The sequence below is a fragment of the Thioclava sp. ISO4 genome, assembly GCF_058105145.1.
The window spans coordinates 3,465,143-3,920,639 of the sequence record NZ_CM176571.1 but is presented as its reverse complement, the minus strand read 5'-3'; the positions used below and the strand labels follow the sequence as shown (position 1 = coordinate 3,920,639).

Annotated in this window: 403 protein-coding genes, 6 tRNA genes and 4 pseudogenes (2 of these 413 cut by a window edge); 254 read left to right on the top strand and 159 right to left on the bottom strand. The window is 64.7% G+C overall.

Going from position 1 to position 455,497, the window contains the following annotated elements; genetic code table 11:
- On the top strand, positions 1-253 hold the final stretch of the coding sequence (locus AC2TZ7_RS19060) for a lysine--tRNA ligase (RefSeq protein ID WP_489865387.1). 1,394 nt of this gene lie to the left of the window's left edge; only the last 253 of its 1,647 coding nucleotides appear in the window; the start codon falls outside the window, past its left edge; it ends in the stop codon at positions 251-253.
- Here the strand turns inward: AC2TZ7_RS19060 and AC2TZ7_RS19055 are convergent.
- Entirely contained in the window at positions 250-1,104 is an 855-nt protein-coding gene (locus AC2TZ7_RS19055; protein ID WP_489865386.1) for a CHAD domain-containing protein, read from the bottom strand. The two genes, AC2TZ7_RS19060 and AC2TZ7_RS19055, sit on opposite strands and share 4 nt — an antisense overlap.
- Positions 1,105-1,357: 253 nt before the next feature.
- Here AC2TZ7_RS19055 and AC2TZ7_RS19050 point away from each other — a divergent pair, with 253 nt between their 5' ends.
- On the top strand, positions 1,358-3,649 hold the full coding sequence (locus AC2TZ7_RS19050) for a glycosyl hydrolase family 28-related protein (RefSeq protein ID WP_489865385.1): 2,292 nt from the start codon (positions 1,358-1,360) through the stop codon (positions 3,647-3,649).
- An 84-nt stretch (positions 3,650-3,733) separates the two neighbouring features.
- Here the strand turns inward: AC2TZ7_RS19050 and AC2TZ7_RS19045 are convergent, their stop codons facing one another.
- Positions 3,734-4,231, bottom strand: a complete 498-nt coding sequence (locus tag AC2TZ7_RS19045) for a HugZ family pyridoxamine 5'-phosphate oxidase (RefSeq protein WP_489865384.1) — start codon at positions 4,229-4,231, stop codon at positions 3,734-3,736.
- Positions 4,232-4,654: 423 nt separating this feature from the next.
- Here AC2TZ7_RS19045 and acs point away from each other — a divergent pair, with 423 nt between their 5' ends.
- From acs to AC2TZ7_RS19005, 8 genes are all read left to right on the top strand, one after another.
- On the top strand, positions 4,655-6,622 hold the full coding sequence (gene acs / locus AC2TZ7_RS19040) for an acetate--CoA ligase (RefSeq protein WP_078569896.1): 1,968 nt from the start codon (positions 4,655-4,657) through the stop codon (positions 6,620-6,622).
- Entirely contained in the window at positions 6,622-7,314 is a 693-nt protein-coding gene (locus tag AC2TZ7_RS19035; RefSeq protein ID WP_371326891.1) for an adenylate kinase, read from the top strand. The genes acs and AC2TZ7_RS19035 overlap by 1 nt, the downstream gene beginning before the upstream one ends.
- Positions 7,315-7,377: 63 nt before the next feature.
- Entirely contained in the window at positions 7,378-7,635 is a 258-nt protein-coding gene (locus AC2TZ7_RS19030) for a DUF4212 domain-containing protein (protein ID WP_075774060.1), read from the top strand.
- A gap of 21 nt (positions 7,636-7,656) precedes the next feature.
- Positions 7,657-9,396 (top strand): sodium:solute symporter family protein, encoded by a 1,740-nt coding sequence (locus AC2TZ7_RS19025; protein ID WP_489865383.1) that lies wholly within the window; start codon positions 7,657-7,659, stop codon positions 9,394-9,396.
- Between the two features lie 93 nt (positions 9,397-9,489).
- Positions 9,490-11,319 (top strand): DUF294 nucleotidyltransferase-like domain-containing protein, encoded by a 1,830-nt coding sequence (locus AC2TZ7_RS19020; protein ID WP_489865382.1) that lies wholly within the window; start codon positions 9,490-9,492, stop codon positions 11,317-11,319.
- A 9-nt stretch (positions 11,320-11,328) separates the two neighbouring features.
- Positions 11,329-11,865 (top strand): hypothetical protein, encoded by a 537-nt coding sequence (locus AC2TZ7_RS19015; protein ID WP_078548720.1) that lies wholly within the window; start codon positions 11,329-11,331, stop codon positions 11,863-11,865.
- Between the two features lie 4 nt (positions 11,866-11,869).
- A complete protein-coding gene (locus AC2TZ7_RS19010; RefSeq protein ID WP_078548717.1) occupies positions 11,870-12,259 on the top strand; it encodes a response regulator transcription factor in 390 nt (129 codons plus the stop codon).
- Positions 12,259-14,355 carry a 3'-5' exonuclease gene (locus tag AC2TZ7_RS19005; protein WP_489865381.1) on the top strand — a complete coding sequence of 699 codons (2,097 nt, stop codon included), beginning with the start codon at positions 12,259-12,261 and terminating at the stop codon, positions 14,353-14,355. The genes AC2TZ7_RS19010 and AC2TZ7_RS19005 overlap by 1 nt, the downstream gene beginning before the upstream one ends.
- A gap of 136 nt (positions 14,356-14,491) precedes the next feature.
- Here AC2TZ7_RS19005 and arsC read toward each other — a convergent pair whose 3' ends face one another.
- From arsC to AC2TZ7_RS18990, 3 genes are read right to left on the bottom strand one after another with little or no spacing between them, the layout of a single operon-like run.
- The gene (gene arsC, locus AC2TZ7_RS19000; protein WP_489865380.1) at positions 14,492-14,821 is read right to left on the bottom strand and encodes an arsenate reductase (glutaredoxin); all 330 of its coding nucleotides are present in this window, start codon (positions 14,819-14,821) and stop codon (positions 14,492-14,494) included.
- Positions 14,812-15,864, bottom strand: a complete 1,053-nt coding sequence (locus tag AC2TZ7_RS18995) for a quinone-dependent dihydroorotate dehydrogenase (RefSeq protein WP_489866848.1) — start codon at positions 15,862-15,864, stop codon at positions 14,812-14,814. The genes arsC and AC2TZ7_RS18995 overlap by 10 nt, the downstream gene beginning before the upstream one ends.
- A 5-nt stretch (positions 15,865-15,869) precedes the next feature.
- Complete coding sequence (locus AC2TZ7_RS18990; protein ID WP_078600405.1) at positions 15,870-16,208, bottom strand: DUF952 domain-containing protein; 339 nt, start codon at positions 16,206-16,208, stop codon at positions 15,870-15,872.
- Positions 16,209-16,287: 79 nt separating this feature from the next.
- Between AC2TZ7_RS18990 and AC2TZ7_RS18985 the strand changes: the two genes are divergently transcribed.
- Together AC2TZ7_RS18985 and AC2TZ7_RS18980 are read left to right on the top strand one after the other, a co-directional pair.
- Positions 16,288-16,956 (top strand): SOS response-associated peptidase, encoded by a 669-nt coding sequence (locus AC2TZ7_RS18985; protein ID WP_489865379.1) that lies wholly within the window; start codon positions 16,288-16,290, stop codon positions 16,954-16,956.
- A 36-nt stretch (positions 16,957-16,992) separates the two neighbouring features.
- Positions 16,993-17,066: transfer RNA gene (locus AC2TZ7_RS18980), tRNA-Gly, on the top strand.
- Between the two features lie 107 nt (positions 17,067-17,173).
- On the opposite strand, the gene hemP is transcribed toward AC2TZ7_RS18980, so the two are convergent.
- From hemP to AC2TZ7_RS18965, 3 genes are all read right to left on the bottom strand, one after another.
- On the bottom strand, positions 17,174-17,323 hold the full coding sequence (hemP, locus tag AC2TZ7_RS18975; RefSeq protein ID WP_075774069.1) for a hemin uptake protein HemP: 150 nt from the start codon (positions 17,321-17,323) through the stop codon (positions 17,174-17,176).
- Positions 17,320-17,487, bottom strand: a complete 168-nt coding sequence (locus AC2TZ7_RS18970; protein WP_158522126.1) for a hypothetical protein — start codon at positions 17,485-17,487, stop codon at positions 17,320-17,322. Before AC2TZ7_RS18970 ends, hemP begins: the two co-directional genes overlap by 4 nt.
- A gap of 176 nt (positions 17,488-17,663) precedes the next feature.
- Positions 17,664-18,548, bottom strand: coding sequence for a glycosyltransferase family protein (locus AC2TZ7_RS18965; protein ID WP_489865378.1), 885 nt, complete (start codon positions 18,546-18,548; stop codon positions 17,664-17,666).
- 151 nt (positions 18,549-18,699) lie between these two features.
- Here AC2TZ7_RS18965 and miaB point away from each other — a divergent pair, with 151 nt between their 5' ends.
- Positions 18,700-20,022 (top strand): tRNA (N6-isopentenyl adenosine(37)-C2)-methylthiotransferase MiaB, encoded by a 1,323-nt coding sequence (gene miaB / locus AC2TZ7_RS18960; protein WP_078542122.1) that lies wholly within the window; start codon positions 18,700-18,702, stop codon positions 20,020-20,022.
- A gap of 76 nt (positions 20,023-20,098) precedes the next feature.
- On the opposite strand, the gene AC2TZ7_RS18955 is transcribed toward miaB, so the two are convergent.
- Positions 20,099-20,467: a hypothetical protein gene (locus tag AC2TZ7_RS18955; RefSeq protein WP_098411897.1), complete on the bottom strand. Its 369-nt coding sequence runs from the start codon at positions 20,465-20,467 to the stop codon at positions 20,099-20,101.
- Positions 20,468-20,977: 510 nt separating this feature from the next.
- On the opposite strand from AC2TZ7_RS18955, the gene AC2TZ7_RS18950 reads away from it, so the two are divergent.
- On the top strand, positions 20,978-21,988 hold the full coding sequence (locus tag AC2TZ7_RS18950) for a PhoH family protein (protein WP_152843656.1): 1,011 nt from the start codon (positions 20,978-20,980) through the stop codon (positions 21,986-21,988).
- Between the two features lie 305 nt (positions 21,989-22,293).
- Here the strand turns inward: AC2TZ7_RS18950 and AC2TZ7_RS18945 are convergent, their stop codons facing one another.
- A complete protein-coding gene (locus tag AC2TZ7_RS18945) occupies positions 22,294-22,542 on the bottom strand; it encodes an accessory factor UbiK family protein (protein WP_078520603.1) in 249 nt (82 codons plus the stop codon).
- 126 nt (positions 22,543-22,668) lie between these two features.
- Between AC2TZ7_RS18945 and lgt the strand changes: the two genes are divergently transcribed.
- The 5 genes from lgt (at position 22,669) to AC2TZ7_RS18920 (ending at position 26,879) form a co-directional block, all read left to right on the top strand.
- Positions 22,669-23,571 (top strand): prolipoprotein diacylglyceryl transferase, encoded by a 903-nt coding sequence (lgt, locus tag AC2TZ7_RS18940; RefSeq protein WP_489866847.1) that lies wholly within the window; start codon positions 22,669-22,671, stop codon positions 23,569-23,571.
- Positions 23,568-24,650 (top strand): class I SAM-dependent methyltransferase, encoded by a 1,083-nt coding sequence (locus AC2TZ7_RS18935; protein ID WP_489865377.1) that lies wholly within the window; start codon positions 23,568-23,570, stop codon positions 24,648-24,650. The genes lgt and AC2TZ7_RS18935 overlap by 4 nt, the downstream gene beginning before the upstream one ends.
- 25 nt (positions 24,651-24,675) lie before the next feature.
- Positions 24,676-25,428, top strand: coding sequence for a peptidoglycan editing factor PgeF (gene pgeF, locus AC2TZ7_RS18930; RefSeq protein ID WP_078520602.1), 753 nt, complete (start codon positions 24,676-24,678; stop codon positions 25,426-25,428).
- Between the two features lie 181 nt (positions 25,429-25,609).
- Complete coding sequence (locus AC2TZ7_RS18925) at positions 25,610-25,765, top strand: hypothetical protein (RefSeq protein ID WP_176536059.1); 156 nt, start codon at positions 25,610-25,612, stop codon at positions 25,763-25,765.
- 439 nt (positions 25,766-26,204) lie between these two features.
- The gene (locus AC2TZ7_RS18920) at positions 26,205-26,879 is read left to right on the top strand and encodes a Hint domain-containing protein (protein WP_489865376.1); all 675 of its coding nucleotides are present in this window, start codon (positions 26,205-26,207) and stop codon (positions 26,877-26,879) included.
- A 126-nt stretch (positions 26,880-27,005) separates the two neighbouring features.
- On the opposite strand, the gene AC2TZ7_RS18915 is transcribed toward AC2TZ7_RS18920, so the two are convergent.
- Complete coding sequence (locus AC2TZ7_RS18915; RefSeq protein WP_489865375.1) at positions 27,006-28,823, bottom strand: M3 family oligoendopeptidase; 1,818 nt, start codon at positions 28,821-28,823, stop codon at positions 27,006-27,008.
- 218 nt (positions 28,824-29,041) lie between these two features.
- Here AC2TZ7_RS18915 and AC2TZ7_RS18910 point away from each other — a divergent pair, with 218 nt between their 5' ends.
- The 4 genes from AC2TZ7_RS18910 to AC2TZ7_RS18895 are packed head-to-tail and all read left to right on the top strand — an operon-like array spanning position 29,042 to position 32,988.
- On the top strand, positions 29,042-30,454 hold the full coding sequence (locus AC2TZ7_RS18910) for a circularly permuted type 2 ATP-grasp protein (protein ID WP_098411892.1): 1,413 nt from the start codon (positions 29,042-29,044) through the stop codon (positions 30,452-30,454).
- Positions 30,455-30,458: 4 nt separating this feature from the next.
- A complete protein-coding gene (locus AC2TZ7_RS18905) occupies positions 30,459-31,421 on the top strand; it encodes an alpha-E domain-containing protein (protein WP_098411891.1) in 963 nt (320 codons plus the stop codon).
- The gene (locus AC2TZ7_RS18900) at positions 31,418-32,230 is read left to right on the top strand and encodes a transglutaminase family protein (RefSeq protein ID WP_098411890.1); all 813 of its coding nucleotides are present in this window, start codon (positions 31,418-31,420) and stop codon (positions 32,228-32,230) included. The genes AC2TZ7_RS18905 and AC2TZ7_RS18900 overlap by 4 nt, the downstream gene beginning before the upstream one ends.
- Positions 32,231-32,262: 32 nt before the next feature.
- Entirely contained in the window at positions 32,263-32,988 is a 726-nt protein-coding gene (locus AC2TZ7_RS18895; protein ID WP_098411889.1) for a proteasome-type protease, read from the top strand.
- Here AC2TZ7_RS18895 and AC2TZ7_RS18890 read toward each other — a convergent pair.
- Entirely contained in the window at positions 32,969-33,952 is a 984-nt protein-coding gene (locus AC2TZ7_RS18890; RefSeq protein WP_489865374.1) for an alpha/beta hydrolase, read from the bottom strand. The genes AC2TZ7_RS18895 and AC2TZ7_RS18890 overlap by 20 nt on opposite strands.
- Entirely contained in the window at positions 33,952-34,239 is a 288-nt protein-coding gene (locus tag AC2TZ7_RS18885) for an SCP2 sterol-binding domain-containing protein (RefSeq protein WP_098411887.1), read from the bottom strand. Before AC2TZ7_RS18885 ends, AC2TZ7_RS18890 begins: the two co-directional genes overlap by 1 nt.
- Before the next feature lie 134 nt (positions 34,240-34,373).
- Between AC2TZ7_RS18885 and AC2TZ7_RS18880 the strand changes: the two genes are divergently transcribed.
- From AC2TZ7_RS18880 to AC2TZ7_RS18860, 5 genes are all read left to right on the top strand, one after another.
- Positions 34,374-34,877, top strand: coding sequence for a tetratricopeptide repeat protein (locus tag AC2TZ7_RS18880; protein ID WP_246831868.1), 504 nt, complete (start codon positions 34,374-34,376; stop codon positions 34,875-34,877).
- 19 nt (positions 34,878-34,896) lie between these two features.
- Entirely contained in the window at positions 34,897-37,728 is a 2,832-nt protein-coding gene (locus AC2TZ7_RS18875; RefSeq protein ID WP_489865373.1) for a helicase-related protein, read from the top strand.
- Positions 37,729-37,736: 8 nt separating this feature from the next.
- Positions 37,737-38,027: an RNA-binding S4 domain-containing protein gene (locus AC2TZ7_RS18870; RefSeq protein ID WP_098411885.1), complete on the top strand. Its 291-nt coding sequence runs from the start codon at positions 37,737-37,739 to the stop codon at positions 38,025-38,027.
- Positions 38,028-38,128: 101 nt separating this feature from the next.
- Positions 38,129-38,467 carry a ferredoxin FdxA gene (gene fdxA / locus AC2TZ7_RS18865; protein WP_078520521.1) on the top strand — a complete coding sequence of 113 codons (339 nt, stop codon included), beginning with the start codon at positions 38,129-38,131 and terminating at the stop codon, positions 38,465-38,467.
- A gap of 320 nt (positions 38,468-38,787) precedes the next feature.
- Positions 38,788-39,297, top strand: coding sequence for a CarD family transcriptional regulator (locus AC2TZ7_RS18860; RefSeq protein WP_075774088.1), 510 nt, complete (start codon positions 38,788-38,790; stop codon positions 39,295-39,297).
- A gap of 78 nt (positions 39,298-39,375) precedes the next feature.
- Here AC2TZ7_RS18860 and AC2TZ7_RS18855 read toward each other — a convergent pair whose 3' ends face one another.
- The 4 genes from AC2TZ7_RS18855 to AC2TZ7_RS18840 all read right to left on the bottom strand — a co-directional run bounded on the left by AC2TZ7_RS18855 (position 39,376) and on the right by AC2TZ7_RS18840 (position 47,278).
- Entirely contained in the window at positions 39,376-41,268 is a 1,893-nt protein-coding gene (locus AC2TZ7_RS18855; RefSeq protein WP_098411884.1) for a monovalent cation:proton antiporter-2 (CPA2) family protein, read from the bottom strand.
- A gap of 121 nt (positions 41,269-41,389) precedes the next feature.
- Entirely contained in the window at positions 41,390-44,671 is a 3,282-nt protein-coding gene (locus AC2TZ7_RS18850; RefSeq protein ID WP_489865372.1) for a hypothetical protein, read from the bottom strand.
- A 220-nt stretch (positions 44,672-44,891) separates the two neighbouring features.
- Positions 44,892-46,175, bottom strand: coding sequence for an O-acetylhomoserine aminocarboxypropyltransferase/cysteine synthase family protein (locus AC2TZ7_RS18845; RefSeq protein ID WP_489865371.1), 1,284 nt, complete (start codon positions 46,173-46,175; stop codon positions 44,892-44,894).
- Between the two features lie 98 nt (positions 46,176-46,273).
- Positions 46,274-47,278, bottom strand: coding sequence for a hypothetical protein (locus tag AC2TZ7_RS18840; protein WP_489865370.1), 1,005 nt, complete (start codon positions 47,276-47,278; stop codon positions 46,274-46,276).
- 107 nt (positions 47,279-47,385) lie between these two features.
- Here AC2TZ7_RS18840 and AC2TZ7_RS18835 point away from each other — a divergent pair, with 107 nt between their 5' ends.
- Positions 47,386-47,754 (top strand): hypothetical protein, encoded by a 369-nt coding sequence (locus tag AC2TZ7_RS18835; RefSeq protein ID WP_489865369.1) that lies wholly within the window; start codon positions 47,386-47,388, stop codon positions 47,752-47,754.
- A 78-nt stretch (positions 47,755-47,832) separates the two neighbouring features.
- Here the strand turns inward: AC2TZ7_RS18835 and AC2TZ7_RS18830 are convergent.
- Positions 47,833-47,916: transfer RNA gene (locus AC2TZ7_RS18830), tRNA-Tyr, on the bottom strand.
- A 128-nt stretch (positions 47,917-48,044) separates the two neighbouring features.
- Here AC2TZ7_RS18830 and rlmB point away from each other — a divergent pair.
- From rlmB to AC2TZ7_RS18800, 6 genes are all read left to right on the top strand, one after another.
- The gene (rlmB, locus tag AC2TZ7_RS18825) at positions 48,045-48,818 is read left to right on the top strand and encodes a 23S rRNA (guanosine(2251)-2'-O)-methyltransferase RlmB (RefSeq protein WP_489865368.1); all 774 of its coding nucleotides are present in this window, start codon (positions 48,045-48,047) and stop codon (positions 48,816-48,818) included.
- 192 nt (positions 48,819-49,010) lie between these two features.
- Positions 49,011-49,430, top strand: a complete 420-nt coding sequence (locus AC2TZ7_RS18820; RefSeq protein WP_489865367.1) for a CoA-binding protein — start codon at positions 49,011-49,013, stop codon at positions 49,428-49,430.
- 226 nt (positions 49,431-49,656) lie between these two features.
- The gene (locus tag AC2TZ7_RS18815) at positions 49,657-50,355 is read left to right on the top strand and encodes a type 1 glutamine amidotransferase (RefSeq protein ID WP_489865366.1); all 699 of its coding nucleotides are present in this window, start codon (positions 49,657-49,659) and stop codon (positions 50,353-50,355) included.
- Positions 50,356-50,367: 12 nt separating this feature from the next.
- Positions 50,368-51,723 carry a glutamine synthetase family protein gene (locus AC2TZ7_RS18810; RefSeq protein ID WP_078520601.1) on the top strand — a complete coding sequence of 452 codons (1,356 nt, stop codon included), beginning with the start codon at positions 50,368-50,370 and terminating at the stop codon, positions 51,721-51,723.
- 4 nt (positions 51,724-51,727) lie between these two features.
- Positions 51,728-53,029, top strand: a complete 1,302-nt coding sequence (locus AC2TZ7_RS18805) for an NAD(P)/FAD-dependent oxidoreductase (RefSeq protein WP_489865365.1) — start codon at positions 51,728-51,730, stop codon at positions 53,027-53,029.
- Positions 53,030-53,120: 91 nt separating this feature from the next.
- Positions 53,121-54,305, top strand: a complete 1,185-nt coding sequence (locus AC2TZ7_RS18800) for a DegT/DnrJ/EryC1/StrS family aminotransferase (RefSeq protein WP_489865364.1) — start codon at positions 53,121-53,123, stop codon at positions 54,303-54,305.
- Between the two features lie 79 nt (positions 54,306-54,384).
- On the opposite strand, the gene purD is transcribed toward AC2TZ7_RS18800, so the two are convergent.
- Complete coding sequence (gene purD / locus AC2TZ7_RS18795; protein ID WP_489865363.1) at positions 54,385-55,650, bottom strand: phosphoribosylamine--glycine ligase; 1,266 nt, start codon at positions 55,648-55,650, stop codon at positions 54,385-54,387.
- 93 nt (positions 55,651-55,743) lie between these two features.
- Here purD and xseA point away from each other — a divergent pair, with 93 nt between their 5' ends.
- Positions 55,744-57,324, top strand: a complete 1,581-nt coding sequence (gene xseA, locus AC2TZ7_RS18790) for an exodeoxyribonuclease VII large subunit (RefSeq protein ID WP_489865362.1) — start codon at positions 55,744-55,746, stop codon at positions 57,322-57,324.
- A gap of 3 nt (positions 57,325-57,327) precedes the next feature.
- Here the strand turns inward: xseA and AC2TZ7_RS18785 are convergent, their stop codons facing one another.
- Entirely contained in the window at positions 57,328-57,750 is a 423-nt protein-coding gene (locus AC2TZ7_RS18785) for a hypothetical protein (RefSeq protein WP_489865361.1), read from the bottom strand.
- A gap of 54 nt (positions 57,751-57,804) precedes the next feature.
- A complete protein-coding gene (locus AC2TZ7_RS18780; RefSeq protein ID WP_489865360.1) occupies positions 57,805-58,998 on the bottom strand; it encodes an alkane 1-monooxygenase in 1,194 nt (397 codons plus the stop codon).
- A gap of 122 nt (positions 58,999-59,120) precedes the next feature.
- Between AC2TZ7_RS18780 and AC2TZ7_RS18775 the strand changes: the two genes are divergently transcribed.
- From AC2TZ7_RS18775 to AC2TZ7_RS18745, 7 genes are all read left to right on the top strand, one after another.
- Positions 59,121-59,759, top strand: a complete 639-nt coding sequence (locus AC2TZ7_RS18775) for a lysoplasmalogenase family protein (RefSeq protein WP_489865359.1) — start codon at positions 59,121-59,123, stop codon at positions 59,757-59,759.
- A 55-nt stretch (positions 59,760-59,814) separates the two neighbouring features.
- The gene (gene ftsY, locus AC2TZ7_RS18770; protein ID WP_489865358.1) at positions 59,815-61,089 is read left to right on the top strand and encodes a signal recognition particle-docking protein FtsY; all 1,275 of its coding nucleotides are present in this window, start codon (positions 59,815-59,817) and stop codon (positions 61,087-61,089) included.
- A gap of 184 nt (positions 61,090-61,273) precedes the next feature.
- Complete coding sequence (locus AC2TZ7_RS18765) at positions 61,274-62,176, top strand: EamA family transporter (protein WP_489865357.1); 903 nt, start codon at positions 61,274-61,276, stop codon at positions 62,174-62,176.
- Positions 62,177-62,182: 6 nt separating this feature from the next.
- The gene (locus AC2TZ7_RS18760) at positions 62,183-62,794 is read left to right on the top strand and encodes an inner membrane-spanning protein YciB (RefSeq protein ID WP_098410362.1); all 612 of its coding nucleotides are present in this window, start codon (positions 62,183-62,185) and stop codon (positions 62,792-62,794) included.
- Positions 62,795-62,860: 66 nt separating this feature from the next.
- Entirely contained in the window at positions 62,861-63,670 is an 810-nt protein-coding gene (xth, locus tag AC2TZ7_RS18755; protein ID WP_489865356.1) for an exodeoxyribonuclease III, read from the top strand.
- Positions 63,671-63,746: 76 nt separating this feature from the next.
- Positions 63,747-64,313 carry a peroxidase-related enzyme gene (locus AC2TZ7_RS18750; RefSeq protein WP_489865355.1) on the top strand — a complete coding sequence of 189 codons (567 nt, stop codon included), beginning with the start codon at positions 63,747-63,749 and terminating at the stop codon, positions 64,311-64,313.
- 66 nt (positions 64,314-64,379) lie between these two features.
- Positions 64,380-65,717: an 8-oxoguanine deaminase gene (locus tag AC2TZ7_RS18745; RefSeq protein ID WP_489865354.1), complete on the top strand. Its 1,338-nt coding sequence runs from the start codon at positions 64,380-64,382 to the stop codon at positions 65,715-65,717.
- Here the strand turns inward: AC2TZ7_RS18745 and AC2TZ7_RS18740 are convergent.
- Positions 65,707-66,438, bottom strand: coding sequence for a hypothetical protein (locus AC2TZ7_RS18740; protein ID WP_489865353.1), 732 nt, complete (start codon positions 66,436-66,438; stop codon positions 65,707-65,709). The two genes, AC2TZ7_RS18745 and AC2TZ7_RS18740, sit on opposite strands and share 11 nt — an antisense overlap.
- A complete protein-coding gene (gene guaD, locus AC2TZ7_RS18735) occupies positions 66,435-67,718 on the bottom strand; it encodes a guanine deaminase (protein WP_489865352.1) in 1,284 nt (427 codons plus the stop codon). Before guaD ends, AC2TZ7_RS18740 begins: the two co-directional genes overlap by 4 nt.
- A gap of 146 nt (positions 67,719-67,864) precedes the next feature.
- Between guaD and mgtE the strand changes: the two genes are divergently transcribed.
- Entirely contained in the window at positions 67,865-69,250 is a 1,386-nt protein-coding gene (mgtE, locus tag AC2TZ7_RS18730) for a magnesium transporter (RefSeq protein ID WP_134331868.1), read from the top strand.
- Positions 69,247-69,783: a 5-formyltetrahydrofolate cyclo-ligase gene (locus AC2TZ7_RS18725; protein WP_489865351.1), complete on the top strand. Its 537-nt coding sequence runs from the start codon at positions 69,247-69,249 to the stop codon at positions 69,781-69,783. The genes mgtE and AC2TZ7_RS18725 overlap by 4 nt, the downstream gene beginning before the upstream one ends.
- Here AC2TZ7_RS18725 and purU read toward each other — a convergent pair whose 3' ends face one another.
- The 4 genes from purU to AC2TZ7_RS18705 form a co-directional block, all read right to left on the bottom strand.
- Positions 69,784-70,680: a formyltetrahydrofolate deformylase gene (gene purU, locus AC2TZ7_RS18720; RefSeq protein WP_489865350.1), complete on the bottom strand. Its 897-nt coding sequence runs from the start codon at positions 70,678-70,680 to the stop codon at positions 69,784-69,786.
- 144 nt (positions 70,681-70,824) lie between these two features.
- A complete protein-coding gene (locus tag AC2TZ7_RS18715; protein ID WP_489865349.1) occupies positions 70,825-71,775 on the bottom strand; it encodes a cation diffusion facilitator family transporter in 951 nt (316 codons plus the stop codon).
- A gap of 115 nt (positions 71,776-71,890) precedes the next feature.
- Complete coding sequence (locus AC2TZ7_RS18710) at positions 71,891-72,652, bottom strand: FG-GAP repeat domain-containing protein (protein WP_489865348.1); 762 nt, start codon at positions 72,650-72,652, stop codon at positions 71,891-71,893.
- Positions 72,652-72,975 (bottom strand): 2Fe-2S iron-sulfur cluster-binding protein, encoded by a 324-nt coding sequence (locus tag AC2TZ7_RS18705; RefSeq protein WP_075776110.1) that lies wholly within the window; start codon positions 72,973-72,975, stop codon positions 72,652-72,654. Before AC2TZ7_RS18705 ends, AC2TZ7_RS18710 begins: the two co-directional genes overlap by 1 nt.
- Before the next feature lie 166 nt (positions 72,976-73,141).
- On the opposite strand from AC2TZ7_RS18705, the gene AC2TZ7_RS18700 reads away from it, so the two are divergent.
- Positions 73,142-73,705 carry a peptidoglycan-binding domain-containing protein gene (locus tag AC2TZ7_RS18700; protein WP_489865347.1) on the top strand — a complete coding sequence of 188 codons (564 nt, stop codon included), beginning with the start codon at positions 73,142-73,144 and terminating at the stop codon, positions 73,703-73,705.
- A 110-nt stretch (positions 73,706-73,815) separates the two neighbouring features.
- Positions 73,816-75,054, top strand: a complete 1,239-nt coding sequence (locus tag AC2TZ7_RS18695; protein WP_489865346.1) for an MFS transporter — start codon at positions 73,816-73,818, stop codon at positions 75,052-75,054.
- Between the two features lie 194 nt (positions 75,055-75,248).
- Here AC2TZ7_RS18695 and AC2TZ7_RS18690 read toward each other — a convergent pair whose 3' ends face one another.
- From AC2TZ7_RS18690 to AC2TZ7_RS18655, 8 genes are all read right to left on the bottom strand, one after another.
- On the bottom strand, positions 75,249-75,956 hold the full coding sequence (locus AC2TZ7_RS18690; protein ID WP_489865345.1) for a DNA helicase: 708 nt from the start codon (positions 75,954-75,956) through the stop codon (positions 75,249-75,251).
- A 293-nt stretch (positions 75,957-76,249) separates the two neighbouring features.
- Positions 76,250-77,722 carry a DegQ family serine endoprotease gene (locus AC2TZ7_RS18685; RefSeq protein ID WP_078539707.1) on the bottom strand — a complete coding sequence of 491 codons (1,473 nt, stop codon included), beginning with the start codon at positions 77,720-77,722 and terminating at the stop codon, positions 76,250-76,252.
- A 175-nt stretch (positions 77,723-77,897) separates the two neighbouring features.
- Entirely contained in the window at positions 77,898-78,089 is a 192-nt protein-coding gene (locus AC2TZ7_RS18680; protein ID WP_083079137.1) for a DUF2065 family protein, read from the bottom strand.
- A complete protein-coding gene (hflC, locus tag AC2TZ7_RS18675; RefSeq protein WP_166741438.1) occupies positions 78,089-79,024 on the bottom strand; it encodes a protease modulator HflC in 936 nt (311 codons plus the stop codon). The genes AC2TZ7_RS18680 and hflC overlap by 1 nt, the downstream gene beginning before the upstream one ends.
- Positions 79,021-80,202, bottom strand: coding sequence for an FtsH protease activity modulator HflK (gene hflK, locus AC2TZ7_RS18670; RefSeq protein WP_489865344.1), 1,182 nt, complete (start codon positions 80,200-80,202; stop codon positions 79,021-79,023). Before hflK ends, hflC begins: the two co-directional genes overlap by 4 nt.
- Before the next feature lie 55 nt (positions 80,203-80,257).
- On the bottom strand, positions 80,258-81,610 hold the full coding sequence (gene gor, locus AC2TZ7_RS18665) for a glutathione-disulfide reductase (RefSeq protein WP_489865343.1): 1,353 nt from the start codon (positions 81,608-81,610) through the stop codon (positions 80,258-80,260).
- 142 nt (positions 81,611-81,752) lie between these two features.
- Positions 81,753-82,538: a ribose-5-phosphate isomerase RpiA gene (gene rpiA / locus AC2TZ7_RS18660; protein WP_098410376.1), complete on the bottom strand. Its 786-nt coding sequence runs from the start codon at positions 82,536-82,538 to the stop codon at positions 81,753-81,755.
- Between the two features lie 85 nt (positions 82,539-82,623).
- Positions 82,624-83,640: a Hint domain-containing protein gene (locus AC2TZ7_RS18655; RefSeq protein WP_489865342.1), complete on the bottom strand. Its 1,017-nt coding sequence runs from the start codon at positions 83,638-83,640 to the stop codon at positions 82,624-82,626.
- Positions 83,641-83,793: 153 nt separating this feature from the next.
- On the opposite strand from AC2TZ7_RS18655, the gene AC2TZ7_RS18650 reads away from it, so the two are divergent.
- From AC2TZ7_RS18650 to AC2TZ7_RS18640, 3 genes are all read left to right on the top strand, one after another.
- The gene (locus tag AC2TZ7_RS18650; RefSeq protein WP_489865341.1) at positions 83,794-85,173 is read left to right on the top strand and encodes an L-serine ammonia-lyase; all 1,380 of its coding nucleotides are present in this window, start codon (positions 83,794-83,796) and stop codon (positions 85,171-85,173) included.
- Between the two features lie 509 nt (positions 85,174-85,682).
- The gene (locus tag AC2TZ7_RS18645) at positions 85,683-87,065 is read left to right on the top strand and encodes a DEAD/DEAH box helicase (RefSeq protein WP_098410379.1); all 1,383 of its coding nucleotides are present in this window, start codon (positions 85,683-85,685) and stop codon (positions 87,063-87,065) included.
- A gap of 269 nt (positions 87,066-87,334) precedes the next feature.
- Positions 87,335-87,904, top strand: coding sequence for a hypothetical protein (locus AC2TZ7_RS18640; RefSeq protein ID WP_489865340.1), 570 nt, complete (start codon positions 87,335-87,337; stop codon positions 87,902-87,904).
- 65 nt (positions 87,905-87,969) lie between these two features.
- Here the strand turns inward: AC2TZ7_RS18640 and AC2TZ7_RS18635 are convergent, their stop codons facing one another.
- Positions 87,970-88,467, bottom strand: a complete 498-nt coding sequence (locus AC2TZ7_RS18635) for a hypothetical protein (RefSeq protein ID WP_489865339.1) — start codon at positions 88,465-88,467, stop codon at positions 87,970-87,972.
- Between the two features lie 135 nt (positions 88,468-88,602).
- Positions 88,603-89,961 (bottom strand): aminotransferase, encoded by a 1,359-nt coding sequence (locus AC2TZ7_RS18630; RefSeq protein ID WP_489865338.1) that lies wholly within the window; start codon positions 89,959-89,961, stop codon positions 88,603-88,605.
- Positions 89,962-90,127: 166 nt separating this feature from the next.
- On the opposite strand from AC2TZ7_RS18630, the gene AC2TZ7_RS18625 reads away from it, so the two are divergent.
- The gene (locus AC2TZ7_RS18625; protein WP_489865337.1) at positions 90,128-91,078 is read left to right on the top strand and encodes a LysR family transcriptional regulator; all 951 of its coding nucleotides are present in this window, start codon (positions 90,128-90,130) and stop codon (positions 91,076-91,078) included.
- 4 nt (positions 91,079-91,082) lie between these two features.
- Here AC2TZ7_RS18625 and AC2TZ7_RS18620 read toward each other — a convergent pair whose 3' ends face one another.
- Positions 91,083-91,736 carry a thiamine diphosphokinase gene (locus AC2TZ7_RS18620; protein WP_489866846.1) on the bottom strand — a complete coding sequence of 218 codons (654 nt, stop codon included), beginning with the start codon at positions 91,734-91,736 and terminating at the stop codon, positions 91,083-91,085.
- Between the two features lie 141 nt (positions 91,737-91,877).
- On the opposite strand from AC2TZ7_RS18620, the gene AC2TZ7_RS18615 reads away from it, so the two are divergent.
- Positions 91,878-94,775 carry a hypothetical protein gene (locus AC2TZ7_RS18615; protein ID WP_489865336.1) on the top strand — a complete coding sequence of 966 codons (2,898 nt, stop codon included), beginning with the start codon at positions 91,878-91,880 and terminating at the stop codon, positions 94,773-94,775.
- A gap of 54 nt (positions 94,776-94,829) precedes the next feature.
- Here the strand turns inward: AC2TZ7_RS18615 and AC2TZ7_RS18610 are convergent, their stop codons facing one another.
- The 3 genes from AC2TZ7_RS18610 to AC2TZ7_RS18600 are packed head-to-tail and all read right to left on the bottom strand — an operon-like array spanning position 94,830 to position 97,590.
- Positions 94,830-96,008 carry an amidohydrolase gene (locus AC2TZ7_RS18610; RefSeq protein WP_489865335.1) on the bottom strand — a complete coding sequence of 393 codons (1,179 nt, stop codon included), beginning with the start codon at positions 96,006-96,008 and terminating at the stop codon, positions 94,830-94,832.
- Between the two features lie 42 nt (positions 96,009-96,050).
- A complete protein-coding gene (locus AC2TZ7_RS18605; RefSeq protein WP_489865334.1) occupies positions 96,051-96,290 on the bottom strand; it encodes a DUF2842 domain-containing protein in 240 nt (79 codons plus the stop codon).
- Positions 96,291-96,294: 4 nt separating this feature from the next.
- Positions 96,295-97,590: an adenylosuccinate synthase gene (locus AC2TZ7_RS18600; RefSeq protein ID WP_098410386.1), complete on the bottom strand. Its 1,296-nt coding sequence runs from the start codon at positions 97,588-97,590 to the stop codon at positions 96,295-96,297.
- Between the two features lie 291 nt (positions 97,591-97,881).
- Here AC2TZ7_RS18600 and secG point away from each other — a divergent pair, with 291 nt between their 5' ends.
- Both secG and pyrG read left to right on the top strand, forming a co-directional pair.
- Positions 97,882-98,334 (top strand): preprotein translocase subunit SecG, encoded by a 453-nt coding sequence (secG, locus tag AC2TZ7_RS18595; RefSeq protein ID WP_078569428.1) that lies wholly within the window; start codon positions 97,882-97,884, stop codon positions 98,332-98,334.
- A gap of 183 nt (positions 98,335-98,517) precedes the next feature.
- Positions 98,518-100,161 (top strand): CTP synthase, encoded by a 1,644-nt coding sequence (gene pyrG, locus AC2TZ7_RS18590; RefSeq protein ID WP_078519623.1) that lies wholly within the window; start codon positions 98,518-98,520, stop codon positions 100,159-100,161.
- A 34-nt stretch (positions 100,162-100,195) separates the two neighbouring features.
- Here the strand turns inward: pyrG and AC2TZ7_RS18585 are convergent, their stop codons facing one another.
- The 3 genes from AC2TZ7_RS18585 to AC2TZ7_RS18575 are packed head-to-tail and all read right to left on the bottom strand — an operon-like array spanning position 100,196 to position 102,515.
- A complete protein-coding gene (locus AC2TZ7_RS18585) occupies positions 100,196-100,726 on the bottom strand; it encodes a GbsR/MarR family transcriptional regulator (protein ID WP_489865333.1) in 531 nt (176 codons plus the stop codon).
- A 35-nt stretch (positions 100,727-100,761) separates the two neighbouring features.
- Positions 100,762-101,526: a 2-dehydro-3-deoxygalactonokinase gene (locus AC2TZ7_RS18580; RefSeq protein WP_489865332.1), complete on the bottom strand. Its 765-nt coding sequence runs from the start codon at positions 101,524-101,526 to the stop codon at positions 100,762-100,764.
- Between the two features lie 32 nt (positions 101,527-101,558).
- On the bottom strand, positions 101,559-102,515 hold the full coding sequence (locus AC2TZ7_RS18575) for a zinc ABC transporter substrate-binding protein (protein WP_489865331.1): 957 nt from the start codon (positions 102,513-102,515) through the stop codon (positions 101,559-101,561).
- Between the two features lie 91 nt (positions 102,516-102,606).
- Here AC2TZ7_RS18575 and AC2TZ7_RS18570 point away from each other — a divergent pair, with 91 nt between their 5' ends.
- The 5 genes from AC2TZ7_RS18570 to AC2TZ7_RS18550 all read left to right on the top strand — a co-directional run bounded on the left by AC2TZ7_RS18570 (position 102,607) and on the right by AC2TZ7_RS18550 (position 107,889).
- Positions 102,607-103,116, top strand: coding sequence for a Fur family transcriptional regulator (locus tag AC2TZ7_RS18570; RefSeq protein WP_078569424.1), 510 nt, complete (start codon positions 102,607-102,609; stop codon positions 103,114-103,116).
- The gene (locus tag AC2TZ7_RS18565) at positions 103,113-103,913 is read left to right on the top strand and encodes a metal ABC transporter ATP-binding protein (protein WP_489865330.1); all 801 of its coding nucleotides are present in this window, start codon (positions 103,113-103,115) and stop codon (positions 103,911-103,913) included. Before AC2TZ7_RS18570 ends, AC2TZ7_RS18565 begins: the two co-directional genes overlap by 4 nt.
- The gene (locus AC2TZ7_RS18560; protein ID WP_078519617.1) at positions 103,906-104,691 is read left to right on the top strand and encodes a metal ABC transporter permease; all 786 of its coding nucleotides are present in this window, start codon (positions 103,906-103,908) and stop codon (positions 104,689-104,691) included. The genes AC2TZ7_RS18565 and AC2TZ7_RS18560 overlap by 8 nt, the downstream gene beginning before the upstream one ends.
- A gap of 61 nt (positions 104,692-104,752) precedes the next feature.
- On the top strand, positions 104,753-106,168 hold the full coding sequence (locus AC2TZ7_RS18555) for an aldehyde dehydrogenase family protein (protein ID WP_489865329.1): 1,416 nt from the start codon (positions 104,753-104,755) through the stop codon (positions 106,166-106,168).
- 119 nt (positions 106,169-106,287) lie between these two features.
- Positions 106,288-107,889, top strand: coding sequence for an APC family permease (locus tag AC2TZ7_RS18550; RefSeq protein WP_489865328.1), 1,602 nt, complete (start codon positions 106,288-106,290; stop codon positions 107,887-107,889).
- Between the two features lie 49 nt (positions 107,890-107,938).
- Here the strand turns inward: AC2TZ7_RS18550 and AC2TZ7_RS18545 are convergent, their stop codons facing one another.
- From AC2TZ7_RS18545 to tkt, 3 genes are read right to left on the bottom strand one after another with little or no spacing between them, the layout of a single operon-like run.
- Positions 107,939-108,814 carry a lysophospholipid acyltransferase family protein gene (locus AC2TZ7_RS18545; protein WP_489865327.1) on the bottom strand — a complete coding sequence of 292 codons (876 nt, stop codon included), beginning with the start codon at positions 108,812-108,814 and terminating at the stop codon, positions 107,939-107,941.
- An 11-nt stretch (positions 108,815-108,825) separates the two neighbouring features.
- Complete coding sequence (locus tag AC2TZ7_RS18540) at positions 108,826-109,713, bottom strand: DMT family transporter (protein ID WP_489865326.1); 888 nt, start codon at positions 109,711-109,713, stop codon at positions 108,826-108,828.
- Positions 109,714-109,754: 41 nt separating this feature from the next.
- Entirely contained in the window at positions 109,755-111,773 is a 2,019-nt protein-coding gene (gene tkt, locus AC2TZ7_RS18535; RefSeq protein ID WP_489865325.1) for a transketolase, read from the bottom strand.
- A 200-nt stretch (positions 111,774-111,973) separates the two neighbouring features.
- Between tkt and AC2TZ7_RS18530 the strand changes: the two genes are divergently transcribed.
- The 3 genes from AC2TZ7_RS18530 to AC2TZ7_RS18520 are packed head-to-tail and all read left to right on the top strand — an operon-like array spanning position 111,974 to position 113,347.
- The gene (locus AC2TZ7_RS18530; RefSeq protein WP_098410398.1) at positions 111,974-112,558 is read left to right on the top strand and encodes a hypothetical protein; all 585 of its coding nucleotides are present in this window, start codon (positions 111,974-111,976) and stop codon (positions 112,556-112,558) included.
- Positions 112,551-112,928 (top strand): cell division protein ZapA, encoded by a 378-nt coding sequence (locus AC2TZ7_RS18525; RefSeq protein ID WP_078519610.1) that lies wholly within the window; start codon positions 112,551-112,553, stop codon positions 112,926-112,928. Before AC2TZ7_RS18530 ends, AC2TZ7_RS18525 begins: the two co-directional genes overlap by 8 nt.
- Positions 112,925-113,347, top strand: a complete 423-nt coding sequence (locus AC2TZ7_RS18520; RefSeq protein ID WP_489865324.1) for an MliC family protein — start codon at positions 112,925-112,927, stop codon at positions 113,345-113,347. Before AC2TZ7_RS18525 ends, AC2TZ7_RS18520 begins: the two co-directional genes overlap by 4 nt.
- A 68-nt stretch (positions 113,348-113,415) precedes the next feature.
- On the opposite strand, the gene purF is transcribed toward AC2TZ7_RS18520, so the two are convergent.
- The 5 genes from purF to AC2TZ7_RS18495 all read right to left on the bottom strand — a co-directional run bounded on the left by purF (position 113,416) and on the right by AC2TZ7_RS18495 (position 118,418).
- A complete protein-coding gene (purF, locus tag AC2TZ7_RS18515) occupies positions 113,416-114,894 on the bottom strand; it encodes an amidophosphoribosyltransferase (protein ID WP_489865323.1) in 1,479 nt (492 codons plus the stop codon).
- Between the two features lie 105 nt (positions 114,895-114,999).
- The gene (locus tag AC2TZ7_RS18510; protein ID WP_078519607.1) at positions 115,000-115,611 is read right to left on the bottom strand and encodes a CvpA family protein; all 612 of its coding nucleotides are present in this window, start codon (positions 115,609-115,611) and stop codon (positions 115,000-115,002) included.
- Between the two features lie 22 nt (positions 115,612-115,633).
- The gene (gene radA / locus AC2TZ7_RS18505; RefSeq protein WP_489865322.1) at positions 115,634-116,998 is read right to left on the bottom strand and encodes a DNA repair protein RadA; all 1,365 of its coding nucleotides are present in this window, start codon (positions 116,996-116,998) and stop codon (positions 115,634-115,636) included.
- 4 nt (positions 116,999-117,002) lie between these two features.
- Positions 117,003-117,818 (bottom strand): alpha/beta fold hydrolase, encoded by an 816-nt coding sequence (locus AC2TZ7_RS18500; RefSeq protein WP_489865321.1) that lies wholly within the window; start codon positions 117,816-117,818, stop codon positions 117,003-117,005.
- Positions 117,819-118,418, bottom strand: a complete 600-nt coding sequence (locus AC2TZ7_RS18495) for a 2-hydroxychromene-2-carboxylate isomerase (protein WP_078539676.1) — start codon at positions 118,416-118,418, stop codon at positions 117,819-117,821.
- Between the two features lie 111 nt (positions 118,419-118,529).
- Here AC2TZ7_RS18495 and AC2TZ7_RS18490 point away from each other — a divergent pair, with 111 nt between their 5' ends.
- The 5 genes from AC2TZ7_RS18490 (at position 118,530) to AC2TZ7_RS18470 (ending at position 122,289) form a co-directional block, all read left to right on the top strand.
- Entirely contained in the window at positions 118,530-119,549 is a 1,020-nt protein-coding gene (locus AC2TZ7_RS18490; RefSeq protein ID WP_078519603.1) for a ribose-phosphate pyrophosphokinase, read from the top strand.
- Positions 119,550-119,899: 350 nt separating this feature from the next.
- The gene (locus AC2TZ7_RS18485; RefSeq protein ID WP_489865320.1) at positions 119,900-120,745 is read left to right on the top strand and encodes a DMT family transporter; all 846 of its coding nucleotides are present in this window, start codon (positions 119,900-119,902) and stop codon (positions 120,743-120,745) included.
- 102 nt (positions 120,746-120,847) lie between these two features.
- Positions 120,848-121,447, top strand: coding sequence for a superoxide dismutase (locus tag AC2TZ7_RS18480; RefSeq protein WP_078539674.1), 600 nt, complete (start codon positions 120,848-120,850; stop codon positions 121,445-121,447).
- Positions 121,448-121,606: 159 nt separating this feature from the next.
- Positions 121,607-121,834 carry a hypothetical protein gene (locus AC2TZ7_RS18475; protein WP_098412449.1) on the top strand — a complete coding sequence of 76 codons (228 nt, stop codon included), beginning with the start codon at positions 121,607-121,609 and terminating at the stop codon, positions 121,832-121,834.
- Complete coding sequence (locus AC2TZ7_RS18470) at positions 121,834-122,289, top strand: baeRF12 domain-containing protein (protein WP_098410403.1); 456 nt, start codon at positions 121,834-121,836, stop codon at positions 122,287-122,289. The genes AC2TZ7_RS18475 and AC2TZ7_RS18470 overlap by 1 nt, the downstream gene beginning before the upstream one ends.
- Before the next feature lie 214 nt (positions 122,290-122,503).
- Here AC2TZ7_RS18470 and AC2TZ7_RS18465 read toward each other — a convergent pair whose 3' ends face one another.
- A complete protein-coding gene (locus AC2TZ7_RS18465; protein ID WP_489865319.1) occupies positions 122,504-123,349 on the bottom strand; it encodes a DUF1206 domain-containing protein in 846 nt (281 codons plus the stop codon).
- A 133-nt stretch (positions 123,350-123,482) separates the two neighbouring features.
- Here AC2TZ7_RS18465 and rarD point away from each other — a divergent pair, with 133 nt between their 5' ends.
- Complete coding sequence (gene rarD, locus AC2TZ7_RS18460) at positions 123,483-124,424, top strand: EamA family transporter RarD (protein WP_489865318.1); 942 nt, start codon at positions 123,483-123,485, stop codon at positions 124,422-124,424.
- Here the strand turns inward: rarD and AC2TZ7_RS18455 are convergent.
- Positions 124,410-124,964, bottom strand: a complete 555-nt coding sequence (locus AC2TZ7_RS18455) for an LOG family protein (RefSeq protein ID WP_489865317.1) — start codon at positions 124,962-124,964, stop codon at positions 124,410-124,412. The genes rarD and AC2TZ7_RS18455 overlap by 15 nt on opposite strands.
- Before the next feature lie 135 nt (positions 124,965-125,099).
- On the opposite strand from AC2TZ7_RS18455, the gene AC2TZ7_RS18450 reads away from it, so the two are divergent.
- Entirely contained in the window at positions 125,100-126,560 is a 1,461-nt protein-coding gene (locus AC2TZ7_RS18450) for a LysM peptidoglycan-binding domain-containing protein (RefSeq protein WP_489865316.1), read from the top strand.
- A gap of 138 nt (positions 126,561-126,698) precedes the next feature.
- Positions 126,699-128,546, top strand: coding sequence for an ABCB family ABC transporter ATP-binding protein/permease (locus AC2TZ7_RS18445; protein WP_489865315.1), 1,848 nt, complete (start codon positions 126,699-126,701; stop codon positions 128,544-128,546).
- 172 nt (positions 128,547-128,718) lie between these two features.
- On the opposite strand, the gene AC2TZ7_RS18440 is transcribed toward AC2TZ7_RS18445, so the two are convergent.
- Both AC2TZ7_RS18440 and AC2TZ7_RS18435 read right to left on the bottom strand, forming a co-directional pair.
- On the bottom strand, positions 128,719-132,273 hold the full coding sequence (locus AC2TZ7_RS18440; protein ID WP_489865314.1) for an efflux RND transporter permease subunit: 3,555 nt from the start codon (positions 132,271-132,273) through the stop codon (positions 128,719-128,721).
- Positions 132,270-133,439, bottom strand: coding sequence for an efflux RND transporter periplasmic adaptor subunit (locus AC2TZ7_RS18435; RefSeq protein ID WP_489865313.1), 1,170 nt, complete (start codon positions 133,437-133,439; stop codon positions 132,270-132,272). Before AC2TZ7_RS18435 ends, AC2TZ7_RS18440 begins: the two co-directional genes overlap by 4 nt.
- Positions 133,440-133,636: 197 nt before the next feature.
- Here AC2TZ7_RS18435 and AC2TZ7_RS18430 point away from each other — a divergent pair, with 197 nt between their 5' ends.
- The 3 genes from AC2TZ7_RS18430 to der all read left to right on the top strand — a co-directional run bounded on the left by AC2TZ7_RS18430 (position 133,637) and on the right by der (position 137,274).
- Positions 133,637-134,314, top strand: a complete 678-nt coding sequence (locus AC2TZ7_RS18430; RefSeq protein ID WP_489865312.1) for a hypothetical protein — start codon at positions 133,637-133,639, stop codon at positions 134,312-134,314.
- Between the two features lie 73 nt (positions 134,315-134,387).
- Positions 134,388-135,710, top strand: coding sequence for an outer membrane protein assembly factor BamB family protein (locus AC2TZ7_RS18425; RefSeq protein WP_489865311.1), 1,323 nt, complete (start codon positions 134,388-134,390; stop codon positions 135,708-135,710).
- A 49-nt stretch (positions 135,711-135,759) separates the two neighbouring features.
- Positions 135,760-137,274: a ribosome biogenesis GTPase Der gene (gene der, locus AC2TZ7_RS18420; protein WP_489865310.1), complete on the top strand. Its 1,515-nt coding sequence runs from the start codon at positions 135,760-135,762 to the stop codon at positions 137,272-137,274.
- An 84-nt stretch (positions 137,275-137,358) separates the two neighbouring features.
- Here der and AC2TZ7_RS18415 read toward each other — a convergent pair whose 3' ends face one another.
- The gene (locus AC2TZ7_RS18415; RefSeq protein WP_489865309.1) at positions 137,359-137,571 is read right to left on the bottom strand and encodes a hypothetical protein; all 213 of its coding nucleotides are present in this window, start codon (positions 137,569-137,571) and stop codon (positions 137,359-137,361) included.
- An 84-nt stretch (positions 137,572-137,655) separates the two neighbouring features.
- On the bottom strand, positions 137,656-138,945 hold the full coding sequence (gene serS, locus AC2TZ7_RS18410; protein WP_489865308.1) for a serine--tRNA ligase: 1,290 nt from the start codon (positions 138,943-138,945) through the stop codon (positions 137,656-137,658).
- A gap of 199 nt (positions 138,946-139,144) precedes the next feature.
- Here serS and AC2TZ7_RS18405 point away from each other — a divergent pair, with 199 nt between their 5' ends.
- From AC2TZ7_RS18405 to AC2TZ7_RS18390, 4 genes are all read left to right on the top strand, one after another.
- Positions 139,145-140,134, top strand: a complete 990-nt coding sequence (locus AC2TZ7_RS18405) for an efflux RND transporter periplasmic adaptor subunit (RefSeq protein ID WP_489865307.1) — start codon at positions 139,145-139,147, stop codon at positions 140,132-140,134.
- Positions 140,124-143,381 carry an efflux RND transporter permease subunit gene (locus AC2TZ7_RS18400; protein ID WP_489865306.1) on the top strand — a complete coding sequence of 1,086 codons (3,258 nt, stop codon included), beginning with the start codon at positions 140,124-140,126 and terminating at the stop codon, positions 143,379-143,381. Before AC2TZ7_RS18405 ends, AC2TZ7_RS18400 begins: the two co-directional genes overlap by 11 nt.
- 167 nt (positions 143,382-143,548) lie before the next feature.
- The gene (locus AC2TZ7_RS18395) at positions 143,549-144,373 is read left to right on the top strand and encodes a glycosyltransferase family 25 protein (protein WP_489865305.1); all 825 of its coding nucleotides are present in this window, start codon (positions 143,549-143,551) and stop codon (positions 144,371-144,373) included.
- Positions 144,340-145,440, top strand: a complete 1,101-nt coding sequence (locus AC2TZ7_RS18390; RefSeq protein ID WP_489865304.1) for a hypothetical protein — start codon at positions 144,340-144,342, stop codon at positions 145,438-145,440. Before AC2TZ7_RS18395 ends, AC2TZ7_RS18390 begins: the two co-directional genes overlap by 34 nt.
- A gap of 213 nt (positions 145,441-145,653) precedes the next feature.
- Here the strand turns inward: AC2TZ7_RS18390 and trpS are convergent, their stop codons facing one another.
- Positions 145,654-146,694: a tryptophan--tRNA ligase gene (trpS, locus tag AC2TZ7_RS18385; RefSeq protein WP_098411874.1), complete on the bottom strand. Its 1,041-nt coding sequence runs from the start codon at positions 146,692-146,694 to the stop codon at positions 145,654-145,656.
- Positions 146,695-146,824: 130 nt separating this feature from the next.
- Between trpS and AC2TZ7_RS18380 the strand changes: the two genes are divergently transcribed.
- Entirely contained in the window at positions 146,825-147,511 is a 687-nt protein-coding gene (locus AC2TZ7_RS18380; protein ID WP_489865303.1) for a rhomboid family intramembrane serine protease, read from the top strand.
- Between the two features lie 173 nt (positions 147,512-147,684).
- On the opposite strand, the gene murJ is transcribed toward AC2TZ7_RS18380, so the two are convergent.
- The 3 genes from murJ to AC2TZ7_RS18365 are packed head-to-tail and all read right to left on the bottom strand — an operon-like array spanning position 147,685 to position 153,236.
- Complete coding sequence (murJ, locus tag AC2TZ7_RS18375) at positions 147,685-149,238, bottom strand: murein biosynthesis integral membrane protein MurJ (RefSeq protein WP_489865302.1); 1,554 nt, start codon at positions 149,236-149,238, stop codon at positions 147,685-147,687.
- A 1-nt stretch (position 149,239) separates the two neighbouring features.
- A complete protein-coding gene (locus AC2TZ7_RS18370; protein WP_098412579.1) occupies positions 149,240-152,002 on the bottom strand; it encodes a [protein-PII] uridylyltransferase in 2,763 nt (920 codons plus the stop codon).
- A gap of 58 nt (positions 152,003-152,060) precedes the next feature.
- Entirely contained in the window at positions 152,061-153,236 is a 1,176-nt protein-coding gene (locus AC2TZ7_RS18365) for a penicillin-binding protein activator (protein WP_489865301.1), read from the bottom strand.
- 134 nt (positions 153,237-153,370) lie between these two features.
- Here AC2TZ7_RS18365 and rsmI point away from each other — a divergent pair, with 134 nt between their 5' ends.
- From rsmI to AC2TZ7_RS18345, 4 genes are all read left to right on the top strand, one after another.
- Positions 153,371-154,276 (top strand): 16S rRNA (cytidine(1402)-2'-O)-methyltransferase, encoded by a 906-nt coding sequence (rsmI, locus tag AC2TZ7_RS18360; RefSeq protein WP_489865300.1) that lies wholly within the window; start codon positions 153,371-153,373, stop codon positions 154,274-154,276.
- Positions 154,273-154,638 carry a YraN family protein gene (locus tag AC2TZ7_RS18355; protein ID WP_489865299.1) on the top strand — a complete coding sequence of 122 codons (366 nt, stop codon included), beginning with the start codon at positions 154,273-154,275 and terminating at the stop codon, positions 154,636-154,638. Before rsmI ends, AC2TZ7_RS18355 begins: the two co-directional genes overlap by 4 nt.
- Positions 154,639-154,711: 73 nt before the next feature.
- The gene (gshB, locus tag AC2TZ7_RS18350; RefSeq protein WP_078542069.1) at positions 154,712-155,653 is read left to right on the top strand and encodes a glutathione synthase; all 942 of its coding nucleotides are present in this window, start codon (positions 154,712-154,714) and stop codon (positions 155,651-155,653) included.
- A gap of 1 nt (position 155,654) precedes the next feature.
- Positions 155,655-156,563 carry an alpha/beta hydrolase gene (locus AC2TZ7_RS18345; RefSeq protein ID WP_489865298.1) on the top strand — a complete coding sequence of 303 codons (909 nt, stop codon included), beginning with the start codon at positions 155,655-155,657 and terminating at the stop codon, positions 156,561-156,563.
- On the opposite strand, the gene AC2TZ7_RS18340 is transcribed toward AC2TZ7_RS18345, so the two are convergent.
- Positions 156,544-158,055: a YifB family Mg chelatase-like AAA ATPase gene (locus tag AC2TZ7_RS18340; protein WP_489865297.1), complete on the bottom strand. Its 1,512-nt coding sequence runs from the start codon at positions 158,053-158,055 to the stop codon at positions 156,544-156,546. The two genes, AC2TZ7_RS18345 and AC2TZ7_RS18340, sit on opposite strands and share 20 nt — an antisense overlap.
- A 469-nt stretch (positions 158,056-158,524) precedes the next feature.
- Between AC2TZ7_RS18340 and AC2TZ7_RS18335 the strand changes: the two genes are divergently transcribed.
- The 6 genes from AC2TZ7_RS18335 to AC2TZ7_RS18310 all read left to right on the top strand — a co-directional run bounded on the left by AC2TZ7_RS18335 (position 158,525) and on the right by AC2TZ7_RS18310 (position 165,205).
- Positions 158,525-159,403, top strand: coding sequence for an RNA polymerase factor sigma-32 (locus tag AC2TZ7_RS18335; RefSeq protein ID WP_078520502.1), 879 nt, complete (start codon positions 158,525-158,527; stop codon positions 159,401-159,403).
- On the top strand, positions 159,400-160,212 hold the full coding sequence (locus AC2TZ7_RS18330) for a ChaN family lipoprotein (RefSeq protein ID WP_489865296.1): 813 nt from the start codon (positions 159,400-159,402) through the stop codon (positions 160,210-160,212). The genes AC2TZ7_RS18335 and AC2TZ7_RS18330 overlap by 4 nt, the downstream gene beginning before the upstream one ends.
- A gap of 59 nt (positions 160,213-160,271) precedes the next feature.
- Entirely contained in the window at positions 160,272-161,480 is a 1,209-nt protein-coding gene (coaBC, locus tag AC2TZ7_RS18325; protein WP_489865295.1) for a bifunctional phosphopantothenoylcysteine decarboxylase/phosphopantothenate--cysteine ligase CoaBC, read from the top strand.
- A 127-nt stretch (positions 161,481-161,607) separates the two neighbouring features.
- The gene (gene dut, locus AC2TZ7_RS18320) at positions 161,608-162,078 is read left to right on the top strand and encodes a dUTP diphosphatase (protein ID WP_489865294.1); all 471 of its coding nucleotides are present in this window, start codon (positions 161,608-161,610) and stop codon (positions 162,076-162,078) included.
- 3 nt (positions 162,079-162,081) lie between these two features.
- Positions 162,082-163,146: a HesA/MoeB/ThiF family protein gene (locus tag AC2TZ7_RS18315; protein WP_489865293.1), complete on the top strand. Its 1,065-nt coding sequence runs from the start codon at positions 162,082-162,084 to the stop codon at positions 163,144-163,146.
- Between the two features lie 37 nt (positions 163,147-163,183).
- Positions 163,184-165,205 (top strand): M3 family metallopeptidase, encoded by a 2,022-nt coding sequence (locus AC2TZ7_RS18310; RefSeq protein WP_489865292.1) that lies wholly within the window; start codon positions 163,184-163,186, stop codon positions 165,203-165,205.
- Between the two features lie 130 nt (positions 165,206-165,335).
- Here the strand turns inward: AC2TZ7_RS18310 and AC2TZ7_RS18305 are convergent, their stop codons facing one another.
- Positions 165,336-166,220 (bottom strand): cation diffusion facilitator family transporter, encoded by an 885-nt coding sequence (locus tag AC2TZ7_RS18305; protein WP_489865291.1) that lies wholly within the window; start codon positions 166,218-166,220, stop codon positions 165,336-165,338.
- 48 nt (positions 166,221-166,268) lie between these two features.
- Positions 166,269-166,910 carry an SH3 domain-containing protein gene (locus AC2TZ7_RS18300; protein ID WP_489865290.1) on the bottom strand — a complete coding sequence of 214 codons (642 nt, stop codon included), beginning with the start codon at positions 166,908-166,910 and terminating at the stop codon, positions 166,269-166,271.
- 184 nt (positions 166,911-167,094) lie between these two features.
- Between AC2TZ7_RS18300 and AC2TZ7_RS18295 the strand changes: the two genes are divergently transcribed.
- Positions 167,095-168,081 (top strand): 2-hydroxyacid dehydrogenase, encoded by a 987-nt coding sequence (locus tag AC2TZ7_RS18295; protein ID WP_489865289.1) that lies wholly within the window; start codon positions 167,095-167,097, stop codon positions 168,079-168,081.
- Between the two features lie 159 nt (positions 168,082-168,240).
- Here the strand turns inward: AC2TZ7_RS18295 and AC2TZ7_RS18290 are convergent, their stop codons facing one another.
- Positions 168,241-169,488 carry a PRC-barrel domain-containing protein gene (locus AC2TZ7_RS18290; RefSeq protein WP_489865288.1) on the bottom strand — a complete coding sequence of 416 codons (1,248 nt, stop codon included), beginning with the start codon at positions 169,486-169,488 and terminating at the stop codon, positions 168,241-168,243.
- A 369-nt stretch (positions 169,489-169,857) separates the two neighbouring features.
- Here AC2TZ7_RS18290 and AC2TZ7_RS18285 point away from each other — a divergent pair, with 369 nt between their 5' ends.
- From AC2TZ7_RS18285 to AC2TZ7_RS18270, 4 genes are all read left to right on the top strand, one after another.
- A complete protein-coding gene (locus AC2TZ7_RS18285) occupies positions 169,858-172,359 on the top strand; it encodes a GcvT family protein (RefSeq protein ID WP_489865287.1) in 2,502 nt (833 codons plus the stop codon).
- Between the two features lie 277 nt (positions 172,360-172,636).
- Positions 172,637-172,981, top strand: coding sequence for a carboxymuconolactone decarboxylase family protein (locus AC2TZ7_RS18280; protein ID WP_088722382.1), 345 nt, complete (start codon positions 172,637-172,639; stop codon positions 172,979-172,981).
- A gap of 94 nt (positions 172,982-173,075) precedes the next feature.
- Positions 173,076-173,591, top strand: coding sequence for an EF-hand domain-containing protein (locus tag AC2TZ7_RS18275; RefSeq protein WP_489865286.1), 516 nt, complete (start codon positions 173,076-173,078; stop codon positions 173,589-173,591).
- 109 nt (positions 173,592-173,700) lie between these two features.
- Complete coding sequence (locus AC2TZ7_RS18270) at positions 173,701-174,531, top strand: glycoside hydrolase family 25 protein (protein ID WP_489865285.1); 831 nt, start codon at positions 173,701-173,703, stop codon at positions 174,529-174,531.
- 80 nt (positions 174,532-174,611) lie between these two features.
- Here AC2TZ7_RS18270 and AC2TZ7_RS18265 read toward each other — a convergent pair whose 3' ends face one another.
- From AC2TZ7_RS18265 to AC2TZ7_RS18255, 3 genes are all read right to left on the bottom strand, one after another.
- Positions 174,612-175,340, bottom strand: a complete 729-nt coding sequence (locus tag AC2TZ7_RS18265) for a hypothetical protein (protein WP_489865284.1) — start codon at positions 175,338-175,340, stop codon at positions 174,612-174,614.
- Positions 175,341-175,483: 143 nt separating this feature from the next.
- Positions 175,484-178,813 carry a carbamoyl-phosphate synthase large subunit gene (gene carB, locus AC2TZ7_RS18260; RefSeq protein WP_098411856.1) on the bottom strand — a complete coding sequence of 1,110 codons (3,330 nt, stop codon included), beginning with the start codon at positions 178,811-178,813 and terminating at the stop codon, positions 175,484-175,486.
- A 182-nt stretch (positions 178,814-178,995) separates the two neighbouring features.
- On the bottom strand, positions 178,996-180,234 hold the full coding sequence (locus tag AC2TZ7_RS18255; RefSeq protein WP_489865283.1) for a class I SAM-dependent methyltransferase: 1,239 nt from the start codon (positions 180,232-180,234) through the stop codon (positions 178,996-178,998).
- 243 nt (positions 180,235-180,477) lie between these two features.
- Here AC2TZ7_RS18255 and aspS point away from each other — a divergent pair, with 243 nt between their 5' ends.
- A complete protein-coding gene (gene aspS, locus AC2TZ7_RS18250; RefSeq protein ID WP_489865282.1) occupies positions 180,478-182,256 on the top strand; it encodes an aspartate--tRNA ligase in 1,779 nt (592 codons plus the stop codon).
- Between the two features lie 125 nt (positions 182,257-182,381).
- Here aspS and AC2TZ7_RS18245 read toward each other — a convergent pair whose 3' ends face one another.
- Positions 182,382-182,858 carry a hemerythrin domain-containing protein gene (locus AC2TZ7_RS18245; protein ID WP_489865281.1) on the bottom strand — a complete coding sequence of 159 codons (477 nt, stop codon included), beginning with the start codon at positions 182,856-182,858 and terminating at the stop codon, positions 182,382-182,384.
- Positions 182,859-182,928: 70 nt separating this feature from the next.
- Positions 182,929-183,639: a response regulator gene (locus AC2TZ7_RS18240; protein ID WP_489865280.1), complete on the bottom strand. Its 711-nt coding sequence runs from the start codon at positions 183,637-183,639 to the stop codon at positions 182,929-182,931.
- A 169-nt stretch (positions 183,640-183,808) separates the two neighbouring features.
- Here AC2TZ7_RS18240 and mce point away from each other — a divergent pair, with 169 nt between their 5' ends.
- The 3 genes from mce to AC2TZ7_RS18225 are packed head-to-tail and all read left to right on the top strand — an operon-like array spanning position 183,809 to position 185,218.
- Complete coding sequence (gene mce / locus AC2TZ7_RS18235; RefSeq protein WP_078548426.1) at positions 183,809-184,213, top strand: methylmalonyl-CoA epimerase; 405 nt, start codon at positions 183,809-183,811, stop codon at positions 184,211-184,213.
- The gene (locus AC2TZ7_RS18230) at positions 184,213-184,482 is read left to right on the top strand and encodes a DUF1467 family protein (RefSeq protein WP_489865279.1); all 270 of its coding nucleotides are present in this window, start codon (positions 184,213-184,215) and stop codon (positions 184,480-184,482) included. Before mce ends, AC2TZ7_RS18230 begins: the two co-directional genes overlap by 1 nt.
- A gap of 58 nt (positions 184,483-184,540) precedes the next feature.
- On the top strand, positions 184,541-185,218 hold the full coding sequence (locus AC2TZ7_RS18225; protein ID WP_098411851.1) for a DUF4396 domain-containing protein: 678 nt from the start codon (positions 184,541-184,543) through the stop codon (positions 185,216-185,218).
- Between the two features lie 22 nt (positions 185,219-185,240).
- Here AC2TZ7_RS18225 and AC2TZ7_RS18220 read toward each other — a convergent pair whose 3' ends face one another.
- Together AC2TZ7_RS18220 and AC2TZ7_RS18215 are read right to left on the bottom strand one after the other, a co-directional pair.
- Positions 185,241-185,936: an EI24 domain-containing protein gene (locus AC2TZ7_RS18220; protein ID WP_489865278.1), complete on the bottom strand. Its 696-nt coding sequence runs from the start codon at positions 185,934-185,936 to the stop codon at positions 185,241-185,243.
- Complete coding sequence (locus AC2TZ7_RS18215; protein ID WP_489865277.1) at positions 185,933-186,535, bottom strand: nitroreductase family protein; 603 nt, start codon at positions 186,533-186,535, stop codon at positions 185,933-185,935. The genes AC2TZ7_RS18220 and AC2TZ7_RS18215 overlap by 4 nt, the downstream gene beginning before the upstream one ends.
- A gap of 108 nt (positions 186,536-186,643) precedes the next feature.
- On the opposite strand from AC2TZ7_RS18215, the gene AC2TZ7_RS18210 reads away from it, so the two are divergent.
- Positions 186,644-186,892: a DUF167 domain-containing protein gene (locus tag AC2TZ7_RS18210; RefSeq protein WP_489865276.1), complete on the top strand. Its 249-nt coding sequence runs from the start codon at positions 186,644-186,646 to the stop codon at positions 186,890-186,892.
- Positions 186,893-186,919: 27 nt separating this feature from the next.
- On the opposite strand, the gene AC2TZ7_RS18205 is transcribed toward AC2TZ7_RS18210, so the two are convergent.
- Complete coding sequence (locus AC2TZ7_RS18205; RefSeq protein ID WP_098411848.1) at positions 186,920-187,186, bottom strand: DUF8831 family protein; 267 nt, start codon at positions 187,184-187,186, stop codon at positions 186,920-186,922.
- Between the two features lie 142 nt (positions 187,187-187,328).
- Here AC2TZ7_RS18205 and AC2TZ7_RS18200 point away from each other — a divergent pair, with 142 nt between their 5' ends.
- From AC2TZ7_RS18200 to cysK, 5 genes are all read left to right on the top strand, one after another.
- Positions 187,329-188,066, top strand: a complete 738-nt coding sequence (locus tag AC2TZ7_RS18200) for a M48 family metallopeptidase (protein WP_489865275.1) — start codon at positions 187,329-187,331, stop codon at positions 188,064-188,066.
- A gap of 99 nt (positions 188,067-188,165) precedes the next feature.
- Entirely contained in the window at positions 188,166-189,494 is a 1,329-nt protein-coding gene (locus tag AC2TZ7_RS18195) for a DUF2254 domain-containing protein (protein ID WP_489865274.1), read from the top strand.
- Between the two features lie 77 nt (positions 189,495-189,571).
- Positions 189,572-189,865 (top strand): DUF6455 family protein, encoded by a 294-nt coding sequence (locus AC2TZ7_RS18190; RefSeq protein WP_489865273.1) that lies wholly within the window; start codon positions 189,572-189,574, stop codon positions 189,863-189,865.
- Positions 189,865-190,125, top strand: a complete 261-nt coding sequence (locus tag AC2TZ7_RS18185; RefSeq protein WP_098411844.1) for a DUF6455 family protein — start codon at positions 189,865-189,867, stop codon at positions 190,123-190,125. The genes AC2TZ7_RS18190 and AC2TZ7_RS18185 overlap by 1 nt, the downstream gene beginning before the upstream one ends.
- 94 nt (positions 190,126-190,219) lie before the next feature.
- Positions 190,220-191,185 carry a cysteine synthase A gene (gene cysK, locus AC2TZ7_RS18180; protein ID WP_489865272.1) on the top strand — a complete coding sequence of 322 codons (966 nt, stop codon included), beginning with the start codon at positions 190,220-190,222 and terminating at the stop codon, positions 191,183-191,185.
- Here cysK and AC2TZ7_RS18175 read toward each other — a convergent pair.
- A complete protein-coding gene (locus AC2TZ7_RS18175; protein WP_489865271.1) occupies positions 191,140-192,558 on the bottom strand; it encodes a serine hydrolase domain-containing protein in 1,419 nt (472 codons plus the stop codon). The genes cysK and AC2TZ7_RS18175 overlap by 46 nt on opposite strands.
- A gap of 257 nt (positions 192,559-192,815) precedes the next feature.
- On the opposite strand from AC2TZ7_RS18175, the gene AC2TZ7_RS18170 reads away from it, so the two are divergent.
- From AC2TZ7_RS18170 to hypE, 20 genes are all read left to right on the top strand, one after another.
- Positions 192,816-194,207 (top strand): sensor histidine kinase, encoded by a 1,392-nt coding sequence (locus AC2TZ7_RS18170; RefSeq protein ID WP_489865270.1) that lies wholly within the window; start codon positions 192,816-192,818, stop codon positions 194,205-194,207.
- A complete protein-coding gene (locus AC2TZ7_RS18165) occupies positions 194,204-195,202 on the top strand; it encodes an NADH-quinone oxidoreductase subunit B family protein (protein ID WP_078600169.1) in 999 nt (332 codons plus the stop codon). Before AC2TZ7_RS18170 ends, AC2TZ7_RS18165 begins: the two co-directional genes overlap by 4 nt.
- Positions 195,199-196,626: a nickel-dependent hydrogenase large subunit gene (locus AC2TZ7_RS18160; protein ID WP_489865269.1), complete on the top strand. Its 1,428-nt coding sequence runs from the start codon at positions 195,199-195,201 to the stop codon at positions 196,624-196,626. Before AC2TZ7_RS18165 ends, AC2TZ7_RS18160 begins: the two co-directional genes overlap by 4 nt.
- Positions 196,627-196,729: 103 nt before the next feature.
- The gene (hypF, locus tag AC2TZ7_RS18155; protein ID WP_489865268.1) at positions 196,730-198,994 is read left to right on the top strand and encodes a carbamoyltransferase HypF; all 2,265 of its coding nucleotides are present in this window, start codon (positions 196,730-196,732) and stop codon (positions 198,992-198,994) included.
- Positions 198,995-199,219: 225 nt separating this feature from the next.
- Positions 199,220-200,296, top strand: coding sequence for a hydrogenase small subunit (locus AC2TZ7_RS18150; RefSeq protein ID WP_078600163.1), 1,077 nt, complete (start codon positions 199,220-199,222; stop codon positions 200,294-200,296).
- Between the two features lie 3 nt (positions 200,297-200,299).
- Entirely contained in the window at positions 200,300-202,096 is a 1,797-nt protein-coding gene (locus tag AC2TZ7_RS18145; RefSeq protein ID WP_038145393.1) for a nickel-dependent hydrogenase large subunit, read from the top strand.
- A 14-nt stretch (positions 202,097-202,110) separates the two neighbouring features.
- Positions 202,111-202,296 (top strand): hypothetical protein, encoded by a 186-nt coding sequence (locus AC2TZ7_RS18140; protein WP_098411838.1) that lies wholly within the window; start codon positions 202,111-202,113, stop codon positions 202,294-202,296.
- A 5-nt stretch (positions 202,297-202,301) separates the two neighbouring features.
- Positions 202,302-203,078 (top strand): Ni/Fe-hydrogenase, b-type cytochrome subunit, encoded by a 777-nt coding sequence (gene cybH, locus AC2TZ7_RS18135; protein ID WP_078520441.1) that lies wholly within the window; start codon positions 202,302-202,304, stop codon positions 203,076-203,078.
- 320 nt (positions 203,079-203,398) lie between these two features.
- On the top strand, positions 203,399-204,031 hold the full coding sequence (locus AC2TZ7_RS18130) for a HyaD/HybD family hydrogenase maturation endopeptidase (protein WP_038145388.1): 633 nt from the start codon (positions 203,399-203,401) through the stop codon (positions 204,029-204,031).
- A complete protein-coding gene (locus AC2TZ7_RS18125) occupies positions 204,031-204,351 on the top strand; it encodes a HypC/HybG/HupF family hydrogenase formation chaperone (protein ID WP_489865267.1) in 321 nt (106 codons plus the stop codon). The genes AC2TZ7_RS18130 and AC2TZ7_RS18125 overlap by 1 nt, the downstream gene beginning before the upstream one ends.
- Positions 204,352-204,361: 10 nt before the next feature.
- Positions 204,362-204,778 (top strand): thioredoxin domain-containing protein, encoded by a 417-nt coding sequence (locus tag AC2TZ7_RS18120; RefSeq protein WP_489865266.1) that lies wholly within the window; start codon positions 204,362-204,364, stop codon positions 204,776-204,778.
- Between the two features lie 4 nt (positions 204,779-204,782).
- Entirely contained in the window at positions 204,783-205,613 is an 831-nt protein-coding gene (locus tag AC2TZ7_RS18115; RefSeq protein WP_489865265.1) for a hydrogenase expression/formation protein, read from the top strand.
- A 2-nt stretch (positions 205,614-205,615) separates the two neighbouring features.
- Complete coding sequence (locus AC2TZ7_RS18110) at positions 205,616-206,449, top strand: [NiFe]-hydrogenase assembly chaperone HybE (RefSeq protein WP_489866845.1); 834 nt, start codon at positions 205,616-205,618, stop codon at positions 206,447-206,449.
- Positions 206,446-207,330 (top strand): hydrogenase expression/formation protein HupK, encoded by an 885-nt coding sequence (locus AC2TZ7_RS18105; protein WP_489865264.1) that lies wholly within the window; start codon positions 206,446-206,448, stop codon positions 207,328-207,330. Before AC2TZ7_RS18110 ends, AC2TZ7_RS18105 begins: the two co-directional genes overlap by 4 nt.
- Positions 207,323-207,664 (top strand): hydrogenase maturation nickel metallochaperone HypA, encoded by a 342-nt coding sequence (gene hypA, locus AC2TZ7_RS18100; RefSeq protein WP_489865263.1) that lies wholly within the window; start codon positions 207,323-207,325, stop codon positions 207,662-207,664. The genes AC2TZ7_RS18105 and hypA overlap by 8 nt, the downstream gene beginning before the upstream one ends.
- Positions 207,664-208,572 (top strand): hydrogenase nickel incorporation protein HypB, encoded by a 909-nt coding sequence (gene hypB / locus AC2TZ7_RS18095; RefSeq protein ID WP_489865262.1) that lies wholly within the window; start codon positions 207,664-207,666, stop codon positions 208,570-208,572. The genes hypA and hypB overlap by 1 nt, the downstream gene beginning before the upstream one ends.
- Positions 208,569-210,044 carry a sigma-54-dependent transcriptional regulator gene (locus AC2TZ7_RS18090; RefSeq protein WP_489865261.1) on the top strand — a complete coding sequence of 492 codons (1,476 nt, stop codon included), beginning with the start codon at positions 208,569-208,571 and terminating at the stop codon, positions 210,042-210,044. The genes hypB and AC2TZ7_RS18090 overlap by 4 nt, the downstream gene beginning before the upstream one ends.
- Positions 210,044-210,331: a HypC/HybG/HupF family hydrogenase formation chaperone gene (gene hypC, locus AC2TZ7_RS18085; RefSeq protein ID WP_489865260.1), complete on the top strand. Its 288-nt coding sequence runs from the start codon at positions 210,044-210,046 to the stop codon at positions 210,329-210,331. Before AC2TZ7_RS18090 ends, hypC begins: the two co-directional genes overlap by 1 nt.
- A gap of 5 nt (positions 210,332-210,336) precedes the next feature.
- A complete protein-coding gene (gene hypD / locus AC2TZ7_RS18080; RefSeq protein ID WP_489865259.1) occupies positions 210,337-211,479 on the top strand; it encodes a hydrogenase formation protein HypD in 1,143 nt (380 codons plus the stop codon).
- A gap of 114 nt (positions 211,480-211,593) precedes the next feature.
- Complete coding sequence (gene hypE, locus AC2TZ7_RS18075; RefSeq protein WP_489865258.1) at positions 211,594-212,613, top strand: hydrogenase expression/formation protein HypE; 1,020 nt, start codon at positions 211,594-211,596, stop codon at positions 212,611-212,613.
- Here hypE and pdxR read toward each other — a convergent pair.
- Positions 212,610-214,046, bottom strand: a complete 1,437-nt coding sequence (pdxR, locus tag AC2TZ7_RS18070) for a MocR-like pyridoxine biosynthesis transcription factor PdxR (RefSeq protein WP_489865257.1) — start codon at positions 214,044-214,046, stop codon at positions 212,610-212,612. The genes hypE and pdxR overlap by 4 nt on opposite strands.
- 66 nt (positions 214,047-214,112) lie before the next feature.
- Between pdxR and AC2TZ7_RS18065 the strand changes: the two genes are divergently transcribed.
- Positions 214,113-214,769, top strand: coding sequence for a pyridoxamine 5'-phosphate oxidase family protein (locus AC2TZ7_RS18065; protein WP_489865256.1), 657 nt, complete (start codon positions 214,113-214,115; stop codon positions 214,767-214,769).
- Here the strand turns inward: AC2TZ7_RS18065 and AC2TZ7_RS18060 are convergent.
- Genes AC2TZ7_RS18060 through AC2TZ7_RS18050 form a run of 3 tightly spaced genes read right to left on the bottom strand, consistent with a single transcriptional unit; the run spans position 214,766 to position 217,517 of the window.
- Positions 214,766-216,427, bottom strand: a complete 1,662-nt coding sequence (locus AC2TZ7_RS18060; protein ID WP_489865255.1) for a hypothetical protein — start codon at positions 216,425-216,427, stop codon at positions 214,766-214,768. The genes AC2TZ7_RS18065 and AC2TZ7_RS18060 overlap by 4 nt on opposite strands.
- Complete coding sequence (locus AC2TZ7_RS18055; RefSeq protein WP_489865254.1) at positions 216,415-217,053, bottom strand: hypothetical protein; 639 nt, start codon at positions 217,051-217,053, stop codon at positions 216,415-216,417. Before AC2TZ7_RS18055 ends, AC2TZ7_RS18060 begins: the two co-directional genes overlap by 13 nt.
- Positions 217,050-217,517: a hypothetical protein gene (locus tag AC2TZ7_RS18050; RefSeq protein ID WP_489865253.1), complete on the bottom strand. Its 468-nt coding sequence runs from the start codon at positions 217,515-217,517 to the stop codon at positions 217,050-217,052. The genes AC2TZ7_RS18055 and AC2TZ7_RS18050 overlap by 4 nt, the downstream gene beginning before the upstream one ends.
- A 394-nt stretch (positions 217,518-217,911) precedes the next feature.
- Here AC2TZ7_RS18050 and ugpB point away from each other — a divergent pair, with 394 nt between their 5' ends.
- The 4 genes from ugpB (at position 217,912) to AC2TZ7_RS18030 (ending at position 222,106) form a co-directional block, all read left to right on the top strand.
- Positions 217,912-219,225, top strand: a complete 1,314-nt coding sequence (gene ugpB / locus AC2TZ7_RS18045) for a sn-glycerol-3-phosphate ABC transporter substrate-binding protein UgpB (RefSeq protein WP_489865252.1) — start codon at positions 217,912-217,914, stop codon at positions 219,223-219,225.
- 68 nt (positions 219,226-219,293) lie between these two features.
- Positions 219,294-220,175, top strand: coding sequence for a sn-glycerol-3-phosphate ABC transporter permease UgpA (gene ugpA / locus AC2TZ7_RS18040; RefSeq protein ID WP_078520423.1), 882 nt, complete (start codon positions 219,294-219,296; stop codon positions 220,173-220,175).
- 32 nt (positions 220,176-220,207) lie between these two features.
- On the top strand, positions 220,208-221,044 hold the full coding sequence (gene ugpE / locus AC2TZ7_RS18035) for a sn-glycerol-3-phosphate ABC transporter permease UgpE (RefSeq protein ID WP_078601076.1): 837 nt from the start codon (positions 220,208-220,210) through the stop codon (positions 221,042-221,044).
- 9 nt (positions 221,045-221,053) lie between these two features.
- Positions 221,054-222,106: an ABC transporter ATP-binding protein gene (locus tag AC2TZ7_RS18030; protein WP_489865251.1), complete on the top strand. Its 1,053-nt coding sequence runs from the start codon at positions 221,054-221,056 to the stop codon at positions 222,104-222,106.
- Here AC2TZ7_RS18030 and bhcR read toward each other — a convergent pair.
- Entirely contained in the window at positions 222,103-222,903 is an 801-nt protein-coding gene (bhcR, locus tag AC2TZ7_RS18025) for an HTH-type transcriptional regulator BhcR (RefSeq protein ID WP_489865250.1), read from the bottom strand. The two genes, AC2TZ7_RS18030 and bhcR, sit on opposite strands and share 4 nt — an antisense overlap.
- A gap of 196 nt (positions 222,904-223,099) precedes the next feature.
- Here bhcR and bhcA point away from each other — a divergent pair, with 196 nt between their 5' ends.
- Positions 223,100-224,293 (top strand): L-aspartate--glyoxylate aminotransferase BhcA, encoded by a 1,194-nt coding sequence (gene bhcA / locus AC2TZ7_RS18020; protein WP_489865249.1) that lies wholly within the window; start codon positions 223,100-223,102, stop codon positions 224,291-224,293.
- Between the two features lie 6 nt (positions 224,294-224,299).
- On the opposite strand, the gene argE is transcribed toward bhcA, so the two are convergent.
- From argE to cysD, 4 genes are all read right to left on the bottom strand, one after another.
- The gene (gene argE / locus AC2TZ7_RS18015) at positions 224,300-225,454 is read right to left on the bottom strand and encodes an acetylornithine deacetylase (protein ID WP_489865248.1); all 1,155 of its coding nucleotides are present in this window, start codon (positions 225,452-225,454) and stop codon (positions 224,300-224,302) included.
- A 4-nt stretch (positions 225,455-225,458) separates the two neighbouring features.
- Complete coding sequence (locus tag AC2TZ7_RS18010) at positions 225,459-226,643, bottom strand: M24 family metallopeptidase (RefSeq protein ID WP_078569995.1); 1,185 nt, start codon at positions 226,641-226,643, stop codon at positions 225,459-225,461.
- 134 nt (positions 226,644-226,777) lie between these two features.
- On the bottom strand, positions 226,778-228,685 hold the full coding sequence (gene cysN / locus AC2TZ7_RS18005; RefSeq protein WP_489865247.1) for a sulfate adenylyltransferase subunit CysN: 1,908 nt from the start codon (positions 228,683-228,685) through the stop codon (positions 226,778-226,780).
- A 58-nt stretch (positions 228,686-228,743) separates the two neighbouring features.
- A complete protein-coding gene (cysD, locus tag AC2TZ7_RS18000; protein WP_489866844.1) occupies positions 228,744-229,682 on the bottom strand; it encodes a sulfate adenylyltransferase subunit CysD in 939 nt (312 codons plus the stop codon).
- Between the two features lie 53 nt (positions 229,683-229,735).
- Between cysD and AC2TZ7_RS17995 the strand changes: the two genes are divergently transcribed.
- Positions 229,736-230,740, top strand: a complete 1,005-nt coding sequence (locus tag AC2TZ7_RS17995) for a helix-turn-helix transcriptional regulator (protein ID WP_489865246.1) — start codon at positions 229,736-229,738, stop codon at positions 230,738-230,740.
- Here AC2TZ7_RS17995 and AC2TZ7_RS17990 read toward each other — a convergent pair.
- The 4 genes from AC2TZ7_RS17990 to AC2TZ7_RS17975 all read right to left on the bottom strand — a co-directional run bounded on the left by AC2TZ7_RS17990 (position 230,737) and on the right by AC2TZ7_RS17975 (position 235,686).
- Complete coding sequence (locus AC2TZ7_RS17990) at positions 230,737-231,486, bottom strand: sulfite exporter TauE/SafE family protein (RefSeq protein WP_489865245.1); 750 nt, start codon at positions 231,484-231,486, stop codon at positions 230,737-230,739. The two genes, AC2TZ7_RS17995 and AC2TZ7_RS17990, sit on opposite strands and share 4 nt — an antisense overlap.
- 12 nt (positions 231,487-231,498) lie before the next feature.
- Positions 231,499-232,491 (bottom strand): acrylyl-CoA reductase (NADPH), encoded by a 993-nt coding sequence (gene acuI, locus AC2TZ7_RS17985; RefSeq protein WP_489865244.1) that lies wholly within the window; start codon positions 232,489-232,491, stop codon positions 231,499-231,501.
- A gap of 11 nt (positions 232,492-232,502) precedes the next feature.
- The gene (gene acuR, locus AC2TZ7_RS17980; protein ID WP_489865243.1) at positions 232,503-233,144 is read right to left on the bottom strand and encodes an acrylate utilization transcriptional regulator AcuR; all 642 of its coding nucleotides are present in this window, start codon (positions 233,142-233,144) and stop codon (positions 232,503-232,505) included.
- 175 nt (positions 233,145-233,319) lie between these two features.
- Positions 233,320-235,686 (bottom strand): Tex family protein, encoded by a 2,367-nt coding sequence (locus AC2TZ7_RS17975; RefSeq protein ID WP_489865242.1) that lies wholly within the window; start codon positions 235,684-235,686, stop codon positions 233,320-233,322.
- A gap of 256 nt (positions 235,687-235,942) precedes the next feature.
- Here AC2TZ7_RS17975 and AC2TZ7_RS17970 point away from each other — a divergent pair, with 256 nt between their 5' ends.
- Positions 235,943-236,242, top strand: coding sequence for a hypothetical protein (locus tag AC2TZ7_RS17970; protein ID WP_489865241.1), 300 nt, complete (start codon positions 235,943-235,945; stop codon positions 236,240-236,242).
- Between the two features lie 76 nt (positions 236,243-236,318).
- Here the strand turns inward: AC2TZ7_RS17970 and hemN are convergent, their stop codons facing one another.
- Positions 236,319-237,674 carry an oxygen-independent coproporphyrinogen III oxidase gene (hemN, locus tag AC2TZ7_RS17965; RefSeq protein ID WP_489865240.1) on the bottom strand — a complete coding sequence of 452 codons (1,356 nt, stop codon included), beginning with the start codon at positions 237,672-237,674 and terminating at the stop codon, positions 236,319-236,321.
- A gap of 60 nt (positions 237,675-237,734) precedes the next feature.
- Between hemN and fnrL the strand changes: the two genes are divergently transcribed.
- On the top strand, positions 237,735-238,481 hold the full coding sequence (gene fnrL, locus AC2TZ7_RS17960; RefSeq protein ID WP_098411803.1) for a transcriptional regulator FnrL: 747 nt from the start codon (positions 237,735-237,737) through the stop codon (positions 238,479-238,481).
- Positions 238,482-238,493: 12 nt separating this feature from the next.
- On the opposite strand, the gene AC2TZ7_RS17955 is transcribed toward fnrL, so the two are convergent.
- Positions 238,494-238,907, bottom strand: coding sequence for a hypothetical protein (locus tag AC2TZ7_RS17955; protein WP_489865239.1), 414 nt, complete (start codon positions 238,905-238,907; stop codon positions 238,494-238,496).
- Between the two features lie 224 nt (positions 238,908-239,131).
- Between AC2TZ7_RS17955 and AC2TZ7_RS17950 the strand changes: the two genes are divergently transcribed.
- Entirely contained in the window at positions 239,132-239,437 is a 306-nt protein-coding gene (locus AC2TZ7_RS17950) for a hypothetical protein (RefSeq protein WP_489865238.1), read from the top strand.
- A gap of 48 nt (positions 239,438-239,485) precedes the next feature.
- Here the strand turns inward: AC2TZ7_RS17950 and AC2TZ7_RS17945 are convergent, their stop codons facing one another.
- The gene (locus tag AC2TZ7_RS17945) at positions 239,486-240,325 is read right to left on the bottom strand and encodes a universal stress protein (protein ID WP_489865237.1); all 840 of its coding nucleotides are present in this window, start codon (positions 240,323-240,325) and stop codon (positions 239,486-239,488) included.
- Positions 240,326-240,588: 263 nt separating this feature from the next.
- Here AC2TZ7_RS17945 and ccoN point away from each other — a divergent pair, with 263 nt between their 5' ends.
- Genes ccoN through ccoP form a run of 4 tightly spaced genes read left to right on the top strand, consistent with a single transcriptional unit; the run spans position 240,589 to position 244,064 of the window.
- A complete protein-coding gene (gene ccoN, locus AC2TZ7_RS17940; RefSeq protein WP_078604652.1) occupies positions 240,589-242,193 on the top strand; it encodes a cytochrome-c oxidase, cbb3-type subunit I in 1,605 nt (534 codons plus the stop codon).
- Positions 242,194-242,205: 12 nt separating this feature from the next.
- Positions 242,206-242,934: a cytochrome-c oxidase, cbb3-type subunit II gene (gene ccoO, locus AC2TZ7_RS17935; RefSeq protein ID WP_078548271.1), complete on the top strand. Its 729-nt coding sequence runs from the start codon at positions 242,206-242,208 to the stop codon at positions 242,932-242,934.
- A 13-nt stretch (positions 242,935-242,947) separates the two neighbouring features.
- Complete coding sequence (locus AC2TZ7_RS17930; RefSeq protein WP_078520404.1) at positions 242,948-243,148, top strand: cbb3-type cytochrome oxidase subunit 3; 201 nt, start codon at positions 242,948-242,950, stop codon at positions 243,146-243,148.
- A 31-nt stretch (positions 243,149-243,179) separates the two neighbouring features.
- On the top strand, positions 243,180-244,064 hold the full coding sequence (ccoP, locus tag AC2TZ7_RS17925) for a cytochrome-c oxidase, cbb3-type subunit III (RefSeq protein ID WP_489865236.1): 885 nt from the start codon (positions 243,180-243,182) through the stop codon (positions 244,062-244,064).
- 295 nt (positions 244,065-244,359) lie between these two features.
- Here the strand turns inward: ccoP and AC2TZ7_RS17920 are convergent, their stop codons facing one another.
- Positions 244,360-244,524, bottom strand: coding sequence for a hypothetical protein (locus AC2TZ7_RS17920; RefSeq protein WP_176536051.1), 165 nt, complete (start codon positions 244,522-244,524; stop codon positions 244,360-244,362).
- Between the two features lie 100 nt (positions 244,525-244,624).
- Here AC2TZ7_RS17920 and AC2TZ7_RS17915 point away from each other — a divergent pair, with 100 nt between their 5' ends.
- From AC2TZ7_RS17915 to ccoS, 5 genes are all read left to right on the top strand, one after another.
- Positions 244,625-245,509, top strand: coding sequence for a LysR family transcriptional regulator (locus AC2TZ7_RS17915; RefSeq protein WP_489865235.1), 885 nt, complete (start codon positions 244,625-244,627; stop codon positions 245,507-245,509).
- Between the two features lie 124 nt (positions 245,510-245,633).
- Positions 245,634-247,082, top strand: a complete 1,449-nt coding sequence (gene ccoG, locus AC2TZ7_RS17910) for a cytochrome c oxidase accessory protein CcoG (RefSeq protein ID WP_078548267.1) — start codon at positions 245,634-245,636, stop codon at positions 247,080-247,082.
- A complete protein-coding gene (locus tag AC2TZ7_RS17905; RefSeq protein ID WP_348638848.1) occupies positions 247,079-247,543 on the top strand; it encodes a FixH family protein in 465 nt (154 codons plus the stop codon). The genes ccoG and AC2TZ7_RS17905 overlap by 4 nt, the downstream gene beginning before the upstream one ends.
- A gap of 4 nt (positions 247,544-247,547) precedes the next feature.
- Entirely contained in the window at positions 247,548-249,773 is a 2,226-nt protein-coding gene (locus AC2TZ7_RS17900; protein WP_489865234.1) for a cation-translocating P-type ATPase, read from the top strand.
- Between the two features lie 12 nt (positions 249,774-249,785).
- Positions 249,786-249,947 (top strand): cbb3-type cytochrome oxidase assembly protein CcoS, encoded by a 162-nt coding sequence (ccoS, locus tag AC2TZ7_RS17895; protein ID WP_078520399.1) that lies wholly within the window; start codon positions 249,786-249,788, stop codon positions 249,945-249,947.
- A 192-nt stretch (positions 249,948-250,139) separates the two neighbouring features.
- Here the strand turns inward: ccoS and AC2TZ7_RS17890 are convergent, their stop codons facing one another.
- Entirely contained in the window at positions 250,140-251,957 is a 1,818-nt protein-coding gene (locus tag AC2TZ7_RS17890) for a D-alanyl-D-alanine carboxypeptidase family protein (protein WP_489865233.1), read from the bottom strand.
- Positions 251,958-252,213: 256 nt separating this feature from the next.
- Positions 252,214-252,912, bottom strand: coding sequence for an HAD family hydrolase (locus tag AC2TZ7_RS17885; protein WP_098412574.1), 699 nt, complete (start codon positions 252,910-252,912; stop codon positions 252,214-252,216).
- 120 nt (positions 252,913-253,032) lie between these two features.
- Here AC2TZ7_RS17885 and clpS point away from each other — a divergent pair, with 120 nt between their 5' ends.
- From clpS to AC2TZ7_RS17870, 3 genes are all read left to right on the top strand, one after another.
- Positions 253,033-253,359 carry an ATP-dependent Clp protease adapter ClpS gene (clpS, locus tag AC2TZ7_RS17880; protein WP_088722630.1) on the top strand — a complete coding sequence of 109 codons (327 nt, stop codon included), beginning with the start codon at positions 253,033-253,035 and terminating at the stop codon, positions 253,357-253,359.
- A gap of 79 nt (positions 253,360-253,438) precedes the next feature.
- Positions 253,439-254,518 carry a class I SAM-dependent methyltransferase gene (locus tag AC2TZ7_RS17875; RefSeq protein ID WP_489865232.1) on the top strand — a complete coding sequence of 360 codons (1,080 nt, stop codon included), beginning with the start codon at positions 253,439-253,441 and terminating at the stop codon, positions 254,516-254,518.
- Positions 254,519-254,558: 40 nt separating this feature from the next.
- Entirely contained in the window at positions 254,559-255,368 is an 810-nt protein-coding gene (locus AC2TZ7_RS17870) for an SDR family NAD(P)-dependent oxidoreductase (protein ID WP_098411794.1), read from the top strand.
- A gap of 3 nt (positions 255,369-255,371) precedes the next feature.
- Here the strand turns inward: AC2TZ7_RS17870 and AC2TZ7_RS17865 are convergent, their stop codons facing one another.
- Positions 255,372-256,631, bottom strand: coding sequence for an MFS transporter (locus tag AC2TZ7_RS17865; protein ID WP_489865231.1), 1,260 nt, complete (start codon positions 256,629-256,631; stop codon positions 255,372-255,374).
- Between the two features lie 126 nt (positions 256,632-256,757).
- Here AC2TZ7_RS17865 and AC2TZ7_RS17860 point away from each other — a divergent pair, with 126 nt between their 5' ends.
- Positions 256,758-257,318, top strand: coding sequence for a hypothetical protein (locus tag AC2TZ7_RS17860; RefSeq protein WP_489865230.1), 561 nt, complete (start codon positions 256,758-256,760; stop codon positions 257,316-257,318).
- Between the two features lies 1 nt (position 257,319).
- On the opposite strand, the gene hemC is transcribed toward AC2TZ7_RS17860, so the two are convergent.
- On the bottom strand, positions 257,320-258,273 hold the full coding sequence (gene hemC, locus AC2TZ7_RS17855; RefSeq protein WP_489865229.1) for a hydroxymethylbilane synthase: 954 nt from the start codon (positions 258,271-258,273) through the stop codon (positions 257,320-257,322).
- A gap of 99 nt (positions 258,274-258,372) precedes the next feature.
- Here hemC and hemE point away from each other — a divergent pair, with 99 nt between their 5' ends.
- The gene (hemE, locus tag AC2TZ7_RS17850; RefSeq protein WP_083076026.1) at positions 258,373-259,404 is read left to right on the top strand and encodes a uroporphyrinogen decarboxylase; all 1,032 of its coding nucleotides are present in this window, start codon (positions 258,373-258,375) and stop codon (positions 259,402-259,404) included.
- Positions 259,405-259,519: 115 nt separating this feature from the next.
- On the opposite strand, the gene hemF is transcribed toward hemE, so the two are convergent.
- Positions 259,520-260,419 carry an oxygen-dependent coproporphyrinogen oxidase gene (gene hemF, locus AC2TZ7_RS17845; protein ID WP_489865228.1) on the bottom strand — a complete coding sequence of 300 codons (900 nt, stop codon included), beginning with the start codon at positions 260,417-260,419 and terminating at the stop codon, positions 259,520-259,522.
- 117 nt (positions 260,420-260,536) lie between these two features.
- Between hemF and AC2TZ7_RS17840 the strand changes: the two genes are divergently transcribed.
- Entirely contained in the window at positions 260,537-260,944 is a 408-nt protein-coding gene (locus AC2TZ7_RS17840; protein WP_489865227.1) for a hypothetical protein, read from the top strand.
- 4 nt (positions 260,945-260,948) lie between these two features.
- On the opposite strand, the gene AC2TZ7_RS17835 is transcribed toward AC2TZ7_RS17840, so the two are convergent.
- A complete protein-coding gene (locus AC2TZ7_RS17835; protein WP_489865226.1) occupies positions 260,949-261,611 on the bottom strand; it encodes an arylesterase in 663 nt (220 codons plus the stop codon).
- 40 nt (positions 261,612-261,651) lie between these two features.
- On the opposite strand from AC2TZ7_RS17835, the gene AC2TZ7_RS17830 reads away from it, so the two are divergent.
- Both AC2TZ7_RS17830 and AC2TZ7_RS17825 read left to right on the top strand, forming a co-directional pair.
- Positions 261,652-262,350 (top strand): ABC transporter ATP-binding protein, encoded by a 699-nt coding sequence (locus AC2TZ7_RS17830; RefSeq protein WP_347432036.1) that lies wholly within the window; start codon positions 261,652-261,654, stop codon positions 262,348-262,350.
- A complete protein-coding gene (locus AC2TZ7_RS17825) occupies positions 262,347-264,854 on the top strand; it encodes an ABC transporter permease (protein ID WP_489865225.1) in 2,508 nt (835 codons plus the stop codon). Before AC2TZ7_RS17830 ends, AC2TZ7_RS17825 begins: the two co-directional genes overlap by 4 nt.
- 136 nt (positions 264,855-264,990) lie before the next feature.
- On the opposite strand, the gene AC2TZ7_RS17820 is transcribed toward AC2TZ7_RS17825, so the two are convergent.
- Both AC2TZ7_RS17820 and AC2TZ7_RS17815 read right to left on the bottom strand, forming a co-directional pair.
- Positions 264,991-265,452 carry a lytic transglycosylase domain-containing protein gene (locus tag AC2TZ7_RS17820; protein ID WP_083076042.1) on the bottom strand — a complete coding sequence of 154 codons (462 nt, stop codon included), beginning with the start codon at positions 265,450-265,452 and terminating at the stop codon, positions 264,991-264,993.
- Positions 265,453-265,556: 104 nt separating this feature from the next.
- A complete protein-coding gene (locus AC2TZ7_RS17815; protein WP_489865224.1) occupies positions 265,557-267,785 on the bottom strand; it encodes a heavy metal translocating P-type ATPase in 2,229 nt (742 codons plus the stop codon).
- Between the two features lie 126 nt (positions 267,786-267,911).
- Between AC2TZ7_RS17815 and AC2TZ7_RS17810 the strand changes: the two genes are divergently transcribed.
- From AC2TZ7_RS17810 to mnmH, 3 genes are all read left to right on the top strand, one after another.
- Complete coding sequence (locus AC2TZ7_RS17810) at positions 267,912-268,118, top strand: YgaP family membrane protein (RefSeq protein WP_078520385.1); 207 nt, start codon at positions 267,912-267,914, stop codon at positions 268,116-268,118.
- Positions 268,119-268,263: 145 nt separating this feature from the next.
- Positions 268,264-268,848, top strand: a complete 585-nt coding sequence (locus AC2TZ7_RS17805; RefSeq protein WP_489865223.1) for a L,D-transpeptidase — start codon at positions 268,264-268,266, stop codon at positions 268,846-268,848.
- Positions 268,848-269,897 carry a tRNA 2-selenouridine(34) synthase MnmH gene (mnmH, locus tag AC2TZ7_RS17800; RefSeq protein WP_489865222.1) on the top strand — a complete coding sequence of 350 codons (1,050 nt, stop codon included), beginning with the start codon at positions 268,848-268,850 and terminating at the stop codon, positions 269,895-269,897. Before AC2TZ7_RS17805 ends, mnmH begins: the two co-directional genes overlap by 1 nt.
- A 173-nt stretch (positions 269,898-270,070) precedes the next feature.
- On the opposite strand, the gene selD is transcribed toward mnmH, so the two are convergent.
- Positions 270,071-272,236: a selenide, water dikinase SelD gene (gene selD, locus AC2TZ7_RS17795; protein ID WP_489865221.1), complete on the bottom strand. Its 2,166-nt coding sequence runs from the start codon at positions 272,234-272,236 to the stop codon at positions 270,071-270,073.
- Between the two features lie 137 nt (positions 272,237-272,373).
- Here selD and AC2TZ7_RS17790 point away from each other — a divergent pair.
- A tRNA-Met gene (locus AC2TZ7_RS17790) sits at positions 272,374-272,450 on the top strand.
- A gap of 76 nt (positions 272,451-272,526) precedes the next feature.
- Here AC2TZ7_RS17790 and AC2TZ7_RS17785 read toward each other — a convergent pair.
- From AC2TZ7_RS17785 to xdhA, 10 genes are all read right to left on the bottom strand, one after another.
- Positions 272,527-274,698: an OmpA family protein gene (locus AC2TZ7_RS17785; protein WP_489865220.1), complete on the bottom strand. Its 2,172-nt coding sequence runs from the start codon at positions 274,696-274,698 to the stop codon at positions 272,527-272,529.
- Positions 274,699-274,859: 161 nt separating this feature from the next.
- Entirely contained in the window at positions 274,860-276,146 is a 1,287-nt protein-coding gene (locus AC2TZ7_RS17780) for an NAD(P)/FAD-dependent oxidoreductase (protein ID WP_083076059.1), read from the bottom strand.
- A gap of 217 nt (positions 276,147-276,363) precedes the next feature.
- The gene (locus AC2TZ7_RS17775; RefSeq protein WP_489865219.1) at positions 276,364-277,449 is read right to left on the bottom strand and encodes a BMP family ABC transporter substrate-binding protein; all 1,086 of its coding nucleotides are present in this window, start codon (positions 277,447-277,449) and stop codon (positions 276,364-276,366) included.
- A gap of 55 nt (positions 277,450-277,504) precedes the next feature.
- On the bottom strand, positions 277,505-278,437 hold the full coding sequence (locus tag AC2TZ7_RS17770; protein WP_489865218.1) for an ABC transporter permease: 933 nt from the start codon (positions 278,435-278,437) through the stop codon (positions 277,505-277,507).
- Positions 278,434-278,769 (bottom strand): hypothetical protein, encoded by a 336-nt coding sequence (locus tag AC2TZ7_RS17765; RefSeq protein ID WP_078604629.1) that lies wholly within the window; start codon positions 278,767-278,769, stop codon positions 278,434-278,436. The genes AC2TZ7_RS17770 and AC2TZ7_RS17765 overlap by 4 nt, the downstream gene beginning before the upstream one ends.
- A complete protein-coding gene (locus AC2TZ7_RS17760) occupies positions 278,766-279,845 on the bottom strand; it encodes an ABC transporter permease (protein ID WP_489865217.1) in 1,080 nt (359 codons plus the stop codon). Before AC2TZ7_RS17760 ends, AC2TZ7_RS17765 begins: the two co-directional genes overlap by 4 nt.
- Positions 279,842-281,356 (bottom strand): ABC transporter ATP-binding protein, encoded by a 1,515-nt coding sequence (locus AC2TZ7_RS17755; protein ID WP_078541953.1) that lies wholly within the window; start codon positions 281,354-281,356, stop codon positions 279,842-279,844. The genes AC2TZ7_RS17760 and AC2TZ7_RS17755 overlap by 4 nt, the downstream gene beginning before the upstream one ends.
- Complete coding sequence (xdhC, locus tag AC2TZ7_RS17750) at positions 281,353-282,288, bottom strand: xanthine dehydrogenase accessory protein XdhC (RefSeq protein WP_489865216.1); 936 nt, start codon at positions 282,286-282,288, stop codon at positions 281,353-281,355. The genes AC2TZ7_RS17755 and xdhC overlap by 4 nt, the downstream gene beginning before the upstream one ends.
- Complete coding sequence (gene xdhB, locus AC2TZ7_RS17745; RefSeq protein WP_489865215.1) at positions 282,285-284,564, bottom strand: xanthine dehydrogenase molybdopterin binding subunit; 2,280 nt, start codon at positions 284,562-284,564, stop codon at positions 282,285-282,287. Before xdhB ends, xdhC begins: the two co-directional genes overlap by 4 nt.
- The gene (gene xdhA, locus AC2TZ7_RS17740; protein WP_489865214.1) at positions 284,561-285,931 is read right to left on the bottom strand and encodes a xanthine dehydrogenase small subunit; all 1,371 of its coding nucleotides are present in this window, start codon (positions 285,929-285,931) and stop codon (positions 284,561-284,563) included. Before xdhA ends, xdhB begins: the two co-directional genes overlap by 4 nt.
- Before the next feature lie 245 nt (positions 285,932-286,176).
- Between xdhA and dnaE the strand changes: the two genes are divergently transcribed.
- Complete coding sequence (dnaE, locus tag AC2TZ7_RS17735; RefSeq protein ID WP_489865213.1) at positions 286,177-289,677, top strand: DNA polymerase III subunit alpha; 3,501 nt, start codon at positions 286,177-286,179, stop codon at positions 289,675-289,677.
- 3 nt (positions 289,678-289,680) lie between these two features.
- Here dnaE and AC2TZ7_RS17730 read toward each other — a convergent pair whose 3' ends face one another.
- Entirely contained in the window at positions 289,681-290,070 is a 390-nt protein-coding gene (locus AC2TZ7_RS17730) for a hypothetical protein (RefSeq protein WP_489865212.1), read from the bottom strand.
- A 35-nt stretch (positions 290,071-290,105) separates the two neighbouring features.
- On the bottom strand, positions 290,106-290,312 hold the full coding sequence (locus AC2TZ7_RS17725) for a SlyX family protein (RefSeq protein ID WP_098411772.1): 207 nt from the start codon (positions 290,310-290,312) through the stop codon (positions 290,106-290,108).
- A 75-nt stretch (positions 290,313-290,387) separates the two neighbouring features.
- Here AC2TZ7_RS17725 and hisS point away from each other — a divergent pair, with 75 nt between their 5' ends.
- The 3 genes from hisS to hisG are packed head-to-tail and all read left to right on the top strand — an operon-like array spanning position 290,388 to position 293,670.
- The gene (gene hisS / locus AC2TZ7_RS17720) at positions 290,388-291,890 is read left to right on the top strand and encodes a histidine--tRNA ligase (RefSeq protein ID WP_489865211.1); all 1,503 of its coding nucleotides are present in this window, start codon (positions 290,388-290,390) and stop codon (positions 291,888-291,890) included.
- Positions 291,890-292,960, top strand: coding sequence for an ATP phosphoribosyltransferase regulatory subunit (locus tag AC2TZ7_RS17715; RefSeq protein WP_489865210.1), 1,071 nt, complete (start codon positions 291,890-291,892; stop codon positions 292,958-292,960). The genes hisS and AC2TZ7_RS17715 overlap by 1 nt, the downstream gene beginning before the upstream one ends.
- The gene (hisG, locus tag AC2TZ7_RS17710) at positions 292,957-293,670 is read left to right on the top strand and encodes an ATP phosphoribosyltransferase (protein WP_489865209.1); all 714 of its coding nucleotides are present in this window, start codon (positions 292,957-292,959) and stop codon (positions 293,668-293,670) included. Before AC2TZ7_RS17715 ends, hisG begins: the two co-directional genes overlap by 4 nt.
- Before the next feature lie 63 nt (positions 293,671-293,733).
- Here the strand turns inward: hisG and AC2TZ7_RS17705 are convergent, their stop codons facing one another.
- The 7 genes from AC2TZ7_RS17705 to AC2TZ7_RS17675 form a co-directional block, all read right to left on the bottom strand.
- Complete coding sequence (locus tag AC2TZ7_RS17705) at positions 293,734-294,675, bottom strand: 2-hydroxyacid dehydrogenase (RefSeq protein WP_489865208.1); 942 nt, start codon at positions 294,673-294,675, stop codon at positions 293,734-293,736.
- Positions 294,672-295,817, bottom strand: a complete 1,146-nt coding sequence (gene rodA, locus AC2TZ7_RS17700; protein ID WP_098411769.1) for a rod shape-determining protein RodA — start codon at positions 295,815-295,817, stop codon at positions 294,672-294,674. Before rodA ends, AC2TZ7_RS17705 begins: the two co-directional genes overlap by 4 nt.
- Positions 295,814-297,763, bottom strand: coding sequence for a penicillin-binding protein 2 (gene mrdA / locus AC2TZ7_RS17695; RefSeq protein WP_489865207.1), 1,950 nt, complete (start codon positions 297,761-297,763; stop codon positions 295,814-295,816). Before mrdA ends, rodA begins: the two co-directional genes overlap by 4 nt.
- Positions 297,764-297,774: 11 nt before the next feature.
- Entirely contained in the window at positions 297,775-298,314 is a 540-nt protein-coding gene (locus AC2TZ7_RS17690; RefSeq protein WP_489865206.1) for a rod shape-determining protein MreD, read from the bottom strand.
- Positions 298,311-299,273, bottom strand: a complete 963-nt coding sequence (gene mreC / locus AC2TZ7_RS17685) for a rod shape-determining protein MreC (protein WP_078520363.1) — start codon at positions 299,271-299,273, stop codon at positions 298,311-298,313. The genes AC2TZ7_RS17690 and mreC overlap by 4 nt, the downstream gene beginning before the upstream one ends.
- A gap of 52 nt (positions 299,274-299,325) precedes the next feature.
- Positions 299,326-300,357, bottom strand: coding sequence for a rod shape-determining protein (locus AC2TZ7_RS17680; RefSeq protein ID WP_038064670.1), 1,032 nt, complete (start codon positions 300,355-300,357; stop codon positions 299,326-299,328).
- Between the two features lie 325 nt (positions 300,358-300,682).
- Positions 300,683-302,242, bottom strand: coding sequence for a 2-isopropylmalate synthase (locus AC2TZ7_RS17675; RefSeq protein WP_489866843.1), 1,560 nt, complete (start codon positions 302,240-302,242; stop codon positions 300,683-300,685).
- 325 nt (positions 302,243-302,567) lie between these two features.
- On the opposite strand from AC2TZ7_RS17675, the gene AC2TZ7_RS17670 reads away from it, so the two are divergent.
- Genes AC2TZ7_RS17670 through AC2TZ7_RS17660 form a run of 3 tightly spaced genes read left to right on the top strand, consistent with a single transcriptional unit; the run spans position 302,568 to position 305,429 of the window.
- Positions 302,568-303,218: an SDR family NAD(P)-dependent oxidoreductase gene (locus tag AC2TZ7_RS17670; RefSeq protein ID WP_489865205.1), complete on the top strand. Its 651-nt coding sequence runs from the start codon at positions 302,568-302,570 to the stop codon at positions 303,216-303,218.
- Entirely contained in the window at positions 303,212-303,910 is a 699-nt protein-coding gene (locus AC2TZ7_RS17665) for an SDR family oxidoreductase (protein WP_489865204.1), read from the top strand. Before AC2TZ7_RS17670 ends, AC2TZ7_RS17665 begins: the two co-directional genes overlap by 7 nt.
- On the top strand, positions 303,903-305,429 hold the full coding sequence (locus AC2TZ7_RS17660; RefSeq protein ID WP_489865203.1) for a cryptochrome/photolyase family protein: 1,527 nt from the start codon (positions 303,903-303,905) through the stop codon (positions 305,427-305,429). The genes AC2TZ7_RS17665 and AC2TZ7_RS17660 overlap by 8 nt, the downstream gene beginning before the upstream one ends.
- 19 nt (positions 305,430-305,448) lie before the next feature.
- On the opposite strand, the gene AC2TZ7_RS17655 is transcribed toward AC2TZ7_RS17660, so the two are convergent.
- Entirely contained in the window at positions 305,449-306,936 is a 1,488-nt protein-coding gene (locus tag AC2TZ7_RS17655) for an MORN repeat-containing protein (protein ID WP_098411762.1), read from the bottom strand.
- A gap of 251 nt (positions 306,937-307,187) precedes the next feature.
- Between AC2TZ7_RS17655 and AC2TZ7_RS17650 the strand changes: the two genes are divergently transcribed.
- Entirely contained in the window at positions 307,188-308,846 is a 1,659-nt protein-coding gene (locus AC2TZ7_RS17650; protein ID WP_489865202.1) for an NAD+ synthase, read from the top strand.
- Positions 308,847-308,867: 21 nt separating this feature from the next.
- On the opposite strand, the gene AC2TZ7_RS17645 is transcribed toward AC2TZ7_RS17650, so the two are convergent.
- The 3 genes from AC2TZ7_RS17645 to AC2TZ7_RS17635 all read right to left on the bottom strand — a co-directional run bounded on the left by AC2TZ7_RS17645 (position 308,868) and on the right by AC2TZ7_RS17635 (position 311,964).
- Positions 308,868-309,539: a TadE/TadG family type IV pilus assembly protein gene (locus tag AC2TZ7_RS17645; RefSeq protein WP_098411760.1), complete on the bottom strand. Its 672-nt coding sequence runs from the start codon at positions 309,537-309,539 to the stop codon at positions 308,868-308,870.
- Positions 309,540-309,542: 3 nt separating this feature from the next.
- On the bottom strand, positions 309,543-310,073 hold the full coding sequence (locus AC2TZ7_RS17640; RefSeq protein WP_489865201.1) for a hypothetical protein: 531 nt from the start codon (positions 310,071-310,073) through the stop codon (positions 309,543-309,545).
- A 70-nt stretch (positions 310,074-310,143) separates the two neighbouring features.
- Positions 310,144-311,964 carry a TadE/TadG family type IV pilus assembly protein gene (locus AC2TZ7_RS17635; protein WP_489865200.1) on the bottom strand — a complete coding sequence of 607 codons (1,821 nt, stop codon included), beginning with the start codon at positions 311,962-311,964 and terminating at the stop codon, positions 310,144-310,146.
- A gap of 375 nt (positions 311,965-312,339) precedes the next feature.
- On the opposite strand from AC2TZ7_RS17635, the gene dnaG reads away from it, so the two are divergent.
- From dnaG to ribD, 8 genes are all read left to right on the top strand, one after another.
- Complete coding sequence (gene dnaG / locus AC2TZ7_RS17630; RefSeq protein WP_489865199.1) at positions 312,340-314,319, top strand: DNA primase; 1,980 nt, start codon at positions 312,340-312,342, stop codon at positions 314,317-314,319.
- Positions 314,320-314,501: 182 nt separating this feature from the next.
- Positions 314,502-316,517 (top strand): RNA polymerase sigma factor RpoD, encoded by a 2,016-nt coding sequence (gene rpoD / locus AC2TZ7_RS17625; protein ID WP_489865198.1) that lies wholly within the window; start codon positions 314,502-314,504, stop codon positions 316,515-316,517.
- Positions 316,518-316,567: 50 nt separating this feature from the next.
- Positions 316,568-316,891: a hypothetical protein gene (locus AC2TZ7_RS17620; RefSeq protein ID WP_489865197.1), complete on the top strand. Its 324-nt coding sequence runs from the start codon at positions 316,568-316,570 to the stop codon at positions 316,889-316,891.
- A gap of 26 nt (positions 316,892-316,917) precedes the next feature.
- Entirely contained in the window at positions 316,918-317,286 is a 369-nt protein-coding gene (locus AC2TZ7_RS17615; RefSeq protein WP_489865196.1) for a hypothetical protein, read from the top strand.
- A 79-nt stretch (positions 317,287-317,365) separates the two neighbouring features.
- Positions 317,366-317,683 (top strand): hypothetical protein, encoded by a 318-nt coding sequence (locus tag AC2TZ7_RS17610; protein ID WP_098411754.1) that lies wholly within the window; start codon positions 317,366-317,368, stop codon positions 317,681-317,683.
- Positions 317,683-318,099 (top strand): secondary thiamine-phosphate synthase enzyme YjbQ, encoded by a 417-nt coding sequence (locus AC2TZ7_RS17605; protein WP_489865195.1) that lies wholly within the window; start codon positions 317,683-317,685, stop codon positions 318,097-318,099. Before AC2TZ7_RS17610 ends, AC2TZ7_RS17605 begins: the two co-directional genes overlap by 1 nt.
- 142 nt (positions 318,100-318,241) lie before the next feature.
- Positions 318,242-318,712, top strand: coding sequence for a transcriptional regulator NrdR (gene nrdR, locus AC2TZ7_RS17600; RefSeq protein ID WP_075774214.1), 471 nt, complete (start codon positions 318,242-318,244; stop codon positions 318,710-318,712).
- The gene (gene ribD / locus AC2TZ7_RS17595; RefSeq protein ID WP_489865194.1) at positions 318,709-319,812 is read left to right on the top strand and encodes a bifunctional diaminohydroxyphosphoribosylaminopyrimidine deaminase/5-amino-6-(5-phosphoribosylamino)uracil reductase RibD; all 1,104 of its coding nucleotides are present in this window, start codon (positions 318,709-318,711) and stop codon (positions 319,810-319,812) included. Before nrdR ends, ribD begins: the two co-directional genes overlap by 4 nt.
- On the opposite strand, the gene AC2TZ7_RS17590 is transcribed toward ribD, so the two are convergent.
- The 3 genes from AC2TZ7_RS17590 to AC2TZ7_RS17580 form a co-directional block, all read right to left on the bottom strand.
- On the bottom strand, positions 319,782-321,797 hold the full coding sequence (locus AC2TZ7_RS17590) for a capsule polysaccharide biogenesis protein (protein WP_489865193.1): 2,016 nt from the start codon (positions 321,795-321,797) through the stop codon (positions 319,782-319,784). The two genes, ribD and AC2TZ7_RS17590, sit on opposite strands and share 31 nt — an antisense overlap.
- On the bottom strand, positions 321,797-322,927 hold the full coding sequence (locus AC2TZ7_RS17585) for a polysaccharide biosynthesis/export family protein (RefSeq protein WP_489865192.1): 1,131 nt from the start codon (positions 322,925-322,927) through the stop codon (positions 321,797-321,799). The genes AC2TZ7_RS17590 and AC2TZ7_RS17585 overlap by 1 nt, the downstream gene beginning before the upstream one ends.
- 79 nt (positions 322,928-323,006) lie before the next feature.
- Entirely contained in the window at positions 323,007-324,293 is a 1,287-nt protein-coding gene (locus AC2TZ7_RS17580; protein ID WP_489865191.1) for a capsule polysaccharide biogenesis protein, read from the bottom strand.
- Positions 324,294-324,501: 208 nt separating this feature from the next.
- On the opposite strand from AC2TZ7_RS17580, the gene AC2TZ7_RS17575 reads away from it, so the two are divergent.
- The 7 genes from AC2TZ7_RS17575 (at position 324,502) to AC2TZ7_RS17545 (ending at position 329,097) form a co-directional block, all read left to right on the top strand.
- Positions 324,502-325,125, top strand: a complete 624-nt coding sequence (locus AC2TZ7_RS17575) for a riboflavin synthase (RefSeq protein WP_489865190.1) — start codon at positions 324,502-324,504, stop codon at positions 325,123-325,125.
- The gene (gene ribB / locus AC2TZ7_RS17570) at positions 325,122-326,279 is read left to right on the top strand and encodes a 3,4-dihydroxy-2-butanone-4-phosphate synthase (protein ID WP_098411747.1); all 1,158 of its coding nucleotides are present in this window, start codon (positions 325,122-325,124) and stop codon (positions 326,277-326,279) included. Before AC2TZ7_RS17575 ends, ribB begins: the two co-directional genes overlap by 4 nt.
- Positions 326,280-326,282: 3 nt before the next feature.
- Positions 326,283-326,828, top strand: coding sequence for a 6,7-dimethyl-8-ribityllumazine synthase (locus AC2TZ7_RS17565; RefSeq protein ID WP_489865189.1), 546 nt, complete (start codon positions 326,283-326,285; stop codon positions 326,826-326,828).
- Positions 326,825-327,343 (top strand): transcription antitermination factor NusB, encoded by a 519-nt coding sequence (gene nusB / locus AC2TZ7_RS17560; protein WP_098411745.1) that lies wholly within the window; start codon positions 326,825-326,827, stop codon positions 327,341-327,343. Before AC2TZ7_RS17565 ends, nusB begins: the two co-directional genes overlap by 4 nt.
- Positions 327,344-327,465: 122 nt before the next feature.
- A complete protein-coding gene (locus AC2TZ7_RS17555) occupies positions 327,466-327,810 on the top strand; it encodes a hypothetical protein (protein WP_078541924.1) in 345 nt (114 codons plus the stop codon).
- Between the two features lie 389 nt (positions 327,811-328,199).
- Positions 328,200-328,556: a hypothetical protein gene (locus AC2TZ7_RS17550; RefSeq protein ID WP_489865188.1), complete on the top strand. Its 357-nt coding sequence runs from the start codon at positions 328,200-328,202 to the stop codon at positions 328,554-328,556.
- 82 nt (positions 328,557-328,638) lie between these two features.
- Positions 328,639-329,097, top strand: a complete 459-nt coding sequence (locus AC2TZ7_RS17545; RefSeq protein WP_489865187.1) for an MmcB family DNA repair protein — start codon at positions 328,639-328,641, stop codon at positions 329,095-329,097.
- A gap of 3 nt (positions 329,098-329,100) precedes the next feature.
- On the opposite strand, the gene AC2TZ7_RS17540 is transcribed toward AC2TZ7_RS17545, so the two are convergent.
- The gene (locus AC2TZ7_RS17540; protein WP_489865186.1) at positions 329,101-329,310 is read right to left on the bottom strand and encodes a DUF6324 family protein; all 210 of its coding nucleotides are present in this window, start codon (positions 329,308-329,310) and stop codon (positions 329,101-329,103) included.
- A 130-nt stretch (positions 329,311-329,440) separates the two neighbouring features.
- Between AC2TZ7_RS17540 and AC2TZ7_RS17535 the strand changes: the two genes are divergently transcribed.
- From AC2TZ7_RS17535 to AC2TZ7_RS17520, 4 genes are all read left to right on the top strand, one after another.
- Positions 329,441-329,517: transfer RNA gene (locus AC2TZ7_RS17535), tRNA-His, on the top strand.
- Positions 329,518-329,618: 101 nt separating this feature from the next.
- On the top strand, positions 329,619-330,182 hold the full coding sequence (locus tag AC2TZ7_RS17530) for a PAS domain-containing protein (protein WP_489865185.1): 564 nt from the start codon (positions 329,619-329,621) through the stop codon (positions 330,180-330,182).
- Between the two features lie 166 nt (positions 330,183-330,348).
- Positions 330,349-333,762 carry a CheR family methyltransferase gene (locus AC2TZ7_RS17525; RefSeq protein WP_489865184.1) on the top strand — a complete coding sequence of 1,138 codons (3,414 nt, stop codon included), beginning with the start codon at positions 330,349-330,351 and terminating at the stop codon, positions 333,760-333,762.
- Positions 333,737-334,126 (top strand): response regulator, encoded by a 390-nt coding sequence (locus tag AC2TZ7_RS17520; RefSeq protein WP_489865183.1) that lies wholly within the window; start codon positions 333,737-333,739, stop codon positions 334,124-334,126. Before AC2TZ7_RS17525 ends, AC2TZ7_RS17520 begins: the two co-directional genes overlap by 26 nt.
- On the opposite strand, the gene AC2TZ7_RS17515 is transcribed toward AC2TZ7_RS17520, so the two are convergent.
- Complete coding sequence (locus AC2TZ7_RS17515) at positions 334,110-335,006, bottom strand: LysR substrate-binding domain-containing protein (protein WP_489865182.1); 897 nt, start codon at positions 335,004-335,006, stop codon at positions 334,110-334,112. The two genes, AC2TZ7_RS17520 and AC2TZ7_RS17515, sit on opposite strands and share 17 nt — an antisense overlap.
- A 116-nt stretch (positions 335,007-335,122) precedes the next feature.
- On the opposite strand from AC2TZ7_RS17515, the gene AC2TZ7_RS17510 reads away from it, so the two are divergent.
- The 4 genes from AC2TZ7_RS17510 (at position 335,123) to AC2TZ7_RS17495 (ending at position 339,649) form a co-directional block, all read left to right on the top strand.
- Entirely contained in the window at positions 335,123-336,187 is a 1,065-nt protein-coding gene (locus AC2TZ7_RS17510; protein ID WP_489865181.1) for a YeiH family protein, read from the top strand.
- 150 nt (positions 336,188-336,337) lie between these two features.
- Entirely contained in the window at positions 336,338-336,817 is a 480-nt protein-coding gene (locus tag AC2TZ7_RS17505) for a MarR family winged helix-turn-helix transcriptional regulator (RefSeq protein WP_489865180.1), read from the top strand.
- The gene (locus AC2TZ7_RS17500; protein ID WP_489865179.1) at positions 336,814-338,604 is read left to right on the top strand and encodes an efflux MFS transporter permease; all 1,791 of its coding nucleotides are present in this window, start codon (positions 336,814-336,816) and stop codon (positions 338,602-338,604) included. The genes AC2TZ7_RS17505 and AC2TZ7_RS17500 overlap by 4 nt, the downstream gene beginning before the upstream one ends.
- Before the next feature lie 4 nt (positions 338,605-338,608).
- Positions 338,609-339,649, top strand: coding sequence for an HlyD family secretion protein (locus tag AC2TZ7_RS17495; protein ID WP_489865178.1), 1,041 nt, complete (start codon positions 338,609-338,611; stop codon positions 339,647-339,649).
- On the opposite strand, the gene AC2TZ7_RS17490 is transcribed toward AC2TZ7_RS17495, so the two are convergent.
- Positions 339,624-339,959 (bottom strand): hypothetical protein, encoded by a 336-nt coding sequence (locus AC2TZ7_RS17490; RefSeq protein WP_489865177.1) that lies wholly within the window; start codon positions 339,957-339,959, stop codon positions 339,624-339,626. The two genes, AC2TZ7_RS17495 and AC2TZ7_RS17490, sit on opposite strands and share 26 nt — an antisense overlap.
- 273 nt (positions 339,960-340,232) lie before the next feature.
- On the opposite strand from AC2TZ7_RS17490, the gene AC2TZ7_RS17485 reads away from it, so the two are divergent.
- A complete protein-coding gene (locus AC2TZ7_RS17485; RefSeq protein ID WP_489865176.1) occupies positions 340,233-341,033 on the top strand; it encodes a glutathione S-transferase family protein in 801 nt (266 codons plus the stop codon).
- A gap of 79 nt (positions 341,034-341,112) precedes the next feature.
- On the opposite strand, the gene AC2TZ7_RS17480 is transcribed toward AC2TZ7_RS17485, so the two are convergent.
- The 3 genes from AC2TZ7_RS17480 to otnK are packed head-to-tail and all read right to left on the bottom strand — an operon-like array spanning position 341,113 to position 343,954.
- On the bottom strand, positions 341,113-342,006 hold the full coding sequence (locus tag AC2TZ7_RS17480) for an NAD(P)-dependent oxidoreductase (RefSeq protein WP_098411734.1): 894 nt from the start codon (positions 342,004-342,006) through the stop codon (positions 341,113-341,115).
- 39 nt (positions 342,007-342,045) lie between these two features.
- On the bottom strand, positions 342,046-342,684 hold the full coding sequence (otnC, locus tag AC2TZ7_RS17475) for a 3-oxo-tetronate 4-phosphate decarboxylase (protein ID WP_489865175.1): 639 nt from the start codon (positions 342,682-342,684) through the stop codon (positions 342,046-342,048).
- Positions 342,677-343,954 carry a 3-oxo-tetronate kinase gene (gene otnK / locus AC2TZ7_RS17470; protein WP_489865174.1) on the bottom strand — a complete coding sequence of 426 codons (1,278 nt, stop codon included), beginning with the start codon at positions 343,952-343,954 and terminating at the stop codon, positions 342,677-342,679. Before otnK ends, otnC begins: the two co-directional genes overlap by 8 nt.
- 198 nt (positions 343,955-344,152) lie before the next feature.
- Between otnK and ltnD the strand changes: the two genes are divergently transcribed.
- Both ltnD and otnI read left to right on the top strand, forming a co-directional pair.
- Complete coding sequence (gene ltnD, locus AC2TZ7_RS17465; RefSeq protein WP_489865173.1) at positions 344,153-345,079, top strand: L-threonate dehydrogenase; 927 nt, start codon at positions 344,153-344,155, stop codon at positions 345,077-345,079.
- Between the two features lie 3 nt (positions 345,080-345,082).
- Positions 345,083-345,853, top strand: a complete 771-nt coding sequence (gene otnI / locus AC2TZ7_RS17460) for a 2-oxo-tetronate isomerase (protein ID WP_489865172.1) — start codon at positions 345,083-345,085, stop codon at positions 345,851-345,853.
- A gap of 19 nt (positions 345,854-345,872) precedes the next feature.
- Here otnI and AC2TZ7_RS17455 read toward each other — a convergent pair whose 3' ends face one another.
- Positions 345,873-346,928, bottom strand: a complete 1,056-nt coding sequence (locus tag AC2TZ7_RS17455; protein ID WP_489865171.1) for an aldo/keto reductase — start codon at positions 346,926-346,928, stop codon at positions 345,873-345,875.
- Between the two features lie 40 nt (positions 346,929-346,968).
- Positions 346,969-347,652 carry an aspartate/glutamate racemase family protein gene (locus AC2TZ7_RS17450; protein WP_489865170.1) on the bottom strand — a complete coding sequence of 228 codons (684 nt, stop codon included), beginning with the start codon at positions 347,650-347,652 and terminating at the stop codon, positions 346,969-346,971.
- A gap of 466 nt (positions 347,653-348,118) precedes the next feature.
- Between AC2TZ7_RS17450 and AC2TZ7_RS17445 the strand changes: the two genes are divergently transcribed.
- The 15 genes and pseudogenes from AC2TZ7_RS17445 (at position 348,119) to AC2TZ7_RS17375 (ending at position 380,784) form a co-directional block, all read left to right on the top strand.
- The gene (locus tag AC2TZ7_RS17445) at positions 348,119-349,045 is read left to right on the top strand and encodes an ABC transporter permease (protein WP_208607944.1); all 927 of its coding nucleotides are present in this window, start codon (positions 348,119-348,121) and stop codon (positions 349,043-349,045) included.
- A 167-nt stretch (positions 349,046-349,212) separates the two neighbouring features.
- On the top strand, positions 349,213-350,145 hold the full coding sequence (locus AC2TZ7_RS17440) for a sugar-binding protein (RefSeq protein ID WP_489865169.1): 933 nt from the start codon (positions 349,213-349,215) through the stop codon (positions 350,143-350,145).
- A 65-nt stretch (positions 350,146-350,210) separates the two neighbouring features.
- The gene (locus AC2TZ7_RS17435) at positions 350,211-351,713 is read left to right on the top strand and encodes a sugar ABC transporter ATP-binding protein (protein ID WP_489865168.1); all 1,503 of its coding nucleotides are present in this window, start codon (positions 350,211-350,213) and stop codon (positions 351,711-351,713) included.
- 46 nt (positions 351,714-351,759) lie between these two features.
- Positions 351,760-352,653 carry an NAD-dependent epimerase/dehydratase family protein gene (locus AC2TZ7_RS17430; protein ID WP_098411727.1) on the top strand — a complete coding sequence of 298 codons (894 nt, stop codon included), beginning with the start codon at positions 351,760-351,762 and terminating at the stop codon, positions 352,651-352,653.
- Between the two features lie 121 nt (positions 352,654-352,774).
- Entirely contained in the window at positions 352,775-353,800 is a 1,026-nt protein-coding gene (locus AC2TZ7_RS17425) for a LacI family DNA-binding transcriptional regulator (protein ID WP_489865167.1), read from the top strand.
- A gap of 43 nt (positions 353,801-353,843) precedes the next feature.
- Positions 353,844-354,686: an SDR family NAD(P)-dependent oxidoreductase gene (locus AC2TZ7_RS17420; RefSeq protein ID WP_489865166.1), complete on the top strand. Its 843-nt coding sequence runs from the start codon at positions 353,844-353,846 to the stop codon at positions 354,684-354,686.
- Between the two features lie 7 nt (positions 354,687-354,693).
- Positions 354,694-355,779, top strand: a complete 1,086-nt coding sequence (locus AC2TZ7_RS17415) for a tartrate dehydrogenase (RefSeq protein WP_489865165.1) — start codon at positions 354,694-354,696, stop codon at positions 355,777-355,779.
- A 117-nt stretch (positions 355,780-355,896) separates the two neighbouring features.
- Positions 355,897-356,456: pseudogene (locus tag AC2TZ7_RS17410) on the top strand (transposase family protein).
- Between the two features lie 157 nt (positions 356,457-356,613).
- Entirely contained in the window at positions 356,614-356,919 is a 306-nt protein-coding gene (locus AC2TZ7_RS17405) for a hypothetical protein (protein ID WP_489865164.1), read from the top strand.
- Positions 356,920-357,133: 214 nt separating this feature from the next.
- Positions 357,134-357,517, top strand: a complete 384-nt coding sequence (locus AC2TZ7_RS17400) for a helix-turn-helix domain-containing protein (RefSeq protein ID WP_489865163.1) — start codon at positions 357,134-357,136, stop codon at positions 357,515-357,517.
- A gap of 450 nt (positions 357,518-357,967) precedes the next feature.
- Positions 357,968-359,764, top strand: a complete 1,797-nt coding sequence (locus AC2TZ7_RS17395) for a bifunctional helix-turn-helix transcriptional regulator/alpha/beta hydrolase (protein WP_489865162.1) — start codon at positions 357,968-357,970, stop codon at positions 359,762-359,764.
- Positions 359,765-359,981: 217 nt separating this feature from the next.
- Positions 359,982-360,563, top strand: a complete 582-nt coding sequence (locus AC2TZ7_RS17390; protein ID WP_489865161.1) for an invasion associated locus B family protein — start codon at positions 359,982-359,984, stop codon at positions 360,561-360,563.
- On the top strand, positions 360,560-362,125 hold the full coding sequence (locus tag AC2TZ7_RS17385) for a ShlB/FhaC/HecB family hemolysin secretion/activation protein (RefSeq protein ID WP_489865160.1): 1,566 nt from the start codon (positions 360,560-360,562) through the stop codon (positions 362,123-362,125). Before AC2TZ7_RS17390 ends, AC2TZ7_RS17385 begins: the two co-directional genes overlap by 4 nt.
- Positions 362,126-362,139: 14 nt before the next feature.
- Entirely contained in the window at positions 362,140-362,778 is a 639-nt protein-coding gene (locus AC2TZ7_RS17380) for an invasion associated locus B family protein (protein WP_489865159.1), read from the top strand.
- Between the two features lie 102 nt (positions 362,779-362,880).
- Positions 362,881-380,784 (top strand): leukotoxin LktA family filamentous adhesin, encoded by a 17,904-nt coding sequence (locus AC2TZ7_RS17375; RefSeq protein ID WP_489865158.1) that lies wholly within the window; start codon positions 362,881-362,883, stop codon positions 380,782-380,784.
- Between the two features lie 278 nt (positions 380,785-381,062).
- On the opposite strand, the gene AC2TZ7_RS17370 is transcribed toward AC2TZ7_RS17375, so the two are convergent.
- The gene (locus tag AC2TZ7_RS17370; RefSeq protein ID WP_489865157.1) at positions 381,063-383,531 is read right to left on the bottom strand and encodes a hypothetical protein; all 2,469 of its coding nucleotides are present in this window, start codon (positions 383,529-383,531) and stop codon (positions 381,063-381,065) included.
- 1,709 nt (positions 383,532-385,240) lie between these two features.
- On the opposite strand from AC2TZ7_RS17370, the gene AC2TZ7_RS17365 reads away from it, so the two are divergent.
- Positions 385,241-386,659 carry a hypothetical protein gene (locus AC2TZ7_RS17365; protein WP_489865156.1) on the top strand — a complete coding sequence of 473 codons (1,419 nt, stop codon included), beginning with the start codon at positions 385,241-385,243 and terminating at the stop codon, positions 386,657-386,659.
- 104 nt (positions 386,660-386,763) lie between these two features.
- Positions 386,764-387,423: a hypothetical protein gene (locus AC2TZ7_RS17360; RefSeq protein ID WP_489865155.1), complete on the top strand. Its 660-nt coding sequence runs from the start codon at positions 386,764-386,766 to the stop codon at positions 387,421-387,423.
- Between the two features lie 346 nt (positions 387,424-387,769).
- On the opposite strand, the gene AC2TZ7_RS17355 is transcribed toward AC2TZ7_RS17360, so the two are convergent.
- Complete coding sequence (locus tag AC2TZ7_RS17355; protein ID WP_489865154.1) at positions 387,770-388,018, bottom strand: hypothetical protein; 249 nt, start codon at positions 388,016-388,018, stop codon at positions 387,770-387,772.
- 231 nt (positions 388,019-388,249) lie between these two features.
- On the opposite strand from AC2TZ7_RS17355, the pseudogene AC2TZ7_RS17350 reads away from it, so the two are divergent.
- The 3 genes and pseudogenes from AC2TZ7_RS17350 to AC2TZ7_RS17340 all read left to right on the top strand — a co-directional run.
- A pseudogene (locus tag AC2TZ7_RS17350) lies at positions 388,250-388,830 on the top strand (transposase); the annotation flags it as partial.
- A gap of 73 nt (positions 388,831-388,903) precedes the next feature.
- The gene (locus AC2TZ7_RS17345; protein ID WP_007195955.1) at positions 388,904-389,197 is read left to right on the top strand and encodes an IS3 family transposase; all 294 of its coding nucleotides are present in this window, start codon (positions 388,904-388,906) and stop codon (positions 389,195-389,197) included.
- Positions 389,198-389,205: 8 nt separating this feature from the next.
- A pseudogene (locus AC2TZ7_RS17340) lies at positions 389,206-389,718 on the top strand (IS3 family transposase); the annotation flags it as partial.
- Positions 389,719-389,771: 53 nt separating this feature from the next.
- Here AC2TZ7_RS17340 and AC2TZ7_RS17335 read toward each other — a convergent pair.
- Genes AC2TZ7_RS17335 through tnpA form a run of 4 tightly spaced genes read right to left on the bottom strand, consistent with a single transcriptional unit; the run spans position 389,772 to position 392,829 of the window.
- Positions 389,772-390,374: a plasmid pRiA4b ORF-3 family protein gene (locus tag AC2TZ7_RS17335; protein ID WP_489865153.1), complete on the bottom strand. Its 603-nt coding sequence runs from the start codon at positions 390,372-390,374 to the stop codon at positions 389,772-389,774.
- On the bottom strand, positions 390,371-391,996 hold the full coding sequence (gene tnpC / locus AC2TZ7_RS17330; protein WP_489864353.1) for an IS66 family transposase: 1,626 nt from the start codon (positions 391,994-391,996) through the stop codon (positions 390,371-390,373). The genes AC2TZ7_RS17335 and tnpC overlap by 4 nt, the downstream gene beginning before the upstream one ends.
- A 60-nt stretch (positions 391,997-392,056) precedes the next feature.
- Entirely contained in the window at positions 392,057-392,407 is a 351-nt protein-coding gene (tnpB, locus tag AC2TZ7_RS17325) for an IS66 family insertion sequence element accessory protein TnpB (protein ID WP_009803441.1), read from the bottom strand.
- The gene (gene tnpA, locus AC2TZ7_RS17320; RefSeq protein ID WP_489864689.1) at positions 392,404-392,829 is read right to left on the bottom strand and encodes an IS66-like element accessory protein TnpA; all 426 of its coding nucleotides are present in this window, start codon (positions 392,827-392,829) and stop codon (positions 392,404-392,406) included. Before tnpA ends, tnpB begins: the two co-directional genes overlap by 4 nt.
- Positions 392,830-392,889: 60 nt before the next feature.
- Here tnpA and AC2TZ7_RS17315 point away from each other — a divergent pair.
- From AC2TZ7_RS17315 to AC2TZ7_RS17295, 5 genes and pseudogenes are all read left to right on the top strand, one after another.
- Positions 392,890-393,219, top strand: a pseudogene (locus AC2TZ7_RS17315) (transposase); the annotation flags it as partial.
- A gap of 10 nt (positions 393,220-393,229) precedes the next feature.
- Complete coding sequence (locus AC2TZ7_RS17310) at positions 393,230-393,595, top strand: phage major capsid protein (RefSeq protein WP_489866842.1); 366 nt, start codon at positions 393,230-393,232, stop codon at positions 393,593-393,595.
- A gap of 13 nt (positions 393,596-393,608) precedes the next feature.
- Positions 393,609-394,223 carry a hypothetical protein gene (locus AC2TZ7_RS17305; protein ID WP_489865152.1) on the top strand — a complete coding sequence of 205 codons (615 nt, stop codon included), beginning with the start codon at positions 393,609-393,611 and terminating at the stop codon, positions 394,221-394,223.
- Complete coding sequence (locus AC2TZ7_RS17300) at positions 394,220-394,558, top strand: HNH endonuclease (protein ID WP_489865151.1); 339 nt, start codon at positions 394,220-394,222, stop codon at positions 394,556-394,558. Before AC2TZ7_RS17305 ends, AC2TZ7_RS17300 begins: the two co-directional genes overlap by 4 nt.
- Positions 394,555-395,199: a hypothetical protein gene (locus tag AC2TZ7_RS17295; protein WP_489865150.1), complete on the top strand. Its 645-nt coding sequence runs from the start codon at positions 394,555-394,557 to the stop codon at positions 395,197-395,199. Before AC2TZ7_RS17300 ends, AC2TZ7_RS17295 begins: the two co-directional genes overlap by 4 nt.
- A gap of 1 nt (position 395,200) precedes the next feature.
- Here AC2TZ7_RS17295 and AC2TZ7_RS17290 read toward each other — a convergent pair whose 3' ends face one another.
- Both AC2TZ7_RS17290 and AC2TZ7_RS17285 read right to left on the bottom strand, forming a co-directional pair.
- Complete coding sequence (locus tag AC2TZ7_RS17290; protein ID WP_489865149.1) at positions 395,201-396,490, bottom strand: hypothetical protein; 1,290 nt, start codon at positions 396,488-396,490, stop codon at positions 395,201-395,203.
- A 184-nt stretch (positions 396,491-396,674) separates the two neighbouring features.
- Positions 396,675-397,193: a hypothetical protein gene (locus AC2TZ7_RS17285; protein ID WP_489865148.1), complete on the bottom strand. Its 519-nt coding sequence runs from the start codon at positions 397,191-397,193 to the stop codon at positions 396,675-396,677.
- 168 nt (positions 397,194-397,361) lie between these two features.
- Here AC2TZ7_RS17285 and AC2TZ7_RS17280 point away from each other — a divergent pair, with 168 nt between their 5' ends.
- The 10 genes from AC2TZ7_RS17280 (at position 397,362) to AC2TZ7_RS17235 (ending at position 405,243) form a co-directional block, all read left to right on the top strand.
- Entirely contained in the window at positions 397,362-397,646 is a 285-nt protein-coding gene (locus AC2TZ7_RS17280) for a head-tail connector protein (RefSeq protein ID WP_489865147.1), read from the top strand.
- Between the two features lies 1 nt (position 397,647).
- Entirely contained in the window at positions 397,648-398,130 is a 483-nt protein-coding gene (locus tag AC2TZ7_RS17275; protein WP_489865146.1) for an HK97 gp10 family phage protein, read from the top strand.
- A complete protein-coding gene (locus AC2TZ7_RS17270; RefSeq protein WP_489865145.1) occupies positions 398,123-398,545 on the top strand; it encodes a DUF3168 domain-containing protein in 423 nt (140 codons plus the stop codon). The genes AC2TZ7_RS17275 and AC2TZ7_RS17270 overlap by 8 nt, the downstream gene beginning before the upstream one ends.
- A 3-nt stretch (positions 398,546-398,548) precedes the next feature.
- A complete protein-coding gene (locus AC2TZ7_RS17265) occupies positions 398,549-398,860 on the top strand; it encodes a phage head closure protein (RefSeq protein ID WP_489865144.1) in 312 nt (103 codons plus the stop codon).
- On the top strand, positions 398,857-399,243 hold the full coding sequence (locus tag AC2TZ7_RS17260; RefSeq protein WP_489865143.1) for a phage terminase small subunit P27 family: 387 nt from the start codon (positions 398,857-398,859) through the stop codon (positions 399,241-399,243). The genes AC2TZ7_RS17265 and AC2TZ7_RS17260 overlap by 4 nt, the downstream gene beginning before the upstream one ends.
- Before the next feature lie 2 nt (positions 399,244-399,245).
- Positions 399,246-400,853 carry a terminase large subunit gene (locus AC2TZ7_RS17255; protein ID WP_489865142.1) on the top strand — a complete coding sequence of 536 codons (1,608 nt, stop codon included), beginning with the start codon at positions 399,246-399,248 and terminating at the stop codon, positions 400,851-400,853.
- A gap of 16 nt (positions 400,854-400,869) precedes the next feature.
- Complete coding sequence (locus AC2TZ7_RS17250; protein ID WP_489865141.1) at positions 400,870-403,227, top strand: phage tail tape measure protein; 2,358 nt, start codon at positions 400,870-400,872, stop codon at positions 403,225-403,227.
- A 452-nt stretch (positions 403,228-403,679) separates the two neighbouring features.
- A complete protein-coding gene (locus AC2TZ7_RS17245; RefSeq protein ID WP_489865140.1) occupies positions 403,680-404,117 on the top strand; it encodes a hypothetical protein in 438 nt (145 codons plus the stop codon).
- A 63-nt stretch (positions 404,118-404,180) separates the two neighbouring features.
- Entirely contained in the window at positions 404,181-404,921 is a 741-nt protein-coding gene (locus tag AC2TZ7_RS17240) for a hypothetical protein (RefSeq protein ID WP_489865139.1), read from the top strand.
- A 142-nt stretch (positions 404,922-405,063) separates the two neighbouring features.
- On the top strand, positions 405,064-405,243 hold the full coding sequence (locus AC2TZ7_RS17235) for a hypothetical protein (protein ID WP_489865138.1): 180 nt from the start codon (positions 405,064-405,066) through the stop codon (positions 405,241-405,243).
- 159 nt (positions 405,244-405,402) lie between these two features.
- Here AC2TZ7_RS17235 and AC2TZ7_RS17230 read toward each other — a convergent pair.
- Positions 405,403-405,477: transfer RNA gene (locus AC2TZ7_RS17230), tRNA-Gln, on the bottom strand.
- A 98-nt stretch (positions 405,478-405,575) separates the two neighbouring features.
- Between AC2TZ7_RS17230 and AC2TZ7_RS17225 the strand changes: the two genes are divergently transcribed.
- Complete coding sequence (locus AC2TZ7_RS17225; RefSeq protein ID WP_489865137.1) at positions 405,576-406,766, top strand: BaiN/RdsA family NAD(P)/FAD-dependent oxidoreductase; 1,191 nt, start codon at positions 405,576-405,578, stop codon at positions 406,764-406,766.
- A 184-nt stretch (positions 406,767-406,950) separates the two neighbouring features.
- Here the strand turns inward: AC2TZ7_RS17225 and AC2TZ7_RS17220 are convergent, their stop codons facing one another.
- On the bottom strand, positions 406,951-408,255 hold the full coding sequence (locus AC2TZ7_RS17220; RefSeq protein WP_489865136.1) for a UDP-glucose dehydrogenase family protein: 1,305 nt from the start codon (positions 408,253-408,255) through the stop codon (positions 406,951-406,953).
- Between the two features lie 312 nt (positions 408,256-408,567).
- Here AC2TZ7_RS17220 and AC2TZ7_RS17215 point away from each other — a divergent pair, with 312 nt between their 5' ends.
- The 4 genes from AC2TZ7_RS17215 to AC2TZ7_RS17200 all read left to right on the top strand — a co-directional run bounded on the left by AC2TZ7_RS17215 (position 408,568) and on the right by AC2TZ7_RS17200 (position 410,928).
- Positions 408,568-408,756, top strand: a complete 189-nt coding sequence (locus tag AC2TZ7_RS17215; RefSeq protein ID WP_172976163.1) for a hypothetical protein — start codon at positions 408,568-408,570, stop codon at positions 408,754-408,756.
- Between the two features lie 273 nt (positions 408,757-409,029).
- On the top strand, positions 409,030-410,073 hold the full coding sequence (locus AC2TZ7_RS17210; RefSeq protein ID WP_489865135.1) for a TRAP transporter substrate-binding protein: 1,044 nt from the start codon (positions 409,030-409,032) through the stop codon (positions 410,071-410,073).
- 162 nt (positions 410,074-410,235) lie between these two features.
- Positions 410,236-410,553: an antibiotic biosynthesis monooxygenase family protein gene (locus AC2TZ7_RS17205; protein WP_489865134.1), complete on the top strand. Its 318-nt coding sequence runs from the start codon at positions 410,236-410,238 to the stop codon at positions 410,551-410,553.
- A 102-nt stretch (positions 410,554-410,655) separates the two neighbouring features.
- Positions 410,656-410,928 (top strand): hypothetical protein, encoded by a 273-nt coding sequence (locus AC2TZ7_RS17200; protein WP_083078986.1) that lies wholly within the window; start codon positions 410,656-410,658, stop codon positions 410,926-410,928.
- Positions 410,929-410,945: 17 nt separating this feature from the next.
- Here the strand turns inward: AC2TZ7_RS17200 and AC2TZ7_RS17195 are convergent, their stop codons facing one another.
- The gene (locus AC2TZ7_RS17195) at positions 410,946-411,410 is read right to left on the bottom strand and encodes a YdcF family protein (protein WP_489865133.1); all 465 of its coding nucleotides are present in this window, start codon (positions 411,408-411,410) and stop codon (positions 410,946-410,948) included.
- Positions 411,411-411,486: 76 nt separating this feature from the next.
- Here AC2TZ7_RS17195 and AC2TZ7_RS17190 point away from each other — a divergent pair, with 76 nt between their 5' ends.
- Together AC2TZ7_RS17190 and AC2TZ7_RS17185 are read left to right on the top strand one after the other, a co-directional pair.
- Complete coding sequence (locus AC2TZ7_RS17190) at positions 411,487-412,083, top strand: rhodanese-like domain-containing protein (protein ID WP_489865132.1); 597 nt, start codon at positions 411,487-411,489, stop codon at positions 412,081-412,083.
- A 76-nt stretch (positions 412,084-412,159) separates the two neighbouring features.
- Positions 412,160-412,711, top strand: a complete 552-nt coding sequence (locus AC2TZ7_RS17185; protein WP_489865131.1) for an NYN domain-containing protein — start codon at positions 412,160-412,162, stop codon at positions 412,709-412,711.
- Here the strand turns inward: AC2TZ7_RS17185 and uvrB are convergent.
- Positions 412,708-414,891 carry an excinuclease ABC subunit UvrB gene (gene uvrB, locus AC2TZ7_RS17180; protein WP_489865130.1) on the bottom strand — a complete coding sequence of 728 codons (2,184 nt, stop codon included), beginning with the start codon at positions 414,889-414,891 and terminating at the stop codon, positions 412,708-412,710. The genes AC2TZ7_RS17185 and uvrB overlap by 4 nt on opposite strands.
- A gap of 410 nt (positions 414,892-415,301) precedes the next feature.
- Here uvrB and AC2TZ7_RS17175 point away from each other — a divergent pair, with 410 nt between their 5' ends.
- The 4 genes from AC2TZ7_RS17175 to AC2TZ7_RS17160 all read left to right on the top strand — a co-directional run bounded on the left by AC2TZ7_RS17175 (position 415,302) and on the right by AC2TZ7_RS17160 (position 417,279).
- The gene (locus AC2TZ7_RS17175; RefSeq protein WP_078520323.1) at positions 415,302-415,613 is read left to right on the top strand and encodes an ETC complex I subunit; all 312 of its coding nucleotides are present in this window, start codon (positions 415,302-415,304) and stop codon (positions 415,611-415,613) included.
- Between the two features lie 214 nt (positions 415,614-415,827).
- Entirely contained in the window at positions 415,828-416,625 is a 798-nt protein-coding gene (locus tag AC2TZ7_RS17170; RefSeq protein ID WP_489865129.1) for a lytic transglycosylase domain-containing protein, read from the top strand.
- A gap of 68 nt (positions 416,626-416,693) precedes the next feature.
- Positions 416,694-417,161 carry a GNAT family N-acetyltransferase gene (locus AC2TZ7_RS17165; RefSeq protein ID WP_489865128.1) on the top strand — a complete coding sequence of 156 codons (468 nt, stop codon included), beginning with the start codon at positions 416,694-416,696 and terminating at the stop codon, positions 417,159-417,161.
- A 41-nt stretch (positions 417,162-417,202) separates the two neighbouring features.
- Positions 417,203-417,279: transfer RNA gene (locus tag AC2TZ7_RS17160), tRNA-Arg, on the top strand.
- A 207-nt stretch (positions 417,280-417,486) separates the two neighbouring features.
- On the opposite strand, the gene AC2TZ7_RS17155 is transcribed toward AC2TZ7_RS17160, so the two are convergent.
- The 4 genes from AC2TZ7_RS17155 to AC2TZ7_RS17140 all read right to left on the bottom strand — a co-directional run bounded on the left by AC2TZ7_RS17155 (position 417,487) and on the right by AC2TZ7_RS17140 (position 421,085).
- Entirely contained in the window at positions 417,487-419,346 is a 1,860-nt protein-coding gene (locus AC2TZ7_RS17155; RefSeq protein WP_489865127.1) for a TniQ family protein, read from the bottom strand.
- 266 nt (positions 419,347-419,612) lie between these two features.
- A complete protein-coding gene (locus AC2TZ7_RS17150; RefSeq protein ID WP_489865126.1) occupies positions 419,613-419,933 on the bottom strand; it encodes a hypothetical protein in 321 nt (106 codons plus the stop codon).
- 70 nt (positions 419,934-420,003) lie between these two features.
- Positions 420,004-420,354: a hypothetical protein gene (locus tag AC2TZ7_RS17145; RefSeq protein ID WP_489865125.1), complete on the bottom strand. Its 351-nt coding sequence runs from the start codon at positions 420,352-420,354 to the stop codon at positions 420,004-420,006.
- Positions 420,355-420,671: 317 nt separating this feature from the next.
- Entirely contained in the window at positions 420,672-421,085 is a 414-nt protein-coding gene (locus tag AC2TZ7_RS17140) for a hypothetical protein (RefSeq protein WP_489865124.1), read from the bottom strand.
- A 555-nt stretch (positions 421,086-421,640) separates the two neighbouring features.
- Between AC2TZ7_RS17140 and AC2TZ7_RS17135 the strand changes: the two genes are divergently transcribed.
- A complete protein-coding gene (locus AC2TZ7_RS17135) occupies positions 421,641-424,325 on the top strand; it encodes a UvrD-helicase domain-containing protein (RefSeq protein WP_489866841.1) in 2,685 nt (894 codons plus the stop codon).
- 519 nt (positions 424,326-424,844) lie between these two features.
- On the opposite strand, the gene AC2TZ7_RS17130 is transcribed toward AC2TZ7_RS17135, so the two are convergent.
- A protein-coding gene (locus tag AC2TZ7_RS17130; protein ID WP_134330913.1) for an IS5 family transposase occupies positions 424,845-425,602 on the bottom strand; the annotation gives its coding sequence in 2 pieces (ribosomal slippage) (positions 424,845-425,281 and positions 425,281-425,602; 759 coding nt in all).
- Between AC2TZ7_RS17130 and AC2TZ7_RS17125 the strand changes: the two genes are divergently transcribed.
- The gene (locus AC2TZ7_RS17125) at positions 425,601-427,793 is read left to right on the top strand and encodes a TnsB C-terminal domain-containing protein (protein WP_489865123.1); all 2,193 of its coding nucleotides are present in this window, start codon (positions 425,601-425,603) and stop codon (positions 427,791-427,793) included. The genes AC2TZ7_RS17130 and AC2TZ7_RS17125 overlap by 2 nt on opposite strands.
- On the top strand, positions 427,790-428,137 hold the full coding sequence (locus AC2TZ7_RS17120) for a hypothetical protein (protein ID WP_489865122.1): 348 nt from the start codon (positions 427,790-427,792) through the stop codon (positions 428,135-428,137). The genes AC2TZ7_RS17125 and AC2TZ7_RS17120 overlap by 4 nt, the downstream gene beginning before the upstream one ends.
- Before the next feature lies 1 nt (position 428,138).
- On the opposite strand, the gene AC2TZ7_RS17115 is transcribed toward AC2TZ7_RS17120, so the two are convergent.
- A protein-coding gene (locus AC2TZ7_RS17115) for an IS3 family transposase (protein ID WP_489864349.1) occupies positions 428,139-429,292 on the bottom strand; the annotation gives its coding sequence in 2 pieces (ribosomal slippage) (positions 428,139-429,040 and positions 429,040-429,292; 1,155 coding nt in all).
- A 110-nt stretch (positions 429,293-429,402) separates the two neighbouring features.
- Here AC2TZ7_RS17115 and AC2TZ7_RS17110 point away from each other — a divergent pair.
- Both AC2TZ7_RS17110 and AC2TZ7_RS17105 read left to right on the top strand, forming a co-directional pair.
- Entirely contained in the window at positions 429,403-429,711 is a 309-nt protein-coding gene (locus tag AC2TZ7_RS17110; RefSeq protein ID WP_489865121.1) for a hypothetical protein, read from the top strand.
- 357 nt (positions 429,712-430,068) lie between these two features.
- Positions 430,069-430,542, top strand: coding sequence for an outer membrane lipoprotein (locus AC2TZ7_RS17105; RefSeq protein WP_489865120.1), 474 nt, complete (start codon positions 430,069-430,071; stop codon positions 430,540-430,542).
- A 48-nt stretch (positions 430,543-430,590) separates the two neighbouring features.
- Here AC2TZ7_RS17105 and AC2TZ7_RS17100 read toward each other — a convergent pair whose 3' ends face one another.
- From AC2TZ7_RS17100 to AC2TZ7_RS17080, 5 genes are all read right to left on the bottom strand, one after another.
- Positions 430,591-432,429, bottom strand: coding sequence for a heavy metal translocating P-type ATPase (locus tag AC2TZ7_RS17100; RefSeq protein WP_489865119.1), 1,839 nt, complete (start codon positions 432,427-432,429; stop codon positions 430,591-430,593).
- A 134-nt stretch (positions 432,430-432,563) separates the two neighbouring features.
- Complete coding sequence (locus AC2TZ7_RS17095) at positions 432,564-433,859, bottom strand: MFS transporter (RefSeq protein ID WP_489865118.1); 1,296 nt, start codon at positions 433,857-433,859, stop codon at positions 432,564-432,566.
- Between the two features lie 118 nt (positions 433,860-433,977).
- Positions 433,978-434,967 (bottom strand): PAS domain S-box protein, encoded by a 990-nt coding sequence (locus tag AC2TZ7_RS17090; RefSeq protein ID WP_489865117.1) that lies wholly within the window; start codon positions 434,965-434,967, stop codon positions 433,978-433,980.
- Positions 434,968-435,110: 143 nt separating this feature from the next.
- Positions 435,111-436,010 (bottom strand): HAD-IIA family hydrolase, encoded by a 900-nt coding sequence (locus AC2TZ7_RS17085; protein ID WP_489865116.1) that lies wholly within the window; start codon positions 436,008-436,010, stop codon positions 435,111-435,113.
- Between the two features lie 121 nt (positions 436,011-436,131).
- Complete coding sequence (locus AC2TZ7_RS17080) at positions 436,132-436,914, bottom strand: DeoR/GlpR family DNA-binding transcription regulator (RefSeq protein ID WP_489865115.1); 783 nt, start codon at positions 436,912-436,914, stop codon at positions 436,132-436,134.
- Positions 436,915-437,096: 182 nt separating this feature from the next.
- Between AC2TZ7_RS17080 and AC2TZ7_RS17075 the strand changes: the two genes are divergently transcribed.
- A complete protein-coding gene (locus AC2TZ7_RS17075; protein WP_489865114.1) occupies positions 437,097-438,734 on the top strand; it encodes a Na/Pi cotransporter family protein in 1,638 nt (545 codons plus the stop codon).
- Positions 438,735-438,776: 42 nt separating this feature from the next.
- Here AC2TZ7_RS17075 and AC2TZ7_RS17070 read toward each other — a convergent pair whose 3' ends face one another.
- Positions 438,777-439,691, bottom strand: a complete 915-nt coding sequence (locus AC2TZ7_RS17070) for a LysR family transcriptional regulator (RefSeq protein ID WP_489866840.1) — start codon at positions 439,689-439,691, stop codon at positions 438,777-438,779.
- A gap of 152 nt (positions 439,692-439,843) precedes the next feature.
- Here AC2TZ7_RS17070 and chvE point away from each other — a divergent pair, with 152 nt between their 5' ends.
- The 14 genes from chvE to AC2TZ7_RS17000 all read left to right on the top strand — a co-directional run.
- Complete coding sequence (gene chvE, locus AC2TZ7_RS17065; RefSeq protein ID WP_489865113.1) at positions 439,844-440,899, top strand: multiple monosaccharide ABC transporter substrate-binding protein; 1,056 nt, start codon at positions 439,844-439,846, stop codon at positions 440,897-440,899.
- An 83-nt stretch (positions 440,900-440,982) separates the two neighbouring features.
- Entirely contained in the window at positions 440,983-442,503 is a 1,521-nt protein-coding gene (mmsA, locus tag AC2TZ7_RS17060; protein ID WP_098411675.1) for a multiple monosaccharide ABC transporter ATP-binding protein, read from the top strand.
- Positions 442,504-442,511: 8 nt separating this feature from the next.
- Entirely contained in the window at positions 442,512-443,714 is a 1,203-nt protein-coding gene (mmsB, locus tag AC2TZ7_RS17055; RefSeq protein ID WP_489865112.1) for a multiple monosaccharide ABC transporter permease, read from the top strand.
- Between the two features lies 1 nt (position 443,715).
- The gene (araD1, locus tag AC2TZ7_RS17050) at positions 443,716-444,702 is read left to right on the top strand and encodes an AraD1 family protein (protein WP_489865111.1); all 987 of its coding nucleotides are present in this window, start codon (positions 443,716-443,718) and stop codon (positions 444,700-444,702) included.
- An 8-nt stretch (positions 444,703-444,710) separates the two neighbouring features.
- A complete protein-coding gene (gene araD, locus AC2TZ7_RS17045) occupies positions 444,711-446,453 on the top strand; it encodes an L-arabinonate dehydratase (protein WP_489865110.1) in 1,743 nt (580 codons plus the stop codon).
- Positions 446,453-447,364 carry a Gfo/Idh/MocA family protein gene (locus AC2TZ7_RS17040; RefSeq protein ID WP_489865109.1) on the top strand — a complete coding sequence of 304 codons (912 nt, stop codon included), beginning with the start codon at positions 446,453-446,455 and terminating at the stop codon, positions 447,362-447,364. The genes araD and AC2TZ7_RS17040 overlap by 1 nt, the downstream gene beginning before the upstream one ends.
- Before the next feature lie 10 nt (positions 447,365-447,374).
- Positions 447,375-448,892: an aldehyde dehydrogenase (NADP(+)) gene (locus AC2TZ7_RS17035; protein ID WP_489865108.1), complete on the top strand. Its 1,518-nt coding sequence runs from the start codon at positions 447,375-447,377 to the stop codon at positions 448,890-448,892.
- A 24-nt stretch (positions 448,893-448,916) separates the two neighbouring features.
- Positions 448,917-449,765, top strand: a complete 849-nt coding sequence (locus tag AC2TZ7_RS17030) for an SMP-30/gluconolactonase/LRE family protein (protein ID WP_489866839.1) — start codon at positions 448,917-448,919, stop codon at positions 449,763-449,765.
- A 449-nt stretch (positions 449,766-450,214) separates the two neighbouring features.
- Positions 450,215-451,267, top strand: a complete 1,053-nt coding sequence (gene pstS / locus AC2TZ7_RS17025) for a phosphate ABC transporter substrate-binding protein PstS (protein WP_098411668.1) — start codon at positions 450,215-450,217, stop codon at positions 451,265-451,267.
- Positions 451,268-451,345: 78 nt separating this feature from the next.
- The gene (gene pstC / locus AC2TZ7_RS17020; RefSeq protein ID WP_078570087.1) at positions 451,346-452,314 is read left to right on the top strand and encodes a phosphate ABC transporter permease subunit PstC; all 969 of its coding nucleotides are present in this window, start codon (positions 451,346-451,348) and stop codon (positions 452,312-452,314) included.
- 3 nt (positions 452,315-452,317) lie between these two features.
- Positions 452,318-453,157 (top strand): phosphate ABC transporter permease PstA, encoded by an 840-nt coding sequence (gene pstA / locus AC2TZ7_RS17015; RefSeq protein WP_098411667.1) that lies wholly within the window; start codon positions 452,318-452,320, stop codon positions 453,155-453,157.
- Positions 453,158-453,186: 29 nt separating this feature from the next.
- Complete coding sequence (gene pstB, locus AC2TZ7_RS17010) at positions 453,187-453,966, top strand: phosphate ABC transporter ATP-binding protein PstB (protein WP_489866838.1); 780 nt, start codon at positions 453,187-453,189, stop codon at positions 453,964-453,966.
- Positions 453,967-454,035: 69 nt separating this feature from the next.
- The gene (locus tag AC2TZ7_RS17005; RefSeq protein ID WP_489865107.1) at positions 454,036-455,133 is read left to right on the top strand and encodes a transglutaminase-like domain-containing protein; all 1,098 of its coding nucleotides are present in this window, start codon (positions 454,036-454,038) and stop codon (positions 455,131-455,133) included.
- An 84-nt stretch (positions 455,134-455,217) separates the two neighbouring features.
- Positions 455,218-455,497 carry the start of a type I glyceraldehyde-3-phosphate dehydrogenase gene (locus tag AC2TZ7_RS17000; RefSeq protein ID WP_489865106.1) on the top strand. Its footprint extends 695 nt past the window's final position, so only the first 280 of its 975 coding nucleotides appear in the window; it begins with the start codon at positions 455,218-455,220; the stop codon falls past the right edge of the window.

Here is a 455,497-nt window from a genome sequence, read left to right as displayed (position 1 = left end):
GAACGCGGCGGCAGGCAACGAAGAGCCGCTGCCGGAGGCCGATTTCCATAGCGACGAGTTCCTGCAATCGGTCGTTTTCGCGGTCGGCAAAAACCACGAATTCGCCAACCTGCGCGACTGGTTCAAGGCGCTTTACGAGGTGCTTCTGGGCCAGAGCCAAGGACCGCGTTTCGGTGGGTTCATCGCGCTTTACGGTGTCGATGAAACGGTCGCGCTGATCGAGCGGGCGCTGGCAGGCGAACTGGTCGACTAAGCTTTCCAGAGATCGAACCAAGCCCCCCAGCGGTCGCAGAGCGGCTCGGGGGGCTCGGCGAATATCCTGGCGCCGAGGGTGAAGGCTTCGGCCTCCAGTCGGGCGGATTCCGTGCGGATCAGCGCGAGCAGCGCCTCGGCCTTTTCGGGGTCGAGATGCTCTGGCACTTTCGTTTCGAGCACATGCAGGTCGTGATGGTCGCCGATCAATTCTCCCAAAGTGTCGAGTGCGTCTTCGCGCGGGTGCAGCATCTCGGGCCAGATCGGGGCGAGCAGGCGGGTGTGATACCAATGCTGCTTAACCCGCGTCCGCCAATGGTGCAGGTCTAAGCCAGCCCTTGATTTCTGCGCGGTTTTCAGACGCTTGCGGCAATCTTTCAGCGTCGCGTGCAATCCGGCCTCATAGGCGGGCCAGCCCTTTTCGGTGACGTCCCAATCCTTCGCGCGTTTGCGGATTTCCGTGACGCGTTTCGCGAATGTCGAGATGTCTTCCTTCCTCGGCGGCGGCGTCGCGGGCAGCGCGTCGAGCATCGCACGGGCGGCCGCCGCACCGTCGAGATCGGGCCCTTCGCGCCCGAGCCGGATAAGCGAGGCGCGCATCACCTCGTCGTCGCGCAGGCCGGAAATGCCCCGGGCCGCTTCGGCCAAAGCATCGTTCTCTTTGTGAAAATCGGAGAAATGCGGCGCGAAGAGACGGATCAGGCCGCGGGTCTTCTTGATCGCTTTGCGCAGGGCGTGAACCGAAGGGTCGGATTTTCCGGCCAGTTTGACGGCCGTTCCAAGCTCGCTGCGCGCAATGCGGCGCAGGGCTTTCGTCGGGGTCTTGTCGTCGGGGGATATGGCGTAAACCATCTGCGGCTCCTCTTGGCTGCACACCCGATGTGGCGCGAGGATATGTCAGGCGCATGACGCTGTCACCTGCGAAGCGGGAGGGGCACCGGTAGCGCAGGCCGTGACCGGAGGCTGCGCACGGCCCTCTCAGGTCTTCTTTAACCTTTCCTTCTAGCTCTGTTCGGGCCGAAACGCGGGCGCTTTCGGTCGGTCCCGGCGCGCTATTGGCACTGCAAGGGGCGCGCGGGTGGGAACATGGACAAGAGGATTGCAGATGAACGTCGCGATTACCGAAGGGCTGGTGCTGACCCCGCCCGCATTCGCCGAAGGGCTGGATCAATGGTCGAGCGAGGATGGCACGCCGGGCTCCACGACCTATGAGAGCACGGGCAATGCCGTGCTGGTTCCGGCGGATGCGGATTTCGGCGGTTGTCTGGAGATGCTCAAGACGCAGACAGTGCAGAAACTGCGCTACATGGGCGACACGCCGATCCTGCCGGGCACCTATCTGCGCATTCGGGCGCGGGTGAAGGCGGTCAGCGGCAACCTGCCGGAGGTGCGCGTCGCGGGCTATGCGGTGACGGGGTCGGGTGCCCATGTTGGCGGCGTGGTCGAAGTCGGCCCGACGGTCGCGCTGCAAAGCTATGGCGCGGTGGTCGAAGTGTCGGCGATCGTCGGAACCGGCTCGCGCGAAGGTGTCGATATGCCGTGGGGGCTGGATGCGGTTTACGGGCATTTCGGGCTGGACCTGACCGGCGCGAATGGCGGCGTGGTGCGCATCGACGATATCGAGATCGAGGATGTGACCGAGGCCTTCCTGCGCGACCTGATGGGCTGGGTCGATGTGCGCGATTACGGCGCGGTGGGCGACGGGACGACCGACAATGTCGCGGCGTTCAACGCGGCCGATCAGGCGGCGAACGGGCGCAAAGTTTTCGTCTCGGAGGGGGTGTATTACTTGGGCAGCACGATCTCGATCTCGTCGCCGCTCGAGTTCGTGGGCACGCTGGTGATGCCGGCCGCGGCGAAGCTGGCGCTGATGTGGTCCTTCGACTTTCCGACCTATGCGGCGGCTTTCGGCGATGAGCTGGCGGGCTTCAAGAAGGCGCTGCAGGCGCTGTTCGGCTATACCGATCACAACGTGCTCGACCTGAAAGGGCGCCGCGTCGAGGTGGCCGAACCAATCCGCATCGAGGAGATCGCGCCGGACCTTACGAGCTTTTCCAACCGCCGGGTTCTGCAGAACGGCCAGATCAACGTGATCGCGGGCTCTGCCTGGGACGATGAGGTGGTGACGTCGCAGGCGACCTATTCGGTGAGCCAGTCGATGCAGCTGACCTCGGTCGCCAATATCGCGAACATCCCGGTGGGCGCGCGGATCACCGGCACCGGGGTTGGGCGCGAGGTCTATGTGAAGTCGAAGAATGTCGGGGCGCAGACGCTTTACCTGTCGCAGCCGCTTTACGGCGGGTCGGGCACGCGGACCTACACGTTCACGCGCCATCAATATGTGCTGGATTTTTCCGGGATGGAGAAGCTCGACCGGTTCAACATCGCCAATGTGGAATTCCTCTGCAACGGCGCGGCGAGCTGCATCATGCTGGCGCCCGACGGGCAGATGTTCCAGATCCGCGATAGCTATGTGGTGCGGCCCAAGGATCGGGTGATCACCTCGATCGGGCGCGGCTGTCAGGATCTGCTGATCGACGGCTGTCAGTTCCTGTCGGACGAGATGCTGGTGCCCGCGCAGGACCGCAAGTCGATGGTCCTGAACGTCAATGCCAATGACAGCAAGATTCGCGACTCGCGCTTCGTGCGCTTCGGGACGAGTTTCGTGCTGAATGGCTCGGGGCACCTGATCGTCGGCAATCACTGGTTTCAGGGCGACGAGGAAAGCAATGGCGTGCGCGTGGCCGGGCTGGTCTTCACCCAGACCAATGTGCAGTCGGCGGTGACCGGCAATTACATCGACAACTCGGTGATCGAGTGGACCAACGAGCATGACGCCGAGCCGAATTTCGCGAGTGAATACAGCTTTGGCGGGCTGACGGTGACGGGCAATACCTGCGTGTGTATCAATGTCGCGCCGTGGTTTACGTGGCTGTCGATCAAGCCCTATGGGCCGGGCCATTTCATCCAAGGGCTGAGCGTGACGAATAACGTGTTCAAGTCGCTCAACGGCAGTGTCGACCGGATCGAGAAGATCGATACGAGTTTCGCCGATATCGACCGCTCGCGGGTGCGCAACGTGGTCTTCGAGGCGAATATGTTCAATGCGATCAACGACATCTCGCAGAATCCGGTGATGGTCGAGGTGAACCAGTCAACGGCGCAATCGGTCTGGACGGTGGATGCGAGCGAGTATCTGCCCTTCGGAGGCTGGGCGCGCAACGTGCAGAGCCTTATCGCCGAGGGGATGGTTCGCGATGGCTCGGGGGTGCGGATCGAGGCGATGCCCTATGTCGCGGTGGAACAGGGCGCGGCCAAGAACCAGATCACGGTGAACTGGCCGGAGGCGGCGAAGGGCCGGCTGCAGGTCACGCTGCGGATGGATAACCCGATCTGACGGGATGCAAGGGCGGGGCCGATCCGGGCCGGGGCGGGCGGATCGGCAAGGCGGCGCGTGGGGCAAAAGTCCCGCGCGCTGTTTTTATGTCAGGTCTGCGGGCGTCAGTCGAAAGGCGCGGCCGAAGCCGCCATTGAGAGCCGCCGAGGTCGCGCGGAGATCGAAGAAGAAGAAATCGGGTAGGTCGATATAGAGCTTCGATTTCGGATGATCCGAGAGCCAGCGCTCGCGCATCGCCGGGAAGGCGGGGGCGTCGCGGTGGATGGCATGCGCTTCGACCTGCAGCGAGAGGCGGGGATGGGTAAGCGGGTCCCCTTTTGCGCCGGGCTCGCCCAGCAGCAACCCGGCCCGGCGGTCCCGGAGCAGGGCCGTCGTATGCGCCGCGAGGCTGGAAACGAAGGTTAACAGCTCTCCCTGGGAGCCGGGGCCGAGGGCGACGCGGGTTACGACCGGCGCGCCTGTATCCGGGTCGAGCGTGCCAAGCGCGCCGAACCGGGCTTCACGGATCAGGCTTTGCGCCAAGGCGCGGGCCTCGGCATCCGTGGGGCGGATCGGGTTGGTGGTTGGCGTCTGCTGCGGCATGGGTGGCTCCTTCAAGGCGGCGCGATGGTAGGGCGCGGGCCTGCGGGCGACAATCGTCGAAGTTATCCACAGGATGCCGTCACGGCAGGCCGCGCACCGAATCATTTTGAGCCTCCGATTCGTCTCGTCGCAGCTGCGGCATGATTTTAACCGTGCGGTCGATTTTCAAATTCAGTTGGGTCCGAGCGGAAACGCTACAGGCAAGCACTTGAATTGGCTCGCCTATTTTCTGCCTCATTTCCGTGCATTTACAGCGTTAGCGCAATCGGTGTCAAAAAATTTACAGAAATATGTAGCGTATAAAGGGGGTTACATGAATCTTAACCTTTGAGTTACAGTGGCGCGGGGTAGAGGGCCTGCACTATCACGCGGGCGACATGCGGACACGCCGTGCCGCAATGCGAAATTGCTGGGAGGAAGCTCATGACTGCGCAAGACAAGGTGACTCAGGTTCCAGAGGTCAAAGAGGTCCCGCCGGGCTTCGAGAACGCCCATGCCGACGCCGCGAAATATCGCGAGATGTATCAGGAATCGATCACCGATCCGGAGAAGTTCTGGGGCCGCGAGGGCAAGCGCCTCGACTGGATCACGCCGTATACCAAGGTGAAGAACACCGATTTCACCTTCGGCCATGTCGATATCAAATGGTTCGAGGACGGCGTGCTGAACGCCAGCGTCAACTGTATCGACCGTCACCTCGCCACGCGCGGCGACCAGACCGCGATCATCTTCGAGCCCGACGATCCGGAAACCCCGGCGCAGCACATCACCTATAAGGAGCTGTCCGAGAAGGTGAACCGCTTCGCCAACGTGCTTTCGAGCCAGGGCGTGATGCGCGGCGACCGCGTCGTGATCTATCTGCCGATGATCCCGGAAGCGGCTTACGCGATGCTCGCCTGTGCGCGCATCGGCGCGATCCACTCGATCGTCTTCGCGGGCTTCTCGCCCGACGCGCTGGCCAACCGGGTCAACGACTCGGGCGCCAAGGTCGTCATCACCGCCGACACCGCCCCGCGCGGTGGCCGCCGCACGCCGCTCAAGGCGAATGCCGACGCGGCGCTGCTGCACTGCTCGGACAAGGTGCGCTGCCTCGTCGTGAAACATACCGGCGACCAGACCTCGTGGATCGACGGTCGCGATGTCGACGTGAAGGCGATGATGGAGAACGTCTCGCCCGAATGTCCGCCGCGTCCGATGAATGCGGAAGATCCGCTGTTCATCCTTTACACCTCGGGTTCGACCGGCAAGCCGAAGGGCGTGGTGCATACCACCGGCGGTTATCTCGTCTACGCCGCGATGACGATGCAATACACGTTCGACTACCATGACGGCGACGTGTTCTGGTGCACCGCCGATGTGGGCTGGGTCACCGGCCACAGCTACATCGTCTACGGGCCGCTCGCGAATGGCGCGACCACGATCATGTTCGAAGGCGTGCCGACCTATCCGGATGCGGGCCGGTTCTGGGCCGTGTGCGAAAAGCACAAGGTCAACCAGTTCTACACCGCGCCCACCGCGATCCGCTCGCTGATGGGCCAAGGGCCGGAATGGGTCGAGAAATACGACCTGTCCGATCTCAAGGTGCTGGGCTCGGTCGGTGAGCCGATCAACCCCGAAGCCTGGGCCTGGTACGACAAATACGTCGGAAAGGGCAAATGCCCGATCGTCGACACGTTCTGGCAGACCGAGACCGGCGGCCACATGCTGACCCCGCTTCCGGGCGCCACGCCCACGAAGCCCGGCTCGGCGACCCGTCCGTTCTTCGGTGTGAAGCCGGTCGTGCTCGACCCGCAGACCGCGGTGAAGCAGGACGAGACCGAGACCGAAGGCGTGCTCTGCATCTCGGACAGCTGGCCGGGCCAGATGCGCACCATCTGGGGCGACCACGAGCGTTTCCAGGAGACCTATTTCAGCCAGTACAAGGGCTATTACTTCACCGGTGACGGCTGCCGCCGCGACAGCGACGGCTACTACTGGATCACCGGCCGCGTCGATGACGTGATCAACGTCTCGGGTCACCGCATGGGTACGGCGGAAGTCGAATCCGCGCTGGTCGCGCATCAGGCCGTGGCCGAGGCCGCCGTTGTGGGCTACCCGCACGAGCTGAAGGGTCAGGGTATCTACGCCTATGTCACGCTGATGAACGATGTCGAACCCTCCGACGAGCTGCGCAAGGAGCTCGAGAAGTGGGTCCGCACCGAGATCGGTCCGATCGCCAAGCCCGATATCATCCAATGGGCGCCGGGCCTGCCGAAGACCCGTTCGGGCAAGATCATGCGCCGCATTCTGCGCAAGATCGCCGAGAACGATTTCGGCAGCCTTGGGGACACCTCGACGCTGGCCGATCCGTCGGTCGTCGATGATCTGATCGAAAATCGCGGGAACAAATGATGTCGGACAGCACGACCATGACGCAGACCAAGCCTGCCGTTCTTATCCTTCTCGGCCCTCCGGGTGCGGGCAAGGGCACGCAGGCGCGGATGCTCGAAGAGACCTTCGGCCTCGTGCAGCTCTCGACGGGCGATCTTCTGCGGGCCGCGGTGTCTCAGGGCACCGAGGCCGGTCTCGCCGCGAAAGCGGTGATGGAGGAGGGCGGTCTCGTCTCGGACGAGATCGTTCTGGCGATCTTGCAAGATCGCATGGCTGAACCGGATGTTGCGAAAGGGGTGATCCTCGACGGGTTCCCGCGCACCGCCGGTCAGGCTGCGGCGCTCGACGGTCTTCTGGAGGAGAATGGCCAGTCTGTGACCGCAGCGATCAGCCTGGAGGTCGATGACGAGGCGATGATCGCCCGCGTCGCCGGCCGATACACCTGCGCCAAATGCGGCGAAGGTTATCACGACGAGTTCAAACAGCCCGAAGTTGCGGGTGTTTGCGACAAATGCGGCGGCACGGAATTCAAACGCCGGGCCGACGACAATGCCGAGACGGCGCGCGCGAGGCTGGAGGCCTACCACGCGCAAACGGCACCGCTGATCGCCCATTACAAGGCGCTCGGTGTTCTCGAGGAGATCGACGCGATGGGCTCCATCGACGAGATCGCCTCGGGCCTTGGGTCGATCGTAAAGCGCGTCTCGGCCTGAATTTTGGGGAGGGGCGGGCCCATGAGGGGCCCGTCTGGAGAGAAACTAAAGGGAGTTAGTCTCATGGCGGACAAATCCTCGTCCAACGCCTATTGGAAGGCGAATATCCGGACCATCCAGATTTCTCTGGTGATCTGGTTCATCGTGTCCTTCGGCTTCGGCATCCTGCTGCGCCCGATGCTGGCAGGCATCAAAATTGGTGGCACTGATCTTGGCTTCTGGTTCGCCCAGCAAGGTTCGATCCTCGTGTTCCTGGTGCTCATCTTCACCTATGCGTGGCGGATGAACAAACTGGACCGCGAGCACGGCGTCGAAGAATAATCTCAGGGAGGAGAGAGGGACATGGATCAGTTTACCCTCAACCTGCTGGTGGTCGGCGCGACTTTCGTGCTCTACATCGGCATCGCGATCTGGGCCCGCGCGGGTTCCACGTCGGAATTCTACGCCGCGGGTCGCGGCGTTCACCCGGTCGTCAACGGTATGGCTACGGGCGCTGACTGGATGTCGGCCGCGTCGTTCATCTCGATGGCTGGCCTCATCGCCTTCGGCGGCTACGACACCTCGGTCTACCTGATGGGCTGGACCGGTGGCTACGTGCTTCTGGCCATGCTGCTTGCGCCCTATCTGCGCAAGTTCGGCAAGTTCACCGTGCCGGAATTCATCGGCGACCGTTTCTATTCGCAAACCGCGCGCACCGTGGCCGTTATCTGCCTCATCGTTGCGTCGATCACCTACGTTATCGGTCAGATGACCGGTGTGGGCGTTGCGTTCTCGCGCTTCCTCGAAGTGGACAACACCACCGGCCTGTTCATCGGCGCGGCGATCGTGTTCCTCTACGCGGTTCTGGGCGGCATGAAGGGCATCACCTACACGCAGGTGGCTCAGTACGTCGTGCTGATCATCGCCTACACCATCCCGGCGATCTTCATCTCGCTGCAGCTGACCGGCAACCCGATCCCGGGTCTCGGCCTGTTCTCGAACGACGTCAACACCGGCGCGCCGATCCTGTCGACGCTGAACGACACCGTCGAGGCACTGGGCTTCAAGTCCTACACGGGTCAGCATGACACCACGCTGAACATGTTCCTGTTCACCATGACGCTGATGATCGGTACCGCCGGTCTGCCCCACGTCATCGTGCGCTTCTTCACCGTTCCGAAGGTCGCCGACGCGCGTTCCTCGGCGGGCTGGGCGCTGGTGTTCATCGCGCTTCTCTACCTGACCGCTCCGGCTGTGGGTGCAATGGCGCGTCTGAACCTCGTTTCGACCTTCTACCCGAATGGCGTGACCGAGCCGGCCGTGGAAATGACTGCGATCGAGAACGACCAGAACCTCGCTTGGGTGCGTAACTGGGCCCAGACCGGTCTTCTGTCCTTCGACGACAAGAACGGCGACGGCCGCATCGAGTACAATGCGAGCGACGCGAACGAACTGACCGTGAACCGCGACATCATCACGCTCGCCAACCCCGAGATCGCCAACCTGCCGGGTTGGGTGATCGCGCTGGTGGCGGCCGGTGGTCTGGCTGCGGCTCTGTCGACGGCGGCTGGTCTTCTGATGGCGATCTCGTCGGCGGTCTCGCACGACCTGATCAAGTCGCAGATCAACCCGGGCATCTCGGAAAAAGGCGAGCTTCTGGCCGCCCGTATCTCGATGGCCGTGGCGATCGTTGTGGCGACCTATCTGGGTCTGAACCCGCCCGGCTTCGCGGCACAGACGGTGGCTCTGGCCTTCGGTCTGGCAGCGTCGTCGATCTTCCCGGCACTGATGATGGGCATCTTCACGAAGCGCATCAACAACACCGGGGCTGTTGCAGGTATGCTCACGGGTCTCGCGACCACGCTGATCTACATCTTCCTGCACAAGGGCTGGTTCTTCATCCCGGGCACCAACACCTTCACGGATGCCCAGCCGATGATCCTCTCGATCAAGTCGACCTCCTTCGGGGTTATCGGCGCGGTCCTGAACTTCATCGTGGCCTACTTCGTGTCGAACGCGACCAAGGAGACCCCGGAAGATATCCAGGAGCTCGTCGAGTCGATCCGCGTGCCGAAAGGCGCCGGTGCGGCGACCGACCACTGAAACAGCGGCGCGGGACGGGGGTAACCTCGTCCCGACCTCTGAATCTTCGGCAGGCGCCCCTCGGGGCGCCGCCACCACCCAAAGGACAAGATCATGGCCGCCGATCTGACCCCGATCCTCGCATTTCTCGAAGGCGTCCACCCTTACGACAATCTGTCGCGCAACGAGCTGGAGCATGTCGCCAGTTCCTTCCGCCGCAGAGAATTGCCCGCGAATGAGACCGTCTATTCCTATCGCGAGCCGCTCAAGGGCATCTACCTGATCAAGCGCGGAGCGGTCGAAGTGACCGATCAGAACGGGGCGCTGGTCTCGATCCTCGGCGCGCGCAACACCTTTGGCGAGCGCGGGCTGATGCGCGACGGTCTGGCCGCGACCACCGCGCGTACGACCGCCGAGACCGTGCTGCTGGAACTGCCTGTCGAAGAGTTCCGCGAGCTGTCGCAAAACGCCCCCGCCTTCGCGCGCTTCTTCAACCGGGTGCGCGGCGGCGAGACCCGCACCAATTCCATCGCGACGATGAAGATCGCCGATCTTCTGGCGCAGGAGCCGATGGGCTGCGCGCCCGAGACCACCGTCACCGAGGCTGCGCGGCAGATGCGCGATGCGCATATTTCCTCGCTTGGCGTGACCGATGGCGAGGGTGGACTGTTGGGCATCGTCACGGTGCGCGATCTTTCGAACAAGGTTCTGGCCGAAGGCCGCGCGCCCGATACGCCCGTGGGCGAGGTGATGACCCCCGATCCGGTGACGCTGACCCCCGAAGGGCTGGGCACCGACCTTCTGCATGTCATGCTGGAAAAGCGCGTCGGTCACCTGCCGATCACCGATCGCGGGCGCTTCGTGGGCATGATCACCCAGACCGATCTGACGCGGTTTCAGGCGGTCAGCTCGGCCGTGCTGATCCGCGATGTGGCGGGCGCCGAGACCGTGCCGGAAATGGCTGCCGTCACCGCGCGCATCCCGCAGCTTCTGGTGCAGCTCGTGGGCGGGCATCACGCGCATGAGGTCATCACCCGGCTGATCACCGATATCGCCGATGCGGTCACGCGCCGCCTGCTGAAGATGGCCGAGGAGGCGCTGGGGCCGCCGCCGGTGCCCTATCTGTGGCTGGCCTGCGGCTCGCAGGGGCGCCAGGAGCAGACTGGGGTGTCCGATCAGGACAACTGTCTGATCCTCGATGACGCCGTGACCGAGGCGGATATGGAGTATTTCCGCCAGCTCGCGAAGATCGTCTCGGACGGGCTGGATGCTTGCGGCTACGTCTATTGCCCGGGCGACATGATGGCGACGAACCCGCGCTGGTGTCAGCCGGTCCGCGTCTGGCGGGACTATTTCGAGGGCTGGATCGCCAAACCCAACCCGGAGGCGCAGATGCTCGCCTCGGTGATGTTCGATCTGCGCGCGATCGGCGGCAACGGGGCGGGGCTGTTCCAGCAGCTGCAGGAAGAGACCTTGGCGAAGGCGTCGAAGAACTCGATCTTCGTCGCCCATATGATCGCCAACAGCCTCAAGCATCATCCGCCGCTGGGCCTGATCCGGGGCTTCGCCACGATCCGCTCGGGCGAGCATCGCAACCATATCGACATGAAGCATAACGGCGTGGTCCCGGTGACCGATCTGGCCCGCATCTATGCGCTTCAGGGCCGCCTGCCCGAAGTGAATACCCGCGCCCGTCTGATCGAGGCCGAACATGCCGGCGTGCTGAGCCATTCCGGCGCGCGCGATCTGGTCGAGGCCTATGACCTGATCGCGTCGATGCGGCTGGAGAACCAGGCGCATCTGGCCCGCTCGGGGCGCAAACCTGACAATTATCTCGCACCGTCGGACCTGTCCGATTTCGAACGCTCCCATTTGCGGGATGCGTTCGTCGTGGTGCGGACCATGCAATCGGCCGCCGGACATGGCAAAGGCGCGATGAGCTGAGGAGAGCTTATGACGAACGATTACATCTCGACCCTTGCTGCCGGCGCGCTTGCCGCTCTCGTGGTCTTCCTGCTCTCTCATCTGAGCAAGAAGTTCCGCGGCGAGAAGCTGCCGAAATGGGTGATGCCCGCAGCGGTCGGGGCGGCGCTGATCGGCTACACGGTCTGGAGCGAGTATTCGTGGTATCCCAAGATGCGCGCGGACATGCCCGACACGGTCGTCGTCTTGCAGAAGATTGATGAGAGCGTCGGCTGGCGGCCCTGGACCTATCTTGTGCCGATGGTCACCCGCTTCATGGCGGTCGATGCGGGCAAGGTGGAGCATCCGGTGGCGGGCAAGCCGGAGCTGGCCGAGACCGATCTGCTGCTGATCGGGCGCTGGCAGAATTTGCAGACGGTGCCGACGGTCTATGACTGCAAGACCGACAGCCGCGCCGATCTGGTGAACGGGGCCACGCTGACGAAAGACGGAGAGCTGTCGGGCGGCGGCTGGCTGAAACTCACGCCCGACGACCCGGGGCTGAAAGCGGTATGCGCAGGAGGATGAGACCATGCCGGGGGGGAGGAAACATCGCGTCCTGATCGTGGAGGATGAGGACAATATCGCCATCGCGCTCGACTATCTGATGAGCCGCGAGGGGTTCGACCATGACCGGATCGATACCGGACGCGGCGCGCTGGAGAAAATCCGCGAGACCCGCCCCGATCTGGTGCTGCTAGACGTGATGCTGCCCGAGGTCTCGGGCTACGAGATCTGCGAAGGCGTGCGCGCCGACAAGGGGCTCGGCGATGTGAAGATCCTGATGATGACCGCGCGCGGCTCGGCGATGGAGCGCCGCAAGGGCCTCGCGCTCGGCGCTGACGGTTTCATCGCCAAACCCTTCGAGCTGCGCGAATTGCGCGAGGAGGTTCACCGCATCCTCGACGGGGAGACGGCCTGATGGATCTCACCCGGCTTTCCCTGCGCACCCGGGTGTTTCTGTTCTTCGCCGCCTTGGCGCTCGGCAATCTGGTGGCGCTGGTGGCGGGGCTGTGGTTCGGCTTCACCCGGCTCGGCGACCCTGAGCTTCTGAATGCGATGGTGATCGGCGGCGCGGTTGCGGGCTTCGTGATCCTCGGGCTGATCGCGTGGATCTGGTTTCTGTTCGACGAGAACGTGGCCAAGCCGATCGAGCGGCTCTCGGGGATGCTGCGCGCCCGCACCACGGCCGAGATCGAGGGCGATATGGACGCCGATATCGCGCGTTATCTGGGCGATCTGGCGCCTGCTGCGGCCTCGGTCACGCGTCACCTGTCGGAGACCCGCAACGCCCTGACTGAAGCCGTGCAGCGCGAGACGACGCGGCTCGCGCAGGAAAAGGAGCGGCTCGAGGCGCTCTTGTCGGATGTGCCGGTGGGCGTGCTGCTCTGCACCGCCGATCATCAGCTGGCCTTCTATAACGGGCAGGCGGTGGAGCTTCTGGGCTCTGCCCATGCGCCGGGGCTGGATCGGCGCGTCTTCGACTATCTCAACCAGCCGCCCATCGCCCATGCCTATGACCGGCTTCTCGCCACTGAAGACCCGGATGCGGCCTCGGACCTGCTCTGTTCGACCAAGGCCGAGGGCCGGGTGCTCGCCGCCCGGATGCGGCTTTTGTCGGAGGGCGAGGATCACCACCTGAGCGCGCGCCCGGGCTATGTGCTGACGCTGCGCGATGTCTCGGGCGACATGGCCTCTCATGCGCAGCGCGAGCAGTTGATGGATGAGCTGTTCGACCGCATCCGCCGCCCTGCCGCAGCCCTGCAATCGCTGATCGGGGTGCTGACCGCCGATGACGGCCCCGCGCCGGGCCCCGAGCGCGACCGGGTGCGCGAGGCGGCAAATTCCGAGGCGCATCACCTTTCCGCCGCGATCCATGAATTCTTCGAGCGCCACGAGGCCAACCGCGCCGATTGGTGGCCGCTCGCGATGATCCGCGCCTCCGATCTGGGGCAGGCGGTGGCCGCGCGGGTGGCCGCCGAGGGCGGGGCGATCCTGCCGGTGACCGCAGGGCTGATGCTACGCTGCGAGGGCTTCGAAATGGTGGCTCTGTTGGCGGGCTTGGTGCGCAAGCTGACGGGGCGCCGCGACTTCCGGCTGGAGATCACCGAGGACGGCCCCGGCGCGCTGATCGCGCTGGAATGGGAAGGCGCGCCGGTGCCTATCGCGGAGCTGGAGGGTTGGCTCGAGCAGCCGCTCGATGTCGGGCTGGAGGACGTCACCGGGCATCGCGTGTTGACCACCCATGCCGCCGAAATCTGGCCCGAGAAGCTGGGCGACACGCGTGCGCGGCTCTGCATCCCGCTGCGCGAGGCGCGCCATGTCACCAAGCGCCCGAAGCCGGTGCCGCGCGCGGTGGTCTATGATTTCGACCTGCTCTCGCGCGAGCGCGTGGCCGAAATCGCCGCCACGCCGCTGACCGATCTGACCTATGTCGTCTTCGACACCGAAACGACGGGCCTGCTGCCCACCGAGGGCGACGAGATCGTGCAGATCGCCGCCGTGCGCATCGTCAACGGTCGGCGGATCGATACCGAGGTCTTCGACACGCTCGTCGATCCCAAGCGCCCGATCCCGCCCGGCTCGACCGAGGTGCACGGCATCTCGAACGCGATGGTCGAAGGCGCGCCCGACATCGCGCAGGTGGGGCGCGATTTCCACCGCTTCGCCGAGGGCGCGGTGCTGATCGCGCATAACGCGCCTTTCGACATGGAATTCCTGCATCGCAAGGAGGTGGCGATCGGCGCGCGGTTCGATCACCCGATCCTCGACACGGTGCTGCTGTCGGCGGTGGTGTTCGGGCAGTCGGAGAGCCACACGCTCGACGCGCTGACCCACCGCCTCGGCATCACCATCCCCGAGGAAGCGCGCCACACCGCGATCGGCGACACGGTCGCGACGGCGGATGCCTTCCTGAAGATGCTGCCTGCGCTTCAGGCGCGGGGGTTGCGGACTTTCGGCGAATTGGTGGCCGAACTGCGCAAACACGGGCGGCTGATCAAGGATCTGAACGGGTAGGGGGCGCTGCCCCCATCTCCTCCGGAGATTCCCCCGGGATATTTGGGCCAAGGCGAAGCGGCTGTTTTGCTTCTCCTTGATTGAAATATCCCGGGGTGAATTCGGCGGAGCCGAAGAGGGGCAGCGCCCCTCAACCTTAAAGGATTTCGAGAACCGTCTCGGGTGGGCGACCGATGCGGGCCGCCGTGTCCGTCAGCACGAGCGGGCGTTCGATCAGCTTCGGATTGGCGCTCAGCGCCGCGAGGATTTCATTCTCATCGGCGTCTTTCGGCAGATCCGTATCCTTCCAGCGGATCATCGCGGCGGCGGGCTGTCCGAGTTTCATCAGCGCGTCCTGCAGCTCGGCCATGGTTGGCGGCGCTTTCTGGTAGTCGCGCACTTCGGGCGTGATCCCGCGGGTTTCGAGCAGCTTCAGCGTCTCGCGCGACTTCGAGCAGCGCGGATTGTGCCAGATCGTTACAGCCATTTGTCCCTCCCGGTGCCGATTGCCTCGGAAACGCTGGCGAAGCCGTCGCGTTCCAGAAGCCGATCGAGGCCGCGCGCGATATCTGCCGCGAGCGAGAGGCCCGCGAAGACCATTGCGGTATAGAGCTGCACCGCCGAGGCGCCTGCGCGGATTTTCTCGTAGGCCTGCTCGGCAGAGCCCACGCCGCCCACGCCGATCAGCGGCAGCGCGCCCGCGGTATGCTGCGAGAGCTGCGCCAGAACGCGGGTCGATTTCTCGAACAGGGGCGCGCCGGAGAGGCCGCCCTGATCGGAGGGGTTGGGCGAGGTCAGCCCCTCGCGCGAAAGCGTCGTATTGGTCGCGATGATCCCGTCGATCCCGCTTTCCAGCGCGACCTCGGCGATCTCGGCCAGTTCCTCGGCGCTCAGATCGGGGGCGATTTTCAGGAAGACCGGAATGCGCCGCGCAAGGGTGTCGCGGGTCTCGATCACGCCTGCCAGCAGCGCCGACAGCGCGGCTTTGCCCTGCAGATCGCGCAGCTTCTCGGTGTTGGGCGAGGAGACGTTGACCGTCGCGAAATCGAGATGCGGTCCGGCATGGGCCAGCACGGTCGCGAAATCTTTCGCGCGGTCGGCGGCATCCTTATTGGCCCCGAGGTTGAGGCCCACCGGAATACCTTGCGGGCGCTGTGCCAGCCGCTCGGTGATCGGTCCCATGCCCTGATTGTTGAAGCCGAAGCGATTGATCGCGGCGCGGTCGGCGGGCAGACGCCAGAGGCGCGGCGGCAGGTTGCCTTCCTGCGGGCGCGGGGTGGCAGCGCCCACTTCAATGAAGCCGAAGCCCGCGCGCATCAGCTGCGGTACGGCCTCTGCGTTCTTGTCGAAGCCCGCCGCAAGGCCCACCGGATTGAGAAGCGACATCCCCGCCAGATCGGTCTTCAGCCGCGGCGAGGTGATCGGGCCGGGCAGCGGCGCGAGCCCCATCCGCAGCGCGCGCAGCGAGAGCCCATGCGCCTTTTCCGGGTCGATCTTGTGAAAAACCGCGAGGCCCGCGCGCTCGATCAGGGTGGTCACGACATTTCCTTCGGGAAGATATGGCCCGCAGCGCCGAGGGGCAGGGCGTGGTCCCAGACGACTTCGCTGAGATGCAGCGGGCGGTAGAGATGCGGGAAGAGCTGATCGCGGCGCGAGGGCTCCCATTTCAGATCTGCACCCATCGCGGTGGAGTCGAAGGCGACCAGCACCAGATCGGATTCGCCCGCGAAATGTTTCGCAGCCGTTTCGACGACCTGATCGGCGGTGGAGAAATGGATATAGCCGTCCGCGAGGTCGACCGGCGCGCCGAGCGTGTGCCCGGCTTCGCGAAATGCATCCCATTCGGGGCGGCGGAGGATTTTGTAAATCAACATGGCTTTCCCTTGCCCGAAAACGCGCCGTTCGGTCAAGCGTGGGGCTTGCGCAGGACGCGTGGCGGCATAGCTTTGTGCCATGTGCGGACGTATGGCGAACACTCTTCCCGTCGATGCGATGGCGCGTCTGTTCAAGGCGGTGCCCGGGAATGACGTGCCGGGTGGCGAGCGGTTCAACATCTGCCCGACCCAGAGCCTGCCGGTCTGTGTCTCCGGCGAGGGGCAGCGGCAGTTGCGGGCGATGCGCTGGGGTTTCATCCCGCATTGGTACAAGACGCCGACGGACGGGCCTTTGCTGATCAATGCGCGGTCCGAGACCGTGGCGGAAAAGCCTGCCTTCCGCGCGGCGATCCGGTCGCGGCGCTGCCTGATCCCGGCGGACGGGTTTTATGAATGGCATCGAGAGGGTGAGGCGAAGCTGCCTTTCTACGTCTCACGCAAGGACGGCGCGCCGATGGTGTTTGGCGGGCTCTGGCAGGATTGGGAGAAGGGCGGCGAGTTGCTGACCACCTGCGCCATCGTGACCTTGCCGGCGGGGCCAACGCTCGCTCCGATTCATCACCGCGAGCCGTTGGTCCTTGAGGAGGCGGATTGGGCGAAATGGCTGGGCGAGGAAGGCCATGGCGCGGCGACCCTGATGCAGCCGAGGCCCGAGGGCATATTGCAGGCGTGGCGTGTGGGCCAAGAGGTCAATTCTAACCGCGCCTCGGGGCCGGGTTTGCGCGAACCGCTTGCCGATCCCGCTTGAATGGTGCGGCGTGGACCGCTAAGGAGAGGCCAGAGCGCGGGTGTAGCTCAATGGTAGAGCCGCAGCCTTCCAAGCTGAAGACGTGGGTTCGATTCCCATCACCCGCTCCATTTCCCCAAAATCACAGCGATACGCATCTACGAGACGAAAAAAACCGCCCGAGGGACGATCGGGCGGCTTCAGACGTTCGGGATCTGTGGGTGGCGCAGGACTGCGCTCATTTGGTCAGGATCAGCTTGCCCGCCTTCGTGATGCGCAGCGTATAGACCTGACCGTCCAGCACGATATGGGCGAGGTTGCCCTTGCCGGTCAGCACCTCTGCGTCATGGACAGGCAGGGCGTTGGCAAAGCTCTCATTGATGCTCATCTGCGGCCTCCCTCGATCCGGTCGAGCGTCGCTTCGAGCGCGCTCTGGCCCGGGGGGAAGCCGCTGCACAGCGCCTCGACGATGTCGCGCAGGCTCAGCGGCGGATCGATATCAACATGCGTGTCGGCCCGGTATCGGGGGCCGGGGGAAGAGGGGCGTTTCATCTCCGGTCTCCATCTCGCGAAAACGGCTCGTCGGGGATCGACTGGCTGATGAAAATAACCTGAGTGAAATGATCGGGAATGTAAAGGTGATTCTTTTACTAAGGAATTGCACAGATGGCCCTGCATCTGTGCAGACATAGTTCGGGAACCGAAGGGGGATCGGTTGGCGGGGCGGATCAGAACCACTGGCCGGGTTCGATCAGACCCAGATCCATGAGCTGCTGGCTCGACCAGTTGAAGCGTTCGGAATTGACCCAGGTGAAGCTGTGCACATCGTAGGTCGATCCGGGATTGAACTTCAGCGCTTTCGCGACCCGGAACGAGGCGGTGGCACAGGTCAGGTTATGGTGCCACGGGCAGGAATAGGTGTTGTATTCCTCGTCGTTGAACGTGTGATCGGGGCGCAGTTTCAGGCCGGACTTGGCGCGGAACAGCGCGATCCGGTCGATCTTGCGGCGCTGGGCGGGGACATGCTCCTCGAAGCGCCAGCGCAGCCCGCCGAAGAAATCCAGCTGCCGCTCTTTCGGGTGGTCGTGGTTCTCGGGATCGAGCCGGGCCAGCGCGTAATAGCCAGCCTTGTCGAACATCGAGTTCTCGGTATCGACGCCGTTCGGATGCGCCTCGAGATCGCCGGTATAGAGGTCGATCACATAGCTCAGCATCGCCGCGCGGCGTTCTTCGGTATGAAAGCTCAGAACCTCGCCGATCGAGCGGCTCTCGCAGAAGGGGAAGAACAGGTATTCCGCGTTGAAGCAGTAATAGAGCCACGTTCCCGCGGGTACTGCGGCGATGATCGGGTTGATCGCGAGGGGGGCGGCGTCGCGGCGGTTCAGCTCGAAATCGATGCGGTAGATTTTCGTCGGGCTGTCGGCGGCCAGATCGTCCGGCAGGTCCATCGCGGCATGGCCCAGAACCAGCAGCACCGGAAACCCGAGGTTGATATGGTGGCGGATCGTGCTCTCCAGCTCGACCCCGTCCTCCGCGAGGATCACGCCGACCGGGCCTTTGGACAGCGCCGCACTCTGGCGGGTGAGAAAATCGATCAGCGAGGAATATTTCATGCCCGATGCAGCCCTTTCGCGGGGTCTTCGGCCGCAGGATCGGGGAAGGCCCGCATGAAATCAAGCCTTTACGGCCCGCGCCATGCGCGACCTTGCGGGAAAGGGTGATTTGGCTGTATCAGGCCCGCTGGAAAGACGCGCGAGGATTGGCATGAGCGACGCTCCGAAAAAGCTGCATATCAAAACCTATGGCTGTCAGATGAACGTCTATGACAGCGAGCGCATGGCCGAGGCCATGGGCGCCAAGGGCTATGAGCTGACCGACGATGTGGGTGCGGCCGATATGGTGCTGCTCAACACCTGCCATATCCGCGAGAAAGCGGCCGAGAAGGTCTATTCCGATCTGGGCCGTCTGCGTCCGTTCAAGGAGGCCAAGCCCGACCTGAAGATCGGTGTCGCGGGCTGTGTCGCGCAGGCCGAGGGCGACGAGATCCTGCGCCGCTCGGATCTGGTGGATCTGGTCGTCGGCTCGCAAAGCTATCACAAGCTGCCCGAACTGGTCGCGCGGACCGATAATGGCGCGCGCCCCGTCGAGACCGAGTTCCCGCTGGAAGACAAGTTCGACCATCTGCCCGCGCGGCCCGTGCAGGCGCGCCCGACGGCGTTCCTGACGGTGCAGGAAGGCTGCGACAAGTTCTGTGCCTTCTGCGTGGTGCCGTATACGCGCGGGGCCGAGATCTCGCGCCCGGCCGACAAGATCCTGCGCGAGGCGCAGGCGCTGGTGGAGAAAGGCGTGCGCGAGATCACGCTGCTGGGTCAGAACGTCAACGCCTATCACGGGGAAGGTGAGGGCGGTGACTGGTCGCTCGCGCGGCTGGCCCGGTCGCTCGCCAAGATCGATGGGCTGGAGCGCATCCGCTACACCACCTCGCACCCGAACGACATGGAAGACGATCTGATCGCGGCCCATGGCGACGAGCCGAAGCTGATGCCCTATCTGCATCTGCCGGTGCAATCGGGCTCGGACAAGATCCTCAAGGCAATGAACCGCAAGCATACGGCGGAGAGCTATATCCGCCTGATCGAGCGCATCCGCGCCGCGCGCCCCGACATCGTGATCTCGGGCGATTTCATCGTGGGTTTCCCCGGCGAGACCGATCAGGATTTCGAGGACACGATGGCGCTGATCCGCGAGGTCAATTACGGCATGGCCTATTCGTTCAAATACTCGCCGCGCCCGGGCACGCCCGCCGCGGGCGCGAAGGGCGCGGTGCCGGCCGAGGTCGCCGATGCGCGGCTGCAGGAGCTTCAGGCGCTTCTGACTTCGCAACAGCGGGCCTGTCAGGAGAGCATGATCGGGCGCGAAGTGAACGTGCTTTTTGAGAAGCCCGGGCGGCTGGACGGCCAGTGGGTCGGTAAGTCCGATTACCTGCAGGCGGTCCATGTCTCGGGCGAAGGGCTTGGCCCCGGCGTTCTGGCGAAGGTGCGGATTACCGGCACGGCGCCGAATTCGCTGGCGGGCGAGTTGATCTGAGCTCTCGCCGCGTCGACGTCTCAAATGAAAAGGGCCGCGTGATCCGCGGCCCTTCTTGATTGGGAAAGCTGGCCGATCAGTTCGGGCCGGGCGGGTCGTTCGCGATCGCTTTCAGAAGTTCTTTACGCAGGCCTTCCGGGTTGCCCACGAGGCTCTCGTTCTTGCAGATCTGAGTCGCGAGGCCGTTCGCATCGCCGTAATCGTAGCCGAAGGCGACCAGATCATCGACGAAGCTGCCCTGCGGGTGATCCCAGATCGTCTCGCGCCACGGGCCGCGGAAGCAGTCGATATGAATCTGTTGCTTGCGGGTCGGCCCGCAGACGGTCTTGTTGTTGACGTGATCACGCCCGACCGGGCCGGTGTAGCAGCTCGTACCGGCCTGGGCGGCGCCAGCGAATGCCATACCGGTGAGCAGCGCGGCGGCGGTGATTGCAATGGTCTTCATCTCTCGAGACTCTCCTGATCGGGCAGCGGAATTACATACGGCGCTCAGAATCGCTCCGATCCCGGCTCCGTCTGTGCGCAGTTTGCCCTGAACGAACCCAAATTGGCGAGACTTTGTCGATATTTGCCGGGTTTGTGGGAACAATAGCCAAAAAAGTCGGCGGGTGTTCCGCTTGCTGCGACAGTTCTCGCGCTAGGGTTGTGGGGCGTTTGGCTTTTGCCGCGCGATTCTGCGCCACGGAGGCCCTTTTTCGCAGCCAGCGATTCGGCGGTCATGATGCGGCGCGGCGAAGAGGTGGCGTTTCGATCAGTGTATCGGCGCGCATCCCCTTGCGAAACCGGAATTGCCTAATAAATAGGCAATGCGGCCAAGCGGAACCGCGCCTGCGTTTTTTGGTTTCAGTTTGATGAAATTCGCCGCCGCGCCTAGGAGGGCGGGAAACCAGTGCTTGCGTGAATCCCCCGAGGCAGGCACCATATCTTTACCAAACCAGCTAAGGAGACTCTGTATTTGGGCTTCAGCGCGATCACACCCCCGCCTCGCTCTCAGGATGCTCACGAGACGCTTCTTGAGTTCCCCAACAACCGGCTGCTGATCGATCTTTGCGGTGAATTCGACCGCAATCTGGCCCAGATAGAGCACAAGCTTCAGGTTCACATCCTGCGGCGCGGCAACCAACTGGCCGTGGTGGGCGAGCCCGAAGCGCAATCGCAAGCCGCCGCCGTGCTGCATCAGCTGTATCAACGCCTTGAACAGAACAAGCCGATCGACGCCGAAGAGGTGGATGCGGCGCTGCGCATGGCCGATCTGGGTGGCACCGGGACCACGGTCGATGAACAGCTTGAAATGTTCGAGGCGGGTAAGTTCGAGATCCGCACCCGCAAGAAGCAGGTCGAGCCGCGCACCGAGGCGCAGAAGGCCTATGTGAAGCATCTCTTCGAGCACGAGCTGGCCTTCGGGATCGGGCCTGCGGGCACCGGCAAAACCTATCTCGCGGTGGCTGTGGGTGTGACCATGCTGATCGGTGGTCATGTCGACAAGATCATCCTGTCGCGTCCGGCCGTCGAGGCGGGCGAGCGTCTTGGCTTCCTGCCCGGCGACATGAAGGACAAGGTCGATCCCTATATGCAGCCGCTCTATGACGCGCTGAACGATTTCCTGCCGGCCAAACAGCTCGCAAAACTGCTGGAGGAGAAGCGGATCGAGATCGCGCCGCTCGCCTTCATGCGCGGTCGCACGCTGTCGAATGCCTTCGTGGTGCTCGATGAGGCTCAGAACGCTTCGACCATGCAGATGAAGATGTTCCTGACCCGTCTGGGGCAGGGCTCGCGGATGGTCATCACCGGCGACCGCTCTCAGGTGGACCTGCCGCGCGGGATGCCCTCGGGCCTTCAGGATGCAGAGCGCATCCTCGGCCATGTCGAGGGGATCAGCTTCAACTACTTCACCGCGAAAGACGTCGTGCGTCACCCGATGGTCGCGAAGATCATCGACGCCTACGATCAGGCGGAAGGCGAGTAAGGCCGCGAGGCTTTCGACGGAGTTTCAATCTGCCCGCGCCTCGGCGCGGGCATTTTGGTTTGTCGGGAGGATTGCGGAAGGGACGCGTCCGAGCCTCGGGTGGGCGCTTTGTAGCGTGGGTGGCTTGGCGCTTTATCCTCGCAAGCCCGAACGACATTCGAGCCCGCGCTGACATCGCCAATGCGCCCTCCCGGGGGGAGGGTCGGGCGCGGCCCGGGGCTTGTCGCCCCGTGCTAAGAGGGCGGCTTTAACGAAAAACGCCCGGCCATGACGACCGGGCGTTTTCAAATTCCATCGCGAAGAGTTCAGCTCTCGGACTTGCCTTCGAGCGCCTCGATGCGGGCCTTCAGCGCTTCGTTTTCCTCGCGCGCTTTCTGTGCCATCGCACGGACCGCGTCGAACTCCTCGCGGGTCACGAGGTCGCGGTCGGCCAGCCAGCGGTCCATCCAGCTTTTCATCGCCGTCTCGGCCTCGTCCTTCGCGCCTTGGGCCACGCCCATCGCGTTGGTCATCAGCTTGGACATTTCGTCGAACATCTTGTTGGGCGGCTGCATCGGCATCCCCTTGCGGTCAATTTTTGCTTCCCTGTCTATATGGGCCCCGGCGGCCTCGCTGGCAAGGTTGACTTCCCGGCCCGCGCAGGGCTTTCTCGCGGCGATTTCTGACAGGAGACCGCCTTGCTGCCTCTCGCCATTCCCTTCCCCGATTTCGATCCGGTCGCCATCACGATCCCCGGTCTCGGCCTGCCGATCCGTTGGTATGCGCTGGCCTATATCGCGGGGCTGATCGCGGGCTGGCAGATCATCGTGGCGCTTATGAAGCGCGATACGCTCTGGCCGGACAACCGCTCGCCGATGGAGCACGGCAAGGTCGAGGACCTGCTGACGGCGGTGATCATCGGCGTGGTGCTGGGCGGGCGGCTTGGCTTCATCCTGTTCTATGAACCGGCGTGGTATCTGGCCCATCCGCTCGATATCGTGAAGGTCTGGCAGGGCGGCATGTCCTTCCACGGGGGCTTTCTGGGCACGCTGCTCGCGGGGTGGTGGTTCGCGCGACGGCATGACGTGCCCAAGCTGCAACTGGCCGATGCGATGGCGCTGGTCGCGCCGATCGGGCTGTTCCTCGGGCGGATCGCGAATTTCATCAAGCCCGAGCTTTGGGGGCGGCCCACGGACGTGCCGTGGGGCGTGATCTTCCCCGGTGAACTGGCGCAGACATGCCTCGGGATCGCGGGACAGGTGGATGGCACCTGCGCGCGCCATCCCTCGCAGCTCTATGAGGCGGGGCTGGAAGGGCTGCTGCTGGGCCTGATCCTGTGGAGCATGGTGTGGTTCGGTCGCTCGCTGAAGCGCCCGGGGCTGAGCCTCGGTGTGTTCCTCATGGGCTACGGCGCCGCGCGCGCCTTTGTCGAGCTGTTCCGGCAGGGCGATCCGCAATTCGTGACCCTCGGCAATCCCTATGGCCACGTGATCCGCTTCACCGATGGCTGGGGCCTGACGATGGGGCAGGTGCTGTCGCTGCCGATGATCGCGGTGGGGCTGTATTTCGTGATCCGCGCGCTTCGGGCGCCGAGAGCCTCGTGACCCCGCTGGGCGACATCCTTGCCGCGCAGATCGCGGCGGAGGGGCCGATGCGGCTCGACCGTTATATGAGCGCCTGCCTGCTGCATCCCGAGCACGGCTATTACGCCACCCGCGATCCGTTCGGGCGCGCCGGCGATTTCATCACCGCGCCGGAGATTTCCCAGATGTTCGGCGAGATGCTGGGGCTGTGTCTGGCGCAGGCCTGGCTGGATCAGGGCCGGCCCGCCCCCTTCGTGCTGGCCGAGGCCGGGCCGGGGCGTGGCACGCTGATGGCCGATATGCTGCGCGCGATGAAGGCGGTGCCGGGGATGGTGGAGGCCGCACAGGTCCATCTGATCGAAGCCTCGCCCACCTTGCGCGAAATCCAGCGCGAGACGCTGGCGCCGCATCAGATCACGTGGCACGAGACGATCGACGGCCTGCCCGAGAGGCCGATTTTCCTCGTCGCGAACGAGTTTCTCGACGCGCTGCCGATCCGGCAGTTCCAGCGGGACGGCGACGGCTGGGCCGAGCGGCAGGTGGGGCTGTCCGACGACGGCACGCTGACGCCCGGCCTCGCGCCGCCGTCGCGTCTCGAGGCGCTGGAGGCGCGCATGGCCGACACCGTGCCGGGCGACGTGGTCGAGGCCTGTGCGGCTGCGGTGAATTTCACCGAGACGCTGGCCGCGCGGATCGCGCGTCAAGGCGGCGCGGCGCTGCTGATCGACTATGGCAACTGGCATTCCAAGGGCGACACGTTTCAGGCGCTCAAGGGCCATGAGCCCGTCGATCCCTTTGCGGAGCCCGGCGAGGCGGACCTGACCGCCCATGTCGATTTCGAGCCTCTGTCGCAGGCCGCGCAAGACGCGGGGGCCGCCGTCTCGGGCATGACCGCGCAGGGCGTTCTGTTGGAGCGGCTCGGCATTACGGCACGGGCGCAGCGCCTCGCGGAAGCGTTATCGGGGGCCGCGCGCGAGACCCATATCGCCGCGCATCGCCGCTTGACCCATCCCGAGGAAATGGGTCACCTGTTCCAAGCTCTGGCGATTGTCGCACCCGCTGCGCCGCTGCCGCCGGGGTTCGATCCGAAGACCATCTGAGCTATTGAGGAACGCGATGTCGACGATGCTCGAAATTCTGACCTCACCCGCCTTGGGAACCGTGAAGCACGGGTTCTTCACACGCAAAGGCGGCGCGTCCTCGGGTATTTTTGCGGGGCTCAACTGCGGTCCCGGCTCGTCGGATCAAAGCGAGGCGGTGCGCACCAATCGCGCCCGCGCGGCCGATGCGATGGGCGTGGAGCTGAACGCGCTGCAAGGCGTCAATCAGGTGCATTCGCCCGATGTCGCGGTGATCGAGGAGATCACCGATCCGCCGCCGCGCGCCGATGCGGCCGTGACCAAGGTGCCGGGCATCGCGATTTCGATCCTGACCGCCGATTGCCAGCCGGTGCTGTTCTCCGACCCGAAAGCGGGCGTGATCGGCGCGGCCCATGCGGGCTGGCGCGGCGCGATGGAGGGTGTGCTGGAGAACACGCTCGACGCGATGGAGCGCTTGGGCGCGCATCGCGAGAACATCACGGCGGTGATCGGGCCGTGCATCTCGGTCCATTCCTACGAGGTCGGCGAAGACTTCATGGAGCAGTTCCTGATGGAGGACATGGACTACAGCCGGTTCTTCTCGCCCGGCCCCTCGGGCAAGCCGCATTTCGACCTGCCGAGCTTCTCGCTGCACCGGCTGCGCGAGGCGGGCGTCGGCGAGGCGGAATGGATGCGCCGCTGTACCTATCAGGAGCCCGAGCGCTTCTATTCCTACCGCCGCACGACCCATGCGGGCGAGGCCGATTACGGGCGTCTGCTCTCGGCGATCCGGCTCTGATCCGGGCGCGCGGGCGGCGCGCTTTGCGATATTGGCGGGGCGGCTGAGACAATCCGCCTTGCCGCATTCCTTCGTTTCCTTGCGCGAAAAAATCCAACTCCCGCCCCATGCTGGCCCCATTACGCGGGCAGAACAGTCCCGAACCGGATCGAAAACGATCTCGAGACGAGGGGACAAAGACATGAACAAGACTCAACCGACCCGCCGCTGGATGAAAGCCGCCGTGGCTTCCGCACGCGACTGCGACACGCGGATGCCCTGGGCCCGCAAGGCGCGCCCTTCGCAGGCCAGCCGCGCTGTGGCGTCTGCCTCGCGCCGGGTCAGCGCCGCACAGTGAGCTCCCTTCTCGCGCGGCGATCGTAATTGGTCATGCTGATCGCCGCGCGAGACCTGGCCGGGCGCTGCCACGCCCGGCCATTTTCATCACCCGTCTCCAGTGTCTCTGGGGGCGGGTGATTCGCTTTGAATGTGGTGAGACTGTGGCGGTTTGTGCGCGGTGGAGAAACGTGCCGTTAGGGCAGGGGCTGACTGCTTGGCGATCACGCGACAATCGCTTCAATAATTTGACGCCTGTGCAGGTTTTAGCCATGTTGTGAGCGTCTCTCTGCAACCGGTGGGGGCCGATGCAGCCGTGAGAAGACCGAAAGGCCTATCGCATGAATCTACCCCACCGGACGGCAGCTGCCGCGCTACGTCCCACCGAAACCGAACCGCCTCTGCCGCGCCCTTTGCGTGCGAGTCCGAACGCGCCGAAACGCGCCCTGCGCGCCTCGGCGATGACCCGCCGCTATGCCGCGTGGTGGCTGGAGGCGAACGGCTTCATCGAAGAAACCTCCCGCGTCGCCCCGGCGATCCCGCTGTTCGAAGAGGCGTTCTCCGCCTTGGCGCGCGGTGCCGTGATCGCGACCGAGGAGGGCCCGGTCTCGGTTGAGGATCTGGTGCCCGGGATGCGGGTTCTGACCGCCGACGAGCGTGTCGAGACCGTCACCTGGAAAGGCTCGATGACGATGTTCCCGGCGGCGAAGGATGTGGCCGCGCGGATGATCCGCGTGACCGCCGAAGCCTTCGGACATGGCCGCCCGTCGCAGGATCTGGTGTTGGGCCCGCATGCGCGGATTTGCCTGCGCGATGCCCGGCTGCGCGGGCGTCTGGGCATCGAGGCGGCCTATGCGCCGATCGCGGCCTTCGTCGATGGGGTGAGCGTCATCGAGGTTACGCCGATCTCGCCGGTCTCGGCCTATCATCTGGTGCTGGAGCAGCACGGCTCGCTCAAGGTCGGCGGCATGGAGGTCGAGAGCTTCCACCCCGGCGAAGGGTTCGAGCGGACGATCGACCCGCGGATGGCCGAGCTGTTCCTCGCGCTGTTTCCGCAGATGGACAAGCTGCGCGAATTCGGTCCGATCGCCGCGCCGCGGCTGACCCGTTTCGAGGTCGAAGAAATGCTGATCTGACCGGGGCCTGTAAGGGGTAAAGGTTCCGGTTGGCGATGACTGTGCTTGTGGGGAGACAGTCACGGAAACGCCGCGCGTTGAGAACCTCGCGCGGCGTTTTTTCGTCTTCAGACAGGCGAGGGAGGATTACTCCTCCATCGCCTCCAGCTCGTCGATGAAGCCTTCGATCATCGACAGGCCCTTGTCCCAGAAGGCCGGGTCGGATGCGTCGAGGCCGAAGGGCGCGAGCAGTTCCTTGTGGTGCATCGAGCCGCCCGCTTCGAGCATCGCAAAATACTTGTCCTGGAAGCCCTCGGGCGCGGCCTCGTAGGCGGCGTAGAGCGCGTTCACCAGGCCGTCGCCGAAAGCGTAGGCATAGACGTAGAAGGGCGAGTGGACGAAGTGCGGGATGTAGGACCAGAAGGTCTCATAGCCCTCCATGAACTCGAATGCCGGGCCGAGGCTTTCGCCCTGCACCGACATCCACAGCGCGTTGATATCCTCGGGCGTCAGTTCCCCTTCGGCGCGGGCTGCATGCAGCTTGCACTCGAAATCGTAGAAGGCGATCTGGCGGACGACCGTGTTGATCATGTCCTCGACCTTGCCGGCCAGAAGCGTCTTGCGCTCTTCCTTGGTCTTCGCGGCAGCCAGCAGCTTGCGGAAGGTCAGCATCTCGCCGAACACCGAGGCCGTCTCGGCCAGCGTCAGCGGCGTGTTGGCCAGCATCTCGCCCTGTTTCGCCGCCAGCACCTGATGGACGCCGTGGCCCAGCTCATGCGCCAGCGTCATCACGTCGCGCGGTTTGCCGAGGTAGTTGAGCATCACATAGGGGTGGACGGTCGTCACGGTCGGATGCGCGAAGGCACCCGGCGCCTTGCCCGGTTTTACGCCCGCATCGATCCAGCCTTTGTCAAAGAAGGGCTGCGCGATATCGGCCATGCGCGGATCGAAGCCGGAATAGGCGTCGAGCACGGTGTCCTTCGCCTCGTCCCACATGATGTCGCGCGGGGCCTCGGTGGGCAGCGGCGCGTTGCGGTCCCAGACCTGCAGCTTGTCGAGGCCGAGCCATTTCGCCTTCAGCTTGTAGTAGCGATGCGACAGGCGCGGGTAGGCCGCGACCACGGCGTCGCGCAGCGCCTGCACCACTTCCGGCTCCACGTCGTTCGACAGGTGGCGACCGGTCTGCGGCGTCGGCATCTTGCGCCAGCGATCCTCGATTTCCTTTTCCTTCGCCAGCGTGTTGTGGATGCGCGAGAAGGTGCGGATGTTCTCGCCGAACACATTCGCCAGCTCTTTCGCCGCCGCTTCGCGCTTTTCGCGATTGTGGTCGGAGAGAAGGGTGGTGGTAGCCTCAAGGCTCAGCTTCTCGCCCTGCACCTCGAATTCCAGCGCGGCGGTGGTCTCGTCGAACAGACGGTTCCACGCGGCGGCGCCGACGACCGATTGATCGTGCAGGAATTTCTCCAGCTCGTCGGAGAGCTGATAGGGCTTCATCGCGCGCATCCGGTCAAACACCGGCTTGTAGCGGGCGACCTTCGAATCGGCGAAGACGGTCTCGTAGGTCTCATCCGGGATGCGGTTGAATTCGAGGCTGAAGAAGACGAGCGGCGTGGTGTAGGTGGTGATCTTGTCCTGCGCGTCGGACAGCAGCTTCACCCGCGCCGGGTCGGTCGTGTTCTGGTAATAGCGCAGGCCCGTATAGGACATCACGCGGCCCGCTTTCTCGTCGATCTCCTCGTAGCGCTTGATGCACTCTGCCATGCCCGCCGCATCGAGATCGGCCAGTTTGCCTTCATAATCGGCGGCGAACTCGGCGCAGGCTTTTTCCAGCCACGCCATGTCCTTGGTCAGTTCCGGCGCGTCGGGCGCGGGATAGAGATCGCTCAGATCCCATTCGGGCAGATCGCCGAACGCCCCTGCATTTGAATTCGCATCGAAAACGGGGCGGCGGGGTGTGAGCGTCATGGGGTTCCTCGTGTCTGATCGGTTGCTTTCCAGATAGGGTCAGGGGCGCCATCCTGACAAGGGCGCGGGGTCGCTCGGCGCTGCACAATTTTTCGGCAGATGCTATGAAATGAACTTTTCCCCGACGCGGCGCGTTGCATAACATCGGCCATCGCCTTTTACTCGGGGGGTACAGGGCCTAGACATAAATAAAAGACTAGGGGGACTTAACCGGCGCGATGACAGAGTATTTCAACGAGATGTTCGACGGCGGCCAAGTGCGTCAGCCCTATACCGGACTCGACGGCTGGATGCGCGAAATGCCGTCCGAGTTGCGCGCGATGAAGCAAGCCGAGGCCGAGGCGCTGTTTCGCAGGATCGGCATCACTTTTGCCGTCTATGGCGAGGGCGGGGACCCGGACCGTCTGATTCCCTTCGACATGTTTCCGCGCGTTTTCACCCAACCGGAATGGCGCAAACTGGAGCGCGGCATCAAGCAGCGCGCCCGGGCGCTGAATGCCTTTCTGCTCGACGTCTACGGGCGCGGCGAGATCGTGCGGGCGGGGCGAATCCCGGCGCGGCTGGTCTATCAGAACGACGCTTACGAACGCGCGGTTTCGGGCTTTATCCCACCGCGGGGCATCTATTCCCACATCGTCGGCGTCGATCTGGTGCGCACCGGGCCGGATCAGTTCTATGTCCTCGAAGATAACTGCCGTACCCCGTCGGGCGTCTCCTACATGCTGGAGAATCGCGAGATCATGATGCGGATGTTCCCGCAGCTGTTCCGCGAGAACCGGATTGAGCCGGTGGATGGCTATTCGGATGCGCTGCGCCGCACCTTGGCGTCGGTCGCGCCGACGAAATGCGAGGGCGAGCCGACGGTCGCGATCCTCACGCCGGGCCATTTCAACTCGGCCTATTACGAGCATTCTTTCCTCGCCGACCTGATGGGCGTCGAATTGGTGGAAGGCCCGGACCTGTTCTGCGAAGGCGGCTTCTGCTGGATGCGCACGACGGAAGGCCCGAAGAAGCTCGACGTGATCTATCGCCGGATCGACGACGCATTCCTCGACCCGCTCTGCTTCCGCCCGGATTCGATGCTGGGCATTCCGGGGCTGATGGATGTCTACCGCTCGGGCGGCGTTTCGATCTGCTCGGCGCCGGGGGCCGGCGTGGCGGACGACAAGGCGATCTACACCTTCGTGCCGGAAATGGTGCGCTTCTATCTGGGCGAAGAGCCGCTTTTGGAAAACGTGCCGACCTGGCAATGCGCCAAGAAGGACGACTGCAAATACGTTCTCGAAAACCTCTCCGAGCTGGTGGTGAAGGAAGTTCACGGCTCGGGCGGTTACGGGATGCTCGTCGGTCCGAAATCGACCAAGGAGCAGATCGAGAATTTCCGCCACAAGATCGAGGACAATCCCGAGAACTACATCGCCCAGCCGACGCTGGCGCTGTCGACCACGCCGACCTTCGTGGAAGAGGGCGTGGCGCCGCGTCACGTCGATCTGCGGCCCTATTGCCTTGTCGGTGAGAAGGTCGAGCTGGTCCCCGGCGGGCTGACCCGCGTCGCGCTGACCGAAGGGTCGCTCGTCGTGAACTCCTCGCAGGGCGGGGGCGTGAAAGACACCTGGGTTTTGGCGGAGTGATCGGATGCTGAGTAGAACCGCTGAAAACCTGTTCTGGGTCGCGCGCTACATGGAGCGCGCGGAGACGATGGCACGGCTTCTGGAGGTCGGCGCGCGGATCGCGCTGACGCCCTCGACCGGGCATGGCTACCGCTCGGAATGGGAGAGCCTGCTGCAAGCCTCGGGCACTGCCGACGGCTTCTCCGAGAAATACGGCGACCCGGTGCAGCGCAATATAGAGAGCTACCTGTTCTTCGACCGCGACAACCCGTCCTCGGTGATTTCCTGCATCGAACGGGCGCGGGAAAACGCCCGCATCGTGCGCACGGCGATCACCGGTCAGGTCTGGGACACGCTCAACACCGCGTTTCAGGAGATCCGCCAGATCGAGCGTCAGCCGCGCTCGGAATGGGAGATTACCGAGCTCTGCGAGTGGGTGACCCGGCAATCCGCGCTCCTGCGGGGCGCGATGGACGGCTCGATGCTGCGCAATGACGGGTTCTTCTTCATGAATCTCGGCTATGCGCTGGAGCGGGCCGACAACACCGCGCGCCTGATCGACGTGAAGTATTTCGTGCTGCTGCCTTCGGTGGAGATGGTGGGCTCTGGCCTCGACAATTATCAATGGCAGGTGCTGCTGCGCGCGCTGCAATCCTACCGCGCCTTCCACTGGGCCTATGGCGGCGAACTGACGGCGTCGAAGATCATGCACTTCCTGATCCTCAACCCGGCCAGCCCGCGCTCGCTGATGTCGGCGACGCGCAAGGCGATGCACCATCTCGACAATCTCGAAAGTTTCTATGAGGTCGCGCCGGGCACCGGCCTGCCGCAGATGCGCGCCAAGGCGCTGATGACCGAGCTGAACCAGACCAAGGTCGCCGAAATTGTCGACGAGGGGCTGCACGAGTTCCTCACCCGCTTCATCGGCGAGATCGGGCAGCTGACCGCGCTCGTTCAGCAAACCTACCTGTCGGGAGATGCGCGATGATCCTCACCGTCAACCATGTCACCACCTATGATTACGACGCGCCGATGGGCGCTGCGGTCCAATCTTTGCGCATGTTCCCCTCGCGCTTCGAGGGCCAGCGCGTGATCGAATGGGATGTCGCGGTCGAAGGCGGTCTCCGCGGTGGGTCGTTCCGCGACGGCGCGGGCGACCGCGTCGAAGGCTGGTCGATCCGTCCGCCGGTCGACGAGGTCGCGATCACCGTGAAAGGGCAGGTCGAGACCTTCGATACCTCGGGCGTGCTGCGCGGTCATCGCGAGCTGGTGCATCCGATGGCGTATTTGCGCGAGACCGTCGCGACCTGGATCGACGACAGTCTGGCGGCGCTGGCGGAAGAGGCCATTTCGGGGGCGACGGAAGATCTCAACCGGGCGCATCGCCTGAGCGCCGCGATCTCCGAGGCGATCGAGTACAAGCCGGGGGCCACCCATTCCCACACCACCGCCGCCGAGGCGCTGGCGCAGGGCGAGGGCGTCTGTCAGGACCATGCCCACGCGCTTGTCGCCGTGGCCCGCTCGGTCGATCTGCCCGCGCGCTATGTCTCGGGCTACCTGTTCGCCACCGATGACGGTACGCCGCACGAGGCCGCCCATGCCTGGGGCGAGATCTGGGTCGCGGGGATCGGCTGGATCGGCTTCGACCCGGCGAACAAATGCTGCCCCGACGAGCGTTACATCCGCCTCGGCTCCGGGTTGGATGCGCGCGAAGCCGCGCCGATCCGTGGCATCACCCAAGGCTCGGGTGAGGAGCGACTGCACGTCACAGTTGCCTTGGACCAAGTCCAGCAATAGATTGCGCGCTTGTCACGGATCAGGGAACGAACATGACCTATTGCGTAGGCCTCTTGCTGAACGAGGGGATGGTGCTGCTGTCGGACACGCGGACGAATGGCGGGCTCGACAACATCGCGACCTATCGCAAGATGTTCACCTTCGAGGAGCCCGGCGAACGGGTGATCGCGATCATGACCGCGGGCTCGCTCTCGGTCACGCAAACGACGCTTGCGCGACTTCGCGAAGCGGCCGATGCGAGCGACGCGACGGGCGACAGTTCGATCATGGAAGCGCCGACGATGCTGAAAGTGGCCGAGATCATCGGCAACACGATGGCCGGCGTGCGCAAGGACATCACGAGCCGGATGGATGCCGAGCGGGTCTCGACCTCGGCTTCGATGATCGTCGCGGGCCAGCGCGCGGGCGGCGAGATGCGGATGTTCCTGATCTACCCGGAAGGCAACTTCATCGAAGCGACCGAGGACACGCCCTTCCTGCAGATCGGCGAGCATAAATACGGCAAGCCGATCCTCGATCGCGTGGTGCGTCCCGACACCAACCTGATCGACGCTCAGAAGGCGGTGCTTCTGTCGATGGATTCGACGCTGCGCTCGAACCTCTCGGTGGGCATGCCGCTCGATCTCGCGGTGATCAAGAAGGACGACTGCCGGATTTCCAGCCAGCGCCGCATCGAGGCGGGCGACAGCGATTTCGCGGAAATGTCGGAAGCCTGGTCGAACGCGCTGCGCGACAGCTTCACGCAGATTCAGCTTTGACCGGCTCGCGGGCTTCCAGCCCGCCCGCCGCGTCGAACAGCGCGGCGCAGCCGTCGTAGAAGCGTTTCCGCGTCGCGGGGATTTCCATCATCAATTCGTGCTCGGCGTCCGGGATGACGTCCAGCGTGCCTTTCGGCCAGCGTCCCATCCGGTCATGGACCGCGGGCGTGTGCACGATCTTCTCCACCCCGCCCAAGCCGCAATAGCAGGGCAGGTCGGGGGAGGGCAGGGCGGCCAGCGCCTCGCATTCCAGCAGACTCTCGGCGACCCAGTGGATCGTCGGGCCGGCCAGCGTCAGTTCGGGATGTTTCGCGGCGTGGTCGACCAGCCAGGCCCACATTTCGGGATCGCGGGTCAGGCGGTTCGCCTCGAAACTGTCGCGATAAACGTAAGTGGTGCCGTTCATACCGGGCGGATAGCTGTTCGCGAGGAAGCCGTCGCCCAGAAGGTTCGCCAGCACGATCCGGAACGGGTGCAGCACCGGCGAGGTGGCGATCCCCCACATCGGCGCAGAGAAAGCGACCGCGTTGAAGCGGTGGTGTTCGTGCATCACCGCGCGCAGCGCGATCGCGCCGCCCATCGAGTGGCCCACGATGTAATAGGGTTGCGGCAGGCCCAGCTCGTCTGCGGCGGCGATCACCGCGTGCAGATCCCACTGGTAGTCCTGCAAGCCGCCGACATGGCCCTTTTCGGGCGCGTCGGGCAAAAGCCGGTCGGCCAGGCCTTGCCCGCGCCAGTCGATGGCGAGCATGGCATAGCCCCGGGCCGCGAATTCCGCGGCCGCAGGGCCGTATTTCTCGACATATTCGGTGCGCCCGCATCCCAGAAAGACCGTGCCGCGTGGTTGGGGCGGGGCAGGCCAATGTGCGAAGCGTATCCGCACACCGTCTTCCGCCGTCAGCCAGTAGGCCGCGCCCCCCTCGGGGCCGCGTGCGATCTCTTCGAAAAGCGGGGCGCGTTCCATCAGGCGAGCGCCGCGCCCAGCTGCATGGCGAGGCCCATCGAGCCGTCGACCGAAAGCTTGCCGGACATGAAGGCCGCAGTCGGGTTCACATCGCCGTTGAGCATGCCTTCGAAAGTCTCGCGGTCGGCGGTCAGGACCACCTCGGCGTCGTCGTCGCCTGCGCGCACGCCGTTCTCGTCGGCAATGATCGAGCCTTCATCCTCGATCACGAATTTTGCAGTCGAAGAAAACCCATCGGGCAGTTTCGCCCGCAGCGCCTCAACGGCCTTGTCGATAACCTCGCTCATCGCGTCCTCCAATTTTGATGGCCGGGCTCTCGCATTCTCCGGCAATTGCATTACAGTCATGATTTATGTGGCAGCGATTTGACAGATACAAATGTGTCGTCACGGCATTTTGCTTTTCGGCGATGCTGGGAACAATGGCGGCATTCCCCGCCAGCGCCGAAACTGCGGGGCTCGAGCCGTATTTCAAAGAGTTGGCCGATCCGAACGATCCGGGCTGGTCGCGGGCCGAGGCGGACATCCGCAGGGCGTGGTCGCGCTCGGGGTCTGCGGCGATGGATTTGCTGTTCAAGCGCGGCGAGGATGCACTGGACGCGGGCGACACCGAGGCCGCGATCGAGCATTTCACGGCGCTGACTGACCATGCTCCCGATTTTGCCGCTGGCTGGAACGGGCGGGCGACGGCCTATTTCATGGCTGGGCTGTACGGGCCTTCGGCGGCGGATATCGCGCGCACCCTGAAGCTGGAGCCGCGTCATTGGGGCGCGCTTGCCGGGCTGGGGGCGATCCTCGAAGAGATGGGCGACGACAAGCGTGCGCTTGAGGCCTATCAGAAGTCTTTTGCCTTGAATCCGCATCAACAGGATGTGAAAGACGCCATTGCGCGCCTCGATAAGGCGCATCAGGGCACGGCTCTTTAAGGGCTGGAACGGAGCTGCGATGCAAGGCGGGCGGATCACGGCCGTTCTGGGGCCGACCAATACTGGCAAAACCCATTACGCAATCGAGAGGATGCTGGCGCATCGGACCGGTGTCATCGGGCTGCCGCTGCGGCTGCTCGCACGCGAGGTCTATGACCGGATCGTGGCGCAGCGTGGGCCTTCGGTCGTGGCGCTTGTCACCGGCGAAGAGCGCATCGTGCCCGAGCGCACGCAGTATTGGGTCTGCACGGTCGAGGCGATGCCGACGGGGATCGGCGCGGACTTCCTTGCCATCGACGAGATCCAGCTGTGTGGCGATCCCGAGCGGGGGCATGTCTTCACCGATCGGCTGCTGCATGCGCGCGGGCTGCACGAGACGCTGTTCCTCGGCTCCGAGACGATGCGCGGGGCGATCGCGGCGCTGGTGCCGAAGGTGCAGTTCACGAAGCGCGAGCGGTTTTCCGAGCTGACCTATTCCGGCTCGAAGAAAATCTCCCGGATGAAGCCGCGCTCGGCCATCGTCGGGTTCTCGGTCGAGAATACCTATGCGATCGCGGAACTGATCCGCCGCCAGAAGGGCGGCTGCGCGGTGGTGATGGGGGCGCTGTCGCCTCGCACCCGCAACGCGCAGGTCGAGATGTATCAGAATGGCGACGTCGATTATCTGGTCGCCACCGATGCGATCGGGATGGGGCTCAACCTCGATATCGACCATGTCGCGTTTTCGGCCACCTCGAAATTCGACGGGCGGCGGATGCGTCCGCTTTTCCCGCATGAGCTGGCGCAGATCGCAGGCCGGGCAGGGCGCCACACCACCGACGGCACGTTCGGCGTGACGGGCGAGGCGCGACCGCTGCAGCCCGAGGTGATCGACGCGATCGAGAACCACCGCTTCGCGCCGCTGCAGCGTCTGCAATGGCGCAATGCGCGGCTGGAATTCGGCACCGTGGACCGGCTGATCCAGTCGCTCGATGCGCGGCCAGAGGGCGAATGGCTGACCAAGGGGCGCGAGGCCGACGATGCGCGCGCGCTCAAAGTGCTGGCTGACGATCCGGCGATCCGCGACCGCGTCACCAGCCCAAAGGATGTGCAACTCCTCTGGGATGTCTGCCGAATCCCCGATTTTCGTTCGATTTCCGAGGCCGAACATGCAACGCTTCTGGCGCGCATCTTCGAGTTCCTGCAATCGGGCAAGGGCGTGCCCTCGGACTGGCTTGCACGTCAGATCGAGCGTATCGACAGGACGGGCGGCGATATCGACACGCTCTCGCGTCGTCTCGCCTTCATCCGCACATGGACCTATGTTGCGCAACGCAAAGGGTGGGTCGATGATGAAAGCCATTGGCGCGAGGCGACCCGCGCTGTAGAAGACCGCCTGTCGGACGCGTTGCATGGCGCGCTGACGCAAAGATTTGTGGACCGGCGCACCTCTGTGTTGATGCGCCGGCTCAAGCAGAAGGAGACCCTCGTGGCCGAGGTGAACGACAAGGGCGAAGTGACGGTTGAAGGCGAATTCGCGGGCCGTTTGGAAGGATTCCGGTTCAAGCAGGACGAGACCGGCTCGCCCGACGAGGCGAAGATGCTTGCCCGCGCGGCCTACGAGGCGCTTGCGCCCGAGTTCAGCCTGCGCGCGGACCGCTTCTACAATGCCCCCGATACGGAGATGGATTTCACCGAGCAGGGCGGGCTGATGTGGGGCGAGGCCGCTGTCGGCAAGCTGGTGAAGGGGCCCGATCTGCTGAAGCCGACCGTGCAGGCATTCGTCGATGACGAGGCGGGCGCGGATGTGGCCGAGAAGGTCACGCGCCGTCTGCAGCATTTCATCGACCGCAAGGTCGCCGCTTTGTTCGAGCCGCTTCTGGCGATGAGCCGCGACGAAGAGCTGACGGGTCTCGCCCGCGGCTTCGCGTTCCGCATGGTGGAATCGCTGGGCATCATCCCGCGCGAGCAGGTCGCCGCCGAGGTGAAGGATCTCGATCAGGACGCGCGCGGTTCTCTCCGCAAGCACGGTGTGCGCTTCGGTCAGTACACGATCTTCATGCCCGCGCTTCTCAAGCCCGCGCCGACGCGTCTGCGGCTGGTGCTGGCCTCGCTGTGGTCGGGCGCGGATGAATTCCCCGAAAGCCCGCCTCCGGGTCTCGTGACGATTCCGAATATCGACGCGTTCGATGCCGAGACCTACCGTCTGTCGGGCTACCGTCCCTCGGGCGCGCGGGCGATCCGCATCGACATGCTCGAACGTCTCGCCGATCTGCTGCGCACGCAGGACAGCCGCGGCGGGTTCGAGGCCAATCCGGACATGCTCTCGATCACCGGCATGACGCTGGACCAGTTCGCCGATCTGATGGGCGGTCTGGGCTACAAGGCCGAGAAGGGCGAGCGCGCGAAGGTGAAAGCCGCCGATCTCGAGAAGGCCGAAGAGCAAGCCGGTGCCGAGGCGCTCAAGACCGAGCAGGCCGACGAGGCGAAAGCCGAGGCTGGCGGCGGCGAGCAGCCTGCCGAGACCCATCCCGAGGCGGAGGCGGCGGCCGAGGCCGGCGGTGACATGGTGGCGGCCGGTGATGTGGCCAGCGACGAGGTCGAGGTGTTCTACACCTTCACCTGGGCGCCGCGTCCGCGCGGCAACCGTCCGCCGCGCCGTGAACAGGGCCAGGGTGGCAAGCCCGGTGGCGAACGTGGCGAGCGCAAGGGCGGCGGCAAGCCGCATGGCAAGCGCGACGGTCACAAGGGCAAGAAGGGTGGCAAGCCGCAAGGCGCGCGCAACTTCGAGGCCCGTCCGCCGAAGAAGGACAAGCCGGTCGATCCGGACAACCCCTTCGCGGTTCTGGCTGCCCTCAAGGACAAGAAGTAACGACCCGCATGGCTGACGCGCCCGAGCGCATCCGCATCGACAAATGGCTCTGGCAGGCGCGGTTCTGTAAGACCCGCGGCCTCGCGCAGGAGCTGGTGCAGGGTGGCAAGGCGCGCGTCAACGGTCAGCGTATCGACAAGCCCGGCCGGGCGATCGGGCCGGGCGATGTGCTGACGCTCCGGCTTGGCAAAGGTCAGGACGCCCGGATCTGCGTTTTGCGGGTGCTGGACTGCGGCACGCGGCGCGGTCCGGCGGTCGAGGCGCAGGCGCTTTACGCATTGCTCGAACCGGACGGGTAGGCTGTGCGGAATGCCGCAGCGAAAAGCTCGGGCTCTCTCTTGAAAGAGGGGGCATCCCCCGCTAGGACGGGTCAGGAAGCTGTTCAATCGGGGTTTCACCAATGACCTACGTCGTCATCGATAACTGCATCAACTGCAAATATACCGACTGCGTCGAGGTCTGCCCGGTGGATTGCTTCTACGAGGGGGAGAACACGTTGGTGATCCATCCTGACGAATGCATCGACTGCGGCGTCTGCGAGCCGGAATGCCCCGCCGATGCGATCCGTCCGGATACCGAGCCGGGAATGGAATCCTGGGTCGAACTCAACCGGAAATATTCCGAACTCTGGCCGGTGATCACCCAGAAGAAAGACCCGATGCCGGACGCCGAGAAACATGACGGCGAGAGTGGCAAGCTGGAGAAGTATTTCTCCGAGGCCCCCGGCGAAGGCGACTGACGGGTCGGTGATTCTGACCAATTTGCCCGATTCTGAGCGAATTGGGGCAGTTTACGCTGCGACAATCTGTCAAAATGCGCCGCATAACCCACTGAAATCGTATGATATTACCCATGCGCGACAGTAACGCGCTTTGAAATGCGCGCGATTTTTGCTATATTACTGTTACAAAATGAGTTCGACCCCACCTTCTGCGGTGCCTGCTCGCCCGCAAAAGAGATCTCGTGACTGACTGACGAACGCGGAGCTATTCAGCTCCGTGGGCGTCCTATGCTCGCTGGATACCGGGGTTCGTGACCGGCTGCAAGGAAACGAACCGCATGACCAAGACCAAGAAGACCGAATTCCGCCCCAACGATTTCGTCGTCTACCCGGCGCATGGCGTGGGGAAAATCATGTCCATCGAAGAACAGGAAATCGCCGGGCTCAAGCTCGAGCTTTTCGTGATCTCCTTCGAGAAGGACAAGATGACCCTGCGTGTGCCGACGCATAAGGCGACCGAAGTCGGGATGCGCAGCCTCTCCTCGCCCGACATGGTGACCAAGGCGCTTGAGACCCTCAAGGGCAAGGCGAAGGTCAAGCGGGCGATGTGGTCGCGCCGCGCGCAGGAATACGAACAGAAGATCAACTCGGGCGACCTGCTCGCGATCGCTGAAGTGGTGCGCGACCTGCACCGCAGCGACGATCAGCGCGAGCAGTCCTACTCGGAGCGTCAGCTCTATGAAGCCGCGCTCGAGCGTCTGACCCGCGAAGTCGCCGCCGTTTCGGGCACCGACGAAGAGCGTGCCGCGAAAACCGTCGACGAGGTTCTGGTCGGCCGCGCCGCCTGATCCCGACAATAGCGGAACTTTTCCAACGCGAGGCTTGCGGGCCTCGCGTTTTTTCATGCGCGCAGGGCAGGGGGAGGGTCAGGCTTCGGGGCCGGTCTTCTCGTTGCCCGGCGTCTCGCGATCGCTCTCGTCGCGCTCGCCGCGGCGGCGGAACTGCTCCATCATCGCGGCTTCCAGCTCGGCGTTGAGCTCCTTCGTGCGCGCGATGTAATCGGGGTTCTGCTCAACCGGAACGCCCGGCTTCCAGACCTGCGCCAGATCGCGCACCGCGGCCCGGTCGAGCTTGAAGAACAGCTTCTCCAGCTCGGAGGCCTCGAAGGCCGAGAGCCCCGCATTCTCCAGCACGTAGCGCCCGGCGCGCAGCGAGCTGTCGAACATCTCGCGCACGATGTCATTCGCGCCCGCCCGATACAGGTCGAACACATGCGTCCGGTCGCGGGCGCGCGCGACGATATGCAGATCGGGCCGGATCCGGCGCGCATAGGCCACCAGCTTCGTCGTCTGCTCGCGCCCGTCCAGCGCGACCACCAGCACCCGCGCCTGATTGATCCCGGCAGCGGCGAGCAGGTCGGGCCGCGTCGGGTCCCCGAAATAGCCCTTGAAGCCGAAGGTCCGCATCAGCTGGATCGTCTTGAGATCGGAGTCGAGAACCGTCGTGCGCATCCCCGACATCGTCACCAGCCGGTTCACCACCTGCCCGAAACGGCCCACGCCTGCGATGATGATCGTCTGTTGCTCGTCGATCGCGTCCGGGTCCGGGCCGGGAGGCTTGCGCAGCCGCAACCCGATCTGCTCGTGCAGGATGAACAGCAAGGGCGTGATCAGCATCGACAGCGCGATCACCACCAGAAGCTTCTCGGCCAAGGCGTTGGGCAGGATGCGTTGCCCCACCGCGAAGGAGACCAGCACGAAGCCGAATTCTCCCGCCTGTGCGAGGCTCAGTGTGAATAGCGAGCGATCCGGCCCGCGGATCTTGAACAGCACCGACAGGCCGTAAAGCACCGCCGATTTCAGCGCGACCAGCAGGAAGACCAGCGCGAAGATATTGGCGGGCTGCGCGGTGATGACGTCGAAATTGATGCCCGCGCCCACGGTGATGAAGAACAGCCCCATCAGCAGCCCTTTGAAGGGCTCGATGTCGGATTCCATCTCGTGCTTGAACTCGCTATCGGCCAGCACGACCCCGGCGAGGAAGGTGCCGAGCGCGGGCGAGAGGCCCACGAGGTTCATCAGGCTCGCGATGCCGACCACGATCAGCAGCGCCATCGCCGTATTCACCTCGCGCAGCCGCGCCCCTTGCACGAAGCGGAACAACGGGCGCACGACGTAGTGGCCGATCAGCACGGTGAAGACGACGGCGGCCAGCGTGATCACCGTGACGCCCCAGGCGGGCAGCGAGTCGATCAGACGCGCCACGACATGATCGCCGTGCCCCGCCTTGGCCACCGCGCGCGCGCCGGGCAGCGCCAGAAGCGGCATCAGCGCCAGCATCGGGATCACCGCGATATCCTGCGTCAGCAGCACCGCAAACGAAGACCGCCCGCCCGCCGTCTGCATCAGCCGCTTCTCGTTGAGCGTCTGCAGCACGATTGCGGTCGAGGAGAGCGACAGCGTCATCCCGATCGCCAGCGAGACGCGGAAATCCTCGCCCATCGCCATGACGATCACGGTCACCAGCACCATGGTGACCAGCACCTGCAACCCGCCAAGGCCGATCAGCTTGTCGCGCATCGCCCAAAGCGCGCGCGGCTCCAGCTCCAGCCCGATCAGGAACAGCATCATCACCACGCCGAACTCCGCGAAATGCTGGAGGTCGGTCATTTCCGCGCCCGAGAGGCCCGTGGCGGGGCCGATCAGGATGCCCGCGATCAGGTAGCCCAGCACCGAGCCGAGGCCCGCACGGGTGGCCAGCGGCACCGCGATGACCATCGCGAGCAGGTAGAAGGTGGCTTGAAAGAGAAAGCTTTCCATTGGCGGCTTGCATCCTTGGGCGGGTGCGCGGGGAAGGCGCGCGACGCGGCTTCTTACCAGCGTAGTTCAGCGCGGGCCGTACGCAAGAGCGCAGGGGGAAGAATGGTTGCGCCGGGCGCGGTTAGCCGCCTTGCAGCAGCTTCAGCGTCAGGTTGCGCGACCCTTTCTTGTAGGTCAGCGCGTTGGAGCCGATCTGCGTCACGCGCCCGCCATCCAACCGGTCGCCCACCCCCACTTTCACGAAACGCCCATTCGACAGCCGCACCAGTGCGCGGCGGTTCGAGGACGAGCCATAAAGCCCGATCAGGTTGATCTTGCGCAGGTTGATCACGTTCTCTTCGGTGGCCTGCCGGGCGACAGAGGCCGAGGTCGGCAGGCGCGGCGGTGCGGCGGTGGGCTCGGGCTCGTCGAGATCGGCGGGCCTCGGGTCGGGCACCGGTGTCGCGACCGGGGCGCGCGCGGCGGCGGCGGCGGCCGACGGGGCGGGTTCGGCGGCAATCGCGGCGGCCAGCGCCTTCTCGACCGAGCGCGAGAAATTGCGCGGCTTCGTCGGAGGGGTGGCCGAGCGCGCCACGGCCAGAGCGGTCGCGCCCGCGAAGGGATCGGTGTTCTCGGCGACGGCGTCGTCTTGCGCCTGCACCGCTGCCGCGACCGCGTCCTGGATCGAGGTCGGGCGACGCTCGGGGCGGAGCGCGGTGAGGTCGGGGTTTGCGACCGCGGCGGATTCCGAAGCGGGGGCCTGCGTCGCGGCGAGCTTGGTCACGGCGTCGGGCCGGGCCGTCGGGCGGGTGGTCTGAAGTTCGGGATTGGGCTGCAGCGCCGGGTCGAGCGCGCCTTGATCGTTGGGATCGGCCTGCGCGGCGGGATCGGTCTGCTCCGGCGCGGGGGCCGCACCGGTGAGGTCCTCGGGGCGGCTGGCCGGACGGAAGCCCGAGAGCGACGGGATCGCGCCCAGCGTGCCTTCCGGCGTGACCGGTTGCGTCGCGGCATAGGCCTGCGCGACCGCTTCGGGGCGCGGGCCCGGCGTGACGTCGGGCTCGCCTGCGTAAAGCGTGAAGCCGCCCGGCATCTCGACCCCGTCCTCCGTCGGCGTGACGGGCGGGGTGTCCGGCGTCAGCGTTTCGGCGCTTGGCGGATCGAGTGGCGTCGCGGTGAAGGCCGGCAGGTCGGAGGGCTGCGGCTTGGTCGTCGCGGTTTGCGCCTCGGTCGCGGGGGGCTCGGTTGCGTCGCTCTGCGGGGCGTCGCTGGTCACCGTGTCTGCTTGGGTGTCAGGCGTGCTCTCCGTTGCCGCTGCCTGCGCATTCGGTGCGGTGTCAGCGGTCGTGTCTGCCGCGGCGTCGGGAGCGGTCGGCTGCGTATCTGCGGGCTGGTCTGCCATGGCCGTGTCGGCTGGCTGCGCATCGGTAGGCTGCTCAGTTGCCGACGTCTCGGTGCCGGTCTCGGCGGGAGTCGCCTCGTCCGCCGGGGCGGTGTCGTCCGTTGCGGCCGTGGAGCCTTCGTCGCTTTGCGCGGCTGGAGCGGGCTGCTCATCGGCAGGGGCGAGCGCCGCGACCTGATCGCTCTCGGCGGCAGGCTGTTCGGGCGCCGCGTCGGCTTGTGCCTGCGAGGCCGACTCCGCGGCTTCGGGCGCCGCACTCGTGTCGGGCGTGGCCGGTGCGAGTGCGGTCTGCTCGGGTGCGGCATCCGCATCCGGGGCGGGCGCTTCGGCGATGGCGTCCACCGGCGCATCGGCGGGTGTGGGATCGTCGAGCAGGGTCGTCCAGAGCGCGATGATCGCCAGAACCAGCACCAGCGCACCGGTGAGCATCAGCCCGAGATGGCGCGGCTTGCCGCCGGTCATGGGACGCTTGGTGCCGCCGAAAACGGTTTTGTCCTGCGCGCTCTCGACGATGGGGGCGGGGGTCGCGGTGGTCGGATCCGGCCCGTCCTTCGCCTCCTCGCGCAGCAGCGAGGTCGCGGATTTCGCGCCAAGCGCACCCGCGCCGCCGATGCCCTTGCGTGCCGCGGCACCCATGGCTTTCGCCCCTCTCGCTCCGGCTTTCGGAGCCGTCTTCGGCTCAAAACGCGGATCGGGCTCGTCGAAATCGAGGGTCGGCGCAGTGATCTTGGCGCTGCCCGCGGCGATCTCGCTGCGATCGGGCTGAGGGTGGAGCCGGGTGGCTCCGCCGAGGCGCGGGGACGTTTCGTTCACGCTCACGGTGGTCGTGTGATCCCGGCGCGAGGCGAAAGCGGCGGCGATCGCGCTGGCATCGGATTTCGGCAGATCGTCGTCGTCATCCTCGGCCGTATCGAGGCCTTCGTCCTCCATGCTGGAGCTCGCCTCCTCGGGCTTTGTGTCAGACTCCGTGGCGTCGGGCACGGCGGGCGTGGCGGCAAGGCCCGCTGCGGCCAGCGACGCGTCCGAGGGCTCAACGCCATCCTCGGCGTCATCAATGGCCGTATCGTTCGGCTCGGTCGCGGCGAATTCGACCGCCTCCGTCGCCTCGGTTTCCTCGGAGGCGACTTCGCCTGCCGCGACCGCTTCGGCAGCCTTGGCGGCGGGGCTTTCCGCGCCGGGCGTGTCGTCGCTCGGGGCCTCGGGCGCACCCTTATCTTGCGCGTCGGTTTCACCCTCAGAGGCCGCGAGCAGATCGGAGAATTCGCCCGGCTCTTCCGGCAGCGTGGCCTCGGGCTCCTCCGTCGAAGCTGGCTCCGACGGTTGGTCCAAGGCGCTCAATTCGGCCAGTTCGGTTTCCGAGACCGCGCTATCGTCGGCAAGCTCCGTGATGTCGCTTTGCGTGTCGGCGGGGTCCGCCTCAGCGGGGGAGGCCTCCGGCATCACGGCTTCCGCCGTCGCCTCGGTCGCGTCCTCGGACAGGTCGACGGCCACGATCAGCGCGGATTTGTCGGGCTCCACATGCGCGCCTTCGGGGATGTGCTGCGCGACCGAAGAGGTCAGGCCGAAATGCGGCTCGCCGGGGAAATCGCCGGGCTCGGGGGCGGCCACGAAGCTGACCGGGTTGAAGCCGTTCTCTTGCGCAAAGTTCTCGGCTTCCTTCAGCGTCTCGCGCGCGATCACGGCGACCTGCACGGTCTGGCCGGGGCCTGCGAAATCATAGATCAGCTCGCTGACCGGGTAGGGCGTCATGCCCTCCAGCGCCGTCTCAATCTGGGTCTTGCGCTGCGCGGGGCTGGGGCCGGGCGCATAGATCGCGGTGTAGAGGATCTGCGTATCCGGCAGCACGAGCTTCGAGGTGAAGCCGCGCGGCGCTTGCGCCCGTGCCTTGTCGCGCAGGGCTGTGACCTCGGCCATCGGGTCATCGCCTTCGAGCGCGGCCTCGCCCAGAAGCGTCCAGCCCTCTTTCGCGCGGTGCACCAGAGCGATGCCATCATGCGAGAGGATCAATGCAAAATCGGGTTTCATGGGTACTGCGCGCGCCTCGGGGCGGTCCGGTCCAAGTCTTCACATCTTCGTAAAGGAGATTCGATCTTCTGAAAAGCGCCGCGACGGATGCGAAGCGGGCAATTGCCGGTTTTCCACCGTTTTGACGGCGCAGCCGCAGGCAGCGCCGGAAGAAATGTTCGAAATGCAACGAGAGGTGGTTTGAATGGCGCGCCGGTATCGCGGCGCGCCATGTTTGTTATCAGCTGGTTGCGGCGCTCAGCGCCTGATCGAGATCGGCGATCAGATCGTCCACGTTCTCGATCCCGATCGACAGGCGCACCACGTTCGGCGCGGCCCCTGCGGCGATTTGCTGCGCCTCGGTCAGCTGGCGGTGCGTGGTCGAGGCCGAGTGGATGATCAGCGAGCGCGCATCGCCCAGGTTCGCGACATGGCTGAACAGCTTGAGATTGTTCACCAGCTTCACGCAGGCGTCGTAGCCGCCCTTCACCGCGACGGTGAACAGCCCGCCTGCACCTTTCGGCGAGATGGTCTTCATCCGCTCGTGCCAGGGCGAGCTTTCCAGCCCGGCATAGGTCACGTAGTCGATGCGCGGATCCTTCTCGAGCCATTCGGCCACGGCCTTTGCATTGCCGTTATGCTTGTCCATCCGCAGGCTCAGCGTCTCGATCCCCATCAGCGTGTAATGCGCGCCTTGCGGGTTCATCGTCATGCCGAGATCGCGCAGCCCCACCGCGATCGAGTGGAAGGTGAAGGCCATCGGCCCCAGCGCCTCGTGGAACTTCAGCCCGTGATAGGCGGGTTCGGGTTCGCTCAGCGAGGGGAACTTGCCGCTCGCCGACCAGTCGAACTTGCCGCTATCGACGACGCAGCCGCCGGTGACGGTGCCGTTGCCGGTCATGTATTTCGTCAGCGAGTGGACGACGAGCGTCGCGCCATGCTCGATCGGGCGGCACAGGTAAGGGGTGGCCAGCGTGTTGTCGACGATCAGCGGCAGGCCGACCTTGTCGGCCAGTTTCGCCACCGCCGGAAGGTCGGTGATGTAGCCGCCCGGATTCGAGATCGACTCGCAGAAGATCGCGCGGGTGTTCTCGTCGACCGCGGCTTCCAATGCGTCGAGATCGTCGAAATCGACGAAGGTGCAGGACCAGCCGAAGCGCTTGATCGTGTGGCTGAACTGGGTGATCGAGCCGCCATAGAGGCGCGTCGAGGCCACGATGTTCAGCCCCGGCCCCATCAGCGGGAAGAGCGCCATGATCTGCGCCGCATGACCCGAGGAACAGGCAACACCGCCCGCAGCACCTTCCAGCGCCGCGACGCGCTCGGCCAGTTTCATCACCGTCGGGTTGGTCAGGCGCGAATAGATGAAGCCCACTTCTTCGAGGTTGAACAGACGCGCCGCGTGGTCGGCGTCTTTGAAGGCGTAGGATGTGGTCTGGTAAATCGGCACCTGCACCGCGCCGGTCGCGGGATCGGGCTCGGCGGCGGCGTGAATTTGCAAGGTGTCGAAAGCGTAGTCGGACATGGTTTGGGGCTCCTCTTCTCTTGCCGAGACGTTAGCGGGACCGGGGGAGGCCGACAAACACATTCGTTTTGCGTGATGGGAAGGTGCAGCTCGCGCGCTCAGCGCATCCAGAGCTTCGCGCGCTTGATCCGGTTGCGCAGCGCCTTCTCGTGGCGCGGCATCCCTTCCTCGGCGATGATCGCGCGCAGTTTGCGGCCCTTGCCCTGATAGATCAGCTTCTTCGCAGGCTCGTAGGCCTTCAGCACCTTCTTGACCTTGTTCGGGGCCGTCAGCTCTTCGACCGTGTCGATCACGGTGTCGCTTTCGCGCGCATACATCAGTGGCAGGGCGCGGTAATGGCAGGTGATCTCGCCGTCGAGCCCATCGAGCTCCGGCCCCGGCCGACCGCCACCGAAGCTATGGATCACCAGCGGCAGCGCCACCTGATCTAGCCACGGGTCGAGCGATTGGCAGGCCAGTTCATCGGGGGCATCGTCGCGGATCTCGCTCGCATAGCGCAGGAAGCGCGCGCCGAATTCGACCGGGTCGGCGCCGAAGAACCAGCCCGCGTTGAAATACATGTAGCGCCGCCAATATTCGTCCGGCTGGCTCAGATCGAGCGTCTCGTCGAACCCGTCGAGCCCGAACTTGTCGTAGAGCGATTTCCAGATGCCCGCGTAGCCGGGACCGTAAAGTGGCGGCTCGGGCCATGTGCCGGTGCGGCGCATCGACGCCGAGGGGCGGTCGAAATCGAAGCCCACCTGCGACAGCGGTCCGGTGAAGACCGTATCGGTGTCAAAGAAGACGAAGGGCTCGCCTTCGGGCAGGGCGGCCAGCGCCTCGATCTTGTTGCCATAGGGATAGGTTTGGCCGAAAACCTTCGACTCGAAGGGCACGATCTCGGCGCCCGCATTTTCCAGCAGCGCCCTGACCGGACCCGAGATCCGCGTCTCGTCGGACCAGCGCGGCCCGGGCTGCGGTTCGGCTATCAGCAGACGCCCTTCGAAATCCGGATTGGCCGCGCGAAAGCTCAGCACGAAAAGAATTGCCTCGAATTCCAGCCGTCCCGCCTGTGCAACACAGAAGACGTTGAAGGGTTGTGAAGTCCGGGGGTTCGCCGCCATACTGCCGCCTGTCGGAGGGTTTGGTGCAGTATAGCGAGAAAGTTCAGGGGTAAAAGGTGATACGGATAAGCAAGTTAGCAGCAGCGCTGGCGCTGTGTGGCCTCGCGTTGAGCGGCCCGGCGAGCGCGCAGAATTTCACCACCGCCGCCGAAGTGCGCCCGATTCTCGGCATGACCCGCGATTCCTGGGTCGCGATCCGGGAATATGGCGGGAAGGATCTGGTCTATTTTACTCATCTTCTGGCGTGGCGCTGCGGGTTGAGCGAGATTCGCTATGGTTTCAACGGCGCGCCGCCGAGCAAGTCGTTCAAGATGGAGAAGTGCCACGAGGGCACGGCCCAGCCCAACGCGATCTCGGGCGATAATGTCTATGTCAGCCAGCCGCAGGGCTCGGTCTCCGAGGTGCGGGTGAAGCTGATCTACGACGACGGAAGTTCGGAAGAAGCGCGCTTCAAACGTAAAGCGGTGCTGCAGTAAACGGCGCAGCGAATGCGCGTTATTCGACGCAGCGGGCCCCGTGGGAGCCGCGTGTCACCAGTTCCTGAGAGGGGGAAGTGGTGGGTGACCCTGGAATCGAACCAGGCGTGGGTCGCCCCGGCGGAGTTACAGTCCGCTGCCGCACCTTGCAGCACGTCACCCGACGCTGGGCGGGAGATACAAAAGGGGGCGGGAGGCGTCAAGAGAGAGTTTGCCGAAAAATTGCCCTCCGGATCAGAGCTTGCCAAACGAGGCCATTCCGCGCAGGTAGGGGCCAAAGGAGACCCGCGATGAAAAAGCCAGCCTGGGTGATCGACAAGGAACGCGCCAAGCGCGCTGCGGCCGCCGAGACCGTGTGGCTCTTCGGCCTGCATGCGGTGCGCGATGCGCTGCAAAACCCGATGCGCGAGCGGTTGCGGCTGGTCTGCTCCAAGAACGCCGCCGACAAGCTGGCCGAGGCGATCGCGGCTTCGGGGCTCAAACCCGAGATCGTCGATGTGCGCAAGTTCGACAAATTCGTGCCGATCTCGACGGATTCCGTGCATCAGGGCGCGGCGCTCGAGGTGAAGCCGCTCGATTGGGGCGCGCTGAAGGATGTCTGCTACGATGCGCGCCGCGTGGTGCTGCTTGACCGGGTGACGGATCCCCATAACGTGGGCGCGATCCTGCGCTCGGCCGAGGTGTTCGGCGCGGCGGCCGTGATCGCGCCGCATCGCCATTCCGCGCCCGAGACCGGGGCGCTTGCGAAAACCGCCTCCGGCGCGCTGGAACGTCAGCCCTATCTGCGGGTGAAGAACCTCTCCGACGCGATGGAGGAGCTGCGCGGCATGGGCTTCCGGCTGATCGGGCTTGCGGGTGAAGCCACGATGTCGCTCGAAGACGGGCTGTCCGAGGCGGGAATGGAACCGGTGGCGCTGGTTCTGGGCGCCGAAGGACCGGGCCTGCGCGAGAAAACGCGCGAGACCTGCGACCGTCTGGTGCGAATCCCCTTCGCGGGCGAGTTCGGGTCGCTCAACGTCTCGAACGCCGCCGCAGTGTCTCTTTACGCATCCGCAAGCAGGTAGCGGTCACAAAATCGCGATCATGAGGGTATGGACCTTAAAACCGGGGGGATGCGTTCCTATCTCACTGTCAGAGGCGCAGCTTCGGAACCGCCGCGTCTCTAGTTCACTGTCCCTCGTTCCGCCACTGTTGCGCCCAGCCTTTAAGGCTCGGGCGCATTTTTCTTAGAGGGCTGCGAAAAGAAGAGGTTTCAGATGCAAGACGAGATTCGCGAAATCCTTGGCAATGCGAAAGTGATCGCCGTGGTGGGCATGTCGCACAAGCCGGAGCGCCCCTCTTACGACGTGGCGCGGTTTCTGCAGTCCAAGGGCTACCGTGTGATCCCGGTCAATCCCGGCCTTGCCGGGCAGGAGTTGCTGGGCGAGACGGTCTATGCCGATCTCGGCGCGATCCCCGACGAGATTTCCGTGGACATGGTCGACGTGTTCCGTCGCTCCGAGGCGGTGCCGGAGGTCGTGGACGAGGCCTTGGCGCATCTGCCGCATCTCAAGACGATCTGGATGCAGCTTGGCGTATCGAATGACGCCGCCGCCGAGAAAGCCCGCGGGCAGGGCGTGAAGGTCGTGATGAACCGCTGCCCGAAGATCGACTATCCGCGCGTGATGGCGGGCTGAGAACGGGCTCTGCCCGCCGCCGAAGGGCGACAATCAACGGAAAAAAGGGGGCTCTGCCCCCGCGCTATCGCGCCCCCCGGGATATTTCGACCAAGCCGAAACGCATCTTCCTCTTGGCAGAAGTATCCCGGGGGAGGCGCAGCATGCGCCTGGGGGCGGCGCCCCCTTGCCGCCGCCCACGGCCCGCACTACGCTTCGGCAACAAGAGCTTACGAGCGGACCTCCCATGCGTATCGGCATCCTCCAAACCGGCCAATCCCCCGACGTTCTGCGCGACAAGGCGGGCGACTATCCTGACATGTTCGAAGCCCTGCTCGCCGGGCGCGGCCTCGAATTCCAACGCTACGACGTCGAGCATATGCACTTTCCCGAAAGCGTGCATGACTGCGACGGCTGGCTGATCACCGGCTCGCGCCACGGCGCTTATGAAGATCATCCTTTCATCAAGCCGCTCGAGACGTTCATTCGCGACGCCCATGCCGAGGCTGTGCCGATGGTGGGCATCTGTTTTGGCCATCAGATCATCGCGCAGGCGCTTGGCGGCAAGGTCGAGAAATTCTCCGGCGGCTGGGCCGTGGGTCCGCAGGACTATGATTTCGGCGGCGAGGTGATCGCGCTCAACGCGTGGCATCAGGATCAGGTGACCGAGCTGCCGCTGGGCGCGACGCCGATCGCCGAAAATGATTTCTGCGCCTACCCCGCGCTCGCCTATGGCGACACGATCTTCACCGTCCAGCCTCATCCGGAATTTCCCGACGCATTCGTCGAAGGGCTGATGGACACACGCGGACGCGGCGTCGTGCCCGATGACCTTATGCAGGCCGCCCGCACGCGGCTGGGCCAGCCCAACGGCGCGTCCCGGATCGCCGAGCGCATCGCCGATTTCTTCCTCAAGACAAGGGTGCCCGCGCACCCGGAAAGCTGACCGATGAGCGACATGAAGGACTGGACCGACCGTATCCCGCAGGCCGCACGCGATTACATCGAGGGTCGGCGTCTCGACGAGGTGGAGTGCATTGTCGCCGATATCGCAGGGGTCGCGCGCGGCAAGGCGATGCCCGCGTCCAAGTTCAAGTTTCAGGATCGGTTCTTCCTGCCGAACTCGATCTTCCTGCAAACGATCACCGGCGAATGGACGGATAACCCCTCGGGCGCTTTCACCGAACCGGACATGATCCTGACGCCCGATTTCTCGACCGCGACGGCCGCGCCGTGGACGGCGGACTGGACCTTGCAGATCATCCATGACGTCGAGGATCAGCAGGGCAATCCGGTGCCGATCGCACCGCGCAACGTCCTCAAACGCGTGCTCGCGCTCTATGAGGCCGAAGGGTGGACGCCCGTCGTCGCCCCCGAGATGGAATTCTTCCTCGTCGCGCGCAACGTGGACCCGAACCAGCCGATCATCCCGCCGATGGGGCGCTCGGGCCGTCGGGCGGCGGCGAAACAGGCCTATTCGATGTCGGCGGTCGATGAATACGGCAAGGTCATCGACGATATCTACGATTTCGCCGAGCTTCAGGGCTTCGAGATCGACGGCATCTTGCAGGAGGGCGGTGCCGGTCAGATCGAGATCAACCTCGCCCATGGCGACCCGGTCGAACTGGCCGATCAGATTTTCTACTTCAAGCGGCTGATCCGCGAGGCCGCCCTGCGTCAGGATTGCTTCGCCACCTTCATGGCGAAACCGATCGAGGGCGAGCCGGGCTCGGCCATGCATATCCACCAATCGGTGATCGACACCAAGACCGGCCAGAACATCTTCTCCGACGAGAATGGCGGCGAGACGGAAGCCTTCCTGCATTGCATCGCGGGGCTTCAGACGCACCTGCCCGCGGTGATCGCGCTGCTGGCGCCCTACGTGAACAGCTATCGCCGCTACGTGCCGGATTTCGCCGCGCCCATAAATCTCGAATGGGGGCGCGACAACCGCACGACGGGCCTGCGGGTGCCGATCTCCGGCCCGGCGGCGCGACGGATCGAGAACCGTCTGGCGGGGATGGATTGCAACCCCTATCTCGGGCTCGCGGCCTCGCTTGCCTGCGCCTATCTGGGCCTCAAGGAAAAGCAGATGCCGAAGCCCGAATGCCTGGGCGACGCCTATATGTCGGCCGAGGACGTGCCGGTGAACCTGGGCGATGCGCTCGATCTGTTCTCGGAGAGCGCGCCGATCCGCGACGTGCTGGGACCGGAATTCTGCGCGGTCTACGAGGCGGTGAAGCGCAACGAATACAAAGAGTTCCTGCAGGTGATCTCGCCCTGGGAGCGCGAGCATCTGCTGATGAACGTGTGATGCGATGAACCTGCTCTTCGCCAATGACCGCAAGGGCGAGCACGCGCCGAGCTATTATGCAGCGACCGCGCTGACCGACCGGCGCTGGCCCGAATTGAAGGGCCGCCACCGGGCGGATGTCTGCGTGGTGGGCGGCGGCTTCACCGGTCTGTCGGCGGCGCTGCATCTGGCGGAGAAGGGCTATTCGGTGCGGCTGCTCGAGGCCCATCGCGTGGGCTTCGGCGCCTCTGGGCGCAATGGCGGGCAGGTCGGCTCGGGCCAGCGGCTGGAGCAGGACGATCTGGAGAAAGCCCACGGTCCCGAGATGGCGCGCAGGCTCTGGGACATCGGCGAGGACGCGAAAGCGCTGATCCGCGACCTGATCGCACGCCACGAGATGGACGTGACCTTCCATCCCGGCATCGCCCATGCCTGCCGGACGCAATCCGAGGTCGCGCATTCGCATCACATGGCGGAGAAGCTGGCCCGCGATTACGGCTACGATCAGGTGGAGCCGCTCTCGCGCGACGCGTTACACGCGATTCTGCCCTCGGAGGCCTATGTGGGTGGCGATATCGACCGGGGCGCGGGGCACCTGCATCCGCTGAATTTCGCCCAAGCCTTGGCGCTCGCCTGCGAGAAGGCGGGCGTGACGATCCACGAAGGCTCGCTCGTCCATCATATCCGCCCCGGCGAGCCGGTGCGCGTGCAGACCGAGCATGGCCATATCGATGCCGATCACCTGATTTTCGCGGCCAACGGCTATCTGGGAAACCTCGCCCCGCGCGTGGCCTCGCATGTGATGCCGATCAACAATTTCATCGTCGCGACAGAGCCGCTAGGCCCGCGCGTCGCCGAAGTGCTGCGCGAGAATATCGCCGTGGCGGACACGAAATTCGTGGTGAATTACTGGCGGCTCTCTGACGATAACCGCCTGCTGTTCGGTGGCGGCGAAAGCTATGGCTACAAGTTCCCCGACATCGTGCAGACCGTGCGCAAGCCGATGCTGGAGGTCTACCCTTCCCTTGCGGATGTGAAGATCGACTACGCTTGGGGCGGCACGCTCGCGATCACCCGCACCCGGATGCCCTATTTCGCGCGGCCTTTGAAAAACGCGCTCTCGGCCAGCGGGTTTTCCGGCCATGGCGTCGCGATGGGCACAATGGCGGGCAAGATCATGGCCGAGGCCGTCGCGGGCCAGGCCGAGCGCTTCGACTTGATGGCCAGCCTCGACGTGCCAGGCTTCCCGGGCGGCTCGCTCCTGCGCAGTCCGCTTCTGATCGCCGCGATGACGTGGTTCTCGATGCGCGACAAGCTGGGGATTTAAGCCGGTCTCGATTTCGTCATGAAAAGGTCACTGGAGAAGTGGCGCTCGACGGTGTAAGTTTTCCTAAATATCAGTTTCAGGATATCTTGCCATGCCGCGTGACGGACAGACCGCCCCGAATTGCTACGACGCCGAGGCCATCCCCGAGGCCGCCCGAGCCGAGATCGAACGTCTCCTGACCAGCGGGGACCTCTTCCGCTACACCTCCGCAGACGCGCCGGTCGCCAAGCTGGAAGCCGAATTCGCCGAATTCATGGGCGTGAAATACGCGGTCGCCGTGTCCTCCTGCTCGCAGGCGCTGTTCCTGTCGATGAAGGCACTCGACCTGCCGCGCGGGGCACGCGTGCTGGTCCCGGCCTTCACCTTCGCCGCCGTCCCCTCCGCCATCGTCCATGCCGATTGCGTGCCGGTGCTGGTCGAAGTCGGCTCCAATTTCCGCATCGACCTCGACGATTTCCGCGCGAAATTCGACGACAGCATCGACGCGGTGATGATCAGCCACATGCGCGGCCACACCTCCGATATGGACGCGATCATGGAACTGGCCGCCGAGAAGGATGTGCCGGTCATCGAAGACGCCGCGCATTCGCTCGGCACGCTCTGGAACGGCAAGAAGATCGGCACGATCGGCAAAATCGGCTGCCTCTCCTTCCAGTCCTACAAGCTGATCAACGCGGGCGAAGGCGGTATCCTGCTGACCGACGATCCGGAACTCGCCGCGCGTGCGGTGATCATGTCGGGCGCCTACGAGCATAACTGGAAGAAGCATCCGGGGCTGCAGAATTCCTTCGTGCAGTGGCAGAACAAGCTGCCGCTTTATAACTGCCGGATGCAGAACCTCTCCGCCGCCGTCATCCGCCCGCAGATCGCCGAGGTAGAGCGCCGCGTGAACGATGGTCGCGCGAACCACGACTATGTCGCCGAGCGGCTGAACAAGAGCGACTGGCTCGACGTGCCGCCGCCCCTCGGGCCCGAAACCCGCGCCCCGGATTCGCTGCAGTTCAACCTCGCGGGCGATTGGTCCGACGACGAGGCCCGAAAGCTGCAAGCGGAGGCGAAAGCCCGCGGCGTCAGCGTGCAGGTCTTCGGTCTCAGCCAAGACAACGCGCGCGCCTTCTGGAACTGGCAGTTCCTCGGCGACGTGCCGGAGCTGCCGAAAACCCGCGCCATGCTGATGCGCGCCTGCGATACCCGCCTGCCTGCACGGCTCAAGCAGCCCGATCTGGATTACATCGCCGATGCGATCTTAGAGGCGGTCGCGGCGGTGAAGGGCTGATCCGCCCTTCTCCTTGATCGAAATATCCCGGGGGTAAGGCCGTCAGGCCGAGGGGGCAGAGCCCCCTCTACCCCTCGGGTCAGCTCAGCGCCCGCCAGCCGATATCGCGGCGACAGAAGCCTTCGGGCCAGTCGATCGCGTCGATCATCGCATAGGCCCGGTCGCGCGCTTCCTGCAGGCTCTCGCCGCGGGCCGTGACGTTGAGAACGCGACCGCCGCTCGCAACGACATGTCCGTCTTTCTCGGAGGTGCCGGCGTGGAAGACCATGCGCGTGCCATCCTCGGGCAGCGCGTCGAGCCCGCCGATCGCCGAGCCTTTCTCATAGGCGCCGGGATAGCCCTGCGCGGCCATGACCACCGTCATCGCGTGATCGGGCGCCCATTGCGCCTGCACCTCGCCCAGACGCCCTTCCGCGCAGGCCAGCAGCAGGTCGAGTACCTGTGCGCCCAGCCGCAGCATCAGCACCTGACATTCGGGATCGCCGAAGCGCACGTTGTATTCCACGAGCCGCGGTTGGCCATCCTTGATCATCAGCCCGGCATAGAGCACGCCCTGAAACGGCGTGCCGCGCTTGGCCATCTCGGCCACGGTGGGGCGCACGATCTCGTCCATCGCCTTCGCCTCGATCTCGGGGCTCAGGATCGGGGCGGGGGAATAGGCCCCCATGCCGCCGGTATTCGGGCCGGTATCGCCTTCGCCGACGCGCTTGTGATCCTGCGCGCCGCCCACGGCCAGCACGTTCTCGCCATCGCACAGCACGAAGAGCGAGGCTTCTTCGCCCTCCATGAATTCCTCGATCACGACTTCCGCGCCCGCGCTTCCGAACGCGCCGCCGAAAATCTCGTCGATGCCGTTGAAGGCCTCATCGAGCGTCATCGCGACGATCACGCCTTTGCCCGCGGCCAGGCCGTCTGCCTTGACCACGATCGGGGCGCCCTGTTCGCGGACATAGCCCTTCGCGCCTTCCGCGCTGGTGAAGCGGGCATAGGCTGCAGTGGGCGCGTTGCAGGCGTCGCAAATCTCTTTCGTGAAGGCTTTCGAGGCTTCCAGCTTGGCCGCTTCCGCCGAGGGGCCGAAGGTCAAGATGTTCTGCGCGCGCAGCGCATCGGCCACGCCCGCAGCCAGCGGGGCTTCCGGCCCGATCACCACGAAATCGACCGCATTGGCCTCGCAGAGTTCCAGCACCGCCGCCGCATCGTTCGGATCGATCGCCGCGCAATCGGCGATCTGCGCGATCCCGGCATTGCCCGGGGCCACGATCAGCCGGTCGCATTTCGGATTTTGCTTGATCGCCCAAGCCAGCGCATGTTCGCGCCCGCCGCCGCCCAGAACCAGAATGTTCATCGCTCGCCCCCTTGGCCTTCGCTTTCCCGCCTTCTAAGCTGCGCGAAACCCTGAGGCAAGGCGCCCCGGACCAACGCTCAAGCAGGCAGGCATATGGACCTTCTCGACGACGAAAACGGCTCGAACGCGCATGATTACACGGTCTCCGAGATTTCGGGGGCGGTGAAGCGCGTGATAGAGGGGGAATTCGGTCGCGTCCGGGTGCGCGGCGAAGTGGGCCGTGTGTCGATGCCGCGCTCGGGCCATATGTATTTCGACCTCAAGGACGACCGCTCGGTGATCGCCGCCGTCAGCTGGAAGGGGCAGGTGGCAAAGATGCAGGTCCGCCCCGAGGAAGGGATGGAGGTCATCGCCACCGGCCGGATGACGACTTTCGCGGGCCAGTCGAAATACCAGCTGATCGTCGACAATGTCGAACCGGCGGGCGCGGGCGCGCTGATGGCGATGCTGGAGGCGCGGCGCAAGGCGCTGGCCGCCGAGGGGCTGTTCGACGCGGGCCGCAAGAAGCCCATTCCGTGGCTGCCGCAGGTGATCGGCGTGGTGACCTCGCCCTCGGGGGCGGTGATCCGCGACATCCTGCACAGGCTCGCCGATCGCTTCCCGCGCCATGTGTTGATCTGGCCGGTCGCGGTGCAGGGGCAGGCCTGCGCGCCGGAAGTGGCGCGCGCGGTGCGGGGCTTCAACGCGCTGGCGCCGGGCGGGGAGATCCCGCGCCCCGATCTGATCATCGTCGCGCGCGGCGGCGGCTCGATCGAAGACCTTTGGGGGTTCAACGAAGAGGCTGTGGTGCGCGCCGTGGCCGAAAGCGACATCCCGGTGATCTCGGCGGTGGGCCACGAGACCGATACGACGCTGGTGGATCACGCCGCTGACCGGCGCGCGCCCACGCCCACGGCGGCGGCGGAAATGGCGGTGCCGGTGCGCGCCGAACTGGCCGCGTGGCTGTCCGAGGCGCAGACGCGGATGATGCGGGCGGCGCGGGGGCGGCTCGATCAGCGCGGCCAACGGCTGCGCGATCTGGCGCGTGGGCTGGGTCGTCCCGAGGCGCTGACGCAACCGGCGCGGCAAAGCTTCGATCTCTGGGCCGAGCGGCTGGGCCCTGCACTGCGCACGCTGGTCCTGCGCAAGAATACCCGTTTCGCGCCGCTGGCTGCGCAAATCTCGCCGAACCTGCTGCGGCGCTTCATCCGGGATCGCTCGCGTGAGATCGACGGTTTGTCGGCGCGGCTCGTGCCTGCGCCTGCGGCGCGGATGCGGCGCGCGACCCAGGATCACGTGCAGCTTGCGCGGCGGCTGGACGCGGCGCGGGTGCGGATGATCGGCGATGCGCAGCGGCGCAACCGCGAGGGCGCCGAGCGGCTGGCGGGGCTGGAAGCCCGGCTCGAGCGCTCCTTGCCCGCGCGGCTCGAGGTGCAGCGCGAACGGCTCGAACGGCTCGATCGGATGCGCCAGACGCTGGGCTATACCGAGACGCTCAAGCGCGGCTATGCGGTAGTGCGCGGCCCCGACGGCGTGGTGACCTCGCAAGCGGTGGCAGAGAAGCAGCCCGGTCTCGAGATCGAGTTCGCCGATGGCAAGCTTGCGGTCATTCCGGGCGGGGGCGGCAGTGCGACCGCGCCGAAGCCGAAGAAGAAAAAGCCCGATCCTGGCCCGTCTCAGGGCAGTCTGTTCTGAGGCTTAGACGCCCACATCCGGGCCCTGACAGATCAGCGGGTCGTGGCTTTCCGACAGGCTCACCAGCGGCTCCTGCGAGGGATCGCCTTTGAACTGCGCGACCAGCCCCTGCGCCGTATCGTAGAAGGTCCAGCATTGCAGCGGCGCGTATTCGCCGTAATCGAAGCAGATATACTGCCCGTCCTGATACCAGTCGCCTTCCTTGCACTCGCTTTCGGTGAAGGCCCAGATCACCTTGTGGCCGGGCTTGTATTGCTCGGACCCGTAGGGTTGGCCGAAGACCGAATAGGTGATGGTGCGCCCGACGGTGCGCTGATCGAATTGCTCCGCATTGAGCGGTGGTCCCAGCGGGTCGGCAGCCGCCGCCAGCGTCGGTTTCAGGGCCAAGGCCGCGAGGGACAATGTCAGGATCGGGATCGGGCGCATGGGGGGGCTCCGGCAAGGTCTTTCACCCAACCTGCCAGATCGCGGCCCGCTTGCCTAGCGCGCGCTGGGCGCGCCGGCGTCGGCCGGCTTGTCGGGGCGCAGCGCCTTCACGCGCTTGTCCATGACCCGGCGCCAGAGCGGCGGGAACAGCGCCAGCGCCGCCATCGCGGGCAGGCTGCGCGGCAGAACAGGCCGCCGCGGCTCGGTCAGGTCGCCAAGTCGCAGCGCCGGGTATTCCCGCGCCGGATGCGCGTGGTGATCCGAATGGCGCGGCGCGTTGAGCATCCACAGCGAGGTGATCGGCGCGGGCGCATCCCAGCTGTGATGCGCATCGACCGGATCGAAACTGCCATCGCCACGGCGTTTGCGTGACAACCCGTAATGCTGAACGTAATCGGCGAGCAGGATCTGCACCTGCGCATAGGCGCAGAGCATCAGGTAAGCCACCACGCCCTCGGCCCCGAAGAGCATCCCGAACAGCACCGCGAACCACAGCCCGCCCAGCAGATAGGACGGGTAGGGGCCGAGCCGCGCGATCCTCGCCTTGATCCGCGCGCTCAGCGGCGCTTTCGGGTCGATCGCTGGCAGCCGGGCAAAGCGGTTGCGCTCCATCTCGTAGCCGCCGACGAAGCTACCGATCCAGGCCCGCGGCGCAAAGGACCAGAACCCCTCTCCAAGCTGCGCGGAATTCGGATCGTCCGGCGTCGCGACGAAGCGGTGATGGACGAGCCGATGCGCCGAGGTGTGATGCCCGAAGAGCAGCGAGATATAGACCCATTTCCCCAGCAGAAACAGCCGTTTGTCCGAGCGATGGATCATCTCATGCGCATTGGAATTCGACACCTGACCGAAGAACAGTCCGAAGGACAGCCAGACCGCGATCCAGCTTGGCCCCTCCAGCAGCGTATGCCCCGACATCGCCGCCACGCCGAGCACGAGCAGCACGAAATGCACCACCGCCAGCGTCGTCGACAGCGTATCCGCTGCCGGGAATTCCGAGCCTTCCGGCGCATCAGGAGAGGGATGCTTCAGCGCCTCATCCAAGATGAACATGCACAGCCCGATCCAGACCAGCGCCGCCCAGGCCGCGATCCCGCCGAAGACGCCCGCCACCAGCAGAAGCGGTACAGGCAGAAGCGTCACCACCGCGAAACTGTCGACCCCGGGGATCTCGCGCGACCGCCGCAGCAGATTTGCAATTGCTCCGCTCAGGCGGCGCTTGCGTGAAGGGTCTTTGCCTTGGGTCACGTGCTGCGGGTCCGCTTCGCTCACTCTCAATAGTGCAATGGTTTTGCGCTATTCTTTCGCCAATTTCGACCCTTTTATGACCCCGCTTGCGGCGGCCGGGCTTTTCTGCGCGAGATGTGGCCATGATGTCCGCAGCCCCGATCAGCCTCTTCATCGCCGCCGTCTTCGCGCTGATTTACCTCGTGCGCCATGCAGGCGCGGGCGAAAGCGGCGCGAAAACCCTTGTGAAGACCGCCTCCGTCGTGGCGCTGATTCCGATGGCGGCGGCCATGGGCGCGCCGCTTGCGATCCTCGCAGGTCTCGCGCTCGGGGCGGCGGGCGATTTCGCCCTGTCGCGTCCCGGTCAACGGGCCTTTCTGATCGGCATGGCGGCCTTCGCGGCGGGGCATCTGGCCTATCTTCTGGGGTTTCTCGACATCGGCGCGCGGCCCTCCGCATGGACCATCCCGCTTATCGCCCTGGGGCTCTCGGCGGAGTTCTGGCTGCTGCCGCGCACTGGCGGGCTGTGCTGGCCGGTGCGCAGCTATATCTGGATCATCGTGGCGATGGCGGCGGTAGCGATGGGCCTGCCTGCGGGCTATCTGATGGTGATCTTGGGCAGCCTCGCCTTCGTCCTCTCCGACCTGATCCTCGCGCTGGAGATGTTCGTGCTGCGCGACGCAGGCCGCAAACAGCTGGCGGCACGCGCGCTCTGGGTGCTCTACTGGGGCGGTCAGGCCTTGATCGGCTGGGGCGCGGGATCGGGTTTTGCCGGGGGATAAGCCTTCCATCCGGGTCTGCGATGAACTAGGTGGAGCGTAAGGAAAGGCCTGATCCATGTCGTTTTTCAAAAAGCTCAAATCGCGTCTGACGCGTTCCTCCTCCAAGCTCGAGCAGGGCCTCGAGGATATCGTCGCCGAGAATGCGGCCAGTGAAGACGAGGTCGCGGAGACGCCGGAGCCTTCTGCGCCCGCGACGCCCGCAGAGACCTCCCCCGAGGTGGCGCCGCAGACCCGCACTGAACCCGCCCCGGAACCGGAGCCTGAGGCAGAGCCTGAGCCGCAGCACAGCGAGACGATCAACCTTCCCGATCCGACCCCGCCCGCGCCCGGCTACGTGCCCGCGCCGGTGACCGAACCGGTCGAGGAGGAACACGCGCAGATCGCCAAGGCGCCGCTCGACGTCGAGCCCGCGCCCGAGCGTCCCAGCCCCGAGCCGAAGAAGCCCGGCCTTCTGGGCCGCATCTTCGGAGGTGGCGAGGCGAAACCCGCCGAGCCGCGCCGCGTCCTTGATGACGAGATGCTCGAAAGCCTTGAGGAATTGCTGATCGCCTCCGACATGGGCGTCGACACCGCGCTGCGCGTCTCGGCAAACCTCGCTGAGGGGCGGATGGGCCGCAAGCTCTCGGTCTCCGAGATCAAGGGGCTTCTGGCCCAAGAGGTCGCCCGGATCATGGAGCCGGTCGCGAAACCGCTGCCGCTCTATCCGAAGAAGCCGCAGGTCGTGCTGGTGGTGGGCGTCAACGGCTCGGGCAAGACCACGACGATCGGCAAGCTCGCCTCGCAATTCCGCGCAGCCGGCAAGCAGGTCGTGATCGCGGCGGGCGACACGTTCCGTGCAGCCGCGGTCGAACAGCTGCAGGTCTGGGGCGATCGCGCCGGCGTGCCGGTCCTGACCGCGCCCGAAGGCTCGGACCCGGCCTCGCTCGCCTATGACGCGATGAAGAAGGCCGAGGCCGAAGGCGCGGATCTGCTGATGATCGATACCGCAGGCCGCTTGCAGAACCGCGCCGACCTGATGGAGGAGCTGGCCAAGATCGTCCGCGTGATCCGCAAGGTCGACGAGAGCGCGCCGCATAACACGCTTCTCGTGCTCGATGCGACGACGGGGCAGAACGCGCTCCAGCAGGTCGATGTGTTCCGCAAGATCTCGAACGTGTCGGGGCTGGTGATGACAAAGCTCGACGGCACCGCGAAGGGTGGCGTTCTGGTGGCGCTGGCCGACAAGTTCGGCCTGCCGATCCACGCGATCGGGGTGGGCGAACAGCTCGACGATCTGGCACCCTTCGACCCGGAGGAATTCGCGCAGGCCCTCGTCGGTCTCGAAGATTGACACTGCGAAGGGGGGTGCCGCCCCCCCCCCCGCGCTTGCGCACTCCCCCGGGGTTATTTGTGCAAGAGCGAAGAGAGGGATGCGCCTTTCCTCTTCCCCTTGGTCGAAATATCCCGGGGGTGAATGGCCCTAAGGCCAGAGGGGGCAGCGCCCCCTAGCCCCCGAGATCATGAAGGACTTCCCCTTGAGCGACTGGATCATCTCCGTTTCGGGCACCGAGACCGGCAAGCACCTCGCGCTGGGCCTCGCGCTGCTCGCGGCCTTTCTTCATGCGCTGTTCGGGGCGCTGCAGAAGGGGCGTCACGATCCGTGGCTCAGCCGCGCCGCGATCGATGCGAGCTACGGGATCATCGCAGCCCCCTTCGCGCTCTTCGTCGTGCCGTGGCCCGAGCCCTTCATGTGGCCGGTCTTCGTGGGCGTCTTCTTCATCCATGTCGCCTACAAGCTGCTGCAGGCGGCCTGTTACCAGCGCGGGGCCTATACGGTGGTCTATCCGGTGGTGCGCGGCACCGGGCCGCTTTTCGCGGTCATCGGCGCGGGGTTCATCTTCGGCGAGCATTTCACGATCGGCCAATGGGCCGGGGTGGCGACGCTTCTGGCAGGCATCTACGGGCTTGCGATCTACAATCTGCGCCATGTGACGGTCGATCGCGAGACGATGGTGCCCGCCCTGATGCTGGCCGTGGCGACCGGCGCCTTCGTCGCGCTCTATACCACTTATGACGCCTATGGCATCCGCGCGACCGCCGATCCGTTCACCTTCCTTGTGTGGTTCTTCTTCATCGACGGCTGGTTCATGCCGATCTTCACCGCGCGGCGCTGGACGAAGCTGCCGAGTTCGGAAATGGTGCCGCTCGTCAAAAGGGGTGTTATCGGCGCGATTGTTGCTTATTTCTCCTTTGGCTCGATCATGTTGGCGACACGGCTCGACAAGGTGGGCGAGGCGGCGGTGCTGCGCGAGACCTCGACGGTCTTCGCAGCGCTCATCGGTTGGCTCGTGCTGGGCGAGAAAGTGGGGCCGCGGCGCACGGCTCTGATGGCGCTGATCGCGGCAGGGGCCGTGATCGTTGAGATAGCAGGCAGGTAAAGGCAGATGGCAGAGAAAAAGATTTCCCCCTGGGTGAAAGCGGCGCTCGACTGGGGGCCGCTCATCGTGTTCTTCGTCGCCTTCAACCGGCTCAAGGACGGCACCTACACGATCCTCGGCACCGATTACTCGGGCTTCGTCGTGGCCACTGCGCTGTTCATCCCGCTGATCGCGGCGACGACGCTGATTCTGTGGCTGCTGACCGGCAAGCTCTCGGCGATGCAGATCGCGACGCTCGTGCTGGTGGCGATCTTCGGCGGGCTGTCGGTCTGGCTGAACGATCCGACCTTCTTCAAGATGAAGCCCACGATCATCTACCTGCTGTTTGCGGGCATCCTCGGGGCCGGATTGCTGCGCGGCAAGGCGTGGCTGCAACTGGTGATGAACGAGGCGATGCCGATGGCGCATGAAGGCTGGATGATCCTGACCAAGCGCTTCGTCTGGCTGTTTCTGGGCCTTGCCGTGGCCAATGAGGTCGTCTGGCGCACGATGTCGGACGCGCATTGGGTCGATTTCAAGACCTTCGGTCTGCCGATCATCATGATCGCCTTCATCATGTCGCAGGCGAAGCTGTTCGAGCGTCACGGGATCGACACGGAGGAAAGCGAGGAGGGCTAACTCCGCCCTGTCCGCGCCCGCCGCGATCCGTTACACCTTTCGCGACTGCCAAACCCGGAGCCGCTCATGAAAATCGCCACCTTCAACATCAACGGCATCAAGGCGCGCCATCAGGCGCTGGTCGATTGGCTGAAGGAGGCCGAGCCCGACGTGGCTTTGCTGCAGGAGATCAAGTCGGTCGACGAGGGTTTTCCGCGCGAGATCTTCGAAGAGCTGGGCTATTCCGTCGAGACGCACGGCCAGAAAAGCTTCAACGGCGTCGCGATCCTCTCGAAGCTGCCTTTGGAGGATGTGACGCGCGGCCTGCCCGGGGACGAGGGCGACGAACAGGCGCGCTGGATCGAGGCCATCGTGGTCGGCGACAAGGGTGCGGTGCGGCTCTGTGGTCTCTACCTGCCCAATGGCAACCCGGTGGAGCTGGACGATGCAGGCCAACCCGTCGAAGGCGGAAAATACGCCTACAAGCTGTCATGGATGGAGCGGATGAAGGCGCGCGCGAAAGAGCTGCTGGCGCTGGAAGAGCCTTTCGTGATGGGGGGCGATTACAATATCATCCCGCAGGACGAAGATGCCGCGAAACCCGAGGCGTGGCGCGGTGATGCGCTGGCGCTGCCGCAAAGCCGCGAAGCCTTCCGCCGTATCCTCAATCTCGGCTTCACCGAGGCGTTCCGCGCCCGCGTGCATGGGCCGGGGCATTACTCCTTCTGGGACTATCAGGCGGGTGCCTGGCAGAAGAATAACGGCATCCGGATCGACCATCTGTTGCTGTCGCCGCAGGCGGCGGATCTGCTGCGCGATGTCGGCATCGACAAGGAAATCCGCGGCCGCGACAAGCCCTCGGATCACGTGCCGGTCTGGATCACGCTCGACCTCTGAGCGCGATTGCCGCAACGTCATTTCCTCGGCCCCTTCGCGACTGTGCATAGTGGCGGCGGAAGAGAGGAGACCCCACATGCAAGACAAGATCAGCCGGCATCCGGTGCCGAAACTCGCAGACATGCCCGAGGATATCCGCACGCGGATCGAGGCGGTGCAGGAGAAGGCCGGGTTTGTCCCGAACATCTTCCTCGCGCTGGCGCACCGGCCCGACGAGTGCCGCGCCTTCTTCGCCTATCATGACGCGCTGATGGAGAAGCCCGGCAACCTGACCATTGCCGAGCGCGAGATGATCGTGGTGGCGACCTCGGCGGCCAATGAGTGCCAGTATTGCGTGATCGCGCATGGGGCGATCCTGCGTATCCGCGCGAAGAACCCGCTGATCGCCGATCAGGTCGCAGTGAATTACCGCAAGTCCGAGATCACACCGCGCCAGCGTGCGATGCTCGATTTCGCGATGAAGGTGAGCCTGCGCGCGCAGGAGGTCGAGGAGGCCGATTACGAAGCGCTGCGCGCCCACGGGTTCACCGATGACGATATCTGGGACATCGGCGCGATCACCGCGTTTTTCGGCCTGTCGAACCGCTTGGTGAACATGGCTGCGATCCCGCCGAACCCTGAGTTCTACGCGATGGGGCGCTGAGCGCCTCTGGTCTTCGCCCATCCGCGCGGTCTAGGCTCTGGCGAAATCAGTCAGTAGGAGCGCGCGATGGGCGAGATCTTGATCCGGGGCGCCGAGGTGGTCGTCACGATGGACGGCACCCGGCGCGAGCTGAAGGGCGCGGATCTGCTGCTGCGCGACGGGCAGATTGCCGCCGTCGGGCCGGGGCTGGAAAGCCCGGGCGAGCTGGTCGAGGCTGCGGGCTGTGTCGTCACGCCGGGCCTCGTGAACACCCATCATCACCTCTACCAGACGCTGACCCGCGCGGTGCCGGGCGGACAGGATGCGCTGCTATTTGGCTGGCTGCAGACGCTCTACCCGATCTGGGCGAAGATGGGTCCCGAGGAAATCCGCGTCTCGGCGCAGGTGGGACTGGCGGAGCTGGCGCTGACCGGCTGCACCACCAGTTCCGATCATCTGTATATGTATCCGAATGGCGCGCGGCTGGAGGACACGATCCACGCCGCCGCCGAGCTGGGCCTGCGGTTTCATCCCACGCGCGGCGCGATGAGCATCGGCGAGAGCGATGGTGGCCTACCGCCCGATAGTCTGGTCGAGCGCGAGGACGCGATCCTGAACGACTGCATCCGGGTCGTCGACGCGTTCCACGATGCGGGCGAGGGCTCGATGTGCCGGGTGGGGATCGCGCCGTGCTCACCGTTTTCCGTCTCGCGCGAACTGATGCGCGACGCGGCGCTGCTGGCGCGCGACAAGGGCGTGATGCTGCACACCCATCTGGCCGAGAATGACGAGGATATTTCCTACAGCTTGGAGCAGTTCGGCTGCCGTCCGGGGCAATATGCCGAGGATCTCGGTTGGACCGGCGAGGATGTCTGGCACGCACATTGCGTGAAGCTCGACGCGGGCGAGATCGACCTGTTTGCGCGCACTACGACGGGGGTTGCGCATTGTCCGTGCTCGAACTGCCGTCTGGGCTCGGGCATCGCGCCGGTGCGCCAGATGCGCGATGCGGGGGTGAAGGTGGCTCTCGGCGTCGATGGCTCGGCGTCGAACGATGCAGGCTCCCTCATCGGCGAGGCGCGCATGGCGATGCTGCTGCAGCGGGTGCAAAACGGCGCCGACGCGATGGCTGCGCGCGAGGCGCTGGAGATCGCGACTTTGGGCGGGGCGCAGGTGCTGGGCCGCCCCGATTGCGGGGTACTCGCCCCCGGAAAACGCGCGGATGTGGCGATCTGGGATGTCTCGGGGCTGGAGGCGGCGGGCGCATGGGATCCGGTCGCGGCGCTGGTGCTGTGCGGGCCGCCCAAGGTGAAACATCTCTTCGTCGAGGGCCGTCAGGTGGTGCGCGACGGGCAGGTGGTAACGATCGACCTGCCGCGCGTGATCGAGACGCAAAACCGCCTCGCATCAGCACTTATGGGCTGAATTTCTCGCGCCGCACGGCCCCGGCGGCGCTGGCGATCCGCAGCAGGCGGCGACGGTCGCCTGCAAGGGCGGCCTCCATCAGCCCCGATAGCCCGCCGCGCGCCTTCAGATGCGGCCCGAGGTCGGAATGGCCGAGATCGGGGAAGACCAGGTGGTCGACGTTTTCTGCGCGCGGGAAGGGCATGGCCTGATCGAGATCGTCATGCGCGCCGTGGCACAGGATCGCCCAGCAGGGCGCGGGCGGAAGCGGCGTGGTCTCGCGGGCGAAATGGTCGATCCGAGAGGTCCATTCGCTCCAGCGCGTCTCGCCGGGCACGACGCCCGGTTTGACCGAGGCTTGCGGCGACAGCGCGAGCACTACGTCGACCGGGATCACCTCCGCCGCGACCAGCGCCGAGACCGCGCCCATCGAGAGGCCAATGGCAGCGATGCGGGTAACGGGGCGGCGGCGCGTCACCTCTGCCAAGGCGGCGCGCAGGGCAGGGGCAAAGCCCGGATCATTCGCCCAGCTGCGACTGTCATCACTGAAGAACAGCGCCCGGCGCGGGAAGCCGGGCGTGCCGCGCCCTGTGGCGGTGGCGACGAATTCCGGCGCGGGCGGGCGGCTTGGGTCATGGCCGATCGAGGCGAAGGAGATCACCAGATCACCGCCGCCGCCGTCTAGGAAATCGACCGTGAAGGGCGCGCGGGCGTAGATCCTCTCGAAGGCCGGATCGCTCAATGCAGCCGCTTGCCCGCGACCCAGGTGCCCGCAATCGCGCGGTCGTCGCCCATCATGATCGTCGGGAAAATCGCCTCCCAGATATCCTCCGCACGTGCCGCGCGTTGCGAAATGGCAGGCGTCGAGGCGAGGTCGACGGCGATGAAATCCGCCTCCATCCCCGGCGCGAGCGCACCGATCTTGTCGCCCATCCGCATCGACTGAGCCGAGCCCTGCGTGGCCAGCCACCAAAGCTGCGCGGGATGTAGCGGCTGATGCGTCAGCTGCCCGATCTCATAGGCCGCGGCCATGGTGCGCAGCATAGAAAAGCTCGACCCGCCGCCGGTATCGGTGGCCAGCCCGATGCGCTGCCCCTCGGCCAGACGCGTCGGCCAGTCGAACAGCCCCGAGCCGATGAAGGTGTTCGAGGTTGGGCAATGGATCAGCGCCGCGCCGACCTCCTTGATCCGGTCGGCCTCGCGCGGTTCCAGATGGATCGCGTGGCCGTAAAGCGCGTTCTCGCCCAGCAGGCCATAGGTCTCGTAAGTGTCGAGATAGTCGCGCGCGGTGGGATATAGCTCGCGCACCCAGGCGATCTCGTCCACCTGCTCGCTCAGATGGGTCTGCATCAGGCAATCGGGATGCTCCGCCCAGAGCGCGCCCAAGGCGCAAAGCTGATCCGCCGACGAGGTGGGCGAGAAGCGCGGCGTGATGACATAGCTCAGCCGGCCCATCCCGTGCCATTTCTGCAAGAGGATGCGGCTGTCGTCATAGGCCGATTGCGGGGTGTCGCGCAAAGCCTCGGGGGCGTGGCGATCCATGCAGGTCTTGCCCGCCGCAGCGCGCATCCCGCGGGCCTTGGCGGCGGTGAAGAACGCTTCGACGCTGGCGGGATGGATCGTGCAATAGCTGCACATCGATGTCGTGCCGTTCATCAGCGCCAGATCGAGATAGCGGGTCGCGATCTCTTCCGCATGGGCGGGATCGGCGAAGGAAATCTCCTCGGGGAAGGTGTAGGTGTTGAGCCAGTCGATCAGGCGCTTGCCCCAGCTCGCGATGATCGCGGTCTGCGGGTAATGCACATGCGCATCGACGAAACCGGGCGACAGGAGATGGTCGCCATGATCGATGATCTCGGCCTGCGGATGGGCCTCGCGCAGATCGTCGGCCTCGCCCACGGCGGCGATCATACCGCCGTCGATCAGCATACCGCCGCGGCGCCGGTGCGTGACCGCCTCCGGCCCTTCGACAAGTGCGTCGCCACGGTATTCCAGAACCTGCCCGAGATGCAGTTCAGCCATCATTCTCTCCTGTCAGAAGCACCATGCTAGGGCGGGGCGGCGCGAAGGTAAATCTCTGCCGTCGCGGCGCTTCTTTTTCGCCATCGCCCCCCTGTCCATCTGCGAGAAAACAGCTATGTTTCACGCGCGATCCGAACGGGGGCGACATGGCCGAAGCACTTGCCGAAGAGACAGAGCGCGAGGAAGAGGATTATCGGCTGAGCGGAGAGCTGGTCGAGGAAATTCTCGATGCCGTCGAGCAGGAAGATGCAGAGCGCCTGAGCGAGCTGCTCGAGCCCTTGCACGCCGCCGATATCGCCGACCTTATCGAACAGGTCTCCGGCCATGAGCGGCGCGAGATTCTGCGGCTCTGGGGCCGTCAGATCGACGGCGAGATCCTGACCGAGATCGACGAGGGTATCCGCGAGGAGGTTCTCGCGAGCCTGCCGCCGGAAGTTCTGGCCGACGCTGTCCGCGAGCTCGATTCCGATGACGTCGTCGACCTGATCGAAGACCTCGAGGAGCCGCAGCAGGAAGTGATCCTCGGCGCGCTCGACGAGACCGACCGGGCCGCGGTCGAGAAATCGCTGGGTTACCCCGAATATTCCGCCGGTCGTTTGATGCAGCGCGAGGTCGTGACCGCGCCCGAGCATTGGACGGTGGGCGAGACGATCGACTTCCTGCGCAAAGCCAAATGGCTACCCGACCAGTTCTATCACGTGACCCTCGTCGATCCGGGCCATCACCCGGTGGGCAACGTCACTCTGGGACGGATCCTGTCCGCCCCGCGCGCCTCGAAGCTGATCGAGATTTGCGAGGAAGAGTTCCGCAAGATCTCGGCCTATCAGGACGAGGGCGACGTGGCCTATGCGTTCAACCAGTATCACCTGATCTCGGCCCCGGTCGTGGATGAAGACGACCGCTTGGTCGGCGTCATCACCATCGACGACGCGATGTCGGTACTCGACGAGGAACACGAGGAAGATATCCTCCGCCTCGCCGGTGTTGGCGACGAATCCGCGATCTCGGATACCGTTCTGGAAACCGTGCGTCAGCGCCTGCCGTGGCTCTTCGTGAACCTGCTGACGGCGATCCTCGCCTCGGCGGTGATCTCGATCTTCGAAGGCACGATCCAGCAGCTTGTGGCGCTCGCCGTGCTGATGCCCATCGTGGCCTCGATGGGCGGCAATGCGGGCACCCAGACGCTGACGGTTGCGGTGCGTGCGCTCGCGACCCGCGACCTGACCGACAGCAACGTCTGGCGGGTCGTGCGACGCGAAACCATCGTGGGGCTGCTCAACGGTCTGGCCTTCGCGGTGGTGATGGGCGCGGTGGCCGCCTTCTGGTTCTCGGGCGCGCAGCTTGGCATCGTGATCGGGCTGGCGATGGTGATCAACCTCGTGGTGGCCGCCCTGTCGGGCATCCTGATCCCGCTCGCGCTGGAGAAACTCGGCGCGGACCCGGCGCTGGCCTCGGGTACATTCGTCACAACGATGACCGATGTGGTGGGCTTCTTCGCCTTCCTCGGCCTCGCCTCCGTCGTGCTGCTATGAGCAAGGATCTCGCGCGCAAGGACGCTTTCGCGGCGCGCAAGGCCGCCCATGCTGCCGATGACGGGTCGGCGACCCGTGCGCTGACCGCGGCGCTGGAGCCGTTCGCGGGCAAGGTGCTGGCGGGCTATTGGCCGATCCGCACCGAGCCCGATCCGCGCCCGGCGATGGTGGCCCATGGCGGGCCGCTCTGTCTGCCGGTGGTGGTCGCGGAGGCGCAGCCTCTGGTCTTTCACCGCTGGACGCCCGAGACCGAGATGATCTCGGGCGCTTTCGGGGCGCATATCCCGGCAGAGGGTGAGGAGATCATCCCCGAGGTGCTGATCGTGCCGCTACTGGCTTTCGACGCGCAGGGATATCGGCTGGGTTATGGCGGCGGCTTTTACGACCGCACGCTGGAGGGGCTGCGCGCACGCGGCCCCGTCACGGCGATCGGCTTCGCTTTTGCGGCGCAGGAAGTGCCGGAAGTGCCCACCGAGCCGACCGATCAGCCTCTCGACATGATCGTGACCGAGGCGGGCATCCTACATCTTTGATCAGCCCATCCGCTCGGAGGCGTAGGCGCCGGGCGAGGCCGGGAAGACGACCGTCTTGTTGTCGTTCAGGAAGACCCGGTGCTGCACATGGGCGTGGATCGCGCGCGACAGCACCTGCGCCTCGACATCGCGGCCCAGCGAGACGTAATCCGACGGGCTCTGCGCATGGGTGATGCGCACGGTGTCCTGCTCGATGATCGGGCCTTCGTCGAGATCGGCGGTCACGTAATGCGAGGTCGCCCCGATCAGCTTCACACCACGCTCATAGGCCTGCTTGTAGGGGTTCGCGCCCTTGAAGCTCGGCAGGAAGGAGTGGTGGATATTGATGATCCGGCCCGACATCTTCTGGCACAGCGCATCCGACAGGATCTGCATATAGCGCGCCAGCACGATCAGCTCCGCGCCGGACTCGTCGACGACGTCGAGCAGACGCTTCTCTGCCTCGGGTTTGTTCTCTTTCGTCACCTTGATGTGGTGGAAGGGCAGGTCATGGTTCACGACGACCTTCTGATAGGTCATGTGGTTCGACACGACGCCCACGATCTCGATCGGCAGCGCCCCGATGCGCCAGCGATAGAGAAGGTCGTTCAGGCAGTGGCCGAAATTCGACACCATCACCAGAACCTTCATCTTCTCGCGCGAGCTGCGCACCGCCCAGTCCATTTCGAAATCGGTGGCGACCGGCTCGAAGGCGGCGCGGATCGCCTCGGCATCCTTGCCCTTCTCGGAGACGAAGCTCACGCGCATGAAGAACTGGCCCGTCTTCGGGTCGTCATACTGATGCGAGTCGGTGATGTTGCAGCCCTGATCGGCCAACACGTTCGCGATCCCCGCGACGATCCCCCGCGTCGAGGGGCAGGCAACGGTGAGAACGTAAGCGTCGGCAGTCTGGGTCATGTCGCATCCCTTTTGATCTTTCGCCCGGTTTCCTAGCGCGCCGGGGGTGGGGACACAATCACCCCGAGTCCGGAGAGGGGCGCGGGAGAAAGCGACGGCGTTGCGGTGAAAAGCGGCATCGCGTCGGGGGCGCGGCGCGCGGCCTCAGGCCGCAGCGCCCTCGGGCTGCGTGCCGCGCAGAGACTCGATTTCGAGGAAGACGCTCGAAACCTCCGGGTGGGCTTCGTGGGTTTTCCTCTGCGCCGCCTCCACCGCGTGGAAGATCGCGTCGGGCGAGAGGCCGGGGCGCATCTTCAGCTCGATATTCACCAGCACCTGATCGGGCGCGAAATGCATCGTCAGAAGCCGTTTGACCTCTGCGACCTCGTCGAACCCGGTCGCGATCTCGCGGATCGACTCGCGCACGTCGCGGTCTGCGGCCTCGCCCATGATCAGCGCGCGGGTCTCGTAGACCAGAATGATCGCCACGACGATCAGGATGAGCCCGATGACGATGGAGGCCGCGCCGTCGAAGAACGGGTTCTCAAAGGTCACCGAAAGATAGACGCCAAGCGCGGCCGCGAGGATGCCCAGAAGCGCCGCGCTGTCCTCGGCGACGACGACGAAGATCGACGGATCCTTGGAGCGGCGGAAGGCCTTGAAATAGCCTTCGCCCGGTTTGCGCTGCTTCAGAAGCTGGCGGATCGCGATGACCCAGGAGGTGCCCTCGGCGAGGAAGGCCACGAGCAGCACGCCATAGTTCCAGATCGGTTTCTCGATCGGTTCTGGGTTCTGGATATGAACGATACCCTCATAGATCGAGAGCCCGCCGCCGATCGCAAACAGCAGCATCGCGACGACGAGCGACCAGAAATACAGCTCCTTGCCATAGCCGAACGGGTGCTTTTCGTCCGGCGCCTTGCGGCTGCGTTTGTGGCCCAGCAACAGCAGCCCCTCATTGCCGGTATCGACCACCGAGTGAAAGGCCTCCGCCAGCATGGATGAGCTGCCCGTGAAGGCCGCGGCCACGAATTTCGCGATGGCGATCAGAAGGTTCGCGGCGAGCGCCCCATAGACGGCAATCGGCTTTTCTTCGGAAGCTTGGGCTTCGGCCATGAAGGGGATCCTGCAGCTGGGCGCGCGACGGGGAGGAACGACCGCGCGCCGGTGTCGTGATGCAGGGGTAACAAGAGCGGGGGCAGGGCGGTTCCCGGGGCAGGTGCGGCAGGGATCAGCCGTTGCAGTTCAGCGCTGTAGCGAAGCCCGCTGGCGAGGTGTCGCGGCCAAGGCGTGTCCATGCCACGGTTTGCTTGGGCGTGACGGAGAGCGATAGCAACGCGGACCAGTCGAAACTGGCGACGATCATCTCGGGACCAGAGCCGCAATCGCGCACCCCGCCCAGGATCGTGTCAGAGCCGAGGTGGTGATTGGTGAAAGAGCCGCCCGCGAAAAGGGGCTGCAAAGCGCCGTCGCGATACTCGAAGAGGCGCAGCACGCCCAACCGATGCGGCGCGTCGATCAGCGCGATGTCGCGATGCCCGTTGCCATTGAAATCCGCGACGCCGATGGGCGCGAGCCAATGGTTCGGCTCTCCCACGAAATCGGTCGCGGCGAGGAATTCCGGTTTGCCCGATTTCACCGTGAGCACCAGAAGCCGCGAGCCGAACTTCAGATGCGATTGCACCACGACCACCTCGGCGATGCCGTCGCCGTCGAGGTCGCTCAGGCGCGGGGCGGTGTCCTCATAGACCATGTCAGGGTCGAGGCGCCGGTCATAGGTCAGGGTGCTGTGGCCCGAGAACAGCCCCTTGGGACTGCCCGCCTTGCGGGTCACGTCGATCTGGAGATTTGCGAATTCATGATCGGGGCCGAGCGCGCCGTGACCATAGCGGTCCGTCGGCTCGGTGAACTGCGCGGCGACCGACATCTCGGCCCGCGCGGGCAGGGCGGCAGCGGTGACCAGCGCGAAGGCGAGGGCCACCGCGCGGCGCATCAGATCTGCTTTTCGGGAAGGTTGACGATCAAACCGTCGAGCTCGTCCGTGACCTTGATCTGGCAGGTCAGGCGCGAAGTGACGGGATCGGGCTCGTAAGCGAAATCGAGCATGTCCTCTTCCATCGGATCGCGCGGAGGCAGTTTCTCGATCCAGTCCTTGTCGACATAGACATGGCAGGTCGAACAGGCGCAGGCGCCGCCGCAATCGGCGTCGATGCCGGGCACGCCATTGTCGCGCGCACCTTCCATCACGGTCATGCCGGGCTTCACGTCGATCTCGTGACGGGTGCCGTTGAATTCGACATAGGTGATTTTCGCCATAGCTCGGGGCCTCTTGTTCGTAATCAAAACGCGCTTGCCGGCGGGGCCGGTCGCAAGTGATCTAAGCTGCTTTCGGCGATTTGGCCAGAGGTGGGCTGTCACGGGCAAGGGATTGCCGCAGCGTAGATATCGGCTAGTGTGCCGGCCGAGGCAGGCGGAGACGAGAATGCGGCAGATCGCTGAAAACTTCGGCACGGCGCGGGCGGTGCTGGTGGCTCTGGGTGTGACGATGGGGCTGGCGGGCTGTCAGCCCGCAGCGCAGGGCTCGGAGGCCGCGCCGAAGGACCCGCCCGCCAAGACGCTCGCCCATGTGCTGCAAAGCCGCCCGCCCGCCGACGACGCGCAGGGATGTTTCACCCAGCTCAAAGGCCCGGCCAAGGTCGAGACCGTGACCGGGCAGGTGCAGGTGCTCCCCGAACAGCGCGACCCGAAGACCGGCCAGGTCACGCAGCCCGCGATCTATCGCGAATTGAGCGGCCAGAAGCTCGTCGACAGCGGCAAGCCGCGCTATTTCGAATCCGTCTGCTCGGAGGATCTGACGCCCGCTTTCGTTGCGATGACCCAGCGTGCGCTGGCGCTGCGCGGGCTTTATTCCGGCCCCGCCGACGGCAAGCTGGACCCGGCGACGGGCCGCGCGATCGCGGCCTATCAGGCGCCGCGCGGCCTCGACAGCCCGACGCTCTCAGTCCGCGCCGCGCAGGAACTGGGTCTCTATATCTGGTCGAACTGAGGCCGTCCGCGCCCGCCATCGCAGCGCCGCACACCCCTTTGCGCAGGCGGCGGGGTTGTGCCCACGGGGGGAACGGTCTCTAACCGGGGGCCAAGGGATCAGGGGGCATCATGCAAAAGCTTTTCGGCAGCAACCTTCGCTTCATGCGCGACAATGCCCGCTGGCTCGGCGCGGGGTTCCTGCTGACGCTGTTCTCCTCCTTCGGGCAGACCTTCTTCATCGGCCTGTCGGGCAATGACATCCGGGCAACTTTCGGCCTGTCGGGCGGCACCTTCGGGGCGCTCTACATGGTGGCGACGCTGGCCTCGGCCTCGACGCTGCCGTTTCTGGGGCGCACGCTCGACCTGATGCCCGGCTGGAAGGTCGTGCGCTTCACCATTCCGCTGCTCGCGCTGGCCTGTGTCGGGATCACGCTCGCGCCGAACCTGATCTTCCTGACGCTCGCGATCTACATGCTGCGGCTCTTCGGGCAGGGCATGATGACCGAGATCGCCTTCACCGAGATCGGCCGCTGGTTCGTCGCGAGCCGTGGCAAGGCGATGTCGCTGATCGTGCCGGGCCAGCCTTTCGGCTCTGCGGTGCTGCCGGTTCTGGTGGTGCTGATCGCGCAGATGAGCGGCAATTGGCATCTCGCGTGGTGGCTCTCGGCCGGGGTGCTGGTCTTGATCGCCTGGCCATTCCTGATGCGGCTGATGCAGGTCGAGCGGGTGCCCAACGCGACCGAGGTGCAATCGAGCGCCTCTGGCACCGCGCGCGACTGGACCCGCGCTGAGGTGATCCGCGATCCGGTCCTCTACATGCTGCTGGCGGGGCTGCTCGCGCCGCCCTTCATCGGCACGGTGATCTTCTTTCACCAAGGCTACCTGACCGAGCTGCGCGGCTACTCCCCGCTCGCCTTCGCAGCCGCCTTCCCGGTGATGTCCCTCGCAACGGTGGGCTTCGGCTTCGTCTGCGGCGGGTTGATCGACCGCTTCGGAGCGCTGCGCCTGCTGCCCTTCGTTCTGGCCCCGCTGACGCTTGCCTCGCTGACGGTCGCCTTGGTCACGCCGGTTTGGGGCGTCTATGCCTTCATGGCGCTGCTTGGCATGTCGAACGGGTTTTCCGGGACGCTGATGGGCGCGCTCTGGCCCGAGGTCTACGGGGTGAAGAACCTCGGCGGCATCCGCGCGATCATCGTGGCCTCGATGGTGCTCTCGACCGCAGTGGGGCCGGGGATCACGGGTGTGCTGATCGATATGGGCGTGGAGCTGCCGACCCAGATGCTGGGCATGGCGGTCTGGTGCGTGATCGCCGCCGGGAGCCTGACGATCGCCTCGCGCCGGGTGCGGGCGCGCGAAGCGATGCAATGAAACAGGCGCCCCGCGGGCCAGCCCTTTGCAGTAAATGGTGCAGCGTGGGGCCGAACGCCTTGTAGGCGCAGCGCATGTCGATCAGCGGCTCCCGACAAGATCTTCGGGAGCTGTCTGCGGCGGATGCCAGCTAAGCGGACGGAGCTGCCGGTCGCGGTTCGCCAGTGCTATGGCAAGCGCACTGGCGGATTTTGTCAGATCAAGCTTTGGAAATAAACCTTGCCCGCGTTCAAGAAGCAGGCTTTGGAGAAGGCGCCCGATGGAATTGGGTTCGGAAGGCGAAGGTCTGAAAGACCAGGCACCGAAGCTGCCTCTGGCTCATAGGAGCGGTCAATCTGAGAAATCGTAGCAAGAATGACGCCAGTGTCGCGAGCAAAGGCTTGCAACACTCCCACCTGCTCTGAAAGCGGGGGCGTGGTCCTCCGCTGGTCAAGAATCTGGAGGTAATCAATCACCGCTACCGTGCCCATCGGTGAGCCTGCCAGATGGTTGATGATGTAGTCGGCACAGATATCATCCGTGGCAATGATTTCCGGCGGGGGCTCCGGCAGCGGGGCCGCAAGAGCGCGAAAGCGCTCCATTGCCTCTCGTTCCGTATATTCAAGGGAAAACAATGTACTCTGCCGCCCTTCAAGTGCTGCATCAAGCAGAAGCCTCAGCCCTTGACGTGTCTTCCCATGTCCTGGCCGTGCTGCGATTAAGAGCATGTCCCCATTCGAGAGCTGGGGGAGCAATGCGCCGGCATCGGCATTTTTCGAGACATGTGCGGCTAGCAGGCTCCACGCCGTGAAGCCTTCATCCGCAGCGATACGGGCCTGCGCTTGATGAAGCGGAATATTCTGGTCTCGCGCCAACAGCTTGGCGCGGCGTTTCAATTGATAGATCGGTGCGGATAGCCGCATCACGGAACCTCCATTCCGAGCCGGAAACGCAACCCCTCCTTATGCGAACGCTCGAACAGATGGTTCGATGATCTTGATCACCCCGTATGTGAGATACTTCCCCAAGCGGAGGGAGGAGGCGCGGGTCAAGCCTGGCAACGAAGCTACTCCAGCTTCGAAAGTCGCACAAGACAACCGTCCGCAAAGGGCTCGAAGCGGCCATTGCGCTTCGAGCCTTCAACGTCCTCATGCGCACCATTTACTGAAAAAGGCGCCCCGCGGGGCGCCTTTTCTATCGTCGTGAGCGGTGCGGATCACTCCACGGGGAGGGCCACGAAACGCGGCTCGCCAGCGCGGCGGATCAACAGCAGGATCGACTTGCGCCCCGCATCCTTCGCCGCCTGCACGCGCTCTTCGAAATCATCGACCGCGGAGACCGGTTTCTGCCCGACCTCGGTGATCAGATCGCCCACGCGCAGACCTTTTTCATAGGCCGAGGAGGTCTCGTCGATCTGCTTGATGACAAGGCCGTTGGCCTCTTTCGTCAGCCCCATCTCGGTGCGCAGGTCATCCGTCAGCGGCGTCACGGTCAGGCCGAGCATGTCCTTCTCGACCTCCTGCGGGGCCTGCACGGCTTTCGGGGGCTGTTCGCCCTCGGCGGCTTCGCGACGGCCCAGCGTCACCAGCAGCGTCTTGGCCTCGCCATCGCGCATCACGGTCACGCGGACCTTCTCGCCGACCGGGGCATCGGCCACGCGACGCACCAGATCGCGGGTGCTCTTGACCTCGCCGCCATCGAAGGAGGTGATCACGTCGCCCGCCTCGATCCCGGCCTCTTTCGCGGGGCCATCGGGCACTTCGGAGACAAGCGCGCCTTCGGGGGCCTCGAGCCCCATCGCTTCGGCCATGTCGGCGGTGACGTCCTGGATTTTCACACCCAGCCAGCCGCGCCGCGTCTCGCCGTATTCCTTGAGCTGATCGACCACTTTCGCGACCACGTTCGACGCCATCGAGAAGCCGATCCCGATCGAGCCGCCGTTGGGCGACAGGATCGCGGTGTTCACGCCGACGACCTCGCCTTCCATGTCGAAGAGCGGACCGCCCGAGTTGCCGCGGTTGATCGCCGCGTCGGTCTGAAGGTAGTCGTCATAGCTGCCGGACAGCTCGCGGTTGCGCGCCGAGATGATCCCGGCCGAGGCGGAGAAGCCCTGACCCAGCGGGTTGCCCATCGCCATCACCCAGTCGCCCACGCGCACGGCGTCGCTGTCGCCGAAGGCGACGAAGGGCAGGGGGGAATCGCTCTCGACCTTCAGCAGCGCGATGTCGGTCTTCGGATCGGTGCCCACCAGTTTCGCGTCGAGACGCTTGCCCGAGAAGAACTCGATCTCGATCTCGTCTGCATCTTCGATGACGTGGTTATTGGTGACGATATAACCGTCTTCCGAGATCACGAAGCCGGAGCCGAGCGCGTTCGAGCGACGCGGCGCGCCCCGCCCGTTCGGGCCATTGGGGGCGTTCGGGTTCGGCAGGCCGAAGTCGCGGAACAGATCCTCGAAGGGCGAGCCGGGCGGGAAGTTCGGCATGTCGCCGGTCGGCGCGGCCACCGTGGTCGAGGTGGTGATGTTCACCACCGAATTGGAGACCTGATCGACGAGTTCGGCAAAGCTTTCCGGGGCGGCGCGGGCATAGGCGGGCCCGGCCAGAGGGGCGCAGGCGAGCGCCACGGCAAGCGTGGCGGCGCTCAATCCGGCGCGCAGCATGGATCCGGGTCCGGTGAGGATTGTCATATGGCTCTCCCTTGCTTCGCCGGTGCACGAGACCGGCGCGATGCTCTCTTTGATTTGAAATGTAGGAGCAGGGAGGGGCGAAGGGAAGTTATTCGCCAAAATTCACGACAGGAAATTGCGTCGCAGGGGGCAGACAATGGCGCTCTCTTGCGCTCAAGGCACGAGAGAAAGGCGGTTATCCGAACTGCCGCAGCGCCCAGAGGATCGCCACACCCGTCGCAAGAGCCGCGAGGCCAAGGGCGCGACGTTGGCCCGCCGACATGGCGCGCAGCATATCCAGCGCCTCCTCGATACGAGAAGGGGCCAGCGCAAGCGCCAGCCCCTCGATCACAAGGACCAGTCCCAGACCGGTCAAAAGCATCGCCATCACTGGCCGACCTGGCTCGCCGATGCACTGCCCCGGCCTGCACCGGTTTCGGGCCCCGGGTTCTCCCCGATCGAGCGCAGGAAGCGCCCGTAATCGAAGTAGAGGCTGTCGGGCTGCGTCACCAGCGACGAGGTCTGCGTCTTCATCGATTGCGCGTAGAATTGCAGCGCGCGCACGAAGGCGAAGAACTGGCGATCCTTGCCGTAAGCATCCGCATAGACCTTGTTGGCCTGCGCATCGGCTTCACCGCGCACGATCTCGGCCTGTTTCTTGGCCTCGGACGTGACCTCGACCGCAGTACGGTCGGCGGTTGCGCGGATGCGCTGTGCGGCCTCGGCGCCGCGGGCGCGCTCGTCGGCGGCCTCGCGTTCACGCTCTGCCCGCATCCGGCCATAGGTGGAGGCGAGGTTCTGCTCGGGCAGATCGGTGCGCGTCAGACGCACGTCGATCACGTCCACGCCCAGCGACAGCGCCTCGCGCCGTGCCAGATCACGGATGCGGTTCATCAGCGGCGTCCGGTCATCCGACAGCACAGCCGTCGAAGGGACCGAGCCCAGAACTTCGCGGATCGCGTTGTTCAGGATGCCGTCGATGCGGCTCTTTGCGGTCGTCTCACCGCCCGCGCCAACGGCTTCGCGGAATTTCACCGCGTCGACGATGCGCCAGCGGGCGAAGGCGTCGACCACGAGACGGCGGTCGTCCTCGGGCGTGACTTCGAGCGGCTGCGTGGTCAGGCTCAGGATGCGATCATCGTATTTCACGATGGTGTCCACGACCGGAATCTTGAACCCGAGACCGGGTTCGGTCTTCACCTGCTGCACCTCACCGAAGCGCAGCACGAGGGCCTTTTCACGCTCGTCCACCACGAAGACCGAATTCAGTCCGAGGAAGATGAGAACAACGAGAACGGCAATTGCGATAGGTCCGCGCATCAGTTGCTTCCTCCCGTGTTAGCGGTCGAGTTGGTTGTGCTGGACGACGAGCTGGAGTTCTTGCGCAGCTGATCCAGCGGCAGATAGGGCACGACCCCGCCAGCGCCGTCCTTGGTGTCCACGACGACCTTGTCGACGTCTTGCAGCAGCTTGCCCATGGTTTCGTAGAACATCCGGCGCTTGGTCACTTCGGGCGCTTTCTCGTATTCCGTGAGGATCGAGTTGAAGCGCGCGGCGTCACCTTCGGCGGCGTTCACGATTTGCGCGCGGTAGCCTTCGGCCTCTTCCTTGACCTGAGCGGCCTCACCGCGAGCGCCTGCCGTCACCTTGTTGGCATAGGCGTCGGCTTCCTTCTCGAGGCGGTCCCGCTCCTGCTGGGCGGCCTGCACTTCGCGGAAGCTGTCGATCACTTCGCGCGGCGGGTCGGCACGGTTGAAGTTCACACGGACGATGTTGATGCCCGCGTCATAGCTGTCGAGCGTCTTCTGCACCGCGGTGCGCAGATCGGCGGCGATCTCGCCGCGTGCGGTCGACAGGATCGGCGCGAGGTTCGAACGTGCGATGATGTCGCGCATCGCGGATTCCGACACCGCGCGGATCGTGTCCTGCGGATCGCCGAGGTTGAACAGGTATTTCGCCGGATCGCTGATGTTCCAGACCACCTGGAATTCGAGATCGACGATGTTCTGGTCACCCGTCAGCATCAGGCCGGTATCGTTCGTGCCTGCGCGGCCCGAGCCGATATCGACGGTCTGTTCGCGCGTCACCGGAACCTTGGAATAGGTGATGAAGGGCCACGGCGCGAGGTTCAGGCCGGGGCCTTTGGTCTCGTAATAGCGACCGAACATCAGTTCCACCGACCGCTCTTCCGGGTTCACCTTGTAGAGCGAGGAGCCGAGCCAGATCGCAACCACGGCCACAAGGCCGATGACGATGGCGGACTTGATCGGGAACGGGCTTTTGCCGCCTCCGCCGCCATTGGGACGGTTGGGACGATTGCCGCCCCCTTTGCCGCCCATCAGCACCTTGAGCTGCTCGGAGCCCTTGCGCATGAATTCCTCGATTTCCGGGATTTGCGCGCCCTCGCCGGGACGTCGCTGACCGGGACGCTTGTCTTCGCGGTCGTCGTCGCGGTCATCGCCGCCACCGCCTCCGCCGCCCCAGGGGCCTCCGTTGCTCATATGCTCCTCACCTTTCCGTTATCTTGTCGGACAGTTGGGTATCTTTTCCGTGATTTCAATAATGTCTTACAGGGTTCCGCATGGTCACGAGCTCTTCGCCCATGGTCGGGTGGACCGCGCAAGTCGCGTCGAACTGCTCCTTGGTTGCCCCCATTTTGACGGCGATACCGACCATTTGGATCAATTCGCCCGCTTCGGGGGCCACAATATGGCATCCCAGCACGCAGCGCGTCTCGCGGCAAACGATCAATTTCATCAGCACCCGCGCGTCGGAGCCCGCAAAGCCCGAGCGCATCGGCCGGAAGCTCGAGACGTAGACCTCGGCATTGCCGCGTTCCTCGGCCTCTTCCTCGGTGATGCCGACGGTGCCAAACTCGGGCTGGGTGAAGACGGCCGAGGCCACCAGCTCGTGATCCGAGGCGCGGGCATTGGCGCCGAAGACGGTATCGGCGAAGGCGTGGCCCTCGCGGATCGCGACCGGAGTCAGGTTGATGCGGTCGGTCACGTCGCCCACCGCAAAGATCGAGGGCACGTTGGTCTGCGACCATTCGTCGACCATGACCTCGCCGCGCTCGCCCAGCTCCACGCCCGCGGTCTCGAGGCCGAGCCCTTCGGTGTTCGGCGTGCGGCCCGTCGCGTAGAGTACCGCGTCGAACTCGTCTTCGCGCCCATCGCCGCAGGTGACTTTCAGGCAGTTCTCGGTCTTCTCGATCTCGGTGATTACGACATGGGTGTGAATGTCGATGCCGCTCGCCTGCATCTGATCCACGATCAGGTCGCGCGCCTCGCCATCGAATCCGCGCAGCAGGGGGGAGCGATTGTATTGCGTGACCTGCACGCCCAATCCGTTGAGGATGCAGGTGAATTCGCAGGCGATATAGCCGCCGCCGACGATCAGGATGCGTTTGGGCAGGGTGTCGAGCTTGAAGATGTCGTTCGAGGTCATCACCAGCTCGCAGCCCGGGAATTCGGGCACGAAGGGCCGCCCGCCCACCGCGACGAGGATATGTTTGGCCGAGATTTTCGTGCCATCGGCCAGCGTGACCTCATGCGGGCCCGACACGGTGGCGCGCTGGTCGAAGACTTTCACGCCCGCGTTTTCCTGCCCCTTGCGATAGATCGCCTCGAGCCGGTCAAGCTCCGCATCCAGCTTGCCACGGAAACCCGGCCAGTCGAACTGACCTGCATCCGCGCTCCAGCCATAGGCGCGCGCCTCTTCGATGGCCGCCGGCGCGGTGGAGGCGAAGACCATCAGTTTTTTCGGGACGCAGCCGCGGATCACGCAGGTGCCGCCCATCCGGTATTCCTCGGCCAGTGCGACGCGCGCGCCATGGCCCGAGGCAATCCGAGCCGCGCGCACCCCGCCCGAGCCACCGCCGATGACGAAAAGGTCGTAGTCGAAGCTCATGGGGGCGCCTTCCTTCCTGATATTCCTTGCGTCTTGGCTTAGCGGTCCATGCGCTCAGGAGCAAGGCGGGGACGGAAAGACGCGCGCAAGGCGGGGATGCGTCACAGCGTTGCATCCCCGAGGCGCGCGCCCTGCGCGAAGATCAGTCCATATCGCGGAAGATGTTCTCGTCCTCGGCGAACTCGATGGTCTCATTGGCCACCGTGCCCTCGTTGATGTCACGGATTTCGACCTTGCCGTCGGTGCCGCCGATGATGACCTTGTCGCAGATGTCGATGAACAGGCCATTTTCGACCACGCCGGGAATCTGGTTCAGCACCAGCGCCAGCTGACGCGGGTTGCCGATGCGGTTGAGATGCAGATCGACGATGTAATTGCCTTCATCGGTCACGAAGGGCTGCTGGCCGTTCAGGCGCAGCGAGGTCTGACGACCCATCACATCCATCGAGTCGAGCAGTTCCTCGATCAGCGCGCGGGTGACCTGCCAGCCGAAGGGCACGACCTCCACGGGCAGCGGGAAAGCGCCCAGATGGTTCACTTCCTTCGAGGCGTCGGTGATGACGATCATCTGATCGGACGCGGTGGCCACGATCTTTTCCTGCAGCAGCGCGCCGCCGCCACCCTTTACCAGGTTCAGGTCGGGGTCGAATTCGTCCGCCCCGTCGATCGTGATATCGAGCCATTTCGCTTCGTCGAGCGCCACGACCTTGATGCCGACCTGACGGGCGAGATCGGCGGTGCGCGTCGAGGTGGGCACCCCGATCAGTTGCAGCCCTTCGTCGCGGATACGCTCGCCAAGGCAGCGCACCATCCATGCGGCGGTCGAGCCGGTGCCGAGGCCCACACGCATCCCGTCTTCAATGAGGTCAACGGCACGGCGGGCGGCGGCGAATTTCGCCTTGTCGATCGGGGAGAGGTCGGCAGCCATTTGGCACTCCATTCATGGGCAGTCTGAGTTGCCGACGCTTATAGGCAATCAAGGGCGCTCAGGCGAGGGCTTTGTCAGTCTGTCTTCAGCGCAGGAGGAATTGTCGCATCCCGCCCACCTGTTTGGCGTGTCGCCGCGCCTGCCCCGGGGGCAGGATCGGGCGCGCGGGCTGGGTGAGGAGCGGATTCTCCGCCATCAGCGCGCGCAGCCGCGCGGCCTCTTGCGGGCCGACCCCGCGCAGCGCCATCGGGCCGGGCAGGAGGCTTTCGACCGCGGCCCCGTCCGCGAAGACGATCTCATGCGCCTCGAACAACATATGCAGCCATTCGATGCGCGGACGCGGCGCCCGCGCGATCCCCGGCAGATCGAGCAACCCCTTGGCCGGGATCAGAAGCTCCCGCCCGCCAAGGATGCCCGCGCGACTGCGGACCAACAACCGGTGCTGGGCCGAGACCTCTAAGGCGCGGTCATTGCCAAGCACGCCTTTCGCGACGCGGATCGGCGCGTTCTCGTCGCGCCCGGTCATCCGCCAGCGGCCCGTCCAGATCAATTCGCGATAGCCGTTATCGGCGGTCTGCACTTTCATGCCCGGGCGCAGGTCTTCGACTGCGACTGGGCCGAGTTTCGTCGCGATCCGGGTGCCGCGCGCGAAACAGACCGCAAGATCGGCATAGGGGATGACCGGATCGTTGCTGTCGATTGCGACGATGTCGTAGGTTTGCCCCGCGAAAAGGCGCTCGGACGAGGCGATGCCATGCACGTCGCCCTCGAATTCGAGCACAAAGATCGTGATATTGTCGGCCGGATCGGAGGAGCCCGCCGGACGGATGACATAGCTGTATTCGATCTCGACATCGCCGGCCGCACCTGCGCCCCAGGCGATCCCGTCGAATGTCATCGGGGCGGTGAGTTCCTGCGAGCCGTCGGCATCTTCGAGATTGGCGTCGTCATCGGTCAGATCGATCATCTGCACCGCAGCGTCAGCCTCGATCGTGAAGCTGGTCGCGCCCACCGCATCGGAATTCGCCGACGCGTTCGACCCGAACGGGTCCGGACCCGATACGATCAGGTCCGAAAATTGCCATGCACCGAAAATCGGCATCGCGCCCACCACAGCCTTTCGCCGCTCAGGCTGCGCGATAATCCTGAATATCGCGTCAACGATGTTGCTTTTGCGCATGCCGGGGTCGTTTTGGGGCTGTTGATCCGGGGGCGAACACGGCAGTCTGGGCCAAAATCAGGGCAGGGAGGTCGCATGTTTCTGAGCGTCTTCGATATCTTCAAGATCGGCGTCGGGCCGTCCTCGTCGCATACGATGGGGCCGATGGTGGCGGGCGCGCGGTTTCTCGACGCGCTCCGGGCCTCGCCTTTCACCGCGCATGGGGTGCGGGTGCGCCTGCACGGCTCGCTCGCCTTCACCGGCAAGGGCCATGCGACGGATCGGGCGGCGATCCTCGGGCTCGCAGGCGTGGTGCCCGAGAACTACGATAACGATCTGGCCGAGAAATTGCTGGCCGCGAATGCGCGCGACCACCTGTTGAAGCCTGACGGATTGCCGCCCTTGGTCTTCGACCCCGAGGCCGATCTGATCTTCGATTACGACACGTCGCTGCCCGGTCACGCGAACGGCATGGTGATCGAGGCGCGCGACGCGCAGGGCGACGTGTTGATGCACGAGGTCTATTACTCGATCGGCGGCGGCTTCGTGCGCACCGAGGCCGAACTGGCCGCCGTCGACGATGCCGCCCGCGACGCGCCGAGCCCGGTGCCGTTCCCCTTCAAGACCGCCGAGGAAATGCTGGCGATGGCCCATGCCTCGGGGCAGAGCATCGCGCAGATGAAGCGGCGCAACGAGGCGCGCTTCCGCGGCCCGAAGGAGATCGACGAAGGTCTCGAGAAAATCTGGATCACGATGCGCGATTGCATGGAACGCGGGTTGACCAGCGAGGGCGAGTTGCCCGGCGGGTTGCGCGTGAAGCGCCGCGCCAAGGCGATCCATGAGAGCCTGAAGGCGGATTGGGGCCAGAACCTCGCGCCGCCGCATCAGATCAATGACTGGATCTCGGCCTATGCGATGGCGGTGAATGAGGAAAACGCCGCCGGTGGCCAAGTTGTCACCGCGCCTACGAACGGGGCGGCGGGCGTGATGCCTTCGGTGATCCGTTACTGGCTCGATCATGTGCCCTCGGCCTCTTCCGCGAAGATCCCCGATTTTCTGCTGACGGCGGCGGCTGTCGGCGGGCTGATCAAGACCAACGCCTCGATCTCGGGTGCGGAATGCGGCTGTCAGGCCGAGGTCGGTTCGGCAGCGGCGATGGCGGCGGCGGGATTGGCCGCCGTGCTGGGCGGGAGCCCTGAGCAGATCGAGAACGCGGCCGAAATCGCACTGGAGCATCACCTCGGGATGACCTGTGATCCGGTGAAGGGGCTGGTGCAGGTGCCCTGTATCGAGCGCAACGGTCTGGGCGCGATCAAAGCGGTGTCGGCGGCCTCGCTGGCGCTGCGCGGGGACGGCACGCATTTCGTGCCGCTGGATGCCGCGATCGAGACGATGCGCCAGACGGGCCGCGACATGCACGAGCACTACAAGGAAACGAGCCTCGGCGGGCTGGCTGTGAACGTACCGAACTGCTGAGGGAAGATCTTCCGCCCGGGGCGACCAGCCCCGGGCAGCGCCCATTCGTCGGGCTTACGCCGCGCCACTGGCGCGACGGTCCCACTTCATTCCCCCCGGGAGGGCGCTTTTGCACCGTCATAGCGCGCACGGGTGTCGGTCGGATGTGGCTCGATAAAGCGCAAACCAATTATCGTGCACTTGCGCCCACCCGAGGTCGGGCGCTGCCCGGGCGGGGCATCACTCCAAGGGAAGTCCTCAAAACGCGCTCCCCCTTGACTTTTGCCCCAACCACGCGCATTTAGCCCACATCGCCGCGCTGCCGCGTGAGCAAGCCGCGCCCGAGAGAGGCGCATCGGCGATACCTCCCGAGTTCCCATTCACGCAGGGTTCTGACACGCAAGACCGGACCACGCGGGAAACGCCCGCCTGTCCCGAGGTCTGCGTCAACCTGCGCTCCGGACAATCCCGTCCGGGCTGATCGCCGTGCGCATCCCCGCGTTGGGAGCCTCGGCCATAAAGGATAGGCATTGTCCGATTTCTCTTCGCTGGGGCTCTCCCCGGCCATTCTCAAGTCGCTCGCACGCGCAAAATTCACCCAGCCGACCCCGATTCAGGAAAAGGCGATCCCGCTGGTTCTTGCGGGCCATGACGTGCTGGGCCTCGCCCAGACCGGCACCGGCAAAACGCTGGCCTTCGGTCTGCCGCTCATCGACAAGCTGATGGCGCAGCCGGGCAAACCTTCGCCCAAGACCTGCAAGGCACTGATCCTCGCGCCGACCCGCGAGCTGGTGAACCAGATCTCCGATAACCTCGCGGGGCTCGTTCAGGGCACCAAGATGAATGTCGCGACGGTCGTCGGTGGCCAGTCGATCAACCGCCAGATCACCCAGATGCATCGTGGCAACGACATTCTCGTCGCGACCCCGGGCCGTCTGATCGACCTGATGGATCGTGGCGCGGTCGACCTGCGCTACACCCGCCACCTCGTGCTCGACGAGGCCGACCAGATGCTCGATCTCGGCTTTATCCACGCGCTGCGCAAGATCGCCCCGCGTCTCGGTACCCCGCGCCAGACGCTGCTGTTCTCGGCCACGATGCCGAAGCAGATGGAGGAGATCTCGCAGGCCTATCTCACTGATCCCAAGCGCGTGCAGGTCTCGCCGCCCGGCAAGGCCGCCGACAAGATCACCCAATCGGTGCACTTCCTCGATAGCAAGGCCGAGAAGGCCCGCAAGCTGCGCGATATTCTCTCGGCCGATATGGGCGCGCTGACGCTCGTTTTCGCCCGCACCAAGCATGGCGCGGAAAAGCTGATGAAGAGCCTGCGCGCCGACGGCTACAACGCGGAATCGATCCACGGCAACAAGAGCCAAGGCCAGCGTGACCGCGCGATCAAGGGCTTCCGCGATGGCAAGGTCAACGTGCTGGTCGCGACCGATGTGGCCGCGCGCGGGATCGACATTCCGGGCGTGTCCTATGTCGTGAACTTCGATCTGCCGGACGTACCGGACGCCTATGTCCACCGCATCGGGCGCACCGCGCGTGCCGGTCGCGAGGGCGAGGCGATTGCGTTCTGCGCCCCCGATGAGGCGGATAACTTCCTGCAGATCGAAAAGCTGATGAAGATCGAGATCCCGACCGCGAGCGGCGAACGCCCGTCCGAGGCCGTGCGCCCGTCCGCCCGCGCAGCCCGTGGCCGCGGTCGCGGCGGTCCGCGCGGTGGCAACAAGGGGCGCGGCGGCAAGCCTCAGGGCAAACCGCAGGGGCAGGGCCAGCCGCAAGGTCAGGCTCGCGCCCAAGCTCAGTCCAAACCGCGCGGCGAGGCCAAGCCCAAGGTCGATGCCGGCGGCAACGCCACGCCGAAGCGGCGTCGCCCGCGCCGGCGCAATGCAGCCGCTGCGAGCGCGTAAATTTGGAAAGGCCGCGTCGAGGGACGCGGCCTTTTTCTTTGGCCTAACCTTCTTCGATGAAGGCGGCTGAGCGACGTATTCAGCGGATGAAATTACCCCGAGCCGGATGCTTGCTTCATAAGCCAAAGTTATTTGGAAAAACGCCTCCCTCGGCGCGCTTTTCATTGGTCCGTTTCGGCGCTCCGTCGTATCGATAAGCGGAACGGAGATTCCGTCACCTCAATGGAAGACGCACGACCATGTCAAACGCGCGGCATGTAACACACCGCTTGAGCATGATGCTCGGTGTTTTGGTCTTGGTCGGCCTATGCGCGAATGTAATCGGCTGGGCCACTGACAATCAGGCCCTTGTGCGTTGGGGTATGGACGGCGCAGCCATGATGCCCAGCACCGCAGCGAGCCTCGGTCTCCTGTTTATGGCAGCCCTGATCCTGCTCGGGCAGACCGCGAACCGCCGCCTTGCCCGGATTTGCGCCCTCTGCGCCGCGACGATTGCGAGCGGCAATCTCGCATTCGAATTAACGGGGCTGTCCGATCTCGATCATTTTCTGTCGAACCGCGCGCCCGGTGATCGGATGTCGATCAGCACAATCTTCGGCATCCTGCTTGGTGCCGTGATCATTCTTGCGCTCGCGCATCCCCAGCTTGGTCACAGCGAATTGCCGCTGACTTTGGCGATGTCGGGGCTGGTGAGCATCCTCGCGATCTTCGGCATCCACAATTTCCAACAGGGAACTCAGACAGGTACCGATTTTCTCGAGGCCATGTCGCTTTATACGGCAGTCTCTTTCGTGCTGCTCTTCGTGATTTTCCTCGTGATGGCATCGCGCTCGGAATAAGGCTGTCACCTCCCGGGCGTCGCCCCACCGCCGCAGCGCGTTCGTCGCGCGCGTACCCGCAGCCATCATCGGCACCGCTTCAGTGTCATATCCAGCGTGGCAGTGAAGCCTTTCGCGGAGAAGCCGAATACGCCCACTTTCGGAATTGAGACGCTGAAATTCGCTTTCCCGCCTGTGGCTTCAAGGCGTCTCAGGGCGTTGATCGCCAGCTTGTCATCGCGTCGGTCCAGCCAGGCATATTGTCCGGTCGAACGCAGGCGGAATGTGCTCTTTCCGATCGTGATGGTCATTCCGCCAGAGCGGGGCAGCCGTCGGTCGGCATAGACGGACAGTTCCGGTTGTCTCCCCGAATGCCTCGTCACCGCGACATAGAGAAGCGAGCCGTTCAGCAGAACCCGCCGATCGTTTGCCGTCGCCGTCCAGCAGGTCTTCATCGAGCCGCTTCTCTCTTCGAAGACGCTCCACGTCCCGACGTTGCCGATGCTATCGGCGGCATAGGCTGGCGCGAGCGCACCGAAGGCGACCAAGGCTGCGCAGGTCAGTGCTTTGAGAAGACGGTTCATGCGTGTTCCCCCGATCAACGCAATTTACCTCGTCCCTTCGGGGACAAGGTAAAAATAGCATATCTGTGGTCACTTGGGGTGAATTATGTGCCGAGGCTCCTAACGGGAGAACTGGCGATCTCGCGGCTTGGAGGCTCACCCGACCTCGGTGAACACTTTCTTCAGCGCCGTTTCCAGCTTCTCGAACATCTCGTCCATTTGCGGCTCGGTCAGAATGAACGGCGGACACAGCACCACCGATTGCCCCAAGGGACGGCAGATCAGCCCCTGATCGGTGCAGGCATTGGCGATGCGTTCCGAGACCGAGAGCGAGCCGTCGAAGGGCGTTTTGCTCTCGCGGTCCTTCACCGCTTCCAGCGCCCACATGTAGCCCACGCCGCGCAGTTCGCCGATATTGGGGTTCTGCGCGATCTGGGCGAGGCCCGCCTCGAGCCGCGGGCTCAGGCGGCGGACATTCTCGGCCAGCCCCTCGTTCATCACCACGTCGATGGCCTTCAGCGCAATCGCGCAGCCGACAGGATGCCCCGAGGCGGTGAAGCCGTGGGGGAATTCCTCGATTGCCTCGGAGGCCGCCTGCAGGCGGTTCGACAATTCCGGGCCGAGGATCACCGCGCCCATCGGGAAGAAGCCGGCGGTGAGGTTCTTCGACGAGATGATCGCGTCGGGCTGGAACTCGTAGGTCTCGCAGCCCCAGGTGTTGCCGGTGCGTCCGAAGCCGCAGATCACCTCGTCCGAGATCAGCGGGATGTCGTATTTGCGTAGGATCTTAGCGACCGCCTGGAAATAGCCCTTGGGCGGCGTGATCACCCCGCCTGCGCCCATCACAGGCTCGGCGAAGAAGCCCGCGATCGTCTCCGCGCCTTCCTTGATGATCGTCGCTTCCAGCTCGTTGGCGAGGCGCTGGGTGAACTGCTCTTCCGTCTCGCCGGGCTGCCCTTCGCGCCAGTAATGCGGACAGGTGAGATGCAGGAACCCCGGCAGCGGCAGGCCGAAGACCGAATTATAGGGTTTGCCGGTCATCGAAGCGGAAACGGCGGTGACCCCGTGATAGGCGTTCTTGCGGGTCAGGATCTTGCGTTTCTGCGGCTTGCCCTCCGCCCCATGCAGAAACCACAGCATCTTGACCATCGTGTCATTCGCCTCGGAGCCGGAGTTGGTGTAGAACACCTTGCCGTCATCGAAAGGCGAGACTTCGATCAGCTTCTCGGACAGCATCACCGTCTGATCCGACATCCGCCCGAAGAAGGCGTGATAGCCGGGGAAGCGCGCATATTGCGCCTGCGCGGCCTCGATCAGACCGGGATGATCGAACCCCGCCACCATGTTCCAGAGCCCCGAATTCGCGTCGAGATATTTCCGCCCCTCGGTGTCGAAGATGTACGGCCCCTCGCCATGGGTCACGACGACCGCGCCGCGATCGTGGATCGTGGGCAGATCGGTGAAACCGTAGAAGCTATGCGCATCGGCGCGGGCCTGCCAGCTCTGGTCTTTCATCTCGCGACTCCTCCGGGATGGGCAATGGATGAAAGCGAGGCTATCCGCGGCGCGGTCGGCGTCAATGGTCCGCGATGTCCCAGGATGCCGCATGGCTTGCGCGCCGGGGCGGGGCAGGGCAGTCTGCGCCACAACCCTTATCGCCTCCCCGATCACGGAGCCTCCCATGCCCGCCGCCCATCCCCGCATCAGCCTTTGGGCGGTCGAGGTCTTCGTGGCCACAGCGGAAGAAGGCGCGACCACCGCCGCCGCGCGCCGTCTGGGCGTCTCGGCCTCGGCGGTCAGCCAGCAGCTTGCGGGTCTGGAGGGCGCTTTGGGCGCGGAGCTTGTGGACCGCTCGGCGCGGCCTTTCGCTTTGACGGCAGCCGGGCGGGCCTTCCTGCCCCATGCCGAGGCGATGCTGGACGAATTGGCCCGCGGTCGCGCCGGGGTGGGCCAGGCCGATCCGGCGGGGCTCACGAGTTTCCGGCTGGGCATGATCGAGGATTTCGAGGCCGAGGTGACGCCGCTCCTGCTGGCAGGCATGGCCGACGAGCTCAGCACCTGCCGCTTCGAGCTGGAAACCGGGCCGAGCCACCGGCTGCTGTCGAAGCTCGAAGCGCGGGGTCTGGATGTCGCCGTCGCCGCCGAGCCGCAGGGCGCGGCGCTCGACGGGATCGAACTGCACCCGCTTCTGACCGAACCGTTCCTCGCCATTCATCCCGCCGATGCACCTGCGCAAAGCGGTGCGCCGCTGCCGCTGATCCATTATTCCCAGCGCACGCTCATGGGCCGCCAGATCGCCGCGCATCTGGCGCAAACGGGCAAGGCGCCGCCGCATCAACTGGAACTCGACAGCTATCCTGCGATCCTCGCGCTGGTCGCGGCGGGGCGGGGCTGGACGATCCTGACGCCCTCGGCGGTGCGCCATGCGCCGCGCGCGGGGCTGGCGCTCTCGCCGCTCGACGGGCCGCCTCTGACCCGGCGGATCGTGCTGGCGGCGCGCGACGGGATGATGGCGGATTGGCCCGCGAAAGTGGCCGCCCGGCTGCGGGCGCTGCTGCAAGAACGCGTGGTCGAACCGGCTCTGGCGGAAGCCCCTTGGCTAGAGCAGACGTTGCGGGTCGAAGCGGGCTAGCGCCTCAGCCGATCCCCAGACCTTCCAACGCGGCAGCCAATTCCTCGCGCGGCAACATCATCAGGGCTGGCCCCTCCAGCATGATCCGCACAGGCCCCGTCGCCCGGTTCGACGTGCCGACCCGTTCGGCGGGCGTGAAGCCGATGCCGTCCAGCGGCCATTGCAGCCCTTCCGAGCGTGCCTTTACCTCGCCGAATGGAAACAAAGAGACCCGCGTGCCTTCCGTGACATCCAGCGAGAGGGACGGCGGGCAGCGGAAGATCACCTCTTCCTCGGCCAGCATCACGACCCGGTGCGGCGTGCGGATCAGGTCGGTCATCGCGGCCAACGTGTGATCCAGCCGCATCCCGGAAAAGCCGAGCGCCAGGATGAACGGCGCCGTGATCCGTTGCAGGCATTTCGCGAAATCGGTGCTGTCCTGCTCGGCCACCGGATGCACGCGCGGGCCAAGTGTGGCGCGCGCCGCATCCGACAGGGAATCGAGATCGCCGATCACCGCTTCGGGCTCGAGACCCATCGACAAGGCCCGATCTCCACCGCCATCGGCGGCCACGAGACAGGGGGCGATTGTCAACGCTTCGTCAACATCCGCATGGTTAACTGCGCCGGCGCCGAGAAGCGAAACCCCGGTTGACGAATGGACAATACTGCTAATCATGGGCTGATTGATGACGATTGTGGCAAAGAAAGACAATCGAGACCGGTAAAAAACCTTTCAAATGCCTTCTTTCGTCCACGCGAAAGAACCAGTTGGACAGGAATGTCGACGCATTGAGGTCCAATAGAAAGCGAGTGGTCCATGGTTGGTGCGAGCAAGATCCTGACCGTATCCTACGGCACCTTTTCGTGCACCTTGGAAGGATTTGATGAGCCTTTCAACACGATGAAGGCGATTGCGGAGTACTTCCGCGATCTGGCTGCCGACGACCGGTATTTCGGTGCAGAGCCGCCCCAGCCCGATGCGGAGATGCTTCACCGTATCGCAGAGCGCGAAATTCAGCGCCGGGTCGAAGCGAAAATTCAGGAAAACGGCGTTGTTCTGCGCCAGCAAGACACCCTGCTGGGTGGCGAGGCTGCGGCGGATGAAGCGCCCGCACCCGCTCAGGAAGAGCCGCTGGTGACGTCGGAAGCGCCGCAAGAAACCGCGCCTGCCGCCGAAGCGCCCGCGCAGCCGGAGGTCGCCGAGACGCCCGAGCCGGCAGCCGCGCCCGAGCCGGTCGCAGAGCAGCCCGCGCCCGAGATTCAAACCCAGCCCGCCGAACCCGAAGCAGGCTTTGCGCAGCCGGAAACCGTCGCCGCCAAGCTGCAGCGCATCCGCGAAGCCGTGGCCCGTGCCCGCGAGGTTCAGGCCGACAGCTTCTCCGAGGAAGACGAACCGGTTTCCGCCCCCGAGGCGCTTCTGGGCCGCTTCGAGGCCGAACCGTCGAGCGAAGCGGAAGATTTCGGCTACGACCTCGACATTTCCGGCCCGCTGAGCGCCGAGGAAATCGAACCCGAAGCCTCCGAACCCACGCAGCCCGAGGCCGAAATGCCCGAGGCGGAGGTGGCAGAAGAAGGCTCGGCAGACGCTGCACTCGAACAGATTGCGGAAGAAAACGAAGAAGCGGCGGACGTTGCTCGCGAAGACGAAGACGTCGTCACCGAGGAAGAGCCCGTCGCCGAAGCGGATGAGGCTGAAGCCGAAGACATCGCAGCAGCCGAAACCGTTGCCTCGGAAGAGGAGGTTGCCGACCAATCCGAAGCCGAAGCCGAAGCCGAAGCCGAAGCCGAAGCCGAAGCCGAAGCCGAAGTCGCGTTTGGCCCGACCGACGATCACATGCAGCGCCGTCAGGCAAGCCGCCGCGCGCGCCGTTCGGCCAAGCGTGCCAAGCGCATCGCAGCGCTCAAGGCCGCAGCCGAAGAACTCGGTGCGACCGAAGAGGAAACGGTCGAGCAGGCCGAGGGCCAAACCGAGGAGACCTCGGCTGACACCACCGTTGAGGCCGACGCGCCCGCCGCACCGCGAATGCGCGCGCGCGTGATCAAGGTGCGCCGCCGCGAAACGATCGAAGCCACGGCTGCGGAGGTTGCAGCGGACGCTTCGGAAGAGCTTCCGGCGCAGACCGACGACGCGGCCACGGCAGACAGCGCAGAGGATCAGTCGATCCCGGCTGCTGAGCAGGTCGAGGAAGACGCCGCGCAACAGGCACCTGAAGTGGCTGCCGAAGCCGAGCAAGACGTCGAAGCCGAGGCCGAGCTGGAGGCGGAGGCTGAGGCCGAGGATGACGACCTCGCCGCGCGTCTGGCCGCCGAGTTGAACGGCTCGTCGCAGGAGGCAAGCCCCGCTGCGGTCGCGCCGCAAGCGCAGGACGAAGACGATCGCGACAGCCGGGGGCCGGGTCGCCTCTCGCCCGAGGCCGAAGCCGATCTCATGCGCGAACTCGCCGCGCTGCAGATGGAGAACCTCTTCACCGGCGCCGAGATCGAGACTGCTGACGAAACCCAGGAAGAGGCGGTCGCGCAGGAAGATGTTTACGAAGATCTGGCGCTGCCCGATATCGACCTGTCCGATCTGGAAGACGAGTCGGTCGACGCGCCGCTGGTTCTGACGCAAGACGAGGCCGCCGCGCCCGAAGCGGAAGAGCCTGAGGCAACCCCGGCAACCGCATCGCTCGACGCGCAAAACGTGCTGGTTCTGGGCAACGCGATCATCGCCGAAGAGACCGAAGCCGAAGCGTCGGAAGACGACACCGTGGCCGAAGCTGAGGCCGAGGTGGAGGATATCTCCGCCGACGTCTTCGCATCCGAGTTTGAAGCCGAGGTCGCAGAAGAGACCGAAGCCGAGGACGCGGAGGCAGAGGCCGACACCGTCGAGACCGCCGATGCGGAAGACACGGAAGAGGCGGAAGCCCCGACCGAGGTCGCCGCGCGCGAGGCCGCGTCGCTCTCCGAGGAAGGGACCGACCGCGAAGCCGAGGTGGATCGCCTTCTGGCCGAGGCCGACAAGCAGGCCGAAGTCGTCGAAACCCGCCGTCGCTTCTCTGCGATCGCGCATCTCAAGGCCGCCGTCGCCGCCACCGTCGCGGATCGTCTGGCCAAGGGCCAGGACACCGCGAAAGGGGGCGTCGAGGATGAGGACGGGTCCGAGCCTTACCGCGCCGATCTGACCCAGGCCGTGCGTCCGCGCCGTCCGGTCAGCTCGGGCGAGGCGGCATCGCGCCGTCCCGATCCGTTGCGCCCCGCGCCGCTGGTGCTGGTTTCCGAACAGCGCGTCGACGCAGAAGAAGCCTCGGATGTCGAGGAGGTCGAGCAGCCCGCCGCGCAGCCCGCCGCCGCGATCCGTCCGCGCCGTGTCTCGGCAGGTCAGTTCGCCGTTGCCCAAGGCGAGGAATCCGAAGCCACGCCGATGAACCCCGAGCAGGCGACCAGCTTCGCCGAATTCGCGGAAAGCCTCGGCACGCAGGGCCTCTCCGATCTGCTGGAAGCCGCCGCCGCCTATACTTCGGCCGTGGAAGGGCGCCCGCATTTCTCGCCGCCGCAGATCATGCGCAAGCTGTCCGTCATGGACGATGCGGCTGACGTGCCGCGCGAAGAGCGGATGCGCGTCTTCGGCCGCCTGCTGCGTCAGGGCAAGATCACCAAGGTGAAGCGTGGCCAATATGCGATCACCGAAGCCTCGCGCTACTGGGACGAGGCGAAGATGGCCTCGGGGCAGTAACCCCGGCGACAGATCAGAAGGGGCGGTCCTGCGGGGCCGCCCTTTTTCATTGGATCAATAAAGCCGTGCGCGCAGGCACTGGATCAGCACGCGCGCGCCGGGGGCGATCAGCGCGTCGGGGAAGTCGTAATCGGGATTGTGCAGGGCCGGACGGTCGCCCGCGCCCAGAAGCGCCATCGCGGCAGGGCCGTGATCGGCGAAACGCCCGAAATCCTCGGAGGCGCGCATCGGCAGATCGGTCTCGGTGGTCTCGATCCCCTCGGCCTGCAGCGCCGCGCGCAGCACCTCGGTCGCTTCGGGGGTGTTTTCGCAATGGCGAAAGACGTCGTGATAGCTGATCTCGCGCTCCAGACCGAGCGCGTCGGCGGCGTCATGCACCATCGCTTCGGCTTTCTCGACGAGCCCCGCCATCCCCGCATCGCGCTGGGTACGCAGGGTCGCCCACAGCTCCGCCGCGCCGGGCGCGACGCCGAAGGCGGGTTCGCCGAGCCGCGCGTGGGTGACCGTGACACGCGCGAAATCGGGATCGCTCTGGTGCAACTCGTTGCCGAGCGCCGTCAGATCGCTCAGCAGCCCCGCCAGAGCCGGAGCGGGGGAGAGGCCGCTTTCGGGCAGCGAGGCATGGGCGGTCCACCCGGTGAGCGTGATTTTCATGCCGCGCGAGGCGCAATTCATCACCCCGTCCTGCAGCGCCGCCGCCCCGAAGGGCACGCCGGGCATATTGTGCAGCGCAAAGGACAGATCGGGCGCGATCTCGGCAAAACGCGGATCGGCGATCACCGCCGCAGCCCCCGCGCCCGTCTCTTCGGCGGGTTGGAACAGCAAGATCGCGCGGCCGCGCGCAGGGCGATTGCGCGACAGCCAGCGCGCTACGCCTGCGAGAATCGCCATGTGACCGTCATGGCCGCATAAGTGCCCCTTGCCGGGAAAGTTCGACCGGTAGGGCGGCGTGCCGGTCTCGTGGATCGGCAGCGCGTCCAATTCGCAGCGCAAGAGAATCGTCGGGCCGGTCTCCGGCCCCTCGTAGATCGCGGCGACCCCGTGGCCACCAAGCTCGGTCAGCGTCCGGTCCGGCGCGGTTGGCAGCAGCATCGCGACGACCCGCGCGGCGGTGTCGCGTTCCTCGCCGGAAAGCTCGGGGTCCTGATGCAGACGGTGCCGCCACGCGGTCAATTCCGCGATGTCGGAATTGGTCAGACTGTCGGGCGGGAGGGAGGAGGGCGCGCTGGTCATCGGGCTAATTTGCCCGTTTTTCGGCGCGCCCGCCAGAGGGTGTCACGGCTGCGACGGATCGTCGGGATCGTCCTTGCCGACGCCTTTGAAGATCGGCTTGAGCGGCGCGATCCACAGCAGGCCAAGCACGACATAGACGCCGAACTCGGCCCAGATCGGCAGCCGCCCCCAGCGCGCGCCCGCCCAGTTCACCACCGTCACCGCGATGACGATATAGGCGGGCAGCCCAACGACGAGGGCCAGCAGCGAGAGGCGGCGACGGGCCTTGTAGCTCAGCGCCATCGGATCAATCCGCGAAGGGGTCGGTCACGAGGATCGTGTCGTCGCGCTCGGGCGAGGTCGAGAGCATCGCGACCGGGCAGTCGATCAGCTCCTCGATCCGGCGGACATATTTGATCGCCGCCGCCGGAAGATCGGCCCAGCTGCGCGCGCCTTCGGTCGATTCGGCCCAGCCCTCGATCTCTTCATAGACCGGGATGCAGCGCTTCTGCTCTTCCGCGGCGGTCGGCAGATAGTCGAGCGTCTCGCCGTCGAGCTCATAGCCGGTGCAGATCTTGATCGTCTCGAACCCGTCGAGCACGTCGAGCTTGGTCAGCGCGATGCCGTTCACGCCCGAGATCGCGCAGGTCTGGCGCACCAGCGCCGCATCGAACCAGCCGCAGCGGCGCTTGCGGCCGGTGACGGTGCCGAATTCGTGGCCGCGCGTGCCGAGACGGTTGCCGTCTTCGTCGTCCAGCTCGGTCGGGAAGGGGCCTTCGCCGACGCGGGTGGTGTAGGCTTTGACGATGCCGAGGACGAAATCGATCGCACCCGGCCCCATGCCGGTGCCGGCGGCAGCCTGACCCGCGACCACGTTCGACGAGGTCACGAAGGGGTAAGTGCCGAAATCGATATCCAGCAGCGAGCCCTGCGCGCCTTCGAAGAGGATGCGCTTGCCCTGCTTGCGCTTCTCGTTGAGCACTTTCCAGACGGGTGCTGCGTATTTCAGAATCTCGGGCGCGACGTCCTTGAGCTTGGCGATCAGCGCGTCGCGGTCGATTGCCTCGATGCCGAGCCCCTTGCGCAGCGGATCGTGGTGCTGCAGTGCGCGGTCGACGCGGGCTTCCAGCGTCGCATCGTCCGCGAGGTCTGCCACGCGGACCGAGCGGCGGCCCACCTTGTCTTCATAGGCCGGGCCGATGCCGCGACCGGTGGTGCCGATCTTGGTGCCTTTCGAGGCCGCTTCTTCGCGGGCGCGGTCGAGCTCGCCGTGAATCGGCAGGATCAGCGGGGTGTTTTCTGCGATCATCAGCGTCTCGGGGGTGATCTCCACGCCCTGATCGCGGATCTTCTCGATCTCTGCGAGAAGGTGGAACGGGTCGAGCACGACGCCATTGCCGATCACCGAGAGCTTGCCGCCCCGCACCACGCCCGAAGGCAGCGCGTTGAGCTTGTAGACCTTGCCGTCGATCACGAGCGTATGGCCCGCGTTATGACCGCCCTGAAACCGCGCGATCACATCCGCGCGCTCGCTGAGCCAGTCCACGATCTTGCCTTTCCCCTCGTCACCCCATTGGGCGCCGACGACGACGACATTGGCCATTGCTCTCTCCTTGGCAGGTGTAAAACCGCGCGAGGTATAGCGGCTGAGCGCGCGGTGCGAAAGCCCGCATTTGCGAGAGGTGCTTCGCTCTATTCACGCGTGACGCGCGCGCGAGGCGGCAGGCGCCTCCGGCGGGGATATTTGGGCCAAAACGAAGCGGAGGGCGCAGGCAGGCAGCGCGGCTGTGCCGATTTGACCCCGCGAAAGCCGAAAATCCACCTCTGCGGCCTTGCACCCTCAGTCTCATCCGCCTAGATAGGCGCGTCGCAAGAAAGAAGGCCCGACCCGTTCATGGAAAACGTCGTTCTCTCGATCCATCTGATCCTCGCACTGCTGCTGATTGGCGTGGTGCTGCTGCAACGCTCCGAAGGGGGTGGCCTCGGCATGGGGTCGTCCAACAGCTCCGGCGGCGGTGTCGGCGGGCTGATGACCGGTCGGCAGGCGGCCAATGCGCTGACTCGCGTGACCTGGGTTCTGGCCGCTGGCTTCTTCGCGACCTCGGTGACGCTGACGGTTCTGGCCGCGCAAAAAGCGGGCAGCAGCTCGGTGCTCGATAGCGCCGCGCCCGAGCAAAGCGCTCCGGCAGAGACCGCGCCGGCCAATGACACGACCGGCTCGACGCCGTCGCTCGATGTCGTGATGCCGCCGCCGGCAAGCGGGTCGGATTCCTCGACCGGCGGGAACGCGGGCGAGACCACGACGGATACGCAAAGCGGTCCGGTTACGCCGCCCGCCGCCAACTAAGCCGTCACTTCAGCCGACAATCGGTTCGCACCCACAAAAAGTTGCGGGTGCGTCCAATCCAAACTCAATAGCTTGCGGTCTGGTTGCGGGCAGGCCGCGAATCGTGTAAGCATTAAATCCCGTGATCCTGACCCTCTTTGGGGCAGGGAAACCATTCGAATTTCGCAGATCACGGGGGTCTTCATGGCACGTTATGTCTTCATTACCGGCGGCGTTGTCTCGTCGCTCGGCAAGGGTTTGGCATCCGCCGCCCTGGGGGCATTGCTGCAAGCACGCGGCTTTTCGGTTCGGCTGCGCAAGCTCGACCCGTATCTCAACGTCGATCCGGGCACGATGAGCCCGTTCGAGCATGGCGAGGTCTTCGTCACCGATGACGGGGCCGAGACCGATCTCGACCTTGGCCATTACGAACGCTTCACCGGGGTTTCGGCGCGCAAGACCGACTCGATCTCTTCGGGGCGGATCTACACCAACGTGCTCGAGAAGGAGCGTCGCGGCGAATATCTGGGCAAAACGATCCAGGTGATCCCGCACGTCACCAACGAGATCAAGGACTTCCTCGATGTCGGCGATGACGAGGTCGATTTCATGCTCTGCGAGATCGGCGGCACGGTCGGCGATATCGAGGGCCTGCCCTTCTTCGAAGCGATCCGCCAGTTCAGTCAGGACCGTCCGCGCGGCCAATGTATCTTCATGCACCTCACGCTGCTGCCCTATCTGGCGGCGTCGGGCGAGTTGAAGACCAAGCCGACGCAGCACTCGGTGAAGGAACTGCGCTCGATCGGCCTGCAGCCCGACGTGCTGGTCTGCCGCTCGGAACAACCGATTCCGGAGAAAGAGCGCGGCAAGATCGCGCTGTTCTGTAACGTGCGCCCCGAGGCGGTGATCCCGGCCTATGACCTGAAGTCGATCTACGAGGCGCCGCTGGCCTATCACCGCATGGGTCTCGATCAGGCCGTGCTGGACGCGTTCGGCATCTCGCCCGCGCCGAAGCCGGAACTGAGCCGCTGGGAAGACGTGATGGATCGTCTCGACCATGCCGAGGGCGAAGTGCGCGTGGCGATCGTGGGCAAATATGTCCAGCTGGAGGACGCCTACAAGTCGATCGCCGAGGCGCTGACCCATGGCGGCATGGCGAACCGGGTCCGCGTGAAGGCGGAATGGATCGACGCGGAGATTTTCGAGAACGAAGACCCCGCGCCCTATCTGGAAAACTACCACGCGATCCTCGTGCCCGGCGGCTTCGGCGAGCGCGGCACGGAAGGCAAGATCCGGGCAGCCCAATTCGCGCGCGAAAAGGGCGTGCCCTATCTGGGCATCTGTCTGGGTATGCAGATGGCCGTCATCGAGGCTGCGCGGAACCTCGCGGGCGTCAGCGATGCGGGCTCGGAAGAGTTCGACCACGAGGCGGGCAAGAAGCGCTTCACCCCGGTCGTCTATCACCTCAAGGAATGGGTGCAGGGCAACCACCGGGTCGAGCGCAAGGTGACCGACGACAAGGGCGGCACGATGCGTCTGGGCGCCTATTCGGCCGCGCTGAAAGAGGGCTCGAAGGTCGCCGAGGTCTACGGCTCGACCGATATCGAAGAGCGTCACCGCCACCGCTACGAAGTCGACATCAAGTATCGCGAGCCGCTGGAAAAATGCGGCATGACCTTCTCCGGCATGTCGCCCGATGGCCGCCTGCCCGAGATCGTCGAGCACAAGGACCATCCGTGGTTCATCGGCGTGCAGTTCCACCCCGAGCTGAAATCGAAGCCCTTCGCGCCGCACCCGCTGTTTGCGGGCTTCATCAAGGCCGCGCGGGATCAGAGCCGGTTGGTGTAAACCGGTCTCAAGCTCGAAATCGAAAAAGCCGCGCTCAGCTTTGCGCGGCTTTTTTCTTTTTCTTCTTCGAGGGTTTCGGCGCGGGTTTCTCGGCTTTGCCGCCGCCGCGCGCGGGGTCGATCTGGCGGGCAAGCTCGGCCGGATCGAGGCGGATCAGCGCCTGTATATAGCCCGAGGCCGCGTCGAGCAGCTCGCAAAGGGCCGCCGCACGCGGATCGGCGCTGCGGGCTTCCAGAGCGGACAGGTGATCGCGCGCGGGGCCGATGACGCGGCGTTCGCGCTCGGCCAGCATCAGGCGCGCCAACTCCCACGGCTCGGTCGGGGCGACGAAAAAATCCTTGCGCGATCCCGGCGAGCGGGCGGCCTGCACGAGACCCGCATCGCGCAATTCCTTCAAAGCGGTCGAGACATTGGAGCGCGACAGGCCAAGCTGCGTCACCAGATCGTCGGCCGAGGGCGCTTGCGCCGCGCGCCAGATCGCGCCGAGGCAGCGGCCCGCGGGGCGGGAAAATCCGAAACGGGGGGCGAGTTCGGCGAAGGCTTCGGGCAGTTCGGTTTCACTCATGCATCCATCCTCTGCCGCCTATTCTCGCCGCTCGGTTACGCGCCGGGTCGGCGCGCCGCGGACAGCCCCGCGATCAGCGCGGCCTCCCCGTCGCCCAAAGTGACCTGCGCGCCCTGCGCTTGCAAGCCGCGGGCGCAAATTTCCGACCAGCCGGGGGCGGAGGCGGAGGACAGCGCCAGCACGGTTTGCCCGAGCCACCACGGTTTCGCGGCTGCGAGTTCGGCCCCAAGCACGGCACCGGCGGCGCGCGGGGCGGGGCGTCCGAGGCTGAGCGGGGCCAATTCGCGGGCGAGGCGTTCGGGGCGCGATAGCGTATCGGCGAGGGCTGCGTCGAACCCGTCGCCTGCCTCCAGCGGTGCGCCAAGGGCGGCCAGCATCGCGGCGGAGCCTGCGCGCATCGCGCTGACCACTTCGCCCGCCGAGATATGCGCCCAGATCGCGCTTGCACCGCAGATCCAGATCACGCCGTCGAATTGCGGGAGGCCTGCGAGGATACCGGCGATCCGGGCCGCCTCGGGGGCGGTGATCTCGGTGCCATCGCTGTCTTGGATCAGGCCGGGCAGGGCGGGATAGCTTTGTCCGCCGATCTCGGTCAGCGGCAGCGCGCCCTCAGCGCGCGGCGTGCAGGGCAGGGCGCGCGGGGCGGGGCCTGCGGTGGAGGCCGCCACGATCGCAGCGGCCCCGTCCGGCAAGAGCGGGCGCGCGGCGGGCCCGGTTTTGCGGTCGCTCACCGCCCCGTCCGAGACACGTGCGGCGCGCCAGCGCCCGAATTCTTCCGTGAGTGCGATCCAATCAGCCATGGCGCATCAGATCGCACGGAGGTCTTGCGGGATCAACCCTGCGACAGGCAGGCGGTGATCGTGTCCGCCATTCCTTGCATCAGGTCCTGATAGAGACCGGGGCCATAGGTCAGCGCGGTGCCCGAAGGGTCGAGCGACTTGCCGAGCGTCACCGGCGTCCCATCGACGAGGATTTCGACCATTTTCGGGTCGTGGTTCGCTTCCGGGAAGGCGCAGACGGCATCCTTTGCCGAGGCCTCGTCGCGCAGGCTCACCAGATGCGCCGCGCCGGGGGTCGAGGCGTCGCTGGGCGAGAGCGCGCCCATGATGGTCAGCCCGTAATGATCGGCCAGATAACCATAGGCCGCGTGATAGACGAGGAAGGGTTTATCCGCGACCGGCGCGAATTCGGCCTTGAGCTTGGCGTCGAGCGTCTCGATCCGGGCCTGCGCGGCTTCGGCATTGGCCGCGTAGGTGTCGGCATGTTCGGGATCGGCCTTGGCGAGGTCTTCGGCGATCAGACCGAGCCAGAGTTTCGCATTGTCGGGGTCGAGCCACGCATGAGGATCGGTCATCTGATCGACCTCGCCGTGGTCGTCGTGCCCCGCCTCGGCGTGACCCTCGTCCTCGTCGAGATCGGCGCTGTGATCATGCGGGTCCTGCGCCGAGAAGCTGCGCAGCGTAGTTCCGGGCGCGTGAAGCAATTCGACCGATTGCCCCTTCACGCCGACGCCCTCGATGGCGCGTTCCAGCCACGGCGTCAGGCGCGGGCCGACCCAGAAGACGAGATCGGCATCCTGCAGATCGCGCGCTTGGCTGGGCTTCAGCTGATAGTGATGCGCGTCCGAATTCTGACCGAGCAGCACTTCGGGCTTGCCCAGATCGCCCATCACCTGCGCGACGAGCGACTGCACCGGCGGCACATCGGTGACGACGCTGGGCACCTCGGCTTGGGCGAGGGCGGGCAGTGCGGCAAGCGCGCTCACGAGAACGGGAAGGGTGGGGCGCATCGGATGTCTCCTGTCCAACTTGATCTGAGGAGCGGAACATGTATGTTATAAAATCACTCGTCAAGAAGAAATGTGATAAGGTAACGCTCTCGTGGGATCTTCGACCTCTTCCGCCAAGGCTTTCACGCCGCATGACCACAGCCGATGCGCCGGCACGACGCTGGCGCGCGCCGAGGCTGTCGCCGCCGAAAAGGGCGCGCGTCTGACCCCGGTGCGCAAGCGCGCGCTGGAAATTCTGCTGGAAGAACATCGGGCTATGGGCGCCTACGAGGTGCTCGACCGGCTCGCAGAGGATGGGTTCGGCAAGCAGCCGCCCGTCGCCTATCGCGCGCTGGAATTCCTTGTCGAGCACGGGCTGGCGCATCGCGTGCGTCGCCTGAATGCCTTCGCCGCCTGCATGAGCCCGGGCGAGGAACATGCGCCGGTCTTCCTGATCTGCCGCAACTGTGGCGAGGTCGCCGAGGCCGGCCCCGAAGAGGGGGCGGAAGAGGTGCGCCGCGCGCTGCAGGGCGCGGCCGAGCGGTTGAATTTCCATGTCGAGCGGGCGACCGTCGAGGCGCTGGGGCTCTGCCCGAACTGCGCTGCAGAGGAGGCGCAATGAGCGAGTTGATCACGGCGCAGGGCCTGAGCGTGCGTCATGGCGAGGTCGAGGTGCTTCACGGCGTCGACTTCACGATTTCCTCGGGCGAGATCGTCACCGTCGTCGGGCCCAACGGCTCGGGTAAATCGACGCTGATCCGTGCCCTGATCGGGCTGGAGCGCGCCGCGCGGGGCAAGGTGAACCGTCAAGCGGGCTTGCGGATCGGTTATGTCCCGCAAAAGCTGCATGTCGATGTGAGCCTGCCGCTGACCGTGCGCCGCTTCCTGTCGCTGCCCAAGCGCGTTTCGAACGCGCGCGCCGAGGCCGCCTTGGAACGCACTGGCGTCCCGCATCTGGGCGGGCGGCAGATTTCGCGGCTCTCGGGCGGGCAGTTCCAACGTGTGCTTCTGGCGCGCGCCTTGCTGTCGGAGCCGCAGATCCTGATCCTCGACGAGCCGACGCAGGGGCTCGACCAGCCCGGCACGGCAGGGTTCTACAAGCTGATCGAAGAAGTCCGTCAGGAAACCGGCTGCGCGGTGCTGATGGTCAGCCACGATCTGCACGTCGTGATGTCGGCCTCGGACCGGGTGATCTGCCTCAACGGCCATGTCTGCTGTCAGGGCACGCCGAAAGTCGTCTCGGAGGCGCCGGAATATCGCGCGCTGTTCGGGATGGGCACGCAAGGGGCCTTCGCGCTCTATCAGCACAGCCACGATCATGGCGAACATGCGGATCACGCGACCTGCAGCCACGATCACGATCACGCCCATGATGCGGCGCAGGACGGCACTCAGACCCACGGGCAGGCGCATGTTTGACGATTTTCTTTTCCGCGCGGCGCTGGCCGGGATCGGCCTGACCTTCGCGACCGGCCCGTTGGGCTCTTTCGTGGTGTGGCGGCGGATGGCCTATTTCGGCGATGCGACCGCCCATGCGGCGATCCTCGGCGTGGCGCTGAGCTTCGCCTTCGGCATCTCGGTCTATCTCGGCACGCTCGGCGTGGCGCTGGCGATGGCACTCACCGTCGCGCGGCTCTCGGGGCGCGGCCATGCGATGGACACGCTTCTGGGTGTGCTCGCCCACTCCGCGCTGGCTTTCGGCCTCGTCGCGGCGTCGCTGCAATCGGGGCTGCGGGTCGATCTGTCGGCCTGGCTGTTCGGCGATATCCTCGCGGTGTCGCGCAGCGATCTGGCCGTGGTCTGGGGCGGTTCGGCTGTAGTCGTGGCGTTGCTGGCATGGCGCTGGCAGGGGCTACTGACCGCGACGATCAATGACGAGCTGGCGATGTCCTCGGGGCTCGACCCGCGGCGCGAGCAGATGGCGCTGACCATCGCGCTGGCGCTGACCGTGGCCGTGGCGATCAAGATCGTCGGCGCGCTGCTGATCGCGGCGCTGCTCATCATCCCGGCGGCCACGGCGCGGCAATTCGCGCGCGGGCCCGAGGCGATGGCGGCGGGCGCGACCGGGGTGGGGATCGCCTCGGTGCTGCTGGGGCTTTGGGGTTCGTTGCAGTTCGACACCCCCGCCGGTCCGTCGATCGTGGCGGCCTCGACCGTGCTCTTCGTTCTGTCCTTGCCGCTGCGTCGCGCGCGCTAAGCCGCGCTGCCGCTTGCCATTTCCCCTCCCGCGCGGTGAGATGCGCGGCAAAGGAGTCCCGATGGATCACCGCAGTTTCAAGACCCCGGCGCAGGCGTTCATCGACCTTGCCGCAGGCAATCCGCAGCGCCGTATGGCATTCGATCCCGCGCAGCGGCGCGCGGCGCTGCAGGCGCTCTCGCGCGCGATCCACGATTGCGAGGCGGAAATCCTTGCGGCGCTGGCCGAGGATTTCGCCAAGCCCGAGGCCGAGATTCGTCTGACCGAAATCCTGCCCGTTCAGGCCGAGATTTCGCACGCGCTGCGCCACCTGAAGACGTGGACGAAAGTCCGGCGGGTCCGCCCGACCCGCGCCATGCTGGGCACCCGCGCGCGGATCGTGCCCGAGCCGAAGGGCACCGCGCTGATCATCGCGCCGTGGAATTACCCGCTGGCGCTGTCGCTCGGGCCGCTGGTCTCGGCCATCGCGGCCGGCTGTGCCGCGATCGTCAAACCGTCTGAGCTGGCCCCGGCCAGCGCCGCCGTGATCGCGCAGATCGTGGAGGAGGCGCTGCCCGCCGATCTGGTGCGCGTGGTGCAGGGCGGGGTCGAGGTCAGCCAGGAACTGCTCGACCAGCCTTTCGATCATATTTTCTTCACCGGCTCGCCGCGGGTGGGCAAGATCGTGATGGCGGCGGCGGCGAAGCATCTGACGTCGGTGACGCTGGAGCTGGGGGGCAAATCCCCGGTCATCGTCGGCCCCGGCGCGGACCTGAAAAAGACCGCGCGGATGATCGCCTGGGGCAAGTTCGCGAATGCCGGTCAGACCTGCATCGCCCCCGATCACGTCTATGTTGCCAAGCAGATCGAGGCCCCGTTCCTCGCCGAACTGAAAGCCGCGATCGCGCGGATGTATGGCAAGACGGAAGAGGCGCAGGCGGCCTCTCGTGACCTCGCACGGATCATCAACCCGGATCATTTCGCCCGCCTGATGGGCATGATCGAGAGCGCGCAATCCGCTGGCGCAAAGGCCCTGACCGGCGCCACCAGCGAGGCCGAGAGCCGCTATATCGCGCCCACCGTCCTGATGGGTACCGACCCGTCGATGCGCGTCGAGCAGGAGGAGATTTTCGGCCCCGTTCTGCCGGTCATCCCCTTCGACGACGCGGCGGATGTGGTGGCGCGGATAGAGGCCGGGCCGAAGCCGCTCGCCCTTTACATCTTCGAGCGCGACCGCGGGTTGATCGACCGGCTCCGCCGCGCGACCAGTTCGGGCGCGGTGGGCGTCAACGTCGCGCTGGTCCATTACCTGCACCAGAACCTGCCCTTCGGCGGGATCGGCAATTCGGGTGTCGGGGCGGCGCATGGGCATTGGGGCTTCGAGGCCTTTACCCATCTCAAGCCCGTGCTCGAGAACCGGTTCGCGCCGCTTTCGATGCTGATGCCGCCCTATCGCAGCGGACGCATGGCGAAGCTCGCCCAGAAATTCCTGCGCTAATTCCGACGGCAGATTTCACGCGTGATCGCGTTCCGCCACAAGCCTGTGTAATCGCTCCGATTGGCGAGATCGCGCCCTAGTTGAACCCTTGTGATTAATAAGAAACAGGGGATTAACCAATGGCATCAACAGAAACGATGGCCGGAGGAGGCAAACTGCGGCGCGACGCCGGGGTCATCGGGCTGCTCTTTGCGTCCACCACCTCCATGATCGGCTCGGGCTGGCTCTTCGGGGCCTATCACGCCTCGAAAATCGCAGGGCCGCTCTCGGTCTGGTCCTGGGTCATCGGGGCGGCGATCATCATGCTGATCGCGCTGTGCTTTGCCGAGCTCTCCACGATGTTCTCCAAATCCGGCGCGCTCGTCCATATGAGCCATGCGAGCCACGGCGCGACGCTGGGCCGGCTCTGGGGCTGGATGCTGTTTCTCAGCTATGCGCCGGTGCCTGCGGTCGAGGCCGAGGGGATCGTCACCTATGCCAATAACTACCTGCCCTATTTCCTGCGCGGAGACGGGTCGGGCACGCTGACGCTGGTGGGCTTCATCACGTCTGCGCTGCTCCTGAGCGTGTTGGCGCTGCTGAACCTGCTGGCGATCAAGGCGCTGTTGAAGGTGAACAACACCGTGACGTGGTGGAAGATCGCCGTGCCGCTGATCACCGTGGTCGGCCTGATCGCGGCCTCGTCCCATTGGGGCGTCTGGCATGCGGCACCGGGCACCTACAAGGCGCAGGGCATGTTCACGGCCATTCCGGCCGCGGGGATCGTGTTCTCCTTCCTTGGCTTCCGCACCGCGATCGACCTGGGCGGCGAGAGCGCCAATCCGGGCCGCAATATCCCGATGGCGGTGATCGGGTCGGTCATTCTTGCCGCGATCGTCTATGTTCTGCTGCAGGTGGCCTTCATCATGGCGCTCTCACAGGGCGATCTGGCGAATGGCTGGGCGTCGTTGAGCTTCAAAGGCTCCGCTGGTCCCTTCGCCGGTCTCGCGGCGACGCTGGGCATGGGATGGCTGGCGCTGCTCCTATACGTCGACGCTTATGTCTCTCCCGGCGGGACGGGGCTGATCTACGTCACCGGCGGCTCGCGCATCCTCTATGCGGTGGGCGACACCGAGAGCGGGCCGAGCGCGCTGACCCACACGACCCGCCACGGCGTGCCGTGGCTGGCGGTTGCGGTGATGTGGGCCGTGGGCGTGTTCTTCCTGCTGCCCTTCCCGGCATGGCAACTTCTGGTGGGCTATATCAGCTCGATCACGGTTCTGACCTACGGCCTTGGTCCGATCGTGCTGATGGTGCTGCGCCGCAGCCAACCCGATGCCGAGCGCGCCTTCCGTCTGAAAGGGGCGGAATTCCTTGCGCCGCTGGCCTTCATCGCGTCGAACCTCGTGATCTACTGGACGGGTTTCTACACCGACTCGATCCTGTTCGGGATGCTGCTCGGGGGCTTCGCGGTCTATGCGGTCGTCTTCCACGTCGTGCAGAAAAAATCCGCCTCCGAGTTCGGCTGGGGCCATATCGGCTGGCTGGCGCTGTGGTTCGGCGGGCTTTGGGTGATCACCGCACTCGGCACCTCGGATCACGCGCTCAATGTGCTGAACTTCTGGAACGGCATGGGCCTCGTCGCGGTGTGGTCGCTGGTGGTGATCTGGTTCGCGCTGCGCGCGGCGCTGCCCGCCGAGGAGACCGGCGCGCTGATGGAGCGTATCCAGCGCGGCAACTGAGCCGTTGCGAGATGACAAAAAGGCGCGCGGGGAAACTCGCGCGCCTTTCCTATACCCGCTTCACCTTCCAGCGGCGATGGATCCAGAGCCATTGCTCCATGTGCTTGAGGATCATCTCCTCCAGCCCGTCATTGAGCGTCTGCGTCATCGCCTCGGGGGTGCTGTGCGGGACGGGCTTGTCGGCATAGATCTTGAAGTTGAGCCCGTCCGGCTGGCGGATCGCGTAGATCGGCACCAGATCGGCTTTCATCTTCAGCGCCATTTCCGCCGCCGACAGCGGCGTGAAGGCGGGCAGGCCGAAGAAGCTCAGCTCCGCGCCTTTGTTGAAGTGCTGGTCGAAGCCGAAGGCCACCATCCCGCCGTCGCGCAGGAATTTCATCATGTCGCCCAAGCCCCGGCGCGAGCGCGAGAACAGCGGCTCGGCAATGGCGGAGATGGTCGAGACATATTGTTCGTTGAAGAGCGGGTTGTTCATCGGGCGGTAGATCGCGCCGACCCGGTAGCCGCGGCCGGCCAGCGCTGCGCGCCACGCGTCGTAATTGCCGAAATGGCCTGCCGCGAGGACGACGGGGCGACCCTCGCGATGGGCGGCTTCCAAGGTTTCGGCGCCGGGGCCTTCGATCGGCAGATCGCGCACGCGGGCCACGAACTCCTCGCCCGAATAGATCTCCGCCAGCATCCGGCCGAGATTGTCGGGCATCTCGCGCTGCAGCCGCTTGATCTCGTCCTCGGACAGGTCCGGGCAGGCGATACGGAGGTTCTCGCGGATCTTGCGGGTGAAGCCGAGGATCGGGGCGAGCCGCGCGACCATCCGCCCCGCCGCGGGGATGCGCCGCTCGTAGGGCAGGCGCTGGACCAGCCGCATCACCGCCACGAAGAGGGCGTTCGAGACACGGTCGGACAGGGTGGGTTCGCGGTTTTTCATCGTGTCGAGTGTCAGGCTCTGGCTTGGCGCGCGGCACGGCGCTCGCGGGACCAGACATAGAGGCCTGCCCCCACGATCACAAGCGCCCCGGCCATCGTGAACCCGTCGGGAAACTGCCCGAACATCAGCCATCCCCAGAAGGATGCGAACAGCAGGCCCGAATAGCCGAAGGGCGCGAGCGTCGAGGCTTCGGCCAGGGCGAAGGCGCGGATCAGCAGGAATTGCGAGAGGCTGCCAGCAAGCCCGAGACCGAGGAAGATCCAAAGGTCCGACAGCGCGATCGGCTGCCAGATGAAGGGCAGGGCGAGCGAGGAAAGCGCGAGCCCGGTAAAGGCCGACCACAGCTGCGAGGTGGCCGCGCTATCGCCGCGCAGGTAGCGCGTCAGCAGCACCGCGCCCGCGAAGCTGAAGGCGGCGAGCAGCGCCAGAAACGCCGCCGGATGCAGCCCGCCGAAACCCGGACGCAGGATGATCATCGCGCCCATGAAGGCCGCCAGAATGCCGAAGATGCGGTGCGGGCCCAGCCGCTCGCCCAGAAACAGCGCCGCGCCCAGCGTCACGATCACCGGGTTGAGGTCGCCAAGCGCGGTGGCGGTGGCAAGCGGCACATGTTTCAGCGCGTAGAAGAAGGACACGATCGCGCCCATCTGGAACAGCGCCCGGCCCAGCTGGAACTTCGGCTGTGCGCTGCGGATGCGGCGCGGCAGGCTGCCGCGATAGATGAAGGCCAGTACGGCGGCATTCACCGCGAAGCGCGCCCAGACGATGAGGAGCGGGTGATAGCCTTGCCCGAGAAGCTTCGCGAAAGCGTCCATCAGCGTCAGCATCGAGAACGCGCCAAGCATCAGCGCGATCCCCATCCCGGGACGATCGCCCTCGGGATGTGAAGAGGGGGCCACGCCGGGCCCCCTCGCAGTCGCTTTCAAGCCGGGCAGAGCCATCAGAGGAGGCTCTTGACCTTCTCGGCCACGGCCTCGGGGGTGATCCCGAACTTCTCGTAGAGCTCGCCTGCGGGGGCGGAGGCGCCGAAGCCCTCCATGCCCACGAAGCCGGCTTTCGCCTCGCGGCCACGCTCGCCCAGAAGCCAGCGGTCCCACGGCTGGCGCACGGCGGCCTCGACGGCCACGCGGATCGAGTTCGGCGGCAGCACGCGCTTGCGATAGGCCTCGTCCTGCTCGGCGAACAGCTCCATGCAGGGCATCGACACGACACGGGTGCCGATCGCTTCCTTCTGCAGCATCTCGCGGGCTTTCAGCGCGATTTCCACTTCCGAGCCGGTTGCCATCAGGATCACCTGACGCTTGCCGTCGGCCTCGGCCAGAACATAGGCGCCGCGCGCAGTGAGGTTCTGCGGCTTGTACTCGGTGCGCAGCGTCGGCAGACCCTGACGCGACAGAGCCAGAACCGAGGGCGTGCCCTCCTGATTCATCGCGATTTCCCATGCCTCGGCGGTCTCGATGACATCGGCGGGGCGGAAGGTCAGCGTGTTCGGCGTCGCGCGGCAGATCGCGAGATGCTCGACCGGCTGGTGGGTCGGGCCGTCTTCGCCCAGACCGATGGAGTCATGGGTCATGACATAGACGGTCGGCACTTTCATCAGCGCCGACAGACGCATCGCGCCGCGCGCGTAGTCGGTGAAGCAGAAGAACGTGCCGCCATAGGGGCGCACGCCGCCATGCAGCCACTGGCCGTTCATCGCCGCGGCCATGCCATGCTCGCGGATGCCGTAATGGATGTAGCGGCCCTTGCGGTTCTCCGGGTTGAAGACCGTCATGTCCTTCGACTTCGTGAGGTTCGAGCCGGTGAGGTCGGCCGAGCCGCCGATGGTCTCGGGGCAGGCGGCGTTGATCACGCCCAGCACCATCTCGGACGCCTTGCGGGTCGCGACTTTCGGTGCGGCTTCGGCCTGCTCTTTCTTGAACTTGCGGATCGCGCCGGTGAACTTCTTCGAGACGCCGCCTTCCATGATGCGGGTGAACTCGGCCTGCTTGGCTGCCGAGAGCTTGCCGAAGCGCTCTTCCCATTCGCCGCGCTCAGCCGCGCCGCGGGTGCCGATCGCTTCCCATTGCGACTTCACGTCGGCCGGGATTTCGAACGGACCGTGATCCCAGCCATAGATCGCCTTGGTGCGCGCGATTTCCTCGTCGCCCAGCGGCGAGCCGTGGGCCGAGTAGCTGTCGGCTTTGGTCGGTGCTCCGAAGCCGATGATGGTCTTGCAGTCGACCAGAACCGGGCCCTTGGCTTTCTTCGCCTTGGTCAGCGCCTCGTCGATGGAGGCCGGATCGTGGCCGTCACAGGCAAACACCGTCCAGCCCGACGCCTCGAAGCGCTTGCGCTGGTCGGTCTTGTCGGACATCGACACGCGGCCGTCGATGGTGATGTCGTTATTGTCCCACAGCACGATCAGGTTCGACAGTTCCTGCATCCCGGCAAGGCCGATGGCCTCCTGGGAGATGCCTTCCATCAGGCAGCCGTCGCCCGCGATGACCCAGGTGCGGTGATCGACGAGCTTCTTGCCCCATTGCGCGCGCAGCGCCTCTTCGGCGATGGCCATGCCGACCGAGGTCGCGACGCCCTGACCGAGCGGGCCGGTCGTGGTCTCCACCGCGTCGAGCAGGAAGTTCTCGGGGTGGCCTGCGGTCAGCGCGCCCGACTGGCGGAAGTTCTTGATCTGGTCGAGCGTGACCTGCTCGTCGCCGCAAAGATAGAGCAGCGAATAGATCAGCATCGAGCCGTGACCCGCCGACAGGATGAACCGGTCGCGGTCTGCCCATTTCGGGTTTTTCACGTCGAATTTCAGGTGGTTCTGGAACAGAACGGTCGCCACATCGGCCATGCCCATCGGCATGCCGGGGTGACCGGAATTGGCGGCCTGCACCGCATCCATCGCCAGTGCGCGGATCGCGGAGGCAAGTTTCCAATGCTCAGGATGGGCGGCGCGCAGCTCTTCGATTTCCATGAAACGTCCTTTCGCGGGGCAGCTGTTGGATGGGTCCGCGCCCCTGATAGCAGGGATCGGCCCAAGATCAAGCGCGGCCCACAAGTGCTTGAGGCAAAAGGGTGGGCTTGCCCTGTCGCAAAAGGTTAGACTTAACCAAACCCGCAGTCGGCCGCGATTCGGCCATGGCAAGCGAAAAACATGAGGACGAGGAGGCGCGTATGAGTGACATAGCCGAATACGAACGCCGCATCGCTTTCGCGCTCGAACGGATCGGGCGCGGGGTCGAAGCGCTCAAGCAGCGCGAGGCATTGCAGGCGCAAGGCGCGCAGGATGCCACGCACCAGCCCGAGCCGGAGACCGCACCGCCTGCCGAGGCAGAGCTGCCCCCCGTGCCGGAGGCGCCGCCCGAAGTTGTCGCCGATCCCGCCGAAGTGGCCGAGTTGAAAGCCGCGCTCGCCGCGGAGCAGGAAGCCAATGCGCAGCTTTCTGAGCGCGTCCGCGCGATCCGCGAGAAACAGGACACCACGCTTGGCGCGATGGAGCGCAAATACGGCGCGGCCGTGCGCGCGCAGGAAGCCGCTTTCAAAGAGGTCGCAGCCCTCAAGCAGGCCAACGCGGCGTTGGTCGCGGCCAATCGCAAGCTGATGGACGAGGGCGTGGCCTTCTCCGAGGAGGCGCTGATGGCCGAGCTGCAAAGCCTGCGCGCCGCGCGCGACGGCGAGAGCGCCGAGCTGGAGCAGATCATCGCGGGTCTCGACCCGATCATCGAAGCGGCGAACCGCGAGGAGGAGACCGATGCCTGAGGTGACGATTTCCATCGGCGGCCGCGATTTTCAGGTCGCCTGCCAAGAGGGTGAAGAACATTTCCTGCGCTCTGCCGCCGGGATGCTCGACAGCGAGGCGCAGGTGCTTCTGGGCCAGATCGGGCGGGTGCCCGAGAGCCGGATGCTGCTGATGTCCGGGCTGATGCTGGCCGACAAGGCCGCGGGCATCGAGGATCAGCTGCGCGACGCGATGAACCGTCTGGGCGAATTGCAGGCGAAGATCGACGAGCTGCAGTCGAACCCGGCGCATGTCGAAGTGCCGATCGTGCCGCCCGAAGTGACCGAAACGCTGGCCGAGATCGCCGCGCGCGCGGAGTCGCTTGCCGACCGGGTCGAGGACGACGCGTGAGACGGGCGCTGTTTGGCGCGGCGTTCGCATGCGTCGCGCTGGCGGGACCGGTCGCGGCGCAAGACGCGGTGCAGGGCACGGCCCCGGATGACGGATCGGTCGAGCGGTTGGAGCCGCTCAATCCGATCGTCGGCGACGGCCCTCCAGCGGTGCTGAACGCCACCTATCACTGCGAACGCGGCGCGGAAGTGCATGCGGCCTATCTCAACGACACCGACCCTCAACGCGCAGTCGTCTTCCTACAGGGGCGGCTGGTTGTGATGAGCCATATCCGCTCCGCCGACGGTGCGAAATATGCCGAGGATGGCGAGGGCGAAGCCGGCTATGTCTGGTGGACGCGCGGCGCGCAGGCGATGCTCGACTGGATTGCCGAGGATGGCGAGGTGCAACCGCTGCTCAGGGCCTGCCGCCAAGAATAAGGGCCGCAACGCGGATCAGCGCGGCGGCCCTCATCTTGTTGGTTCGGGAAACCTGAAGCGCTGCGCGCTTACTCGGCCGCCTTCATCTCGAAACCCTTTTCCAGCTGATCCGACGGCGTGATCGGATACTCGCCCGAGAAGCAGGCATCGCAATATTGCGGGCAGGAATTGTCGCGACCCTCGGCCTCGCCCACGGCGCGATACAGCCCGTCGAGCGAGATGAATTTCAGGCTGTCCACGCCGACCCAGTTGCGCATCTCTTCTTCGGTCATCTGCGCCGCCAGCAGCTTGTCGCGGTTGGGCGTGTCGACGCCGTAGAAGCACGGCCATGCGGTCGGCGGCGAGGCGATCCGGAAATGCACCGACTTCGCGCCCGCATCGAGGATCATATCCTTGATCTTGCGCGAGGTGGTGCCGCGCACGACGGAGTCGTCGACAAGGACCACCCGCTTGCCGCGAATGAGCGACTTGTTGACGTTGAGCTTGAGGCGCACGCCCATGTTGCGGATCTGCTCGGTCGGCTCGATGAAGGTGCGGCCCATATACTGGTTGCGCGTGATCCCGAGTGCGAAGGGGATGCCGCTTTCCTGACTGTAGCCGATCGCTGCCGGGGTGCCGCTGTCGGGCACGGGGCAGACCAGATCGGCCTCGACCGGGGCCTCGCGGGCCAGTTCCACACCGATCGCGCGGCGGGTCTCATAGACCGAGCGGCCGCCGATCATGCTGTCGGGGCGCGAGAAATAGACATGCTCGAAGATGCAGAAACGACCGGTGGAGGGGCCGAAGGGACGCGAGCTTTCGATATGGCCGTCCTGAATGACGACCATCTCGCCCGGATCGATTTCGCGGACGAATTCCGCGCCGATGATGTCGAGCGCGCAGGTCTCCGAGCTCAGCACATAACCATGCTCACCCAGCTTGCCCAGCACCAGCGGGCGCACGCCCAGCGGGTCGCGCACACCGATCAGCTTGGTCCGCGTCATCGCGACGATCGAGAAGGCGCCTTCCACGCGGCGCAGCGCATCGGCGATCCGGTCGGCATGCTTGCGCTGGATCGAGCGGGCCATCAGGTGGATGATGCATTCGCTGTCCGACGACGACTGGAAGATCGCGCCGCGCTCGATCAGCTCACGACGCAGCGCGTCGGCATTGGTGAGGTTGCCGTTATGGGCGACCGCGCAGCCGCCCATCGAGAACTCGCCGAAGAAGGGCTGGATGTCGCGGATCACCGCACCTTTGGAACCGGCGGTGGAGTAGCGCACATGGCCGATGGCGACATCGCCCGGCAGCGTTTCCATCAGGCTCGACTTGGTGAAGTTGTCGCGGACATAGCCGAAACGGTGGGCCGAGTTGAAGCCGGTGGCGGCGTCATGGGCGACGATACCGCCCGCTTCCTGACCGCGGTGTTGGAGGGCGTGAAGACCGAGGGCCACGAAATTCGCGGCGTCGGAAATGCCGACAACACCGAAGACGCCGCATTCTTCCTTGAGCTTGTCGTCGTCGAAAGGGTGGGCGTAGTGGGTCTTCTGGGCGGCGGGGCAGGACATGTCATCAGCTCCGTGTGACGCTAGGGGAGGGCGCTTTGGCCCATTTATAGACAAACGCGAGAGGTGTTAACCCCTCGCGCCTGTAAAACCGTCATGTGACTGACATCAATTGTCGGTCGCCGGAGGCAGTTCGTCCGTCCGGGCCGGGGCATCTGCGCCCGGAGGAGCGGGGCAGGCGGCCACAAGTTGTTCGTAACGCTGAACGATCCAGCCGGGTGCATCGGCAGGCATTGATTCGTCGAGCTGCCCGGAGGCGCGCGAGAACACTTTGGCCGAACGAGAGTCGTCGACCACCGGCACGGGGTCGTTGCTCATCACGCGGTCATAGACCACGAAGGCCACCGCCACGAGGACCACCCCGCGCAGCACGCCGAACAGGAAGCCCAGACCCTGGTCGATCCCGCCAAGCGCCGAGCGTTGCACGGCCGAGGCGAAGAGCGGCGTGAGGATCGAGAACACGACCAGCGCCACGGCGAAGACCACCGCGAAGCCGCCGATCATGCCCAGCTCGCAGCTTTGGCCGATGAACTTGTCGAGGCCGGGGATCTGCTGCACCAGAGGGCGTGCCTCGTTGGCGAAGATATAGGCGACGATCGCCGCTGCGATCCAGCCGACGATGGCCAGCGCCTCACGCACGAAGCCTCGCGAATAGGCGAGGATCGCCGAAAGAATGATGACGACCGCCACGATGGCATCGACAATGGTGAACCCGTCCATTTGCGCTCCTATGTTCTCGGCGTTAACCGGCGCCGAACATCTCCCCGGTAAATGTCACGAGATCGCCCAGCTTGCGCAATGCCATCTCGCTCGACCCTTCGGCTTTCGTTCCCGAGGGTGCGATCGCCTGTGAAAAACCAAGTTTCGCCGCTTCTTTCAACCTGTTTTCCGCCTGACCCACGGGACGCAGCGCGCCCGACAGGCTGATTTCGCCGAAAATGACCATATCGGCGGGCAGTGCCACATCTTCGCGCGCGCTGAGAAGGGCTGCGGCAGCGGCGAGGTCGGCTGCGGGCTCCACGACCTTCATGCCGCCCGCGACATTCAGGAACACGTCGAGCCCCGCAAACGGGATGCCGCAGCGCGATTCCAGCACCGCGAGAATGGTCGAGATCCGTCCACTGTCGAGCCCGACCACGGTGCGTCGCGGCGAGGCGAGCGTGGAGGGTGCAACCAGCGCTTGAATCTCGGTCAGCACCGGTCGCGTGCCTTCAATTCCTGCGAAAACCGCCGAGCCCGGTGCGGGTTGACCGCGCTCGGACAGGAACAGGGCCGAGGGGTTGGCGACCTCGGCCAGACCCGCGCCGGTCATCTCGAAGACGCCGATCTCGGAAGCCGGGCCGAAGCGGTTCTTCACCGCACGCAGGATGCGGAACTGGTGGCCGCGCTCGCCTTCGAAATAGAGCACCGTGTCGACCATATGTTCGATCACGCGCGGGCCCGCGATCTGGCCTTCCTTGGTCACATGACCGACGAGGATCACGGCGGTGCCGCGCTTTTTGGCGAAGCTCACCAATTCGTGTGCGGCGGCGCGCAACTGGCTCACCGATCCCGGCGCGCTGTCGACATTGTCCGACCACATGGTCTGGATCGAATCGATGATCACGAGGTCGGGACGTTCGGTTTCCAGCGTCGTCAGGATGTCGCGCAGGGACGTTTCCGCGCCCAGACCGACCGGCGCATCGGCAAGGCCAAGACGCTGCGCGCGCATCCGCACCTGGCTCGCCGCTTCCTCGCCCGAGATATAGAGCGCCTTCACGCCTTTGCGGGCGAAGCTGGCCGTCGCTTGCAGCAAAAGCGTCGATTTCCCGATGCCCGGATCGCCGCCCACCAGAACCGCCGAGGCCGCGACCAGGCCGCCGCCCAAGACCCGGTCCAACTCCTCCATGCCCGATTTCACGCGGGCAGGCGGGGTTTCCTTCGTGTCGAGCGCGGTGAGCGGGATCACCTTGCCCTTCGCGCCCTTCATGCCAGAGCCGGGCGTGGTCGAGATCGGCGCTTCCTCGTGGATCGAGTTCCATGCGCCGCAGGCATCGCAACGCCCGGACCATTTGGCGTGCGTCGCGCCGCATTCGGCACAGCGGAAGATCGCGGATTGCTTGGCCATGAGGTCAGCTGCGGTCCAGATTGGCGGCGATCAGGCTCGCGCATTGCTCGGGATGGGTGGCGGGCAGCATATGGCCCGCGCCCTCGACACAGGCGACGCCCACATCGGGCAACCGCGCAGCGATCGCCTCGGCCACTTTCGGCATCGTCGCGGGCGAGCGGTCGCCATGGATGATCATCGTGGGCGCGTCGATCTGCTCGATCCCGTCGGGCCGCGCGATCCGTGCCGGATCCTCGAAATTGGCGCGGCTGATGTTCTCGACCATCGGCATGCACGCGGTGAAGCGTTCGCGCTGCGTCTCGGAATAGCTGTCCCACGGTTGACCGGTGCCCCAGTCGCGCATGAAGCCGCGCGCGGCAGGCTCGTAATCGCCCGCTTCCATCAATTGCTCGAAGTGATCCTGCTTGGCGCGCAGGTCCTGCCAATCCGGGTCGTCCTCGGGGAGGGCCGCGAACAGCACCGGCTCGATCAAGGTCAGCGAGCGGACGGCCTCGGGGGCGCCCACCGCGATGCGCAACGCGACCGAGGCGCCGAAGCTATGCCCGATCAGGTCCACGGGCCGCTCGATGAAGCTGGCCGCGATGCGCGTCACCTGCGTCTGGAAACCGCCCGGCTCGCTCACATCGCCGCGCCACGGTGCGGATTGCCCGTGGCTCGGCTGATCGAAGGCGACGGCGTGGATCTGCTGGCCCAGCGGTATCAGCGCCTTCGCCCAGAGGTTCGAACTGCCCAAGGTGCAGTGGATCGCGATGGCGGGGCGTTCGCCCTGACCGAAGCTTTGCCAGAAGACTTCCGCCCCTTGTCGTTGATCACGCGGCATTCAGAGCGTCCCCAGATAGTCGTCGAGCAGCTCCAGATGGTCCTGACCCCAGAACCGCTCGTCGGTATCGGTCACGATATAGAAGGGCGAGCCGAAGACACCGGCCTCGACCGCGTCCTCGAGGTTCTTCTCATAGGTGACCGCGCCATCGAAGAGGCCGGTGGTCGCCAGATTGCCGTCAAAGCCGTTGGCTTCGAGCGCCGCGCGGATCACCTCGTCCGAGGCGATATCCTTATCCTCGGCCCAGCAGGCGCGCAGGATCGCGTTGACCAGACCGCCCACATCGCCGCCACCGGCTTTTTGCGCCGCGATGATCGCGTAGGAGGACGGTGCGGGGTTCGGCGGATAGCCGGGCGGGGTGGTGTTCATCTCCATCCCGAGCCGCGCCGACCAGCGCTTGAGCTCCTGCATCCGGTATTCCATCCGGCTCTGGTGGCGCTGCGCCGGGCGCACCCCGCCGGTGCGGTCGAACAGGCCCAGAAGGTCGAGCGGTTTATAGGTGACTTCGGCCCCGTGACGCGCCGCGATTTCTTCGAATCGCGGGCCGCCGAGGTAGGCCCAGGGGCTGAACGTGCCGAAATAGTAGTCGATCCGTGCCATTCATAACACTTTCTTGACAGTCGAAATTGCCGCCACGCTACCCCGGTGCTAAGGCAGGCGCAATCAAGCGAATCCCGCCGGCACTGACCGGCGTCACGAAGGAACTGGCCCATGTCCGTCGTCACTGAACCGAAGCTCATCTCCGGAAATTCCAACAAACCGCTCGCGCAATCCATCGCGCGGCGCATGTCGATGCATCGCGGCATGTCAGTCGGTTTGGTGGATGCGCGGGTCGAGCGTTTCAACGATGGCGAGATTTTCGTCGAAGTTTTCGAGAACGTCCGCGGCGAGGATATGTTCATCATCCAGCCGACCTCGAACCCGGCCAATGACAACCTGATGGAGCTGCTGATCATCACCGACGCGCTCAAACGCTCTTCGGCCGATCGCATCACCGCCGTGATCCCCTATTTCGGCTATGCCCGTCAGGATCGCCGCACCAAGGCCCGCACGCCGATCTCGGCCAAGCTGGTCGCGAACCTGCTGACCGAAGCCGGGGTCGACCGCATCCTGACGCTCGACCTGCACGCCGCCCAGATTCAGGGCTTCTTCGACATTCCGGTGGACAACCTCTACGCCTCGCCGGTCTTCGCGCTCGATATCCTGCACAACTTCAAAGGTCAGACCGACGATATCATGGTCGTCTCGCCCGACGTGGGCGGCGTGGCCCGCGCGCGTGAGCTGGCCAAGCGGATCGACGCGCCGCTCTCCATCGTCGACAAGCGCCGCGAGAAGGCGGGCGAAGTGGCCGGCATGACCGTGATCGGCGACGTGAAGGGTCAGAAATGCATCATCGTCGACGACATGGTCGACACGGCAGGCACGCTGTGCAAGGCCGCCGATCTGCTGATGGAGCACGGCGCGACCGAGGTTCACGCCTATATCTCCCACGGCGTCCTGTCCGGCCCGGCGGTCGAGCGCGTGACCAATTCGGCGCTGAAATCTCTGGTCATCACCGACTCGATCGAACCGACCGACGCCGTGAAAGCCTGCCCCAATATCCGCATCGTGCCGACCGCGCCGATGTTCGCGCAGGCGATCCTGAACACTTGGTCGGGCACGTCCGTGTCGTCGCTCTTCGAGACCGACACGCTCGTTCCGATCTACGAGGGCATGTATACCCGCGACTGATCCGCGGTGCGCCCGAGACAGGAAAAAGGCCCGGATCAGAGCGATCCGGGCCTTTTTTCATTGCGCCCGCGCCTGAGCGCCGGGTTACGAAGCTTTCTTCAGTGCCTTCTTCGCCGCTTTCAGCTTCTTTTCCTGACGTTCGACCTTGGCCTTGCGCGTCTTCACTTCCTGTTTCAGCTCCTTGAGCTTCGCTTTCTTCGCCATGATCCGGCTCCTCCATGTCAATCCCTAGCCTCTGCATCGTGCGGCAACGGTCTCGCGATGTATAGGGCCGGGCGTCGAAGCCATTGTTTTCGCGTCGGCCAAAGCTCGGGCTGGACAGCGCCGCGTGGCGCGGCGATGACTTGAGGATGCGCCTTTTCGCCCTCACCGCCCTCGTCATGGTCGCCTTCGCGGCCAATTCGGTGCTCAACCGGATGGCGGTGCATGATGCGGGCTGGGGACCGGCTGCGACGGGCTTCGTGCGGCTCGCCTCGGGGGCGCTGGTGCTGCTGATCCTCGCGATCCGGGCGAAGGGCGCGCGCGGGCTGCGGCTGCCGGGCGCGGTGCTGGGCGCAGGGGTTGCGACGCTGGCGCTTTATATCTTCGGGTTTTCCATCGCGAGCGGGTTGATCGACGCGGGCGTCGGCGCGCTGACGCTGTTCGGGATGGTGCAGATCACCATGTTTGCGGGCGCCCTGTGGCTACGCGAGGCGATCTCGCTCTGGCGCTGGATCGGGGCGGGGCTTGCCTTCGCGGGGCTGGCTGTCCTGCTGCTGCCCGCCTCGGGGGGCGCCCATATCGACCCGCGTGGATTTGCGATGATGGCGCTGGCCGGGATCGGCTGGGGGCTCTATTCGCTCAACGGAAGGCGCACGGGCGATCCGCTGGTCGCCACCGCGCTCAATTTCGCACTCGCCACGCCGCTGGCGCTGATCTGGATGCTGGGCGCGGGCGATTGGGGGCAGGGGGCAAGCTGGGGCTGGACGCCCGCGATCCTCTCGGGCGCGGTCACCTCGGGGCTGGGCTATGCGCTGTGGTATCGCGTGATACCGCAAATCCCCGCGAGCCTCGCCGCCATCGCTCAACTCTCCGTGCCCTTGATCGCGGCGCTGGGCGGGGCGGTTTTGCTCGCGGAGACGCCTTCGGCACGCTTCTGGCTGGCCGCGGCGCTGGTGATCGGCGGCATCGCCCTCTCGCTGAGGCGAAAAACCTGAGCGCATCTCTCGGATTTTCGGGCCGGAAACGGCTTGACCTCGAAACCTCCAGCGCTTCTTTAGTGTTTGACACACGTACCTTCGAACTAATGAGAGGACATCATGGCTTTTGAACTTCCCGATCTTCCCTATGCCCACGACGCACTCGCGGATCTCGGCATGTCGAAGGAAACCCTCGAATATCACCACGACATTCACCACAAGGCCTATGTAGATAACGGCAACAAGGCGATTGCCGGTACCGAATGGGAAGGCAAGTCGGTCGAAGAGATCGTGAAGGGCACCTACCAGCCGAACGCGGTTGCGCAGAGCGGCATCTTCAACAACGCCTCGCAGCATTGGAACCACACCCAGTTCTGGGAAATGATGGGTCCGGGCGCCTCGGCCATGCCGAGCGAGCTGGAAAAGGCGCTGACCGAAAGCTTCGGCTCGGTCGACAAGTTCAAGGAAGACTTCGCCGCCGCAGGCGCGGGCCAGTTCGGCTCGGGCTGGGCATGGCTCGTGAAGGACACCGATGGGTCGCTGAAAGTGACCAAGACCGAGAACGGCGTGAACCCGCTGTGCTTCGGCCAGACTGCGCTTCTGGGCTGCGACGTGTGGGAGCACTCCTACTACATCGACTTCCGCAACAAGCGTCCCGCCTACCTGTCGAACTTCCTCGACAAGCTGGTGAACTGGGAAAACGTCGCGTCGCGCATGTAATTCCCGCGCGCGATACGAATTGGAAGGGCGTCCTGCGGGGCGCCCTTTTTCGTTTTTCTACCCGTGATGATTGCCGGAACGGAAAGTCTGCAAAGCAGGAACCGCGACCCTGCCAAATCGGTTTTCTTGACAGCTACCAGAAACCAAGAGGAGGATATGATGGCAGAGCGTATTCGTTCCAAGGACGGCAAGCGCGAAACCGAAGAGGTCCTCGGCGAGAAGCCCGAGAATATCGACACGCCGCAGGGGCAAGGCAGCTCGGGCGGGAACCTCAATCGCAAGGTCGGCACCCGCGACGAGAAGAAACGCCTGGATGAGACTTCAGCAGGCGCGACCCGTCCGTTGGGCGGCGACGAGCGCGACAGCGGTGAAAAGGAGAAGATGTGATGACCAAGCTTTCCAAAGGCACCTGGGTTGTGATCGCGGATGGCGAGAAAGCGCTGTTTCTTGAAAATATGATGGACGATCAGGATCCCAACCTCGTCGTGCGCCGCATCGACGAGCAGGAGAACCCGCCGGATCACGAGCAGGGCACCGACAGCCCCGGCCGCATGGCCGATGACGGTCCCGGCCATCGCTCGGCTTTCCAAGAAACCGACTGGCACGAGCTGGCGAAGATGCGCTTCGCCGACGATCTGGCCGAGCGGCTCTACAAGATGGTCCATAAGGGCCGGATCGAGCGGCTGGTGATCGTTGCGGCGCCGCGTGTGCTGGGCGAGATCCGTTCTGCACTGCACAAGGAAGTCTCCGACGTGGTGGTGGCCGAGATCGACAAGACGCTGACCAATCACCCGCGTGACGAGATCGAGAAGCTGGTGAAGGAAGAGCTCGCGACCGCCTGAGCCGCGCCTCGCCAGATGACAGGAAAAGCGCCGTGCGGGTCTCGCGCGGCGCTTTTTCATTGGGAATTCGAGAGGGGAGTGGGGGCTTTGCGCTGGTGGTCCGAGCGCCAGGGATCGTTCAACCCGCCATGCGTCTCCGGACGTCTGTCGAGCAACGCAAAAACGCCGCGCGAGACCCGCGCGGCGTTGGTTGGTTGGGGAGGATCGAGGCGGCTCAGTCGTCACTCTCGAGGCTCTGCTTGAGCGTCTCGATATCGGGGTCGCTGGCGCGCGGCACGATCCGATAGATCGCGTTGACGAAGCAGAACACGGCGAACCCGAGAAGGCCCACGCAGATGGCCCCGGTTAGGAACTGCCCGAACGGGTGTCCGCGCAGCCAGTCGAACACCTTGCCGAGCCCGCCCGCGCTCGACGGATCGTAGCTATAAGCGGCATAGACGATCAGCGCGCCCATGATCGCGATCACCACGCCCTGCGCCACAAGCCCCGCCTGCAGCACGATATTGGCGCGCCGCGTGACCTCGTTGGCTTGCAGATGTTTCAGGTAGGCCTTGGTGATCCCTTTATAGAGATAGTAACCGCCCGCGCCGATCACGATCAGCCCGATGACGCCAAGCGCGATACGCCCCATCGGCGCGCTCAGTATCGTGGAGACCAGTTTGCTCGTCCCGTTGTCGCCGCTAGCGCGGGCGACCAGAGTCGTCACGGCGATACCGCCGATGCCCAGATGGACGAGGCCGCTGACCACGAGGCCGACCCGCGCGACCCAGCCCTTCATCTCGGAGCCATAGGCCTCGAGATCCCAGAGCGCATCCGCCACGCGCCAGATCGCATAAGCCGCCATGCCGAGCGCGATGGCGACCAGCACCACGGCGCCCCAGCCGCTCGACAGCTTCTGCAGCACCTGCTTGGTGCCCTCGGCGCTGCCGCCATGAAACAGCGACCAGAGCGATACGCCCGCGACGACGAGATAGACCAGCCCGCGCCCCCCGTATCCCGTGCGCATGACGGGCACTGCCCAGGCGAAATCGTCGGGGTCGTGGCTGTCGGTAGCGGACATTGGCGGTCTCTCTCGGTACTGTGAATTGACGCAGACCCAATGCGTGGACAAGCGCACAGGTTCCCGTGAGGCGCGGCCTTTCCTTTCGCCCGCCAATCGGTCAGGGTCACGCGGTTGAGAGAAGGGAATTTCGATGAACGAGGCGGTCAAGGGCTTCTGGGCGATGGTGACGGCCTGCGTCATCTGGGGGCTGTCGGGCCTCTATTACAAAATGCTCGACGGGATGCCGCCGATCGAGGTACTCGCCCATCGCACGCTCTGGTCCTTCCTGTTCTTCGCGGTGATCCTCGGGCTGAAAGGCCGCCTTGGCGAGCTTTGGGTCGCGCTGGCGGAACGTCGCGGGCGCGGGGCGCTGGTGATCGCGACGGCGGCGCTGATGATCTCGGCCAACTGGTTCACCTTCATCTGGTCGGTCCATTTCGGTCATGCGGTGCAGGCGTCGCTTGGCTATTACATCTTCCCGCTCGTCGCCGTCGTCCTCGGGCTGATCGTCTATCGCGAGGCGCTGAGCACGCGGCAGTGGATGGCGGTCGCGCTGGCGGCCACGGCGGTCATCGTCCTGACGATCGGGCTGGGCGTGGCACCTTGGGTCTCGCTGATCCTTGCCGCGACCTTCGGCACTTACGGGCTGATCAAGAAGGGGCTGCGCGCGGGGCCGATGGTCTCGGTCTGCGCCGAGGTGCTGCTGCTCTCGCCGGTCGCTCTGATCGTGCTCTGGGGCTATCACGCGGGCTGGTGGGGCAGCGCGCCCGGCGCGGGCCATTTCGGCGGCGACTGGAAGACGACGCTGCTGCTGATCTTCTCTGGCCCGCTCACCGGCACGCCTTTGCTGCTGTTCGCCTATGCCGCGCAGCGCGTGCGGATGGCGACGGTGGGGCTGGTGCAATATCTCAACCCGACGCTGCAATTCGCGGTGGCGACGCTGGCCTTCGGCGAGAGGGTCACGATCTGGCACGCGATCGCGCTGGGGCTGATCTGGACGGCGCTCGCGCTCTATTCCAGCGCCAACCTGCGGATGCGCCGCCCGCAGCCTGCGGCGCAACCCGCCACGCAGCGCGGTTTAGGCGAAAGCTGAGACGAGCGCGCTTTCCAGCTCCGCCACGCTATCGACCGTCACGACGAGATCGCGCAGCGACGCATCCGCGAAGCCCTCGCCGATGACATGGTCGATCAGCGCCTCGAGCGGGGCCCAGTAGCCCTCGATATTGAGCAGATAGATCGGCTTCTCATGCAGGCCGATCTGGCGCCAGGTCAGCACTTCGAACAGCTCGTCGAGCGAGCCCGCGCCGCCCGGCAGCACCACCACCGCATCGGCATTCATGAACATCACCTTCTTGCGCTCGTGCATCGTCTCGGTGACGACGAAGGTGGTCAGATCGCGCTTGCCGACCTCGCGCGGGAAGAGGTGCTCGGGGATCACGCCGAAGGTGCGCCCGCCCGCGGTTTGTGCCGCGCGCGCGACCTCTCCCATCAGCCCGACATCGCCCGCGCCGTAGACCAGCTGCCAGTCGCGCGCGGCGAGCATCTCTCCGGTTTCCTGCGCTGCTGCCGCATAAGCAGGCTTCGCGCCCGAACGAGAGCCGCAATAGACACAGACGGAACGGGGAAGGGTCATGACGGTGTCTCCGAAAATGCATTGTTATTGAGCGGTGATACCGGGGTTGATAAGTTCCCTCAAGGGACCGGGTGACCTAGCCGCACATAAGAACAGGCGGCAGGCCCCGAGGGATGACGTGAAGGCGGGACTTAAATGAATGATAACGTGACGGATCAACCAGTCGAGAGCACCGGGCTCGGGGCGGTGAAAGGGGGGGCGGTCGCACTGCTCCTCGTGGTCTTGGGGCTGGTGCTTTGGGGCGTGCTGCGCCCGGTGGAACGCGAAGGGGCGCAGCCATCGGGGACAGATACCACTGCCGCGACCGGGTCCGCAGGGGCGCCGCAAACGACACAAGCGGGGGGCGCGGAGACGGCCTCCGGCACCGCCGCGCCGCAAAAGCAGGGCGTGGAAACCGTGGCTCAGGAAGCGGAAGAGGCGGCGAGCGCCGTGGCTCCGCTGGCAGAGGAGCCCACCGATAAGCTGGTTGAAACGGTCGACGGTCAGGGCGTGGAGGCTACGGCCGCGGCGTCCGCCACCGGGACTGAGAGCACCACTGCGAAAGCGGCGGGTGACGACAAGGCGCTCTCTCAGGTGCAATTCGATGCGCTGCGGGCTACGCCCGATGGATCGGTGACGCTCGCCGGGCGGGCCGAACCGGGCGCCAAGCTCGATATTCTGGTGGATGGGAAAGTCGTGGCGAGCACGCAGGCCGATGGCGGTGGCAGCTTCGCCTCGCTCTTCGATCTGCCGCCCTCCGATGGCCCGCGCGCACTCTCGCTGCGGGTGACCGGCGCGGATGGCACCACGCGTGACAGCGCCGAGACGCTCGTGCTGCGCGGCCAGCCGAAACAGGAGCGCCTTGCTTCGGCAGGGGAGAGCGCGACGTCCGGAGCGGCTGCGGATGGTGCGACAGATGGTAGCGCCGGGGCGACGGCCTCTGCGACAGATGGTGCGGCGATGACCGGCACTGACGCAGGCGCGTCTACCGCAACCGGGACCGACGCGGCCCCCTCCACACCCACGCCGCCGGCAGCCCCACTCATCGCGGATGCCGATGGCGCGCGGCTGCTTGCTCCGAAAAGCGACGATCTGGTGATCGACACGATCTCCTTCGGCTCGGGCGAGGTTGCGCGCAGCGAAGGGCGCGGCGCGCCCGAGGGCACGACGCTGTCGGCCTATCTCGACGACACGCTCGTCGCCGAGGCGCAGCCGGGCGCGGATGGGCGCTGGTCGCTCGACCTGCCTGGCTTGGGCACGGGCGAGCATAAGCTGCGGATCGATGCGCAGGATGCGTCCGGCAAGGTGGTCGCGCGGGCCGAGACCGGCTTCGACCAGCCCGACGAGATCCTCGTGGCCAACGCCGCCGATCCGACCGGTGCGCAGGCGGCTTCGGTGCGCGCGACCGGTGAGGTCGGCGACGCGGTGAAGGTGGTGCAGATCGTGAAGGGCAATACGCTTTGGGCGATCGCACGCGAGGTCTATGGCGACGGGTTCCTCTATGTGCGGGTCTTCGATGCCAATCGCGACCAGATCCGCGACCCCGACCTGATCTATCCGGGGCAGGTCTTCAACATTCCCGCCCCCGATGCACAACCTGCCGAGGCTGCGCAGTAGCGCACAGACCGCTTGCATGGCTGGACTCCTGCGCGCCGCCGAGTAGGTTGCGCGCAGGTTTGCCCCCGTGAGGGGCGCTGCCCCGCTCCCTGACGGGAGCCCCCGGGATATTTTAGCCAAGAGGAAGAGGAGGGCGCGATGCCTCCGGCACAGATCACGACCAAGGGCAAGATGAATGCCGAGGAGCGCGCCCGCGGCTGGCGTACGATCCGCGCGGTGCTGCCCTATCTCTGGGCGCATGAAGCCCCGTGGGTGAAGCGCCGCGTCGTCTTCGCGATGGTGATGCTGGTTATCGCCAAGATCATCTCGGTCGCGACGCCCTTCGTCTATCGCGAGGCGGTCAACGCGCTCTCGGGCGAGGGCACCTCGGCGGCCTGGGCGCTGGGCATGGGGGCGGTGGCGATCACCGTGGCTTACGGGGTCGCACGCCTGATGACGGTGGCCTTCGGCGAGCTGCGCGATGCGATCTTCGTGAAAGTGGCGCAACGCGCGCTGCGCCATCTGGCGCTGCAGACCTTCACCCACATGCATCAGCTGAGCCTGCGCTATCACATCACCCGCAAGACCGGCGGCCTCAGCCGTATCATCGAGCGCGGGGTGAAAGGCGTGGAGTTCCTGCTGCGCTTCATGCTGTTCTCGGTCGGTCCGCTGATCGTCGAGTTGACGCTGGTGGCGATCATCTTCGCGGTGGTCTTCGACTGGCGCTACGCGGCGGTCGTGCTGGTCACCATCGCGGCCTATATCAAGTTCACCTTCAAGGTGACCGAATGGCGCGTGAACATCCGGCGCGAGATGAACAAGGCCGATACGGCGGCGAACCAGAAGGCGATCGACAGCCTGCTGAACTTCGAGACGGTGAAATATTTCGGCGCGGCCAAGCGTGAGGCGGAACGTTACGACGACTCGATGAAGGGCTACGAGTCGATGGCGGTGAAGACCGGCCAGTCGCTCGCGGCGCTCAATGCGGGCCAGACGCTGATCATCACGATCGGGCTCGTGACGGTGATGGTCATGGCCGCGATGCAGGTGCAGGCGGGGACGCTGACGGTCGGCGATTTCGTCATGGTGCAGGCCTATATGATCCAGATCACCATGCCGCTGGGCTTCCTCGGCACGGTCTATCGCGAGATCCGTCAGGCGCTGGTCGATATGGGCGAAATGTTCGATTTGTTGCAGCAGCCGGCCGAAATTCAGGACAAAGAAGGCGCAGATGTTCTGAAAGTGAAAGGCGGGCATATCAGCTTCGACCATGTCGAATTCGCCTATGACCCGACGCGGCCGATCCTGAAGGGGATTTCCTTCGACGTGCCGGCCGGACAGACGGTCGCGCTGGTCGGGCCCTCGGGTTCGGGCAAATCCACGATCGGGCGTCTGCTGTTCCGTTTCTACGAGGTGACCGGTGGCGCGATCCGCATCGACGATCAGGACCTGCGCGATGTGACGCAGGAGAGCCTGCAGCAGTCGATCGGCGTGGTGCCGCAGGATACCGTGCTCTTCAACGACACGATCCGCTACAACATTGCCTACGGGCGCGCCGATGCCACGGACGAAGAGATCGTCGCGGCGGCGAAGGCCGCGCGCATCCACGACTTCGTGCTCAGCCTGCCTGAAGGCTACGACACGGCCGTGGGCGAGCGCGGTCTGAAGCTCTCGGGTGGCGAGAAGCAGCGGGTGGGCATCGCACGCACGATCCTGAAGAACCCGCCGATCCTGCTTCTGGACGAGGCGACCTCGGCGCTCGATACGCAGACCGAACGCGACATCCAGATGAGCCTGAAGGCGATGGGCGAGGGGCGGTCCGTGATCACCATCGCGCACCGTCTGTCGACCATCGCGGATGCCGATCAGATCCTCGTGCTCGACAAGGGCGAGATCATCGAGCGCGGACGCCACGAGGAGTTGCTGGCACAGCGCGGGCGCTATGCCTCGATGTGGGCGCGGCAATCGGCGGAAGAGGAAGACGAGGCGGAGCAGGGGGCGGCGTAACGCGAGAAGGGCGGCGCCCGACCCTTGGGTGGGCGCGCCCATCCCTGCGAGGCTTGGCGCTTTATCTCGAAAGCCCGTAAGTCAGGCGTGCTCGCGCTGACATCGCCAATGCGCCCTCCCGGGGGGAGGGTCGGGCGCTGCCCGGGCTAGCCGCCCGGGCATTTTCGCAGCTTCACTCCGCCGCGTCGGGCCGTGTCACCAGATGCGGCTTCACGCCGCCTTCGGGCGCATCCTCGTCCCAGATGATCTCGCGGCCACGCATCTTGCGCATCGCGCGTTCCAGCGCCAGATCGCGCGCGGCGCGGCTGTCAGCCCCTTGCATCAGCGCCGAAAGCGCGCGCGTCGAGCGATAGGCGCCGGTCTTGAACCAGACCCGGATCGCCAGCAGCGCGGGCGTCAGCACAAGCGTCAGCACCGTCGCGGTGCCAAGGCCGAACACCACCGCCGTCGCCAGTTGCTTCCACCAAAGCGCCGTCGGGCTGTTGATCGAATAGCCGCCATGGAGAAAATCGAGCGACAGGCCGAACATCATCGGCGTCAGGCCCGCCATCGTGGTGATCGTGGTCAGCAACACGGGCCGCAGGCGGGCTTCGGCGGTGCGGATGATCGCCTCGAGCTCGGGCATGTAGCGCGAGAATTCCTGATAGGTGTCGATCAGGATAATGTTGTTGTTCACCACGATCCCCGCCAGCGCGACGATGCCCACGCCGGTCATGATGATCGAGAATTGCTGGCCCATCACCAGCATCCCGATCAGCACACCTGCCGTGGACAGCACCACCGCCAGCAGCACCAGCACCGAATTGTAGAAGCTATTGAACTGCGCGAGCAGGATCACGAACATCAGCGCCAGCGCGCCGCCAAAGGCGGTCATCAGGAAATCCTGGCTCTCGTTCTGCTCGACCAGATCGCCGGACCATTCGTAGCTGACGCCCGGCGGCAGGGCGGCCTCGGTGTCGAGCCACTCCCCCAGTGCCGCGATCCGCTCGTTGCCGGTGATCGGCTGACCGTCGTCATTGGTGAGGCCTTCTTCGACCCCCGCCTTGATGTCGTAATAGCGGGTCTGGTCGATCCGGTCGATCTGGCCCAGCTTGGGGGCGGGCGTGCGGGTGATGAAATTCGCGAGCGGCACCAGCCCCTCGGAGGTGCGCAGCTTGAGCGTGTCGAGGGTCGAGAGGACCCGGTCTTCCTCGGGCAGGCGCACCCGGATTTCGATCTCCTCGTCAGACGAGGGCACGCGCATCGTGTCGAGCAGGATGCCGCGCGTCACCAGCTGCACCATGCCGCCTACGGTCGCCACATCCGCGCCGAAACGGCCCGCGCGGGTCACGTCCACGTCGATCACCCAGTCGATGCCGGGCAGGGGGCGGGTGTCTTCGATCGCGGTGACGCCCTTCATGTCCGCCATATGCGCCTCGACCTGCCGCACGGCCTTGTCGAGCGCTGCGAAATCGTCGCCCTCGAGCCGCAGCTGGATCGGCTTGCCGGAGGACGGCCCGCGATCCTGCGCGAGATATTCGGACTGGATGCCGGGGATCGTGGCGATCTTCGCCATGATCTTCTCCATCACCACATCGCCATCGAGCGCCGGGTCGTCCTTGCGCTCGGCCCAGGGGATCATCTCGACCTGAATCTGACCGATCGTGTCGCGCGGCGCGCTGGCCCCGCCATTGTTCTGGTTCAGCCCGCCTTCGCCCGCGAAGGAGAAGACCGCGCCGACGCCGGGCGTGCCGATCACCATGTTTTCGGCTTCCTGCAGCAGCGCGTCCTTCTCGGTCAGCGAGAGGTTGCCGCGGCCCCGGATATAGACGATCGCCTGTTCGACCTCGCTATCGGTGAAGAACTGGGTGCCGTTATTGTTCTTGCCGTAATAGCCGAAGGTCATGACGACGCCGGTCACGATCACCGCGACCACGATCAGCGGCATGATCGGATTGCCCGCGATGGCGGCGGTGAAATGGCCGAAGGGGCGGCGGCGATAGCCCGCGTCGATGGGCTTCGGTTTGCCTTGGGGCTTGGCCGCCGTGAAGGTGATCGAGCTGAGCAACGTCGCGATCACGAAAAGGATCACGCCGGGCAGCGAGGCCAGCAAGTTGCCCGAAGCGGTATGGGTGCCCGTGAAGAAGGCCGGGTTGAGCGTCAGCAGCGCGCCGAGGAAGACGAGCGCGGCGGAGATCGCGGCCAGCAGCAGGCGCAGCCAATAGGGGCGTCCTTTGAGGTGTGCGGCCCCGTAATCCAGCCTGCGGCTCACGCGGCCCGCGACGCCGCCCACGACGGGCAGGTAGATCAGCGCCACGACCAGCGAGGCCGAGAGCACGAAGATGATCGTGACCGGCAGCATTCCCATGAACTCGCCCGGCACGCCCGGCCAGAACAGCATCGGCAGGAAGGCACACAGCGTCGTCGCCGTGGACGACACGACCGGCCAGAACATGCGCTTGGCGGCTTCGGTGTAGGCGGCCATCGGGCCGGAGCCTTCGGAAATCCGCTTATCGGCATATTCCACCACCACGATCGCTCCATCGACCAGCATCCCCACCGCGAGGATCAGGCCGAACATCACGATATTCGAGATCGGCACGCCCATCGCGCCGAGCAACAGGAAGGTCAGCAGGAACGACGTCGGGATCGCGAAACCCACCAGCAGCGCCGAGCGCGTGCCCAGCGTCGCTAGCACAACGATCATCACCAGCGCGATCGCGGTCAGCACCGAGCCTTCGAGCTGGCTGACCATCGCGCCCACGGTTTTCGATTGATCGAGCGAAATTCCCACATCGACGGCGCGCTGCAGCGGCTCGGGCCAGCGGCTCTCGGTCTCGGCCACGGTCTTGCGCAGCAGGTCCACCGTATCGATGATGTTGTAGCCCTTGCGCTTCACGATCTGCAAAGCCACCGTCGGCTCGCCGTTGAAGCGCGCGGTGCCGGTGCGGTCCTCGAAAGTCAGGCGGATATCGGCCAGATCGCCCAGCGTCACCACGCTTTCGCCGTTCTTCTTCACGGGCAGCGCATAGACATCCTGCGCCGTCTCGAAGGTGGCCGGGATCTTCACCGAGAACGCGCCGCCATCGGTCTCCACCTCGCCCGCCGCGATCAGCTGGTTATTGGCCTGCACGACATTGATCAGCTCGGGCGCGGTGACGTTATAAGCCTCGAGCTTCAGCGGATCGATCACCACTTCCAGCATCTCGTCGCGCTGGCCCGCGATCTGGGCTTCCAGCACCGGCTCCAGCCCCTCGACCTCGTCCTGCAATTCGCGGGCGAGCTGCTGCAGGGTGCGCTCGGGCGCGTTGCCCGACAGCGTCACGACGACGATCGGGAATTCGGAGAAATTGATCTCGTTGATCGAATATTTCTCGGCCCCGTCCGGGAACTTGCCCTCTGCAGTGTTCATCGCATCGCGCACATCGGCGATGATTTTCGTCTTGTCCCAGCCGAAGTCGAATTCGAGCATCAGCCCCGCGTAATTCTCCTTCGCGATGCCGGTCATCTTGTCGAGCCCGTCGAGCCCGGCCAGTTCGGTCTCCATCGGCTTGACCAGCAGCTTCTCGGAATCGGTGGCCGAAATGCCGGGGAAGGGGACCGAGATGAACAGCATCGGAATTTCGATATCCGGCTCGCCCTCCTTGGGCAGGCTCAGATAGGCGGTCAGCCCCGCAAGGATCGAGATCGCCACGAAGGCGATCACCATCCGCGCGCGGGCTGCGGCCCAATCGACGATGCCGGTCATTGCGCGGCCCCGTCTGCGGCACCGCCATCGGTTTGCGGGGCGGGCGTCATGGGGGCGGGCGTGTCATGGGTGGCATCGCCCGGCGCGTGATCGACGAGGGTCACGGCCACAGGCGAGCCCTCGGTGACATAGTCCTGTCCGACCACGATCACCGTCGCGCTCTCCGGCAGGCCCGCCAGCCAGACGCCCTCGGGCGTGTCGCGCAGGAAGTCGACCGGGGCGAAACGGGCCACGCCGTCCACCGCGAGCCGCACGCCCAGCTTGCCCTGATCGTTCAGCGTCATCGCGGAGGCGGGCAGGAAATGTGCCTTGGTCCCATCGGCGGCGACGATCATCTCGACCGTCTGCCCTTCGCGGATCGAATGGTCGCCATTGGGCGCTTCCGCCTCGATGCGGAAGGTGCGCGTGGCGGCATCCGCCGATTGCGAGACGAAGGTGACCTTGCCTATCACCTCGCGCCCGGTCGCAAGCCGTGCGCCGACCATCGCGCCGGATTGCACGCGGTCGATCTCGGTTTCAGGGACGTAGCCCACCAGCTTGATCGGATCGAGCTGGATCACGGTGGCGCACAGCCCGCCCGCCGAGAGCAGCGATCCGAGTTCGGCGGTGTCTTCCTCGATCATCCCGGCAAAGGGCGCGGTGATCTCGAGCCGCGCCAGTTCCGTCTGCGCGGCCCCGACGGCGGCGCTGGCCGCTTCGAGCGCCGATTGCGCGGAGGCGGTGGAGGTTTCCGACCGGTAGCCGCCCTCTTTCAGCTTCTCGGCGGCGGTGGCGTTGAGCCGCGCTTCGGCCAGCCGGGCCTGCGCTTCGGCCAGTGCGGCCGGCCGCGTGCCGGGATCGAGCTTGCACAGCAGTTGACCTTTTTCGACCTGCGCGCCCTTGCCGAGCGGTTCGGAAATCACCTTGCCCGTCGTCTCGGAACGCACCTCCACGCGGCGCGCGGCCTCGGTCTGTCCGCGCGTGAGAACGCCCTGATCGAGCGGCTGCGCGGTCGAGACCATCGCCTGCACCGGCACGGCGGGGGTGCCGGTCTCTTCGACCTGCTGCGCTTGCTCGGCAGGCGTCGCGGCATCGCCGAGATAGCCCATCAGGCGGTCGCGCTCGAACACCAGAAGGTAGAGCGCGACAAGAACGAGGATCGCGTTAAGGATCGGGACCGGACGCATCGGCGGGCTCCTGTATGTGGGCACGGCGTCTCGCCAAAATGGGGACTGAACCGCGGCGTTCAACTTACCGAGAGCGGAACGTGATCTCAAGGCCTGCATTCCTCCGGCGCGCACGTGACCAGAGCGCTTCGTGCGGCCCTTGGCAGCGCCGGGGGAGCCGTGTAAGAGGGGCGCCAAAGCTACGAGGAGACCCGCGCGTGAGTGATACCGACAGTTTCATCGACGAAGTCACCGATGCCGTGCGTCAGGACAAGCTCTGGGCGGCATTCAAGAAATGGGGCTGGATCGGCGCGGTAATCATCCTCGCGATCGTCGGCGGCACCGCTTGGAATGCGTGGCAGAAGGAAAAGACCGAAGCCGATGCGCGCGCCTTTGGCGATCAGGTGATGGCGGCCGTGAACGGTGACGCCACCAGCGCCGATCTCGCCAAGGTCACGCCCGACGGTCCCGGCCGCACCGCGGTTCTCAAGATCATGCAGGGCGACGCCGCGATCGAGGCGGGCAAGCCCGACGAGGCGATCAAGTTCTTCGACGCGGTCAGCGCCGAGCAGGGCCTGCCGCGTTCGATCAGCGATCTCGCGAAGCTCAAGGCGGTGATCGCGGCGGGCGACAAGATGGATGCGGCCAAGCGCGATGCGACGTTGCAGGAACTCGCCATCCCCGGCGCGCCTTACCGCCTTCTGGCGATGGAGCAGCAGGCGGCCGCAGCCGTCGCGTCCGGCGACAGGGACGGTGCGATCTCGATCGCCCAGCAGATTCTTCAGGACGCCGGCCTCACGCCGGGCTTGCAACAACGCGCGACAGAGTTGATTGTGGCGCTGGGTGGCGAAGTGCCGACCCAGCCGGGGCAGAGCGCTCCGGCACCGCAAGAGTAAAGGGTTGAACCGGCGCGTCTTTATCGGACGCGCGGGCGCTGCAAGAGAGCCGAGACAGGCAGGGGGAACGGGCGTGAAGCTGAGCAAGACGATCTGCGTGCTGAGTGTGGCGGCTTTCGTGGCAGGCTGTACCAAGGAAACGATCCTCCCCGGCGAGCGTCTCTCGCCCCGCGACGCACTGCGCGCCGAAGAGGGGCTGCCGCTGGCCGATGCGCCCGCCCAGAAATCGCTGCCGATCTCGCTGCCCCGTCAGGTGAGCAATGCCGAATGGCCGCAGCGGGCGGGCTCGGCCACGCATAGCCTGTTCAATGCGGCGCTCGGCAACGGCACGACGCCGGTCTGGTCCGCCGATATCGGTTCGGGCAATGCGCGCCGCTACCGCATCACCGCCGATCCGATCGTGGGTGGCGGCAAGATCTACACACTCGACAGTCAGGCCCGCGTGACCGCGACCGCGACGAATGGCGGGCGCGTCTGGCAGACCGACATCACGCCTCCGGGCGACCGCGAGGGCGATGCTTCGGGCGGCGGCGTGGCCTATGCCAACGGCACGGTCTACGTGACCTCCGATTTCGCCGAGCTCGTCGCGATCGACGCAGCCACCGGCGGCATCAAGTGGCGGCAATATTTCGACGCAGGCATCGGCGGTGCGCCGACCGTGAAGAACGGCGTGGTCTATGTGGTCGCGCGCGATTCCTCGGCCTGGGCGATCCGCGCCAGCGACGGCAAGGAAATCTGGCAGGTGCCGGGCGCGCCGTCGGCTTCGGGCATGACCGGCGTCTCCTCGCCTGCCGTCACCGATCGCATGGTAATCTTCCCGTTCTCCTCGGGCTTCCTGAGCGGTGTCCTGCCGAAAAGCGGGATGCAGATGTGGAACTCCAAAGTGCCGGGCGCACGTCCGGGCGTGGGCTATGCGAATATCGTCGATCTGACCGGCGATCCGGTCGTGGTGGGCGACACGGTCTATGCGGGCTCCTCTGCGGGTAAGCTGGCAGCCTTCGACGTGAATTCCGGCGACCGGATTTGGACCGCGACCGAAGGGGCCAACAGCCCCGTGCAGGTTGCCGGCGGCTCGATCTTCCTCGTCTCGGATCAGGGCAAGATCGTGCGTCTCGATGCCAAGACCGGCGATCAGATCTGGTCCAAGGATCTGCCCTATTACACCAAGGACAAGCCGAAGCGGCAGCGCGACATCGTCGCGAGCTACGGCCCGGTTCTCGCAGGCAACAAGCTGTTCGTCGCGTCTTCCGACGGCGTGCTGCGCGTCTTCAGCCCGATCGACGGCAGCCTGATCGGCCAGGCGAAGATCCCGGGCGGAGCTGCGACCGATCCGGTCGTGGCGGGGCGCACCCTCTACGTCGTCGGCGGCGATGGGAAACTGCACGCTTTTCAGTGAGCCCTTTAGGGTGTAAGGGGGCCGCTTACGACCGCCCAAGGAGGGCATCATGAGCTTTACCCTGGCCATCGTGGGCCGCCCGAATGTCGGAAAATCGACGCTGTTCAACCGGCTTGTCGGCAAGCGACTCGCGCTTGTCGATAACATGCCCGGCGTCACGCGCGACCTGCGCGAGGGCGATGCGCGTCTGGGCGATCTGCGTTTCATCGTGATCGACTCGGCCGGTCTGGAACTGGCCGAAGACGACAGCCTTCAGGGCCGGATGCGCCGCCTGACCGAGCGTGCCGTGGAAGAGGCCGATATCTGCCTCTTCATGGTCGACGCGCGCGTGGGCGTGACGCCCGCCGACGAGATTTTCGCCGATATCCTGCGCAAGAAGAACGCCAACGTCATCCTCGCGGCCAACAAGGCCGAAGGGGCTGCGGGCGATGCGGGTGCGATGGAGGCATGGAGCCTTGGTCTGGGCGAGCCGCTGCGCATCTCGGCTGAGCATGGCGAAGGTCTCGACGATCTCTACACCGCGCTGGTGCCGCTGGCCGACGAATTCGCCGAGCGCAATGCCGCGAACGCTCCCGTCACCGACATCGTGATCGAGGACGAGCTCGAGGAAGGCGACATCCCCGCCTACCAGCCGCCCTCCGCCGCGAAACCGCTGCAGCTTGCCGTGATCGGGCGCCCGAATGCGGGCAAGTCGACGCTGATCAACAAGATCCTCAACGAAGACCGCCTGCTGACTGGCCCCGAGGCCGGTATCACCCGCGACGCGATCTCGGTCACCGCCGATTTCATGGGCACGCCGATGCGGATCTGGGACACGGCGGGGATGCGCAAGAAGGCGCGCGTCACCGACAAGGTCGAGAAGCTGAGCGTGGCCGATGGCCTGCGCGCGGTGCGCTTCGCCGAGGTCGTCGTAGTGCTGCTCGACGTGAATATTCCCTTTGAAACCCAGGACTTGCGGATCGCCGATTTCGCCGAGACCGAGGGGCGCGCGGTCGTGGTTGCCGCGAACAAATGGGATCTCGAAGAAGACAAGCCCGAGAAGCTGAAGGAACTACGCGAGGCGTTCGAGCGCCTGCTGCCGCAGCTCAAGGGCGCGCCGCTGGTGACCGTCTCGGCCAAGACCGGCAAGGGGCTCGACCGGCTACACAATGCGATCCTGAAGGCCCATGAGGTCTGGAACCGCCGCGTGCCGACCGCGAAGCTGAACAACTGGCTGACCGCGATGACCGAGGCGCACCCGCCGCCGGCTCCCGGAGGCCGTCGGATCAAGCTGCGCTACATCACGCAGGCGAAGACCCGTCCGCCGGGCTTCGTGGTGAAATCGACCCATACCGACAAGATCCCCGAAAGCTACGAGCGCTACCTGGTCAACGGTCTGCGCGAGAGCTTCGACATGCCGGGCACGCCGATCCGCCTCTACATGCGCGATCAGGGCAAGACGAACCCCTATAAGGATCGCAAGAAGTCGATCCCGTCGCGCCTGAAAAAGCACGTCGATGCGAAGAAGCGCTCGGCCCACAAGGAATCGGCGCGGAAAGCGCGCGAGGCGAAGAAGGGCGAGTAAGCCTTTAATCCTAAAAGAAAACGCCCGCCGGAGGATGTCGAAATCTCCGGCGGGCGTTTTTCGTTTCGGCGATGTCGGCGCGCTTTACAGAAAGCCCAGCCGATCGAGGGCCGCTTGGGCGCGTGCGCGTTCTTCGATCGAGTCCGAAAGCACGCTCGCATTGATCTCCGCCATCAGTTTCGACAGCGTCTTTTCCCGGCGCATCGCGATGATCTGCGCGGGGATCTGGTCCTCGCCGATCTCGAGGATGCGGCTCATCAAGACGCTATCCCGCTTGTGCGTGACTGTTACGGACATGTGCAGCTCTCCCGGCGACTCACTTCGAACACGGAAACGTTAACAACGTTCCCGGTCGGAGTCTTGCGTCGCCGGGTCGCAGCGTCAGGCCAGCTTGCCGTCGACCAGCCGCGTCTTGCCGCCCAGATAGGGGTGCAGGCAGGCGGGCAGGGTGACCGAGCCGTCCTCTTCCTGACCGTTCTCCAGCACCGCGATCAGACAGCGTCCGACCGCGAGGCCCGAGCCGTTCAGCGTCGCGATGAACTCGGGCTTGCCGCCGCCTTCGGGCTTGTAGCGCCCGTTCATCCGCCGCGCCTGGAAGGTGCCGCAGGTGGAGACCGAGGAAATCTCGCGATAGGTGTTCTGACCCGCCAGCCAGACCTCGAGATCGTAGGTCTTCTGCGCGCCGAACCCCATGTCGCCGGTGCAGAGCACGATGCGACGATAGGGCAGTTCCAGCGCCTCCAGCACTGCCTCGGCGCATTTCGTCATGCGCTCATGTTCGTCGATGGCGGTCTCGGGTGTGCAGAGCGTCACCATCTCGACCTTCTCGAACTGGTGCTGACGCAGCATCCCCGAGGTGTCCTTGCCCGCCGAGCCCGCTTCCGAGCGGAAGCAGTTCGTATGGGCGCACATGCGCTGGGGCAGGGCGGCGGCGTCCATCACCTCGCCATTGGCGTAGTTGGTCAGCGTCACCTCGGCGGTGGGGATCAGCCACCAGCCATTCGTGGTCTGATAGCTGTCCTCGGCGAATTTCGGCAATTGCCCGGTGCCCATCATCGCTTCGTCGCGTACCAGCACGGGGGTGATGTTTTCCGACAGGTCATGTTTGTCGACATGCAGGTCGAGCATGAATTGCGCGAGCGCCCGGTGGACGCGAGCGACCCCGCCCTTGAGCACCACGAAACGCGAGCCCGACAGCTTCGCCGCCGTCTCGAAATCCATCTCGCCGCCCACGGCGGACAGCTCGAAATGCTCTTTCGGATCAAAGGCGAACGTCGGCGGCGTGCCCCAGCGGCTGACCTCGACATTCTCGTCCTCATCCGCGCCATCGGGCACATCGGCCAGCGGCAGGTTCGGGATCGTCATCAGCAGATCGCGCAGCTTCGCGTCGAGCTCGCCCGCCTCGGTCTGCATCTGCGCGACTTCGGCTTTCTTCTCGGTCACCAGCGCGCGCAGGCGTTCGAATTCGGCCTCGTCGCCTTTCGCCTTCGCGGCGCCGACTTGCTTCGACGCAGCGTTCTGATCGGCTTTCGCGGTCTCGGCGGCGTGGATCGCCGTGCGGCGCGCCTCGTCCATCGCGAGAATCTCGGGCGAGAGCGGCGAGAGCCCCCGCCGCGCCAGCTGCGCGTCGAATTCTTCGGGGTTTTCGCGGATTGCGCGGATATCGTGCATCTCACCATCTCCAAGACTGTTGCGGACATGGCTTTAACGCATGATTGTGAAAGCGAAAACCCCCGGCGATGCGACCATGACACAGGTCAATGAATTCAAACCTGCGGAGTGGTTGTATTCTGTTGGGCGAATACATATTCAATAACCGGAATATAAATTGCAGGCGCAGGGGCGCGCCGGTAAGGGAAGGGAACCCGAGATGACGTTGAAGCTTCTGCCGTTGGCATTCGCCGCGTTGATCCTGCCGGGAATCGCGTTGGCGCAGGACGGGGCGATTACGGTCGAACCGCAGGTCGTGACCGATTGGAAATCTGTCTACGGGCAGGTCGAGGCAAAGAACACGATTGCGGCGCGTGCACGGATTTCCGGCACGATCACCGCGCTTGACGTGACCGAGGGCGACGAGGTCAAGGCCGGTCAGGAGATCGGCAAGATCACCGACCAGACGCTCGATTATCAGATCGGGGCGGTCGATGCGCAGATCAATGCGCTCGAAGCGCAGCTGGAAAACGCCAAGTCCGAGCTCAAGCGCGGGCAGGAATTGCAGGCGCGCGGCGTCTCGACCTCGCAGAATGTCGATCAGCTTCAGACGCAGGTGAATGTCTACGAGGGCCAGATCGCGGCGCAGAAAGCACAGCGCAAGGTCTATGAACAGCAGCAGGAATTCGGCACCGTGACCGCGCCGATCGACGGCAAGGTCGTGACCGTTCCGGTCACCAAGGACGCCGTCATCATGGGCGGCGAGACGATCGCGACGATTGGCGGCGGCGGGTTCTTCCTGCGTCTGTCGATCCCCGAGCGTCACGCCGACACGCTACACATGGGCGACACGATCATGATCACCGATCCCGACGGCAAAGAAATCGAGGGCAAGCTGGCCAAGATCTACCCCGAGATCGAGGGCGGTCGGGTGCAGGCCGATGTAGAAGTGCCCGATCTGGATTCGCGCTTCGTCGGCGCGCGGCTTCTGGTGAAGCTGCCGATGGGCGAGCGTGACGCGATCGTCATCCCGCAGGACTACGTCTTCAACCGCACCGGGCTCGATTTCGTCCGCGTGAAGGAAGCGGACGGCACCTATCTGCGCACGGTCGTGCCGGGCGTTAAGGTCAATATCGACGGCCAGGACATGGTCGAAGTTCTTACCGGTCTGAACGCCGGCGACACGGTGGTGCCGAACGATGAGCAATAACCAAGGCACCGGGCCCGAGACGCCCGAAGACGACGAAATCCACGTCAAGCTGGGGATCGCGGGGGGACTCACGAAGTCCTTCATCCGCTCTGCGCTGACGCCGCTGATGATCCTCGCCGCAATCGCGGTGGGTTTGGTCGCGCTGATCTCGCTGCCGCGCGAAGAAGAGCCGCAGATTTCCGTGCCGATGGTGGATATCCACCTGCAGGCACCGGGTCTGAAGGCGCAGGACGCGATGAAGCTGGTGACCGAGCCGATGGAAACCATCGTGCAGGGCATCAACGAGGTCGAGCACGTCTATTCGCGCACGCAGGACGATTATTCGCTGGTGATGGCGCGCTTCAAGGTCGGCACCTCGTCGGATGCCGCGATCCTGCGCGTGCATGAAAAAGTCCGCGCGAATATGGACAAGATCCCGAAAGGCATCCCCGATCCGGTGATCGTGGGCCGCGGGATCGACGATGTGGCGATCGTCTCGCTGACGCTGACCGGCAAGGACGGTGCGCAGGTCGACAGCGACGAGCTGACCCGTGTCGCGCGCGAATTGCAGACCGAGGTCACGAAGATCCAGAACGTCGGCCTGACCTATCTGGTGGGCGATGCCACGAGCGAGATCCGCATCGAGCCCGAGCCCGACAAGCTCGCGCTCTACGGCGTGACGCTGCAGCAGCTCTCGAACAAGGTCACGCAGGCGAACCGCGCCTTCAACACCGGCAATATCCGCCATGAGGGCAAGCAGATCAGCCTGTCCGCGGGCGAGACGTTGACCGCGCCTTCCGAGATCGCGGGCCTTCTGCTGACCACGCGCGACAACCGCCCCGTCTATGTGGCCGATGTCGCGAAGGTCTCCTATGTGCCGGATGCCTCGGACCATATCGTCTCCAACGTGCAGCGCGACGCCAATGGCAAGATCGAACGCTCGCCTGCCGTGACGCTGGCCATCGCCAAGCGCGCAGGCTCCAACGCCGTGGTCGTTGCCGAACATATCCTCGACCGCGTGCACGAGCTGCACGGCCAGCTGATCCCCGACAATGTCGAGGTGAAGGTCACCCGCGACTATGGCGAGACCGCGAACGAGAAGGCCAACGAACTGCTGTTCCACCTTGGCCTCGCGACGGTCTCCATCGTGGGCCTCGTGCTGGTCGCGATCGGCTGGCGCGAATCCATCGTGGTCGCGGTCGTTATTCCGGTGACGATCCTGCTGACGCTGTTTGCGGCCTATATCATGGGCTTCACGCTGAACCGGGTGTCGCTCTTCGCGCTGATCTTCGCGATCGGTATTCTCGTCGATGATGCCATCGTGGTGATCGAGAATATCGCGCGACATTGGGCGATGAAGACGCCCGGAAGTCGTGTGACCAAGGCGATCGAGGCTGTGGCCGAAGTGGGCAACCCCACCATCGTGGCCACCCTGACTGTTGTGGCCGCGCTGCTGCCGATGCTCTTCGTGTCGGGGCTGATGGGGCCCTACATGTCGCCCATTCCGGCGGTGGCCTCGGCGGCTATGATCTTCTCCTTCTTCGTGGCGGTGATCATAACCCCGTGGCTGATGGTGAAGGTCGCGGGCAAGGCGCAGCTGCATGGCCATCACGGCGATGACGATGCCTATGGCGGCGAGCATGCGGGCGGCAAGCTCGGTCGGATGTATAGCGCCGTGGCGCGTCCGATCCTGAAGACCAAGGGCCGCTCGGGTCTGTTCCTGCTGGTCGTGACCGTGCTGTCCTTCGGCTCGCTGGGGCTGCTCTACACCAAGCATGTCACGGTGAAGCTGCTGCCCTTCGACAACAAGTCCGAACTCTCGGTCGTGGTCGATATGCCTGCGGGCACCTCGGTCGAGGGCACGGATGCGGTCGCTCAGCAGGTGGCCGAGATCGTGACCAAACTGCCCGAGGTGCTCTCGGTGCAGACCCATGCGGGCACCTCCGCGCCGTTCAACTTCAACGGGCTCGTGCGCCACTACTACCTGCGCGCGCAGCCCAATCAGGGCGATGTCGAGCTTCAGCTTGCGCCGAAAGGGGAACGGGACCGCACCAGCCACGAGATCGCGCTGGAGATCCGCGACAAGATCAAGGCGATCAAGCTGCCCGAAGGCGCGAGCCTGAAGACGGTCGAACCGCCGCCCGGTCCGCCGGTGATCGCGACGCTTCTGGCCGAGGTCTATGGTCCGACGCCCGAGATGCGCCGTGACGCGGCCCGCCGGATCGAGGACGCCTTCAAGCAGGTGCCCTATATCGTCGACGTGGATAACAGCTTCGGCATCCAGCCCGACAAGCTGCGCGCCACGGTCAATTCCGACGATCTGGAGTTCTACTCGGTCTCCGAAGGCGATGTCTGGGACACGCTCGGGATGCTGAACGGTTCGACCACGGTGGGCTATTCCCATCGCGGGCAGGAGCGCCAGCCGATCCCGATCGTGATGGAGCGCTCTAAGTCGAACAAGGTGATGAACGAGGAAACGCTCTCGACGCCGATCCCGGCCAATGTCCTGCCCGGCGCGCGCGGCGTGGTGGAGCTGGGCGACGTGGTCAGCGTCGACAAGGAGAAGGCGTCCTATCCGATCTTCCGCCATAACGGGCGCGAGGCCGAGATGGTCACCGCAGAGCTCGCCGGCAAGTTCGAGGCGCCGCTCTACGGGATGCTCGCCGTCGACGATGCGATCAACAACATGGACTGGCCCAAGGGCGAGAAACCGGTCGTGTCGCTGCATGGCCAGCCGCAGGACGAAAGCCATGTGACGCTTCTGTGGGACGGCGAATGGGAGGTGACCTGGGTGACCTTCCGCGACATGGGCGCAGCCTTCGCCGTGGCGCTTCTGGGGATCTACATCCTCGTCGTCGCGCAGTTCGGCTCGTTCCGCCTGCCGCTGGTGATCCTGACCCCGGTGCCGCTGACCTTCCTCGGGATCATGCTCGGCCACTGGATCTTCCACGCGCCGTTCTCGGCCACGTCGATGATCGGTTTCATCGCGCTGGCGGGGATCATTGTGCGCAACTCGATCCTGCTGGTGGACTTCATCCGGCATGGCAGCCACGAGGGCAAATCGCCGACCGAGGTGCTGATCGAGGCAGGGGCCATCCGCTTCAAGCCGATCCTGCTGACCGCGATCGCGGCGATGATCGGTGCGGTGGTGATTTTGGCCGACCCGATCTTCCAGGGTCTCGCGATCTCGCTCCTGTTCGGTCTGCTCAGTTCGACCCTGCTGACCGTGCTCGTGATCCCGGCGATCTACCGGATCTTCAAGACCTGATCCGGTCACCGACCTGAAACACAAAACCGCCCGCACGTCTCTCTCGTGCGGGCGGTTTTCCATATGCGGGGGGCGTGCCGCCCCATCGAACGGCGCACGACCGCACCAACAGCGTTGACGCGAGCCAGTCGCTCCTGCAGAAACAAGCACATTATCGGGTGGAGCAGATGGCCTTCCCCCCCCCCCCATTTTATAAGGGCGAATTGAAACCGATGTCTCTCTCGACGCTGCCCGAAACCGACTGGCCCATCGTGGTCATTTCGCTGCCTGACGCGGCTGCGCGAAAAGAGATGATCTCTCGGCAATTAGGCGCACTCGATCTGCCATTCGAATTCCTCGACGCGATCGACGGGCGCGCCGGGCTGCCTGAAGAATACGAATCCAGCATCGACCGCATCGGAACCGAGAGGCATTTCGGCCGCGCAATGACTGACGGCGAATATGCCTGCGCCCTTTCGCATCTCGCGGTTTATCGCCTCATTCTCGACAGAGACCTTCCCGGTGCGATCGTCCTCGAAGACGACGCGATCCTCGGTGACGGCTTCGTGCAGTTCCTGAAAGAGCGCGGCTACGAGCGAGCACCTCTCATCCAGCTCGATCATCACCACGCGCGCATCCCACGGATCATGGGGCGCTCCCTGCAGATCGAAAGCTGCACGCTCAGGCGTCTCGCGCGCAATGCTCTCCTCTCGACCGGCTATGCGATCAACCGTAACGCCGCCAGTTTCATACTGGAGCGCGCGATCCCTCTGCGCGCCCCGGCGGACTGGCCCTGTGACCTACGTCCCTTGGGGGTGCTGTGCTCGGATCCGCGTCTTGTCGATCATCCAACTGAAGACGAAGATATTTCGGCACTTGGCGACCTCAGAGCGCAGTTGCATCTGGAGTATAAGAGGCGCCAAAAGCAGAGCTTTCGGAATGGGCGGAAATATCTCAGGGGCGCTTACTGGAAGAAGAAATGGCTCAAAATGACGACGATACGCCTTTCGTGATCGAGCCGGGCAAGCGCTACCTGCTCGCGCGTCCCTGCGGTGGCTTCAACGACTGTCTCGTCCAACTGGATCGCGCCCGTCGGCATGCCGAGACATTCGACCGGACCCTGATTATCGATACCCACCGATCGGGGCTGCAGGCGGGGTTCGAGACGCTCTTTGCGCCGCGCGAGACTTTCGGTTGTCCCGTGGCCTTCTGGAGCCCGGAGATCGGCAAGGCTCTCGACACGATCAATTCTGTGCAGCCCGAGGCGCTGGCGCATCGCATCAGCACGTATCAGGCCGCCTATGACGATGCGACACGACTGCATCGCGATACCCAGAGCAACGCCCTCACGAGCGTGGATCTGAAGCGCGATCACCCTGAAACCCTGCTCGTTCAGGAACGCGCGGGCGGTGGTCTGGACTCGCTCCGGCTCCTTCGTCGCCTATCCCTGCGCGCGGATGTCGCCTCGGAGATTGCGCGCAGGCTCCTGACGCTGGACGCGGATTACGATGCGGTGCACATCCGTCATTCCGACTACCGAACCGATTTCAACGGCTTTTTGCAGCGCGTCGCTCCGGTCTTCTCGGCTCGAAGACTGCTGATCTGCACCGACAGCGCCGAGGTCAAGAAACAGGCGCCGCGCCTGTTGGGCGACCGGGTTCACGTTATTTCGATTGCGGAACCTCCCGACACAAAAGGGCAGCCGCTCCATCAGGCGGAACTGGCGGATCGCCATGCCGCGAACCTCGATCTGCTGACGGAAATTCTTGCGATGGTGCGCGCGCGGACATTTCTCTTTGCCCAGCTCGACGGAACGAAAAGGCGCGGGCAATTTTCGGGTTTCGCAAAACTCGTCGTCGCCATGCGCGCCGCGCCGGACACGTTCGATAGCCTGTTTGCGAATTGCGACTCCGCTGTGCTGCGGGACCTGCGTGCAATCAAGAACGCGCCCGCTCGGCAGGACGGGCTGGCCGATACCGCCGCGCGAGGCGTCGCCAAGCTTAAACTCCGGTGGTGGAACCGACACGCCGCTCGGCAGGTGCGCAAGATCAGATCTAGTGTGAGAAAGAGGCTCCTCTGAAAGCCTCCTCTCAACCGGTTCTACCGAAGCGTTGCCTCACGCGGGCACCCCCTTCGCCTTGGCTAAAATATCCCGGGGGTGAGGGCGAAGCCCGAGGGGGCAGAGCCCCCTCTTGCTCCGTTGATTGTCGCCCTCCGGCGACGGGGGCAGCGCCCCCTCTTCCTTTGGTTTTGTCACCCTCCGGCGACGGGGGGCAGAGCCCCCGTGCCGCGCTCAACGCGAGCGGACCATCCCCATGATCTCGAGCGTCTTGCCCAAGATCGGCTGCGCGATCTCGTCGGCGCGGTTCGCGCCGTCGCCGAGGATATTGTCGATCTCGGAGGGATCGTTCATCAGCCGGGTCATCTCGTCCGAGATCGGAGCAAGCTTCGCAACCGCCAGTTCCGCCAGCGCAGGTTTGAACTTGCCGAAGCCTTCGCCGCCATATTCGCCCAGCACCTGCGTCGGCGTCATGTCGGCCAGCGCCGCGTAGATGTTCACGAGGTTGCGCGCTTCGGCCCGGTCCTTGAGCCCGTCGAGGTCCGAGGGCAGGGGCTCGGGGTCGGTCACGGCCTTGCGGATCTTCTTGGCGATCGTGTCGGCATCGTCGGTCAGGTTGATGCGGCTCGCATCCGACGGGTCGGATTTCGACATCTTCTTGGTGCCGTCGCGCAGGGACATCACGCGGGTGGCGGCGCCTTCGATCAGCGGCTCGGGAGCGGGGAAGAACTCGGTCTTGTAGTCATGGTTGAACTTGGCCGCGATGTCGCGGGTCAGTTCGACATGCTGCTTCTGGTCCTCGCCCACCGGCACCATCGTCGCGTGATAGAGCAGGATATCGGCGGCCATCAGCGCGGGGTAGGCGTAGAGGCCGAGGCTGGCCTTCTCGGCATTCTTGCCCGCCTTGTCCTTGAACTGGGTCATCCGGTTCATCCAGCCCAGACGCGCGACGCAATTGAACGCCCAGGCCAGTTCGGCATGGGCCGAGACCTGGCTCTGGTTGAAGAGGATCGAGCGCTTCGGATCGACGCCCGAGGCGAGGAAGGCGGCAGCCGCCTCGCGGGTGTTGCGGCGCAATGCCTCGGGCTCCTGCCAGACCGTGATCGCGTGCATATCGACGAGGCAGTAGATCGTCTCGATCCCTTCGTCCTGCTTCTGGGCAAAGCGCTTGAGCGCGCCCAGATAGTTGCCCAGCGTCAGCCCGCCGGAGGGCTGGATGCCGGAGAAGATCCGCGGTTTGAAATTGGCGTTGAGGGGTTGCGCTTGCTCGCTCATCTGATGCTCCTGATCTGCGGGGGGTGGAAGCCCGCCATTGAGGATCTCCCGGGGTGGAAATCCGCTCTCCGCTCGCTTATCGCTAAAGCGCAAAGGGCGCAACTGAGCCCGTGAGCAGGAGAGGCGAGACATGCGCGACGGTTATGACGAACACCCGGTGAACCCGCTGCCGCCGGTGGTCTGGCTGCTGGCGCTGCCGATCATCGCGACGGAGCTGTTCTTCGCGATGGGCCAGTCGGGTCTGATCGGCGGGGCGCAGGCGGCGGGCTGGCGGCTCGACGCGCTGCAGAAATTCGCCTTCTCGCCGCAGGTGATGCGCGCCATGATCGATACCGGGCAATACCCGCCCGAGCAGATGATGCGCATTGTGACCTATCCGTTCGTGAACGCCTCGGTGACGCAGGCGATCTTCGTGCTCGTGTTCCTCTTGGCGCTGGGCAAGATGGTGGGCGAGATCTTCTCGGGCCTCGCCGTGGCGGTCGTGTTCTTCGGCGCGACGATCCTTGGCGCGCTGGTCTATGCGGCGCTGCCGTTTACGCAGATCGGGCTCTATGGCGGCTATCCGGGCGATTACGGACTGATCGGGGCCTTCACGTGGATCTTGTGGACGCGGCTGGGGCAGGAGAATGCGAACCAGCTGCGGGCGTTTTCGTTGATCGGGGCGCTGATGGGCATCCAGCTGATCTTCGCGATGATCTTCGGCGCGCGGCCCGACTGGATCGCGGATATCGTCGGGTTCGTCGCGGGCTTCGTGCTGAGCTTCTTCGTGGCGCCCGGCGGGATGCAGCGGACCTTGCAGCGGTTGCGGCGGCGGTGAAGGCTTAGGGGCGCGCCCGAGCCTCGGGTGGGCGCCTCGGTCCGCTGGTGGCTTGGCGCTTTATCTCTCAAGCCCGAAAGTCATCTGAAACCGCGATGTCATCGCCAATGCGCCCTCCCGTGGGGAGGGTTGGGCGCGGCCCGGGGCTGGTCGCCCCGTGCCAAAGTAGCCCCTCACGCCCCGCCCGGACCGCGGCGCATCGCACCTTTCAGATCGGCCATATGCATCGCGCCAATGGCGATAGCCGTGCCGAAATAGACGAGCATGCCGAACAGCACGAGCCCCAGCAGCGCCAGCGCGCGCAGGCCCGGCACGGCGAACGCGCCCGGCACTGCCCAGGTCACCGCCCAGATCGCAGCGCCCATCACCAGCGCCGCGATCACGATGCGGGGCAGGCGGCGGTAGAAACGGTGATCGAAGCTCGCGGCCTCGCCCATCGGGCGCGCGCCGAGCCAGAGCTGCGCAACCATCGCCCAGGCGGCGAGCGTCGTGCCCACCGCGGCGGCCAGATAGCCGATCACGAAGGACAGCCCGATCGCCAGCACCGCGTTCACCACCATCGCGACCAGCGCGTAGTTGAACGGCGTGCGGGTATTCTCGCGGGCGAAATACAAAGGCTGCAGAACCTTTTGCAGCACGAAGGCGGGCAGGCCGAGCCCGTAGATTGCGGTGGCCCAAGCGGTGGCGATCGTGTCCTCATGGGTGAACTGGCCGCGCTCGAACAGGACCGAGACGATGGGCTGGGCTGCCACCAGAAGTGCTACGGCAGGGCCGACGGTGAAGAGGAGCGCGAACTCGCCCGCGCGCGAGAAGGAATAGCGGCTGCCTGCCGTATCGCCGCCGCGCAAGCGGCGCGACAGGTCGGGCAGCAGCACCACGCCGATCGCGATCCCAACCACGCCCAGCGGCAGCTGATAGAGACGGTCGGCGTAGTTCAGCCATGCGATTGCGCCGTCGAAATGCGAGGCGACCTGACGGCCCACGAGCAGGTTGATCTGGACGACGCCGCCCGCCAGCATCGCCGGGATCGCGATGCGGACAAGGCGTTTCATGTCGGGCGAAAGGCGCGGGCGCTTCGGGATGATCTTGAAGCCCGCGCGCCATGCAGCGACCCAGACGAGCGCAAGCTGCGCCACGCCTGCGACCGGCACGGCCCAGGCCAGCGCATCGCCCACCGGCCAGCCCGCCTGATCGGCCATGAGCATCGCGATCACGAAGGTCACGTTCAGCAGCACGGGTGCCGCGGCCGCGGCTGCGAAGTGACCGGCAGCGTTCAGTACGCCCGACAGAAGCGCGCTCAGCGAGATGAAGAGGATGTAAGGGAAGGCGATCCGGCCATAACTCGTGGCGATCGTGAACCGCTCATCGCCCGCGAACCCTGAGGCCATCGCAAGCACCAGCCATGGCATCGCCGCCGAGGCCACCAGCGTCAGCAAGATCAGCACAGAGGCCAATCCCCCCATCGCCTCGCGTGCGAAGCCCTGCGCGTTTTCGCCGCCCTCCAGCTTCTTCGAGAAGATCGGGATGAAGGCGGTGTTGAACGCGCCCTCCGCGAAGAAGCGACGGAACAGGTTGGGCAGCGAGAAGGCCACGAGGAAGGCCTCGGCCACCGGGCCTGCGCCGAGGAAGGCCGCGATCATCATGTCGCGCGCAAACCCGAGGATGCGGCTCGCCATGGTCCAGCCGCCCACCGTGAGGAAGCCGCGCACCAGCCGGATTGGTTTCATGTCAGTTGCCCGCCCGTTTCGCGCCCGACGCGATGGCGTCCATCAACTTCTTCTCGAGCGCCTCTTGGCGGGGTTTGGAATGCAGTTTCAGGCCGAACATGTCTTTCACATAGAAGCTGTCCACGACCTGCGCGCCATAGGTGGCGATCACCGCCGAGGAGATCGAGATATTGTTCGACGCCAGCGCCCGGGTCAGGTCGTAGAGAAGGCCGGGCCGGTCGCGGGTATCGACTTCGATGATCGTGTAGATATCCGATCCTTCGTTGTCGATGGTGATATGGGTCGGGAACTTGAACTCGCGCTCACGCTTCTTGAGCTTGTCGCGATCCTTGAGCGCCTCGCGGGCGACGACCTCGCCTTTCAGCGTCTTCTCGATCATGCCGCGCAGCCGGGTCAGTTTCGACGCCTCGTAGGGGTGGCCCTCGGCATCCTGCACCCAGAAGACGGCGGTCGCATAGCCGTCCTTCGAGGTATAGGTGCGCGCGTCGACCACATTCGCGCCGACCAGTGCCAGCGCGCCGGAGAGCCGCGAGAAGATGCCGGGGTGATCGGCCAGCGCGAAGCTCACGCGGGTCGCGTCGTGATCGTCGTCGGGATGCAGGTCGATGCGGATCTCGTCATCGCCCAAATCGCGCAGGAGCCGCGCGAAAATCTCGTGATTGACCGTGGCGAGCGCCTGCCAATAGGGCGCGTAGTGCCGGGCCAGCTCGGCGCGGATCTGTGCCTTGTCCCAGCTGTCATCCGCCTCCAGAACCTCGCGCAACGCGCGCTTGGCCTCGTCGGTGCGCTGTTCGCGATTGACCGCTTCCAGCCCGTGCTCCAGCGCCATCGCGGTCTCGGAATGCAGCTTGCGCAGCAGGGTGGCTTTCCAGTTGTTCCAGACATTCGGGCCGACGCCGCGAATGTCGCAGACGGTCAGAACGGTCAGCAGGTCGAGCCGCTTGCGCGACTTCACGCGCTTGGCGAAATCGCGGATCGTGCGCGGGTCCGAGAGATCGCGCTTCTGCGCCACGTCGGACATCAGCAGGTGGTGACGCACCAGCCATTCGACGGTCTCGGAATCCTCCTGGTTCAGCCCCAGCCGCGGCGCGACCTTGCGGGCGATCTTCGCGCCGAGGATCGAATGATCCTCGGGCCGTCCCTTGCCGATGTCATGCACCAGCAGCGCGACATAGAGGACCTTGCGATTGATGCCTTCTTCGAGAATGTGCGACGACAGCGGCAGATCCTCGACCAACTCGCCGCGCTCGATCTGCGCCAGCGTTGAGACGACCTGAATCGTGTGCTCGTCCACCGTGTAACTGTGATACATGTTGAACTGCATCATCGCGACGATCGGTTCGAATTCCGGGATGAAGGCCGCCAGCACGCCCAGCTCGTTCATCCGCCGCAGCGCGCGTTCCGGGTTGCCGTGCTTGAGCAGCAGATCGAGGAAGATGCGCTGCGCCTCGCGATTGGTGCGCACCTTGTCGTCGATCAGGTCGAGATTGGCCGAAACGAGCCGCATCGCGTCGGGGTGGATCAGCATCCCCGAGCGCAGCCCTTCCTCGAACAGCCGCAGCAGGTTTACCGGATCGGAGAGAAACGCCTGCTCGTCGGCAACATTTATCCGCCCGTTCTCTTCGCAATAGGGGGCTTTCAGCTTGCGCCGCCTGCGGAAAATCCGCTGCAGCATCGGCGCGCTTTTCACATGCTGCGCTTCGAGCTTGGTCAGGAAGATGCGGGTCACGTCGCCCACGGCGGTCGCGTGGCGGAAGTAATCCTGCATGAAGACCTCGACCGCGCGGCGGCCCGCCAGATCGCGATAGCCCATGCGCTCGGCCACTTCGACCTGCATGTCGAAGGTCAGCTGATCCGAAGCCCGTCCCGAGATCAGATGCAGGTGGCAGCGCACCGCCCAGAGGTAATTCTCGGCCTCGTGGAAGGTCTCGTATTCCTCGGGGGAGAAGGCGCCGATCTTCATCAATTCGCGGGCGCGGCCGACGTGATGGATATATTTGCCGATCCAGTAGAGTGTCTGCAGGTCGCGCAACCCGCCCTTGCCCTCTTTCACATTGGGTTCGAGCACGTAACGCTGCCCGCCCTGACGGCGGTGGCGTTGTGAGCGTTCCTCCAGCTTGGCCTCGATGAACTCGGCCTCGCTGCCCTCGAAGAGATCGTGACGAAGCCGTAGCGACAGCGCCTCGGCCAGCTTCTCGTCGCCGCCCACGCAGCGATGTTCGAGAAGGGCGGTGCGGATCGTGATGTCTTCGCGCCCGAGCCGGATGCAGTCGTCGAGCGTGCGGGACGAGTGACCGACCTTCAGCTTCAGATCCCAGAGCATGTAGAGCATCGACTCGATGACGCTCTCGGCCCACGGGGTGACCTTGTAGGGGGTGAGAAACAGCAGATCGACATCGGAATGCGGCGCCATCTCGGCCCGGCCATAGCCGCCTACAGCGAGTACCGCGAAACGCTCCGCCTCGGTGCGGATGCCGCTGGGGTGCAGACGCTCCGTCGCGATGCGCAGCACCGAGCGGACGATACCGTCGGTCATCTGGGCATAGGCTTCGACCGTGTCGCGCGCGGCGCGCGGATGGGTCTCGAAATCGGCCTCGATCGCGGCGGCGGCGGCGCGGCGTTCCTCGGAGAGGAAGGTTACCGTCGCGGCCCGGATGTCTTTCGGGTCGCTGGCGTCGGAGGTCGCTGCATCGAGCGCGTCGAACAGACGCTGCTGATCCAGAAGGAGGGGCGCCCCGGTCGCTGCCGGGGCGGTGTCTGTCATGCTGGTCACTGCGCGATCTTGTCCCTTACCGGGCCCTTTCGTTTGGGGGCGGTCCGGATCAGGATCCGAAGCCGCCGAAGTTGCGCGGCGCCGGGTCGATCACGACCGCCTGGCCGTTGCGGACCTGTGCCACGGCGAGGCCGCGCTCGTTGGTGCCGTCGGGCAGGAAGCGGAAGACGCCGTTGACGCCCACGAAGCCCGAACGCTGGGTCAGGCCCTGCTTGGTCAGCGCATCCGGGTTGCCAGACTTCACCAGCGCGCCGATGGCCGCGATCCCGTCATAGGCGAGGCCTGCGATCGGGTGGGGCGCTTGCCCGTAAGAGGCACCATAGCGCGAGACGAACTGCTGTTGCAGTGCCGGATCTGGTTCGGCGAACCAGCCGCTCTGGGTGCCCGGCAGCGACAGCGTCGCCGGCGGAATATCCCAGCGGGTCAGGCCGATATATTGCGTGGTCTGCGGGGTCACGCCCTGCTCGCCCATCAGCTGCGTGAGCAGCGGGAGCGCGCCTGCGGTATCGGCCGTCAGGAACAGCGCATCGACGTCCCCGGACTTCACGCGGCTTGCGATCTGCGGCGTCGCGTCGACCACGCCTTGCTGCGAGAACGGATAGGAGGCCACGCCTGCGAGCGAAGCGCCCGAGCGTGCGACCGCGGTCTGGATCGCCTGTGCGCCGATCTCGCCCGCCGTGGTCTGCTCATGCACGACCATGATCCGCTTCTTACCCTGACGTGCGGCGAAGCTCACGAGGCGGTTGGCTGTGTTCTGGAAGGTCGGGCCGAGCACGAAGACGTTGCCGCCCGCGACGTTGGTGTTGTTCGAGAACGCCAGCACGTTGATGTTGCGCGAGGCGACCGCGAGACCTGCGGCATTCGCCGATTGCGCATAGACCGGGCCGAGGATGACCTTGGCGCCCTCGTCGGCGGCCTTGGTGGCCATCGCGGCCGCTTGCTGCGGATTGCCGGCGGTGTTGTAGACCTGCAGGTCGATCCGTGCGCCTTGCAGATCCTGAATCGCGAGATTTGCCGCATTCTGCAGCGCCCGCGCGAGCGTCTCATCGCCAGCATTGCCGGACCCGGCCGGAACCAGAAGTGCCACCTTGACCGGTGCGCTGGTGTCGATCTTCTGACCGGAATTGCCCATCGGCCCCGGCTGACAGGCCGCAAGCCAGACCAATGCGAGGAGGGCTGCGATTCGCGCGGCGAGGGCGCGGGGGTTACGAATGAGATTAAACATGATACGTCCTTTTGGGCGTTGGCGTCCGGTCCGGGCACTGAAGCAACGCCTGCGAACCGCGAGGAAATGACGCGGCTGAGACTACGCACAAGCAGGCGTGAAGTAAACGTTCCACACAAGTGATGAGGCGGGCGATGGGCGAGGGTGTTGTATCTGATGCAAACGCGGAAAATAAGGGAACCAAGGGGGCTCCGGCGCCGTTGAGCCCGGGGCTTCATTTCATTGCCACACCCATCGGAGCCGCCCGCGACATCACCCTGCGCGCCCTCGACATGCTGCGCGCAGCCGACGTTCTGGCGGCCGAGGATACGCGCAGCCTGCGGCACCTGATGGAAATCCACGGCGTGCCGTTGAACGGGCGTCAGGTGCTCGCCTATCACGACCATAACGGCGCCGCGATGCGCCCGAAAATCCTCGCCGCCTTGGAGGCGGGGAAGTCGGTGGTCTACGCCTCCGAGGCAGGCACGCCGCTGGTCGCCGATCCGGGCTATCAGCTTGGCCGCGCGGTGATCGAGGCTGGGCTGCCGCTCTATAGCGCACCGGGCCCTTCGGCGGTTCTGACGGCGCTGACCCTGTCGGGCCTGCCGACGGATCGCTTCCTCTTCGCGGGGTTTGCACCGAATAGCAAAGGCGCGCGGCGAAACTGGCTCGCGGAGTTCAAGGAAATTCCGGCGACGCTGGTTTTCTATGAAAGCCCCAAACGCGTTAGGGAAATGTTAGCTGACGCGGCCCATAGTCTGGGAAAAGAGAGACAAGCGGCGCTGTGCCGGGAGTTGACGAAACGCTTCGAAGAGGTCCGCCGGGGAACGCTGGAAGAGCTTGCGGAGAGCGTGGCCGAGTCGCCGATCAAGGGCGAGATCGTCGTCGTGGTCGACAGACCGCACGCGGTCGAGATCGACGACGCGGAGCTGGAGCGGCGGTTGAGCGCCGCGCTTGAACGGGAGTCGCTTCGCGACGCGGTCGATGCGGTCGCAGGGGCGACCGGGTTGCCGCGGCGCAAGGTCTATCAGGCCGCTCTGGCCATGGAGAAAAAGAGATGAGTGGATCGCTGTCGTATCATTCAGGTCTCGCCGCCGAAGAGCAGGTGATGCTGCATTACGAGCGGGCAGGGCGCGCGGTCTCGGAACATCGCTGGCGGGGCAAATTTGGCGGCGAGATCGATCTGATCGCACGGGAGGGCGACACCCTGATCTTCGTCGAGGTGAAGAAATCGCGCAGCCATGCCCGCGCCGCGGAACGTCTCTCGCAGCGCCAGATGCGCCGGATCTGCATCTCGGTCGAAGAATATCTGATGCGCCATCCCGCTCCGGCAAACTGCAACCGCAAGGTCCGGTTCGATCTCGCGCTGGTCAATGAGATCGGGGAGATCAAGGTGCTGGAGAACGCCTATTTCGGAATGTGACCGGCCCGTGGGTTGAGGTTGCATCCAGACGCGCCACATTGCATCAAGATTGCAGTCTAAAGAGGGGGCGCGGATGGGATTGAAAGTTGCGATCCAAATGGATCCGATCGAAGCGGTCAATATCGAGGCTGACAGCACGTTTCGGATCGCCGAAGAGGCGCAGGCGCGTGGGCACGAGCTTTTCTACTACACGCCGGATCGCCTGATCTACCGCGAGGGGCACGTCTATGCACGTGGCTGGCCTCTGGTGGTGCGGCGTGAGAAGGGAAACCACTTCACGCTGGGCGAAGAGACCGAGGTCGATCTGGGCGACTGGGATGTGGTTTGGCTGCGGCAGGACCCGCCCTTCGATATGGGCTATATCACGACGACCCATCTGCTGGAGCGGATCCATCCTGAGACGCTGGTCGTCAACGATCCTTTCTGGGTCCGGAACTCGCCCGAGAAGCTTCTCGTTCTGGATTTCCCTGACCTGACGCCGCCGACCTTGATCGCGCGCGATCTGGAAGCCATTCGGGCCTTCAAGGCGGAGCACGGCGATATCATTCTCAAGCCGCTCTACGGCAATGGCGGGGCGGGGGTCTTCCGGCTCGATCCGAACGATCGCAACCTGTCGTCGCTGCACGAGCTGTTCATCGGCATCAACAACGAGCCTCTCATTGCGCAGAAATTCCTGCCTGCCGTCTCAAAGGGCGACAAGCGGATCATTCTCGTCGATGGCGAGCCCGTGGGCGCGATCAACCGGGTGCCGGCGGCGGGCGAGACGCGGTCGAACATGCATGTCGGCGGACGGCCCGAGAAAGTCGAACTGACCGCGCGCGATCGCGAAATCTGCGAGCGGATAGGCCCGTATCTGCGTGAGAAGGGGCAGATCTTCGTCGGCATCGACGTGATCGGCGACTGGCTGACTGAGATTAACGTCACCTCGCCGACGGGCATTCAGGAGCTTGAGCGGTTCGACGGCGTGAATATCACCGCCCGCATCTGGGAGGCGATCGAAGCGAAACGGAGCTGATATGTCGATCCGGCTGGTCTTTCTCAATCTTTGGCTGCGCAGCATCGCGAAACCGATGGTGCGACGGTTCCACGGGGCTGCGCAAACGCGGGGCGCGACGGAGAGATTGGCCAGTTGGGTCGTGCGCGAGCCGACCGGGCTTTGCCGTCTGCCGACCAAGCTGGCCGGGCGCAATGCGCTGTCGCTGCGCGCGGGGCGGTCGTCGGTGGGGCGCATCATTCTCTATCTTCATGGCGGCGGTTACGTCACCGGCTCCCCGTGGATGTATCGCGGACTCGCGGGGCGTTTGGCGAAGCTGAGCGGTCTCGAGGTGGTCGTGCCGGATTACCGCCTCGCGCCCGAGGCGCCGGTCGGTGCGGCGCTCGAGGATGCGACCGCAGCTTTCGATGCGCTGGTGGAGATGGGGTACGACCCGAGCGCGATCGTGATCGCGGGCGACAGCGCGGGGGGCGGTCTGACGCTGGCGCTTCTGAGCGTGCTGTGTCGGCGCGGCACGCCGCCTGCCGGGGCGATTACCTTCTGCCCGTGGACGGACCTGACCTGTTCGGGCGAGAGCCTCCGCGTCAATGCCACGAAAGATGCGATGCTGCCGGTCGAACGGCTTGGCGATACCTGCGAGATGGTTCTGCGCGGGCATGACGCGGCCGATCCGCGCGTCTCGCCGCTCTTCGCGGAGTTCCCCGATCCGCCGCCGGTGCTGATCCAGCATTCGATGGGTGAAATTCTCAGCGATGACTCGCTGCGTATGGCCGAGCGGCTGCGCAGCTTCGACGCGGATGTCACGGTGCAAAGCTGGCCCGATGCGCCGCATGTCTGGCATTTCTTCGACGGACGGGTGCCCGAGGCGCGCGCGGCGCTGGAGGATGCTGCTGCGGCGGCGCGCCGGATGCTCAGCCTGCCACCGCGCTGAGCCGATAGCTCAACGCCTCGGCGACATGGGGCTGGCGCACGTGCTCTGCATGGTCGAGATCGGCGATGGTGCGCGCGACCCGCAGAACCCGGTGGTAGCCGCGCGCCGACAGTCCGACCCGCTCGGCCATCCGGGCCAGCAGATCGCGCCCCTGCACATCCGGCGTCGCGATGTCTTCCAGTAGCTGCCCTTCGGCTTCGGCATTGACGCGGATTGCCGGGTGATCCGCGAAGCGCTGGGCCTGCCGCTCGCGCGCGGCCGCAACGCGGGCCGCGACCTCGGCGGAGCTGTCGCCGGAGGCTGGCAGGTCGAGATCGGCATAGCGCACCGGGGGCACTTCGATGCGCAAGTCGAACCGATCCATCAGGGGGCCTGAAATCCGCCCCAGATAATCGTCGCCGCATCCGGGCGCGCGGGCGCAGGCGCGCTCCGCATCGCCGAGATATCCGCATTTGCAGGGGTTCGCCGCCGCGATCAGCAGAAAGCGGCAGGGATAGCGGGTATGGGCGTTGGCGCGCGAGACGACGACTTCGCCGGTCTCGATCGGCTGGCGCAGGGTCTCCAGCACGGCGCGGGGGAATTCGGGAAACTCGTCCATGAACAGCACGCCATTATGGGCGAGGCTGACCTCGCCGGGCCGCGCGCCACGTCCGCCGCCGATCATCGCCGCCATCGACGCGGTGTGATGCGGTTCGCGAAAGGGACGGGTGCGCGAGATGCCGCCCTCGGCCAACAGCCCCGACAGCGATTGGATCATCGAGGTTTCCAGCATCTCCTCGGGGCGCATCTCGGGCAGGATCGAGGGCAGGCGCGCGGCCAGCATGGATTTGCCCGAGCCGGGCGTGCCGATCATCATCAGGTGGTGGCGACCGGCGGCGGCGATCTCCAGCGCGCGTTTGGCCCGTTCCTGACCCTTCACATCGCGCAGGTCGCGCGGATGCGGCGCGTCGCGAACGAGACCCGGACGGGCGGGCTCGAGCGGTAGGCGACCGCTGAGATGGTCAATCGCGGCGCCGAGCGTCTCCGGCGCCGTTACCTCGGCCGCGCCGACCCAGGCCGCCTCTGCGCCCGAGCCCTTCGGACAGATCAGCCCCTTGTCCTGCGCGGCGGCCGCCATCGCGGCGGGCAGGGCGCCGGCGACCGGCAGGAGCCGCCCGTCGAGCGACAACTCCCCCACGGCGACCAGCGCCTCGATCCGGTCGCGGGGCACGACCCCGATCGCGCCCAGCAGCGCCAGTGCGATCGGCAAGTCGAAATGCGAGCCCTCTTTCGGCAGATCGGCGGGCGAGAGGTTCACGGTGATCTTCTGCATCGGAAGCGCGATCCCCAGCGCACCGAGCGCCGCGCGCACCCGCTCGCGCGCCTCGGATACCGCCTTGTCGGGCAGCCCCACCACCGCGAAGCCGGGCATGCCTTCAGAGAGCGCGCATTGCACCTCCACGAGGCGGGCCTCGACCCCCTCGAACGCGACCGTGTAGCTTTGGCTGACCATCGGCTCTCCTGCGCCTCTTCGTCGAGGGGTAGCGCGGGCATGGTTTAGGAATGGTTAACAGGCGGCGGGACGGGCAAGGCGCGGTTCAAAACTGCGACTCGAACAGGGGGTGCGCCGCTCGGCCCGACCGCCGAGATATTCGCGAAAACCTGCGTTTCCTGCATATCTGCACAGCCCAGACTTCAATTCCGCGCAGCAGATCAAGATGTTGCGTTACAGTCCCTCAAGTGTTCGTGAGCAGGCTTATGATATGGGATGCTCAAGAAGGAGTGATGCCTTCAGTATAGCGGCATGAATTTATTTCGTTTTTCGCTTTAAAACCTCGTCAAGTGCGTGTTGCGCACAAAGTTTCAGGCAAAATTCAACATTTCCGTGAGGAACCAATTCATGTCATTCGCATTGGGTGGGCAAAGCAACCGCCACTGCAAAGTTGCGCCGGTTTGGGCTGGACACCCCAGGGAGATTGTAAATGGCACTCGATGGTATGACCGATGAAACCCTGCCACGCCAAGCAATGCGGGCAGAGTTCCTGGATGCAGAAACCGAAGCGGAACTGGCGCGAGCGTGGCGCGACAATCGGGACGAGCAGGCGCTGCATCGGCTTGTGACGGCCTATATGCGCCTCGCGATCTCGATGGCCTCGAAGTTCCGCCGCTACGGCGCCCCCATGAACGATCTGATCCAGGAAGCCTCACTTGGTCTGATGAAAGCTGCCGACAAGTTCGACCCGGAACGCGGCGTGCGGTTCTCGACCTATGCGGTGTGGTGGATAAAAGCCTCGATCCAGGAATTCGTGATGCGCAACTGGTCGATGGTGCGCACCGGGTCCACCTCTTCGCAAAAGGCGCTGTTCTTCAACATGCGCCGCGTTCAGGCCCAGCTGACCCGCGAAGCGCAGCAAGAGGGCGAACAGCTCGACGCGATGCAGCTGCGTCAGCGCGTGGCCGAAGTGATCGGCGTGCCGCTCTCGGATGTCGAGATGATGGAAGGCCGTCTGTCCGGCTCCGACTTCTCGCTCAACGCCACGCAGTCCAGCGAAGACGAAGGCCGCGAATGGGTCGATACGCTGGAAGATGACGGCGCGAGCCCCGAGGAAACCGTGGCCGACAGCCATGACGGTCAGACGATGAAAGTCTGGCTGGGCGAGGCGATGGGCCGTCTGACCGACCGCGAAGCCTATATCGTCCGCGAGCGTCGTCTGATCGAAGATCCGCGCACTTTGGAAAGCCTCGGTGAAGAGTTGGGGCTTTCGAAAGAGCGTATTCGTCAGCTCGAAGCGCAGGCTTTCGGCAAGATGCGCAAATCGCTTGAAACCCATCAGGGCGAGGTGCAAAGCTTCTTCGTATGAAGAAGTTTTTTGCCGCGATCTGCCTGCTGTCTCTGACAAGTCCCGCCTTTGGTGCGGAAATATCGCCCGCCCAGCTGGATACGCTGTCGGGCGATATTGTCGTTCTGGGAGAGAGACACGACAATCCGACCCATCACCTCAATCAGGCGCGTGCGATCAAGGCGCTGAAGCCCGCCGCCGTGGTGTTCGAGCAATTGACACCCGAACAGGCGGCGAAGATCACGCCGGCGCTTTTGAAGGATGAGGGCGCGCTGGAAAAAGCGCTGGATTGGGACAATTCGGGCTGGCCCGATTTCGCGATCTATTATCCGATTTTCGCCGCTTTGGGCGATGCGAAGGTCTATGGTGCCGCGCAGCCGCGCGAGACCGTACGCGCCGCGATGACCAAGCCGCTGCCGGAGGTGTTCGGCAAGGACGCTGCACGGTACGGACTCGATCAAGCCTATCCGGAAGACCTGCAGGCCAAGCTGGAAGCGGAGTCGCAAGAGGATCACTGCAACGCGTTGCCGCCCGATCTGCTGCCCGGCATGGTCGCGGCGCAACGCTTCCGCGATGCGGCCTTCGCGCGGGTCGCGCTCGAGGCGCTGAAGGAGACCGGCGGTCCGGTCGCGGTCATCACCGGATCTGGCCATGCGAAGACAGACCTCGCCGTGCCCGCGCTTCTGCGCAAGGCGGACCCGCAGGCGAAGGTCGTGGCGATCGGTCAGATCGAGGCGGAGCCGGGCACCGATCCCGGCACGCAGCCCTTTGACGACTGGATCATTACGCCGCCGACCGAACGCGCCGATCCCTGCGCCGCGTTCAAGTGATCCTTGCGCCAATGCGCCCCGGCGCTTAGACCATCTGAGAGAGTTTCACGGAGAGGCAAATGCTTGCGGGCAAACGCATCCTGTTGATCATCGGCGGCGGTATCGCGGCCTTCAAGGCGCCCGAGCTGATCCGTCTGCTGCGCGGGGCGGGGGCCTCGGTGAGCCCGGTCCTGACCAAGGCCGGGGCCGAGTTCGTGACGCCGCTGACCGTGTCCTCGCTTGCGGGTGAGGCGGTTCATTCCGACCTCTTCGATCTGACGCATGAAGCCGAGATCGGTCATATTCAGCTGTCGCGCGCGGCCGATCTGGTGGTCGTCGTGGCCGCCACCGCCGATCTGATGGCGAAGATGGCGAACGGTCTGGCCAATGATCTCGCCTCGACCCTGTTGCTTGCCACCGACAAGCGCGTGCTGATCGCGCCCGCGATGAATGTGCGGATGTGGGAGCACCCCGCAACGCAGCGCAATATCGCGACGCTCAAATCCGATGGCGTGATCTTCGCAGGCCCGACCGAGGGCGACATGGCCTGTGGCGAGTTCGGCGAGGGCCGGATGATCGAACCCGAGGCGATCCTTGCTGCCATCGACGCCGCACTGTCGGATGGACCGCTGAAGGGCCGCCATATCCTCGTGACTTCGGGGCCCACCCACGAGCCGATCGACCCGGTGCGCTATATCGCGAACCGCTCGTCGGGCGCACAGGGCACGGCCCTTGCCGCGGCGCTGCGGGACCTCGGTGCGACTGTCACCTTCGTCACCGGCCCCGCGACGGTCGCGCCGCCTGCGGGCGTGCGGGTGGTCAAGGTCGAGACCGCGCGCGAGATGCTGGACGCAGTGCAGACCGCGCTGCCCGCCGAGGCCGCGATCTTCGCTGCCGCCGTGGCCGATTGGCGCGTGGCGAACGCGGCCGAGAGGAAGATGAAGAAGGACGGCACCGGCGCACCGCCTGCGCTCGAACTCGCCGAGAACCCGGACATCCTCGCCACCGTCTCGAAGATGGGCGAAGGGCGCCCGGGTCTCGTGGTGGGCTTCGCCGCCGAGACCCATGACGTCGCGCGGTTTGCGGCCGATAAACGCGCCCGCAAGGGCTGCGACTGGATCGTCGCCAATGACGTGAGCCCCGCGACCGGGGTCATGGGCGGGACCGAGAACGCGGTGACGATCATCGACGAGACCGGCGCGGAAAGCTGGGACCGGATGGGCAAGCAAGAGGTCGCGCGGCGGTTGGCTGCGCGCATCGCAGTAAGCTTGGGCGCGGCTGGCGCCTGAGGGACGCTCCGCGGGGGATATTTATGCCAAGCCGAAACGAAGCGCGCCTGTTTCGGCTTGGTCCAAATATCCCCGCCGGAGGCATCCGCATTTGACGCCCGCGCGACATCGGGCAGGAGAGAGACACGTGAGCACACCGATCATCAAGGTTCTGCGCGAGGGTTGGGCCGATCCCGAGATTGCGCTGCCGCGCTACGAGACCCATGGCGCCGCCGGGGCCGATTTGCGCGCCAATCTCGCCCCCGAGGATCGGGAAGGTGGCATAACGCTCGCACCGATGCAGCGCGCGATCATCCCGACCGGGCTGCGCGTCGAGATCCCCGAAGGGTTCGAGATGCAGATCCGGCCGCGCTCGGGGTTGGCGCTGAAACACGGGATCAGCCTGCCCAACACGCCCGGCACGATCGACGCCGATTATCGCGGGCCGCTGGGCGTGCTGCTGATCAACCTCGGCACCGACCCCTACCTGATCGAGCATGGCGCCCGCATCGCCCAGGCGATCGTCGCCCCGGTGGTGCAGGCGCGCTTCGAGGTCACGGACGCTCTGGGCGACACGGCACGCGGTGAGGGCGGGTTCGGCTCGACCGGGAAGGTCTGAGCGATGCTCGGACTGGTTCTGATGGCGGCGATCGTGGGGCTCGGGCTGGTGCTCAAGGCCTCCGCGCGTGCGATCTTCGGGATGCTCGTGCTGATCTGGGCGGCCTTGGTGATCGCGCATCTGCCCATCCCCGGGTTTGGTCCGCTGGGACGCGTTCTGGGCGGTTCGCTTGCGGGTTGGATCGGCCTCGGCGTCGTCGTCGCGCTAGTGTTGATCTATCGCCGGATGCTCGGGGCGATCCGCGTGAAGGCCGAGGCGAAAGAGGCTGAGGCGCCCGCGCCGAAACCGGGCAGCTTCTCCGAGGCCGAACTGGACCGCTATGCGCGCCACATCATGCTGCGCGAGATCGGCGGACCGGGGCAGAAGCGGCTCAAGCAGGCTAAGGTTCTGGTGGTCGGGGCCGGGGGGCTCGGTTCGCCCGCGCTTCTGTATCTCGCCGCGGCCGGGGTGGGGCGGATTGGCGTCGTCGATGACGATGTCGTCTCGAATTCCAACCTGCAGCGGCAGGTGATCCATCGCGATGCCGATCTCGGGATGCCCAAGGTCTTCTCCGCGCAAAAGGCGATGCTGGCGCTCAACCCGCATATCGAGGTGCTGCCCTATAACCGTCGCCTGAGCGCCGAGGATGCTGAAGGGCTGATCGCCGAATATGACCTCGTCCTCGACGGGACCGACAATTTCGACACGCGCTATCTGGTGAATGCGGCCTGCGTGGCGACCGGAACGCCGCTGATTTCCGGCGCGATCACGCAATGGGAAGGGCAGCTGTCGCTTTACGATCCGGCGAAGGGTGCGCCCTGCTATGCCTGCGTCTTCCCCGAAGCGCCTGCCGCCGGACTCGCGCCGAGCTGTGCCGAGGCGGGCGTGGTCGGCGCGCTGCCCGGCGTGGTGGGCTCGATGATGGCGACCGAAGCGATCAAGGAGATCACCGGCGCAGGCCAGTCCGCGCGCGGGCGGCTGATGATCTATGATGCGCTTTGGGGCGAGAGCCGTCAGTTCGGCGTGAAGCGGCGCGCCGATTGCGCGGTTTGCGGCGGCTTGCATGGGGCAGGGGATGGTCAATCCTGAGTACGCGCCCTAGCTTGCGATGCAAAGGAGACCCGCCATGACCAACCCGCTTCTCACCGACTGGACCGGCCCCTACGAACTGCCGCCTTTCGCGCAGATTTCCGACGCCGATTTTGCGCCTGCTTTCGACGCGGCGCTGGCCGAGGCGCGCGCCAATATCGCGGCGATCGCGGACTCGCCCGAGGCCCCGACATTCGCCAATACGATCGAGGCGATGGAGCTTGCGGAAGAGGCGCTCGAGAAGGTCGCGGGCGTGTTCTACAACCTCGCCGGGGCCGATGCGACGCCTGCGCGGCAGGAGCTGATGCGCGATCTGGCCCCGAAGCTCGCGGCGTTTTCCTCCGAGATCACGATGAACACTGCGCTGTTTGCGCGGATCGATCAGCTTTGGCAGAGCCGCGAGAGCCTCGGACTTGGCCCGGAGCAGGCGCGGCTTCTCGAGCAATATTATCAGATGTTCACCCGGTCGGGCGCGGCGCTGGAAGGGGACGCGGCCGAGCGGATGCGCGAGATCAAGCAGCGCTTCGCCTCGATCACCACGCAGTTCAGCCAGAACCTGCTGGCCGATGAAAGCGGCTGGTTCCGCCCGCTGGCCGAGGAAGACCTCGAAGGGCTGCCCGATTTCGTCGTGGACACCGCCCGCGCGGCAGGCAAGGGGCGCGGGCAGGACGGCCCGGTGCTGACGCTCTCGCGCTCGCTGATCGTGCCTTTCCTGCAATTCTCGCCCAATCGCGAATTGCGGCGGATTGCCTATGAAGCCTGGACGGCCCGCGGGGCGAATGGGGGCGAGACCGACAATCGCGAGATCGCCGCCGAGGTGCTGAAGCTGCGCGAAGAGCGCGCGAAGCTTCTGGGGTACGAGAGCTTCGCCGCCTACAAGCTGGAGCCCGAAATGGCCAAGACGCCCGAGGCCGTGCGCGGCCTTCTGATGCGCGTCTGGGAGCCCGCGAAATCCGCCGCCGAGGCGGATGCCGCGAAGCTGGCCGAGATGATGCATGCCGACGGGATCAACGGCGATCTGGAGCCGTGGGACTGGCGTTACTATGCCGAGAAGCGTCGCGTGGCCGAGCATGATTTCGATGAGGGGCAGATCAAGCCCTATCTCTCGCTCGACGCGATGATCGGCGCGGCTTTTGATACTGCGAACCGCCTCTTCGGGCTGGAGTTCAAGGAGATCGACGGGCCGTTCTATCATTCCGACGTGCGCGGCTGGGAAGTGTCGCGCGGGGGCGAAGTGCTGGCCGTGTTCCTTGGCGATTATTTTGCGCGCGGCTCGAAACGCTCGGGCGCGTGGTGCTCGGCGATGCGCTCGCAGCGCAAGCTAGGCGGCGCGCCGGTGCCGATCGTGGTGAACGTGTGCAACTTCGCGAAGGGCGATCCGGCGCTTCTGAGCCATGACGACGCGCGCACGCTGTTTCATGAATTCGGCCATGCGCTGCACCAGATGCTGTCGGATGTGACCTATCAGTTCCTGTCGGGCACCTCGGTCGCGCGCGATTTCGTGGAGCTGCCGAGCCAGCTTTACGAGCATTGGCTCGACGTGCCCGAGACGCTGGAAAAGCATGCGCGCCACTACAAGACCGGCGAGCCGATGCCGATGGAGCTGCGCGAGAAGCTGAAAGGGGCCGCCACCTTCGATCAGGGTTTCTCGACGGTGGAATATCTCGGCTCGGCGCTGGTCGATCTGGCCTTCCACGAGGGCGCGGCCCCGGAAGATCCGATGGCGAAACAGGCCGAGGTGCTGCGCGAGATCGGCATGCCGCATGCGATCCGGATGCGCCACGCGACGCCGCATTTCGCCCATGTCTTCTCGGGCGACGGCTATTCGGCGGGCTATTACAGCTACATGTGGTCCGAGGTGATGGATGCCGATGCGTTCGAGGCCTTCGAGGAAGCGGGCGACGTGTTCGACCCGGAAACGGCGGCGAAACTCGAACGCTTCGTTCTGTCTGCGGGCAATTCGCGGCCGCCGGAGGAGCTTTACACCGAGTTCCGGGGCAAGATGCCGGGGGTGGAGCCTCTGCTGAAGGGCCGCGGGCTGCTCGATCCGGCCGCTTGAGCGGGCGGTGATGCCGGGAGCCTCCGGCGGGGATATTTAAGGCAGTTGGAAGCAGGACGATCTGCCTTCCAACTGCTCGAAATATCCCGGGGGGCGGCGTAAGCCGCGGGGGCAGAGCCCCCTGTCGCGCTCAACCCCGATAGACATCCTTGTGGATGATGACGTCGGCCTGCGGATAGGCTTCGACGATGGCGCGTTTGAGCGCGGCGCCGATGTCATGGGCCTCTTCCAGCGTCTGATCCCCGTCGAGCTCGATATGCAGGTTCACAAAGATCTGTGCGCCTGCGGTGCGGGTCTTGAGATCGTGGAAGCCGCGCACGCCGGGCCAGTCGCGGGCGATCTTTGTGATGCCGTCGATGACCTCATCGGGGGCCGCGCGGTCCATCAGCGCGTTCCAGGCGCCGAGAAAGATCTTCGCCGCGCCGCCAAACATGATCGCGGCGGCGATCAGCGCGACGACGCTGTCCACGTCGCCCCAGCCGAACGCATGTGACAGCCAGAGTGCGAGGATCGCGCCCAGTGTCGGCAGCAGGTCGCCCACATAGTGCAGCCGGTCGGCGGCGACGACCTTGTTGCCGGTCTTGCGCGCTACGCGGCCCTGCCACCAGATCAGGCCGAAGGTAATCCCCGCAGAAGCGACCATGACCGCGATCCCAATACCTTCGGCGGCAAGCGGGGGCGGTGTCGGGGCCAGCAGGCGTTGCACGCCGGTGATGCCGATCGTGATGCCCGCGCCCAGCACGATCAGCGCCTGACCGAGGGCCGCGAGGTCTTCGGCGGAGCTATGCCCGAAGGCGTGATCGTCATCGGCGGGTTTCGCAGCATAGAGAATCGCCAGCAGCCCCGCGCCCGAGATCAGCAGGTCCACCGAGCTGTCTGCGAGCGATGCGCCCACGGAGAGCGCGCCGGTCTGCCATAGCGCCCAGGCCTTGATCGCCACGAGCAGCGCGGCGGTGCCGACCGAGGCCAGACCCGCCGAGGTGTTCATCCGGTGTTCGTTTTCGCTATAGGCCATCGCCGCCGTCTCTACCTTTGCGCCGATGCTCTAGCGCAGGTGAGCGTCTCAGTCACGGGTCTCGTCGGGGTCGACGCCCCAGATTTCGGTCTTGGGCAGCCAGCCATCCGCGCCCGAGCCTTCGATTTCGCACCAATCATGGGTGCAGGCGCCGAGGCCCGCGATCGCTCCGGCCTGCGCCTTGGCGGTGACTGCGGATTTCGGGTCGGGGCGGGCATGGAGCGAGACCATGTCCTGCAGGACGATCACGTTGCGCACGCCCGAGATCAGCGTGTAGTGAATCCAGCCGCCCTGACCCTCGTTATCCTCGACCCGCCGCCAATGGCCGAATTCGGCGGTGACTTTCAGCGGCATGCCGGGATGGGTGAAGACCCAGTCGATCCGGTGCGAGAGCGAGGGCCCGCGACGCACGTTGCCCTTCGAGCCTTTGAGCGAGACATAGCGCGGGATCGGCAGGTGGGTGACGGGGCCGCGGCGCTGGGGTTTCGCCAGTTGCACGTCGGGGCCGTTGGGGGCGGGCTTGGCCGCGGGCTTCGCTTGCGGCTTGGTGGTCTGGCTGGTTGCAGCGGGCTGAGCGGCGGGGGCGTTCGATTTCGACTGCGCGCCCGAGGCATTGCCCGACACGCTCCAGATTGCGCCGACCAGAATCGCAATTGAGGATACCGCCGCGAGGATTTTGCTGCCCGTCATCATCCGCCTCATATCCCGGCCTGCCCGCTGGCTGATCCGCGGGGCTGCAACATCCGGCGCGCAATAAAATTGCGCTCCCATGTCGATTTCGGCCATTACTGCTCTTGCCGGGCCTTGTGCCTGCCCGCTTTGAGGGGCAGTTTGCATCCAACCGCCCCGCGATGGAAGATAGGAGAGGACCGAGATGCCTGCACCGCGCCTGAGTGTTGTCGTGACGCGACGCCTGCCCGAGGTCGTCGAGACCCGGATGAAGGAATTGTTCGAGGTCGAGCTCAATCACGACGATCGCAAGATGAGCCGGGAGGAGCTGGTCGAAGCGATGAAACGTGCCGACGTCCTCGTGCCCTGCGTGACCGACCGGATCGATGCGCCGATGATCTCGCAGGCCGGCGAGCGTCTGAAACTGATCGCGAATTACGGTGCCGGGGTCGATCATATCGACGTCTCCTCGGCGCGTCAGCGCGGGGTGCTGGTGTCGAACACGCCGGGCGTCGTCACCGATGATACGGCCGATATGACCATCGCGCTGATGCTGGCGGTGACGCGGCGCATTCCCGAGGGGCTCGCGCATATGCAGGCGGGCAATTGGGAGGGCTGGGCGCCCACCGCCTTCATGGGCCATCGCATCGGCGGCAAGCGGCTGGGCATTCTCGGCATGGGCCGGATCGGTCAGGCGGTGGCGCGGCGCGCCAAGGCCTTCGGGATGCAGATCCACTATCACAACCGCACCAAGGTTCACCCCGATATCGAGGAGGAGCTGGAGGCGACCTACTGGGACAGTCTCGACCAGATGGTGAGCCGGATGGACGTGATTTCGGTGAACTGCCCGCATACGCCCTCGACCTTCCACCTGCTCAATGCGCGGCGGCTGAAGATGCTCAAGCCCGAGGCGGTGATCGTGAACACGTCGCGCGGCGAGGTGATCGACGAGAACGCGCTGACGCGGGCGCTGCGCGCGGGCGAGCTGGCCGGGGCCGGGCTCGACGTGTTCGAGCATGGCGCGGAGATCAATCCGCGGCTGCGCGAGTTGTCGAACGTGGTGCTGCTGCCGCATATGGGCTCGGCCACGGTCGAGGGGCGCGTGGAGATGGGCGAGAAAGTTCTGGTCAACATCAAGACCTTCGCCGACGGGCACCGCCCGCCGGATCTGGTCGTGCCGTCGATGACCTGATCTACCCGAAAACAGCTTCGAGGCCCCGGTGAGATCCGGGGCCTTTTCATTTGGGCTTCGGTTGAGTCGATCCTGCGATGACGAAAGGCCCCGGGACATGCCCGGGGCCTTCGCTGGGAGCAGGGGCTGCCCCCGGCTCTCCGTCACATCATCCGAAGATTACTTCGCTTCGTATTTCGGAAGCTTCTTCAGCTGGTCTTCGGTCAGACCGGTATGCACGGTGATCGAGGTGTCGTTCTGCAGAACGGTCAGCTCGCTCGCCTTGATTTCGACCGGCTTGGCGCCAATGCCGAGGAAGCCACCCACGTCGATCACGACGCCCGAGACTTTACCGTCATTGCCCTGAACCAGCTCGGACACGTCGCCGACCTTGTCGTCGTTCGGGCCATAGACGCCTTCACCACGCAGCGTGTCGGGAGCGACCGAAGCGATATCGACCTTCTGGCCGTCTTCCTGGTCAGCTTGACCCATGGTGCCCACGGCAGCGGCGGTGCTGTCGACAGCGTCGTCGATCGCGTTGCCGGTCTCGTTCGCGGCTTCCTTGGTCGCTTCGCCAGCGTTCTCGGCCGCGTTCTCGACGGCTTGACCGGTCGCGTTCGCAGCTTCCTTGGTGTTCTGAGCGGCGTCCTTCGCCATCTCTTCGGTCTTGTCACCGGCGTTGTTCATCGCCTGCTCGGTTTCCTGCGCGGCGTTCTGAGCGGCGTCGGCAGTGTTCTCGGCGGCGTTGTCCATCGCTTCGCCTGCGTTATCGGCAGCCTTGGCGGTCTCGTTCGCAGCTTCGTTCGCAGCGGCGCCTGCAGCGGTGGCGGTCGCCTTGGCTGCGGCTTCGGCGTGGTCGCCGGCCTCATCCATCTGCTGCGACGCATCGGCGTTTTGCATGTCTTCGCCGTTGCCGTTCATGTCGCCATTGGCCTCCGCGCTGAACGCGGTCTGCATTTCGGCGTCATATTTCGGCGCTTGGTCCAGCTGGTCCTTGCTGCCCTGAGCGACGACGAAATAGGAATTGTCGGTGTCGCCATCGGGGATCAGGTTGAGCGAATCCATCGAGATCGCGACGGTTTTCTCGCCAATGCCGAGGAAACCACCCACGTCGACGAGCACGGCATCGACTTCGCCGTTGGTGCCGATCACGACGTCGCTGACTTCGCCAACGTCATCCCAGCTGTCCTGCGCTTCGTTGATCGCGGTCTTCGCGTCGACGTTGTCCTTCGAGATGTAGACGCGCTTGCCCATGAGGCCCGAGGCGTTGAAGGAATCGGGAATCGTCTTCATGAACATGTCGCCCGACATGTTGGCCGAAGCGTTCGCGTTGGCTTCCGCCGTCGCGTTTGCATTTGCTTTGTCTTCGGCATGTGCGGGCAGAGCAAGCATCAGGCCGATGGCGGTAGTGGTGATGAGCTTTTTCATATCTCGTCTCCCTTTCGTTTTAAGTGAGGCGCGTCGGTCCCGGTTTCCGGTTCCCCCGGCCTCTGATGGTCCTAAAACTGGTGAAACCGCGCACAGTTCCTGTGCAAACGGGGGAAAAATTTTTGCAATTCGTGGGAACTAAACACGGATTCGCGACTCGCCTCACGGAAGCGTCATCGCGGGGTTTGCACGCATCCAATGGGGCTTGAGCTTTCATAAGCGGGCCCCAACGGGCAGGCGCCGTGCCCCCGAAGCGCCGCGCGTGCGCTTTTGTCGTTTTTGTCGCGCGAATGTCGCCCGGATCGGATTGCGTTTGCGAATATGAGGGTCAATCTGCCCCTACGTCCGTATCGGCAAGGAGGCCCCGCGATGAAAACCCATGTGAAAGCTTTGGTCGTCGGTGGCGGCGCGGTCGGGTGCGGTGTCGCCTATCACCTTGCCAAGGCGGGCTGGGAGACGCTGCTGATCGAGCGCGACGAGCTGACCTCGGGCTCGACCTGGCACGCGGCGGGTCTGCTGCCGCTGTTCAACATGAGCTACGCGACGACCCACATCCACAAATACTCGGTCGATTTCTACAAGACGCTGGAGGCCGAGACCGGGCTGAATGCGGGCTTTGCGATCGTGGGCAACCTGCGCATGGCGCAGACGCAAGAGCGGATGGACGAATACAAGCTCTATTCCTCCGTCGCCGAGACCGCGGATGTCTATCACGAGTTCCTCACGCCCGCGCAGATGAAGGAGCGCTGGCCGCTTCTGAACACCGAAGACCTCAAGGGCGCGCTGTTCCACCCGCAGGACGGGTATATCAACCCCGCCGACGTGACGCAGGCGATGGCCAAGGGCGCGCGCCAGCACGGCGCGGAGATCGCGCGCAAGCTGCAGGTCAACGCCTATCGCTGGACCGGCTCGGAATGGGTCGTCACGCTCGAGAAGATGGTCGAGAAGGGCGGCAACCTCGTCGGCTCCGGCGAAGAGATCGAGATCCGCGCCGAACATGTCGTCACTTGCACCGGCAACCACGCGCAGCGCACCGCGCGACTGCTGGGCATCAAGATCCCCGCGATCCCGGTCGAGCACCAGTTCATCGTCACCGATGCCGATCCGGCGTTGGTCAAATGGCGCGCCGAGGGTAACCCCGAGCACCCGGTGCTGCGCGATGCCGATGCGAAATGGTATGTGCGCGAAGAGCGCGGCGGCTGGATCCTCGGCCCCTATGAGCGCAACGCCCCCGCGCGCTTCCTCTATGACGTGCCGGAGACCTTCCGCGCCGATCTGTTCCAGCTCGATCTGGAGCGTATCGAAGAAGAATACATGTCGATGATCCATCGCCTGCCGACCTCGGAAGAAGTCGGCCTGAAGGACGATTTCAACGGCCCGATCTGCTACACGCCCGATGGCAACCCGCTGGTGGGCCCCGCGCCGGGGCTGCGCAACATGTGGCTCGCGGAAGGCTTCTCCTTCGGCATCACCGCGGCTGGCGGCACCGGCTATTACCTCGCGCAGATGATGGTCGAGGGCGAAGCCGAGATCGACATGGCGTCGCTCGATCCCAAGCGCTACGGCAGCTGGATGACCACCGAATACGCGGCGCGCAAGAACGAAGAGGCCTATGAGCACGTCTTCATCCTGCACCACCCCGATGAAGAGCGCGAAGCCTGCCGTCCGCTGCGCACTGCCCCCGCCTATGATCGCCAGATCGCGGCAGGCGCGCAGATGGGCCAGACGAACGGCTGGGAACGCCCGAATTATTACGGGCCCAAGGATGCGCCCTCGAGCTTCGATCATGACAGCCGCTCGTTCCGTCGCGGGGAATGGTGGCAATATGCCAAGGCCGAGGCCGAGGCGCTGCGCGACACGGCCGGTCTGATCGACGCCTCCGCCTTCACCAAACATATGGTGCGCGGCCCCGGCGCGACCGCCTTCCTCGATGCCTTCACCTGCAACAAGCTGCCGAAAGTGGGCCGGATCAACCTGACCTACGCGCTGACCGAAGCCGGCACGACCCGCACCGAATACACGATCGTGCGTCTGGCGGAGGATGAGTATTACCTGATCTCGGCGGGTGCCTGGACCGATTACGACGGCGACTTCCTGCGCAAATCGATCGAGGATTTCCGCGCCGTGGGCGGCGACTATGTCGATTGCCACGACGTAACGACCCAATGGGGCGTCTTCGCGCTGGCGGGTCCCAATGCCCGCAAGATCCTGCAGGAGGTGGTCAAGGACGCCTATCCGGAGACGGTTCTGTCGAACAAACGCTTCCCGTGGCTCTCGATGCGCAATATCGAGCTGGGCATGTGCCCGGTCCGTGCCGTGCGCGTGGCCTATACGGGCGAGCTGGGCTGGGAACTGCATCACCCGGTCGAATTCGGCCGCTACCTCTGGGATCTGCTGGTCGAAGCGGGCGAGAAGCACGGGATGAAGCTGGTGGGCGCACGCGCGCAGAACTGGCTGCGTCAGGAGAAGAGCTACCGCGCCTTCGGCAACGAACTGGGCCGCGACGCCACGCCGCAGGAAGCCGGCCTCGACCGCTTCATCGACCTCGAGAAGGAGTTCACCGGCAAGCAGGCGATGCTCGACACCGGCATCCGCTCGAAATGCGTGACGCTTCTGATCGACGGGCCGGACGATGCCGATCCCTGGGGCAAGGAAGTCATCAAACAGGATGGCGAGCGCGTCGGGCGTCTGACCTCGGGCGGCTGGTCGGTGGCCTTCGGCAAGCAGATCGGCATGGGCTATGTGCGCCCCGATCTGGCCGAGCCGGGCACCAAGCTTTCCGTGCGCATCCTCGGCGCCGACTACCCGGCGGAAGTGACCGAGGACAGCCCGCACGATCCGAGCAACGCGCGCATCCGCGTCGACGGCTGAGCCTCGATTGATCGAGACCGGAGAAGGGGGGCGCTGCCCCCCTTTTCGCTACGCGAATTCACCCCCCGGGATATTTGCGCCAAGGCGAAGGGGAAAACTCTGCTGTCTTCGGCTTGGTGAAAATATCCCGGGGGAGGCGCGCGTCCCGCGCCGGGGGCGGAGCCCCCTCAACTTTGGTCACATCACGCAGCGCCATCCCTTTGGGTTGACGCAGGTCAAGGATTTCGCCCGCGCCCCGTGTCACGCCGCGAGGGACGAAATGCGAAGGAGACCTGCGATGAGCTACAAGGCGAAAATCGACGAGATGCGCAACGAGCTACGCGTGATGAACAAGACGATCCCCGACGCTGTCGGCGGCTTTGGTGTGCTGTCGAAAGCGGTGAAGGAGAACGGGCCGCTCGATGTAAAGACCAAGGAATTCATCGCGCTCGGCATGGCGGTCGTGCTGCGTTGCGAGCCCTGCATCATGTTCCATGTCGAGGCGCTGATGAAGGCGGGCGGCACGCGCGAGGAGCTGGGCGACGTGCTGGCCATGGCGATCCAGATGGGCGGTGGCCCGGGGGTGATGTATGCCGGTCACGCGCTGGCCTGCTGGGACGAGCTGGCCGCCGCGAAAGCCTGAGCGGCCCCCGCTCTGCGACATGTTGTCAGGCCCGCGCCGGAAAGGCGCGGGCCGTTTCGTTTCATTAGCGACATATCTGATGAAGGACAGACAGATGAAACGCATCGCTTCTCTCGCCGCCCCGTTTGCCGCCGCACTGCTGCTCGGTGCCGCTCCGGGTCTCGCGCAAACCGCCCCGGTGCCGGGGCAGGAATTCCTCCTGCAATGGGATCTCGATGGCGATGGCGGCGTCACGCTGTCCGAAGCCCGCGAACGCCGCGGCGACATCTTCACGATGTTCGACGCGAACGAGGATGACGCCTACTCCGTCGCGGAAATCGCGATGATCGACGAGCATAAGGAAATGGAACGCGCGGCCGGCAAAGGTCCGGGGCATCAGATGCCCGAGGGCATGGGGCAGGGGCCCGGCAAGCGACAGGGTCAGGGCCGCAACGCGATGCGTTCGGGGCATGATATTCCGACCGCCGAGGGGCTGCGGGCTTTCGATGCGAATGGCGACGGGGTGATCTCGCGCGCGGAATTCGTGGGCGGCACCGATCAGTGGTTCGCGATGCGCGATCGCAACGGTGATGGCGTGCTGACCAAGACCGACTTCGGCCCCCGGAGCTGAGCGCCCCCTGTTAGGCGAAGCCTCGCCGATGTCAAATGACGCCCGTCTGTCAGCGATGACAGGCGGGCGTTTGCATGAGAGGCTGGGAAAAAATCACGAGGGAGTGAGCATGGGGATTTCGCGCAGGTTCTTCGTTTCGGGCGCAGCCTTGACCTTGGCGGGTTGCGGCGGCGCGCCCAGCGGCAAGCAGGCCACGCTGATGCGTCCGGCGGTGTTGTCGGCCTCGAACTACCGGGCGAGCGGCATCCCTGCGCGCTTCGGCGATACCGACCCGCATGATTGGGAAGGTCTGGCGCCGGCGCGGTTGCCGGTGCACGGGATCGACGCGGCGCGCTATCAGGGCGAGATCGACTGGCGACGGGCGCGCGCGGCGGGGGTGTCCTTCGCGTGGCTCAAGGCGACCGAGGGGGGCGATCACTCCGATCCCGGTTTCCACATCAATGCGACCCGCGCGCGGGCGGCGGGCGTGCCGGTCGGGGCCTATCACTTCTATTACTTCTGTCGCTCCCCCGAAGAGCAGGCCGATTGGTATATCCGCAACGTGCCGCGCCGCCGGGGCGATCTGCCGCCCGTGCTGGATATCGAGTGGAACCACACCTCGCGCACCTGCCAGCGCCGCCCCGCGGCCCATGTCACCCGGGCCGAGATGCACCGCTTCCTCGCGGCCCTGACGCGGCATTACGGCACGCGCCCGGTGATCTACACGACGATCGATTTCTGGCGGGACAACGACCTGTCGCGCTTCTCCGGCTATGAGATGTGGCTGCGCTCGGTCACCGCGCACCCGATGGAGCGCTACCCCGGCGCCGATTGGAGCTTCTGGCAATATAGCGGCACGGGCGTCGTGCCCGGCGTGCCCGGAACGGTGGATATGAACGCGTTCGGGGGCTCTCCGGCGGCGTGGCAAAGCTGGCTCGCCCGGCGGGCGCAGCGGGCGTGACAGCTTGCGTCGCGCGCAGCGGGTATGAAAAAGGGCGGCCCTGGAGCCGCCCTTGTCATCATCATAAGCCCTGCGGATGATCAGGCCGCGAAGCCGCCTTGTCCCGGCAGGTAGTGCAAGAGATCGCGCTGCTGGAAGGTCGCGCCTTTGTTCGGGCCGAAGGTGAATTTCGCACCGATGGAGATGAAATCCGAAGATCCGCCATAGCCCATGTCGAGATGCCCGACAGTGCCGTTCAGCGTGAGGGCGTCGTTCACACGGTAATCCATCCCGAAGGAGGCGCGGTTGGTGTTCAGGAACGAGACGTTGAAGTTGGCGAGGTCCGCTTTGAACTCGATGTGGTCATTGAGCGTGTAGCGCCCCGAGACGCCGTAAAGGTCGCCTTTCGTGCTCGGTTCCTTGACCCGCGTGAAGTAGGCTTCACCCCAGAAGGCCCCGATGCTGTGGCCGACTTCAACGCCGTGGTAGTTCGTTCCCTCGCCGTTGATCGTGTCGCGCCCGAAGAAGACGCCAAGAGCGGTCGCTTCGTTCGGATGATAGATCGTGTGCAGAGCGACATTGTTGGAATCGATGTCGAAACCGGCGCCGTTGCCGAAATTCGCATAGGCGAGGTCACCTTGCACGGAGAAGGCCGGGCCGAAGCCGACTTCCGCGGAGCCCGTGATCGAACGTTTGCCGAGCGCGAAATAGAAATCGTTGTTCACGAGATCCGAATAGCCAAGCTCGATCGAGCCGCCTTTCAGATCCGCCGCGTTCGAAACGGTCGGTGCGAGCGCGAGCAGTGCTGCCGCGATAAGAGAGACTTTCATGATGTGTCCTGCCTATTCAAAGCGTTAAGGCGACACTCATAGGCAAGGGGCGTGCGCGAACAACGTTTGATGTGGTGAAAAATGAATGTCCTCCGAAGCTTGTGCTTCGGAGGACACATGTTCTTTCGCCGTGGTGTGATCGCTTACTGCAGCGAACGCACGTTCACCTCGCCCTCTTTGCGGCTCTTGATCGCCGAGACGGCGGCGATGGAGGCGGCGGCGGTGGTGAAATAGGGGATCTTGTCATAGAGCGCGACCGCGCGGATGTCGCGGCTGTCCGAGATCGCCTGGCTGCCGTCGGTGGTGTTGAAGACGAGGTCGATCTCGTCATTCTTCAGCCGGTCGACGATGTTCGGGCGGCCCTCATAGACCTTCAGAACCTTCTCGCTTTCCACGCCATGCTCGGCGAGCCATGCGGCGGTGCCGCCGGTCGCGACGATGGTGAAGCCCATCGAGACCAGCGAGGCGGCGGCTTCGGCCAGATCGTCGGTCTTGTTCGAGTCCTTGATCGAGAAGAACACGCGACCGCTTTCGGGCAGCACGGTGCCCGCGCCAAGCTGGGCTTTCCAGAAGGCCGACGGGAAGTCGCGATCCCAGCCCATCACCTCGCCGGTGGAGCGCATTTCCGGGCCGAGCAGCGTGTCGACGCCCGGGAAACGGGCGAAGGGCAGCACGGCTTCCTTGACCGAGAACCACGGCGTTTGCGGATCGGCCAGCGTCAGCGGATCGGCGAAGGGCAGCGGCGTGTCGGGGCCGACGCCTTCGGGGTAGGGCGGGCGTGCCGGGAAGGCCGACAGCTTCTCGCCCGCCATCAGGCGCGCCGCGATCGAGGCGATGGCCGAGTCGGTGGCTTTCGCGACGAAGGGCACGGTGCGCGAGGCGCGCGGGTTGACCTCGAGGACATAGATATCGCCGTCCTTGATCGCGAACTGCACGTTCATCAGGCCGACCACGTTGAGGCCCTTGGCCATCTTCTCGGTCTGCACCTTCAGTTCGGCCACGATCTCCGGGCTCAGCGAGTAGGGCGGCAGCGAGCAGGCCGAGTCGCCCGAGTGGACGCCGGCTTCCTCGATATGCTGCATGATGCCCGCGACATGGACGCTCTCGCCGTCGCAGAGCGCATCCACGTCGACCTCGATCGCGCCCGCCAGATAGCTGTCGAGCAGCACCGGGTTGTCGCCCGAGACCACCACGGCCTCTTTGATGTAGCGCTTGAGGTGGTCGAGGTCGCGCACGATCTCCATCGCGCGGCCGCCCAGCACGTAGGAGGGGCGGATCACCAGCGGATAGCCGACGCGGCCCGCGATCTCGAAGGCCTGCTCGTCCGAGCTGGCGATGCCGTTGACGGGCTGCTTCAGGTCAAGACGGTTGAGCAGGTCCTGGAACCGCTCGCGGTCTTCGGCGAGGTCGATCGCGTCGGGCGTGGTGCCGAGGATCGGAATGCCTTCGGCTTCCAGCGCGTTCGCGAGTTTCAGCGGCGTCTGGCCGCCGAACTGCACGATCACACCGTGCAGCGTGCCGTTATCCTGCTCCACCCGCAGGATTTCGAGGACATGCTCCAGCGTGAGCGGCTCGAAATAGAGGCGATCCGAGGTGTCGTAGTCGGTCGACACGGTCTCGGGGTTACAGTTGACCATGATGGTCTCGTAACCCGCATCGGTCAGCGCGAAACAGGCGTGACAGCAGCAATAGTCGAACTCGATCCCCTGGCCGATCCGGTTCGGACCGCCGCCGAGGATGACGACTTTCTTGTTGTCGGAGGGCCGTGCCTCGCATTCGACCTCGCCCATCGCGGGGGCTTCATAGGTCGAATACATATAGGGCGTCTGCGCCTCGAATTCGGCGGCGCAGGTGTCGATGCGCTTGAAGACCGCGGTGACGCCGAGATTGCGGCGGGCGCGGCGGACCTGCGCCTCGTCGCGACCGGTCAGTGTGGCCAGACGTGCATCCGAGAAGCCCATCATCTTGAGATTGCGCAGGCCCTTCTCGTCGAGCGGCAGGCCTTTCTTGCGGATCTCGTTCTCGGCCTCGACGATTTCGCGGATCCGGTCGAGGAACCACGGATCGAAGGAGGTCGCGTGCTGGATCTCGTCATTGCTCAGCCCGTGGCGCATCGCCTGCGCGATGAGGCGCATCCGGTCGGGCGTCTGCTGCGAGATCGCCTTGATGACGGCGGCCTTCTCGGGCGCGCCTTCGATCTCGATCTCGTCGAAGCCGCTCAGGCCGGTCTCCATCGAGGCCAGCGCTTTCTGCACGGATTCGTGGAAGGTCCGGCCGATCGCCATCGCCTCGCCCACCGATTTCATCGCGGTGGTCAGTTCCGGCTTGGAGCCTGCGAATTTCTCGAAGGCGAAGCGCGGGATTTTGGTGACGACATAGTCGATGGTCGGCTCGAAGGAGGCGGGCGTGACCTTGGTGATGTCGTTGTCGAGTTCGTCGAGCGTGTAGCCCACGGCCAGCTTCGCCGCGATCTTCGCGATCGGGAAGCCGGTCGCTTTCGAGGCCAGCGCCGAGGAGCGCGACACGCGCGGGTTCATCTCGATCACGACCATGCGGCCGTCTTCGGGATTGATCGCCCATTGCACGTTCGACCCGCCGGTCTCCACGCCGATCTCGCGCAGCACGGCGATCGAGCCGTTGCGCATGATCTGATATTCCTTGTCGGTCAGCGTCAGCGCGGGCGCGACGGTGATCGAGTCGCCGGTATGGACGCCCATCGGATCGACGTTCTCGATGGCGCAGACGATGATCGCGTTGTCGGCCTTGTCGCGCACGACCTCCATCTCGAATTCTTTCCAGCCCAGCAGCGACTCGTCGACGAGGATCTGGCTCATCGGGGAGGCGTCGAGGCCCGAGCGGCAGATGCGCTCGTAATCTTCGCGGTTATAGGCGACGCCGCCGCCGGTGCCGCCCAGCGTGAAGGCGGGGCGGATGATCGCGGGAAGGCCGATATGCTCCAGCTCGAGCAGCGCCTGACGCACCCCTTCGTTGACGTCATAGGTGCCGTTTTCGCGCTTGGGCGAGGACACGATGGTCGCTTTCGGGTTCTCGAGGCCGATCCGGTCCATCGCTTCGCGGAAGAGCTTCCGGTCTTCGGCCATCTCGATCGCGTCGCGGTTCGCGCCGATCAGCTCGACGCCGAATTTCTCCAGCACGCCCATATCGGCCAGCGACAGCGCGGTGTTGAGGCCGGTCTGGCCGCCCATCGTCGGCAGCACCGCGTCGGGGCGCTCGGCCTCGATGATCTTGGCGACGACTTCCGGGGTGATCGGTTCGATATAGGTGGCATCGGCGAGCCCCGGATCGGTCATGATCGTCGCGGGGTTCGAGTTCACGAGGATGACACGGTAGCCTTCTTCGCGAAGGGCCTTGCAGGCCTGTGCGCCCGAATAGTCGAACTCGCAGGCTTGCCCGATCACAATGGGCCCGGCGCCGATGATGAGGATTGACGTGATGTCTGTTCTCTTCGGCATGGGAATCCCCTCTGGTCACTGCGCAAATTGAGGCGCTTTATACGCAAAGGGTCAGGCGTCGCAAGAGGGTCAGGACGCGATAGCCGGGTTGCAGGGTGACGCGAGGGCGCGCGCCCAAGCCTGTCGGGCGCTGCGCCGGGGGCCGCGCGGCGTAAATTCGGCCCGGTGAGGGGGAGGCTTGCCTATTCAGCGGCCAGCCGATGTTCCTGCTCGTCTTCGTCGCGATAGAGGTAGCCGCGCGTCAGCGGCACGTCGCCCACCTCATGGGCCAGCTGATACTGGAACACGACCTGCCCGCCGTGGCGGAAGGCCATCTCCGAGGCCACGAGGTAGAAGCGCCACATCCGGCAGAACCGCTCGTCGTAAAGCTCGCAGGCCTTGTCGATATTCGCCTCGAACCGGTCGCACCAATGGCGCAGGGTTTCGGCGTAATGCAGCCGCCAGACCTCGAGATCGGTGGTAATGAGCCCTTCATGCTCGAGCGCGTTCGACGCTTCGGACATGGCCGGGCAATAGCCGCCGGGGAAGATGTATTTCGTGATGAAATCGGCGGTCGCGCCACCGGGGCCCGAGCGTCCGATGAAATGGATCAGCGAGACGCCCCCCGGTTTCAACAGCTCGCGCACTTTCGAGAAATACTCGCGGTAATGCGGCACGCCGACATGTTCGAACATACCGACCGAGACGATCCGGTCGAACTTGTCGGTCACATCGCGGTAATCGGTCAGGCGGATGTCGATCTTGTCTTCGAGGCCGGCCTCTTTCACCCGTTTGCGGGCCAGCGCGTGCTGTTCGGTGGAGAGCGTCACCCCCACCACGTTCGCGCCGAAATCGCGCGCCAGCGTCAGCGCCATGCCGCCCCAGCCGCAGCCGATATCGAGAACGGTCATGCCCGGCTCGATCAGCAGCTTCTTGGCGATATGGTGTTTCTTCGCCTCCTGCGCCTCTTCCAGCGTCATGTCGGGGCGCTCGAAATAGGCGCAGCTATATTGCCGGTCCTCATCGAGGAAGAGGTCATAAAGCTCGCCCGACAGGTCATAGTGATGCGCCACGTTGGTGCGCGCCTTGTTCACCGGGTTGAACTGGGCGAAGCGGCGTCCGAAGAAGCGGCTCGCCTCGCGGGGCTTCTCGAACCACGGCATGCCGGATCCGGTCTGGTTGCGGATCGCAAGCGCGAGGAAGCCACGCAGATCGTCATTCGCGATCGTGTAGTCGCCGTTCATATATCCTTCGCCGACGCCGAGATCGGGGCGCAGTACGATCCTGCGCGTCACGTCGGGGTTTTCGATGGTGACGCGGACCGGGTCTCCGGTGCCGTCGCCATAGCGTCTGAGCGTCTCGTCCGAATAGACGAGTTCGAGCGTGCCCCTGCGGATCAGGTGGCGCAACATACGGTCGAGAAGCGAGTCCCAAGCTCTCATGCGGTCTCTCCGGATCTTGCCGGGGCTTGGCAGGCTCCAGCGTTGGCCTTCACGACGGCAACCTTTGTGAAATTACCAAAGTTCCCGTTGTCTCTGAAGTTAACCGAAAATTTACATTTTTTCGAGCCACGCGCGCGTGAACAGCTCGAGACGGGTCTGTGTGCCTCCGCACAGCTTGACTTTTGCGCGCTCAACGGGTGTATCGGCGCGACTATACGCAATTCTCGATCCGGGGAGCCTCCCATGCATGCCTTTCGCAGCCATACCTGCGCCGATCTGAGCGCCGCCAACGCCGGTGAGACCGTCCGCCTTGCGGGCTGGGTCCATCGCGTGCGCGATCACGGGGGGGTGCTCTTCATCGATCTTCGCGATCATTACGGTATGACGCAGGTGCTCTGTGACGGCGACAGCCCCGCCTTCAAGACGATGGAGAAAACGCGCTCCGAATGGGTGATCCGCATCGACGGCACCGTGAAGCTGCGCGACGAGAGCCTGATCAACCCGAAGATCCCGACCGGCGAGATCGAGGTCTATGTCCGTGACATCGAAATTCTGGGCGAGTCCGAGGAACTGCCGCTGCCGGTCTTCGGCGAGCTGGAATATCCCGAAGAGACCCGTCTGGCCTATCGCTTCCTCGACCTGCGCCGCGAGAGCCTGCATGACAAGATGATCCTGCGCTCCAACGTCGTGAAATCCATGCGCAAACGCATGTGGGACGCCGATTTCAACGAGTTCCAGACGCCGATCATCACCGCGTCGTCGCCTGAAGGCGCGCGTGACTTCCTCGTGCCCTCGCGCCTGCATCCGGGCAAGTTCTACGCACTGCCGCAGGCGCCGCAGCAGTTCAAGCAGCTGATCATGGTCGGCGGCTTCGACAAGTATTTCCAGATCGCGCCGTGCTTCCGTGACGAAGACCCGCGCGCCGACCGCTCGCCGACCGACTTCTACCAGCTGGACGTCGAGATGAGCTTCGTCGAGCAGGAAGACATCTTCAACACGATGCAGCCGGTGATCCAGGGCGTGTTCGAGGAATTCGCCGATGACCGCACCGTCGATCCGGTCTGGCCGCGCATCCCCTACGCCGAGGCGATGCTGAAATACGGCTCGGACAAGCCCGACCTGCGCAACCCGATCGAGATGCAGGTGGTCTCCGATCACTTCCGCGACTCGGGCTTCGCGATCTTCGCCAAGCTGCTCGAACAGGACGGCACCGAGATTCGTGCGATCCCGGCCCCCACGGGCGGCTCGCGCAAGTTCTGCGACCGGATGAACAAGTTCGCGCAGGAGCAGGGCCTGCCGGGCATGGGTTACATCTTCTGGCGCAAGGGCGAGGATGGCTCGCTCGAAGGCGCCGGCCCGCTGGCGAAGAATATCGGCCCCGAGCGGACCGAGGCGGTCCGCGCGCAGCTGGGTCTGGGCGAGGGCGATGCGGCCTTCTTCCTCGGCGGCGCGCCGTCGAGTTTTGAGGGCGTCGCAGGCCGTGCGCGCAACGTGATCGGCGAAGAGCTGGGCCTGACCGACAAGACCAAGTTCAAGTTCGCCTGGGTCGTCGACTTCCCGATGTACGAGGCCGATGACGAGGGCAAGATCGACTTCTCGCACAACCCGTTCTCGATGCCGCAAGGCGGGATGGAGGCTCTGCAGGGCGACCCGCTGCAGGTCAAAGGCTACCAGTACGACCTCGCCTGCAACGGCTACGAGATCCTCTCGGGCGCGATCCGGAACCACAAGCTCGAGACCATGTACAAGGCGTTCGAGATCGCGGGCTACCCGGCATCCGAAGTCGAGAAGCGCTTCGGCGGCATGGTCAAGGCGTTCAAATACGGCGCCCCGCCGCACGGTGGTTGCGCCGCCGGCATCGACCGGATCGTGATGATCCTCGCCGATACCGCGAATATCCGCGAAGTCATCATGTTCCCGATGAACCAGCGCGCCGAAGACCTGATGATGGGCGCGCCGTCGGAGCCGATGAACGAACAGCTGCGCGAGCTGCGCCTGCGGGTTCTGCCGCAAGAGGACTGATCCCGGCGATCGCTTGAAATGAAGAAGGCCCCGCTCCGGATCGAGCGGGGCCTTTCTTTTCGGCTTGGCGGAAATATCCCGGGGGGCTGGCGGAGCCAGCGGGGGCAGCGCCCCCTGCGCCGCGATCAGTCTTCGAGGTGATCGTTGAGCTTTTCGTCGACCAGCGTCAGTTCCTTTTTCTTGCGGCTCAGGAAACGCTCGCCGTAGCCGTCGATCTCGGAGCTGTCGATCACCTCTTTCGCGCGCTTGAAGATGTCTTCTTCTTCCTCGTCGATATGATGATTGTAGTCATGCGCCAGGGTGTTGAACTTGTTCAGCCAGCCGGGGCTCGACATGTCCATGCCGTTGAGCTCTTCGAGCAGGTCGTCGATCTCGGCATGCTCTTCGACCGAATGGCGCGCCGCATCCTGCCCCCAGGTCTTGGTCATCAGCTTCGAGTAGAAGGTCTCTTCTTCGGCGGCGCCGTGGGCCTTCACGTCGTTGTAGAATTCGGCCCAGGCTTTCTTGCGCTCGTCGCTCGCACCAGTGGTGTCGGAGATGGTCTTGAGAAGGGCGCGATGGTGGTCGTGGTCCTTTTTGATTTCGTCATAGATCGAGGGCATCGGGGTTCCTCCGTTGGATCGATATTCAGACGGAGCAACGCGATGTCAGAGAGGCGGTTCCGCAGCTGCGTCAGAACGCCCCGGCGGCCGCGATCCGCGCGTCCAGGATCTGCGTGACCCGGGTCATATCCTCGCGCGAGGGGCCGCCGGACCGTCTCAGGCGCTGCGCGGCATCGTCCAGCGCCGCATCATGGGCCGAGCGCGCGATGCTATGAAGGAAATGCGCGGCATAGGGCAGGGCGCGCGCATCCGCCCCCTTGGTGTCGCGCAGCAGTTCCGAGAGGTGCTGCAGGTCGTCGCGCAGCGCGAGCGGGTCCGGCGCGATCACAAGATCGGCAAGCGCGCGCAGGCCGAGCGGTCGCATCTCTTCGGGCAGGGTCGACAGGATCGCTTCCTGAAACACGGCGAGGCTTTCGATCGGCTTTTCCAGAAACCCGTCCGCGCCCGCCGCGAGGGCCGCGCTTTTCAGGTCGGGGTCGCCCGAGGTCCCAAGGATCACTGGATGCGGCCCGCGCGTCCCGCGTATCTCGGCGATCAGGTCGCTTCCCGAGCCATCGGGCAGGCCCATATCCACGATCACGATCGAGGGCCGATAGGTCTTGAGATGACGATCTGCCGAGGCGAGACAATCGGCGCGTCGGATCCGCGCGCCCGAGCGCAGGCACAGCAGCCGCACGGCTTCCGAGGCGAAGCGGCTGTCTTCCACCAGAAGCACCGTCAGCCCGGTCAGCGGGCGTTCGGGTGTCGGCATGCGGGTCAGGGTCGGGATCGTGTCGCTCATGTCGTGGCCCCTTCGGCTGCGATCGGATTCGGCTTGTCCAATCAGTAGGGCGCAGATTGCCTAACACTGGGTTAATCCGAACCGGGTTCACAACTGCCACCGCAAGGCTTGCGCGAAGCCGCGCGCCCGGCTACCCCTTTTAACGCCCGCGTTACCGGAGGAGACCCAAATGATCGGACGCCTGAACCATGTCGCCATTGCCGTGCCCGACCTCGAGGCGGCCTCGGCCAAGTATCGCGACACGCTGGGTGCCAATGTCGGCGCGCCGCAGGACGAGCCCGATCACGGCGTCACGGTCGTCTTCATCGAACTGCCCAACACCAAGATCGAACTGCTCTACCCGCTGGGCGAAGACAGCCCGATCAACGGCTTTCTGGAAAAGAACCCCGCAGGCGGCATCCATCACATGTGCTTCGAGGTGGAGGACATCCTCGAGGCGCGCGACAAGCTGAAAGCGGATGGCGCGCGGGTTCTGGGCAGCGGCGAGCCGAAGATCGGCGCGCATGGCAAGCCTGTGCTGTTCCTGCACCCGAAAGACTTCAATGGCTGCCTGGTCGAACTGGAGCAGGTCTGATGAGCCTCACCGGCGGCATCATCCTCTTCGCAGTCATCTGGTTCATGATCTTCTTCATGGTTTTGCCGGTGCGGTTGAAGACGCAAGGCGATGTGGACGAGGTCGTGCCGGGCACCCCCGCAGGGGCGCCGCATGAGGCGCATCTGGGCGCGAAGGTGAAGATCACCACCATTGTCACCATCGTGCTCTGGGCGATCATCGCGGCGGTGCTGCTGTCGGGGGTCATCACCTTGGAAGATATCGACTTCTTCGGGCAGCTGCGCCGCTAGGCGCGCAGGGAACCCAGTAAAGCGGAGCGAGTTGGGAGGTTATTGAAAGGAGCCTCCCATGACACCAAACTGGTTTACCGTTCTGAGCTGGTTATCGCTTGCTGTAGGCGTTCTCTCATTTCTTTATCTTCTCGTTCAGATGCGTCGGAACCCGCCGCATATGGCCATCATGGCATGGGTCTGGCCGATTTGCGGGTTGTTCGGCGGACCGTTGGTCATCTGGTTGCATGGCCGCTTTCCGGGGCATGGCAATGCGCCCTTCCCGGTCTCGGTCGCGAAGGGAACGCTCCATTGCGGCGCAGGCTGCACTCTCGGCGATATTCTGGCCGAGAACCTCGCGCTCGCGGTTCCTGCGGTGCTGATCGCATTCGGCTGGCCGGGTTTTTGGGAAGACAAGATCTTTGCGGTCTGGGGGCTCGATTACGTCTTCGCCCTCGCGATCGGGATCGTGTTCCAATATTTCTCGATTGCGCCGATGCGCGGGCTTGGCCTTGTCAAAGGGCTCAAAGAGGCGGCGAAAGCCGATGTCGCTTCGCTCACCTCCTGGCAGGTCGGCATGTACGGGATGATGGCGATCTTCCAGTTCGCCGTGTTCAAAGGGCTTTGGGGCGCCGAGATCAACGCCGCCGACCCGGAATTCTGGTTCGCCATGCAGATCGCGATGATGGCCGGTTTTGTGACCGCCTATCCGGTGAACTGGCTGCTGATCCGCAAGGGTATCAAAGAAGAGATGTGAGCGGCGCCTCGGCGCCGCCCCGTCACCCGCGGCGACCGGTGATCGCGTGGAACAGGTGGGTGAAGCCCGCAGCGCCCAGAACCGGCACGAACAGGTTCACCAGCGGGATCGAAAGCGGCACCGCCATCAGCGCGCCCGCGGCCCAGATCGTGACCTTGTTGCGCTCGTAAAGTTCGAGTGCCGCCGCGCGCTCCATCCGCCGGAAGGCCGCCATCTGGAAGTATTCACGCCCCAGAAGGTAGCCGTTCAGCCCGAAGAACAAAAACGGAGCCAGCGGGATCACGAAAGGATAGATCATCAGGGCGATGATGTTGGCCACGAGGATCACGCCGAAAAACCGCACCGTGTCGCGCATGCCTTCAGCGAAGGTGAGTTTGCGCACCGGCGGCAGGGTCGGGTAATGCGCGTCCTCCACCATCTCGGCCACGTCTTCGAGGAAGAAGCCGGTGAAGGCGGAGGCAACGGGCACCATCAGGAAGATCGAGGCAAACAGGATCACGCCTGCCGAGACGATCGACAGCGCGGTATCGATATGTCCGACCTCGCCGATGAAGGGCAGCGAGAAGCTGTCGGGGATCAGCCAGCCGATCAGCATCACCATCGCCATATAGATCGCGACCAGAAGGCCCAGCGAGAGGGCCACGCCGAAGCCCACGACTTTCATCGCACCGGGCCGCAGCAGGTCGGCCCAGGCTTTCACATAGCTCGAGATGATCATTCCGAGATCCGCGTGGTGATCGCGTCGAGGTCGGGGCGGGGGCGTTCCGGCGGCGCGATGCCCTCGGTGCCCAGATGGATGAAGCCTGCGACGCTTTCGCCGTCCTTGAGGCCCAGCATCTCGCGCCCGAAGGCTTCGTCATGCGCGGCCCAGCCGGTCAGCCAGTTCGCGCCCCAGCCCGCGGCAAGAGCCGCGTTCAGCAGCGACAGGCAAACCGCGCCCGCCGAATAGAGCTGCTCGACCTGCGGCACCTTCTCGCTTTCCTTGGGCGAGAACACCACCGCCACGCAAAGCTGGCTGTCATGGAATTGCTTGCCCGCCTTGGCGATCTTGTCTTCGGGCAGGCCCTGCGCCTTGGCGCGGCTCTCGGCCTCGCTGCCCAGACGCTGCGCGGCCTCGCGGGTGATGGTGATGAAGCGCCACGGCTCCAGTTTTCCGTGATCGGGGGTGCGCGCGGCGGCGGTCAGGATCTCGCGCAACGCGGCCGCGTCGGGGGCAGGGGCCTTGAGGGTCTTGGCCGGGCGCGACCGGCGGGTCAGAAGGAAAGCCATCGCGGCGTCATTGCGCTCGGCCGGGTTCACTTCGGGCAGTTCAGTCATGAAATTCTCCGTCTGTTGCGCCAGATATCGGGCGCTCGGCGCGCGATTGCAACCGCAGCATGGGCAACTGGCTTGTGCGCCATTGAGCAGGGTCTATGCTGCGCGGCGATGACGGATCTCAACCACCTCGCCATTCCGGGCAGCGAAATCGCGCTGCGCGTGACGCCGAAAGCGTCGCGGAATGAGATTCGGGAAAGCGAAGAGGGGCTTCGGGCCTATGTCACGGTCGTGCCGGAGAACGGCAAGGCCAATGCGGCGGTCGTCAAATTGCTGGCGAAGGCGCTGGGCGTCGCGAAATCGCGGCTAACGCTGATCCGGGGCCAGACCGCGCGCGACAAGGTATTCCGCCTTGATTGAACGTGCATCGCGGCGCGGCCAGAGGGATCAGCCGTCCTCGCTGGAGGCGCTGCCGGTCTGCTTCAGGCGATAGACGCCTTCGGGCAGGTTGAGCGCCGCCGCGAGTTCGCGCAGCTGGGCATGGCTGAAGGTGATCGTCTGCACCTGCTCGGTCTGCTCGTCGAGCTGTTCGACCACGACGCAATCCTCGAAGGAGCTGATCGTGATGTCTTCCTGCAGATAATCAAGCGGATCCGCCCCCTCGTCGACAAGGGTGATCACGGTCGCGTCGAATTCGTGTTCGATGGTAAACATACCCTCATGCTAGCGCGGCTTTTCGATCCGAAAAAGCGAAATCACACCGGCGCTTGCAGGCGATCGCATGCAGGAGGCTAGGCGGGTGCGGGCCAAGTCGTTAAGCTGGGGGAAATCCTCTTTCAGGGGCGCTTACCCGTCGATGCCTTCCTTCCGTTTTCTCCTCGTGATCCTGTCGCTCGCCGTGACGCTGCTTTCGGGCTGCGTGCCGACGATGACGCCTATGCCGCAGACCGAGATTTCGCCGGAAGACAGGCAACGCGCCGAAGTGGCCGTAGCGCGGCTGGTCGATGTGGGCGAGCGGATGGAGCCGCAGATCGAGCAGGAATGCCGAAAGCGCACGCGCAAGCTCAACTGCGACTACCTCTTCGTGGTCGATGACCGGCTCGATCTGGATGCGAATGCGTTTCAGACCACCGATCGCTCGGGCCGTCCGGTGATCGGGGTGACGCTCGCGATGATCGCCGAGGTGCGCAATGCCGACGAGCTGGCCTTCGTTATCGGCCACGAGGCCGCCCATCACATCGCCGGTCATATCGCTCAGCGCGAACGCGATGCGGCGGTGGGGGCGGCCTACATGGGCCGCGCGGTGCAGGCGCAGGGGGCCGATCCTCTGACCGTGCAGCGCGCGCGGCGGATCGGGGCCGAGATCGGCTCGCGGCTCTATTCCAAGGATTACGAGCTGGAGGCCGACCGGCTCGGCACGATCATCACATGGGACGCGGGCTACGATCCGCTCAAGGGCGCACAGTTCTTCCTGCGCCTGCCCGATCCGGGCGACAAGATGCTGGGCACCCATCCGCCCAACAAGCTGCGCTTCGACGTGGTGCGCGACACTGTCGCCCAGTTGCGTGCGGGCAAGATCCCGGCGGGCAGCTGAGGGAACCCGTTCAGGGCCTGCGCACTTGAGATTTGACACAGAGGCCCCCGGCAAAGGCGGGTCCGGGACGCGGGAACTGGGGACGGGAACACAGAACCAATGGCAATCTTTTCGCGACTGCGCTGGCGGCTGAAGGTCATCCTGCGCGAGATCTGGGTGCGGGTGACGGCCTTCGGTGTGCTGGGGGTCCTGACAGCGCTGGGATCGGCTGGCTTCGGCTATCTCGTGCCGCCGGATCTCGGCTATAAGATGGGGGCGGGCTCGGTGGAGCCGATCCTGAAGATCATCGCGACTGCGATGCTGACGGTCACCACCTTCTCGCTGCAGATCATGATCACCGCGTTCAGTTCGGCTCAGACGGGGGCGACGCCGCGCGCGATCAAGCTGATGCAGACCGACCGCGTCACGCAGAACGTGCTGGCGAGCTTCATCGGATCTTTCGTCTTCTCTCTAGTCGGGATCATCGCGCTCGAGACGGATGTCTATGACGACTCGGGGCGGTTCATTCTGCTGCTGGTGACGCTTGGCGTGGTGGCGATGGTGGTGATCTCGCTGTTGCGCTGGGTGCAGCATCTGAGCGAATTCGGACGCTTGGGCGACGTGATCAGCCGCGTCGAGAGTGCCGCGAGCACGGCGCTGAAAGCACGCTGCGAGCGACCGTGGATCGGTGGCAAGGAATGGGAAGACCCGCCCGTGGGTGTCTTCGGAATCACCTCGACGCGGACAGGTCATGTGCAGCATGTCGATATGGGCGCGCTGCAAAAGGTCGCCGAGGCGCATGACTGCCGGATCTGGCTTTGCGCGCGGCCCGGAGAATTCGTCCATGGGGCGTCTCATCTGGTCCAATGCGATGCGCTGCCTGGCGATACCGAGACCCGCGAAGAGATCGAGGAGGCCGCGCGCGACGCCTTCACCATCGACCATGCCCGCGACTATGATCAGGACCCGCAATTCGGGTTGATCGCTTTGGCCGAGATCGCCTCGCGTGCGCTTTCGCCTGCGATCAACGATCCCGGCACTGGTATCGATATTCTCGGGCGTCTGGCGAGGGTGCTGGCCGAATGGCATCCGCCGAACAGCCCCGAATGCGTGTTCGACCGCGTCTATGTGCGCGCGGTGACGCCCGAGCAATATACCGAGGACGCTTTCGCCGCGATCGGGCGCGACGGGGCGGGGCATCTGGAGGTCGCGCTGCGCCAGCAGGAAGTGCTGGAAGCTCTGGCCGAGATGCATCCCGCTCATTTCGGTCGTTCCGCCGCGCATCAGGCTCTGCGCGCCGCCGCTCATTCGCAATCCGCGATGACGCTGACATCCGACCGCGCCGTGATCGCGCAGGAAGCGCAGGCGCTGGCTGCGCGTTTCGCCCCCGAAATCGACTGCAATGTCGGGCATGAAATCGACGGCGACAGTTCGGATCGCAACGCTTGATCTGAATCATATCGAACCAACGGCCCCTGCGGCAGAGTCACCCCATCACCGGGATGACTGTTTCGAGGGAGGCTGCCGTGACTGCTGCCAAGCATCTCAATCGCCACGCGGCGATGATGAACCGGATGGCCCAGCAGATGGGCGGCGATCTCAGCATGGAAATGGCTGCCGGTCGGCTGAGTGCCGAAGGCTGGAGAGACGCGCTGATCCGCTGCACCAAATGCCGCGAGGCCGGGGCCTGCCTGCTCTGGCTGGCCGAGCATGACCCTCAAAGCAACCCCGCGAAGGCCCCTCCCGCCTATTGCGAAAACCGCCTGATGATGTCGCGGCTCCGCGCCACCATCGGCGCCGAACCCCAAGGAGTGGAATGATGGGAATGCAAAGCGAAATCGATCTGAACTTCTGGGTGACGCGCGGCATGGCGCGGCGTCTTGGAGTGAATATTACCGAAGCGATGCATGACGGCTTTCTCACGCAAGCCGACTTCGCGGAGATGATCACCACCTGCCGCACCTGCGGGCGCACCGAGTTCTGCCTCGCCGTTCTGGCCGAGAAGGGCGAAGGCCCGCAGGCCATCCCTACGGATTGCCCGAATTACGAAGTTCTTACCTCTCTGCGCGCCCTGCAGTAACAGGGCGCGTCGCCGTCGCGCGTCGCTTTTGCCTTTCCCTCGCTCCGCCTATGGCTATCTGATGGGCTGCAGCAGACTGAAAGGGAGCGCGCGCATGGCACGTATTTACGAAGACAATTCGCTCAGCATCGGAAACACGCCGCTGGTGCGGCTCAACCGCATGACCGAGGGCGCGGGCGCGACCGTTCTGGCCAAGATCGAAGGGCGCAACCCGGCGTGGTCGGTGAAGTGCCGCGTCGGTGCGAACATGATCTGGGATGCCGAGGAACGCGGTGTGCTCGGTCCCGGCAAGGAGATCGTCGAGCCGACCTCGGGCAATACCGGGATCGCGCTGGCCTTCGTCGCCGCGTCGCGCGGCATCCCGATCACGCTGACCATGCCCGACACGATGAGCATCGAACGGCGCAAGCTGCTTCTGGCCTATGGCGCGAAGCTCGTGCTGACCGAAGGCGCGCAGGGCATGAAGGGCGCGATTGCCAAGGCCGAGGAGATCGCGGCCTCCGATCCCGACCGCTACGTGTTGCTGCAGCAGTTCAACAACCCCGCGAACCCCGAGATTCACGAGAAGACCACCGGTCCGGAGATTTTCGAGGATACCGATGGCGTGGTCGATATCTTCGTCGCGGGCGTCGGCACGGGCGGCACGATCACCGGCGTTTCGCGCTATCTGAAAAAGGAAAAGGGCCTGTCGGTGATCTCGGTCGCGGTCGAGCCCGAGGCCAGCCCGGTTCTGTCGCAGGCCCGCGCAGGCGAGGCGCTGCAGCCCGGTCCGCACAAAATTCAGGGCATCGGGGCGGGCTTCGTGCCGAAGGTGCTCGACATGGATCTGGTGGACCGGATCGAGCAGGTCAGCAATGACGAGGCGATCGAGACTGCCCGGCGGCTGGCGCGCGAAGAGGGCATCTTGGCCGGGATCTCCTGCGGCGCGGCTGCGGCTGCCGCGCTGCGCCTTGCGCGCGAGCCGGAGAACGCGGGCAAGACCATCGTCGTCGTGCTGCCGGATTCGGGCGAGCGTTACCTGTCTTCGGCGCTGTTCGAAGGGATGTTCGACGAGGCGTGAGCCGTGGCCTTCGCCGCGTCCAGCAGTGCCGCCACCAGCTTCTGCGGGCGGTAGTTCAAGTCCGACGGCGTCAGCCCCATCCGCACCACGACCATATCGGCCGAGGGGATCACGGTGACGGTCTGCCCGTCATGCCCCTCGAGCCAATAGGTGTCGGCGGGCAGCCCGAACCGCGCATCATCGCCCGCTTTCTGCTGATTGCTCGGCCCCGCGAGCCAGGTCATGCCCTGCCCATAGACCCCGTCGGTCGGGGCGGGCGCATGCATCCGTTGCACGAATTCGGCGGGCAGCAATTGCCGGCCGTCCCATTTGCCATCCTGTAGCAGGAACTGGCCGAAGCGCGCCCAGTCCCGCGCAGTTGCGTAGAGGTAGGAGCTGCCGACGAAAGTCCCGGAGGCATCGGTCTCGAGCGTGGCCGAACTCATCCCGAGCGGGTCGAACAGCTTGCGGCGCGGCCATGCGAGCGCGGTGGAGGTATCGCCCACCGCATTTTGCCAGATGCGCGACAGCAGCACGGCGGTGCCGCTGGAATAGCTGAAATGGGTGCCCGGCGGATGATCGAGCGGCTGCGAGGCTGCGAATTTCGCCATGTCCGGCTCGAGATAGAGCATCCGCGTCACGTCCGAGACGTCGCCGTAATCCTCGTTGAAGCGCAGCCCGCTCGACATCGACATCAGCTGCGCGACGGTGATCTTCGCACGGTCGTCGCCACGCCATTCGGGCAGCAGGTCGCTTTGGTCCATCCGCAGCTTGCCCGCCTCGATCGCGGTGCCGACAAGGGCCGCGGTGACGGTCTTCGTCATCGACCAGCCCAGAAGCGGTGTCGTCGCATCGAAGCCATCGCCGTAGCGTTCGGCCACCAGCTTGCCATCCTTGATCACCACCACCGCGCGCATCCCCGGCCCGGTCAGCGCATCGTCGCGCAAGACCGCTTCGAAGCGGCCTTGCCCGGTCAGGTCGGTTTGCGCACCCGTGGGCCAGAGAGCGGCGCTCGTGCTGGGTCCAGGCGCCGACGGGGCGCTTTGATCGCGGGCGGCGGCCAGATTGCCATCGGGGAAGGTGGCGCAGCCAAGGCCCACGCGCTCTTCGGCGGTCGTGGGCGCGATGATCCCGGCGAAGGCGGCGCGGACCCGGCCTGCCTGTCGGTCGGCACTGACCCAGAAGGCGCGCAGCAACGGATTGCCCGGCGCCTGCACATCGGTTTCGAGAACTTCATCGGGGTCACGGCCTTGCAGCACCTGCGCCGAGCAGGTGATCTTCGCGCTATAGCCAGCGCCGACGCGCAGCAGCTCCGGCGGCACGATCACCGCGTAGAGCACCGCCACCACGACAAGCCCGCCGATCCCGGCAAGCACCGCTTTCCATCCCCGCATCTCGTCCTCCCTCGGGTTCCCGCCGCGCCGGACGCGCCAAGTCACCCGCCTGTTTGCGCTCGCGCTGTAGTTTTGGCAAAGCGCGCGGCCTTGCCAAGAGGGCGAGGCGCGGACTGACGGAAGGTCATCTTGGGGTATGGTGCGTCTTTTGACACGAAATGCGCCCCTCGGTGCGGGAGCCGAGATCATGGACTGAGCGCCGCGAATGGGCTAGCGATAAGGGATGGGCGCCCGTTGCGCCCGGCTTTGAGAGTGTCATGTCGCGCGAGTCCGCACCCGATAGCCAGCACCCCTTGGACCCGACCTTGGCCGGGCTGCTGCGCCACGCGCCGGGCGCGGATGAGGGGGAGGGCGAAGACGTCTGGTTCGATGTGCTCTCTGCGGTCGACCGGACCTATGCCGATCTGGTGGACTATCAGGAGCGGCTGGAGCAGCAGAACCACGAGCTGGAGGATCTGCGGTCTTTCCTCGGGTCAATCCTCGCCTCGGTGTCGGATGCGCTGATCGTGATTTCGCGCTCGGGCGAGGTGCTGGAAACCTCGGCTTCGGTCGCCAGTCTGACGGGCGAGCCGCCCGGCGCTTGGCACGGTCGCAAGCTCGCAGGCATGTTCGATGCGCGCTCGGTCGAGGCCTTGGATCGCGGGTTGGCGGAGGCTGCGAATACCCGCAAACCGGTGACGATCGAAGCGGCGCTGAGCGGGCCGGAGGGCCCCGCGCCGCTGGAGCTGTCGATCAGCCCGCGCATGGACGAGCGGTCGCGCATCGCGGGCTACGTGCTGACCGGGCGGCCCTTGGGCGAGCTGCGGCAGGCCTATTCCGAGCTGGAGCGCAGCCACGAAGAACTGAAATCGACGCAGGCGCAGCTGGTGCGCAACGAGAAGCTGGCCTCGCTGGGCCGTCTGCTTGCTGGCGTCGCGCATGAGCTGAACAACCCGATTTCCTTCGTTTACGCGAATACCCATGCGCTGGAGCGCTATGCGGGCAAGTTCGAGGCCTATTTCGAGAAAGTGCAGGCGGGGGCGGATCGCGAGGCGCTGATCGCCCTGCGCGAGGAGCTGAAGCTCGACCGTGAAATCCGCAATCTGCGTTCGGCCATCGAGGGGGCGCGCGACGGGGCCGAACGGGTGCGCGACATCGTCGAGGATCTGCGGCGGCTGAGTGCCGAAGGCTCGGGCGAGATGGTCGTCTTCGATCTGGTCGAGACCGCGCGGGTGGCGGCGAACTGGGTGCAGCGCGGCTCCAAGGCCGGGGTCGAGATCGCCTTCACCGGCACGGAGACGCTGCAGGTTCGCGGTCGGCAGGGGCATATCCAGCAGGTCGTGATGAACCTCGTGCAAAACGCCATCGACGCGCTCTCGGGGCTGGAAGAGGGCACCGGCCGGATCGAGGTCGACGCACGCGTGATGGAGGGGCGCGGGACGCTGTCGGTTGGCGACAATGGTCCCGGCGTGACCGAGGAGCTGACGCAGGCGATCTTCGACCCGTTCTTCACCACCAAGGCGGTGGGTGCGGGCACGGGGCTGGGCCTCGCGATCAGCCATAAGATCATCGAGGAACATGGCGGGCGTCTGCGGCTCTGCCCGAAAGGGTCGGCGCTGGGCGGGGCCTGTTTCTCCTTCGATCTGGAACTGGGCGAGGGTGCGGAATGAAGGTTCTCTGGCTTCAAGCGGCAGGCTGCGGCGGCTGCACGATGTCGCTCCTTTGCGCGGAATCCCCGAATGTCTTCGACACGCTGGGCGGGGCGGGAATCGAGTTCCTCTGGCACCCGACTGTCAGCCTCGAGACCGGCGCGGAGGTGCGCGCGATTTTCGAGGCGGTCGAGAGCGGCGAGATCGCGCTGGACGTGCTGGCCGTCGAGGGCTCGATCGCGCGCGGGCCGCGCGGGACGGGCAAGTTCCAGATGGTCTCCGGCACCGGGCGCTCGATGCTCGACTGGGTGGTGAGCCTCGCGCCGAAAGCCCGCCATGTCGTCGCGGTGGGTACCTGCGCGACCTATGGCGGCGTGACCTCGGCGGGCGGCAACCCCTCGGATGCGGTCGGGGTGCAATATGACGGCGCGCTGCCGGGCGGAGCACTGCCGGTGGAGTTCCGCTCCGGCTCGGGCCTGCCGGTGATCAACGTGGCGGGCTGCCCGACTCATCCCGACTGGGTGACCGAGACGCTTTTGCTGCTGAATGAAGGCGCGCTCGGGGCGGAAGATCTCGACGCCTTCGGGCGGCCTTTGTTCTACGCCAAGCATCTCGTCCATCACGGCTGCTCGAAAAACGAGTTCTACGAATACAAGGCCTCGGCGGTGGAGCTGTCCGATATCGGCTGCATGATGGAGAACTTGGGCTGCATCGGCACGCAGGCGGTGGGCGATTGCAATATCCGACCGTGGAACGGCGACGGGTCGTGCACCTCGGGCGGATACCCCTGCATCAACTGCACTGCGCCCGAGTTCGAGGAACCGCGCCATTCCTTCACCGAGACGCCGAAGATCGCGGGTATCCCGGTGGGCCTTCCGACCGATATGCCCAAAGCGTGGTTCATGGCGCTCGCCTCGCTGTCAAAGGCGGCGACGCCCGAGCGGATCGCGAAGAACGCGGTTGCCGACCGGGTCGAGGTGACGCCGACGATCCGCAAGCCGAAAGGACGCAGATGACTGAGACGCCGCGCCTCGTCGTGGGCCCGTTCAACCGGGTCGAGGGCGATCTGGAAGTGCATCTCGATCTCGCCGGTGGCGCGGTGGCCGAGGCGCGCGTGAACTCGCCGCTCTATCGCGGGTTCGAACGGATGCTGGAAGGCAAGGACCCGCGCGATGCGCTGACGATCACCCCGCGGATCTGCGGCATCTGCTCGATCAGCCAGTCGGCGGCGGCGGCGCGCGCGCTGGGCGCGGCGATGGGACTGGAGCCCACGCCGCAGGGCGCGGGTATGGCGGCGCTGATCCATGCGGTCGAGAATGTCTCGGACCACCTGTTTCATTTCAACCTGTTCTTCATGCCCGATTTCATCCGCCCCGTTTACGCAGGTAAACCGTGGTTCGACCGGGCCGTGGCGCGCTTTACCCCCGCCGAGGGCGGCGCGCAGCGCGCGGCGGTCGCGGCCCGCGCCGAGCTGATGCATATCCTTGGGCTGATGGCGGGCAAATGGCCCCATACGCTCGCGATCCAGCCCGGCGGGGTTACCCGCGCGCCGGGACCGCGCGACAAGGTGCGCATCGAGACGACGTTGCGCGCTTTCCGGCGCTATTTGGAGGAGGTGGTTTTCGGCGGGTCGCTGGAAGCCTTCTGTGCGATCGAAACCGTCGATCAGCTGATGGCGTGGGAGACGGGCGATGCGGGGCTGTTCCTGCGCATCGCGGCCGATCTGGATCTGGACCGGCTCGGGCGCGGCTCGGGCCGGTATATGAGCTTCGGAGCCTATCCGCTGGCCGAAGGCTTCGGCTTTGGGCGCGGGCTGTGGGATGGGGCCTTGGGCGCGGTCGATTTCGGCGCGATCACGGAAGACCTCAGCCACGCGTGGATGCTGGGGGCGCAGGCCCATCCCTGGCAGGGCGAGACACGGCCCGACGAGGCGATGCGCGACGCCGCCTATAGCTGGTGCAAGGCGCCGCGGCTGAACGGTCAGACGGTGGAGACCGGCGCGCTCGCGCGGCAAGTCGTGGACGGCCATCCGCTGGCGCGGGCGCTGGCGGGCGGCGGCGTTCTGGCACGGGTCGCGGGGCGGCTGTTGGAGCTGGCGCGGACGCAAGCCTTCATGGAGGGGCTGGCGAAAGGGATCGACCCGCGCACCGAGTTCATGGTGCAAGGCGATCTGCCTGAGGCAGGGCAGGGTGCGGGGCTGGTCGAGGCCGCGCGCGGCGCGTTGGGCCATTGGCTGCGCATCGAGGACGGGCACATCGCCTCCTATCAGATCATCGCGCCCACGACGTGGAATTTCAGCCCGCGCGACGCGGAGGGTGTGCCGGGCCCGCTGGAGGCCGCGCTGGTCGGCGCGCCGGTCGGGGCGGGCGAGACCACGCCGGTCTCGGTGCAGCATATCGTGCGCAGCTTCGATCCCTGCATGGTCTGCACGGTGCATTGAGTAAGTTGGGGCTCTGTCCCTGCCGTCGCCCGAGGGCGATAAACCGTAGATGAAAATGGGGGCTCTGCCCCCAAACCCCCGGGATATTTGAGCCAAGAGGAAGATGCAGGGTTTCGAGATCAGGGTGCGCGGGCAGGTGCAGGGGGTGGGCTTCCGCCCCTTCATCTGGCGGCTTGCGCAGGAGCGCGGGCTTTCGGGCCATGTGCTCAACGATCCCGAGGGCGTGCTGATCCGGGTGGCGGGGGCGCTGGACGGTTTGGCCGAGGCGATCTCGGCGGAGGCGCCGCCGCTTGCGCGGGTCGATGCGGTGGAGGTGTCGGGGTTTGTCTTCGATGCAGCGCCCGAGGGGTTCGCGATCGTGGCCTCGCAGGGGGCTGGGGCCGAGACGCGGGTGACGCCGGATGCGGCGACCTGCCAGGAGTGTCTTGCGGAAATCCGGGGCGACGGGCGCCGGCGGCACTACGCCTTCACCAACTGCACCCATTGCGGGCCGCGTTTCACGATCCTGCACGCGCTGCCCTATGACCGGGCGCAGACGACGATGGCACCGTTTGAGATGTGCTCGGCCTGTCGCGCGGAATATGAGAACCCGGCGGATCGACGTTTTCACGCGCAGCCGATCGCCTGTCCCGAGTGCGGGCCGCGGGTGTGGCTGGAGATGGGCGGTGAAGAACGTCCTGCCGAAGAGGTCGGAGCGGTTTTGCAGCGCGGCGGGATCGTCGCAGTAAAAGGCTTGGGCGGGTTTCATCTCGCCTGCGATGCGAGCAATGCCGAGGCGGTCGCGCTTTTGCGGGAGCGCAAGCGCAGGCCTGCAAAGCCCTTCGCGCTGATGGGCGAGATCGAGACGATCCGCCGCTATGCCCAGGTTTCGCAAGCCGAGGCGAAGTTGCTGCGCGATCCTGCGGCGCCGATCGTGTTGCTGCAAATGGCGGGGGAGGTGTTGCCCGAGGCGGTGGCACCCGGGCAGGACAGCCTCGGCTGGATGCTGCCCTATACGCCGCTCCATCATCTCTTGCTGCGCGAATGGGCGCGGGGGGAAGAGGGGCGACCGCTGGTAATGACCTCGGGCAATCTCTCGGGCGAGCCACAGGTGATCGGCAACGGTGAGGCGCGCGAGAAGCTGGCTGGCTTCGTCGACGCCTTCCTGATGCATGACCGCGACATTGCGCGGCGGCTCGATGACAGCGTCGTGCGGGCCGATCCGCCGATGGTGTTGCGCCGCGCGCGGGGGCAGGTGCCGGGCACCTTGCCGCTGCCCGAAGGGTTCGAGGGCGCGCCGCAGGTGGTGGGCTATGGTGGGCAGATGAAGGCCGCGATCTGCCTGATCAAGAACGGGCAGGCGCTGCTGGGCCATCACCTTGGCGAGCTGGACGAGGCGCTGACATGGGAGGCGTTCGAGCAGGCCGATGCGGATTATGCGGCGCTCTTCGATCATCGCCCCGAGGTCGTGGCGGTCGATCTGCACCCCGATTTTCGGGCCTCGCGCCACGGGGCTGAACGGGCCGCGCGCGACGGGTTGCGGCTGGTCGAGGTGCAGCATCACCATGCGCATCTCGCCGCCTGCATGGCGGAGAATCGCTGGCCGCTGGAGGGTGGCAAGGTCGCGGGGATCGTGCTCGATGGGCTCGGCTTGGGGCCCGATGGCACGGTCTGGGGCGGCGAGCTTCTGCTGGGCGACTACCGTGGGTTCGCGCGGCGCGGCTGGCTTGAGCCCGTGCCGCTGATCGGCGGTGACCGGGCGCAGGCAGAGCCGTGGCGCAACGCGCTGGTGCGGCTCGATGCGGCGGGGCTGGAGGGGCTGGCCGACAATCTGTTCCCGGAGGCCCCGTGCGATCTGGCGCGTCAGGCGGCGGCGAAGGGGATCAACGCGCCGCTGTCGTCGTCGGCGGGGCGGCTCTTCGATGCGGTGGCGGCCTGCCTCGGGACTTGCCCGATGCGGCAGAGCTATGAGGGCGAGGCCGCGATGCGGCTCGAGGCGCTGGCTGCGCGCGCGTTGGCCCACGGGGAGGCAGCGGAGGCCGGGGCCTATGCGTTCTCGGATGCGGGCGACGTGCTCGAGACCGGACCGTTTTTTCAAGCGCTCGCCGCCGATCTGGAGGCCGGGGTCGCGCCCGAGTCCATCGCGCTGCGGTTCCATGCGGCGCTGGCGCAGGGCTTTGCCCGCCGGGCGCGGTCGCTGATCGAAAGCGGAGACGCGAAAGCCGTGGCGCTCACCGGCGGCGTGTATCAGAACGCGCTGTTGCATCGGCTGACCTGCGCGGCGCTGGGCGATCTGCCGGTGCTGAGCCATCGCACGTTGCCGGCGAATGACGGCTCGCTGGCGTTGGGGCAGGCGGTGATTGCCGCGGCGCAGTCGGAAAGAGACTGACCAGAATCCCGGAAAGCTGGTCACTGACGTACCAGCGCGGCCCCGCGCCACACCGGTGATTTGACTGGCAACATATCGGAAACAAACAGGAATTCGCGCCTGCGACATCCTGTCATTATTTCGTTCTGTTCGCGGACCCGACCTGCCAATCCTGAGATCACACATGCGTATTCCCCTCGGGAGGAGGGAGAATCCGGTCATCGGGATCACAGAGGGAGGGACACTTTGCCTGCGATCGAAACCTTTTACGACGTGATGCGTCGGCAGGGGATTACCCGCCGCAGCTTCATGAAATATTGCTCGCTGACGGCGGCGGCGCTGGGTCTCGGCCCGGCCTATGTGCCCAAGATCGCCCATGCGATGGAAACCAAGCCGCGCACTCCGGTGATCTGGGTGCACGGGCTCGAATGTACCTGTTGTTCGGAAAGCTTCATCCGCTCGGCCCACCCGCTGGCCAAGGATGTCGTGCTCTCGATGATCTCGCTCGACTATGACGACACGCTGATGGCGGCGGCGGGCGCGCAGGCGGAAGCCGCGCTGCAGGACACGATCGACAAGTATAAAGGGAACTACATCCTCGCCGTGGAGGGCAATCCGCCGCTCAACGAAGACGGGATGTACTGCATCGTGGGCGGCAAGCCCTTCGTGGACCAACTCCGCCACGCTGCCGAGCACGCGAAAGCCATTATCTCCTGGGGCGCCTGCGCTTCCTATGGCTGCGTGCAGGCTGCCGCCCCGAACCCGACGCGCGCCACCCCGGTGCACAAGGTCATCACCGACAAGCCGATCATCAAGGTGCCGGGCTGCCCGCCCATCGCCGAGGTGATGACCGGCGTGATCACCTACATGCTGACCTTCGACCGGATGCCCGAGCTGGACCGGCAGGGCCGCCCGCAGATGTTCTATTCGCAGCGTATCCACGACAAGTGCTACCGCCGCCCGCATTTCGACGCCGGTCAGTTCGTCGAGACCTGGGACGACGAGAACGCGCGCAAGGGCTATTGCCTCTACAAGATGGGCTGCAAAGGGCCGACCACCTACAACGCGTGCTCGACCGTGCGCTGGAATGACGGGGTTTCGTTCCCGATCCAGTCGGGTCACGGCTGTATCGGCTGTTCCGAGGACGGGTTCTGGGATCAGGGCTCCTTCTACGACCGGCTCACCAACATCAAGCAATTCGGGATCGAAGCGAATGCCGATGTGGTCGGCGGCACCACGGCGGCCGTCGTCGGCGGTGCGGTGGCAGTTCACGCTGCCGTTTCCGCGCTCAAACGCGCCCAGAAGAAGAACGAGGAGGCGTAATCCATGTCGGTTCTCAACACGCCGAACGGCTACACGATGGACAATTCGGGCAAGCGTGTCGTTGTCGACCCGGTGACCCGGATCGAAGGTCACATGCGCTGCGAAGTGAATGTGGACGAAAACAACATGATCACCAACGCGGTCTCGACCGGCACGATGTGGCGCGGGCTCGAGGTGATCCTGAAGGGCCGCGATCCGCGCGACGCCTGGGCCTTCACCGAGCGGATCTGCGGCGTCTGCACCGGCACCCATGCGCTGACCTCGGTCCGTGCGGTGGAAGATGCGCTGGGGATCCAGATTCCCGACAATGCGAACTCGATCCGGAACATGATGCAGCTCGCGCTGCAGATCCACGACCACATCGTGCATTTCTATCACCTGCACGCGCTCGATTGGGTCAACCCGGTCAACGCTCTGCGCGCGGACCCGAAGGCGACTTCGGAGCTGCAGCAGAAGGTCAGCCCGAGCCACCCGCTCTCCTCCCCAGGCTATTTCCGGGACGTGCAGAACCGTCTCAAGAAATTCGTCGAAAGCGGGCAGCTCGGGCTGTTCAAAAACGGCTATTGGGACAACCCGGCCTATCTGCTGCCGCCGGAAGCGGACCTGATGGCGACGACGCACTATCTGGAGGCGCTCGATCTTCAGAAGGAGATCGTCAAGGTTCACACCATCTTCGGGGGTAAGAACCCGCACCCGAACTGGCTGGTGGGCGGCGTGCCGTGCCCGATCAATATCGACGGCGTCGGCTCGGTCGGTGCGATCAATATGGAGCGGCTGAACCTGGTGTCGTCGATCATCGATAAGTGTCAGGAGTTCAACGAGAACGTCTATATCCCCGACGTCATCGCGATCGGCGGCTTCTACAAGAACTGGCTCTATGGTGGCGGTCTGTCGTCGCAGGCCTGCCTCGCCTATGGCGACATCCCGGAGAACCCGAACGACTTCTCGCCCGAGCAGCTGCACCTGCCGCGTGGCGCGATCATCAACGGCAATCTCAACGAGGTGCATGACGTCGATCCGCGCGACCCCGAGCAGGTTCAGGAATTCGTCGATCACTCCTGGTACACCTATGGCGAGCCCGGCAAGGGCCTGCACCCGTGGGATGGCGTGACCGAGCCGCAATACGAGCTCGGGCCGAACGCCAAAGGCACGCGGACCAATATCATCGAGCTTGACGAGGCTGCGAAATACAGCTGGATCAAGGCCCCGCGCTGGAAGGGGCACGCGATGGAGGTCGGTCCGCTCGCGCGTTACGTCGTGGGCTACGCCAAGGGTCACGAAGACATCAAGAACCAGGTCGACGGTCTGCTGCGCAAAATGGACCTGCCGTTCAATGCGGTCTTCTCGACGCTGGGCCGGACTGCGGCGCGGGCGCTGGAATCCGAGTATTGCTCGCGTCTGCAGCGGCATTTCTTCGACAAGATGATGACCAACATCAAGAATGGTGACGAAAGCACCGCCAATGTCGAAAAATGGGATCCGTCGAGCTGGCCGAAAGAGGCCAAGGGCGTCGGCATGACCGAGGCTCCGCGCGGCGCGCTGGGGCATTGGGTCAAGATCAAGGACGGGCGCATCGAGAATTACCAATGCGTCGTGCCCACCACCTGGAACGGTTCGCCCCGTGACACGCAAGGCAATATCGGTGCCTTCGAGGCGTCGCTGATGAACACCAAGGTGGAGCGTCCCGAAGAACCGGTCGAGATCCTGCGCACCCTGCACAGCTTCGATCCGTGCCTTGCCTGTTCGACCCATGTGATGTCGCCCGATGGCGAAGAGCTCACCACCGTCAAGGTGCGCTGAGGGAGGAGGAAATCATGAAGAAACTCGCACTCGCTTTCAGCATGATCGCAGGTCCTGCGCTGGCCCATCCGGGCCACGCGGTGGCCCCCGGCGCGGAAGGGCACACCATCGCCCATGTCGCGATGGCCGCCGGCGCGATCGCTCTGGCCTATGTGGCCGTAGAGATCGCCCGCGCCGTCAAGCGCGTCCGCAAGGAGTAAGGGCGATGGAGGACACGATCCATACGCCAAACCCCAAGGCGACAGGGGCCTTCGAGGCCTCCCGCCTGACCGGCGACGCGACCGAGGAAGATCTCGACTCGATCCGCCGCCGGACCTCCGTCTATGTCTACGAGGCGCCCGTGCGCCTCTGGCACTGGCTCAACGCGCTGATGATCACGGTGCTGATCGTCACCGGCTATTTCATCGGCGCGCCCTTGCCGTCGATGCAGATCGGCGAGGCGACCGAGCAATTCGTCATGGGCTATATCCGCTTCGGCCATTTCGCGGCGGCGCAGGTCCTGACGGTGATCTTCTTCGGGCGCATCTACTGGGCCTTCGTGGGCAATCACCACGCCCGCCAGCTGTTCTACGTGCCGGTCTGGCGCAAGCGCTGGTGGAAAGAGCTGGGGCACGAGCTGCGCTGGTATGCGTTCCTCGAGAAGACGCCGAAGAAATACGTGGGCCACAACCCGCTGGCACAGCTTGCGATGTTCTTCTTCATGACGCTCGGGATCACCTTCATGCTGATCACCGGCTGGGCGCTCTATGCGGAAGGCGCGGGGCAGGGCTCTTTGCCCGATACGGCCATGGGCTGGGTGCTGGGTCTCGTGCAGAACTCCCAAAGGCTGCACACGCTGCACCATCTGGGAATGTGGGCCATCGTGATCTTCATGATCGTGCACATCTACGCGGCGATCCGCGAAGACATCATGAGCCGTCAGTCGATGGTCTCCACGATGATCTCCGGCCACCGGACGTTTAAGGACGATCGTATCGAGTAACGGTTCGTGCGGTGGTAGGGCGAACGGGCGCGGGTCAATCCGCGCCCGTTCTGCATTTGGGTGCGGATTCGAGCTGTTTCCAGCATTGCGCTGCCGGTGGAAGGCTTTATTGCGAAAATCCTGCTAAGGTGGAAATATAGTTTCCACGTTGACAGCTTTGATAGCGGCGCATTTTTCAATAAAATCTAGCAAAAACAAAGACTAGACAGATTGTCGCAGTTTCGTGCGATTTCCGTGAAATCCACCCCTCTGCAAAGCCTATTGTCGGTTCGAGGCGAGGATGGCAACGCGCTTGCCGCCTCGGGGAGAGGGAGGAAATCATGTCGGATTTTGCGCCGGACCGGGTGCTCGTTCTGGGTATCGGGAACGTTCTTTGGGCGGATGAGGGCTTCGGCGTGCGCTGCGTCGAGGTGATGGCCGAGACCCGCGCCGTGCCGGACAACGTCAAGCTCTTGGATGGCGGCACGCAGGGGCTCTATCTGCTGCCGTTTCTCGAAGAGGCCGATGCGCTGATCGTCTTCGATGCGATTGATTTCGGGCTGGAGCCGGGTGAGATGCGGGTGCTGCGCGACGACGACGTGCCCGCCTTCATGGGCGCCAAGAAGATGAGCCTGCATCAGACCGGCTTTCAGGACGTGATCGCCACCGCGCAGCTGATGAACCGCTGCCCGGCGAAGCTGACGCTGATCGGCTGCCAGCCGGTCGAGCTGGAGGATTACGGTGGAGGTCTGCGCCCCGCGGTCGCCGCCCAGATCGAGCCCGCGATCCGCGAATGCGAAGCCGAACTGGCGCGCTGGGGCATTTCGGTCGCGGCAGGCGTGACGCAGGCCGATGACCTCGCCGATGCCTCGATCCGTCGTGGCGCTTACGAAGGAGGCCGCCCGACCGAGGGCGAGGCCTGCCGGATGGGCGATCACCGTTTCTTCCCCGGCGCCGAGAAGGTCCGCGCCTGATGTGCGTCGGAATCCCGGTTCAACTGGTGGCGGTCGATGGCATCCGCGGCGAGGTTCTCGAAGAGGGACAGCCCGGCATCATCGACCTGTCGCTGACGCCCGACGCCAAGCCCGGCGACTGGCTTCTGGCTTTTCTCGGGGCCTCTCGCGAGGTGATCACCGAGGACGAGGCGACCAAGATCTCGGCCGCGCTTGGCGGGCTGCGGGCCCTGATGCAGGGCGGCGATCTGGGCGATGCTTTCGCCGATCTCGATGCCCGCGAGCCGCAACTGCCGCCCCATCTGCAAGCCGCGCGCGATGCCGGCAAAACGACTGCCTGAGGAGAGACACATGCACGATTTCGCAATGCCCGATACGGCTGCCCCCTCGGGTGCGATGCACCCGCTGGTGACCCGCCTGATCGACGAGATGGGCTATCCGCTTCTGGCGAACATGTCCGATGTGGCCGAGTTCACCGCGCGTCCCGGGGCGCATTGCCTGTTCATTCCGGGCGACGCCAAGCGCAACCTCGAGACCCCCGACGCCGCCGTGGTGCTGCCGGAAATCCGCATGGCCTTCCAGCACGCCTTCGATTGCGCCGTGGTCGGCAACGAGATCGAGACCGAGCTGCGCCAGCAGACCCGCGCGCTGAAAGCCCCCGGTTTCCTGTTCTACCGCGAGGGCGAGTATCTCGGCGCGATCGAGAAGATCCGCGACTGGGACGATTACGTCGCCCGCACCTCCCATATCCTGACCGCGAAAGGCTGAGACGATGGTTTCCAATTTCCACCTTCCGCCCATGGGCTTCGGTCCCGGCTCGCAACCCGAAGACGAGGATGCGCAGCTCGAATATATGAAGCTGCCCTCCGGCATGCGCACCTATTCGGCGCATATGCCTGAGATCGACGACCCTTCCAGCGTCACGCCCGCGCTCAAGACGCTCGCCGATGTGGCGAAGGCCTGCGAGGCGGCGGCGCTAGGCGGCATGGCGAGCTTCGATCTGAGCCATCTCGACGCCGAGAACCGCGCGCTCATCGCAGAGACGATGGGGCAGGGCGAGGTCGCGATGAAGATCCGCGGCATCCCGGCGCTAGCGGTGCAGGAGTCGGTTTTCGCGGGCGTCTGGATGATCGCAGGGTCGGGCGTCGACAAGATCGAGGTCGGTCCGGTTCCCTCGGCGGCGCTGAGCCGCGCCTTCGAGCCGTTCCGCAAAGCCGAAGGCAAGGCCCATCCGCGCGGTCCGGGCGTCGTGAACGCGCCGGCGCTGATGGCCGAACTGGAGGATAAATCGGGCAGCTTCATGGGCGGCGAGCCGCATGTGGTGAACCTGACCCTGCTGCCCCATACCGAGGAAGACCTCGTCTGGCTGGATGCGGCGACGGGCGAAGGCGCGGTGACGATCCTGTCGCGTGGCTACGGCAATTGCCGTGTCACCGCGACCGCGCTGCCCCATGTCTGGCGGGTGCAGTTCTTCAACTCGATGGACACGCTGATCCTCGACACGTTCGAAGTGACGACGATGCCCGAGGTGGCGATCGCCGCGAAAGAGGATCTCGCCGACTCCGCCGAGCGGATCGTCGAAGTGCTGGAGGCGATCCGATGAGCGTGGCGGGATTCGAGGGAAGCTACATGGGCGCCAATGACCGGATTTCCGATCAGGCGATCATGGAATGCAAGATCTGCTGGACGCCTTACGATCCGGCGGAGGGCGACGATTTTCGTCAGGTCCTGCCCGGCACGCCGTTCTCGATGCTGCCCGAGGACTGGCATTGCCCTAATTGCGATGCGCCGAAAGAGCAGTTCATGGTGCAGACCGATCCGGGTGCGCCCGCGATGCTGGAAGCGCGCCGGATCGAGGAACAGGTGGCCAAGCTCACCGCCGATTTCCGCGAGGTCTGGCATTCGAAAATGCGCGACGTGCCCTTGGTGAACAAGGCGCTCTCGGTCGAGCCGGTGGGCTTCGTCTCCCATGACGGGCGCGGGCTCGGTGTGCTCGTCAGCCCGTGGTTCATGAACCTGATCATGTTGCCGCGCGAGGACGAGGACTGGTCGGCGCTGGTCCCCGGCGCCAAGGAAAACATCGACTTCCCGTCCGGCACGTACGAGTTCATCCATAACGTCCGCGAGATGGGCGGCGGCTACAAGGCGTGCTCGCTCTTTTCACCGATGGGCGATTTCCAGACGCAGATGCAGGCGACCGATGTCGCCCGCGCGATCATGATGGAGCTGTTCAAGGACGAGAACCGCGCCGAGACGGATCGCAAATCCGAAATTCGTGCCGGTCGCGAGGCCGAGCTTGCCGCGGTCGAGGAGGCGGAGGCTGCGCAGGCGGCGGAAGATGCGCGCGTCGAGGAGATGGCGCAACCGACCCGGCGCAAGCTGATCTCGGCCGGTCTGGCCGAGGATGCGCCGTGTGACGCGGCGGATGACGCGGAATGAACCAGACGCTCGGCATAACCATTGCGCGCGACGGCGCTCGGCTGAAGGCGGTGCTTGCGCTGCCCGCGCCGAGCCCGGTCGAGGCGATGATGCTGGGCAAGACGCCCGAAGAGGTGGCGGAACTGATGCCCCGCCTGTTCAACCTGTGCGGCATGGCGCAGGGCCTCGCGGTGCGGCTGGCGACGGGGCTGGAGACCGCCGGATGCGACCCGCGGCGCGAGATTTTGCGCGACCATCTCTCCAAGCTATGCCTGCGCTGGCCCGCGCTGATCGGTTACGACCTGATGTCGCTGCCTGCGGAGTGGTCGAAGGGCGGCGCGGCGTTGCAGCGCTGGATCTGGGGCGGTGCGCGGCCCGCGCAGCTCGCGGATTGGCTGAGTTCCGGTGCGGGGATCAGCCCGCTTCTGGCCGCGATCGCGGAGCGCTTCGCGCCGGGCGAAGCAGTGGCCGATCTGCCCGATCAGTCGCAGCCTCTCTCGCTGGTGCCGCAGGAAAATTCCGCCGCCGGCCGAGTGCGCGACGCCGATCTGATGCGTCAGGCCGAAGCGCGCTACGGCCGCGGGCCGCTCTGGCGGGCGCTGGGGCGTGTGGTCGATCTGGATCGGCTGTGCTTCGATCGGCCACCCGCGCGCCATATCGCGCCGGGCGTGGCCTCGGTCGCGGCGGCGCGTGGCGCCTATACTTTGCAGGTCAGACTGAGCGGTGGCCGTGTGAGCGCGCTCACGCGGATCACGCCGACCGATCATCTGACCGTGCCCGGCGGGATGTTGCAGAGCAGCTTGGAGACCCTGCCTGCAGAGAAAGCTTCTTTGGCGAGCTTGGTAGTGGACATACTCGATCCCTGCGTGCCAGTTCTGATGCGGGAGGTCGCCGATGCATGAGATGTCGATCGCCGAAGGCATCCGCGGCGTGATCGAGGATGCGGCCAAGGCCAACAGCTTTTCGCGCGTGACCACGTTGCGGCTCGAAATCGGGCGCTTCGCAGGCGTCGAGAAGCGCGCGCTGGAATTCGCCTTCGACGTGGTGATGCGCGGCTCGCCCGCGGAAGGCGCGGAATTGCAGATTATCGACATTCCCGGCAAGGCGCTCTGCTATGATTGCGCGGAGACTGTGGAAATCGAACATCGACTGGACCCTTGCCCGAACTGCGGCGGCGGCAAATTGCTGGCGCAGGGCGGCGAGGAGATGCGGATCAAGGATATGGAGGTGCTCTGATGTGCACGGTGTGCGGATGCAGCGGACATAGCGTGGAAGATCAGTTCCGCGCCCATCTGGAAAAGAGCGGTCAGGCTGTGCCGAAAGCGACGCCTCTGGCGGTACTCGCGCAAGGAGCCCCGACGGCGCCTGCACCCACGCAGGGCCATCATTCTCACGATCACGCCCCCCACCATCACCACCACGACCATGGCGATATCCATATCGGCCTTGGGGCGGCAGGCACCGAAGTGCCGGGCATGAGCCAGGAACGTCTGATCGAGATCGAGACCGATATCCTGTCGAAAAACAATGATTTCGCCGGGAAGAACCGGGCGCGACTGGCGCAGAAGGCTATCTTCGCGACCAATCTCGTCTCCTCTCCCGGCTCGGGCAAAACCACGCTCCTGTGCCGCACGATCGAGATGCTGGGCGCTGCGCCGCTCGCGGTGATCGAGGGCGACCAGCAGACCACCAATGACGCCGACCGCATCCGCGCGACCGGGGCGAAGGCCATTCAGGTGAACACCGGCAAGGGCTGCCACCTCGACGGGCGCATGGTCGAGACCGCGCTCGACCGGCTCGCGCTGCCCGAAGGGTCGCTTCTGTTCATCGAGAATGTCGGCAACCTCGTCTGCCCCGCCGCCTTCGATCTGGGCGAGGATGCGAAGGTCGCGATCCTGTCGGTCACCGAGGGCGAGGACAAGCCGCTGAAATACCCGGACATGTTCGCCGCCGCCGGTCTCGCGATCCTCAACAAGACCGATCTGGCGCCCTATTGTGATGTCGATCTCGATCTCTACGAGGCGAATATCAAGCGCGTGAACCCGGAGATCGAGGTGCTGCGCGTTTCCGCCCGCACGGGCGAGGGGATGCAGGCCTGGCTCGATTGGCTCAAGCGCGGGCTCGACCGGAAGGCCGCGTCATGACCGGCTCGACCCCGGCCATCCTCCTCGTCGATGACGAGCCCCATTCGCTTCAGGCGATGAAAATGGCGCTCGAGGACGAGTTCGAGATCCTCACGGCGCCGGGGGCTGAAGAGGCGATGGCCGTGCTCGAAGAGGAATGGGTGCAGGTGATCTTCTGCGATCAGCGCATGCCCGGCCGCTCGGGGGTCGATTTCCTTACCGAGGTGCGCGAGCGTTGGCCGGAAACCGTGCGCATCGTCATCACCGGCTATACCGACAGCGCCTCGATGGTCGCCGCGATCAATGATGCGGGCATTCACCAGTTTATCGCCAAACCCTGGCATCCCGAGCAGTTGCTGGCCGTGGCCCGCAATGCCGCGCGGATGTTCCAGCTGTCGCGTGAGAACGAGCGGCTGACGCTGGAGATGCGGTTCCTCAACTCGACCACCGAGACGCGGGTCGAGAAGCGGCGGCGGTCCTTGCGCGAGGGCATGGGGTTCGAGACGATCCTGCGCTCGCCCAATTCCGCGATGAACGCGGCGGTCACTCTCGCGCGGCAATATGCCAGCTTTGACGTGCCGGTGTTGATGACGGGCGAGCCGGGCACAGGCAAGACTCAGATGGCCCGCGCGATGCATTACGGCTCGCTGCGCTCGGAGAAGCCATTCTACGAATTGAACATTTCCGGCATGCCGGAAGATCTCGCGATGGTCGAGCTGTTCGGCGCCAAGCGTGGCGTGCTGCCTGGCGGCGTGGCCAAGATCGGGCTCGCGCAGAAAGCCGATCGCGGCACGCTCTATCTGGCGGGGATCGAGGGCGCGAGCCCGGCGTTGCAACTCGCGCTGCATCGGATGCTGCGCGACGGGACCGTGACGCCCGTGGGCGGGCAGGAGGCGGTCTCGACCAATCTGCGGCTGATCGCGGGCGCGTCGGGCGACCTGCGCGCAGGCGTCGCCGAGGGGCGGTTCCGCACCGATCTTTACTATGCGCTGAGCCTTGGCGAGATCGCGATCCCGCCGCTGCGCGCGCGGCGCGGAGATGTCGCGATGCTGGCGCAGGCGATCCTTTCGGAGGTCGCGACGAGCCACGGCAAGCCGGTGATGGGCTTCGAGGCGGCGGCGCTGGAATTTCTGGAGAATTACGACTGGCCCGGCAATCTGCGCGAACTGACCAACGAGGTCACGCGGATGCTGATCTTCGCGCAGGACAACGTGCTGGGCGCAGAGCTGATCTCGCGTCACATCCTGCAGGCCGATCCGTCGGATGAGGGCGCCGACCGCGCCGCCGAGGACGTGATGACCGCTGAGGGCACGCTGAAGGACCGGATCGAGCTGATGGAGATGCGCATCCTGCGCGAGACGCTTACCCGCAACCGCTGGAACAAGAGCCGTGCGGCGGCCGAACTGGGCCTGTCGCGCGTGGGCCTGCGGGCGAAACTGGATCGTTACGGCATCGCCGACCCGTCGGTGGCCACCGAGGAGGAGAGTGACTGATGTGTTTGGGTATTCCGGGCCAGATCGTGGCGATCACCGATAAGACGCGCCAGATGGCGATGGCCGAAGTGTCGGGCGTGCGCCGCGAAGTGAACGTGGCCTGCGTGGCCGAGGGCGCGCTGGAGGGGCTCGTAGGCCAATGGGCGCTGATCCATGTCGGTTTCGCGATGAGCCTGATCGACGAGGACGAGGCCGAAAAGACGCTGATCGCGCTGCGCGATCTTGGCGAGGCGCAGGAGGCGCTGGAACAGATGGCCGCGGGCGACGCCGCGCTGGCAGGGGAGTGAGGCAGATGAAATTCGCATCCGAATTCCGCGATCCGAAAGCCGCCAAGGTGCTGCTGGCCGAGATCGCCAAGGTGGCCGATCAGATCGGCGCGACGAAGGACAAGCCCGTCCACATCATGGAGGTCTGCGGCGGGCATACCCATTCGATCTTCCGCTACGGGCTCGACAAGCTGGTCCATGAAGGCATCGAGTTCATCCACGGCCCCGGCTGCCCGGTCTGCGTGCTGCCGCGTGCGCGGGTCGATGAGTGCATCGAGATCGCCGAGCGGGAGGGCGTGATCTTCACCACTTTCGGCGACGCGATGCGTGTGCCGGGCACGAAGAAATCGCTGCTGCAGGCGAAGGCCGACGGCGCGGATATCCGCATGGTCTATTCGCCGCTCGACGCGCTGGAACTGGCGCGCCGTAATCCGGAACGCGAGGTCGTGTTCTTTGGCTTAGGGTTCGAGACCACGACCCCCTCCACGGCGCTTGCGATCCAGCAGGCCGCGCGCGAGGGGCTGGGGAATTTCTCGGTGTTCTGCAACCACATCACCGTGCCCGAGCCGATCAAGGCGCTGCTCGATGATCCGCATATGTGCCTCGACGGGTTCATCGGGCCCGGCCATGTCTCGATGGTGATCGGAATCCATCCCTACGATTTCATCGCGCAGGATTACGGCAAGCCGATCGCGGTGGCAGGCTTCGAACCGCTCGATCTGCTGCAATCGGTGTTGATGGTGCTGCGCCAGATCGCGGAAGGGCGCGCCGAGGTCGAGAACCAATATGCCCGCGTCGTGCCCGAGCATGGCAATCCGGTCAGCCTTGCGGCGATCGACGATGTCTACGAGACGCGACCGTCGTTTGAATGGCGCGGCTTGGGCGAGATCGACAAGTCAGGGCTGCGCATCCGCGCGCAATACGAGGCTTTCGACGCCGAGGAGAAATTCGGCATCGGCTATGCCACGGGGAAGCGCGAGATCGAAGAGGCCGAGGGCTGCGCCTGCGGGCAGGTGATGACGGGGCGGATGAAGCCGGTGGAGTGTCCGCAATTCGGGCGTGGCTGCACGCCGGAAATGCCGCTTGGCGCACTGATGGTGAGCTCCGAAGGTGCCTGTGCGGCCTATTGGCAATATGGCGGCGCGCGCGCTGTCGAGCCGGCGGAGTAAGGGGGGCGCTGCCCCCGTCGCCGGAGGGCGACAGTGATTGAGGGAAGAGGGGGCTCCGCCCCCGCGGCTTTGCCGCTCCCCCGGGATATTTGAACCAAGGCGAAGGTAGGTAGAATGGCTCTGCGCGACGAGCGGGTGACGCTGGCCCATGGCGGCGGCGGCAAGGCGATGCGGGATCTGATCGAGGAGGTGTTTACCTCGGTCTTCGCGCCGCCCGGCATGGAGGATCAGGCGCGGCTGCAGGCCGAGGCGCTGGCCGAATCGGGCGCGCGGCTGGCCTTTACGACCGATAGCTATGTCGTTACGCCCATCGAGTTTCCGGGCGGCGATATCGGCAAAATTGCGGTTTGCGGCACGGTGAATGATCTGGCGGTGGGGGGCGCGAAGCCGCTCTGGCTTTCGGCCGCCTTCATCATCGAGGAAGGGACCGAGATCGCGCTGCTGCGCCGGATCGTGGCGACGATGGCGCGCGAGGCAGAGGCAGCGGGCGTAAAGATCGTCACCGGCGATACCAAAGTGGTCGGGCGCGGGGCCTGTGACGGGGTGTTCGTCACCACGGCAGGCGTCGGCGTGATCCCCGGTGGGGTCGAGATGGCCGCAGGGCTGGTCGCGCCCGGCGATGTGGCGATCGTGAACGGGGTGCTGGGCGATCACGGCGCGACGATCCTCGCCGCGCGGGGCGATCTGGCGCTGTCGAGCGCGATCGAGAGCGATTGCGCCGCTCTGGGGCATCTGATGGCGGATGTGCTGGCGGTGGCGCCGGGTGCGAAGGCCGCGCGGGATTTGACACGGGGCGGGCTGGCCTCGGCGCTCAACGAGATTGCGGAAGCCGCGGGCTGCGGGATCGAGATCGCCGAGGACGCGTTACCGCTGCGCACCGAGGTCGTCGGGATGTGCGAGATCCTCGGGCTCGATCCTTTGTATCTGGCCAATGAGGGGCGGCTGGTGGTCTTCGTTCCCGAGGCCGAGGCCGAGGCGGCGCTGGCCGCGATGCGCGCGCGCCCCGAAGGGGCCGGGGCGGTGATCGTGGGCCGTGCCGTCGAGGGGCATAAGCAGGTGCGGATGACCACGGCGTTTGGCGGCCAGCGCATCGTCGATATGCTGGTGGGCGAGCAACTGCCGCGTATCTGCTAAAGCGTCCTCAGCAGGGTGCGCAGGGTGTTTGCGGCGGTGCTCAGCGCCCGTTCGTCGAAGGCGGCATAGCCCAAGAGCAGGCCCTGCGGCGGGTCGGGCAGGCGCGCATGGGCGGAGAGCGCGCGCAGCGTGAGGCCCGCCTCTTTGGCGCGCTCGGATATCGCACGGTCGCCCAGAGGGGCGAGGGCCGGGCCGAGCCCCGCGCAGAGATGCATTCCCGACGGGTCGGGCTGAAGCTGGAGATAGTCCTCCAGCCCCGCCAGTTCGCCCAACAGGTGACGCTGGCGCCTCGCGTAGTGGCGGCGCATCCGCCGCAGATGGGTCGCGAATTCGCCGCTCTCCATGAAACTCGCCAGCGCCGGTTGCGGAACCATCGAGACCCGTGATCCGGTCGTCGCAATCGCGTCGCGCATCGGGGTTAGCAGCCGCTCGGGCAACACCAAATAGCCGATCCGCAGCGCCGGGCTGAGCAGTTTCGAGAAGCTGCCCATATAGATCACGCGCTGCAGCCCATCGAGCCCTGCCAGCGCCGGCAGCGGCTGGCCGCGATAGCGGAACTCGCTGTCGTAATCATCCTCGACGATCAGCGCATCCCGCGCGCGCGCCCAGTCAAGCAGCGCCAGCCTGCGCGTCAGCGGCATCGCGATCCCGGTCGGGAAATGGCGCGAGGGGGTGATCGTGACCGCGCGGGTCTCGGGCGGCAGATCGGCGGGATCGAGCCCCTCGGCGTCGATGCGCACCGGGCGCTCGGTGATCCCGCTTGCGGCCAGCACATGGCCCATCGTCGCCCAGCCGGGATCTTCGGTCGCCATCAGCGCGCCGGGGGGCAGCGCCGCCCGCGCGATCAGGTCGAAACCGTCCCAGGCGCCGCCGGTGATCACCACCTGTTCGGTCGCGCAGTCGAGGCCGCGCCATGCCGCGAGGTGGTCGCGGATCGCCTGCCGCAGCGGCGGCCAGCCGAACGGGTCGGGCCGGTCGAGAAGCGCGGGATCGGGATTGCGCCATGCCCGTTCGAGGTGGCGCGCCCAGAGCCTGTGCGGGAACAGCGCCTGATCGGGCAGGCCGGGCTGAAAGGGGTGCCACGTCTGTGCCGCGTGCGACTGAGAATGTGGTGCGTCCCGCGGCGCGGGCGGTGCGAGATGGGGCAGGTCCTCGGCCACATAGGTGCCGCCGCCGGGGCGGGTGTTCAGGTAGCCCTCGGCGATCAGCTGATCATAGGCGGTGGTCACCGTCATGCGCGAGACCGACAGCTCCTCGGCCAGAGCGCGGCTTGGCGGCAGGCGCTCTCCGGCTGCGGCCGGATCGGCGCGCAGCATCTCGCGCAGCGCTTGGGTGAGCTGCGCGTGCAGCGGCAAGCCGGAGCGGCGATCCAGCGACAGGCCGAAGAGGGCGGCGTTCAGATTGGACTGGTGCATTTTGGCGAAACTGGACATGTTTTCCTATCCAATAGGGCGGTATCGCTGCCGGGACAAGATAGACCCGCTTTGAGTAAGAGCCCCATGACCGAGACCCTTCCCGTGACCGACCGTTCCCGCCTGCGCCGCCTGCATGAGCGCGGTCATTTCGACCGCGAGACGATCAACGCGATCCTCGATGCGCAGCCGATGTGCCATGTGGGCTATGTCCGCGACGGCAAACCCTACGTGACGCCGACCATGCAATGGCGCGAGGGCAATCACGTCTATTGGCATGGCTCCTCGGCGAGCCGCGCTCTGCGCAGCGAGACGCAGGCCGAGGTTTGTCTGACGGTCTCGATCCTCGACGGGTTGGTGCTGGCGCGCTCCGGGATGCATCATTCGCTCAATACGCGCTCGGTGATGCTCTACGGGACCGCGTTCAAGGTGGAGGATCCGGCGGAGAAACTGCAGAAGCTCGGGACGTTCGTGAACCACCTCTATCCGGGGCGATACGAGATGCTGCGCCCCGATCACGCGCAGGATCTGAAGGCGACGACCGTGCTGGGGATGGAGATCGCCGAGGGCGCCGCGAAGATCCGCACCGGCGGGCCGAGTGACGACGAGGAGGATTACGCGCTGCCGATCTGGGCCGGGGTGATCCCGATCCGAATGGAGGTGGGCGCCCCGATCCCCGATCCGCGCAACCTCGACGGTGTCGAGATGCCCGCGCATGTGCGCAATTTCCGCTATGGCGGTTAATTGGCCGAGGCGATCTGGTCCAGCTCTCTCAGCCGCATCTCGTAGAAATAGGTGAGGCAGTCGATCAGGCTGCGGAATTGCAGGGGATCGTTCGTGTCGATCCCGCCCGGACGACAGGCGCGGTCGCGGATCTTGAGCCAGTGCCGCTGGCTCTGCTTCGTGCCCTCTGCGTCCTTGGCGACGGCGCGCGGGTAGAGCTTGCCCAGCACCCCGTCGAGCTGGCCGAGCGGGCGGATCAGGCAGATCACCTCCGCCGCCGGATCGAGCTTGCCGGTGCAGTCGAAGCTGGGGCCGGTGACATCGGGGAATTGGGCGAGGGTCGGGGCGAGCTCTTCGGAGGGCTCGATGGCGGGGAAGTTGTTCCAGACGCCGTCGGGGCCGAGGATCGTGAAATCGTTGATCGGGTAGGGGCCTTTGTAGTCGAGCACATCGCGCTGCGTGGCTGTCGTCCCGTCCATCGTGAGAAACGTATCGTTGGCATGGATGTCGATATTGTAGGTTTTGACATACCAGCGCCCGTCAGCGTCCTTGAATACGTTGCAGTCGACGCGGCCGGGGCCTGAGAGCTTCGCTTGCAGGTAATAGGAGTCGTCGCCCGCCGCGGGCAGCAAGACATTCGACGTGAGCGGGCCGATCTTGGATCTCAGCAGCCGAGGACGGGAGCCGCCGGAGGTTTTCAGGCCTTCTTCTGTCGCCTGTCCGAAGCTTGAGTAACGTGACCACAAGCGGATCAGGCCGCGCTCCGGGATGGCCTCTGAAGATACTGGCGGGCCAGTCATCACCCGGCGACCGGTATTTGCGAACACCACGAATTCGCAGGCATTTATGGCGCCCAGAATGTCCACATTGGCCGGGTTCGGGGCGCGGTCGGCAAGGACAGTCGTCTTGGTCTGATCGAGCCGGTTATAGGAATTGATCAGCAGGAACTGCTCGCTCAGCGGCCTGTCGTCGTCCTTCTGATATTTCTTGCCGATCATTTCGAAGACGAAGCCCGGAGCGATATTCCATGTCCCCATCCGCTTCGTGAGTTCGTTGATGGCGTCCTGAGCCTGCGCGTAGAATTGCGTGGCGATCTGATTGCCGAGCGTGCCCGAAAACGGCGTGCCATCGGGGATCATCAGCGTATTCGAGAGGCTCGAGAATGGCGCGTGAAACCCGACGACGCCCTCGGTGTGAACGTATCGCGCGTTCCACATCGGGTAGCCGCGCAGCATCCGCTCAGAGCCGCCCAGAAACGCGATCGCACAGGCCGAGAGGCACCGGTCGCCCTTGCCGACGAATGTGGCGAAGCCGCGGATCGAGTCGGAGAGTTTGAGGCCCTCGTAGAAATCGCCGCCGTCGCTGTCGAGAGAGACGACGACGGGGCGCATATTTACCCCGCCCGAAATCGGATCGAAGATCTCGCTGGCCTTGTCGGTGATCAGGTTTCTGAATGTCTCTGCGTCGCCCGGTGTGATTTCGCCTCTGATATGAATGTGCAAGGCGTTCTTGAAGTCGAAGCTGTCGCCCGGCTTGGTTCCGGTGGCCATATTCGCGCCGACATAGGGCAGCACGAACTCATCCGTGATCGGCGGCGCCCAGTCTATATCGGCGGCGAGGGCCGGTGGGGCGATGCCGAGGGTAGCCAGCAGGGCGAGGGCGGGGATCAGTCGTCGCATCTGGCCTCCACGAAGTGCTGCAGGCCGGTCCCGAGGCCGGCGGTGCCGAAGGTCTCGCGGACTTGGGTGAGGGGACCTTGGTAGAGGTCGGCGAAATTCGCCGCGTAGCCGCAGAAGTAATCCGTCGCGATCTGCGCGTCGCAGCGCTTGGTCGCGACGCACAGCTCGACCTGATCGAAGAAATTCGCCATTTCCGAAACGGCGGCGAATTGCTTCTGGCGTTGCGGCGCCGGTTGTCTTTGAAACAGCAGATCGAGGAAGTTCCGCCGCTGCGCCGGGGGGATGCCGCCATCGACGGCCGTCACCTTCGCCAGATCGTCCGAGTTCTGCCACCAGAATTGCGCAAGTTCGCGGCGTGCGCGGCCCGCATATTCGAGGTCGGAAAACCGCGCGACCATTTCGAGCGAGAGATCAGCCTTCCGGTCCTCGCGCCATTGGAAGACTTGCCAGCCGGTGAAGCCGAGGGCGATGATCGTGGCAGCCCACGACCCCGCTTCGATGATCCGTAGCAGGCTTATGCGCTCACGGAACGCGGCTTCGGGCGAAGCGGTGGTATCCGTTTCAGGCGCGTCGGAGGGCGCATTGGGGGCGTCTTCGGCAGGGGGCGGCGTTTGCCCTGCGCTCACTGCGGGCATCCCGAGAAATCAAGCTCCGCCACCGGGATCTCGGTCGTCTCGTCGAGCTTCGCGAGCTGCTTGCGCGCGACGCGGTCAAACTCGTCGTGCAGGCATTCGAGCTGCGCGCGGGTCAGCACGAGCACCGCCGCCTTGGGATTGGCGGGGATGACCGCGCCGGATTTCAGCCGTGGAAGGCCTTCGGAGTCGATGGCGGAATTGCGGCTCGTCCCCTTTGCGATCTCTGCGGCGGACGGGTCGAAAATCCCGTCCTTGCAAAAGCCCACGAACAGGATCGAAGGGAAGTCACGCTCGAGATACTCGCGCGCATGATCGCGCAGGCATTCGGCCTGATCCCAGCGCAGGGCGGGGTTCTCAGCGGAGCCTTGGGCGAATGCTGCGCCCGTCGATGCGAGGGCGATCCCTGCCGCGGCAAGGATCGGAAAGGCAGAAAACTGAAACGACGCAACGAACATGACGATGATCCGAACCGAGTTGAACCATTTCAACAGGCTAACAAATCGGAGGGATTCGGCAAAGCGCGGCGGGGGCGGGGAGAAACATGCTCGGGCATTGCGCGGAGCTGTCGGTTTTTGTTCGGTTCTGGTCGAATCGCGCAAAAAGGCGCTTCACAAAATCGTGAGCAATAGATCGGCCTATCTTCGAGAAACTTCGAAATTCCTATGAAAAATAGGGATTGAGGAGGCACGGCTCGGCATCGGGTAACGCGACCGAGCGTCAAAGCGAAAACGAAATCACTCTCTTGTTTTGTTCCTGTTACATCCGCACACTACGCCGCGTAGCGCGGAGGCTTCGCTTGGGGCCTCAGATCCATCCAACAATGAATCCCGCTACATATGGGAGGAAGACATGAAGAATTTTGCACTCGGTGCGGCGCTTGCGTCGGCCTCGATCATTGCGCCCTTCACGGCCAATGCAGCGACGGAAATCCAGTTCTGGCACGCCTTTACCGGCCGTCTCGGCGAGCTCGTCGATCAGCAGGTCAAGGACTTCAATGCCAGCCAGGACCAGTATGAGGTCGTGGCGACCAACAAGGGCAACTACTCGGAAACGCTGAACGCCGGGATCGCCGCGTTCCGCGCCGGTGAGCAGCCCGACATCCTGATGGTGTTCGAGGTCGGCACGGCGACGATGATGGCCGCCAAGGGCGCGATCAAGCCGGTCTATCAGGTGATGGCCGACGCGGGCGTCGACTTCAATCCCGACGATTATATCGGCGCGGTGAAGGGCTACTACACCACCACCGACGGCAAGATGCTGTCGCTGCCCTTCAACTCCTCGACCCCGGTTCTCTGGGTCAACCGCGACATGCTCGACGAGGCAGGCGTGGCCAAGGATGCGCCGCTGACCACCTGGGAAGATGTCGGCAAGGTGCTCGACCAGCTGAAGGCCTCGGGCGTCGATTGCCCGATGACCACCGCATGGCAGAGCTGGATCCAGCTCGAGAACCTCTCGGCCTATCACAACGTCCCGTTCGCCAGCCAAGAGAACGGCTTCGCCGGTCTCGACGCGAAGCTGGAATTCAACGGCCCCGTTCAGGTCAAGCATATCCAGACGCTGGGTGACTGGGCCAAGAAGGGCGAGTTCATCTACAAGGGCCGCCGCAACGAAGGTGGCGCCGACTTCCGCGCCGGCACCTGCGCGCTCTTCACCGAGAGCTCGGCCGGCTACGCGGGCATCAAGTCCGAAGCCAAGTTCAACTTCGAAGTGCACCCGCTGCCCTATTGGGGTGACGTGGACGGTGCGCCGCAGAACACCATCATCGGGGGCGCTTCGCTCTGGGTGATGTCGGGCAAGGATGACGACCACTACAAGGGTGTCGCCGAGTTCCTGAGCTATCTCTCCTCGCCGGAAGTGCAGGCGAAGTGGCACCAGGACACCGGCTATCTGCCGATCACCAAGGCTGCGGCTGATCTGACCCGCGAGCAGGGCTTCTATGACGCGAACCCCGGCACCGATGTGGCCGTGAAGCAGATGACCGCGAATGCGCCGACCGAGAACTCGAAGGGCATCCGTCTGGGCAACTTCGACCAGATCCGCGGCATCATCGACGAGGAACTGGAAGCTGTCTGGGCCGGTGACAAGACCGCTCAGGACGCGCTCGACAACGCGGTGGAGCGTGGCAACCAGCTGCTGCGCCGCTTCGAGCAAGCCAACCGCTAACCCAAATCCGGCCGCGGGCAGGCGAGACCTGCCCGCGGCTATTTCTATTCGAAGGCCCCGATCCCGATATGGAAAAACGCGTAACCTTCAAGGGCTGGCTCTTGCCGATGCTGCTGCTTGCGCCGCAGTTGATCGTCTCGGGCGTGTTCTTCTTCTACCCGGCGGGCGAGGCGGTGTGGCAATCGCTGTTCATCCCCGATCCGTTCGGCCTGTCGATGCAATATGTGGGCCTCGGCAATTTCGAATATCTCTTCAACGACCCCTATTACCGCGCGTCCTTCGTGACGACGGCGGTGTTCTCGACGCTGGTGACGCTGGTCTCGATGATCCCGGCGCTGTTTCTCGCGGTGCTGGCGGATCGGCTGGTGAAAGGGGCGGGGACCTATCGCACGCTCTTGATCTGGCCCTATGCGGTCGCGCCCGCGGTGGCCGGTGTGCTGTGGCTGTTCATGTTCAACACGCGGATCGGTGTGGTCGCCTTCTATCTCAACCAGATGGGCTACGACTGGAACCATGTGCTCAACGAGCATGAGGCGATGGGGCTCGTCGTCGTGGCGTCGGCCTGGGGGCGGATCAGCTACAACTTCCTGTTCTATTTCGCGGCGCTGCAAGCGGTGCCGAAATCGGTGATCGAGGCGGCGGCGATCGACGGGGCGCGGTTCTGGCGGCGTTTCTTCACGATCGTGCTGCCGCTCCTGTCGCCCACGACCTTCTTTCTGCTGGTCGTCAACATCGTCTACGCCTTCTTCGAGACTTTCGGCGTGATCCACACGATCACCTCCGGCGGGCCGCAACAGGCCACCACGATCCTCGTCTACAAGGTCTACGCGGACGGGTTCGTCGGTCAGGACCTCGGCAGCTCTGCCGCGCAATCCGTGGTACTGCTGGTGGTCGTGGGCTTCCTGACGGTGCTGCAATTCAAATTCGTCGAGAAGCGGGTGCATTACTGATGGCTGACATGCACAACGAACCGCCCCCGGGCATGGTGGAAAAGCGCGGCTCCGGCCTTTGGCTGACCCATGTGCTGATGATCGCGGGCGTGCTGGTGATCTTCTTCCCGATCTGGCTGGCCTTCGTGGCCTCGACCCATACCCAGCAAGAGATCGCGCAGGCGCCGATGCCGGTGATGCCGGGCTCGCACCTGATCCAGAACTACTCGGATGCGCTGTTTTCCGGGGTGAACGTGCCGGTGGCCACTATGCTGGTGAACTCGCTGGTGATGGCGTTGGGGATCGCGCTTGGCAAGATCGCGATCTCGCTCTTGTCGGCCTTCGCGATCGTCTATTTCCGCTTTCCGGGGCGACGCTTCTTCTTTTGGATGATCTTCATCACGCTGATGCTGCCGGTCGAGGTGCGGATCGTGCCGACCTACGAAGTCGTGGCGGGCTTTGGGATGCTCAACAGCTATTCCGGCCTGATCCTGCCGCTGATCGCGTCGGCCACGGCGACCTTCCTGTTCCGGCAGTTCTTCCTGACGGTGCCGGACGAGCTGGCCGAGGCCGCCCGCGTCGATGGCGCGCGCCCGATGCGCTTCTTCTTCGATATCCTGCTGCCGATGAGCCGCACGAATATCGCGGCGCTCTTCGTGATCCTCTTCATCTATGGCTGGAACCAGTATCTCTGGCCGCTCCTGATCACCACCAATCCCGAGATGAACACCATCGTCATGGGGCTCAAACAGATGTTCCCGTCGGGCGACGATATCGCCGATTGGCCGGTCATCATGGCGACCTCGATCCTCGCGATGATCCCGCCGGTGATCGTGGTGATCTCGATGCAGAAACTCTTCATTCGCGGCCTCGTGGACAGCGAGAAATAAGGGCAGACAATGGCGACCGTTGAACTCGAAAATATCAAGAAACGTTTCGGCAAGACCGAGGTTCTGCACGGGGTCTCGATCGACATCCAGGATGGCGAATTCATCGTCATCGTCGGTCCTTCCGGCTGCGGGAAATCGACGCTTCTGCGCATGGTCGCGGGGCTGGAGAGCATCTCCGAGGGCGAAATCCGCATCGGCGAGGCCCGCGTGAACGAGCGCGAGCCGATGGATCGCGACATCGCGATGGTGTTCCAGAACTACGCGCTCTATCCGCATATGTCGGTGCGCCAGAACATGGGCTACGGGCTGAAAATCGCGGGCATGGCGAAACCCGAGATCAAGCGACGCGTCGACGAGGCTGCGAAGCTGTTGCAGCTGTCGGACTATCTCGAGCGCAAGCCGCGCGAATTGTCGGGCGGGCAGCGACAGCGGGTCGCGATGGGCCGTGCCATCGTGCGCGAGCCGTCGGTCTTCCTGTTCGACGAGCCGCTGTCGAACCTCGACGCCAAGCTGCGGGTGCAGATGCGTGTCGAGATCCGCGAGCTGCAGCGCAAGCTCGGCGTGACCGCGCTCTACGTGACCCACGATCAGGTCGAGGCGATGACCATGGCCGACCGGATGATCGTGATGAACGGCGGTGTGGCCGAGCAGATCGGCACGCCGCTCGAAGTCTATGAGCGCCCCGTGACGATTTTCGCGGCGCAGTTCATCGGCAGCCCGTCGATGAACATCATCGATGCCGAGGTGCGCGGCGGTCAGGTGATGCTGGGCCATGTCACGCTCGGCCCGACCGATTTGCCCGATCGCCCGGTCAGCCTCGGCATTCGGCCCGAACACCTGCATCCCGACGATAACGGGCATCTGACGCTGAATGTCACCCTGTCCGAGCCGCTGGGCGCGAACACGCTCCTGCACGGCACGCTGGAAGGGCGCGGCGAGGCGATGACCGCGGCGCTGCCGGGCGTGCATATGGAGAAGCAAGCGGTGGGGCAGGTGCGGCTCTCGGTGAATGCCGAGGACCTGCATCTCTTCGATCCGAAATCCGGTCAGCGGCTGAATTAAGCCGCCCCGATCCGGTGGCTGATCGCTTTGGCCGCCTGAGCGACCGCGTGCCCGAGGGCGGGCAGGCGGCTGTCGGGAATCCGCTGCACGGGGCCGGAGACCGAAATCCCCGCCACCGCGTCGCCATGCGCGTCGAAAATCGGTGCGGCGATGCAGCGCATTCCCAGTGTGCGTTCTTCATCGTCCACCGCGTAGCCCTGCGCCGTGACCCGCGCCAGTTCGGCACGCAGCGTCGGCGCATCTCCGATGGTGCGGTCATTGAACCGCGTGAAGTCGTGCTCTGCGAGGAGCTGGTCGAGCCGGTCCGGCGCGTAGGTGCTCAGAAGCGCCTTGCCGATGCCCGACGCGCGCAGCGGCGCGATGGTGCCCGGCGGGAAGAACGCCCGGATCGGATCATGCGTCTCAACCTGCCCGGTAAACAGCACCTGTCCCGCCCGCTCGACACCCAGATTTGACGTCTCCCCGGTCGAACGCATCAGATCCTGCATCAGCGGCCGCGCGCGCTCGAAGACATTGGTGCGCCGCAGGAAGGCCGAGCCGATGCGGAAGGCTGCCGGGCCGATATGCCAGTCCTGTGCCTCGGGCTCCACGAAATCGCGGGCATGAAGCGTGGCCAGAACCCGGTGCATCGTCGCGGGCGACTGGTCCAGCTCGCGCGCGATGGCGCTCAGCGACAGCCCACCATGCCGCGCCAGAAGGTCCAGCACATCGAGCGCCCGGTCCAGCGCGAGGATCGTGCCCTGCGCGGGGTCGGTGTTGAAGCCTTTCGGGCGGCCCTTCCGGCGGGGCATGGTCATCGGGCGCACCTCTGAGCGGCAAAAAGAAATATCTAACGCAGTATAAAACAAAATCTAATTTCACTGTATGAAAAACGCAAAGCGCTGAATTTCCTTCGAATTCTTGGCTGACGCGGTGCAAACGCCCACGATCCGCAAAAATTTCTGCGTCAGCCCCGCCATGGTAGAAACGCTTCCGACACATGGAGGAGGCGTCATGATCCATCTCAATCCCGTTTTCATTCCGGGCCCGACCAACATCCCCGAGGCGCTGCGCAAAGCCGTCGATATTCCGACGATGGATCACCGCAGCCCCGGTTTCGCCGATATCATCCACCCGGCGCTGGACGGTGTGAAGAAGGTGCTCAAGACGACCACGGGCGAGGCCTTCGTCTTCCCCGCGACCGGCACCGGTGGCTGGGAGACGGCGATCACCAATACGCTCTCGCCCGGCGACAAGGTTCTGGCCTGCCGCAACGGGATGTTCAGTCACAAATGGATCGACATGTGCCAGCGCTACGGGCTGGAGGTCGAGGTGGTCAGCGTCGCATGGGGCGAGGGCATTCCGGTCGAGCGCTTCGCGGACATCCTCGGCGCCGACACGGGCCACCAGATCAAGGCGTTGCTCGCCACCCATAACGAGACCGCAACCGGCGTGACCTCGGATGTCGCGGGCATCCGGCGGGCGATGGACGCGGCGGCGCATCCGGCGCTGTTCTTCGTGGATGGCGTCAGCTCGATCGGGTCGATGGAGTTCCGGATGGATGACTGGGGCGTCGATGTCGCGGTCACCGGCAGCCAGAAAGGCTTCATGCTACCGCCGGGCCTCGCCATCACCGGGTTCTCGCAAAAGGCGCTGGAGGCGGTCGAGGGCGCAAAGCTGCCGCGTTGCTTCTTCGACATTCGCGACATGCGCACGGGCTACGCGGCCAACGGCTACCCCTACACGCCGCCGGTGGGGATGCTGAACGGGCTGAAAGCGTCCTGCGACATGCTGCTGGAGGAGGGGCTGGGCAATGTCTTCGCCCGTCACGCCCGGATCGCCGAAGGGGCGCGCCGCGCGGTGGCGGCCTGGGGGATGGAGCTTTGCGCCGTCTCGCCCGATCTCTACTCCAACAGCGTCAGCGCGGTGCGTGCGCCCGATGGGTTCGACGCGGGTCGGATCGTGGCGCAGGCGCTGAATACTTATGGCGTGGCCTTCGGGGGCGGGCTGGGAGATGTCGCGGGCAAGGTGTTCCGCATCGGGCATCTGGGTCTGATGACCGATGTGATGGCGCTCTCGGGGCTGGCCACGGCCGAGATGGCGATGGTCGATCTCGGCCTGCCGGTGGAGCTGGGCAGCGGGGTTGCCGCAGCCCAGGCGCATTACCGCGAGACCGCCGCCACCTCTGTGCGACAAGCCGCCGCGTAAGAGCGGTCAGGTTCGGGCGCTGGCGAGCCTTCCCAGCATCGTCAGCGCCTGATCCATCTGCTCGAGCGAGACGAATTCGTCGGCCTTGTGGGCCTGCTCGATCGAGCCGGGCCCGCAGATCACCGCATCCATCCCGAGCGACTGGAACAGCCCGGCCTCGGTGTTGAAGGCGACGCAGCCTGCATGGTTCTGACCTGTCAGCGCGAAGACGAGATCGCGCGCGGCATTGTCGTCCATCGGCTCGAGCCCCACGACCTCGCCGATGGTCTCGGTAGCGATCCCGGCCTCGGGCGCGATGGCGCGCATCTCGGGCAGCAGCGTGTCTTCGACGTAGCTCGCGATCTCGCCTTTGACGAACTCCATATCGGCGGTATTGATCGGGCGCATCTCCCAGGCCAGTTCGGCGCGCGGCGCGATCACGTTATGGGAGATACCGCCCTTCAGCGCGCCCACGTTCAGCGTCGTCTGCGGCGGGTCGAAGCGCGAGCCTTCGGGGCAGCGTTTGACAAGTTCGGCGCGCAGCTCGAACAGGCGGTTGATGTAGCGCACCGCGTATTCGACCGCGTTCACGCCCTTCTCGGGGGCGGAGCTGTGGCCCGGCAGCCCCTCGAAGCGCACGGTATATTCGCAGCAGCCCTTGTTGCCGTCGAAGACCTGCATCGAGGTCGGCTCGCCGATGATGCAAAGCGCGGGTTTGACCGGGCGTTTCGCGAGCAGCTTCACAAGTTCCTGCGCGCCCAGACAACCGACCTCCTCGTCATGGGTGAAGGCGAAATGGATCGGGCGGGATTTAGCCGCCTCGGCCAGCAGATCGAGCGAGCCGAGACAGGCCGCGATGAACCCTTTCATGTCGCAGGCGCCGCGCCCGTAGAGCTTGCCGTCGCGCTCGGTCATGTCGAACGGATCGCTGGTCCAGTCCTGATCGGTGACCGGCACCACGTCCGAATGGCCCGACAGCACCAGCCCGCCGTCGCGCGGCGCGCCCAGTGTCGCGAAGAGGTTCGCCTTGTGGCCGCTCTCGTCGACCATCACTTCCACCGCCGCGCCGACGGTTTCCAGCCGGTCCGCGATATAGTGGATGATCGGCAGATTGCTGTCGGTCGAAATCGTGGGGTAGGCGATCAGGTCCGAGAGGATCGCGCGGGTGGTGTCGATCCGCATGGGCTCAGTCCTTGATGAACAGTTTGCGCTCGACGTTGCACAGGGGCAGGGCGGGGCCGTCCTCGGTGATCACGATGGTTTCCGTCGTCTCCATCCCCCAATGATCCATCCAGAGGCCGGGCATGAAGTGGAAGGTCATGCCGGGCTCCAGGATCGTCTCGTCGGTGTCGCGGATCGAGACGGTGTGCTCGCCCCAATCCGGCGGGTAGGAGCAGCCCACCGCGTAGCCCGCGCGGTTAGGGCGTTCGATGCCGACCTTGGCGAGTTCTACATTCAGCGCGCGCGCGATGTCGCAGGCGCGGTTGCCGGCGCGGGCGACCTCGATCCCGGCGTTCAGCCCTTCGGTCAGGGCCTCGGACGCGTCGATCATGTGTTGCGGCGGCTTGCCGAGGAATACGGTCCGACAGAGCGGCGCGTGATAGCGGCGGTAGCAGCCCGACTGTTCGACGAAGGTCGCCTCGCCCGCCTTCAGCGCCTCGCCGTTCCATGTCAGGTGCGGCGCAGACGCGTCGGGGCCCGAGGGCAGCATCGGCACGATGGCCGGATAATCGCCCCAGCTGTCTTCCTCGCCCTGCACGGCGGTGCGATACAGCTCGCCCACCAGATCGTGCTTGCGCAGCCCCGGCTCGGCCAGCTCCATCGCGCGTTCGATCACCAGTTCGGAAATCCGCGCCGCGCGGCGCATGAAGCGCAACTCCTCGTCGGATTTGATCAGGCGCTGCCAGTTCACCAGCACCGAAGCGTCGAGCAGCGTGGCCTCGGGCAGCCCTTCATAGAGCGTCGCATGGGCCTTCGCGGTATAGAAATAGGTCTCCATCTCGACGCCGATCCGGGCCTTGCCGTAGCCCATGATCCGCAGGTGCGAGGCGAGGTCTTCCATCGGGTGCATGATGTCGGATTGCACCATCGCGTCGTTGTAATGGAGGATGTGCTCCTCCTCCATCCAGACGGTGCGACGCGCGCCATTGGCATCCATGAAGCGCCCCCACCAGTAGGGCGCGCCTTCCATCGGCAGGATCACCCCCTGATGGGTATAGAAGGACCAGCCGTCATAGCCCGTCAGCCAGAACTGGTTCGAGGGGTTGGTGATGAAGAGAATGTCGATCTCGCGTTGCGCCATCGCCGCACGCACAAGCGCGATCCGGCGGGAATATTCGAGTTCGCTGAAGTGCACGTTTTCGATCGGCATTCGGGCTTCTTTCTGCTGGCGTTATCTCGCGCAGGTTGGGGCGCGCCCCCGAGCGAGGTCAAGGCCAAAACGAAAACGTGCGGCCCCCGGGAGGACCGCACGTTCGCGTGATTTGGTGCAGTGGATGTAACCGCTTACGGAATGAGCCGCTCGATGATCAGATCGGCCGCTTCCTCGGGGCTGATCGCGGTGGTGTCGATCCGCATCTCGGCGTTCTCGGGCGCCTCATAGGGCGAGTCGATGCCGGTGAAGTTCTTCAGCTGACCGGCGCGCGCCTTGGCATAAAGCCCTTTCACGTCGCGGGCCTCGGCCACTTCCAGCGGCGTGTCCACGAAGACTTCGAGGAATTCGCCCGGCTGCATCATCGCGCGGACCATGTCGCGCTCGGAGCGGAAGGGCGAGATGAACGCCGTGACAACGATCAGGCCCGCATCGGTCATCAGCTTCGCGACCTCGCCGACGCGGCGGATGTTCTCCACGCGGTCGGCCTCGGTGAAGCCCAGATCCTTATTCAGGCCGTGGCGCACGTTGTCGCCATCGAGCAGGAAGGTGTGGCGGTTCATCCGCGCCAGCTTCTTCTCGACGATATTGGCGATGGTCGACTTGCCCGAGCCCGAGAGGCCCGTCAGCCAGACCACGGCGGGTTTCTGATGCTTCATGTTGGCATGATGCTCGCGCCCGATATCGGTCGCCTGCCAGTGGATGTTCTGAGCCCGGCGCAGCGCGAAGTTGATCATCCCCGCAGCCGCCGTCTGGTTGGTCATCTTGTCGATCAGGATGAACCCGCCCAGATCGCGGTTCTCGCCATAGGGCGCGAAGGGGATCTCGCGGTCGGTGGTGATGTTGGCCACGCCGATCGCGTTCAGGTCCAGCGTCTTCGTCGCCAGATGCTCCTGCGTGTTGACGTTCACCTCGTATTTCGGCTCGTGGACGGTAGCCGAAACCGTCTGCGTGCCGATTTTCAGCCAATAGGCGCGGCCCGGCACAAGTTCGGTCTCGTCCATCCAGACGATTGTGGATTCGAACTGATCGGCGACCTCCAGCGGCTCTTTCGCGGCAACGATGACCTGACCGCGCGAGCAGTCGATCTCGTCGGCCAGCGTGATCGTCGTGGATTCGCCCGCCACCGCCATGTCGCGGTCGCCCTCCAAGCTGACGATCCGCGCGACCGTCGAGGTTTTGCCCGAGGGCAGCACACGGACCTCGTCGCCCGGTTTCACGGTGCCCGAGGCGATCAGCCCGGAGAAGCCGCGGAAATCGAGGTTCGGGCGGTTCACCCATTGCACCGGCATCCGGAAGGGGCGCTCCTGATCGGAGGTCACGTCCACTTCGACCGCCTCAAGGTAGGGCAGCAGCGAGGGCCCCTTGTACCAAGGGGTTTTCTCGCTCGGGCCGGTGATGTTGTCGCCCTTGAAGCCCGAGATCGGGATCGGGGTGAAGCCTTCGATGCCGATGCTGTCGGCGAAGGTTTTGTAATCGGCCACGATCTCGTCGAAGGTCGCCTGATCGTAATCGACGAGGTCCATCTTGTTCACCGCCAGCACGATATGGCGGATGCCCAGCTGGTGGACGAGATAGGAGTGGCGCCGCGTCTGGGTCAGCACGCCCTTGCGCGCGTCGATCAGGATCACGGCCAGATCGGCGGTCGAGGCGCCGGTGACCATGTTGCGGGTATATTGCTCGTGGCCGGGCGTGTCCGCGACGATGAACTTGCGCTTCTCGGTTGCGAAGAAGCGGTAGGCCACGTCGATGGTGATGCCCTGTTCGCGCTCGGCGGCGAGACCGTCGACCAGCAGTGCGAAGTCGATCTCCTGACCTTGGGTGCCAACGCGCTTGGAATCGGCTTCCAAGGCGGCGAGCTGATCCTCGAAGATCATCTTGCTGTCATAGAGCAGTCGCCCGATCAGCGTCGATTTCCCGTCATCGACCGAGCCGCAGGTGATGAAGCGCAGCATGGTCTTGTGTTGATGCGCCTCGAGATAGGCGTCGATATCCTGCGCGATCAGCGCGTCGGTCTTGTAGATCGGATCATTGGTCGTCATGTCGGCTCACCTGATAGGGTGGAAATGAAGGCGCGCGTGCGGCTCGGGAGGGGAGGGCTCAGAAGTAGCCTTCCTGTTTCTTCTTCTCCATCGAGGCGCTCTGATCGTGGTCGATCGCGCGGCCCTGACGCTCGGAGGTGGTGGTCAGCAGCATTTCCTGAATGACTTCCGGAAGGGTCTGCGCCTCGCTCTCGACGGCGCCCGTCAGCGGGTAGCAGCCCAGCGTGCGGAAGCGGACCGAGCGCATCTTCGGCTCCTCGCCGTCGCGCAGCGGGAAGCGGTCGTCGTCGACCATCAGGATCAGCCCGTCGCGTTCCACCGTCGGGCGCGGGGCCGAGAAATAGAGCGGGACGATCTCGATCCCTTCGAGGTGGATATATTGCCAGATGTCCAGCTCGGTCCAGTTCGAGATCGGGAAGACGCGGACGCTCTCGCCCTTCGCCTTCTTGGCGTTGTAGAGGCGCCAAAGCTCGGGGCGCTGGTTCTTCGGGTCCCAGCGGTGATTGGCCGAGCGGAAGGAGAAGACGCGTTCCTTCGCGCGGGATTTCTCCTCGTCGCGGCGCGCGCCGCCGAAGGCTACGTCGAAGCCGTGCTTGTCCAGCGCCTGTTTCAGACCTTCGGTCTTCCACATGTCGGTATGCAGCGAGCCGTGATCGAACGGGTTGATCCCCGTGGCCTTCGCCTCGGGGTTCTGGTGCACGATCAGCTCCATCCCCGCATCCTTCGCGGCCTTGTCGCGCAGGTTGTACATCGCCTGGAATTTCCACGTCGTGTCGACATGCATCAGCGGGAAGGGCGGCGGCGACGGGTAGAAGGCCTTTTTCGCGAGATGCAGCATCACCGCGCTGTCCTTGCCGACGGAATAGAGCATGACCGGATTGTCGGCTTCGGCCACGACTTCGCGCAGGATGTGAATGCTCTCGGCTTCGAGCCGCTGCAGGTGAGTCAGGGTCTTGTTCATGAGGGAGGTCTCTGTCTGAACGCGGTTTTCCGAGATATAGGCGGCGGGTTTTGCTGGATAACCCCCCAAATGGGAGGTAAATAGGGCTTATGTTGGGTCAGTCCGAAAACACTCTGTTGATCAACGCGCTCTTCGCGGCGGCGAGCGAGGGGGGGAAGGCGGGCTGGGTGCGCTTTCTCGAGCGGCTTTGCGATGCTGCCCATGCGGAGGGCGCGGCGGTGCAGATCCTCGCGAACGAGGGGGAGGGCGCGGGCTGGCAGGTCGGCAAGATCGCCTTGCCGGAGGCCGTGCGCCTGCATCCGATGCGCCTGGACCGCGTCTATTCGCAGATCGATCTGCCGGGCGAGGTCGAATGGCCCGGGCCGCTGCGCGCGCTGAAAGTCGCGGCGGGGGCGGCGGGACAGGTGGTGTTGATGATCGCGCGCCCGCACAGGGATTTCCGCGCGGCGGAGGCTTTGGCGCTCTCGACGCTCGCGCCGCATCTGGGGCAGGCGGTGGTGATCCGCGATGCGCTCGGTGGCGAGCGGGCGCGTGCCGCGCGCGACGCAGAGGCAGCGGAAGCGCTCGGCGCGGGCTGGGTGGTTCTGACGCCTGCGGGGACGGTCCTCGCATTCGATCCGCGCGTGGCGGCGACGTTCGACGCGCAGGGCTGGTTGCGGCTGCGGATGGGCGCGCGTCCGGAATTCGTCGATCCCGATGCCGCGCTGCGCTTTCGTCAGACATTGGCGAAGCTCGGGGAGGGGCGGGAGGTCGTCCGGCCGATCCCGCTTGGCCCTGAGGGGCGGGGCGTGCTGCGGCTCGCGTCGGGGCAGTGGCGGGGCAGTCCCGCGCTGATCGGCCATCTGCGTGACATGCCGCGGGCCGAAGCTTTGCCGGTCGCGCGGATCGCCGGGGCGCTCGATCTCAACCGCTCCGAGGCGCGGCTTGCGGCGCTTCTGTGCGATGGGGCGAGCCTGCGCGAGGCGGCCGAGCGGCTGGGTTGGACGCTGGAGACCGCGCGCTCGACCTCGAAGCAGATCTACGCCCGCGCCGGTGTCAGCGGCCAGACGGGCCTGTTGCGCAAGATGTTCGGCTCGGCGCTCTGGCTGGGTTAACCGCGTGCGAAGAAGACCGCCGCCATCACCAGCCCGACCGCGATGATGAAGCCGCGCAGCAGCGCCATATTGGTGATCCGCTTCGACAGATGCGCGCCCAGATAGCCGCCGACGGCGCTTGCGACGCCCAGCACCAGCACCGCCTGCCAGTCGATCAGCCCGGCTACCGCGTAGGTCACGACCGAGACCAGCGACAGCACCGCCGAGACGAGGTTCTTCAACCCATTCATCGCGTGCAAATCGGTAAAGCCGATCAGGCCGAGCGCCGCGAGCAGCATGATCCCGAGCCCGCCGTTGAAATAACCGCCGTAGATCGTCACCGCCATCAGCAGGGCAAAGGCCGACACCGCGCCCATCGTGCAACCCGAGCGCTGGAGCGCTTTCAGCAGGATCGGCCCGAAAGCGAAGGCCGCCGTCGCCAGCAACAACAGCCACGGCACCACGCCTGCGAACAGCTTTTCAGGGGTGATCAGCAGTAGCAGCGCGCCGAGAAACCCGCCCGCGACGGCCGCGATCAGGATCGTGCGCAGCGCCATCGGCCCCTTGTGGCGCAGCTCGTGACGGAAGGCCCAAGCGCTCGACAGATAGCCGGGCAGGGCGGCCAGCGTCGCGGTCGCATTCGCGGTGATCGGCGGCACGCCGGTCCAGACGAGCGCGGGGAAGGACAGGAATGTCCCGCCGCCCGCGACCGCATTCAAAGCGCCCGCCGCGAGACCGGCGAGCGCGAGGATCAGAAAAGACAGCATTCTCTACCGTAATCAGCCAAGTTCAGGTGCGACCGGAACGACGATCCGCCCGCGCACCTTTCCATCGAGGAATTTCGGCGCGGTTGCAATCACGTCTTCCAGAGCGACCTCGGTTTCCATCGCGGCGAGCTTGTCCATGTCGAGATCGGCGGCCAGACGGCGCCATGCCTCGACGCGGTCGTTGATCGGGCACATCACGCTGTCGACCCCGGCAAGGGTCACGCCGCGCAAGATGAAGGGGGCCACGGAGGTCGGCAGGTTCATCGAGCCCGCCAGCCCGCAGGCCGCGACGGTGCCGCGATAGGTCATCATCGACAGGACATTGGCGAGTACTTCGCCGCCGACCACGTCGACCGCACCGGCCCAGCGTTCCTTGTTCAGCGGGCGCGGTTTGCCCGAGACCTCATCGCGCGCGACGATCGAGGATGCGCCAAGCGATTTGAGATAGGCTTCCTCTTCGGGGCGTCCGGTGACGGCCGCGACGGTGTAGCCGAGCTTGCCCAGAAGCGCGGTCGCCACGCTGCCCACGCCGCCGGTCGCGCCGGTCACGACGACCTCGCCGCTTTCGGGCGTGACGCCATGCGCCTCGAGCGCCATCACGCAGAGCATCGCCGTGTAGCCCGCCGTGCCGATCGCCATCGCCTGACGCAAGGAGATCCCGTCGGGCAGCTTCACCAGCCAGTCGCCCTTCAGATGGGCGCGCTCTGCCAGCCCGCCCCAGTGCTTCTCGCCCACGCCCCAGCCGTTGAGCACGACCCGGTCGCCCTTGGCGAAATCGGGATGCTTGCTGTCGGCCACGATGCCCGAGCAGTCGATGCCCGGCACCATCGGGAAGCTGCGCACCACGGGGCCCGCACCGGTGATCGCCAAGGCGTCTTTGTAGTTCAGCGTCGAGTAGGCGACGTCGACGGCAACCTGGCCCTCGGCCAGATCGGGCAGGTCGATCTCCTTGAGCGCGGCGCTCTGGGTCTCTTCGGGTTTCTCGATCAGAATGGCTTTGACCATGGGGTGTCCTTTCAGCTTCGGGCGAGCCGCAGGAAGCCGTCGGTAAAACGGCGCAGCGGCTCGGGGTTGCGTTGAAGTTTGGTGCGCAGGACCGCGCCTTCCCAGCCGGTCCAGAAGATTTCGGCCAGTATCTCGGGGTCTTGGGTGGCGGGCACGTCGCCCGTTGCTTGACCCGCACGCAGGCAGTCCGCGACCAGCGCCTGCCAGCTTTCCAACACGGCGATGAGGCGGGCGCGATACTCCTCGGGCAGTCTGCTCATCTCCTGTCCGAGATTGCCGATCAGGCAGCCCCGGCGGAAATCGTATTTCGCCATGCCCGCCTCGGCGTCGCGGGTGAAAGCCTGCAGTCGAGCGAGTGGGGTCAGGTCGGCGCGGTCGAGCGAGCGGGACAGCTTGTCGCGGAAAAAAGCGCCGTAGGCTTCGATCAGCTCGGCGCCGAACGCGGCCTTGTTCGGGAAATAGTGGTAGAAGCTGCCCTTCGTGACACCGGCGGCCGCGGTGATCTCGTCGAGGCCGACATTGGCGTAGCCACCCTCGGTCAGTTGTGCGAGCCCCGCCCGGATTAGCGCCTTGCGCGCGGCCTGATCGTCCGGCTTGCGCGGCGGACGACCCCGGCGGCGGGGGGCGTTGGAATCGGGGGCGATGACGCTCATGCGGATTTAATATACCAATCGGTATGATAAATAAAGCGCCGCGACGACGGATGTTCCTCTGCCGTTCGAGCGCGGCGCGACAGGCGCGCCGTTTTCCAGCGTCACCGCGCGCAGAGCCCGTACGGAGCCTGCGTGTCAGTCAAAATCCGAAAGGAGAGAGCCGCTTGGCCCGACTTCAGCGCCGGTTCATTGCATCGCGCAGCGCCGCGCCGAACGCGCCATTGCCGCTGTCTTTTTCCGGCGCCTTGCCTTGGCCCTTGCCGGCGCCTTTGCCACGGGGGCCTTGCGGCCCGGGTTTGCCCCGATCCTGACCCTTATCCTGCCGCGCCGGACCTTTGCCCCGGGCAGGAGCGCCGCCCTCGGATTGCTTGCGCATCGACAGGCCGATCCGTTTACGCGGGATGTCGACCTCGGTCACGCGCACGCGCACCACATCGCCCGCTTTCACCACCTCATGCGGATCCTTCACGAAGCGATCCGCGAGCTGGCTGACATGCACCAGCCCGTCCTGATGCACGCCGATATCCACGAAGGCACCGAAGGCCGCGACGTTTGTCACGGTGCCCTCCAGGCTCATCCCCGGCTTGAGGTCCTTGATGTCCTCTACGCCGTCGGTGAATTGCGCCGTCTTGAACGTGGGACGCGGGTCGCGGCCGGGTTTTTCCAGCTCCGCGAAGATGTCGCGGATCGTGGGCAGGCCGAAATCGCCGGTCACGAATTGCTCCGCGCGCAGGTCTTTCAGCGCGGTCGGCTGGCCCATGATCTCGCGGATGTCGCGGCCGCAGCTTTGCACGATCTTGCGTGCGACCGCGTAGGCTTCGGGGTGGACCGAGGAGGCATCGAGCGGCTCTTCGCCGTCACGAATGCGCAGGAAGCCCGCGCATTGCTCGAAGGCCTTCGGGCCGAGCCCTGCCACCTCCATCAGCGCGCGGCGCGAGGGGAAGGCGCCATGCGCGTCGCGATGCGCGACGATAGCCTGCGCCAGCGCGGGCCCGAGCCCCGCCACCTGCGCCAGAAGCGGTGCGGAGGCCATGTTCAGATCGACGCCCACCGCGTTCACCGCGTCCTCGACGACCGCCTCCAGCGCCTGCGACAGGCGGCGCTGATCCACGTCGTGCTGGTACTGCCCGACGCCGATGCTCTGCGGTTCGATCTTCACCAGCTCCGCGAGCGGGTCCTGCAGGCGCCGCGCGATCGAGACCGCCCCGCGCAGGCTCACATCCAGATCGGGGAATTCGCGCGCGGCCAATTCCGAGGCCGAATAGACCGACGCGCCCGCCTCCGAGACGACCACTTTCGTCGGCGCGCGCACCCCCGGCGGCAGCAGCTTCAGCGTGTCGGCGACCATGCGTTCGGTCTCGCGGCTGGCGGTGCCGTTGCCGATGGCGATCAGCTCGACGCCGTGGCGTTTGACCATGTCGATGATCTTCGCCTCCGCCCCGCGCAGATCCATTTTCGGCTGGAACGGGTAGAGCGTCGCAGTCTCCAGAACTTTGCCGGTCGCGTCCACCACGGCGGCCTTCACCCCGGTGCGGATGCCCGGATCGAGGCCCAGTGTCGCGCGCGGACCGGCGGGCGCGGCCAGCAGCAGATCATGCAGGTTGCGCGCGAAGACCTTGATCGCTTCGTCATGGGCGCGCTGGCGCAGCTCGCCCAGAAGGTCGACATAGAGCGAGACCGAGAATTTCACCCGCCAGGCCCACCGCGCCACGTCGCGCAGCCACAGATCGCCGGGACGCCCGGCCTGCGTGTCGAGGGTCGCGGCGATCTTGCCGATCGCGCGGTCTTCACCGGTCTCGGGGTCGGGCGCGATCTCCATCGTCACGATCTCTTCCTTCGCCGCGCGCAGAATGGCGAGCGCCCGGTGGCCGGGAATGTCGGCCCATTTCTCGCGATGGTCGAAATAGTCCGAGAACTTCGCGCCCGCCTCTTCCTTGCCGGGCACGACACGCGCGGCGATGACGGCCTCGGCGCGCATGAAGTCGCGCAGGGTGCCAAGCAGTTCAGCGTTTTCCGACAGTTCCTCGGTCAGGATGTCGCGCGCACCGTTCAGGGCGTCCTTCCCCGTGGGCACGGCCTCGGTGACGTAACCCTCGGCCAGCGCCTCGGGCGTGGCGTTCCGGTCCTCCTGAATGGCGCGCAGGAGCGGCTCCAGCCCGTTCTCGCGCGCGATCATCGCCTTGGTGCGGCGCTTGGGCTTGAAGGGCAGGTAGATGTCTTCGAGCGTGGCCTTGCTTTCGGCCCGCGCGATCGAGCGCGCCAGATCGTCGGTCAGCTTGCCCTGCTCGCGGATCGAGTTGAGGATCGTCTCGCGCCGCGCCTCCATCTCGCGCAGATAGCCCAGCCGATCCGAGAGCTGTCGCAGCTGCGTGTCGTCGAGCCCGCCCGTGACCTCTTTGCGGTAGCGCGCCACGAACGGCACGGTCGCCCCGCCATCGAGAAGCCCGATCGCCGCGGTCACCTGTGCGGGCTTTGCTGCGATATCCGTGGCGATGGTCTGCGCGATGCGGGCTTGGACGGGGGCGGAATCGGTTTGGGCCAAGGCTGTCTCCTGATGCGGTCGGGTTGCCAGCAATAGCCGCCTGCTCGGGCGGGGAAAAGGGGCAAGGCTGCGGGGAGGGCGCTGCGCGCGACGACTCGCTCAAGCGGAGGGATCGCGGTGCGTGGGCGCGGTGCCATGCCGGGCTGAGCGCGCAATGCAGGTTGGACCCTCTCTGCGGGGCTGCTGAACCTTCGCGACACGCTCGGGCTGCATGCCAATAACATCAACGCCGATCTCTACGACGTCACGCCTTCGGATGCGCGCGCAGACGCTGGCGATCAACGCGGGCAAATACAGCTTCAGCCAGTCGAACCGGATCGACCTGAACGTGACGGAGGGTCTGGTGCTGAACCGTCGCCTCGGCGGGACCGGGATCAATGGCGGGCAGGGCTTCGGCTTCAATGTCGGCGTCGAGACCGATCTGCTGGGCTTCCCCTTCACCAGCGCGGGCGCTCGTCCCGGCGTCACCCGCCCGGGGATGATCATGCGCCTGCCGAGCACGCAGCCCGAGAAGGAAGATCCGCGCGTGACCTGGGTGGTTTCCTCTGCCGGGTGAGGCCCGCGCAGGGAGCCAATGACAAAAGGGGCCGCATTTGCGGCCCCTTTCGCGTCCCTCGGTTCGGTCTTGGTCGTCAGATCGCCGAGCTATGCCCGGCTTTCGACAGATCATAGGCATCGAAATGGCGTGCGATCATCCGGGTCAGGGGGCGGGCCTTGACCGGAATGCGCAGCCCCTCCGCACTCACCTGAACCATGTCGCCGAAATGCTCGGCGCAGGTGGCGAACAGCGCGGACAGTTCCTCCGGATCGGCGTCGTAATCGCGCACCAGCTCCGCCGCGCTCACTTCGAAATCGCACATCAACGCCTCGATCAGCCGCGCGCGCATCTTGTCATCCGCGGTGAAGCGGTGCCCGCGCGAGGTCGAGAACCGATCCGCCCGGATCGCGGCCGTATGGGCCGAGGTGGCGGGCGCGTTTTGCGCATAGCCCTGCGGGAAGCGCGAGATCGACGAAGCGCCGAGCCCGACCAGCGCTTCGGCCTGATCGTCGGTATAGCCCTGGAAATTGCGCCGCAGCTTGCCTGCCCTCTGGGCGATCGAGAGACCGTCGGTCGGCAGGGCGAAATGGTCGATGCCGATCTCGTCATAGCCGTCGGCCACGAACAACTCGCGCGCCACTTCGAACAGCTTCAGGCGTTCCTGCGGAGTGGGCAGGTGATCCGACGGGATCATGGTCTGGCGCCGCGCCATCCACGGCACATGCGCGTAGCCGTAAAGCGCGACCCGGTCGGGACCGAGAGACAGCAGCTTCTGCACCGAGTCCGCGATCTTCGTCGGCGTCTGGTGCGGCAACCCGTAGAGGATATCGGCGTTCAGGCTCGCGACATCGCGTTCGCGAATCATGTCGACGGCGGCCTTGGTGATCTCGTAGCTCTGATCGCGCCCGATAACGCCCTGAATCTGCGGGTCGAAATCCTGCACCCCGATCGAGGCGCGGTTCATCCCCGACTCGACCAGCGCATCAAGGCGGGCTGCGTCGATCTCATTCGGATCGATCTCGACCGAGAATTCCGCGCCCTCGCCCATCGGCACGGCATCGAAGACCGCGTCGGCGAGGCGACGCATCATGTCGGCGGGCATCAGCGTCGGCGTGCCGCCGCCCCAATGCAGCCGCGACAGCGTGACGCCGGGAGCCAAGCGTTCCTTGAAAAGACGCAGTTCGGCCAGCAGCGTCTCGGCATAGGCGCGCACCGGTTCTTCGCTTTGCGTGCCTTGCGTGCGGCAGGCGCAGAACCAGCACAACCGGCGGCAAAATGGCACGTGCATATAGAGCGAAATGGACGCGCCTTCGGGGATCGCTTCGATCCAATGAGCGAATTCCATCGGCCCGACATCGCCCGCGAAATGGGGGGCGGTGGGGTAGCTTGTGTAGCGGGGCACCCGTGCATCGAAGAGCCCGAGCCGGGTCAGTTGCGATTCCTGTTCCATAGGCGTATCTTTAGATGTAAGACGCGCAACAGAATTTGACCCAGATCAAGCAATATCCACATGGCACATGACGACGTTCAGCCGACTTCGCTCGCATGCGGAGACTGCCCGATCCAACATCGCGCGGTCTGCGCGCGCTGTGACGCAGACGAGCTCGCTCTGCTTGAGAAGATCAAATATTACCGAAGTTTCGAGGCGGGCCAGACGATTATCTGGGCCGGCGACCAGATGGATTTCGTGGCCTCGGTCGTCTCGGGCATCGCAACCCTGACGCAGACGCTCGAGGACGGGCGCACGCAGATGGTTGGCCTGTTGCTGCCCTCGGATTTCGTGGGCCGTCCCGGGCGCAACCGCGCCGCCTATAACGTGACCGCGACCACCGACATTCTGATGTGCTGCTTCCGCCGCAAGCCTTTCGAGGAGATGATGGAGCGCACGCCCCATATCGCGCAGCGCCTGTTGCAGATGACGCTCGACGAACTCGATGCGGCGCGCGAATGGATGCTGCTTCTGGGCCGCAAGACCGCGCGCGAGAAGATCGCCTCGCTGCTGTCGATCGTGGCGCGGCGCGATGCGTCGATCAACATGAGCCCCAGCGCCCGGCATATGGTGTTCGATCTGCCGCTGACGCGCGAGGCGATGGCCGACTATCTCGGGCTGACGCTCGAGACGGTGAGCCGCCAGATGTCCGCGCTGAAACGCGACGGGGTGATCGAGCTGCAGGGCAAGCGCCATGTCACCGTGCCGGATATGGACCGGCTGCTGCTGGAAGCGGGCGATGACAGCGACGGCGGTTTCCTCATCTAAACGTCCGTCCGATCAGGGGGACACGCACTGCCGATAGGTGAGGGGCTTCATCGAGTCCCGCGTGATATCCTGACGCGAGAGGTAGATGCCCGTGCTCGACAGGGTCAGCACGATCTCGCGCTGCCATTTTTCTCCTTCACCGGTAAAATTCCACCGCGCCCGCACCACGCGATCGGTCGCGCTGTCGGTCTCAGTGAGCGTGGCCTGCGACTCGTAGAATTGCAGGCTGTCCGGCTTCACCACCATCAGGCCCTTGGCGTCATCGCGAGAGCCGTCGCAATCGGCCTGCGTCAGCCCCCAGCGCCCGATCATTCCATCCGGCAGCGTCTTGGGTATCGCCCCGTCTTGTTTCGGCGCCATTTCCTGACAGGCGGCGAGCAGCGCGAGGCTGGCGAGAAGGGCGGGAAGGATGATGCGGCGGGTCATGGGGGGCTCCGGTCTTTCGTCAGCCAGCCAACCCGCCAGCGCGGCCGGAGTTCCGCGCGAAGCGGGATGTCGCGACAAGGTCGCGAATTCGTGCGGGTTTTGCCCCGGTTTCGGCACTGTCGCGCGGTAAACAAGGAAAGGCCCCAGCGAGGAAGGTCTTTATGCGTTTCCTGTTTGTCAGTGTCTTCCTCGTTGCCGCTCCAGGCCGGAGTGTGGCGCAGCCGTTGTCGCAGAGTATGGCGCAATGCTCGGGCCTGTTTCATGGCGTCGGCACGATGATCTCCGATCCCGTGCGGGCGGGAAAGCTCGACCGGGCGGGGATGATCTGGCGTGGTGCTGCGATCAAGCAGGCCGAGGCCGAAGGGCGTGCGGATGCCGCCAGCTGGGTCGCGGAGCACCAACGTGAAAGCTTTGACGACTGGCGTGGGCGCGGCAAGATGGCGGCCTTCTCGCAGGACTTCCGCGACTGGGCCAGCTATTGCCGGAAGCTGGGCAAGGCGAAGGGCATCGAAACCGACTTGCACCAATGAAAACGGCGCCCCGAGAGGCGCCGTCATTCGTTCTGAAAGGTGGCGCGCTCAGTGCGCCATGATCACCGGAACCTCGGCCATCTCGAGCATGTGGCGCGTCGCCCCGCCCAGGATCGCTTCGCGGAAGCGCGAATGGCCGTAAGCCCCCATCACCACCGCATCGGCTTCGCTGTCGCTGATATGGCGGTTGAGCACGTCCGACACGCGCGGCATGGTCTTGGCCAGCACCGACACTTCGGCATGGACGCCGTGACGCGCGAGCATCTGGCTGAGTTGGCCACCGGGGTCGGAGCGCTCGGGCCCATGCGCGGGCGGGTCGATCACGGTGATATCGACCAGATCGGCCGATTTGAGGACGGGAAGGGCGGCGCGTACGGCGCGCATCGCCTCATGCGATTGATTCCACGCGATAACGACGCGCTTGGCTGGCATGTCGCCATTATACCCGTCGGGCACGATCGCGACTGGAACCTGGCCCTCGAAGAGCGCGGCTTCGACCGCAGCTTCGATCTCCGGCCCGCGGCCCTCGCCATAGGGGCGGCCCATCACGACCAGATCGGCGAAGCGGGCGCGCTGGCCGACAACGGTCGGCATCGCGCCGATTTGCGAGACGACCGCATCGACGCCCCAGCGGATGTCTTCGGAGTCGAGCCGCGCGCGCACCGCGGTTTCGGCATTGCGCGCATCGTCTTGTGCGCGATCCATCGTTTCCTGCTGCACGAAAGCGGTCGCACCCGCGTAGTAATATCCGGTCTGCGTGCGATCCACACCGAGGCAGAGCACGTCGAGATGGGCGTCGCGCCGCCGGGCGACGGCCACGGCGGTGTCGATTTGTGTCGCGGCCGCCTTGGGATCCGTGACGATCGTGAGAAGTGTCTTGTAAGCCATGGGTCCTGTCCTTGCGCCAAAAGCGAATAAGCATGTGAGACCAGAGACTAACCCGAAGAGATCGGCCGCACTTTGACGCGGATCAAGGGACGTGTTCGTCATATCACATAACTGCGACCGAATGGCGCACTGTGATCGCGAGCATTTGATGCAGATCAAGGCATCGTGCATACCCTCGGATCACAAGGACTCCAGTCAAGCCCAGGAGGATTCTCGGTTTACGAGGGTGCCGCAGGGGCAGACCAGACGAAGGGACGCACAAAATGTGGGATTATATCAAGCTGATCGCGCTTGGCCTTGTGGCGGTTCTGGCCGCCATTGCGGCCGGCTACGCGCGCGATCTTGCCTATCAGGTGAATGCCGTCGAGGTCATGCTGGCCGCGGCCATCGCATTCATCTGGGTGCTTCGCACCATGGGGAGCCGCCAGCCGGTGGCTCAGAACGAGTATTTCGACGGCGTGGTTCGCGCCGGGGTGATCGCGACGACCTTCTGGGGTGTCGTGGGCTTCCTGGTCGCCGTCATTATCGCCTTCCAGCTGGCCTATCCGGCGCTCAACTTCGAATGGGCTCAGGGCTATCTGAACTTCGGCAAACTGCGCCCGCTGCATACGTCGGCGGTGATTTTCGCTTTCGGTGGCAACGCGCTGATCGCATCGTCGTTCTACGTGGTGCAGCGCACCTCGGCAGCGCGGCTTTTCGGTGGCAACAGCCTCGGCTGGTTCGTGTTCTGGGGCTATAACCTGTTCATCGTGCTCGCCGCGACCGGCTACATCCTCGGCGCAACGCAGTCGAAGGAATATGCCGAGCCGGAATGGTATGTCGACATCTGGCTGACGATCGTCTGGGTCGCTTATCTGCTTGCCTTCCTCGGCACGATCTTCAAGCGCAAGGAACCCCATATCTACGTCGCCAACTGGTTCTACCTGTCCTTCATCGTGACTATCGCGATGCTGCATATCGTGAACAACCTGTCGATCCCGGTCTCGTTCTTCGGTTCGAAGTCGGTTCAGGTCTTCTCGGGCGTGCAGGACGCGATGACGCAGTGGTGGTACGGCCACAACGCGGTGGGCTTCTTCCTGACCGCAGGCTTCCTGGGTATGATGTATTACTTCGTGCCGAAGCAGGCTGAACGTCCGGTCTACTCCTACAAGCTGTCGATCGTGCACTTCTGGGCGCTGATCTTCCTGTACATCTGGGCCGGTCCGCACCACCTGCACTACACGGCGCTCCCCGACTGGGCCTCGACGCTGGGTATGACCTTCTCGGTGATCCTGTGGATGCCCTCCTGGGGTGGCATGATCAACGGTCTGATGACGCTCTCGGGCGCATGGGACAAGCTGCGCACCGATCCGATCATCCGCATGATGGTGGTGTCGGTCGGCTTCTACGGCATGTCGACCTTCGAAGGCCCGATGATGTCGATCAAGGCGGTGAACTCGCTGTCGCACTACACCGACTGGACGATCGGTCACGTGCACTCGGGTGCGCTCGGCTGGAACGGCATGATCACCTTCGGCATGCTCTACTTCCTCGTGCCGCGTCTGTGGGCGCGTGAAGGGCTCTACTCGCTGAAACTGGTCAGCTGGCACTTCTGGCTCTCCACCATCGGGATCGTGCTCTACGCCGCTTCGATGTGGGTCGCCGGGATCATGCAGGGCCTGATGTGGCGCGAAGTGGACAGCCAGGGCTTCCTCGTGAACGCCTTCGCCGACACCGTGGCCGCTATGCATCCGATGTTCGTGGTCCGTGGTCTGGGCGGTGTGCTCTACCTCACGGGGGGCATCATCATGGCCTACAATCTGTGGATGACCGTCGCTCGTCAGCCGCGCGTGGAATCGCGTTCGGTTGCCGCCGTGCCGGCTGAATAAGGAGAGGAACAGATGGGACTTCTCGACAAGCACAGTGTTCTTGAAAAGAACGCCACGCTCCTGCTGATCTTCGCCTTCCTGGTCGTCACGATCGGCGGCATCGTGGAGATCGCACCGCTCTTCTACCTCGAAAACACCATCGAGGACGTCGAAGGCGTGCGGCCCTACACGCCGCTGGAGCTCACCGGGCGCGATATCTACATCCGCGAGGGCTGCTATGTCTGCCACTCGCAGATGATCCGCCCGATGCGCGACGAAGTGGAGCGTTACGGCCATTACTCGCTGGCAGCGGAGTCGCAATACGACCACCCGTTCCAGTGGGGCTCGAAGCGGACGGGGCCTGACCTCGCTCGCGTCGGCGGCCGCTACTCGGACGCCTGGCATGTGGATCACCTGACCAATCCGCAGTCGGTCGTGCCGGAATCGGTGATGCCGAAATACGGCTTCCTGCTCAATCGCATGGTCGATCCCGCGCATATCGACGAGCGGCTCTCGACCGATGCGATGGTGGGCGTGCCCTATACCTCGGACATGATCGAGAACGCTAAGGCGGACTTTGCGGCTCAGGCCGATCCGAACAGCGACTATGACGGGCTGATGGAGCGTTATCCCAACGCGACGAACGTCCGTAACTTCGACGGTCGCCCGGGCATTTCCGAGATGGACGCACTCGTCGCCTATCTGCAGGTGCTCGGCACCATGGTCGATTTCTCGACCTTCGAACCCGTGGCCAGCCGGTAAGGGGAGCTGATCAATGGACTATCACATCTTCAGGGAATTCGCGGACAGCTGGTTTCTGATCTTCATGTTCGTCTTCTTCCTGGCCGTCGTGGCCTGGGTCTTCCGGCCCGGTTCGCGCAAGACCTACGAAGATACGTCCGAGATCCCGTTCCGGCACGAAGACAAACCCGCCAATGCCTCGGAGGCCGGCGAAAGCCGGTCCTCCAAGGACTGACGGCGCCACGTTGTAAGGAGGCGTGGAGAACATGAGCAAGAGACCAAGCAAGCACAAGCACGAGGTCGAGACCACGGGTCACCAGTGGGACGGCATCGAGGAATACAACAATCCGCTGCCCAAATGGTGGCTGTGGACCTTCTATGCCTGCGTCATCTGGGGGATCGGTTACTCGATCGCGATGCCGGCATGGCCGATCTTCAAGTCCGGCGCGACGCCGGGGATCATGCACTCGTCGACCCGCGCGAATGTGCAGGCCGATATCGACAAGTTCGCCGCGGCGAACAAGCCGATCCAGGAGAAGCTCGTCTCGGTCGATCTCGACCAGATTTCGAGCGATCCCGAGTTGAACAACTACACCCAGAACGCCGGTGCGGCCGTGTTCCGGACCTGGTGCGCGCAGTGCCACGGTGCGGGTGCGGGCGGCAACTCGAACCTGGGCTATCCGAACCTTCTCGACAGCGCATGGCTGTGGGGCGGCACGATGGAGGACATCCATTTCACCGTCACGCACGGCATCCGCAACGAGACGGACCCGGATGGCGAGGCGCGTTACTCGGAAATGCCCGCGTTCGGGCGTGACGAGCTCCTCGAGCCCGCGCAGATCGACCAAGTCGTGCAATATGTCCGCAAGATTTCGGGCCAGGAGCATGACGAGGCAATGGCCACCGAAGGCGAGACCGTCTTCGTGGACAACTGCACGGCCTGTCACGGTGAAGAAGGTAAGGGCGACCCGATGATGGGCGCGCCGAACCTCACCGATGCCGTCTGGCTCTATGGCGGGGACGTCGACACGCTGACCTACACGGTCACCAATGCCCGTTACGGCGTGATGCCGAACTGGAACGAGCGTCTGTCGGAAGCGGATATCCGCGCCGTGGCTGCCTACGTTCACAGCCTGGGCGGCGGCCAGTAACGGTCGAAAATAAGAGAGATCCCGCGGGGCTTTGGTCTGGCGGGTCGCACCGGCACCCCGTCCTGTTCGCGCGTTTCCTGGGGGTGCCGGTGCCCAATTTCAGAGGGCCCCCGTCGCGGGGCCCTCTCGTTTGTCGAGGGTTACCTAACACCTATCTTGGGGTCATCTTTGGGCAAAACAAGCTCCGCGCTGGTCTTTGCACGCCGATGTGAACGCCGATGAGTGCGGGCCGCCGGCAGGCCGGAGCGCTGATCGAGGCCCGTGGCGATGGTGAAGCTCTGCGCCCAGATCCCGATCATTTCCACATCTCCCGAAACCGTTGGCGCAGCGAGGGGCGCGGTCCGCGACGGCGTTGGCGCGAGTCAATCGGGTCCGTCAGGTGCGGCCAGTTGCTTTGCGGTGGGTAGAGGTCCATGCGGGCGAGCAGCATCAGCGTGTCGGGTGTAACTCTATCTTTCATGTCTGATCTCCTGAAGGCGGGTCAACTCTGGTCAGGATGCGTTATTTGCGCAAAGATGCGACTCAGGAAACTTTCTACTATGTAAGGTGAAATTACGGATATGGACTGGCGGACCCTTCCCTCCCTGACTGCGCTGCGGGCCTTTTCGGCGTTTGCCGACTCCGGTTCGGTGGCTCAGGCGGGGCGTGCGCTCAACGTGTCGCATGCGGCCGTCAGTCAGCAATTGCGGGGGCTTGAAGAGCGGCTCGGTGTGACGCTTGTCGACCGGTCGGGGCCGCGGCCTGCGCTGACGCCCGACGGTCGCCGTCTTGCGCAGGCGCTCCGGGAGGGGTTCGGCACGATTGCCGAAGCGGTCGCTTCGCTGAGCGGCACCGCCGACTCCCGCCCGCTGCAAATCTCCACCACGCCAAGCTTCGCCTCGGCCTGGCTGTTGCCCCGGCTGCCGGATTTCCGCGAAGCCCATCCCGAGATCGGTCTGACCATCGACCCTACGGCGGCCGTCTCCACGCTTGCGCCGGGCGGGGTCGAGATGGCGCTGCGCTACGGATCGGGGGACTGGCCCGGCCTTGAGTCGCGGCTTCTGGTGCGCTCGCCCATCGTCGTGGTCGCGGCGCCTGCGCTCGTGGGGGAGGGACGGTATGACTGTCCGGCGGATTTGCGCGGCCTGCCGTGGCTGCAAGAGCTCTGCACTTCCGAGTCGACCGACTGGTTCGGGCGCCATGGCGTCACGCAGGATCAGGCCAAAAGCCTGACCGTGATGCCGGGGAACCTTTTGCTCGAAGCGGCGCGCGGCGGGCAGGGGGTGGCGGTGACCGCTTTGGCATGGGTCGCAGGCGATATTGCGGCCGGACGGTTGCGGCTTCTGTTTGAAGACAGCGAGGAAAAAGGCTATTACACGGTTACGCGACCGGGCGTGAGGCGACCGGCGCTACGCCAGTTCATGTCTTGGCTCTTCAAGCAAGCGGCGCATGCCGGTGACCAGTAAAAATATCAACCAGTGAAGATTTCCTGTATGGCAGACCTGTCTTTTTGACGCAGGTCAAAGCCTTCACGACTGTGTCATACCAGAAGAGCCTGTGACGCAGAGAAATATATGAACGGAGAGAGTCGTGAGCTCCACCGAACCAGTCGATCCCCCGCCGCTTTACGCCGCCCGCGAGCCGATCTTTCCGCGCCGCGTGCACGGCCAGTTCCGCAACCTGAAATGGGTGCTCATGGCGGTGATGCTTGGCATCTATTACATCACGCCGTGGATTCGCTGGGATCGTGGCCCGGAACTGCCCGATCAGGCGGTGCTTCTGGACCTCGCGAACCGCCGGTTCTTCTTCTTCATGATCGAAATCTGGCCGCATGAATTCTACTTCGTCGCGGGCCTTCTGATCATGGCGGGCCTTGGCCTGTTCCTGTTTACCTCGGCGCTGGGGCGGGTCTGGTGCGGCTATGCCTGCCCGCAGACCGTCTGGACCGACCTGTTCATCCTTGTCGAGCGTTGGGTCGAGGGCGACCGCAACGCGCGTATCCGCCTGCTGCGTCAGAAATGGAACGCCGAGAAATTCCGCAAGCGCATCACGAAATGGGTGCTCTGGCTGCTGATCGGCGTCGCCACCGGCGGGGCCTGGGTGTTCTACTTCACCGATGCGCCGACGCTGCTGACCGATCTGTTCCACGGCACCGCCTCGCCGATCGCCTATACGACGATCGCGGTGGCGACGCTCACGACCTTCGCCTTCGGCGGCTTCGCCCGCGAACAGATCTGCATCTACGCCTGCCCGTGGCCGCGCATTCAGGCGGCGATGATGGACGAAGACACGATCACCATCGCCTATCGCGAATGGCGGGGCGAGCCGCGCGGCAAGCTCAAGAAGGGCCAGCACGATCCGACGCAGGGCGACTGCATCGACTGCATGGCTTGCTTCAACGTCTGCCCGATGGGCATCGATATCCGCGACGGCCAGCAGCTAGAATGCATCACCTGCGGCCTGTGCATCGACGCCTGCAACGAGATGATGGACAAGATCGGCAAGCCGCGCGGCCTCATCGGCTACATGGCGCTGAAGGACGAGGCGAACGAGCGCTCGGGCAATCCGGTCATCAATGTCTGGAAGCACATCATGCGCCCGCGCACGATCCTCTACTTCTCGATGTGGTCGCTGATCGGCATCGGTCTGGTGGTCGCGCTCTTCATGCGCTCGCCCATCGACTTCAACGTGACCCCGAACCGCGATCCGCTCTTCGTGGTGGAGCCCTCGGGCGCGATCCGCAACATCTACACGCTGCGGCTGCGCAACAAGGCCGGCGAGGCGACCGAGTTCAAGGTCTCCGTCAAAGCCCCCGATCCGGCCGAGCAGAGCACGCTGAGCGTGTTGCTCGAAGGTCAGGACGGAAACACCGTGACGGTGCCCGCAGATGAAACCATGACCCAAAGGGTCTATATTGTCGCCGAACCCGGTTCGTCCATCGCCACCAGCGAGCGTACCGAGCTGACGATGTGGATCGAGGACATGACCAATACTGACCGCGTGTCGGAGACGACCGTATTCAACGGAAGGGTACAATGACCGAGATGGCGAAACCGCTGACCGGAAGAAAAGTGCTGATGATCGCGGTGGGTGCCTTCGGGGTGATCATCGCGGTCAACCTCGTCATGGCGTGGCAGGCCGTCAGCACCTTCCCCGGCCTCGAGGTCGACAATTCCTATGTCGCCTCGCAGACCTTCAACGAAGAGAAACTGGCGCAGGATGCGCTTGGCTGGACCGTGTCGCCGGAGTATTCCGACGGCAAGCTGAGCTTCGTGATCCGCGACGAGGACGGGCTGCCCGCGAGGGTGGCCGAGTTCAAGGCGCTCGTCGGGCGCACCACCCATGTCCGCGATGACATGACGCCCGATTTCGACTATGTCGGCGGCATCTTCACCACGAAGCTCGATCTTGCGCCGGGCGTCTGGCTGGTGCATCTCGACGCGAAAGCCGCAGACGGCACGGAGTTCCGCCAGCGGATTGACCTGTTCGTGAAAGGCTGAGCCGATGTCGGTGTCGCCCGCTTCTCCATCGCATAGCGAACCGTTCGAGGACGAGCATGTCTCCGCCTCGGCCTGTCCCGCCTGCATCGCGGCCCCTTCGGCCGAGCAGATGGCGAAATCCGGTGACATCAAGGGCGCGCGGATCATGCTGTCGCTGCCCACGGCGCATTGTGCGGTCTGCATTACCGATGTCGAACGCGAGCTGATGAAGCAGCCGGGCGTGAAATCCGCCCGGGTGAACCTGACGCTGAAGCGCGCCTCGGTCGATGCGGCGGGCGATGTCGAGCCGGCGGGGCTGATCGCGGCGCTCGACAAGATTGGCTATGAGGCGCACGAGCTCGATCCCGGCATGCTGTCCGCGACCGAGGCGGACAAGCGCGGACGTGATCTGCTGATGCGCATGGGCGTCGCGGGCTTCGCGATGATGAACATCATGATGCTCTCGATCGCGGTCTGGTCGGGGGCGCAGGACTCGACGCGCGACCTCTTCCACTGGATTTCGGCGGCGATCGCGCTGCCCACCACGATCTTCGCGGGCCAGCCTTTCTTCGCCAATGCCTGGGCGAGCTTGCGCGGCGGGCGTCTCGGGATGGATGTGCCGATCTCGCTCGCGATCCTGCTCGCGCTCGGGATTTCGCTGTTCGAGACGATGCATTCCGGTGCGCATGCCTATTTCGAGGCGGCGACGATGCTCACCTTCTTCCTTCTGGTGGGCCGCTATCTCGACTATCGCACCCGTGCCGTGGCGCGCTCGGCGGCCGAGGAACTGGCCGCGCTGGAAGTGCCCCGCGCGACCGTGTTGCGCGACGGCGAAGAGGTCACCGTGCCCGTGGGCGAACTGGTGCCCGGCGATCTGATCCGGGTGCGCCCGGGGGGGCGTATCCCCGCCGATGGCGAAGTGACCGAGGGCCAATCCGAGAGTGACCGCTCTCTGCTGACCGGCGAAAGCCTGCCCGTGCAGGTGCTGCCCGGCATGGCGCTCTCCGCCGGTGAGGTGAACCTGACCGGGCCGCTGACACTGCGCGTGACGGCGGCCGGGCGCGACAGCTCGCTGCATCGGATGGCCGATCTCGTCGCGATGGCCGAGAGCGCGAAGACCAAATACACCTCGCTTGCCGAACGGGCGGCGCGGGCCTATGCGCCGATCGTGCATATCCTGTCCTTCAGTGCGTTCTGCGCCTGGGCTTGGATCACGGGCGGCGATTTCCGTCTGGCGGTGAATATCGCGGCGGCGGTGCTGATCATCACCTGCCCCTGTGCGCTGGGGCTTGCGGTGCCTGCCGTGGTGACCGCCGCATCGGGCAAGCTGTTCCGCAAGGGGCTGTTGATCAAGGACGGCACCGCGCTGGAACGTATGGCCGAGATCGACACGGTCGTCTTCGACAAGACCGGTACGCTGACGATGGGCGCGCCGCGCCCGCAGAACCTCTCCGACCTCTCGCCCGAGGCGCTGTCCGTCGCGATGGCGCTGGCCGAAGGTTCGAGCCACCCGCTCGCGCGCGCCCTGCACGAGGCGGCGGCAGGGCAGGGGGTCGCGCCCGCGACGCTGAGCGATCTGCGCGAAGTTCCGGGCTATGGCGTCGAAGGCGTCTGGCAGGGCCAGCGCGTGCGGCTCGGTCGTGCGAACTGGATCGGCGCTGCCGAGGGTGCGACCACCGCGACCCATCTCGCGATCGGCGAGGCGGCCCCGATCTCGATCCGGTTCGCCGACACGCTGCGCACCGGGGCCGAAGAGGCCGTGGCCGGTCTGAAGGCGCAGGGTAAGCAGGTCTGGCTCGTTTCGGGCGACGTCGAAGGCGCGGTGAGCGATCTCGCCACGCGCCTCGGGATCGACACCTACCGCGCCGGTGCCTTGCCCGCGGAGAAAGCGCAGCTCGTGAGCGATCTCACGCAAAAGGGCCACCGCGTGCTGATGGTCGGCGACGGTCTCAACGACACCGCCGCGCTGGCTGCCGCCCATGTCTCGGTCTCGCCCGCCTCCGCACTGGATGCGGCGCGCACGGCGTCGGATATCGTGCTTCTGGGCAAGGATCTCGCGCCGGTTTCCGATGCCGCCTCGATCTCTGTGCGCGCGCGCCGCCGGATCAAGCAGAACTTCGGCATCTCCATCGTCTACAATATCATCGCCGTACCGCTCGCGCTGACCGGCCTTGCGACGCCGCTGATGGCGGCGCTCGCGATGTCGGCAAGCTCGATCACGGTCTCGCTCAACTCGCTGCGCCTGCGCTGAAAGGAGCCCCTCATGGAGGTTCTTCTCTATTCGATTCCTATCTCCCTGCTGCTCGGCGGGATTGGCCTCGGGGCGTTTTTCTGGTCACTGAAGAACAATCAGTATGACGACCCGAAAGGCGATGCCGAGCGCATCCTGTCCGACGAGTTCGACGACCACCCGAAGCAGGACTGAGCGCGCGACGGTAAGGGCAGGGCCGGGTGGCCCGACCCCCTCAGAACCGCCCTCTCTTCGCCTTGGCACAAATATCCCCGCCGGAGGCTCCTGTCGGTGCGATCCGCGCGGCGGGTGCCATAAGGTCGGGAAAAAGGAAAAGCCGCGCTGACCAAGCGCGGCTTTTCATATTTTGCCCCTAAGGGAAGACTCTCAGGGGCCGACCACTTTGCAGTCCATAGCGCGAGACTCGAGCCTTGCACAGGCCAGTTGTGCCATGTCTTGGGTCATTCCTACGAAATTCGCCTCATAACCGGTCTTTCGGGTGGCCACTTTGCGCAAAGCTTCGCCCAAAGTGTCGCTTTCCATCAATGCCGTGGTCAGCATGTGGCGCTCTGCAGCGAATCGCGAACCGAACAGCCCGAGGCTGACACCCCAGTTGCGCCCACCCGAGCTGGAGACGCGGGCGACCACGCGCGGCTTCTGCGCGGGGGTCGGCGCAGGGGGGGTGAGAGCGGCGAGGATGATCTCGCTTTTGCGCTTCTCGGGGGCTGCGGCCATCTGCGTGGTCTCGGGCTGCGGGTCCGTCGACTGCACGAAGCTGGACGGGGCCTTGGCGCCATCGGCCTTGCCGTTTTGATCCAGATCGAGCGTATGGGCCTCGGCCAGCTCCATCGTCTCGGGCTGCGGTTTGGTGGACTGGACGAATTTCGGGCCGTCCGATGCGCCGGGCTCGTAGGAGGCAAGCTGCACGTCGCTCGGCTCTTCGCTGCCATCCGCGCTGGCCTTGCCGGCGGCGACGGCGGCGTCATGCGCCTGTGCCTGAGCCAGCGGGGTGGCCTTGGTCACCTCGGCCGGCAGCGCCTTCGTCGCGTCCGCGACCTGAATTTCGCGCGGGTTGCGCTGCGGGCGGGGGCTTGCGGTGATTTCCGCGCCGATCCCGAGCGTGCCGGCATCGGCCACGACGACATCTTGCGTGTCCTCCGTGTTGTCCTGCGCGCCTTCGGCCACGTCTTCGGGGATGTCGGTGCTCTCATCCACCTGATCAGCCTGCACCGCGGCGGCGAGCGCCATCGAGATTGCATCGCTATCCGCGGTCGGCGCGGAGGGGCGGATTTCGGGACGCGGGCTCTTCTTGGGTGCGAGGTTCGCCATCAGCATCGGCGATTGCGCGGGGGCGATATATTGCGGGATCCGGGGGCGGTTCGTCGGCGCGCGGTTCGGCGCGCGCTTGAAGCCCAGATCCAGCAGATCGGCCATTTTCGCGTTGCGCTGCGCGGTCGAAGTGCCGCCGAAGACGGTCGCGATGATGCGCTTGTTGCCGCGCTGTGCGGAGGCGGTCAGGTTGAAGCCCGAGGCCGAGGTGTAGCCGGTCTTGATGCCGTCCGCGCCCTTGTAGGCTGCGAGGAATTTGCGGTTCGTCGAATAGACGGTGCGCACTTTCGCATCCGCCGAGCGGCGCGAGAAGATGTTGTAATATTGCGGATAATCGAAGAACAGGTGACGGCCCATGATCGTCATGTCATGCGCCGAGGACAGGTGGCCCTTGCGGGTCAGGCCGTTGGCGTTGACGAAATGGGTGTTCTTCATGCCCAGCTGCCGGGCGGTGCGGTTCATCCGCGCGGCGAAGCCTTCTTCCGAACCGCCGATGTAATCGCCAAGCGCCGCTGCGGCGTCATTGGCGGATTTGATCGCTGCGGCGCGGATCAGATAGCGCACGGCGATCTTCTGCCCGGGGCGCAGACCGAGCCGCGAGGGCGGCTGGCTTGCGGCGTGCTTCGTCACGGTGACGATGGAATCGAGGCTGAACTCACCATGCTCGATCGCCTGGAAGGTGATGTAGAGCGTCATCATCTTCGTCAGCGAGGCCGGATGCAGCGGCGTGTCCGCGTTCTTGGAGTAGAGAACTTCGCCCGATCGCATGTCCATGACCATCGCCGCGTAGGGGGCGGCCTGCGCAGCGATCGGCGCAATGAGTGTCAGAAGGATTACGAATAGCCCATCACGGACCCAGCGCATCAGCGTGGTCACGGCTTCACCTATTTCACTGCCTCAATTTGACCCCTTTGCGGTACCGATCTTGAGCCGGTTTCCGGGGTTTATATTAGCAAGAAGCGTAGCACGGGTCTCTCAGGCTGAAAACTCCCTATTTTCAAGAGCTTTCACTGCGGCATTCATGCAATACCGCAAGATATGGTGGGGTGATCGCGCGAATCCATCTACAGGTGGTGGTAGAAGTGCACGCGCCCGTGAGATTGGCGGAGCATGACGCCACGCAATGCAGGGCTCAATCGGTGATTTTTGCGATCAGATCGGGTAATGCGCCGAGGTCGGGCAATTCGGCGAAGCGCGGATGCTCCATCGGTGGCTCGGCATGCTCGAAAGCCCATGTCAATTCATGGGGCACATGCACGCCCCAGCCGCCCGCCTCGATCATCGGGATCACGTCGGATTTCAGCGAATTGCCCGCCATCAGACCATGCTCCGCCCCTTCGGCATGGCGCGCGAAAATCTCGGTGTAGACCGGGGCCTTCTTGTCCGAGACGATCTCGACCGCGTCGAACAACTCGCCCAAGCCCGACTGCGCCAGCTTTCGCTCCTGATCGATCAGGTCGCCCTTCGTCACCAGAAGGATGCGGTAGTCGTCCGACAGCGCCTCGATCGTCTCGCGCGCATGGGGCAGCAGCTCGATCGGGTGGGAGTGCATCTCCCGCCCTGCCGCGAGAATCTCCGACAGGATCGTTGCGGGCACGCGGCCTTCGCTCACTTCGATCGCGGTTTCGATCATCGACAGGGTGAAGCCTTTGATGCCAAAGCCGTAATGCGCGATGTTGCGACGTTCCGCCGCGATCAGCCGCTCTGCCAGATGATCGGGCTCCGCGTGCTCGCGCAGCAAGTCGGTGAAGCGGTCATGCGTGAGTTGAAAGAAACGCTCGTTATGCCAGAGCGTATCATCCGCATCGAAGCCAATCGCCGTGAGCCGCATCGTCCCGCCTTTCTCGCCGGAGGTGTTGAAAGACTTTTCATATGTCACGAAGACCCTATATTCCGCCAGAGCCCCTCAACGATTCCTGATGCCGGAGCGCCCTTGACCGAGCCTCTTTACATGATGTCCGACGACGACCAGGACGACAGCGATAACGATGCGTCCCTCGCGACCAAGACGCGGCCGAAGACGCAGCGTCCGCCGATGTACAAGGTGATGTTGTTGAACGACGATTACACGCCGATGGAATTCGTCGTCCATATCCTCGAGCGGTTCTTCGGCCTCAATCACGCGCAGGCGTTCGAGATCATGCTGACCGTGCACAAGAAGGGTCTTGCGGTGGTCGGTGTCTTCTCTTTCGAAGTGGCCGAGACGAAGGTGGCGCAGGTGATGGATTTCGCGCGCCGCCACCAGCACCCGCTGCAATGCACGATGGAGAAGGAATAAAGGCCGCCCAAGCGGTTCCTTGCAAATTCAGCCGCGCCCGCCTATCTGGCGGGCTCGTTTCTTTCAGAGGGTTCCCTGCATGAGCCATCCGCGACTTTCGCTCGCTCTCGAGATGCCCGAGGCGCTTCCGCCCGAGGGAGACATCGCGCTGTTCGCGCCCGTGGGCACGCTGGACCTCGGCGGTCTGCCGGTCGATCGCCTCGTGGCGATCCAGCCCGAGAAGCCCGATCATGACGTGCTCGCGCAGCGCGGCGTTCGCGTTTCGCCGAGTGTCGAGGGCAGCTATGCCGCCGCGATCATCTTCGCGCCCCGCGCCAAGGCCGAAGCCCGCGCGCTGATCGCCGAAGCCTGCCAGCGCGTGGCGCCGGGCGGGCCGATCTATGTCGACGGGGTGAAGACCGAAGGGATCGACTCGCTGCTCAAGGAGTTGCGGGGGCGGGTGGAGCTGTCCGCTCCGATCGCGAAGGCCCATGGCAAGATCGCATGGTTCGCCGCAGCCCCCGATCTGCTGAGCGACTGGGCGGCTCAGGACATTCACCCGGTCGAAGGTTTCGTGACCCGTCCGGGCGTGTTCTCCGCGGATGCGGTGGATGAGGGCTCGGCGCTTCTGGCGGAATGCCTGTCCGATAGCCTGCCGTCGAAAGTCGCCGATCTCGGCGCGGGCTGGGGTTGGCTCTCAGCGCAGATCCTTGCACGCAAGGGCGTCGAACGGCTCGATCTGGTGGAATCGGATGCGGTCGCGCTGGATTGCGCGAAACGCAACATCACCGATCCCCGCGCGCAGTTCATTTGGGCCGATGCCACGCGGCATGCGCCCGAAGAGCGCTACACCGCCGTCGTGATGAACCCGCCTTTCCACGGGGCCGCACGCGGGGCCGATCCGGCGCTGGGGCTGGCCTTCATTCAGGCCGCACGCGGGATGCTGTCGCTCTCGGGCACGCTTTGGATGGTGGCGAACCGCCATCTGCCCTATGCCGACGCGCTCGCCGCGGCGTTCCACGAGATCGAAGAGATCACGCCGCCCAGCGGCCCCTCGACCCGTTTCCGCATCATTCGCGCAGCCAAGCCGATCCCGGCCGGGAAGACCCCGGGGAAATCGGCGGGCATGCGCGCCACAGCCGAGCCGAAACGCCGCCTTGCCCCTCGCAAGCGGCGCTAAGCTCGCCTAACCTGCCTCCATATCCACAGGGAGACACCCAATGTCCCTTTCTGTTTCCGGCAAGACCGTCATCGTCACGGGCGCAGCCCACGGCATCGGTCAGGCCATCGCGCGCCATTTCGTCGATCGCGGCGCGCAGGTGATGTTTGCCGATATCGATGAAGACAAGCTCGCCGCCGAACTGGGCGACACGGCCAAGACCGAAGGGCCGGTGCGCTATTTCTCGGGCGATCTGTGCGAGAAGCTGGCGGTGAAAAACCTGCTCTCGGCCACGGTGGACGCGTTCGACCGAATCGACATTCTGGTGAATTGCGCGCGCACCTTCGCGCCCTGCGACCCGCTCGAGCCGTCGGTGGACGTGCTCGATTCGATGCTGTCGCAGAACATGAAATCGGCGCTGCGGGTCAGTCAGATGACCGCCAAGCGGATGATCAAGCAGGCCGAGGACGAAGGGCGCACCGAAGGCGAGATCGGCTCGATCATCAACGTCTCGACGCTGGCCTCGAACCGCACCCAGCCCGAGCTGATGGCCTATTCGATCGCCTGCGCCGCGCAGGATCAGGCGATCCGTTCGCTCGCTGTGGCGCTCGCGCCGAAGCGGATCCGGGTGAACGGCGTCAGCTTCGCCTCGGTGATGAGCCGCTCGCTGCAGGATGCGCTGAAAGAGAATGACGACTGGCGCGAGGCGATCTGCGAAGGCACGCCGCTGGGCCGGATCGCGCCGCCGTCGGAGCTGGCCGAGACGGTGCAGTATCTGGCGTCCTCGGGGGCGAGCTTCGTCACCGGGCAGATCATCAATGTCGATGGCGGGCGCAGCCTTCTCGACCGCGTGCAGGTCCCGGCCTTTTAAGGTTCAGGACCGCGCCGCGCGCCGGTCCATCGCCCAGAGCGCGCCCGCGCCGGCCACGCCCAGAAGGGCGCCTGCGGCTGCGGCCAGCTCATAGCCCGCAAGCGCTGTGCCAATGGCGAAGATGGCCGCGGAGAACCCGTCGCCTGCCAGCTTTTGCAGCGCCATCAGGGACGCCCCCGCGCCGGGCCGGTTCGACAGCAGGTCCTGCAGATAGGCCATCGGCTGGGTCAGCACGACCGCGCCGCCGATCGCGCCGGGCAGGGCGAGAAACCAGACGTAAGGCGTGGGCGCCAGCAGCGGCAGCAGCCCCAGATGGGTCGCGTAAAGCGCAGCCCCGATCCAGATCATCGTCGTGCGCTCGACCCGACCCAGCACCAGCGGCAGCGCCAGCATGAAGGGCACTTCCAGCCCCGCCATGAGGCCCGCGTATAGCGCGGTATCGGCCGCGCCGCGCCCTGGCGTCGCCTCGAACACCAGCCCCATCACGACGAGATAGAGCATGATCGACCCGTTGATCGTCCCAAGAGCCACGACGCGGGCGAGGATCGGCAGGTTCGCCATCTCGTGCAGGGATTGTCGGAAGGTCAGCCCCGATTTCGGGTCGGGCCAACGCGTCGCTCCGTCGCGTGGCCAGAACAGGAAGGTCAGCGCGAGGATCGTGGCCCCGAGCGTCAGCGTCACCGGGTAGATCGAGGTCATCGCCGCGCCTCGGTCGAAGACCACCGACCAGATCGGCAGCACCACCACCCAGGGCAGCGCGAAGAGCGCGCGCAGCGTCGAGAGGATCGCGGGCCGGTCCTCTACGGGATGGGTCGAGGCCGCCAGCCGCGAGAGCGCGAAAAGCTGGCCGAAGATCGATGCCGAGAGCGGCAGGATCAGCGCGTTGGCGATCACGAAGACCACCCAGTTGTCGCCCGCCAGCACCAGCCCCGAGCCCACGATCAGCATCGCCGAGGTACCAAGCGCGATGGCCCGGCGGTTCGCGCGCTGATCGGCGAGGATGCCAAGCCCCACCGAGGCCGAGACCGACAGCACCGAGGCAACCATCAGCACGCCCGAATAGGCGCGGTCCGACAGGCCGAACACCTTGATCGCCAGCGCCGAGACATAGGGCCCCATCGTCGCCGCATGGGCGCCGAACAGCACCAGCAATACGGCGGCGAGGCGCAGGGCAGGATCGGACAGGACGAGACGGATCGGACGCAGCATGTCGCCGCTTTGCGCTTTCGGGCCGCCAAGTGCAAGAGGCAGCCACCAAGCCATACGCGTGGACCTACAAAGGCTTAGCGAAATGCTCGGCGAAAAACCGCCAAGGGCAGGGAACGGCTGCGCTGGAACACTACTTCAAAAGGCAGGGCGGGAGAGGTTGTACATGTAAAAGGAAGCATCATGCTCTCGCGTCATATCGCCCTGAAGTTCGACAATGTGATCCGTAATATCTTCGTTCGCGCCGAGGCGCCGCCGTCGCAGGTGGCGACACCGCGGCTGGGCCGTCTGGAAGATGCCGAAACCGCCTTGGAACAAGAGTGCGCCCGCGTGGTGCTGGCGATGCCGCAAGAGGAGCGCGGGGTCCTGAGCCTCACCTACGGCCTGGGCGGTCACGCCCCGATCCCGCCGCACCGTGCCGCCGATGTGCTCGGTTGGACTTTGATCCAGACGATGACGATCGGAGAGGGCGCGATCCTGCGGTTGCGCAATGCCCAATCCGCGCGTGCCGCATTCGAGCCGCTTCTGCAGGCCCTGCATCCGCGCCTGCTCGCGGCGGCGGACGAGATCTACGAGATGCGTCTGGCCGATGTGCCGCGCAAGCGCCGCAACAAGGTGCTCAAGACCCTCTGGTGCGAAATCAGCCCGCTGGAACGGCTTGCGCTTCGCGGCTTCGGCGACGGCGAAATCCCCGAGATGGAGCGGGCGCTGGAGCGCCGCGCCGCCGGTCAGCTTCTGTGTTAACTCAGCGCCAGTCGAAGAACCCTTCGCCCGCCTGAGACAGCAGATCGCGCGCGAGGTGCTCGCCCATCGCAGCGCCCTCGTCGATATTGCCCCACCGCTCGCCCGCGAGCGCCTCGGACCCGTCGGGGCGCAGGATCTGTCCGCGCAGCCAGAGCCGGTCGCCCTCGATCAGCGCAAGCCCCGCAATCGGCGTTTCGCAAGAGCCATCGAGCGTCGCGAGGAAGGCGCGTTCGGCCAGCAGGCGCTGCTCGGTCACCAGATCATGGATCGGCGCGAGAAGCGCCTCGGCGCGGGCATCGGCCATCCGGCGCTCGATCCCGATTGCGCCCTGTGCGACAGCCGGCAGCATCTCCTCGGGGGCGATGGGCCCGCGTGCCGAGTCCTCCATCCCCAGACGCCGCAGCCCCGCATAGGCGAGGAAGCTTGCCGCCGCGACACCGTCCGCCAGCTTCTTGAGCCGGGTCTGCACATTGCCGCGGAACTCGACCAGTTTCAGATCGGGGCGGACATGGGCAAGCTGCGCCCGGCGGCGCAGGCTGGACGTTCCGACCGTCGCGCCTTCGGGCAGGGCCATGATCGAGTCGTATTCGAGACTGACGAAGGCATCGCGCACGTCTTCGCGCGGCAGGTAGCAATCGAGCACCAGCCCCTCGGGCTGTTCGGTCGGCATGTCCTTCATCGAATGGACGGCGATATCGATGCGGCCATCGACCATGGCCTCTTCGATTTCCTTCGTAAACAGGCCCTTGTTGCCGATCTCCTTGAGCGGCTTGTCCGCCGCGATCATCGCCCGGTCGTCGCCCGTGGTCTTGATCACCACGACTTCGAAAGCGTCATCGGGCAGACCATGCGCGGCCATCAGCCGGTCTCGGGTCTCATAGGCCTGCGCCAGCGCCAGCGGCGAGCCGCGGGTGCCGATCTTGAGCGGGGATTTCGCATCGGGCATCTGTGTCATGGCTCCGGAATATCCGCGACAGATGGACCTTGCAAGAAGCCCTGCGCTTGACATGACGCCACAGGTCGCGTCGAAGGGGTGCAAAGAGGAGGCGCGAGAATGACCGACAAGACGATCCTGCGAGCTTTGAAAGGCGAAGTGCTGCCGACCCCTCCGGTCTGGATGATGCGACAGGCGGGGCGCTACCTGCCGGAATATCGCGCGACGCGGGCGAAGGCGGGCGACTTCCTGTCGCTGTGCTACAATCCCGAACTGGCCGCCGAGGTGACGCTGCAGCCGATCCGCCGCTACGGGTTCGACGCGGCGATCCTGTTCGCCGATATTCTGCTGCTGCCGCAGGCTCTGGGCGCCGATCTGTGGTTCGTCACCGGCGAGGGTCCGCGCCTCTCGACCATCACCGGGGCGGAGGGTTTCGCCAAGCTCAAGACCAAGGACGATATCCACGAGACGCTCAACCCGGTCTATGAGACCGTCTCGATCCTCTCGGAAGAGCTGCCGAAAGAGACCACGCTGATCGGGTTCGCCGGCGCGCCCTGGACCGTCGCGACCTATATGATCGCGGGTCGTGGCACGAAGGATCAGGGCCCGGCCCATGCGCTGAAGGCCGAAGACCGCGAAACCTTCGTGAAGATCATCGACCTGCTGACCGTCTCGACCATCGAATACCTGTCGAAACAGGTCGAGGCCGGGGCCGAGGTCGTGAAGATCTTCGACAGCTGGGCGGGCTCGCTCAAGGGGCAGGATTTCGAGGATTTCGCCGTCGAGCCGGCGCGCAAGATCATCGCCGAGATGAAAGCGCGCTTCCCGGGCCTGCCGGTCATCGCCTTCCCGCGGGAAGCGGGCGAGGGCTATATCGGCTTCCACCAGAAGACCGGCGCGGATTGCGTCGCGCTCGACAATTCCATCACGCCGGAATGGGGCGCCGAGCATGTGCAGGTGTCTGGCTGCGTGCAGGGCAACCTCGCATCCTCGCATATGGTCACCGGCGGTCAGGCGCTGATCGACGAGACGCGCCATGTCGTCAAAGCGTTCAGCAAGGGCCCGCATATCTTCAACCTCGGCCACGGGATCACCCCCGATGCCGATCCGGAGAATGTGGCTCTGATGGTCGAGACGATCCGCAACGGCTGACGCGCGGTTTCGACCGAGAGCGCGCGCGTCCGAGCCTTCGGGCGCGTGTCCTTCGTTTCCTCTTGGCCCAAATATCCCGGGGTGAATGCGCGTAAGCGCAGAGGGGCAGCGCCCCTCAATACCACTTCGCGATTGGCGGCAGGCTCATCAGAACCGCATCCGCATTATGCCCGGTCTCGAGCCCGAATTTCGTGCCCCGGTCATAGACGAGATTATATTCCGCATAGAGTCCGCGGTGGCGCAGCTGGGCCTCGCGGTCCTCCTCGGACCAATCCTGTACCCGGCGCTTCTCGATCAGCGGCTGGAAGGCGGGCAGGAAGCCCGCGCCCACCGATTGGGTGAAGGCGAAATCGTCCTCCCACTCGCCGGTGTTGAGATCGTCGTAGAAAATCCCGCCGACGCCGCGTGCCCGACCGCGATGGGGGATGAAGAAATACTCGTCCGCCCAGGCTTTGAAATGGTCGTAATAGGTCTTGTCATGGGCGTCGCATGCGGCCTGCATCTCGGCGTGGAAATGCGCGGTGTCCTCGTCATATTCAAGACACGGATTGAGGTCGGCACCGCCGCCGAACCACCACGCGCCGGGCGTCCAGAACATGCGGGTGTTCATGTGCACGGCGGGGCAATGCGGGTTTTGCATATGCGCGACGAGGCTGATCCCCGAGGCCCAGAAGCGCGGGTCGTCCTCCATCCCCGGCACGCCGCGTGCGGCCATCGCCTTTTGCGCGCGGGGCGCCAGTTCGCCCCAGACGGTGGAGATGTTCACGCCGACCTTCTCGAAGACGCGCCCGCCGCGCATCACGCTCATCTTGCCGCCGCCATGGTCCTCGCCGTTCGGCCCCTTGCGCTCGGTCGGCGTCACCTCGAACCGGCCCGGCGCTTGATCGGAAAGCGGGCCTTGCGCATGGCTGTCTTCCAGCCCCTCGAATGCCGCGACGATCCGGTCGCGCAGGTCGGAAAACCACTGGCTCGCGCGGGCTTTGCGGGCGTCGAAATCCTCAACCGTGTCAGTCATGCGTAGGGCCTCCCAAATCTCTGGCGTGATCCTTAGCAGGCGCGGGCGGGTGCGGGAAGGGCGCGATTGATCGCGGGCGGACGTGGGCGTAGGTTAGATCCGTCAAGGAGACCGCCCATGCGCCACGCCCTCATGCTGATCCTGCTCGTCCTGCTCGCCGCCTGCGGCACCCCGCAGGAACGCTGCATCCGTCAATCCACGGCCGAATTGCGGCGCGTCACCGATCTGGTGAGCGAGGTGCAGGGCAATCTGGCGCGCGGCTACGCATGGCAGAGCTACGAGACCACCTCGAGCCGGTGGGAAATCTGCGGCTACGACACGATCACCAAGGGCGACAAGGTGATCCAGAAGCCGCGCATGTGCCTCGAGGATTACACGGTGACGCGGCAGCGCCCGATCCCGATCGATCCGGCCGCCGAGAAACGCAAGCTCGACGCGCTGCTGAAACGGCAGGCGGAGCTGTCGAAGGCCGCCGAGGCGCAGATCGCGGCCTGCAAGGCGGCCTATCCCGAAGAGGAGACCTGAGCGCTCAGCTCCCCGGTTTCACCTTCGCCAGAAGCTCCAGCACCTTCGGCCCCAGAGCAGAGACCACCTTCTTCACACCTTCGGGCGAGGGGTGGATATTGTCGGGCTGCATCAGGTCGGTCTTGGCGCGCTCCTCGATCGGGGTCTCCGTGATCGGGGCGAGCAGGTTGGGCACGAGAACGGCATCGTATTTCTGCGCCAGATCGGGATAGATCGCGTCGAAATCCTGCTGGTATTTCGGCCCGAAATTCCCCGGCGCGGGCAGCCCCGCCAGCAGCGCCGGGATGCCTTTCGCCTGCAGTTTCGCCAGAATGCCATCGAGGTTCGCCCGCGCCTGTTCGGGCGGCAGTCCGCGCAGCAGGTCATTGCCGCCCAAGGCCACGATCACCGCGTCGGGCTGGGGCGTCAGAAGCCAGTCGATCCGCGACAGCCCGCCTGCGGTCGTGTCGCCCGAAACGCCGCCATTGATCACCTTCACATCCTGCCCGTGACCCTGCAGCCATCCCTGCAGCTGCGGCACCAGCCCGTCCGCCGGATTATCGAGCCCATAGCCTTGGGTCAGCGAGTCCCCCAATGCGAGGATCGACACCTCCGCCATCGCGGGCCCGGCCCCCAGCGCCAGCCCCGCGGCGATAAAACCCGCAGTGATCCGCTTGCGTATCCCCATCTGCGGCCCATATCCCTTTGAAGCAAAAGAAAGACGGCGCATGAGTGACACGATCCTTGAGTTGAAAGACGCGCGGCTTGCGCTCGATGGCAATACCGGGCCGGTCGAGATCCTCAACGGGATCGACCTGAGCATCGCGAAAGGGGAAAGCGTCGGGCTCACGGGGCCGTCTGGATCGGGCAAATCGTCGCTCCTCATGCTGATGGGCGGGCTCGAACGCGCCACCTCCGGGTCTGTCACCGCTCTGGGCCACGATCTCTCGAAGCTGTCCGAGGATGCGCTGGCGCGGTTTCGTCGGGGTAATATGGGGGTGGTTTTCCAAAGCTTCCACCTCATCCCGACGATGACGGCGCTGGAAAACGTCGCGATGCCGCTGGAAATCGCGGGGGTGGAGCGCCCATTCGAGCGTGCCGCGGCAGAGCTGGAGGCCGTCGGGCTGGCGCACAGGCTCGAGCATTATCCCAGCCAGATGTCGGGCGGCGAGCAACAGCGCGTGGCCCTCGCCCGCGCGGTCGCGCCCCGGCCTGCGATCCTGCTCGCGGATGAACCCACCGGCAATCTCGACAGTGCCACCGGCGAGACGATCATCGAACTGCTCTTCGGCCTGCAGGAGAAACACGGCGCGACGCTGGTGCTGGTGACCCACGCGCCCGAACTGGCCGCGCGCTGCGACCGGATCGTGGAACTGCGCGACGGCGAAGTCGTGGGCGATCACATTGCAACGGGCACCCCCGCATGAGCCTTGCGCTCTCCATCGCCCGGCGCGAGCTGCGCGGCGGCATTCGCGGCTTCTGGGTGATGCTGCTCTGCCTGATGCTGGGCGTGGCGGCGATCGCCTCCGTGGGGCTGGTGCGCTCCGCGATCGAGCGCGCACTGTCGGATCAGGGCGCGGTGCTGCTGGGGGGCGACGCGCAATACGAATTCACCTATCGCCGCGCCAAGCCCGAGGAACTGCAATGGATCACCGACCGCGCCACGGCGGTCTCCGAGGTGATCGACTTCCGATCGATGCTGTCCACCGGCAGCGATCCCGCCGACCGCGCGCTGACGCAGGTGAAGGCGGTGGACGGGGCCTATCCGCTGACCGGCAAGCTGCAGCTCGATCCGCCCGTTACGCCGGACGCGCTGAAGGGGAATGGGGGCCTGCCGGGCATCTACCTCGATCCGATCCTCGCCGACCGTCTGGGCCTGAGCCCCGGTGATAAGGTGCAACTCGGCGGGCAGGATTTCGTGATGATGGCGCGGATCGTGCGCGAGCCGGATTCGACGGGCACGGGGATGGGCCTTGGCCCGCATTCCATCGTCTCGCTGTCGGCGATCGAGAACACGCCGCTTCTCTCGCCGGGTTCTCTTTTCGAGACGGAATACCGCGCGACACTGCCGCCAGATACCGACCTCGCCACCCTGAAACGGCAGGCCGAGACCCGGTTCGACGGGGCCGGTATGCGCTGGTCCGACCGCCGCCGCGCCGCGCCGGGGGCGGAGCGTTTCGTGCAGCGGCTCGGCTCGTTCCTCGTGCTGGTAGGGCTTGCCGGGCTGGCCGTGGGCGGCGTCGGTATCTCCGCCACCGTCGCTGCGTGGATCGAACGCAAGGCGCCCACCATCGCGACCCTGCGCGCGCTCGGCGCGACCGGAGGCACGATCCGCGCGGCGTTTCTGCTGCAGCTCGCAGCCCTCGGCCTTGCGGGCATCCTCGCGGGGCTCGTCCTCGGCGCCGGTCTCGTCCTCGGCGCATCCGGGCTGATCGAACGCTCGCTGCCGCTGCCGGTCGAGATCGGCCTCGATCCCGGCCCGCTGGGCGAGGCCGCGCTCTATGGCGCACTGGTCGCGATGCTGTTTGCCCTCTGGCCGCTCTCGCGCATGTCGAAGATGCGCGCGGCGACGCTCTATCGCGACACCGGCGCAGGCCGCCGCCTGCCGGGCTGGCCCACGCTTTTGCTGACGGCGGCGCTTCTGACGATCATCATCACCGTCTCGGCGTGGTTCTCGGGCCTCTGGACGCTGACGCTGGCGAGCCTCGGCGGCATCGCCGTGGCGCTTCTGATCCTCACGCTCGCCGCCAGCCTGATCCGCTGGCTGGCGCGCCGCGCCCAGCACCGCGCCCGGGGCCGCCTCGTGCTGCGCGCAGCCCTTGCCGCCATCGGCGGGCCGCGCTCCGAGGCGCGCTCGGTCATCCTCTCGCTCGGCCTCGGCCTCTCGGTTCTGGCGGCCGTGGGGCAGGTCGATAGCGGCTTGCGCGGCGCCATCGACCGCGATCTGCCGAAGGTCGCGCCCGCCTATTTCGTGATCGATATCCAGCCCGACCAGATCCAGCCCTTCACCGATCTGCTGGTGGATATGCCCCAAGTTACCAAGGTCGAAAGCGTGCCGATGCTGCGTGGCGTCATCACCAAGATCAACGGCGAGGATGCGCGCAAGACGCATGGCGAGCATTGGGTGCTGCGCGGCGATCGCGGCGTGACCTATGCCGAGACCCCGCGCGAAAAGATCACTGCGGGTGAGTGGTGGCCGAAGGATTATAGCGGCCCGCCGCTGGCCAGTTTTTCGGCCAAGGAGGCGCAGGAGATCGGCCTCAAGCTTGGCGATACGATCACGGTGAACATCCTCGGGCGCGACATCACCGCGAAGGTGACCTCGTTCCGCGACGTGGATTTTTCGACCGGGGGCATCGGCTTCGTCCTCACGCTCGACCCGGCCGCTTTGCGCGGTGCGCCCCATACCTGGCTCGCCACGATTTACGCGCCGCCAAGCGCCGAGGCGCAGGTGATGCGCGATCTGGCGGAGCGCTTCCCCAATATAACCGCGATCCGCGTGCGCGACGCTCTGCAGCGCGTGACCGATGCGCTCTCGGCCATCGCGCGGGCGACCTCGCTGGCGGCGGGCGTGACGCTGCTCACCGGCTTCGTCGTCCTGATCGGGGCGGCGGCGGCGGGCGAGCGCGAACGCGCCTGGGAGGCGGCGATGCTCAAGACACTCGGCGCCACGCGCGGTGCGATCCTTGCGAGCTTCGCGCTGCGCTCGGCGCTGATGGGCGCGGCTGCGGGGCTGGTCGCGATCCTGTTTGGCGGGCTCGCGGGCTGGGCCGTGGTCGATCTGGTGATGGGGGCGGAGTTCCATTTCGCGCCGCTCCCCGCGCTTCTGATCGTGGCGGGCGGCGTGATCGCGACGCTGCTGGCCGGTCTGGTCTTCGCGCTGCGCCCGCTTGCGGCTCGGCCTGCGGGGGTGTTGCGCGCGCCTGAGTGAGGGCGGCTTTACGTTGAAAAGCCGGATGCCTCCGGCGGGGATATTTCGGCCAAGCCGAAGAGAGGGCGCTTTGCTTCGCCTTGGTTCAAATATCCCCCGCGGAGCGTCCTTCGTTCGAGGATGCGCAGGTCGCGGGTCAGCGCAGCCCGGTTTCGCGGAGCAAGCCGCGCCGTTTTGCCTCGTAATAATAGCCGCGCGAATACCATTTCACCGCGCGATCTTCCGAGCCGTCCGAAACCAGCCATGCGCCGCGCAGGTATTTTACCGCGTATTTCAGGTTCGTGTCGGGATCGAGCAGGTCATGTGGTTGGCCTCTAAACCCCATGCTACGCGCGGTCTGCGGCAGGATCTGCATCAGCCCGTAATAGGGGCCGTTGCGGGCATCGGCGCGGTAGCGGCTCTCGCGCTGGACCACGCGGTGGGTGAGGGTGCGCGGCACCCCGTAATGGTCCGAATAGCGGTTGATCAGGGCGCGGATTTCCGGCGTCTCGTTGCGATGCAGCGGCAGCGCATAGGCCGGTTTCGCCATCGGACGCGGCGAGCCGCCACAGGCCGCAAGGGCGCCGAGCGAGAGCAGGAAGAGGCGACGAGTCAGCATGCGGGCGCTCCGGGTGGTGGGTCGCCGTCAGCTAAGCGCCCTCCTTGCCGCTTGGGAAGGGCGGAGTTCCGGCCTCGGCGCGCACTCGCCGATCCGCGCCCGGATCAGCGCAGGGCGCGGCGCAGGCGTAGCGCGTTGGTGACCACGAAGACCGACGAGAAGGCCATCGCGCCCGCCGCCAGCATCGGGGACAGGCCGGGCCCGCCGAAGGGCACGAGGATGCCCATCGCGACCGGGATCAGCGCGACGTTATAGGCGAAGGCCCAGAACAGGTTCTGCCGGATGTTGCGCATCACCGCGCGCGACAGTTCCAGCGCCATTGCGACGCCGTTCGGATCGCCGCGCATCAGCACGACCTCGGCGGCCTCGATGGCCACATCGGTGCCGGTGCCGATCGCAAGGCCCACATCGGCGGCCGCAAGCGCTGGGGCGTCATTGATGCCGTCGCCCACGAAGGCGACCGGGCCGATCTGGCGCAGGCTCTCGACCGCGTCGCGCTTGCCGTCGGGCAGCACCTCGGCCTCGATCCGGTCGATGCCGAGATCGTGGCCCACGGCTTCGGCCGTGGCGCGCGTGTCGCCGGTGACCATCGCCACCTGTTTGCCCGCCTTATGCAGAGCGTCGACCGCTTCGCGCGCCTCGGCTTTGATCGGGTCCGACAGCGCCATCAGCGCGACAGGCCGGTCGTCGAGCGACATCCAGACCGGGGTTCGGCCTTTCGCGGCCAGCGCCTTCGCGCGCTCGGCGTAGGGCGCGATATCCGCGCCGGCCTCTTCCATCGCACCGACATTGCCGATCCAGAGCTTGGCCCCTTCGGCCTGCGCGCGCAGCCCCTTGCCGGACAGCGCCTTGACGCGTTTGACCGGCGCATGGGCGATGCCGCGCGTCTCGGCTTCGGCGAGGATCGCACGGGCCAGCGGGTGCTCCGAGCGCGCCTCGGCGCCTGCGGCCAGCGCGAGGATTTCCGCCTCGGACAGATCGGCGAGCGGTTCGAGATCGGTCAGGGCTGGGTGGCCTTCGGTCAACGTCCCGGTCTTGTCGAAGCCCACGACTGCGACCTCCGAGAGGCGCTGTAGCGCGTCGCCACGGCGGAACAAAAGGCCCAGTTCGGCGCCGCGCCCGGTGCCCACGAGGATCGAGACCGGCGTCGCCAGCCCCATCGCGCAGGGACAGGCGATGATCATCACCGAGATTGCCGCGACGAAGGCATGCGAAAAGCCCATGCCCGCGATCATCCAGATCGCGAAGGTCAGGAGCGACAGCGCCATGACCACGGGCACGAAGACGCGGGTGACCTTGTCGACCAGCGCCTGCACCGGCAGTTTCGCGCCCTGTGCGGCTTCGACCATCGCGATGATCCGTGACAGGACGGTGTCGCCGCCGGTCGCGGTGACGCGGTAGCTGAGCGCGGATTCGCCGTTCACGGTGCCGCCGGTGATCGGATCGCCTTCGGATTTCGCGACGGGGACGGGCTCGCCGGTCAGCATGCTCTCGTCGATATGGCCCGCGCCCTCGGCGATCACCCCGTCGAGCGCGACCCGTTCGCCGGGGGCGAGCAGCAAAATGTCGCCGGGCACGAGTTCCTCGATCGGCCGTTCCTCGACCCCGTTTTCGGTCTGCACGCGCGCGGTCTTGGGCTGCAGTCCGATCAGCCGCGAGATCGCTTCGCCTGCGCGGCCCTTGGCGCGCGCCTCCAGCCAGCGACCCAGCAGGATCAGCGTGACGATGGTCGCCGCCGCCTCGAAATAGACGCCCCGCGCGGCCTCTGGCAGAAGGCCGGGCGCAAGCGTGACAAGGGCGGAATAGACAAAGGCGGCGAGCGAGCCCATCGCGACGAGCGAATTCATCTCGGGCGAACCGCGCAACAGGGCAGGGACGCCGATGCGCAGGAAGACGCGGCCGGGGAAGGCCAGCACCAGCGCGGTGAGGATCATCTGCACCCACCAGCTTGCCTGCATCCCGATCGTGCTGGCGATCAGGTGATGCATGCCGGGGATCATATGCGCGCCCATCGCGAGCACGAAGACCGGGGCGGTCAGCGCGAGCGCGGTCAGGAACTGACGCCGCAGCTGGCGCGCCTCCTGCATCTGGCGCTCGGCGGCGCTGGGGCCGTTGGCCATCTCCTCTTTCAAGCGCCCCGGATAGCCCGCCTGGTCGAGCGCGGTTTTGAGGCTCTCGAGATCGGCAGGCCCGTCGAATTCGACATGGGCACTGCGCGCCATCAGGTTGGCCGAGGCGTTTTGCACGCCGGGTTGTGCCAAAAGTGCGCGTTCGACCCGACCGGTGCAGGCGCCGCAATGCATGGCGTCGATGATAAATGTGGCTTCGCTCATGGGGCGTTATCTGATCCTGACCAGGGCTGCGGTCAAGCGTCGCGAGACATATGCAGGTAATTGAATTTGACGTGAGGAGCTGCTATATTCTTTCACAACGTAACTTTTCTCGTGGAGTGCCCTCGAATGAACCTCGACCGTGCGATTTTTGCCTTCGCTGGCGTGATGATCCTGATCTCGCTGCTGCTGGCCGTCTATGTCTCGATGTATTGGCTGTGGTTCACCGCCTTCATCGGCGCGAACCTGCTGCAATCGGCTTTCACCGGGTTCTGCCCGGCTGCGATGATCTTCGGCAAGTTCGGCATCAAATCGGGCTGCGCTTTCGGTAAGTAATCGACAAAGCGGCAACGATTGGCGCTGGCCTTTTTCTGACCCGATACCAAATTCTTGAGAGGGTGGGGCGGCTTTGCTAGCCTCACCCTTGGTTTTGTCGAACGCTTTGCCGGGAGACGCCGCAGGATTTTGCAGGAGTTTGATCATGGATCGCCGCGCTTTTCTTCTTTCGCTGGCCGCCTTGCCGTTTGCGAGCCTGCCCGCTTTCGCCGCAAGCGGGCCCGCGCAAACCATCGAGACCGCGCCTGCGAAGCGCTGGCCGATCGGCTCGCAATATTACCCGACCAAGGTCACGGTGAAGCCCGATCTTCCGGTGGGCTCGATCATCATCGTCTCGGATAAGTTCTTCCTCTATCACATCACCGCGCCGGGCGTGGCGATGCGCTACGGCGTGGCCGTGGGCAAGGAAGAGCTGAAGTTCCGCGGCACCGCGACGGTGGCGCGCAAGGTCAAATGGCCGAGCTGGACGCCCACGCGCGAGATGATCGAACGCAATCCGGCCTACAAGAAATACGAGGACGGGATGAAGGGCGGGCCGCAGAACCCGCTCGGCGCGCGGGCGATGTATCTCTACCAGAACGGGCGTGACACGGCGATCCGCATCCACGGCACGACCGAGCCGGGTTCGATCGGGCACGCGGTCTCGAACGGCTGCATCCGGATGGTCAACGATCATGTCATCGATCTGTTCAACAGCGTTCCCGTCGGCACGCAGGTCACTGTCTACTGATGAAACTTACCTCGATTGCCGAGGTCGCCGCGCTCGATTTCGACACGATCATCGATGTGCGCTCACCTTCGGAATTCGCCGAGGATCATATCCCCGGCGCTATCAACCTGCCCGTGCTCGACGATGAGGAGCGCGCCCGCGTCGGCACGATCTACAAGCAGGTCGCGCCTTTTGACGCGCGCAAGATCGGCGCGGCGCTGGTGGCACAGAATGCTGCCAAACATCTGCAGGGTCCGCTGGCCGATAAGGAAGGCGGCTGGCGTCCGCTGGTCTATTGCTGGCGCGGCGGGCAGCGTTCGGGGTCTTTCGCGACGATCCTGAAGCAGGTCGGCTGGCGCGTGGAGCTGGTCGAGGGCGGCTACAAGGCCTTCCGGTCGCTGGTCGTGGAGGCCGGGCTTGCCGAGATGCCCTGTCCGGTCGTCGTTCTCGACGGCAATACCGGCACCGCGAAGACCGATATCCTGAAAGCCGCGCGGGCGCAGGGGGCGCAGGTCATCGATCTGGAGGGGCTCGCCAATCATCGCGGCTCGCTCTTCGGGGCGATGGAGGGTGGCCAGTCGAGCCAGAAGGATTTCGAGTCGCGGCTGATCATGGAGATCGCGGCGCTCGATCCGGCGCGGCCTGTCCTGCTGGAGGCGGAAAGCTCCAAGATCGGCGATCTGCAACTGCCCGCAGGGATCTGGGCCGCGATCAAGGATGCGCCGCGCCTGCGAGTGCGTGCGCCGCTGTCGGAGCGGGCGCAGTATCTGGCGCGGGCCTATGCGGATATCACGGCAGATGCCGATCGGCTGCTGGCGGTGCTCGATCAGCTGCGGCCCTTCCAGCCCGCCGAGCGGATCGCGGCGTGGCAGGCACAGGCGACGGCGGGGGAATATGCGGCGTTGGCGGGCGAGTTGATGCGCGACCATTACGATCCGCGCTACGAGAAGCACCGCGCGCGCCATGTGGAGCATGAGCGGGTGATCGAGGCGGAAAGCCTCGCGCCGGAGGCGATCGAGGGGCTGGCTGCGCAGGTGGTGAAAGAGGCGTCGGAGATGGCGGGGCGCTGAGGGGCGTGAGCCCTTGGCACGGGCGGCTAGCCCGGGCCGCGCCCGACCCTCCCCCCGGGAGGGCGCATTGGCGGCGTCATCGCGAGTAGGAATGTCTTCCGGACTTGCGAGACAAAGCGCCAAGCCACCGACCGGTCAAAGCGCCCACCCAAGGCTCGGGCGCGTCCCTTTTCTCACCGCACCCGCAGGAACGCCGGACCCTCCGCAATCACGCCGATCTGCGCGGCGCGGTAGCCTGCCGCTTCTAGCTTTGCCAGAACCTCCGCAGCCTGCGCCTCCGGCACGCTGGCCAGCAACCCGCCCGAGGTCTGCGGATCGTGCAAAAGCTCCGTTCGTGGCCCCGGTGGTGCGGTCACCCGGCCCGCGCAATTGGCGATGTTCTGCGGCAGAAGCGTCGAGTGCTCGCCTGCCTCGGCCAAAGCCTGGGCCCCGTCGAGCAGCGGGATCGCGGCAAGGTCCAGCTCTGCCGAGACGCCCGACGCCTCGCATAGCCCCAGCAGATGCCCCGCGAGACCAAAGCCCGTCACATCCGTCATCGCGGAAGCGATCGGCGCGAGGATCGCGGAAGCCTCGGCAGAGCTGCGGCCCATGCTCTCCAGCGCGCCAGCCACGACGTCGCCCGGCGCGTGTTTCGCCATCTCGGCGGCAAGGATCACGCCCGTTCCAAGCGGCTTCGTCAGGATCAGCACCTCGCCGGGCTTCGCGCCCTCCTGACCTAAAGGCCGCTCGGCCAGCCCGGTCACAGTGAAGCCCAGTGTCAGCTCCGCGCCCATTGAGGTATGCCCGCCGACGAGATCGCAGCCCGCGTCGCGGAAGGCCTCGGACGCGGCCCCCAGCATTTCGCGCAGGGCCCGCGCGCCCAGTTCCTCGGACTGGCGGGGCAGGGTGACCTGCGCCAGCGCCGCCTGCGGGGCCGCGCCCATCGCCCAAGCGTCGCTCATCGCATGCAGCGCCACGATCCGGCCCAACAACCACGGGTCCTCGGTGAAGGCGCGGACGTGATCGGTGGTGAAGACCTGCGTCTGCGCGCCGCAAGACAGCACGGCGGCATCGTCGCCCGGACCGCTCAGCACATCGCCGCGAGCGGGCGCAGGCAGATCGGACAGCGCCTCGCGCAGCGCCTGACCGCCGAGCTTCGCGCCGCAGCCGCCGCACATCGGTTTGCTGCCCAGCACCTCCGCGATCCCCTGCGCGTGCTCGCGGGGCAGGGGCGGCGTCGGCATCTCGGGCAGGTCGTGGACCTTCGCCATGAATTTGCGGTCGATGTGGTCCTTCCAGCGCCAGAGCCATTTCCCGTTCAGCGGGAGGCTCCATTTGTCGGCCACCGCCTGTTTGCCGCCCGTGGAGATCAGCTTCAGATAGTCGCGCTGCGGCTGATAGGTCTTCATCTCCCCGCCCGAAGCGGCGGCGCGCAGATTGGCGAAAAGCGGCTTCGCTTCGCGCACCGCGTAGACGCCCGCCTTGGGGCGCGGCGCGTGGCTGAGATGGGCGATGTCGCCTGCGGCGAAGATCGCGGGATCGCAGCTTTGCAGCGTCGGGCCGACCGTGACGAAGCCGTCGGTCAGATCGAGCCCGGTCTCGGGAAGCCAGTCGGCAGGTTTCGTGGCTCCCGTGCCGATGATGAAATCGGCCTCGGCTGTGCGTCCGCCTTCCAGCAGAAGCCGCCCTTTTTCCGCGCCGATCAGCGCCGCGTCGGTCTCGATGGTCACGCCGAGCCGCGCGCAGTGCGCCAGCATCGCGTTCCGAGCGCCGTTGCCAAGCGCGCGCAGTGCCTCGGGCGCAGCCTCATAGACCGTGACTTGCGCCTGCGGCAGACGGTGCGCGCAGGCCATCGCAAGCTCCACCCCCGCCACGCCGCCGCCGACCACGGCGATCTTCGGCGACTCGGGCGGATTGGCGGCGAAAGCGTCCCAGGCATCGGCGAAAGCGTCGAGCGGTTTCGCGGGCACGACATGGTCGAGAAAACCGGGCAGCTGCGGCATCTCCGCCGTGATCCCGATATCGATCGAGGCAACGTCATAGGCGATCGGCGCACGCCCCGGCACTTCGATCAGCCGCCGCGCCCGGTCGAGTCCCGTGGCGCGCCCCAGAACCAGCCGCGCGCCCGCATGCCGGGCGAGCTTCACCAGATCGAGCTGCAGCTCGTCGCGGGTATAATGCCCCGCCACATGGCCCGGCAGCATTCCCGAATAGGCCGCGGAGGGGGTTGGGTTGATCACGGTCAGCCGCACACCCGGCAACGGGCTCATCCCCCACATCCGCAGCACCAGCGCATGGGTATGTCCGCCCCCGATCAGAACGATATCGCGTGTCAGGGGCAGGGCAGGGGCGGCGTGCATGGTCTCTCCTTTTCCCCTCATGCCTAGCCTTTGCGCGCGGCTTCGCCAATTCCCAATATGCCGCAGCGAAATGGGGGCAATTTTCCCGCAAAACGTCCTTGACTGGACGATCCGCTTTGCCTAGTTAGCCCCCCAGTGGCTAGGTAGCTCAGCTGGTTAGAGCACACGACTCATAATCGTGGGGTCGGGGGTTCAAGTCCCCCCCTCGCCACCACTACTCCCCCTCTTTCGGGAGAGATGCGAAAAGGGCGCCCCTCGGGGCGCCCTTTGCTTTTGTCTCAGGCTCAACCTCAGTTCGAGGCGGTGCGCAGAAGATCGGTGATCCGGCGCACCACGGCGCGGCGGTTGGCTTCCGAGGCCCCTTCGGTCTGCACCTTCAGGTCCTGTTCGCCATAGCCTTGCACCACGAGGTTCTCGGCGGGCACGTCGAAATACTCGCTCAGAGCCAGCGCGACCGATTCCGCGCGACGGTCCGAGAGCGCGAGGTTGTAGGCGGCGCTGCCGACGGCGTCGGTATGGCCTTCCACGAGGAACAGCTCGCGCGGGTTTTCGTCGATGCGCTGCTGGATCGCCTGACCCAGAGCCGAGAGAGCCTGCGCCTGATCGGGCTGGATCGCGGACGACCCGGTCTCGAAGTTGATGTTCTCGACCGAAATCGCGGGGGCGAGATCACGCACCGGGGTGATGTTGCGCACCTGCGAGAGCGTGAAGGTGCGGTCGACGCCGCTTTGACGGGTCAACGCATCGCGCAGCGCCTGCTCGTTGCTGGACGACACCGTCGCGGTGGGCTTGGGCTCGGGAAGCGCCGAGACATCGACCGGATCGGCCCCGCGCGCGTCGTCGACCAGCAGGTACTGCGTGCCGTCGGGCTGGACCAGCGTGCGCTTCAGGATCTGACGCTGGGCGTCATAGACGGTGACGATCTGGCTGCCATCGGGCTTGGTCACGATCGTGCGCGACGAACCGTCCGCGTAGTCCTGCGTGCGAATCTTCGAGCCGGGCTGACGCAGCAGCGCGTTGTCGTCCTTCACCAGTTGGTAAGAACCATCGGGTTGCTGTACAACAACGCGGTCGCCCGAATTCACGGCCACTTTCGAGCCGTTGTTCAGGATCGCCCCTACGGCGAGCGCACCAAGACCCGAGAGCGCGGCGGTTTCCAGCGTGCTCAGACGGTCTTTCTTTTTCTTCTTCGACGAGTCGGTCTGCGCGGTGGCCTGCGCTTCCGCGTCGGGCTTGGCGTCGACCGAGGTCGCGAAGTCTTCGGATGCGCTGCGCGCGGTGTCCTCGGTCACCGTCTCTTCGGTGGCGTCGGCGGTGTCGGCGCTGTCGGTCGGCGCGTTGAGCGCCTCGTTCTGCACGGCTTCGCCTTCGATCGCGGCCTGCGTATCGGTCAGCGCGTTCTCCAGCAGCTTCGTCGCCTTGCTGGCCGCCGTGTCTTGGCTCGTCTGCTGATCGGTTTCCGCCGTGGTGTCAGCGGTCTCCGAGGCGGTGGCCTCCGCGTCGGCATTGGCGGCCTCTTCCGGCTGGATCACCTTCGGCTCGACGTCCGCGCCGGACCCGCCATTGCCTTCCTGCACGACCTGCGTGTCGGAGGTGGTGTCCGTCGAGGCCTCGCCAGCAGGTTTCGCCTCGGGCTCTGCCGTTGCGGTGCTGTCTCCTTGGGCCTCCGAGTTCTGCATCGCGTCTTCGGTGGTGTCGGTCACCGGGGCAGGGGCGTCCTGTGAGGTGGTGTCGGGGCTGAGCGTGCTCGTCGCCTCAGCGTCCGTCTGGCCGTCCGTAGTGGTCGTCGTGTCGGTCGAGCCATCAGCCGTTGCGGTGGTCGAACCATCGGTTTCAGCCGTAGCGGAGCCATCGGTCTCAGCGGTGGTCTCTGCGGTGGTATCCGCCGAGGTCGAGCCATCGGTGTTTGCGGTAGCCGAACCGTCGGTCTCTGCCGGTGCCGCAGCATCGGGCTGCGCGTCGGCCGCTGCCGCGTCGGTCTCGGCAGAGGCATCGGCATTCGCGTCGGTCTCGGTATCCGTCGTCGCTGCGGCAGCCGCGTCGGCGTTGGTATCGGTGCCCGTGGTCTCGGATTGAGTGGTCACATCCGCGCCGCCTTCGACTGCGGCTTTCGCGCTGGCGTCGGGGGTGTCACCGCTCGCAGCCGGGTCCTGGTCTGCGGGCGGGGCTGCGCCTTCGATCGCGTCCTTCGCGGCTTGATCGGCTTCGCTATCGCTCATCGGCGCATCGGCATTTTCCGGATCGGTTCCTGCCGCAGCCTCGGCGGAGCCATCGGCGTTTGCCGCCGCGGCCTCGCAATCGGCTTTCGCCTGATCCGTCGGGGTGCCATCGGCGACCGCCTTCGCGATGCATTCAGCGGTGGCGATATTGCTATCCTGGGCAAGCGCACTGAACGGCAGGATCGCCGGGCTCAGCGCGGCAAGGCCGGCAACGAGCGCAGTGGTCGTCTTCAACGTCTTCATGTCGTCTCCCTTTCATGCGGCATCTGGCCGCGTGTCGGGGGTTCAAACGTCTCACAGACCCGTGTGTTCCGGCGCCCTCATGACCATCGGCAGGAATCAGCACGGGGCGGACCCGCAGGCCCGCCCCGTGATTTGGGAAGAAAAACCTGTGCCGGTCCGGCTCAGTGGGTCTTCTTGACCGCTTTCAGCTTGTCGATGCCGAGCATCTTCATCGCGGTCTTCTCGTAGAACGGCTCCGAGGTGCCCTTGCGCAGTTTGCGCATGAAGTATTTCTCGAAACCGATCTTGGCGAGGTGGACCCATTTGCCCTGGCTCGACCAGTTGACGTTGCGCGGCGGAAGCTGCGGTTGGGCCACGAAGGCGATGCCGCTGTCGCCGAAATCGGCCAGACAGATCGCGTTCCAGGTGCCGGTCTCGTCGGGCTCCTGACCACGCACGATATTGCCGAGGTTATGCGCGGTGGCGGTGACCATCGACTCGATCATGAAGCCGGTCTTCGGCACGCCGCAGGGCACCGGGGTCGGGCCCATGGGTGGGATCGCGATCCCGACGCCGATCCCGAAGACATTCGGGTATTTCGGGTTGCGCTGGTGCTTGTCGACGATGACGAAGCCGCGCGGGTTCACGAGACCTTCCAGTCCCATCACCGCCGGGATGCCACGGAAGGGCGGCAGCATCATCGAGTATTTGAACGGCATCTCATGGGTCGCCTTGACGGAGCCGTCATCGGCGATCTCTTCGACATGCATCACGCCGTCTTCGACCTTCTTCACGCGCGACGAAGTCATCCACTTCATGTGCTTCTCGCGCATCGCGCCTTCGAGAAGACCCTTGGTGTCGCCGACGCCGTCGAGGCCGAGATGGCCGACGTAAGGCTCGGAGGTCACGAAGGTGATCGGAACCTGATCGCGGATCTTCGCCCGGCGCAGCGCGGTGTCGAGGATGAAAGCGAATTCATAGGCCGGGCCGAAGCACGACGCGCCTTGCACCGCGCCCACGATGATCGGGCCGGGGTCTTCGCAGAAGCGCTTGAAGGCGGTGCCGGCATCCTCGGCGTGATCGACATGGCAGACCGAGTGGGTGAAGCCGTCGGGACCGAGCCCTTCGATCTCGTCGAAGGCCAGTTCCGGGCCGGTGGCGAGCACGATGTAATCGTAGGAGACCTCTTGGCCATCCTCGAGCTCGACCTTGTTGTCATCGGGGTGCAGGCGCTTTGCCGCGACCGGGATGAACTTGATGTTCTTCTTCTTCATCGTCGGTTCGAGATCGACGGTGATGTCCTTGCGGTCGCGCCAGCCGACGGCGACCCAAGGGTTGGAGGGCACGAAGTGGTACTTCGGGTCCTTGGTAATGACGGTGATTTCGTCTTCCTTACGGACCTGATCGCGCAATTCATAAGCCATGATTGCGCCGCCAAGACCTGCGCCGAGCACCACGATATGTGCCATTTTCGTTCCTCCCCGTTACCCGGTCATCAACTTGTCATGTCTCATTCGATAGATGCAATTGTTTGAATGTGTCAAGAAGACCCGCCTTTCAAATCCTGCGACGAATCAGCCTGTGGAACAAGTCTAACGCTAACGTGAAGCGAAAAGACCTTTGCGAAACAACGAAAAAGGGCCGGCGCGCGGCCGACCCTTTCCCATTCGTATCAGTATGGCTGACTTACTTCGGCGGTTCTGCCGTGATCCCCTCGACGTAGAAGGTCATCGAGTGAAGCTGATCGTCGGTCGCCATTTCGCCATCGGCGAGGAAGGCCGTGCCGTCCTGCTTGTTGAGCGGGCCGGTGAAGGGATGGACCTTGCCCGAGCCGATATCGTCCTTGAGCTGCAGCGCCTCTTTCTTGACGTCGTCCGGCACGGCCGAGGAAATCTCGCCGATCTCCACCATGCCGCTGTCGATGCCGCCCCAGGTGGCTTCCGACTTCCACGAGCCGTCCATGATCGCACCGACGCGCTCGATGTAATAGGGCGCCCAGTTGTCGATGGTCGACGCGACGCGCGGCATCGGCGCGAAGCTCGACATATCCGAGGCCTGACCGAAGGTGATGACGTTGCCGGCTTCCTGAGCTTTCGCCTGCGGCGCGGTCGAGTCGGTGTGCTGCAGCAGCACGTCCACACCATCGGCGATCAGGGCTGCGGCCGCGTCGGCCTCTTTCGCCGGATCGAACCAGGTGTAGGCCCAGACCACTTTCATCTCGATATCCGGGTTCACCTTCTTCGCGGCCAGATAGGCGGCGTTGATGCCCTGATAGACCTCGGGGATCGGGAAAGAGCCGATATAGCCGATCTTGTTGGTCTTGGTCATACGACCGCCGATCGTGCCCTGAATGGCGCGACCCTGATAGAATTTCGCGTCGTAGGTGGCGACGTTGTCGGCGAGCTTGTAGCCGGTGGCGTGCTCGAATTTCACGTCGGGGAATTTCTTGGCGACGTTCATCACCGCGTCCATGTAGCCGAAGGAGGTCGCGAAGATCAGCTTGTTGCCGTCCAGCGCCAGCTGGGTCAGCGCGCGCTCGGCATCGGGGCCTTCCGGCACGTTCTCGATGAACGAGGTCTTCACCTTGTCGCCGTATTTCTCTTCGATCGCCTGACGACCTTGGTCGTGCTGGTAGGACCAGCCCATGTCGCCGACAGGGCCGACATAGATGAAGCCGATTTTCAGCGGCTCGTCAGCGGCGAAAGCCGGGACGCCGACGCCCGCGACGACGGCCGTGGCGGCGGTGGTTTTCAAAAAGGATCTGCGGTTCATCGCGTTACTCCAAGTTGGGTGGCGGGCCTCTTGATGGGGCCCTTCGAGAGATGCCTCAGCTCGAGGCGTGGAAAGATTTGCCGAGGCTGGCAGGCGCGGCCTGCACGCCGTGGCGGTGAATGGCGGACAGGATGACCAGCACCACGATGGTGATGACGTAGGGGGCCATCGAGAGGATATGCACCGGGATCGCGTAGCCTGCGGCCTGCAATTGCAGCTGCAGCGCGGTGATGCCGCCGAAGAGATAAGCGCCCAGCAGCACCCGCCACGGGCGCCAGCTTGCGAAGACCACGATGGCCAGAGCGATCCAGCCCGCGCCTGCGGTCATGCCTTCGGTCCATTGCGGCACGCGCACGAGGCTGAGATAGGCGCCACCCAGACCGGCCAGCGCCCCACCGAAGGCCAGCGCGGCGAAGCGCACGGCGACGACGCGGTATCCCAGCGCGTGGGCGGCGTCATGGCTCTCGCCCACCGCGCGCAGGATCAGGCCGGCGCGGGTGGAGCGCAGCACATACCAGACCACCGCGACGAGGATCAGCGAGAGATAGACGATCCAGTCATGCGAGAACAGGATGCGGCCCAGCAACGGAATATCCGAGAGCGGTCCGAAATCGATCTTGGCGGTCGGCGGGGGGCGCACGCCCTCGTAGCCCTTGCCGATCAGCGCGCTCAGGCCCAGCCCGAACAGCGTCAGCGCAAGGCCCGTCGCGACCTGGTTCGAGAGCAGCTTCTGAGTCAGGAAGGCAAAGAGCGTCGCCAGCAAGGCACCGGCGATCGCGCCCATCAGGAAGCCCAGAACCGGGCTGCCGGTGGCGACGGCGGCGGCGAAGCCTGCAACCGCGCCCATGATCATCATCCCCTCGACGCCGAGGTTGAGCACGCCCGATTTTTCGGCGACCAGTTCGCCGGTCGCGGCCAGCAGGACCGGGGTCGATGCGCCCATCAGCGTCGCCGTCAGGGTGATGATATCGATGCCGCCCACGATCATAGTGCGCCTCCATGTCCCCAGAACAGAACCGGCCCCCAGGCCAGATAGCCGCCGACGAGGCCGACGACGAGTCCGGCCACAGAGGCGTAACGCTCGCGTCCATGCAGGGTGGGGCGGCGGGGCTCTTCGCTGTCGGGCCGCGCGCCGATGCGGTAGATCACCGCCCGCGAGGCTCCCAGCGCCAGCTCGAACACAACCATCATCACCACGCCGATCACGACGAAGGCCCAGAACGCCTGCGCCACCGCAAGCAGATAGTACAGGCCAAGCCCCATGACGACGCCGCCAAGGAAGATGATCAACAGGCGCAGCGAGGGGAGTTTGCGCATCATGCCGCGACCCTCCCGAAACGGATGCGGAAATTGGTCAGCACGTCGAAGGCCAGCAGGAAGAACAGAAGCATCCCCTGGAAGACCTGGATCGCCGCCGAGGGCAGGCCCAGCATCAGCTGCGCCATGTCGCCGCCGATATAGGTCAGCGCCATCAGGAGCCCCGCCAGCAGAATGCCGATCGGATGCAGACGGCCGAGGAAGGCCACGATGATCGCGGTGAAGCCGTAGCCCACGTTGAAACTGTCGGTGATTTGGCCCGAGGGGCCCGAGACCTCGAACATGCCCGCAAGCCCTGCGAACGCGCCGCCCATGCCAAGCCCGAGCATCACCAGCCGCGCCGGGATCACGCCTGCGAAGCGCGCAGCCCGCGGTGCCTCGCCCGCGACACGGACGCGGAAACCGGTGATATGGCGGTGCATCAGCCCATAGGTGAAGATCACCGCGATCAACGCCGCGACGACGCCCCAATGCATCCCCGTGCCTTCGATCAGCTCGTGATTGAAGGCCGAGGGGTAGTCTTGCAGGTTGCGCGAGCCGGGAAAGCCGAAGCCTTCGGGGTTCTTGAGCGGCCCGAAGGCCATATAGGCCAGCAGGTTCTCGGCCACGTAGACCAGCATCAGCGAGACGAGAATTTCCGAGGTGCCGAACAGAACCTTCAGCACCGCCGGGATCATCGCCCAGAGAAACCCGCCAAGCGCGCCCAGCACGATCATCGCCGGGAACAGCCAGTGGCTCTCAGCCGGGTACATCTTCAGCGCCAGCCATGCCGAGAACAGCGCGCCCATGATGTATTGCCCTTCGGCCCCGATATTCCAGATGCCTGCGCGAAAGCCCACGGCGAGCCCGCAGGCGATCAGGATCAGCGGCCCGGCCTTCACCAGAAGCTGGCCGCGGAAATAGCTGGCATTGCCGCCGAAGAGCGGGTCCCAGAAGATCACGCGGATCGCCTCGACCGGGTGTTTGCCCAGTATCGCGAACAGGATTCCGCCCGCTATCATGGTGGCGACCACGGCGAGGAGCGGGGTCGCGTAGGACCAGAATTGCGAAGGGGTGGGGCGCCGGACGAGGGTGATCATACCGCGGCCTCCTGCATCCCGTGCGCACCGCCCAGCATCATGCCGATCTCTTCGATCGTCAGCCCTTGGGTCGGGCGCGAGGCGCTCAGGCGGCCTTCGTTCAGCGCCGAGAAGCGGTCGGAGATTTCCATAAGCTCATCGAGGTCCTGGCTGATCGCGATCACCGCAGCGCCTTTCGCGGCGAGATCGAGGAGCGCCTGCCGGATCGACGCGGCGGCGGCGGCATCGACGCCCCATGTCGGCTGGTTCACCACCAGCACGGCGGGGTTTTGCAGCACCTCGCGGCCGATCACGTATTTCTGCAGGTTCCCGCCCGAGAGCGCGCGGGCCGCGACATGCGAACCCGGCGTGCGCACGTCGAAGGCCTGAATGATCTCATCGGCGAAAGTCTTCGCCGCGCCCTGATCGACGAAGCCGTTGCGGGTCAGCGGTTTGCGCATCGTGCCGGTGAGGATCGCGTTCTCGGTCAGGCTCATCGCGGGGACGGCGGCATGGCCCAGCCGTTCCTCGGGCGCGGCCAGCAGCCCCTTCGCGCGGCGGCCGTTCGGCCCGAGCCCCGAGATATCTTCGCCCATCAGGCTGACCGTGCCGGGGGCGGAGGGGCGCTCGCCCGACAGGGTCGCCAGCAATTCTTCCTGACCATTGCCCGCGACGCCGCCGATGCCCAGCACCTCGCCCGCGCGCAGCTCCAGGCTCAGATCCTTCAGCGAGGGGCCGAACTGCGACAGCGGTGCGAGCGAGAGGCCCGAGACTTTCAGTACCACGTCGCCCAGCTTGCGCTCGGCCCGGTCGGTCACCTTCAGCTCCGCGCCGACCATCAGTTCAGCCAGCTCTCGCGCGGTCTTCTCGCGCGGGTTGCAGCTCGCCACCACCTTGCCCGCGCGCAGGATCGTCGCGCCTTCGCAAAGCGTGCGGATCTCTTCGAGCTTGTGGCTGATATAAAGGATCGCAGTGCCCTCGGCGGAGAGCTTGCGCAGGGTGTGGAACAGGATTTCCACCTCCTGCGGCGTCAGAACCGAGGTCGGCTCGTCCATGATCAGAAGTTTCGGGTCCTGCAGCAGGCAGCGCACGATCTCGACGCGCTGACGCTCGCCCGCGGAGAGGTCGCCCACCAGTCGCGCGGGGTCCAGCGGCAGACCATAAGCGGTGGAAATCTCGCGGATACGCTTGGCAAGCTGGCGCATCGGCGGCGGGTTTTCCATGCCAAGCGCCACGTTCTCGGCGACGTTGAGCGCCTCGAAAAGCGAGAAATGCTGGAACACCATCGCGACGCCTGCCGCGCGTGCGGCGCGCGGATCGGCGGGCGCGAAGGATTGGCCCGCGAAATGCATCGTGCCGGAATCGGGCTTCACCAGCCCGTAGATCATTTTCACCAGCGTCGACTTGCCGGCGCCGTTTTCGCCCAGCAGGGCGTGGACCTCGCCCGGACGCACCGAGAAGCCGACGCCGTCATTGGCCACGACCCCAGGATAGGCTTTTGTCAGCCCGTCGATCTTGAGCAGCTCCGTCACCCGGCGCGTTTCCCTTTCCCCGTTGCCGCCCCCGCGGCATTCAGCTCTTTCACTAGCCCGGTCGCTACCCCAAGGGCAATGGCTTGAGGATGCTTCCCCAAGGTCGGATCGCCTATCGGGCAGGCAATGCGCGAAATTTGTGCATCCGAATGACCAAGCGCGGCGAGGCGCTTGCGGAAGCGGACCCATTTGCTGTCCGACCCGATCAGGCCGAGCCCGCCGAAACCATGGGCGAGTAGCCGGTGGCAAAGCTCCAGATCGAGAGAATGTGAATAGGTCAGCACGAAGTGGCGGGCATCGGTGGGCGCGAGGGTGACCAGATCGGCCGGGTTCTCGGCGATCAGTGGCGTGACGCCTTCGGGGATTGCGTCGGGAAACCGCTCCGCCCCGCTATCGGCCCAGGATAGGGCGAGGCCGGGCAGGGGGCTCAGCGCCCCGAGCAGCGCGCGCCCGACATGGCCTGCGCCCCAGATCCAGATCGGGCTGGGCGGCGGCGCGACGCGTTCGATCAGCCAGGTGTCGACCAGAAGCGGCGGTGTCTCGCCGCGATCGCGGGCGCGGGCCAGCGCGCGGGTGACGGCGAGCGGCTCGGGCGTGCCCGGGGTCAGAGGGCGTGCGTGCCAGTCGCCCGTGATCTGCGCGACGGTGGTCCGGTCCATCCGCTCGTAGCCCAGCACCACGGCCCCGCCGCAGCACTGGTTCATCGCCGGGCCCAGCGGGATTTTCTCGATCCCCGTCAGCCCGCCCCGCGCCTTCGCTATGGCGGAGAATTCCAGCGCGCCGCCGCCGATCGTGCCCTCGACATGATCCGCCCAGACCAGCATCTCCGCCCCGTCTTCGCGCGGGGTGGAGCCTTGGGCCCGCGCGACCACGACGCGGGTGAACGGTCCGCGGTCTGCCGCGCGGGCGAGGGCTGCGGGATCGAGGCTCATGCGTTCCCCCTTGCCCGGTGCACGGCAGCCAGAACCGCCTCGGGCGTGGCGGGCGCTTGCAGATCGGGCCAGTGGGGGCCGCAAGATTTGCACGCGTCCTGCAGCGCAAGGAAGGCCGAAATCGCCAGCATGAAAGGCGGCTCGCCCACCGCCTTGGAGCGATAGATCGTGTCCTCCCGGTTCGGCTCGTCCCAGAGCGCGACGTTGAAGACGCGCGGGCGGTCCGAGCAGGCGGGGATCTTGTAGGTCGAAGGCGCATGGGTGCGCAGACGCCCCTTGTCGTCCCAGACCAGTTCCTCGGTCGTCAGCCAGCCCGCGCCCTGCACGTAGCCGCCCTCGATCTGCCCGATGTCGATGACCGGGTTCAGCGAAGTGCCTGCATCATGCAGGATGTCGGTGCGCAGGATGCGGTTCTCTCCGGTCAGCGTGTCGATCACCACCTCGGTCACTGCCGCGCCATAGGCGAAGTAGAAGAACGGGCGGCCCTGACCCTTGATCCGGTCCCAGCTGATTTTCGGCGTGGCATAGAAGCCGGTCGAGGAGAGCGACACCCGCGCCTCATAGGCGAGCTTCACAAGTTTCGCGAAGGGCAGGGCGTGATCGCCCGCGCGCACCTCGCCATCGGCAAACGTCACGTCTTCCACCGCCGCGCCCGCGCTTTCGGCCATGAAATCCGCCAGCCGCGCCTTGATTGTCTCGCAGGCGGCCTTCACCGCCATGCCGTTCAAATCGGCCCCGGAGGAGGCCGCCGTGGCGGATGTATTGGGCACCTTGTCGGTGGCCGTCGCGGTGATGCGCACATCCTCATCCGTCACGCCGAAGACCGAGGCCGCGACCTGACAGACCTTGCGGTGCAGGCCCTGACCCATCTCGGTCCCGCCGTGGTTCAGCTGGATCGAGCCGTCGGCATAGACATGCACCAGCGCTCCCGCCTGGTTCAGCTGGGTCAGCGTGAAGGAGATGCCGAACTTCACCGGCGTCAGCGAGATGCCGCGCTTAAGGGTCGTATTGGCGGCGTTCCACTCGGCCACGCGGGCCTTGCGGGCCGCGAACTCGGCGGATTGCTCCAATCGCTCGGTGATCTCGGGCAGGATGAAATCCTCGACCGGCTGACCGTAATGCGTGCTCTGCCCGCCCTCGGGGTCGTAGTAGTTGCGCTTGCGCAGATCGAGCGGGTCGAGCCCCATCACATGGGCGAGGTGATCGAGCGCCGCTTCCGTGCCGATCATGCCCTGCGGCCCGCCGAAACCCCGGAAGGCCGTCGCGCTTTGGGTATTGGTGCGCAGCCGGTGGCTCTCGATCTTCACATTCGGCAGGTAGTAAGAGCTGTCGGTATGCAGCATCGCGCGGTCGCAGACCGGCAGGCTCAGGTCGGGCGACCAGCCGCAGCGGGCGAGATGGGTGAACTCGGCCGCGACGATCTTACCCTCGGCATCCGCGCCGAGGCGGTATTTGATCCGGAAATCATGGCGCTTGCCGGTGATGACCATGTCGTCGTCGCGGTCATAGCGCATCTTGCAGGGCCGCCCGGTGGCACGCGCGACCACGGCGCAGGCGATGGCGAGCGCGTTGCCCTGGCTCTCCTTGCCGCCGAAGCCGCCGCCCATCCGGCGCATCTCGACGCGGACGTCATGCATCGCGCAGCCCAACGCATCGGCCACCTTGTGCTGGACCTCGGAAGGGTGCTGCGAGGAGCATCGGATCACCATCCCCTGATCGTCGGGCAGCGCGAGGGCTGCCTGACCTTCGAGGTAGAAATGCTCCTGCCCGCCCATGTCGAAACTGCCTTCGACGATATGCTCGGCCTGCGCGAAGCCTTCGCCGGTATCGCCGCGCGCCCAGGTGACCGGGCCGCCTTCGAAATGGCTGTTCGCGCTGAGCGCCTCATCGACCGTCAGGATCGCGGGGCGGGGCGTGTAATCGACCTTCGCCAGCCGCGCCGCCTTGCGCGCGGCAAGATGGCTGGTTGCTGCGACCACGAAGATCGGCTGGCCGACGAAATGCACGAGACCTTCGGCCAGAACCGGTTCGGGCTCGGGCGCGGGCGAGGCATTGTTGGCGAACGGCATCTCCTCGGCGGTGAGCACCGCGACGACACCGGGCGCTGCGCGCACCGCGCTCAGATCGAGCGCTTTGATCTCGGCATGGGCCTCGGTCGAGAGGCCGAAAGCCAGATGCAACGTGTTGCCGGGGCAGGGGATGTCATCGACGTAGCGCGCCGCGCCGGTGACGTGCAGCTGCGCGGAATCGTGGGGTTTCTTCGTGCCGACGCTCATGGTTGCACCTCCAGAATGGAGAGGGCGCCTTGGGCATTGCGGACGTATCGGATCAGCATCGCCTTGGCCGCCTCCATCCGGTAGGCGTCCGAAGCGCGCATGTCGGTGAGCGGCGTGAAGTCGTGCTCCAATGCCGGCAGCGCGGCCGTGATCGCCTTTTCGGTGAAGGGCTGACCTTTCAGCGCGCCCTCCAGTGCCGCGGCGCGTTTCGGGATACCCGCCATGCCGCCGAAGGCGATGCGCGGAGCGCCGATCTTGTCGCCGTCGCGCGGGATATTTAGCGCGCCACAGACGGCGGAAATGTCCTGATCGAAGCGTTTCGACAGTTTGTAACAAGCCAGATCGGGCGCGGATTTCGGGAAGCTGACGCTTTCGACGAATTCGCCGGGCGCGCGGTCCTGTTTGCCGTAATCGAGGAAGAAGCTCTCCAGCGGGATCGTGCGGCGCGCCTCTCCCTTGCGCAGCGTCAGCTCCGCGCCCATCGCGATCAGCACGGGCGGGCTGTCGCCGATGGGCGAGCCGTTCGCGATATTGCCGCCGAGGGTCGCCGCCTGACGCACCTGTTCGGAGGCGAAACGGCGGAGCAATTCGGCAAAGCTCGGGAGCGTGTCGCGGATCGCCTCGCGCAACGCGGCCAAGGTGACGCCCGCGCCGACGATGTAGCGGTCGTCGGTTTCCTCGATACTCTGCAGGTCCGTGCAGTTGTTGAGGAAGGCGACCTCTTTCAACTCGCGCAGCTGTTTCGTGACCCAGAGACCGACATCGGTCGCGCCCGCGATCAGCGTGGCGTCGGGATGGGCGAGATACCACGCCGCCAGCGCGTCCGCGCTGCCCGGCAGGAAGACGTGATCGGCCATAGGCGCGACATCTGCGAGATCAGGAACCGTGTCGTTCATCCATGCGGGCACGGCCTCGTCCTGCGCGGCCTCGGCGGCGCGGATGATCGGCGCGTAGCCGGTGCAGCGGCAAAGGTTGCCCGCCAGCAGATCGTCGTGATCGCGGCGCCCATTGAGATGCCCCGCCGCCATGGTGGCGATGAAACCGGGCGTGCAGAAGCCGCATTGCGAGCCGTGATGATCGACCATCGCCTGCTGGACCGGGTGCAGCTCGCCCTTCGGCCCGGCGACGCCCTCGACGGTGCGCAGCGCGCGACCGTGCAGATGGGGCATCATCATCAGGCAGGCGTTGAGCGGTTTGGCGCCCTCCGCATCGGTCACGATGACCGAGCAGGCCCCGCAATCGCCCTCGTTGCAGCCCTCCTTGGTGCCGGTCAGCCCCTCGGCGCGCAGCCAGTCGAGCACAGATTGCGTCGGATCGGTAAGTGCCACCGTCCGGGTTTCTCCATTGAGAAGAAACGTGATCTCCATACGAAAAATCCGCCGCCTTACCAGTCGTCCCTGCGGTCCCCCTCGATGCGGCGTAGAACGGGACCGGCCCAGCAAAGCCGATGCAGACAGGCTTTGGCAAGGGATTCGCGGCGGTGCGTTGCCCGAAACTTGATCCGGTGATCAAGAATTGGGCGCCAAGCTGCGCCGTGTGGTCGAGCGCGAAGCGTCGGGAGGACGCGGCGAGAGGCTGGCGCGGGGCGCTGCTACCCGCTAAATCTGGTGGCATGACCAGCCCCCGATTCATTCATCTGCGCGTCCATACCGAGTATTCGCTGCTCGAAGGCGCTGTGCCCGCCAAGAAACTCGTGAAGATGTGCGAGTCGGCGAAGATGCCCGCCGTCGCCGTGACCGACACGAACAACATGTTCGCGGCGCTCGAGTTTTCCGTGACCGCGACGGGGGCGGGGCTGCAGCCGATCGTCGGCTGTCAGGTCTCGCTGGAATTCGATCCGGCCAAGCCGGGCGAGCGTCCGCGCCTGCCCGCGCCGATCGTTCTGCTGGCCCAGACCGAGCGCGGCTACGAGAACCTGATGAAGCTGAACTCGTGCCTCTATCTCGACAAGCACGGGGCGCTGATTCAGGTCACGCTGGAAGAGCTGGAGCGGTATTCCGAAGGGCTGATCTGTCTTTCGGGCGGTCCCGACGGTCCCGTCGGGCGGCTGATCCGGAACGGCGCGAAGGACCGCGCCAAGGCGCTGCTGCAACAGCTGGCCAGGATATACCCGAACCGCCTCTATGTCGAGTTGCAGCGCCACCCGGGCGAGGGCGGCACGCTGACCGAGGCCGAGATCGCGACCGAGCGGCCCTTCGTCGAATGGGCCTATGAGCTGGGCCTGCCGCTGGTCGCCACGAACGACGTCTACTTCCCGAAGCCCGCGATCTATGAGGCCCATGACGCGATGATCTGTATCGCGGAAGGCGCCTACGTCGACCAGATCGAACCGCGCCGGCGTCTGACCCCGCAGCACTATTTCAAATCCGAAGGCGAGATGGTCGCGCTTTTCGCCGATCTGCCCGAAGCGGTGGAGAACACCGTCGAGATCGCGAAACGCTGCGCCTTCTCGACCTATAAGCGCGCGCCGATCCTTCCGAAATTCGCAGATGACGAGGTGGTGGAACTGCGGCGTCAGGCCTGGGACGGGTTGCGCAACCGCCTTGACGTGATCCCGCATGCAGCACCGGTCGAGGATTACGAGAAACGCCTGCAATTCGAGCTCGACATCATCGAGCAGATGGGGTTCCCGGGCTACTTCCTGATCGTTGCCGACTTCATCAAATGGGCCAAGGATCACGACATTCCGGTCGGGCCGGGGCGGGGCTCGGGCGCGGGCTCGCTCGTGGCTTACGCGCTGACCATCACCGACCTTGATCCGCTGCGCTATTCGCTGCTGTTCGAACGCTTCCTCAACCCCGAACGTGTCTCGATGCCGGACTTCGACATCGACTTCTGCATGGATCGCCGCGAGGAGGTGATCCAATACGTTCAGAACAAATACGGGCGCGAGAAGGTGGGCCAGATCATCACCTTCGGTGCGCTTCTGTCCAAGGCCGCCGTGCGCGACGTGGGGCGCGTGCTTCAGATGTCCTACGGGCAGGTCGACAAGCTGTCGAAGCTGATCCCGGTCGAAGGTGTGAAGCCCGTCAGCATCGAGAAGGCGCTGGCCGACGAGCCGCGCCTGCGCGAAGCGGCCCGCAACGAAGAGGTCGTGGCGCGGCTTCTAGATTACGCGAAAGCCATCGAAGGGCTGCTGCGCAACGCCTCGACCCACGCGGCAGGCGTCGTGATCGGGGACCGTCCGATCGACGAGCTGGTGCCGCTCTATCAGGATCCGCGCTCGGACATGCCCGCGACCCAGTTCAACATGAAATGGGTCGAGCAGGCGGGTCTGGTGAAGTTCGACTTCCTCGGCCTGAAGACGCTGACGGTGATCCGCTCGGCGATGGAACTGATTTTCAAATCCGGCCGTCCGCTGCATGTCGATGCCGCAGGCAACCAGCTTTACGAGCCTGCCGAGGGCGCGGAGAACCATATCAACGCGATCCCGCTGGATGACGAGAAGACCTACAAGCTCTACGCCGATGCGAAGACGGTCGCGGTGTTCCAGGTGGAATCGGAGGGCATGAAATCGGCGCTGCGCCAGATGAAGCCCACCTGTATCGAGGATATCGTGGCACTGGTGGCGCTCTATCGTCCGGGGCCCATGGAGAACATCCCGACCTATTGCGAGGTGAAGAACGGGCTCAAGAAGATCACCTCGGTCCACCCGACCATCGACCATATCCTCGAAGAGACACAGGGCATCATCGTCTATCAGGAGCAGGTGATGCAGATCGCGCAGGTCATGGGGGGCTACTCGCTTGGCGGCGCAGACCTTCTCCGCCGCGCGATGGGTAAGAAGATCAAGGAGGCGATGGACGCCGAGCGCCCGAAATTCGAGGCGGGCGCGGCCAAGAACGGGGTCGACAAGAAGAAGGCCTCCGAGGTGTTCGACCTTCTGGAGAAATTCGCGAACTACGGCTTCAACAAATCCCACGCGGCGGCCTATGCGGTGGTGTCCTATTACACCGGCTGGCTGAAGGCGAACCACGCGGTCGAGTTCATGGGCGGCGTGATGAATTGCGATATTCATCTGACCGACAAGCTCGCGATCTATGCCGACGAGGTGCAGAAGAAGCTCGGGATCGAGATCATTCCGCCCTGCGTGAACCGCTCGCTTTCGACCTTCGACGTGGTCGATCAGAAGCTGGTCTATGCGCTGGGCGCGCTGAAGAATGTGGGCGTGGACGCGATGCAGATGATCGTGACCGCGCGCGGCGACGAGCCGTTCAAGGACCTCTTTGATTTCGCGCGGCGCGTCGACATGAAACGCGTGGGCAAGCGCCCGCTGGAAATGCTGGCGCGGGCCGGGGCCTTCGATCTTCTGGATCCGAACCGCAAGCGCGTCTTCGAGTCGCTTGAATCGCTGATGGCGTGGTCGGGCGCGGTGATCGAGGCGCGCGAGTCGGCGCAGGTATCGCTGTTCGGCGAGGCGGGCGACGATCTGCCGCCGCCGCGTCTGGCCGATACCGACGACTGGCTGCCGGGCGAGCGTCTGGCCGAAGAACACAAGGCCATCGGCTTCTACCTCTCGGGCCACCCGATCGAGGATTACCTGCCCGCGCTCAAGCGCAAGAAGGTGCTGAGCTGGGAAGAGGTGCAGCAAAAGGCCGTGGGCGGTCCTTTCGTGACCAAGATCGCGGGCGAGGTCGCCTCGGTGCGCGAGAAGAAATCCGCCAAGGGCAACCGCTTCGCCTTCGTGGCACTCTCGGACGCGTCGGGGCCTTATGAGGTCGCCTTCTGGTCGGAAGCGCTGGAAGCCTGTCGCGACGTGCTCGAGACCGGCAATCTTCTGGTGCTGACCGTGAAGGTCGAGGTGGACGGCGAGTCGGTGCGTATGGTCGCCACCTCCGCCCAAACCGTAGAGAAGGCGACGGCCGATGCGGGTTCGTCCGGGCTTCTGGTGCATATCGACAACAATGATGCGGTCGCCTCGGTCGCGAGCCTCGTCGAGCGCGTCGCCCGCGAAGGGAAGGTGCATTCGCGCGGTCCGATCAGCTTCATGGTCTACGACACCGAGCGCGGCTGCCGCTACCAGATCACCGCGATGCGCGAGGCGCCGGTCAATGCTCAGGTGAAAGGCGCGCTGCGCTCCTTGCGCGGGGTGAGTGAGGTCGAAGAGGTCTGAGCCTCACAGGCTGCGCGCCACCCATGCCAGCCGCAGCGCGATCGCGGCGGCGAGGGCGGTGGCGAACTCGCCCCAGCGCAGTAGTGCCAAGCCGCGCAACAGGTCGCGCTCGTTCACCGCATCGCGTACCGCGCCCGAGATCATGCCCATCTCCAGCCACGCCGCCGCGCCCAGCACGGCAGTCGCCAGAAAACTCAACGAGATCAGAAGCATGGTCTGCCGATGCGCGCGCGTGCGCCAGATCAGCGCGCTCATCAGCGGCACGGTGAAGAATACCTGCATCGCGAGGATGCCGCTGCCCTGCCACAGCTCGAACCGGTCGATCGTCGAACGAAGGTCGATGCCCGGGGGCCAGATCAGCAAAGCGGAGTAGATGAGCAGCTGAGCGCTCACGAAAACCCCGTTCAGCCCCCAGAGCGCCGCATCCATTACCAGTGCGGCGGTTTCTGGTCGGCCAGAGGGATCGTGCTGCCGCTGTCATATTCGCGCTCGGCCTCGCGCTCCATCAGCAGGCCCAAATGGCGCTCCAGCCGTTCGATCTGACGGGCCTGCGCGGCCGCGACATCGGACAGCTCGTCCACCGTTTGCGTCAGATAGGCGATCTGTTCTTCCGCCCGTTCCAGCCGTTCCTGCATCTGCCGTTCCTATTGCTTGCCGGGGCCAGCCCCTTGGGCTACACCCTCGCGCGAGATAAGATCAGGTGCAAGCCGATGGCGAAACAGAAAAAGCAGCCCCGTCCCAAGGCAGAGGCCCCGAAGGGCTTCCGCGATTATTTCGGGACGGAGGTGACCGAGCGGGCCGATATGCTGGCGAAGATCGCAGAGGTCTATCGCACGCATGGCTTCGAGGCGCTGGAAACCTCGGCCATCGAGACGGTCGAGGCACTGGGCAAATACCTCCCCGATGTGGACCGCCCGAACGCGGGCGTCTTCGCGTGGCAGGAGGAAGATGACGGCAAGTGGCTGGCGCTGCGCTACGACATGACGGCGCCGCTGGCCCGCGTCGCTGCGCAATATCGCAACGACCTGCCGACGCCCTATCGTCGCTTCACGATGGGCCCCGTCTGGCGCAACGAAAAGCCCGGTCCGGGCCGGTTCCGCCAGTTCTATCAATGCGATGCCGATACCGTGGGCGCGCCCTCGGTTGCCGCCGATGCCGAGATCTGCGGCATGCTTTCGGACGCGCTGGAGGCGGTCGGCATTCCGCGCGGCGATTACGTCGTGCGGGTGAATAATCGCAAGGTTCTGAACGGCGTGATGGAAGTCGCGGGCGTTCTGGACCCGTCAGAACCGGCCAAGTTCGAGGAAGAGCGCGGCATCGTCCTGCGCGCCATCGACAAGTTCGACAAGTTCGGCGAGGAGGGCGTGCGCCTTCTGATGGGCGAGGGGCGTCTGGACGACTCCGGCGACTTCACCAAGGGCGCGGGGCTGTCCGAGGCACAGGCCGATACGGTCATGGGCTTCATGGAGGCCAAGCGCGAAGACAACGCCGCCACCGTCGCGCGACTGCGCGAACTGGTCGAAGGCTCGGCGCTCGGCGCGGAAGGCGTGGACGAACTGGAACAGATCGCCTCGCTTCTCGACGCGCAGGGCTACGGCCCCGACCGCATCGTGATCGACCCCTCGGTCGTGCGGGGCTTGGGCTATTACACCGGCCCGGTTTTCGAGGCCGAGCTGACCTTCGAGATCACCGACGACAAGGGCCGACCGCGCCAATTCGGTTCGGTCGCAGGCGGCGGGCGCTACGACGATCTCGTCAAGCGCTTCACCGGTCAGGTCGTTCCGGCCACCGGCGTCTCCATCGGCGTCGACCGCCTTCTCGCTGCGCTGCGCGCCAAGGGCCGCATCGGCGGCTCCGCGCAGGGCCCGGTCGTCGTGACCGTGATGGATCGCGATCGGATGGCCGAATATATGGCGCTCGCCTCCACGCTGCGCGGGGCAGGGCTGCGCGCCGAGGTCTATCTGGGCAACCCGAAGAACTTCGGCAACCAGTTGAAATACGCAGATAAACGCGAAAGCCCCGTGGCGATCATCCAAGGCTCGGACGAGGCCGAGCGTGGCGTCGTCCAGATCAAGGACCTGATCCTCGGCGCAAAGATCGCGCAGGACGCGACGGTTGAAGAATGGAAATCCCAACCGGCGCAATTCGAGGTGCCGACCGGGGAAATGGTCGCAAAAGTGCAAGAAATCCTTGCACGCTACGAGGCCAAGTGATGGCGGACAAGGCGCAAGCGCGGGCGCAGGCAAGCCGCCTGCTGGAGCATTTCCTCAAAGCGGGGGCGGTCGAGGTCACGCCCGACATCCTGCAACCCGCCGAGGCGCTTCTCGACCTTTACGGCGAGGATATCCGCGCCCGCGCCTATGTCACCGCCGACCCGCTGCGCGGCGAGATGATGCTGCGCCCGGATTTCACCGTGCCGGTCGTGCAGGAGCATATGGCCAATGGCGCCGAGCCTGCGCGCTACGCCTATGCGGGCGAGGTCTTCCGCCGTCAGGATCATCGCGGCGCCGCGCGCGCCAATGAATATTTTCAGGCCGGGTTCGAAATCTTCGACCGCGCCGATCCCGAAGCCGCAGATGCCGAGGTTTTCGCGCTGTTCGCGGGGCTTCTCGCCAAATTGACCCTGTCCGCCACGATCGGCGATATGGGCCTGCTGCGCGCCGCCGTCGACGGGCTTGACACGCTGCCCGAACGCAAAGCCGCGCTCGCCCGTCACATCTGGCGTCCCAAGCGCTTCCAGCATCTGCTCGCGCGCTATTCGGGGCAGGTCGAGGTGCCGAAAGCCCGTGCCGATCTGCTGACGGGCCAGCGCTCCGGCGCGCCGTGGATCGGGCTGCGCTCGCGCGAGGAGATGGAGGCGCGGATCGCCACGCTCGCCGCCGATGCCGCCGCTGCGCCGATCCCGACCGATGCGGTCGCCGCGATGGGCAAGCTGGCTGAGCTGCGCTGTGCTGCGGATCAGGCGCCTGCCGCCCTGCGCGCGTTGAACATCGCTGCCATCGAACCCGCCATCGCGCGGCTCGAAAAGCGCCTCGACGCGCTCGCCACGCGCGGCATCGACCTCGCCGCGATCACCTTCGACGCGAGCCATGGCCGCTCGACGATGGAATATTACGACGGCTTCGTCTTCACCTTCACCGCCACCGATCCGGCGCTGCCGCCGGTCGCCTCCGGCGGGCGCTACGACGCGCTGACCCGGCAACTGGGGCAGGGGCGCGAAATCCCCGCCGTGGGCGGCGTGATCCGTGCTGGGCTGATGGCCGATCTGGAGGCGCAAGCATGAGCGAGGCCATGATCAAACTCGGTGTGCCCTCCAAAGGGCGTCTGATGGAGAAGACCTTCGACTGGTTTGCGCAAGCGGGCATCACGCTTAAACGCACCGGGTCGGAGCGCGAATATGCCGGCGCGGTCGAAGGGGCCGAGGGCGTGCAGCTCGTGCTGCTGTCGGCCGGAGAAATCCCGCGCGAACTGGCGGCGGGGCGTATCCATCTGGGCGTCACCGGCTCCGATCTCGTGCGCGAGAAGCTCGCCGATTGGGAAAGCCAGGTCGCCGATCTCGCGCCGATGGGCTTCGGCCATGCCGATCTGATCATCGCGGTGCCGGCCTGCTGGTCGGATGTGGATAGCCTCGAAGACCTCGACGCGGCTGCCCACCGTTTCCGCGCCACCCACGGCTTCCGCTTGCGGATCGCCACGAAATACCATCGGCTGGTGCGCGAGTTCCTGACCCGCGAAGGCGTGGCCGATTGGCAGCTCGTCGACAGTCAGGGCGCGACCGAGGGGACGATCGCGAACCTCACTGCCGAGGCCGTGGCCGACATCACCTCGAGCGGCGAGACGCTGCGCGCGAACCACCTGAAGATCCTCTCGGACGGGCTGATCCACCAGTCTCAGGCGACGCTGTTCGCGTCGCGCGCCGCCGATTGGTCGGGGCAGGAAAGCCGCATTGCGGGTCTCGCGCAGCAGCTCGGACTGCCCGCGCCAACGCTCTGATCTTCCTCTTGGTCGAAATATCCCACGGGGGTCCGGGGGTGTGAAACCCCCGGCCTGCGCCGCTCAATAGCCGCGCGAGCGATCCACGCGATAGAGGAACGGCTCGCCCGCCTCGCCCCGCCGGATATTCTCCGCAATTACCTCGGAGGCGGTCTCTGCCCGGCTCTCGGCGGCGATATGGGGCGTCACCGTCACGTGGGGATGCGCCCAATAGGGGTGCTCGGGGGGCAGAGGCTCGACGCGGAAGACGTCGAGCGTCGCATGGCCGATCTGGCCGCGATCCAGCGCCGCCAACAGCGCGTCATCGTCGATCAGCGTGCCGCGGCCCGGATTGATGATCCGCGCGCCTTCGGGCATCTGCGCCAGCGTGTCCGCGTTCAGAAGCCCGGTAGTCTCGGGCGTGTCGGGCAGGATCGAGACGAGGATCTCCGCCTTCGACAGCGCTTCCGCAAGACCGTCCTCGCCGCTCAGGCAGGTGATCCCGGCGATGTCCTTCTGCGTGCGGCTCCAACCGGTGACTTTGAAGCCCAGACCTGCCAGAGCCTCGGCGCAGGCCTTGCCCAACGCGCCCAAGCCCAGCATCACCACCGAGCGGTCCCGCGCCAGGGGCGGCACGCCCCCGTCATGGCGCCAGACGCCGTCCTGCTGCGCCAGTGTCGCGTCGATCCCGAGGTGATAGCGCAGCACATGGCCGGTCACGTAATCGACCATGCCGCGTTCCAGCCCAGCATCCACCATCCGACACAGCGGCTGGGTGAGGGTCTCGTTGCCGACGACGCGCTCCACCCCGGCCCAGAGGTTCAGTACGGCCTTCGCGCCGGTGAGGGCGGTGAAATCCTGCACCGGGCCCTGCGGCGAATAGACGACATAGTCGATCTCCGCGGGGTCGATCTCGCCCGGCTGGACGATCTGGGCCTCAACGCCGGTCGCGGCGATTGCCTCGGTTAGCGGGCGTTCGTAACGAGCCCAGTTCTCGGGCTTGTCGGCGAAAAGGACGCGGATCATCTTTGCCTCGGTCTATGGATATGGGCGCTTTGCACCAGCCCGAAGGCCGCGAGTAGGATCATCATGGCGGTGCCCCCGTAACTCACCAGTGGCAGGGGAACGCCCACGACAGGCATCAGCCCCATCACCATCGCCATGTTGATCGCGAAGAAGAAGAAGAACGTCCCCGCCACCCCGAAACTGAGGAGCGAGGCGAAGCGGTCCTTCGTTGCCATTGCGGTATAAAGCGCGAAGCCGATGATGCCGGTGTAAAGCATCAGCAAGCCGAAGGCGCCGACGAAGCCGAACTCTTCGGCGAGCGTGGTGAAGATGAAGTCCGTGTGCTTCTCGGGCAGGAAGTTCAGCCGCGATTGCGTGCCCTGCATGAAGCCGCGCCCCGACCAGCCGCCCGAGCCGAGCGCGATCTGCGCCTGCATGATGTTGTAGCCCGCACCAAGCGGGTCGGAGCCGGGATCGAGGAAAGTGTCGATCCGCTTGTACTGGTAGTCGTGCAGCAGCTGATAGTCCGTGCCGCGGCTTTCCATCACGCCGAAGACGAGCCCGACGACCAGCGCGATCACGGTGCCGAAATACCAAAACGACACCCCGGCTGCGAACATCACGAAGGCCCCGCCCAGCACCAGCATCACGGCGGTGCCCAGATCGGGCTGGGCCAGCACGAGAAAGGTCGGCGCGAGAATGATCACGGCAGGGATGAACACCCAGAGCGGGCGCGAGACCTTCTCGACCGGCAGCCAGTCGTAATAGGCGGCCAGCAGCATCACGAGGGTGATCTTCATCAGCTCGGAGGGCTGGATACGCAGCGGGCCGATCTCGAGCCAGCGCTGAGCGCCCATGCCGATCGCGCCGAAGAACTCCACCGCCACCAGCAGCAGAAGCGCCACGAAATACGCCAGCGCCGAGACATTGCGCCAGAACCAGACGGGGATGAAGGCGACGGTGAACATCGCGATCATACCGAGCGCGAAACGCTTCATCTGCGGTTCGGCCCAGGTGTGGATATTGCCGCCTGCGACCGAGTAGAGCATCAGAAAGCCCGCGCAGGCCACCGCCGTCAGCAGGATCACCAGCGGCCAGTTCAGATAGAAGATCTTGCGCCATCCCGTCGGGACGGTCTTGAGATTGCTCTCGAGATAGCTCATGCGCGCGACCTCGATTGCGGCTTCTGCACAGTGTCGGGGTCGACCAGATCGAGCGTTTCGTTCAGCTCCTTGGCCTTCGCGCGGGCGAAGGACGGGTAGGCATCGTCCGGGGGCAGGCCGCCCGCCAGCGCGAACAGCAACACGTCGCGCGCGATCGGGGCAGCGGCCGTCGAGCCGCCAGAGCCGTGCTCGACCACGACCGAGACCGCGTAGCGCGGATTGTCGATGGGGGCGAAGGCCACGAAGAGCGCGTGGTCGCGGCGGTTCCAGGGAAGCTGCTCGTTGCGGATCACGCCGCGGGCACGCTCGGCCTTGGTGATGTTGCGGACCTGGGAGGTGCCGGTCTTGCCCGCCATCTTCCATTCCTTCATCGCGATGCGCGAGCCGCGCGCGGTGCCGCGCGAGGAGTTCACCACCGCGGTCATCCCTTTGCGCACGCTATCGAGATAGGTTTTCTCGACGCCCAGATCGTCGGTGACGCGGATCGGTTGCTCGACCCCGTCACGGGCGCGGATCAGACGCGGCTCGACCTTCTTGCCGCTGGCGATGCGCGCCGCCATGATCGCGAGATGCATCGGCGAGGCCAGCACATAGCCCTGACCGATCGCCGCGTTCGCGGTGTCGCCGATCAGCCAGTCCTTGCCGTAACGCTCCCGCTTCCAGTCCTTGGTGGGGGCCACGCCCTCCTGCACCGCCGACATCGGCAGATCGGGCCGGACGCCAATGCCCAGACGCTTGGCCATGTCGCTCATCTTGTCGATTCCGACGCGCTGCGACAGCTCGTAGTAATAGACGTCGCAGGACTGCTCCATGCTCTTGGTCATGTTCACATGGCCATGGCCCGCGCCTTTCCAGCAGTGGAAGCGGCGGCCCGCGATCTCGACATAGCCGGGGCACCAGATGGTTTCCTCCGGCGTCACCAGCCCGGCCTCCAGCGCGGCGAGCGCGGTGACCATCTTGTAGGTCGAGCCCGGCGGGTAGAGACCCTGCACGGTCTTGTCGGCGAGAGGGCGGTGATCGTCCTGCATGAGGCGCTGATAATCGGCGACCGAAATCCCGCGCACGAACAGGTTCGGATCGAAGCTCGGCGCGGAGGCGCAGGCGAGCACGTCGCCATTGGTCACATCCATCACCACGGTCGCGGCGGATTCTTCTTCCAACCGCTGCAGCGCATAGTTCTGCAGACGATAATCGAGCGTCAGCTGAAGGTTTTCGCCGGGCTGGCCGGGTTCGCGCGACAGCTCGCGCATCTCGCGCCCGGCGGAATTCACCTCGACGCGCCGCTGACCGGCCGCGCCGCGCAGCACGCTCTCCTCTTTGGCCTCGATCCCGGTTTTGCCCAGCTGGAATTTCGGGATCAGCAGCAGCGGATCGGGGTCTTCCATCTTGCTCAGATCGTAATCCGAGACCGGGCCGACATAGCCGATCACATGGCCGAAATCCTCGCGGCGGGGATAGAGGCGCGACAGGCCGACATCGGGGCTGACACCGGGCAGCGAGGGGCCGTTCACCGCGACGCGCGAGAACTCGTCCCATGTCAGGCGGTCGGCCACCGTGACCGGCGTCGTCGGCGGGCGGCGGCGGATGTCGTGCAGGATGTCTTTCGTATCGCCATCGGTAATCGGGATCAGACGGCGCAACGCGGCCAGCGTCGCATCGACGTCGTCGGTATCCTCGCGGGTGATCGTGACACGGTAATTCTGCTCGTTGCCCGCAAGCATGACCCCGTTGCGATCGAAGATCAGCCCGCGCGCTGGCGGGATCAGCCGGATTTTCACCGAGTTGCCCTCGGCCAGCAGCCGGTATTGCTTGGCGTCTTCGAGCTGCATCTTGCGCATCCGCGCCGCCAGAACGGCCACGACCGCCGCCTGCGCGCCGCCCAAGAGCAAGCCGCGTCGCGTGATGCGGCGGGTGCTGACTTCGGTCTCTTTCGGGGATCGTCTCATTCTGGGCCCCCTCACATTCGATGTCCGTAGGCGTCGACCTCGCCCGGTGCCGCGCGGCGCAGCCCGAAGGCCACCCGCGACACCAGCACCACCACCGGATAGGCGGCCAGCGTCACCAGCATCTGGAACAGCTCCAGCCCGAGGCTCGGCTGATCGACCATCGTGACCAGCAGGACGATGCGCTTCACCGCCACCATAGCGATCAGCAGCCCCGCGACCAATGCCCATTCCAGCGCGAAGGGCAGATCGCGCAGGCTTTGCTCGCGGCGGCGCAGGAATTCGGTCGCGCCGAGGACGATCAGCGCCCAGAGGCCGATGGGCCGCCAGAACATGATGTCTTCAAGCAGGAAGACCAGAACGATCAGCAGGGCCGGGGCGTATTCGGGCCGCCGCAGTACCCAGGCGAGCGTCAGGGCCAAGGTCAGGTCGGGGCCGGGCAGGCCGCCCGGCGAATGGTCGACCGGCATCAGGCGCACGAAGATCAGCACGAGGCCGATCACGACGAAAAGCGTACGGTAGCTGACGCGGCGGCGGGTGATGGGGTCGATCATTGGCTGCCCCCGTTGCCGTCCTCCGACCCGTCATCGGGTTCGAGCGCGCCCTCGGCGGCCTCCGAGCGCGCCTTCTCGGCGGCTTCCTGTTCGATGACTTTCGGGTCGGGCGCGATCAGCCCGCCGGCATTCTCGATCCGCTCGGCCGGGTGCGAGCGCAGCACGCGCAGGAAATCGAGCCGCTCGTAATCGGCGGCGAGGCGTACGCGCAGCCGCTTGTCGCGGCCCTGGAAGACCTGACCGACCAGAAGCCCCGCCGGGAAGACCCCGCCATCGCCCGAGGAGATCACGCGGTCGCCCGGGCGCACGCGGTCGGGATGTTCGAGGAAATCCACGAACGGGTAGGGGGAGTTGTCGCCCGCGAGGATCGCGTTCTGCCCCGAGGCCGGGATCGAGACCGGGATGCGGCTCGACGCGTCGGTCAGCAGCAGCACCCGCGAAGTCGAGGAGCCCACGCCCGAGATCCGGCCCACAAGGCCCAGCCCGTCCATCGTGGCCCAGCCATCGACGATGCCGTCGCGCTTGCCGACATTCAGCAGCACCGATTTGCGGAAGGGCGAGCCGCTATCGGCCAGCACGCGCCCCGACACGGAGGTCAGCTTCGGGTCGAGCCGCACCTTGTTCTGCGCCAGAAGCTTCGCGTTTTGCTGCTCCAGCTGAACGGCGGCTTCCTTCCACGCCTTCATCTGCTGCAGCTCGCGGCGCAACTCCTGGTTCTGCTCGTAGATGCGCGAATAGGATTGGAAGCCCTCGACCATGTCGGTCAGCTTCGTGACCGGGGCCATCGCCCAATCGAAGCTGGGCACGAAGCGATCCACGAGGGCAGAGCGGAACCGCTCCATCCGCGGGCTGTCGATGCGCCAGACGAGGAAGAGGGCGAGCAATATGACGACAAGAACCGCAACGCCCAGTCGGCGCAGCGGTCCGATATAGTCTTGGTCGTCGCGATTTCTGGCCAATTCCGTCTCCGGTCAGATCACTGGCCGGGCGTGGTGCGATCCCGGTCCCGGCTCAGCTGTCGTAATCAATGACGTGGCGAAGCTGTTTCTCATATTCAAGCGCCTTGCCGGTGCCGAGCGCAACACAGTTGAGCGACTGATCGGCGATCGAGATCGACAGGCCCGTCTGCTCGCGCAGGGCCAGATCCAGCTCGCCCAGCAGCGCACCGCCACCCGTGAGCATCACGCCACGGTCGACGATGTCGGCGGCGAGGTCCGGCGGGGTGGTCTCCAGCGCCTGCATCACCGCGTCGCAGATCGACTGGACCGGCTCGGACAGCGCCTCGGCGACTTGCGCCTGGGTGATTTCGGTTTCCTTCGGCACGCCGTTGAGCAGGTCGCGGCCGCGCACGTGGAGCGACATGCCGCGCCCGTCATCGGGCATCCGCGCGGTGCCGATCGTGGTCTTGATCCGCTCTGCGGTGGATTCGCCCACGAGAAGGTTCTGGTTGCGGCGCAGGTAGGAGATGATCGCCTCGTCCATGCGGTCGCCGCCCACGCGCACCGAGCGCGCATAGACGATGTCGCCCAGCGAGAGGACGGCCACCTCGGTCGTGCCGCCGCCGATATCGACCACCATCGAGCCCGTGGGGTCGGTGATCGGCATGCCGGCACCGATGGCCGCTGCGATCGGTTCTGCGATCAGACCGGCGCGGCGCGCACCTGCCGAGAGAACCGACTGACGGATCGCGCGCTTCTCCACCGGGGTCGCGCCATGCGGGACGCAGACGATGATCTTCGGCTTCGAGAAGGTCGAGCGCTTGTGCACCTTGCGGATGAAATGCTTGATCATTTCCTCGGCGCTGTCGAAATCCGCGATGACGCCGTCGCGCATCGGGCGGATCGCTTCGATCGAGCCGGGGGTCCGGCCGAGCATCAGCTTGGCGTCTTCACCGACTGCCAGCACCTGCTTCTTGCCGTCCTTGACGTGATAGGCGACCACAGAGGGTTCGTTCAGCACGATCCCCTTGCCTTTGACATAGACCAGCGTGTTCGCCGTCCCGAGGTCGATCGCCATGTCCGAGGAGAAGATCCCACCAACCATATTACGCCTGTCCCATCCCAAATTTCTTAGAAACACCGCGACTCGCGCCAAGCCACGGCCCGCGCCTCGTATAGTCAAAGCGGCCCTTACGGGGAAGCGGATTTGCGCCACAGGCAAGGCCCCCCTGCGGTTATCCGCTGAGGCTAGGCCAAGGGATTGACCTTTTTCAACATTTTGGGCGGATTTTGCCCGGAAAAAGCGCTTGAAATTACAGATATGCGATACGTCACGAAATCGTGCTGAAATCGGTGATTTCGCGCGGTGTCGAAATGAAAATGGGCAGCCCTTCGCGGGCTGCCCGAAACCTGTGCAACTTGTGGTCGGCTCAGAGCTTGTAGCTCACCGTTTTCACATCCGCGTCGGGCGCGGTTTTCTGGCTGCGGAAGCGCAGACGGTTGAGCGCGCCGACATAGGCCTTCACGCTCGCGAGGATCGTGTCGGTATCCGACGCGGCCCCCGTGCCGATCCGCCCGTCTTCCTCGAGGCGGACCGAAACGGTCGCCTGTGCGTCGGTGCCTTCGGTCACGGCATGCACCTGATAGAGCTTCAGCTTCGCTTGCGTCGGGTAGATTTCCTTGACGCAGTTGAAGACCGCATCGACCGGACCGTCGCCTTGGCACTTGCTGGATTTCTCCTCGCCATCGACGAGCATCTTCAGCTCGGCTTCCTGCCCGTCCGAACCGCAGACGACGCGCAGCCATTTCACCTGCAGGTAGTCATCGGCGGTGTTCGCGGCGCTGTCGGTCATCAGCGCGATCAGGTCCTCGTCGTAGATTTCCTTCTTGCGGTCGGCCAGCGCCTTGAAGCGGACGAAGACGTCCTTGAGCTGGTTGTCGCCCAGCTCGTAGCCCAGATCCTTGAGCTTCGCGCGCAGGGCGGCGCGGCCCGAGTGCTTGCCCATCGCGATATTCGCCTCGTTGAGGCCGATATCGGCGGGCTTCATGATCTCGAAGGTCTCGACGTTCTTCAGCACGCCATCCTGGTGAATGCCACTTTCGTGCAGGAAGGCGTTCTTGCCGACGATCGCCTTGTTGAACTGCACCGGGAAGCCCGAGACCTGCGCCACGCGGCGCGAGATGTTCATGATCTTCGTCGTGTCGATATGGGTCTGGTAGGGCATGATGTCCTGACGGACTTTCATCGCCATCACCACCTCTTCGAGCGCGGTGTTGCCCGCGCGCTCGCCCAGACCGTTTATCGTGCATTCGATCTGGCGCGCGCCCGCATCGACCGCAGCCAGCGCGTTCGCCGTCGCCATGCCCAGATCGTTGTGGCAGTGTGTCGCGAAGATGATCTCATCGGCGCCCGGCACCCGCTCGAGCAGCATCCGGATCAGATCGGCGGATTCGACCGGCGCAGTATAGCCCACCGTGTCGGGGATGTTGATCGTGGTGGCGCCCGCCTTGATCGCGATCTCGACGACGCGGCAGAGGTAGTCATGCTCGGTCCGGGTCGCATCCATCGGCGACCACTGCACGTTGTCGCACAGGTTGCGCGCGTGGCTGACGGTCTCGTGGATGACGTCGGCCATCTCGTCCATTGTCAGGTTCGGGATCGCGCGGTGCAGCGGCGAGGTGCCGATGAAGGTGTGGATGCGCGGCGATTTCGCGTGCTGCACGGCCTCCCAGCAGCGGTCGATATCGGGCAGGCGCGCGCGGGCGAGCCCGCAAATGGTCGAGAACTTGGCGCGTTTCGCTATATCGCTGACGGCTTCGAAATCGCCTTCCGAGGCGATGGGGAAGCCGGCCTCGATGATGTCGACGCCCATTTCGTCGAGCAGATCGGCGATCTCGAGCTTCTCGTCATGGGTCATCGTCGCACCCGGCGATTGCTCGCCATCGCGCAGGGTCGTGTCGAAAATCAGAACGCGGTTTTTGTCGATCATGGTCTGGGCCATCTGCTAGTCTCTTTCGTCTTGGCTCTTAGCGTTACTTGGTCCCGAAGGCCAGCATTGCGCGGTGGCTTTCGGAAGTTGTCCGGGCGCTGGTTACCCCTGAGCGTTCGCGCCCGAAGGCACGCTCAGAGGCTGCTAAGAAGAAGGAGACCACGGGGCATCGCGCCTTGGGCGAGAGCCCCGGCTGCGGTGAGTTGAATATGCTTAACCCGTGTCATGAGGGGCACTATAGGCGCCAAGTGATAAATGAAAAGCAAAAAAGGAACCGCTCGCGGCGGGGGAGCGTAGCCTTTGGGCGCATATGACGGAGGACAAGGTGGCGGGTCAGGCAATCGTGATCGGAGATACGGGCGGGATCGGTTCGGCGGTCCGCGCCGAGCTGGAAGCGCGCGGCTTCGCGGTGATGGGGATGTCGCGGTCGCGCGATGGATTCGATGTGACGGATGAACGTTCGGTCGAGGCGGGTCTGCGCGGGATCGACGGGCCGGTCGATCTGATCTTCGTGGCCTCGGGCGCGCTTGGCACGCCGGAAAAGGCGCTGTCGCAGCTCACGCCCGACGAAATGCAAAACCAGTTCGCCGTGAACGCGATGGGGCCCGCGCTGGTGCTGAAACACGCAGCCCGCCTGTTGCCCCGCGACCGGCCCGCGCGGTTTGCGGCGCTCTCGGCGCGAGTCGGCTCGATTGGCGATAACGGCCTGGGCGGCTGGTATAGCTACCGGACCTCGAAAGCGGCGCTGAACCAGCTGCTGCACGGCGCGGCGATCGAGCTGGGGCGCTCTCACAAGCATCTCGTCATCGCTGCGCTGCATCCCGGCACGGTCGACACCCCCTTTACCGCCGATTACCCGCGCGACAAGCTCGCCCCGGAAGATGCCGCGCGCCGGTTGTTGGATGTGCTGGATGCGCTGACGCCCGCGCAATCGGGCGGCTTTTACGATTACGCAGGCAAGGAGATCGCATGGTAACCCGAAACGCCATCGTCACCGGCGCGGCGCGCGGGATCGGCCGCGCGATCACCGAGGCGCTGCTGGATCGCGGCTGGCAGGTCGCGGCGCTCGATCTGGATATCGGCCCGCTGGAGGCGCGCGAAGGCTTGCAGGCGATCCGCTGCGATCTGGGGAGCGAGGCCGATATTCGTGCGGCCGTGGCCGACGCCGGGTTCGAGACGCTCGATCTCTTGGTGAATAATGGCGGGCCGGCCAATCCCGAATGCGGACCGCTGGAGGCTCTGACGCTGGAGGCGTGGCACAAATGGATCGACCCGCATCTGACGGGCACGTTCCTGATGACGCGCGAGGCTCTGCCCGCCTTGCGCAAGGGGCAGGGGGCGGTGGTCAACATGGCATCGACCCGCGCGCTGCAATCCGAGCCCGATACCTTCGCCTATGCGGCGGCGAAGGGCGGCGTCACGTCGCTGACCCATGCGATGGCTGTGAGCCTCGGGCCGGAGGTGCGGGTGAACGCGATCGCGCCCGGCTGGATAAATTCGAGCGGTGAGGCCTTGAGCGAAAGGGATCACGCGCGGCATCCGGTGGGCCGGGTGGGCACGCCGAAGGATATTGCCGAGGCCGTGCTCTACCTCGCTGACGCGGGCTTCGTGACGGGGCAGGTGCTGGTCGTCGACGGCGGCATGACCCGGAAGATGATCTATGACTAAGCTGATCGCGGTTCTGGGCGATCAGCTGAGCCATCATGGCGCGGCTTTGCGCTGCGGCGACAAAAGCGCGGACGTGGTCGTGATGGCCGAGGTGCGCGAGGAAGCGACCTATACCGGCCATCACAAGCAGAAGCTGGCCCTGACCTTCGCCGCCATGCGCCGCTTCGCCGACGAGTTGGAGCGCGACGGCTGGCAGGTGCGCTATACGAAGCTGACCGATGACGACAACGCGGGCTCGCTGGTGGGCGAATTCGCGCGCCGTGCCGAGGAAGAGGGGGCCGAGGAGGTTGTGACCCTCGCGCCCGGCGAATGGCGTTTGCGTCAGGCCTTCGAGAGCGCGCCGCTAAAGATTCGGCAACTGCCCGACGACCGCTTCATCTGCTCTGAGAAACGCTTCGCGGAGTGGGCCGAGGGGCGCAAGGAGCTGCGCATGGAGTGGTTCTACCGCGAGATGCGCCGCGAGACGGGGCTCTTGATGGAGGGCGACGATCCGGCGGGTGGTGAGTGGAACTTCGACAAGGAGAACCGCAAGCCCGCCCAGCCCGACCTGTTCCGTGAGCCCGCGCCGACCTTCCGCAAGGATGCGCTGGTGCAGGAGGTGCTCGAGATGGTCGAGGCGGAGTTTCCCGACAATTTCGGATCGCTCGACGAATTCAACTGGCCGGTCAGCCGCGCGCAGGCCGAACGCGCGCTGGAGCATTTCATCGCCCATAATCTGCACGATTTCGGGACCTATCAGGATGCGATGCTGGCCGAGGACCGGCTGCTGCATCACTCGATCCTGTCGTCGAGCATCAATCTCGGGCTTCTCTCGCCGCGGGAGGTCTGCAAGGCCGCCGAGGAGGCCTACAAGGCGGGCGATGCGCCGATCAATTCGGTGGAAGGGTTCATCCGGCAGATCCTCGGCTGGCGCGAATATATGCGCGGCATCTATTTCCGCGAGGGACCGGATTACACGTCGCGCAATGCGCTGCACCACAAGCGCGACCTGCCGTGGTTCTACTGGTCGGGTGAGACGGAGATGGCCTGCATGAAGGCCGCGATCGGGCAGACCCGCGATCTGGCCTATGCCCATCACATCCAGCGTCTGATGGTCACGGGCAATTTCGCGCTGCTGGCCGGGATCGACCCGCGCCAAGTGCAGGACTGGTATCTCGCGGTCTATATCGATGCCTATGAATGGGTGGAGGCGCCGAACACGGCGGGGATGAGCCAATTCGCCGATGGCGGGGTGGTGGCCTCGAAGCCCTACATTTCCTCGGGCGCCTATATCGACAAGATGTCGGATTACTGCGGCGGCTGCGCCTATGACGTGAAGGCGAAAGAGGGCGAGGGGGCTTGCCCGTTCAACAGCCTCTATTGGCATTTCCTCGACCGGCATCGCGACCGCTTCGAGGGCAATCCGCGCATGGGGCTCGTCTATCGCAACTGGGACAAGCAGAAGAAAGAGACGCGCGACGCCAAGCTGAAGACGGCGGAGGCGGTGCTCGCAAAGCTCGACAAGGGTGAGGCGTTGTAAGCCAGCCTGGAAGGGCGGATCAGTTCGCGGAAGGCTCCGCCGTGGCCGGTTCGTTCGCCGGGGCTGGTGGAGTCTCGGCGCTGGCATCGGGCGTGGGCTGCGTCGCGGGGGCGCTGGTATCCTGCAGCTTGTCGTTCGACCATTCGCCGCTCGCCACCGTGCCGGAGGCATAGGTCATCGTGCCTTGCCCCTCGCGTTTGCCATTCGAGAAGCTGCCCACATAGGTGTCGCCATTGGCATAGGTCGCGCGGCCTTGCCCGTCGATCGCGCCGTTGCGCCACTCGCCCTCATAGGTGAAGCCATCGGGCATGGTCAGCTTGCCGGTCCCGTCGCGCTGGCCGTTCTTGAAGGCGCCCTCATAGGTCGTGCCATCGGCATAGCGCGCGGTGCCTTGGCCCTCGCGCTGCCCGTTCACCCAGTCGCCTTCGTAGCTGTAGCCGTCCGGGTATGTCATCTTGCCCTTCCCGTCATTGCGCGCGTTCTTGAACTCGCCCTCGTAGACGAGCCCGTTCGCGTAGCGCGCGGTGCCGGTGCCCTGAATGACGCCATGTGCCCAGCCGCCCTCGTAGCTGGAGCCGTCGGGATAGGTGATCTTGCCTTGGCCGTCGGGCAGGTCGTTCTTGAAGCTGCCCTCGTAGACCGAGCCGTCGGGGTACTGCACCTTGCCCTGACCTTCGATGCGGCCCTCTTTCCACTGGCCGGTATAGACATAGCCGTCCTTGCCGCGGAACGTGCCGGTGCCGTGGCGCTTGTCGAGCAGGAATTCCCCCTCGTAGGTGTCGCCATTGGCATAGGTGACCTTGCCGTTCCCGTGGCGCTTGCCGTTGACCATCTGGCCTTCGTAGACATCGCCATTGGGTTGGGTCAGCTTGCCGCGGCCGTTCATCTGGCCGGCCTTCCAGTCGCCGACATAGGTCAGCCCGTCCGCCATCGTCAGCGTGCCGGTGCCGTCGCGCTGGCCATGCGCCATCTGGCCCTCATAGGTGGAGCCGTCGGGATAGGTGATCTTGCCGTTGCCCTGCTTGACGCCGCCCAGCCAGTCGCCCTCGTAGCGATAGCCGTTCGCGCTCTCCAGCGTGCCCTTGCCGTCATGCATCGCGTTGCGGAACTGGCCCTCATAGACCGAGCCGTTGGCGTAATGCGCGGTGCCGGTGCCGGTGATCTGACCGTTGAGCCAGTCGCCCTCATAGGTGCCGCCATCGGCGAAGGTGATCTTGCCCTTGCCGTTGGGTTTGCCGTGGTCGAATTCGCCCTCGTAGATCGAGCCGTTGGGGAAGCGCGCGCGGCCCTTGCCCTTGATCTCGCCCATCACCCATTGGCCTTCGTATTCGTAGCCCGAGGGCAGCTTGTAGCTGCCATAGCCGTCCTGCTTGCCATCGGTGAAGGTGCCCTCATAGAGGCCGCCGTCATCGTATTGCTTGGTGATGACCTCTTGCGCCGGCGCGATCTGCGCGGTCCAGCCGATCAGAACTGCCAATGTCGCGATGCGAAGCTGCGCGCCTGCCATGCGTGCCCCCTGATGGTGCTGCCTGTGCTCCGGTCTCGCGAGCGCGTGGATTCGCGCTCTGCCGTGCTTGGGGAAAGGTTAATTGCGCGGGGGTAGCCTGACAAGCGGGCAGGGGAGCGTGTCGGGGCGGTCATGTCGGGGTGGGTGACGCGGCGGGTCACGGGAGGGTCGGCAAATGCAGGGCAGCCATCCCCTTTTCACCCCAGCGTTTTCTGCTAAATGAGAGGGCGATAACAGCCCCGAGGACGCTTATGGCCGATCGTTTCCGCCTCACCATGGCCCAGCTCAACCCCACCGTGGGCGCGCTGGAGGCCAATGCCGAGAAGGCCTTCGCCGCTTGGGAAGAGGGCAAGCGCGCGGGCGCCGACATGGTCGTGCTGCCCGAGATGTTCCTGACCGGCTACCAGACGCAGGACCTGATCGCGAAGCCCGCTTTCGTGCGCGACGCGGTCGCCGCGATGGAGGCGCTGGGCGCGCGGATCACCGATGGTCCGGCGCTGGGCATCGGCGGGCCCTACTGGACCGAGCAGGGGCAGTATAACGCCTATTGGGTCTGGAAGGACGGCGCGCTGGTCGCACGGATGCTGAAACACGATCTGCCGCATCACGGGATTTTCGACGAGTATCGCATCTACGATACCGGTCAGATCTCGGGGCCCTATGCGGTCAACGGCGTGCGGGTCGGCACTCCGATCTGCGAGGATGCGTGGCATCCGGATGTGGCCGAGACGCTGGCCGAGACCGGGGCAGAGATCCTGATCGTGCCGAACGGTTCGCCCTATCACCGGGGCAAGCTCGACGTGCGGATGACCCATATGGTCGCTCGCGTGATCGAGACCGGGCTGCCGCTCGCCTATCTCAATTCGGTCGGTGGGCAGGACGATCAGGTCTTCGACGGGGCGAGCTTCGTGCTGAATCGGCATGGCCAACTGGCCGCGCAATTCGCGCCTTTCGACGAGATCATCGACCATGTGGATTTCGAGCGTGACGATGAGGGCTGGGCCTGCGTCGCGGGCCGCGACGATCCGCAGCCTTCGGAATGGGAGCAGGATTACCGCGCGATGGTCGAAAGCCTTGGCGATTACCTGCGCAAGTCGGGTTTCTCCAAGGTCGTGCTCGGCCTGTCGGGCGGGATCGACTCCGCGCTGGTGGCTACGATCGCGGCGGATGCGCTGGGGCCGGAGGCCGTGCATTGCGTGATGCTGCCCTCGGAATACACCTCGCAGGGCTCGCTCGATCACGCGGCCGATCTGGCGACGCGTCAGGGGATGCGTCTCGATACGGTGCGGATCGACGGCGCGCGCGATGCGGTCTCGGATGCGCTTGCCCATCTGATGGAAGGCACCGAGCCCGACGTGACCGAGGAAAACATCCAGTCGCGCCTGCGCGGCGTGATGCTTATGGCGCTGTCGAACAAGTTCGGCGAGATGCTTCTGACCACCGGCAACAAATCCGAGATGGCTGTGGGCTATGCCACGATCTATGGCGACATGGCGGGCGGCTACAATCCGATCAAGGATCTCTACAAGACCCGCGTCTTCGAGACCTGCCGCTGGCGCAATGCGAACTACCGCGACTGGATGAAGGGCCCGGAAGGCGAGGTGATCCCGCGCGAGATCATCGACAAGCCGCCCTCGGCAGAGCTACGGCCCGACCAGAAGGACGAGGACAGCTTGCCGCCCTATCCGGTGCTCGACGGTATTCTCGAAGGTCTGGTGGAGCGTGATGCCTCGGTCGCCGATCTCGTGGCCGAGGGCTACGAGCGCGAGACGATCAAGAAGGTCGAGCATCTGCTCTATATCTCGGAATGGAAGCGCCACCAGTCCGCGCCGGGCACGCGCCTGTCGAGCAAGGCGTTCTGGCTGGATCGCCGTTATCCGATCGTCAATCGCTGGCGCGACCACGGCTGAGAGCGGCGCTCTCGCCGCGTCTCAGTGATCGTCGAGCCATGTCAGCCGTCCGACGCGCGGGCGGGTGACGATGAAGTTGTCGAACGAGATCGCGTTGTGGAAACCCACGAAATGCTTCGTCGGATCTTTGCCGATTGATGTGAGATAGGCCTTGTAAGCCTCGGACAGCTTGAAGGGCAGGTCATAGGCGTAGGAGGTCTCCACGATCAGAGCCTGATCGCCCGCCGCGAGGATCGGAATGCGGTCCGCCTCCAGATCGAGCGCCTCCTGCGTATATTTTTCCGCCAGCCCCGTTGCGTAGGAGTCGGTCAGCTTCACTTTCTTCGCGTCGCTGCCTTCCGTCGGGTCGTTGCAGGCGTGGCCCAGATCTTGCGGATCGTCCCAGCAACTCACCAGCGTGACACGCATCCAGCTGCGCGAGGGATCGTGATTGCCGGTCGTGAAATCGTACACCTGCTTGATGCCCGCGACGTATTTCGGGCCGATCGGGTCTTTCTCGCGCGAGATCAGGTCCGAGACCGTCACATTGGCGCGGGTCGCAGCGCCACGGATCTTGAACACGTCATAAATTTCGATCGACAGCATCAGCCAGCCCGACAGCATGATGAAGGCCAGAAGCCCTTCGATCGGGATGGAGCCGGTCTCGTCATCGCGGACGCGGCGGAGCAAGCTGCGCATCTTCTCCATGATCATGGCTCAGGTCCCTCCCGTCGCGGAGGCCACCGCCGGTTCGATCACGATCGCGGTCGTCGCGACCAGGGCGTAATCGCCATCCTGGCCCACCGGCGATTGTCTGAGGAACGCCTGTGCGATGAAATCTTCCAGCAGCATCGGTTTCTCGCGCAGGCAGACGCGCACGAGGATGAGCTGATCGGCGGCTGCGGTTTCCAGCGTGCCTGCGGGGGGCGGCTTGGTCACGTCCGAGAAATCCTCGCAGCGCACCGGGTGGTTGGCGATGGAGGAGGTCCAGTTCGTCTTGTCGACCTGAAACATCTCGACCGAAACCCGGTTCATGCAGGTGCTGCCGAAGAAGCCCGCCTGTTTGCAGATTTCGTGGCGCAGGATCTTTTCGTCGATGCTGGCATAGTTGCCGATGCGGATGATCCGGCTCGTGGCTTCGGTCGCGCGGGTCAGCAGGGTCTGCTTGATGAAGATCACGCCCAGCTCGATCCCGGCGAACATGAAGAAGATCAGGAACACAATCCAGAGCAGGGCAGGGATCGTCACCGCCCCGTCCTCCGCCCTCAGGAAGGCTCGTTTATGTGTCAGCCTAAGTGCCATGCTCTGCGTTCCCCGGTCAGTTGGTCAGGCGCAGAGTCGAGATCTGCGTCGCGATCGAGGAAAACGCATCCGCGAGATTGGCGGAGTCGACGTCGTACTGATAGCTCGGACCCGAGCTGCAATCGGCGAGCGCCGTCTTGCCGCTCTGGGGGGCGTCCACGGCCACGGTGAAGACGATGATATCTTTGCTTTTCCCGGCCTGGCACACGTCGTGCAGGTTCTTGTCCTTCTCCGAGAACATCGAGGAGATCGCCATCTCGTCATAGATCGAAGCCACGGATGCCCCTGGGTCAAGGCGCTGGCGCGGTGGCAGGAGGAAAGTCTGGATCACATATTGCAGCGACCATCCTTTGCTCCAGACGGTGCGCCAGTCGATCGCATGCAGGTCGCGATGCTCGAACTGAGGCACGTCCTCGCAGACAGTGTCCCAGTAGTAGCCGTATCTCCAGTTGTATTTGAGCTCTTTGTGGCATTCCCTCGTGGTCGTGTAGGTGCCGATGTCCTCCGGTGCGTACCAGTTGCGATCGGCGAAGGAGTAGTAGGGCTTCTCTCCCCGATCCGCGCGGTCTTGCGAGAACCAGTACATGTGCGACATCGTCGTGCTGTCGTCATTGAAGGCCGTCGAACTGTCGACAGAGAACAGGCCGGAATCGCCCGTCCGATACTGCATCCGCGTCGAGAAGGTGCGTGTGTTCTGACCGTCGGTCATCAGGATCATCACCTTCATCGAGCGTTCATCGATGCTCTGACCGGTCGCCGGATAGGGCAGGGGGCGATCGTCCACATCAGCAGAAATCGTCCCGTTTTGGACCAGAGCAGCGGAGACTGGTTTGGCCGAAGGGTCGAGCAGCGCGAAGCCCCAGCGGGCGCCGATGTCGATCGCGGTATCGCCACCTGCACGCAGCGACGCAATCTTGTTCACGACATCGCTCTGATTGTCCTCAAAGGCCATCACGTCAGAATAGCTGTGCTCGTAGCAGTTCTCGCCGGAGTTGCTGAGGTATTTCCGGACATACATGTTCTGGCCGACGAAATCGTAGCTCCAGCCATACATGGTGCGCTGCAGGCCGGTGGTCGGCAGGCTCACGCTGTTGAACCCCTGAAGCTGCACGTCTGCGCAGGTGTTGTAGCTGTGATCGGACGACAGGTTATAGACCGAGGCCAGATCCGGGCCGAGCGAAACCTGCTGGTTATAGGGCACGATCGAGATCGAAAGGCGTCCGGGAGGCGCACCCGGCGGTTGGACACTGTCGAACATCTTGTTGGTGAAATTCGTCGCGGCATCGCGCAGCGAGGCAATCTTCGTCTCACCATAGTAGGAGCCGGAATCCGTCTGGCCCATGGAGCCGGAGACGTCGAGCACCATCGAGATTTCGACATTGCCGATCGATTCCTCGGCTTGGGCGTGGGTGTTCGAGCGGAAGGATTTGACGCCGAAACCGATCAGGTCGCCGAAGATCGTCGGCATGTCGTCCTGCGCGGTCATCGACACGCGACGGAATTCTCTTTGTTCGCCCTCTTCGACGACGGGCTCGATGTTGAGGTAATCGAGGCCGCTGGTCGAAAGGTAGTCTTTCGCTACGGTCGCGGGATCGAGCGTCTGATCCAGATTTGCCGCGGCGAGCGCTGCCCGGTCGAGCGAGCTTTGGATAAGCGTACGCCGTTCGTCTTGGCGGACGAAATCAATCGCAATGCCGCCAATGACCATCAGCACGATCAAAACCTGCAGGCTGAAGATGAAAACCGCTCCATCCTCATCCTGCGCGAACCGCCCCATTCGGGCGCGCGCGGCTTCGATACGGCGTGCCAAGCCGTTTTGTTCGGTTTTGTCCCTCATCCCCGACCTCCTTCTCCATTTCAGATGGCATCGCCGCCAGCGGAGAAAACTCGCAAAAATCACTGTGTGAAACTGCATAATTCCTGCGGCGAAATTAAGGCAAAAGAGTGTCTAACTTCATGGAATTGTTGTGCTTTAAATGTGGAATGCCGCGGTGGGTGCGCGATAGTTTCCCAAATGGTCGCCAATCTGAGGGGCTTCCGGGGATGGGCGCCGTCTTAGCGGCTGAGTCGTTTAAACTAGATTAAGTCGCCTCAAGAGGCGGATTTCTCGCCTTCGGCTGACGCGAAGTTTTCGCCACCCGAGGGGCCGAAAGCTGTGGGTAGCTCGGCGGGTCCTCTCGACTCTGCCGCACATGGAGACAATATAGAGAGCATGAGCCTGCCACCCGGATTTCTCGACGAATTGCGCAGCCGTTCCTCGATCGCTCAGGTCGTGGGGCGCAAGGTCATTTGGGACATGCGCAAGTCGAACCAGGCCAAGGGCGACATGTGGGCGCCGTGCCCCTTCCATCAGGAAAAATCGGCCTCGTTCCATGTCGATGACCGCAAGGGCTACTATTACTGCTTCGGCTGTCACGCGAAGGGCGACGCGCTGAGCTTCGTGCGCGAGACCGAGAATGTCAGCTTCATGGAGGCGGTGGAAATCCTCGCCCGCGAGGCCGGAATGCAGATGCCCGCGCGCGATCCGATGGCGCAGGAGAAAGCCGATCTGCGCACCGAACTGGCCAATGTGATGGAAGAGGCGGTGAAGTATTTCCGCCTTCATCTCAACACCCAGGCCGGGAGCGCCGCGCGCGACTATCTGGCCGGGCGCAGCCTGAACAAACCCGCCATCGACCGCTTCGAGATAGGCTTTGCGCCACCCGGCTGGCAGGGGCTGCGCGATGCGCTCAAGGGGAAGGGGATTTCCGACGAGCTGATCAAGGGCGCGGGGCTTGCGAAAGAGAGCCAGAAGGGGCGCGAGCCCTTCGACGTCTTCCGCAACCGTATCATCTTCCCGATCCGCGATCCGCGCGGGCGCTGCATCGCCTTCGGCGGGCGGGCGATGGATCCGAACGATCCGGCGAAATATCTCAACTCGCCCGAGACCGCGCTCTTCGACAAGGGGCGCTCGCTTTATAACCATGGTCCCGCGCGCGAAGCCTGCGGCAAGGGCGCGCCGCTCGTGGTCTGCGAAGGCTATATGGATGTGATCGCCATGGTCGAGGGCGGCTTCGGCGGGGCGGTCGCACCGCTCGGGACCGCGATCACCGAAGATCAGCTGCGCCTGATGTGGCGCATCCATGACGAGCCGATCATCGCACTCGACGGCGATACGGCGGGTCTGCGCGCGGCGCTGCGGGTGATCGATCTGGCGCTGCCGCTCTTGGAGGCGGGCAAGGGCGTGCGTTTCGCGATCATGCCGCCGGGGCTCGACCCGGATGACGTGATCCGCAAGCAGGGCCGCGAGGCGATGGAGACGATCCTCGCCGAGGCAAAGCCGATGGTCTCGCTGCTGTGGCAACGTGAGACCGAGGGGAAAGTTTTCGACAGTCCCGAGCGCCGGGCGGCCTTGGACAAGAGCCTGCGCGCCGCGATCGCGCGCATTCAGGATCCCTCGATTCGCGGCCATTACGGGGACGAGATCAAACGCCTGCGCTGGGAGCTGTTCGGCACCGGTCCGCAGGCTGGCCCACAGGGCGGCGCGCAAGGATCCCGCGGGGGCTTCACGCCGGGCGGTTTCGGCCCCGGCGGCAAGCGCGGCAAGGGCCGCTTCGGTGCGCCGCCGCCGGCCTTGCCCGAGACGCGCTCCTCGCTTCTGGCGACCGCGCCGAGCGACGTGGCCGAGCATCTGCGCGAGGCGATGATCCTTGGCATCTGCGTCACCCACCCGGCGCTGATCGCGGAATTCGAGGCGGAACTGGAGGCGGTGCCGCTGCGCGACGCGACGCATGATCAGCTACGGCACCGGATGCTCGCCCATGTCGCCGCGCCCGCCCCGGAAATCGCGAAAAACCTTTACGCGGAAATGGCGGCCGACCTTGAAAAACTGTTGAACCTGCCCCATTTGCGCTCTGCCCCTCCGGTTCGCAACGCTGAGAACCTCGATTTGGCGCGGATGTGCCTGACCGAGGAACTGGCCAAGCTGGACGCCGCTCGCGCCGTGCGCGAAGAGGTCGCCGATGCGATGGAGGATCTGGCGGGGCTTGCCGACGAAGGCGTGACATGGCGTCTGGCGCAAGCAGCATCGCTTCGCCATCGCGCAGAGAGATCGAAACTGGAGGACTCCTCCGATATGGGCGAAGACCAAGCGGCGCTGTCCGCGACGCTTCAGGCCATGATCGACGGGGAAATCTGGCGTAAGAAACATTGAGCCGGATGGCTGCGGGCCAACGGATTACGGAAAAGCGAATTGTTGCGGACACATTCAGAATCAACTTTCTGTCCACAGCCCTCGCGCCCCTGTGATTCGCCGCTGCGATTCGATACACAGACGAGATATGATTCGCTTTCGTCATAGCTTGAGCCCAACCAAGCCCTGACCGAGGAGCCCACATGGCCGCCAAAGACATCGACGACAATAAATCCGACACCCCGAGCGACGACGCGACGTCCTTCGACATGAGTCAGGCCGCCGTGAAGCGGATGATCGCCGAGGCGAAGGAGCGCGGGTTCATCACCTATGACCAGCTCAACAAGGTGATGCCGCAAGATCAGGTCTCCGGGGACCAGATCGAGGATGTCATGTCGATGCTCTCCGAAATGGGCATCAACGTCATCGAAGCCGAAGAGGCCGATGAGGAAGAAAGCAGCAGTCAGGGCGGCGAAGTCGCGACGACGGCTTCGGGGTCGCGCGAAGTCGCGGTCTCGACCACCAGCTCGGAAACGCTCGATCGTACCGATGACCCGGTGCGGATGTATCTGCGCGAGATGGGCTCGGTCGAGCTGCTGTCGCGCGAGGGCGAAATCGCCATCGCCAAGCGGATCGAGGCTGGCCGCAACACGATGATCGCCGGGCTCTGCGAGAGCCCGCTGACCTTCCAGGCCATCACGATCTGGCGCGACGAACTTCTCAACGAAGAAATTCTGCTGCGCGACGTGATCGACCTCGAGACCACCTTCGGCAACTCGCTCGAAGGGGTCGAGGGCGAAGAAGAGGAAATCGCACCGTCCACCGTCGGAGCCGAGGCGACGACCGAGGGCAGCAAGAAATCCGAAGAGAGCGGAAAATCGGAGCCCGAGCTCGACGCGGACGGCAACCCGATCCAATCCGACGATGACGACGAGGACGAAGGCGCGAACCTTTCGCTCGCCGCGATGGAAGCCGCGCTGAAACCGCGTGTTCTCGAAACGCTCGAACTGATCGCGCGCGACTATGCCCAGCTTGCCGAAATGCAGGACCTGCGGATGTCGGCGACGCTGAACGAGGATGGCTCCTTCTCGGTCACCGAGGAAGCCGCTTATCAGAAGCTGCGCTCCGAGATCGTCGAACTGGTGAACTCGCTTCACCTGCACAACAACCGGATCGAAGCGCTGATCGACCAGCTCTACGGTATCAACCGCAAGATCATGTCGATCGACAGCGGCATGGTGAAGCTCGCAGATCAGGCGCGCATCAACCGCCGTGAGTTCATCGAAGAATATCGCGGCTACGAACTGGACCCCAGCTGGTCCGAGCGGATGCAGGCGAAGTCGGGCCGCGCTTGGCAGTCCCTGTTCGAGCGCTCCGCCGACAAGGTCGAGGACCTGCGCGCGGAGATGGCTCAGGTCGGTCAGTATGTCGGCGTCGACATTTCCGAATTCCGCCGCATCGTGCAGCAGGTTCAGAAGGGCGAGAAAGAAGCCCGTCAGGCCAAGAAAGAGATGGTCGAGGCGAACCTGCGTCTCGTGATCTCGATCGCGAAGAAATACACCAACCGCGGCCTGCAATTCCTCGATCTCATTCAGGAAGGCAATATAGGCCTCATGAAGGCCGTGGATAAGTTCGAATATCGCCGCGGCTACAAGTTCTCGACCTATGCGACGTGGTGGATCCGTCAGGCGATCACCCGCTCGATCGCGGATCAGGCGCGCACCATCCGTATCCCGGTCCACATGATCGAGACGATCAACAAGCTGGTCCGCACCGGTCGCCAGATGCTCCACGAGATCGGCCGCGAGCCGACGCCCGAGGAACTGGCCGACAAGCTGCAGATGCCGCTCGAGAAGGTCCGCAAGGTGATGAAGATCGCCAAGGAGCCGATCTCGCTCGAGACGCCGATCGGCGACGAGGAAGACAGCCAGCTTGGCGATTTCATCGAGGACAAGAACGCCGTTCTGCCGCTCGACTCCGCCATTCAGGAGAACCTGAAGGAGACGACGACGCGGGTTCTGGCTTCGCTCACCCCGCGCGAGGAGCGGGTTCTGCGGATGCGCTTCGGCATCGGCATGAACACCGACCACACGCTGGAAGAGGTGGGGCAGCAGTTCTCGGTCACCCGCGAACGTATCCGTCAGATCGAGGCGAAGGCGCTGCGCAAGCTCAAGCACCCGAGCCGGTCGCGCAAGATGCGTTCGTTCCTCGACCAGTAAACTTGCGAAGTAAAAGAATCGGCGCATAATTCCCTTATTTGGAGGGGATTATGACGTTTAGTTATCGCGAAACTCAGATTGTAAAAGGCATGCTCGAAAGAGGCGATAAGCAGCATGATATCGCGTCTTACTTCGGCGTAAACGGCGGTCGAGTCGCGGAGGTCTCGACTGGAAGATGTGATTATCCTAATGCGCCAGCTGCTCCGACAGAAAAGCTGCCTCCTCCCGGCCCATACGTGGGTGCAAAGACTGTCTTTGAGGTTCGAGAGATTCTTGATGAAGCGATTGAGCTTTTAGAGGGAGCAGGTTCCAATAGCTCTGAAACTCAAGTCGCTTTGGATGCGCTTCGTGAAGCTCACAAAAAATTAGCGTGAAGCACGCGGGAGGCTGGGGAGGAATGATGAAAGCAAAGTTTTTCACGACAGCTGTGATTTTGCTGGTTGCTGGGGCCGCCAGCGCCGCCGAGCGCGCGCAATTCTACATTCCCGACAAGCCCGCGAAGCTGGTCTATCTCTTCACCTGCGAAGGGGAGAGCCAGGAGGCGATCGCCAAGAATTGGGAGAAGGCCAAGGCCGTCTTCGCCAGCGATCATCAGGCCGAGGCCGCGCGTCTGGAAGCGAAAACCACGGCGCAGCGCGAGTCCGGCCATGCCCCGAGCCAAGAGGCGATCGATGCGCATAACGTCGAATTCAATGCGCATAAAGCCGCGGTCGAAGCCGATCTTGCGCCGCTGGGCTGCAAGATGAACGGTCTCGTGCATGTGCCCTGAGCCGGACGGGGCAGGGGATCGTCACTTTCGCCCTGCCCAAGCTCTTGCTAACCTTCGTAAAACTTCGACGGAGCCGCCCATGACCCGCCTTCTTCTGCTCGCCCCTCTCATTCTCGCCGCCTGTCAGGTCGGCACGATGCAATCGGGCACACCGCGCATGGATCAGGCGGGCACCTGTTTCCTCTATGTGCAGGAAGAGGCTGGGGGCACCTATTCGGTGATCTCCGGGGTCGGCGATGGCACACCCGCGCCCAAGGCCATGGTCAAGCGCGGGCTAAGCGGCGCGCAGGCCGATGCAGTTTGGGCGAAAGAGCGCAAGATCATGGATATCAATCCCGAATGCCTCGCGATCGTCGCGACGGATCGGTCCGAGGCGCGTCCCGCGCCGAAAAGCTGATGCATCGCCGGTTCGAGATCGCGACATCTGGCCCCGGTCTTTACGAATTCACGCGCGACGTGGCGGCTTGGGTCACGGGCGCCGATGCGGAGGAGGCGTTGCTCACGCTGTTCATCCGCCACACCTCGGCGAGCCTCGCGATCCAGGAGAATGCCGACCCGGAAGTGCGCAGCGATCTGACCGCGTTCTTCCATCGGCTCGTGCCGCCCACGACCGATCCCAGCATGTCCTACCTGACCCATACCTATGAGGGGCCGGACGATATGCCGGCCCATATCAAATCGGCGCTTCTGCCGGTCAGCTTGCAGATTCCTGTCATTTCGGGGCGTATGGCGCTCGGAACGTGGCAAGGAATTTACCTTTTCGAACATCGCAGCCGGGCGCATCGCCGCGAGGTCATGGCGCTCCTGCGCTGAGTCTCATTCGCCACAGGCAACCGCCACATCTGGGGTCGAAAGATTTTTCCTACCCAAACCATCGACGCTAGGCTAAGGTCTTGTGGATAAGAGGGGCATGCAGACCCTATCGTGAGGCGGGACAACGAACGGGGGAAAGCGAATGCGCTGCCCATTTTGCGGAAATGTCGATACTCAGGTGAAAGATAGCCGTCCGGCGGAAGATCACGTCGCGATCCGGCGACGTCGGTTTTGCCCGGCCTGCGGCGGTCGTTTCACCACTTACGAACGCGTCCAGCTGCGCGACCTCGTGGTGATCAAGACCTCCGGCAAGCGTGAGGATTTCGATCGCGACAAGCTCGAACGCTCGATCCGGATCGCGATGCAGAAACGCCCGGTCGAACCCGAGCGGATCGATCAGATGATCTCCGGCATCGTGCGGCGTCTGGAAAGCATGGGCGAGACCGACATCTCCTCGAAGGTGATCGGGGAGATCGTGATGGAGACGCTCGCGCGGATCGACACGGTCGGCTACGTCCGGTTCGCCAGCGTTTACAAGAACTTCCAGGAAGCGGACGACTTCGACAAGTTCGTCTCCGAATTGCGTCCGCCGGGGGCGGGCGACCCCGAGTGACCGGAGAAGACCGGCGGTTCATGTCGGTGGCCCTGACGCTTGCGCGCCGGGGCCTTGGCAATGTCTGGCCGAACCCGGCCGTCGGCTGCGTGATCGTGAATGAGGGCCGCGTCGTCGGGCGCGGCTGGACCCAGCCGGGCGGGCGGCCCCATGCAGAGGTGCGTGCGCTCGCGCAGGCGGGGAAGGCGGCGCGTGGCGCCACGGCCTATGTCACGCTCGAACCCTGCGCCCATTACGGCAAGACGCCGCCCTGCGCGATGGCGCTGCGCGAGGCCGGGGTGGCGCGGGTTGTCTCGGCGATGGAAGACCCCGATCCGCGGGTCTCGGGCGGCGGTCATGCGATGCTGCGCGAAGCCGGGATCGAGGTGGAGACCGGGCTTATGGAGGCGGAGGCGCGCGATCTGCAGGCCGGGTTCCTCAGCCGCGTGACCCGCGCGCGACCGTGGCTCGCGCTGAAGCTTGCGAGCAGTTTCGACGGGCGCATCGCGACCTCCACCGGTGAAAGCCAATGGATCACTGGCCCGCAGTCGCGCGCGCTGGTCCATGCGATGCGCGCCGAGTTCGACGCGGTGATGGTGGGCGGCGGGACAGCAAGAGCCGACGATCCGCTGCTGACCGTGCGCAGCTTCACGCCGCTGCGCCAGCCGCTGCGGATCGTGGCCTCGGCGCGGCTCGATTTGCCGCGCAAGCGGCTTGCCGGGTCGCTGGATGCCGCGCCGCTCTGGCTGATCCATGGGGCCGAGGCTCCCGATGAGGCGAAAGACTACTGGCGCGATGCGGGGGCGGAGCTGATCGAGGTGGCCGAGACAGTTGGCGGCGGTCTCGATCCGCTGGCGCTGATGGAGGCTCTGGCCGGGTTCGGCCTGACCCGCGTGTTCTGCGAAGGCGGCGGCAAGTTCGCGGCCTCTCTGATCAATGCGGGGCTGGTGGACGAACTGATCGGCTTCACGGCGGGCATGGTGCTGGGTGCGGATGGTCGCGCCGGGGTCGGCGATATGGGGCTGAGTGCGCTGGCCTCTGCGCCGCGCTACACGCTGGTCGAAAGCCGCCCCATCGGCGACGACCTGCTTCACCGCTGGCGGCGCCAGAGCCACGCGTAGGACGCGAACACGCCTTGCAGCTTCGCGCCGATCCGGTTGAGCGGGCCCCGGGGCAGGGTGCGGCCCTCGCTCAGGCGATCCAGCGTGACCTCGACCGGGCAGGGCAACCCGCTGACCGGGTCGAGATAGCGCGGATAGGCGATCAGTGCGGCATGGGTGAGCTGCAGCAGATCGGGACGCGCCGTCCTGCGCGCCGGAACGGGCCCGAGATCGCGCGTGAGCCCCCAGCCTGCATAGAAGGGCGCCCCGAGGGTCGTGACGGCCTTGCCGCGCAAGAGCGCCTCGAAACCGAGGCCGGAGGTCATCGTCCAGACCTCGTCCACCGCGTCGATCAGCGCAGCGGTGTTGGCCTCGGGCAAGATCAGATCGGCATATGCCTTCGCTACATCATCGGGTACGACGCCGGGACGCAGGCCCGCGACGACATCGGGGTGAGGTTTGAAAAGGATAACTGCATCGGGGTTTTCGGCCCGAGTTCTCTCCAGAAGCATCGCATTTGTGCAAGTCTCGCCCGCGCCGAGCCGGATCGAGGCATCGTCCTCGACCTGTCCGGGCACGAGGATCTTATGGCCTTGGGGCAGTTCGGGAAGCGCGCCGCCGAGATTGTATTTGGTCAGGCCTTCGGTCGTGATCCGTTGGATGAGCTTGCGCACCCGCGCCTCGCCGCCCGGCGGTAAGGACTGCGCGATTAGCGCCTCCAGATCGCTGGGCCGGGTCGGGTCGTAGAAGATGCCTGTGCGATCCGCGATCAGCGAGAGCGGCGGGACGAGTTCGGCGCCGAGACCCCGCGAGCGCAGAAACCCGTCTTCGACGCGGATATGGGCGCGGTCGTCGTCCGGGGCCGCGCGCGTGGCCCAGTAAAGAAATGGCCGCGTGGTGTCGGGTGTCTCGCTGAACCGCAGCGCCCCGTGACGTCCGAAGAACTTGCGCAGATGCGGGCGTTTCCACAGGGACATTCCGCCCGCGACATAGCCCTGCCGATCTTCACGATAGGCTCGGGTTTCGGCCTCGAGCTGATCCACCGCCTCTTCGAAGCTGCACAGGCGCTTGCGGCAGGGATCGAACCAGATCGGCGCGAGGATATGCGACACCGCGAAAATCTGCGCGCGCGTCAGGCTGCGCGATCTACGCGGGACGGGGTTTTCGTCCTGCGTGAGCCCCCAGCCCCCATAGAACGGTTGGCCGAAAACGCGCGGCTTGTGGCCTGCGAGGATCGCTTCGTAGCCCATGAGCGACGACACGGTATAGACCGCGATCGCGCCTTCGAGCAGCGTCCACGGCGAGACCGGCGCGTCGTAAATCTCGGCATTCGCGTCGCAGTCTTCCGGCCCGTAATGGCCGCCCCGCAGTCCGGTGCGGGTTTCGGGATGGGTCTTGATCAGGATGCGCGCGCCGGGGTTTTCGATCCGCGCATAGGCCAGCATTTCGCGGAACGTGGCCGCCGTCGCTCCGCCATGGGCGATCGAGGCATCGTCCCGCGTCTGGTCGATCACCAGAACATAGCCTGGGTCGGGGACGGGCAGGTCCGGGTCGAAATCGTTGTATTTCGAGAGCTCCGAGGCTTTCAGCCGGGCGATCCCGTCGCGGGCCCGCTGCAAGACGGCGCTATCGTCGAGCGGCTCGGTTGTAAGGAGATGTTCGAGCCGCGAGGGCTGGGCGCTGTCGAAATGCACGCCCATCGGGTCGAGGATCAAGCCCAAAGGCGGCGCGCCGGTCCGGCCCGGATGGATCGAGCGCAGAAACGCATCCTCCACCCGGATCAGCGGCACGTCGCGCTTGGCGGCCACCGCCTCGCCACGCGCCGCATAGGGCGAGCGGCCCCAGACCATCACACCATCGTCGGGGCCGGGAAGGCCGAGGCGCGGCGCGTGGCCCGCTGCTCGCAAAATCTCGCGCAGGAGTTTCTGGCGCAGCACGCCGCCATTGTAGAAAAAAAGCCGCCGGGGGATCGCCCCGGCGGCCTTGTGGTCTCTGTCGCGGGGCATCAGTTCCCGGCGAGCGTATTGAGCGTGTTCACCGTGCCCAGCGGCTGGGTCAGCGCCGAGAGCGTCTTCTGCCACTGCACGAAGGGCGCCTCGGTGACATAGACCGTGTCGCCGTCGCGGATCGCGAAATCGCGCGCCATGAACATGCCGTTGGGCTGGGTCAGGTCGAGCACGTAGATCATGCGCTGATCGCCGACCAGGTCGGTGCGACCAAGCACCTTCATCGCGATATCGGCCGGCTCGTTGCGCAGCACGAAGACGCCGGTCGGATCGGCGAGGTTCGACTGCAAGCCGCCCACCGTCGCGATGGCCTCCAGCGCCGAAAGCGTCTGGGTTTCGAAGGGCACGCGGGCCTGCTTGCCGGTCGCGCCGAGCGAGGTGAAGGCGCGCTGGTCCTTCTCGACGAGGATCACGTCGCCATTGCGCAGCGCGATGTCCATCTTGGGGTTCTCGTAGAGATCCTTGAGCCAGACCGAGCCCGACATGCCGCCGCGCGTCACAGTGATCTTGGCGACCTCGGGCGGGATCGACACGCCGCCCGCCTTGGCGATCATTGCCGAAAGCGTCCGGGTGGGCCGCTCGATCGGGTAGACGCCCTGACCGTTGATCGCGCCCATGACCGAAACCGTCGCCCCATCGCCTGCCACGCGGGTCACGAGAACCTGCGGGTCCGGCGTTTGCGCGTCGAGCTTGGTGGTGATGATGCGGCGCAGCCCGTCGGGCGTGTTGCCAGCGGCTTTGATGCGGCCCGCATAGGGAACGAAGATGAAGCCCGCGCCATCGACCTGCACCTCTTGCAGCTGGGTCGCGTTGGCGCCTTTGCTGGCGAGCAGCCCGTCATCGACGTTTTCCCAGATCGTCAGCGAAAGCGTGTCGCCCGGGCGGATCGTATCGGAGCCGATCTGGCCGGCATTGATGAAAATGGAGGTAAAACCGAGCGCCGGTTGCACGGCGGTTGCGCGGGTGACGAAGTCGTTCACCTTGACGACGAACGCATCGCCCTGGCGCATCACGGAGCCCGCGAAGAGTTCGCGCTTGTTGGGGCCAGAGCGCGGAAGACCACAAGATGCGGTCAAAAGCGTAGCGGAAAGGCCCGTCAAAACGGCCCTGCGGGAAGGGGTCATGGTCACTGCTCGAGCTCCTCGTTCGGGATGCTGCTTATCGTTTTGCGATCAAGCTACCGAAGCCTCGGGAAAAAAACGAGAAAAATTATCGCACCACCTGCAACTGTTGCCGTGGGGCCGCGTTGCCTGTGACCAGCGCATCATAGGGATCTTCGGCTGCCAGCATCATGTCGATCACCTGTCGCAGCAGGGCGCGGCGTCCGCGTGCGGAGTAGAAACCGCCCGGAACCTGGCTCGTTTCCAGAAGGTAGTGACGGTAGTCGCGATAGGCGCGGCTGTCGGGGCGGGCCGGGCTTGCGAAGAAGGCCTCGAGCGGTTGTGCGGAGGTGAATTCCGGCTTGTCGAAGATCGCACGGCCCAGAGACTTCAGCGGCAGCCCGCGCCAGAGCGCCTGCTGCGCGGCGGTCGAATTGACCGTGACGGCGGAGCGCGCCTGCGCCAGAAGTCCCGCCAGCTTGCCGCCGCGCACGAAATGCACGCGCGCCGCCAGACCATGCGCGCGGGCCGCTTGACGGATCGTCTCGCGGATCGGCGCGCGCCCGTCTTCGAGCGGATGGGCCTTGAAGACGAGGTGGTGATGGGGCGGGGCACCTCTCGCGAAATTCTCCATCACCAGATCGATGAACTCGGTCTGGCTCGCGAAGGGCGAATGCATCCGGAAGCTGGAATCGTGTTCGAGCTGCAGCAGCACGAGATGATAGGGGAAGCCGCCATGCCGGATGCGCCGCGTCGCGCGTCTGCGCTCCAGCATATGCAGCGGCATCAGCAGCAGGCGGCGCAGCCAGAGGCGGAATTCCTGAAACACCGTGATGTCGCGATGCGGGCGGAAGCGGCGATAGGGGCCGGGGCGGAGCATCACGAAGAAATGGTAGAGCGCGCCGTAGAACACGTGGTGGCGCATATCGCCCCAGCGGGGCGGGGCGTCGGGAAACTCGATCTCGGACTGGGCAAGCGCCGTGCGCATCTGCGCCACCGACATCTCCATCAGCCGGGAATGCCCGTTCGAGCCGCCGCGCTCGTAAGTGACCCAGTAGGGGCGGACGTAGCCTTCTTCGAAGACATGTACGCAGAGGCCCATCGCCTTCGCGACCTCGACAGCCTGCGCATGGATCGGGCGGGTGTCGCCATAGAGCACGAGATCGGTGATGCCTTTCTCGGCGATCAGGTCGCGCAGGTAATCGGCCCAGTCCTCTGGCGGGGCGTCGAAGCGCAGGTAGGAGGCGCGGTCGAACCAGAACACCTCGTCTCCGCGATTGAACCCCACGCGCCAGACCGTCGCCCCCGCCTGCCGCAGCATCGCGCCAAGCTGATGAAAGAAGGGGCCGTGGGGCCCCTGCAGCATCAGGAAGTGGCGATTTTCGAAACGGTTCATCCAGTCGTGGGTCCTTGGCCTGCCTCCGTGATTGCGCAGGACGCGCGCGAAGTCACGGAGTTTGTGGGGTAATCCCTTAAATATTGGACAATTTTAGGGCAGGCACTGTGCGGGGCCGCGCAACTCGTGACGGGACGGCGGGGCGCTCGTCTCTTGCGAAGGCGCGCCCTGCGGGCTAGCTAAGGTCCGAAATCTGAGGGGATATGCCATGTTCACCGGGATCGTGACCGATATCGGAGAAATTCTGGAGCTGGAGCAGCGCGGCGATCTGCGCGCGCGGATCGGCACAAGCTATGACGTGGGCAGCATCGAGCTGGGCGCGTCGATTGCCTGCGACGGTTGCTGCCTGACCGTGATCGCAACCGGCTCTGAGCCGAAAAACTGGTTCGACGTGGAAATCTCCGCCGAGAGCCAGGCCAAGACGAATATCGGCGGCCGCGGCAACGATGCCAGCGGCGGCTGGCAGGTGGGTAAGAAGATCAACCTCGAACGCGCGCTGAAAGTGGGCGACGAGCTGGGCGGTCACATCGTGTCGGGCCATGTCGATGGCGTGGCCGAGATCGTGGCTATGGTGGATGAGGGCGACAGCACGCGCTTCACCTTCCGCGCGCCCGAAGCGCTGGCGAAATACATCGCGCCCAAAGGCTCGGTCGCGCTGAACGGCACCTCGCTGACCGTGAACGAGGTCGAAGGCGCGACGTTCGGCGTCAACATCATCCCGCATACCAAGCAGGTCACCAACTGGGGCCATGCCAAGGCGGGCGACCGGATCAATCTCGAGATCGACACGCTCGCGCGCTATGTCGCGCGGCTGCAGGAGTGGAACACATGACCTCCGACGGAAAGACCCTGACCCCGGTCGACAAATCCGGCACCCATGATGTGCCCGGCGAGGTCGAGGAAAGCCTGCGCCACGTGATCTCGCCCGCCGAAGAGATCATCAAGGAGGCGCGCGAGGGCCGGATGGTGATCCTCGTCGATCACGAGGATCGCGAGAACGAGGGCGATCTGTATATTCCGGCCGAGAAATGCACCCCCGAGGCGGTGAACTTCATGGCGACATACGGGCGCGGGCTGATCTGCCTGCCGCTCACCTCAGATCGCGTCGACCAGCTGGGGCTTGCGCCGATGGTGCGCGCCAATTCGATGCGCCACGAGACCGCCTTCACCGTCTCGATCGAGGCGCGCGAGAACATCACCACCGGGATTTCCGCCCATGACCGGGCGCAGACGATCAAGGTGGCGATCGACCCGAGCAAGGGCCCGCAGGATATCGCCTCGCCCGGCCACATCTTCCCGCTGCGGGCGCGCGACGGCGGTGTGCTGGTGCGTGCGGGCCATACCGAAGCGGCCGTGGACGTGGCGCGCCTTGCGGGTCTCAAGCCCGCGGGCGTGATCTGCGAGATCATGGGCGATGACGGTCACATGCTGCGCCTGCCGGGGCTGATCGAGTTCGGCAAGAAACACGGGCTGAAGATCGGCACGATCTCTGACCTGATCGCCTACCGCCGCCGTCACGACAATCTCGTGCGCGAGGGCCTGCGCCAAATGGTCACGTCCAGCCATGGCGGCGAGTGGGAGATGCGTGTCTTCACGGACATGGCCGAGGGTGTCGATCACATCGTTCTGGTGAAGGGCGATATCTCGACGCCGGAGCCGGTTCTGGTGCGCACCCATTCGCTCAACATCCTCGACGACGTGCTGGGCATCGGTCCCGGTCCCGCCGACGAGGTGCGTCGCGCGATGGAGATCGTGGCTGCGGAAGGCCGCGGGCTCGTCTGCCTGTTCCGCGATCCTTCGAACCGCCTTCTGCGCGAAGAGGATCAGGGGCCGCGCACGATCAAGCAGATCGGTCTGGGCTCGCAGATCCTGTCCTCGATGGGGCTGCATGACATGATCCTTCTCACCGACAATCCGCAGACGAAATATGTGGGCCTCGACGCTTATGGCCTGCGCATCGTCGGCACACGCCCCATTACGGAGTAAGACATGGCCGGAACCTCGCATTACACGCTCGACCTGCCGAAATTCGACAGCGCGCCGCGGCTGCTGATCGTGGTCGCGCCCTATTACAAGGATATCGCGGACAACCTGATCGCGGGCGCGAAAGCCACGGCTGAAGAGGCGGGCGCCCATGTCGACGTGATCGAGGTGCCCGGCGCCTTGGAAATCCCGACCGCGATTGCGATGGCCGCGCGCATGGCCGATTACGACGGGTTCGTTGCCCTTGGCTGCGTGATCCGTGGCGAGACCACCCATTACGAGACCGTCTGCAACGACAGCTCGCGCGGGCTGACGCTGATGGGGCTCGAAGGGATTTGCATCGGCAACGGCATCCTGACGGTCGAAAATTACGAACAGGCGGCCGTGCGCGCCGACCCCGCCGATCAAAACAAAGGTGGCGGTGCGGCGGCTGCGGCCTTGCATCTCATCTCATTGTCGCGCAAATGGGCGCGCCGGACGAAGGGTATCGGGTTCAAGCCCGCCGAATCCTTCCGTATCGCCGGCGACACTGACGGATCGAACAACGCATGACCGACGACGCCTCCTCCGACGCGCCCCAAGACGCCCCGAAACCGCGCAAGCTCACCCAAGAGGAGAAGCGCCAGATGAAATCCGCCTCGCGTCTTTACGCGGTTCAGGCGCTGTTTCAGATGGAAGCGGCCGGGCAGGGCGCCGACAAGGTGCGCCGCGAGTTCGAGAATTTCCGCTTTGGCGCCGTGGATGAAGACGGGACCGAAATGGCCGAGGGCAATCTCGACCTGTTCCGCCGTCTGATCGACGATGCGGTGACCTGGCAGGCGAAGATCGACCAGGCGACCGACCGCGCGCTGGTGGCGAAATGGCCGATCGACCGGATCGACCCAGTGCTGCGCGCGCTGTTCCGCGCGGCCGGGGCCGAGCTGATCACCCCCGCTACGCCGCCGCGGGTCGTCATCACCGAGTTCGTCGATGTGGCCCGCGCCTTCTTCCCCGAAGGCAAGGAGCCGAAATTCGTCAACGCGGTGCTCGATCACATGGCGCGCGCGCTGCAGCCCGAGGCGTTCTGAGCGCGCTCACTCGCGACACCATGCCACGGGCAAACACCCGCTTATCTCGCATTTGCCACCCGTTTCCCTGTTTGAAACTTGGGAATATGCACTAGATTGTGAGGTAAGCAGGAGGATTTTTCATGCCCGAACTGGTCCGGCTCTACATCAAGAACGTCGTCATCGGCTTCTTCATCGCGCTCGCCTTCGTTGGCCTTCTTCTCGGCTTCAATGTCGGCAATCTGCGCCACCTGATTTTCACGTCGGATATCGGCTATATCGCGATGGCGCTGCTGGTCGTGTTCAACACGATCGTCTTCTCCGGTGTGCAATTCGCGATTGCGGTCATGCGCATGGCCGAGGATGACGACAGCTCCGGTGGCGGCAAACGCGACGGTATCCCCACCGATATGGCGGCAGAGCATCTGGCGATCCCGGTTCCGGTCGATACGCCCAAGTCGCGCCAGCAGATGCAGTTGCGCCGCTGACCGCCTTCGCTTCCCAAGACGACAAAAGCCCCGACCGATCCGGCGGGGCTTTTTGCTGTCTTGCGATGGGTGGAGTGACGGAAACCGCAGCAGACGTGTAGACGAGAGTTCCCGGAGACCTGAAAAGTCAGGTGGGCGCCAGATACCGAGGCCAGGACCCCGGCAGAGCCAGCTCCCTCAGGAATGGTATAGGCCACTGGAAAAGGGTCTTTCACAGAAAGAGCAGTAACCGTCAGCCCCCCAGATAGGGGTGAAACCGCGCTCCGGCAAGAGGGGGAGAGGGCGGGTTTTTCCGGGTGGCAAGGCTCTGCCGCTGCGACACCTTGGCGCTTGGGTTTGCCCTGCAAGGCTCTACCCTTGGCGGCAGGATTTCGCGGACAGGAGTTTTAATGAGCGATTTGAACGGGCCCGCCGCAGGCGGCGGGAGTGGCAGCACCGGAATCGGCGCGGTGCTGGAGCGGCTCTGGGCGGACAACACCTTGCGCACCGAGGTCGGCGCCGGGGCGCTGTTGCTGCCGGTGATGGTGGCAGGCCATGCGCGGATGATCGATTACCTGCTCTATCTGCTGCTGGCGCTGGCGCTGTTTGCGGGCGAGGCGTTCCGGGTCAGCGCTGCGGGGCTTCTTGGCCAGATCAAATCCGAGGGGCTGGCCGAGGCCGCGACGCTGCTGCGGGTGGCTGAGTTCGGCGTCTGGGTGCTGCGCGCGGCGCTGATCGTTCTGGTGCTCTCGGTGCTGGTCTTCTGATCCGACCTTTTTATCCGGCCGTCGTATCGGCGCGGCGGGCTGAGTCTGGACTTTTGTTCACACTTCGTTCATGTTTTTCCGCATGACGCAGATTCCGCTTTCCGAACTTCAGCCGGGGCAAGTGCTCGCGCGTGGCACGGCCCGCGCGCTGTCCGAGCTGGGGCTCGACAGTTTGCCGGAAATGGTGCTGCGCCCAAGGCTGCGCGCCGATCTTATGGCGATCGACCGGAAGGGCGAAATCTGGATCGTGGAGTGCAAGTCGAGCCGCGCCGATTTCACCTCGGATCGGAAATGGGACGGCTATCTGGAGTGGTGCGACCGCTATTTCTGGGCGGTGGACCAGGATTTCCCCACGGATCTTCTGCCCGAGGAAACGGGGCTGTTCATCGCGGATGGCTACGGGGCCGAGATGATCCGCGAGGCGCCGCTGTCCAAGCTTGCGCCGGCGCGGCGCAAAGCGCTGACGCTCGATTTCGCGCGCGCGTCGGCACGGCGGTTGCAGCGGCTGTGCGATCCGGGCGCGATTCCGCCCGGATTTTGAGGCTCAGCGCTTCTTGTCCTTGCCGCCCTTGCTCATTTCGCGCGCGGCTTCGGCGGCGGCCTGCAGTTCTTCGGCGATTTCCATCGCCTCGTCGGGATCGAAATCGAGCGGCAGCTCGACGCCTTCGCCCTCGACATAGATCCGCACCATCCCGAGCGAGGTCGGGCCGATTTGAAGATTCGCGGAGATGTCGCTTTCCTTGTCGATGCTCATCGAAAACTCCTGAGAGGTTGGATGGAAAATGCACCTAACCCCCGCGACGTGCGCAGGCAAGACTTGGTGCGAATTTCTCGTCATCGGACACTTGCATTTCGCGCGCGAGGGGTCTAAATCCCGCGCCAGTGCCGCCTTAGCTCAGTTGGTTAGAGCGCTGGATTGTGGATCCAGAGGTCCCCCGTTCAAGCCGGGGAGGCGGTACCATCCCCTCCCTTCAGATACGTCAATCGGTGGTATTTCGCCGCGCGCGCTGGACTTTTCCGTGCAATGATCAATCTTGTTTTCTTAAACGCAGCGGAGGCTTCATGCCTGTTTACACTGATTACGAGCTGCCGGAGACGCTGGTCAGCTATTGCGACAAGTCGAATGTTGCGTTGACCATTGCCGCGGCCGATCGTGAGGATGTGCCGCTTGTCTACGTGAATCAGGCGTTTCTCAATCTGACCGGCTATTCCGCTAATGAGGTGCTGGGGCAGAACTGCCGTTTCCTGCAGGCGGGTGCCGCGACCGAGGAAGAACGCGCTGCGATGCGGGAATTCATCGATGACGAGGACATTTCCGCCGGCCGTTTCCGCGTCACCAACAGCCGCGCGAATGGCGAGACCTTCCAGAATTTCGTCTTCATGACGCGTCTGCGCGACCCCAATGGAGAGACGCGCTTGTTTCTCGGGTCGCAGTTTGACCTGACCTCCGCGGCGGAACGTCAGAACGTGAAGGTCGATATCGCCGCGCATGACGAGAGCCTGCTGCGCAATGCCGACGATCTCGCCGCGATGTCGCGCGGATTCGGTCTCGCGATGATCGGCTCTGCCAAGGTGCTGTCGGAGAGCCTCTCCACAATGGCCACGATTATCTACCGCGAGGGCTAAGAATGGCTGCGGCCACGTTTATGTGTTCAGTACTATGTCAAATGTTATTGCGGGGCCCTGAGGCTAGTGACACCGATCTGCGGATGAAAAACGCAGAGATGCATAGAGAAGGGCGCGCTCGCCGCGCCCTTTTGGTCGCGCGCTGCGCGGATCGGCGGGCGACACGGTGAGCGCCCCCGAGGATCTATACGTTGTCGGCATCGGCGCCTCCGCTGGTGGGCTGGAAGCGCTTCGCGATCTGCTGGAGCCTGCGCGGGTGGACGACCCCAGTGCCTATGTCGTCGTTCAGCATCTCGATCCGAACCACGAGTCGCTTCTGGCGGAATTGCTCGGCCGGTCGACCTCGCTCGAAGTGCTTCAGGCCGAAGATGGCGCGAAGCTGGAGGCCGGGCATGTCTACACGATCCCGCCGGGCTACGGGCTGGAGGTCGAAAACGGGCGTCTGAAGCTTTCGGAATTCGCCCAGCCACGCGGTCTGCGCCGTCCGATCGACGACTTCTTCGTATCGCTGGGCCAGGACCTCGGGCGCCGCTCGGTCTGCGTCATCCTGTCGGGCACCGGCACGGATGGCTCTGTCGGGCTGCGGGCGGTGAAAGAACATGGCGGCTTCTGCATCGCGCAGGATGCCACGGCGCGTTACGATTCCATGCCGAATTCGGCTGTCGCGACCGGGATGGTCGACGTGGTCAGCGCGCCTTCCGACGTGATTGCGCGGATCACCGAGTTCCGCAATGTCGATCCGGATCAGGTGAACACTGCGCCGCCGGTTTCCGGAACGCTGGATGAGATCTGCGCGGCGCTGAACCGTCTGACGGGGCATGACTTTTCGCAATACAAGCGCTCGACCCTCGAGCGTCGGATCCAGCGCCGGATGCAGGTCGTGGGCATTCTGCACCCGCGCGAATATCTCGAACGTCTCGAACGCGAGGAAGACGAGCCTCTGGCGCTGTTGGGCGACCTTCTGATCAACGTCACCCGCTTCTTCCGGGACAGCGCGCATTTCGAGGCGCTGAACGAGACGGCGATCAAGCCGATGGTCGAGAAGGCCGAAGATGGCGGCGCGCTGCGCATCTGGGTGCCGGGCTGTTCGAGCGGCGAGGAAGCCTACACGCTGGCGATGCTCATCGACCGGGCGATCCATGCGAGCGGCAAGGAGATCGATTTCCAGATCTTCGCCACCGATATCGACGAGCGGATGCTCGCGATCGCGCGCGAGGGGCGCTATCCGGTCTCGGTCCTGCTCGATCTGCCAGAGGTGTATCGCGACTTCTATACGATTGGGCGCGAGGGCAATTTCCAGATCACCGCCGCGCTGCGCGACCGGGTGCGCTTCTCGCCGCATTCGCTGATCAAGGACCCGCCATTCTCGCGGCTCGACCTTGTGTCCTGCCGCAACCTGCTGATCTATTTCGGCGAGAAGTTGCAGGCACGGGCGCTGCCGATCTTCCACTATGCGCTCAATCCGGGCGGGGTGCTCTTCCTCGGTCCATCCGAGACGATCGGGCGGCATGAGGAGCTTTTCGATCCCATAGACGGCGCGATGCGCATCTTCCGCAGCATAGGGCCCCGGTCTCCTTATCCGACCGAACTGCCGATGCGCTCCGACCCTCATGCGCGCCTTGCGCCAATCCGACCTAAGACGACCGATAGAAGAACCAAAGACTGGAACACGACCTTGGCCAGTAATCGTATCCTCGATCTCTATGCGCCCGCGACGCTGAACGTCGATCGCGATGGGGCGATCCTCGCCGCGACAGGGCGCTTGGGCAAGTATCTTGAGATCGACCCGTCCGAGACCGGGCAGGGCTATGCGCAATCGCTCGCACGCGCGGGCCTGCGCGAGGCGCTCTCTGCGGTGATCCGCGAGTCGGCGGAGCTTGGCACGCGCAAGATCGTGCGCGACGTCGAGGTGATCTCGGAAACCGGGCGGCAGCATGTCGATGTGCTGGCCGATCCGCTCTCCGACGATACGCTGCTGATCGTCTTCCGCGACCGTGGCCCGTTCGAAGCGCTGGACGAATATGATTTCGACGAGATCGCGCCGTCGGAAAGCCATGTGCAGGTTCTGGAAGCCGAGTTGCGCGCGACCCGCAACCGACTGCGCACGACGGTCGAAGAGCTGGAGACCGCCAACGAAGAGCTGAAATCCTCGAACGAGGAAATGATGTCGATGAACGAGGAGTTGCAATCGACGAATGAAGAGCTCGCGACGGTCAATGACGAACTCAAGACCAAGGTCGAGGAGCTTTCGACCGCGAATGCCGATCTGCGCAACATCTTCGATTCCAAGCTGCATGCGCTGGTGACGGTTGATCGCAAGCTGCGCCTGCGCAACTTCACCGATGGCGCGAGCGAGATGATCCGGCTGCGCGGCAGTGACCGGGGGCGTCCGCTCGACGACATTCAGAACCTGCTCGACGCGCCCGAGGTGATGATCGAATTGATCGATGCGATCCTCGAGGGCGAGTTGCCGCGACCGCGCCGGGTCAAATCGAGCGAACTCAACAAGGTTTGGTCGCTCTCCGCGACGCCGTATTTGAATTCGCGCGGCGACGTGGAAGGTGCGACGCTTGTCTTCACCGACATCACCGAGGCGCTGCGCCTCGAGACCGAACTGACGCAGAAGGGCGAGCGGTTGCAACTCGCACTGGAAATCGCGCAGATCGGGATCTGGTCTATTATCGAGCCGAACGGAGAGGTCGAGGTCGACGAGGCCGTGGCGGCGTTCTTCGAACTCGAAGCGGCCGGCACCTATCCGATCGAGCGGTTCTTCGAACGCATCGCGGAACATGACCGTGCCCGTGTCGAACAGGCGGTGCGCGAGGCCCGCGAGGCTGGGTCCGAACTGGAAGTCGACTACGAGCTCGACCTTCCCTCCGGCACGAAGCGGCATCTGCGCGCGACCGGCCGGATGATGGGGGAAGGTAAGGGGCACCGCCTGCTGGGTCTCAGCGTCGATATCACCGCCGACGAAGAGGCGGCGCAGATGCGCGAGTTGATGCTGCGCGAGATGAACCACCGGGTGAAGAACCTGTTCTCCATCGTCTCGGGCATGCTGCGCATCGCAGGACGTACGGCAGCCAGCCCGCGCGAGCTGGTCGAAGATGTGGGGCAGAGGATCAACGCGCTTGCGCGCTCGCATGATCTGGCCCGCACCCGAACCTCTGGCGCGGCGATCCCGCTGCGCGAGGTTATCGAGACGACTCTGGCCCCTTATGACGACCCGTCGAATTTCCTGATCGACGGGCCGGAGGTCGATGTTCCGACTCATCACCTGACCGCGCTGGCACTTATTTTCCACGAATGGAGCACGAATGCCGCGAAATATGGGGTTTTGGGGCAACGGGAGGGTGATCTTGAGATCACATGGTCGAAGGAAAGCGACGACACCGTGATACTGTCGTGGAACGAGCGGTACCGTGAAGCGTTACAGCTCGACACGAACAAACAGGGCTTCGGCTCGACGTTGGTCGATATTTCCGCCAGCCAGATTTCGGCGCGGGTCGACACGCGTCAGACACCGGAAAGCCGTTGCAACAGGATTATCTTCGCGCATGAAATCGATGGCGACGCTGACTAAGAAAGCACCGAGCGAGGTGCTCCTTGTGGAAGATGAAGCCGTCGTCGCGCTTGATCTACAGTTCATGCTCGAGGATCTCGGGATGGAGGTCTGGGGCCCCTGCGCCACGGTGCGCGCGGGGCTGGATCTGGTCCGCGAGCGTCTGCCGGGCGCTGCGATCCTCGACGTGATGCTGGCCGACGGTGAGGTCTACGAACTGGCCGATCGGCTCCACGAGGCGGGCGTGCCGCTCCTGTTCCATTCCGGCCATGCCGAGGCTTCGCAGCTGCGCGAGCGGTATCCCGGCGCGGCGGTCTGCCCGAAACCCGCGCTTCCCTCGGAGATCGAGTCGAAGCTCGCGAAATGGTTCATTCCGTCTGAGTGATGTCGTCCAGCTGGGACTGATCGATCCGTGCCAGCAGGTCGCGCGTGGCGTGGCTGACATGGTGGTCGCGGTGACGCAGCGCATAGAAGGGCCGCGGCGCGAGATGCAAATCCCAGTCCCGGACCGTTCCAAGGCTAAGTGACCGCGCGACGACATGGGCCGAGAGAATGGTGATCCCGGCCCCTGCCTCGACCGCGCTCAGCACCGCCTCGTTTGAGGGCAGGACCAGCGCCTTCGAGAGCGCGTGCGGCGCGACGCCAAGATCGGCAAGGGCCGCTTCCGCGGTAGAGCGCGTGCCAGAGCCCGGTTCGCGCAGCACCCAGCTCGCCTTGCTCAGCGCGCGCGCATCCAGCTTGACGGGGGGCGGGGCGGCGCTGACCAGCATCAGCCGATCCGCCCCGATCTGGACCCGCTCCAGCTTCGCATCCTCGACATCACCCTCGACGAGCGCGAGATCGTGCAGGCCCGCGCGCAGACGCTCTGCCGCTTCCTGCGTGTTGCCGATCTCCAGCGTCACCTCGATCCCCGGGCGGGCTTGTCGGAAAGCGGCGAGGTAGGGCGGCAGCCAGTAGCCCGCGATGGTCTGGCTTGCGATCAGGCGGATATGCCCGCGTTCGAGGCCGCGGGTCTCGGCAAGCATCGCCTCGGCCTCGGCAAACCGTGCCAGCACCGCGCGCGCCTCGGGCAGAAAGGCACGACCTTCCTCGGTCAGCGAAATCCCCCGCCCGATCCGGTCGAACAGCTTGATCTCATGACGCGCTTCGAGTGCCGCAATGGCGGCGGAGGCCGTCGATTGCGTCATGTTCAGCCTGGCCGCGGCGCGGGTCATGTGCTGCTCTTCCGCCACCGCGACGAATACGCGGAGTTGTTCGGGGGTCATGCGTGTCTCCGGCTCGATTGATCGACAAAGTCGATTATATCGACAAAAACATTTCGTTTGAAGAATGAATTGGCACGGGCAAATACAGGACAAGACCAGACCTAGAGGAGGCCACCGTGCCGCACCATTCGACCCTTGCCTGCAGCCTTTCCCGCCCGCGGCTTGCGCTTCGCGCCTTCGCGCCGGGGCTTGCGCTAAGCGCCGCTGTCGGTGCGCTCGCAACCTTGGGGGGCGCGGCGGAGCGCGCGCTGTTCGGGGCGGAATGGCTGGAGCCGCTGGTGCTTGCGATCCTCATCGGTGCGGTGGTGCGCTCCCTCTGGACACCGCCTGCGCGCTTCGATGCCGGCATCCGTTTCGCGGCCAAGTCGGTGCTGGAGATCGCGATCGTCTTGCTTGGCGCTTCGGTGAGCGCTCAGACGCTTCTGTCGGTCGGGCCGGGCCTTTTGGGCGGCATCGTCGCGGTGGTCGCGCTGATGGTGCCCGCGGCCTACCTGCTGGGGCGGGCCCTGCGCCTGCCGGCCCGCATGGCGCTGCTGATCGCTTGCGGCAACGGCATCTGCGGCAATTCCGCCATCGCCGCCGTCGCCCCGGTGATCGACGCCGATAGCGACGATGTCAGTGCCGCCATCGCGTTCACCGCCGTGCTGGGCGTCGCGGTGGTTCTGCTGCTGCCGGTGGTCGGCCATGTGGCGGGGATGAGCGTGCATGGCTATGGCATCCTGTCGGGGATCACGGTCTACGCGGTGCCGCAGGTTCTGGCGGCCGCAGCGCCGATGGGGGCCGCGGCTATTCAGCTCGGCACGCTGGTGAAGCTGGTGCGCGTCCTGATGCTGGGGCCGATTACGGTGGTTCTGTCGCTTCTCGCGCCGCATCTGCCAGCGGACGGGCGCTCTGCCGCGCCGGAGGGGCGCGTGCGGCGCGGGCTGATGCCGCCGCTCTTCATTCTCGGGTTTCTCGGGATGATCGTGCTGCGCTCTGCCGGGGCGCTGCCGGAGGTTGCGCTTGCGCCGATGGGGCAGGGGGCGTCCATCCTGACGGTGATCGCGATGGCGGCGCTGGGGCTTGGCGTCGATGCGCGGGCGGTGGCGGCCGCCGGGCCGCGTGTGATCGCGACGGTGACGCTGTCGCTGGTCATGCTGGTGGGCGCAGGTCTCGGTCTTGTGACCTTGCTCGCCGCCTGAGCGCTCGCGCTGAATGCACGGCGCGATCCGGGGCCCTTCGCAATTTCGCACGGCCCCCTGTGCGGGCTGCCTCTGTTGATCCTCGCGACCCAGAAGATATGTGGGATGGGACAAAAACGTTAGCAGGCTAACTTTATTCCCGAGGCCCCCATGTCCGACCGAGCCGCCACTACATCCGCGCCCACCGAAGCCGCCCGCCGCGACCGTGCCGAGTTGACGCGCACGATGATGCTGACGGCGCGGTCGGTGCGCGCGATGTTCGATGCGCAGGCACGGGATATGGGCCTGACCTTCGCGCGTGCGCAGGCGATACTGGCGATCTCGCGCGACGAGGGTCTGAAGCAAACTCAACTGGCCGAGACACTGGCGATCGAAACGCCGACGCTGAACCGGACCCTCGACGGGCTGGAGAAGCTCGGTTTCGTGGAGCGCCGCGCCGATCCCGACGACAAACGCGTCCGCCAGATTTTCCTCACCGAACATGCCCGCGCAAATGCCTCCGAGATCGAGACCTTCGTCGAGGCGCTGCGCGCGAAGCTTTACGACGGTATCGACGCCGACGAGGTCGCCCGCGCCCGCAAGACGATGGAGCGGATGCAGGCCAATCTCGAAAGGATGCGCGGCCAATGAACTCCCAGATTCGCGACATCAACGGCCCGGACGCGCGTCCGACGGCCGCCGGACCGGTATCGCCGCGCGACCCGGCGCCGCGCGAGTGCGTGCGGCCCGCGGCGGCTCCGGTCAAAGAGGCTGAGGTCGCGCAAAACGCGGCCGCAGAGGCAGAGACCGCCGAGACCGAGGCCGCGCCCCAGCCCGCCGCGCCTGCGGAGCCTGACCATTCCACGCCCAAGCGGCTCGTCTATGCCAGCGCCGCCGTCTTCGTCGCGCTGTCGCAATCGCTGGCCACCGGCTTCGTCTCGGCCAATCTGCCGCAGCTTGCGGGCGATCTGCACGCCACCACGAACCACACCTATTGGGTCATGGCGGCCTTCATGGCGCCGCGCGCCTCGATGCCGCTGATGCTGATCCGCATCCGCGACCAGTTCGGCCTGCGCCGCTTCGCCGAGGTCGGGATCGTTTGCTTCGTGCTGGCGATGGTGCTCAACCTCTGGGTCGACGATCTGCATTCCGCGGTCATCGTGGCCTTCCTGAGCGGTTGCGCCGCGGCCCCGCTGTCGAGCTTGGGCTTTCTCTACATGCTCGAGGCCGTGCCCGCCGCGCAGCGCATGAAGATCGCGATTCCCGGCGTCTTGACGATGATCATGCTGGGCCGGCCTCTGGCGCGAGTGCTGCTGCCAGACCTCACCGCGAATGCCAGCTGGCACGCGGTGAGCCTGTTCCAGATGGGCATGGCGCTGGTGGCGCTCGCGCTGATCTTTGCGCTGCCCCTGACGCCACGCCCGCTGCAAAAGGTGCTCAAGCCGCTTGATTTCGTCTCCTTCACGCTGCTCGCGGTTGGTTTCGGCGCGTTCACCAGTGTCTTCATGTTCGGTGCGCTCGATTACTGGACGCAGGCCGAGTGGCTGGGCGCGGCGCTCGCGGCGGCGATCGTGATGGTCGCGGGCGCGGTGCTGATCGAGATGCAGCGGCCCAATCCGCTGATCGATTTTCACTGGCTGCTGAGCCCGCCGATCCTGCATCTGGCCGGCACGCTGCTGGTCTTCCGCATTTTGCTGGCCGAGCAGAACGCGGGCGCGGTCGGTTTCCTGCGCACGATGGGGCTGCAGCCCGGGCAAGAGCAGCTGCTGTTCGGGATCATCGCGTTGTCGATGCTGGCCGCGACGGGCGTGCTGATGCTGACCAATAGCGGGGCGCGTGCGCCGCTGTTCCACGGCATCGCGCTGGTTCTGATCGCGGCCGGGGCGTGGATAGATTCGCAATCGACTGCGCTCACCCGGCCCGAGCAGATGTATCTCAGCCAGGCGATGATCGGCTTCGCGGGGATCCTGTTCCTGCCGCCTGCGATGGCGAAAGGGTTGGGAGCCGCTTTCGCGAAGGGCCCGCATTACCTGCTGAGCTTCGTCGTGCTGTTTCTAGCCACGCAATCCATCGGTGGGGTCATCGGGTCGGGGCTGTTCCGCTCGCTGGTGGTCGACCGCACCGCCTTTCATATGGCGCAGCTTTCGCCGCAGATCTCGCCCGACAATCCGATGCTGAGCCAGACGCTCGCGCAGAGTGCCGCATCGCTTGGCAGCCAGACTGCGGATGCGGGCGCGCGCGCTGGCGCTGCGCTGTCCTCGGTTGCCGCCACGGTGCGGCAGCAGGCGGCCATCCTCGCCTATGACGACGCGTTCCGCGCGGTGTTCTGGCTCGCGCTGGCGGCTTTGGCCGGGCTGATCGCCCATGTCGCCCTGCGCCAAAGCTGGCCTCTCCCGCACCTGCGCCTCACGCCCTCCACCCCTGTTTCCACGAGTTGATCCGATGTCCCAGACCCGTCGCTATATCGCTTCTGCCCTGATCCTTCTCATCGCGCTCGCCGGTGTCGCGACCGTGCTCTACGCATGGCGCCTGCCGCCGTTCCGCTCTGACGTGGCCTGGACCGACAATGCCTATCTGCAGGGCAAGGTCACGCCGATCTCCGCGCAGGTCGCGGCTGAGGTCACGGCGGTCCCGGTCAGTGATTTCGAGGAGGTCAAGAAGGGCGATGTGCTGGTGCGTCTCGATGATCGCGCGCTGAAAGCGGCGGTGGAGCAGGCGCAGGCCGCGCTCGAGACGGCCAAGGCCGCGCAGTCGAATGGGGCACAGGCGGTGAATTCGGCGAAGGCGACGCTGGAGGCGAAACAGGCTTCGCTCGCCTCGGCGAAAGCGGCGCAGGCCACGGCGCAGACCGCGCGCGACCGGGCGTCGAAGCTGACGAAGAAAAGCTATGTCTCGCAATCGGATGCCGATCAGGCGCAGCTTACGCTCGATCAGGCGAAGGCAGGCGTGCAGGAAGCGCAAAGCGCGATCGACGTGGCCGAGCAAGCGGTTCAGACGGCGGAATTGAACAAACGCTCGCTCGCCGCGAAAACCGATGCAGCGCAGGCCGCGCTGGATGCGGCGCAGGTGGCGCTTGATCATGCGGTGATCCGTGCGCCCGAGGATGGGCGGCTGGGCCAAGTCTCGGCGCGAGTCGGCAAATTCGTCAGTGCCGGGAGTACGCTGGTCTCGCTCGTGCCCTCCGATCTCTGGTTGATCGCGAATTACAAGGAGACCCAGCTTGCGGGGCTGCAGATGGGCGAGCCAGTGACTTTCACCGTCGACGCGCTGGGCAAGACGCAATTCAAAGGCCATATCGAGCGCTTCTCGCCCGCGACGGCAGGGCAGTTCAGCCTGCTGTCGGGGTCGAATGCGACGGGCAATTTCACCAAGATCGCGCAGCGCGTGCCGGTACGGATCGCGATCGACCCCGATCAGCCGCAGGCCAAACGGCTTGCTCCGGGCCTGTCTGCCGAGGTCAGCGCCCCGCAACACGGATCGTGATCCACCGCCAGCTATGCGGAAAGCGCAGCGCGGCTATGTCGAATAAGCTGTTTCTGCGGCGCAGCATTTGTGCGAAAAAGATTTCAACGCAGCGAACACATCGTTGCAACAGTTCCTGAGGCTCTCTCCTCCTCCCTGAGCCTCGGAAATTGGCGGTGGCCTCTCTCCTCCTCCCTGAGGTCACCGCCTCCTCCTCCCCTTGGATGACCGACATGCGCCGCCAAACGGCGCCGTTTTCACGCGCTAAGACGCGTTGAGGTGATCCGATCGCCGCGCGGGCCGCGTTGCGATGGAGATAGGCGGCGATCATGTGCTCGCCCGAGGTCGACAGCGTATCGGCCCAGCCGTTGATCGGATCGGTGAAACCGCCCGTGATGAGCGCTCAATCGCCAAGGCCCTCACCGGGGCGGTGGGGCTGCTACTGATCGTCAAAGCAATCGCAAAGAATAAACTCCGACCTTGCTTCATGGAACAACGGCGGCTTGCTCGGGCTTGTCGTGATAGCCCATATTATCGGAGTGGCATCAAAGCCTGCGCTCATCGCCGCGCCCGCCGCCTTTCCCGTCACCGTTGGAGTTGGCCCATGACAGCACGCCATATCGTTTATCATATTCCCGTCTGTCCGTTTTCGCAGCGGCTCGAGATTCTACTTGCCCTTCGCGGCCGCCGAGATGAGGTCGAGTTCCGGGTCGTCGACATCACCAAGCCGCGCGACCCGGAGCTGCTCGCCAAGACTCGCGGCACCACCGCGCTTCCCGTGCTCGAGACGCCGGATGGCCAGATCATCAAGGAGAGCCTCGTCATTCTGCGCTACCTCGACGAGGTGGTCGACGGCCCTTCGCTTCGCAGGACGGACCCGCTTGAGCATGCGATCGAATCGATGCTGGTTGCGCGTGAGGGGCCGTTCACGATGACCGGGTATCAGTTCGTCCTGAACCAGGATCGGGGCCGGCGCGGCGAATGGGCCGAGAAGCTTCTGTCCCTTTATCGCGACATCAACGGGTTCCTGCTCGAACATAGCCCCGAGGGCCCCTACCTGTTCGATGAGTTCGGGCTCGCCGAGGCGGTATTCACGCCGATGTTCAAACGATTCTGGTTCCTCGACTATTACGAGGATTTCCGGCTGCCCGAGGGGTCCGACTATGACCGGGTCAGCGCCTGGCGGGAAGCCTGCATGTCCCACGAGGCGACGGAGCAGGTAAGCCGGGAAGAGATCGTCAAACTTTACTATGACTACGCGCTCGGCGCGGGGAACGGTGCGCTCGTCGAGGGCCGGTCGGTTTCCAGCTTCGTCTTCACGCCGCATTGGAAAGACCGGCCGTGGCCGCCGCGCGACAAGTATGCGGGCACCGCGAGCGACGAGGCGCTCGGCCTCGTTGCGTGACCGCGCCCGTCTGGTTTGAATTATACAGCCCGACCATTGCTGGCCGGGCTGTATCTTCGCGTCGGGGAGGTGCGTGGGCTCAGTCGAGCCCGTTCGCGCGTGCTACGAAATCCGCGAGATGCGGCACGTAATCTTCAGAGCCGTCGCCACCGGTCGCCATCGCCATCGCGAAGGCGTTCTTGGCGGTGCTGGCGAGCGGGGTCGCGACGGTGGCGGCATTGGCCATCGTCTCGACGTAGCGGAGATCCTTGTAGGCATTGGCGAGCGTGAACTTGTGCGCCTCGCGGTTGCCTTCGAGCGCGTAGCCCATGAAGGTCTGGTAGAAGCCGCAATCCATCCGGCCGCCCCGGATCACCTTGTCGAACTGCTCGATCGGAATGCCGACCTTGCGCGACAGCGCGAGGGCTTCGGAATAAAGCGCGGCATAGCCCAGCGAGATGAAGTTGTTGAGAAGCTTCATGCGGTGGCCGTCGCCCAGGCTGCCCACGCGCACGATCTTGCCCGCCCAGGTGTCGATGACCGGTTCGATGCGCGCGAACAGTTCTTCATCGGCGCCGACCATGCAATCGAGCGTGCCTTCCCATGCCTCTTTCGGGGTGCGGCTGAGCGGCGCATCGGCATAGGCGACGCCGATCGCCTCCATGTCCTGTGCGAGCTTCATCGTCACGGTCGGCTCGCCGGTGGAGCAATCCACGATCACGCTGCCCTCTTTCAGGCCCGGCGTCAGTTTCGCGACCGCCTCGGCGGCCTCGGGCGCGCCGGTGAGGCACAGGAAGATGATCGACGAACGGGCGGCGAGGTCTTCATAGGACGATGCCTCGGTCGCCCCGCGCGAGACCAGGTCCTCGATCGGCTTGCGGTTGCGGTGGGCGATCACGGTCAGCGGATAGCCTTTCTCGACGATGTTCTTGGCCATGCCGTGGCCCATCAGGCCGGTGCCGATGAAGCCGATGGTTTCCTGGGTCTTAGTCATTGGGTACTCCGCTTGGGTCGGTAGGTCGTGAAAATCGGGTCAGAGATTGAAGCGCTTGCGCAGGTCCGCGACCTGCGACTGGGTGAGCGGGCGGATCGCGTGGCCTTGCAGCGCGAGGAACAGCTTGGAGGTCTCCTCCAGCTCTTCGGCGGCGTATTGCGCGTTCGACAGGCTGGTGCCTGCGACGACGGGGCCGTGATTGGCGAGCAGCACCGAGTGATGCGCGCTGGCCAGCGAGCGCACGGCTTCGGCCAGTTCGGGATCGCCCGGCGCGTAATAGGGGACCAGCGGCAGCTTGCCCACGCGCATCACGTGATAGGCGGTCAGCGGCGGCAGCACGTCCTCGGGGTCGATGTCGCGCAGGATCGAGACGGCCGTCGAATGCGTCGAGTGAAGGTGGATTACCGCGCCCGCCTCCTGACGCTCTTCATACATCGCGAAATGCAGGAAGGATTCCTTGGTCGGCTTGTCGCCGGAGACGAAATTTCCGTCCCGGTCGAAGAGCGAGATCCGGGCCGGGTCGAGCGTGCCGAGCGAGGCGTTGGTGGGCGTCATCAACCAACCGCCATCGGGCAGCCGCGCCGAGATATTGCCCGAAGACCCGGCGGTCAGGCCGCGGTCGAAGAGCGAGCGCCCGATGGTGCAGATCTGGTCGCGCAGGCGCGTTTCGTCAGACATGTTCGGCCTCCGGTTCCAGCAGGTACCACGCCTTGAGGAAGAAATCCTCGGCGCCGAAATTGCCCGATTTGAGCGCGAGCGCGAGGCGCGGGCCGGACAGGCTCATCGTCCACGGCACGCCGGGGTCGATCTCGGGGCCGATGTCGAGCAGGCGCACACCGAGCGCCGTCGTCACCGCGCCCGACGTCTCGCCGCCCGCGATCAGCATCCGGGTGAACCCGGCGTCGCACAGGCGTTCGGCGACCGCAGCCAGCGTGTCTTCGACCAGCGCGCCGGAGGCGTCACGGCCCAGACGGGACTGGATTTTGCTGAGCTGCGCGGGATCGGCGCTGGAATAGATCAGGGGCGTGCTGTCGGCGGGTTGTGCGATGGCCCAGTCGGCGATCTCATCCGCGCTCTGTCTGCCTTCGGTCAGCGCGTCCACGTCGAGCGCGAGGCTCGGCAGGCCCGCCGCTTGCGCTGCGGCGATCTGGCCACGGGTCGCGACCGAGCAGGAGCCCGCGAGGATCGCGCAGCGGCCCTCCGGGGCTGGCATCCGATCCGGCGCGCTATGCGCGTCGCTCTGATCGCGAAGTGCTGCAGCCAGACCCAGACCGATACCCGAGCCGCCGGTGATCAGCGGCATTTCCGCGCAGGCCGCGCCAAGCGTCATCAGATCCGATTCGTCGATCGTGTCGGTGACGACGATGCGGGTGCCTGCGGCACGTGCGGCCTCGAGCGCCTCGCGCAGCGCGGCCTCTCCCTGCCGGATCGTCGTGACGTCGATCGAGCCCACTTTCAGCGCCGTTTGCCGCCCCAGAACCCGCACCAGATCGGGGTCGCGCATCGGGGTGAGCGGGTGATCTTTCAGCGGGCTTTCCGACAGCAGGCGGTCGCCCACGAAAAGGTGCCCCTTGTAGACCGTGCGCCCGGTCGCCGGGAAGGCGGGGCAGGCGATGGTCAGCGTCGCGCCGGTGAACTCCATCAGGGCCTCGGTGACGGGCCCGATATTGCCTTCGTCGGTGGAGTCGAAGGTCGAGCAATACTTGAACATCAGGCGTTGCGCCCCGGCTGCGCGCAGGGCCTTCGCGGCCTGCAGCGACATCTCGACCGCTTCGGCTGCCGGAATGGTGCGCGACTTCAGCGCGACCACCACCGCATCGGCCCCCGACAGGTCCATTTGCGGCCCCGGCAGGCCGATGACCTGCCGCGTCTTCAACCCGCTGCGTGACAGCATCAGGCACAGGTCAGTGGCGCCGGTAATATCGTCGGCGACCGCTCCGATCAGCATGGAAATTCCTCCCTCGGTCCACAGATCGCCGATCGCCCCGACGGCTCGGGGCGGCGATTTCACATAGCCCTTGCCAAGCCGTTGCGGCTCGGGCTAACGATGTAATGACAACGCTATCATTCCAGCAATGCAAGCGCAAGATGGACGCTGGGAGGGGGCGGAGTGAGACTAGAAATCGGCGATTGAGAGGTATTCCGCATGAAGTCACCCCAAGAGACGAAGGTCTGTGTCATCGGTCTGGGATCGATGGGCTTCGGCATGGCCGAGAGCTTGCTGCGAGACGGGTTCGCGGTGACGGGCGTCGATGTGAATGCCGATGCGATGGAGCGCTTCGCGGCGCTTGGCGGCGCGGTTGCGGCCGAGCCTGCGACGGGCGCGCAAGATGCGGATCTGGTGATCGCCGTGGTCGTCAATGCCGACCAGACAGAGCAGGTGCTTTTCGGACCGGGCGGCGCTGTCGCGACCATGTCCAAAGGCGGCGTCGTGATGTCCTGCGCCACGATGGCGCCCGATCTGGCGCGCGTCTTCGCCAAACGCTGCGCCGAGGTGGGCGTGGAGTATCTCGATACGCCGATCAGCGGCGGCGCGCTACGTGCCGCCAGCGGTGAATTGACGATCATGGGCTCGGGGCCGTCTGCGACTTTTGCGCGCATCCGTCCGGCGCTCGATAGCGTCGCGGCCAAGGTCTACGAGCTGGGCGAGGAGGCGGGCACGGGCGCGGCCTTCAAGGTGGTCAATCAGCTTCTGGCCGGGGTGCATATCGCGGCGGCCTGCGAGGCGATCACCTTCGCAAAGGCGATGGATCTGGATCTGGAGAAGGTCTACGAGGTGATCACCGCCTCGGCGGGCAATTCCTGGATGTTCGAGAACCGGGTGCCGCATGTGCTCGAGGGCGATTACAGCCCGCGCAGTGCGGTGGATATCTTCACCAAGGACCTCGGGATCGTGGCGGATATTGGCCGGAACATGAAATTCCCGACACCGATTGCAAGCACAGCGATGCAGATGTTCGTCATGACGGCGGCGGCCGGAATGGGGCGCGATGACGATGCCTCGGTGGCGCGGATGCTGGCAGATATCGCAGGTCTCGAACTGCCCACCGCCACCACCGCGAGTGAGGGCTGAACGATGCCCAGATTTGCCGCCAACCTGACGATGATGTTTACCGAGCACGATTTTCTCGACCGCTTCGCCGCGGCGAAAAAGGCAGGCTTCGATGCGGTCGAATATCTCTTTCCCTATGACCACCCGCCCGAGGCGATCGCAGCGCGGCTGCATGAGAACGGGCTGACGCAGGCGCTCTTCAATCTGCCGCCCGGCAATTGGGCGGCGGGTGATCGCGGGCTGGCGGCTCTGCCGGAACGTGGAGAGGAATTCCGGGCCTCGATCGACACAGCTCTGCGCTATGCCGAGGCGACCGGGGTCGGGCGGGTCCATGTGATGAGCGGGCTGGCGTCGCGCCAAGATACGGCAGCGCGGCAGGCCTATCGCGACTCGCTGCGGCGGGTCTGTGAGGCAGCCGGGGCGCAGGGGCGCGACGTGGTGATCGAGCCGATCAACACGCGCGACATGCCGGGCTATTTTCTGGATGATTTCAGCTTCGCCGCCGATCTGATCGCGGAGCTGGGGCTGCCCAATCTCAAGCTGCAATTCGACATCTACCACCGCCAGATCCTGCACGGCGACGTGCTGATGGGGCTGCGGGAGATGGCGCCGATCATCGGGCATGTGCAGATCGCTGCCGTCCCCGAGCGGCATGAGCCCGGCACCGGTGAGCTCGACGATACGCGCATCCTGCGCGAGCTGGACGCGCTGGGATATGACGGGTTCGTGGGCTGCGAATATCGCCCGGCGGGCCGGACCGAGGACGGCCTCGGGTGGATGCGCGCCTTCGCCTGAGACGAAGGCGCGCCCCTGATCAGCTTTCGATGTAATCGCGATGCAGCGCCCAATCGCCCGGGCTGAACCGGTCCGAGGCGAATTGCTGCTGGTGCCAGTAGGGGTAGATCACGGGAACCTTGCTGACCTCGTGCAGGCGCTTCAGCTCGTCCTCGCTCAGCTCCAGGTCCACGGCGCGGAAATTGTCGCGGAACTGCTGTTCGTTGCGCCCGCCGATGACGAGCGAGCTGACCGCAGGACGCGTCAGTAGCCATGCCAGCGCGACCTGCGCGGCCGAGACCCCATGCGCGTCGCCGATCTCGACCAACGTATCGACGATGTTCCACAGCTTCTCCTCGTCGCGGATCGGCGGCTCGGTCCAGCCTGCGAACTGACGCGAGCCTTCCGGAGTGTCCTTGCCGCGGCGGTGCTTGCCCGAGAGGAGGCCGGCGGCGAGCGGGCTCCAGACCAGCACGCCCAGCCCCTGATCGACCGAGATCGGGAGCAATTCGTATTCCGCCTCGCGGGCCTCGAGCGTGTAGTGGATCTGCTGGGCCACGAAGCGCTCGCGCAGGCTCCGGTCACTGACGCCGAGCGCCTTCATGATGTGCCAGCCCGAGAAGTTCGAGCAGGCGATGTAGCGGACCTTGCCCTGTTGCACGAGCGTGTCGAGCGCAGAGACCATCTCCTCCATCGGGGTCACGCCGTCCCATTCATGCATGTGGTAGATGTCGATGTGGTCGGTGCGCAGCCGCTTGAGCGAGCGTTCGCATTCGCGGATCAGGTGATAGCGCGAAAAGCCCTCGTCGTTGGGGCCGTCGGCGATCCGCATCCGCGCCTTGGAGGAGATCAGCACGTCATCGCGCCGACCGTCGAGCACTTCGCCAAGGATCTCTTCCGACAGGCCGGTCGAGTACATGTTCGCGGTGTCGTAGAGGTTGATGCCGGCGTCGATGCAGGTGTCGACCAGCTTGCGCGCTTCGCTGACGCCTTGGGCGCCGACGGCCTTGAAGGCGCCTGCGCCGCCGAAGGTGAACGTGCCCATCGTGAGCACCGAGACCTTGAGCCCCGATCGTCCTAGGGTTCTGTATTTCATGGATATCTCCTCCTCTTGAGTATCGTTTCCTCAGGCGCGATCAGCGCGCCAGATGTCTTGCTGCATGGGCGATGCCCAGCGTCGGGCTGGTCAGAACCGGCGGGTCATCCGCGCTCGGTTCGAGCCGTTCGAGCGCGCGCGCCATCGATGCCTGTGCCAGAACCACCACGTCGTTTTCGCGGGCGAGCCGGGCGATGCCTTTGGCCACCCGCGCGTCGTGCCCCTCCCGGTCGCCCGATTGCAGCGTCTCGAAGGCGCCCTCGACGACCTCGCTCGTGATGGTGCTGTCCGCCCCGGCCTCGCGGCTGACGCGTTCGACCAGTTCGACGGTGGGTGTCAGGGTCGATTGCAGGGTTGCGAGCACACCGATGCGGTGGCCTTTTGCGACGGCCTCCTGTGCCATCCCTTCGTCGATACGGATCAGCGGGACGGGGCAGAGCGGTGCGATACGTTCGACCGCGCCGCCGAGGCTGGAGCAGGTCACGAGCACAGCTTCGGCCCCTGCATCGACCGCCGACCAGATCATGCCCGTCAGGCGTCGCGCCGTCATCGGGCTGACCGATCCCTCGCGGATCGTCAGGCGCAGAAGGCTCTCGTCGAGCATGTTGAACACTTTCCAGTCGGGCAGGTGCTCCTGCGCCAGACCTTCGAGTTCCGGGATCAGCCCGGCGACAGTGTGGATCATCGCCAGAGGGCGGGGTGATTCGTAGCTTTCGTCGGTCATCGGCGGGCTCCTTTGTTGCGGTCGGGGCGCTCTCGCCCCGTTGCCTATGACAGCGCTGTCATATTTTGCGAGTATCACCACGGACCCGGCTCGATGACAAGCCGGAATGTCTCAAGACCCTTGTTTGAAACGCTTTGGCGGGGCTCGGAACTACGTTCCGCAGGTGAGGGGGCGTCGTTCCGACGCGTGGCCAAGGACAAGTTTTTGTTATTTGCTGATTGACAAGTCGTCTTTGCCGTTCGCAATATGACAGCGCTGTCACAGGAGGTATGGCAGCGCTAGCATTTCGGGCGTATCCCCGTCCGACCCGCCAGCCCCTCACCGACGCGATCGGTTCCGGGATGAGCGTGTGGAACGTCGGGGATGCGGAGAAGGGAGGGGCGTTTTGGCACTGTCAGAAAATTCGGTCACGCCATCGGAAAGGAAATCCATGCGAGTCCTGCATCAATTGCTTCAACTGCGTCACATGCGTGAATTCAACGTTCTGATCGCGTTGATCCTGATGGGGCTGCTGATCAGCCTGTTCACACCGTATTTCCTGACCGTGTCGAACCTGATGGGCGTGTCGCGGGCATTCTCGCTGACGGCCATCATGAGCATCGGCATGGTGATGGTCATCATCACCGGCGGGATCGACCTGTCGGTAGGCTCCGCGATGGGGCTTGCCGGTCTGATCACGGCGCTCTGTTTCGACGCGGGCTATTCGCAATATGCGGCGGTGGCTGCGGGGCTCGGTGTCGGGCTTGCCTTCGGGCTGACCAACGGGCTGCTGATCACTGCGATCGGCCTGCCGCCCTTCATCGCCACGCTCGGCACGTTGAGCATCGGGCGCGGCCTTATGTACATGATCACCCACGGCGTGCCGCTGACCCCGGAGACGCCCGAGAGCTTCAGCTTTCTGGGGCAGGGCTATGTCGGCCCGGTGCCGGTGCCGGTGGTCATCCTGCTCGTGCTGACGCTCATCTTCACGGTCATCATGACCCGGACCCGCTTCGGTCGGCACGTCTATGCCACGGGCGGCAACGAGAACGCGGCGCGTCTGAGCGGGGTGAAGGTCCAGCGCGTCAAGCTCGCGGTCTATGTTCTGTCCTCGACGATTTCCGCGCTGGCCGGCGTCATCGCCTTCTCGCGCTATCTCTCGGCAGAGCCGGCCTCGGGCTTCGGTTCGGAACTTGAAGTGATCGCCGCGGCCGCGATCGGCGGGGCGAGCCTCGCGGGCGGTATCGGCTCGGTGCTCGGCGCGGTCATCGGGGCTGCCCTGATCGGCGAGATCGCCAACGGCGTCGTGCTGCTCAACATCAACACCTATGCCCAGCAGGCTATTACCGGCGGCGTGATCCTGATCGCGGTCAGCCTGGACGTGCTGCGCAATCGGATGGGCGGGCGCGGCTGAGCCGCGCCGTCCGGGAAGGAACAAGATCAAGAAGCCGGAGCGCGTCTCGAAGAGGAGAGAGCGGCGCGAGATCCGGACGAAGAATGCCCCGGTGCGGGGCGTGAAACCGAAACTGCATCAACAACAGGGGCCCGCCGCGGTTGGTTGGGTCCGGAGGAGGAGACAAGATGCGTATTGCAATGAAAGCCGCCGCTGCGGTTCTGGCCCTGGCAACCGGTATGGGGACGGCAGCGTCCTATGCTCAGGACATCACCGTGGCGCTCGTGCCGAAAGTGGCCGTTCCGTTCTTCGACGACTGCAACACCGGTGGCGCGGAAGCGGCCAAGGAACTGGGCGTGAAGTATCAGTGGGTTGTGCCCGCGAACACGCAGGGTTCGACGCAGGTCAAGATCATCGAGGACCTGATGGCACGCCATGTCGACGGGATCGGGATCTCGGTCAACGAGCCGAAATCGGTCGAAGGCATCATCAAGCAGGCCACCGATGCGGGCATCAAGGTCGTCACCTTCGACAGTGACAGCGCCAATAGCTCGCGCAGCATGTATATCGGCACGATCAACAAGCAGGCTGGCGTGACCATGGGCAAATCCATGGCGGAAGCGCTCGGCGGCAAGGGTGAAGTGGCGATCGTCACCGGTCAGCTCGGCGCGTCGAACCTGAACGAGCGGATCGACGGCGTGAAGGAAGCGCTGGCCGAATATCCCGACATCAAGCTGGTCGCGACCGAAGGCACCGAGGATGACCTCGCGCGCGCCGTGTCGGTGACCGAGGCGCTCCTGCGCGCCAACCCGAACCTCTCGGGCATCTTCGGCATCAGCCAGGTCGGTGGCCCGGCCGTCGCGAAGGTTCTCGCGCAGCAGGAATTCGCGGATAAGAAAGGCCAGGTGAAGGTCTTCGCCTTCGACGATCTGCCCGACACGATCAAAGGCGTGAAGGAAGGCTTCATCGACGGCATCATGGTGCAGCGCCCGATCACGATGGGCAAGCTGGCGGTCGAGCATCTCGTGGCCCAGATCAAGGGTGAAGAGACCGACCCGCAGAACATCGACACCGGTGTGACCGTTGTGACTGCCGACAACCTCGACAGCTACACCAAGTAATCTCCGACAAGACCTGGGCGGGGCCAAACGCGGCCCCGCCCGACATTCTTCAGCCAGAGGCCGCGATGAAACCGTTTCTCGAAATGATCGGCATTTCCAAGACCTTTCCCGGGGTGAAGGCGCTGGACCACGTCGACCTGCATCTCAATTCCGGAGAGGTGCATGTGCTGGCGGGTGAGAATGGCGCCGGCAAGAGCACCCTGATGAAGATCATGACCGGCGTGCTGCGCGCCGATCCGGGCGGCGAGATCCGGGTCGAGGGCGAACCCGTCGTCATCAAGAACCCGGTCCATGCCCGGTCGCTCGGCATCTCGATCATCTACCAGGAACTCGCGGTGGTGAATAACCTCACCGTCGCCGAGAACGTCTTTCTCGCGCGCGAGCCGCTGTTGCCCACCGGCCTGATCGACCGCACCAAGATGAATGCGGACACCCGCGCGGTGCTGCACGAGCTTGGCGTGGAAATCGACCCCGAAGCGATGGTCGGCACGCTTTCGATCGGCCAGAGGCAGCTGATCGAGATCGCCCGCGCCATCTCCTACAATTCCAAACTCATCATCATGGACGAGCCGACCGCGTCGCTGAGCCACCACGAGGCATCGACGCTGTTGCGCATGTCGCGCAAGCTGGCCGCGCAGGGTGTCGGCATCGTCTTCATCTCGCACAAGCTCGAGGAAATCTTCGAGATCGCCGACCGCGTCACCGTGCTGCGCGACGGGCGCACCGTGGACACCCGACCCGTGTCCGAAATGACGAGCGACCTGCTGGTGCGGCTGATGGTGGACCGCGAACTCGACCAGCTGTTCGGCCACCACATCTCCCACGCGACCGACGAGGTTCTGATGTCGGTGCGCAACCTCACCGAGAAACGCGTGAAGGACGAAGGCGTCTTCGTGCGCGACGTCGATTTCGACCTGCGTCGCGGCGAGGTGCTGGGCTTCTTCGGTCTGGTCGGCGCCGGGCGGACCGAAGTGATGGAGATGATCTTCGGTAGCCGCCCCCATAGCGGCGAGATTTCTATCAATGGCAAACCGGCGCGGATTTCCTCGCCCTCGGACGCGATCGAGCATGGGCTCGGATTTGTGACCGAGGATCGGCAGTCGCGCGGGCTTGTCCTCGGCATGTCGGTGCGCGAGAATTTCTCGCTGACGCATCTGAGTGACTATTGCAGCCTCGACTTCGTGAACCGTCGCAAGGAAACCGCGGCCTGTGCGGATTACATCCGCGCGCTGGGCATCAAGACGCCGTCGCCCGAGCAGAAAGTGCTCAACCTGTCGGGCGGCAACCAGCAGAAGGTCGTCTTGGCGAAATGGGCCGCGCGCCGCCCGCAGATCCTGATCGTCGACGAACCGACGCGCGGGATCGATATCGGCGCCAAGGCAGAGGTCCACACGTTGCTGGGCAAGATGGCCGAGGAGGGAATGTCGATCATCGTCGTCTCTTCGGATCTGCCGGAGATTCTGGCGATCAGCGACCGTGTGATCGTGTTGAAGGAGGGGCAGATCAGCGGCGAACTGACCCGAGAGAACGCCACGCAGGAAAGCGTGATGCTGGCGGCGACCGGCTGAGGCCGTCCCGTCGAACCAAATGTGAATGAACGAAACGGAGACTGAAATGACCAAGCGCGTAGTATTTACAGGCGGAACCGGCAAGGCTGGGCGTCATGCGGTGCCGCATCTGCTGAGCAAGGGCTACGATGTGCTCAACGTCGACCTCAAGCCGCTCGACGTGCCGGGCGTCAACACGCTGATCACCGACGTGACCGACAGCGGCGCCGTGTTCAACGCGCTGACCACCCACCACGACTTCGGCGGGTTCGAGAAGGGCGCACCGCCGTCGCCGCCCGATGCGATCGTGCATTTCGCCGCGATCCCGCGCGTGCTGATCGAGCCCGACAACGTGACCTACCAGGCCAACGTCATGAGCACCTACAACGTGATCGAGGCGGCGATGAAGCTCGGCGTGCGCAAGGTGATCATCGCTTCGTCCGAGACGACCTATGGCGTGTGCTTCGCCGAGGGTGACAAGGACTTCCACTCCTTCCCGCTCGAGGAAGATTACGACAGCGATCCGATGGACAGCTACGGGCTCTCCAAGGTCTGCAACGAAAAGACCGCCCGCGCTTTCGCCGCCCGCTACGGCGCGGATATCTATGCGCTGCGCATCGGCAACGTGATCGAGCCGGATGAATACGGCATGTTCAAGGGCTTCCTCGAGGACCCGATGAGCCGCAAGCGCAACGCCTGGAGCTATATCGACGCCCGCGATCTGGGTGAGATCGTGCATCTGTGCATCGAGAAGGACGGGCTGGGCTATCAGGTGTTCAACGCGGTCAACGACACGATCACCGCCGATATGCCGACCACCGAGTTCTTGAAGAAGTATTGCCCGAACACGCCGATCACCCGCGAGATGGGCCCCGACGAGGCGCCGATCTCGAACCGCAAGGCGCGCGAGGTTCTGGGCTTCAAGGAAGCGCATCCGTGGCGCAAATACGTGGAGGTATGATCGCCACGGTCCCCGCGATGTTTTCGCGCCCATGCATCGATGGCCTATGAAAACGCTGCCGCACGGTGCATTGCTGGGTCATTGACTCGGGCTCGCCCGAAAGGAATTGGAGGAAAGCGTCATGGGGACCAAGCAGCGATTGCCTGACCGCAAAAGCAAGATCACGGTGCGCGAGGTCGCGCGCCGTGCCAATGTCAGCGAGTCGACGGTATCGCGGATCATGCGCAACAAGGGGCTCGTCGCCGAGTCCACCCGCGAGAAGGTCATGGAGACGGTCCGCGCGATGGGCTACGTCCCAAACCGCATCGCGGGCTCGCTGGCCTCGCTCGACTCCTTCCTCGTGGGCGTCGTCATTCCGTCGCTCTCCAACATCGTGTTCCCGGAGGTCCTGCAGGGCGTCCATGCCGGGCTCGACGGAAGCGACCTGCAACCGGTGATCTCGACCACGGATTACAATGTCGAGCGCGAAGAGGCCGTCGTGCGCGGCATCCTCAGCTGGAAACCCGCCGCGATCCTGCTCGCCGGGTTCGACCACACCGACGCCACCCGCAAGATGCTCGTGCAAAGCGACATCCGCGTCGTCGAGATGATGGATATCGACAGCACGCCGATCGACATCGCGGTGGGCACCTCGCATCGCCGCGCGGGCCACGCGATCGGTCGCCACCTGATCTCGCGCGGCTACCGCCATTTCGGCTATGTCGGCCATGACTGGAACGCCGACCGCAGGGCACGGCTGCGCTATGACGGGCTGTGCGAAGCGCTCGCGGAATCCGGCCTGTCGGTCGAGGCGCATGCGATCGACGACGGACCCAGCTCGGTCGGGACGGGCCGGGAGCAGACCGCGCGCCTGCGTGCATCGGCCCCGCAGATCGACGTCGCGGTCTATTCCAACGACGACATGGCCGTGGGCGGCGTCTTCCACTGCCTTGCCGAAGGCATCAGCCTGCCTGACCAATTCGCCATATTCGGCTTCAACGGGCTCGATATCGGCAAGGAGCTGCCGCAGCCGCTTTCGACCGTCCGCTCGAACCGCTATCTCATCGGCAAGAAGGCGATCGAGGAGGTTCTGGCCTCGCCCGAGCGCCCCTCTACGCCCACCATCATCGATACTGATTTCGAGGTCTTCGCCGGCGCAACCGCCTGAGGCGCGCCGATCTCGGACACCGAACGAAAAAAGGAGAAATCCCATGCATCCCGCTCTCGCCAAAGGCAATGTCGCAGTCGTCACCGGAGGGGCCTCGGGTATCGGCCTCGCCGCCGCCCGCCACCTCGCCGGGCTGGGGATGCGCGTCTGCATCGCCGATCTGCCGGGGGCTGCGCTCGAAGCCGCATACGACGCCCTGATCGCTGCGGGCGCGGCGGCGGCTGACGTAATGACGCAGGCCACCGATGTCTCGGACCGCGCGCAGCTCACGGCGCTCGCCGATGAGGTCTGGGCGCATTTCGGGCCGGTCAATCTGCTGATGAACAATGCGGGCATGCAGCCCGGCAGCTCGATCTTCGATGCGGAAGGCAACTGGGACCGCATCCTCGACGTGAATATGGGTGGCATCATCCGTGGCAGCCAGATTTTTGCGCCGCGCATGATCGCCTCGGGCGCGCCGGGGCTGATCGTCAATACCGGCTCCAAGCAGGGGATTACGACGCCCCCGGGCGATCCGGCCTATAACGTGTCGAAAGCCGGCGTGAAGGCCTTTACCGAGGCGCTGCAGCACGAGCTGCGCAATCGCGAGGACTGCAAGGTCGAGGCGCGGCTGTTCATTCCGGGCTTCGTCTACACACCGCTCACCGCAGGTGGGCGCACCGAGAAACCCGCCGATGCATGGACGCCCGAGCAGGTCGTGGAGTTTCTCTTCGCCTCGATCGAGCGCGGCGATTTCTACATTCTGTGCCCCGACAACGACGTGGATCGCGCAACGGATGTGAAGCGCATCCTCTGGGCGGCGGGCGATATCACCGAGAACCGCCCGCCCTTGTCGCGCTGGCATCCCGATTACGGTGACGCTTTCAAGGCGTGGCTGAAGAAGTGATGCGGCCATGACGACCCGTGTGCATCGTATCGCGGCCATCCCCGGCGACGGGATCGGGCCGGAGGTGGTCGACGCCGCACTGACGGCGCTTGACCACCTGAGCCGCCAGACCAACGCCTTCCGGCTGGAGGTCGACCGCTTCGACTGGGGCTCGAAACGCTTTCAGCGCGAGGGCACATTCATGCCCGCAGACGGGGTCGATGCACTGCGAGCCTATGACTCGATCCTTTTCGGCGCAGTCGGCGCTCCGGACGTGCCCGATCACCTGACGCTCTGGGGGCTGCGCCTCGCGATCTGTCAGGGGCTCGATCAATATGCGAACCTGCGGCCCACCCGGATCCTGCCGGGCCTGTCGAGCCCGCTTGCGGGTGTCGGTCCGGACGATCTGGACTGGCTGATCGTGCGCGAGAATTCCGAGGGCGAATATGCGGGGCAGGGCGGGCGCAGCCATCGCGGCCAGCCGCACGAGGTCGCCACCGAGACCGCCATCTTCACCCGTACCGGCGTCGAGCGCATCATGCGCGTGGCCTTCTCGCAGGCCCAGGCGCGCCCGCGTAAGCGTCTGACGGTGGTGACGAAATCCAACGCGCAGCGCTACGGGCTGGTGCTGTGGGACGAGATCGCCGCCGAGGTCGCGCGCGAGTTTCCCGACGTGACATGGGACCGGATGCTGGTCGACGCGATGACCGTGCGCATGACGCTCGATCCGCGTTCGCTCGACACGATCGTCGCCACGAACCTTCACGCCGACATCCTCTCGGATCTGGCGGCGGCGCTCGCAGGGTCGATCGGCATCGCCCCCACCGCCAATCTCAATCCCGAGCGCGCCGCGCCGTCGATGTTCGAGCCGATCCATGGCTCGGCCTTCGATATCACCGGCAAGGGCGTCGCCAATCCCATCGGCACCTTCTGGAGTGCTGCGATGATGCTGGGGCATCTGGGCGAGACCGAGGCCGAGGCCCGCTTGATGCGCGCGATCGAAGTCGTGACCGCCGATCCCGAGAGCCGGCCCCGGGACCTTGGTGGCGCAGCCAGCACCGAGCAGGTGACGGAAAGGCTCTGCCGCGCGCTCGACGCGGAGGCCCCGCGTTGAAGAACGCGGCGAGCCTGCCTAGGCTCAGGCCCCGTTGATTTCAGCGGAGTGACATGATTCATCACGCGAATAGCGAGCGGTGACACGGCTGATCGTTTCTGGCTGAGAGATGCGCAGTTGGCGCGCCCTGAGTCCTATTCCCCGAAGCTCCACAGCAAAGCTCGCGCCGAAAGAGTATGGTCCGCACAAGACACTATGCAACTGTTGGAAGCGGTGGAGCGACAAAGCCATCTTTGCTCAGATGATGGCCGCGCTCGCCGCCGAGCATGGCGCGAAGAAAACAGTGATGATCGACGCGACCTACCTCAAGGCACATCCCACAGCGTCCAGCCTGGGCGCGAAAAAAAGGGGCTTGGCCGCCTGATTGGTTGCACCAACGGCGGCATGAATACCAAGTTGCATGCCAGCTGCGACAGCAAAGGTCGACCGATCAAATTCTTCGCCTCTGCCAGCCAGGTGAGTGATTACGTCGGGGCGCGGGCGCTGCTCAGCAGCCTGCCAGATACGACAAGCGGCTCTACAAACGGCGCAACCGGATCGAGATCATGTTCGGCAGGCAGAAAGACTAGCAGCGTGTGGCAACCAGATATGACAGTTTCCCCAAGGCCTTCTTCTTTGTCATCGCTCTCGTAGCAGTCGTCATCTACTGGCTAGGAGGCTTGAGCCTCGCCATCTGAACGGCCACATGATGATTGCAGGGCGGCAGCGCACACACGAAGTCGGAAGGAACTTGCTGCACGACGAGCCGGGTTGGGATTCGGCGGCGAAAGTTTAGGCGCCTGTTCTTAGGAAAAAGGTACTTCGACATGTGGCCCTCGATTAGGTGGAGGGAGCATGGCGTCGGCAACGTCGTTTGAAGGTCTTGTGTTACCAAACCGGCCAGCAGCCGGCTTCAAGACCTGTGCGGCCAGAGAAACCCTAAGCATTTCATCATTGTCTGAGAAAAGTGGCTGGGGCGGTAGGATTTTTTACTTTCATTTCAACATGTTGAAAACATATGGAGGTGGTGTCAATCAGGCGGCGACAAAATTCGGTTTGAATCGAGGTTGTGTGTCTCGCGTGAGGGGGCTTGCGGGTATCGGGAACAAGGCCCCGATCACGCTGACGAAGTCGGGTGGCGCAACCAGCCCGCCATCGTGACAAAGGCCGGAAACTCCGACGTCCGGCGGTCCAAAAAACGTAGGCAGAGCACAACCAACCGGGCTCCGGTCGCGGCTGGATGAAAGTCCCGTGGCAGGTCAGGGGGATTACCTGCTGGTTCAACAGCCTCGACCGAGCAAATAGCTAAGGCGCGTTTTTCGGTGGCGCCATGAAAGGATCTATCTCTTTCCTGTTTGAACATCGGGAGAGAAAGATGCTGACGATCGAACAAGTCGCCCGTCACTACGGATTGTCAAATTCTACGGTGGCCCGCCGTATCAAATCCGGTGACCTTCATGCGAGCCGGGTCAATCGTTCGCTTCGTTTGACCTGGGAGGACGTCTGGGCCTGCGAACGCGGCCCCATCCCTAAAGGCGAGTTGCGAGTACGCTATCGAACCCCCTTGAAGACAAAACCTGAGCTGGCACACGCGTGCGGTTTTGGAGTCCGCACGATTGAGCGCTGGATTGAGGACGGTCTTCCAACGCGTTGTGTGTTTGGATCCGTCCGAATGAATCCGCACGATGTAAAGGAATGGCTCGCTCGTCGGCATGGCTTCGAGTTCGAATGGGAGTGCGACGATGAATCCGAAGTATGAGGAAGATTCGCATAGAGCACTTCGTCAAATCTCGACAGCAGATAGCAGCGCGCGACCTTCGCACAGACACCTCCAAACATGTATCGGGGTCATGTTCGAGGGCGTATCTGCGAAAGCCCGTCAAATGACGACAGTTAGTGCGAAATCCCGACAGCCACAGGCGTCATGATGCAGATATCTCGTGACCGCTGGCGGCCCGAAGCCGACGTTCAAGCCGCGCCCATTGAGTGTCTGCTCACGGAGCGCTCACCATGTGCGCGGCGCAAAATTACCCTTTCGTACCGGCAATGAAATGGGTTTCGTAATCTATCAAAGCCGATCTTTCGATTATGGTGCCCCCCATCGGCTTCTCTGGCCCTGGAGAAGAATACGCTCAACATAACGCTTTTTTGTATTTCGGTTATCTGGTTCAACTGTTTGTGTAGTCAGATCGAAGACAGGAGGTCACCCATGACCGTTCTTTCAGGTGCTAAATCCTGTTCACCGAAAGATGAGACGGTTGAAGCCAGACGGGATGGCGGTGGCCCCGAAAGGGTGCTGGTCCGGCCGGACGATACGAACAGTTTGGATATTGTTCACCAAATCTACGATACGGCACTGGACAATTCCCTGTGGCCCGACATGATCCTGCGCGTATTCGACGTGATCGAAAAGTCCGATGCAGCCCCGGCACTGGCAGAAGACTTGCTGGATCTTCAGCACCATTTTGCCAGGGCATTGTCGCTTTCCGAAAAAATGCTGGCTCTTGAAAAGAGTGTCGATCTGAAAGACCGGCTGCTGGATCAACTGGGCATTTCCATGATGATGCTTGGTGACCAGGGGGAGTTGATCTCGCATGCGCCCCCATCCGCCGCAAGGTTGTGCTTGCAACGTGCCGATTGGTTGCCCGAGCCGCCCGCATTGAAGGGGATGATGTCCGAATATCACCAAACCGGTGGCCCGGTCATCCGCACCGAACCGGACGGAACGATGCCCGCGCTGATCCTTTTTTCACGAAGACAGATGGTAGGCCGGTCTTTGCCGCAAGGCGTTGCGTGGGTGCTGGTCTGTGTTGACAAGACCGCCGACCAGCTTGCCGACCATTTCGGGAAGATTTTTGCGCTGACACCGGCCAAAACACGTCTTCTCGCCGAATTCCTGCGCCATGGCAATCTGCGTCGTGCCGCTGAGGCCTGTGGCGCGAGCTATGAAACCGGGCGCACCTATCTCAAGGATATCTGCCAGAGCATCGGTGTCCGTGGGCAGGCGGAATTGCTGCAATATATCCTCTTCAACTCTTCGGTCATCCCGAACGACAACCCGGCCCGCGTCGAGGCCCGTGGGACGCGGCAGGTGCTGCAACGTGACGATGGTGAGACCCTGGAAATTTTTACCCTTGGCGCACAATCCGGCTATCCTCTCATCATGTTCGATGCGCTGACCGGTGGCGCGCTGGATATTCTTGGCTATCCTGAGCGTTATCAGCCGTTGCTGGATCGGCTGGGGGCCAGGCTGATCATTCCCTGCCGGCCCGGCACCTTCCGATCGTCGTTTCGCAAGCAGCAATCGGCTTGTGACTATGCCCAGGATGTTGCGATGATCTGCGAGCGTCTCGACATCTCTCGGTTTTCTCTGATGGGCTATTCCTACGGCTCGGTTGCGGTGCTTGGGGCGGCCCATCAATTGCGCGACCGCGTCGACCGGGTCACGCTGGCTTCAGTGTTCTATCCCGATTACGTCGCGCCGAATTGGCGCGAGATGGATTTCTTCTATCAGATTGCGTCGATCATCGGTCGGCGCTGGCCGGGGTTGCTGCGCCGTGTCATTCCCTTTCTGGCGAATTCAATCCTGCACAATATGGACAATTTCTGTGATCGCGCCGCTGCGCGGGCCGATTGCCCCCATGAAGAGGCGATCCTGCACGCGCCCATGGTGCGGCAACGGTCGCGCGATATGCTCGAAGAGCGCATCGCACAGGGTATGGACGGCCTGATTCAGGAATATCAGATCATCGCCCAGCCGCTAAATCTTGATCTAACTCAGATCGAAGTGCCGGTGCAATTGTTTCATGGCATGTGCGACCGGATCAACCCGATGGGCGGGGCCGAGGCGCTTGCACGGGATCTGGGACAGGTGTCGCTGCAAAAGATCCCCGACATGGGCCATGCCTTTATCTATGCCGAATGGGATTGGCTGCTGAAGGCGGCGATGGGGCATCCCGTCGCCATTCCCAAGGCCACCCGGCGCGGGCTTCTGACCTCGGGATAGGTGTCACGCAATCCGAAAAAAGGCGCGACCCTCCCCAATTGGGAATTGTTGGCTCAATTCGCGCTCTCTACGGTCTGCAAAAGGGGCAGGTTTTGAGGTGTTTGGGCAGTCTCGTGGTGGCTGCTGGTCGTCAGGGATGGTATTTGTATGGAAATCAGCCCCGCCAAAAAAAATGCGGGCAGCATTCGAGCATGCTGAATATTACGGTGGGTGTCGCGTGGGTATTTTATTGCGATCAAGGCGATCTATTCCGATTTTGCGAAGTCGTATCGGCGCGTCTTCTACATTTCCCGGAAACCGTCCTTTCATTTTAAGATTTACGCTGTTTCTCTTCCTCTCTCTCAGCGCAAGCGCCGCGACAGCAGAGGCCGCACCGCAAAGCTGGACCTTTCGCGACTGGAAAGTGAACTGTCCGCAGGCCGCAGAGCCCTGCATCGCCGCCACGACGACCCTGGCGGCAGACCGGACGTGGCTCGCGACCCTTCGGATGCAACCCGAATATGATGGCGGCGCGCGGTTGCAGGTGCTCTTGCCACAGCAGATCCATATCGGCTCGGGCGCGTTCGCGAGGATTTCGGGCCGTTCCGAACAGCGACTGCGCCTGATCCGCTGCGTTCCCGGTGCCTGCGAGGCGCGCATCGATCTTCCGCGTGCCGAGCTTGCCGCATGGAAAGCCGCCCGCGCCGCGCAGCTAACCTATCGCCCTGCCCCCAATGCCCCGCCGATCCATTTCGACGTGTCGTTGATGGGGCTGACCAATGCCCTGGCGCAGGCCCGGGACGAGGAGGCGCAAAAGTGAAGTCCCTGCTGCTGAAGATACTCCTGGCTGGCGCGACATTCGCAGCGCCCCTGACGACCGCGCATGCCGAGGCGCAGGCGAAGCAGACGGCGGGTGCAGGCGCCGTCTCGGTCCAGACCTTCACGCTGTCGAAGATCGTCTTCGACCCGTCGAGCTATCTCAAGCCCGAGCAGCTACAAAAGGTGGCCGATCAATATACAGGCCGCCCGATCAGCTTCGACGACCTGACGACGATGATCAAAGAGATCAAGCGGCTCTACATCGTCGAAGGGGTGCCGACGGCGGAGCCCGTGCTGCCGCCGCAGGAGATCCGCAACGGCGTTTTGCATGTCGCGCTGGTCGAGGCGAAGGTCGAGTCGGTGCAGATCGACGGCTTCCCGCGTACAAACCCGAGCTTCCTGCGGGACCGGCTCACGCTGCCGGTCAACGAGAAACCGGATTTCGATGAGATTTCCCGCGAGCTGCGCGTCTTTGATCTCTCCTACGACATCCGCCCGTCGCTGAAATTCTCGCCGGGTACCGCGCCGGGCACGACGGTGGCGACGATCTACGGCGAGTCTCCGAAACGCTTTGCCGTGACACTGTCGGCGGATAATTACGGGCGTCCCGAGACGGGCCGCGCCCGGGCCTCGCTTTTCGTGCGCTGGTCGAGCGTGACAGGCGTGCGCGATGCGCTCTCCTTCCAGGCGCAGAAGTCGGACGGGGCGTCGGCCTATTCGCTGGGCTATTCGCGTCCGATCGGGCCGAATGGCGGGGTCGTGACCGCGGCGATCAGCCGCTCCAACAGTTCGATCATCGGGGGCGAGTTCACCCCCGTTCAGATCACCTCGGACTCCACCGATTTCACCGTCAACTACCGTCGCCCGTTCAAGATCGGGCCGGATCGCTATTTCACCTTCGAGGGTGGTTTCGACACCGGGCGCGACAAGTCCAAGGCGGGGCCGCTCGCATTTTCGGACATTACCCTGCGCGAAGTCTATGCGATCGGGCGCTTCTACCGGCAATGGCCTAAGGCGCGGGCGAGCATCGGCTTCGGGGTGCGGCTCGGTCGGGCGGATGCCAAGGGCACGTCCGAGACCGAGGGTTCCTATCAGCTGCTCTACGGCGATGCGAGCTTCAGCACGCCGCTGGGCAAGGCGCTGCAATTCGACGCGACCGCGAACTTCCAGATCGCGCCGGGGCAGAACCTGCCCGTGTCGCGCCTGATCACCGCAGGCGGCGTGGGCAGCGTGCGCGGCTATCCGAGTGAGGTGCGCGGTGGCGATTCCGGCGTGGTGCTGAACCTGCAGATATCCAAGCGCGAGCCTTTCTCGTGGATGAAAGGACGCCTGAATGTGCGGCCCTTCGCCTTCGTCGATGCGGCGGTCGTCGTGCCTTACCGCGCCTCGGGTGGCTTCGATTCCAGTCAGGACGTGCTGGCCTCCATCGGGATCGGGGCGGCGACGGCCCTGCACAAGAAAGTGGCGCTGCTGACGAGCGTCGGCGTGCCGCTGAAAAAGACACTTGGCTTCACTGATGTGGGCAACCCGACGGTCTATGTCGGTCTGGATTACAAATTCTGAGGAGAAATGAGGGAATGACCAAGATGAACGAGACGGCAGGGCTGGGCGCACGGATCACGAAGGGAGTGGCCGTGGCCGCTTTCGCACTGGGTTGCCTCGCGCCTGCGGCCTTTGCCCAGACCTCCACGGCGGACGGCAAGGCCAAGCCGGTGGCGAAGCCCGCTGAAGTCGCGCAGAAGGCAGCCCCCGCCCAGAGCGGAGCACAGGCCGATATCGCCAATAACACCGCCTTTGGCGACTGGGTCGTGTCCTGTCAGGCGGCGACGGTGAAGAAGACGGTATGCCGCCTCGTTCAGGAGCAGCGGGTCAAGAATTCCAACCAGCTCCTCGCACGGTTCATCGCGATGCCGGCGAAGGAAGGCGCGGTGCTGATCGCGCAGGTGCCGATGGGCGTCTACCTGCCCGGGGGCGCGGTTTACCGCTTTGAGGGCAAGGACGACCTCAAGCAGCGCGACATGGTCTGGCAGACCTGCCTGAACAACGTCTGCGAAGCCGCCGCGCCGCTCTCGGCGGACGAGCTGAAGCTCTTCGGTGAGAACAAGGCGATCCTGTTCGGCTACAAGCCGACCGCAGATGGCAAGCCGATGGTTCTGCGGGTGAACGTCGAACAGTTCAACAAGGCGCTAGACGTGCTGAAAAAAGCGGAAGGCTGAGACTCAGCCTGACGACAAGGCGGCCGCAGGGGGCCGCCGAAAGCGGCGTGGGGCCGCTTCGAAGATGGGGACATAGCGATGACGTATCGCCGGAATGACAAAATGAACGCTACCTTTCGCCGCGTGATCCGCAGGTTCGGGTGGTTGAGCAGCGTCTCTTCGGCGGCGATCTTCGCCGTGCTCCCCGCCTTCGCCGATGTCGTTGCGGATGGGACGACCAACACCAACGTCACCACGAGCGGCACGACCACGAACGTGACCGCCGGGACGATTCAAAATGGCACCGCGTTCAACACGTTCAGCCAGTTCAATGTGAACGCGGGGACCACGGTCAACGTCTATCAACCGGTCAATACCGGCGCGCTCGTCAATATTGTGAACGGCGGACAGAGCACGATCGCAGGCACCCTGAATGCAGGCCTCGGGGCGCCCGGCGCAGCTCCGGTCGCGACGGGCAGCAACGTGTTCTTCGTGAACTCGGACGGGTTCGTGGTCAGTTCCACCGGCACGATCAATGCCGGGCAGCTGACGATGAGCGCCCCGACGCCGGGCTTCGTCAACGATCTGACAAGCGAGGCGCAGGGCAATTTCACCGCGTCCGTCGACACGCCCACCGCGCAGCTTTTCGCAGGCTCGGAACCGCTGAGCGACAGCGGTCAGATCACCGTGGATGGTCAGATCAACGCAACCCGACTCGCGCTGCGATCGGGGGGGCTGGGGATGATGCTGAACGGGCGGATCACGGTGGAAGATCCGACCTCCGTCGATCCGGTCTCGGTCGGCGTGAATACCGACGGGACTCCGCAGGCGGCGGGGCTGGTCTCGCAGGGAGGGGTGATCCGGCTCGTGTCCAAAGGTGGGATCGCGACGACCTCGAGCAGTGACATTACAGCCAAGCGCGGCACCACGGTCCTGAATGCGCAAGCCGGTGGTGTGGTGCTGGGTCAGGCCCAGAAAACGGTGACTCTCGACGGCAAGATCGACGTCTCGGCCAGCGGCACGCAGCTCGGTGCGGGCGGCACGGTCTTCCTGTTCACCCAAGGCTCCGCGGTGATGGGCAGCAGCCTCGACGTGAAAGCGACCTCCGTGGCGGGCGACGGCGGCGCCTTCGTGCTGCGCGCAGGTGGCGTGACCAGCCCGCTGCAGGTGGCGCAGGGCGATCTGAGTGCGCAGGGCAGCTTCGACATGTCCACGTCGAGCGCGACGGGCAAGGCGGGCTCCGTCTTCCTGCGCGGGCAGAATGTCTCGACCACCGGGCAGATCACGACCAAGGGCGGCGATCTGGTCTTTGCTGCCGACAAGACCGTGACGCTGAGCCACGATATCTCGACGCGGGCGGGCGATGCGGCCGATCTCGTCACCGGCGATCCCGGAGCGGGCACGGCGGGCTCGATCCTCGTGGCTGCGCAGGACATCAATGTCGAATCCGGCACCACCCTGCGCGCCGACAGCACGGCCGCGGATGGCGGCGGGCTGATCCTGCTTTCGGCACGCTCGTTCAATACGGGTATTGCCTGGGCGATCAACCCCGATAGCGAGACCGCCTCGATCACCATCGACAATGCCGATCTGAAATCGGGCTCGATCGTGGTGAATTCGGTCGCGACCGTCTCGAACACGTTGGGCAGTACCGATCAGAGCGTCGAAGAGCAGCAAGTCGACGATCTCGAAGGCGGCACCACCGAACAGCAGATGACCGATCAGATCGACAACGGTCTGACGGTGATGAGCAACCTGATCCAGCAGGGCGCCACGACGATCAACAGCCTGATTCCGTTGCAGGTGCAGCTTCTCGATGCGCAATCGCATGTGAAGATCACCAACAGCACGCTGACCGCGGATGGCAACTGGAAGAACAAGGCGATCACGCCGACGGCGCTCTCGAGCGGCACGCCTTCGAACAATGGTCAGCTTGGCGCGACAGGGCTGCTGGAGAATACCTACAGCTTCCTGTCGACGCCGCAGCTGAATTTCAACAGCAGCGCGCAGGACGTGGTCGACAACATCACCGGCAGCCTGATCGGCGGCGGCGCACCCTATAGCCTGACGTTGAAGCTGCCCTCCGCCTGGGATCCGTCCAGCGATGCGCTCGTCGTGCAGTCCCACGCCCAGACCACCTATTCGATCTCGCCCAAGGCCTACGCGCTTGGGGTCGTGATGGCCAACAGCAATGTCGAAAGCCAGGTGCTGCTCGATGGAAGCTCTCTGACGACCAAGGCGGGCGATATCCGCCTCGCCAGCACGGCATCCGAAGATCACACGGTCTCGATTGCGGCGAGCAAGGTGAAGGATTACGCGGGCGCACTCGTGGTCACCACGCGCGAGCTGAAGAACCAGCTTCTGGTCAAGGGCGGTTCGCTGACTTCGGCCGGCGCGCTCAATGCGGGCGCGTTCACCGGCAAATCGCATTCTATCACTACCGGCGCCAATGCCGGGACCGAGGGGATCGGGGCCGTGGCGATCAGCGTCGATGTCTCGCAATCGACGACCGAGGCCGCGCTTGGCGGCACGATCAAGACCGGCGGCGCGCTCAACCTCGATGCCGAGACGCTGTTCTTCAACAAGGTCCATGCCACCACCGCGACGATGGGGGTGGCCAATCCGAGCAAGCTGATCGGCAAGAAACGCGCGGCGAACAACCCGATGGTGCAAGCGATCCCGGGTGCACAGAGCCAGCTTCAGGGTAAACCGGTCGATCCGAACCGCCCCGCCCATATCGGCTTCGGCGTCGCGATCGACGTGCAGGTGGACAATGACAATACCTTCGCGACGCTGGGCGGCGATTACCACGACTTCAACAACGCCGATGCGCTGACCGCGCTGGGGACGACCCTCGTCACGGCGACCGGCCAGCCGGTCTCGGTCAACTCGGCCTATCGCTTCGCAGGGCCGACCGAGGGCGGCAGTTCGCTGTCGCGTTCGGTCTCGGCGGCTTTCGGGAAGCTGAACTTCGCGGCGCAGCGCGCGCTCGACAAGTACAATGCCAAGCATCCCAACAGCCAGATCACTCAGGACGAGCTGATGGGGAAATATTCCCAGGCGCTGATGCTGACTGGGTCCGTCTCGACGATGAGCGGCAAGACGCAAGCCGAGATTGGCAAGGATGCCACGGTGAACGCAGCGGCCGCGACCGTGCAATCGGTGACGCGTTTCCCGCATGCCGATCCGCTGGGTGATATCCGTGACAAGTGGACCCAGTTTGTCGGCCAGATCACCGATTACACCGAACTGCCGAGCAACCCGAGCGATCCGACCCAGCTGATCCCGCCCGACGCGCCGGGCCTGATCGACACGATCAACCCGCTGAACTTCATCACCACGGATGTGAAATCGAAAGCAACGGCGCCGGTGCCGAAAGATGGCTCGCGCCCGGTCGTGCCCGAGACACAGCAAAAGCTCGCGATCGGTATCACCGCTAATGTCTTCAACACCGACAACACGACCAATGCGGTGGTCCGCAACGGCGCGGTGCTGAACCTTTCGGGCGATCTCAATGTGCTGTCGAGCCAGGAAGGTCTGTTCCTCCATCTCGCGAACCTGCCCAAGTCGAACCCGCTCAAGGGCGATGCGGAAGGGGCGATCGGGGTCGGGATCAATATCGACAGGATCGGCAGCGAAGTTTCCGCTGTCATCGAGTCCGGCGCGACGGTGAATGCCGGAACGAACGGGGTCAATGTTGACGCCTATACCCGCAACATCGCGGGGATCCTGAGTTTCTCGGGCGGGCAGGGCACGAAGACGGCGGTCAACGCCACCGTGGCCACGAATATCGCGCATGCGGAAACCGTGGCGCGGATCGGCGACGATGCTTCGGTCACCGGTGGCGCGGTCACGATCTCGGCGAAGGATGAATCCGTCGAATGGGCCGCTGCAGGCGCCATTTCGGCGTCGGAGAACGTGGGCGTCGGGGCCTCGGCGGGCCTGAATATCTCGGGCCGCAAGGTCTGGGCCGGGATCGGTCCGGCCGATGAAACCTCCGCTCTGAGCGGTGCGGGGAATACAGTCATCGATGCGGAGAGCCTGACGATCACTGCCGAAAACGCCACGACCGATGTCGTGGTCGGCGTCGCGGGCTCCAAGGTGCAGGGCAAGCCGGCCCAGCAGGACGATCCGCAATCGACGGGCGGCACGACGAACCAGGACGGCTCGAACGAGGATGACATGATCATCCCGTCCTGGCTTTTCGCCGATGACGAGGACCAGGCGGTCAACGATCAGCAGAACGTGCAGACCCCAGCGGACAGCGAGGGCAACCAGCAGCAAAGCGGCTGGGCGGTCACCGGTGTCGCCACGCTCAACCTCTCGCTCGGCAATGAGACCGTCGCGGCGCTCAACACCGCAGGCAAGATCGAGCTGGGCTCGACCCTGACGCAGACGGCGAAGAACACAGCACTTCAGATCGCGGGTGGCGGGGCTGTCTCTGCGGGGCTGGGTCAGGCGCAGGATACCAATGCGCTGGCCGGGGCTTTCTCGGTCATGGTCGATACGCGTGAGCTGCGTTCGGAAGTGACCGGCGCCACGATCAACGCGGGTAGCGCGGTCACCATCGGCGCTGAGGATCACGCGACGGTCGTCAACGTCGCGGTGGGCGGCGCAGGGACCTCGCGCGGCGATATCGCGCTGGCGGGGTCGGTCGCGGTGGCGGTGCTCTACGGGGGCACCACGGCCACCGTCAAGGACGCATCCATCACTTCGGATGCGCTGAGCGTGAACGCGACCGATGGCTCGACCACGGTGTCTGTCGGCGGCGCGGTCGGCATCAATATGGACAAGACCAAGGGCTCGGGCGTCGGGATCGGCATTGCCGTCAACACCGTGACCCGCAGCGCGGGCGCTTCGATCACCGGGGCGAGCACCATCGACACCGGCGTCTTCGGCATCACCGCTGACAGCACGCAGTCGGTCTACGGCTTCGGCGTCTCGGCCGGTAAGGGCAAGACCGGCATCGCAGGCTCGATCTCGGTCAACAACATCACCGGCGGTGCGCGGGCCGACGTGACCGGCAATGGTGCGGGCGCGGACCGGATGGGCATCTCGGCCAGCTCGATCAATATCGGCGTGACCGAGGCTAACACGATCTTCTCGCTCGGCGGCGCGCTGGCCAATGGCGACAATGCCGTGGGCGGGGCCGCGACGGTGAACGTCATCACCTCGACCTCCGGCGCGACGCTGACCGATGCGCTGGTGCACGGGCAGGGCGGCACGGGCGGCACCGGCGCGATCACGATGGGCGCTGACGGCTCGAGCACGATCTCCTCGATTGCCGTGGCCGGGGCCGTGGCCGATCAGCAGACCGCAGCGGGCGTGGGCCTCTCGGCGAACAACATCTCGGCCACTCTGGAAGTCTCGGCGGCCGGCACAGAAGCGCTGGATGCGGATAGCATCGCGCTGACCGCGACGAATTCTCGCGAAATCAACAGTTTGGGGGGTGGCGCTGCAGCGTCGAACGGTAGTGCAGGCGGCTTTGCGGGGACTCTGAACCTGTTGACCGCGAACACCACGAGCATCGATCTTGCCAATGCGAACCTGAGCACGACGGGCACCGGGGGGATCTCCGCCACGGCGACGGCGACGGGCACGATCCGGTCCGCGGCGGTGGCGTTGAGTGCCTCGCGCGATACCTCGCTCGGGGGCGCGGTGACCGTGAACGTCTCGACCGCGACGACGCAGGTCTCGGCACAGGATGCGACGCTCGAGGCGGGCGGTGCGCTGAAACTGAACGCCGACGATACCGGCACCATCGAGAGCCTTGCGGGCGGTGCGGCATTGAGCGCGGACGGAAACGGTGTCGGCGGTGCGGTTTCTGCCAATTTCATTGCCCATGACACCGGCGTTCTGACCCAAGGCGCGGACGTGACCGGCGAAGGCGTGACGCTCGACGCCAAGAACGGTTCGACCATCACCAGCGGTGCAGTCGGCCTTGCCGGGGGTGGAACGAACGCGGTGGCGGGCTCTATCGCGATCGGCGATATCGGCAACACCACGGCGGTCGAGGCGACGAACGCCAAGATCAACGGTGGCAGCGGGGCGGTTGCACTGTCGGCCACGCGCACCGGGCAGATCTCTATCCTTTCGGGCGCTGCGGCTGCGGGCGGCACCAATGCAGTCGGCGTCGCGCTGACCGTGGCCACGATTCATGGCGGCACCACTGCGGACCTAGTCACCGGCGACGCGGTGAGCGGGGGTTCCCTCAGCGTCACGGCGGACGATACCGCCGGGATCGACGCCATCGCGGTTTCGGGCACGGCCTCGGGCGAGGTGAGCGTCGCAGGCTCGGTGGTCTATGCCCAGATCGGCCAGCCGGGCGCGAATGGGCCGAGTGTCGAGCCGCTGCCGGGTCCGAGCAGCGAAGACCCGGTGGGGGGTGCGCAGACCGATGTCTCGAACCGGCGCGATGCGGCGGTGGCCGGGCTGGTCTCCAGCATGAGTACTACGCCGCAAGCCGCCGATTTCGACGCGAACCAACTGGCGCTGACGCTAAATGCGGATGCAGTGACCCGTGCGCGGGTCGAGTTGTCGGGCACGTCGCCCGCGCTCCCCGCCACCACGATCACCTCCAGCACGACGGGCACAATCCGATCGCTCGCCGGAGCGGTCGCGATTGGCGGTTCGGGCGCAGGTGTGGGCGCCGGGATCGGCGTCAACCTGCTCTTCGCGAAGACCGAGGCCGAGCTTGTCTTGCCCACGGGCGCGGAAACCCAGGCCTCGAGCGTTTCGCTCGGCGCGACCCAGACCGGGACGATCGAGACGGCGGCCGTCTCCGGCGGCTTCTCGGGTGGCGTCGGCGGTGCGGGCTCGATCCTTGTGAACGTGATGAACCGGCAGGCCGATGCCCATATCCGCGGCAATGGCGGATCGGGCACGCGCGCGGCGCTGCGCACCGATCGCGGCGATGTCTCCGTGACCACGACCCAGACCGGCACGATCAAGGCGCTGGCGGGCTCGGCCGGGATCGGCGGGCAGGCGGGCGCGGGCGGCGCGATCGTCGTCAACGTGATGTCGGACGATACGGAAGCCGCGGTCGAGGACGCGGCCATCCTCGCGCGCAAACTCGATGAGAGCGCGACGGTGGATGGACCGCTGTCGCTGGCGGGCAAGCTGACTATCGACGCCGATCAGCAGATGACGCTTGAGGCCCTGTCGGCAGCCGTCGGCGGTGGCGGTTCGGGCGCCTTCGCGGGCAGCTTCGCGGTCAACGTCGCCAATGGCGAAGTCTATGCGGGTCTGCGCCGCTCCGAGGCGCAGGTCGGAACGCTGGCGCTGGCCGCTCATTCGACCCCCTCGCTGACCGCAAATGCGGGCGCGATCAGCGGCTCGGGCGGGGCCTCTGTCGGCCTCGGCATCGCGATCAACAATTCCGCGCAGACCGTGCGCGCCGATCTCACCTCGAGCACGCTGCGTACGGGCCATAACGCCTCGCTTGGCGCCTATCAGACGACGACTTTCCACGGCAACGCGATCTCGGGCGCAGGCGGCACCGTCGGTGTGACCGGCTCTGGCGTGAACAACACGGCCGCGAATACCGTCGAGGCGGTGGTGCAGGGCGGGCCGATTTCGCTCGTCGATGCGACGAGCGGTCTGTCCGAGCCGACGCGCTATGGTTCCGACATCGCGACGCGCGGTTCTCTGCTGATCGACGCGCAATCGACGACCTCGATCACGTTGCTGGGCGGCTCTGACGAGACGAAACCCGGCAATTCCACCGATGCGCGCAACGAAGCGCCCGATCTGAACCTGTCGCTTTCGGGCGGGGCGACGGCGGGCGTCGGCGTTTCGGCCTCGGTCAACACGATCAAGAACCGGGTGAAGGCGCGGATCGTCGATGATGCGCGTGTGGTCGCGTTGGGGCAGGAGGCGATCGACTGGACCGATGTCGACAGCGCCGCGCAGTCGAGTACGGGTCTTGCAATGAACGCACAGGCCCGCAGCGGCATCGCGATGCTGACCGCGAACGGATCGGTGGGGGGCGTGGCCGGTGTCAGCGCCCTCTTCGGGATGAACCTGATCGACGATGCGGCGCTGGTGCAGCTGGGCTCCGAACAGGGCAGCGATCTGGTGCGCCTCAATCCGCGTTACGACACCGATTTCGCGAGTGACCTCGGGAGCAAGACGGCGTCGACGGCGCAGGACGTGACCCTCAATGCCGATACGGCGAACGACTCCGCGCTCTACACCGTGAATGTCGCGATCGGCGGGACGGCGGGTGTCGGCGCGAGCGCGGGCACGACCGTCGTCACCTCCTCGGCAAAGGTCGAGACCTACGACGCGCAACTGGCAGCCGCCCGTAACATCGCGGCGAGCGCCACCAGCAAGTCGACGCTGACGAGTTTCGTCGCGGGGATCGGCGGCGGCTTCGTCGGCGTCTCCGGCAATGCCAATGTGAATGTTCTCAACTCGACTGCGGAGATCGGGATCAACGGCGGCTCCTTCGATGCGGGCCGCGATCTGAAGCTGAACACGCTGATCGACAACGATCTCTACTCTATGACGGGCGGCGGCTCGGGCGGCGCGGTGGCTGTCGGTGGCGCGATTCAGGTGACCGTGGCAGACGGCACGTCGAAAGTCTCGGTCGGCTCGGGCCGTGCGGGCAGTATCGTGCGGCTGGATGCGGGTAATGACCTGACCGCCAAGGCGGATACGCAGCTTCTGCAAAAGGGCTATGCCGGGGCAGGCGCTGCCGGCGGTGCGGGCGTCGCGCTCTCGGCCAATCTCGTGGTGGATCGCGCGACCACGGAAGTAGCCGTCGGCGACAATCAGGAACTGACCGCGGGCGGCAAGCTGAGCCTGACCGCGCATGAGACGGCAGACCTCACCGGAGCGGCGGGCTCGATCGGCGGCGGCGCGCTCGGCGTGGGCGCGAGCCTCGACTTCGCGAGCCTGCAGGGCACGACCAAGGTCTCTGTCGGCGACGGCGCCGTGCTGAAGGCCAATGACGCGGCCAATGGTGCGCGCGGTGTCGGGCGCAACGGGATCACGCTGTCGGCCACCTCCGAGCGTATGCTGGATTCGACCGTGGTTTCGGTCGGCGCGGGCGCGATCGCGGTGGGCGCCGCGATCTCGGTGGCCGATCTGGGCGGTGTGGCCGATGATGAGAGCGGCAATCTCTCGAAAGCGATGGCCTCGATCAACAGCGAGCTGGCGAGCGATCAGAACGGCAGCGGCGGGCTGGACTCGAATGCAACCGCGCAAGATCGTCAGAATACCGGAGGCTCGATCATCGGGTTCGCCGGCGCCAGCGATACGCAAAGCCAGATCGTCAACGCGCGTCAGCATCTGAACCCGGACGCGACGGGCAGCGATCAGGTCGGTGTCGAGATCGGCTCCGCGACCTTGCTGACCAATGGCGACCTGTCGCTGACGAGCCATGCAAAGACCGATCTGTCGCAAGTGGCGGGCGCGGGGGCTGGTTCGATCTTCGGCGGCGCCTCGAGCGGGATCGTGGTGTCCAATGTCTCTACCGGTGCGGCGGTCACGCTGCAGGATGGCGCGACCCTGAGCGCGGGCGGTGCGGTGACGCTGGGGGCCAAGACCTATGGCGGCGACGATGGCAACGTGATCGACGCTTCGGCGTCGACCGTCGCGGCCTCGGGCGGCTATACCGGTGGCGCGGGCGTGACCGTGGCCACGCTTAACGCGGGCGCATCGGTGCAAATGGGCGCGGGTGTCTCGGTCTCGGGTTACAGCATCGGGATCAATGCCGATCGTACGGGCGAGGTGAAGACCGTCACGACGAATATCACCGGCGGTCTTGTCGGCGCCGTGGGCGTCGCGGTCTCGAGCGCGAAAAGCGAAGGGACGAGCGCGATCACCATCGGTCGGTCGGGCGCGAGCCTGAACAACCTGAAAAGCAGCGCGGGCAAAATTTCGCTCGAGACCTCCGACGGCACCTCGGCGCATGCGGAGGGCTCGGGCAGCTCGGGCGGGCTTGCCGGATCGGGCAACTCGGTCGTCGTGACCGGTACCAATGTGGGCAATAGTGCGGTCAGCGTTCTGCGCACGACGGTCAATGCGGGCGGAGCTTTTGATCTGCAGAACACCAATGGCGGCGCTGCGTTTGCCGAGGCGCATGGCATCTCGGTCGCGGCAGGCGTCTCGATCGGGGCCGGGGTCGCGACCTCGCGCGCCAATATGAACGTGACCACCCTGTTCGGCGCCGATGTCACTGCAAGCGACATCACGATCAACAGTGAGATCAAGCGCACCGATGGCCGAATGACGAGCCAGGCGAAGGCGCAATCGACCTCGGGCGGCCTCTTGGCCGGCAACGGCGCGGCGGCACATGCCTATTCGAGCTACGGCATCACCTCGACGCTGAGCGGCAACCTCACCGCCACGAATGCGATCTCGCTGAGTGCGGATGCGAGCGCTGTGAAGGTGGACGCCTTCGCGACCGGGCGCAGCGGCGGCGCGGTAGCCGTCGGCGTGACGCTCGCCTATGCCGGGCAAGATACGGCAAATGGCGACAGTGGCGATGTGGCCTTCTCGATCAACAACGCGGTTCTCAAGGGTAAGGTGGTCACGCTCGGAGCGGGCAATGCGCCCGACATCAGCGCGAGTGCGGATTCCGGCTCGGGCGGTCTCGTTTCCGGTTCTGGTGCAGAGACCCATGTCACGACGGATACGAAATCGACCTTCGATATCGGCACGACTGGTACGACGGTGATCACCGCGACCGACCGGCTCCAGATCACCGCGGCGCAGAACGGCACCTTTGCCAGCTCCGTGAATACGGTAAGCGCGGCGGCGGTGGGCTATTCCGGAGCGCTGAGCCGCAACACGATCGGCGCGGCGACCGCGCTGACGCTGGGCGGGAACACCACGATCGCCGCGCGCAATATCGAAATCGGCGCGGATACCACCTTCAAGCGCCCCGATAACGGCTACAATCTCGTATCGGGCTCGGGCGGCGCGATCGACGTCGCCGCGATGCGCAGCTTCGTCACCGTAAACGCGTCCACCGATCTGAACATCAACGATGGTGCGATGCTGCTGCAGACCGGCGTTGCCGATGGCGGACAGACCTTCGATTTGGGCGCCTCGACGAACATGGTGTTCTTCGACCGCCTCAAGCTCGATTCCGGTGGCGCCATCGCCAGCCCGAACGGTAACAGCACCGTCGATATCCAGACCAATACCGCCCATGTCACCATCGGCAGCGCGAAGCTGCTCGCGATGGACGATCTCGACGTTTATGCCGGGGGCGACGCGAACATCAAATCCGAGGTCGATACCACCTCTTACGGCCTGTCGGGCGCGGCTTCGGGTAACACCGTGGCGACCTACAACGCCGACAACAAGATCAGCCTGACCTCGGGTGCCGATCTGCAATCCTTCACCGATATCGGGCTGCGCGCGGGCTACACCTCGAAAGGGGCGCAGAAGGTCGATGTGAAGGCCGAAACGCGGGTCTTCAACAAGACCGCGTTCCCGATCAACGGCACGCCGGGCGCGGATGCGACCGCGAACATGAACCAGCGTGTCAGCGTCGGCACCGGCGCCAGTGTCGCCGCCGTGCACGACGTCTATGTCTTCGCCGAGCGCGGGGGCGGAGATGTGCTGGGCTATGGCCGCGGCAAGGATCTCTATCGCGAAGTCGCCGCGGCAATTGGCTCGGCGCTGAGCGAGGCCTTCGGCGGCGACCCGGTCAGCCTCGATATCGAGAGCGGAACCTCGACCGACAAGGGCGAGAACATGATCGAGGTGAACGGCTACGTCCGCGCGGGGTCGCGCAACAAGCAGATCCTGATCCTCGACGCGAACAACCATCTCGACAACAGCTCGGAGAGCTACGTCAACTCGCAGGGCCAGACCGTCAATTATACGAACGAGAATGCAGACGGCATCCTGAACGACCCGAGCAATCCTGATCCCGAGATTCAGGCGATGATCACGCAGGGCACCGTGCAGAACGAGCTCGCCTCGCGGATCGCGGAGCTTCAGGCGAAGATCGACGATCCGATCCTGGGCAAGGACACGCAGGCGGTCACCGCGTGGAAAGCGGAAATCGAAGCGCTGGCGAGCCGTCTCGACTCGACCAACACCGGTACGGTCGATTTCATCAACCTGCCCGATATCCGTGCCTCCGGAGGCAGTATCTACATGCGCGCCGATACGGTTCAGGGTAGCTCGACGGGCACGCTCGACGCGCCGGGCAACGCGCAGATCGTCGTCCATGTCTATTCCGACGCCTTCGTGAATGCCGGTAGCATGGAGATACCCTCTTCGGATGGGGGCCGGATCTATTTCAACGATGTCTCGGTGACCACGCCTGACGATGTGCAGAGGCTCGCAAATCCCAAGGGCACTCCGATCGACTACAAGATGATCTCGGGCAATGATGCCGGGGAATCCAAGATCGAGCTCGTCACCTATGGCAACGGCTCGATCACGCTGAACGGTGCGATCACCAACCTCGACGGCAGCGTTCTGGTCAACTCGAACTTCGGGGACCTCGACGTGCGCGCCGATATTTCGGCCAAGACGATCAATCTGAGTGCTGGGGGCAACTTCACCCAGGGCTACACGCCCGGACTGCGCAACGAGGGCGGCGAGCCGCGGTCGATCTATGCCGGTTACTTCAACAAGGTCGACAATGTCGTGCGGAACTATCTGGCGGCGGGCTTCGACGTCAGCGGCTACGACGGCGGTTCGATGACGGCCAGCTATGGCAGTTCGATCAGCCTTCCGACACCTTCGGTCCCCGACTTCACGATCGAGCCGCGTCAAAGCTCGATCAAGGCGGGCGCGAATGTCTACATCACCGCCGATCAGCTTAACATCAACGGTCTCATCCAGGCGGGTGTGGGCAGCTACGACGTCACCATCGACGACGGCCTTCTGTCCGATCTGTCGAGCTTCTCGACGACCCAGCCGACGGTGCTGTTCAATCCCTCCGAGCCGGTGAACAACAACATCGTGCGCAAGCCCTATGTGAGCGCCAATGATGTCTGGGTGAAATATGACCCGACCGCGACAAATGCCGAGGGCGTGCAGACCGGCGCGATCACGATCTCTCCAATGGTCGTCAAGGGCGGCACGGTGGAGATCACCGGCCAGATCCTCTCGACCGGCGCGGGCCGGATCGAGTCGCTCGACGGGTTCGGCAGCATCAACGTCACCAACGACACCTCTATCCCGGTGGTGTTCGACCGCGTCGATACCGGCGAGGCCGGGGCGAACGGGCAGGGGCTCGAAGGGCTCGTGCGGATCACCGATACCGATCCGCTCAAGGCCGTGGGGGGCAAGCCGCTCATCACAGAGTTCCGCCGTCTCGGTCAGACGCTGAAGGTCTATGACAACTCGTCGACCTACGACTCCGTCACGAAAACCTATGGCGAAGGACCGGACGCCGCTTCGGTGACGCGCATCGTGCCGACGACGCTGGTGAACTCCAGCACGGTCGATAGCGGGCGCAGCGCGAGCTACCAGCCGGTTCTGAACCGCGACATGGTGCTGCTGCAATCCGAGATCATAACGCAGGTCACGAACTACTCCCAGAAAACCTTCTATTTCTGGGTGCCGCTCGCGAAGGAAATCCAGAGCAAGTCCGACCAGGCGAAAGTGACCAAGCTCGACCCGACCGTGGCCTTCGGCGCGAACGGGGCCTACGTGACCTCCGAAAACACCTCGATCAACGGCGGCGATTACAGTTACGGCTTCACCGGCGAGCGCACGAGCTACAGCAACGTGAAAGGCGCCGTGACGACCGACGACAAGCGGGTTTTGGGGATCGGGGACGTCTACAAGACCTGGTCCGAGACCTCCACGGCGAACGTGCTCTACAAGCATCGCTTGCGCGCCGATTACCCGATCGACATCGTCTTCAGCGGGTCTGATTCCGGCGCGCTGAACATCACCTCGGGCGGTGATGTGATCTTCAAGAAGACGGTCTCGAACCTCGTCGGTGATACCAATATCACCTCCAATAACGGGTCCGTCGTGACCGCCAGTCCCCAAATCACCGCGACACTCGGTGATCTCGATATCAGCGCCGAGAATGGCCGAATCGGGGGCGTTTCGGGGGCGTTCCGTGTCGATCAGTCCGAAGGGTCGAGGCTGACGGCGGTGGGCGGCAGCGCCGTGAATATCCGCGAGATGTCGGGTTCGATGACGATCGGCAATGTCGAGGCGAAGGATCGCCCGGCCAATACCGATGCGGCGATCACCGGCACCGTGACGCTGTTTGCCGATGGCGATATCAAGATGGCGGATCAGAGCGCGGGCGCGGTCACCGCGACCTCGGTGGACCTGACCTCGCTTAACGGGAACATCGGCAGCTTGGATGGCGCTTTCGCCCCGGTCTGGGTTTCGCTGAATGGTGGCGTGCTCGACGCGACGGCGAACAAGGACGTCGTGATCGGCGCTCGCAACGGCGATCTGCCGGTCCATAGCGTGACCGCGCAGACTGGATCGGCGACGCTGGCCGCGTTCAACGGTTCGATCCTCGACCGCAACAATATCGAAGTCCGCGATATCCGCTCCGAAAGCGAGCTTGCGAAGCTCTGGACCCAGGATATGGGCCTCGACGACACGGTCGCGCAGGATGCCCGCGCCCAGCAGCAGCTCGATGCGCTCGCCGCGAGCCGCGAGCATGACTACCGGGCCTATTGGAAAGCGCGTACCGACGCGGGTGGCGGTTCGATCAGCTACACGATGGACGCCTCCGATCAGACGGCGCTGCTCAACAGCGGGTGGACGCAGGCGCAGCTCGACGATTACATCTCGCAGCAGCAAGGTCTCTACGCCGAGTGGAACAACGAGACCGCCGAGCAGACCAGCTTCACCTACACGCCGACGGCGGATGATCGGGCGGCGGTGCTGCAGGGGATCGGCTGGACCACGGATGAACTCAAGCACTGGATCCGCGCCGGGCTGATCAAGGGGACCGGGGATACCAATACCCGTATCGAAGACCCGAACATCAATGCCTACAAGGACATCAACCTGCTGGCCTCGGATACGATCGGCGAGATGCTCGATCCCTATACCGTCGGCGCGGGCAACGATCTGACGCAGGACCTGCTGGTTCTGTCGCAGGCTGAACCCTCCGATCTGACCTTCACCTCGGATGGCAAGGTCGTGGTGCGCCGGGCCGAAGATCTGAACTTCGCCTTCACCGGGCTGGATAGCAACGGCGCGCCGGTCGGCACGCTGAACGCGGTCGCGCTCGGGACGGACGTGTTCCTCGGCGCGGAGACTGCGGCGGCGATCAAGGAAGTCAACGCTGCACGCGATGTCACGATCAAGCTCGACGGGACGATGTCGGATGCCCATTCGGGCAATCCGGCGGTGACCGGGCGGATCATCGTGCTCGAGAGTGGCAACAACGCCCCGATCGCGACCGAAACCAACCCGCTCACCGTGCAAGTGCGCACCGGCGGCATGCTGACCGCGCGCTCCGGCGTCGAGGTGAATATCGCGGCGACGGGCGACCTGCCACTGGCGGAGGCCTATGCGCCCGGCCCGGTGCGGATCAGCGCGACCGGTGCGATTACCGATGCACTGGCCACCGGCGCGGTACGGATCAGCGCGGGCAGCCTGAAGCTGACCGGCAGCTCGATCGGTACCAGCGCAGTCACACTGCCCTTCACCCTGACCGATACGGCGAATGGCGGCGCGCTCGACGTGACCACCACGGCAGGCGACGCCTGGTTGAGTGCGACCGGCGATCTGCCGATTGCCTCGGTCCGGATCGCGGGCGGCGGCAAGATCACGACCGACGGGCTCATGTCCTTCACCGGTACCGATACGCTTGGTTTCGGCACGGGCTCGACGCTGGAACTCGAGACCGCGCTTGGCCTCGACACCTCCGCATCGAGCGGCACGGATGCGACGGGTGGCACGCTCTCGATCGTCACCGGCGGCCCGGTCGGCAGCTCAACCAAACGCTTCGAGACTGCGCTCGGCACGTTCAACTACACCGCGACTGGGGCCGATCCGACGCAGCTATGGATGCGCGAGGCGGATGATCTGACCATCGCGTCGCTCACCCAGTTGGCCGCAGAGTCGTCCACCGACATCACCGTGGGCGGGGCGCTCACCATCGGCACGATCACCTCACCCGACGAGGTGCGCCTCGACGCGGCCTCCTTCACGCAAGGCCGCATCGTGGCGAAGCGCACAAAGCTCACAGCGAGCGGCACGATCGGGAGCGTCACGCCCCTTAGCCTGACCACGGGCAGCCTCTACGCCTCGACCGTCGATGGCGATATCCGTCTCGCACTGAGCGACCGTGCGACCGATCTCGAACAGGTCACCGCGGGCGGCACGGGGGCAATCACGCTGAGCTCGACCAACGCGCCGCTGACGCTGCTGGCCGGTCCGGGGATCACCACGCAGGGCGGGGCGATCGGTCTTGATGTGACCAGCCTCAAGGCCAATGCCGATATCCTGAGCCATGACGGCGCGATCTCGATCCAGTCCGCAGGGCTGCTGCAGCAGGCGGCGGGCACCTCGATCGACGCGAGCACCGGCACGGTCGCTCTCGGCATCGATGGCGACATGATCGCCTCGCATGTGGTGACCCGAAGCACCGCGGACCCGTCCTTGTCCGTAACCGTCCAAGGGGCGCTGTCGATCGCCTCGGGCCAGAGCGGCACGGTGTTCGACGCGAACGCGGCGGGAGCAGGAGCGGTCCTGAACCTCGGGTCGATGATGCCGATCGGGCCCGATGGGCTGCCGGTGGCCTTCGATCACGTCATGGCGCAGGTCGCCAATGGCGCGATGCATCTCAACGAGCGCGACGCGATCCGGCTCGACCTGTTGCAGACCACGAACGGTCTGATCGACCTCTATGCAGGCGGCCCGATCACGGTGCGCGAAATCATGGCCGGTGGGGCCTCGCCGATCGTTGTCTCGGCCGGGCAGGGCGATATCCGTTCGGACGGTGCGCAGCTTGCGGGGGGCGATTTGCGGCTCTTCGCCTTCAATGGCGCGATCACCGGCGAGACTGGGACGGCGTTCATGGGCGACATGTCCGACGGGGCAACCGGTCATTTCTATGCCGATGGCGACGTGACCTACACCGAGACGGTGGGCGATCTGCGCGCAGGCTTCGCGCTGTCGCAAAACGGCGCACTGAAACTGGACTCGGCCAGCGGTCAGATGGCCCTCGGAGTGCTGGGCGCGCGCACCGATCTGACGCTGGCCGCGGATGATGCGCTGCGCGTGACGATCGTGGGGGGCGCGACGGTCGATCTGGCCGACGAACAGACGCTGCAGCTGATCCATCCCGAACTCTACGGTCAGCGCGAGGCGCAAGCGCCGAACAACGCCGATCTGCGGGCGCGCAATGCGGGTTCCACCCTCTATGCGGGGCTGGTGAACGTGCGCGATACGCTCGGACTGCATGCCGACAATATCGACGCCTATCTCTACGACGTCACCCCGGCGGACGCGCTCGCGCTGACTCTCGACGGGCATGATGACGGCATGGCGGCGCAGGTCGATGTGAGCTCGATCGGCGACGGCCCAGTGCTGTTCATCCCGGAAGCGCAGTATTTCGATGACGTGCGCGGACGTCTGGGCGGCCGCGACCGGGCGCGCGGCACGCTCAACCTTGTGCGAGGGCGGATCACGACAGGCTCCGTGAGCCATGCCGGACCGGTGCTCAATGGCTATGACGTGGTTATCGGCGGCGATGTCTGGTTCTACCAGCAAGGCTTCTCGGTTTTGGCGCAGGCGGTCTATGACAAGCTCTCGACCGTGGCGGATGCGCAGACGCTGGCGATCAATGCGGGCAAATACAGCTTCAGCCAGTCCAACCGGATTGACCTGAACGTGACTGAGGGACTGGTGCTGAACCGCCGCCTCGCAGGCACCGGGATCAATGGTGGGCAGGGCTTCGGCTTCAATGTCGGCGTCGAGACCGATCTGCTGGGCTTCCCCTTCACCACGTCGGGCGCAGGTGCGGGCGTCACGTCTCCGGGGCAGATCATGCGCCTGCCGAGCACGCAGCCCGAGAAGGAAGAGCCGCGCGTGACCTGGGTGGTCTCCTCCGCCGAGTGAGGCTTGGCTTTTCGAAAAAAAAACGGGGGCGCAATTGCGGCCCCGTTTGCGCGGCAGCCGCCGACGCCAGTCGTTCTCTGCGGTCAGAGCCTTTGGCGTGCGCGACGTAGCGAGTCCGGCCGAAGTGTGACGCTGCTTCTGCTCGACCTGCCTCCTCTCTGGAAGTGACGCGCAGCTGGAACCTCGAGGGCTCGAAGCGTATGTGTGGCCACGCCGCGGTCGAAATCGCCTCTCGTCTCTCCTCGACAAGGGCGATAGGGCCGTCGGACCGGTTTCGCTCAGAACCTCAGCCGCAAACCCGCGGCGAGATCGATGCTGGCCGATCCGGTGCCGGGAAAGAAATCGCCACGCGCACCGAAATAGACCGACCGCCGGCCGTTCAGATCGACCCGGTCCACGCTCAGATCGACGCTGGCGAGCACATCGCCATAGTTGCCGTCGGTCTTGAAATCGCTGCCCGGAACGGCGGCGAAGCTGGCCTCGATCGGCGTGTGCTTGAGAAGTTCCGCCCGCAGCCCGCCGCGCAGCTTGATATTGAGCTTGCCGCCATCGTCCAGTTTGCGCATCCGCGTCTTGGTGAGCCCCGCGGAAACTTGGAGCGAGTTCGAGACGCGATTGGCGACCGCGAGCGAGAGATCGTCCGCCGCCGTTTCCTCGAAGGCGTCGCTGCGGATCTGACTGAAGCTCAGCCCGGTATCCCATTGCAGCCCGCTTCCCTTCGGGCCCATTTCGGGCCAGAGCAGCCGCAGGTTTGCGGCCGTGTAGCGACTGCCGAAGCGGCCCTCGGCGGTGCGACCCGCTCCCGCGATCTCGATCCGGCGTTTGGCTTTCGTGCTGCTCCGGCCGAATTCGAGAGTGCCGGTGAGACGCAGGCCCGTTCCCAGATCGGTTGCGCCATAGATCATCGCGAAACGCCGCGCGCCATCGACCGAGGAATCCGGCGCGCCATAGCCACGCGCCGAGGAGGCGTCGTAATCGTCGCCCAAGGCCACACCGATCCGGTAGTCGCCACTTGCCAGCAGGTCGGCCCCGATGATCCGCGTGAAGGACTGTGTTCCGTAGCTCAGTAGCAGGTTGCGCGGACTGTGCTCCGTCGATTGACGTCCGTTCAGATGCACCCAGACCGCGCTGTCGGGCTGGGTGCGCGACCGGTCCAGCCGGTCGAAAGCCACGCCGCGATGACCCCAAAGCGCGCTGAGCGTCGTGGCGCGCGGGATGTCGTAGATTTCCGGCGTAAGCTGGCGCAACGCCAAGTCGAGATCGGGCGAGAGCTCGTCGATGCCATAGGTGGCGGTGTCGAGGTCGGGCGTCATGAGAGCGAGCGTATCGAGCGCATGCCCCACCGCCATCTGGTTGGGATAGGTGGCGCGCTGGCCGAAATCCGACAGTTGCAGCGTGCTCAGGTCGATATTCTCGATGCTGGAATAAGCGTAGTCTTCGAACCGGAAGGTGAAGCTGTCCGTGTCTGTCTGCAGTGCCTGCAGCATCGAGTATTCCGAGGGCAGAACGTGGCGGAAGCTCAGCTCAAGCCTGTCAGTGCCGCCGTTACCCGCGATTTGGCCGGTGATCAGCGCATTGTTGTTCAAGACGAAGTGGTCAGTCCCGGTGCCGCCCTGCAGCCCGCCGAAAGTTTGCGACCCGTGCCGGAAGGTCGCGATATTGCTGCCCGAGGTGAAGGCGAGCGCGGTGCCGCCGGTTCCGCGCAAGAGTCCCGTCGTGTCGAGGCTGTTATTCGTGCCCGCCGCGAAGAAGAGGCCCGTCGTGCCCGAGATCGCCCCGGTCGCGTCATTCGTCACGCTGTTTTGGGAGACTTTCCCCGTGACGGTGCCGTCGCCGCCCTGAAAGCGGATGCCGAAGCCCTCGGCGGTGATCGTGCCGGTATTGGCGACTGAGTTTCCCGCCACTGCGCCGCCATCGCCGATGCGGTTGCCGCTCGCGCCGCCGTCGCCGCCGATCAGCGCGATCCCGTCACCGCCCGAGGTGATCGTGCCGTCATTGCTGATCGTGTTGCCGACAACGCTGCCGCCGGTGCCGCCATTGCCCTCGAGGCCCCTTTGCCCGGTCGTCCCCCGCGCGCCAGTCGCGCCAGCGGTCGTGGCCGCGCCCGGGCGTCCGGCCCCACCGCTCATCCCGTCACTCCCATCATCCGCGCAAACCAACGTCACGGCGGCCGGGGGGATCCCGACCTCGAGACAGGCGCCGTCGCCACCCGAGCCGCCCGAACCGCCGGGCCCCGCCGGAGCTGCAGGCGCCCCTGCGCCGCCAGTACCGCCAAAGCCCCCTACGCGGCCCGCGCTCGCCGCGCCGCCGGCTCCGCCCTGACCGCCCGCCAGTGAGATACCGATGCCGCCGGCACTGATCGTGCCGCGATTGGTGATCGCGTTGTCCTGCAGGTCCCCCGCATCGCCGCCGCGACCGCCAGCGCCTCCGTCTCCGCCAGCGCCGCCGCGACCGCCGTCTGCGCCTGGGGACGATTGTCCCGCATCGCCGCCATAGCCGCCATTTCCCCCGGTGCCGCCGGGATAGGCATGAAGGCTCGAGTCGATGATGCCATCGTCGCCGCCCGAGCCATTGCCGCCCCGGCCGCCGTCGCCGCCTTTCACGCCGTCCGCGCCGTCTCCGCCCGTGCCGCCGTTGCCGCCATCGCCGCCCGCGCCACCTGCGCCGCCATCGCCGCTCGACAGGGCAATCCCGTCGCCCGAAGCGCTCAACACGCCATCATTGGTGACCGTGTTGCGCGAAAGCATGCCTCCGGTCGTCCCGGCGGCCCCGTTGCCACCGACCTCACCTGCTCCGCCGTTGCCGAAATTGTTCGCATGGAGGTTGCCCCTTTCACCGGAAAGGATCGCGTCCCCGCCATCGCCCCCCCGGAGCGCCGCAAGCAGTGTAGCCGCCGCACCCCGCGGTGCCCGGTGAGACATGGCCGGACCCGTTGGGGCCGGCGGCTTCGTTTCCGGCCGGGAAGGGGATATTCACGCCGTCGCCGCCCTCTCCGCCATCGCCGCCGCGGCCACCACGCCCGCCCGACACCTCCGCGCCCCCCGCTGGCGCCGCGCCCGTCATACACGACGTCATCGCCCGTCTCGGCCAAGTGGAACCTGTTGATTCCTGCGACGCTGGGTTGCCCGGGGAGGCCGGGTTGCGCGCCGTCTCCGCCCGCGCCACCCTGACCTCCGGCACCCCCCGCGCCGCCGAGGATCGACAAACCGTCCGTGCCCGCGTTCAACACCGCGAAGTTGCTCAGGCTGTTGAAACTGGCCGCACCGCCCGCGTCGCCATTGGAGCCGAAGCCAGCCCACCCGCCGTCGCCGCCCCGGCCACCGACTCCGCCCGACTTTTCGGGCGTCGCCTGATCCGCGCCGTTGCTGCCATCGCCACCGGCACCGCCATCGCCGCCTTTCGCGCCGAGCCCGCCCGCGCCCCCTGCGATCGTGGCCCCGCTCTGACCGGTGGTCAGATCCGCATTGAGATCGAGCGTGATCCCCGAGGCCGTCCCCGCAGGTCCGCCATCCGTTGCCGAGTTCGCCAGCGCACCAGCAGCCCCTGCATTGCCATAAGAGCCCGAGGAAGAGACCGGAGCGCCATCACTGCCATTCGCGCCATCGGTCCCGGCGAAACCGTCTCCGCCGCGCCCACCGAAGAAGAGATAGCCGAAATCGGTGACACTCGCCGGCTGGTCGAGGCTGAACGCCCCCGGCACCAGATCGGCGCCCTCCGCGCCGGTCGTACTGGCAGTAGCCGGTTGGCCCGGAGCGCCCGCCATCTCGCTCACACTGTCGGCCAGGGCAGGGGATACGCCTGCGGTGGTTCCCAAAAGAAGCATCATGATCGTGGCCGTCCGCACTCGGCGAAGGCCGGCGAAATCGCGTTTCGCGCTGCTCGGCATCCCGTTCTCCCCAACTAACGCCGAGAACGATCTCTTGTCGTCCGCCCGCGCATTTCCCCCGGGGAAAGCTTAGCTAACGGAACTGGGTGACGCAGCGTTCAAAAACGGTCAGATTTCGGCGGGTATCGCTCGGGCGTGCAGGATGCCGGGATACTGAAGAGGCGAAAATTTCCTTGCAGGACTTGAGGATGTCGCCCCCTGGAACGAAGGCTCAAAGAGTGCCGTTCACATTTTAGTTTGCAGCCCTGAGCATCAAACAGATCTCCCCGATGTGGCCGTCTGTGCATTTGGGAAGGCGGCTCTCCACCCGAAGTTATCAACTCACTTAAACTGTTGCGCCGGGTAATCGACTGCTCTGCTCCCTGAAAACTCCAGTTTCGGACGGGACCGGTTTTCAGAGAGCACATCCGTTTCTCATCGCCAGTCTTCGCACCACGTTCGTCGTTCCGGGGGCCGATTTGATCCACGAAAGGCGTCGATGAAAATTTTTTCGAATTTTTTTTCATCTTTTGATTTCTGTTTTTCCGGGACCGCTCGACTTCCCCTTCACATCAACCAGGAGAAGTCCTCATGACTATTCACGTCCCCGTTCAACCGACCTGCAACGTTGCTTCCGCTCTTGATCAGTTCTTCACGCGGCCCGAGATTGCCAAAGCCTGTTACGGCCGGCTCGTGGAACTCTATCCCGTGCAAGCCGGTGATCTCTGGATCGAACCGTCCGCGGGAGCTGGCGCGTTTCTCGAGCTGATGCCCAAGACCAGTATCGGGCTCGACCTCGTTCCCGCCGCCGACGGCGTCACCTACGCAGATTATCTCGACTGGACGCCGCCGAGCGGGTTTCAGCGTCATGTGGTCGTCGGCAATCCACCGTTCGGTCAGAACGCGAACAAAGCAATCGCCGTTTTCAACCGTGCGGCGGAGCATGCGGATGTCATCGCGATGATCTTGCCCCGCTCGGTGCGCAAACCTTCGCTGCGGCGCAGGCTTGACGCGATGTTCCATCTCGTCGATGAAATCCTGCTGCCGAGCGGGTCCTTTCTGTATGAGGGGAAACCCGCTTCTGCGCGCGCTGTCTTTCAGATCTGGGAGCGCCGCGACCACCCGCGTGTCGAGGCTCCGGTCTGCACCAGCCATCCGGACTTCGACTTCTGCGATGCCGCCGAGGCGGAGTTCGCCATCCGCCGCGTGGGCGGCGTCGCGGGCCGGATTTTCGATGACCCCGCGCGCCGCTCGCCGAACTCGCATCTCTTTGTGAAAGCCACTGATGGCGTCGCTCCCGAACGTCAGCGCGAGCGCTTCGCGCAGCTGGATTTCAGCGAGGTGCGCGAAGATTCCGTCGCGCATTACTCGGTTGCGCAGAGTGATGTTGTCGCTCTCTATGAGGCGCTGCTCGCCGCGGAAGGGCAGGCAAACCCTTTGACTGGTCGTAATGCCGGCGGGCCCGAAAGCGCGCCTCGCGAAGATCGTCAGGTGGAAGTGGCGAACAAGGCCGGTTGCCAATCGCCGCGCGAAGCACAGAGCCTGGCGCCCAAGGCGCAGTCCATCAGCGAGAAATCGTCGCCGGATGGTCCCCCGCAAAATTCGAGTCAAACCACTCCGGAAACCTCGCCCTATGTCTCGCGACTCGCTAGGACGCCGGCCGTGCGTCCCCCTCACGTCGTTCAAAACAGGACAAATACCATGCAAAACAAAGCCAAGGTCTCTGAACTGAAAAATGCAGAACTCTCGGTGCGGGATTTCGAACTCTACGCTCATACCGACGATCTGCTCCTCCTCGAGGCGGAGCTCGAGTTTCAGCTCCCCGCTAGGCGCGTGCAGGTCGTCGCGAAGGTTACCATCACCGGCGAAAATGTCTCTGTGCACGCAGAACGCATCCAGGACGAAAAGGGCCTCCCTATCGTGGGAGAGCACGTGCTGGCGGGCGTTATCGCCAATCGCCGGGCGGAGATCGCCGATCTCGTGCGGGCTGCGGCCATGACGCGCGCTTGATGACGAAGGCCTTACGAATCCATCGGGTTCACAAGGCTCCACACTGGAGGCGTGAGACAAAGCTCCGCTTCTTCGGCTTCCTGATACAAAACCAAAGGCAACCAATGCTTCAGTATCCCATCACCAACTTTCTTCTGCTTCCCGAAGACACTATCGATGAAGATCAATTTGACATCGATCCCGTCGATCGGCGTGACGATCGCTGCTACGACGCAGAAGAACTTGAAGATTTTCGTTACGAGGTCGAGTTCCAACTCAATATCCTTCTCGACAACAAGGCAGGCTATTGCTGTGTGCTCGGATTCGCCTCGGAGTGGCTCGATATCTCATTCGTGGCGCCGTCTCCCGCCTATTGCTCCCATATCCCCGTCGCTCCGAAACTCATCAAAACCGGAGGAACCTGGGACGAGACGATGGGCGCTGTCGATGTATATTTCGGTGCAAATCCTCAGTTTGGCGCGAAAACCTTGGAAGAATACGAGCGGCAGGCGCGCGACTTTCGTGAGGAGCAGAAAAAGCTGGACCGGGCCATCGCACATCTCCGTATCGATGAAGAATGGGAAGAGGCGAAACGTCTCGAAAGAAAATGCCGAGAGATGGCTGAGCCGGTTCGGCCGGGTTTTCATCGGCTCGACGCCTTTACGGGCGACCCGGTCGAACGGGCAATCGATTTCGGCACAGTTTATTCACGCGAGCGGCTCCTTCTCGAGGTTACCTGTGAAAATTGGCCGCTACTGAACTCTGCTCAGGTCGCTGGCCGCTGAGGAGAAAAAGCGTCGTCTGCGGCTCCGGGGGCGGAGAATTTACGCGCTGTCGCAGGCGGCGATTGTGACAGCAGAACTCCGGAATGCGTATCGGGTGGTGGATCGAAGCTCATCAAGCGGTTCATGGCAGCGACAGGCGAATCTCAAAGTCATGCGCGGGGCTGAACCGCGATTGCAGAGCTACGCCGAGCGACTGAACGTCGACCAGCTGCAACGGTCTGCTCGGGTGTGGGCTTGGAGCGGGCATCTGTGTCGGCGGTCATGTCCGAATTCTTCGAGCCGGATCTGTTTCGACGATGGATTCACCGTTGATCGCCTGAGTTGGCGGTGAGTTTTTGGCTCCGAGCTAAGCTTTCGTAGACGTGTGCTTGTGAACCTCAGAGCGATACGCCGCCACGACGTCAGGCGCCGACATCGCGCCGCTGAGCGATTCGCAGGTCTGAACGTCTCCGAGCGACAACTCCGCAAGAGTTGCGATCTGTTCCTGGCTCAGGTTGACCGCGTCGCGTAGAGCACGAAGTTCCATTGCAAGACCGATCTTTTCTGCAAACTCGGCCTCGCGTCCCGCGATCTCCGGGCGCAGCTCAAGCATCATGTCGCGAAAGCTCTTCATCCGTTGCTTAAAACATGGTTCGGGTATTAGTGGAGATTCGAGTTTGTGCGAACTTGGAGCAATCGGCCCTTACTGGCCATTTGCTTGGAACTAATCTGCTGCATTGCAGCTTCCCAAAAGCGGACGTCCTGTTGCTCTGCCCCCTGAAAACTGGATCGTTTGAAGCTGGAGTTTTCGGCTAATCTTTCCTGGCTGGGAGAGGAGCGGAATCGCATGAAGGCATCGAAGTTCACGGAGGCGCAGAAGGCGTTCATCCTGAAGCAGGGCGAGGAAGGCACGCCGGTCGCGGAGATCTGCCGCAAGGCCGGGATCAGTCAGGCGACCTACTTCAACTGGAAGAAGCGATACGGCGGGTTACTGCCGGACGAGATGCGGCGGCTGAAGCAGCTCGAGGACGAGAATGCCCGGCTGAAGAAGATCGTGGCCGACCTGACGCTCGACCGCGAGATGTTGCAGGACGTCATCCGCCGAAAGCTCTGAGGCCTGTCCGGAAGCGACAGCTGGTCGACGGGATGTTGGTCGATTGGGGCGTGTCGATCCGCCGGGCCTGCCGGGCTCTGCGGTTCGACACCTCGACCTACCATTACAAATCCCGCCGCACCGGACAGGCCGGCCTCGAACGACGGATCAAGGAGATTTGCGAGACCCGTATTCGCTACGGCTATCGACGGGTGCATGTGCTGCTGCGCCGGGAGGGTTGGCAGGTGAACATCAAGAAGACCCGCAGGATTTACAACGAGTTGGGGCTTCAGCTCCGCAACAAGCGCCCCAAGCGGCGGGTGAAGGCTGAGCTACCCCCTGAAATTCGGACACTGACATAAGCTACGATTTGCAGTCTGCTGATCTTCGACGAGAAGGAGATCAGAGATGTCGAAACGCAAGCAGCACGCGCCCGAGTTCAAGGCAAAGGTCGCGCTGGAAGCCCTGAAGGGTGAAGAGACAGCGGCCGAACTGGCGAGCCGGTTCGGGGTGCATCCGACGATGATCCATCAATGGAAGCGGGCCCTGCTCGAAGGCGCGTCCGGCGTGTTCGAGCGCGGGGGCCGCAAGAAGCCCGAGATCGACGAGGAGCAGGTGAAGGAGCTCCACGCCAAGATCGGGGAGCTGGCGGTGGCCAACTCTTTTTTGGAACGAAAGCTGAAGCCCTGGGGCGGGAAGTGAGGCGCGGCATGATCGAGCCTCACCACCCGGACCTGTCGATCGGCCAGCAGTGCAAGCTGCTGTCGATCGCGCGCTCGTCTTTCTACTACACCCCCAAGGGCGAGACCGAACAGAACCTCGGCCTGATGCGACGGATCGACGAGCAGTTCCTGGAGACCCCGTTCTTCGGCGTCCGGCAAATGACCTGGCATCTGCGTAACGACGGACACTTGGTGAACGAGAAGCGGATACGGCGACTGATGCGCCTGATGGGGCTGATGCCGATTTACCAGAAGCCCAACACCAGCAGGCCCGCAAAGGGCCACAAGACCTATCCCTACCTGCTGCGAGGTCTGCGAGTGGATCGCCCGAACCAAGTCTGGTGCTCGGATATCACCTACCTGCCCATGAGGCGCGGATTTCTATACCTCGTTGCGATCATGGACTGGCACACGCGAAAGGTCTTGGCCTGGCGGATCTCGAACACGCTGGAGGCCGACTTCTGCGTCGAAGCGCTGAACGAAGCCGTCCACAAGTTCGGCCCGCCCGAGATCATGAGTAACCATCCGGCGTGGACCGCACATGGGAGCAATTCTCAGGTCGTGCCCTTGGGGGCTTTGGGTTTGCGGGCCCGCGGGGCCCATTTCTTGGCAAGCCGGTTGAAGCGTTCAAGGATGCTGTCGATCCCGGCATCTTCGGCGTCGAAGTCCCCACCGGACCAGGGGAGCATGTCCTCGTGTTGCTCGTGATCGGGATCGGCGAGGGCTTCGAGGAACTCCTCGTAGCCCCAGGCACCGCCGACGTCCTCGGGTGGACAGGCACCGGTCGCCTTGAGAAGCCGTGGGTAGATCATGCCGGGGATGGCCTCGTAGACCCGCTCGATACGGATGCTGTGGTCCCAGTCATCGCCGAAGTCATAGATATACTGGATCGTCCTGGCACCGGTGTCCTCGAGCACCTTTTCCAACGTCGTCTTCTTCGCGTCCATGGGGCCGTCGTAGAACCCGTCCGGGTCGGGCACGCCCCAACCGGCATCACCGGCGCGGAACTCGTAGAGGTGGGTATCTGTCCAGCCCATGGCAGCCTGTATGACCGCATGCAGCCGGTCGAGCCTGATCTTCAGCGGCACCTCGATATGGCGCATCGGCTGCGGGTCGACGTCGTTCAGGATGATCCGGAGGCGGGCGATCAGGGTCATGCGGCTATCCTTTGCTCAGCCCGGGCCCAGTTCCAGGGCAATAGATCCGGCACCCGGGAGGCGGTCGTGCCAGGCAACCGGACGAGGACATCGGCGAGCCAGGCCTGAGGGTCGACATCGTTCATCTTGGCGGTGACGATCAGGGAATACATGAAGGCGGCGCGGTCCCCGCCGCGCTCGGAGCCGGCGAAGAGCCAGGACTTGCGGCCAAGGGCGATGCCGCGCAGCGCCCGCTCCGCGGCATTGTTCGTCAGGCAGATCCTGCCGTCCTCGAGGAACCCGGTAAAGGCTGGCCAGCGCTCCGCCTTGAACATGTAGTCGATCGCCTTGGCGACCGGGTTGTGCTTCGACAGCCGGTCGCGCTCGGCACGCAGCCAGTCATGAAGCTCCTCGACCAGAGGCCGGGACAGCTGGTGCCTGGCCGCCTGCCGTTTTGCAGCCGTCAGCCCGTTGATTCCGCGCTCGATGCCGAAGATCGCGTCGATACGGGCCACGGCCTCCAGCGCGACGGGGGAGATGTCATGGGCCGGCTTGCCCTTCCGGGCGTTCCCCTTGATATCGGCGAGCTCGAAGAACTTGCGCCGGGCGTGGCTCCAGCATAGCGCAGACTCGACCGGCCCCGGGTCACGGTCGGCGCGGTAGAGGTCGTTGTAGCCCCCATAGGCATCGGCTTGCAGGATACCCTGCCATCCGGCGAGATGCCGGTTCGGGTTGGTCATTCCTCGGTCGCGGGAGAACTGGAACAGCGCGGCAGGTGGAGCCCCGCCGCCGAAGGGTCGGTCATCCCTGACATAGGTCCAGAGCCGGGCGGTTTTTGTCCCGCCCTTCGCCAACAGCGGCACTGTCGTATCGTCGCCATGCAAGCGGTCGCCATCCAGAACATGGGCACCGATCAACGCATGGATCGGCTCCAGCGCGGCGGCGCAGGCGCCAACCTGGTCGGCGAGCGTCGACAGGCTGAGATCGACGCCTTCCCGGGCATAGCGTTCGGCCTGGCGATTGAGCGGCTGATGCTGTCCGAACTTCTCAAAGAGGATCGTCGCCAGCAGGTTCGGGCCAGCCCATCCGCGCGGCGTGGCGTGGAAGGGCGCCGGCGGTTGGCTGATCTTCTCGCAGGTCCGGCAGGTGAACTTCTCGCGGACGGTCTGGATCACCTTCCACTGCCGCGGGATCACCTCCAACGTCTCGGTGACGTCTTCCCCCATCTTCACGATGCGATCCGAGCCGCAGCAGGAACAGGCCGTGGGCGCCGCGATCACCACGCGCTCGCGCGGCAGATGCTCCGGGAAAGGCTTGCGCGCCGGGCGGCGACGTTTGAGCCCCGCGACGATCGTGGTCTTCGCCAGCTTCTCGGCGGCAATCTCGTCTTCGGTGGCCGCGGCTTCGAGTTCCTCGAGCTGCAATTCCATCTGGTCGATCAGTCGGGCGCGGCGTTCCGAGCTGTGGCCGTATTGCTCGCGTCGGAGCTTGGCGATCTCGAGCCGGAGATGCTTGATCATCGCCTCGGAGGTCGAGACCACCGCCCGGGTCTGCGCTAGCTCGCTCTCGGCGGCCTCGGCACGGGCCTCGGAGGCCGCGAGCGCGGCGCGCAATCTGGCAATCTCGGAAGCGTTGTTCGACATGGCCAAGACCTACCATGCCGGCATCGGAAAGCCCATGCAAATAGGGTCGATGAGGCCAATTTATCCCGCCTTTGCAGGGCGTTGGGTCCAGCGTGGATTGCGCCAGTCGATCCCCTCCAGAAGATAACCGAGCTGGGCCGCGGAGATCTGCACCGCCTCGCCGCTTCCACTGGTCGGCCAGATGAACTTCCCCGCCTCCAGCCGCTTGGTATAGAGCGACATGCCCACCCCGTCGTGCCAGAGAAGCTTGACCAGGTCGCCCTTGCGCCCGCGAAAGCAGAAGATCTCGCCGGCATGCGGATCGCGCCCCAGACCCTGCTGCACCGTCAACGCCAAGGTGTTCATACCGCGCCGCATGTCAGTCACTCCGCCCGCGATCCAGACGCGCACCCCCGCCGGGAACGCGATCATGACGGATCCAGGGCTTGCACGAGGCGCGCCAGCACCATCGGGTCAATCGTGGCCGCCACAGACAGGCGACGGCCATTCGCGAGGGTAATATCTGCCATCAGGACCTCGGCTGTCTCTGGCGTCGGAACCGGTGCAAACGGTCCGCCTTGATCCTCAGCTCCCTCAGGAGCGGCGATGGCCAACGGTGTGAACTGCGGTCGTGCATCGCCGCTCGTCAGCCTGCCTTCGCGGTATTGGCGACGCCAGCGCACCAGCAGGGTGCGGCCAATATCATGACGTCGGGCTGTCTCGGCGACACGCCCTCTACCGCCAAAGCTTTCTTCAACGATGCGCACCTTCTCTTCATCCGTCCAACGCCGACGGCGCCCGGTATCGGTGACAGAAAGGATCTCAATTTCGGGTCTGTATCTATGGTCGGACATAGCTCCGGACCTACGCCGCCTGCCTCAAGTCCGAAAGACGGTCCTCCCCGGAGCCTTACGATCATGAATACCGATCAAGGGTCTCAGTTCACGTCCTTCGCCTGGACGGACACGCTGCGTCGATCCGGCGTGCGCATATCGATGGATGGGAAAGGCCGCTTCCTGGACAACATCTTCATCGAGAGGCTGTGGCGCACCCTGAAATACGAGTGCGTCTACCTGCACGCTTGGGAGACAGGATCGGAGACGAAGGCGGCCATCCGGAAATGGATGACCTTCTACAACCACCAGCGCCCTCACTCAGCCCTCGGCGGCAAGCCACCGGCGCTGGTGTATTGGCAGAGAAATGATATCAACCAACCCGGTCAGCAGGTGCAACGAGTAGCTTAATTTACGTCAGATCCTGTCCAAGAGATGGGGAGTAGCTCAGAACCGCAAGACGATGGCCGCGATCCGCAAAATCTCGAACACGATGGGCGAAGCAATCTGGCAACCCGGTCTCGCGGCTGGTCAACCGGCTTCGCTTCTGGGCCGTCCCGTGGTCGAAGCGCCCGACATGCCTGACCCGGTGGCTGGCAATGCGCCGATCATCTTTGGCGATTTCGCGGAAGGCTACACCATCGCCGACCGCACTGGCTTCGAGATCCTGCGCGACGACTACACCGGCGCGGCCAATGGTATCGTGAAGCTGCACGCGCGCCGTCGCGTGGGTGGCCGTGTGACGCTGGGCGAAGCCTTCGCGAAGCTCAAGCTCGCCGCCGCGTAATACGGTGCTCACAGTGCAGCCCGCATATGAATGCACGATCCGTCACGGCAAGCTCGCCGTGACGCTTCGAGCCTCTTTGCGGGCTGCAACTACCCTTGAGCAAGCATTCGGCTTCGCGTCGCTCTTCCGAAAAATCCACGATCAGAGCTTCACGGCGTATAGGGCCGTGATCGAAGCTGCCGCGACCGATAGGCGCGAGGCTGATGCGCTTTTGCGATCCTTGTCGCGCGGTCCCTTGCGCGGCTTCATGGTGAGCGAGCAAGCGCGCCTGATGGGCTTCTGTGCAGCTCTGCTGCCGCAAGCGCCAGAAGGTGAGCGTCAAGAGCCTGAGGGCGGCGCGAGCAAGCCGTGGAGTGAGCTGTTCCAAGACCTCTACCGGCTAGGCACTGGCTGGCTCGAATGGACGCCCTCGGAAACGTGGAATGCCAGCCCGAGCGAGATCATCGCCGCTGTTGAGGCGCATTCCGAGAAGCTGGTCGCGCTCGCCGGTGGGGCAAGGGAAGAGACGCGCACTGTTCAGGGTAACAAGGCGCAGCGCGAGGCGAATATCGCTGCCGGTCTTGATCCTGAATTCGACCGGGAAGGGCTGAACCGGCTGAAAGCGAAACTGCGGAGCGAAAGACGATGAGCCGCCCGCCCCGTGCCTGCGCCTGCGGTCGCATTGTGCCGCACGGGCAGCTCTGCGTGTGCCAGATCGCGAGAAAGCGCGCCCGTGGCCGTCGCCATGACGCGAAGCGCCCGACCGCCGCCCAGCGTGGATACAATCACGAATGGCGAAAGGCGCGCGCCGAGTTCCTGCGTCTGTTCCCTTGCTGCGCCATGTGCGGCGCGTCCGCGACTGTGGTCGATCACATCAAGCCGCACCGGGGCGATGAGCGCCTATTCTGGGATCGCACGAACTGGCAAGCGCTCTGCGAGGGCTGCCACAACCGGCACAAGCAGCGCCAAGAGGTCGCGCCATGAGCGGCTTAAGGCGTCTCTGGCAAGCGGTTCTCTATCAGGCCGTTGACGATGCTCTGAACGGCGCTGCGCTCGATTCAAAGACTGTAAGGCGACGGAACATTGAGCAGGCGCGCGAACTACTCAGCACGCCGAGCCGTGATCTTGAGATGATCTGCGCTGGTGCCGGTCTGGAAATGGAAGGAGTGGTAAGGCGAATGAAAAAGCTCATCGCGGAAGCGCCGCCCGTTGACGAACTGGTCGCGGGCAAGACGGTGCGTCAAAGGGCCGAAATCGAAAATCGCGAAAAGCGGAAGCGCCCAAACCCGACATACACCTTTAAGGGCGAAACGCTCACGATTGGGGAATGGTCAAAGAAGGTCGGGATATCTGCCGGGGTGATCCGTGCTCGAATGCGCAACGGCTGGGCGTTCGAGAGAGCAATCACCACGAGCGTTGTTGAAGCGCGTTTGCAGGCACGCGAGAAGCGGAGTGAGCGCATCAAAGCGGCTATGAAGGGGCGCACTTGGGCGCGTGGCACGCCGCCGAGGATGATCACCCACGAAGGCGAGACGTTGACACTCGGCGAATGGGCCGAGCGTCTGGGCGTGACCAAACAGACAATCCGCAAGAGGCTCGCGAAAGGGCTGACTGTTAAGGGATAACCTACTTCCCGATAGCTTTTTTCATTCTCTCAACAAGCAAAACAAATTGTTCAAAGCCTTGGAAGCTTGAGTCCTTCAAAATCTGTTCGTCGTCAGAGTTGTCTTGCACTCCAAAAATTCTCTCGCTGAGGGCTTTTTTAAGGGCGGCTCTATCATCGTCGGGCAAATTGGCGATGAATGGATCGAATGCTTGAACTTGCAAGGAAAATGCTCTCGTCCTTTTCTCGTTGGCTCTGTGAAGGTTAGCCTGTTTGGAGGCATAGATCCCAAAAGATATAAGAAGCGCAGTAATTACGGCACTCTTTCCGATTTGGAGCCAGAACAAGGGTTCTGGTTCAACGATAGGCCTCAAACAAAGAAGGCTATAAAGCAGCCAAGCGATCGTTAGAACGATGCAGGCAACTGCGCCGCGTCGCCACCATTGAGCGGAAGAGTATTCTCGGTCCGCGATGCTCTTATAGCCGCCAATGACGCTATCGCGAGCGACAATCTTGTATAGCTCTAGTATTTTGTCATGAGCGTTTTCGGCTTCTTGGCTCATAGATTCGAAGAAGGAAATGAGCTGAGTCTGCTCATTAGAAGCATCTTCCTTCATCTCTCTAAAGAATTCGCTTAGATCGCCCCTCGCGGCGTCCTGAATCTCTTTAATTGTGTTTGCCGCGCTCGTTTTGCTAGAATTAACAAGCTCGGTAAATTCTTTTGATTGGGTGTTCAATGTGTTGGTTTTCGTAGTTCTCCATTCGTCCAGCTCCGCCTCGAATTCTTTAGCCGATTGAGATGCTGCCTCGCTCATCTCATTAATCCGATGGGCTGCCGCAGCGATTTCATGAGCGGTTTCTTCGGTTCTATTTCTATAAATCGCTAGGGTCTTCTCTGTCGTTCTTGCGAACTTTTCAAAACGAGACGTTGCAGCGTCCAGATCGGCACGTTGTGTCGATCTAGAAAACTTCAATGAAGTTATCTGATATAGTGACGAGATCGTCTGTTCGATTTGCGTATTCGCATCAACAAGGTGTTGGGGGTTCTTGGTGTTAGAAAATCCTCTAACGCTATTCAAAACCCCTCCGTTTATGATCTGCTGGTTGATAGTATTCAGCGAGCTGATCGGAGCAAGATCGGGATCGAGATCGTTCAAGGCTTGTTTTATGACCTTAACGACTTTTTCGAGTCTTATCCACTCTAAGGCGAGGTCGGAATCTTCGATCTCAATATCTACGTCTAGCGCTTTCTCAATGGCGTCGAGCGTGGCGTGTATGGGATGTTTCGCGAAATTGTCTTGCCAACGTGTCATTCTCAAGCTCCGAAAGAATCATTCGTGTGAGATTGACTTGCGAGCCGTTTGCGATCAAGCACAACGCTTTTCACGCGCCTGTTGCATGGGCGGGTCCGTCCAAACTTTTCAAAGAAGCGGAGGACCGGCGGGGGGAGGTCCGCGCACGATCTACGCTAAATAACTTTTTGAAGCCTGAGTCGCCTCAGTCAGCCTTCAGTCTCGTCCAGTCTCCACGTTCAACCCAGTCAGAAATGGAGTTTTTGATGGAGTCCCACATGATCGTGTTGAAGTTCGACTTGTGCCAAATCGGCTGGTTAAGAGGCCGGTCGATTGGGCTGGGCACCCAGCGCAACTCTAGCGGATTGATCATAACCCGTCCGTAAAAGTAGGTGACGAGACTCCCGACGCACATACCGTTGTTCCAACGCTTACCTGTTACGTCGATTACGAACATGATTTTCTTGCCAGCAGACGGAGCTAGGCTATTGATCGGGTCTTGCGGTCGTTCGATGATTTTGAACCCGGCGATTTCCAACTGATCTGTTGCGTAATCTCTGACTTCGCCGATGTTGGTCCAGCATCCGTTTTGTGCATTGTCGATAACTTCAACCCATGCGCCGTCGAAGTCTGCCGGTGTCCACGCCGTATCGTCGGCGTTTGCGCTGGTGCAGGTTGTGGCAGTTATCAGTGTGGCGAGTGCGGAAATGATAAAGCGTTTCAATCGGAAGCCCCTCTAACCCATCTCAGGGGACTATACCTCGCGAAGTCGTGAGGGCAATCGGTCCCGGCAGGCACGGGCGATGCGCCCGGTTCGCCGTTCATATTGCCTCTTCAAAGCTCGACCGACTGTTGCTATAATGCAACAGTATTCCCTTTGACGAGTTTCAGTATGTCTGCCGTTTCTGTTCCCGAGCTGAAAGCCCAGCTCAACCTTGATCATGATCTTGACGACGCATTGCTCGCCCTCAAGATCGACGCCGCCGAAGCCTATGCTGCGAGCTTCATCGGCACTGCCATTCCCGAGCCTGTTCCGGCTGCGATCCGCCAAGCTGTGCTGATGCTCGCTGCGCACTGGTATGAGACCCGCGAGGCCGCACTGACCGGCGGCTCTGCCTATGTCGTGCCGTTCGGTGTGCATGACCTTCTGCAAGCGCACCGGGCTTGGGTGGTCTGACATGGCGCGCGAGAAGGATTTGAACGCGCAGGCTGCACGGCTTGCAAAGCGGCTTAACGCCATTCCGAGCGCCATTCTCGAACGAGTGCGACCGGCAGTCATTCAATCCGCCGAAGAGCTGGCGCATCTCGCGCGGACGCTCGCGCCGGAAGATGAGGGCGATCTGAAAGCGTCTATCGTCGTGACGCCGCCCGGTGCCGAGACGCCCGCTTACGCCGAGGGTGGCGGGAAGCGCAGGGCAGGGGCCAATCAGGCGCTTGTCACGGTGGGCAACCCTGAGCAACGCCACGGGCATCTCGTTGAGTTCGGCACGGCCCCGCATATCAACGGCGGGCAGTTCGAAGGCTCGCAGCATCCCGGCACTGAGCCGCAACCGTTCCTCTTGCCTGCAACCCGGCTGACGCAGGATCGCGCGAAGCGCCGGATCGGGCGGGCAATCGGCAAGGCTGTGCGTGAAGCGGCGAAAGGGGGCAGCGATGCTTGATCCCGCCCTCGCGTTTCAAACCGCTATCCGCTCCACGTTGATCAACGCGCCCGAGGTGGTCTCGCTGGTCGAAGCGTCGAACATTCGCGCTGGTCAGGTGCGCGGTGAGCGGCTTCCCTCGGTGGTGTTTTCCGACGCTCGCACCGAATACCTGGGCTGCGCTTCCGGGTCTCAGCGCCTCGCGCGCGTTTACCTCACTCTTCATGTCTGGGCGGTTGAAGACGGCCCGGATACGGCGCGCCAGATCGGCGCGGCAGCGTATCACGCGCTTGAGTTCGGCCCTGCCGATAGCTCCGAGATTGACGTGGACGAATGGCACGCGCCGAGCGTGGTCTGGCTGCGTGACCCCAAGCCAGAGCTGAGCCTGACGCATGGCGTAATGACCCTTGAGGCAGTTGTGCGGTGGAAGGTCTGAGCGATGAAATCTGGTAAGCTGACCAACCTGATTGAGCTGCAACGGCTGAGCGAGACGGTGAACCCGTCCGGCTCGGTGTCGAGTGAATGGACAACCTACGCGACCGGGCGAGCTGAGCTGCGGCAAGCGGGCATCTCCGAGTTTCTGACGACCTACGGGGAAGGTGTGAGCAACAACGCGGTGTTTCTTATCCGGTGGCTGCCGGGTGTGTCTGTCGCGGATCGGATCGTGTGCGATGGCATCGCGTGGAATGTCGTGGCGATTGCCGAGATCGGGCGCAGGCGAGGGCTTGAGCTGCGCGCGGTGGCTGCATGAGCGTGCATCAACGCGGCATCAAGCCCAGCCTCTCGCCTGACTCCGAGGCTCTGACGAAGGCCCCGCAGGTGCCGTCTTACTTCAGCGCCCATGCCAAGACCGAATGGAAACGGATCATGCCGCAACTCATCGCGCGCAGGATCATCACCAAGGCTGATCTCGCGGGCGTCGAAGCCTATTGCTCGGCGGTGGGTATCTGCCGCCAGATCGAGGAACAGCGCGCGGGCGGTCTGATCGATCCGAAGCTCTTCGGTGTCTGGAACCGGGCGGCGCAGACCGCGCGTCAGCTCGCGAGCGAATACGGTCTCACGCCGACCTCGCGCGCTCGGATCGGCTCGGCTGCGCCCGATGAACCCGACGCCGACGACCCGCTTGCGGTGTGATCATGGCAAGCACCTATCCCGAATGGGTCATGGATAGCTCGCCGATTGACGACCCGCTCGGCTATGGCGAGCGGGCGGTGCAGTTCCTGCGCCGTCTTCGCCACCCTGCCAGCTCTGCACCGAAGCGCGCTTTTCAGCTCGCCCCGTGGCAAGAGCGGATCGTTCGGCGCATCTACGGGCCACGCAACGCGGATGGCTCGCGCGTGGTGAAGATGGTCTTCCTGATGATCCCGCGCGGGAACCGGAAGACCTCGCTCGCCGCTGCGCTGGCGCTGTTGCACTTGCTCGGCCCCGAGAAGCTGCCCGCCGGTCAGATCATCTTCGCGGCCAGTGATCGCGAGCAGGCGGGCATCGGCTTTCGCGAGTCTGCCGAGATCATCCGGCAAGACAAGCGCCTTGAGGCGGTGACGCGCCTCTACGACGCGCACAACGCACCGAAGGCGATCAAGAGCGCCCTTGATGGCTCGACGCTCAAGGCGGTGTCTTCGGACGGGCGCGCGCAGCACGGCACGACGCCGACCTTCGTTCTCGCCGATGAGATTCACACTTGGCAGGGCCGCGACCTTTGGGAAGCGCTGCAATCGGGCATGGCGAAGCGGGCAGGCGGCCTGACCGTGATCGCGACGACTGCCGGTCGCGGAAACGAGGGACTTGCCGCCGAGACATACAACTATGCGCGCGGTGTCGCGCTTGGTCAGATCGTGAACCCCGAGTTCTTGCCGATCCTCTTCGAGCCTGAGCCGGGTGAGGATTGGGAAGACGAAGCCCTATGGCATCGGGTGAACCCCGGCCTCGCGCATGGCTTCCCTGATCTCGAAGGTCTGCGCTCGCTGGCGCGCAAGGCGAAGGATAGCCCAAGCGAACGATACAGCTTCGAGCAGTTCAACCTGAATCGCTGGCTCGGGAATAGCCGCGATCCGCTCTTCGACTTCGAGGCCTATGATGCCCGGTGTTTTGAGGATGACGAGGAAGACCTTGAGCAACTGCCATGCTGGCTCGGCGTGGACCTGTCGCGCTCGGGCGATCTCACGGCGGTTGTGGCCGCGTTCCAGCACCCGGACGGGCAGGTTACGCTCCGGCCCACGTTCTTCGTGCCGGGGGAAGACCTCAAGGCGCGTTCCGACCGCGACGGGGTGCCTTATCAGCAATGGGCCGACGCTGGCCTGATCCGCCTGTGTTCCGGTCCCATCATCGATGAAGAGGCGGTTGAAGATGAGATCCGCGAGCTTTGTGCGCGCTATGACGTGCAAGAGATCGGTTTCGATCCGCACCTCGCGCAGCGGATCATGCAGCGGCTTTATGATGACGGTCTGCCCGTGGTCGAGGTGCGGCAAGGGCCGCTGACGATGGGTGCAGCCGGTGCCGATCTTGAGCGGATCGTGAACGGCAGGCTTGTGCGCCATGACGGCCACCCGGTCTTGCGCCAGCACCTCGCGAGCGTGGTCGCGGTGCGCACCGATAGCGGGCTGGTGAAGATGCACAAGGGCCGCAAGACCGACCGCATTGACGGTGCGGTCGCGGCCGCGATGGCCGTCTATCGCCTGACCCTCGGGCAAACCAACCTGAGTAACTACAACGCGCCCAGCTCGGGCGGTCTTTTCGTGTTTTGATGAGTGAGTTTGAGTGATGAATGACGTTAATCTGCCCGGTCTAATTGTTCCTGTCGAAGCCCGGATCGACAAGCTTGAGAAAGCGCTGAAGCGCGCGAACAAGGCGCAAGCGCGGACTGCGCGCCAGATGGAAAACCGGGCGAAACGCTCGGCTGAGAAAATGGCGAAGAGCTATGAGAGCTTCGGCACGAAGGCAGCGGGCGCACTTGGCAAGCTGCCGCTGCCCGGTCTGGGAGTCGGTATTGCCGGTCTGGCTGGGGCTGGAATCGGCGCGGGACTTGGCATTGCTGCCGGTCAGGTGCGCCAGACGGTGCGCGGCATCGCGGAGATCGGAAACGAGGCGCGGCGCGCCGGGGTCGCGGTCGAAGACTTTCAGCGCTGGCAGTATGTCGCGGAACAGAACCGCGTCAGCGTGGATGCTTTGACCGATGGCTTCAAAGAGTTGAACCTTCGGGCTGACGAGTTCATTGCGACCGGCAAAGGCTCGGGTGCAGATGCCTTCCAACGTCTCGGCTATTCGGCAGCCGAGCTTTCTAAGAAGTTGAAAGACCCGAGCAAGCTCTTCTTGGAGATCATCGGGCGGCTTGAGACGTTCGACAAGGCGGCGCAAATCCGCATCGCTGACGAGGTGTTCGGCGGGACAGGCGGCGAGCGCTTCGTGGAGATGCTGAACCGTGGGCAGGCCAGCATCTCGGCGATGATGGGCAAAGCGTCGGTCTTGACCGAGAAGCAGATCAACAAGGCCGACGCGCTGGACCGACGTTATAGCGCGCTGACCGAGAGCATTCATCGCGGTTGGCAGCGGGCAGCGCTCGGGGCAGCCGACTTCGCGGCACAGATTCTGAACCTGCGCCTTGAGGGCGACAAGCTCGCCGCAAGTGACCTGTTCCGCAATGGCGCGCAGGCCCCGCAAATCCTCGGCCCGAAGGTTGCCGCAGCGCTGGATAGTAACTCGCAGGCGGTCGAGGATAATGCGCGCGAGATCGGCGATCTTCTGGCGCTCTATGAGCGCTTCACGGCGCAGTCGGATGCGCTCGCGCCCTACCTGCAACGGGTTTCGAATGAGCTTGAGCGCGTGGGTGATACGCAGGCAGCCGATACGCTCTTCGAGGCCGCAGGGGCGATGCAGCGCCTTTCCGAGAAGTTGGATAAGGGCGAGATCAGCGCGAGCGACTTCGAAGCCCAGATGGGCGACCTGATCAAGAAGGCGCAAGACGCGCTCAGCGCGGTTACTGATCTCGACGCTTCCCCGACCTTCTCAAAAGTCATCGGGCGTCTTGGCGACCTTTGGGACGCGCTCGAAGGTGTGCGCGCGAAAGCTGCCGAGGCGCGTGCCTCGCTTCCGGGTGGGTCTCTCCCGATGACGAGCGGGCAGGGACTTACGGTTGCGGATATCGAAATGCCGCCCGGTGAGTTCGCGCCGACAAGTTCGCCACGCCCCAAAGCTGCGCCGCCGATGATCTCGGAGAACGTCGCCACGCCGAAGAAAGGCGGCGGTGGACGCTCGCACGACAACTACGCGCGCGCCCTTGCTGACATGCAGAACGAACGCGCGGCACTCGACGCTGAGGCCGTTGCATTGATCGCGGCTGCGGCTGCCGGGAAGAGCTATGGTGACGCCGTGGAGTTCGCGCGCAAGAAAGCCGAGCTGCTTGCTGCCGCCCAGCGGGACGGGAAGTCGGTTACGCCTGAACTGAGCGCCGAGATCGACCGGCTCGCACAGAGTTATGTCGAAGCGGGCAACCGGGCGGAGCAAGCCGCTGACAAGCTCAAGAAGGTCGAGGAAAGGGGGCAGGCCGGGGCGAGTGCGCTCGCTGACCTCTTCGGCTCGGTCTTGGACGGCTCTGCGAGTGCCGAGGAAGCGCTATCGGCTCTTCTCATGCAGATGGCGAAGGCACAGCTCAATCAGCTCTTCAGTGGTGCCGCCAGTGGTGGCTTCATGACGTGGCTTGGTGGGTTGCTCGGATTTAGCGCAGGTGGCTACACCGGTGACGGTCACAAGTTTGAACCGGCGGGCGTGGTCCACAAAGGCGAATACGTCCTGAGCAAAGCTGCGACCGAACGTCTTGGCGTGGATAATCTCGACGCGCTCCACAGCGCCGCGCTGAAAGGCTATAGCTCGGGCGGTCTTGTCGGGGCGGCAGTTCCGTCGAAGTCGCTCGCAAGCGGCTCTCAGGGCGCGTCTGGTGTCTCGGTCAGCTACGCGCCGACGATCACCGTGGAGGGAGGTGGCGGATCGCCCGAGATGAACCGCGACCTTGCCGACAAGATCGCAAAGGCGACCGAGCGCAGCTTCCGCAGCGTGGTGCAGGATGAGATGCGCAAGCAGATGCGACCGGGGAACATGCTGAATAGCCGGTCGGTGGCCCGCTGAGGGGAAGCCGCAGAAACGCCGCAGGAAGGGTCTTCCTTGTCCGCAGGGTGGTAGGGTGGCCGAAAGGGGTGCCTCTGGACTCTAAGGGGCCTCCCAGAGTCTCTGAGAGGGCGAAGACGTCCTGAGCCGCGGGAAAGAGCGGGCGCAGCCCGCGATTGACCGTAGGATGGAGGGAGATTGACCGGGGTTTCACGATTGACTCGTGAGTGTGAGGCAAATTTCGGCATCTTAGTATTAACTGTGTATATATACATACTATTACTAAGAGGGCGAAATCTGTCTCACCGTCCCCGCTCGAATGCTGTTCCGGCCTCATAGAAAATTGTCTCACACCCTCGGTAAAGCTTCGCCGCTGCCGCTGGGCGGAAAATGTCTCACGCATTTTGTGGGTAGACAGGTAACCGTTAACGGTTTACAAGGTTGCATCGAAACCAAGTGATAGGTCCAAAAGAATGAGTAATCATGTCCGTCTTCCGGCTGAACGAATTGAACAGCTCCGGCTGATCGCCGAAGCGAAAGGAAAGAGTATCGCCGAGGTCGTTGGTGATTTCGTGCGTGGTGAGATCGCGGCGGGAACCATACCCGCCGGTGTTCCCGGTGTCGAAATCGAGAAGTCCGGCCCAGAGCTTATCATTCGCTCGAAAGGCTTCGAGGCGACGGTCTCGCTCTCTGAGGGCAGGGAGATCGCCGGTCTTCTGAAGAATGGCGCAGTTTCCGAAGCAGAGCGTAAGCAACGCCGGATTGAGGGGGTCGCAGGCTTGAGCGGTATTCGCGTCAAGCGCGCGGGAAATGGCCTTAAGATAGTTTCGCCGATTTCCGGGAGGGAGTTCCCGCTCAGTCTCGATGTAGCCGTCGATGTGGGTGAGCAGATCGAGCGCTCCGCAAAATGAAAGCAGGGGCCAGCGCGCCAACGCTAAGCCCCTGAAAGTTCTCTCTTATCGCTGACAAAAGATATGACAAAACCAGTAGCTCCGCAACCTCCATCTTTGACACCGCAGCCCGGTGATGGTGTTCCAAAAATTCGGGCATGGATGAATGCTATGTTTCCCAACGGCTTCACTCCAATGACGGCGCGCGCCTATACGTCGGAACTCTACAAGTCGAAACCCGCAGACGCCGTTGACGAAAACGAGTGGTATGATCGCCTATCTGCCGATCAGCGGGAAATAATGAAGCTAGCGAAATATCAAAAGGACGCAGATCCGAAGGTTAAGGCGGCTCGGAAGGCCAAGCGCGCCAAAGACCCAAAATACCAGCAGAAACTCGCAGATAAGCGGGCAAAATACGCTCAGGAAGTCGAGGCTCAGGGGCGAGAAGTTCGCGGATATCGACACGGAGGACCACCGTCACCCGCCGCGAAAAAGGCAGAGAGGAATGAGCGGAATAAACAGTGGCGTGCCCGCATCCGCGACGACCTCTCATCCGGTCGCAACCCATTCGACGCAGATAAGACGCCGATCGCTCATGAGGTAGCGCGCATACTCTTGGAGAGAGAGATTTTTGATCTGACCAATGACACCTCCGATATTGCCGAAATCTTCGAGCTGACACCGGCAGACGCACTCAAGAAGGTCATGAGCGCGAAAGAAACCCTGCGAACCGCTAAGGCGATCAGCACGAAGAAAGGCACAATCGTTCTGCGGACAGACGCAAGCGCAGGTCTCAAGAACCTGCCTACCTATGGCATTGTTTGAGAGAGAACGCGTTCCTTGGGGCGGATATGCGGCGCGTAAGTAACCGCTTACTTATGTAAGTCATTGAAAGTAACCAAAATATTTGTTGCGCGACGATTCGCGTCGTGTCTATCTAGTGGCGTAGAAACCAGAGGGGCGAGCGATGCCGCATTTTATCGAGACAGAGAAGTTCAGCGAGCTGGTCGAGCAGATCGTGAAGGGCGTAACGGAGGGCGTGCAGGGGCTGCCGGATCACCGGTCAGTGGTCGCGCAGGCACTCGCCGAGGCGAGCATTCTGCCGGACGTATGCCGCGAGGACTTTGCGGACGCCGATGCGGCTTGAGCCAAGAGGGTGCTTACGAGGGACAGGGGGCGGGGCCAAAGGGTCTCGCCCTTTTTCAATTCAGCGACGAATCCGGCCCACGTGTTACACACACAAGACTGTAACACATGCGATCCGAGGCGGTTCGCTAAGTGCTTGATATTGCTGAAAAAAGGAGAGTGGCTGGGGCGGTAGGATTCGAACCTACGGTGCGCGGTACCAAAAACCGGTGCCTTACCACTTGGCTACGCCCCAACGTGGGGGCTATCTAGCCAAGCTCGCGCGGGGCTTCAAGAGGAAAATCCGACAAATTTCGATTGCGCGTCCCGCGTCGCTACGGCAAGCGAGGCGGCATGGAAAAATGCGATGTTGTGATACTTGGCGCGGGGGCGGCCGGGCTGATGGCCGGGATCGAGGCGGCACGGCGCGGGCGGTCGGTGCGGGTGCTCGACCATGCGCGGCGTCCGGGCGAGAAGATTCGAATCTCCGGCGGCGGGCGGTGCAACTTCACCAATCGTCTGCTGACCCGGCAAAACGCGACCGAGCGATTCCTGTCGCGCAATCCCCGCTTCGCGCTCTCGGCGCTGTCGCGTTACACGCCCGCGGATTTCATCGCGCGGCTCGATGCGGCAGGGATCGCCTGGCACGAGAAGCATCTGGGGCAGCTCTTCTGCGACGGGAAGGCGACGCAGATCATTGACCTGCTGCTGCGCGACCTGCGCGCGGCAGGCGGCGTGCTGTCGCTCGAGACGGAGATCGAGCGGGTGGCGCGCGAGGGCGAGGGCTTCCTCGTCACAACTTCCCAAGGCCCGATCCGCGCGGCTTCGGTGATCGTCGCGACAGGCGGCAAATCTATCCCGAAGATGGGGGCAAGCAGCCTGGGCTACGAGATCGCGCAGACGTTCGGCCTCGATATCGTGGAGACGCGGCCCGCTCTGGTGCCGCTGACCTTCGCCGAGCAGGATCTGGCGCGCACCGCGCCGCTGTCGGGGCTCGCGCGGCCCGTCGATCTGCGTCTCGGCAAGACGCATTTCGCGGAGGATCTTCTGTTCACCCATCGCGGGCTGTCTGGCCCGGCGATCCTGCAAATCTCCAGCTATTGGCGCGAGGGCGAAACGCTCAAGGTCGATCTCGCGCCGGGCAATGATATCGCAGCGGCCCTGTCGGAGCAGCGCGACGCGGCGGGCCGGCAGGCGCTGCACAATGCGCTCGCGCGGCATCTGCCCGAGAAGCTGGCGCATTTCGTCGTGGCGGAGGCGAAGCTATCGGGGCGGCTGGCCGAGCAATCGAACAAGGACCTCGCCAAGCTCGACGATCAGATCCATCGCTGGCAGGTGCGGCCTGTGGGCTCGGAAGGCTATCGCACGGCGGAGGTCACACTGGGCGGTGTGTCGACCGATGCGCTCGATGCGAAGACGATGGAGGCAAAGCAGGTGCCGGGGCTCTATTTCATCGGTGAAGTCGTCGATGTGACCGGCTGGCTCGGCGGCTACAACTTCCAATGGGCCTGGGCCTCGGGCTGGGCTGCGGGGCAGGTGGCCTGACCACGCGCCTCTTCCTCTTGGGAGAAATATCCCGGGGGGCCCAAAGGGCGGGGGCAGAGTCCCCTCCCTCTTAAGTTTTATCGCCCTCCGGCGACGGAGGCAGAGCCCCCCTCTCTTAAGTTTTGTCGCCCTCCGGCGACGGGGGCAGAGCCCTCTCCCGGATCGGTTTCTATACCGTCGGGCCTTACCGCCCGACCGCGACGTAATCCGCGAAGCCCGCTTTCCTCACGTCCTTCTCGGCGTAGATGTTGCGCAGGTCGGCCATGCGCGCGGTCTCCATCGTCGTGGCCAGCTTGTTCAGGTCGAGCGCGCGGAACTCGTTCCACTCGGTCAGGATCACCACGCAATCGGCCTTCTCGGCTGCCGCATAGGCGTCGTCCATCCAGGACACGCCCGGCAGCAGCGCCTCGCCCTCGCGCTTGCCCTGCGGGTCGACCACGCGGACCTTCGCGCCGCCGCCCACCAGTGCGGGCACGATGGTGAGGGCAGGGGCTTCGCGCATGTCGTCGGTGTTTGGCTTGAAGGTCACGCCATAGATCGCGATCGTCTTGCCATTGACCGAGCCTCCGCAGAGATCGACGACTTTCTCGATCATCCGGCGCTTGATGTCGTCGTTTACCTTGATGACCGTCTCGACGATCTCCATCGGGCAGGAATAGTCCTGACCGATCCGCGCCAGTGCAGCCGTATCCTTCGGGAAGCACGAGCCGCCATAGCCGGGGCCGGCGTGCAGGAACTTGTTGCCGATCCGGCCATCGAGCCCCATGCCGCGCGAGACCTGCTTGATATCGGCGCCGGTCTTCTCGCAGAGCCGCGCGATCTCGTTGATGAAGGTGATCTTCGTCGCGAGGAACGCATTCGCCGCGTATTTGATCATCTCGGCGGTTTCCAGATCGGTATAGAGGACCGGAAATTCGCGCAGGAAGAGCGGACGGTAGATCTCGCCCATCACTGCCTCGGCCTTCTCCGAGGTGGTGCCGACGACGACCCGGTCGGGCCGCATGAAATCGTCGATCGCCGCGCCCTCGCGCAGGAATTCGGGGTTCGAGGCGACGTCGAACTCGATATCGGGGCGGGTCTTGCGCACGACCTCCGCGACCTGACGGTTGGTGCCCACCGGCACGGTCGATTTCGTCACGATCACCGCATAGCCGGTCATCGCGTTGGCGATCTCCTCGGCGGCGGCCATCACATAGGTCAGATCGGCATGGCCGTCGCCGCGCCGCGTCGGCGTGCCGACCGCGATGAAGACCGCATCGGCGTCTGCCACCGCAGCCTTGAGGTCGGTGGTGAAGGAAAGACGCCCGCCTTCCACATTCTTCACCATCAATTCGTCGAGCCCCGGCTCGTAGATCGGCACGCGGCCGCCCTCGAGCATTTCGATCTTTGCGGGGTTCTTGTCGACGCAAACGACCTCATGGCCGAAATCCGAGAAACACACCCCCGAGACAAGGCCAACATAGCCCGTGCCGATCATCGCGATTTTCATATTCTCGTCCTTGCCTGTGCTGTATCGGTGCCTTGATTCCCGGGCGGCGAAATTGCAAGCCAGTTCCGGGCAAGTTCTCGTAATTCTTTCCAGAATCCACGCTGCTCCAGAAGCGCAGAATGGTGTCATATGCTGCGTTAAACACGAATTGTGGGCATTTCATGCAAGAAAAGTGCCAAAGTGCAACAGTCTTCGCCTCTGCGTGAATGGGCCGTGTATTTCACTCTTTGCAATCCCAGGAAGCTGTGTAAGTCTCGCCGGGAAGCTGCCAGAAAAGTCCGGCGGCTCCCTACGGTAATGACGGAGATTACTATGAAAAAGATCGCTACCATCGCCCTGGCCCTCGGCCTCACCGGTTCGACCGCTTTTGCTGGCGGCTACACCGCTCCGGTCGTCGAGCCCGAGCCCGTTGTGGTTGAGCAGTCGTCGTCCTCGAACGCCGGCATCATCATCCCGGTTCTGCTGCTGCTCGGCGTTGCTGTCGCAGCCTCGAACAACTAATTTCGGTTAACACCGAATTGGAAGGGGCCGGACGATTACGTTCCGGCCTTTTTCATTTCCGGAGATACGGGGTAGGGCCTGACGCTCCGGGGACACCGAAAAGCCCGCGCTTGGCGCGGGTTTTTCTTTTGCGGGAAGGACCGGATTTGCCATGCGTCGAGTGCCGCTGCTGTGGCCGGACGACAGGCCCCGTCATCTCGCGAAAAGCAAAACTGGACGTTGGGGGCATCCGCCGGGTAAATCCGCTTTGGACTGCGTGAGAGGGAGACCCGCATGAGCCAGAGATTTACCCGCCGTGAGAGTTTCGCCCTTGCCGCTGGTGCCGCCGCCTTGGCCGCGCCGCCTGTGCTGGCCGCAGAGCCCGAGGTTACGCTGCGCCTGCATCAATTCCTGCCGCTGACCAGCTTCGTGCCCGCCCATATCCTCACTCCTTGGATCGCGGCGGTCGAGGAGGCGTCGCAGGGCCGGGTGCGCATCCAGCATTACCCCTCGATGCAGCTGGGCGGGACACCGGCCGATCTCATCGATCAGGTCACTGACGGGGTCGTCGACATCGTCTGGACGCTGCCGGGTTACACGCCGGGACGGTTCCCGCGCACCGAGGTGATGGAGCTTCCCTTCCTGGTCGCCGAGGCCGAGGCCGCGTCTGCCGCGCTGTGGGAACTGGCGCAGGCGGAGATGGTCGATACGGATTTCCGCGACATTCACCTGCTGGGGACCTGGGTGCACGGGCCGGGCGTGATCCACGCGAGCAAGTCCGTGCGCGCGATCCCCGATTTCGAAGGGCTGAAACTGCGTGGGCCCTCGCGGGTCACGACGAAGCTGCTCGAGCATTTCGGCGCGACGGCTGTCGAGATGCCGGTCCCGGCTGTGCCCGCAGCACTCTCGCGCGGGACGATCGACGGGGCGCTCCTGCCTTGGGAGGTCTCGGCCTCGCTGCGGATCGGCGAGCTGGTCCATCACCACACGCAATTCGCAGGCCCCTCGATCTACACGGCGAGCTTCATTCTCGCGATGAACAAGGACCGCTACGCCGCGCTCGACCCCGATCTGCAGGCCGCGATCGACAGCGTCTCGGGCATTGAGTTCTCGGCGCAGGCGGGACACCTGCAGCAGGCCGAGGATATCCCCTCGCGTCAGGCCGCCATGGATCTGGGCAATGAGATCATCACGATCCCGGCCGAGGATACGTCGATCTGGAAAGATGCCTCGCAGCCGGTGATCGACGCATGGGTTGCCGAGATGGAAGAGAAGGGGGTGCCGGGTGAAGAGTTGCTGAGCTCCGCCCGCGCCTTGATCGAGAAACATTCGTTCTGAGGTTGGAGCGCGGTGAGCTGGTTCGTGGGCGCCGATCTGATCCGCATCGCGCTGATCGTGACGGTCCCGGCGCTGGCGCTTCTGCCGCTCTGACGCGGTGCCGCAAAAGAGCGGTGATTTCTGGGCGCTTCTGTGCGAGCATGATGCCGAGGAGGACCGCCCATGACCGATATTACCAGCGATTTCAAAGGGCAGACCGTGATCTGCACCTTCGAGATGACGCCCGCCACAGCCGACGAGTTGATGGAGAAGCTGCAAGCCGCCTATTCCGAGGTGATCTCGAAAGCGCCCGGTTTCATCGGCGCGGGGCTGCATATGAACGACGCGCGCACGCGGATCGCGACCTATTCGAAATGGAACGAGCGGGGCGACTATCAGGCGATGTTGCGCAGCCCCGAGATGATCGAGCGCAACCGCGTGATCTACACGCTGTGCCGCAATTTCGAACCGGTGATGTACGAGGTGTCCGCCGATTTCTGACGGACGAGCGCTCGCATTGCTGCGCTGCCGAAATGGTTGCGCGGAGAGGGAACTTGATGGCCCGCATCGCGTTGATGTGAAAAGACATATCGGAGTGACATCATGGAAAGCGTTCTGCAAGCAATCGGCACGGTCGGCCTGATCTTTCTCGTGCTCGCAGGTCTTCTGGCGGGCTGGATCGCGAGCGTCGTCTCGGGCGGGCGTCACAAGGCTGCCTATCTGGCGATCGGCGTGGTCGGCGCCCTCATCACCCCCTTTATCGTCGCCCTTCTGGGCGGGGCGGTGCTGGCGGCAGGCGGGCTGCTTGCGATCGTCGCCATCGCGCTTGTCGGCGCGGTCATCGTGCTGATCATCGGCAAGATGATCCTCGACTGACGCAGGCGGCGCGCGCCTCAGGGCAAAGGTCCGCCGCGCGCCAGCCACCATCCCAGCTTCAGGTAAGCGAACCCTTCGCGGGCGCGGGCCTTCGCGCTCGCCCGGTGCGGCGGACAGTCCGCGCGCGCCCGCAACCCCATCCGCCGCGCAATCACCACCGCGCGCGGCGCGTGATAGGGATCGGTGACGATGGTCACCTCGTCGCTCTCCAGATGCGCCCGTGCGAAGCCGATATTCTCGTAAGTGCTTGTCGAGCGATCTTCGAGAAAGATCGCCTCGGCCGCCACGCCTTCCGCGCGCAAGATCCGGGACATCACCTCCGCCTCGCTCGGCGGATGCCGTCCGACACCTCCGCAACAGATCACCCGCTCCGCCGCGCCTGCGTGCCAGAGCGCCGCCGCGTGACGGGTGCGCCGCAGCAATGTGGGCGAGGGGGCTTCTTGCGCCCAAACCGCTGCACCAAGGATCAAAATCGCTCTCATTTCGTTGAGCTAAAGGTCCACACTGCCGGCGACAAGGCTGGCAGCTGTGTTATGATCACGAAAAAGGGAGGTTAACATGCGTTTCATTTTTCTTGCCGCGCTGCTGGGTGCCGCGCCTGTTTTGGTCGAGCCCGCTTTCGCCGAGCCGGTCAATATTCGCCCCGACGTCATGTCCGTCACGGTCGACACTGCCAATGGACCGGTCGAGATCAAGCGGATTCAGGATAACGAGAACAAGCTGGAGGGCGACTGGGCCAAGACCTCGCGCCCCTGTCCGAGCTTCTGTATCCAGCCGATGATCCCGGCCCCCGGCGTGACCCCGGTGGGTGAGCTGGAGATGCTGGAGTTTCTTAAAGATCCCAACGTGGTGGTCGTCGACGGGCGGGTGCCCCGCGATTTCGAGGGCGGCGCGATCCCCGGTGCGGTCAGCATCCCCTATACCCAAGCCGCCGACCGTCTGGGCGAGTTGGGCTGTGAACCCGATTTCGAGGGCTTCATCTGCGACGGCGAGGACGTGAAATCGGTCGCGCTTTACTGCAACGGCCCGTGGTGCGGCCAGTCGCCCGCCGCCGCCCGCCGCATGATCGAAGCCGGTTTCCCGGCGGAGAAGATCTATTACTACCGCGGCGGGATGCAGCAATGGCGGCTGCTGGGGCTGACGGTCACGGAGTAAAATCTCAGCGCGTGCAACATCGTTTCGCCGCAATGTCTGACTAGCTTGGACCCGTTAATTTTTGACGGGTCCATAGATGCTTGATCTATTAGCGAATAGTGAATTTCCTTCGCTCGCCATGCCTTATGCGGTTCTGGCAGCAATCTGGCTCTTCGTTCTTTTCTTCGTTTGGCGCAGGTTCAAGGCGTCACGCGCCCCGGTGCCCCAATATGTGTTGGTCGACGGGTCCAACGTCATGCATTGGCGCGATGAACAGCCCGACCTCGTGCCGGTCCGCGATCTGATCTCGGCATTGCGCGATCAGGGGCGGACGCCTCTGGTGTGGTTCGATGCGAATGCGGGCTACCTGCTTTCGGGCCAATACCGGAACGAGCGGTCTCTGGCGCGCTCGCTTGGCTTGCCGAACGATCACGTCCAAGTGGCGCCGAAGGGGACGCCTGCCGATCCTCTGTTGCTGGACGCTGCAACCCAACTCGACGTGCAGATCGTGACCAATGATCGCTATCGCGACTGGGTCGAGGCCTATCCGATCCTGCGCAACCGGGATTTGCTCATCAAAGGGAGCTGGTCGGACGGGGAAATCCGGCTGAAGATGCAGGGGCGACCCTCGGTGCAGAAGGCGGCTTAACGCCCCTTCTTCCGCTTCACGCCCCCGCGCTGACCCGGCCGGCCCGCAGTCGATCGGCCCTGCGCCTTGACCGCGGCCTCGCTCGCCGCCTCCACCGCCGATTGCCGCGCGAGCGGGTCGTCGTGGACGGCGAGGTCGACCGCCTCCAGACGCTTCACCTCGTCGCGCAGGCGGGCGGCTTCCTCGAATTCCAGATCCTCGGCGGCCTTGCGCATCTTGGCGCGCATGTCGTCGAGATGCGCCTGCAGGTTCGCACCGGGCTTGACCGCATCGACCTTGGCGGTGACGCGCGACATGTCGGTGTCGCCCTGATAGAGCCCGGCCAGAACGTCATCGACATTCTTCTTGATCGTCTCGGGCGTGATTCCGTGTTCCTCGTTATAGGCGATCTGCTTGGCGCGGCGGCGGTCGGTTTCGTCCATCGCGCGCTGCATCGAGCCGGTGATCTTGTCGGCATACATGATCACGCGGCCCTCGGAGTTCCGCGCGGCGCGGCCGATGGTCTGAATCAGCGAGGTTTCCGAGCGCAGGAAGCCCTCCTTGTCGGCATCGAGGATCGCGACCAGCCCACATTCGGGAATGTCCAAACCTTCGCGCAGAAGGTTAATCCCGATCAGCACGTCGAACGCGCCCAAGCGCAGGTCGCGCAGGATCTCGATCCGCTCGATCGTGTCGATGTCGGAGTGCATGTAGCGCACCCGAACGCCCTGTTCGTGCAGGTATTCGGTCAGATCCTCGGCCATGCGTTTGGTCAGCGTGGTGACCAATGTGCGATAGCCGCGCGCCGCAACGGTGCGAATCTCGTCCAGCACATCATCCACCTGCGTCTCGACCGGGCGGATCTCAACAACCGGATCCAGGAGGCCCGTGGGGCGAATGACCTGTTCGGTGAAGACGCCGCCGGTCTGTTCCAGCTCCCACGCGGCGGGCGTGGCCGAGACGAAGACCGATTGCGGGCGCATCGCGTCCCATTCCTCGAATTTGAGCGGGCGGTTATCCATGCAGGACGGCAGGCGGAAGCCGTGTTCGGCCAGCGTAAACTTGCGCCGGTAGTCCCCGCGATACATGCCGCCGATCTGCGGCACGGTGACGTGGCTCTCATCGGCGAAGACGATGGCGTTGTCGGGGATGAACTCGAAGAGGGTGGGGGGCGGCTCGCCCGGCGCGCGGCCGGTGAGGTAGCGCGAGTAGTTCTCGATCCCGTTGCAGACGCCGGTCGCCTCCAGCATCTCCAGATCGAAATTCGTGCGCTGTTCGAGGCGCTGCGCCTCCAGCAGCTTGCCTTCCTCTTCCAGCTGTTTGAGCCGGAGCGCCAGCTCCTTGCGGATGCCCTTCGCGGCTTGCTGCAGGGTCGGGCGCGGCGTGACATAGTGGCTGTTCGCATAGATGCGGATCTGGTCGAAGCTGTCGGTCTTCGCCCCGGTCAGCGGGTCGAATTCGGTGATCGCCTCCAGTTCCTCGCCGAAGAAGGAGAAGCGCCAGGCGCGATCCTCCAAGTGGGCCGGCCACAGATCGACCGTGTCGCCTTTCACGCGGAAGGCGCCACGCTGGAAGGCCGCATCGAGTCGCTTGTATTGCTGGGCCACCAGTTCGTTGATGAACTTGCGCTGTTCGATCAGATCGCCGGCCTTGAGGTCCTGCGTCATCGCCGAATAGGTCTCGACCGAGCCGATACCGTAGATGCACGAGACCGAGGCCACGATGATCACGTCGTCGCGCTCCAACAGCGCCCGGGTGGCCGAGTGGCGCATCCGGTCGATCTGCTCGTTGATCTGCGATTCCTTCTCGATATAGGTGTCCGAGCGCGGCACATAGGCTTCGGGCTGGTAGTAGTCGTAGTAGGAGACGAAATATTCCACCGAGTTGTCGGGGAAGAAGCTCTTGAACTCACCGTAGAGCTGCGCGGCCAGCGTCTTGTTCGGCGCGAGGATGATCGCGGGGCGTTGGGTTTCCTCGATCACCTTGGCCATGGTGAAGGTCTTGCCCGTGCCGGTCGCCCCCAGCAGCACCTGATCGCGTTCGAGCGCCTCGACACCGGAAGACAGTTCCGCAATCGCGGTCGGCTGGTCGCCGGCCGGGTCGAACTGGGTGTGCATCACGAACCGCTTGCCGCCTTCCAGCTTGGGGCGGGTGAGCACGTCGGGGCGTTCGGAGGGCAGATTGGTATTGTTGTGAGGCATCGCGCAGACCTTTTGCTTGCCCCCCAAAGTTGTCCTCTTTTCGTTCGCATTCAAGTGCTTGCGAGGGAGGTTGCGGAATGCTTAACGCATACCGTAGAATTGTTCATATTTAACAGTGGTTTGCGGTTCGCTTCGCCTTGAATTCGTGGCGGGCTGCGCGCATATTTTCGACGCAAGCAGCATCAGACTGCCGGCCGGCGCACCACCCCCACCCCTTGCTCCCCAGCCGGTCGGCAGTTCCTCATCTTACCGGTGCTTTCGGTATCCTTCGGACAGGCGAACGGGGCGCTCGTTCCGGGTCCGGGATGTCATGCACAATCGTCGCGCCTCTTTCGCCATTGCGCTCCGGGGCTTGCGATTTGGCTCAGATGCACTAAGAAAAGCCAGAGGTATCGCAGAGGAGTTTGCCCATGCGCGCGCGCATCTACCAACCCGCCCGCAACGCCATGCAATCGGGCACCGCGAAGACGCGGTTCTGGTATCTCGACTATGTCGCCTCCGACGCGCGCGAGATCGACCCGCTGATGGGCTGGACCAGCTCCAACGACACGCAGGCCCAGGTGCGGCTGCGCTTCGAGACCCGCGAGGCGGCGGAAGCCTATGCCAAGGAAAAGGGCATCGATTACGTCGTGACCGAGCCCCATAAGCGCGCCCCGAACGTCCGTGCCCGCGGCTATGGCGAGAACTTCGCGACCGACCGCCGCGCGAACTGGACGCACTGAGGGCCACGCTCTCACCAGTGAATTACGTGAACGGCGTTGCATCTGCAGCGCCGTTTTGCGTTTTGCGGGCCTCGACGTCGCTCTGGCGCGATTCCGGGAATCCCGGTAATTTTCGGCCATGCGAGCCTTCCTATCCGCTTTGATCTTCTGTGCCCTCGCAGGGGCGCTGAACGCGCAGCCCGTCCGGGCGATGATCGGGCCTCCGGCGCCGGACTTGCGCTGCACCGAAGATGGGCGGCGCTGCATCGGGCTGACGAATTACGTCGCCGATACCTGCGGGCTTATCGAAAGCGCGGCGCGGGAGGCGGGGATCGACCCGGGCTATTTCGCACGGCTTCTGTGGCGCGAGAGCCGGTTCGATCCGGCGGCGATCAGCCCGGCGGGGGCGCAGGGGATCGCGCAGTTCATGCCCGGCACGGCGCGGCTGCGCGCGCTTGGAGACCCGTTCAATCCGGCCGAAGCGATCGAAGCCTCGGCGCGCTATCTGGCCGAGATGGCGACGCGCTTCGGCAATCCCGGCCTCGCGGCGATCGGCTATAACGGCGGCGAGGACCGTGCGGCGGGGTTCATCGCGAAGTCCGGCGGGCTTGCGGGCGAGACCCGCGCCTATGTGCGCGCGATCACCGGCCATTCGGCGGAGGATTGGCGCGACGCCCCGCCCGAGACAGTGGATTTCCGGCTCGACGGAGAGACGCCTTTCCTTGCGGCCTGCACCAAACTGGCGAAGGGCAGGGCGATCCGGGAGTTTCGCGATCCGGTCCCGCCCTGGGGCGTGATCGTGGCCGCCGGGCGCACCCAGCGGTCGGCCGAGGTCTTCGGGGAACGGGCCGCTGCGCGTCATTCCGGTGCGATTGGGGACGCCGAACTGCGCTTCGTGCGCGCGGTGATGCCCGGTTTCGGACGGCGCGCGCAATACACGGCGCAAGTCCCGGCAGGTTCGCGCAAGGAGGCGCTGGCGACCTGCGAGAAAATCCGCGGGCGAGGCGGGTTCTGCAAAGTCATCCGCAACTGAGGCGTTTTCGCGCTGGAGCCGGGCGCGCGCCGCGCCTAATCTGCCGCCGACACGGATGAGGACGCCCCATGGAAGACACGATCGAAATCTCGCGCGAGACCCCGCTGGGCGCGGATCTCGCAGAGCTTCACGCCCGCCACGCGGCGGCGATGCACGAAGATACGCCGCCCGAGTCGATCCATATGCTGCCGCCCGATGCGCTGGCTGCGCCCGGCATTTCCTTCTTCGTGATGCGTCAGGCGGGGCGCCCGGTCGGGATGGGCGCGCTGAAGCGCATCGCGCCCGATGAAGGCGAGATCAAATCGATGCACATCCTGTCCGAGATGCGCGGGCAGGGGCTCGCGCAGCGGATGCTCGATCAGCTGATCAACGCGGCGCGCGACGAAGGGATGGCGCGGCTCTATCTCGAGACCGGATCGCAGGACTCCTTCGCTCCGGCGCGCCAGCTTTACCTGCGCGCGGGCTTTGCGGAATGCGGGCCCTATGTCGGCTACCAGCCCGATCCGAATTCCGTCTTCCTGATGCGCGCGATCTGAACTTGCACCACGCGCCCCGATCGCGCATTTAGGGGCCAAGCGGTCCCTTAGCTCAACTGGATAGAGCAGCTGACTTCTAATCAGCAGGTTCGGGGTTCGAGTCCTCGAGGGATCGCCAAAATCCTCGCTTTTGCCAAGGGGGCATAAGAGTGCGCAAAATCGCGGATTTTCGTGCGCACCCGTGTCAAGAGAATTCTCTCGAGATCGCGGAATTCTCGCAGTGTGTCGAAGAATGATAGTTTCCGTCCCGCTGCGCTTGCAGCCGAAAAACTTCAGGTTGCGGCGTGGTCACTCAGCAATCGCAAACCGGATCGCTCGACACGCTCTACTGGAGAGCGCCAGTAACCTCTTCACGCAAGTAGATCGCGCCGAAGTCCTGATCGCGTAGCGCGAAGCGTGCGACTCGGGACGCTTCGAGAAGGCTCTTCAGGGTGTTGCGATGGAGCCCCGTCTCATTGGATAGGGTGGTGAGCGTAACGAAGCGGCCGTGGAAGGAAGCGATGTCTTCGGCAGAAAGCCAGTATTGCTGGCGCCCAGTCTTGGGGTTCTTCTGTCGGATGGCCGAAACATGGCCCGCTTCAATCAGCGAGATAAAGTGCCCACGATCTCGCAGCCCAACAGAGCGGCCGAATTCTACGGCGCTCACCAGCCCAGGCGGCCTACTCTTGGAAAGGTCCTCCACTCCCGAGTTTGAATTGTTGGGTAAAGAAGCGCGAAGGCAATCGACTTCGGATTTCTTGATCACAAGCCCATGGAGGCCTGGAATCCCGGCCCGCTTTCCGAGGGTCAGCTGTTTGTTGTTCATTGCCTTGATCTGGTCTCGCAAGCTCACCCGAGTCCGCCGGCGAGCGAGCAGAAGCGTTTCCCAAGATTCGTCATCTTCTCTGACCAGCTCTGCCTGCGCAGAGAGGTCATCGACGAACTTATTTCCATCTGAAAATCGCCAAGGTTTCTTGACCTTGGCAACCCGCGTGCGTGGTATCAAGAGGCCTTCCTCTTCCAAAGCTTCCAGTTCCGCTTTGGTGGCGCCGATGGCTTCACGCATGGCGATCGGCCCGATAAGGGTCGGGATTTCAGTTAGAAGATCGGCGTATGATTTCGCATCGAACAAGCGGCGACGAGGGGGGCGGTCATCATCACCGGGAAACGCCCCGGCCTCTACCAAGAAGTGCTCGAGTGCCCCGGTTCCGATGCCTGTCTCTTGTGATGCTGTGGTAAGTGAGTGCACTCGGCGCTCTTCGACGACTTCTCCTAAGAGTTCCTTACCGGCAGCGATCGGCCAGTGGTCAAGTATCACGTCTCGCAGCAAGCACCTGTAAGTCTCGAACCCCTCGTCCTCTGCGTAATCACGATTTAAGCTCGCAAACAGTGATCCAAACGCCTTGTTGGGTTCGGCATCACATGCGCGTGCAACCTCTCCCAGGCTTTCGCGCACGACATGCCCGCCTTGCCTGGCGATCTCGAAGCCTGCTGCATGAGGGGCGCCGGGCGACAGATCGTCACCGGCGCCTTTGGCATGGAGAATAACCTGCCCCAGCAGACGGCAGAAAGTCGTCGCAGCAAACAACGGATGTTCCGAGAGCCACGTTTCGTCCCGGCCGCCCCGAAGGCGACTGTCGAGCCAGATGTCATAGGGCGTGGGCTCCACGATCGGCAGGTCAAAGTTGCCTGCGAGTATTTCAGATTGGATCACGGACAAGCGCGTTGCAATGTCGTATCGTTCTCTGGGGTTTTTGGAGGTCCAGAGCTCTACAAGCAGGTGTTTGTGCCGAAGGCAGACGTTGGCCTCCCGCATTTGCCAATCACCGCGCATCACCATGGCTGAGGTCGTCGGGCCGTCAGATTTCATGGCGTCTTCACGGAGGCAGACGGGACACCCCCGCATTACAGGATTGCGAAGCGCGCGGGACACGAAAATCTCTCCACGAAACCCCATCCGAACGTTCCCTGCCCGAACGCCAGTCCAGGAGAGCATGTCTTCCAAAACTTCTGAATCGAGATTGGCCCACACTGCGAGGGCTTCGAATGCTTCGGGGGCATGTTCCAGAAACCGCTTGAACGAGGTGCCCATATCGTTGGCGACTTCGACGACGTCTGTGTCCCAGGTCGCGGCGAGTCGAGAAAGGTAAGAGAGCATCGTTTCTCGTGGCGCTGGCGAAGGGTTCGAAATCGGCAAGAGGGTCATATTGCGACTGACATGTTCGGCCGGTTCCGGGATGCCGTGCCTTGGTGGCGTTGTTTTTTCTGCTGGAAATTGATACCAGCTTTACGTCCGATCGCATAGACCGTCGGAAGCTCGAGCAAGTCTTCGCGTTTTCGCTTCATAGTGGCCGCGTTCTGTTTCACCCCCGGGAGGCCGTGGGGCTTCCTTCGCGAGAAGCAGCAAGTTTCAATGCCCGATTGTGGGAGTGACCGCCGACTGCCAGTCTTAAGGCAGTCGACGGCTCTTAGTCATTGCCGCGCGCGCAATGCCTTGATTGCCACTTCGATCCGGCCATACGCCCGCAGTGCATTGTGCTTCGAGTGATGGCCGTCGCAGAACTGGTGGCCGTAAGTGTCTGCGCGAGTGTCTTCGATCGTGTAGCCGAGCGCGAGAAACGCCTCGTGCGCCGCCTCGGTCAGCCGCGCGGGGTGGCTCGGCGAAGTCATGACGGTCACGCCGGCGATCTCCCGGCCGATCTGGGTGTAGTGCCGGTCCACCCACACGTGGACACGAGACAGGCTGTGCTTCTCGATGAGCCACAGCGTCACGTCGTAGATATCCTGCTCCATCCCGAACTCGTCAGGATAGACGCTCAGGCGGCGCTGGCGCGCCACCTGTAGGGCACAGCGTGCCCCAGTCTCAGTCAGCATGACGGAACCGCGCGAGAAGGTCGCTGACCCGCGCGCCATGCCAGAGGGTCATCTCGGAGGCTGGCAAGCCCCTCTCATGACCGATCCTGTCGAGCGACGTCGGCGCCTGGTCAGCCAGGATGCGACGGATGTCGCGGAGGGCGACCTCGATGGCATCTATATCCGGAATCGGTTGCCCGAACGCGCCGTGCAGGTCACAGAGCGCCGCGAACCCACTCTGATCATCGAGCGCGTCGAGCAGGTCGCAGAGGCTCGCACCGTGGCGGCGGAGGTGCTGCTCCACCGCATAGGCGGCGCCGAGACGCGCATCGGAGGTGTCGAGTGTAGTGGTGTTGAGCATGATGATCTCCCTTTCATGCGGTGGCGGAAACGGTGCTGGTGTGCCTGATTCATCGGCGTCATGTTCCGTCGCGGGGAGATGCTGGGGCGTTGGCAGGGTCCTTTCGGCTGGTTGCGAAGGCCGTTCTTGGGTGCTGGTGACGAGAACATTGGTCGTTCATCGGGATGACGAAGAAGAAAACTACTGGGTGCATGAGTTTTTCTATTCTTGGGCCGTACCGCCGCCAGATGGTGCCCGCCCTGTCGGGAGGCTGCGCTTTGCGCTTATTCCGGAGCATGACGCCGACCGTGCAAACTGCGCATGGTCGGCGCTTTAGTTCAGGCCGCGTCCTGCGCCGGGAGGGCAAGCGCCAGCGCGTCCCGCTCATCGTCCAGTTCACCGATCTCGACCAGAAGGTCATAGAGGCGGTCGGTGAGCAGGCAGAGCTCTTCCACCTCCGGGCTCGCGGGATCGAGAAGAACCCAGGACGAAAGGTCGGGTTCGAACCCATCGATGACCGGGTCGAGAGACAAGAGGCGGTGCAGATCGACCAGCCTTCGTCGCGCCTCCCGACCCAGGCGCGTCGTTTCGCGTAACACGGACATGAGACGCAGGACGCGAGCCGTTCCTGCTTCCCCCCCGATTAGCGCCGCCGCATTGCACATTGCAGAACCGTGCTCGTCGAAATGCGCGCGAACGGCAGCGAGTTGCAGATCTGCGGGCAGGGTCTTCGTTGGGAACTTACGCAGCATGGTGGTCCTCCTTGGTTGCGCGTCTGCCGTTCGTGGCAGCATCAAGCCTGTCCGCAGTCGCTTCCGGGGTGCCCCTCCTTTTCTTCTCTTGGGCTCACCGGTCTTCGTTTCGGTCCTCGAAATGGAGATTGGCCAATAGTCTGCGGGGCGAAGAAAAAACTTCGCCATTGCCCGTGGCAATCGGGAGTCCCGGCCCAGCAAGTCGCCGGTCAGATGTATTCTCGGAAATAAATGAGCAGGGTAGGCGCCCATTCGCGTTTGAAATGCGTCCGGAAAGGTTCCCGGCTGTCCGAAATCTGCTACACCTTGGAAAAGACTGGTAGTTTGGTGCAAATGAACCTCGCCTCAAAATCCTTCCTGAGGTTCTTGGTTGACCCTCTCGGTCGACATCCAAGGTCCCTGACGCTGCAAGACAGGGGCATTGCCGCACGCGGGGCGGGTTCGCCCTGGATAGGGTTTGACGCTATCGCGACGCGCCCCTCAGTGAGGAAAGGCCTTCTTTCGTCGTCGCTGTCGCTCGATCTTGGCGGCGGCGGCAACCTGTCCTTGCCAGCGGTGGATGCCTCTGCGGCCAGAACATTCGCAGAGGCGGCTACGACCGCCTGGGCGAGTTTCAATTGGGCGGAGCTGGAGAAGGAGGACGCCGCGGTCAGACGCATCCTGCATGCGCTCGATGTGTTCAAGGTGCCGGATGTCTATCCTGCCGCATGCCATGTAGCGCCGCTGGCGCGCGACGCAGCCGATCTGAACAGCCGCGTGCTTTCCAAGCTGAACGCCGAGGCCGTTGGCGACGAGGTGATCTCCCGGATCGCCCCGATCGCGGCCTTCGCTGCCGATCCGAACGCCGTCCGGGACGCGGCTATCGAGACGTTCGTGGAAGCTCAGCTGCTTCGGTGGAAAGACTTCTTCGACACGGTCGAATCCATGCCGCTGACACCGGAACAGCGCCTGTCGGTGGTCGTCGACGAGGATGCAACGTTGGTTCTGGCCGGCGCGGGGTCCGGCAAGACCAGCGTTATCACGGCCAAGGCCGCATTCCTGGTGAAGACGGAGATACGGAAGCCAAGCGAGCTCCTGCTCCTGGCCTTCGCCAAAGATGCTGCAACCGAGATGTCCGAGCGCATCGAGGCGCGGTGCGGGGTCCCCGTGGCGGCGCGCACCTTCCACGCATTGGCCTACGAGATCATCGGTGAGGTGGAAGGGGAGAAGCCCCCCTTGGCGCCGACCGCGACGGACGACAAGGCCTTCCTATCCCTCATGAAGGTGATCCTTCGGCACATCGTGGCGACCGCCAGTGACATCGCGCATACCGTGATCGGATGGTTCGCCGGTTTTTTCGACGACTTCCCGACAGAGTGGGACTTCAAGACCAAGCACGAATGGTATGCGCAGATCGAAAGTCGTAACCTGCGGACGCTGCAAGGGGAGACGGTTAACAGCTTCGAAGAGCTGCTGATCGCCAACTGGCTGTTCCGGAACGGCATCGCCTACGAATACGAGCCGAGCTACGAGCACAAGCTCCAGAAGACCGGGCGTCGCGTCTACACGCCGGATTTCCGGCTGACAGAAAGCGGCGTCTACATCGAGCATTTCGGCGTACGCAAAACCCGCGGCAAGGACGGCGTGGAGGAGTTGACCACGGCGCCCTATGTCGACCGCGATGAATACCTTGAGGGCATGGATTGGAAGCGGAAAGTCCATGCCGAGCACGAGACGATTCTGGTCGAAACCTACAGCTGGGAGCGTGCAGAAGGGCGACTGCTCGAGGCTCTTGCCGAAAAGCTCAAACCCCACGTCACGCTGCGGCCGGTCTCGGACATCCAGATCTACGACCGTGTGGCCGAGGTCGGCGCGGTCGACAGCTTTACCTCGCTAATGGGCACCTTTCTGCGTCATTTCAAGAACGGCGGGTACCGGGTCGAGGACTGTTCGGATAAGGCGCAAACGCTGAAGATGGGGAAGCGTGCCGAAGCATTCCTGAAGATATTCGGCGCCGCCTTCCGGGAATATCAATCCCGCCTGGGTGATCGGATCGATTTCGAGGACATGGTGAACCGCGCCACGGCCTTTGTCGAAAGTGGGCGCTATCAGAGCCCGTTCAAGCATATTCTCGTCGACGAGTTTCAAGACATCTCGACCGGGCGAGCGAAACTGATTCAGGCACTCAAGCGCCAGCATTCCGACGCCAAGGTGTTCGCCGTCGGTGACGACTGGCAGTCGATCTACCGCTTCGCCGGGTCGGACATTCACATCATGCGCAACTTCGGCGCGGAGTTCGGCGGCACCTTTGCAGGAGCCACTGGTGTCCATCGCACCGTCGACCTCGGCCGGACCTTCCGGTCCGTGGACAAGATCGCCTTGGCCGCCCGTCGCTTCGTTCTCCGTAACCCCGCTCAGATCACCAAGACGGTGATCCCGGCAGGCGAGACGGACGAGCCTTCGATCAAGATCGCTTGGACACGCCGCGACACCGGGGAGAAAACCTTGAACGACACCGTGGCAGCTCTTGCCGCCACTGAAGGCAAGGGGGGCGCAAAGCCGTCGATCCTGATCCTCGGGCGATATCGGTTCCTTAGGCCCGATGTCGCGCGGCTTCAGCGCCAGAACCCCGGGGCGACGATCTCCTTCAAGACCATTCATGCCTCGAAGGGCCTGGAAGCCGATCACGTGATAATCCTCGGTGCCGACAACGCGAAGATGGGTTTCCCGTCGATGATCGTCGACGATCCTCTTCTCAGCCTGGTTTCACCCGAAGCCGAACCATATCCGAACGCCGAAGAGCGGCGCGTAATGTATGTCGCCGTGACCCGGGCCCGGCGGACCGTGACAATCCTTGCATCCGAAGCGCGTCCCTCCGTCTTCATCGAAGAGCTGATGAAAGAGCCCGAATTCGGCGTGGTCGTGCCTCTGGAGGCCCAGAAGCACACGCACACATGCCCGACTTGCGGCGGGCGTCTGCTTCACATGGCAGGCAAGGACGGTCGCGACTGGTATCGCTGCGAGCATGTGAAATTGTGCGGTAGTCGCATGCCGGCTTGCCCTGCCTGCGGTATCGGCCTTCCGGTCCGTTCCCGAACCAGTGGAGATCTGCTTTGCGCTGATTGCGGCGAGAGCCAGCGGGCCTGCCCCAATTGCGAAGCAGGATGGTTAGTCGAACGGCGCGGCCGATATGGAGCATTCCTCAGTTGTGTCCGCTTCCCAGACTGCGATGGAAAAGCCAAGCTGCAGAAAAGCGTATGACATGCTGAGAGAGCGCGATCCAAACGCCATTGGTACGACCTGCGACGAAGGCGCGTTGGCGCCGCATTCCGGACGTTCATGGTCGCCGCGGCGAAGTGCAAGCTCCCGCACACTTCGCGTGATGGAGCACAGACATGTTCGGTCCAAACTGCTGCGCCCGCTCCAAGCCTTCATTGAGGGAATATTCGTCCGCTCCCAGCTCTGAGTTGCCGGTCGTGCCAGGTGCAGAATAAACGTGCAGGCGGACACGAAGGGCGGAGAGTGAACCTTCTGCGCGAGCAAAAGCCGCTATTTGCAGTGGGAAGAAATCGCGCGTTGGAGTAAACGTAGGTAGCCGCACCATTGAGTAAAGCATACTGAAAAAAGGAATATTTGACGTGACTTTAGTTTGCCCAGATTGCTTTGGAGATTCCGGCCAGCAACGCAGGATCAAAGGAGTGAGGCCGGACTTTCCAGATGACCCCTGCGATTTCCATCCCTCGAAAAAAGGCGTTCCAATCTCTGCCGTAGGCTCAGGACTCATAGCCAGTAGATGACCGTGGCGGCGAGAGCGATGGCCGAGAGGAAGACCTTCGGGCACCTATCGTATCGCGTGGCTACCCGCCGCCAGTCCTTGAGTCTGCCGAACATAATCTCGATCCGGTTGCGGCGTTTATAGCGGCGCTTGTCATACTTCACCGGTGTCTTCCGCTGCTTACGGCCCGGGATGCAGGCGCGTATCCCCTTGTCTTTCAACGCTTCGCGGAACCAGTCGGCGTCGTAACCGCGATCCCCGAGCAGCCAGTCGACATCCGGAAGACTGTCGCAAAGCGCCCGGGCACCGATGTAATCGCTGACCTGTCCTGCCGTTACGAACAGGTTGAGAGGGCGTCCCTGGCTGTCGCAGATGGCATGCAGTTTCGTGTTCATGCCGCCCTTGGTCCGTCCGATCAGGCGGCCGCGCCCCCCTTTTTGACGCCCAGACTGGACGCCGTGCGGTGGGCCTTCAGGTAAGTGGCGTCAATCATCACGGTCTTCTTCTCGCCATGCCCGGCAGCCAGTCCGGCCATCATCTTCGCGAAGATGCCTTTGTCGCTCCAACGCTTCCAACGGTTATAGAGCGTCTTGTGGGGGCCATACTCCTTCGGCGCATCTCGCCATCGCAACCCATTACGATTGATGAAGATAATACCGCTCAGGACGCGCCGATCATCGACGCGCGGCTTACCATGGGACTTCGGAAAGTAGGGCTCCAGACGCGCCATCTGCGCATCGCTCAGCCAGAATAGATCAGACATGTCACCGCTCTGTTTTCGTGCGGTGAATCATGCCCTTCTGCTGAAATCAATGGGTCCTGACCCTAGTGAACGGCTTGGCGGTTATGAAACGTCAAAAGCGCTCTCCAAGGAGCAGCAAGAAATTGCTAAATTCAACACTTCGATTTGCAAAGCGATCGAGCTGCTGATTGCGGCGCGCCGAGAAGAAAGCGGAAATCCAAAGTTGAAAATAACGGCCCGGTTTCTGGATCAGGCACCAAACCGAAAGTTCCTTCGTAAGGTTGTCACCGCGCTTTTTGGTCAAACGGTATATCTGAAGCTCGAACACGGCGGCCGGAGTGCGCGATGGATCCTGTATAAGGGGCGAACCCTCCTCAAATATTATCGAGTCTACGAAGCACTCCCGTCGGATGTGAGTCCTCTCGATGCGCTCGTCACGTTAGATCATTTGAAAGGAAATCGGACGCCGAGGCTCTGCTACGAACTTGAACGCTTAATGTTCAACGCTTGGAATGAGTTCGGCTTAGACAAGAAAGGTTATTCCATTGCGAATGTGAGGCAGCATCTCGAGGGTTTGGTCGGGGCGGCAAATACGGAGCGGATGCACAATCGAATGCCCGCGCTGATAATGCCGTCAAATTCGAGTCTCAAGGCATTTCGTGATCGGCTGATTTCGCCGACAGTGCTTGCGGTGGCAGTCAAAGGAGAGCGCGAAGCGCGCAATCTTAGGGGGCGTGGAAGCACCGATATTCGTTCGTTGTTGATTGGCGAATATGTTGAAATGGACGAGTGCAAGGCTTCCCTCGTGATTTCGGCGAAGATGAAGGGCATTTGGCATCGACTAACAAATGAGCAGAAAGAAGCACTTAAAAAAATCGATGAGGAGATACGCACGCGACTGACGATCCTCGTGATGATCGATGTGGCATCGCGTATGCCCCTGGCGTGGGTAATCAGCGATCAGCCGAAGGCGGAGGCGACACTCGAACTCCTGCGAATGGCAACCCGCGACAAGTTCCGTGAAAAACGGAAATATGGTTGCTCCGGCGAGCCGGCATGGGCGACGGGTCTTGGACATGTCAAAAATGATAACGGGCCTGGTCTTCGAAACAGTCAGACCATTGCTGCGCTCATGGGCTGCGCGTCCATGAATACCATCGCGCGCACATACGCATCCACCGATAAGCCTTATATTGAGAGGATGTTTGGGACGGTGGAGTCAGTTCTGCTGAAGCTGATCACGGGATACACCGGCCGGAAACCGGGTGAACTTCCGGGTTACGACGCAAAAGCAAACGGCGTGCTGAATGTCGAAGAACTTTACAAAATCCTGACGTGCTTCTTTATCGACGAATACCCTTCGCTTCCCCATTTCGGCGTCGGGATGGGGGGGCGGCGGCCCGCAGATGTATATCGGGAAATCAATGATCTGCGTGGGCATGTGCGGCCTATGGATACGAACTTGCGACGGATCCACCTCGGATGGGAAGAAAGCGTCACCCCGACGGACGAGGGCGTGCGGGTATTTGGGGGTGTTTTCTTCAATTCTGACGAGCTTCAGAAGCAACGGGATGACCTCAGGGTTTCGGGAAAAGTCAAAGTGTTCGTCGATCCTGATGACATGAATCTCGCGACAGTTGTTCTGCCCAAATCCAAAGAAATCCTCGAGGTGAAGCTTCAGATAACGGCCTTTGCCGATATGACATTGCCGGAAATCCTCGATTTGATGGCGGTATGGAGGAAGGAAGACCCTGTCTCCAAACAGATCCACGAAGACCGTCTGGTCGAGACCCGCCGCCAAAGACGCGACATGCTCGCAGCGATCAGTGCGGACCGGAAGATACTACGGAGTTACAGCACTATCGATGAGTGTCGGAAGATGGCTCGCGCGGTTTTCGCCGGCGCGAGGGTCGCGCCCGTGAAGCAGCTTTCGAACACGGTCGAACCTGGACGTCTCGCAGAACTCGATCGTTGCGAGCGGATCGTTCTCGCCGAAGACGGGGGCTTGCTCGAAGCCGAGTCGATTGTGCCGCAAGAGGGCACTGGACGCGAAGAATTGCTTACCAGTTCAAATTTGGACGGGGAAACGCCTGAATTGTCGCCGCGAAAGTCAAAGAAGAAAGCACCGGTGGGAGCCAAAGCCTCCGATGCGTCTTCGGAGAAAAGCCATGGCGTTCTCGGGCGCCCTGAGAAAGTGAAGGGGCTTCAATGACGTCTTTTCTAGATATGGAGGCAATTGCCGCGGTCGCACCGCTGAAGGAAGCCAGCTACCCATTTGCGCGTGCGGAACAGCTGCATGAAGCATTGCGCTGGTGCGTCACTGATTACTACGCGAAGGCCTCTTTAGGTAAGGATTTTGAGGCGCGCGGTTTGATGGTTACCGGTCAATCGAGGCTGGGCAAAACTCATGAAGTTAAGAAGCTGCTGACCTCTTTCCACGCAGAAAACATCATGATGCCAAGCGGGCAGCCAGCGCGGATCATCACGATCCTGCTTTCCCGTAGGATGACGTGGAAAGTGAGCTACTCCCCATCTCTTGGACAGGATCTGACGTAAATTAAGCTACTCGTTGCACCTGCTGACCGGGTTGGTTGATATCATTTCTCTGCCAATACACCAGCGCCGGTGGCTTGCCGCCGAGGGCTGAGTGAGGGCGCTGGTGGTTGTAGAAGGTCATCCATTTCCGGATGGCCGCCTTCGTCTCCGATCCTGTCTCCCAAGCGTGCAGGTAGACGCACTCGTATTTCAGGGTGCGCCACAGCCTCTCGATGAAGATGTTGTCCAGGAAGCGGCCTTTCCCATCCATCGATATGCGCACGCCGGATCGACGCAGCGTGTCCGTCCAGGCGAAGGACGTGAACTGAGACCCTTGATCGGTATTCATGATCTCGGGCGGGCCGAACTTGTGGACGGCTTCGTTCAGCGCTTCGACGCAGAAGTCGGCCTCCAGCGTGTTCGAGATCCGCCAGGCCAAGACCTTTCGCGTGTGCCAGTCCATGATCGCAACGAGGTATAGAAATCCGCGCCTCATGGGCAGGTAGGTGATATCCGAGCACCAGACTTGGTTCGGGCGATCCACTCGCAGACCTCGCAGCAGGTAGGGATAGGTCTTGTGGCCCTTTGCGGGCCTGCTGGTGTTGGGCTTCTGGTAAATCGGCATCAGCCCCATCAGGCGCATCAGTCGCCGTATCCGCTTCTCGTTCACCAAGTGTCCGTCGTTACGCAGATGCCAGGTCATTTGCCGGACGCCGAAGAACGGGGTCTCCAGGAACTGCTCGTCGATCCGTCGCATCAGGCCGAGGTTCTGTTCGGTCTCGCCCTTGGGGGTGTAGTAGAAAGACGAGCGCGCGATCGACAGCAGCTTGCACTGCTGGCCGATCGACAGGTCCGGGTGGTGAGGCTCGATCATGCCGCGCCTCACTTCCCGCCCCAGGGCTTCAGCTTTCGTTCCAAAAAAGAGTTGGCCACCGCCAGCTCCCCGATCTTGGCGTGGAGCTCCTTCACCTGCTCCTCGTCGATCTCGGGCTTCTTGCGGCCCCCGCGCTCGAACACGCCGGACGCGCCTTCGAGCAGGGCCCGCTTCCATTGATGGATCATCGTCGGATGCACCCCGAACCGGCTCGCCAGTTCGGCCGCTGTCTCTTCACCCTTCAGGGCTTCCAGCGCGACCTTTGCCTTGAACTCGGGCGCGTGCTGCTTGCGTTTCGACATCTCTGATCTCCTTCTCGTCGAAGATCAGCAGACTGCAAATCGTAGCTTATGTCAGTGTCCGAATTTCAGGGGGTAGCTCAGAGATCCGGCTGCCCCGTGACCTGCAGGAATTGAACGACCTCGCCTACAGTTTCGCAGACGAGGTCGAGCTCTGCTTTGATGAACTGTCGACCGAGGGCTTCTTGAAGAGGTTGAGCTTTGCATGCGCAAACCGCTGGGGGCTGGTCATCGAACTAATTATTGAGGCGTTTGTGCTGTGCAAGTGTGCTGGTGAAACGAACTGCACGATCGATCATTTCTCTCAATCGTTTTCGCGGATGTATGGACTGCCGGTGGGGTTTTCGCCGTTCGAGATCGAAGATTATGAAGCTGCTTTTGATCCGATCGTCCTGCTTGAACATTTGAAAAAAGACGACTGAAAACTCCCGAACTGTTCGAGCTGCAAGAGGTCCGCGTTCCGCGGGCCTTTTCCTTTGCCAAGTTTCTGGTCGAAAATCGCACGCTTATGCCGTCAGAGTGCATGCTTATGCCCACGCATTCAACGTGATGAATGGTAACCTATTGTTTGCAATGGATGAATCTTGCGATTCGGAGTTGAGTTATTGCTGATGAGTGCAAGCTAATGCTCCATTGGCAGCTTTTTCGCGACGCGGCCTCCGCCTGCGACTTATTTTCTCTTATTGTCCGAAAACAAAGAAATGCGGCCTGAATCGCGGCAAGCTCTTCTTACGCCCGGATGTCTCAGACATGCGGCGGAGCTACCATGGAGGTTCAAAATGCGTATTCTTCTTCTTGTTCTGCCGGCGGCGCTGAGCGTTGCCGCCTGCAACCCGACGCCCGGTCCCTATGCCAACGGCCCCTATAACGGCCCGGCCCCCGGCACGCGCACTACCTACAGTTATGACAGCATCGAATATGGCCGCATCGTTTCGGTGCAGCCGGTCACGATGCGCCGCACTGCTGACGGCGACCAGATCGTCGGCGCGGTCACGGGCGGCCTCGTCGGCGCAGTGATCGGTCACCAGTTCGGCTCCGGGACCGGCAAGGACGTGATGACCGGCGCGGGCGCGATCGCGGGTACAATTATCGGCAGCAACATCGCCAGCCAGGGCGGCACCTACACGTCCTATGCGTGGACCGTGCGGCTCGACAATGGCGGCTCGATCACCGTCATCCAGATGTCGAACGCGTTCCGCGTCGGCGACAGGGTGAGCGTCGTGCGCAGCGGCAATCAGGTCTACCTGCGATAGGACTGGTGAGCACAGGTTCGGGTGAGGGCGCGAAGTCGTTTGCCGCCCTCACTTGGGCCTGATCCGAAGGGCGCGCAAGGCGTTCAGGATCACGGCGACGTCGATTGCTTCCTGCAAAATGGCGCCCTCCACCGGCGTGAGGTAGCCATAGGCAGCCGCGATCATGCCGAGCACCGAGAGGCCGATCCCGGCGGCGACGCTCTCGAAGGCGATCCGCCGCGAGGATGCGGCGATTTCGATGCCCGCGCGCAGTTGATCGATCCGGTCGACGAGAAGCACCACATCCGCCGCTTCGGCCGAGGCGGCGGCCCCGCGCGCGCCCATGGCGACACCGACATCTGCCGCGGCGAGCGCGGGCGCGTCGTTCACACCGTCGCCCACCATCATGACCGGCCCGTGCTTGCGCTCGGACAGCACGAGGAGAACCTTCTGGTCCGGTGTGAGCCCTGCGCGCAGCCCGTCGAGGCCAAGCCCCTCGGTCACGCGTTCGGCCACATCGGTCCGGTCGCCGGTGGCGAGCAGAATCCTTTCGATCCCCTCGTGACGCAGCCCGTCGAGCATGGCGCCCGCATCTTCGCGCAGCGGATCGGCCATCACCAGATGCCCGGCCATGCGCCCATCCACCGCGACGGCGACGAGGACCGCTCCGGCGGCCATCGTCGGGTGATCGCCCGGTTTGCGCCCGACGCGCGCTGCCACGAAGTCGTCGCCACCGACGATGACCTTGCGCCCATCGACATGGCCCACGACACCTTCGCCCGCGATTTCCGCCACATCCGACGGGACGGGCAGGGTGAAGCCGCGCTCTTTCGCGGCGGTGACGATCGCCTGTGCCACCGGGTGTTTCGAGGCCTGATCGAGGGCTGCGGCGAGGCGCAGGATCTCATCCTCCTCCATCCCGTCGTGACTGTCGATGGAAACGATCTGCGGGCGGCCTTCGGTCAGGGTGCCGGTCTTGTCGAGGACCAGCGTGCCGATGCGCGCCATCGTCTCGAGCGGCCCCGCGCCCTTGATCAGCACGCCATAATGCGCCGCGCGCGAGAGCCCTGCCACCAGAGCGACCGGCACGGCGAGGATCAGCGGGCAGGGCGTGGCGACCACGAGCACGGCGACGGCCCGGATCGGGTCTCCGGTGAACCACCAGGCCGCGAAAGCGATGGCGATCGTGACCACGAGAAAGCCCAGCGACCAGCGATCCGCGAGGCGCGACATCGGCGCCTTGGAGGCCTGCGCTTCCTCGACCAGCCGGACGATCCCGGCATAGGTACTGTCCTTCGCAGGCCGCACCGCCATCAGGTCGAACGCCTCGCCTGCGTTGGTCGAGCCGCTCATGACGTCGGCCGCATGCGCCAGACGCACCGGCAGGGACTCCCCGGTCAGCGCCGAGGTGTCCAGAAAGGCCGTCTCGGAGGCTAATGTTCCGTCCACCGGCACCACGTCGCCCTGATGGATCAGCAGCCGATCTCCGGGGGCGATCTCGTCGAGTGGAATATCCTCCAGCCCGCCATCGCGATGCCGGGTCGCGGTCCGTGGGACACGCGAGAGCAGGTCGTGCATTTCGCGCCGGGCGCGGCCCTCGGCGAAGCTCTCAAGAAAGGTGCCGCCGGAATACATCACCGCGATGACCGCCGCGGCGAGGGTCTCGTCGAAGACGAGCGCGGCAGTCATCGACAGCGCCGCGATGATATCCAGACCGACTTCGCCGCGCCGGAGGCTGCGAGAGATCTCGAAGACAAGCGCGGCGAGGGTGGGCACGACGCCAACGGTCCAACTGGCTTTCGCCAAGGCGTCCGCGCCAGCCGCCCAGAAGGCGAGGCCCACCACCAGCGCCGCTACAGCAAGCGCGAGGAGGGCGAGCTTCAGACGGTCGGTTCCGCGCTGTTCCATCCGGTCTGCGTTCCTTCTGCACGTCTTACGGTCGATGGCGCCCCACACCTTTCGAGAGGGATCGCGCCGTCACCGTGATAGCGCATCCCCGTGATCGGTCCAGCCTCCAATCCGGTTTCGCGGGATTGCTTCGGTCAGCGCAAAGGCGCGCGACTGCGATCCGGGGTCAGTACAAGTGCAATCACTGCGATCAAACCCGCCGCGAGCATGTAGAGCGCAGGGGCGGTGACCATGCCGGTCGCGGCGATGAGGCTCGTGGCGATCATCGGCGTGAGGCCTCCGAAAATGCCGAGGCCGATATTGAAGGCGACGGAATAGCCTGAGAGCCGGTCCCGCTCGGGGAACATCTCCGCGAACAGGGCGGGGCCGGAGCCCAGCGGCACGGCCAACAGAAGGAAGGTCACGGCATGTGCTACGACCACGGGCAGCAATGCGCCGCCCGACACGAGCATCCACTCGTGCAGCGGCCATGCGACCAGCGCCAGCAGCCCGATCGCCAGAGCGATCCAGACCCGGCGCGGCACCCACCGGTCGCCCACGATTGCCGCCAGCGGCATCGCCGGGATCACGAGCACCGTCATCGCGGTGTTGATCAGCAGGGCCGTGTCTCGCGCCATCAAGCCCTGACCCGACAGCCATTCCGGAAGATAGACGAAGGCGATGTAGTAGCAGGTGCCGTAGCTGGCCGCGAAGGCTACCGCCAGAAGCGTCTCTCTGCGGTTCGTCGTGAAGGCTTCGAGCAGGGGCGATGTCTCGTCGCGCCCCTCCTGGTGCTGTTGGAAATGCTCTGATGTGTGCAGGTTGCGGCGGATCAGTATCGCCACCGTGCCAAGGAGCGCGCCGCCGAGGAAGGGCAGGCGCCACGCCCACTCCGCGAGCGTCTGCGCATCGAAGAGGTTCGTCACGAGCGCGGCCGCCCCGACCCCCAGTAGCGAGCCCGACATGGAGCCTATATTGGCCCAGCTCCCCGTCAGACCGCGTTTCTTCAGGGGCGCGGTTTCGACAAGATATGTGGCCGAGGACGAGAACTCCCCGCCGACCGACAGGCCCTGCAACAGCCGCACCAGAACCAGAAGCGCCGGGGCCAGAACACCGACCTGCGCATAGGTCGGCAATATGCCCAGAAACAGCGTCGGCATCGCCATCATCACGACCGAGATCTGCATCGTGCGCGCGCGCCCGTAGCGGTCGCCGAACCAGCCGAACACCGCCGCGCCAAGCGGACGCATCAGGAAACCGGCCGCGAAAATCCCGTAGGTCGCGATCAGCCCCGCGGTCGGGTCGTTGGACGGAAAGAAGACCGGGGCGATGACGCCTGCAAGATAGCCGTAGAGCGCGAAGTCATACCATTCGACCACGTTGCCGATGAAACCGGCCATGATCCGGTGCCGAAGCTCTGCCGGTTTTGCTGTGCTTCCGTCCGGTGCCATGGTCGAGCCTCGCGATTTTCTTTTTATCTTCGCGACATACGTAGCCTTTTCTTCGGCCCGGACGCAAATCGCGACGCCTGAAACCCAGATCGCAGGGGCAGCTCTGCGCCCGGCTGTCTCACGGCATCTGCGCTACCATGGCCAGATCGAGATCCAAAGCCGCGACCAATCCTTCCGGCGTGAATTCGCGCGAGAAGCTCCCGCCAAGCGAGGTCGACACGGTGAGCCGGCAAAGCGACGTGCCGAACCCTTTGCTTTCACTCTTGCCAGATCCCGCCTCGGTCACGCCGGGCTCTTTCCATGCAAGTCGGAAGCGCCCGTCCTCGATCTCGGTGCTTATTTCGACGCCATAACCGTCCCGCGACAGGCCCCCATATTTCACCGAATTCGTCGCAAGCTCGAAGAGAACGAGCGTCAGCGGCGTGATCGCAGCAGGGCGCACCTGAATATCCGGAAGCGAGGTCTGGACGCTCGCCCCTTCGCTGAAGGGTTTCAGGATCGTGCTCACGAGATAGGAGAGCGGCATGCCATCGGGTTGTTCGCCCGAGGGGTCGTTCACGGTCATCGAGTTGAGCGACGCGATCGCGTGAAGGCGGCTGCGCATCTCGGAACTGAGCTGCTCTGCGCTGTCTGTCTGCCGCGCGGCGACGGCAATCAGCGACGCGGCCACCGCGAAAGCATTGCCGACCCTGTGGCGCATCTCGGACAGCAGCAGCCTTTGCTGCTCGGCCAGTTGATGCTGCAAGGTGATGTCGCGCGCGATCTTCGATGCGCCGACGACTTGGCCATCGGCATCGCGCACCGGTGAGACGGTCAGCGACACCGGGATCGGGCTTCCATCCTTGCGCTGGCGGACCGTTTCGTAATGGGCGATCCGCTCGCCGCGCCGCAGACGGGCGATGAAATCGACCTCCTCATCCATCCGGTCGTCGGGAAAGATGATCGTGATCGGCTGACCGATGGCTTCTTGTGCAGTGTAGCCGAACAGGTTTTCCGCGCCGCGATTCCAGCTCAGGATGATGCTGTCGAGGTCCTTGGTGATAATCGCATCGTCCGAGCCTTCCACGATCGCAGCCAAATGCTGTTGGATGCTTTCTGGTGAGTCCATGACAGGTCTGGCCTCCGTGCTCTTCGGGCGACACACACATACTAAACTGTGCATATCAAGTATAGCCCACCGCGACCGGGGCGGGTGCGCGCGCGATGGTTTTGAAAAATCACATCATTTCGCCGGGGGCAGCGGCGGCGCGCTCACGGTCGTTCCAGAACGAAATCCGGAACGATGCCGCAGGAGGCGATGGCCGCCTGCGCGTCCTCGCCATCGAAAAAGCCGTATCCAGCGATCAGGGCAGAGCGAATTCCGGTCGCCTGTGCGCCGAGAATGTCGGTGTGCAGACTGTCGCCCACCATCAGCACGCGCGCGGGATCGACCGGACCGAGACGCGCGAAGGCGATGTCGTAGATATTGTTGAAAGGCTTGCCGTAGAACTCCGGCGCGACACCCGTCGCATCGGCGAGCCTATGCGCGAAGTGACCCGGCTCCTGCGAGAACCCGACCTCACGGGGGGCGACGATATCGGGATTGCCGACCCAGACCGGGCGCGGGTTATCGCGGATGGACGCTTCGAGCAGGCTCTGCCGCTCTTCGGTCCAGTCCGCCGCGCCGATCAGCAGAAACCCTTCGGCCGCGTCATAGGCGGCGCGGTCTTCCGCGAGCCATGTCACGTCGAACTGATCCAGCTCGTCATCGCCTGCCGTGTCGCTCGCCATCACGCCCCATGCGCGGGAAGGGGCGGAGCGCAGCGCCGCGACAATGGCGGTGCGGCTGGTGACGACATCCTCGGGCGCGAAGGCATAGCCGAGCCGCGTGTATTTCTGCATCAGGCCGTCATGCGGGACGCCCGCCGCGTTCGACACGACCATCACCCGCTTGCCCTGAGCTTGCAGCGCCGCGACGCGCTCGGGGGTGCCTTCGATCGCTGTTTCTCCGATATTGAGCACGCCGAACGCATCGAGCAGGAACACGTCGAACAGATCGGCAAGCTCCGAGAGGTCTCGCGCCATCTGGCTGGTCGAGATCACGCCGGGGGAGGGCAGTCGATGGCGCGCGCGCTCATAGGCTGCGAGCGCTTCCTGCGCTGTCATTGTCATCAGAGGGTCGTCCTTCGCGCCTGTGCCGATAGGGGCTCACTTATCACCACAGCGACAGCGATCACCAGCACGATCAGGTCCGCGGCTGGCCCGGCATCGCAGGGAACTTGTGTAGGTGGCGCTACTTCGCGAGCAGTACCTCCACGGCGTTCTCGTGCAGCGCCTCTTTCAGATCGGCGGGCGGCGCGCGGTCCACCACGACTGAGGCGAGCGCACCCAGCGTGGCGGCGCGTGTGAAGCCGTGAATTCCGAATTTCGACCCGAGGATCAGCAGCATTCCGGCCTGCGCCTGCGCGAGCATCACGCGCTTGATCGCGGCGAAGCCCGGAATGGTCTCGGACACGCCCTCGATCGAGAGCGCCGTTGCCCCGATCACCGCCCGGTCGACGTGATGGCGCGACAGGAATTCGAGCGTCTCTTCGCCCACGACCGCCGATTCCGTCGGCAGGTAATTCCCCGGGGCAAGGATTACCTCCGCCCCCTCGCTCCCGCCCAGAAGCATCGCGATGGGCAGCGAATTGGTGATGACGCGGCAGGGCGTGCCTGCCATTGCGAGAAACCGGGCCATCTGCTGCGTGGTGGAGCCGGAATCGATCATCAGCGTCTCGCCGGGCGCGACCTGCGCCGCCGCCATGCGCCCGATCCGCTCGCGTTCCTGAAACTGGTCGCGTTCGCGCTCGTTCAGCGTCGGGTAATGGCCCGGATCGGGGCGCGAGGCCCCGCCATGCGCGCGGTCAATCAGCCCCTTCTCTTCGAGCGCATCAAAGTCGCGCCGGATCGTTTCCGTCGAGACGCCGAACCGTTCGGCCAGTTCCGAGATGCGCAGATGGGGGCGCAGCTTCAACTCGAACAGGATCTGCTCGCGTCGGTCGCGTTTGCGCAGTCGCTGTCCCTCTTGTTTCACGCTCGCATCCATCGCTTTTCCCCGAGGGTGAGAAAGCTCACCAACTTCTAAAATTGATGTGGCCTATGCCTCATAAACTCAAGAAAAATGTTGCGAACCCCACATTTTGATGCAGTTTAACGGGGTAGAACCGCGTGACTTTGGAGGCCATCCGAAGCCAAACGCGGGATTTTGGAGAGCTTATGATCTATTTCCTGATCAATCTCGCGGGCGCGGTGGCGCTGCTGCTCTGGGCGGTTCGTTTGATCCGCACCGGGGTCGAGCGCGCCTTCATGGCCTCGCTGCGCCAGTTCCTGCGCCGCACGGCAGGCACGCGGATCAGCGCGATGGCGGCGGGGACGGGGGCGGCGATGCTGCTGCAAAGTTCGACCGCCGTCGCGATCCTGACCGCCGGTTTCGCCGCGAGCGGAACATTGGCCGCCGTGTCGGGCGTGGCGCTGGTGCTGGGCGCCGATCTGGGCTCGTCGATCGTGGCGCAGATCCTGCTCTCGCCGATCCATGTTCTGGTACCGGCGCTTCTCGTGATCGGGGTGACGCTGTTTCTCAAATCAAAAGCCCGCCGTCCGCGGCAGGCGGGGCGTATCTTCGTGGGGCTGGCGCTGGTGCTGCTCTCGCTGGGTCTGATCGGCGAGGCGACGGCGCCCCTGCGCGACAGCGAACTGGTAGACGCGGTCCTGACCCGGCTGGGCAGCGATCTCGTCTCGGCTTTCGTGCTCGGGGCTTTGCTGACATGGGCGATGCATTCCTCGATCGCGGCGGTGCTGATGTTCGTGACCTTCGCGGGTCAGGGCCTGCTGCCGGGGACGGGCGCTGCGGCGATGGTGCTGGGCGCGAACCTCGGCGGGGCGATCATCCCGGTGATGCTCACGCTGTCTGCCGATCCCATCCCGCGCCGCATCATGGTCTCGAATTTCGTCCTGCGCGGGGGCGGGGCTGCGCTGGTGCTGATCGGTCTGATGGCCTTCCCGCATGCGCTCGATTTTCTGGGCGCGACGACGGCGCGGCAGGTGATCAACCTGCATCTGGTCTTCAACCTCGGCGTCGCGATCCTGTCGCTTCCGCTGATCCCTGCGGTGCTGCGCCTTGCCGGGGCGGTCGTGGTCGAACGCAAGGATCTGTCGCCCACACGGATCACCGCGCTCGACCAAAAGGGCTTGGGCGATCCGGGCCATGCCCTTGGCAATGCCGCGCGCGAGTTGCTGCGCATGGGCGAGCAGGTCTTGGAGATGCTGCAGCCCGCGCTTGGGCTTTTCGTTCGCTGGGACCCGGAGGTCGCCGCCCGCATCAAGCGTAACGAAACCGAGGTCGACCGCATGCATTACGAGATCAAGCTCTATGTCGCGCGGCTGAACGAGACGCGGCTGAGCACCGAGCAATCCCGGCGCGCGATGGAGATCGCGATGGTCGCGAACCATCTCGAGGATGCGGGCGATCAGATTTCGACCAACCTCGTCGATCTCGCCCAGCGCATCCACGAACGCGGCCTGACCTTCTCGGAAGAGGGGCTGCGGGAGCTGACCGATTTCCATGACCGCGTCACCTCGAACACGCGTCTGGCCCTGAACGTTCTGATGTCGGGGGAAATCGACGATGCGCGCCAGCTCGTGGAGGAGAAAGACCGCACCCGCGCCGCAGAAGCCGATTTGCAGGCGGCCCACCTTGCCCGGCTGCGCGCGAATAACAGCGCCTCTATCGAGACCACCAATATCCATCAGGAAACCGTGCGCGCGCTGAAGCAGATCAACACGGACGTGACCTATGTCGCCTACCCGATCCTGGAACAGGCGGGCGATCTGCGCGCGACGCGCCTGACCGGGTGAACCAAGCGGATCGGGATGTGGTGACGTGGTTGCTATCTGAGATCAGCTTGCCTGCCCCGACAGCTGCAGCAGTTCCTCGCGAAGTCGGAGCGCGAGCGGCGAGAGCGGGCGGCGGCGCAGACCCAGCAGGTAATAGGACGACACCCGAAATTCCTGCTGGGTGCGCAGAACCGCGAAGCCCGCATTGACCGGGTCCCGGATCAGAAGCTGCGCGACCTCTTCCGAGACGGCGGCCACGGCGTCGCTTTGCGCGAGATAGGCGATGGTGAACAGCAGCGACGGGCTGTTCACGCAGTCGCGCGGCTCGGACAGGCCCAGCGCGGCGAAGGCCTCGAAGGTCGCCTCGCGGATCGGCGCGCCGCGCTGCTGCAGGATCCATTCGTAATCCCCCAGTTCGGTCATCGTGACGAAGGGCGAGCGGGCCAGCGGATGATTTGCGCGCACGAGAAAGACGATTTTTTCGTCGCGCATCGGTGTGATGTCGAAAAGCTCGCTGTCGAACTCGGGCAGAACCCGGGCGAGGATGAAATCCATCTCTCCCGCCGCGAGATAGCCCAACAGATCGCGTGACGGCAGAACCTCCACGGAAATATCTGTCTCGGGGGACGAGCGTTTGACGGCGCGGATCGCGGGCACGAGATAGCCCACCGCCGGGCCGGTCACCGCGCCGATCCGCACGCGCCCGGCATGGCCGCTGCGCAGCGCCTCGATGTCGGAGCCCATGCTCTCGAGTTCGCGCAGAACGGCGCGGGCGCGTCGCAGGACAGCCAGCCCGATCTCTGTCGGCTCCATCCCCTTGGGCTGCCGGGTGAACAGCGGCGCATCGACCCGACGCTCCACCTCGGCCAGCATCCGGGACGCGGCCGGCTGAGTCATGGCGCAGCTCTCGGCGGCAAGTTGAAGCTGTCCGGACTCGGCGACCGCTCGGATCAGGCGCAGCTGCGCCGGTTTTAGCATCAGGTGAGAAAGGGGCATATCACTTTCGGCATGCAGATTGCGTTGAATGTAATTTTATCATCATGCTTCTACATTGCTAGTGTTTCTCCCACGCCCGGTATCGGGCTGCGCGAGGAGGACAGACGGCCGCGCACCGTCATAGGGAGGACACCATGAAAATCAAAACCGCCGCCGCAGTGCTGGCGATCGGCACCGCTTTGCTCGGTTCCGGGGCTTGGGCCGAAACCGTAGGCATCTCGATGCCGACCAAATCGTCGGCTCGCTGGATCTCTGACGGCAACTCGATGGTCCAACAGTTTCAGGACGCTGGCTACGACACCGATCTGCAATATGCGGAAGACGATATTCCGAACCAGCTCGCTCAGGTCGAGAACATGATCACCAAGGGCGTGGACGTGCTCGTGATCGCCGCGATCGACGGCACGACGCTGTCGAACGCTCTGGCCAACGCGAAGGCCGCCGGTATCAAGGTGATCGCCTATGACCGCCTGATCCGCGACACGCCGGATGTCGACTATTACGCGACCTTCGACAACTTCAAGGTCGGCGTGGAGCAGGCCAATTCGCTGGTCCAAGGGCTCAAGGAGCGTTTCCCTGACACCAAGCCGTGGAATGTCGAGCTGTTCGGCGGCTCGCCGGACGATAACAACGCCTATTTCTTCTATAACGGCGCGATGTCGGTGCTGCAGCCGCTCATCGACTCGGGCGATATCGTGATCCCGTCGGGGCAGATGGGTATGGATACGGTCGGCACGCTGCGTTGGGACGGTGCCGTGGCGCAGTCGCGCATGGATAACCTTCTGTCGGCCAATTACACCGACAAGCAGGTGCAGGGCGTGCTCTCGCCCTACGATGGGCTGTCCATCGGCATCCTCTCCTCGCTCAAGGGCGTGGGCTATGGCTCGGGCGACATGAAGATGCCGATCGTCACCGGTCAGGACGCTGAAGTTCCGTCGGTGAAATCGATCCTCGCGGGCGAGCAATATTCGACCATCTTCAAGGACACCCGTGAACTGGCGAAAGTCACCGTGGGCATGGTCAACGCGATGCTCAAGGGCGGCGAGCCCGAGATCAACGACACCGAGACCTATGACAACGGCGTCAAGGTGATCCCGTCCTACCTGCTCCAGCCGGTGCCGGTGGACAAGTCGAACTGGGAAAAGGTTCTGATCGGCTCCGGTTACTACACCAAGGATCAGATCGAGTAAGCCGGGCCTCCCCGCCTTGCCACTCGCTGGTCGCCCTTCGGGGCGGCCAGTCCCCCCACTCGATTTGACGCCGGAGAGGTCGGATGACCACCCTTCTTGAAATGCGCAACATCACCAAGACCTTTCCTGGTGTGAAAGCGCTCGACGACGTCTCGATCGCGGTCCGTGACGGTGAAATCCACGCGATCTGCGGCGAGAACGGCGCGGGAAAATCGACCCTGATGAAAGTGCTCTCAGGCGTTTATCCCGCAGGCAGCTACGAGGGCGAGATCGTCTATGACGGCGCCGCTGCCGAATTCCGCGACATCCGCGACAGCGAAGATCGCGGCATCATCATCATTCACCAGGAACTGGCGCTCGTGCCGCTTCTGTCGATTGCCGAGAACATCTATCTGGGCAATGAGCGCGCCCAGAGCGGCGTGATCAACTGGCAGGAGACATTCCAGCAGACCGAGGGCCTGCTGAAGAAGGTCGGGCTGCGCGAGGCACCGGGCACGCTGGTCGACAGCCTCGGCGTGGGCAAGCAGCAGCTTGTCGAGATCGCGAAGGCGCTGTCGAAGAACGTGCGCCTCCTGATCCTCGACGAGCCGACCGCGGCGCTGTCGGAATCCGACAGTCAGGCGCTGCTGGATCTGCTGCTGGAACTGAAAGCGCAGGGCGTCACCTCGATCATCATCAGCCACAAGCTGAACGAGGTGAAGCGCGTCGCCGACAGCGTGACCGTGATCCGCGACGGGGCCACGATCTCCACCATCGACGCGCGCGGCGGCGATCTGACCGAAGACCGCATCGTGCGCGACATGGTGGGCCGCGACATGGCGCATCGCTTCCCCGACCGGACCCGTCGTGCGGGCGAGGTGCTCTTCGAGCTGAAGAACTGGAACGTGCGCCACCCCGAACATCGCGACCGCCAGATGATCCGCGACCTGTCGATGCATGTCCGCGCCGGCGAGGTTGTCGGCATCGCAGGGCTGATGGGCTCGGGCCGCACGGAACTTGCGATGAGCGTCTTCGGGCGCAGCTATGGGCGCGACATTTCGGGCGAGGTGCTGATCCACGGCAAGCCCGCCGATGTCTCCACTGTCGACCGCGCGATCGCGGCAGGGCTCGCCTATGTCACCGAAGACCGCAAGAGCCTCGGGCTGATCCTCGAAGAGACGATCCAGCGCAACACCACGCTGGCCAATCTTGGAGCGGTGGCGAAGAACGGCGTGGTCGAGGATTTTCGCGAAACCGAAGTGGCCGAGAAATACCGCCGCGACCTCAATATCCGCACGCCCTCGGTGTTCCAGAAGGTGATGAACCTCTCGGGCGGCAACCAGCAGAAGGTCGTGCTCGCGAAATGGCTCTTTACCGGGCCGGAGGTGCTGATCCTCGACGAGCCGACGCGCGGCATCGACGTCGGCGCGAAATACGAAATCTACGGGATCATCAATGAACTGAGCGCGGCCGGGAAGGCCGTCATCATGATCTCTTCGGAGATGCCGGAACTTCTGGGCATGTCCGACCGGATCTACGTGATGAACGAGGGCAGCTTCGTGGGCGAGTTGAACGCCGACGAGGCCAGCCAGGAGCGCATCATGTCCTTGATCGTTAGGGAATAGGGAAAGTCATGGACCAGATCGAACAAGCGAATTCCGAGCCTTCGGGAGGCCTTGGGATCGGCGCCTATATCGCGCGCCACATCCGCGAATACGGACTGCTGTTTGCGTTGATCGCGATCATGCTGTTCTTCCAGATCGTGACGGGCGGCACGCTGCTCAAACCGGTTAACATCACCAACCTGTTCCTGCAGAACAGCTACATCATCATCATGGCGCTGGGCATGTTGCTGGTGATCGTGGGGGGCAATATCGACCTCTCGGTCGGCTCGGTGATGGGCTTCATCGGGGCCTTTGCTGCAGTGCTCATCGTGTCGATGGATCTGCCGGTCGCGGTGGCGATCCCGGCCTGTCTGGTGATGGGCATGGCGATCGGCGCGGTGCAGGGCTATTTCGTGGCCTATTGGAAAATCCCCTCTTTCATCGTGACGCTGGCGGGGATGCTGGTGTTTCGCGGGTTGTCGCTCTGGCTGCTCGAAGGCCAGTCCATCGGCCCGTTCCCGAAATCCTTCCAGGCGCTCTCGACCGGGTTCATCGCGGATCCGTTCGGCGTTGGTCGCCCGAATACGCTGGCTTTGGCGGTGGGTGTCGCCGCCGTGGTGCTGCTGGTCTGGATCGGCCTGCGGGCCCGGGCGCGGGATGCGCGCTACGGGATCGAGGGCGAACCCCTTGGCCTCTTCTTGCTGCGCAATGCGATCGTCGCCGCAGCCCTTCTCTTCGTGACGTGGAAACTCGCATGGTTCCGCGGTCTGCCGAACGTGCTGCTGTCGATGGTGATCCTGACGATCATCTATGTCTTCGTGACCGAACGCACCACGCTGGGCCGCAGGGTCTACGCCGTGGGCGGCAACTCCAAGGCGGCCAAGCTGTCGGGCATCCGCACCGAGCGGCTGACCTTCCTGACCTTCGTCAATATGGGCCTTCTGGCGGCGCTCGCCGGTCTCGTCTTCGCGGCACGCCTGAACACCGCCACGCCGAAAGCGGGCTTCGCGGTCGAGCTCGACGTGATCGCGGCAGTCTTCATCGGGGGCGCCTCGATGTCGGGCGGCTCCGGCAAGATCATCGGCGCGGTGGTCGGCGCCTTCATCATGGGCGTGATGAATAACGGCATGTCGATCCTCGGGATCGGCATCGATTACCAACAGGTCATCAAGGGGCTCGTGCTGCTCGCCGCCGTCTTCTTCGATGTCTACAACAAGAACAAGGAAGCCTGAGATGTTGCTCTCGCAATTGACCCTTCCCGACGGATCGCGCGCCGTGGCCGTGCGTGAAGACGGCCCTGCGCATCTGGTGCCGGGCGTCACCTCGACCCGCGATCTGGCGCTGGCCGCCATTGCCGCCGGGCACGATCTGGCCGCGGAGATCGCCGCGTGCGGGCAGGGGGAGGCGGTGGACCTGGAGGCCGCCTATGCCGAGGGGCGCATGCTGGTGCCGCTCGATCACCCGGATGCCGCGCATCTGCATCTGACGGGCACGGGGCTGACCCATCTGGGCTCTGCCTCCACCCGCGACGCGATGCATACCAAGGTCACCGAGGAGATGACCGACAGCATGAAGATGTTCCGCATGGGGCTGGAGGGCGGCAAGCCCGCCGCAGGCTCGGTGGGTGTGCAGCCCGAGTGGTTCTACAAGGGCAACGGTCTGGCCGCCGTCGCGCCGGGGGCTGCGCTGACCTCGCCGAGCTTCGCGCTCGATGGAGGCGAGGAACCGGAGGTCGCCGGGCTCTACGTGATCGCGCCCGACGGGCAGCCGGTCCGTGTGGGCTTCGCGCTGGGCAACGAGTTCTCCGATCATGTGACCGAGCGCGGCAACTACCTGTGGCTCGCCCATTCCAAGCTGCGCCCGGCGAGCTTCGGCCCCGAGATGCTGGTGGGCGATCTGCCCGAGAGCGTCGAGGGCACCAGCCGCATCCTGCGCGATGGCGAAGCGATCTGGGAGAAACCTTTCCTGTCGGGCGAGGCGAACATGTCCCACACGATCGCCAATCTCGAGCATCACCACTTCAAATACGCGCCGTTCCGCGATCCGGGCGATGTGCATGTGCATTTCTTCGGCACCGCGACGCTCAGCTTCGCCGACGGCATCAGCGCCGAGCCGGGGGACGTCTTCAAGATCGAATGCCCCGCTTTCGGCCTGCCGCTGCGCAATCCGCTCGCCCGCAATTCCGACGCGTCGGCCCCCGTGGCCGTCGCCAGCCTCTGAGGTCCGATATGGCTTTCACACCCGCCCCTTGGCCCCGCAAACTGCGCTCGCAGGAATGGTATGGCGGCAATTCGCGCGATACGATCTATCACCGCGGCTGGATGAAGAACCAAGGCTATCCGCATGACCTGTTCGACGGGCGCCCGATCATCGGCATCCTGAATACCTGGTCCGATCTGACGCCCTGCAACGGCCACCTGCGCGAGCTGGCCGAGAAGGTGAAGGCGGGTATCTGGGAGGCCGGTGGCTTCCCCGTCGAAGTGCCGGTTTTCTCGGCCTCGGAGAACACCTTCCGCCCGACTGCAATGATGTTTCGCAACCTCGCAGCCCTCGCGATCGAAGAGACGATCCGCGGTCAGCCGATGGACGGCGCGGTGTTGCTTGTGGGCTGCGACAAGACCACGCCGTCACTGATGATGGCGGCGGCGAGCTGCGATATTCCGTCCATCGTCGTGACCGGCGGGCCGATGCTGAACGGCTATTTCCGCGGCGAGCGCGTGGGCTCGGGCACGCATCTGTGGAAATTCTCCGAGGCCGTGAAGGCGGGCGAGATGACGCAGGAGGAATTCCTCGAGGCCGAAGCGTCGATGAGCCGATCCTCGGGCACCTGCAACACGATGGGCACGGCGTCGACGATGGCGAGCATGGCCGAGGCGCTCGGCATGGCGCTCTCGGGCAATGCCGCGATCCCGGCGGTGGACAGCCGCCGCCGCGTGATGGCGCAGCTTTCGGGCCGGCGCATCGTGCAGATGGTGAAGGACGATCTGAAGCCCTCCGACATCATGACCAAGCAGGCCTTCGAGAACGCGATCCGGACCAATGGCGCGATCGGCGGCTCGACCAATGCCGTGGTGCATCTGCTGGCGCTGGCGGGCCGGGTCGGCGTGGATGTCACGCTCGATGACTGGGACCGTTGCGGGCGCGACGTGAAGACCATCGTGAACCTGATGCCCTCGGGCAAATACCTGATGGAAGAGTTCTTCTACGCGGGCGGTCTGCCGGTCGTGCTGAAACGTCTTGGCGAGGCGGGGCAGCTGCACAAGGATGCGCTGACCGTGTCCGGCGGGGCGATCTGGGACGAGGTTAAGGACGTCGTGAATTGGAACGAGGACGTGATCCTGCCCGCCGACAAACCGTTGACCGATCAGGGCGGCATCGCGGTGCTGCGCGGCAATCTCGCGCCGAAAGGGGCGGTGCTCAAACCCTCTGCGGCCAGCCCGCATCTGCTGACCCATCGCGGTCGCGCCGTCGTCTTCGAGGATATCGACGACTACAAGGCGAAGATCAACGACGACGCGCTCGATATCGACGAGACCTGCGTGATGGTGCTGAAGAATTGCGGCCCCAAGGGCTATCCCGGCATGTCCGAGGTCGGAAATATGGGCCTGCCGCCGAAAGTGCTGAAGAAGGGGATCACCGATATGGTCCGCATCTCGGATGCGCGGATGTCGGGGACGGCCTATGGCACGGTGGTGCTGCACACCTCGCCCGAGGCGGCGGCCGGTGGGCCGCTGGCGGTCGTGCAGAACGGCGACATGATCGCGCTCGACGTGCCGAACCGGAGCCTGACGCTCGAAATCTCGGACGCGGAACTGGCCGAGCGCCTCGCGAAATGGCAGCCGAACCATGAGCGGCCCGATGGTGGCTACGCGTGGCTGCATCAGGCGCATGTGATGGGCGCCGATACCGGGGCGGACCTCGATTTCCTCGTCGGCTGCCGGGGCAACCCGGTCGGAAAGGACAGTCACTGATGAAACTCGCGCTCGTCGGCATCGGCAAGATCGCTCTGGATCAGCATGTGCCCGCCCTCGCCGCCAGCCCGGATTGGGAGCTGGCCGCGACGGTCTCGCGGCATGGAACGGTCGAGGGGGTGCCCGCCTATACGCAGATGGAGGAGATGCTCTCCGCTCATCCCGAGATCGAAGTCGTCAGCCTCTGCCTGCCGCCCGTGCCGCGCTTTTTAGCTGCGTGCGCAGCGCTCGAGGCCGGGCGGCATGTGATGCTCGAAAAACCCCCGGGGGCGACCTTGGCCGAGGTGCATACGCTCGAGGCGATGGCTTCTGCGCGGGGCCTCACGCTGTTCGCGACATGGCATTCGCGGATGGCCCATGCGGTGGCGGCGGCCAAGGCGTGGCTCGCGGATCGCAAGGTGCATTCGGGCCGGATCACATGGCGCGAGGATGTGCGCAAATGGCATCCCGGACAGGACTGGGTGTTCGAGCCGGGCGGCATGGGCGTTTTCGATCCGGGCATCAATGCGCTCTCGATTCTGACCGAGATTCTGCCCGCGCCGGTCCACCTGACCTCGGCGGAGCTGGAATTTCCCGCCAATCGCCAAGCCCCCATCGCCGCACGGCTGAGTTTCACCGGCGCGATCGAGGCGGATTTCGACTGGCGGCAGGAGGGCCCGCAAACCTGGGATATCGCGCTCGACACCGATGCCGGGCCGATGGCGTTGCGCCTTGGTGGCAACGTCCTTGAGATCGGCGGCGCGAAAGCCGAGGGTGCCGAGAGCATCATGGAAGAATACCCCGCACTCTATGCCCGCATGGCGGAGCTGGTGCGGCAGGGCGCATCCGATGTGGATCTCGCGCCGATGGTGCATGTGGCCGACGCGTTCCTGCTGGGCCGCCGCACCGCTGTTGAAGACTTCGAATTCTGAAGGATAGCAAATGACCTATACCCCGCATGGCAAGCATCTGATCGCAGGCGATTGGGCCGAGACCGAGACGCGTTTCACCTCTGACCCGGCGCATGGGCCCTCGCATGAGTTCTGCATGGGCACGGTCGAGATGGTGAATGCCGCCTGCGAGGCGGCCGAGGAGGCGTTCTGGGACTATGGCTATTCGAGCCGTGAGACCCGCGCCAAGTTCCTCGAGACGATTGCCGACGAGATCGAGGCGCGCGGCGAGGCGATCACCGAGATCGGCACGCAGGAAAGCGGCCTGCCCGAAGCGCGCCTGAATGGCGAGCGCGGGCGGACGACCGGGCAGCTGCGCCTGTTCGCGGAGCACATCCGCAAGGGCGACTATCTGGATCGTCGCCACGACAAGGCGCTCCCCGATCGCCAGCCGCTGCCGCGCCCCGATCTGCGGATGATCCAACGTCCTATCGGCCCGGTCGCGGTCTTCGGTGCGTCGAATTTCCCGCTCGCGTTTTCGACGGCGGGCGGCGACACGGCCTCGGCGCTGGCGGCGGGCTGCCCGGTCGTGGTGAAGGGCCATCCGGCGCATCCCGGCACCGGCGAAATCGTGGCCGAAGCGATCAAGGCTGCGATCGAGAAATGCGGAATGCCCAAAGGCGTGTTCAGCCTCGTCCAAGGCGGCTCGCATGATGTGGGGCAGGGGCTGGTGCAGCACCCGCTGATCAAGGCGGTGGGCTTCACCGGCAGCTTGGGCGGCGGCAAGGCGCTTTATGATCTTTGCGCACAGCGCCCCGAGCCGATCCCCTTCTTCGGCGAGTTGGGCTCGGTCAATCCGATGTTCCTGCTTCCGGAAGCGATCAAAGCGCGCGGCGAGGATCTTGGCGTGGGCTGGGCGGCCTCGCTGATGATGGGGGCGGGCCAGTTCTGCACCAATCCCGGCATCGTGGTCGTCAGGGAAGGCACCGAGGGCGAGACGTTCGTGAACGCGGCCCTCGCAGCGCTTGAGGCGGGCGGATCGCAGGTCATGCTGACCGACGGTATCGCCGAAGCCTATAGCAAGGGCGCCGCGCGGTTCGAGGAGGCCGGGGGCGTTCAGCAATTGCTGACCCAGGTTTGCGACCGGCGCGAGGCGAAACCCTACCTGTTCCGCGTCTCCGCCGCCGATTGGCTGGAGAACGAGGTTCTCTCCGAGGAAGTTTTCGGCCCGCTCGGGCTGATCGTGACCGTCAAGGATGACGACGAGATGGTGAAGGTCGCGCGCAGCTTCTCGGGGCAGCTGACCGCGACGCTCCATATGGATGACGGCGATGCGGCGCTGGCCGGACGGCTGCTGCCGGTGCTGGAGCGCAAGGCGGGCCGGGTGCTCGCGAATGGGTTCCCGACCGGCGTGGAGGTCTGCGACGCGATGGTCCATGGCGGGCCGTACCCGGCGTCCACGAATTTCGGCGCGACCAGCGTCGGCACACTCGCGATCCGGCGCTTCCTGCGGCCTGTTTGTTACCAGAACATGCCCGAGGCCCTCTTGCCCGAAGACCTGCAGGGGTGAGAGGCTTCCGCAAATCGCGGGAGGATTCATATGAGCGTGTTTGACGACAGGGTTTGCGAGCTGGGCGAGGGGCCGTTCTGGCATCCCGAGCGTAGCCAGTTCTTCTGGTTCGACATCCTGAACCGCAAGCTGCTGACGCGCGATGCCAACGGGCCGCTCGAATGGCAGTTCGAGGGCATGGCCTCTGCGGCAGGCTGGGTGGATCGCGAGCGGATGATCCTCGCGACCGAGACCGGCCTGTCGCTGTTCGACATCGCCGAGGGCACGCTCGAGCCGCTCGTCGAGGTGGAGGCCGACGATCCCGGCACCCGCTCGAATGACGGGCGGGCGGATCGGCAGGGCGGCTTCTGGTTCGGCACGATGGGCAAAGAGGCCGAGCGCGGGCGCGGCACGATCTATCGCTATTACCGGGGCGAGCTGCGCCGTCTCGTCTCGGAGATTTCGATCCCCAACGCGATCTGCTTCACGCTCGACGGTCGCACCGCCTATTTCGCGGATACGCCCAGCCGGAAGGTCTGGTGTCAGTCGCTCGATGCGGAAGGCTGGCCTGAGGGCGAGCGTCGGCTGTTTCTCGATCTGTCATCCGAGGGCCTCTATCCCGACGGCGCGGTGGTCGATGCAGAGGGTGGCTTCTGGTGCGCGCTTTGGAGTTCGGGGCGGGTGGCGCGCTTCGATGCGGAAGGCCGCATGACCCACCATCTCGATCTGCCGGGGAAGAACAGCACCTGTCCGGCCTTCGGTGGCGCGGATATGCGCGACGTGCTGGTCACGAGCGCGCTGGAGGGCATGACAGATCCCGATGCGGATCAGGGTCTGTCCTATCTGCTGCGCGCGCCGTTCGTGGGCGTGCCCGAGCCGCGCGTGATCTTGTGAGCCCCGCCGCCCGGTGAGCTGGGCGGCTCATCCCGTCCCTTTCAGCGCAAAGCAATAGCGACTCGGCATCGCCGGGGAAGGGCGATCCGGCCTCTGTGACGGTATCGCGACGACAAAACCGTCACAAAAAAAACGCCCGCTATCTGTCATTTTCTCGCGGCGATTTACACAAGGGCCGGCCGGAAATTTGCGCACCTCGCGCCGTCGCGATATTGGCGTGATCTAAAAACATCGGCGAAAGGCCCTACGGCGCTTCCGTTTTCGGGGTTTCTTGCCCAAGGCGCGCCGTGAACCAGAAGTCCCTAAAAACGCCCAATTATCACGCTCTGTCACGCAATCGCGACTGTTACATAGCTGTCAAAAAGCCCCGTCATGAGTGCACCCAGCGGACGGGACGAGTTTCGTTACCGCGTTCACAGCATCCGAATTCTGACAGCGAGGACTGTTCAATGTTCATCACCCGCCTCACCCTCACCGCCGCAATCGCCGGTGCGACGCTGGCTTCGGCCGCCGCGGTGCAGGCCGCCGACATCTCCGGCGCCGGCGCGACCTTCCCCTATCCGATCTACTCGGCTTGGGCGAAAACCTACAAAGAGAAGACGGGCACGGGCCTCAACTACCAAGCCATCGGCTCGGGCGGCGGCATCAAGCAGATCGAATCCCGCACCGTGACCTTCGGCGCCTCGGACAAGCCGCTGGGCGGCGACGAGCTGAAAGAGAACACTCTGGTTCAGTTCCCGACCGTCATGGGCGGCATCGTCCCGGTCGTGAACGTCGACGGCATCAAGCCGGGCGAGCTGGTTCTCGACGGCGAGACGCTGGCGAAAATCTACGAAGGCAAGATCACCAAGTGGAACGATCCGGCCATCGCCAAGCTCAACGAAGGCGTGAAACTCCCCGACGCGGCGATCGCCGTCGTCCACCGTTCGGACGGTTCGGGCACCACCTTCAACTACACCTATTACCTCGCCTCGGTCGACGAGACCTGGAAGAACGACATCGGCGTCTCGACCGCTGTCGAATGGCCGGTGGGTCTTGGCGCCAAGGGTAACCAGGGCGTGGCTGCGAACGTCGATCAGACGAAGAACTCGATCGGCTATGTCGAATATGCCTACGCGCTGCAGAACAACATGACCTACACGGACATGATCAACAAAGCAGGCAAGAAAGTCGCTCCGAAGGCCGAAGCCTTCGCCGCTGCCGCCGCCAATGCCGACTGGTCGAGCCAGCCGGGCTTCGGCGTCATCCTCGCCAACCAGCCGGGCGACAAGACCTGGCCGATGACCGCGGCGACCTTCATCCTGATGCACAAGGATGCCAAGGACGGTGCGGCTTCGACCGAAGCGCTGAAGTTCTTCGACTGGGCCTATGCGAACGGTGGCGACGCTGCCGCCAAGCTGGACTACATCCCGATGCCCGAGAACGTCGTGGCTCAGATCAAGAAAGAATGGGGTCAGATCAAAGGCAAGGACGGCAAAGCTGTCTGGTCGATGAACCACTGATCTTTCTTTCCATAAACACCTACGGGGGAGGGCTGCATCTGCGGCCCTCCCTTTCTGCGATTTTCAGTGGAGTGCGCGATGACGGCGACAAGCGATTACGACAGCGGCGTGAAGAGCACGCGCCCGGTGGCCCAGTCCGACCGGATCTTCGGCTCTTTGACGCTGGCCGCTGCGGTGGTGGTGCTGCTGGTTCTCCTGGGCGTGTTCGCCTCGCTCGTCATGGGGGCGTGGCCGGCGTTTAAGGAATACGGGCTGCCGTTCCTGTGGACCGCGAAATGGAACCCGGTGACCGACAAGTTCGGCGCGCTGGCGCCGCTTTACGGCACGGTCGTCACCTCGATCATCGCGATGGTCATCGCGGTGCCGGTGGGCCTTGGCATCGCGATCTTCCTGACCGAGACCTGCCCGCGCGTGTTGCGCCGCCCGCTGGGGATCGCGATCGAGCTGCTCGCGGGCATCCCCTCGATCATCTACGGCATCTGGGGCCTCTTCGTCTTCGCGCCCTTCATGCAGAGCTACATCCAGCCCTTCCTGATCGACACGCTGGGCCATGTCCCGGTGATCGGCACCCTCTTCGCGGGCCCGCCCTACGGGATCGGGATGCTGACCGCGGGGCTGATCCTCGCGATGATGATCCTGCCCTTCATCGCCTCGCTCGCGCGCGACATATTTCAGACGGTGCCGCCGATGCTGCGCGAAAGCGCCTATGGCATGGGCATGACCCGCTGGGAGGTGAACCGCCATATCGTGATCCCGCATGTGCGCACCGCGCTGGTGGGCGGCATCATGCTGTCGCTTGGCCGCGCGCTGGGCGAGACGATGGCCGTGACTTTCGTGATCGGCAACGCGCATCGCATCTCGGGCTCGATCCTCGCACCGGGCACCACGATCTCGGCGGCGATCGCCAACGAATTCACCGAGGCCACGACGCCGATCTACACCTCGTCGCTGATCGCGCTGGGTCTCGTTCTGTTCATCCTCACCTTCATCGTGCTTGCCGCAGCCCAGTGGATGCTCAAGCGCATGAAGCAAAAGTCGGGAGCGTAAGACATGGCTTCGATGACCCGCAGAAAGACCGTCAACGCGGTGATGATGACGCTGTCCACGGGGGCGGCGGCGCTTGGCCTCTTCGTGCTGGCCGTGATCCTGCTCTACCTGCTCTACAAGGGGGCGAGCGCGCTGAACCTTTCCGTCTTCACGCAAGACACGCCCTCGCCGATGGAGCCGGGGGGCTTGCGCAATGCGATCCTCGGCTCGGTGATCATGTCGGTGATCGCGGTGGCGATCGGGACGCCGATCGGCATTCTCGCCGGGACCTACATGGCCGAATACGGGCGCTATGCGAAGCTGTCGAAGGTGATCCGCTTCGTGAACGACATCCTGCTGTCGGCGCCCTCGATCATCGTGGGTCTCTTCGTCTATCAGGTGCTCGTTGTCAGCCTCGGGCATTTCTCGGCGCTTGCGGGCTCGGTCGCGCTGGCGATCCTCGTGATCCCGATCGTCGTGCGCACCACCGAGGATATGCTGCGCCTCGTGCCCGACCAGCTGCGCGAGGCGGGGCTTGCGATGGGCTGGCCGCGCTGGATCGTGATCCGCACGGTCGCCTACAAGGCGGCGATGGCGGGGATCGTGACCGGCGTGCTGCTGGCCATCGCCCGGATTTCGGGCGAGACCGCGCCGCTTCTCTTCACGGCGCTGTCCAACAACTTCTTCAGCCTCGATCTGACGCAGCCGATGGCCTCGCTGCCGATCACCATCTTCCAATTCGCGCTTTCGCCCTACGATAACTGGCAAGCCCTTGCCTGGGCAGGCGCGCTTCTCATCACCGTTGCGGTGCTGGCGCTGTCGATTGTCGCCCGCCTCGTCACCTCCAAGAAGGAGAAACACTGATGGACACCCTCATTCGCGACCGCTCGCCGATGACCTTCGACGGGGTCGATCCCGCGCCGAAACCGCGCATCTCGATCAAGAACCTCGATTTCTTCTACGGTGATTTCAAAGCCCTGAAATCGATCAATCTCGACCTGCCCGAGAACCGCGTGACCGCCTTCATCGGTCCGTCGGGTTGCGGCAAGTCCACGCTCTTGCGCGTGCTCAACCGGATGTATGACCTCTATCCGAAGCAGACCGCGACGGGGGAGGTGCTGCTCGACGGCGAGAATATCCTTGGCAAGAAGGTCGATCTGAACCGGCTGCGTGCGAAAGTGGGCATGGTGTTCCAGAAACCCACGCCCTTCCCGATGACGATCCACGAGAATATCGCTTTCGGCCTGCGCCTCGCGAATTACGCGAAATCCGAGATCGACGACCGGGTGCAGGCGGCGCTGAAGGGGGCGGCGCTCTGGGACGAGGTGAAGGGCAAGCTGCAAAGCTCGGGCCAGTCGCTCTCGGGCGGTCAGCAGCAGCGTCTGTGCGTGGCGCGCACCATCGCGGTGGAGCCGGAGGTGATCCTGCTCGACGAGCCGGCTTCCGCGCTCGATCCGATCTCGACCGGCAAGCTGGAAGAGACGATCCATCAGCTCAAGGAGCAGTTCACCATCGCCATCGTCACCCATAACATGCAGCAGGCGAGCCGCGTCTCCGACCGCACCGCCTTCATGTATCTGGGCGAGCTGATCGAAGAGGGCGAGACCGCGCAGATCTTCACCCGCCCGCGGGTCGAGCGCACCTCGGACTACATCACCGGGCGGTTCGGCTGAGCCAACTGCCGCCTTGTTCTTGCGTGGTCGCGGGCTTAGAACGCGGCCAGTATTCAGCGGAGTGGTGACATGGCTTTGAACAGACGGCGTCTTCTGCAACTCGGCGCGGCTTCGGTGGCGCTGGCGGCCAGCCCGCGCGGTGCGATGGCGGCGTTCGATCCCAAGCCCACGGGCTGGCGCAGTTTCGAGCTGGTCACCAAGGTCAGCCTGCCCGGCGGTGGCGAGACCGCGCAGCTTTGGCTGCCGGTGCCCTCCGTGCATGGCGACGGCTGGATGAAGCCCGGCGCGGTGAACTGGAAGAGCGGGGCGGACGAGGTACAGATCGTGAATGCGTCCGACACCGGCACGCCGATGGTGCATGCGGTCTGGGGCGCCTCCGACGGGCCGCGCGAGCTGACCCTGACCGCGCAGGCCCAAACGCAGGATTTCGTGGTCGATCTGAGCAAGCCGGGCGACGTGGAGCCGCTCGATGAGGTCGAGCGTGCGCGCTTCACCGCCGCGACCAAGCTGCTGCCGACCGACGGGATCGTGAAGCAGACCGCCGACTCGATCATCCGCGGGAAGACCGGCGATCTCGAGAAGGCCCGCGCGATCTACGAGTGGATCGTCGAGAACACCGTGCGCAATCCGAAGACGCCGGGCTGCGGGTTGGGCGATATCGCCTTCATGCTGACCTCGGGCGATCTGTCGGGCAAATGCGCCGATCTCAACGCACTCTTCGTCGGGCTGGCGCGCGCCGCCGGTCTGCCTGCGCGCGATGTCTATGGCATTCGCGTCGCGCCCTCGCGCTTCGGCTACAAGAGCCTCGGTCTGAAATCCGACGATGCCACCGGCGCGCAGCATTGCCGCTCGGAAGTCTGGCTGAGCGGCTTCGGCTGGGTGCCTGCCGACGCCGCCGATGTGCGCAAGGTGATGTTGCAGGAAGGCGAGGGGCATCTGGGCCTCAAAGACCCCAAGGTGGTCGATGTGCGTGCGAAGCTCTTCGGCGCATGGGAAGGCAATTGGATCGGCTATAACTACGCGCATGACGTGGATCTGCCGGGATCGGACGGGCCCGAGCTGCCCTATCTGATGTATCCGCAGGCCGAGATCGACGGCAAACGCCGCGACTATCTCGACGCCAAGGACTTCACCTATCAGATCACCGCGCGCGAATTGTCCGCCTGAGGCGGTCTTTGCCGTATCGGTGACAATCGCGCGCTTTCCCTTGGCGCCCTGCGGCGCTAAGGGCGTTTGCAGGAGGTGCGCCAGATGCGTGTTTTCATAAACGGGTTCGGACGGATCGGTCGCTCGGTGCTGCGCGCCTGGGCGGAGGCGCCTGCGCGCTGGCCGGGGCTCGAGATCGTCGGCGTCAACGATATCGAAGCGCCCGAGATGCTGGCTTATCTCTTCGAATATGACAGCGTCTTTGGCCCGTGGCGCGGCACGGTCGCGCTGGAAGAGGGCGCGCTGGTGATCAACGGCACCCGGATCGCGCTGCACCGGGCGGATGATATCTCCACGCTCGATCTGTCGGATGTCGATCTGGTGA

Coding starts and splice junctions, on each gene's coding strand:
- hypC (WP_489865260.1), top strand. CDS start 210,044: ATGTGTTTGGGTATTCCGGGCCAGATCGTGGCGATCACCGATAAGACG.
- nusB (WP_098411745.1), top strand. CDS start 326,825: ATGACCGACGACGCCTCCTCCGACGCGCCCCAAGACGCCCCGAAACCG.
- AC2TZ7_RS18210 (WP_489865276.1), top strand. CDS start 186,644: ATGACGGATCTCAACCACCTCGCCATTCCGGGCAGCGAAATCGCGCTG.
- AC2TZ7_RS19035 (WP_371326891.1), top strand. CDS start 6,622: ATGTCGGACAGCACGACCATGACGCAGACCAAGCCTGCCGTTCTTATC.
- hemP (WP_075774069.1), bottom strand. CDS start 17,323: ATGAGCATCAATGAGAGCTTTGCCAACGCCCTGCCTGTCCATGACGCA.
- AC2TZ7_RS17830 (WP_347432036.1), top strand. CDS start 261,652: ATGAGTGACACGATCCTTGAGTTGAAAGACGCGCGGCTTGCGCTCGAT.
- ccoS (WP_078520399.1), top strand. CDS start 249,786: ATGGAGGTTCTTCTCTATTCGATTCCTATCTCCCTGCTGCTCGGCGGG.
- AC2TZ7_RS18390 (WP_489865304.1), top strand. CDS start 144,340: ATGGCTCAAAATGACGACGATACGCCTTTCGTGATCGAGCCGGGCAAG.
- AC2TZ7_RS18875 (WP_489865373.1), top strand. CDS start 34,897: ATGCAAGGCGGGCGGATCACGGCCGTTCTGGGGCCGACCAATACTGGC.
- AC2TZ7_RS17575 (WP_489865190.1), top strand. CDS start 324,502: ATGTTCACCGGGATCGTGACCGATATCGGAGAAATTCTGGAGCTGGAG.
- ribB (WP_098411747.1), top strand. CDS start 325,122: ATGACCTCCGACGGAAAGACCCTGACCCCGGTCGACAAATCCGGCACC.
- AC2TZ7_RS17835 (WP_489865226.1), bottom strand. CDS start 261,611: ATGGGGATACGCAAGCGGATCACTGCGGGTTTTATCGCCGCGGGGCTG.
- cybH (WP_078520441.1), top strand. CDS start 202,302: ATGGAGGACACGATCCATACGCCAAACCCCAAGGCGACAGGGGCCTTC.
- tkt (WP_489865325.1), bottom strand. CDS start 111,773: ATGGAAATCGAAGAGCTGCGCGCCGCCCATCCTGAGCATTGGAAACTT.
- AC2TZ7_RS18700 (WP_489865347.1), top strand. CDS start 73,142: ATGCGGCAGATCGCTGAAAACTTCGGCACGGCGCGGGCGGTGCTGGTG.
- AC2TZ7_RS17480 (WP_098411734.1), bottom strand. CDS start 342,006: ATGACTAAGACCCAGGAAACCATCGGCTTCATCGGCACCGGCCTGATG.
- argE (WP_489865248.1), bottom strand. CDS start 225,454: ATGCGGATCGACACCACCCGCGCGATCCTCTCGGACCTGATCGCCTAC.
- AC2TZ7_RS18920 (WP_489865376.1), top strand. CDS start 26,205: ATGACCCGCCGCTATGCCGCGTGGTGGCTGGAGGCGAACGGCTTCATC.
- acuR (WP_489865243.1), bottom strand. CDS start 233,144: ATGAGCGTCATCGCCCCCGATTCCAACGCCCCCCGCCGCCGGGGTCGT.
- AC2TZ7_RS17805 (WP_489865223.1), top strand. CDS start 268,264: ATGGATCGCCGCGCTTTTCTTCTTTCGCTGGCCGCCTTGCCGTTTGCG.
- ugpE (WP_078601076.1), top strand. CDS start 220,208: ATGGTGGAAAAGCGCGGCTCCGGCCTTTGGCTGACCCATGTGCTGATG.
- gshB (WP_078542069.1), top strand. CDS start 154,712: ATGGGATTGAAAGTTGCGATCCAAATGGATCCGATCGAAGCGGTCAAT.
- AC2TZ7_RS17970 (WP_489865241.1), top strand. CDS start 235,943: ATGCGCGCGCAGACGCTGGCGATCAACGCGGGCAAATACAGCTTCAGC.
- AC2TZ7_RS17995 (WP_489865246.1), top strand. CDS start 229,736: ATGTTGGGTCAGTCCGAAAACACTCTGTTGATCAACGCGCTCTTCGCG.
- AC2TZ7_RS18685 (WP_078539707.1), bottom strand. CDS start 77,722: ATGACAATCCTCACCGGACCCGGATCCATGCTGCGCGCCGGATTGAGC.
- AC2TZ7_RS18955 (WP_098411897.1), bottom strand. CDS start 20,467: ATGAAGACCATTGCAATCACCGCCGCCGCGCTGCTCACCGGTATGGCA.
- pstB (WP_489866838.1), top strand. CDS start 453,187: ATGACCTTCGACGGGGTCGATCCCGCGCCGAAACCGCGCATCTCGATC.
- AC2TZ7_RS17035 (WP_489865108.1), top strand. CDS start 447,375: ATGACCTATACCCCGCATGGCAAGCATCTGATCGCAGGCGATTGGGCC.
- hisG (WP_489865209.1), top strand. CDS start 292,957: ATGAGCGAGGCCATGATCAAACTCGGTGTGCCCTCCAAAGGGCGTCTG.
- AC2TZ7_RS18615 (WP_489865336.1), top strand. CDS start 91,878: ATGGTTGGTGCGAGCAAGATCCTGACCGTATCCTACGGCACCTTTTCG.
- AC2TZ7_RS18565 (WP_489865330.1), top strand. CDS start 103,113: ATGAGCGAGTTGATCACGGCGCAGGGCCTGAGCGTGCGTCATGGCGAG.
- AC2TZ7_RS17765 (WP_078604629.1), bottom strand. CDS start 278,769: ATGATGCGCAAACTCCCCTCGCTGCGCCTGTTGATCATCTTCCTTGGC.
- AC2TZ7_RS18840 (WP_489865370.1), bottom strand. CDS start 47,278: ATGGCGGCGAACCCCCGGACTTCACAACCCTTCAACGTCTTCTGTGTT.
- AC2TZ7_RS18585 (WP_489865333.1), bottom strand. CDS start 100,726: ATGAGTGAAACCGAACTGCCCGAAGCCTTCGCCGAACTCGCCCCCCGT.
- rarD (WP_489865318.1), top strand. CDS start 123,483: ATGAACGAGGCGGTCAAGGGCTTCTGGGCGATGGTGACGGCCTGCGTC.
- hypE (WP_489865258.1), top strand. CDS start 211,594: ATGGCTCTGCGCGACGAGCGGGTGACGCTGGCCCATGGCGGCGGCGGC.
- AC2TZ7_RS17090 (WP_489865117.1), bottom strand. CDS start 434,967: ATGGACTCACCAGAAAGCATCCAACAGCATTTGGCTGCGATCGTGGAA.
- AC2TZ7_RS17620 (WP_489865197.1), top strand. CDS start 316,568: ATGACGTTTAGTTATCGCGAAACTCAGATTGTAAAAGGCATGCTCGAA.
- AC2TZ7_RS18560 (WP_078519617.1), top strand. CDS start 103,906: ATGTTTGACGATTTTCTTTTCCGCGCGGCGCTGGCCGGGATCGGCCTG.
- AC2TZ7_RS17275 (WP_489865146.1), top strand. CDS start 397,648: ATGGCGCGCGAGAAGGATTTGAACGCGCAGGCTGCACGGCTTGCAAAG.
- AC2TZ7_RS18440 (WP_489865314.1), bottom strand. CDS start 132,273: ATGACCGGCATCGTCGATTGGGCCGCAGCCCGCGCGCGGATGGTGATC.
- AC2TZ7_RS18555 (WP_489865329.1), top strand. CDS start 104,753: ATGGATCACCGCAGTTTCAAGACCCCGGCGCAGGCGTTCATCGACCTT.
- clpS (WP_088722630.1), top strand. CDS start 253,033: ATGATGTCCGACGACGACCAGGACGACAGCGATAACGATGCGTCCCTC.
- AC2TZ7_RS18395 (WP_489865305.1), top strand. CDS start 143,549: ATGGCCTTCCCCCCCCCCCCATTTTATAAGGGCGAATTGAAACCGATG.
- AC2TZ7_RS17615 (WP_489865196.1), top strand. CDS start 316,918: ATGAAAGCAAAGTTTTTCACGACAGCTGTGATTTTGCTGGTTGCTGGG.
- AC2TZ7_RS17500 (WP_489865179.1), top strand. CDS start 336,814: ATGAACTCCCAGATTCGCGACATCAACGGCCCGGACGCGCGTCCGACG.
- AC2TZ7_RS17610 (WP_098411754.1), top strand. CDS start 317,366: ATGACCCGCCTTCTTCTGCTCGCCCCTCTCATTCTCGCCGCCTGTCAG.
- tnpC (WP_489864353.1), bottom strand. CDS start 391,996: ATGTCGAACAACGCTTCCGAGATTGCCAGATTGCGCGCCGCGCTCGCG.
- nrdR (WP_075774214.1), top strand. CDS start 318,242: ATGCGCTGCCCATTTTGCGGAAATGTCGATACTCAGGTGAAAGATAGC.
- AC2TZ7_RS18850 (WP_489865372.1), bottom strand. CDS start 44,671: ATGAAACCCGATTTTGCATTGATCCTCTCGCATGATGGCATCGCTCTG.
- AC2TZ7_RS17550 (WP_489865188.1), top strand. CDS start 328,200: ATGAGCGATTTGAACGGGCCCGCCGCAGGCGGCGGGAGTGGCAGCACC.
- AC2TZ7_RS19050 (WP_489865385.1), top strand. CDS start 1,358: ATGAACGTCGCGATTACCGAAGGGCTGGTGCTGACCCCGCCCGCATTC.
- AC2TZ7_RS18760 (WP_098410362.1), top strand. CDS start 62,183: ATGGCAGAGAAAAAGATTTCCCCCTGGGTGAAAGCGGCGCTCGACTGG.
- AC2TZ7_RS18060 (WP_489865255.1), bottom strand. CDS start 216,427: ATGCGACGACTGATCCCCGCCCTCGCCCTGCTGGCTACCCTCGGCATC.
- AC2TZ7_RS18690 (WP_489865345.1), bottom strand. CDS start 75,956: ATGCGGCTATCCGCACCGATCTATCAATTGAAACGCCGCGCCAAGCTG.
- AC2TZ7_RS17675 (WP_489866843.1), bottom strand. CDS start 302,242: ATGATCGACAAAAACCGCGTTCTGATTTTCGACACGACCCTGCGCGAT.
- AC2TZ7_RS17770 (WP_489865218.1), bottom strand. CDS start 278,437: ATGATCGTGGGCGGCATCGATATCATCACCCTGACGGCGACGCTGATG.
- miaB (WP_078542122.1), top strand. CDS start 18,700: ATGAGCGACGCTCCGAAAAAGCTGCATATCAAAACCTATGGCTGTCAG.
- AC2TZ7_RS17240 (WP_489865139.1), top strand. CDS start 404,181: ATGACAAAACCAGTAGCTCCGCAACCTCCATCTTTGACACCGCAGCCC.
- AC2TZ7_RS17355 (WP_489865154.1), bottom strand. CDS start 388,018: ATGATGCTTGAGCTGCGCCCGGAGATCGCGGGACGCGAGGCCGAGTTT.
- AC2TZ7_RS18525 (WP_078519610.1), top strand. CDS start 112,551: ATGCCTGAGGTGACGATTTCCATCGGCGGCCGCGATTTTCAGGTCGCC.
- AC2TZ7_RS17810 (WP_078520385.1), top strand. CDS start 267,912: ATGAACCTCGACCGTGCGATTTTTGCCTTCGCTGGCGTGATGATCCTG.
- AC2TZ7_RS18300 (WP_489865290.1), bottom strand. CDS start 166,910: ATGACGGGCAGCAAAATCCTCGCGGCGGTATCCTCAATTGCGATTCTG.
- AC2TZ7_RS18655 (WP_489865342.1), bottom strand. CDS start 83,640: ATGCCGATTTTCGGTGCATGGCAATTTTCGGACCTGATCGTATCGGGT.
- AC2TZ7_RS17175 (WP_078520323.1), top strand. CDS start 415,302: ATGCGCGCGCGCATCTACCAACCCGCCCGCAACGCCATGCAATCGGGC.
- AC2TZ7_RS17205 (WP_489865134.1), top strand. CDS start 410,236: ATGACCGATATTACCAGCGATTTCAAAGGGCAGACCGTGATCTGCACC.
- AC2TZ7_RS18510 (WP_078519607.1), bottom strand. CDS start 115,611: ATGGACGGGTTCACCATTGTCGATGCCATCGTGGCGGTCGTCATCATT.
- mnmH (WP_489865222.1), top strand. CDS start 268,848: ATGAAACTTACCTCGATTGCCGAGGTCGCCGCGCTCGATTTCGACACG.
- AC2TZ7_RS18415 (WP_489865309.1), bottom strand. CDS start 137,571: ATGTCCGTAACAGTCACGCACAAGCGGGATAGCGTCTTGATGAGCCGC.
- AC2TZ7_RS17520 (WP_489865183.1), top strand. CDS start 333,737: ATGAAATCGATGGCGACGCTGACTAAGAAAGCACCGAGCGAGGTGCTC.
- pstA (WP_098411667.1), top strand. CDS start 452,318: ATGGCTTCGATGACCCGCAGAAAGACCGTCAACGCGGTGATGATGACG.
- AC2TZ7_RS17660 (WP_489865203.1), top strand. CDS start 303,903: ATGACTAAGCTGATCGCGGTTCTGGGCGATCAGCTGAGCCATCATGGC.
- rpiA (WP_098410376.1), bottom strand. CDS start 82,538: ATGGCTGCCGACCTCTCCCCGATCGACAAGGCGAAATTCGCCGCCGCC.
- AC2TZ7_RS17155 (WP_489865127.1), bottom strand. CDS start 419,346: ATGACCCTCTTGCCGATTTCGAACCCTTCGCCAGCGCCACGAGAAACG.
- AC2TZ7_RS17380 (WP_489865159.1), top strand. CDS start 362,140: ATGACCAAGATGAACGAGACGGCAGGGCTGGGCGCACGGATCACGAAG.
- AC2TZ7_RS17445 (WP_208607944.1), top strand. CDS start 348,119: ATGCGTGAATTCAACGTTCTGATCGCGTTGATCCTGATGGGGCTGCTG.
- purF (WP_489865323.1), bottom strand. CDS start 114,894: ATGTCCTGCCCCGCCGCCCAGAAGACCCACTACGCCCACCCTTTCGAC.
- AC2TZ7_RS17540 (WP_489865186.1), bottom strand. CDS start 329,310: ATGAGCATCGACAAGGAAAGCGACATCTCCGCGAATCTTCAAATCGGC.
- ugpA (WP_078520423.1), top strand. CDS start 219,294: ATGGAAAAACGCGTAACCTTCAAGGGCTGGCTCTTGCCGATGCTGCTG.
- carB (WP_098411856.1), bottom strand. CDS start 178,813: ATGCCGAAGAGAACAGACATCACGTCAATCCTCATCATCGGCGCCGGG.
- AC2TZ7_RS17195 (WP_489865133.1), bottom strand. CDS start 411,410: ATGAGAGCGATTTTGATCCTTGGTGCAGCGGTTTGGGCGCAAGAAGCC.
- AC2TZ7_RS18910 (WP_098411892.1), top strand. CDS start 29,042: ATGACAGAGTATTTCAACGAGATGTTCGACGGCGGCCAAGTGCGTCAG.
- AC2TZ7_RS17185 (WP_489865131.1), top strand. CDS start 412,160: ATGCTTGATCTATTAGCGAATAGTGAATTTCCTTCGCTCGCCATGCCT.
- AC2TZ7_RS17420 (WP_489865166.1), top strand. CDS start 353,844: ATGCATCCCGCTCTCGCCAAAGGCAATGTCGCAGTCGTCACCGGAGGG.
- AC2TZ7_RS17120 (WP_489865122.1), top strand. CDS start 427,790: ATGACGTCTTTTCTAGATATGGAGGCAATTGCCGCGGTCGCACCGCTG.
- AC2TZ7_RS17250 (WP_489865141.1), top strand. CDS start 400,870: ATGAATGACGTTAATCTGCCCGGTCTAATTGTTCCTGTCGAAGCCCGG.
- serS (WP_489865308.1), bottom strand. CDS start 138,945: ATGCACGATATCCGCGCAATCCGCGAAAACCCCGAAGAATTCGACGCG.
- AC2TZ7_RS18630 (WP_489865338.1), bottom strand. CDS start 89,961: ATGAAAGACCAGAGCTGGCAGGCCCGCGCCGATGCGCATAGCTTCTAC.
- xseA (WP_489865362.1), top strand. CDS start 55,744: ATGGACCTTCTCGACGACGAAAACGGCTCGAACGCGCATGATTACACG.
- mrdA (WP_489865207.1), bottom strand. CDS start 297,763: ATGAGACGATCCCCGAAAGAGACCGAAGTCAGCACCCGCCGCATCACG.
- AC2TZ7_RS18310 (WP_489865292.1), top strand. CDS start 163,184: ATGACCAACCCGCTTCTCACCGACTGGACCGGCCCCTACGAACTGCCG.
- AC2TZ7_RS18695 (WP_489865346.1), top strand. CDS start 73,816: ATGCAAAAGCTTTTCGGCAGCAACCTTCGCTTCATGCGCGACAATGCC.
- AC2TZ7_RS18750 (WP_489865355.1), top strand. CDS start 63,747: ATGCAAGACAAGATCAGCCGGCATCCGGTGCCGAAACTCGCAGACATG.
- AC2TZ7_RS19010 (WP_078548717.1), top strand. CDS start 11,870: ATGCCGGGGGGGAGGAAACATCGCGTCCTGATCGTGGAGGATGAGGAC.
- AC2TZ7_RS17450 (WP_489865170.1), bottom strand. CDS start 347,652: ATGACCGACGAAAGCTACGAATCACCCCGCCCTCTGGCGATGATCCAC.
- aspS (WP_489865282.1), top strand. CDS start 180,478: ATGCATGCCTTTCGCAGCCATACCTGCGCCGATCTGAGCGCCGCCAAC.
- dnaG (WP_489865199.1), top strand. CDS start 312,340: ATGAGCCTGCCACCCGGATTTCTCGACGAATTGCGCAGCCGTTCCTCG.
- AC2TZ7_RS17930 (WP_078520404.1), top strand. CDS start 242,948: ATGGACTATCACATCTTCAGGGAATTCGCGGACAGCTGGTTTCTGATC.
- AC2TZ7_RS18365 (WP_489865301.1), bottom strand. CDS start 153,236: ATGTTTAATCTCATTCGTAACCCCCGCGCCCTCGCCGCGCGAATCGCA.
- AC2TZ7_RS18175 (WP_489865271.1), bottom strand. CDS start 192,558: ATGCGGGGATGGAAAGCGGTGCTTGCCGGGATCGGCGGGCTTGTCGTG.
- AC2TZ7_RS18575 (WP_489865331.1), bottom strand. CDS start 102,515: ATGCGCCCCACCCTTCCCGTTCTCGTGAGCGCGCTTGCCGCACTGCCC.
- AC2TZ7_RS17955 (WP_489865239.1), bottom strand. CDS start 238,907: ATGACCCGCCGCATCATCCTTCCCGCCCTTCTCGCCAGCCTCGCGCTG.
- der (WP_489865310.1), top strand. CDS start 135,760: ATGAGCTTTACCCTGGCCATCGTGGGCCGCCCGAATGTCGGAAAATCG.
- AC2TZ7_RS17860 (WP_489865230.1), top strand. CDS start 256,758: ATGCTCTCGCGTCATATCGCCCTGAAGTTCGACAATGTGATCCGTAAT.
- AC2TZ7_RS18105 (WP_489865264.1), top strand. CDS start 206,446: ATGAACCAGACGCTCGGCATAACCATTGCGCGCGACGGCGCTCGGCTG.
- AC2TZ7_RS17870 (WP_098411794.1), top strand. CDS start 254,559: ATGTCCCTTTCTGTTTCCGGCAAGACCGTCATCGTCACGGGCGCAGCC.
- murJ (WP_489865302.1), bottom strand. CDS start 149,238: ATGAAACCAATCCGGCTGGTGCGCGGCTTCCTCACGGTGGGCGGCTGG.
- xdhA (WP_489865214.1), bottom strand. CDS start 285,931: ATGGAGATCACGTTTCTTCTCAATGGAGAAACCCGGACGGTGGCACTT.
- AC2TZ7_RS17145 (WP_489865125.1), bottom strand. CDS start 420,354: ATGCTCAACACCACTACACTCGACACCTCCGATGCGCGTCTCGGCGCC.
- otnK (WP_489865174.1), bottom strand. CDS start 343,954: ATGCTGATCGGAGCGGTCGCCGACGATATTACCGGCGCCACTGACCTG.
- mmsA (WP_098411675.1), top strand. CDS start 440,983: ATGACCACCCTTCTTGAAATGCGCAACATCACCAAGACCTTTCCTGGT.
- AC2TZ7_RS17485 (WP_489865176.1), top strand. CDS start 340,233: ATGACAGCACGCCATATCGTTTATCATATTCCCGTCTGTCCGTTTTCG.
- AC2TZ7_RS17580 (WP_489865191.1), bottom strand. CDS start 324,293: ATGAACCGTTTCGAAAATCGCCACTTCCTGATGCTGCAGGGGCCCCAC.
- tnpA (WP_489864689.1), bottom strand. CDS start 392,829: ATGTCCGACCATAGATACAGACCCGAAATTGAGATCCTTTCTGTCACC.
- AC2TZ7_RS18890 (WP_489865374.1), bottom strand. CDS start 33,952: ATGGAACGCGCCCCGCTTTTCGAAGAGATCGCACGCGGCCCCGAGGGG.
- AC2TZ7_RS17875 (WP_489865232.1), top strand. CDS start 253,439: ATGAGCCATCCGCGACTTTCGCTCGCTCTCGAGATGCCCGAGGCGCTT.
- trpS (WP_098411874.1), bottom strand. CDS start 146,694: ATGAGCGAGCAAGCGCAACCCCTCAACGCCAATTTCAAACCGCGGATC.
- AC2TZ7_RS17040 (WP_489865109.1), top strand. CDS start 446,453: ATGAAACTCGCGCTCGTCGGCATCGGCAAGATCGCTCTGGATCAGCAT.
- hflK (WP_489865344.1), bottom strand. CDS start 80,202: ATGAGCAACGGAGGCCCCTGGGGCGGCGGAGGCGGTGGCGGCGATGAC.
- AC2TZ7_RS18475 (WP_098412449.1), top strand. CDS start 121,607: ATGGCAGAGCGTATTCGTTCCAAGGACGGCAAGCGCGAAACCGAAGAG.
- ugpB (WP_489865252.1), top strand. CDS start 217,912: ATGAAGAATTTTGCACTCGGTGCGGCGCTTGCGTCGGCCTCGATCATT.
- AC2TZ7_RS17430 (WP_098411727.1), top strand. CDS start 351,760: ATGACCAAGCGCGTAGTATTTACAGGCGGAACCGGCAAGGCTGGGCGT.
- AC2TZ7_RS18335 (WP_078520502.1), top strand. CDS start 158,525: ATGGCACTCGATGGTATGACCGATGAAACCCTGCCACGCCAAGCAATG.
- AC2TZ7_RS17505 (WP_489865180.1), top strand. CDS start 336,338: ATGTCCGACCGAGCCGCCACTACATCCGCGCCCACCGAAGCCGCCCGC.
- AC2TZ7_RS18990 (WP_078600405.1), bottom strand. CDS start 16,208: ATGTTGATTTACAAAATCCTCCGCCGCCCCGAATGGGATGCATTTCGC.
- AC2TZ7_RS18215 (WP_489865277.1), bottom strand. CDS start 186,535: ATGACTGAACTGCCCGAAGTGAACCCGGCCGAGCGCAATGACGCCGCG.
- AC2TZ7_RS18495 (WP_078539676.1), bottom strand. CDS start 118,418: ATGGCACGGATCGACTACTATTTCGGCACGTTCAGCCCCTGGGCCTAC.
- AC2TZ7_RS18545 (WP_489865327.1), bottom strand. CDS start 108,814: ATGAAAAACCGCGAACCCACCCTGTCCGACCGTGTCTCGAACGCCCTC.
- AC2TZ7_RS18965 (WP_489865378.1), bottom strand. CDS start 18,548: ATGAAATATTCCTCGCTGATCGATTTTCTCACCCGCCAGAGTGCGGCG.
- mgtE (WP_134331868.1), top strand. CDS start 67,865: ATGGCCGAAGCACTTGCCGAAGAGACAGAGCGCGAGGAAGAGGATTAT.
- ccoN (WP_078604652.1), top strand. CDS start 240,589: ATGTGGGATTATATCAAGCTGATCGCGCTTGGCCTTGTGGCGGTTCTG.
- AC2TZ7_RS18170 (WP_489865270.1), top strand. CDS start 192,816: ATGTCGCGCGAGTCCGCACCCGATAGCCAGCACCCCTTGGACCCGACC.
- tnpB (WP_009803441.1), bottom strand. CDS start 392,407: ATGATCGCGTTCCCGGCGGGGGTGCGCGTCTGGATCGCGGGCGGAGTG.
- AC2TZ7_RS18355 (WP_489865299.1), top strand. CDS start 154,273: ATGAGTGGATCGCTGTCGTATCATTCAGGTCTCGCCGCCGAAGAGCAG.
- AC2TZ7_RS17605 (WP_489865195.1), top strand. CDS start 317,683: ATGCATCGCCGGTTCGAGATCGCGACATCTGGCCCCGGTCTTTACGAA.
- AC2TZ7_RS18885 (WP_098411887.1), bottom strand. CDS start 34,239: ATGAGCGAGGTTATCGACAAGGCCGTTGAGGCGCTGCGGGCGAAACTG.
- AC2TZ7_RS18725 (WP_489865351.1), top strand. CDS start 69,247: ATGAGCAAGGATCTCGCGCGCAAGGACGCTTTCGCGGCGCGCAAGGCC.
- AC2TZ7_RS18400 (WP_489865306.1), top strand. CDS start 140,124: ATGAGCAATAACCAAGGCACCGGGCCCGAGACGCCCGAAGACGACGAA.
- AC2TZ7_RS18330 (WP_489865296.1), top strand. CDS start 159,400: ATGAAGAAGTTTTTTGCCGCGATCTGCCTGCTGTCTCTGACAAGTCCC.
- AC2TZ7_RS18870 (WP_098411885.1), top strand. CDS start 37,737: ATGGCTGACGCGCCCGAGCGCATCCGCATCGACAAATGGCTCTGGCAG.
- AC2TZ7_RS17300 (WP_489865151.1), top strand. CDS start 394,220: ATGAGCCGCCCGCCCCGTGCCTGCGCCTGCGGTCGCATTGTGCCGCAC.
- AC2TZ7_RS19020 (WP_489865382.1), top strand. CDS start 9,490: ATGGCCGCCGATCTGACCCCGATCCTCGCATTTCTCGAAGGCGTCCAC.
- AC2TZ7_RS18115 (WP_489865265.1), top strand. CDS start 204,783: ATGGTTTCCAATTTCCACCTTCCGCCCATGGGCTTCGGTCCCGGCTCG.
- AC2TZ7_RS17715 (WP_489865210.1), top strand. CDS start 291,890: ATGGCGGACAAGGCGCAAGCGCGGGCGCAGGCAAGCCGCCTGCTGGAG.
- cysN (WP_489865247.1), bottom strand. CDS start 228,685: ATGACGACCAATGATCCGATCTACAAGACCGACGCGCTGATCGCGCAG.
- AC2TZ7_RS18245 (WP_489865281.1), bottom strand. CDS start 182,858: ATGCCCTCGATCTATGACGAAATCAAAAAGGACCACGACCACCATCGC.
- ltnD (WP_489865173.1), top strand. CDS start 344,153: ATGAAGTCACCCCAAGAGACGAAGGTCTGTGTCATCGGTCTGGGATCG.
- AC2TZ7_RS18905 (WP_098411891.1), top strand. CDS start 30,459: ATGCTGAGTAGAACCGCTGAAAACCTGTTCTGGGTCGCGCGCTACATG.
- hypD (WP_489865259.1), top strand. CDS start 210,337: ATGAAATTCGCATCCGAATTCCGCGATCCGAAAGCCGCCAAGGTGCTG.
- AC2TZ7_RS17705 (WP_489865208.1), bottom strand. CDS start 294,675: ATGATCCGCGTCCTTTTCGCCGACAAGCCCGAGAACTGGGCTCGTTAC.
- araD (WP_489865110.1), top strand. CDS start 444,711: ATGGCTTTCACACCCGCCCCTTGGCCCCGCAAACTGCGCTCGCAGGAA.
- AC2TZ7_RS18290 (WP_489865288.1), bottom strand. CDS start 169,488: ATGAAAAAGCTCATCACCACTACCGCCATCGGCCTGATGCTTGCTCTG.
- AC2TZ7_RS18305 (WP_489865291.1), bottom strand. CDS start 166,220: ATGGCCTATAGCGAAAACGAACACCGGATGAACACCTCGGCGGGTCTG.
- AC2TZ7_RS18120 (WP_489865266.1), top strand. CDS start 204,362: ATGCACGATTTCGCAATGCCCGATACGGCTGCCCCCTCGGGTGCGATG.
- AC2TZ7_RS18160 (WP_489865269.1), top strand. CDS start 195,199: ATGACTGAGACGCCGCGCCTCGTCGTGGGCCCGTTCAACCGGGTCGAG.
- AC2TZ7_RS18785 (WP_489865361.1), bottom strand. CDS start 57,750: ATGCGCCCGATCCCGATCCTGACATTGTCCCTCGCGGCCTTGGCCCTG.
- AC2TZ7_RS18240 (WP_489865280.1), bottom strand. CDS start 183,639: ATGAGCGACACGATCCCGACCCTGACCCGCATGCCGACACCCGAACGC.
- AC2TZ7_RS17905 (WP_348638848.1), top strand. CDS start 247,079: ATGACCGAGATGGCGAAACCGCTGACCGGAAGAAAAGTGCTGATGATC.
- gor (WP_489865343.1), bottom strand. CDS start 81,610: ATGAGCTTCGACTACGACCTTTTCGTCATCGGCGGTGGCTCGGGCGGG.
- AC2TZ7_RS18030 (WP_489865251.1), top strand. CDS start 221,054: ATGGCGACCGTTGAACTCGAAAATATCAAGAAACGTTTCGGCAAGACC.
- AC2TZ7_RS17365 (WP_489865156.1), top strand. CDS start 385,241: ATGACTATTCACGTCCCCGTTCAACCGACCTGCAACGTTGCTTCCGCT.
- AC2TZ7_RS17190 (WP_489865132.1), top strand. CDS start 411,487: ATGCGTTTCATTTTTCTTGCCGCGCTGCTGGGTGCCGCGCCTGTTTTG.
- AC2TZ7_RS18800 (WP_489865364.1), top strand. CDS start 53,121: ATGCCGCGTGACGGACAGACCGCCCCGAATTGCTACGACGCCGAGGCC.
- AC2TZ7_RS18370 (WP_098412579.1), bottom strand. CDS start 152,002: ATGACAGACACCGCCCCGGCAGCGACCGGGGCGCCCCTCCTTCTGGAT.
- mmsB (WP_489865112.1), top strand. CDS start 442,512: ATGGACCAGATCGAACAAGCGAATTCCGAGCCTTCGGGAGGCCTTGGG.
- AC2TZ7_RS18450 (WP_489865316.1), top strand. CDS start 125,100: ATGAATGATAACGTGACGGATCAACCAGTCGAGAGCACCGGGCTCGGG.
- pdxR (WP_489865257.1), bottom strand. CDS start 214,046: ATGTCCAGTTTCGCCAAAATGCACCAGTCCAATCTGAACGCCGCCCTC.
- AC2TZ7_RS18405 (WP_489865307.1), top strand. CDS start 139,145: ATGACGTTGAAGCTTCTGCCGTTGGCATTCGCCGCGTTGATCCTGCCG.
- xdhC (WP_489865216.1), bottom strand. CDS start 282,288: ATGAGCCTCGATCCCGCAGCCCTCGCCCGCGCGGCAGACCGCGGACCG.
- AC2TZ7_RS17865 (WP_489865231.1), bottom strand. CDS start 256,631: ATGGCTTGGTGGCTGCCTCTTGCACTTGGCGGCCCGAAAGCGCAAAGC.
- AC2TZ7_RS17400 (WP_489865163.1), top strand. CDS start 357,134: ATGCTGACGATCGAACAAGTCGCCCGTCACTACGGATTGTCAAATTCT.
- AC2TZ7_RS17650 (WP_489865202.1), top strand. CDS start 307,188: ATGGCCGATCGTTTCCGCCTCACCATGGCCCAGCTCAACCCCACCGTG.
- hemC (WP_489865229.1), bottom strand. CDS start 258,273: ATGACACAGATGCCCGATGCGAAATCCCCGCTCAAGATCGGCACCCGC.
- AC2TZ7_RS17530 (WP_489865185.1), top strand. CDS start 329,619: ATGCCTGTTTACACTGATTACGAGCTGCCGGAGACGCTGGTCAGCTAT.
- AC2TZ7_RS18125 (WP_489865267.1), top strand. CDS start 204,031: ATGTGCGTCGGAATCCCGGTTCAACTGGTGGCGGTCGATGGCATCCGC.
- AC2TZ7_RS17645 (WP_098411760.1), bottom strand. CDS start 309,539: ATGATCATGGAGAAGATGCGCAGCTTGCTCCGCCGCGTCCGCGATGAC.
- AC2TZ7_RS18265 (WP_489865284.1), bottom strand. CDS start 175,340: ATGAAAGTCTCTCTTATCGCGGCAGCACTGCTCGCGCTCGCACCGACC.
- AC2TZ7_RS17990 (WP_489865245.1), bottom strand. CDS start 231,486: ATGCTGTCTTTTCTGATCCTCGCGCTCGCCGGTCTCGCGGCGGGCGCT.
- AC2TZ7_RS17915 (WP_489865235.1), top strand. CDS start 244,625: ATGGACTGGCGGACCCTTCCCTCCCTGACTGCGCTGCGGGCCTTTTCG.
- ccoP (WP_489865236.1), top strand. CDS start 243,180: ATGAGCAAGAGACCAAGCAAGCACAAGCACGAGGTCGAGACCACGGGT.
- AC2TZ7_RS17235 (WP_489865138.1), top strand. CDS start 405,064: ATGCCGCATTTTATCGAGACAGAGAAGTTCAGCGAGCTGGTCGAGCAG.
- AC2TZ7_RS17495 (WP_489865178.1), top strand. CDS start 338,609: ATGTCCCAGACCCGTCGCTATATCGCTTCTGCCCTGATCCTTCTCATC.
- AC2TZ7_RS18255 (WP_489865283.1), bottom strand. CDS start 180,234: ATGAGAGCTTGGGACTCGCTTCTCGACCGTATGTTGCGCCACCTGATC.
- AC2TZ7_RS18275 (WP_489865286.1), top strand. CDS start 173,076: ATGAAACGCATCGCTTCTCTCGCCGCCCCGTTTGCCGCCGCACTGCTG.
- AC2TZ7_RS17075 (WP_489865114.1), top strand. CDS start 437,097: ATGATCTATTTCCTGATCAATCTCGCGGGCGCGGTGGCGCTGCTGCTC.
- AC2TZ7_RS18625 (WP_489865337.1), top strand. CDS start 90,128: ATGCCCGCCGCCCATCCCCGCATCAGCCTTTGGGCGGTCGAGGTCTTC.
- AC2TZ7_RS17100 (WP_489865119.1), bottom strand. CDS start 432,429: ATGGAACAGCGCGGAACCGACCGTCTGAAGCTCGCCCTCCTCGCGCTT.
- AC2TZ7_RS17070 (WP_489866840.1), bottom strand. CDS start 439,691: ATGCTAAAACCGGCGCAGCTGCGCCTGATCCGAGCGGTCGCCGAGTCC.
- AC2TZ7_RS17690 (WP_489865206.1), bottom strand. CDS start 298,314: ATGATCGACCCCATCACCCGCCGCCGCGTCAGCTACCGTACGCTTTTC.
- AC2TZ7_RS18820 (WP_489865367.1), top strand. CDS start 49,011: ATGCAAGACGAGATTCGCGAAATCCTTGGCAATGCGAAAGTGATCGCC.
- hypF (WP_489865268.1), top strand. CDS start 196,730: ATGCAGGGTTTCGAGATCAGGGTGCGCGGGCAGGTGCAGGGGGTGGGC.
- AC2TZ7_RS18810 (WP_078520601.1), top strand. CDS start 50,368: ATGAAGGACTGGACCGACCGTATCCCGCAGGCCGCACGCGATTACATC.
- AC2TZ7_RS18205 (WP_098411848.1), bottom strand. CDS start 187,186: ATGTTTACCATCGAACACGAATTCGACGCGACCGTGATCACCCTTGTC.
- AC2TZ7_RS17215 (WP_172976163.1), top strand. CDS start 408,568: ATGAAAAAGATCGCTACCATCGCCCTGGCCCTCGGCCTCACCGGTTCG.
- AC2TZ7_RS18680 (WP_083079137.1), bottom strand. CDS start 78,089: ATGGCGATGCTTTTGACCGGTCTGGGACTGGTCCTTGTGATCGAGGGG.
- AC2TZ7_RS17360 (WP_489865155.1), top strand. CDS start 386,764: ATGCTTCAGTATCCCATCACCAACTTTCTTCTGCTTCCCGAAGACACT.
- AC2TZ7_RS18490 (WP_078519603.1), top strand. CDS start 118,530: ATGTCCGTCGTCACTGAACCGAAGCTCATCTCCGGAAATTCCAACAAA.
- AC2TZ7_RS18470 (WP_098410403.1), top strand. CDS start 121,834: ATGACCAAGCTTTCCAAAGGCACCTGGGTTGTGATCGCGGATGGCGAG.
- AC2TZ7_RS17295 (WP_489865150.1), top strand. CDS start 394,555: ATGAGCGGCTTAAGGCGTCTCTGGCAAGCGGTTCTCTATCAGGCCGTT.
- purD (WP_489865363.1), bottom strand. CDS start 55,650: ATGAACATTCTGGTTCTGGGCGGCGGCGGGCGCGAACATGCGCTGGCT.
- AC2TZ7_RS17395 (WP_489865162.1), top strand. CDS start 357,968: ATGACCGTTCTTTCAGGTGCTAAATCCTGTTCACCGAAAGATGAGACG.
- AC2TZ7_RS17210 (WP_489865135.1), top strand. CDS start 409,030: ATGAGCCAGAGATTTACCCGCCGTGAGAGTTTCGCCCTTGCCGCTGGT.
- bhcR (WP_489865250.1), bottom strand. CDS start 222,903: ATGACCATGCCCCGCCGGAAGGGCCGCCCGAAAGGCTTCAACACCGAC.
- AC2TZ7_RS17140 (WP_489865124.1), bottom strand. CDS start 421,085: ATGCTGCGTAAGTTCCCAACGAAGACCCTGCCCGCAGATCTGCAACTC.
- fnrL (WP_098411803.1), top strand. CDS start 237,735: ATGGCACATGACGACGTTCAGCCGACTTCGCTCGCATGCGGAGACTGC.
- ccoO (WP_078548271.1), top strand. CDS start 242,206: ATGGGACTTCTCGACAAGCACAGTGTTCTTGAAAAGAACGCCACGCTC.
- AC2TZ7_RS18485 (WP_489865320.1), top strand. CDS start 119,900: ATGCGCCTTTTCGCCCTCACCGCCCTCGTCATGGTCGCCTTCGCGGCC.
- hypB (WP_489865262.1), top strand. CDS start 207,664: ATGTGCACGGTGTGCGGATGCAGCGGACATAGCGTGGAAGATCAGTTC.
- AC2TZ7_RS18705 (WP_075776110.1), bottom strand. CDS start 72,975: ATGGCGAAAATCACCTATGTCGAATTCAACGGCACCCGTCACGAGATC.
- AC2TZ7_RS17815 (WP_489865224.1), bottom strand. CDS start 267,785: ATGAGCGAAGCCACATTTATCATCGACGCCATGCATTGCGGCGCCTGC.
- AC2TZ7_RS17440 (WP_489865169.1), top strand. CDS start 349,213: ATGCGTATTGCAATGAAAGCCGCCGCTGCGGTTCTGGCCCTGGCAACC.
- AC2TZ7_RS18855 (WP_098411884.1), bottom strand. CDS start 41,268: ATGGAAAGCTTTCTCTTTCAAGCCACCTTCTACCTGCTCGCGATGGTC.
- AC2TZ7_RS18775 (WP_489865359.1), top strand. CDS start 59,121: ATGATGTCCGCAGCCCCGATCAGCCTCTTCATCGCCGCCGTCTTCGCG.
- xth (WP_489865356.1), top strand. CDS start 62,861: ATGAAAATCGCCACCTTCAACATCAACGGCATCAAGGCGCGCCATCAG.
- AC2TZ7_RS17655 (WP_098411762.1), bottom strand. CDS start 306,936: ATGGCAGGCGCGCAGCTTCGCATCGCGACATTGGCAGTTCTGATCGGC.
- AC2TZ7_RS18715 (WP_489865349.1), bottom strand. CDS start 71,775: ATGGCCGAAGCCCAAGCTTCCGAAGAAAAGCCGATTGCCGTCTATGGG.
- AC2TZ7_RS17920 (WP_176536051.1), bottom strand. CDS start 244,524: ATGAAAGATAGAGTTACACCCGACACGCTGATGCTGCTCGCCCGCATG.
- secG (WP_078569428.1), top strand. CDS start 97,882: ATGGAAAACGTCGTTCTCTCGATCCATCTGATCCTCGCACTGCTGCTG.
- rlmB (WP_489865368.1), top strand. CDS start 48,045: ATGAAAAAGCCAGCCTGGGTGATCGACAAGGAACGCGCCAAGCGCGCT.
- cysK (WP_489865272.1), top strand. CDS start 190,220: ATGGCACGTATTTACGAAGACAATTCGCTCAGCATCGGAAACACGCCG.
- AC2TZ7_RS18270 (WP_489865285.1), top strand. CDS start 173,701: ATGGGGATTTCGCGCAGGTTCTTCGTTTCGGGCGCAGCCTTGACCTTG.
- AC2TZ7_RS18635 (WP_489865339.1), bottom strand. CDS start 88,467: ATGAACCGTCTTCTCAAAGCACTGACCTGCGCAGCCTTGGTCGCCTTC.
- chvE (WP_489865113.1), top strand. CDS start 439,844: ATGAAAATCAAAACCGCCGCCGCAGTGCTGGCGATCGGCACCGCTTTG.
- uvrB (WP_489865130.1), bottom strand. CDS start 414,891: ATGCCTCACAACAATACCAATCTGCCCTCCGAACGCCCCGACGTGCTC.
- AC2TZ7_RS18895 (WP_098411889.1), top strand. CDS start 32,263: ATGACCTATTGCGTAGGCCTCTTGCTGAACGAGGGGATGGTGCTGCTG.
- AC2TZ7_RS18650 (WP_489865341.1), top strand. CDS start 83,794: ATGTTTCTGAGCGTCTTCGATATCTTCAAGATCGGCGTCGGGCCGTCC.
- AC2TZ7_RS18550 (WP_489865328.1), top strand. CDS start 106,288: ATGGCATCAACAGAAACGATGGCCGGAGGAGGCAAACTGCGGCGCGAC.
- AC2TZ7_RS18455 (WP_489865317.1), bottom strand. CDS start 124,964: ATGACCCTTCCCCGTTCCGTCTGTGTCTATTGCGGCTCTCGTTCGGGC.
- AC2TZ7_RS17665 (WP_489865204.1), top strand. CDS start 303,212: ATGGTAACCCGAAACGCCATCGTCACCGGCGCGGCGCGCGGGATCGGC.
- AC2TZ7_RS18285 (WP_489865287.1), top strand. CDS start 169,858: ATGAAAACCCATGTGAAAGCTTTGGTCGTCGGTGGCGGCGCGGTCGGG.
- AC2TZ7_RS17280 (WP_489865147.1), top strand. CDS start 397,362: ATGTCTGCCGTTTCTGTTCCCGAGCTGAAAGCCCAGCTCAACCTTGAT.
- guaD (WP_489865352.1), bottom strand. CDS start 67,718: ATGGCTGAACTGCATCTCGGGCAGGTTCTGGAATACCGTGGCGACGCA.
- AC2TZ7_RS18710 (WP_489865348.1), bottom strand. CDS start 72,652: ATGCGCCGCGCGGTGGCCCTCGCCTTCGCGCTGGTCACCGCTGCCGCC.
- AC2TZ7_RS18280 (WP_088722382.1), top strand. CDS start 172,637: ATGAGCTACAAGGCGAAAATCGACGAGATGCGCAACGAGCTACGCGTG.
- arsC (WP_489865380.1), bottom strand. CDS start 14,821: ATGGCTGTAACGATCTGGCACAATCCGCGCTGCTCGAAGTCGCGCGAG.
- AC2TZ7_RS18130 (WP_038145388.1), top strand. CDS start 203,399: ATGTCGGATTTTGCGCCGGACCGGGTGCTCGTTCTGGGTATCGGGAAC.
- AC2TZ7_RS18815 (WP_489865366.1), top strand. CDS start 49,657: ATGCGTATCGGCATCCTCCAAACCGGCCAATCCCCCGACGTTCTGCGC.
- AC2TZ7_RS18605 (WP_489865334.1), bottom strand. CDS start 96,290: ATGGCGCTGAGCTACAAGGCCCGTCGCCGCCTCTCGCTGCTGGCCCTC.
- AC2TZ7_RS17590 (WP_489865193.1), bottom strand. CDS start 321,797: ATGCCCCGCGACAGAGACCACAAGGCCGCCGGGGCGATCCCCCGGCGG.
- otnI (WP_489865172.1), top strand. CDS start 345,083: ATGCCCAGATTTGCCGCCAACCTGACGATGATGTTTACCGAGCACGAT.
- AC2TZ7_RS17545 (WP_489865187.1), top strand. CDS start 328,639: ATGACGCAGATTCCGCTTTCCGAACTTCAGCCGGGGCAAGTGCTCGCG.
- AC2TZ7_RS18880 (WP_246831868.1), top strand. CDS start 34,374: ATGGCGGCATTCCCCGCCAGCGCCGAAACTGCGGGGCTCGAGCCGTAT.
- AC2TZ7_RS18220 (WP_489865278.1), bottom strand. CDS start 185,936: ATGATCATCTCGAGCTATGTGAAAGCCTGGGCCGACCTGCTGCGGCCC.
- hypA (WP_489865263.1), top strand. CDS start 207,323: ATGCATGAGATGTCGATCGCCGAAGGCATCCGCGGCGTGATCGAGGAT.
- dnaE (WP_489865213.1), top strand. CDS start 286,177: ATGACCAGCCCCCGATTCATTCATCTGCGCGTCCATACCGAGTATTCG.
- AC2TZ7_RS17125 (WP_489865123.1), top strand. CDS start 425,601: ATGTCACCGCTCTGTTTTCGTGCGGTGAATCATGCCCTTCTGCTGAAA.
- acs (WP_078569896.1), top strand. CDS start 4,655: ATGACTGCGCAAGACAAGGTGACTCAGGTTCCAGAGGTCAAAGAGGTC.
- otnC (WP_489865175.1), bottom strand. CDS start 342,684: ATGTCTGACGAAACGCGCCTGCGCGACCAGATCTGCACCATCGGGCGC.
- AC2TZ7_RS17220 (WP_489865136.1), bottom strand. CDS start 408,255: ATGAAAATCGCGATGATCGGCACGGGCTATGTTGGCCTTGTCTCGGGG.
- AC2TZ7_RS18445 (WP_489865315.1), top strand. CDS start 126,699: ATGCCTCCGGCACAGATCACGACCAAGGGCAAGATGAATGCCGAGGAG.
- hisS (WP_489865211.1), top strand. CDS start 290,388: ATGGCGAAACAGAAAAAGCAGCCCCGTCCCAAGGCAGAGGCCCCGAAG.
- AC2TZ7_RS17245 (WP_489865140.1), top strand. CDS start 403,680: ATGAGTAATCATGTCCGTCTTCCGGCTGAACGAATTGAACAGCTCCGG.
- AC2TZ7_RS18805 (WP_489865365.1), top strand. CDS start 51,728: ATGAACCTGCTCTTCGCCAATGACCGCAAGGGCGAGCACGCGCCGAGC.
- purU (WP_489865350.1), bottom strand. CDS start 70,680: ATGACCCAGACTGCCGACGCTTACGTTCTCACCGTTGCCTGCCCCTCG.
- rpoD (WP_489865198.1), top strand. CDS start 314,502: ATGGCCGCCAAAGACATCGACGACAATAAATCCGACACCCCGAGCGAC.
- AC2TZ7_RS18145 (WP_038145393.1), top strand. CDS start 200,300: ATGTCGGTTCTCAACACGCCGAACGGCTACACGATGGACAATTCGGGC.
- AC2TZ7_RS18200 (WP_489865275.1), top strand. CDS start 187,329: ATGCCTTCCTTCCGTTTTCTCCTCGTGATCCTGTCGCTCGCCGTGACG.
- AC2TZ7_RS17785 (WP_489865220.1), bottom strand. CDS start 274,698: ATGAAGACGTTGAAGACGACCACTGCGCTCGTTGCCGGCCTTGCCGCG.
- rodA (WP_098411769.1), bottom strand. CDS start 295,817: ATGAGCTATCTCGAGAGCAATCTCAAGACCGTCCCGACGGGATGGCGC.
- rsmI (WP_489865300.1), top strand. CDS start 153,371: ATGGGCGAGGGTGTTGTATCTGATGCAAACGCGGAAAATAAGGGAACC.
- AC2TZ7_RS18090 (WP_489865261.1), top strand. CDS start 208,569: ATGACCGGCTCGACCCCGGCCATCCTCCTCGTCGATGACGAGCCCCAT.
- AC2TZ7_RS18530 (WP_098410398.1), top strand. CDS start 111,974: ATGAGTGACATAGCCGAATACGAACGCCGCATCGCTTTCGCGCTCGAA.
- AC2TZ7_RS17945 (WP_489865237.1), bottom strand. CDS start 240,325: ATGGCTTACAAGACACTTCTCACGATCGTCACGGATCCCAAGGCGGCC.
- AC2TZ7_RS18970 (WP_158522126.1), bottom strand. CDS start 17,487: ATGAAACGCCCCTCTTCCCCCGGCCCCCGATACCGGGCCGACACGCAT.
- AC2TZ7_RS18610 (WP_489865335.1), bottom strand. CDS start 96,008: ATGACCAGCGCGCCCTCCTCCCTCCCGCCCGACAGTCTGACCAATTCC.
- AC2TZ7_RS18010 (WP_078569995.1), bottom strand. CDS start 226,643: ATGCCGATCGAAAACGTGCACTTCAGCGAACTCGAATATTCCCGCCGG.
- AC2TZ7_RS17565 (WP_489865189.1), top strand. CDS start 326,283: ATGGCCGGAACCTCGCATTACACGCTCGACCTGCCGAAATTCGACAGC.
- AC2TZ7_RS17290 (WP_489865149.1), bottom strand. CDS start 396,490: ATGACACGTTGGCAAGACAATTTCGCGAAACATCCCATACACGCCACG.
- AC2TZ7_RS18620 (WP_489866846.1), bottom strand. CDS start 91,736: ATGATTAGCAGTATTGTCCATTCGTCAACCGGGGTTTCGCTTCTCGGC.
- AC2TZ7_RS17840 (WP_489865227.1), top strand. CDS start 260,537: ATGCGCCACGCCCTCATGCTGATCCTGCTCGTCCTGCTCGCCGCCTGC.
- AC2TZ7_RS19030 (WP_075774060.1), top strand. CDS start 7,378: ATGGCGGACAAATCCTCGTCCAACGCCTATTGGAAGGCGAATATCCGG.
- AC2TZ7_RS17490 (WP_489865177.1), bottom strand. CDS start 339,959: ATGATCGCCGCCTATCTCCATCGCAACGCGGCCCGCGCGGCGATCGGA.
- bhcA (WP_489865249.1), top strand. CDS start 223,100: ATGATCCATCTCAATCCCGTTTTCATTCCGGGCCCGACCAACATCCCC.
- AC2TZ7_RS18345 (WP_489865298.1), top strand. CDS start 155,655: ATGTCGATCCGGCTGGTCTTTCTCAATCTTTGGCTGCGCAGCATCGCG.
- ftsY (WP_489865358.1), top strand. CDS start 59,815: ATGTCGTTTTTCAAAAAGCTCAAATCGCGTCTGACGCGTTCCTCCTCC.
- AC2TZ7_RS17370 (WP_489865157.1), bottom strand. CDS start 383,531: ATGCTTTCGCGCAACACGGTCACCAATGATGGCGTGTTGAGCGCTTCG.
- AC2TZ7_RS18340 (WP_489865297.1), bottom strand. CDS start 158,055: ATGGTCAGCCAAAGCTACACGGTCGCGTTCGAGGGGGTCGAGGCCCGC.
- AC2TZ7_RS18985 (WP_489865379.1), top strand. CDS start 16,288: ATGTGCGGACGTATGGCGAACACTCTTCCCGTCGATGCGATGGCGCGT.
- AC2TZ7_RS17900 (WP_489865234.1), top strand. CDS start 247,548: ATGTCGGTGTCGCCCGCTTCTCCATCGCATAGCGAACCGTTCGAGGAC.
- AC2TZ7_RS18925 (WP_176536059.1), top strand. CDS start 25,610: ATGAACAAGACTCAACCGACCCGCCGCTGGATGAAAGCCGCCGTGGCT.
- AC2TZ7_RS17425 (WP_489865167.1), top strand. CDS start 352,775: ATGGGGACCAAGCAGCGATTGCCTGACCGCAAAAGCAAGATCACGGTG.
- AC2TZ7_RS18945 (WP_078520603.1), bottom strand. CDS start 22,542: ATGCAGCCGCCCAACAAGATGTTCGACGAAATGTCCAAGCTGATGACC.
- AC2TZ7_RS18600 (WP_098410386.1), bottom strand. CDS start 97,590: ATGGCCAATGTCGTCGTCGTCGGCGCCCAATGGGGTGACGAGGGGAAA.
- AC2TZ7_RS18225 (WP_098411851.1), top strand. CDS start 184,541: ATGACACCAAACTGGTTTACCGTTCTGAGCTGGTTATCGCTTGCTGTA.
- AC2TZ7_RS19025 (WP_489865383.1), top strand. CDS start 7,657: ATGGATCAGTTTACCCTCAACCTGCTGGTGGTCGGCGCGACTTTCGTG.
- hemE (WP_083076026.1), top strand. CDS start 258,373: ATGACCGACAAGACGATCCTGCGAGCTTTGAAAGGCGAAGTGCTGCCG.
- AC2TZ7_RS17165 (WP_489865128.1), top strand. CDS start 416,694: ATGGAAGACACGATCGAAATCTCGCGCGAGACCCCGCTGGGCGCGGAT.
- AC2TZ7_RS17085 (WP_489865116.1), bottom strand. CDS start 436,010: ATGACAATGACAGCGCAGGAAGCGCTCGCAGCCTATGAGCGCGCGCGC.
- AC2TZ7_RS18915 (WP_489865375.1), bottom strand. CDS start 28,823: ATGACGCTCACACCCCGCCGCCCCGTTTTCGATGCGAATTCAAATGCA.
- AC2TZ7_RS18435 (WP_489865313.1), bottom strand. CDS start 133,439: ATGCGTCCGGTCCCGATCCTTAACGCGATCCTCGTTCTTGTCGCGCTC.
- AC2TZ7_RS19015 (WP_078548720.1), top strand. CDS start 11,329: ATGACGAACGATTACATCTCGACCCTTGCTGCCGGCGCGCTTGCCGCT.
- AC2TZ7_RS18380 (WP_489865303.1), top strand. CDS start 146,825: ATGCGCGACGGTTATGACGAACACCCGGTGAACCCGCTGCCGCCGGTG.
- radA (WP_489865322.1), bottom strand. CDS start 116,998: ATGGCCAAGCAATCCGCGATCTTCCGCTGTGCCGAATGCGGCGCGACG.
- AC2TZ7_RS18580 (WP_489865332.1), bottom strand. CDS start 101,526: ATGGCTGATTGGATCGCACTCACGGAAGAATTCGGGCGCTGGCGCGCC.
- araD1 (WP_489865111.1), top strand. CDS start 443,716: ATGTTGCTCTCGCAATTGACCCTTCCCGACGGATCGCGCGCCGTGGCC.
- pstC (WP_078570087.1), top strand. CDS start 451,346: ATGACGGCGACAAGCGATTACGACAGCGGCGTGAAGAGCACGCGCCCG.
- hemF (WP_489865228.1), bottom strand. CDS start 260,419: ATGACTGACACGGTTGAGGATTTCGACGCCCGCAAAGCCCGCGCGAGC.
- AC2TZ7_RS18195 (WP_489865274.1), top strand. CDS start 188,166: ATGGCAATCTTTTCGCGACTGCGCTGGCGGCTGAAGGTCATCCTGCGC.
- AC2TZ7_RS17255 (WP_489865142.1), top strand. CDS start 399,246: ATGGCAAGCACCTATCCCGAATGGGTCATGGATAGCTCGCCGATTGAC.
- AC2TZ7_RS17415 (WP_489865165.1), top strand. CDS start 354,694: ATGACGACCCGTGTGCATCGTATCGCGGCCATCCCCGGCGACGGGATC.
- AC2TZ7_RS18860 (WP_075774088.1), top strand. CDS start 38,788: ATGACCAAGACCAAGAAGACCGAATTCCGCCCCAACGATTTCGTCGTC.
- AC2TZ7_RS17680 (WP_038064670.1), bottom strand. CDS start 300,357: ATGGTTGGTGGGATCTTCTCCTCGGACATGGCGATCGACCTCGGGACG.
- AC2TZ7_RS17200 (WP_083078986.1), top strand. CDS start 410,656: ATGGAAAGCGTTCTGCAAGCAATCGGCACGGTCGGCCTGATCTTTCTC.
- pstS (WP_098411668.1), top strand. CDS start 450,215: ATGTTCATCACCCGCCTCACCCTCACCGCCGCAATCGCCGGTGCGACG.
- AC2TZ7_RS17775 (WP_489865219.1), bottom strand. CDS start 277,449: ATGAACCGCAGATCCTTTTTGAAAACCACCGCCGCCACGGCCGTCGTC.
- AC2TZ7_RS18230 (WP_489865279.1), top strand. CDS start 184,213: ATGAGCCTCACCGGCGGCATCATCCTCTTCGCAGTCATCTGGTTCATG.
- AC2TZ7_RS17780 (WP_083076059.1), bottom strand. CDS start 276,146: ATGGCACATATCGTGGTGCTCGGCGCAGGTCTTGGCGGCGCAATCATG.
- AC2TZ7_RS19055 (WP_489865386.1), bottom strand. CDS start 1,104: ATGGTTTACGCCATATCCCCCGACGACAAGACCCCGACGAAAGCCCTG.
- AC2TZ7_RS18050 (WP_489865253.1), bottom strand. CDS start 217,517: ATGTTCGTTGCGTCGTTTCAGTTTTCTGCCTTTCCGATCCTTGCCGCG.
- AC2TZ7_RS17270 (WP_489865145.1), top strand. CDS start 398,123: ATGCTTGATCCCGCCCTCGCGTTTCAAACCGCTATCCGCTCCACGTTG.
- AC2TZ7_RS17885 (WP_098412574.1), bottom strand. CDS start 252,912: ATGCGGCTCACGGCGATTGGCTTCGATGCGGATGATACGCTCTGGCAT.
- xdhB (WP_489865215.1), bottom strand. CDS start 284,564: ATGAGCGTCGGCACGAAGAAACCCCACGATTCCGCGCAGCTGCACGTC.
- AC2TZ7_RS18845 (WP_489865371.1), bottom strand. CDS start 46,175: ATGTCCGACTACGCTTTCGACACCTTGCAAATTCACGCCGCCGCCGAG.
- AC2TZ7_RS17260 (WP_489865143.1), top strand. CDS start 398,857: ATGAGCGTGCATCAACGCGGCATCAAGCCCAGCCTCTCGCCTGACTCC.
- AC2TZ7_RS17345 (WP_007195955.1), top strand. CDS start 388,904: ATGTCGAAACGCAAGCAGCACGCGCCCGAGTTCAAGGCAAAGGTCGCG.
- AC2TZ7_RS18065 (WP_489865256.1), top strand. CDS start 214,113: ATGACCGAGACCCTTCCCGTGACCGACCGTTCCCGCCTGCGCCGCCTG.
- AC2TZ7_RS17725 (WP_098411772.1), bottom strand. CDS start 290,312: ATGCAGGAACGGCTGGAACGGGCGGAAGAACAGATCGCCTATCTGACG.
- AC2TZ7_RS17335 (WP_489865153.1), bottom strand. CDS start 390,374: ATGACCCTGATCGCCCGCCTCCGGATCATCCTGAACGACGTCGACCCG.
- AC2TZ7_RS17515 (WP_489865182.1), bottom strand. CDS start 335,006: ATGACCCCCGAACAACTCCGCGTATTCGTCGCGGTGGCGGAAGAGCAG.
- hemN (WP_489865240.1), bottom strand. CDS start 237,674: ATGGAACAGGAATCGCAACTGACCCGGCTCGGGCTCTTCGATGCACGG.
- AC2TZ7_RS18165 (WP_078600169.1), top strand. CDS start 194,204: ATGAAGGTTCTCTGGCTTCAAGCGGCAGGCTGCGGCGGCTGCACGATG.
- AC2TZ7_RS19045 (WP_489865384.1), bottom strand. CDS start 4,231: ATGCCGCAGCAGACGCCAACCACCAACCCGATCCGCCCCACGGATGCC.
- AC2TZ7_RS19005 (WP_489865381.1), top strand. CDS start 12,259: ATGGATCTCACCCGGCTTTCCCTGCGCACCCGGGTGTTTCTGTTCTTC.
- selD (WP_489865221.1), bottom strand. CDS start 272,236: ATGCACGCCGCCCCTGCCCTGCCCCTGACACGCGATATCGTTCTGATC.
- AC2TZ7_RS17405 (WP_489865164.1), top strand. CDS start 356,614: ATGGCGTCGGCAACGTCGTTTGAAGGTCTTGTGTTACCAAACCGGCCA.
- AC2TZ7_RS17820 (WP_083076042.1), bottom strand. CDS start 265,452: ATGCTGACTCGTCGCCTCTTCCTGCTCTCGCTCGGCGCCCTTGCGGCC.
- AC2TZ7_RS17825 (WP_489865225.1), top strand. CDS start 262,347: ATGAGCCTTGCGCTCTCCATCGCCCGGCGCGAGCTGCGCGGCGGCATT.
- AC2TZ7_RS17005 (WP_489865107.1), top strand. CDS start 454,036: ATGGCTTTGAACAGACGGCGTCTTCTGCAACTCGGCGCGGCTTCGGTG.
- AC2TZ7_RS17455 (WP_489865171.1), bottom strand. CDS start 346,928: ATGAAATACAGAACCCTAGGACGATCGGGGCTCAAGGTCTCGGTGCTC.
- AC2TZ7_RS17150 (WP_489865126.1), bottom strand. CDS start 419,933: ATGGAGCAGGATATCTACGACGTGACGCTGTGGCTCATCGAGAAGCAC.
- AC2TZ7_RS18745 (WP_489865354.1), top strand. CDS start 64,380: ATGGGCGAGATCTTGATCCGGGGCGCCGAGGTGGTCGTCACGATGGAC.
- AC2TZ7_RS17375 (WP_489865158.1), top strand. CDS start 362,881: ATGAACGCTACCTTTCGCCGCGTGATCCGCAGGTTCGGGTGGTTGAGC.
- AC2TZ7_RS18900 (WP_098411890.1), top strand. CDS start 31,418: ATGATCCTCACCGTCAACCATGTCACCACCTATGATTACGACGCGCCG.
- AC2TZ7_RS18500 (WP_489865321.1), bottom strand. CDS start 117,818: ATGCCGCGTGATCAACGACAAGGGGCGGAAGTCTTCTGGCAAAGCTTC.
- mce (WP_078548426.1), top strand. CDS start 183,809: ATGATCGGACGCCTGAACCATGTCGCCATTGCCGTGCCCGACCTCGAG.
- pgeF (WP_078520602.1), top strand. CDS start 24,676: ATGCTCGAAATTCTGACCTCACCCGCCTTGGGAACCGTGAAGCACGGG.
- pyrG (WP_078519623.1), top strand. CDS start 98,518: ATGGCACGTTATGTCTTCATTACCGGCGGCGTTGTCTCGTCGCTCGGC.
- AC2TZ7_RS17105 (WP_489865120.1), top strand. CDS start 430,069: ATGCGTATTCTTCTTCTTGTTCTGCCGGCGGCGCTGAGCGTTGCCGCC.
- AC2TZ7_RS18480 (WP_078539674.1), top strand. CDS start 120,848: ATGGCTTTTGAACTTCCCGATCTTCCCTATGCCCACGACGCACTCGCG.
- AC2TZ7_RS18185 (WP_098411844.1), top strand. CDS start 189,865: ATGGGAATGCAAAGCGAAATCGATCTGAACTTCTGGGTGACGCGCGGC.
- AC2TZ7_RS18465 (WP_489865319.1), bottom strand. CDS start 123,349: ATGTCCGCTACCGACAGCCACGACCCCGACGATTTCGCCTGGGCAGTG.
- acuI (WP_489865244.1), bottom strand. CDS start 232,491: ATGGTCAAAGCCATTCTGATCGAGAAACCCGAAGAGACCCAGAGCGCC.
- fdxA (WP_078520521.1), top strand. CDS start 38,129: ATGACCTACGTCGTCATCGATAACTGCATCAACTGCAAATATACCGAC.
- coaBC (WP_489865295.1), top strand. CDS start 160,272: ATGCTTGCGGGCAAACGCATCCTGTTGATCATCGGCGGCGGTATCGCG.
- AC2TZ7_RS17265 (WP_489865144.1), top strand. CDS start 398,549: ATGAAATCTGGTAAGCTGACCAACCTGATTGAGCTGCAACGGCTGAGC.
- AC2TZ7_RS17435 (WP_489865168.1), top strand. CDS start 350,211: ATGAAACCGTTTCTCGAAATGATCGGCATTTCCAAGACCTTTCCCGGG.
- AC2TZ7_RS17225 (WP_489865137.1), top strand. CDS start 405,576: ATGGAAAAATGCGATGTTGTGATACTTGGCGCGGGGGCGGCCGGGCTG.
- AC2TZ7_RS17555 (WP_078541924.1), top strand. CDS start 327,466: ATGCCCGAACTGGTCCGGCTCTACATCAAGAACGTCGTCATCGGCTTC.
- AC2TZ7_RS18315 (WP_489865293.1), top strand. CDS start 162,082: ATGCTCGGACTGGTTCTGATGGCGGCGATCGTGGGGCTCGGGCTGGTG.
- AC2TZ7_RS17760 (WP_489865217.1), bottom strand. CDS start 279,845: ATGATCACCCTCGTCCGGCGCCCCACCCCTTCGCAATTCTGGTCCTAC.
- AC2TZ7_RS18140 (WP_098411838.1), top strand. CDS start 202,111: ATGAAGAAACTCGCACTCGCTTTCAGCATGATCGCAGGTCCTGCGCTG.
- AC2TZ7_RS18295 (WP_489865289.1), top strand. CDS start 167,095: ATGCCTGCACCGCGCCTGAGTGTTGTCGTGACGCGACGCCTGCCCGAG.
- AC2TZ7_RS17635 (WP_489865200.1), bottom strand. CDS start 311,964: ATGAGGGACAAAACCGAACAAAACGGCTTGGCACGCCGTATCGAAGCC.
- AC2TZ7_RS17095 (WP_489865118.1), bottom strand. CDS start 433,859: ATGGCACCGGACGGAAGCACAGCAAAACCGGCAGAGCTTCGGCACCGG.